435 protein-coding genes, 8 tRNA genes, 1 other RNA gene, 2 pseudogenes and 2 riboswitches (2 of these 448 only partly in view) are annotated in these 450,416 nt (G+C 71.5%); of the genes and pseudogenes, 217 read left to right on the forward strand and 229 right to left on the reverse strand.

The features are described from left to right. From HDA43_RS14530 to HDA43_RS14540, 3 genes are all read left to right on the forward strand, one after another. Positions 1–2,050, forward strand: the 3' portion of a protein-coding gene (locus tag HDA43_RS14530) for a glycosyltransferase family protein (protein WP_179820922.1). 8 nt of this gene lie to the left of the window's left edge; 2,050 of the gene's 2,058 nt are visible here — the last part of the coding sequence; its start codon lies beyond the left edge, outside the window; its stop codon occupies positions 2,048–2,050. 370 nt (positions 2,051–2,420) lie between these two features. Beyond that, the gene (locus HDA43_RS14535) at positions 2,421–3,548 is read left to right on the forward strand and encodes an epoxide hydrolase family protein (RefSeq protein WP_179820925.1); all 1,128 of its coding nucleotides are present in this window, start codon (positions 2,421–2,423) and stop codon (positions 3,546–3,548) included. A gap of 442 nt (positions 3,549–3,990) precedes the next feature. After that, positions 3,991–5,727, forward strand: a complete 1,737-nt coding sequence (locus HDA43_RS14540; protein ID WP_179820928.1) for a DEAD/DEAH box helicase — start codon at positions 3,991–3,993, stop codon at positions 5,725–5,727. A gap of 51 nt (positions 5,728–5,778) precedes the next feature. Here the strand turns inward: HDA43_RS14540 and HDA43_RS14545 are convergent, their stop codons facing one another. The 5 genes from HDA43_RS14545 to HDA43_RS14565 form a co-directional block, all read right to left on the reverse strand. Beyond that, positions 5,779–7,272 carry a DUF6297 family protein gene (locus HDA43_RS14545; RefSeq protein ID WP_179820930.1) on the reverse strand — a complete coding sequence of 498 codons (1,494 nt, stop codon included), beginning with the start codon at positions 7,270–7,272 and terminating at the stop codon, positions 5,779–5,781. After that, a complete protein-coding gene (gene ccmA, locus HDA43_RS14550) occupies positions 7,269–8,000 on the reverse strand; it encodes a heme ABC exporter ATP-binding protein CcmA (protein WP_179820932.1) in 732 nt (243 codons plus the stop codon). Before ccmA ends, HDA43_RS14545 begins: the two co-directional genes overlap by 4 nt. A gap of 160 nt (positions 8,001–8,160) precedes the next feature. Further along, positions 8,161–8,616, reverse strand: a complete 456-nt coding sequence (locus tag HDA43_RS14555; RefSeq protein WP_246423986.1) for a hypothetical protein — start codon at positions 8,614–8,616, stop codon at positions 8,161–8,163. Then, on the reverse strand, positions 8,613–9,035 hold the full coding sequence (locus tag HDA43_RS34350) for a hypothetical protein (RefSeq protein WP_218911724.1): 423 nt from the start codon (positions 9,033–9,035) through the stop codon (positions 8,613–8,615). Before HDA43_RS34350 ends, HDA43_RS14555 begins: the two co-directional genes overlap by 4 nt. Positions 9,036–9,269: 234 nt before the next feature. Continuing rightward, complete coding sequence (locus HDA43_RS14565; protein ID WP_179820935.1) at positions 9,270–10,109, reverse strand: SDR family NAD(P)-dependent oxidoreductase; 840 nt, start codon at positions 10,107–10,109, stop codon at positions 9,270–9,272. Between the two features lie 182 nt (positions 10,110–10,291). Between HDA43_RS14565 and HDA43_RS14570 the strand changes: the two genes are divergently transcribed. The 4 genes from HDA43_RS14570 to HDA43_RS14585 all read left to right on the forward strand — a co-directional run bounded on the left by HDA43_RS14570 (position 10,292) and on the right by HDA43_RS14585 (position 14,300). Further along, positions 10,292–12,799, forward strand: coding sequence for a nitrate- and nitrite sensing domain-containing protein (locus HDA43_RS14570; RefSeq protein ID WP_179820938.1), 2,508 nt, complete (start codon positions 10,292–10,294; stop codon positions 12,797–12,799). Beyond that, entirely contained in the window at positions 12,799–13,206 is a 408-nt protein-coding gene (locus HDA43_RS14575; protein ID WP_179820940.1) for a roadblock/LC7 domain-containing protein, read from the forward strand. The genes HDA43_RS14570 and HDA43_RS14575 overlap by 1 nt, the downstream gene beginning before the upstream one ends. Positions 13,207–13,396: 190 nt before the next feature. Next, positions 13,397–13,744, forward strand: a complete 348-nt coding sequence (locus HDA43_RS14580) for a DUF742 domain-containing protein (RefSeq protein WP_179820942.1) — start codon at positions 13,397–13,399, stop codon at positions 13,742–13,744. Continuing rightward, the gene (locus tag HDA43_RS14585; RefSeq protein WP_179820945.1) at positions 13,725–14,300 is read left to right on the forward strand and encodes a GTP-binding protein; all 576 of its coding nucleotides are present in this window, start codon (positions 13,725–13,727) and stop codon (positions 14,298–14,300) included. The genes HDA43_RS14580 and HDA43_RS14585 overlap by 20 nt, the downstream gene beginning before the upstream one ends. 92 nt (positions 14,301–14,392) lie before the next feature. On the opposite strand, the gene HDA43_RS14590 is transcribed toward HDA43_RS14585, so the two are convergent. From HDA43_RS14590 to xylA, 6 genes are all read right to left on the reverse strand, one after another. Then, positions 14,393–14,764: a DUF742 domain-containing protein gene (locus HDA43_RS14590; protein WP_179820947.1), complete on the reverse strand. Its 372-nt coding sequence runs from the start codon at positions 14,762–14,764 to the stop codon at positions 14,393–14,395. Continuing rightward, complete coding sequence (locus HDA43_RS14595; protein WP_179820950.1) at positions 14,761–15,147, reverse strand: roadblock/LC7 domain-containing protein; 387 nt, start codon at positions 15,145–15,147, stop codon at positions 14,761–14,763. Before HDA43_RS14595 ends, HDA43_RS14590 begins: the two co-directional genes overlap by 4 nt. Before the next feature lie 106 nt (positions 15,148–15,253). Continuing rightward, positions 15,254–17,548, reverse strand: coding sequence for a sensor histidine kinase (locus HDA43_RS14600; RefSeq protein WP_179820952.1), 2,295 nt, complete (start codon positions 17,546–17,548; stop codon positions 15,254–15,256). Between the two features lie 101 nt (positions 17,549–17,649). After that, positions 17,650–18,351 carry a DUF998 domain-containing protein gene (locus HDA43_RS14605; protein WP_179820954.1) on the reverse strand — a complete coding sequence of 234 codons (702 nt, stop codon included), beginning with the start codon at positions 18,349–18,351 and terminating at the stop codon, positions 17,650–17,652. A gap of 169 nt (positions 18,352–18,520) precedes the next feature. Beyond that, entirely contained in the window at positions 18,521–19,936 is a 1,416-nt protein-coding gene (xylB, locus tag HDA43_RS14610) for a xylulokinase (RefSeq protein WP_179820957.1), read from the reverse strand. Continuing rightward, entirely contained in the window at positions 19,933–21,096 is a 1,164-nt protein-coding gene (gene xylA / locus HDA43_RS14615) for a xylose isomerase (protein WP_179820959.1), read from the reverse strand. The genes xylB and xylA overlap by 4 nt, the downstream gene beginning before the upstream one ends. Before the next feature lie 307 nt (positions 21,097–21,403). Here xylA and HDA43_RS14620 point away from each other — a divergent pair, with 307 nt between their 5' ends. After that, a complete protein-coding gene (locus tag HDA43_RS14620; protein ID WP_179820960.1) occupies positions 21,404–22,570 on the forward strand; it encodes an ROK family transcriptional regulator in 1,167 nt (388 codons plus the stop codon). A gap of 101 nt (positions 22,571–22,671) precedes the next feature. On the opposite strand, the gene HDA43_RS34355 is transcribed toward HDA43_RS14620, so the two are convergent. Further along, entirely contained in the window at positions 22,672–23,553 is an 882-nt protein-coding gene (locus HDA43_RS34355) for a helix-turn-helix domain-containing protein (protein WP_218911725.1), read from the reverse strand. Between the two features lies 1 nt (position 23,554). Next, entirely contained in the window at positions 23,555–24,211 is a 657-nt protein-coding gene (locus tag HDA43_RS14630) for an HAD family hydrolase (protein WP_312873253.1), read from the reverse strand. Between the two features lie 224 nt (positions 24,212–24,435). On the opposite strand from HDA43_RS14630, the gene HDA43_RS14635 reads away from it, so the two are divergent. Next, positions 24,436–24,945 carry a VOC family protein gene (locus HDA43_RS14635; RefSeq protein ID WP_179820962.1) on the forward strand — a complete coding sequence of 170 codons (510 nt, stop codon included), beginning with the start codon at positions 24,436–24,438 and terminating at the stop codon, positions 24,943–24,945. Positions 24,946–24,960: 15 nt separating this feature from the next. On the opposite strand, the gene HDA43_RS14640 is transcribed toward HDA43_RS14635, so the two are convergent. Next, positions 24,961–25,872, reverse strand: coding sequence for a DMT family transporter (locus HDA43_RS14640; RefSeq protein WP_246423988.1), 912 nt, complete (start codon positions 25,870–25,872; stop codon positions 24,961–24,963). 236 nt (positions 25,873–26,108) lie between these two features. On the opposite strand from HDA43_RS14640, the gene HDA43_RS14645 reads away from it, so the two are divergent. The 5 genes from HDA43_RS14645 (at position 26,109) to HDA43_RS14665 (ending at position 29,623) form a co-directional block, all read left to right on the forward strand. Continuing rightward, complete coding sequence (locus HDA43_RS14645; RefSeq protein WP_179820965.1) at positions 26,109–26,849, forward strand: hypothetical protein; 741 nt, start codon at positions 26,109–26,111, stop codon at positions 26,847–26,849. Beyond that, positions 26,846–27,268, forward strand: coding sequence for a phage holin family protein (locus HDA43_RS14650; protein WP_179820967.1), 423 nt, complete (start codon positions 26,846–26,848; stop codon positions 27,266–27,268). Before HDA43_RS14645 ends, HDA43_RS14650 begins: the two co-directional genes overlap by 4 nt. Next, a complete protein-coding gene (locus HDA43_RS14655) occupies positions 27,244–27,918 on the forward strand; it encodes a DUF3618 domain-containing protein (protein WP_179820970.1) in 675 nt (224 codons plus the stop codon). The genes HDA43_RS14650 and HDA43_RS14655 overlap by 25 nt, the downstream gene beginning before the upstream one ends. Positions 27,919–28,084: 166 nt before the next feature. Next, positions 28,085–29,125 carry a YihY/virulence factor BrkB family protein gene (locus HDA43_RS14660; protein ID WP_179820973.1) on the forward strand — a complete coding sequence of 347 codons (1,041 nt, stop codon included), beginning with the start codon at positions 28,085–28,087 and terminating at the stop codon, positions 29,123–29,125. A 168-nt stretch (positions 29,126–29,293) separates the two neighbouring features. Then, complete coding sequence (locus HDA43_RS14665) at positions 29,294–29,623, forward strand: DUF3140 domain-containing protein (protein WP_179820975.1); 330 nt, start codon at positions 29,294–29,296, stop codon at positions 29,621–29,623. Positions 29,624–29,770: 147 nt separating this feature from the next. On the opposite strand, the gene HDA43_RS14670 is transcribed toward HDA43_RS14665, so the two are convergent. After that, the gene (locus tag HDA43_RS14670) at positions 29,771–30,043 is read right to left on the reverse strand and encodes a GlsB/YeaQ/YmgE family stress response membrane protein (protein ID WP_179820978.1); all 273 of its coding nucleotides are present in this window, start codon (positions 30,041–30,043) and stop codon (positions 29,771–29,773) included. Between the two features lie 376 nt (positions 30,044–30,419). Between HDA43_RS14670 and HDA43_RS36405 the strand changes: the two genes are divergently transcribed. Further along, positions 30,420–32,822 (forward strand): GH1 family beta-glucosidase, encoded by a 2,403-nt coding sequence (locus HDA43_RS36405; protein WP_179820980.1) that lies wholly within the window; start codon positions 30,420–30,422, stop codon positions 32,820–32,822. A gap of 241 nt (positions 32,823–33,063) precedes the next feature. Continuing rightward, on the forward strand, positions 33,064–33,570 hold the full coding sequence (locus HDA43_RS14680) for an SRPBCC family protein (protein ID WP_179820982.1): 507 nt from the start codon (positions 33,064–33,066) through the stop codon (positions 33,568–33,570). 195 nt (positions 33,571–33,765) lie between these two features. Here HDA43_RS14680 and HDA43_RS14685 read toward each other — a convergent pair whose 3' ends face one another. Next, complete coding sequence (locus tag HDA43_RS14685) at positions 33,766–34,233, reverse strand: MarR family winged helix-turn-helix transcriptional regulator (protein ID WP_179820985.1); 468 nt, start codon at positions 34,231–34,233, stop codon at positions 33,766–33,768. Positions 34,234–34,331: 98 nt separating this feature from the next. Here HDA43_RS14685 and HDA43_RS14690 point away from each other — a divergent pair, with 98 nt between their 5' ends. Next, the gene (locus HDA43_RS14690; protein ID WP_218911726.1) at positions 34,332–35,306 is read left to right on the forward strand and encodes a nitroreductase/quinone reductase family protein; all 975 of its coding nucleotides are present in this window, start codon (positions 34,332–34,334) and stop codon (positions 35,304–35,306) included. Positions 35,307–35,471: 165 nt separating this feature from the next. Here the strand turns inward: HDA43_RS14690 and HDA43_RS14695 are convergent, their stop codons facing one another. The 6 genes from HDA43_RS14695 to HDA43_RS35045 all read right to left on the reverse strand — a co-directional run bounded on the left by HDA43_RS14695 (position 35,472) and on the right by HDA43_RS35045 (position 41,665). After that, the gene (locus HDA43_RS14695; protein WP_179820987.1) at positions 35,472–37,814 is read right to left on the reverse strand and encodes a terpene synthase family protein; all 2,343 of its coding nucleotides are present in this window, start codon (positions 37,812–37,814) and stop codon (positions 35,472–35,474) included. A gap of 168 nt (positions 37,815–37,982) precedes the next feature. Then, the gene (locus HDA43_RS14700) at positions 37,983–39,317 is read right to left on the reverse strand and encodes a hypothetical protein (RefSeq protein ID WP_179820990.1); all 1,335 of its coding nucleotides are present in this window, start codon (positions 39,315–39,317) and stop codon (positions 37,983–37,985) included. Further along, positions 39,314–40,054, reverse strand: coding sequence for an ABC transporter ATP-binding protein (locus HDA43_RS14705; RefSeq protein ID WP_179820992.1), 741 nt, complete (start codon positions 40,052–40,054; stop codon positions 39,314–39,316). Before HDA43_RS14705 ends, HDA43_RS14700 begins: the two co-directional genes overlap by 4 nt. Next, on the reverse strand, positions 40,047–40,571 hold the full coding sequence (locus tag HDA43_RS14710; RefSeq protein ID WP_179820995.1) for a PadR family transcriptional regulator: 525 nt from the start codon (positions 40,569–40,571) through the stop codon (positions 40,047–40,049). The genes HDA43_RS14705 and HDA43_RS14710 overlap by 8 nt, the downstream gene beginning before the upstream one ends. An 89-nt stretch (positions 40,572–40,660) precedes the next feature. After that, the gene (locus HDA43_RS14715) at positions 40,661–41,188 is read right to left on the reverse strand and encodes a DUF1697 domain-containing protein (RefSeq protein ID WP_179820997.1); all 528 of its coding nucleotides are present in this window, start codon (positions 41,186–41,188) and stop codon (positions 40,661–40,663) included. 36 nt (positions 41,189–41,224) lie between these two features. Continuing rightward, positions 41,225–41,665, reverse strand: coding sequence for an MFS transporter (locus tag HDA43_RS35045; RefSeq protein WP_246423989.1), 441 nt, complete (start codon positions 41,663–41,665; stop codon positions 41,225–41,227). 251 nt (positions 41,666–41,916) lie between these two features. Between HDA43_RS35045 and secY the strand changes: the two genes are divergently transcribed. Then, entirely contained in the window at positions 41,917–43,380 is a 1,464-nt protein-coding gene (gene secY / locus HDA43_RS14725; RefSeq protein WP_179820999.1) for a preprotein translocase subunit SecY, read from the forward strand. Here secY and HDA43_RS14730 read toward each other — a convergent pair. Beyond that, entirely contained in the window at positions 43,355–44,020 is a 666-nt protein-coding gene (locus HDA43_RS14730; protein ID WP_312873256.1) for a response regulator, read from the reverse strand. The two genes, secY and HDA43_RS14730, sit on opposite strands and share 26 nt — an antisense overlap. After that, positions 44,017–44,697, reverse strand: coding sequence for a sensor histidine kinase (locus HDA43_RS14735; protein WP_179821002.1), 681 nt, complete (start codon positions 44,695–44,697; stop codon positions 44,017–44,019). The genes HDA43_RS14730 and HDA43_RS14735 overlap by 4 nt, the downstream gene beginning before the upstream one ends. A 910-nt stretch (positions 44,698–45,607) precedes the next feature. Between HDA43_RS14735 and HDA43_RS14740 the strand changes: the two genes are divergently transcribed. Then, positions 45,608–46,822: a winged helix-turn-helix domain-containing protein gene (locus HDA43_RS14740; protein WP_179821004.1), complete on the forward strand. Its 1,215-nt coding sequence runs from the start codon at positions 45,608–45,610 to the stop codon at positions 46,820–46,822. Positions 46,823–46,886: 64 nt separating this feature from the next. Here HDA43_RS14740 and HDA43_RS14745 read toward each other — a convergent pair whose 3' ends face one another. Next, positions 46,887–47,780, reverse strand: a complete 894-nt coding sequence (locus tag HDA43_RS14745) for a hypothetical protein (protein WP_179821007.1) — start codon at positions 47,778–47,780, stop codon at positions 46,887–46,889. Between the two features lie 248 nt (positions 47,781–48,028). Next, positions 48,029–49,195, reverse strand: coding sequence for an acyltransferase family protein (locus HDA43_RS14750; RefSeq protein WP_179821009.1), 1,167 nt, complete (start codon positions 49,193–49,195; stop codon positions 48,029–48,031). Between the two features lie 151 nt (positions 49,196–49,346). On the opposite strand from HDA43_RS14750, the gene HDA43_RS14755 reads away from it, so the two are divergent. Further along, entirely contained in the window at positions 49,347–50,294 is a 948-nt protein-coding gene (locus HDA43_RS14755; RefSeq protein WP_179821011.1) for a hypothetical protein, read from the forward strand. Positions 50,295–50,407: 113 nt separating this feature from the next. Here HDA43_RS14755 and HDA43_RS14760 read toward each other — a convergent pair whose 3' ends face one another. Beyond that, positions 50,408–50,986: a hypothetical protein gene (locus HDA43_RS14760; protein ID WP_179821014.1), complete on the reverse strand. Its 579-nt coding sequence runs from the start codon at positions 50,984–50,986 to the stop codon at positions 50,408–50,410. Between the two features lie 44 nt (positions 50,987–51,030). After that, positions 51,031–51,480: a hypothetical protein gene (locus tag HDA43_RS14765; RefSeq protein WP_179821017.1), complete on the reverse strand. Its 450-nt coding sequence runs from the start codon at positions 51,478–51,480 to the stop codon at positions 51,031–51,033. 226 nt (positions 51,481–51,706) lie between these two features. On the opposite strand from HDA43_RS14765, the gene HDA43_RS14770 reads away from it, so the two are divergent. Next, on the forward strand, positions 51,707–53,113 hold the full coding sequence (locus HDA43_RS14770) for a hypothetical protein (protein WP_179821019.1): 1,407 nt from the start codon (positions 51,707–51,709) through the stop codon (positions 53,111–53,113). Between the two features lie 638 nt (positions 53,114–53,751). Then, positions 53,752–54,891, forward strand: coding sequence for an SGNH/GDSL hydrolase family protein (locus HDA43_RS14775; RefSeq protein WP_218911727.1), 1,140 nt, complete (start codon positions 53,752–53,754; stop codon positions 54,889–54,891). A 119-nt stretch (positions 54,892–55,010) separates the two neighbouring features. Here the strand turns inward: HDA43_RS14775 and dnaE are convergent, their stop codons facing one another. The 3 genes from dnaE to HDA43_RS14790 all read right to left on the reverse strand — a co-directional run bounded on the left by dnaE (position 55,011) and on the right by HDA43_RS14790 (position 59,272). After that, complete coding sequence (dnaE, locus tag HDA43_RS14780; RefSeq protein ID WP_179821021.1) at positions 55,011–58,559, reverse strand: DNA polymerase III subunit alpha; 3,549 nt, start codon at positions 58,557–58,559, stop codon at positions 55,011–55,013. A gap of 172 nt (positions 58,560–58,731) precedes the next feature. Then, positions 58,732–58,911, reverse strand: coding sequence for a hypothetical protein (locus HDA43_RS14785; protein ID WP_179821024.1), 180 nt, complete (start codon positions 58,909–58,911; stop codon positions 58,732–58,734). A 25-nt stretch (positions 58,912–58,936) separates the two neighbouring features. Next, positions 58,937–59,272: a hypothetical protein gene (locus HDA43_RS14790; RefSeq protein WP_179821027.1), complete on the reverse strand. Its 336-nt coding sequence runs from the start codon at positions 59,270–59,272 to the stop codon at positions 58,937–58,939. A 323-nt stretch (positions 59,273–59,595) separates the two neighbouring features. Between HDA43_RS14790 and HDA43_RS14795 the strand changes: the two genes are divergently transcribed. From HDA43_RS14795 to HDA43_RS14805, 3 genes are read left to right on the forward strand one after another with little or no spacing between them, the layout of a single operon-like run. Then, entirely contained in the window at positions 59,596–61,089 is a 1,494-nt protein-coding gene (locus tag HDA43_RS14795) for a helix-turn-helix domain-containing protein (RefSeq protein ID WP_246423990.1), read from the forward strand. Positions 61,090–61,098: 9 nt separating this feature from the next. Continuing rightward, positions 61,099–61,683, forward strand: coding sequence for a GNAT family N-acetyltransferase (locus HDA43_RS14800; RefSeq protein WP_179821030.1), 585 nt, complete (start codon positions 61,099–61,101; stop codon positions 61,681–61,683). 3 nt (positions 61,684–61,686) lie between these two features. Further along, positions 61,687–61,974 carry a hypothetical protein gene (locus tag HDA43_RS14805; RefSeq protein ID WP_179821034.1) on the forward strand — a complete coding sequence of 96 codons (288 nt, stop codon included), beginning with the start codon at positions 61,687–61,689 and terminating at the stop codon, positions 61,972–61,974. A 30-nt stretch (positions 61,975–62,004) separates the two neighbouring features. Here the strand turns inward: HDA43_RS14805 and HDA43_RS14810 are convergent, their stop codons facing one another. From HDA43_RS14810 to HDA43_RS14825, 4 genes are all read right to left on the reverse strand, one after another. Further along, positions 62,005–63,201, reverse strand: a complete 1,197-nt coding sequence (locus tag HDA43_RS14810) for an acyltransferase family protein (RefSeq protein WP_179821036.1) — start codon at positions 63,199–63,201, stop codon at positions 62,005–62,007. A 291-nt stretch (positions 63,202–63,492) separates the two neighbouring features. Next, positions 63,493–64,080, reverse strand: a complete 588-nt coding sequence (locus HDA43_RS14815) for a hypothetical protein (protein ID WP_179821039.1) — start codon at positions 64,078–64,080, stop codon at positions 63,493–63,495. A gap of 20 nt (positions 64,081–64,100) precedes the next feature. After that, positions 64,101–64,652, reverse strand: a complete 552-nt coding sequence (locus HDA43_RS14820) for an RNA polymerase sigma factor (RefSeq protein WP_312873257.1) — start codon at positions 64,650–64,652, stop codon at positions 64,101–64,103. A 202-nt stretch (positions 64,653–64,854) separates the two neighbouring features. Beyond that, entirely contained in the window at positions 64,855–65,376 is a 522-nt protein-coding gene (locus HDA43_RS14825) for a TIGR03086 family metal-binding protein (RefSeq protein WP_179821043.1), read from the reverse strand. Positions 65,377–65,395: 19 nt separating this feature from the next. On the opposite strand from HDA43_RS14825, the gene HDA43_RS14830 reads away from it, so the two are divergent. Then, the gene (locus HDA43_RS14830) at positions 65,396–66,226 is read left to right on the forward strand and encodes a helix-turn-helix domain-containing protein (protein WP_179821046.1); all 831 of its coding nucleotides are present in this window, start codon (positions 65,396–65,398) and stop codon (positions 66,224–66,226) included. Here HDA43_RS14830 and HDA43_RS14835 read toward each other — a convergent pair. The 3 genes from HDA43_RS14835 to HDA43_RS14845 form a co-directional block, all read right to left on the reverse strand. Continuing rightward, positions 66,196–66,750: a dihydrofolate reductase family protein gene (locus HDA43_RS14835; protein ID WP_179821048.1), complete on the reverse strand. Its 555-nt coding sequence runs from the start codon at positions 66,748–66,750 to the stop codon at positions 66,196–66,198. The two genes, HDA43_RS14830 and HDA43_RS14835, sit on opposite strands and share 31 nt — an antisense overlap. A 137-nt stretch (positions 66,751–66,887) precedes the next feature. After that, complete coding sequence (locus HDA43_RS14840) at positions 66,888–67,589, reverse strand: helix-turn-helix domain-containing protein (RefSeq protein WP_179821050.1); 702 nt, start codon at positions 67,587–67,589, stop codon at positions 66,888–66,890. 188 nt (positions 67,590–67,777) lie between these two features. After that, positions 67,778–69,115, reverse strand: a complete 1,338-nt coding sequence (locus HDA43_RS14845; RefSeq protein ID WP_312873258.1) for an extracellular catalytic domain type 1 short-chain-length polyhydroxyalkanoate depolymerase — start codon at positions 69,113–69,115, stop codon at positions 67,778–67,780. Between the two features lie 615 nt (positions 69,116–69,730). Here HDA43_RS14845 and HDA43_RS14850 point away from each other — a divergent pair. Together HDA43_RS14850 and HDA43_RS14855 are read left to right on the forward strand one after the other, a co-directional pair. Next, the gene (locus HDA43_RS14850) at positions 69,731–71,209 is read left to right on the forward strand and encodes an endo-1,4-beta-xylanase (RefSeq protein WP_179821053.1); all 1,479 of its coding nucleotides are present in this window, start codon (positions 69,731–69,733) and stop codon (positions 71,207–71,209) included. A 172-nt stretch (positions 71,210–71,381) separates the two neighbouring features. Further along, positions 71,382–73,418, forward strand: coding sequence for a cellulose binding domain-containing protein (locus tag HDA43_RS14855; RefSeq protein ID WP_179821055.1), 2,037 nt, complete (start codon positions 71,382–71,384; stop codon positions 73,416–73,418). Between the two features lie 57 nt (positions 73,419–73,475). Here the strand turns inward: HDA43_RS14855 and HDA43_RS14860 are convergent, their stop codons facing one another. Both HDA43_RS14860 and HDA43_RS14865 read right to left on the reverse strand, forming a co-directional pair. Then, positions 73,476–74,867, reverse strand: coding sequence for an MDR family MFS transporter (locus HDA43_RS14860; RefSeq protein ID WP_312873259.1), 1,392 nt, complete (start codon positions 74,865–74,867; stop codon positions 73,476–73,478). 452 nt (positions 74,868–75,319) lie between these two features. Beyond that, positions 75,320–75,745: a hypothetical protein gene (locus HDA43_RS14865; protein WP_179821060.1), complete on the reverse strand. Its 426-nt coding sequence runs from the start codon at positions 75,743–75,745 to the stop codon at positions 75,320–75,322. Between the two features lie 242 nt (positions 75,746–75,987). Here HDA43_RS14865 and HDA43_RS14870 point away from each other — a divergent pair, with 242 nt between their 5' ends. The 4 genes and pseudogenes from HDA43_RS14870 (at position 75,988) to HDA43_RS36695 (ending at position 78,137) form a co-directional block, all read left to right on the forward strand. Beyond that, on the forward strand, positions 75,988–76,359 hold the full coding sequence (locus HDA43_RS14870; RefSeq protein ID WP_179821062.1) for a YciI family protein: 372 nt from the start codon (positions 75,988–75,990) through the stop codon (positions 76,357–76,359). Positions 76,360–76,494: 135 nt separating this feature from the next. Then, positions 76,495–77,385, forward strand: a complete 891-nt coding sequence (locus HDA43_RS14875) for a hypothetical protein (protein WP_179821064.1) — start codon at positions 76,495–76,497, stop codon at positions 77,383–77,385. Between the two features lie 73 nt (positions 77,386–77,458). Beyond that, positions 77,459–77,833, forward strand: a pseudogene (locus tag HDA43_RS36690) (recombinase family protein); the annotation flags it as partial. A gap of 1 nt (position 77,834) precedes the next feature. After that, positions 77,835–78,137: a helix-turn-helix domain-containing protein gene (locus HDA43_RS36695; RefSeq protein WP_218911728.1), complete on the forward strand. Its 303-nt coding sequence runs from the start codon at positions 77,835–77,837 to the stop codon at positions 78,135–78,137. On the opposite strand, the gene HDA43_RS35940 is transcribed toward HDA43_RS36695, so the two are convergent. Next, positions 78,080–78,211, reverse strand: a complete 132-nt coding sequence (locus HDA43_RS35940) for a hypothetical protein (protein WP_281395095.1) — start codon at positions 78,209–78,211, stop codon at positions 78,080–78,082. The genes HDA43_RS36695 and HDA43_RS35940 overlap by 58 nt on opposite strands. A 34-nt stretch (positions 78,212–78,245) precedes the next feature. After that, positions 78,246–78,884 (reverse strand): TetR/AcrR family transcriptional regulator, encoded by a 639-nt coding sequence (locus tag HDA43_RS14885; protein WP_179821067.1) that lies wholly within the window; start codon positions 78,882–78,884, stop codon positions 78,246–78,248. Positions 78,885–78,945: 61 nt separating this feature from the next. Here HDA43_RS14885 and HDA43_RS14890 point away from each other — a divergent pair, with 61 nt between their 5' ends. The 3 genes from HDA43_RS14890 (at position 78,946) to HDA43_RS14900 (ending at position 80,590) form a co-directional block, all read left to right on the forward strand. After that, on the forward strand, positions 78,946–79,611 hold the full coding sequence (locus tag HDA43_RS14890) for a class I SAM-dependent methyltransferase (RefSeq protein WP_179821069.1): 666 nt from the start codon (positions 78,946–78,948) through the stop codon (positions 79,609–79,611). A gap of 317 nt (positions 79,612–79,928) precedes the next feature. Further along, positions 79,929–80,063: an SAM-dependent methyltransferase gene (locus HDA43_RS36700; protein WP_376770476.1), complete on the forward strand. Its 135-nt coding sequence runs from the start codon at positions 79,929–79,931 to the stop codon at positions 80,061–80,063. A gap of 155 nt (positions 80,064–80,218) precedes the next feature. Then, positions 80,219–80,590 (forward strand): DoxX family protein, encoded by a 372-nt coding sequence (locus tag HDA43_RS14900; protein ID WP_179821071.1) that lies wholly within the window; start codon positions 80,219–80,221, stop codon positions 80,588–80,590. A gap of 83 nt (positions 80,591–80,673) precedes the next feature. Here HDA43_RS14900 and HDA43_RS14905 read toward each other — a convergent pair whose 3' ends face one another. Both HDA43_RS14905 and HDA43_RS14910 read right to left on the reverse strand, forming a co-directional pair. Continuing rightward, on the reverse strand, positions 80,674–80,949 hold the full coding sequence (locus HDA43_RS14905; protein ID WP_179821073.1) for a hypothetical protein: 276 nt from the start codon (positions 80,947–80,949) through the stop codon (positions 80,674–80,676). 105 nt (positions 80,950–81,054) lie between these two features. Next, a complete protein-coding gene (locus HDA43_RS14910) occupies positions 81,055–82,542 on the reverse strand; it encodes a serine/threonine protein kinase (protein ID WP_179821075.1) in 1,488 nt (495 codons plus the stop codon). Positions 82,543–82,757: 215 nt separating this feature from the next. On the opposite strand from HDA43_RS14910, the gene HDA43_RS14915 reads away from it, so the two are divergent. Next, complete coding sequence (locus HDA43_RS14915; protein WP_179821078.1) at positions 82,758–83,642, forward strand: hypothetical protein; 885 nt, start codon at positions 82,758–82,760, stop codon at positions 83,640–83,642. Between the two features lie 305 nt (positions 83,643–83,947). Here the strand turns inward: HDA43_RS14915 and HDA43_RS14920 are convergent, their stop codons facing one another. Next, positions 83,948–84,895: an NAD(P)-dependent alcohol dehydrogenase gene (locus HDA43_RS14920; RefSeq protein ID WP_246423991.1), complete on the reverse strand. Its 948-nt coding sequence runs from the start codon at positions 84,893–84,895 to the stop codon at positions 83,948–83,950. Positions 84,896–85,013: 118 nt separating this feature from the next. On the opposite strand from HDA43_RS14920, the gene HDA43_RS14925 reads away from it, so the two are divergent. Further along, positions 85,014–85,691: a TetR/AcrR family transcriptional regulator gene (locus tag HDA43_RS14925; RefSeq protein WP_179821084.1), complete on the forward strand. Its 678-nt coding sequence runs from the start codon at positions 85,014–85,016 to the stop codon at positions 85,689–85,691. 125 nt (positions 85,692–85,816) lie between these two features. Here HDA43_RS14925 and HDA43_RS14930 read toward each other — a convergent pair whose 3' ends face one another. Next, positions 85,817–86,341, reverse strand: coding sequence for an Lrp/AsnC family transcriptional regulator (locus HDA43_RS14930; RefSeq protein WP_179821087.1), 525 nt, complete (start codon positions 86,339–86,341; stop codon positions 85,817–85,819). A 99-nt stretch (positions 86,342–86,440) separates the two neighbouring features. Here HDA43_RS14930 and HDA43_RS14935 point away from each other — a divergent pair, with 99 nt between their 5' ends. Both HDA43_RS14935 and HDA43_RS14940 read left to right on the forward strand, forming a co-directional pair. Continuing rightward, positions 86,441–87,664, forward strand: coding sequence for a trans-sulfuration enzyme family protein (locus tag HDA43_RS14935; protein ID WP_179821089.1), 1,224 nt, complete (start codon positions 86,441–86,443; stop codon positions 87,662–87,664). 343 nt (positions 87,665–88,007) lie between these two features. Next, entirely contained in the window at positions 88,008–88,370 is a 363-nt protein-coding gene (locus HDA43_RS14940) for a nuclear transport factor 2 family protein (protein WP_179821091.1), read from the forward strand. Between the two features lie 145 nt (positions 88,371–88,515). Here the strand turns inward: HDA43_RS14940 and HDA43_RS14945 are convergent, their stop codons facing one another. The 9 genes from HDA43_RS14945 to HDA43_RS14985 all read right to left on the reverse strand — a co-directional run bounded on the left by HDA43_RS14945 (position 88,516) and on the right by HDA43_RS14985 (position 96,314). Beyond that, positions 88,516–89,100 carry a DUF6461 domain-containing protein gene (locus HDA43_RS14945; RefSeq protein ID WP_179821093.1) on the reverse strand — a complete coding sequence of 195 codons (585 nt, stop codon included), beginning with the start codon at positions 89,098–89,100 and terminating at the stop codon, positions 88,516–88,518. A gap of 318 nt (positions 89,101–89,418) precedes the next feature. Further along, positions 89,419–89,700: a metal-sensitive transcriptional regulator gene (locus HDA43_RS14950; protein ID WP_179821096.1), complete on the reverse strand. Its 282-nt coding sequence runs from the start codon at positions 89,698–89,700 to the stop codon at positions 89,419–89,421. A 68-nt stretch (positions 89,701–89,768) separates the two neighbouring features. Continuing rightward, positions 89,769–91,130: an MFS transporter gene (locus tag HDA43_RS14955; RefSeq protein WP_179821099.1), complete on the reverse strand. Its 1,362-nt coding sequence runs from the start codon at positions 91,128–91,130 to the stop codon at positions 89,769–89,771. A gap of 140 nt (positions 91,131–91,270) precedes the next feature. Continuing rightward, positions 91,271–91,864 carry a MarC family protein gene (locus HDA43_RS14960; protein ID WP_179821102.1) on the reverse strand — a complete coding sequence of 198 codons (594 nt, stop codon included), beginning with the start codon at positions 91,862–91,864 and terminating at the stop codon, positions 91,271–91,273. Between the two features lie 191 nt (positions 91,865–92,055). After that, the gene (locus tag HDA43_RS14965; protein ID WP_179821104.1) at positions 92,056–94,278 is read right to left on the reverse strand and encodes a heavy metal translocating P-type ATPase; all 2,223 of its coding nucleotides are present in this window, start codon (positions 94,276–94,278) and stop codon (positions 92,056–92,058) included. A 27-nt stretch (positions 94,279–94,305) separates the two neighbouring features. Beyond that, positions 94,306–95,301 carry a DUF8832 domain-containing protein gene (locus HDA43_RS14970; protein ID WP_179821107.1) on the reverse strand — a complete coding sequence of 332 codons (996 nt, stop codon included), beginning with the start codon at positions 95,299–95,301 and terminating at the stop codon, positions 94,306–94,308. Further along, positions 95,298–95,507, reverse strand: a complete 210-nt coding sequence (locus tag HDA43_RS14975) for a heavy-metal-associated domain-containing protein (RefSeq protein WP_179821109.1) — start codon at positions 95,505–95,507, stop codon at positions 95,298–95,300. Before HDA43_RS14975 ends, HDA43_RS14970 begins: the two co-directional genes overlap by 4 nt. Positions 95,508–95,533: 26 nt before the next feature. After that, a complete protein-coding gene (locus HDA43_RS14980) occupies positions 95,534–95,803 on the reverse strand; it encodes a metal-sensitive transcriptional regulator (RefSeq protein ID WP_179821112.1) in 270 nt (89 codons plus the stop codon). Continuing rightward, the gene (locus HDA43_RS14985; protein WP_179821115.1) at positions 95,796–96,314 is read right to left on the reverse strand and encodes a carboxymuconolactone decarboxylase family protein; all 519 of its coding nucleotides are present in this window, start codon (positions 96,312–96,314) and stop codon (positions 95,796–95,798) included. Before HDA43_RS14985 ends, HDA43_RS14980 begins: the two co-directional genes overlap by 8 nt. A gap of 102 nt (positions 96,315–96,416) precedes the next feature. Here HDA43_RS14985 and HDA43_RS14990 point away from each other — a divergent pair, with 102 nt between their 5' ends. Next, positions 96,417–96,977 (forward strand): tyrosine-type recombinase/integrase, encoded by a 561-nt coding sequence (locus tag HDA43_RS14990; protein ID WP_179821118.1) that lies wholly within the window; start codon positions 96,417–96,419, stop codon positions 96,975–96,977. A gap of 124 nt (positions 96,978–97,101) precedes the next feature. Further along, positions 97,102–97,887 carry a hypothetical protein gene (locus tag HDA43_RS14995; RefSeq protein WP_179821121.1) on the forward strand — a complete coding sequence of 262 codons (786 nt, stop codon included), beginning with the start codon at positions 97,102–97,104 and terminating at the stop codon, positions 97,885–97,887. A gap of 478 nt (positions 97,888–98,365) precedes the next feature. Here the strand turns inward: HDA43_RS14995 and HDA43_RS15000 are convergent, their stop codons facing one another. The 5 genes from HDA43_RS15000 to HDA43_RS15020 form a co-directional block, all read right to left on the reverse strand. After that, on the reverse strand, positions 98,366–99,580 hold the full coding sequence (locus tag HDA43_RS15000) for an SGNH/GDSL hydrolase family protein (protein ID WP_312873262.1): 1,215 nt from the start codon (positions 99,578–99,580) through the stop codon (positions 98,366–98,368). 109 nt (positions 99,581–99,689) lie between these two features. Then, positions 99,690–100,208, reverse strand: coding sequence for a hypothetical protein (locus HDA43_RS15005; protein ID WP_179821124.1), 519 nt, complete (start codon positions 100,206–100,208; stop codon positions 99,690–99,692). Continuing rightward, positions 100,205–101,026, reverse strand: coding sequence for an alpha/beta hydrolase (locus HDA43_RS15010; protein WP_179821126.1), 822 nt, complete (start codon positions 101,024–101,026; stop codon positions 100,205–100,207). Before HDA43_RS15010 ends, HDA43_RS15005 begins: the two co-directional genes overlap by 4 nt. Beyond that, positions 101,023–101,502, reverse strand: coding sequence for an SDR family NAD(P)-dependent oxidoreductase (locus tag HDA43_RS15015; RefSeq protein ID WP_179821129.1), 480 nt, complete (start codon positions 101,500–101,502; stop codon positions 101,023–101,025). Before HDA43_RS15015 ends, HDA43_RS15010 begins: the two co-directional genes overlap by 4 nt. 36 nt (positions 101,503–101,538) lie before the next feature. Further along, on the reverse strand, positions 101,539–102,972 hold the full coding sequence (locus HDA43_RS15020; protein WP_179821131.1) for an MFS transporter: 1,434 nt from the start codon (positions 102,970–102,972) through the stop codon (positions 101,539–101,541). A gap of 125 nt (positions 102,973–103,097) precedes the next feature. Between HDA43_RS15020 and HDA43_RS15025 the strand changes: the two genes are divergently transcribed. Beyond that, positions 103,098–103,718 carry a TetR/AcrR family transcriptional regulator gene (locus HDA43_RS15025; RefSeq protein WP_179821134.1) on the forward strand — a complete coding sequence of 207 codons (621 nt, stop codon included), beginning with the start codon at positions 103,098–103,100 and terminating at the stop codon, positions 103,716–103,718. 783 nt (positions 103,719–104,501) lie between these two features. Here HDA43_RS15025 and HDA43_RS15030 read toward each other — a convergent pair. From HDA43_RS15030 to HDA43_RS15045, 4 genes are all read right to left on the reverse strand, one after another. Next, positions 104,502–104,783: an HAD family hydrolase gene (locus tag HDA43_RS15030; protein WP_246423992.1), complete on the reverse strand. Its 282-nt coding sequence runs from the start codon at positions 104,781–104,783 to the stop codon at positions 104,502–104,504. Positions 104,784–104,875: 92 nt separating this feature from the next. Continuing rightward, positions 104,876–105,979 carry an alpha/beta hydrolase family protein gene (locus HDA43_RS15035; RefSeq protein ID WP_179821136.1) on the reverse strand — a complete coding sequence of 368 codons (1,104 nt, stop codon included), beginning with the start codon at positions 105,977–105,979 and terminating at the stop codon, positions 104,876–104,878. Positions 105,980–106,847: 868 nt separating this feature from the next. Continuing rightward, positions 106,848–106,923, reverse strand: a tRNA-Arg gene (locus HDA43_RS15040). A gap of 153 nt (positions 106,924–107,076) precedes the next feature. Continuing rightward, a complete protein-coding gene (locus HDA43_RS15045; protein ID WP_179821139.1) occupies positions 107,077–107,652 on the reverse strand; it encodes a hypothetical protein in 576 nt (191 codons plus the stop codon). A gap of 132 nt (positions 107,653–107,784) precedes the next feature. On the opposite strand from HDA43_RS15045, the gene HDA43_RS15050 reads away from it, so the two are divergent. Together HDA43_RS15050 and HDA43_RS15055 are read left to right on the forward strand one after the other, a co-directional pair. Then, a complete protein-coding gene (locus HDA43_RS15050) occupies positions 107,785–108,945 on the forward strand; it encodes a sensor histidine kinase (protein WP_179821141.1) in 1,161 nt (386 codons plus the stop codon). Between the two features lie 139 nt (positions 108,946–109,084). Beyond that, positions 109,085–109,720: a response regulator gene (locus tag HDA43_RS15055; RefSeq protein ID WP_179821143.1), complete on the forward strand. Its 636-nt coding sequence runs from the start codon at positions 109,085–109,087 to the stop codon at positions 109,718–109,720. Between the two features lie 89 nt (positions 109,721–109,809). Here HDA43_RS15055 and HDA43_RS15060 read toward each other — a convergent pair whose 3' ends face one another. From HDA43_RS15060 to HDA43_RS15070, 3 genes are read right to left on the reverse strand one after another with little or no spacing between them, the layout of a single operon-like run. Further along, positions 109,810–110,274, reverse strand: coding sequence for a MaoC family dehydratase (locus HDA43_RS15060; protein ID WP_179821146.1), 465 nt, complete (start codon positions 110,272–110,274; stop codon positions 109,810–109,812). Positions 110,275–110,284: 10 nt separating this feature from the next. After that, positions 110,285–111,721 carry a hypothetical protein gene (locus tag HDA43_RS15065; protein WP_179821149.1) on the reverse strand — a complete coding sequence of 479 codons (1,437 nt, stop codon included), beginning with the start codon at positions 111,719–111,721 and terminating at the stop codon, positions 110,285–110,287. Further along, positions 111,721–112,230 carry a SigE family RNA polymerase sigma factor gene (locus HDA43_RS15070; RefSeq protein ID WP_179821151.1) on the reverse strand — a complete coding sequence of 170 codons (510 nt, stop codon included), beginning with the start codon at positions 112,228–112,230 and terminating at the stop codon, positions 111,721–111,723. Before HDA43_RS15070 ends, HDA43_RS15065 begins: the two co-directional genes overlap by 1 nt. Positions 112,231–113,192: 962 nt before the next feature. On the opposite strand from HDA43_RS15070, the gene HDA43_RS15075 reads away from it, so the two are divergent. Both HDA43_RS15075 and HDA43_RS15085 read left to right on the forward strand, forming a co-directional pair. Continuing rightward, positions 113,193–113,927: a hypothetical protein gene (locus HDA43_RS15075; RefSeq protein WP_179821153.1), complete on the forward strand. Its 735-nt coding sequence runs from the start codon at positions 113,193–113,195 to the stop codon at positions 113,925–113,927. A gap of 1,450 nt (positions 113,928–115,377) precedes the next feature. Continuing rightward, positions 115,378–115,794 carry a hypothetical protein gene (locus tag HDA43_RS15085; RefSeq protein ID WP_179817693.1) on the forward strand — a complete coding sequence of 139 codons (417 nt, stop codon included), beginning with the start codon at positions 115,378–115,380 and terminating at the stop codon, positions 115,792–115,794. Between the two features lie 332 nt (positions 115,795–116,126). On the opposite strand, the gene HDA43_RS36705 is transcribed toward HDA43_RS15085, so the two are convergent. Together HDA43_RS36705 and HDA43_RS15090 are read right to left on the reverse strand one after the other, a co-directional pair. Beyond that, positions 116,127–116,216, reverse strand: a complete 90-nt coding sequence (locus HDA43_RS36705) for a phosphotransferase (RefSeq protein WP_376770503.1) — start codon at positions 116,214–116,216, stop codon at positions 116,127–116,129. Between the two features lie 184 nt (positions 116,217–116,400). After that, positions 116,401–116,850 carry a carboxymuconolactone decarboxylase family protein gene (locus HDA43_RS15090; protein WP_179821156.1) on the reverse strand — a complete coding sequence of 150 codons (450 nt, stop codon included), beginning with the start codon at positions 116,848–116,850 and terminating at the stop codon, positions 116,401–116,403. Positions 116,851–116,933: 83 nt separating this feature from the next. Here HDA43_RS15090 and HDA43_RS15095 point away from each other — a divergent pair, with 83 nt between their 5' ends. Further along, positions 116,934–117,812 (forward strand): sigma-70 family RNA polymerase sigma factor, encoded by an 879-nt coding sequence (locus HDA43_RS15095; RefSeq protein ID WP_179821158.1) that lies wholly within the window; start codon positions 116,934–116,936, stop codon positions 117,810–117,812. A gap of 351 nt (positions 117,813–118,163) precedes the next feature. Here the strand turns inward: HDA43_RS15095 and HDA43_RS15100 are convergent, their stop codons facing one another. Then, positions 118,164–118,604 (reverse strand): PQQ-binding-like beta-propeller repeat protein, encoded by a 441-nt coding sequence (locus HDA43_RS15100; RefSeq protein ID WP_179821161.1) that lies wholly within the window; start codon positions 118,602–118,604, stop codon positions 118,164–118,166. 983 nt (positions 118,605–119,587) lie between these two features. On the opposite strand from HDA43_RS15100, the gene HDA43_RS36710 reads away from it, so the two are divergent. Then, positions 119,588–119,914, forward strand: coding sequence for a tyrosine-type recombinase/integrase (locus HDA43_RS36710; RefSeq protein WP_179821163.1), 327 nt, complete (start codon positions 119,588–119,590; stop codon positions 119,912–119,914). 24 nt (positions 119,915–119,938) lie between these two features. Here the strand turns inward: HDA43_RS36710 and HDA43_RS15110 are convergent. Beyond that, positions 119,939–120,028, reverse strand: a tRNA-Ser gene (locus tag HDA43_RS15110). Between the two features lie 481 nt (positions 120,029–120,509). After that, complete coding sequence (locus HDA43_RS15115) at positions 120,510–121,070, reverse strand: YceI family protein (RefSeq protein ID WP_179821165.1); 561 nt, start codon at positions 121,068–121,070, stop codon at positions 120,510–120,512. A gap of 101 nt (positions 121,071–121,171) precedes the next feature. On the opposite strand from HDA43_RS15115, the gene HDA43_RS15120 reads away from it, so the two are divergent. Next, positions 121,172–121,648 (forward strand): MarR family winged helix-turn-helix transcriptional regulator, encoded by a 477-nt coding sequence (locus HDA43_RS15120; RefSeq protein WP_312873264.1) that lies wholly within the window; start codon positions 121,172–121,174, stop codon positions 121,646–121,648. A 131-nt stretch (positions 121,649–121,779) separates the two neighbouring features. Here HDA43_RS15120 and HDA43_RS15125 read toward each other — a convergent pair whose 3' ends face one another. After that, a complete protein-coding gene (locus tag HDA43_RS15125; protein ID WP_179821167.1) occupies positions 121,780–122,379 on the reverse strand; it encodes a SigE family RNA polymerase sigma factor in 600 nt (199 codons plus the stop codon). Between the two features lie 205 nt (positions 122,380–122,584). On the opposite strand from HDA43_RS15125, the gene HDA43_RS15130 reads away from it, so the two are divergent. Together HDA43_RS15130 and HDA43_RS15135 are read left to right on the forward strand one after the other, a co-directional pair. Continuing rightward, complete coding sequence (locus HDA43_RS15130; RefSeq protein ID WP_246423993.1) at positions 122,585–123,547, forward strand: hypothetical protein; 963 nt, start codon at positions 122,585–122,587, stop codon at positions 123,545–123,547. 175 nt (positions 123,548–123,722) lie between these two features. After that, the gene (locus HDA43_RS15135; protein ID WP_179821169.1) at positions 123,723–124,577 is read left to right on the forward strand and encodes a MauE/DoxX family redox-associated membrane protein; all 855 of its coding nucleotides are present in this window, start codon (positions 123,723–123,725) and stop codon (positions 124,575–124,577) included. A gap of 115 nt (positions 124,578–124,692) precedes the next feature. Here HDA43_RS15135 and HDA43_RS15140 read toward each other — a convergent pair whose 3' ends face one another. Further along, on the reverse strand, positions 124,693–125,874 hold the full coding sequence (locus HDA43_RS15140) for a DUF8462 domain-containing protein (RefSeq protein WP_179821173.1): 1,182 nt from the start codon (positions 125,872–125,874) through the stop codon (positions 124,693–124,695). 429 nt (positions 125,875–126,303) lie between these two features. Here HDA43_RS15140 and HDA43_RS15145 point away from each other — a divergent pair, with 429 nt between their 5' ends. Beyond that, positions 126,304–127,137 (forward strand): M15 family metallopeptidase, encoded by an 834-nt coding sequence (locus tag HDA43_RS15145; protein WP_179821175.1) that lies wholly within the window; start codon positions 126,304–126,306, stop codon positions 127,135–127,137. A gap of 183 nt (positions 127,138–127,320) precedes the next feature. Here the strand turns inward: HDA43_RS15145 and HDA43_RS15150 are convergent, their stop codons facing one another. Continuing rightward, positions 127,321–127,641, reverse strand: coding sequence for a DMT family transporter (locus HDA43_RS15150; protein WP_179821177.1), 321 nt, complete (start codon positions 127,639–127,641; stop codon positions 127,321–127,323). Between the two features lie 134 nt (positions 127,642–127,775). After that, a complete protein-coding gene (locus tag HDA43_RS15155; RefSeq protein WP_179821179.1) occupies positions 127,776–128,117 on the reverse strand; it encodes a DMT family transporter in 342 nt (113 codons plus the stop codon). A gap of 91 nt (positions 128,118–128,208) precedes the next feature. Between HDA43_RS15155 and HDA43_RS15160 the strand changes: the two genes are divergently transcribed. Together HDA43_RS15160 and HDA43_RS15165 are read left to right on the forward strand one after the other, a co-directional pair. Beyond that, positions 128,209–128,631: a MarR family winged helix-turn-helix transcriptional regulator gene (locus HDA43_RS15160; RefSeq protein WP_246423994.1), complete on the forward strand. Its 423-nt coding sequence runs from the start codon at positions 128,209–128,211 to the stop codon at positions 128,629–128,631. A gap of 137 nt (positions 128,632–128,768) precedes the next feature. Next, positions 128,769–129,632, forward strand: a complete 864-nt coding sequence (locus tag HDA43_RS15165; RefSeq protein ID WP_179821182.1) for an NUDIX hydrolase — start codon at positions 128,769–128,771, stop codon at positions 129,630–129,632. An 82-nt stretch (positions 129,633–129,714) separates the two neighbouring features. Here HDA43_RS15165 and HDA43_RS15170 read toward each other — a convergent pair whose 3' ends face one another. Continuing rightward, positions 129,715–130,635, reverse strand: a complete 921-nt coding sequence (locus HDA43_RS15170; RefSeq protein ID WP_179821184.1) for a PrsW family glutamic-type intramembrane protease — start codon at positions 130,633–130,635, stop codon at positions 129,715–129,717. Between the two features lie 52 nt (positions 130,636–130,687). Then, positions 130,688–131,269: a cadmium resistance transporter gene (locus tag HDA43_RS15175; RefSeq protein ID WP_179821187.1), complete on the reverse strand. Its 582-nt coding sequence runs from the start codon at positions 131,267–131,269 to the stop codon at positions 130,688–130,690. A gap of 467 nt (positions 131,270–131,736) precedes the next feature. Between HDA43_RS15175 and HDA43_RS15180 the strand changes: the two genes are divergently transcribed. The 4 genes from HDA43_RS15180 (at position 131,737) to HDA43_RS15195 (ending at position 134,356) form a co-directional block, all read left to right on the forward strand. Next, positions 131,737–132,663 (forward strand): hypothetical protein, encoded by a 927-nt coding sequence (locus HDA43_RS15180; RefSeq protein WP_179821189.1) that lies wholly within the window; start codon positions 131,737–131,739, stop codon positions 132,661–132,663. A 105-nt stretch (positions 132,664–132,768) separates the two neighbouring features. Then, positions 132,769–133,191: a hypothetical protein gene (locus tag HDA43_RS15185; RefSeq protein WP_179821191.1), complete on the forward strand. Its 423-nt coding sequence runs from the start codon at positions 132,769–132,771 to the stop codon at positions 133,189–133,191. Between the two features lie 2 nt (positions 133,192–133,193). After that, a complete protein-coding gene (locus tag HDA43_RS15190; protein ID WP_179821193.1) occupies positions 133,194–133,580 on the forward strand; it encodes a hypothetical protein in 387 nt (128 codons plus the stop codon). A 293-nt stretch (positions 133,581–133,873) separates the two neighbouring features. Then, a complete protein-coding gene (locus tag HDA43_RS15195) occupies positions 133,874–134,356 on the forward strand; it encodes a hypothetical protein (protein WP_312873269.1) in 483 nt (160 codons plus the stop codon). Between the two features lie 84 nt (positions 134,357–134,440). On the opposite strand, the gene HDA43_RS15200 is transcribed toward HDA43_RS15195, so the two are convergent. Next, entirely contained in the window at positions 134,441–135,388 is a 948-nt protein-coding gene (locus HDA43_RS15200; RefSeq protein WP_179821196.1) for a hypothetical protein, read from the reverse strand. Between the two features lie 412 nt (positions 135,389–135,800). On the opposite strand from HDA43_RS15200, the gene HDA43_RS15205 reads away from it, so the two are divergent. From HDA43_RS15205 to HDA43_RS15215, 3 genes are all read left to right on the forward strand, one after another. Next, positions 135,801–136,061: a hypothetical protein gene (locus HDA43_RS15205; protein ID WP_179821198.1), complete on the forward strand. Its 261-nt coding sequence runs from the start codon at positions 135,801–135,803 to the stop codon at positions 136,059–136,061. A gap of 201 nt (positions 136,062–136,262) precedes the next feature. Beyond that, the gene (locus HDA43_RS15210; RefSeq protein WP_179821200.1) at positions 136,263–136,562 is read left to right on the forward strand and encodes a hypothetical protein; all 300 of its coding nucleotides are present in this window, start codon (positions 136,263–136,265) and stop codon (positions 136,560–136,562) included. Positions 136,563–136,755: 193 nt separating this feature from the next. Beyond that, complete coding sequence (locus HDA43_RS15215) at positions 136,756–136,998, forward strand: hypothetical protein (RefSeq protein WP_179821202.1); 243 nt, start codon at positions 136,756–136,758, stop codon at positions 136,996–136,998. A 146-nt stretch (positions 136,999–137,144) separates the two neighbouring features. Here HDA43_RS15215 and ptsP read toward each other — a convergent pair whose 3' ends face one another. The 12 genes from ptsP to HDA43_RS15270 all read right to left on the reverse strand — a co-directional run bounded on the left by ptsP (position 137,145) and on the right by HDA43_RS15270 (position 146,806). Continuing rightward, entirely contained in the window at positions 137,145–138,971 is a 1,827-nt protein-coding gene (gene ptsP, locus HDA43_RS15220) for a phosphoenolpyruvate--protein phosphotransferase (protein WP_218911729.1), read from the reverse strand. Next, positions 138,964–139,248 (reverse strand): HPr family phosphocarrier protein, encoded by a 285-nt coding sequence (locus tag HDA43_RS15225; protein ID WP_179821204.1) that lies wholly within the window; start codon positions 139,246–139,248, stop codon positions 138,964–138,966. Before HDA43_RS15225 ends, ptsP begins: the two co-directional genes overlap by 8 nt. A gap of 103 nt (positions 139,249–139,351) precedes the next feature. Continuing rightward, positions 139,352–140,389: a zinc-dependent dehydrogenase gene (locus HDA43_RS15230; RefSeq protein ID WP_179821206.1), complete on the reverse strand. Its 1,038-nt coding sequence runs from the start codon at positions 140,387–140,389 to the stop codon at positions 139,352–139,354. Further along, entirely contained in the window at positions 140,386–140,838 is a 453-nt protein-coding gene (locus HDA43_RS15235; RefSeq protein ID WP_179821208.1) for a PTS mannitol transporter subunit IIA, read from the reverse strand. Before HDA43_RS15235 ends, HDA43_RS15230 begins: the two co-directional genes overlap by 4 nt. Beyond that, the gene (locus tag HDA43_RS34380; protein ID WP_189250402.1) at positions 140,831–141,139 is read right to left on the reverse strand and encodes a PTS sugar transporter subunit IIBC family protein; all 309 of its coding nucleotides are present in this window, start codon (positions 141,137–141,139) and stop codon (positions 140,831–140,833) included. Before HDA43_RS34380 ends, HDA43_RS15235 begins: the two co-directional genes overlap by 8 nt. A gap of 3 nt (positions 141,140–141,142) precedes the next feature. Beyond that, positions 141,143–142,327, reverse strand: a complete 1,185-nt coding sequence (gene mtlA / locus HDA43_RS15240) for a mannitol-specific PTS transporter subunit IIC (protein ID WP_218911730.1) — start codon at positions 142,325–142,327, stop codon at positions 141,143–141,145. A 113-nt stretch (positions 142,328–142,440) separates the two neighbouring features. Continuing rightward, positions 142,441–143,382 carry a 1-phosphofructokinase gene (pfkB, locus tag HDA43_RS15245; RefSeq protein ID WP_179821211.1) on the reverse strand — a complete coding sequence of 314 codons (942 nt, stop codon included), beginning with the start codon at positions 143,380–143,382 and terminating at the stop codon, positions 142,441–142,443. After that, positions 143,379–144,140: a DeoR/GlpR family DNA-binding transcription regulator gene (locus HDA43_RS15250; protein WP_179821213.1), complete on the reverse strand. Its 762-nt coding sequence runs from the start codon at positions 144,138–144,140 to the stop codon at positions 143,379–143,381. The genes pfkB and HDA43_RS15250 overlap by 4 nt, the downstream gene beginning before the upstream one ends. A gap of 430 nt (positions 144,141–144,570) precedes the next feature. After that, positions 144,571–144,759 carry a hypothetical protein gene (locus HDA43_RS15255; RefSeq protein ID WP_179821215.1) on the reverse strand — a complete coding sequence of 63 codons (189 nt, stop codon included), beginning with the start codon at positions 144,757–144,759 and terminating at the stop codon, positions 144,571–144,573. A 226-nt stretch (positions 144,760–144,985) separates the two neighbouring features. After that, positions 144,986–145,462 carry a hypothetical protein gene (locus HDA43_RS15260; protein ID WP_179821217.1) on the reverse strand — a complete coding sequence of 159 codons (477 nt, stop codon included), beginning with the start codon at positions 145,460–145,462 and terminating at the stop codon, positions 144,986–144,988. Positions 145,463–145,547: 85 nt separating this feature from the next. Next, complete coding sequence (locus HDA43_RS15265) at positions 145,548–146,207, reverse strand: class I SAM-dependent methyltransferase (RefSeq protein ID WP_179821219.1); 660 nt, start codon at positions 146,205–146,207, stop codon at positions 145,548–145,550. 209 nt (positions 146,208–146,416) lie between these two features. Beyond that, positions 146,417–146,806, reverse strand: coding sequence for a hypothetical protein (locus tag HDA43_RS15270; RefSeq protein WP_246423995.1), 390 nt, complete (start codon positions 146,804–146,806; stop codon positions 146,417–146,419). A gap of 287 nt (positions 146,807–147,093) precedes the next feature. On the opposite strand from HDA43_RS15270, the gene HDA43_RS15275 reads away from it, so the two are divergent. From HDA43_RS15275 to HDA43_RS15285, 3 genes are all read left to right on the forward strand, one after another. After that, positions 147,094–147,522, forward strand: coding sequence for an Rrf2 family transcriptional regulator (locus HDA43_RS15275; protein ID WP_179821221.1), 429 nt, complete (start codon positions 147,094–147,096; stop codon positions 147,520–147,522). A 90-nt stretch (positions 147,523–147,612) separates the two neighbouring features. Beyond that, positions 147,613–148,350, forward strand: coding sequence for an NIPSNAP family protein (locus HDA43_RS15280; protein ID WP_179821223.1), 738 nt, complete (start codon positions 147,613–147,615; stop codon positions 148,348–148,350). 244 nt (positions 148,351–148,594) lie between these two features. After that, a complete protein-coding gene (locus tag HDA43_RS15285) occupies positions 148,595–150,181 on the forward strand; it encodes a serine hydrolase domain-containing protein (RefSeq protein ID WP_179821225.1) in 1,587 nt (528 codons plus the stop codon). Between the two features lie 84 nt (positions 150,182–150,265). Here HDA43_RS15285 and HDA43_RS15290 read toward each other — a convergent pair whose 3' ends face one another. After that, on the reverse strand, positions 150,266–150,709 hold the full coding sequence (locus HDA43_RS15290; RefSeq protein WP_179821227.1) for a hypothetical protein: 444 nt from the start codon (positions 150,707–150,709) through the stop codon (positions 150,266–150,268). Between the two features lie 292 nt (positions 150,710–151,001). Between HDA43_RS15290 and HDA43_RS15295 the strand changes: the two genes are divergently transcribed. The 7 genes from HDA43_RS15295 (at position 151,002) to HDA43_RS15325 (ending at position 155,488) form a co-directional block, all read left to right on the forward strand. Beyond that, positions 151,002–151,271, forward strand: a complete 270-nt coding sequence (locus HDA43_RS15295; protein WP_179821229.1) for a hypothetical protein — start codon at positions 151,002–151,004, stop codon at positions 151,269–151,271. Beyond that, complete coding sequence (locus HDA43_RS15300) at positions 151,268–151,459, forward strand: hypothetical protein (RefSeq protein ID WP_179821231.1); 192 nt, start codon at positions 151,268–151,270, stop codon at positions 151,457–151,459. Before HDA43_RS15295 ends, HDA43_RS15300 begins: the two co-directional genes overlap by 4 nt. After that, entirely contained in the window at positions 151,456–151,713 is a 258-nt protein-coding gene (locus HDA43_RS15305; RefSeq protein ID WP_179821234.1) for a hypothetical protein, read from the forward strand. Before HDA43_RS15300 ends, HDA43_RS15305 begins: the two co-directional genes overlap by 4 nt. A 264-nt stretch (positions 151,714–151,977) precedes the next feature. Continuing rightward, a complete protein-coding gene (locus tag HDA43_RS15310; RefSeq protein ID WP_179821236.1) occupies positions 151,978–152,301 on the forward strand; it encodes a hypothetical protein in 324 nt (107 codons plus the stop codon). Between the two features lie 584 nt (positions 152,302–152,885). Next, complete coding sequence (locus tag HDA43_RS15315; protein WP_179821239.1) at positions 152,886–154,112, forward strand: FAD-dependent monooxygenase; 1,227 nt, start codon at positions 152,886–152,888, stop codon at positions 154,110–154,112. A 299-nt stretch (positions 154,113–154,411) separates the two neighbouring features. Continuing rightward, on the forward strand, positions 154,412–154,549 hold the full coding sequence (locus HDA43_RS15320) for a hypothetical protein (RefSeq protein WP_218911731.1): 138 nt from the start codon (positions 154,412–154,414) through the stop codon (positions 154,547–154,549). A 477-nt stretch (positions 154,550–155,026) separates the two neighbouring features. Continuing rightward, entirely contained in the window at positions 155,027–155,488 is a 462-nt protein-coding gene (locus HDA43_RS15325) for a hypothetical protein (protein WP_179821240.1), read from the forward strand. A gap of 508 nt (positions 155,489–155,996) precedes the next feature. Here the strand turns inward: HDA43_RS15325 and HDA43_RS15330 are convergent. The 5 genes from HDA43_RS15330 to HDA43_RS15350 all read right to left on the reverse strand — a co-directional run bounded on the left by HDA43_RS15330 (position 155,997) and on the right by HDA43_RS15350 (position 162,527). Next, complete coding sequence (locus HDA43_RS15330) at positions 155,997–156,251, reverse strand: hypothetical protein (protein WP_179821242.1); 255 nt, start codon at positions 156,249–156,251, stop codon at positions 155,997–155,999. Between the two features lie 453 nt (positions 156,252–156,704). After that, entirely contained in the window at positions 156,705–157,544 is an 840-nt protein-coding gene (locus HDA43_RS15335) for a hypothetical protein (protein ID WP_179821244.1), read from the reverse strand. Between the two features lie 283 nt (positions 157,545–157,827). Next, positions 157,828–159,210, reverse strand: coding sequence for a hypothetical protein (locus HDA43_RS15340; RefSeq protein WP_179821247.1), 1,383 nt, complete (start codon positions 159,208–159,210; stop codon positions 157,828–157,830). Between the two features lie 84 nt (positions 159,211–159,294). Then, on the reverse strand, positions 159,295–161,400 hold the full coding sequence (locus HDA43_RS15345; protein WP_179821248.1) for an ATP-binding protein: 2,106 nt from the start codon (positions 161,398–161,400) through the stop codon (positions 159,295–159,297). Between the two features lie 194 nt (positions 161,401–161,594). After that, entirely contained in the window at positions 161,595–162,527 is a 933-nt protein-coding gene (locus HDA43_RS15350) for a DNA adenine methylase (protein WP_179821251.1), read from the reverse strand. Between the two features lie 663 nt (positions 162,528–163,190). Here HDA43_RS15350 and relB point away from each other — a divergent pair. The 12 genes from relB to HDA43_RS15410 all read left to right on the forward strand — a co-directional run bounded on the left by relB (position 163,191) and on the right by HDA43_RS15410 (position 172,423). Next, complete coding sequence (gene relB / locus HDA43_RS15355; protein ID WP_179821254.1) at positions 163,191–164,027, forward strand: type II toxin-antitoxin system RelB family anti-toxin; 837 nt, start codon at positions 163,191–163,193, stop codon at positions 164,025–164,027. A gap of 114 nt (positions 164,028–164,141) precedes the next feature. Further along, on the forward strand, positions 164,142–164,534 hold the full coding sequence (locus tag HDA43_RS15360) for an ATP-binding protein (protein WP_179821256.1): 393 nt from the start codon (positions 164,142–164,144) through the stop codon (positions 164,532–164,534). Next, complete coding sequence (locus HDA43_RS15365) at positions 164,531–164,803, forward strand: hypothetical protein (RefSeq protein WP_179821258.1); 273 nt, start codon at positions 164,531–164,533, stop codon at positions 164,801–164,803. Before HDA43_RS15360 ends, HDA43_RS15365 begins: the two co-directional genes overlap by 4 nt. A 146-nt stretch (positions 164,804–164,949) precedes the next feature. Then, entirely contained in the window at positions 164,950–165,789 is an 840-nt protein-coding gene (locus tag HDA43_RS15370; protein ID WP_179821260.1) for a sigma factor-like helix-turn-helix DNA-binding protein, read from the forward strand. Positions 165,790–165,793: 4 nt separating this feature from the next. Next, positions 165,794–166,615 carry a protein phosphatase 2C domain-containing protein gene (locus tag HDA43_RS15375; protein WP_179821263.1) on the forward strand — a complete coding sequence of 274 codons (822 nt, stop codon included), beginning with the start codon at positions 165,794–165,796 and terminating at the stop codon, positions 166,613–166,615. A 125-nt stretch (positions 166,616–166,740) separates the two neighbouring features. Further along, positions 166,741–167,166 carry a plasmid replication, integration and excision activator gene (locus tag HDA43_RS15380; RefSeq protein WP_179821265.1) on the forward strand — a complete coding sequence of 142 codons (426 nt, stop codon included), beginning with the start codon at positions 166,741–166,743 and terminating at the stop codon, positions 167,164–167,166. Further along, positions 167,166–167,438, forward strand: a complete 273-nt coding sequence (locus HDA43_RS15385; protein ID WP_179821269.1) for an autophagy-related protein 101 — start codon at positions 167,166–167,168, stop codon at positions 167,436–167,438. The genes HDA43_RS15380 and HDA43_RS15385 overlap by 1 nt, the downstream gene beginning before the upstream one ends. Positions 167,439–167,579: 141 nt before the next feature. Further along, positions 167,580–168,992: an FtsK/SpoIIIE domain-containing protein gene (locus HDA43_RS35945; protein ID WP_179821272.1), complete on the forward strand. Its 1,413-nt coding sequence runs from the start codon at positions 167,580–167,582 to the stop codon at positions 168,990–168,992. Beyond that, the gene (locus tag HDA43_RS15395; protein WP_179821274.1) at positions 168,989–169,192 is read left to right on the forward strand and encodes a hypothetical protein; all 204 of its coding nucleotides are present in this window, start codon (positions 168,989–168,991) and stop codon (positions 169,190–169,192) included. Before HDA43_RS35945 ends, HDA43_RS15395 begins: the two co-directional genes overlap by 4 nt. Then, a complete protein-coding gene (locus HDA43_RS15400) occupies positions 169,189–170,862 on the forward strand; it encodes a replication initiator (protein ID WP_179821276.1) in 1,674 nt (557 codons plus the stop codon). The genes HDA43_RS15395 and HDA43_RS15400 overlap by 4 nt, the downstream gene beginning before the upstream one ends. After that, complete coding sequence (locus HDA43_RS15405; protein ID WP_179821279.1) at positions 170,859–171,056, forward strand: helix-turn-helix transcriptional regulator; 198 nt, start codon at positions 170,859–170,861, stop codon at positions 171,054–171,056. The genes HDA43_RS15400 and HDA43_RS15405 overlap by 4 nt, the downstream gene beginning before the upstream one ends. After that, positions 171,053–172,423 carry a tyrosine-type recombinase/integrase gene (locus HDA43_RS15410; RefSeq protein WP_179821281.1) on the forward strand — a complete coding sequence of 457 codons (1,371 nt, stop codon included), beginning with the start codon at positions 171,053–171,055 and terminating at the stop codon, positions 172,421–172,423. Before HDA43_RS15405 ends, HDA43_RS15410 begins: the two co-directional genes overlap by 4 nt. Positions 172,424–172,635: 212 nt before the next feature. Here the strand turns inward: HDA43_RS15410 and HDA43_RS15415 are convergent. Further along, positions 172,636–172,724: transfer RNA gene (locus HDA43_RS15415), tRNA-Ser, on the reverse strand. A 131-nt stretch (positions 172,725–172,855) separates the two neighbouring features. After that, a complete protein-coding gene (locus HDA43_RS35065; RefSeq protein ID WP_312873278.1) occupies positions 172,856–176,044 on the reverse strand; it encodes a nucleotide-binding protein in 3,189 nt (1,062 codons plus the stop codon). A gap of 115 nt (positions 176,045–176,159) precedes the next feature. Between HDA43_RS35065 and HDA43_RS15425 the strand changes: the two genes are divergently transcribed. Both HDA43_RS15425 and HDA43_RS15430 read left to right on the forward strand, forming a co-directional pair. Continuing rightward, entirely contained in the window at positions 176,160–177,116 is a 957-nt protein-coding gene (locus HDA43_RS15425; RefSeq protein ID WP_179821283.1) for an NAD(P)H-quinone oxidoreductase, read from the forward strand. Positions 177,117–177,121: 5 nt separating this feature from the next. Further along, the gene (locus HDA43_RS15430; protein WP_179821285.1) at positions 177,122–177,631 is read left to right on the forward strand and encodes a bacterial proteasome activator family protein; all 510 of its coding nucleotides are present in this window, start codon (positions 177,122–177,124) and stop codon (positions 177,629–177,631) included. 187 nt (positions 177,632–177,818) lie between these two features. Here HDA43_RS15430 and HDA43_RS15435 read toward each other — a convergent pair whose 3' ends face one another. Further along, positions 177,819–178,613, reverse strand: a complete 795-nt coding sequence (locus tag HDA43_RS15435; RefSeq protein WP_179821287.1) for an HAD family hydrolase — start codon at positions 178,611–178,613, stop codon at positions 177,819–177,821. A gap of 236 nt (positions 178,614–178,849) precedes the next feature. On the opposite strand from HDA43_RS15435, the gene HDA43_RS15440 reads away from it, so the two are divergent. Then, positions 178,850–179,053, forward strand: coding sequence for a cold-shock protein (locus tag HDA43_RS15440; protein WP_179821289.1), 204 nt, complete (start codon positions 178,850–178,852; stop codon positions 179,051–179,053). A gap of 779 nt (positions 179,054–179,832) precedes the next feature. On the opposite strand, the gene serS is transcribed toward HDA43_RS15440, so the two are convergent. The 3 genes from serS to HDA43_RS15455 form a co-directional block, all read right to left on the reverse strand. After that, positions 179,833–181,095, reverse strand: a complete 1,263-nt coding sequence (gene serS / locus HDA43_RS15445; RefSeq protein WP_179821291.1) for a serine--tRNA ligase — start codon at positions 181,093–181,095, stop codon at positions 179,833–179,835. 152 nt (positions 181,096–181,247) lie between these two features. Beyond that, positions 181,248–182,168, reverse strand: a complete 921-nt coding sequence (gene pheA / locus HDA43_RS15450; RefSeq protein ID WP_179821293.1) for a prephenate dehydratase — start codon at positions 182,166–182,168, stop codon at positions 181,248–181,250. Positions 182,169–182,228: 60 nt separating this feature from the next. Further along, positions 182,229–183,602 (reverse strand): glycosyltransferase 87 family protein, encoded by a 1,374-nt coding sequence (locus HDA43_RS15455; RefSeq protein ID WP_218912212.1) that lies wholly within the window; start codon positions 183,600–183,602, stop codon positions 182,229–182,231. 158 nt (positions 183,603–183,760) lie between these two features. Here HDA43_RS15455 and HDA43_RS15460 point away from each other — a divergent pair, with 158 nt between their 5' ends. Beyond that, positions 183,761–186,160, forward strand: a complete 2,400-nt coding sequence (locus HDA43_RS15460) for a hypothetical protein (protein ID WP_179821298.1) — start codon at positions 183,761–183,763, stop codon at positions 186,158–186,160. Here the strand turns inward: HDA43_RS15460 and HDA43_RS15465 are convergent. From HDA43_RS15465 to HDA43_RS15475, 3 genes are all read right to left on the reverse strand, one after another. Further along, positions 186,042–187,607 carry an MptA/MptB family glycosyltransferase gene (locus tag HDA43_RS15465; protein WP_312873282.1) on the reverse strand — a complete coding sequence of 522 codons (1,566 nt, stop codon included), beginning with the start codon at positions 187,605–187,607 and terminating at the stop codon, positions 186,042–186,044. The two genes, HDA43_RS15460 and HDA43_RS15465, sit on opposite strands and share 119 nt — an antisense overlap. Positions 187,608–187,731: 124 nt before the next feature. Next, the gene (locus HDA43_RS15470; RefSeq protein WP_179821302.1) at positions 187,732–188,412 is read right to left on the reverse strand and encodes a glycosyltransferase; all 681 of its coding nucleotides are present in this window, start codon (positions 188,410–188,412) and stop codon (positions 187,732–187,734) included. Positions 188,413–188,423: 11 nt separating this feature from the next. Continuing rightward, positions 188,424–188,777 (reverse strand): STAS domain-containing protein, encoded by a 354-nt coding sequence (locus HDA43_RS15475; RefSeq protein ID WP_179821304.1) that lies wholly within the window; start codon positions 188,775–188,777, stop codon positions 188,424–188,426. A 220-nt stretch (positions 188,778–188,997) separates the two neighbouring features. On the opposite strand from HDA43_RS15475, the gene HDA43_RS15480 reads away from it, so the two are divergent. Further along, positions 188,998–189,510 (forward strand): hypothetical protein, encoded by a 513-nt coding sequence (locus HDA43_RS15480; protein ID WP_179821306.1) that lies wholly within the window; start codon positions 188,998–189,000, stop codon positions 189,508–189,510. Between the two features lie 47 nt (positions 189,511–189,557). Here the strand turns inward: HDA43_RS15480 and HDA43_RS15485 are convergent, their stop codons facing one another. Further along, complete coding sequence (locus tag HDA43_RS15485) at positions 189,558–190,685, reverse strand: sensor histidine kinase (protein ID WP_179821308.1); 1,128 nt, start codon at positions 190,683–190,685, stop codon at positions 189,558–189,560. A gap of 4 nt (positions 190,686–190,689) precedes the next feature. Further along, entirely contained in the window at positions 190,690–191,385 is a 696-nt protein-coding gene (locus tag HDA43_RS15490) for a response regulator transcription factor (protein ID WP_179821310.1), read from the reverse strand. A 126-nt stretch (positions 191,386–191,511) separates the two neighbouring features. Here HDA43_RS15490 and HDA43_RS15495 point away from each other — a divergent pair, with 126 nt between their 5' ends. The 3 genes from HDA43_RS15495 (at position 191,512) to HDA43_RS15505 (ending at position 192,746) form a co-directional block, all read left to right on the forward strand. Further along, a complete protein-coding gene (locus HDA43_RS15495; protein ID WP_179817694.1) occupies positions 191,512–191,679 on the forward strand; it encodes a hypothetical protein in 168 nt (55 codons plus the stop codon). After that, positions 191,676–191,939, forward strand: coding sequence for a DUF6412 domain-containing protein (locus HDA43_RS15500; RefSeq protein WP_179821312.1), 264 nt, complete (start codon positions 191,676–191,678; stop codon positions 191,937–191,939). The genes HDA43_RS15495 and HDA43_RS15500 overlap by 4 nt, the downstream gene beginning before the upstream one ends. Before the next feature lie 111 nt (positions 191,940–192,050). Beyond that, the gene (locus HDA43_RS15505) at positions 192,051–192,746 is read left to right on the forward strand and encodes a YidC/Oxa1 family membrane protein insertase (protein ID WP_179821314.1); all 696 of its coding nucleotides are present in this window, start codon (positions 192,051–192,053) and stop codon (positions 192,744–192,746) included. A gap of 105 nt (positions 192,747–192,851) precedes the next feature. Here HDA43_RS15505 and HDA43_RS15510 read toward each other — a convergent pair whose 3' ends face one another. Both HDA43_RS15510 and HDA43_RS15515 read right to left on the reverse strand, forming a co-directional pair. After that, positions 192,852–193,280, reverse strand: a complete 429-nt coding sequence (locus HDA43_RS15510; RefSeq protein ID WP_179823274.1) for an ATP-binding protein — start codon at positions 193,278–193,280, stop codon at positions 192,852–192,854. 176 nt (positions 193,281–193,456) lie between these two features. After that, positions 193,457–195,376: a sensor histidine kinase gene (locus tag HDA43_RS15515; RefSeq protein WP_179821316.1), complete on the reverse strand. Its 1,920-nt coding sequence runs from the start codon at positions 195,374–195,376 to the stop codon at positions 193,457–193,459. Between the two features lie 85 nt (positions 195,377–195,461). On the opposite strand from HDA43_RS15515, the gene HDA43_RS15520 reads away from it, so the two are divergent. Then, positions 195,462–196,043 (forward strand): methylated-DNA--[protein]-cysteine S-methyltransferase, encoded by a 582-nt coding sequence (locus tag HDA43_RS15520; RefSeq protein WP_179821319.1) that lies wholly within the window; start codon positions 195,462–195,464, stop codon positions 196,041–196,043. Between the two features lie 37 nt (positions 196,044–196,080). On the opposite strand, the gene HDA43_RS15525 is transcribed toward HDA43_RS15520, so the two are convergent. Then, complete coding sequence (locus HDA43_RS15525; protein ID WP_179821321.1) at positions 196,081–197,451, reverse strand: purine-cytosine permease family protein; 1,371 nt, start codon at positions 197,449–197,451, stop codon at positions 196,081–196,083. Next, positions 197,440–197,552: riboswitch (TPP riboswitch) on the reverse strand. Its footprint overlaps the gene before it by 12 nt. 264 nt (positions 197,553–197,816) lie before the next feature. Here HDA43_RS15525 and HDA43_RS15530 point away from each other — a divergent pair. After that, positions 197,817–199,031 carry an MFS transporter gene (locus HDA43_RS15530; RefSeq protein ID WP_179821324.1) on the forward strand — a complete coding sequence of 405 codons (1,215 nt, stop codon included), beginning with the start codon at positions 197,817–197,819 and terminating at the stop codon, positions 199,029–199,031. 45 nt (positions 199,032–199,076) lie between these two features. Continuing rightward, positions 199,077–199,463 (forward strand): VOC family protein, encoded by a 387-nt coding sequence (locus HDA43_RS15535; protein ID WP_179821326.1) that lies wholly within the window; start codon positions 199,077–199,079, stop codon positions 199,461–199,463. Between the two features lie 70 nt (positions 199,464–199,533). On the opposite strand, the gene HDA43_RS15540 is transcribed toward HDA43_RS15535, so the two are convergent. The 3 genes from HDA43_RS15540 to HDA43_RS15550 all read right to left on the reverse strand — a co-directional run bounded on the left by HDA43_RS15540 (position 199,534) and on the right by HDA43_RS15550 (position 202,169). Next, positions 199,534–199,866: a rhodanese-like domain-containing protein gene (locus tag HDA43_RS15540; protein ID WP_179821329.1), complete on the reverse strand. Its 333-nt coding sequence runs from the start codon at positions 199,864–199,866 to the stop codon at positions 199,534–199,536. Between the two features lie 171 nt (positions 199,867–200,037). Beyond that, a complete protein-coding gene (locus tag HDA43_RS15545; RefSeq protein ID WP_218911734.1) occupies positions 200,038–200,673 on the reverse strand; it encodes a GOLPH3/VPS74 family protein in 636 nt (211 codons plus the stop codon). Between the two features lie 158 nt (positions 200,674–200,831). Continuing rightward, positions 200,832–202,169, reverse strand: a complete 1,338-nt coding sequence (locus HDA43_RS15550) for an LCP family protein (protein WP_312873285.1) — start codon at positions 202,167–202,169, stop codon at positions 200,832–200,834. Between the two features lie 291 nt (positions 202,170–202,460). Here HDA43_RS15550 and HDA43_RS15555 point away from each other — a divergent pair, with 291 nt between their 5' ends. Both HDA43_RS15555 and HDA43_RS15560 read left to right on the forward strand, forming a co-directional pair. After that, positions 202,461–203,978: a hemolysin family protein gene (locus HDA43_RS15555; RefSeq protein WP_179821331.1), complete on the forward strand. Its 1,518-nt coding sequence runs from the start codon at positions 202,461–202,463 to the stop codon at positions 203,976–203,978. Then, the gene (locus HDA43_RS15560; RefSeq protein ID WP_179821333.1) at positions 203,975–205,009 is read left to right on the forward strand and encodes a hemolysin family protein; all 1,035 of its coding nucleotides are present in this window, start codon (positions 203,975–203,977) and stop codon (positions 205,007–205,009) included. The genes HDA43_RS15555 and HDA43_RS15560 overlap by 4 nt, the downstream gene beginning before the upstream one ends. Positions 205,010–205,479: 470 nt before the next feature. Here the strand turns inward: HDA43_RS15560 and HDA43_RS15565 are convergent. Further along, a tRNA-Leu gene (locus HDA43_RS15565) sits at positions 205,480–205,562 on the reverse strand. A gap of 160 nt (positions 205,563–205,722) precedes the next feature. Here HDA43_RS15565 and HDA43_RS15570 point away from each other — a divergent pair. From HDA43_RS15570 to pknB, 7 genes are all read left to right on the forward strand, one after another. Beyond that, entirely contained in the window at positions 205,723–206,463 is a 741-nt protein-coding gene (locus tag HDA43_RS15570) for an FHA domain-containing protein (protein ID WP_179821335.1), read from the forward strand. A gap of 17 nt (positions 206,464–206,480) precedes the next feature. Next, the gene (locus tag HDA43_RS15575; protein WP_179821337.1) at positions 206,481–206,948 is read left to right on the forward strand and encodes an FHA domain-containing protein FhaB/FipA; all 468 of its coding nucleotides are present in this window, start codon (positions 206,481–206,483) and stop codon (positions 206,946–206,948) included. After that, positions 206,945–208,237 (forward strand): PP2C family protein-serine/threonine phosphatase, encoded by a 1,293-nt coding sequence (locus tag HDA43_RS15580; RefSeq protein WP_179821340.1) that lies wholly within the window; start codon positions 206,945–206,947, stop codon positions 208,235–208,237. The genes HDA43_RS15575 and HDA43_RS15580 overlap by 4 nt, the downstream gene beginning before the upstream one ends. A gap of 4 nt (positions 208,238–208,241) precedes the next feature. Continuing rightward, positions 208,242–209,618, forward strand: coding sequence for an FtsW/RodA/SpoVE family cell cycle protein (locus HDA43_RS15585; RefSeq protein ID WP_179821342.1), 1,377 nt, complete (start codon positions 208,242–208,244; stop codon positions 209,616–209,618). Then, the gene (locus tag HDA43_RS15590) at positions 209,615–211,075 is read left to right on the forward strand and encodes a peptidoglycan D,D-transpeptidase FtsI family protein (RefSeq protein ID WP_179821345.1); all 1,461 of its coding nucleotides are present in this window, start codon (positions 209,615–209,617) and stop codon (positions 211,073–211,075) included. Before HDA43_RS15585 ends, HDA43_RS15590 begins: the two co-directional genes overlap by 4 nt. After that, the gene (locus HDA43_RS15595; RefSeq protein ID WP_179821347.1) at positions 211,072–212,589 is read left to right on the forward strand and encodes a protein kinase domain-containing protein; all 1,518 of its coding nucleotides are present in this window, start codon (positions 211,072–211,074) and stop codon (positions 212,587–212,589) included. The genes HDA43_RS15590 and HDA43_RS15595 overlap by 4 nt, the downstream gene beginning before the upstream one ends. Positions 212,590–212,671: 82 nt before the next feature. Continuing rightward, the gene (gene pknB / locus HDA43_RS15600) at positions 212,672–214,576 is read left to right on the forward strand and encodes a Stk1 family PASTA domain-containing Ser/Thr kinase (protein ID WP_179821349.1); all 1,905 of its coding nucleotides are present in this window, start codon (positions 212,672–212,674) and stop codon (positions 214,574–214,576) included. A gap of 140 nt (positions 214,577–214,716) precedes the next feature. Here pknB and HDA43_RS15605 read toward each other — a convergent pair whose 3' ends face one another. Genes HDA43_RS15605 through HDA43_RS15615 form a run of 3 tightly spaced genes read right to left on the reverse strand, consistent with a single transcriptional unit; the run spans position 214,717 to position 216,315 of the window. Next, positions 214,717–215,355, reverse strand: a complete 639-nt coding sequence (locus tag HDA43_RS15605) for an anthranilate synthase component II (RefSeq protein WP_246423996.1) — start codon at positions 215,353–215,355, stop codon at positions 214,717–214,719. Further along, the gene (locus HDA43_RS15610; RefSeq protein ID WP_179821351.1) at positions 215,352–215,510 is read right to left on the reverse strand and encodes a hypothetical protein; all 159 of its coding nucleotides are present in this window, start codon (positions 215,508–215,510) and stop codon (positions 215,352–215,354) included. Before HDA43_RS15610 ends, HDA43_RS15605 begins: the two co-directional genes overlap by 4 nt. Positions 215,511–215,520: 10 nt before the next feature. Beyond that, complete coding sequence (locus HDA43_RS15615; RefSeq protein ID WP_179821354.1) at positions 215,521–216,315, reverse strand: class E sortase; 795 nt, start codon at positions 216,313–216,315, stop codon at positions 215,521–215,523. Positions 216,316–216,521: 206 nt separating this feature from the next. Here HDA43_RS15615 and HDA43_RS15620 point away from each other — a divergent pair, with 206 nt between their 5' ends. Next, positions 216,522–216,767, forward strand: coding sequence for a cell division protein CrgA (locus HDA43_RS15620; RefSeq protein WP_179821357.1), 246 nt, complete (start codon positions 216,522–216,524; stop codon positions 216,765–216,767). Between the two features lie 51 nt (positions 216,768–216,818). On the opposite strand, the gene HDA43_RS15625 is transcribed toward HDA43_RS15620, so the two are convergent. Together HDA43_RS15625 and HDA43_RS15630 are read right to left on the reverse strand one after the other, a co-directional pair. Beyond that, on the reverse strand, positions 216,819–217,697 hold the full coding sequence (locus HDA43_RS15625) for a rhomboid family intramembrane serine protease (RefSeq protein WP_179821359.1): 879 nt from the start codon (positions 217,695–217,697) through the stop codon (positions 216,819–216,821). A 290-nt stretch (positions 217,698–217,987) separates the two neighbouring features. Then, positions 217,988–218,524, reverse strand: a complete 537-nt coding sequence (locus HDA43_RS15630; protein WP_179821361.1) for a peptidylprolyl isomerase — start codon at positions 218,522–218,524, stop codon at positions 217,988–217,990. Between the two features lie 178 nt (positions 218,525–218,702). Between HDA43_RS15630 and HDA43_RS15635 the strand changes: the two genes are divergently transcribed. After that, positions 218,703–219,275 (forward strand): hypothetical protein, encoded by a 573-nt coding sequence (locus HDA43_RS15635; RefSeq protein ID WP_179821364.1) that lies wholly within the window; start codon positions 218,703–218,705, stop codon positions 219,273–219,275. A 179-nt stretch (positions 219,276–219,454) separates the two neighbouring features. On the opposite strand, the gene HDA43_RS15640 is transcribed toward HDA43_RS15635, so the two are convergent. From HDA43_RS15640 to HDA43_RS15650, 3 genes are all read right to left on the reverse strand, one after another. Continuing rightward, positions 219,455–220,435: a GNAT family N-acetyltransferase gene (locus HDA43_RS15640; protein WP_179821366.1), complete on the reverse strand. Its 981-nt coding sequence runs from the start codon at positions 220,433–220,435 to the stop codon at positions 219,455–219,457. A gap of 150 nt (positions 220,436–220,585) precedes the next feature. Beyond that, positions 220,586–221,836 (reverse strand): hypothetical protein, encoded by a 1,251-nt coding sequence (locus tag HDA43_RS15645; RefSeq protein WP_179821369.1) that lies wholly within the window; start codon positions 221,834–221,836, stop codon positions 220,586–220,588. After that, a complete protein-coding gene (locus tag HDA43_RS15650; protein WP_179821371.1) occupies positions 221,833–222,345 on the reverse strand; it encodes a SigE family RNA polymerase sigma factor in 513 nt (170 codons plus the stop codon). Before HDA43_RS15650 ends, HDA43_RS15645 begins: the two co-directional genes overlap by 4 nt. A 244-nt stretch (positions 222,346–222,589) precedes the next feature. Between HDA43_RS15650 and HDA43_RS36410 the strand changes: the two genes are divergently transcribed. The 5 genes from HDA43_RS36410 to HDA43_RS15675 all read left to right on the forward strand — a co-directional run bounded on the left by HDA43_RS36410 (position 222,590) and on the right by HDA43_RS15675 (position 226,568). After that, complete coding sequence (locus tag HDA43_RS36410) at positions 222,590–223,495, forward strand: GNAT family N-acetyltransferase (RefSeq protein WP_179821374.1); 906 nt, start codon at positions 222,590–222,592, stop codon at positions 223,493–223,495. A gap of 135 nt (positions 223,496–223,630) precedes the next feature. Next, a complete protein-coding gene (locus HDA43_RS15660; RefSeq protein WP_179821377.1) occupies positions 223,631–224,203 on the forward strand; it encodes a GNAT family N-acetyltransferase in 573 nt (190 codons plus the stop codon). Between the two features lie 405 nt (positions 224,204–224,608). After that, positions 224,609–225,718 carry a sensor histidine kinase gene (locus HDA43_RS15665; RefSeq protein ID WP_312873290.1) on the forward strand — a complete coding sequence of 370 codons (1,110 nt, stop codon included), beginning with the start codon at positions 224,609–224,611 and terminating at the stop codon, positions 225,716–225,718. After that, on the forward strand, positions 225,715–225,909 hold the full coding sequence (locus tag HDA43_RS15670; RefSeq protein WP_179821382.1) for a hypothetical protein: 195 nt from the start codon (positions 225,715–225,717) through the stop codon (positions 225,907–225,909). The genes HDA43_RS15665 and HDA43_RS15670 overlap by 4 nt, the downstream gene beginning before the upstream one ends. Further along, positions 225,900–226,568, forward strand: a complete 669-nt coding sequence (locus tag HDA43_RS15675) for a response regulator (RefSeq protein ID WP_179821385.1) — start codon at positions 225,900–225,902, stop codon at positions 226,566–226,568. The genes HDA43_RS15670 and HDA43_RS15675 overlap by 10 nt, the downstream gene beginning before the upstream one ends. Before the next feature lie 26 nt (positions 226,569–226,594). Here the strand turns inward: HDA43_RS15675 and HDA43_RS15680 are convergent, their stop codons facing one another. Continuing rightward, entirely contained in the window at positions 226,595–226,972 is a 378-nt protein-coding gene (locus tag HDA43_RS15680; RefSeq protein ID WP_246423998.1) for a VOC family protein, read from the reverse strand. A 222-nt stretch (positions 226,973–227,194) separates the two neighbouring features. Continuing rightward, positions 227,195–228,136, reverse strand: coding sequence for an LLM class flavin-dependent oxidoreductase (locus tag HDA43_RS15685; protein WP_179821388.1), 942 nt, complete (start codon positions 228,134–228,136; stop codon positions 227,195–227,197). A gap of 75 nt (positions 228,137–228,211) precedes the next feature. Here HDA43_RS15685 and HDA43_RS15690 point away from each other — a divergent pair, with 75 nt between their 5' ends. Then, positions 228,212–229,018: a helix-turn-helix domain-containing protein gene (locus HDA43_RS15690; protein WP_179821390.1), complete on the forward strand. Its 807-nt coding sequence runs from the start codon at positions 228,212–228,214 to the stop codon at positions 229,016–229,018. Here HDA43_RS15690 and HDA43_RS15695 read toward each other — a convergent pair. The 3 genes and pseudogenes from HDA43_RS15695 to HDA43_RS15705 all read right to left on the reverse strand — a co-directional run bounded on the left by HDA43_RS15695 (position 228,990) and on the right by HDA43_RS15705 (position 232,146). Next, entirely contained in the window at positions 228,990–229,409 is a 420-nt protein-coding gene (locus HDA43_RS15695; protein ID WP_179821392.1) for a hypothetical protein, read from the reverse strand. The two genes, HDA43_RS15690 and HDA43_RS15695, sit on opposite strands and share 29 nt — an antisense overlap. A 941-nt stretch (positions 229,410–230,350) precedes the next feature. Further along, a pseudogene (locus tag HDA43_RS36715) lies at positions 230,351–231,574 on the reverse strand (RNA polymerase sigma factor); the annotation flags it as partial. 233 nt (positions 231,575–231,807) lie between these two features. Then, positions 231,808–232,146 (reverse strand): YciI family protein, encoded by a 339-nt coding sequence (locus HDA43_RS15705; RefSeq protein ID WP_246423999.1) that lies wholly within the window; start codon positions 232,144–232,146, stop codon positions 231,808–231,810. A gap of 324 nt (positions 232,147–232,470) precedes the next feature. On the opposite strand from HDA43_RS15705, the gene HDA43_RS15710 reads away from it, so the two are divergent. Both HDA43_RS15710 and HDA43_RS15715 read left to right on the forward strand, forming a co-directional pair. Next, on the forward strand, positions 232,471–233,205 hold the full coding sequence (locus tag HDA43_RS15710; RefSeq protein ID WP_179821395.1) for a DUF998 domain-containing protein: 735 nt from the start codon (positions 232,471–232,473) through the stop codon (positions 233,203–233,205). 136 nt (positions 233,206–233,341) lie between these two features. Next, positions 233,342–233,998 (forward strand): class I SAM-dependent DNA methyltransferase, encoded by a 657-nt coding sequence (locus HDA43_RS15715; protein ID WP_179821397.1) that lies wholly within the window; start codon positions 233,342–233,344, stop codon positions 233,996–233,998. A gap of 130 nt (positions 233,999–234,128) precedes the next feature. On the opposite strand, the gene HDA43_RS15720 is transcribed toward HDA43_RS15715, so the two are convergent. Both HDA43_RS15720 and HDA43_RS15725 read right to left on the reverse strand, forming a co-directional pair. Beyond that, positions 234,129–235,679: a serine/threonine-protein kinase gene (locus HDA43_RS15720; protein WP_312873294.1), complete on the reverse strand. Its 1,551-nt coding sequence runs from the start codon at positions 235,677–235,679 to the stop codon at positions 234,129–234,131. A 109-nt stretch (positions 235,680–235,788) separates the two neighbouring features. Next, on the reverse strand, positions 235,789–236,646 hold the full coding sequence (locus tag HDA43_RS15725) for a DUF72 domain-containing protein (protein WP_179821400.1): 858 nt from the start codon (positions 236,644–236,646) through the stop codon (positions 235,789–235,791). Between the two features lie 243 nt (positions 236,647–236,889). Between HDA43_RS15725 and HDA43_RS15730 the strand changes: the two genes are divergently transcribed. Then, a complete protein-coding gene (locus HDA43_RS15730; protein ID WP_179821402.1) occupies positions 236,890–237,486 on the forward strand; it encodes a dihydrofolate reductase family protein in 597 nt (198 codons plus the stop codon). Positions 237,487–237,747: 261 nt separating this feature from the next. Here the strand turns inward: HDA43_RS15730 and HDA43_RS15735 are convergent, their stop codons facing one another. Beyond that, positions 237,748–238,050: a hypothetical protein gene (locus HDA43_RS15735; RefSeq protein ID WP_179821405.1), complete on the reverse strand. Its 303-nt coding sequence runs from the start codon at positions 238,048–238,050 to the stop codon at positions 237,748–237,750. Between the two features lie 1,171 nt (positions 238,051–239,221). On the opposite strand from HDA43_RS15735, the gene HDA43_RS15740 reads away from it, so the two are divergent. The 10 genes from HDA43_RS15740 (at position 239,222) to HDA43_RS15785 (ending at position 251,230) form a co-directional block, all read left to right on the forward strand. Then, on the forward strand, positions 239,222–242,344 hold the full coding sequence (locus tag HDA43_RS15740; RefSeq protein ID WP_179821407.1) for an AfsR/SARP family transcriptional regulator: 3,123 nt from the start codon (positions 239,222–239,224) through the stop codon (positions 242,342–242,344). 1,117 nt (positions 242,345–243,461) lie between these two features. Next, the gene (locus HDA43_RS15745; RefSeq protein WP_179821410.1) at positions 243,462–244,427 is read left to right on the forward strand and encodes a sulfite exporter TauE/SafE family protein; all 966 of its coding nucleotides are present in this window, start codon (positions 243,462–243,464) and stop codon (positions 244,425–244,427) included. A 359-nt stretch (positions 244,428–244,786) separates the two neighbouring features. Beyond that, positions 244,787–245,437 (forward strand): DNA alkylation repair protein, encoded by a 651-nt coding sequence (locus tag HDA43_RS15750; RefSeq protein ID WP_218912223.1) that lies wholly within the window; start codon positions 244,787–244,789, stop codon positions 245,435–245,437. Positions 245,438–245,829: 392 nt separating this feature from the next. Then, entirely contained in the window at positions 245,830–246,501 is a 672-nt protein-coding gene (locus HDA43_RS15755) for a thermostable hemolysin (protein ID WP_179821414.1), read from the forward strand. A 124-nt stretch (positions 246,502–246,625) separates the two neighbouring features. After that, positions 246,626–248,212 (forward strand): AMP-binding protein, encoded by a 1,587-nt coding sequence (locus HDA43_RS15760; protein WP_179821416.1) that lies wholly within the window; start codon positions 246,626–246,628, stop codon positions 248,210–248,212. 3 nt (positions 248,213–248,215) lie between these two features. Then, positions 248,216–249,172, forward strand: a complete 957-nt coding sequence (locus HDA43_RS15765) for a TauD/TfdA family dioxygenase (RefSeq protein WP_179821419.1) — start codon at positions 248,216–248,218, stop codon at positions 249,170–249,172. Further along, a complete protein-coding gene (locus tag HDA43_RS15770) occupies positions 249,172–249,894 on the forward strand; it encodes a class I SAM-dependent methyltransferase (protein WP_179821422.1) in 723 nt (240 codons plus the stop codon). Before HDA43_RS15765 ends, HDA43_RS15770 begins: the two co-directional genes overlap by 1 nt. Positions 249,895–250,314: 420 nt before the next feature. Further along, a complete protein-coding gene (locus tag HDA43_RS15775; RefSeq protein ID WP_179821424.1) occupies positions 250,315–250,641 on the forward strand; it encodes a DMT family transporter in 327 nt (108 codons plus the stop codon). A gap of 15 nt (positions 250,642–250,656) precedes the next feature. Then, complete coding sequence (locus HDA43_RS15780; protein WP_179821426.1) at positions 250,657–250,833, forward strand: hypothetical protein; 177 nt, start codon at positions 250,657–250,659, stop codon at positions 250,831–250,833. Between the two features lie 184 nt (positions 250,834–251,017). Next, positions 251,018–251,230, forward strand: coding sequence for a hypothetical protein (locus HDA43_RS15785; RefSeq protein WP_179821428.1), 213 nt, complete (start codon positions 251,018–251,020; stop codon positions 251,228–251,230). 82 nt (positions 251,231–251,312) lie between these two features. On the opposite strand, the gene HDA43_RS15790 is transcribed toward HDA43_RS15785, so the two are convergent. Continuing rightward, complete coding sequence (locus tag HDA43_RS15790) at positions 251,313–252,368, reverse strand: sigma-70 family RNA polymerase sigma factor (protein ID WP_218911738.1); 1,056 nt, start codon at positions 252,366–252,368, stop codon at positions 251,313–251,315. A 75-nt stretch (positions 252,369–252,443) separates the two neighbouring features. On the opposite strand from HDA43_RS15790, the gene HDA43_RS15795 reads away from it, so the two are divergent. The 4 genes from HDA43_RS15795 to HDA43_RS15810 all read left to right on the forward strand — a co-directional run bounded on the left by HDA43_RS15795 (position 252,444) and on the right by HDA43_RS15810 (position 254,686). After that, entirely contained in the window at positions 252,444–252,803 is a 360-nt protein-coding gene (locus HDA43_RS15795) for a VOC family protein (protein WP_179821430.1), read from the forward strand. Between the two features lie 2 nt (positions 252,804–252,805). Further along, a complete protein-coding gene (locus HDA43_RS15800) occupies positions 252,806–253,471 on the forward strand; it encodes a maleylpyruvate isomerase family mycothiol-dependent enzyme (protein WP_179821432.1) in 666 nt (221 codons plus the stop codon). A gap of 344 nt (positions 253,472–253,815) precedes the next feature. Continuing rightward, entirely contained in the window at positions 253,816–254,382 is a 567-nt protein-coding gene (locus tag HDA43_RS15805) for a histidine phosphatase family protein (RefSeq protein WP_179821434.1), read from the forward strand. A 49-nt stretch (positions 254,383–254,431) separates the two neighbouring features. After that, entirely contained in the window at positions 254,432–254,686 is a 255-nt protein-coding gene (locus HDA43_RS15810) for a hypothetical protein (protein WP_179821436.1), read from the forward strand. 826 nt (positions 254,687–255,512) lie between these two features. Here HDA43_RS15810 and HDA43_RS15815 read toward each other — a convergent pair. The 5 genes from HDA43_RS15815 to HDA43_RS15835 all read right to left on the reverse strand — a co-directional run bounded on the left by HDA43_RS15815 (position 255,513) and on the right by HDA43_RS15835 (position 259,127). Further along, a complete protein-coding gene (locus HDA43_RS15815) occupies positions 255,513–256,556 on the reverse strand; it encodes an NADP-dependent oxidoreductase (protein ID WP_179821438.1) in 1,044 nt (347 codons plus the stop codon). A 1-nt stretch (position 256,557) separates the two neighbouring features. Then, the gene (locus HDA43_RS15820; protein WP_179821440.1) at positions 256,558–256,743 is read right to left on the reverse strand and encodes a hypothetical protein; all 186 of its coding nucleotides are present in this window, start codon (positions 256,741–256,743) and stop codon (positions 256,558–256,560) included. Positions 256,744–257,103: 360 nt separating this feature from the next. Continuing rightward, a complete protein-coding gene (locus tag HDA43_RS15825) occupies positions 257,104–257,703 on the reverse strand; it encodes a DUF6461 domain-containing protein (RefSeq protein ID WP_179821443.1) in 600 nt (199 codons plus the stop codon). 518 nt (positions 257,704–258,221) lie between these two features. Continuing rightward, positions 258,222–258,791: a GNAT family N-acetyltransferase gene (locus tag HDA43_RS15830; protein ID WP_179821445.1), complete on the reverse strand. Its 570-nt coding sequence runs from the start codon at positions 258,789–258,791 to the stop codon at positions 258,222–258,224. A gap of 66 nt (positions 258,792–258,857) precedes the next feature. Continuing rightward, positions 258,858–259,127, reverse strand: coding sequence for a hypothetical protein (locus HDA43_RS15835; RefSeq protein ID WP_246424000.1), 270 nt, complete (start codon positions 259,125–259,127; stop codon positions 258,858–258,860). An 89-nt stretch (positions 259,128–259,216) separates the two neighbouring features. Here HDA43_RS15835 and HDA43_RS15840 point away from each other — a divergent pair, with 89 nt between their 5' ends. Together HDA43_RS15840 and HDA43_RS15845 are read left to right on the forward strand one after the other, a co-directional pair. Next, complete coding sequence (locus tag HDA43_RS15840) at positions 259,217–259,537, forward strand: type II toxin-antitoxin system Phd/YefM family antitoxin (protein ID WP_179821448.1); 321 nt, start codon at positions 259,217–259,219, stop codon at positions 259,535–259,537. Beyond that, a complete protein-coding gene (locus tag HDA43_RS15845) occupies positions 259,534–259,956 on the forward strand; it encodes a type II toxin-antitoxin system VapC family toxin (RefSeq protein WP_179821450.1) in 423 nt (140 codons plus the stop codon). Before HDA43_RS15840 ends, HDA43_RS15845 begins: the two co-directional genes overlap by 4 nt. A 534-nt stretch (positions 259,957–260,490) precedes the next feature. On the opposite strand, the gene HDA43_RS15850 is transcribed toward HDA43_RS15845, so the two are convergent. The 5 genes from HDA43_RS15850 to HDA43_RS15865 form a co-directional block, all read right to left on the reverse strand. Then, positions 260,491–260,566: transfer RNA gene (locus tag HDA43_RS15850), tRNA-Ala, on the reverse strand. 147 nt (positions 260,567–260,713) lie between these two features. Further along, positions 260,714–261,427: an HAD family hydrolase gene (locus HDA43_RS15855; RefSeq protein ID WP_246424001.1), complete on the reverse strand. Its 714-nt coding sequence runs from the start codon at positions 261,425–261,427 to the stop codon at positions 260,714–260,716. 56 nt (positions 261,428–261,483) lie between these two features. Further along, positions 261,484–261,603 carry a DLW-39 family protein gene (locus HDA43_RS34385; RefSeq protein WP_229811953.1) on the reverse strand — a complete coding sequence of 40 codons (120 nt, stop codon included), beginning with the start codon at positions 261,601–261,603 and terminating at the stop codon, positions 261,484–261,486. Between the two features lie 173 nt (positions 261,604–261,776). After that, positions 261,777–262,166: a VOC family protein gene (locus tag HDA43_RS15860; RefSeq protein ID WP_179821456.1), complete on the reverse strand. Its 390-nt coding sequence runs from the start codon at positions 262,164–262,166 to the stop codon at positions 261,777–261,779. Positions 262,167–262,257: 91 nt separating this feature from the next. Further along, positions 262,258–262,542: a GNAT family N-acetyltransferase gene (locus tag HDA43_RS15865; protein ID WP_179821458.1), complete on the reverse strand. Its 285-nt coding sequence runs from the start codon at positions 262,540–262,542 to the stop codon at positions 262,258–262,260. Positions 262,543–262,967: 425 nt separating this feature from the next. Here HDA43_RS15865 and HDA43_RS15870 point away from each other — a divergent pair, with 425 nt between their 5' ends. The 4 genes from HDA43_RS15870 (at position 262,968) to HDA43_RS15885 (ending at position 265,876) form a co-directional block, all read left to right on the forward strand. Then, on the forward strand, positions 262,968–263,363 hold the full coding sequence (locus HDA43_RS15870) for an STAS domain-containing protein (protein ID WP_179821460.1): 396 nt from the start codon (positions 262,968–262,970) through the stop codon (positions 263,361–263,363). 176 nt (positions 263,364–263,539) lie between these two features. Continuing rightward, positions 263,540–263,938, forward strand: coding sequence for an ATP-binding protein (locus tag HDA43_RS35950; protein ID WP_179821462.1), 399 nt, complete (start codon positions 263,540–263,542; stop codon positions 263,936–263,938). Between the two features lie 202 nt (positions 263,939–264,140). After that, on the forward strand, positions 264,141–264,554 hold the full coding sequence (locus HDA43_RS15880) for a GNAT family N-acetyltransferase (RefSeq protein WP_312873297.1): 414 nt from the start codon (positions 264,141–264,143) through the stop codon (positions 264,552–264,554). 251 nt (positions 264,555–264,805) lie between these two features. Then, a complete protein-coding gene (locus tag HDA43_RS15885) occupies positions 264,806–265,876 on the forward strand; it encodes a polysaccharide deacetylase family protein (protein ID WP_179821467.1) in 1,071 nt (356 codons plus the stop codon). A 79-nt stretch (positions 265,877–265,955) separates the two neighbouring features. Here HDA43_RS15885 and HDA43_RS15890 read toward each other — a convergent pair whose 3' ends face one another. Then, on the reverse strand, positions 265,956–267,305 hold the full coding sequence (locus tag HDA43_RS15890) for an MFS transporter (RefSeq protein WP_312873298.1): 1,350 nt from the start codon (positions 267,303–267,305) through the stop codon (positions 265,956–265,958). Positions 267,306–267,545: 240 nt separating this feature from the next. On the opposite strand from HDA43_RS15890, the gene HDA43_RS15895 reads away from it, so the two are divergent. The 4 genes from HDA43_RS15895 (at position 267,546) to HDA43_RS15910 (ending at position 272,655) form a co-directional block, all read left to right on the forward strand. Then, a complete protein-coding gene (locus HDA43_RS15895; RefSeq protein ID WP_179821471.1) occupies positions 267,546–267,758 on the forward strand; it encodes a heavy-metal-associated domain-containing protein in 213 nt (70 codons plus the stop codon). Beyond that, entirely contained in the window at positions 267,755–268,810 is a 1,056-nt protein-coding gene (locus tag HDA43_RS15900; protein ID WP_246424002.1) for a DUF8832 domain-containing protein, read from the forward strand. The genes HDA43_RS15895 and HDA43_RS15900 overlap by 4 nt, the downstream gene beginning before the upstream one ends. A gap of 28 nt (positions 268,811–268,838) precedes the next feature. Next, positions 268,839–271,094, forward strand: a complete 2,256-nt coding sequence (locus tag HDA43_RS15905; protein ID WP_179821473.1) for a heavy metal translocating P-type ATPase — start codon at positions 268,839–268,841, stop codon at positions 271,092–271,094. A 229-nt stretch (positions 271,095–271,323) separates the two neighbouring features. Next, entirely contained in the window at positions 271,324–272,655 is a 1,332-nt protein-coding gene (locus tag HDA43_RS15910) for an aminotransferase class V-fold PLP-dependent enzyme (RefSeq protein ID WP_179821475.1), read from the forward strand. Here HDA43_RS15910 and HDA43_RS15915 read toward each other — a convergent pair. From HDA43_RS15915 to HDA43_RS15930, 4 genes are all read right to left on the reverse strand, one after another. Next, positions 272,585–274,207 (reverse strand): MFS transporter, encoded by a 1,623-nt coding sequence (locus HDA43_RS15915; RefSeq protein ID WP_312873299.1) that lies wholly within the window; start codon positions 274,205–274,207, stop codon positions 272,585–272,587. The two genes, HDA43_RS15910 and HDA43_RS15915, sit on opposite strands and share 71 nt — an antisense overlap. Continuing rightward, a complete protein-coding gene (locus HDA43_RS15920; protein ID WP_179821478.1) occupies positions 274,204–275,415 on the reverse strand; it encodes a PLP-dependent cysteine synthase family protein in 1,212 nt (403 codons plus the stop codon). The genes HDA43_RS15915 and HDA43_RS15920 overlap by 4 nt, the downstream gene beginning before the upstream one ends. Positions 275,416–275,524: 109 nt before the next feature. Continuing rightward, positions 275,525–276,148, reverse strand: coding sequence for a hypothetical protein (locus HDA43_RS15925; protein ID WP_179821480.1), 624 nt, complete (start codon positions 276,146–276,148; stop codon positions 275,525–275,527). 204 nt (positions 276,149–276,352) lie between these two features. Next, positions 276,353–276,769, reverse strand: a complete 417-nt coding sequence (locus tag HDA43_RS15930; RefSeq protein ID WP_179821482.1) for a CBS domain-containing protein — start codon at positions 276,767–276,769, stop codon at positions 276,353–276,355. A 99-nt stretch (positions 276,770–276,868) separates the two neighbouring features. Here HDA43_RS15930 and HDA43_RS15935 point away from each other — a divergent pair, with 99 nt between their 5' ends. Beyond that, positions 276,869–277,411 carry a cysteine hydrolase family protein gene (locus tag HDA43_RS15935; RefSeq protein WP_179821484.1) on the forward strand — a complete coding sequence of 181 codons (543 nt, stop codon included), beginning with the start codon at positions 276,869–276,871 and terminating at the stop codon, positions 277,409–277,411. Positions 277,412–277,586: 175 nt separating this feature from the next. Here HDA43_RS15935 and HDA43_RS15940 read toward each other — a convergent pair whose 3' ends face one another. The 5 genes from HDA43_RS15940 to HDA43_RS15960 all read right to left on the reverse strand — a co-directional run bounded on the left by HDA43_RS15940 (position 277,587) and on the right by HDA43_RS15960 (position 283,189). Further along, positions 277,587–278,261, reverse strand: a complete 675-nt coding sequence (locus tag HDA43_RS15940; RefSeq protein WP_179821486.1) for a DUF6766 family protein — start codon at positions 278,259–278,261, stop codon at positions 277,587–277,589. Positions 278,262–278,356: 95 nt separating this feature from the next. Beyond that, positions 278,357–278,698, reverse strand: a complete 342-nt coding sequence (locus HDA43_RS15945) for a hypothetical protein (protein ID WP_218911739.1) — start codon at positions 278,696–278,698, stop codon at positions 278,357–278,359. Positions 278,699–278,867: 169 nt separating this feature from the next. Next, positions 278,868–279,821, reverse strand: coding sequence for an LLM class F420-dependent oxidoreductase (locus HDA43_RS15950; protein ID WP_179821490.1), 954 nt, complete (start codon positions 279,819–279,821; stop codon positions 278,868–278,870). Positions 279,822–280,007: 186 nt separating this feature from the next. Further along, complete coding sequence (locus tag HDA43_RS15955) at positions 280,008–282,458, reverse strand: ABC transporter permease (protein ID WP_179821492.1); 2,451 nt, start codon at positions 282,456–282,458, stop codon at positions 280,008–280,010. Next, on the reverse strand, positions 282,458–283,189 hold the full coding sequence (locus HDA43_RS15960; protein ID WP_179821495.1) for an ABC transporter ATP-binding protein: 732 nt from the start codon (positions 283,187–283,189) through the stop codon (positions 282,458–282,460). Before HDA43_RS15960 ends, HDA43_RS15955 begins: the two co-directional genes overlap by 1 nt. 98 nt (positions 283,190–283,287) lie before the next feature. On the opposite strand from HDA43_RS15960, the gene HDA43_RS15965 reads away from it, so the two are divergent. Continuing rightward, positions 283,288–283,896 carry a response regulator transcription factor gene (locus tag HDA43_RS15965; RefSeq protein ID WP_179821497.1) on the forward strand — a complete coding sequence of 203 codons (609 nt, stop codon included), beginning with the start codon at positions 283,288–283,290 and terminating at the stop codon, positions 283,894–283,896. Positions 283,897–284,032: 136 nt separating this feature from the next. Here the strand turns inward: HDA43_RS15965 and HDA43_RS15970 are convergent, their stop codons facing one another. Continuing rightward, positions 284,033–286,216, reverse strand: coding sequence for a sensor histidine kinase (locus HDA43_RS15970; RefSeq protein ID WP_179821500.1), 2,184 nt, complete (start codon positions 286,214–286,216; stop codon positions 284,033–284,035). Positions 286,217–286,582: 366 nt separating this feature from the next. Between HDA43_RS15970 and kdpF the strand changes: the two genes are divergently transcribed. Genes kdpF through HDA43_RS16005 form a run of 6 tightly spaced genes read left to right on the forward strand, consistent with a single transcriptional unit; the run spans position 286,583 to position 294,542 of the window. Next, positions 286,583–286,672 carry a K(+)-transporting ATPase subunit F gene (gene kdpF, locus HDA43_RS35075; RefSeq protein ID WP_179821505.1) on the forward strand — a complete coding sequence of 30 codons (90 nt, stop codon included), beginning with the start codon at positions 286,583–286,585 and terminating at the stop codon, positions 286,670–286,672. A gap of 1 nt (position 286,673) precedes the next feature. Continuing rightward, the gene (kdpA, locus tag HDA43_RS15985; protein ID WP_179821508.1) at positions 286,674–288,323 is read left to right on the forward strand and encodes a potassium-transporting ATPase subunit KdpA; all 1,650 of its coding nucleotides are present in this window, start codon (positions 286,674–286,676) and stop codon (positions 288,321–288,323) included. After that, positions 288,320–290,440, forward strand: a complete 2,121-nt coding sequence (kdpB, locus tag HDA43_RS15990; RefSeq protein ID WP_179821510.1) for a potassium-transporting ATPase subunit KdpB — start codon at positions 288,320–288,322, stop codon at positions 290,438–290,440. Before kdpA ends, kdpB begins: the two co-directional genes overlap by 4 nt. Continuing rightward, positions 290,441–291,310 (forward strand): potassium-transporting ATPase subunit C, encoded by an 870-nt coding sequence (locus tag HDA43_RS15995; protein ID WP_179821513.1) that lies wholly within the window; start codon positions 290,441–290,443, stop codon positions 291,308–291,310. An 8-nt stretch (positions 291,311–291,318) separates the two neighbouring features. Then, positions 291,319–293,877: a DUF4118 domain-containing protein gene (locus HDA43_RS16000; protein ID WP_179823294.1), complete on the forward strand. Its 2,559-nt coding sequence runs from the start codon at positions 291,319–291,321 to the stop codon at positions 293,875–293,877. Next, positions 293,874–294,542: a response regulator gene (locus tag HDA43_RS16005; RefSeq protein WP_179821515.1), complete on the forward strand. Its 669-nt coding sequence runs from the start codon at positions 293,874–293,876 to the stop codon at positions 294,540–294,542. Before HDA43_RS16000 ends, HDA43_RS16005 begins: the two co-directional genes overlap by 4 nt. A gap of 68 nt (positions 294,543–294,610) precedes the next feature. Here HDA43_RS16005 and cobF read toward each other — a convergent pair whose 3' ends face one another. Then, positions 294,611–295,339, reverse strand: coding sequence for a precorrin-6A synthase (deacetylating) (gene cobF, locus HDA43_RS16010; RefSeq protein WP_179821518.1), 729 nt, complete (start codon positions 295,337–295,339; stop codon positions 294,611–294,613). Positions 295,340–295,468: 129 nt separating this feature from the next. On the opposite strand from cobF, the gene cbiE reads away from it, so the two are divergent. Genes cbiE through HDA43_RS16025 form a run of 3 tightly spaced genes read left to right on the forward strand, consistent with a single transcriptional unit; the run spans position 295,469 to position 298,088 of the window. Beyond that, on the forward strand, positions 295,469–296,635 hold the full coding sequence (gene cbiE / locus HDA43_RS16015; protein ID WP_179823297.1) for a precorrin-6y C5,15-methyltransferase (decarboxylating) subunit CbiE: 1,167 nt from the start codon (positions 295,469–295,471) through the stop codon (positions 296,633–296,635). Continuing rightward, the gene (gene cobM / locus HDA43_RS16020) at positions 296,632–297,375 is read left to right on the forward strand and encodes a precorrin-4 C(11)-methyltransferase (RefSeq protein ID WP_179821520.1); all 744 of its coding nucleotides are present in this window, start codon (positions 296,632–296,634) and stop codon (positions 297,373–297,375) included. Before cbiE ends, cobM begins: the two co-directional genes overlap by 4 nt. Next, positions 297,360–298,088 (forward strand): cobalt-precorrin-6A reductase, encoded by a 729-nt coding sequence (locus HDA43_RS16025; RefSeq protein ID WP_179821522.1) that lies wholly within the window; start codon positions 297,360–297,362, stop codon positions 298,086–298,088. Before cobM ends, HDA43_RS16025 begins: the two co-directional genes overlap by 16 nt. Before the next feature lie 61 nt (positions 298,089–298,149). On the opposite strand, the gene HDA43_RS16030 is transcribed toward HDA43_RS16025, so the two are convergent. From HDA43_RS16030 to HDA43_RS16040, 3 genes are read right to left on the reverse strand one after another with little or no spacing between them, the layout of a single operon-like run. Next, complete coding sequence (locus HDA43_RS16030) at positions 298,150–299,652, reverse strand: precorrin-2 C(20)-methyltransferase (RefSeq protein WP_179821524.1); 1,503 nt, start codon at positions 299,650–299,652, stop codon at positions 298,150–298,152. Positions 299,653–299,657: 5 nt separating this feature from the next. Then, positions 299,658–300,278, reverse strand: a complete 621-nt coding sequence (locus tag HDA43_RS16035; protein ID WP_179821526.1) for a precorrin-8X methylmutase — start codon at positions 300,276–300,278, stop codon at positions 299,658–299,660. Next, positions 300,275–301,351: a ferredoxin-like domain-containing protein gene (locus tag HDA43_RS16040; RefSeq protein WP_179821528.1), complete on the reverse strand. Its 1,077-nt coding sequence runs from the start codon at positions 301,349–301,351 to the stop codon at positions 300,275–300,277. Before HDA43_RS16040 ends, HDA43_RS16035 begins: the two co-directional genes overlap by 4 nt. 42 nt (positions 301,352–301,393) lie before the next feature. Continuing rightward, a riboswitch (cobalamin riboswitch) is annotated at positions 301,394–301,511 on the forward strand. A 53-nt stretch (positions 301,512–301,564) separates the two neighbouring features. On the opposite strand from HDA43_RS16040, the gene cobN reads away from it, so the two are divergent. Further along, positions 301,565–305,209 (forward strand): cobaltochelatase subunit CobN, encoded by a 3,645-nt coding sequence (gene cobN, locus HDA43_RS16045; protein ID WP_179821530.1) that lies wholly within the window; start codon positions 301,565–301,567, stop codon positions 305,207–305,209. Here the strand turns inward: cobN and HDA43_RS16050 are convergent. The 8 genes from HDA43_RS16050 to HDA43_RS16085 form a co-directional block, all read right to left on the reverse strand. Beyond that, positions 305,164–306,594: a cobyrinic acid a,c-diamide synthase CobB gene (locus HDA43_RS16050; RefSeq protein WP_179823299.1), complete on the reverse strand. Its 1,431-nt coding sequence runs from the start codon at positions 306,592–306,594 to the stop codon at positions 305,164–305,166. The two genes, cobN and HDA43_RS16050, sit on opposite strands and share 46 nt — an antisense overlap. 8 nt (positions 306,595–306,602) lie before the next feature. Next, positions 306,603–307,199 (reverse strand): cob(I)yrinic acid a,c-diamide adenosyltransferase, encoded by a 597-nt coding sequence (cobO, locus tag HDA43_RS16055; RefSeq protein ID WP_179821532.1) that lies wholly within the window; start codon positions 307,197–307,199, stop codon positions 306,603–306,605. Between the two features lies 1 nt (position 307,200). After that, a complete protein-coding gene (locus HDA43_RS16060; RefSeq protein ID WP_179821534.1) occupies positions 307,201–309,282 on the reverse strand; it encodes a magnesium chelatase subunit D family protein in 2,082 nt (693 codons plus the stop codon). Beyond that, positions 309,279–309,827 carry a histidine phosphatase family protein gene (locus tag HDA43_RS16065; RefSeq protein WP_179821536.1) on the reverse strand — a complete coding sequence of 183 codons (549 nt, stop codon included), beginning with the start codon at positions 309,825–309,827 and terminating at the stop codon, positions 309,279–309,281. The genes HDA43_RS16060 and HDA43_RS16065 overlap by 4 nt, the downstream gene beginning before the upstream one ends. Positions 309,828–309,832: 5 nt before the next feature. Next, a complete protein-coding gene (locus tag HDA43_RS16070; RefSeq protein ID WP_179821539.1) occupies positions 309,833–310,621 on the reverse strand; it encodes a CbtA family protein in 789 nt (262 codons plus the stop codon). Between the two features lie 8 nt (positions 310,622–310,629). Next, positions 310,630–310,821, reverse strand: coding sequence for a CbtB domain-containing protein (locus tag HDA43_RS16075; protein WP_179821541.1), 192 nt, complete (start codon positions 310,819–310,821; stop codon positions 310,630–310,632). A gap of 241 nt (positions 310,822–311,062) precedes the next feature. Then, positions 311,063–311,644: an AAA family ATPase gene (locus tag HDA43_RS16080; protein ID WP_179821543.1), complete on the reverse strand. Its 582-nt coding sequence runs from the start codon at positions 311,642–311,644 to the stop codon at positions 311,063–311,065. Positions 311,645–311,745: 101 nt separating this feature from the next. Next, positions 311,746–312,690, reverse strand: coding sequence for a ribose-phosphate diphosphokinase (locus HDA43_RS16085; protein WP_179821545.1), 945 nt, complete (start codon positions 312,688–312,690; stop codon positions 311,746–311,748). Between the two features lie 278 nt (positions 312,691–312,968). On the opposite strand from HDA43_RS16085, the gene HDA43_RS16090 reads away from it, so the two are divergent. Further along, positions 312,969–314,603 carry an alpha-amylase family protein gene (locus tag HDA43_RS16090; protein ID WP_179821548.1) on the forward strand — a complete coding sequence of 545 codons (1,635 nt, stop codon included), beginning with the start codon at positions 312,969–312,971 and terminating at the stop codon, positions 314,601–314,603. A gap of 126 nt (positions 314,604–314,729) precedes the next feature. Here HDA43_RS16090 and HDA43_RS16095 read toward each other — a convergent pair whose 3' ends face one another. Continuing rightward, complete coding sequence (locus HDA43_RS16095; RefSeq protein WP_179821550.1) at positions 314,730–315,755, reverse strand: lytic transglycosylase domain-containing protein; 1,026 nt, start codon at positions 315,753–315,755, stop codon at positions 314,730–314,732. Positions 315,756–316,121: 366 nt separating this feature from the next. Between HDA43_RS16095 and HDA43_RS16100 the strand changes: the two genes are divergently transcribed. Together HDA43_RS16100 and HDA43_RS16105 are read left to right on the forward strand one after the other, a co-directional pair. Continuing rightward, entirely contained in the window at positions 316,122–316,928 is an 807-nt protein-coding gene (locus tag HDA43_RS16100) for a (2Fe-2S)-binding protein (RefSeq protein WP_179821552.1), read from the forward strand. A 160-nt stretch (positions 316,929–317,088) separates the two neighbouring features. Then, the gene (locus HDA43_RS16105; RefSeq protein WP_179821555.1) at positions 317,089–317,703 is read left to right on the forward strand and encodes a hypothetical protein; all 615 of its coding nucleotides are present in this window, start codon (positions 317,089–317,091) and stop codon (positions 317,701–317,703) included. A gap of 131 nt (positions 317,704–317,834) precedes the next feature. On the opposite strand, the gene HDA43_RS16110 is transcribed toward HDA43_RS16105, so the two are convergent. Further along, complete coding sequence (locus HDA43_RS16110; RefSeq protein WP_179821565.1) at positions 317,835–320,966, reverse strand: bifunctional cytochrome P450/NADPH--P450 reductase; 3,132 nt, start codon at positions 320,964–320,966, stop codon at positions 317,835–317,837. A gap of 71 nt (positions 320,967–321,037) precedes the next feature. On the opposite strand from HDA43_RS16110, the gene HDA43_RS16115 reads away from it, so the two are divergent. Beyond that, positions 321,038–321,613 carry a TetR/AcrR family transcriptional regulator gene (locus HDA43_RS16115; protein ID WP_179821568.1) on the forward strand — a complete coding sequence of 192 codons (576 nt, stop codon included), beginning with the start codon at positions 321,038–321,040 and terminating at the stop codon, positions 321,611–321,613. Positions 321,614–321,809: 196 nt separating this feature from the next. On the opposite strand, the gene HDA43_RS16120 is transcribed toward HDA43_RS16115, so the two are convergent. Next, positions 321,810–322,484 (reverse strand): macro domain-containing protein, encoded by a 675-nt coding sequence (locus tag HDA43_RS16120; protein ID WP_179821579.1) that lies wholly within the window; start codon positions 322,482–322,484, stop codon positions 321,810–321,812. A 216-nt stretch (positions 322,485–322,700) separates the two neighbouring features. Here HDA43_RS16120 and HDA43_RS16125 point away from each other — a divergent pair, with 216 nt between their 5' ends. Continuing rightward, the gene (locus tag HDA43_RS16125) at positions 322,701–324,317 is read left to right on the forward strand and encodes an ADP-ribosyltransferase domain-containing protein (protein ID WP_179821581.1); all 1,617 of its coding nucleotides are present in this window, start codon (positions 322,701–322,703) and stop codon (positions 324,315–324,317) included. Positions 324,318–324,519: 202 nt separating this feature from the next. On the opposite strand, the gene HDA43_RS16130 is transcribed toward HDA43_RS16125, so the two are convergent. Continuing rightward, complete coding sequence (locus tag HDA43_RS16130; protein WP_179821584.1) at positions 324,520–324,684, reverse strand: hypothetical protein; 165 nt, start codon at positions 324,682–324,684, stop codon at positions 324,520–324,522. A 185-nt stretch (positions 324,685–324,869) separates the two neighbouring features. Then, on the reverse strand, positions 324,870–327,230 hold the full coding sequence (locus tag HDA43_RS16135) for a glycoside hydrolase family 65 protein (RefSeq protein WP_179821586.1): 2,361 nt from the start codon (positions 327,228–327,230) through the stop codon (positions 324,870–324,872). Positions 327,231–327,482: 252 nt separating this feature from the next. Between HDA43_RS16135 and HDA43_RS16140 the strand changes: the two genes are divergently transcribed. The 9 genes from HDA43_RS16140 to HDA43_RS16180 are packed head-to-tail and all read left to right on the forward strand — an operon-like array spanning position 327,483 to position 334,929. Beyond that, positions 327,483–327,914 carry a hypothetical protein gene (locus HDA43_RS16140; RefSeq protein ID WP_179821589.1) on the forward strand — a complete coding sequence of 144 codons (432 nt, stop codon included), beginning with the start codon at positions 327,483–327,485 and terminating at the stop codon, positions 327,912–327,914. Further along, positions 327,911–328,897, forward strand: a complete 987-nt coding sequence (locus tag HDA43_RS16145; RefSeq protein WP_179821591.1) for a hypothetical protein — start codon at positions 327,911–327,913, stop codon at positions 328,895–328,897. Before HDA43_RS16140 ends, HDA43_RS16145 begins: the two co-directional genes overlap by 4 nt. Further along, entirely contained in the window at positions 328,884–330,152 is a 1,269-nt protein-coding gene (locus HDA43_RS16150; RefSeq protein WP_218911740.1) for a V-type ATPase 116kDa subunit family protein, read from the forward strand. The genes HDA43_RS16145 and HDA43_RS16150 overlap by 14 nt, the downstream gene beginning before the upstream one ends. Beyond that, positions 330,152–330,493, forward strand: coding sequence for an ATP synthase subunit C (locus HDA43_RS16155; protein WP_179821593.1), 342 nt, complete (start codon positions 330,152–330,154; stop codon positions 330,491–330,493). The genes HDA43_RS16150 and HDA43_RS16155 overlap by 1 nt, the downstream gene beginning before the upstream one ends. 15 nt (positions 330,494–330,508) lie before the next feature. Next, a complete protein-coding gene (locus tag HDA43_RS16160; protein ID WP_218911741.1) occupies positions 330,509–330,712 on the forward strand; it encodes a hypothetical protein in 204 nt (67 codons plus the stop codon). Further along, positions 330,709–331,221, forward strand: a complete 513-nt coding sequence (locus HDA43_RS16165) for a hypothetical protein (protein ID WP_179821597.1) — start codon at positions 330,709–330,711, stop codon at positions 331,219–331,221. Before HDA43_RS16160 ends, HDA43_RS16165 begins: the two co-directional genes overlap by 4 nt. Further along, positions 331,209–332,948, forward strand: coding sequence for a V-type ATP synthase subunit A (locus HDA43_RS16170; protein WP_218911742.1), 1,740 nt, complete (start codon positions 331,209–331,211; stop codon positions 332,946–332,948). The genes HDA43_RS16165 and HDA43_RS16170 overlap by 13 nt, the downstream gene beginning before the upstream one ends. Then, positions 332,945–334,318, forward strand: a complete 1,374-nt coding sequence (locus HDA43_RS16175) for a V-type ATP synthase subunit B (RefSeq protein WP_179821599.1) — start codon at positions 332,945–332,947, stop codon at positions 334,316–334,318. Before HDA43_RS16170 ends, HDA43_RS16175 begins: the two co-directional genes overlap by 4 nt. Then, positions 334,315–334,929 (forward strand): V-type ATP synthase subunit D, encoded by a 615-nt coding sequence (locus tag HDA43_RS16180; protein WP_179821601.1) that lies wholly within the window; start codon positions 334,315–334,317, stop codon positions 334,927–334,929. Before HDA43_RS16175 ends, HDA43_RS16180 begins: the two co-directional genes overlap by 4 nt. A 5-nt stretch (positions 334,930–334,934) precedes the next feature. On the opposite strand, the gene HDA43_RS16185 is transcribed toward HDA43_RS16180, so the two are convergent. Continuing rightward, positions 334,935–335,165 (reverse strand): LuxR C-terminal-related transcriptional regulator, encoded by a 231-nt coding sequence (locus tag HDA43_RS16185; RefSeq protein ID WP_312873305.1) that lies wholly within the window; start codon positions 335,163–335,165, stop codon positions 334,935–334,937. A gap of 143 nt (positions 335,166–335,308) precedes the next feature. Here HDA43_RS16185 and HDA43_RS16190 point away from each other — a divergent pair, with 143 nt between their 5' ends. Further along, the gene (locus HDA43_RS16190) at positions 335,309–336,628 is read left to right on the forward strand and encodes an acyltransferase family protein (RefSeq protein ID WP_179821603.1); all 1,320 of its coding nucleotides are present in this window, start codon (positions 335,309–335,311) and stop codon (positions 336,626–336,628) included. A gap of 116 nt (positions 336,629–336,744) precedes the next feature. On the opposite strand, the gene HDA43_RS16195 is transcribed toward HDA43_RS16190, so the two are convergent. After that, complete coding sequence (locus HDA43_RS16195; RefSeq protein ID WP_179821606.1) at positions 336,745–337,017, reverse strand: GlsB/YeaQ/YmgE family stress response membrane protein; 273 nt, start codon at positions 337,015–337,017, stop codon at positions 336,745–336,747. Between the two features lie 253 nt (positions 337,018–337,270). On the opposite strand from HDA43_RS16195, the gene HDA43_RS16200 reads away from it, so the two are divergent. Beyond that, positions 337,271–337,645: a VOC family protein gene (locus HDA43_RS16200; protein WP_179821608.1), complete on the forward strand. Its 375-nt coding sequence runs from the start codon at positions 337,271–337,273 to the stop codon at positions 337,643–337,645. 231 nt (positions 337,646–337,876) lie between these two features. Here HDA43_RS16200 and HDA43_RS16205 read toward each other — a convergent pair. The 10 genes from HDA43_RS16205 to dnaA all read right to left on the reverse strand — a co-directional run bounded on the left by HDA43_RS16205 (position 337,877) and on the right by dnaA (position 350,962). Then, positions 337,877–337,950, reverse strand: a tRNA-Ile gene (locus tag HDA43_RS16205). Positions 337,951–338,105: 155 nt separating this feature from the next. After that, positions 338,106–338,675, reverse strand: a complete 570-nt coding sequence (locus HDA43_RS34390) for a DUF3566 domain-containing protein (RefSeq protein ID WP_312873306.1) — start codon at positions 338,673–338,675, stop codon at positions 338,106–338,108. 144 nt (positions 338,676–338,819) lie between these two features. Next, positions 338,820–341,342, reverse strand: coding sequence for a DNA gyrase subunit A (gene gyrA, locus HDA43_RS16215; RefSeq protein ID WP_179821613.1), 2,523 nt, complete (start codon positions 341,340–341,342; stop codon positions 338,820–338,822). Positions 341,343–341,405: 63 nt separating this feature from the next. Then, a complete protein-coding gene (gene gyrB, locus HDA43_RS16220) occupies positions 341,406–343,364 on the reverse strand; it encodes a DNA topoisomerase (ATP-hydrolyzing) subunit B (RefSeq protein ID WP_179821615.1) in 1,959 nt (652 codons plus the stop codon). A gap of 309 nt (positions 343,365–343,673) precedes the next feature. Next, positions 343,674–344,309: a DciA family protein gene (locus HDA43_RS36415; RefSeq protein ID WP_312873307.1), complete on the reverse strand. Its 636-nt coding sequence runs from the start codon at positions 344,307–344,309 to the stop codon at positions 343,674–343,676. After that, entirely contained in the window at positions 344,299–345,510 is a 1,212-nt protein-coding gene (gene recF, locus HDA43_RS16230; RefSeq protein ID WP_179821617.1) for a DNA replication/repair protein RecF, read from the reverse strand. The genes HDA43_RS36415 and recF overlap by 11 nt, the downstream gene beginning before the upstream one ends. 132 nt (positions 345,511–345,642) lie before the next feature. Next, entirely contained in the window at positions 345,643–346,584 is a 942-nt protein-coding gene (gene gnd, locus HDA43_RS16235) for a phosphogluconate dehydrogenase (NAD(+)-dependent, decarboxylating) (RefSeq protein WP_179821619.1), read from the reverse strand. Between the two features lie 35 nt (positions 346,585–346,619). Continuing rightward, complete coding sequence (locus tag HDA43_RS16240) at positions 346,620–347,357, reverse strand: 3-keto-5-aminohexanoate cleavage protein (protein ID WP_312873309.1); 738 nt, start codon at positions 347,355–347,357, stop codon at positions 346,620–346,622. Between the two features lie 167 nt (positions 347,358–347,524). Next, positions 347,525–348,664: a DNA polymerase III subunit beta gene (gene dnaN / locus HDA43_RS16245; RefSeq protein WP_179821621.1), complete on the reverse strand. Its 1,140-nt coding sequence runs from the start codon at positions 348,662–348,664 to the stop codon at positions 347,525–347,527. 570 nt (positions 348,665–349,234) lie between these two features. Further along, positions 349,235–350,962, reverse strand: a complete 1,728-nt coding sequence (dnaA, locus tag HDA43_RS16250) for a chromosomal replication initiator protein DnaA (RefSeq protein WP_446697292.1) — start codon at positions 350,960–350,962, stop codon at positions 349,235–349,237. A 644-nt stretch (positions 350,963–351,606) separates the two neighbouring features. Between dnaA and rpmH the strand changes: the two genes are divergently transcribed. The 8 genes from rpmH (at position 351,607) to HDA43_RS16290 (ending at position 357,261) form a co-directional block, all read left to right on the forward strand. Beyond that, positions 351,607–351,744: a 50S ribosomal protein L34 gene (rpmH, locus tag HDA43_RS16255; protein WP_010849920.1), complete on the forward strand. Its 138-nt coding sequence runs from the start codon at positions 351,607–351,609 to the stop codon at positions 351,742–351,744. Positions 351,745–351,856: 112 nt separating this feature from the next. Continuing rightward, the gene (rnpA, locus tag HDA43_RS16260; protein ID WP_179821623.1) at positions 351,857–352,231 is read left to right on the forward strand and encodes a ribonuclease P protein component; all 375 of its coding nucleotides are present in this window, start codon (positions 351,857–351,859) and stop codon (positions 352,229–352,231) included. After that, positions 352,231–352,509: a membrane protein insertion efficiency factor YidD gene (gene yidD / locus HDA43_RS16265; RefSeq protein WP_179821626.1), complete on the forward strand. Its 279-nt coding sequence runs from the start codon at positions 352,231–352,233 to the stop codon at positions 352,507–352,509. Before rnpA ends, yidD begins: the two co-directional genes overlap by 1 nt. 4 nt (positions 352,510–352,513) lie before the next feature. After that, positions 352,514–353,461 carry a membrane protein insertase YidC gene (gene yidC / locus HDA43_RS16270; protein WP_179821629.1) on the forward strand — a complete coding sequence of 316 codons (948 nt, stop codon included), beginning with the start codon at positions 352,514–352,516 and terminating at the stop codon, positions 353,459–353,461. A 34-nt stretch (positions 353,462–353,495) separates the two neighbouring features. Then, positions 353,496–353,993: a R3H domain-containing nucleic acid-binding protein gene (locus tag HDA43_RS16275; protein ID WP_179821632.1), complete on the forward strand. Its 498-nt coding sequence runs from the start codon at positions 353,496–353,498 to the stop codon at positions 353,991–353,993. 327 nt (positions 353,994–354,320) lie between these two features. Then, a complete protein-coding gene (rsmG, locus tag HDA43_RS16280; RefSeq protein ID WP_179821635.1) occupies positions 354,321–355,031 on the forward strand; it encodes a 16S rRNA (guanine(527)-N(7))-methyltransferase RsmG in 711 nt (236 codons plus the stop codon). Between the two features lie 324 nt (positions 355,032–355,355). Continuing rightward, positions 355,356–356,189 (forward strand): ParA family protein, encoded by an 834-nt coding sequence (locus HDA43_RS16285; protein WP_218911743.1) that lies wholly within the window; start codon positions 355,356–355,358, stop codon positions 356,187–356,189. Between the two features lie 70 nt (positions 356,190–356,259). Further along, positions 356,260–357,261, forward strand: coding sequence for a ParB/RepB/Spo0J family partition protein (locus tag HDA43_RS16290; protein WP_179821636.1), 1,002 nt, complete (start codon positions 356,260–356,262; stop codon positions 357,259–357,261). Between the two features lie 381 nt (positions 357,262–357,642). Here HDA43_RS16290 and HDA43_RS16295 read toward each other — a convergent pair whose 3' ends face one another. The 3 genes from HDA43_RS16295 to HDA43_RS16305 all read right to left on the reverse strand — a co-directional run bounded on the left by HDA43_RS16295 (position 357,643) and on the right by HDA43_RS16305 (position 361,528). Beyond that, positions 357,643–358,701, reverse strand: coding sequence for a threonine aldolase family protein (locus HDA43_RS16295; RefSeq protein ID WP_179821639.1), 1,059 nt, complete (start codon positions 358,699–358,701; stop codon positions 357,643–357,645). A gap of 116 nt (positions 358,702–358,817) precedes the next feature. Beyond that, the gene (locus HDA43_RS16300) at positions 358,818–359,774 is read right to left on the reverse strand and encodes a D-alanine--D-alanine ligase family protein (protein ID WP_179821641.1); all 957 of its coding nucleotides are present in this window, start codon (positions 359,772–359,774) and stop codon (positions 358,818–358,820) included. A gap of 521 nt (positions 359,775–360,295) precedes the next feature. Continuing rightward, the gene (locus HDA43_RS16305) at positions 360,296–361,528 is read right to left on the reverse strand and encodes an aminotransferase-like domain-containing protein (protein ID WP_218912247.1); all 1,233 of its coding nucleotides are present in this window, start codon (positions 361,526–361,528) and stop codon (positions 360,296–360,298) included. Between the two features lie 296 nt (positions 361,529–361,824). On the opposite strand from HDA43_RS16305, the gene HDA43_RS16310 reads away from it, so the two are divergent. After that, on the forward strand, positions 361,825–362,445 hold the full coding sequence (locus HDA43_RS16310) for a GNAT family N-acetyltransferase (protein WP_179821645.1): 621 nt from the start codon (positions 361,825–361,827) through the stop codon (positions 362,443–362,445). Between the two features lie 353 nt (positions 362,446–362,798). On the opposite strand, the gene trxA is transcribed toward HDA43_RS16310, so the two are convergent. The 8 genes from trxA to HDA43_RS16350 form a co-directional block, all read right to left on the reverse strand. After that, positions 362,799–363,122: a thioredoxin gene (trxA, locus tag HDA43_RS16315; protein WP_179821647.1), complete on the reverse strand. Its 324-nt coding sequence runs from the start codon at positions 363,120–363,122 to the stop codon at positions 362,799–362,801. A gap of 47 nt (positions 363,123–363,169) precedes the next feature. Then, complete coding sequence (trxB, locus tag HDA43_RS16320) at positions 363,170–364,102, reverse strand: thioredoxin-disulfide reductase (RefSeq protein WP_179821649.1); 933 nt, start codon at positions 364,100–364,102, stop codon at positions 363,170–363,172. Positions 364,103–364,275: 173 nt separating this feature from the next. After that, positions 364,276–365,298, reverse strand: coding sequence for an anti-sigma factor family protein (locus HDA43_RS16325; RefSeq protein ID WP_179821651.1), 1,023 nt, complete (start codon positions 365,296–365,298; stop codon positions 364,276–364,278). Then, positions 365,288–365,893 carry an RNA polymerase sigma factor SigM gene (gene sigM / locus HDA43_RS16330; RefSeq protein ID WP_179821653.1) on the reverse strand — a complete coding sequence of 202 codons (606 nt, stop codon included), beginning with the start codon at positions 365,891–365,893 and terminating at the stop codon, positions 365,288–365,290. The genes HDA43_RS16325 and sigM overlap by 11 nt, the downstream gene beginning before the upstream one ends. Positions 365,894–366,049: 156 nt before the next feature. Further along, complete coding sequence (locus tag HDA43_RS16335; RefSeq protein ID WP_179821655.1) at positions 366,050–367,588, reverse strand: protein kinase family protein; 1,539 nt, start codon at positions 367,586–367,588, stop codon at positions 366,050–366,052. Positions 367,589–367,786: 198 nt separating this feature from the next. Continuing rightward, positions 367,787–369,391: a murein biosynthesis integral membrane protein MurJ gene (gene murJ / locus HDA43_RS16340; RefSeq protein ID WP_179821657.1), complete on the reverse strand. Its 1,605-nt coding sequence runs from the start codon at positions 369,389–369,391 to the stop codon at positions 367,787–367,789. A gap of 26 nt (positions 369,392–369,417) precedes the next feature. Continuing rightward, complete coding sequence (locus HDA43_RS16345; RefSeq protein WP_179821660.1) at positions 369,418–371,715, reverse strand: hypothetical protein; 2,298 nt, start codon at positions 371,713–371,715, stop codon at positions 369,418–369,420. A 46-nt stretch (positions 371,716–371,761) separates the two neighbouring features. Continuing rightward, a complete protein-coding gene (locus HDA43_RS16350) occupies positions 371,762–372,283 on the reverse strand; it encodes an aminoacyl-tRNA deacylase (RefSeq protein WP_179821662.1) in 522 nt (173 codons plus the stop codon). Positions 372,284–372,411: 128 nt separating this feature from the next. Between HDA43_RS16350 and HDA43_RS16355 the strand changes: the two genes are divergently transcribed. Further along, positions 372,412–373,857: a CCA tRNA nucleotidyltransferase gene (locus HDA43_RS16355; protein WP_179821664.1), complete on the forward strand. Its 1,446-nt coding sequence runs from the start codon at positions 372,412–372,414 to the stop codon at positions 373,855–373,857. A 105-nt stretch (positions 373,858–373,962) separates the two neighbouring features. Here the strand turns inward: HDA43_RS16355 and HDA43_RS16360 are convergent, their stop codons facing one another. Next, the gene (locus HDA43_RS16360) at positions 373,963–375,261 is read right to left on the reverse strand and encodes an MFS transporter (RefSeq protein WP_179821666.1); all 1,299 of its coding nucleotides are present in this window, start codon (positions 375,259–375,261) and stop codon (positions 373,963–373,965) included. Between the two features lie 169 nt (positions 375,262–375,430). On the opposite strand from HDA43_RS16360, the gene idi reads away from it, so the two are divergent. Further along, positions 375,431–376,012: an isopentenyl-diphosphate Delta-isomerase gene (idi, locus tag HDA43_RS16365; protein WP_312873310.1), complete on the forward strand. Its 582-nt coding sequence runs from the start codon at positions 375,431–375,433 to the stop codon at positions 376,010–376,012. A 117-nt stretch (positions 376,013–376,129) separates the two neighbouring features. Here the strand turns inward: idi and HDA43_RS16370 are convergent, their stop codons facing one another. Together HDA43_RS16370 and HDA43_RS16375 are read right to left on the reverse strand one after the other, a co-directional pair. Further along, positions 376,130–377,209, reverse strand: a complete 1,080-nt coding sequence (locus HDA43_RS16370; protein ID WP_179821670.1) for an inositol-3-phosphate synthase — start codon at positions 377,207–377,209, stop codon at positions 376,130–376,132. 28 nt (positions 377,210–377,237) lie between these two features. Beyond that, entirely contained in the window at positions 377,238–377,924 is a 687-nt protein-coding gene (locus HDA43_RS16375) for a PadR family transcriptional regulator (protein ID WP_179821673.1), read from the reverse strand. Positions 377,925–378,469: 545 nt separating this feature from the next. Here HDA43_RS16375 and HDA43_RS16380 point away from each other — a divergent pair. The 3 genes from HDA43_RS16380 (at position 378,470) to HDA43_RS16390 (ending at position 383,854) form a co-directional block, all read left to right on the forward strand. Next, on the forward strand, positions 378,470–381,277 hold the full coding sequence (locus HDA43_RS16380) for a transglycosylase domain-containing protein (protein WP_179821675.1): 2,808 nt from the start codon (positions 378,470–378,472) through the stop codon (positions 381,275–381,277). Then, positions 381,277–382,620 carry a glycosyltransferase family 87 protein gene (locus tag HDA43_RS16385; RefSeq protein WP_179821677.1) on the forward strand — a complete coding sequence of 448 codons (1,344 nt, stop codon included), beginning with the start codon at positions 381,277–381,279 and terminating at the stop codon, positions 382,618–382,620. The genes HDA43_RS16380 and HDA43_RS16385 overlap by 1 nt, the downstream gene beginning before the upstream one ends. Positions 382,621–382,732: 112 nt before the next feature. Further along, complete coding sequence (locus tag HDA43_RS16390) at positions 382,733–383,854, forward strand: mannosyltransferase family protein (protein ID WP_312873312.1); 1,122 nt, start codon at positions 382,733–382,735, stop codon at positions 383,852–383,854. 159 nt (positions 383,855–384,013) lie between these two features. Here HDA43_RS16390 and HDA43_RS16395 read toward each other — a convergent pair whose 3' ends face one another. Then, on the reverse strand, positions 384,014–384,772 hold the full coding sequence (locus HDA43_RS16395) for a deoxyribonuclease IV (RefSeq protein ID WP_179821681.1): 759 nt from the start codon (positions 384,770–384,772) through the stop codon (positions 384,014–384,016). A gap of 118 nt (positions 384,773–384,890) precedes the next feature. On the opposite strand from HDA43_RS16395, the gene HDA43_RS16400 reads away from it, so the two are divergent. Further along, the gene (locus tag HDA43_RS16400) at positions 384,891–385,073 is read left to right on the forward strand and encodes a hypothetical protein (protein WP_179821683.1); all 183 of its coding nucleotides are present in this window, start codon (positions 384,891–384,893) and stop codon (positions 385,071–385,073) included. 30 nt (positions 385,074–385,103) lie between these two features. On the opposite strand, the gene HDA43_RS16405 is transcribed toward HDA43_RS16400, so the two are convergent. Then, on the reverse strand, positions 385,104–385,415 hold the full coding sequence (locus HDA43_RS16405; RefSeq protein WP_246424003.1) for a hypothetical protein: 312 nt from the start codon (positions 385,413–385,415) through the stop codon (positions 385,104–385,106). Between the two features lie 247 nt (positions 385,416–385,662). Here HDA43_RS16405 and rpsF point away from each other — a divergent pair, with 247 nt between their 5' ends. The 7 genes from rpsF to HDA43_RS16440 all read left to right on the forward strand — a co-directional run bounded on the left by rpsF (position 385,663) and on the right by HDA43_RS16440 (position 390,274). Beyond that, entirely contained in the window at positions 385,663–385,953 is a 291-nt protein-coding gene (gene rpsF, locus HDA43_RS16410) for a 30S ribosomal protein S6 (RefSeq protein WP_179821685.1), read from the forward strand. A 75-nt stretch (positions 385,954–386,028) separates the two neighbouring features. After that, a complete protein-coding gene (locus HDA43_RS16415; protein WP_179821687.1) occupies positions 386,029–386,580 on the forward strand; it encodes a single-stranded DNA-binding protein in 552 nt (183 codons plus the stop codon). A gap of 153 nt (positions 386,581–386,733) precedes the next feature. After that, the gene (gene rpsR, locus HDA43_RS16420) at positions 386,734–386,970 is read left to right on the forward strand and encodes a 30S ribosomal protein S18 (protein WP_012895699.1); all 237 of its coding nucleotides are present in this window, start codon (positions 386,734–386,736) and stop codon (positions 386,968–386,970) included. A 14-nt stretch (positions 386,971–386,984) separates the two neighbouring features. Further along, on the forward strand, positions 386,985–387,431 hold the full coding sequence (gene rplI / locus HDA43_RS16425; protein ID WP_179821690.1) for a 50S ribosomal protein L9: 447 nt from the start codon (positions 386,985–386,987) through the stop codon (positions 387,429–387,431). 170 nt (positions 387,432–387,601) lie between these two features. Then, positions 387,602–388,477, forward strand: a complete 876-nt coding sequence (locus HDA43_RS16430; protein WP_179821692.1) for an ABC transporter substrate-binding protein — start codon at positions 387,602–387,604, stop codon at positions 388,475–388,477. Then, positions 388,474–389,457, forward strand: a complete 984-nt coding sequence (locus HDA43_RS16435) for an amino acid ABC transporter permease (protein WP_312873314.1) — start codon at positions 388,474–388,476, stop codon at positions 389,455–389,457. The genes HDA43_RS16430 and HDA43_RS16435 overlap by 4 nt, the downstream gene beginning before the upstream one ends. A gap of 73 nt (positions 389,458–389,530) precedes the next feature. Next, complete coding sequence (locus tag HDA43_RS16440; RefSeq protein WP_218911746.1) at positions 389,531–390,274, forward strand: ATP-binding cassette domain-containing protein; 744 nt, start codon at positions 389,531–389,533, stop codon at positions 390,272–390,274. Between the two features lie 62 nt (positions 390,275–390,336). Here the strand turns inward: HDA43_RS16440 and HDA43_RS16445 are convergent, their stop codons facing one another. Further along, positions 390,337–391,647: an MATE family efflux transporter gene (locus HDA43_RS16445; RefSeq protein WP_179821694.1), complete on the reverse strand. Its 1,311-nt coding sequence runs from the start codon at positions 391,645–391,647 to the stop codon at positions 390,337–390,339. 326 nt (positions 391,648–391,973) lie between these two features. On the opposite strand from HDA43_RS16445, the gene dnaB reads away from it, so the two are divergent. Beyond that, the gene (gene dnaB / locus HDA43_RS16450; RefSeq protein WP_179821696.1) at positions 391,974–394,832 is read left to right on the forward strand and encodes a replicative DNA helicase; all 2,859 of its coding nucleotides are present in this window, start codon (positions 391,974–391,976) and stop codon (positions 394,830–394,832) included. Between the two features lie 44 nt (positions 394,833–394,876). Here the strand turns inward: dnaB and HDA43_RS16455 are convergent, their stop codons facing one another. The 7 genes from HDA43_RS16455 to HDA43_RS16485 form a co-directional block, all read right to left on the reverse strand. After that, positions 394,877–395,761 (reverse strand): pentapeptide repeat-containing protein, encoded by an 885-nt coding sequence (locus HDA43_RS16455; protein ID WP_246424400.1) that lies wholly within the window; start codon positions 395,759–395,761, stop codon positions 394,877–394,879. A gap of 248 nt (positions 395,762–396,009) precedes the next feature. Continuing rightward, the gene (locus HDA43_RS16460) at positions 396,010–397,608 is read right to left on the reverse strand and encodes an ABC-F family ATP-binding cassette domain-containing protein (RefSeq protein WP_179821701.1); all 1,599 of its coding nucleotides are present in this window, start codon (positions 397,606–397,608) and stop codon (positions 396,010–396,012) included. Positions 397,609–397,843: 235 nt separating this feature from the next. Next, entirely contained in the window at positions 397,844–398,341 is a 498-nt protein-coding gene (locus HDA43_RS16465; RefSeq protein WP_179821703.1) for an anthrone oxygenase family protein, read from the reverse strand. Positions 398,342–398,628: 287 nt separating this feature from the next. Beyond that, positions 398,629–399,450, reverse strand: coding sequence for an NAD(P)H-binding protein (locus HDA43_RS16470; protein WP_179821705.1), 822 nt, complete (start codon positions 399,448–399,450; stop codon positions 398,629–398,631). Between the two features lie 252 nt (positions 399,451–399,702). Further along, positions 399,703–400,545, reverse strand: coding sequence for a hypothetical protein (locus tag HDA43_RS16475; protein WP_179821707.1), 843 nt, complete (start codon positions 400,543–400,545; stop codon positions 399,703–399,705). Between the two features lie 72 nt (positions 400,546–400,617). Continuing rightward, entirely contained in the window at positions 400,618–401,652 is a 1,035-nt protein-coding gene (locus HDA43_RS16480; RefSeq protein ID WP_179821709.1) for a CU044_5270 family protein, read from the reverse strand. Further along, positions 401,645–402,211, reverse strand: a complete 567-nt coding sequence (locus HDA43_RS16485; protein WP_179821712.1) for an RNA polymerase sigma factor — start codon at positions 402,209–402,211, stop codon at positions 401,645–401,647. The genes HDA43_RS16480 and HDA43_RS16485 overlap by 8 nt, the downstream gene beginning before the upstream one ends. Before the next feature lie 338 nt (positions 402,212–402,549). On the opposite strand from HDA43_RS16485, the gene HDA43_RS16490 reads away from it, so the two are divergent. After that, positions 402,550–403,536 carry an AraC family transcriptional regulator gene (locus HDA43_RS16490; protein ID WP_179821714.1) on the forward strand — a complete coding sequence of 329 codons (987 nt, stop codon included), beginning with the start codon at positions 402,550–402,552 and terminating at the stop codon, positions 403,534–403,536. Here HDA43_RS16490 and HDA43_RS16495 read toward each other — a convergent pair. Both HDA43_RS16495 and HDA43_RS16500 read right to left on the reverse strand, forming a co-directional pair. Continuing rightward, positions 403,517–404,275 carry a phosphodiesterase gene (locus HDA43_RS16495; RefSeq protein ID WP_179821716.1) on the reverse strand — a complete coding sequence of 253 codons (759 nt, stop codon included), beginning with the start codon at positions 404,273–404,275 and terminating at the stop codon, positions 403,517–403,519. The two genes, HDA43_RS16490 and HDA43_RS16495, sit on opposite strands and share 20 nt — an antisense overlap. A 50-nt stretch (positions 404,276–404,325) precedes the next feature. Continuing rightward, positions 404,326–404,781: an Lrp/AsnC family transcriptional regulator gene (locus HDA43_RS16500; protein ID WP_312873316.1), complete on the reverse strand. Its 456-nt coding sequence runs from the start codon at positions 404,779–404,781 to the stop codon at positions 404,326–404,328. A gap of 101 nt (positions 404,782–404,882) precedes the next feature. Here HDA43_RS16500 and HDA43_RS16505 point away from each other — a divergent pair, with 101 nt between their 5' ends. Beyond that, positions 404,883–405,824, forward strand: a complete 942-nt coding sequence (locus tag HDA43_RS16505) for an SMP-30/gluconolactonase/LRE family protein (protein ID WP_179821718.1) — start codon at positions 404,883–404,885, stop codon at positions 405,822–405,824. A gap of 94 nt (positions 405,825–405,918) precedes the next feature. On the opposite strand, the gene HDA43_RS16510 is transcribed toward HDA43_RS16505, so the two are convergent. Next, positions 405,919–406,653, reverse strand: a complete 735-nt coding sequence (locus HDA43_RS16510; RefSeq protein ID WP_179821720.1) for an ABC transporter permease — start codon at positions 406,651–406,653, stop codon at positions 405,919–405,921. Next, complete coding sequence (locus HDA43_RS16515; RefSeq protein WP_179821723.1) at positions 406,650–407,549, reverse strand: ABC transporter ATP-binding protein; 900 nt, start codon at positions 407,547–407,549, stop codon at positions 406,650–406,652. The genes HDA43_RS16510 and HDA43_RS16515 overlap by 4 nt, the downstream gene beginning before the upstream one ends. Before the next feature lie 131 nt (positions 407,550–407,680). Between HDA43_RS16515 and HDA43_RS16520 the strand changes: the two genes are divergently transcribed. From HDA43_RS16520 to dnaN (HDA43_RS16530), 3 genes are all read left to right on the forward strand, one after another. After that, complete coding sequence (locus HDA43_RS16520; protein WP_179821725.1) at positions 407,681–409,207, forward strand: sensor histidine kinase; 1,527 nt, start codon at positions 407,681–407,683, stop codon at positions 409,205–409,207. Beyond that, positions 409,204–409,866, forward strand: coding sequence for a response regulator transcription factor (locus tag HDA43_RS16525; protein WP_179821727.1), 663 nt, complete (start codon positions 409,204–409,206; stop codon positions 409,864–409,866). Before HDA43_RS16520 ends, HDA43_RS16525 begins: the two co-directional genes overlap by 4 nt. A gap of 239 nt (positions 409,867–410,105) precedes the next feature. Then, positions 410,106–411,203: a DNA polymerase III subunit beta gene (gene dnaN, locus HDA43_RS16530; RefSeq protein ID WP_179821729.1), complete on the forward strand. Its 1,098-nt coding sequence runs from the start codon at positions 410,106–410,108 to the stop codon at positions 411,201–411,203. Positions 411,204–411,327: 124 nt separating this feature from the next. On the opposite strand, the gene HDA43_RS16535 is transcribed toward dnaN (HDA43_RS16530), so the two are convergent. The 6 genes from HDA43_RS16535 to upp all read right to left on the reverse strand — a co-directional run bounded on the left by HDA43_RS16535 (position 411,328) and on the right by upp (position 415,443). Beyond that, positions 411,328–412,017 (reverse strand): FadR/GntR family transcriptional regulator, encoded by a 690-nt coding sequence (locus HDA43_RS16535; protein ID WP_179821731.1) that lies wholly within the window; start codon positions 412,015–412,017, stop codon positions 411,328–411,330. Between the two features lie 107 nt (positions 412,018–412,124). Continuing rightward, positions 412,125–413,483, reverse strand: coding sequence for a helix-turn-helix domain-containing protein (locus HDA43_RS16540; RefSeq protein WP_179821733.1), 1,359 nt, complete (start codon positions 413,481–413,483; stop codon positions 412,125–412,127). 131 nt (positions 413,484–413,614) lie between these two features. Further along, complete coding sequence (locus tag HDA43_RS16545; RefSeq protein WP_179821735.1) at positions 413,615–414,142, reverse strand: PH domain-containing protein; 528 nt, start codon at positions 414,140–414,142, stop codon at positions 413,615–413,617. Continuing rightward, complete coding sequence (locus HDA43_RS16550) at positions 414,139–414,297, reverse strand: hypothetical protein (protein ID WP_179821737.1); 159 nt, start codon at positions 414,295–414,297, stop codon at positions 414,139–414,141. Before HDA43_RS16550 ends, HDA43_RS16545 begins: the two co-directional genes overlap by 4 nt. Before the next feature lie 139 nt (positions 414,298–414,436). Then, positions 414,437–414,667, reverse strand: a complete 231-nt coding sequence (locus tag HDA43_RS16555; protein ID WP_179821739.1) for a hypothetical protein — start codon at positions 414,665–414,667, stop codon at positions 414,437–414,439. 137 nt (positions 414,668–414,804) lie between these two features. After that, a complete protein-coding gene (upp, locus tag HDA43_RS16560) occupies positions 414,805–415,443 on the reverse strand; it encodes a uracil phosphoribosyltransferase (RefSeq protein ID WP_179821741.1) in 639 nt (212 codons plus the stop codon). Positions 415,444–415,613: 170 nt separating this feature from the next. Here upp and HDA43_RS16565 point away from each other — a divergent pair, with 170 nt between their 5' ends. The 4 genes from HDA43_RS16565 to HDA43_RS16580 all read left to right on the forward strand — a co-directional run bounded on the left by HDA43_RS16565 (position 415,614) and on the right by HDA43_RS16580 (position 417,257). Then, entirely contained in the window at positions 415,614–416,123 is a 510-nt protein-coding gene (locus tag HDA43_RS16565) for a tRNA adenosine deaminase-associated protein (RefSeq protein ID WP_179821743.1), read from the forward strand. Between the two features lie 16 nt (positions 416,124–416,139). Next, the gene (locus tag HDA43_RS16570; RefSeq protein ID WP_179821746.1) at positions 416,140–416,631 is read left to right on the forward strand and encodes a tRNA adenosine deaminase-associated protein; all 492 of its coding nucleotides are present in this window, start codon (positions 416,140–416,142) and stop codon (positions 416,629–416,631) included. Further along, a complete protein-coding gene (tadA, locus tag HDA43_RS16575) occupies positions 416,628–417,143 on the forward strand; it encodes a tRNA adenosine(34) deaminase TadA (RefSeq protein ID WP_218911749.1) in 516 nt (171 codons plus the stop codon). Before HDA43_RS16570 ends, tadA begins: the two co-directional genes overlap by 4 nt. Before the next feature lie 24 nt (positions 417,144–417,167). Beyond that, a tRNA-Ser gene (locus HDA43_RS16580) sits at positions 417,168–417,257 on the forward strand. A 79-nt stretch (positions 417,258–417,336) separates the two neighbouring features. On the opposite strand, the gene HDA43_RS16585 is transcribed toward HDA43_RS16580, so the two are convergent. The 3 genes from HDA43_RS16585 to HDA43_RS16595 form a co-directional block, all read right to left on the reverse strand. Next, the gene (locus HDA43_RS16585; protein ID WP_179821747.1) at positions 417,337–417,636 is read right to left on the reverse strand and encodes a type II toxin-antitoxin system VapB family antitoxin; all 300 of its coding nucleotides are present in this window, start codon (positions 417,634–417,636) and stop codon (positions 417,337–417,339) included. An 80-nt stretch (positions 417,637–417,716) separates the two neighbouring features. Further along, positions 417,717–418,574 carry a KPN_02809 family neutral zinc metallopeptidase gene (gene ypfJ / locus HDA43_RS16590; protein WP_179821749.1) on the reverse strand — a complete coding sequence of 286 codons (858 nt, stop codon included), beginning with the start codon at positions 418,572–418,574 and terminating at the stop codon, positions 417,717–417,719. A gap of 330 nt (positions 418,575–418,904) precedes the next feature. Continuing rightward, positions 418,905–418,990 (reverse strand) — tRNA-Ser (locus HDA43_RS16595). A gap of 82 nt (positions 418,991–419,072) precedes the next feature. On the opposite strand from HDA43_RS16595, the gene ffs reads away from it, so the two are divergent. From ffs to HDA43_RS16630, 7 genes are all read left to right on the forward strand, one after another. Then, positions 419,073–419,168, forward strand: an RNA gene (gene ffs, locus HDA43_RS16600) — signal recognition particle sRNA small type. Positions 419,169–419,200: 32 nt separating this feature from the next. Next, the gene (locus HDA43_RS16605) at positions 419,201–421,441 is read left to right on the forward strand and encodes a DNA polymerase III subunit gamma and tau (protein WP_179821751.1); all 2,241 of its coding nucleotides are present in this window, start codon (positions 419,201–419,203) and stop codon (positions 421,439–421,441) included. Between the two features lie 445 nt (positions 421,442–421,886). Then, positions 421,887–422,240, forward strand: a complete 354-nt coding sequence (locus HDA43_RS16610; protein ID WP_179823331.1) for a YbaB/EbfC family nucleoid-associated protein — start codon at positions 421,887–421,889, stop codon at positions 422,238–422,240. Positions 422,241–422,243: 3 nt separating this feature from the next. Then, the gene (gene recR, locus HDA43_RS16615; RefSeq protein ID WP_179821753.1) at positions 422,244–422,843 is read left to right on the forward strand and encodes a recombination mediator RecR; all 600 of its coding nucleotides are present in this window, start codon (positions 422,244–422,246) and stop codon (positions 422,841–422,843) included. Further along, positions 422,836–423,366 carry a DUF5063 domain-containing protein gene (locus HDA43_RS16620; RefSeq protein ID WP_179821755.1) on the forward strand — a complete coding sequence of 177 codons (531 nt, stop codon included), beginning with the start codon at positions 422,836–422,838 and terminating at the stop codon, positions 423,364–423,366. The genes recR and HDA43_RS16620 overlap by 8 nt, the downstream gene beginning before the upstream one ends. 91 nt (positions 423,367–423,457) lie before the next feature. Next, the gene (locus tag HDA43_RS16625) at positions 423,458–424,732 is read left to right on the forward strand and encodes an aspartate kinase (protein ID WP_179821756.1); all 1,275 of its coding nucleotides are present in this window, start codon (positions 423,458–423,460) and stop codon (positions 424,730–424,732) included. Next, positions 424,729–425,796, forward strand: coding sequence for an aspartate-semialdehyde dehydrogenase (locus tag HDA43_RS16630; protein ID WP_179821758.1), 1,068 nt, complete (start codon positions 424,729–424,731; stop codon positions 425,794–425,796). Before HDA43_RS16625 ends, HDA43_RS16630 begins: the two co-directional genes overlap by 4 nt. A gap of 278 nt (positions 425,797–426,074) precedes the next feature. Here the strand turns inward: HDA43_RS16630 and HDA43_RS16635 are convergent, their stop codons facing one another. Next, the gene (locus HDA43_RS16635) at positions 426,075–426,713 is read right to left on the reverse strand and encodes a hypothetical protein (RefSeq protein ID WP_218911751.1); all 639 of its coding nucleotides are present in this window, start codon (positions 426,711–426,713) and stop codon (positions 426,075–426,077) included. Between the two features lie 891 nt (positions 426,714–427,604). Here HDA43_RS16635 and HDA43_RS16640 point away from each other — a divergent pair. Beyond that, positions 427,605–428,279: a TetR/AcrR family transcriptional regulator gene (locus HDA43_RS16640; RefSeq protein WP_312873317.1), complete on the forward strand. Its 675-nt coding sequence runs from the start codon at positions 427,605–427,607 to the stop codon at positions 428,277–428,279. A 181-nt stretch (positions 428,280–428,460) separates the two neighbouring features. Beyond that, complete coding sequence (locus HDA43_RS16645) at positions 428,461–429,237, forward strand: bestrophin-like domain (RefSeq protein WP_179821762.1); 777 nt, start codon at positions 428,461–428,463, stop codon at positions 429,235–429,237. Between the two features lie 80 nt (positions 429,238–429,317). On the opposite strand, the gene HDA43_RS35955 is transcribed toward HDA43_RS16645, so the two are convergent. Continuing rightward, the gene (locus tag HDA43_RS35955; RefSeq protein WP_281395110.1) at positions 429,318–429,443 is read right to left on the reverse strand and encodes a hypothetical protein; all 126 of its coding nucleotides are present in this window, start codon (positions 429,441–429,443) and stop codon (positions 429,318–429,320) included. A 966-nt stretch (positions 429,444–430,409) separates the two neighbouring features. Here HDA43_RS35955 and HDA43_RS16650 point away from each other — a divergent pair. Next, a complete protein-coding gene (locus tag HDA43_RS16650; RefSeq protein ID WP_179823335.1) occupies positions 430,410–431,378 on the forward strand; it encodes an LLM class F420-dependent oxidoreductase in 969 nt (322 codons plus the stop codon). Between the two features lie 226 nt (positions 431,379–431,604). After that, positions 431,605–431,979: a YkvA family protein gene (locus tag HDA43_RS16655; protein ID WP_179821764.1), complete on the forward strand. Its 375-nt coding sequence runs from the start codon at positions 431,605–431,607 to the stop codon at positions 431,977–431,979. A gap of 150 nt (positions 431,980–432,129) precedes the next feature. On the opposite strand, the gene HDA43_RS16660 is transcribed toward HDA43_RS16655, so the two are convergent. Then, on the reverse strand, positions 432,130–433,326 hold the full coding sequence (locus HDA43_RS16660) for an amidohydrolase family protein (protein ID WP_179821766.1): 1,197 nt from the start codon (positions 433,324–433,326) through the stop codon (positions 432,130–432,132). A 613-nt stretch (positions 433,327–433,939) separates the two neighbouring features. Between HDA43_RS16660 and HDA43_RS16665 the strand changes: the two genes are divergently transcribed. Both HDA43_RS16665 and HDA43_RS16670 read left to right on the forward strand, forming a co-directional pair. Further along, the gene (locus HDA43_RS16665) at positions 433,940–434,632 is read left to right on the forward strand and encodes a hypothetical protein (protein ID WP_179821768.1); all 693 of its coding nucleotides are present in this window, start codon (positions 433,940–433,942) and stop codon (positions 434,630–434,632) included. Between the two features lie 42 nt (positions 434,633–434,674). Continuing rightward, a complete protein-coding gene (locus tag HDA43_RS16670) occupies positions 434,675–435,379 on the forward strand; it encodes a hypothetical protein (protein ID WP_179821770.1) in 705 nt (234 codons plus the stop codon). Positions 435,380–435,469: 90 nt separating this feature from the next. Here HDA43_RS16670 and HDA43_RS16675 read toward each other — a convergent pair whose 3' ends face one another. Continuing rightward, the gene (locus tag HDA43_RS16675) at positions 435,470–436,279 is read right to left on the reverse strand and encodes an SURF1 family cytochrome oxidase biogenesis protein (protein ID WP_179821772.1); all 810 of its coding nucleotides are present in this window, start codon (positions 436,277–436,279) and stop codon (positions 435,470–435,472) included. Between the two features lie 176 nt (positions 436,280–436,455). Here HDA43_RS16675 and HDA43_RS16680 point away from each other — a divergent pair, with 176 nt between their 5' ends. Further along, positions 436,456–437,064 carry a TetR/AcrR family transcriptional regulator gene (locus HDA43_RS16680; protein ID WP_179821774.1) on the forward strand — a complete coding sequence of 203 codons (609 nt, stop codon included), beginning with the start codon at positions 436,456–436,458 and terminating at the stop codon, positions 437,062–437,064. Positions 437,065–437,102: 38 nt separating this feature from the next. Here HDA43_RS16680 and HDA43_RS16685 read toward each other — a convergent pair whose 3' ends face one another. Next, positions 437,103–437,432: a hypothetical protein gene (locus HDA43_RS16685; protein WP_179821776.1), complete on the reverse strand. Its 330-nt coding sequence runs from the start codon at positions 437,430–437,432 to the stop codon at positions 437,103–437,105. 184 nt (positions 437,433–437,616) lie between these two features. Here HDA43_RS16685 and HDA43_RS16690 point away from each other — a divergent pair, with 184 nt between their 5' ends. Beyond that, entirely contained in the window at positions 437,617–439,059 is a 1,443-nt protein-coding gene (locus tag HDA43_RS16690; protein WP_179821778.1) for a DUF7059 domain-containing protein, read from the forward strand. Positions 439,060–439,505: 446 nt separating this feature from the next. Here the strand turns inward: HDA43_RS16690 and HDA43_RS16695 are convergent, their stop codons facing one another. Beyond that, complete coding sequence (locus HDA43_RS16695) at positions 439,506–442,760, reverse strand: AfsR/SARP family transcriptional regulator (RefSeq protein WP_246424006.1); 3,255 nt, start codon at positions 442,758–442,760, stop codon at positions 439,506–439,508. A gap of 307 nt (positions 442,761–443,067) precedes the next feature. On the opposite strand from HDA43_RS16695, the gene HDA43_RS16705 reads away from it, so the two are divergent. After that, positions 443,068–443,583: a hypothetical protein gene (locus HDA43_RS16705; RefSeq protein ID WP_179821780.1), complete on the forward strand. Its 516-nt coding sequence runs from the start codon at positions 443,068–443,070 to the stop codon at positions 443,581–443,583. A gap of 118 nt (positions 443,584–443,701) precedes the next feature. Here HDA43_RS16705 and HDA43_RS16710 read toward each other — a convergent pair whose 3' ends face one another. Both HDA43_RS16710 and HDA43_RS16715 read right to left on the reverse strand, forming a co-directional pair. Beyond that, positions 443,702–444,346, reverse strand: coding sequence for a GNAT family N-acetyltransferase (locus HDA43_RS16710; RefSeq protein WP_179821783.1), 645 nt, complete (start codon positions 444,344–444,346; stop codon positions 443,702–443,704). Positions 444,347–444,680: 334 nt separating this feature from the next. Next, entirely contained in the window at positions 444,681–445,925 is a 1,245-nt protein-coding gene (locus HDA43_RS16715; protein WP_179821786.1) for a pyridoxal phosphate-dependent aminotransferase, read from the reverse strand. Positions 445,926–446,020: 95 nt separating this feature from the next. Between HDA43_RS16715 and HDA43_RS16720 the strand changes: the two genes are divergently transcribed. From HDA43_RS16720 to HDA43_RS16730, 3 genes are all read left to right on the forward strand, one after another. Continuing rightward, positions 446,021–447,007 carry a LysR family transcriptional regulator gene (locus tag HDA43_RS16720; protein ID WP_179821788.1) on the forward strand — a complete coding sequence of 329 codons (987 nt, stop codon included), beginning with the start codon at positions 446,021–446,023 and terminating at the stop codon, positions 447,005–447,007. A 79-nt stretch (positions 447,008–447,086) separates the two neighbouring features. Beyond that, on the forward strand, positions 447,087–447,755 hold the full coding sequence (gene rnhB, locus HDA43_RS16725) for a ribonuclease HII (RefSeq protein WP_179821791.1): 669 nt from the start codon (positions 447,087–447,089) through the stop codon (positions 447,753–447,755). Between the two features lie 129 nt (positions 447,756–447,884). Next, positions 447,885–448,994 (forward strand): LLM class flavin-dependent oxidoreductase, encoded by a 1,110-nt coding sequence (locus tag HDA43_RS16730; RefSeq protein ID WP_179821793.1) that lies wholly within the window; start codon positions 447,885–447,887, stop codon positions 448,992–448,994. Between the two features lie 85 nt (positions 448,995–449,079). Here HDA43_RS16730 and HDA43_RS16735 read toward each other — a convergent pair whose 3' ends face one another. Together HDA43_RS16735 and HDA43_RS16740 are read right to left on the reverse strand one after the other, a co-directional pair. Continuing rightward, entirely contained in the window at positions 449,080–449,466 is a 387-nt protein-coding gene (locus HDA43_RS16735) for an SCO5389 family protein (protein ID WP_179821795.1), read from the reverse strand. A 71-nt stretch (positions 449,467–449,537) separates the two neighbouring features. Then, on the reverse strand, positions 449,538–450,416 hold the 3' portion of the coding sequence (locus tag HDA43_RS16740; RefSeq protein ID WP_179821797.1) for an ATP-binding protein. Its footprint extends 87 nt past the window's final position; the window shows 879 of its 966 coding nt (coding positions 88–966); its start codon lies beyond the right edge, outside the window — the gene reads right to left on this strand; its stop codon occupies positions 449,538–449,540.

Raw genomic sequence — 450,416 nt, forward strand, 5'->3', positions numbered from 1 at the left:
GCAGACCCCCGAAGAGCCGAAGTACCAGCGTCTCGGACCGGTCAACTGGCTGCCCGAGGAGCGCAAGGTCATCGAGCGCTACGAGGAGCGCGTCCAGGACCTGGAGCGGCGGCTGGCCATCGCCGAGGCCCGCGCCGAGTACGCCCAGTGGAAGCTGGAGTCGACCAAGGTCCAGCGTCCCTACCGGGTGGCCGAGGCGCTGACCGGGGCCCGCGGGGCCGGGGTGGTGAACCTGCCGGGCAAGTTGCGCGGCGCGATGCGGCCCGGCCGCGCGCCCAAGGCGCCCCGGCCGGTGTCGGAGGTGATCGATGAGGTCTCCAACCGGGGGCCCGTCGTGGACGTGCCGCAGGTGAAGTGGCCGTCCGGCCCGGTGAACCGGCCCGACCTGAAGGTCGCGGTCATCCTCGACGACTTCTCCCGCATGGCGTTCAAGTACGAGTGGGACCAGATCGAGTTCGGGCTGCGCGACTGGCCGGAGATCTTCGCCGAGCGGCGGCCGGACATCCTGTTCGCCGAGTCGGCCTGGCACGGCAACCAGGGCCGATGGCGCTACCAGATGACCGGGACGAACGCCCCCAAGCCGGAGCTGCGCGCGCTGATCGAGTGGTGCCGCGCCGAGGGGATCCCGACGGTCTTCTGGAACAAGGAGGACCCGCCGAACTTCGACTTCTTCATCGACACGGCCAAGCTGTTCGACTACGTCTTCACCTGCGACGGCGACATGGTGCCGCGCTACCGCGAGGTGCTCGGGCACGACCGGGTGGACGTCCTGCAGTTCGCGGCCCAGCCCCGGGTGCACAACCCGATCCAGGAGAAGCAGGGCCGCATCCACGACGTGGTCTTCGCGGGCATGTACTTCCGCGACAAGCACCCCGAGCGCCGCGAGCAGATGGAGACGGTCCTCGACCCGATCCGCGAGCTGGGCCTGCACATCTTCGCCCGCAACGGCACGGTGGACGAGAAGTACGCCTGGCCGGAGAAGTACGTCCCGCACATCGTGGGCGAGCTGCCCTACGACCGGATGCTGGCCGCGTACAAGATGTACAAGGTCTTCCTCAACGTGAACTCGGTGCTGCACTCGCCGACCATGTGCGCCCGGCGGGTCTTCGAGCTGTCGGCCTGCTCCACCCCGGTGGTCTCCGGCTGGTCCCGGGCCATCGAGGAGACCTTCGGCGATCTCGTCCCCATCGCCCACGACGAGCTGGAGTCCTACAACAACGTCCTGCACCTGATCAACAGCCCCGAGCTGCGCGCCCGCCGGGGGCACCTGGCCATGCGCGAGGTCTTCGACAAGCACCTGTTCACCCACCGGGTGGACCAGATCCTGGGCTTCCTCGGCCGGCCGGTGCGGCCCCGGACGCGGTCCGTCTCGGTGGTGCTGCCGACCAACCGGGCCTCGCAGCTCGAACACGCCATCTCCTCGGTGGCCCGGCAGATCCACAACCCGGTCCAGCTCGTCATGGTGCTGCACGGCCTGGACATCGACCCGGTCGTGGTCGCCGACAAGGCCCGCGTGGCGGGGGTCTCCGACGTCGTGGTGCTGGCCGCCGACGCGTCGATGTCGCTGGGCGCCTGCATGAACATGGGCATCGCCGCGGCCGAGGGCGAGCTGATCGCCAAGATGGACGACGACAACCTGTACGGCGAGCACTACCTGTCGGACCTCGTCCGCGCCTTCGACTACTCCGACGCCGAACTGGTCGGCAAGGGCGCGCACTACGCCTACTTCGAGTCCACCAACACCACGATGCTGCGCATGCCGGGCCTGGAGCACCGCTACGCCTGGCTGGTGCAGGGCGGCACCTTCCTCGGCAAGGCCGAGATGTTCCGCCACTACGGCTTCGAGGACGTCACCCGGGGCGAGGACACCCGCCTGGTCAAGCGGCTGAAGGAGGACCGGGTCAAGATCTACTCCACCGACCGGTTCAACTTCGTCTACTGGCGCAGCGGTGACCCGACGATGCACACCTGGCAGCCCGACGACCACAAGCTCACCCGCGGCGCCCAGTTCTCCTTCGTCGGCCGCCCCGACGACCACGTGATGATCTGACCCGGAACCGCCCGGACACCGCGGCCGCGGCCCGAGCCCCTGCGTCGAATCCCGCCCATGGCACTCCCGCGTGGGCGGGACCCGACGCAGGGGTTTTCCTTTCGGGGAACCGGCCGGGGCGCTGCCAACGCCCGGCCTCGGAGCCTCGGACGAGGCCGCGCTCCGCCGTACGGGAGGCCCTGGGGACGCACTGAGAGCGCCGGGGCGCCGGGGGCGCCGGGAGGCGCGTCGCCGCGCCCGCGGTTCCATGTCCACCGGGTCGGCTCGCTCCGGCATTTTTGTGGAATAGAGCATTCCGTTCTGATATAGTTGGAACAGAACGACCCGCTCCGCAGGGTGGGTCGGTGAACCGCGAGAGAGGCACGCCGGCATGACGAGCACCGAGATCCGCCGCTTCCACATCGACGTTCCGCAGGCCGACCTCGACGACCTCCGCGACCGGCTCCGCCGCACCCGCTGGAGCGGCGAGATCCCCGGCGCCGGCTGGAGCCGCGGCGTGCCGGTGGACTACCTGAAGGGGCTCGCCGACCACTGGGCGAACGGCTACGACTGGCGCGCCGCCGAGGCGAAACTGAACGAGCTCCCGCAGTTCACCACCGAGGTGGACGGCCAGACGATCCACTTCGCCCACGTCCGGTCGGACGACGCCGACGCACTCCCGCTGCTGCTCCTGCACGACTGGCCGGGCTCGTTCACCCAGTTCACCGAGGTCGTCGAGCCCCTGTCCAAGGAGTTCCACCTCGTCATCGCCTCGACCCCGGGCGTCGGCTTCGGCGGGCCGCTCACCGCCCCCGGCTGGAACACCGGGAAGATCGCGAGCGCGTTCGTCGAGGTGATGGACCGCCTCGGTTACGACCGCTACGGCGTGCAGGGCGGCGGCGGGGGCGCCTGGATCGCCGCCGAGATGGGCCGCCAGGTCCCCGGGCGCGTCGTCGGGATCCACCTGAACGGGCTGGTCACCTTCCCCTCCGACGACCCCGCCGACTTCGCCGGCCTGACCGGGGACGAGCAGGAGCGCCTGGCCCGGCTGCAGAACTTCCGCGACGACATGATGGGCTTCAACGTCATCCAGTCCACCCGCCCGCAGACCCTCGCGTACGGCCTGCACGACTCCCCCGTCGGGCAGCTCGCCTGGATCACCGAGAAGTTCAAGGAGTGGACGGACGCGGCGGCCGAGCTGCCCGAGGACGCCGTCGGCCGCGACAACCTGCTGACGAACGTCAGCGTCTACTGGTTCACCGGCACCGCCGGCTCCTCGGCGAACCTCTACTACGAGATGGCCCACGACCCGGCCGCCTGGGCTCCCAAGGAGCGCGGCACCGTCCCCACCGCCATCGCGCTCGCCCGCACCACCGACATCACGGTCCGCCGGTTCGCCGAGCGCGACCACAACGTCACCCGGTGGACCGAGTTCGAGCGCGGCGGCAACTTCCTGTCCCTGGAGCAGCCGGAGCTGCTGGCCGGCGACGTCCGGGAGTTCTTCTCCGCTCTGCGCTGACCGCACGGCGAACGCCCCGGTGCCCGGCCCTTCCCGGCCGGACGCCGGGGCGTCGGCGTTTCGGGCCTCATCGGGACACCCGCCCCGGACGAACGCACGGGGAGGTCAACTAGGCTGGGACCACCGATCCGGAGTTCGCCGCGGATGTCGTCTGTTCGACGTTCGTCCGGCGCGCGGCCGGGCATGTCATGGGACACGCACCCTGGCCCGCCCGTCACCACCGGATCGGCGGCGCCGGTCCCTTGAGGTGGGACCGGCCGACGGGTCCACCGGCGTTCGCGCCCGGCCGCTCACGACGGCCGCCGTCCGGGGAGGCGCGCCGTGACGGACCGGTGAAACCGGCGGTCCGGGGGCGCCCCGAAGACGGAGCATGCGGTCACGGGGTGGAACTTGTCGTCACCGTGAGCCCTGCGCGTCCGTCCAGGAGTGAGGAAACCCGAGCATGACCACCCCGAATACCACCCCCGCGCCCGACGCGGCCATGTCCGACGGCATCGCGTCCGGTTTCGCCGAGCTGGATCTGAGGCCCGAGATCCTGCGCGCGCTCTCCGGCCTGGGCTACGAGGAGCCCACGCCGATCCAGCGGGAGGCGATCCCGCCGCTGCTGGAGGGCCGCGACCTGCTCGGCCAGGCCGCGACGGGCACGGGCAAGACGGCGGCCTTCGCGCTCCCGGTGCTCCAGCGCCTCGGCACCGCGGCCGAGAGGGAGGACCCGACGGCGCTGGTGCTGGTGCCCACCCGGGAGCTGGCCGTACAGGTGTCGGAGGCGTTCCACCACTACGGCCGCGAGCTGGGCGCGCAGGTCCTGCCGATCTACGGCGGGCAGCCGATCGGGCGGCAGCTCCGCGCGCTGGACCGCGGGGTCGACGTCGTGATCGCCACGCCCGGACGCGCGCTCGACCACATCGGCCGCGGCACGCTCCGGCTGTCGAACCTGCGCATGGTCGTGCTGGACGAGGCCGACGAGATGCTCGACATGGGCTTCGCCGAGGACATCGAGGCGATCCTCCAGGAGACCCCCGAGAACCGCCAGACGGTGCTCTTCTCCGCCACGATGCCGCCGCGCATCAACGGCATCGCCCGTCGTCATCTGCAGGACCCGGTCCGGATCGAGATCGGGCGGGAGGCGCCCGCGCCGGGCGAGTCGCCGCTGGTGCGGCAGACCGCCTACGTGGTGCCCCGGGCGCACAAGCCCGCGGCGCTCGGCCGCCTGCTGGACGTGGAGTCGCCCACCGCCGCGATCGTCTTCTGCCGCACCCGCGACGAGGTGGACCAGCTCACCGAGACCCTGAACGGCCGCGGCTACCGCGCAGAGGCCCTGCACGGCGGGATGGGCCAGGAGCAGCGCGACCGCGTCATGGGACGGCTGCGCAGCGGCACGGCCGACCTGCTGGTGGCGACCGACGTGGCCGCGCGCGGCCTCGACATCGAGCAGCTCACCCACGTGGTGAACTACGACGTGCCCTCCGCGCCCGAGGCGTACGTGCACCGGATCGGGCGGGTCGGCCGGGCCGGCCGCGAGGGCGTGGCCATCACCCTGGCCGAGCCGCGCGAGCACCGGATGCTCAAGACCATCGAGCGGGTGACCAAGCGCCGGATCCCGGTCGAGAAGGTGCCGACCGTGGCGGACCTGCGCGCCCGGCAGCTGGAGATGACGCGCGCCGCGCTGCACGAGAGCCTGCTGGAGGACGACTTCGACCGCTTCCGCGTCGTGGTCGAGACCCTCACCGACGAGTTCGACATCATGGAGGTGGCGCTCGCCGCGGTGAAGCTGGCCCACGAGGCCAGCGGGGCCGCCGCCGACGAGGAGGAGATCCCCGAGGTCACCCTGCGGCCCGCCGAGGGCCGGGGCCGCCGCGACGGCATGGGCCGGGACGGCGGGCGGGACGGTGGCCGGGACGGCGGTCGCGAGCCGCGGCGCGGGCCGCGGACCGCCGCGGGCGGGATGACCCGTCTGTTCGTCGGCGCCGGGCGCAGCGCCGGCGTCCGGCCCCAGGACCTGGTCGGCGCGATCGCCGGCGAGACGGGCCTCAGCGGCCGGGACATCGGGGCGATCGAGATCTTCGACCGCTTCTCCCTGGTGGAGGTCCCGGACCCGGCGGCCGAGCAGGTGATCGCGGGTCTGCGGGGAAGCACCATCAAGGGCCGCCGGGCGACGGTCCGCCGCGAGCGCTACTAGGCTCCGGTGCGCTCCCCGGCCTTCGGTCCGGGGAGCGCGGCCGCCCGCTCCTCAGCCGCCGCGGCGCGCGCAGAGCAGGTAGGCGGCCAGGGCCGCCGCGCCGGTCAGCGCCTGCGCCACCAGGAACGCGCCCGGCCCGGCGGAGCCGCCGGTCAGCGCCAGCGCCAGGGGCAGGCACCCGGCCACGGCCAGGTCGGCGCCGGTCAGGCCCCACATCACCGGTCCCGTGGGGACCGCGCCGCCGCCGGTGTCGATCACCGGCATCGAGTGGTCGACCGGCCGCCTGCGGGCCATCCGCAGCGCGGCCGCGGCCAGGGCGGGCGCCGCCGCCACGCCCAGGAGCAACCACGGGCCCGCCGGGAGCGCGCCCGCCAGCGTCAGCCCGCCCAGGGCCACGGCCAGCCAGGCCGCGCCCAGCAGCGCCGGGAGCAGCGCCCTGGCCGCCAGGACCGAGCGGAACCCCGCGCCGAGGAGCCGGGCGAGGGCGGGGTCGTCGCCGTCGCGGCGCGCACCGGAGACGCCGGACGCCGCGGCGGCCAGCCCGCCGGCGAGCACCGCCGCCGCGGTCAGCGGGGTGAGCCCGCCGGACGCCCGCGCGACCAGGGCCGGCAGTACGGCGACGCCGAACAGTACGGCGAGCCGTCCCGGCCGCCGGGCGAGCCTGCGCCAGTCGTGCCACGCCGTCGCCAGCGGGGCGGGCAGTGACGGCCACGGCCGGGACCGCAGGCGGCGCCCGCGCCAGTGGGCCTCCTCGGCGATCTCGGCCAGCACGCTGGGGTCCAGACCGGTCGCCGCCCGCGTCACGTGTCCGGTCCGGGTGGAGGCCCCGAGCATGGCCCTCGCGGGCATCGCCGCCGTCGCCGCGCGGGCCCGCCGTACGAGCAGCGCGGCCACGGCGGCGGATACCGCGGCGAGGGCCGCGCCGTACGCCGGGGGAGCGGAGGAGGCGGCGAGCAGCCACCGCCCCGCGCCGCCGAGCAGCGCGACCGCCGCGGCGGCGACCACCGTCACGGCGACGGCGGCCTGCAGCCATGAGTCCCACGTCTGCGACGCCTGGGCCGTGACGGCCGCGGCCATGCCCGCCGCGCTCGCCGTGAGACCGAGCGCCACCGCCACGGCCAGCCGTACCACCGTCTGGTCGGGCGCCCCGAGCACGGCGAGCGCGACCACCCCCAGCGTGATCCCGACCGGCACGCAGACCAGCGCGAGGATCCGCGTCGTCCGCCCCAGCAGGGCCCGCCGGTCCAGCGGGGACAGCAGCAGCCAGGAGGCGTCCGGGGCGGGCAGGGCGACGGGACCGGCGGCGCGGGCCAGGGCGAGGAGCCCGGCGTAGGCCAGCAGGACCAGGGCGATCCCGGCCGCCGCCCGCGACGGGTCGCGCGGGTCGCCGAACGCGGCCAGCGCGGAGGAGAGGGGCTCGGCGAGGACGGCGATGATCATCACCAGCCCGAACCCGGCAACGTAGCGGTCCGACCAGCTCATCCGTCCGCGCCGGGGACGGGCGAGCGCGCGCACGGCCCGGACCGCGGCGGCGCCCTCGCTCATCGGGCACTCCTCGTCGCGCGGCCGCCCGCCGTACCGGCGTTACGGCGGGCGGCCCGGCGTCCGGGTTTCCCGCGGCCGGCCGAGCCGGTCGCCGGGCCGTCCGCCGGGGCGTCGGTCAGCTCGACGCGGCGGGCTCCGGCGGCCTCGGCGAGCCCGGGGTCGTGGGTGGCCGCGACCACCGTCCGCCCCTCGGCCGCGTAGCCGGCCAGGAGGGCCGCCAGGCGCTCGCGGAAGTCGGCGTCGAGCCCGCGCTCCGGCTCGTCGAGCAGCAGCAGCCGGCTCGGCCGGAGCAGCGCCGCGGCGAGGGAGAGCCGCTGACGCTGGCCGGTGGACAGGTTCTGCGGCACCGCGTCGGCGCGGTCACGCAGGCCGAAGGTCTCCAGCGCCTCCCCGGCGTCCATCCGCGGGGCGGGATGGACCGCGCGCACCAACTCCAGGTGCTCCCGCACGGTCAGGCCGGGGTACCACGCCGGTTCGTCGGCGACCAGCACCACATCGCGCCAGAACGCCGGGGTGTCGCGGGGCGGGCCACCGAGGACGGTGATCTCCCCCTCGTCGGGGGACTGCAGGCCGGCCAGGCAGCGCAGCAGGGTCGATTTGCCCACGCCGTTCGGCCCCGTCACGGCGACGATCTCCCCCGCCGCGGCCGTCAGCCCGATGCCGCGCAGGACCGGATTCCCGCCGAGGCCCACCCGCAGGCCGCGGAGCATGATGATCGTTTCAGTCACCGTTCGACCCTAGCCAGGGACGGGGTACGGCGCGCTCCGGCCGATGGGCGCCTCGGTCTGCGCGGTGGACGCACGCCAGGGTGGGACGGGCGGCACGGCCTCGGCTCGTACGGGCGCCGACCCCGGCCTCGGCCCCGCGGCCCGGACGGAGGGCTCGGACTCAGTCCCCGCGGCCCGGACGGCGGACGAGGGTGGCCAGCAGGAGGACGACGGCGGTCTGGGCGAGCGCGCCCGAGGCGAAGGGCGGCGCGGGCCCCACCGTCTTGCTCACGGCGTACCACCAGCGGGTGAGCGGCGGAATGCTCTCCCAGGTCGCGGCGTACCGCTGGTCGAGGAAACCCGCGTCGTAGTCGGCCGTGACGTGGAGGTAGACGCCGAGCGCCGCCACCACCAGCACGACCACCGAGAGCACCTGGACCACGGCGACCGCCCACCGGGAGTCGCGGAGGGCGGCGATCACCGCTCCCGCAGCCAGGAGGACCAGCGCTCCCCAGGGAGGGAGCTGGTTCCACGCCTGCCAGTGCCGCTCGGCGGCGAGTTCGGCGCCGGTGCCGAGGACGCTCACCGCGACCAGGGCGAGGAGGCCGGGGCGCAGCCAGGCGGAGCGGTCGTTCAAGGCTGGAGCACTGAGATGATCTTGTCGATCGTGTCCTGGCCGGGGTTGTACTTGGCCAGTTCCTCGCGGAGCTTCGTGAGGCTGCGGTCGTCGGCGGGGTACGGCCGGTACTCCACGACCTCCTTCGCCCACCGTTCGGCGTTGGGCACCCCGGCGTCCCGGAGCGCGGTGGCGATCTGGCTCTCACTGGCGGTGTTCGCCGACACCTTGGCGAGCTGCGAGGTCGGGGCACCGCCGGGCGCCCCGCCGGGGGCGGAGGGGCCGCCGGGCGGGGAGGTGGCCGCGGGGGAGTTCGTGCCGCTGCCGGTCGTGGCGGGGGCGGAGGCGGTGGGACCGCCCGGCTGCCCCCCGCCGCACCCCACGAGGGTGACCAGGGCGGCGAGCGCCACCGTGACCCAGGTCGTTCTTCCGATCCTCATGCGAAGCCCCCCGCGCCTCATGTGAAGTCCCCGTGCGATGCCGGTGCCGTGTCAATCGTGAGATTGCCGGTGCCGGATCCGGAGAATCTTCGCGAAGCGCCAAGAGCGTCTGAGGAAGTGGTCATCCGCCCAGGCCGACCGGGTGCCGGGGTGCGTGCCGGGCCGGCCGGCCGGAACCGCCTCGCGCCACCCGAAACCGTCCGGGACCGCGCCGGGCCCCGGTGTCCCCGGCGGCTAGTCCAGGCCCACGGCGGCGGCGCTGGCGTCCCAGAGGGCGCGGGCCAGCTCCGGGTCGCTCATCCCCCGGGGGACGGCGGCGGGGGCGCGGTCGGCGAAGTAGCGGCCCGGGTGGTCGGCGCCGTCCGGGTGGGTGGCGAGGTGGACCATCGTGCTCGCGCCCTCCTCCGCCGTCTGCCCCATGCCCGGGATGTGCTTCACCATCCACATCAGGAACGTCCCCGGGGCGAACCCCGTCCTGATCACGCCGGGGTGGAAGCAGGTGGCGCTCACCCCGGTCCCCGCCAGCCGCCGGGCCAGCTCCACGGTGAACAGCGCGTTGGCCTGCTTGGAGTCGCCGTACTGCAGCCAGCCGCTCCACTTCCGCCGCTCGCGGTCGAGGTCGGCGGGGTCCAGGCGGCCCGACTTGCCCGCCCGGGACGAGGTGGTGATCACCCGGCCGGCCACCCGGTCCAGCAGCAGGTTCGTCAGCAGGAAGGGCGACAGGTGGTTGACCTGCATCATCGTCTCGTGACCGTCGCGGGTGAGCCTCCGCTGCGTGGTCATCACGCCCGCGTTGTTGATCAGAACGTCGATGCGCGGGTAGCGTGAGCGCAGCTCCGCCGCGAGCGCCCGCACGTCGTCGAACGACGCGTAGTCGCACGTCAGCGTGTCCGGCGCGGCGCCGGAGCCGGCATCCGGGCCGGAGGCGGCGGTCGCCTCGGCCACCCGGCCGGCCACCTCGGCCAGCCGTCCGGCGTCGCGGCCGACCAGGACGAGCCGGTGGCCGCGGCGGGCCAGTTCCACCGCGGCGGCCGCGCCGATTCCGGCACTGGCCCCGGTAATCACACTAATCATCAGATCCTCCACTGCGCCGAAACCTTAATCGGTGCTAGTCTCCTGTGCGATCTTCCGGAGGCGCATTCCATCCCCAAGCCGGTCACGAGCCTCCACATACTCACAGGTTGGGACGAGTGGGCATGGGCTCTGGAAACCGATCCATTCGGTTCAGGATCGTCTTACTGCTGCTCCTGCCCCTGGTGTCGCTCAGCGCGCTGTGGGGGTTCGCCCTCAACCTGACCGTCGGCGACGGCACCGCCCTCCTGAGGTCCTACGACCTCTACCAGGGCGTCGGCGTGAGCTCCACCGAGCTGGGGCTCCAGATCCAGGCCGAGCGGACCCAGTCCTCGGTGGCGATCAGCTCCCGGGCCGTCACCGGCGTGACGGGCGAGCAGCGTGGCCGCACCGACCGGGCCGTGACGAGTTTCCGGGACGCGGTCCACGCCGCCGACCCCGGCGGCCCCGAGATGAGCGCCGCGCTCGACGGCGTGCTCCGGCAGCTCGACCGGCTCCACGGCATCCGCGCCGGCATCGACGGCGGGCGGCGGGACCGGCTGGACGCCCTGACGCAGTACAACCAGATCCTGGACTCGATCTTCCTGCTGTACGACCAGCTCGTCGCCGTCCCGGAAGTCGGCATCTTCCGGCAGGCCGTCGCCCTGCAGTCGATGGGCAACGCCCGGGAGATGATCGCCCGGGAGAACGCCCTGATCAGCGGCGCGCTGATCGACGAACGGCTGTCCCGCCAGGAGCGGGAGGTCTTCGGTGAGTACGCCGCCACCCGCCGGTTCCTGCACTCGCGCGGCCTGGCGGCCCTGGACGGCGAGCTGGCCGGGCCGTACCGCGACGTCTTCGGATCCGCGGCCTTCAAGAAGTTCACCGAGCTGGAGACGGCCGTCATCACGGCCCCCGACGACCTGCTCCCCGCCGAGCTGGGCGCCTGGAAGACGACCGTCGACGGCCTGTCGACCTCGCTCGACCGGCTCGGCGCCTCCGCCTCCACCGTGCTGTCCGACCGCTCCGAGTCGGTGGCCACGGGCATTCTGACCCGGATCGCGATCGCCGGCGGCGTCGGCCTGCTCGCGGTGGTCGCCTCCATCGTCATCTCGGTCCGCTTCGGCCGCCGGCTGTCCGGCGAGCTGGCCGGGCTGCGGTCGGCCGCGCTCGACCTGGCGGACGTGCGGCTCCCGCGTCTCGTGGAGCGGCTGCGGCTCGGTGAGAAGGTGGACGTGCGCGCCGAGGCCCCGGCGATGGAGATCGCCGGCGGCTCGGCCGAGGTCCGCGACGTGGCCCACGCGTTCGACTCGGTACGGCGCACCGCCGTCGAGGCCGCCGTCGGCCAGGCCGACCTGCGCCGCGGCGTCAGCCAGGTCTTCGTGAACCTCGCCCGCCGCAAGCAGGGGCTGCTGCACCGCCAGCTCACCCTGCTGGACGGCATGCAGCGCCGGACGAACGACCCCGACGCCCTTGAGGGCCTGTTCCGGCTGGACCACCTGACCACCCGCATGAGGCGGCACGCCGAGAGCCTGATCATCCTGTCCGGCGCCGCGCCGGGCCGGGCCTGGCGCAACCCGGTGCCGGTGCTCGACGTCGTCCGGGCCGCCCTGGCCGAGGTCGAGGACTACCGGCGGGTCAAGGTGGCGCCGATGCCCGCCGCCGCGGTCGACGGGGCCGCGGTGGCCGACCTCACGCACCTGCTCGCCGAGCTGATCGAGAACGCCACGGTGTACTCGCCGCCGCAGACCTCGGTGACCGTGCGCGGCGACGTGGTGGCCAACGGGTTCACCGTCGAGGTGGAGGACCGCGGCCTGGGGCTCAGCGCCACGGAGTACGCGATGATCAACGAGCGGCTGGCCACCCCGCCGGAGTTCGACCTGGCCGACAGCGACCGGCTCGGCCTGTTCGTGGTGGGCCAGCTCGCCGCCAGGCACGGCGTCCAGGTCACTCTGCGCAGCTCGCCGTTCGGCGGCACCACGGCCATCGTGCTCATCCCCCGGGCGGTGCTCGCCGAGACCGGCCCGCCGCTCGCCCCCGCCGTCCCGCGACGGCCCGAGGCGCCCGCGGGCGACGCCCCCCGAGCCGTCGCGCCGTCCCCGCTCACCGCGGCGGGCGGCACCCGCCAGAACGGCGGCCGTCCGAACGGCTCGCGGTCGAACGGAGGCCGTCAGAACGGCGGCCTGCCCCGGCGGACGAGGACGACGCCCAAGCCCGGCGGCGCCCCCGGTGACGTTCCGGCCGGGCGACCGCCCCTCGCCGCGCCGACGCTCACCGTGGTGCCCGGGCCGTCGTCACCGGAGACGGCTCCCGGGAAGGACCGCGACACGGCCCCCGACGAGGCTTCCGGGAAGAACCGTGAGGCGGTCCGGCAGGCCGGCGAGGAGCACGCGGGGCGGGCCACCGGCGTGGCGGCCCCCGACAAGGCCGCCACCGCGGGGAACGCCGTGGAGAGCACCGCGGAGACCACCGGCCCCCGGGATCTGCCCCGCCGGGTCCGGCAGGCCAGCCTCGTGCCGCAGCTCCGGCAGGAGGCGACGGCTCCGGCCGGGCAGGCGCCCGCCGCGCCGGAGCCCGAACCGGACCCGCCCGCCGAAGGCCGCTCGCCCGACGAGGTGCGGGCCCTGTTCTCCGCCTTCCAGGCGGGCACACGACGGGCACGCGAGGAGAACGAAGACTTGGCACACCACACGACAGCCGACAAGAGGGACTGATGACCGGGAAGTTCACCAACACCGGCGAGTTGAACTGGCTCCTCGACGATCTGACGAGCCGGGTGGCCGCGGTGCGCCAAGCTGTGATCCTGTCCACCGACGGCCTGGCGGTGGGCTCCTCCAAGGGCCTCAGCCGGGAGGACGCCGAGCACCTGTCGGCGGTCGCCGCCGGGTTCCAGAGCCTGGCGCGCGGGGCCGGCCGCCACTTCGGCGGGGGCGAGGTGCGCCAGACCATCGTGGAGATGGAGTCGGCGTTCCTGTTCGTCACCGCCGCCGGGCAGGGCACGTGCCTCGCCGTGCTGAGCAACTCCGACGCCGACGTCGGCCACATCGCCTACGAGATGGCGATGCTGGTCAAGCGGGTCGGCCCGCACATCTCCACGCTCCCGCGCCAAGGCCTCTCATGAGCGAGCGGGACACCGGGCGCGGCGTGCCGGGCGGTCGTCCCGCGACCCGCCTCCCGCGCGGCCGCCGCGCGGCACGCGCGCCGTACGGCCGGCCGGTGACCCGCGGTCCGTACGGCCGCCACGCGGTCGGTACGGCGTACGGCCTGTCCGCCGCCCACGCGCCGTACGGGGGCGGAGGGGAGCGGCCGTCATGACGCGGTGGATGGACGAGGAGGCCGGGCCCGTGGTCCGGCCGTACGCGCTGATCGGCGGCCGGACCCGGTCGTCCGGTGACGCGCTGGACCTGGTCTCGATGATCACCGCCACGGGGACGGTCCCGCCCGGCGGGTTCGTCCCCGGCCCCGAGCAGGAACGGATCCTCTCCCTGGTCGCCACGGCGACCTCGGTCGCCGACATCGCCTCCGACCTGGACCTGCCCCTCGGCGTGGTCCGTGTCCTCCTCGGCGACCTGCACGACCACAAGCTGATCTCGATAGGGCGCGCCTCGGCGAGCGAGCGCATTCTCAAGGAAGTGATCAATGGACTTCGAGCCCTCTGACGAACCAGTCGCGCTCAAGATCCTCATCGCGGGCGGCTTCGGGGTGGGCAAGACGACGCTGGTCGGCTCGATCAGCGAGATCCGGCCGCTCCGGACCGAGGAGGTGCTCTCCGACCGCGGCATCGGCATCGACGACGTCGAGGGCGTGGAGGGCAAGCACACCACCACGGTCGCGATGGACTTCGGCCGCATCACGATCCGGGAGGGCCTGGTCGTGTACCTGTTCGGCACCCCCGGGCAGGAGCGGTTCTGGTTCATGTGGGACGAGCTGTCCTACGGCGCGCTGGGCGCGGTGGTGCTCGCCGACACCCGGCGGCTGACCGACTGCTTCCCCTCGATCGACTACTTCGAGCAGCGGGGCACGCCGTTCATCGTGGCGGTCAACTGCTTCGACGGCGCCGAGCGGTACGAGGCCGACGAGGTGCGTTCCGCACTGGACCTCGACGAGGACGTGCCGGTGCTGCTGTGCGACGTACGGCGCCGCGCCTCGGCCAAGACGGTCCTGGTGACGCTCGTCGAGCACTCCCTGAAGGTGCTGACGGCCGGCCAGCACTGACCGGCCCGCCGGCACGGACGAACTCGTGGCCCGCACTCCCGTCGCGGGCCACCGCGTTCCTCCCGCCGTCCCCCACCACGGCGGAAACGGGCTCAGAGCGCCCGGAGGCCGTTGATCACTTCCTGCAGGAGGCTCTCCACGGGCGGCGTGGCGGCCGGGACCGGTGACCGCACCAGGATGAGCCCCTGGTCCAGCAGGTCGCCCAGCAGCACCTTGACGACTCCCATCGGCAGCCCGGCCTCCGAGGCGACCTCCGCGATGGGCCTGGTCCGGCGGACCAGGTCCAGCAGCCGCCGGTGCTCCGATCCCAGGTGGACGGCGGTGGCGGCCGCCGCGCCGGTCGCCACCACCATCGACAGCACGTCGAACGATGACGAGGAGGCGCGCGTGCGCCCGCCGGTCAGCGCGTAGGGGCGGACGACCGGACCGGCCTCCTCGTCCACCCACTCGACGTCGTCGCTCATTGCCCCGCCCGGGGGGTGGTGGCCATGTGCTGGCCGACCCGGGTCACCAGGCGGGCCATCTCGTAGGCGATCAGGCCCACGTCGGCGGCGCCGGTGGTCATGACCGCCAGGCAACTGCCCTGGCCGGCCGAGGTGACGAAGAGGAACGCCGAGTCCATCTCCACCATCGTCTGCCGGACGGCTCCTCCGCCGAACTGCAGGCTGGTCCCCTTGGCCAGACTCTGGAACCCGGAGGCCACCGCCGACAGGTGGTCGGCGTCCTCCTTGCTCAGCCCGCGTGACGAGGCCATCATCAGCCCGTCGTTGGACAGGATCAGCGCGTGCGAGACGTCCGCCACGCTCGTGACGAAGTCATCCAGAAGCCAATACAGCTCACCCGGCACGTGGTAAAACCCCTTCCCCTGTGATGATCGCGCTCGTTCGCGTGTCTACGCCGGCCGCGGGCCGGTCTCCCGTTCGGTGCTCCTCATCACCGTCCTCGGCCCGGCCTCAGTGCTCCTCACCGCCGTCCTCGGCCCGGCCGCGCCGCCAGCCGGCCTGGAGCGAGCTGAGCACCGCCCGCGCCTCCTCGGGCGACCGTTCCTCGGCCTGCCCGGCCGCGTCCGGATCATGCGACGGCCGCGGCGGGCTCGCCTGGCGGATCCGGCGGGGCAGGCCGTTCGGTCGCGACGCGGCCCCGGTCTGCCCGGTGGGCTCTCCGGTCCCGGCGAGCCGTACGATCCCGGCCGTCCCGGCGAACCCGGCGCCTCCGGCCGGCTCCGCGCTCCCGGCCGTGGCTCCGGCGGGCTCCGGCACTGTGGCCCCGGCGGCCCCGGCGGCCCCGGCGGGCCGTACGATCCCGGTGGGCTCGCCGCCGGTCCCGGACGGTCCGGGGATCTCCCGCGGCGCCTGCCCGTCCGTCTCCGGCGCTCCCAGCAGCGACTCGGGGACCAGCACGACGACCCCGGTCCCGCCGTACGGCGAGGGCCGCACCGTCACCTTCGCCCCGTACCGCGCGGCCAGCATGCCGACCACCGCGAAGCCCAGCCGGTCGGTCTCGGCCGGATCGAACTCCGGCGGGCTGGCCAGCCGCTCGTTGACGGCGGCGCGCTTCTCCGGGGTCATGCCGAGGCCGCGGTCCTCGACCTCGACCGTGAAGCCGTGACCGGCGAACTCGCCCCGGACCGACACCTCGCCCCCCGGCGGTGAGAAGGCCGTGGCGTTCTCGATGATCTCGGCGAACAGGTGCATCATGTCCGCCACCGCGTCACCGGCCAGGGTGGCGCCGGGCATGGGGTAGATCCGTACCCGGGCGTAGTCCTCGACCTGGGCGGCGGCGCCGCGCAGCATGTCCTCGATCAGGACGGGCGAGCGCCACTTGCGGCCCGCGGCCCCGCCGGAGAGGATCACCAGGCCCTCGGCGTGGCGGCGCATGCGGGTGGTCAGGTGGTCGAGCCGGAACAGGTTCTCCAGCGCCTCGGGGTCCTCGGCCTGTTTCTGCATGCCGTCGAGAAGCTTGAGCTGGCGCTGCAGCAGCGACTGGCTGCGCCGGGCGAGGCTGCGGAAGGACTGCGCGACGGCCTCGCGCAGCCTGGCCTGCTCCACGGCGGCGTCCACGGCGCGGTGCTGGACGCTGTCGAAGGCGGCGGCGACGTCGTGGACCTCGGTGGTGCTGCCCAGCGGCTCCAGCGGGGGCGCCTCGGCGGCCACGTCCACCGGCTCGCCCCGGCGCAGCTTCTCCATGACGCGCGGCAGCCGCACCTCCGCGAGGTCGGCGGCGGCGCGCCGGACCCCGGCGAGTTCGCGGGTGAGGTTGCGGCCGATCCGGAAGGAGACCAGCAGCGAGGCGATGACCGCGACGAGGCCGAGCACGCCGGCGGTCCCGGCCTTGGCGAAGGTCGTGAGGGCCGCCGGCGCCGTCCGGTCGACGAGCCCGAGCGCGGCCGCCGACGTCCCCCTCCGGTAGGTGATCTCCAGCCGGCCGGTGGTGGCCCGCCAGTCGGTTTCGGCGACCACGCCGCCGGACAGCAGGCGGTCCTCCATCTCGGTGAGGTCCCGCACCTGCCGTGACGACGGGACCAGGCCGGTGAACAGGGCGCGCATCTCGGTGTCGAGCTGCGACATGCCCTCCTCCATGAGGAAGGCCCGCTTGGTGGCGAACTGGCCGAACAACCGCAGCTCGGCCGGTGTCAGGCGGCGGCCCGTGGCCAGCGCGTCCGCGGCGAGCGCTCGCTCGTGAGAGAAGAAGGCCATCGAGTAGCCGACCGTGTTGACGCCGCGCATCTGCCGGGACAGGGCCTCGTCGTCGGTGATGGCCGCGATGTCGATGAACCGGTAGAACGCGTCGGACACCGGGCCGAACTCCCTGACGAGCCCGGCGGGCTCGATCCGTCCGCCGTCCACCTTGGCCCGCACCGCGTCGAGCGCGTCGACCGCGGCGGTCAGGTCGGCGAACCGAGCCTTGGACGTCGGGCCCAGGCCCGCCAGGTCCAGCCCGCGCCGCGCCCCGTCACGCAGCCGGGACCGTTCCCGGTCGGTGATGGCGCGCTGAGCGTCGAGGGACCTGCGGGCGTCCGCGGAGCGGACGGCGAGATACTCGGCCGACAGGACGGTCTCGCGCTCCACGGCGTGGCTCACCTCGTTGGCGGGCGCGATGACGGTGTCGTAGAGGTCGTCGGCCTCCAGCAGGCTCATCGAGTCGCCGACGGTGACCGTCGCCGCGAATCCCCAGAGGGCCACCAGTGAGGTCAGAGGGATCGCCAGCAGAGCAGAGATCTTGAACCGGATGGACCTGCTCGATGCCATGTCACCTCAACGGTTCGGTCTCGGAGCGCGAGAGCGAGAACCTCCGGACGATCTTCAGATCGCCGACGAGGATAGCATCGGACAGGAGAAATATTCTTGTCCTATTTGTGACCTGTCAGGAAATAGTCATGTTCCGGGACAAGTCCCCCAAGAAGCACCTGGCCCGCGCGCGACGTGCGGGCGGCGTCCGGAGCCCAGGCCAGCCACGCCAGCCGTACGGCGAGCACCCCGAGCAACGCGACCTCGGTGACCAGCAGCGCCCGCTCGGCCAGGCCGATCAGCACCCGGTCGCCCGGGAGCGCCACGTAGGTGAGGGCCAGCAGCCCGAACCCGCCGGCCAGGGTCAGCCACTCCACCGGCCTGGCCACCACCCGCCACCGCTCGTCCCGGCCCAGCCCCGGAGCCATCAGCGCGCCCGCCGCGGGCAGCGCCAGGAAGGCCGCGATGGAGACGTAGCGGTGCACCTGGGCCCCGAGATCCATCGCCAGGCCCGGGGCGACCGTCGGCACGACCGCGATCACGACCAGCGCCGTGCTCCAGGCCAGCATCAGCCGCTCGGCCGCCGCGCCGATCGGGGCCCGGACCGCCCGCAGCCCCGCCACCAGCGCGAGGGACGCGACACCCAGGCACGCCATGGCGAACTCGGTGGCCCCGCCGCGGTCGAGCACGGCGTACTCGCTGATCGTCAGGTTGAGCGGATCCAGCTGCGGATCCGGGTCGATCTGACCGGCGATCGCGGCCACGATCGCCGCCGCCGTACCGGCGCAGGCGATCAGGGGGTAGAGCCTCTTCGACACGAGCATGGACCCAGACTGTCCCGCGGACCCGGTTCCACACATCCGGCGGCGTCCCTGATCCGACCCTGAGCGATCCCCGAGATCCCGCCCCGCGGAGCGGGGTCCCGGGGACCGGCGGCCCGGGGCCGCGCCGCGGCCCCGGGCCGGCCCGCGGGTTCCCGCCCCGGGCCGCCGCTCAGGCCGTGTCGCGGCCTCCGGTGTACCGGGCGCGGGCCTCGGCGTAGCGGGCCCTGATCTCCGGCACCGCGTCGGCCTCGAAGCTCCGGGAGCCGGCCCGGTCCCAGACCGGGGGCTCGTCCCCGCCCGCGACCAGCCAGGCGGCCTGCCGCGCCGCGCCGTCGGCGACGTACTCTCCCGGCTCCGGGACGACCACCGGCCGCCCGAAGACCGCCGGGGCGATCCGCCGCACCGCCTCCGACCGCGCCCCGCCGCCGATGAGCAGTACCCTGGCCGGCTCCAGCCCGAGGGCGTCGAAGGCGTCGGCCAGGTGGCAGAGCATGCCCTCCACCGCGGCCCTGGCCAGGTGGGCGGGGGTGGAGGTGGCCAGGGTCAGGCCGTGCAGCGTCCCGGTGGCCTCGGGCAGGTTCGGCGTCCGCTCCCCCTCCAGGTACGGCACGCAGACCAGGCCGCCCGCCCCGGGCGGAGCCTGCAGCGCGAGCCGGTCGAGGTCGGCGGGACCGACCCCGAGCAGCCGGGCGGCGGCGTCGAGGACCCGGGCCGCGTTGAGCGTGCACACCAGCGGCAGGAACCGCCCGGTCGCGTCGGCGAACCCGGCCACCGCGCCGGTCGGGTCGGCGCTCGGGCGCTCGGCCACCGCGAACGCCGTGCCGGACGTCCCGATCGACACCACCACGTCGCCGGGTCCCGCGCCCACCCCGAGGGCGGCGGCCATGTTGTCGCCGGTCCCGGGGGCCAGCCGTACCGGTCCGGACGCCCCGGGCGGGCCCGGGGCCCGCAGTTCGCCGGCCTCCTCGCGGGGGCCGAGCACGCGCGGCAGGCCGGGCACGGCGCCGAACGCCACCTTGAGCAGGTCGGTGCGGTAGGAGCCGGTGGCGGGCGAGAAGTAGCCGGTGCCGGAGGCGTCGCCCCGGTCGGTGACGGGCTCGCCGTCCCCGCCGCCCAGCCGCCAGGTCAGCCAGTCGTGCGGCAGGCACACCCGCGCCGTACGGCGGGCCGCCTCCGGCTCGTGGACCGCCAGCCAGCGGAGCTTGGCCACCGTGAACGACGCGACCGGCACGCTGCCGACCGCCTCGGCCCACCGCTCCGGCCCGCCCAGCTCCTCGACCAGGTCGCGGGCGGCGTCGGCCGAGCGGGTGTCGTTCCACAGCAGCGCGTCCCGCACGACCCGCCCGGACTCGTCCAGGCAGACCATGCCGTGCTGCTGGGCGGCGACGCTCACCGCGGCGACGTCGTCGAACCCGCCGGCCTGGGCGATCGCCTCCTGGAGCGCGGCCCACCAGGCGGCCGGGGCGACCTCGGTGCCGTCGGGGTGGGCCGCGCGGCCCTGGCGGACCAGGGCCCCGGTCTCGGCGTCCCTGATGACCACCTTGCAGCTCTGGGTCGAGGAGTCGACCCCGGCCACGAGTGTCATGCCCGGTCGCCCCCGCGGACCCCGAGGAGGTGGTCCATGGCGAGCTGGTTGAGGCGGGAGAAGTGGAAGCCGCGCGCCGCCGCCGCCTCGACGTCGAACTCGTCGTCCGCCAGGTCTGCCAGGGTCTCGCCGGGGGTCAGCGTGGGCTCGGACAGCTCGGCGACCCTGCTCGCGGCGAGCGCCTCGGCGACCTCGGGGTCGGCGCGGAACGCCCGGGACTTCTCCTTCAGGATCAGGTACATCCGCATGTTGGAGGCGGCCGACACCCACACGTCCTCGGGGTCGTCGGTGCGGACCGGCTTGTAGTCGAAGTGCCGGGGGCCGTCGTAGCCGCCGTTCTCCAGCAGGTCCACCAGGAAGAACGCGTTCTTCACGTCGCCGTGGCCGAAGACCAGGTCCTGGTCGAAACGGGGACCGTGCTGGCCGTTGAGGTCGATGTGGAACAGCTTGCCGTGCCACAGGGCTTGCGCGATGCCGTGGGCGAAGTTGAGCCCGGCCATCTCCTCGTGCCCCACCTCGGGGTTGAGGCCGACCCGCTCGGGGTGCTCCAGCTCGTTGATGAACGCCAGCGCGTGGCCGATCGTCGGCAGCAGGATGTCGCCGCGCGGCTCGTTCGGCTTGGGCTCGATGGCGAACCTGAGGTCGTAACCCTTCTCGATCACGTAGGAGGTCAGCAGGTCGACGCCCTCCTTGTAGCGGCTGAGCGCGGCCCTGATGTCCTTGGCGGCCCCGGACTCGGCGCCCTCGCGCCCGCCCCAGAAGACGTAGGTCGTGGCGCCCAGCTCGGCTGCCAGGTCGAGGTTGCGCATCACCTTGCGCAGGGCGTGACGGCGGACGTCGCGGTCGTTGCTGGTGAACGCGCCGTCCTTGAAAACGGGGTGGGTGAACAGGTTCGTGGTGGCCATCGGGACCTTCATCCCGGTCTCCGACAGCGCCTTCCTGAAGGCCGCGATCGCCCGCTCGCGGTCGGACTCGACGGCCAGCAGGTCGTCGTCGTGGAAGGTGACGCCGTACGCGCCGAGCTCCGCCAGGCGGTGGACGGTCTCGACCGGGTCCAGCGGGGGGCGGCTGGCGTCCCCGAACTGGTCACGGGCCTGCCAGCCCACGGTCCACAGCCCGAAGGTGAAGCGGTCCTCCGGCCTGGGGGTGTAGTCGCTCATCGCGCCCTCCTATTTAATCCACATTATGGACTTAATATGGTCCGGCAGGGTGGGATCGTCAAGAGGTGGGGGGTTCCATGGGTTCCATCAGACCTGGCGAGGGGACTGCCGGGTTCACCCGGTGGGAGAATCGCTTCATTGATATGGTTCCTGTGTTCAGAACGGGCAGGGCTTGTCCGTCGCCCACCTCGGCCGAGGAAAGCGAGAAGCCGCTCTCTTCAGGGAGCGGAGGAGTCACGACGACGGGTTCCGGGACGCCGGCTTCCGAGACGACGGGTTCCGGGGCGGCGCTGACCGGACGGGTTCCATGACGACGCAGGCCGTACGCCACGACGCGATGCGCGCCCGCAACCTCGCCGTGGTGCTGGGCGAGGTGCGCCGGAGCGGCCCGGTCACCCGCGCGGCGCTCGCCGAGATCACCGGGCTGACCAAGACCACGGTCTCCAAGATGGTCGGCGACCTGCTGGAGGCCGGGATGGTCGCCGAGTCGGCGGCGCCCCGCGACGGCGAGCGGGGCCGGCCGGGCACGGCCGTCTCCCTCAGCGGCGACCGGGTGGCGGCGCTCGGCCTGGAGATCACCGCCGGCCACCTGTCGGCCTGCGTGGCGGACCTCACCCTCGCGGTGCGGCTCCGTTGTGCACAGGCTGTGGACAACCGGTCCCGCCCCCCTGTGGAAACCATGGCCCATCTGCAGGAACTTGCCCACAGGGCTGTGGACGAAGCGCGTACGGCCGGCCTGTCCGTCGTCGGCTCCACGCTCGCCGTCCCCGGCCCCGTGGACGGCGGGCTGCTGCACACCGCGCCCAACCTCGGGTGGCGCGGCGTCCGGGCCGGCGACCTGCTGGACTTCCCGGTGACCGTGGAGAACGAGGCCAACCTCGCCGCGCTGGGCGAGCTGTGGTTCGGCGGCGGGCCGGACGACTTCCTGCACGTGTCGGGGGAGACCGGCATCGGCGCCGGCCTGGTGGTCGGCGGCGAGCTGTTCCGCGGCGCGCACGGCCTGGCCGGCGAGCTGGGCCACGTGGTCGTCTTCCCCGACGGCCCGGACTGCCGCTGCGGCGGCCGGGGCTGCCTGGAGCGGTACGCCGGCCAGGAGGCACTGCTCCGCGCCTCCGGCGCCGCCGGGGTGCCCGAGCTGACCGAACGGCTGCGGGCCGGCGAGGCGGACGCGCTGCGCGCCTGCGAGCGCGCCGGGTGGGCGCTGGGCGTCGCCCTCACCTCGGCGGTCAACCTGATGGACCCCGGGACGGTCGTGCTGGGCGGGATCTTCGCGCCGCTGTTCGAGTGGATCGCCGGCCCGGTCCGCGAGGCGATGTCCACCCGGCTGGCCGGGATGCGCCGCTCCGTGCCCGAGCTCGCGGTCTCCCGGCTCGGCGGCGACGCCGCGACCCTCGGCGGGGCCGGGCGGGTCATCCACCGCGTCATCGCCGACCCCGCCCCCCACCTCCCCACCGCCCGCCCGCTCACCCTCTGACCCTCAATCGCTGGGCTTGCGGGCGACGAGTAGCACCGCGACGACTGGCTTCTCCGGACAGGCTGCCCGAGTTGGGGGCGCGGGTGGTGCATCGGCCCGCTTCACATGCTGGCAGCGGGCCACGACGCGGAGAGATCGGCGCTGGTGATTCCGTTGTTGAAAAGGCCGATTGCCAGGATCGGTGGGGCGTATGGTGGCGGTGCCTGCGGTGATGCTCTGCTGTGGAGGTGTCCATCGTGTTGGTGATGCGTCCGGCGCGAGCGGCTGACCACGATGCGGTGGCCGCCATGATCCTCGCCCGCTGCGAGTGGATGGAGGCGAACGGCCTGCCGAGTTGGCGGCCGAGCGTTGATGACCTCGCGGGGCAGTGTGGCAATCCCTTCGGTGACGTGTGGGTCATGGAGATGAACGGTTCCCGCATCGTGGGCCGCACGACGATCCAGCGGGAAGGGCCACCATGGGGGTGGACGGACACCGAGCGGACAGAAGCCGCCCTGTATCTCAACACCACGGTGACCGATCCCGCTTATCGTCACCTGGTTGGAATCACTCGATCCGTTAAGGGCGCGGATAAGCTCTGCCATCAGGGCGGGCAGCGTGGAAGACAGACGGATGTACTGGGCGTCCAATCGCCACTGAACCGCTTCGGTCACGGCTGCTCGTAATTGGTGCGCGGGGCGCACCGGGCCGTCTTCCGGGAGGTCGTAGGCGGCTATGACCTGCCGGAGGAGAGGAATCGTGTCGTGGACTCGACCATCCAGGTGCGTGGCCTCGCCGAGCAATCGAGACGGGTCGATGCCTAACGCTGCCGCGATGGCGTCGAGCACACCATCACTGGGGGCGCGGGTGCCCTGCTCCACTTTCCGGAGCATGCTCAAGGAGACATTGGCCGTCTGAGCAAGGCCGGCCTGTGTCATGCGGCGCGCACTGCGGATTGAGGCTATGCGCTGCCCTATTCCGTCGTTAGGGGTTGCGGTGGGCATCTCAGCTCCATTCGGAACTGCGAGGAAGGAGCGAGGGAAGATCCAGGATGCTCTCAATGAGCCAATCAACTGAATTTAAAACGGACGCATCATTCGCCCACAAGTTCCCCCAGGGGCCTCGCCGGATCATGCATGTCAGTAAGCCCGCCGCCTTCGCGGGGATGATGTCGTTGGCCGGATGGTCACCGACATAGACCGTCTCCTCAAGGGCTGCTCCGCTCAACTCAACAACGCGACGGAAGAACGCGGGGTCCGGCTTCGCCACCCCCCATTCCTCCGAAGTCGCGACCTCGTCGGCCGGGAGGGAGAGATCTCGTACGAGGTTCCCCGCCTTGGTCGTCTGGTTTCCGGCGATGCATACACGGATCCCCATATCGCGCAATCCTTGAAGCCCTTGCCGGACATCGGGATACAGGTCGGTCTCGTCGAGGAACTCGCCGTGCCCGGACGCTTCCCGGGCGCGGCGCTCTTCGCCTAGGTCTATGCCGGGCCGGAGCAGGCGTACCGCCTCTGCGTTGTCCAAACCCATCGCCGTCACCGCTCCGACGAGGGCCGAGAGGGTGTGCCGGGGAACACCCAACCAGTCGGCCCAGGAAGCCCAGTAACGATCGTCGCGGACGAGCGTCTCGCCGATGTCGAACACCACAGTCCTGATCACACGTGGCAGGGTAGGTCAAGCTGTGCCCGTTCGGATGCCGATTGGAAGAGGGTCCGTTCGCGGGCCTCGCGCACGGAAAGCGTCTCGATCGACTGATGGAAGTGTGCCCGGCCGTGGACACGTTTTCCGCTGAGCCGGGCGGAAGGGTCTCATCCGCACTCCGTATCCGGCGCCCTTGCTCCGGCGGGTAGTCTGGTTGAAGGTTCAAGTTCTAGGAGAGAGCCATGCCCGTCCAGCGGCTCAACCACGCGGTCCTGTACGTGCGCGACGTCGAGCGCAGCGTCGCCTTCTACCGGGAGGCCCTCGGCTTCGAGGTCGTCATGGGCATGCGGGGCGCGGCGTTCCTGCAGGCCGCCGGCTCCGCCAACGACCACGACCTCGGCCTGTTCGAGGTCGGCGCCCAGGCCGCCCCCTCGCCCGCCGGCCGTTCCGCCGTCGGGCTGTACCACCTGGCCTGGGAGGTCGACACCCTGGAGGAGCTGGAGCGGATCGCCGCCAGGCTGACGGAGATGGGCGCCCTGGTCGGCGCCTCCGACCACTCCACCACCAAGGCCCTGTACGCCAAGGACCCCGACGGGCTGGAGTTCGAGGTGTCCTGGCTCGTCCCGGCCGCCCTGCTCACCGAGGAGACGCTGCGCGGGCGCAGCAGCATCCGGCCCCTCGACCTCGCCGCGGAGAAGGAGCGGTACGGCGCGCACACCCGGGGCGGCATCGGGGTCTCGACGCCGGCCTGACCGCGGGTCCCGGATTCACCGTCCCGGAGCCCGCCTCCGCGAGACGGCCACCCCCGCCAGGCACAGCAGCCCGCCGAGGAGGGACAGCCACCCGGGGACCTCCTTCAGCACCGCCCAGGCCATCAGGACCACCAGCGCCGGGACGAGGTATGTCGTGGCGCCCATCCTGCCCGCGGTGGTGCGGGCGAGGGCGTAAGCCCAGGTGGTGAACGCCACCGCCGTCGGGAAGACGCCGAGGTACACGACATCCAGGGTCGCCGCCAGCGGGGCTCGGGCCGCCTGCGACACGAGTTGCCCGGCGAACGGCAGACAGGCCGCCGTCCCGATGAAGCAGCCGAACGTGGTGACCTGGAGCGCCGAGGCGTGGCGCAGCGCGGGCTTCTGGGCCAGCACGCCCACCGCGTACGTCACCGCCGCCACCAGGCAGAGCAGGACGCCCGTCACCGACGCGCGCCCCTGGCCCGACATGGAGATCCCGACCACGATCGCACCGCCGAACGACACCGCCATGCCCGCCAGCAGGCGGGGCGGGAACCCCTCCCCGAGCAGCCGGCCGCCCAGCAGCGCGATGAGCAGCGGGCCGATGTTCACGACCATCGCCGCGGTGCCCGCGTCGACCTCCTGCTCGCCCCAGTTCAGCGCGACCGTGTAGGCGCCGAACCACAGAACTCCCGAGACGAGGATGCCCGGCCAGGCGGCCCTCGGCGGCGATCCCTCGCGCCGCACCAGCAGGATGACCCCCAACACCGCCGAACCCGCCAGCAACCGGCCGAGAGCGAGCGCCCCGGGGGAGAAGTACGGCACCGCGCCACGGATGCCGACGAACGCCGAGGCCCACAGCAGCACGGTGACGCCGGCCGCCGCCATCGTGCGCCGATCCGGCTGAGATTGCACCGCTTCTGCCTGGTTCGGCATGGTCCGTTTCATACGCGGCACCTTATGGGCCCCGTTCTTTGGTCAGCGCCGAACCGTCCCCCTGCATGAGAGCCGGAGATACGGGCAGCTCGGTCCCTTTTGTGGTTTTTTGTGACCAATACTCCCCTACACCGACCGTTCGCGCCGAGGGGCAGGTCGAGAGCCCTTTCTTGCCGTTTACGAATGTGTTGAATCGCTGGGGGTAGCGGCGGTCCCAAGCGAAGACGCGCACGACTTTGGAGGCATCGGTGAACGAATTCCCAGCCGGGACGGGGGAGCGCTCCACGCTGAGCGACCAGCCCCACACGACGACCGAACACGCCAAGGCAGCCGTCGGAGAGGTGGCCGAGACCGCCAAGGACCAGACCCGCGCGGTCGCCCACGAGGCCCGCTACCAGGCGCAGAACGTCATGGGACAGCTGCGCGACCGCGTGGGCGAGCAGAGCAGGCACCAGAGCCGCCGCGCCGCCCAGGGCATCCGCCAGTGGGCCGACGACCTCAGCTCGATGACCGACGCCGCCAAGCCCGACTCCCCGGTGACCAACGTGGTGCACCAGGTCGCCGGGACGGGCCGCCGCGCGGCCGACTACCTGGAGCAGGAGGGCCTGGCCGGGGTGGTCCGGGACGTCCAGAGCTTCGCCCGCCGCCGCCCTGGAGCGTTCCTGATGGGCGCGGTGGCCGCGGGCTTCCTCGTCGGCCGGATGGCCAAGGCGACGGCCGCCTCCCAGAACGACGCCTCCGGCACGGCGTACCAGGGCTTCCAGGACGGCTACTGCCCGCAGCAGTACGCCCAGCCGGCGCAGCCGTACACCCAGCCGACCGGCACGCAGTACCCGTCGGCCCAGCCGTACACCACGGACGGCACCTACACCACCGCCGACGCCTACGGCTCCGCCGAGCCGTACCCGTCGTCGGCCCAGACGCGCCCGACGACGCAGTACCCGTCCGAGGCCCCTCCGTCGACCGGCTGGGACGGTGAGCCACGGTGAGCTCGCCCGCCTACGAACCGGGCTCGTCCGTCTACGAACCGGCCGAGCCCTCGCTGGGACAGCTCGTCGGCGAGGTCGGCGAGGACCTTTCCAAGCTCTTCCGCCAGGAGGTGGAGCTGGCCAAGGCCGAGATCCGCCAGGAGGCGACCAAGGCCGGCAAGGCCGCCGGGATGCTCAGCGGCGCCGGAGTCGCCGGCCTCGTGGTCGCCCTCTTCGTGTCGCTGGCGGTCATGTTCGGCCTGGGCGCCGTCATGCCCCTGGGCTGGGCCGCCCTGATCGTCGCGGTCGTGTGGGCCGTGATCGGCGGAGTGCTGTACACCAACGGGCGCAAGCGGATGAGCGAGGTCTCCCCCAAGCCCGAACAGACCGTCGAGACGCTCAAGGAGGATGCGCGATGGGCGCGGAACCTGACGAAATAAGAAGAGAGATCGCCGCCACCAGGGCGGAACTGGCCGCCGACGTCGATCGGCTGGCCGACCGGACGAGCCCGTCGCGGATCATTCAACGGAGGACCGATCGCATGCGTGAGAAGCTCTACTCGGTGCGCGAGCGGGTGATGGGCACCCCGTCCCACGCCGTCCACCAGGCTCGCTACCAGGCCGGACACGCCGCCCACGGTGTCCGCGAGACCGCCGCCGGCGCGGCCGGCACCGTCCGCGAGACCGCCGCCGGCGCGGCCGACAGCGTCAGGCACGGCGCGCAGCAGGCCACCGAGCTGGTCCGCGAGGCGCCGGAGCAGGCGATGCGCGGCACCCAGGGCAACCCGCTGGCCGCCGGGCTGATCGCCTTCGGCGCCGGTCTGCTCGCCGCGGCCCTCATCCCGGCGACCGAGGCCGAGCAGCGGGCCGCCCAGCAGGTCAAGGAGCAGGCCGGCGACATGATGGAGCCGGTCAAGGAGGCGGTGCGCGAGTCGGCCCAGCAGCTGGGCCAGGAGGCCAAGCAGGTCGCCCAGGAGGCCGTCGGCCAGGTCAGGGACACCGCCGGCGAGGCGGCCAAGGCCACCGGCGACCACGCCCGCGACCAGGCCCACCAGGTGACCGAGACGGCCCGCTCCTCCCACGGGGTCTGACGGGTCCCGTCCGCGACAGGAGCCCGGCAACAGCACGCCTGACCAGGACGTCCGGACGGACGCCTGACCAGGACGCCTGATGAGAGAACGCCGTCGCCGCCGCCCTCGCCCGGCAGGGGAGGGCGGCGGCGGGCATCCGTAAGCTGTGTGAAGAGAACGGTGCGCGATGATCCAGCACGACACTCCACGCCACGACGACCGGGGCGCGACCCGCGACCCCGGCACCGCCGGCGGACCGGCTCCCGAAAGCCCGTCGGAGCTTCCCAAGCGGTCGTGGTGGGGCGTGCTCAAACGCACCGTCAAGGAGTTCCAGCAGGACAACCTCACCGACTGGGCCGCCGCGCTCACCTACTACGCGGTGCTGTCGATCTTCCCGGCGCTGCTGGCCGTGGTGTCCGTGCTGGGGTTGTTCGGCCAGAACACCACCAAGGCGCTCACCGACAACCTGAGCGCCATCGCGCCCGGCGCCGCCCGGCAGACCATCGACGCCGTGCTCCAGGCCCTGCAGAGCAACCAGGGCGCCGCCGGGGTCGCCACGGTCCTGGGCATCGCCGTCGCCCTCTGGTCCGCCTCCGGGTACGTGGGGGCGTTCATCCGGGCCTCCAACGTCATGTACGAGATGCCCGAGGGCCGGCCCATCTGGAAGACCCTCCCGCTGCGCCTGGGCATCACCGCGGTCCTGGTGATCCTGATGGCGGTCGGCTCGGTCTCCGTCGTGTTCACCGGATCGCTCGCCCAGCAGGCCGGGAGGTTCCTGGGCATCGGCGAGACCGCCCTGACCGTCTGGAGCATCGTCAAGTGGCCGGCCCTGGTGATCGTCGTGGCGCTGGTGCTGGCCCTGCTGTACTGGGCGGCCCCCAACGTCTCGCACCCCGGCTTCCGCTGGATCACCCCCGGCAGCCTGCTGGCCGTCGTGCTGTGGATCGTCGCGTCCGCGGCCTTCGCGTTCTACGTGGCCAACTTCGGCTCCTACAGCAAGACCTACGCCGCCCTGGCCGGGGTCATCATCTTCCTGATCTGGCTGTGGATCACGAACATCGCCGTCCTGTTCGGCGTGGAGTTCGACGCCGAGCTCGCCCGCGAGCGCGCCATCGAGGCGGGCGTGCCGGCCGACGCCGAGCCGTACGTCGAGCCCCGCGACACCCGCAAGTTCAACGAGGACGAGCGCGCGGAGGTCCGCAGGTTCGAGCGGGAGGAGCGCGGCTGACCCACCGCGCGCCCCGGACGGCGGGAAGGCATAGTGGCCCGTGCCCGTCCGTTGACCGTCCGGTCCGCCGGAAGGGGTACAGGGGGCGTATGGGCGAGGAACACAGCAGCGACGAGAGCGGCGGGAGCGCCGTGCATCGGCCGTCGGCGCTGCGGAAGAAGGGCTGACATGGCCGAGGACCGGGAGCGGATCTCCGCCGAGTTCGGTGAGGCGGTCAACATGACCGCCGCCGAGCTGGAACGCTGGCTGCGGACCCCCGAGTCCGAGGCCGCCGGCGACAGGTCCGGGGGCGGCGAGTCGACGGGACACGAGTCCGGCCGCCGCATCACCGAGATCCTCCGCAAGAAGAAGGGCGACCTGTCCGACGACGACTACGCCCACATGCGGAAGGTGACGGGGTACGTCCACCGCCACCTCGCGCAGCGCCCGTCGGGGGACGTCACGGACACCCGGTGGCGGCACTCCCTGATGAACTGGGGACACGACCCGACCAAATAGCGCCCGCGCTCCCCCCGCCGGCCGGGGACACGGCCGCTTGCGCGGCGTGTCCCCGGAACGTGCCGTGCCCCCGGAACGTGCCGCGTCCTCGGGACCTACCGCGTCCTCAGAACGTGCCGCCTCCCCGGGACCGCTCCGCGCGGGGCGTCAGCGGAGGCTGCGCCTGCCGTACATGCTGGCGATCAGGAAGACGCCCACCGCCGCCACGACGACCTGCAGGATCAGTTCGATCCAGTCGATGCCGCTCGTCGCGCTGACCCCGATGGCCCTGGCGATCCCGGAGCCGATGAAGGCGGCGACGATGCCGATCACGACCGTCAGCCAGATGGGGATGTTCTGCTTGCCCGGCAGGATGAGCCGGCCGAGAGCACCGATGATGGCGCCGATGATGATGGCACTGATGATGCCGGTGATTGTCATGTTCCACGCTCCCCCTGATCGCACGGCCTTTCGCCGTACGCCCCCCTGGAACTCGTATGCCCGGCGCGGAAAGAACGACACATAAGACAGATCATTCATTTAACTAATCATTATTGATTAATCACTTTTTCTACTTCGCGTAGAACCGCAGGCGGCACGGAACGGCGGAAAACTGCGGAACGTACCGGAAAACGGTGGGCGCGGCGGGCCGGGGACGCGGCATGGCGGGCCGGCCGGGAACGGCGGGCGCGGCGGGCTCCGGTGGCCACGACGGTCCCGGCTCGACGCCGGGTGCCCGGCACCCCGATGATTCAGATGTCCGCGACGACGGGGACGGCGGCGTCGCCGTACCCCAGAAGACAAGGGGCCGGAAACGATGACGGCGATGTTCACCGCCGCCGCCGGGGGAACGCTGTCCTTCCCCGGCGGCTTCGTCTGGGGGGCCGCGACCGCCGCCTATCAGATCGAGGGGGCGGCGGGGGAGGACGGCCGCGGCACGTCGATCTGGGACGTCTTCACCCACACCCCCGGGCGCGTCGCGGGCGGCCACACCGGCGACGTGGCCTGCGACCACTACCACCGCTACCGCGACGACGTCCGCCTGATGCGGGAGCTGGGCCTGGGCGCCTACCGCTTCTCGGTGGCGTGGCCGCGGATCCAGCCGACCGGTTCCGGCCCCGTCAACGCCGCCGGGCTCGACTTCTACGACCGCCTCGTGGACGAGCTGCTCGCCGCCGACGTCTCCCCCTACGTGACGCTGTACCACTGGGACCTGCCCCAGCCGCTGGAGGACCGCGGCGGCTGGACGGAGCGCGACACGGCCCACCGGTTCGCCGACTACGCGCGGATCGTGCACGACCGGCTCGGCGACCGCGTCGGCACCTGGATCACGGTCAACGAGCCCTGGGTGGTGTCCGTCCTCGGGTACGGCATCGGCGCGCACGCCCCCGGCCGCGCGTCCTGGCGGGACGCCTTCCAGGCATCCCACCACCTCCTGCTCGCCCACGGGCTGGGTGCCCGGGCGCTGCGCGACGCGGGCGCCCGGGAGATCGCCCTGACGCTGAACCTCGCCCCCGTGACGACCCCCGGACGGCTGGACGACCCCGAGGCGGCGCTCTCCGCCGAGGACGCCGCGGCGGTGGACCTCGTCGACTGCCTGATCAACCGGCAGTTCCTCGACCCGGTGCTGCGCGGGGAGTATCCCGCCGCCGTCCTGGACGTCGTGGAGCGGGCCGCCGGCCTCGGGCACATCCGCGACGGCGACCTGGAGACCGTCAACCAGCCGCTCGACCTGCTCGGGGTCAACTACTACAACCCCTGCGTGGTGAGCGCCGAGCCCGGCGAGCCGGCCAACCCGGCCTACCCCGGCACCGAGGGCATCCGGTTCGGCGACGCCTACGCCCCCAAGACCGCCATGGGCTGGCCGATCGTCCCCACCGGCCTGACCCGCCTGCTCGTGCGGCTCTCCCGCGACTACCCGCAGGTCGGCCTGCTCGTCACCGAGAACGGCGCCGCCTTCGAGGACACGGTGTCCGGCGAGCACGTCCACGACGCCGACCGGATCGCCTTCCTGGAGGGCCACCTGCGGGCCGCGCACACCGCCGTCGACGCCGGGGCCGACCTGCGCGGATACCTCGTCTGGTCGCTGCTGGACAACTTCGAGTGGGCCGAGGGGTACGGCAAGCGCTTCGGGATCGTGCACGTCGACTTCGACACCCAGCGGCGGCTGCCCAAGGACAGCGCGCTGTGGTACCGCGACGTCATCCGGAACAACGGGCTGCGCGCCGGACGGGCCCGGCGCCCCACCCTGGAGGAGGTGGCCGCCCGGGCCGGCGTGTCCAGGTCGACCGTCTCCCGGGTGATCAACGGTGAGGCGGCGGTCAGCCCGGAGTTCCGGGCGGTCGTCATGGACGCGGTCACCGAACTCGGCTACGTGCCCAACTCGGCGGCCCGGAGCCTGGTGACCCGGCGCACGGAGTCGATCGCGCTGATCGTCCCGGACGGCGCCCGCGCAGGGGACCCGCTGTTCGCCACGGCCGTGGACGCGGCGGGCCGGGAGCTGGAGCGGGCCGGCAAACGGGTCACGCTCATGTTCGCCGGCTCCCCCGCGGACCGGAACCGGGTGGAGCGCCACCTGGCCGCCGGGCACGTGGACGGGGCCCTGCTGCTGCCGGCCCGGGGCTCCGACCCGCTGCCCGGCGCGCTGGCCGGGACGGGCGTCCCCGTCGTGTCGCTGGGCAGGCCGCCGGCCGCGGTGGCGCTGCCGTACGCCGGGACCGACGACGCGGGCGGGGCCGCGGCGGCGGTCGGACACCTGCTCGGCCGGGGGCGGCGGCGGATCGCGACGATCCGCGGGCCGGTGGACCTCGCCGCCGCGCGGGACCGGTTCGACGGCTACCGGAACGCCCTGCGGGACGCCGCGTGCCGGTCGGCCGACGCGGTCGGAGACCTCGGCCGCGCCTCGGGGGCCGCCGCCATGCGCGAGCTGCTCGCCGCGGACCCGTCGCTGGACGCGGTCTTCGTGGCCGGCGACCTGATGGCGGTCGGCGCCCTGCACGCGCTGCGGGAGGCCGGACTGCGGGTGCCCGAGGACGTCGCGGTCGTTGGGTTCGGCGACGAGGAGGACGCCGCCTACGCCGTCCCCCCGCTGACCACGGTGCGCGTCCCGTGGTCGGACCAGGTCCTGGCGGCGGTGCGCCTGCTCCTGCGCCAGATCGGCGGCGGCCCCTCGTCCTCGGTGATCCTCCCCACCGAGCTGGTCGTCCGGTCCTCCTCGTGACGCCCGCCGGTACGGCGGGCCGCCCGGCGCGCCGTACCGAGCCTCGCCGTACCGGGCTCCGCCGTTCCGCGGCGGTACGGCGGGCTGCGGCGGTACGGCGAGGCCATCCTTTCCACCCTTGACCGGGACAGGGGTGTGCACCGGCGGGCCGATCGTCCATCGTTGGGGATGACGATTACGGAATCGTCTGCGAGACCGGAACAGGCACCGGGCGAGGTGCCGCGAGCACGCGGAGGCGGGCATGGAAGACCACGACGTCACGGGATCCAGGGTGGAGATCGAGACCACCGTCGGTCTGCCCCCGGAGCGGCTGTGGGACCTCATCACGGACGTGCCGCGGATCGCCGACTGGAGCCCTGAGTGCGAGCACCTGGCCTGGCTGGACGCCGATGACGCCGCGCCGCGGGTCGGGGCGCGGTTCGAGGGGCGCAACCGCCGCCAGGACCGGGTGTGGACGGTGACGTCCGTGGTCACCGAGGCCGACCGCCCCCGCTCGTTCGCCTGGGCGGTGCTCGACCGCGCGGGCGACCCGGAGCGTCCCTCCTCCCGGTGGCGCTACGACCTGGAGCCGGCCGAGGAGCCGGGCCGGACCGTCGTGCGGCACAGCTTCGAGCACGGGCCGGGCGACAGCGGCCTGCGCGAGATGATCCGGAGCAACCCGGAGATCGCCTCGGTCATCCTCGACGTACGGCTGGGCGAGCTGCGCAAGCACATGACCGAGACCCTCGACGCGATGACCCGCGACTGAGCACCGTCCGTACCCTCTCCTGCCGCGCGGGGCGCGGTCACGGCGCCGTCGGCCGCCGGGCCGCACCGCTGCACCCTCCCCCGGCACCGGGGCTCGATGCACGGGACTCGGCGCACGGGACTCGATGCACGGGACTCGGCGCACGGGACTCGATGCGCGGGACTCGGCGCACGGGGTGACGCGTCCCGGGCGCGGTCAGGTCTCGTCGCCCTCTTCCTCGGCGACCACGCGCTCGTAGGTCCGCAGCGTCTCGATGAACATCAGCCGCTCCTCGGGGGTCAGCGGCTCCAGGGCGGCGCGCCAGGCGCGCGCCCCCTTCGCCAGCCACCCGTCGACCGCCTCCCGGTTGGCCTCGGCGATGCACACGATCGTGCGGCGGCGGTCGGCGTCGTCCTCGCGCCTCTCCACCACGCCTCTCCGGCTCAGGTCGCCCACCATCAGGCTCACCGTCGCGGGCGCCACCTCCAGGCGCGCGGCCAGCTCGTTGACCCCGAGAGGGCCGTCGAACAGCAGGTACGACAGCAGCGACAGGTGCCGCGGGGCGAGGTTGAGCGACTGGAGCCGCGGCGGAACCTTGATCCGCTTGGTGCGCCCGACCATGCGTGGCATCAGGAGCAGCAGCGTCCGGATCCCGTCCTCGACGCTCAGGCCACCGGTTGACATACCTTGATCTCCAAAATAGCTTTGCTACTAAAGCAAAAGTTCCTCGTTGTCCGGAGGCTACCGAAACACGCCTCCGCGCGGATCGGAGGGATCGGCACGTGGCCGACGATTTCAACCAGCGGGTGATCGACGAGTTCCGCGCGAACGGCGGCAGGGTCGGCGGCATGTTCGAGGGCGCGCCGCTGGTGCTGCTGACGACCGTCGGAGCCAGGACCGGCAGGCCCAGGACCACCCCCGTCATGTACGCGCGGGACGGGGAGCGCATCCTGGTCTTCGGATCCAACGCCGGGTCCGACAGCCACCCTGCCTGGTACGGGAACCTCCTGAGGCGCCCGCGCGTCACCGTCGAGATCGGGGACGGAGAGAAGGTCGAGAGCCGCACCGCGACGGCGACCGTGCTGCGCGACGCGGAGCGGGACGAGGCCTACGCCCGCCAGGCCCGGCTCGTCCCCGCCTTCGCCGGCTACCAGGCCGCGACCTCCCGCGTCATCCCGGTGGTCGCCCTGTACTGGGCGGACGACCCGCGGGCCCGGGCGATCGGCGACGAACTGGTGCGGATCCACGCGGGGATCCGCGAACGGCTCGCGGCCACCCGCGCGAAGGTGGACGAGGCCCTCACCGGCTCCGGGGACGCCAGTGGGGCGACGGGCCCGGACCGGGGAACGACCGCCGGGCCGGAAACGGGGGTCGGCCCGGCCGCCGGGCCGGGCGTCGGGTCCGGCACCGGCGCCGGCGCTGACATCGGCGCCGAGCTGCGCGAACACTGCCTGACGCTCTGCTCCGCGCTCCACGAGCACCACACCCGCGAGGACACCGCCGGTTTCCCGCTCCTGGAGCGCCGGTTCCCCGGCCTCCGCCCCGCGCTGGAGAGGCTGCGGGGCGAGCACGTCGCCCTGGCGGACCTCATCCGCCAGGTGGAGGAGCTGTTCTCCGGCCCCCGCACGGCGGACCCGGAGCGGATCGGCAAGGAACTCGACCGGCTGACCGCCGAGATCGAGGCGCACTTCGCCTACGAGGAGGAGCACCTCGTCGGGGCGCTCAACGCGCTGGACACCGGACAGCCACCTCGCTGAGACCGTGAACGCCCCGCCGGAGTCGTGATCGCGACCCGCCCGCGCTGAGACGGCGAACCGTCCCGCGTCAAGCCGTGACCACCCACCAGGACCGTGGACCGCCCCGCGCCCCGGCGGCCGTACGGCCGCCGGGGCGCGGGGCGGCCGTACGGAATCTCGGGCCGGTCAGCGGGCGGCGATCGCCGCGAGCCGCGCCGCGGAGGTGCCGAGCCCGGTGGGCGCGAACGGGAAGCCGGCCACGGCGGTGAACCGGTGACGGAGCAGCTCCGCCTCGGTGTACCGGGCGCACCGGCGGTGCCACTCCAGGATGCCGGACATCCACTCCTTGAGGTCGTCGGCGTGGCGGGTGAGGACCCGGCGGACCGGCTCGTCGAGGCCGAAGTCGTCGAACAGGGCGGGAAGCTCCTCGGCGACGATGTGCTCGAACTGCCGCATCCGCGCCTCCATCAGGTCGGCCACGACGTCCCGGGCGGTGAGCCGGTCCACCCCGAGGAAGTGCTCCACCACCACGACGATGTTGTGGAACTCGCCCTCGAACTCGACCTCCTTCTGGTAGGAGAACAGGTCGTTGGTGAAGCAGGCGTAGTCCTGCGCCGCGGTGTCCAGCTCGCGGATGGTCCGCGTCCGGTAGAGCTCCTCGGGCACCACGTCGGAGTGCGCGAGCCGGGCCAGGCCCATCGTCATGTCCGACCCGAACGTCCTGCGGCGCATCTCGATGTAGTCCACCGGGTCGGGGACGCGGTTCTGGGCCTGGTTGACCAGCTCCCACAGCCAGCTTGAGGTCATTTCCTCGACCGCCAGTCGGAACCGCCGCCGGTGGTCGGCCGTCATCGGCCCCGCCGTACGCCGCCACAGGTCCGCGAGGCCCGCCTCGATCGGGTTCGCCGGCTCGGGGACGGGCTCGTCGTCCAGCGGCATGAACAGGCGCAGCCGCTCGTCGCAGAGCTTGGCCGCCGCGAGGTCGCGGGTCGCGCCGAACACCAGGGGGAAGTAGTCGTCGCCGTACGTCCCCCAGGCCAGCCAGTCGGACGACAGGTCGAGCTGCCCGGGGGTCGCGTCGGCGTGGATCATGGCGGCGCAGTGCGGGAAGTCGAAGCCGCGGAAACGCCGCTCGTCCCACACCCCGCCGCCCTCCACCCCGGGCACGGAGCCGAACATGCCCATCTCCCTGGCCCAGCCGACCGCGTGACGCCGGGCGGCGTCCAGGTGGGGGTTGGTGCGGACCGGGTACGGCATGCGCAGGGCGGGCAGCGGCAGGTGCCCCACCGGGCGGAACGGCGCGAAGAGGTGCTGCCGCGCCCGGGTCCGCAGCCCGAGCCTCCCCGCGGAGGGCACGAGCCTGGCGGCGGAGGTGCCGAGACCGGTCGGGCCGCCCGGCGCGGTGACCGGGCCGGAGACGGCGGCCGGGCTGGAGAAGGCGAAGCCGGAGACGGCGCCCGGGTCGGAGACGGCGGGGCCGGACACGGTGGCGGCGGCCGGGTCGGCGGCGTCGGTGGCGTCGGTGGCGGTGACGTCGTTCATGTACCGGCTGGACCGCGCGTGCCACTCGTGCCCGCCGGACTGCCAGTCCTGCAGCCCCTTGACGTAGGCCGCCACCGCGACCAGCTCGGACGGGGACGCGGAGTGCTCGGCCAGCAGGGCCGGGACCTCGATCAGCGCCGTGTTCTCGAACTGCTGCAGCCGCGAGGTCAGCAGGTCGTTGACCAGCTCGGCCGCCTCCTGCGTGGGGCAGTCGAAGAACCGCTCGAAGACCAGCACCGCGTTGGAGTTCTCACCCTCCTCCCGGACCTCGCGCTGGTAGGAGAACAGGTCGTTGCGCAGGTGCACGGCGTCGGAGAAGGTGTCCGACAGCACCCGCATCGGCCTCGTCTCGGCGAAGACGTCGGGGATCTCCGCGCCGGCGGCGTACTCGACGAGGTTCGCCGACCACGGGGCACCGCCGACCCGCCTCCTCATCTGGACGTACTCGATCGGGTTGGCGATCCGGCCGCGGTCGATGTTGTCCAGCTCCCACATCGACTCGACCATCAGGTTGTGCGTGCTGGTGACGAAGCGCCGCCGCCACCCCTCGGACATCGCCGGAATCGTGCGCTCCCACAGGTCCGCGAGGCCCTCCTCGGCCGGGTTCCCCGGCTCCGGCGGCGTCTCGCCGTCGGCGGTCATGAACCGCTCCAGGCGGTCGAGGTACGCCTTGGCCCCGGCGAGGTCGCGGGAGTACTTGAAGTGCTCCAGGAAGTGGTCGTCGAAGAAGAACACCCAGACGTACCAGTCGGTGACCAGGTCGAGGGTGGGGCCGTCGCAGTCGGGGTGGGTGTAGGCGCACATCAACGCGTAGTCCATGCGGGCCAGCGCGTCATCGTCCCAGACGACGCCGCCACCGGGCCGAGGCGCGTCGAGCATGCCCATCCGCCGGGCCCAGTCCGTGCTGTGCTCCCGGGCACGTTCCAGGTGGGGGTTCAGCCTCGCCGGGTACGGCATGTAGAAGTCGGGCAGCGTGAAAGCCTGCATGGGGGCGCCTACTCTCGTGCTCCTGGACCTTCGCCCGGCGGGCCACGCTCGCCCCGCCCGGACATGACCTGTCACTGATGGTAACGAGACTGGCACTTTACGCGCCCGGTCCGCAAGGAGATACGGCGAACCCGGGTCCTCCGACGGGGAGGACCCGGGTTCGCCGGGTCACCCGGCGCGCAGTTCCCCCGGCCGGACCCAGCGGCGCAGGATCGGCCGCGCCGCCCTCGCCACCAGCACGGCGGCCAGCACGCCGATCCCGGCCATCGCCGCCGCCCCGGCGACGGAGACGGCCAGCGCACCGGGCCGCCGGGCGTATAGCTCGGCCAGGAGCAGGACCACGACGCCCGTCCCGGCGACCGCGCTGACCACGCACACCGGCAGCGCCGCGACGAGCGCCTGCCGGGTGAGGACCCGCCCCAGCGCGGGGACGGGGACACCGGAGGCGGCCAGGACGGCGAACGACCTCCGGTGGTCCAGCAGTGCCTCGGCCTGGTGCGCCACGAGGGCGCCGGCCGAGGTGACCATGGCCGTCAGCAACGCGAGGTACAGCAGCGCGTAGGACGCCGCCTGGAAGGCGGTCAGGTCGCTCTGGAACACGGTGAGCGCCTGATGGGCGCCCACGGCCGAGCCGAAGAACACCGTCAGCCCGACCACCGACAGCGCGCGGGCCCACGCCCGGGGATCGGCCTCGACCATCCGCGCGGCCAGCAGCGTCTCGGGCGCCGCCGCCCCGCGCCCGGCCCGGCGGGCGGCCATTCTGATCAGCCACGCGGTGGCCAGCACCAGGCCGAAGAGCAGCAGCACCGCCCCGGCGGCGATGGCCACGGCCGCGCCGTACTTGCCCCCGAGGAGGAACCTGCCCTTCCCGGCGAGCGCGGCCGCCAGCAGTCCGACGCCCAGCGCGACGAGGGCGAGATCGCGCACCCTCGGCCCCCGCGGCCGGGCCCGCCGTACCACGCCGAGCGGGGAGGCCACCACGTGCCGGCCCGCCCGCAGGCCGGACAGCGCGCCGCCGAGCACGACCGCGGCGAGCACGACCGGCGTCCAGAGCAGCGGGCGCACCGGCACGACGTCGCCCAGCGACCACCTCGCCACCAGGGCGGCGAGCAGGTAGACCGCCGCGCCGAGCGTCCCGCCCGCCAGCGCCGACCATCCGCTCTCGGCCGCCCCGGTGAGCCGTACCTCGCGCGGTGTGGCCCCGGCCAGCCGGAGCGCGGCCAACCGCCGTTCCCTGGTGGCGGTGGCCAGGCGGCTCACCTGGTAGATGAACGCCGCGGCGGGTACGGCCAGCAGCGCCAGGGTGAGCGCCACCATGAGGCGCGGCTCCTTCTCGGTGAGGATGCCGAGAGCGCCGCGCCGCGCGTCGAGCCGGAACGCCGTGAGGTGCGCCGCCGCGCACAGCAGGACGGTCGCGAGCGCCGCCCCCGCGGCCATCAGGCGCCCACGCGCCCGCTCGCGGCGGGACCGCCCCCGGGCGAGCATCCGGACCACGGTGATCATCGGCTCACCCCGCCGGCCGCCGACGCCCCGGCCGCCGCCTCTCCGGGCGTCCCGTCCGCCGTTCCTCCCGTCGCCGCGGTCGCGCCCGCGACGACCCGGCCGTCCCGCAGCGCGATCTCCCGGTCGGCGTAGGCGGCCACCCGGTTGTCATGGGTGACGACCACCAGCGTGGCGCGACTCTCCCGGGCCGCGCCGACGAGCTCGCCCATCACCCGTTCCCCGGCCAGCGAGTCGAGTGCGCCGGTGGGCTCGTCGGCGAAGATCACCCGCGGTTCGGCGGCCAGCGCGCGGGCCACCGCGACCCGCTGGAGCTGGCCCCCGGACAGCTCCGCTGGCCGCTGCCCGGCGCAGTCCGCCACGTCCAGCCGCTCCAGCCAGGAGCGGGCGGCCTCCAGGGACTCCCGCCGCCCTCGCCCGCCGAACAGCAGCGGCAGCACGACGTTCTCCTCCGCGGTCAGCTCGGGCACCAGCTCGCCGAACTGGAAGACGACGCCGAAGTTCTCCCGGCGCAGCCTCGTCCGGGCGTCCTCGTCGAGGGTGTCGAGACGCCGCCCGGCGAACAGGACCTCGCCGGCCTCGGGGCGGATGATCCCGGCCAGGCAGTGCAGCAGGGTGGACTTGCCGGAGCCGCTCGGGCCGGTGACGGCGACGACCTCCCCCTCCCCGATCTCCACGGACGCGCCGTCCAGCGCCGTGGTCCGGCCGAAGGACTTGCGCAGCGTTCGCGCCTCAAGCATCGGTCTCTCCCTTCAGCACGGTGTGCCGTTCCAGCGCCGTCTCGATCCATCGCAGGTCGGCGTCGAGGTGCTGGAGCGCGTAGTCGGCGGCCAGCACCTGCGCGGGCGACCCCGACGCCTTGCGCGCGGTGAGCTCCCGCATCCGCGTCAGATGGGCGGCGCGTTGCCTGAGCAGGTACTCCTCGGCCGTCCCGCCCGCCAGGGTCGCCACCACCACCCGCGCGAACAGCGGGCTCGCGACGTACGGCGCGGGTGCCTCGATCTCCGCCAGCCACCGGTCCAGCTCGGCCCGTCCGGCCTCGGTGATCGCGTGCACCGTGCGCTCCGGGCCACCCTCCTGGGCCGTCCCGGCCACCTCGGTGAGCCCGCCACGTTCCAGCCGTTGCAGGGTCGCGTAGACCTGCCCGTAGGCGAGCGGCTTGGCGCCCGGCAGGCGCTGGTCGTGCTCTTTCTTGAGTTCGTAGCCGTGCTTGGGCCGCTCGCTGAGCAGCCCGAGCAGGACATGTCCGGTTGACATGATCGCGACTATACATGCGCTGTATACATGGAGCGAATAGTTTCAGCCGGCGCGACCCGGCCGCGATTCATCCGGCCGCCGGACCGGCGTCATTCCTCCGCGAGGGCCAGCAGCTTCGTGACGGTGTTCCAGTTGCGCATCGTGGCCTGCGTGTTCGACCGCTTCTCCAGCAGGGGCGGCAGCTTCGGACGCCGCAGGCCGTCCGGGAAGTGCACGTAGAGCTCGCGCCTGCCCACCGCCATCTCCTCCGGCGCGTACTCCTCCGGATCGAGGGCCGCGAGCACCTTCCGATCGGGGGCCTCCGCCAGGAAGAACACTCCGAACTTGGCCGGGTCCCGCACCTCAAGCGGGTTCTCCTCGACCACGGCGCGCAGTTCCGCGGCCGTCCGCACCATGACGGCCACCGACAGCCCCAATTCCGCGGTGATCCGCCGCTCGATCGCCGCTGCGACCCGCTCGGGCCGCTTCTCCGCCGGGGTGAACAGGGCGTTCCCGCTCCGAAGGTGGGTCCGCACACCGGTGTGGCCGAGCCCTTCCAGCAGCGCGCGGAGATCGGACATCGCGACCGTGGTCGCGGGGTTGACGTTGATGCCGCGCAACAGCGCCACGTACCGCATCGAACCGCCTTCCTCTCGAAGAGCTCTCGGGCGACGCTACCGCCCGTACCTGCCGACCGATGTCAGGTTCCCCGGAACCCGTTCGTCATCGGATCTCCCGACCAGGAACAGGCGCTTGCGGCCGACGAGGTCGGCGATCCTGCCGAACAGCAGCGTGAACCCGGCGGCGGACAGGGCGAAGGCGGTGGCCACCCACTGGAGGTCCGCCAGGGAGAAGCCGAGCCCCGCGCCGACGGCGGGCAGCGCGACGTTCAGGATCGAGAAGTCCACGGCGATCATGAACTGGGCGCCGAGCAGCAGGGTCAGCACCAGCTTCTGCCGCCCGGTCATGCGGGCTCCCCGGCCGGGTTCGCCCTGGACGGGTGCCGGTGGGGTGGGGCCGTTCCGGGTGGACGCGGGCCGGACGGGCCCGCCCTCGGCGGGGGCGGGTCGGGCGGGCGCGTCCTGGATGGGCGCGACCCGGTCGAGCATGGACATCAGGGATCCTTCCTGAAGAGGCGGCCATTAATGAAACTGGAGTCCCATTAGAATGAGAGAACGGTAACAGAGGTCGCCCCGTAATGGAACAGAAGTCCCGTTATGACCGCTGACCGCTCGGCCGCCACCGCTCAGCCGTCGCGGTCGCGGTCGCGCGTGACCGCGCACGTCACGGGCTACGCGAATCCGCGTACGGCGACGCCTCCGGTGAGCGGATGACCCGCACCGCACGACGCGGACACACTCGGCGCATGCCCACCGTTCTCATCCGCGCCTTCCGCGCGCCCGACCTCCGCGGGAAGCTGCTCTTCACCCTGGGACTGATCGCCCTGTTCCGGTTCGGGCAGATCCTGCCCTCGCCCGGCGTGGACGTGACCGCGGTACGGCGATGCCTGAGCGACACCGGCGGCGGACTGGTCGACATGCTGCAGCTGTTCAGCGGCGGGGCGATGCTGAAGCTGTCGGTCTTCGCACTCGGCGTCATGCCGTACATCACCGCGGGCATCATGATGCAGTTGCTCGCCGTACTGATCCCGCGCCTCACGGAGCTCAGGAAGGAGGGGCAGGGCGGGCAGGCGAAGATCACCCAGTACACGAGATACGTGGCGGTGGCGCTGTCCGTGCCCTACGCCGCGACGATCGTGGCGACGGCCCGCTCCGGTCAGATCTTCCCCACCTGCCGGCAGCGGCTGCTGCACGACCAGGGCATGATGACGGTCGTCGTCATCACGACCGTCATGGTCGCGGGCACCTGCGTGATCATGTGGCTGGGCGAGCTGATCACCGAGCGGGGGATCGGGAACGGCATGTCCATCCTGATCTTCACCCAGACGGTCGCCGTCTTCCCCTCCTACGTGTCGAACATCTTCCGGCTCAGCCCGTTCGCGCTGGCGACGATGCTGGTGGCGGGGGTCTTCCTGGTGGCGGCGGTGGTGTTCGTCGAGCAGGCGCAGCGGCGGATCCCCGTGCAGTACGCCAGGCGCATGGTCGGGCGCAGGATGTACGGCGGGACCTCGACATACCTACCGGTCAAGGTCAACCAGGCCGGGATCGTCCCCGTCATCTTCACCTCCTCGCTGCTCTTCCTGCCGCAGCTGGCCGTACAGCTGACGGGCGGCACCGGGCCGGTCGCGGAGTGGGTCTCGCGCTACCTCACCTCCGGCGACCACCCGGTCCACATGACGGCGTACCTGCTGCTGGTCGTGGCGTTCACCTACTTCTACGTGTCGATCACCTTCGACCCGGACGAGGTGGCCGACACCATGAAGCGGTTCGGCGGGTTCGTGCCCGGCATCCGGCCCGGCCGGCCCACCGCCCACTACCTGCGGTTCGTGCTCTCCAGGCTGACCGCGCCGGGAGCGGTCTACCTCGGTGTGCTGTCGCTCATCCCGATCGTCGCCTTCGTGGTGCTGCGCGACCCGGCGACGCAGCAGAACTTCCCGTTCGGCGGGACGACCGTGCTCATCATGGTCGGCGTGGGCCTGGAGACCGTGAAGCAGATCCAGGCGCAGGTCGAACAGCGCGACTACCGGGGTTTCCTGCGGGACCGCGGAACCGCGGGGGCCTGGGACGGCGGGCGGCCCCGGCGGGCCAGGGACGGCGAGCGAGTCCGGCGGACCGAGGACGGCGGGCAGACCCGGCGGACCGGGAACGGCGGGCGGGCCGGGCTCCTTCGGGACCCCGGAGGTCTCAGGGGATCGCCAGACCGGATCTGACCGCGAACACGACGAGCTGGGCCCGGTCGCGGGCCCGGAGCTTGACCATGGCACGGCTGACATGGGTGCGCACCGTGTCGGGGCTGATGACCAGCTCCCGGGCGATCTCGTCGTTCGACCGGCCGGTGGCGACCCAGGCGACCATCTCGCGTTCCCGAGGGGTGAGGGAGTCGAGACCCTCGACCGGACCGGCGTCGTGGCGGCCGAACAGGCCGATGACCTTCCGCGTGACGGACGGCGAGAGCAGCGCCTCCCCCGACGCGACGACCCTGATCGCGTGGGCCAGCTCCTCCGGGGCGCCGTCCTTGAGGACGAACCCACTGGCCCCGGCCTGAAGCGCGGCGAAGACGTACCGGTCGGTCTCGAAGGTCGTGACGACGACCACCCGGGTGCCGTCGAGCGCGGGATCGGCCGCGACGGCCCGCAACGTGTCGATGCCGTCCATTCCCGGCATGCGGATGTCGAGCAGGAGGACGTCGGGCCGGGTGTCGGCCAGCAGCCGGAGGGCCGCGGCGCCGTCGGCCGCCTCACCGGCGAACTCCAGATCCGGCTCGCGTTCGATGAGGGCCCGCAGCCCCATGCGCACGACGGCCTGGTCATCGGCGACCGCGACGCGGATCGGACCGGCCGGCGCGCTCACACGTCCCCCCGGAAGCCCGCGCCGTCCACGGGGAGGCACACGCCGTCCCTGGGGAAGCGCGCGACCACCCCGAAGCCGCCGTCCGGGCGAGGCCCCGCGGCGAACACGCCGCCCGCCTCCGTCACCCGGGCCCGCATCCCGGCGAGCCCCCGTCCTCCGGCCGCCCGGACCCGGCCGAAACCGGCGGGCTCGGCCGCTCCGGGGGAGCCGCCTCCCCGGTCGACGACCTCCAGGACGAACTCGCGCGGCCCGTCGGCGAGGCGGACCAGGGCTCCACCCGGACCGGCGTGACGCGCGACGTTGGTCAGCGCCTCGCGCACCACCCGGTAGACAGGCTCTTCGAGCCCCGCGGGGACGTACGGCTCGGCCGGCTCGACGTCCACGGGCAGGCCCGCCGCCCGCACTCCGCCGACCAGCCGGAGCAGGTCGTGGTCCGCGGGCTCGGGGTCCATGACGTCGAGCGCGGAACGGAGCCGGCCGAGTGCCTGCGCGCTGGTCGAACGGATCGCCTCCAGTGACTCGCGGACCCGCTCGGGATGCTCGTCGAGCATGAGCAGCGCGACCCCGGCCTGCATGGCGATGGTCGCGAAGCCGTGCCCGGCGGCGTCGTGCACCTCGTCGGCGAGGCGCGCGCGTTCCGCGGCGACCAACTCCCGCACCCCCGCCGCCGCTGTCATCGCCCCGGAATCCGGTTCGCCCCGGACGGCCCCGGCATCCGGTTCGCCCGGTACGACCTCGGCACCCGATTCACTTCGAACGGCTCCGGTGCCCGGTTCGCCCCGGACGGCTCCGCCCGCCTCCCGGTCCACCGCCGCGGCGCGCCATCGGGGGCGATCCGGCTCCGCGGACCCGGGCCGCCGCTCCGGCTTCACCAGCGGCGCCGGTCGTTCCGGGGCCGCGGCGAGCGCCCAGCCCACCGCGCCCGGACCTCCCGAAACGCCCGAGACCGTACCCGAGGCCCCCAAAGCACCGGAAGCCGTGTCCGGGGTTCTCGAAGCACCAGAGGCCGTACCCGAGATCCCCGAAGCACCCGAAGCGGTATCCGGGGTCCCCGAGACGTCCGAGGCGCCCGCGCCGGACGCCGGGCCCGCCGCGATGTCCGTACTGAACTGCCGCCCGCCCCCGTCGCGCGCCTGGGCGAGACCGCCGGACGGCCACGGGATGGCCAGCCAGCCCACCCACGCCAACATCAGGACGACCGGCAGATCGCGCACCCGGCCCAGCCGGAGCAGCGCCTTCGCGGCCGCGGCGAGGGAGTCGCGCGGACGGCCCTCCGGATGCGTGTGCTCGGTCACCGTCCCCCCAGAACATGCGCGTACGCGCCGATCCTAGCCAGCCCCGGGGCGATCGTGTCCGGGATCGGCACACCCATCCCCGATGACCGCTCTTCCGTGATTCTTCCCGCGGGCCGTTCCCAGCCGTCCCCGGCGCCTCCCCGCGTACCGGGTTCCGCCTCCCGCCCCCGCTCCCGTCTCCACGCCCCGGCGCCTTCCGACGGCCTCGAAAGTTCGCACAAACCATCGAATACCGCGCGGACTTATGTGTAGATTGCCGGACGGAAATCCCCCGCGAGAAGGGCCGCCGCGCATGCCGTCAACTCTCACGCTCACCGTCGACCAGGCGAGGCGACTCGCCGTGGGCGCGCAGTGCCTCGCGAGCCCCGGGCCCGTGAGCATGGAGCAGGTCCTGCGGCGGCTGCGGTGCCTCCAGCTCGACCCCATCGACGTGGTCGCCCGGAGCCACCTGCTGGTGCTGTGGAGCCGCCTGGGCTCCTACGACCGGGCCGAGCTGGACACGCGGCTGTGGAAGGAACGCAGCCTGTTCGAGTTCTGGGCGCACGCCGCCTCGATCGTGCTGACCGAGGACTACCCGATCCACCAGGTCATGATGCGGGGCTTCCCGGCGGGTGACTCCCCCCACGCCCGGGTGGTCCGCGACTGGATGACCGCCAACGAGCGCCTGCGCCTGCACGTCCTGGAGCGGCTGGACGAGGCGGGCCCGCTGCCGACCGGCGGATTCGACGACATCGCCGAGGTGCCGTGGCAGTCGAGCGGCTGGACCGCGGGCCGCAACGTGGAACGCATGCTCGACTTCCTGTGGAGGCAGGGCACGGTGATGGTCGCCGGGCGCGACGGCCGCCGCCGGCTCTGGGGCCTGGCCGACCGCTGCCTGCCCGACTGGACGGACCGCGAGCCGCTCTCCTCCTCCGAGGCGGTGGCGCGGGCGGCCGAGCACGCGCTGCGGGCGCTGGGCGTGGCGCGCCCGGCGGACATCGAGCAGCACTTCATCCGGAACCGCTACCCCGACCTGCCCGTCACCCTGGCCGCCCTGGAACGCGCGGGCCGCGTCCACCGCGTCCGCCTCGGCTCCGGCGACGCCGAGACCTGGTACGTCCACGACGACACCCTCCCGCTCCTGGAGACCCCGGACGACGGGTTCTCCCGGACGGTCCTGTTGTCGCCCTTCGACAACCTCATCTGCGACCGCGCCAGGACCGAGCGCCTGTGGGACTTCGTCTTCCGCACCGAGATGTACGTCCCCCGGGCCAAGCGCCGCTACGGCTACTACGTCCTGCCCGTCCTGCACGGGGAACGCCTGATCGGCCGGATCGCGCCGCGCTTCGACCGGCGCGCCGCCGTACTGACGGTGGAGGGCGTCTACGCCGAGCCCGACGCCCCCGCCTCTGCCGCCGAGCCGGTCGCCGAGGCCGTCGCCGCCCTCGCCGCGTTCCTCGGCGCCCGGACCATCACGTACGGCGGGCCGGTCCCGGACGCCTGGCGCGCGGCCCTGCACGCCCGCTGAACCCCGGCGTCCCCGTCCCCGGCGCGCGGACGCCGGAGACGGGGACGGGAACCGGAACGGGCCGTCAGCGCCGGACCGTGTTGACGATCTCCTTGGGATCGGAGAAGTCGAAGAGGTCCTCGACCTTCAGATCCTTCTCGTCGACGACCTTGTCGGCGGGCGGGGCGACGACGGTGATCGGCATGCCCCAGTCGGTGTAGCGGGTGTCGGTCCTGAAGGTCATCGAGAGCTTCTTGTCCAGCCGTGCGGTCTCGGTGCTCAGCATGCGCTGGACCAGGCCGTCACCGTTCGTCCAGATTCGCCAGGAGATCGTCTTCTTCGCGGCCTGGCGGGCGCTCTCGCGGCCGAAGGCGCCGGCGTAGGTCTTGGGCGACGCCTTGGACAGCTCGGCGTGGCTCGTGGTGCCCTGGTAGAGGAAACCACCGGGTGCGGACGTCCGCTTCGCGCCCTTCAGCATGGTCTTCAGGACCGCCGGCTCGAAGACGTTGATGGTCTGGCTGCTGACGGCCTTGAGGTCGGCGGGGGCCGCCGTGCGGACGAACTCCTTGTCCTGGGGGACCATCTTCCGGTAGAGGTCGCTGGAGACGTACATCTTCCCGCCCACGACGGTCACGGAGGACGGGGCGAAGAAGTCGAAGGACACCACGCCGCCGTCGCCGTCGCCGTCCTTGAGGAGCTTTTCGAGCTCGGGTTCGGCGACCATCTGCCAGGTGGCGTCGAAGGCGACCGGTCCGGAACGGCTGAGCTGCAGCCTGGCGTTGTTCCGGATCCGCACCGCGGATTCCTTGTTGACGAGCAGCCGCGTGACCTCGGCGAGCTGGACGCCGTGCTCGTCGCGGAACTGCCGCTTGACCGCCTGCACCGGATCCGGAGAACCCGCCTGCGCGGCGGCGGGCACAGCGGTGACCGGCACGGACGCGATCAGCGCCGCGACGGTGAGGACAATCCATCGCCTCATGAGGCTTTGTCCCTTTCTGGAGGGGTGGGAGAGCACCAAAGAGGCCATCATTCCAAAAGCGGATGAATGTTGCACAGGATATACGTGATGAAATAGTGCAGATTTGCCGTAATTCCCGGCGAAGAACCACAGCCAGCGGAAAAGAGCCGTGTTCCTCCCGGACGTGCCGCCCGGACCCGGCTCTCCCCTCACCCGGAGGGCTCACGTGTTCGTCGGGCCGCCCCCGCGGGCGCGGGGCCGGCTCCCCCTCATCTGGAGGGCTCACCCGCCGCGGGCTCCCGCACCGCCGCCGGCCGTTCCCCCGTCGCACGCCGGGCAAGCCGCCTGCCGAGGCGCTGGGCGGGGGCCTCGACCAGCCGGTGGGTCAGGTAGGCGAGCGGCACCAGGACGAGGAAGAACAGCGGAAGGTTCGGGACCACCCGCAGCAGGAGCGGGTGCAACAGGTAGAGGGAGAAGCTGATCACACCGAGATGGGTCAGCCAGCGCGGGAACGACCTGCGCCGCAGCGCGAACCCGGCCGCGAAGAAGGCCGCGGCCAGCAGGAGCGCCGGGGCCCAGCCGGGGTCGTCCTTGGCGAGGAGCCCGCAGGCCAGGACCACCAGCACGGTGGCGGCGGCGGTGCGCCACCGGATCGCCCCCCGCTCCGCGCGGTACACGGCCGTGCCGGCGAACATCATGGCCAGGACGATGAGACCCTGCCACGCGCCGATCCGGCTGCCGAGGACCACCAGGGCCAGGCCGAGGACCCCGCCCGACACCGCGGCGGCCACCCGCTTCCGGCCCCGCCCGCACGCCGACACCGCGATCACCGCGACGGCCGCCACCCCGAGCAGCGCGGCCACCAGGTCTGCGCCCCCCTTGATGGCCGGGCGCGGCAGCAGGAGCCCCAACGGCACCGCCACCAGCGCCAGGACGACCGCGATCACGGCCGACCGGTGCGCCTGCCGTACGGCGAACAGCCCGGCCGTCAGCAGGTAGAACGCCATCTCGTAGGAGAGCGTCCACATCACGCCGATGACGGCGGGCACGCCGAGCAGCTCCTGCAGCATCGTCGCGTTCCCGAGGACGACCAGAGGCAGCGGACGCGCGCCGAGCCCCGGGTGGAGGTCGAACGCCCCGGCGGCGGCGAGGAGCAGCGCCAGGACGACCGCGACGGCCAGCAGGGGAAGAAGGCGGAAGGCGCGGCCGACCCAGAAGGCCCGCAGGTCGCCGCGCCGTTCCAGGGAGGCGGGGATGATGTAGCCGCTGACCATGAAGAACACGAAGACGCCCCATGTGCCGACGTCGATCCTGCGGTCCACCTCGGCCCAGATGTCCGGCAGGAACGTCCAGCCCGAGTGGTGCAACACGACGGCGAGCGCGGCGGGTCCGCGCAGGGCGTCCAGCCAGGCCAGCCGGGAGGAATTCGGGGGCATTCGCCCGACTTTAGGCGATGAAAACCGGTGCCGGGCTCCGGGGATTCACCGGCTGACACGTTCGACCGCCTCGGCCGCGGCCGCCTACGCTGATGCGCGGACCGGTCCGGGCGCGGAGAGGACCCGGAGAGGACCCGGAGAGGACGTGCGGATGGGCGGCAAGGCGGATGCCGGCTGGACGGCGCCGCTCGGCCAGATCGCCGGGGTCTGGCTGGTCGGCTCCCTGCTGGGCCCGTTACTGCTGGAGGCCGGCGCGATGGTCCTCTTCGGCGGCCATCCCCTCCTGCTCGCTCTCCCCGCCGCCCTCATGGTCGGCACGCTGTACCTCGTCGCCCGGCTCACCCCCCGGGGATCCGCGTTGACGTCGCGCCGGGCGGGGGGCCGGCTCTCCTGGTCGGCGCTCGTGCTCCTCGTGGGGGCGGCGGGCTGGGCCGGCGGCGCCTGGGCCACCTCCGACCTGGACCTGCCCTTCGGCCGGCAACCGCTGATGACCCTGGCCTGCGGCCTGCCGTTCGCACTGGCCGCGGGGCTGCTCTCCCGGCGCGCGGTCTCCCTCGGCGCCGTCGTGGTGACCGTGGCGCTGGCGGCCACCGGAACGCACCTCGCCGACCGGCAGCGCGCCGACGGGGAGGAGAAGGCCATCGCCGCCCGCCTCGATCCGGTGCGGGACCTGCTCTACGTCGTGGACGTCCCCGGCTACCGGGTCGCCCGCGACTCCTCGGGAGTGAGCGCGTTCTTCGAACCGGTGGACCAGAAGGTGGTCAGGGTCTGGCAGGACCACACCATCTCACTCACCGCCGAACGCGGCGAGCCCGCGACGGCGACGTGCCCGAAGACGTTCCTCAGCGCTCCTCTCGGACGTGACGAACGCCCCCGGTGCGTCCTGGAACGCCCCGGCCTCTGGTACCTCACCGGCCGGATCCCGGAACCGAAGTGGGGATGTCCGTGCGGGCTGCGGGGATACGTCCGGCAGGACGGCGGCGTCCTGGTCAGCGTCCTCTCCTCCGACACCGTGTCCCGGGACGTCCTTCGCGCCGCCGTGCTCGGCGCCCGGCGCCCCACCGACGACGAGGCCCGGAGGCTGGTCCGCCCCTCCTGAGAACCGGCGCGGAGGGACGGGGATCCCAGGGGCCCCGAGGGCGCCGGAGCCGGTGCCGGGTCCTACCGGGCCGGTGAATCGACCAACCGATCAGTCCCGGGAAACCGGTTCTCTCAGGGATGCCGAGCCGGACGCACCTGGTCCGCCACGGATTCCCACATCGGGGAGAGACACCGCAGGCGGGCCGAGCGGTAGAGCACGATGATCAGGGAGATGACGGCCGCGAACCAGACGATGCCCACGGCGGTTTCCAGGCCGACGTAGCCGTACTGCGCCAGTGCGGCGAGCGCTCCCAGCCCGGCCACGGCCCAGCGCAGCACGTCGAGAAGATCCGCCGTGGCTGTCTCCCCGGCGGGACGGATCCGCCTGATGACGGCCTCGACGGCCAGCCAGACGGTGAGCAGCGCGCCGGCCGTCCCGGCGACGCTGATCACCTGTGCGAAGTAGGAGACAGTCCGGTCGTAACCCAATACTCCGCTGGACACGGTCAGGATCGCGAACGAGACGTAGACCATGGCGACGGCGGAGACCCAGGCCGCGGCGAACGGGCCGTCGCCGGATCGCCGCAGCCGGAACAGCCCGGAGGCGCACAGTCCCCATCCGACGGGGTCGAGCAGTAGGTCGAAGCCGTTCAGCCTGAGGGCGCCGAAGGCGAAGACGAAACCGGTGGCGATCTTCGTGACGGGCCGCATGCGCCGTACCTCTCCCTACCTGTCGTCGTGCCTGGACGAGCCGGTCATCGGAACTTGTCCGGGTCCATCGCGTCGTTGCAGACCATGCCGGCGAAGCCCCGCTGCCAGGCGACGGGACTGCTCTGCTGCCGGTCGCCGATGAGGACCGTTCCCTCGAACTCCCCGGACTCCTCCTGCTCCTCCGGCCCCGACAGCTGCCACGAGCCCCACGTCACCTCCGCCGACCCCGAACCCGTCCAGGTCCGGTAGGTGAAGCGAACCGGTCGGGGCTCGTACGGCACCGCCGCGCAGTCGGTGATGAGGACGCGCCTCTCCAGGACCTCTATGCGCCCGCCCTCCACGGTCAGTTCGGTGCGCTCCCCCTTCGCCTCGTCGGCGGGCAGCAGGCGGAGGCCGGGCATCTCCGCCGAGACGCCGGTGATGGTGAAGGGGGCCGAGGCTTCGTTCTCGATTTCGATGTGCAACCTGCCGGACAGCACGCCGTTCTCGTCCACCTCGGCGTGGACGAAGAAAGTATCTATATCCCACCTAATCTGCGGTGTAATTACCCCTGAACTCCACAGGAGAACTGTGATGAACACGAGCAATGCGAAAACGGACAGCAGACCCGGCAATCGGGAGCGCCACGTGCGCCACATGGCGATATCGAATTGCTCCCATGCATTCTCCGCAGTCACGATATAGCACCATATATGGTTGCCCTTTGTGACAGTACCCTCGATGGCCATTTCGGTAATCGCCGTGGCGGCCCTGCTGACGGCGGCCGTGCCGGTCACCCGGGAAAGGCTCGACAGGTTCGTCACGCTGACCGGCCTTTCCGTCACATCGGCCAACGCCCGGCAGGTCATCGATCACTTCACCGTTCTGCGCCGGTGGCGGCTGATCACCCTTGTCGTCGCCGTTCCACCGGCCCTGCTCACCGATGACCCGTTCTATCTGGTCGCGGGCTGGTGCGCCGTTTCCGTTTTCCACGGTGTACGGTCACCGGCCCCGATATCGCGCGCCCCCGGTGATGCCGATGTCCACCGGAGAGTGTGGCTGCTCGGTTCGGCCGCCGCCGCGGTGGCCGGCGTCCACCTGCTGACGAGCCGGGACGTCACACCGGCGCTTCTGGTTCATGCCGCCATCGTGGTCATCGTGACGGCGGCCGTATCGCTCGTCGCCTGGAGGACAAGTGCCGGGCCGGCGTCCGGGGAGCCGGACGACGCGGCCCGGGCCGAGCAGGCCATCGGCCACTGGTCGACCCGGGGCCTCTACCTCGCGGGAACCGCGGTCATGTTGTCGAGTGTGATCCTCACCCCCGGGCGGCCACCGTTGCCGGAACTGCCGGAATACTCGTCAGCCAAGCCGCTTCCGAAGTGGACGGCCACGTTCACGACGGTGCGCGGCTACAAGGAGCCCACCTGTTCGTGGTCCGGCCATCTGGACGCTCCCTGCCGGTCGTGGCGGGTGAACGGGACACCGTTCCCGCAGGCGGCGCCGTACGTCATCAGGCCGGGCGGGGTCCCCCGGCTCGCGCCGTTCGTGCGCAGCCCCGACAAGAAGGCCGTCGTCTACCTGGGCAGGGACGATCGCCGCATGGCGTACCAGGACGCCCGGGGCGTCCACCGCCTCACCGGCGGCCTGGCCGACACCGCGGTGCCCACGCCCGCGTTCCTCGGCCAGAACAGGTACGTCGTCCTGAACGGGGACGGCGCGCAGGTCATCGACACCAGGACCTGGGCCCCGGTGCCGGTCCCCGGCGCCCGGCGGGTCCACGATCTCAACGGGAGCGGGACCGTGTTCACCACGGCGTCCCAGGTGCTCGTGGCCGACCTGCGAGGGAGGACCCGGATGAGCCTTCCCCTCAGGAAGAAGGTCAAGGACTCCCCCGAGGACGCGTACCACCTTCGCCCGGACGGACGCCGCCTCGTGGTCATCCGGGGCCGCGAGGGACGCGTCGAGACCTTCGACGTGGCGACAGGGCGGCTCCTGCGCGGCGTCGTTCCCCGATTCCGCGGGGACGACTTCATCGACATCGGCCTCGGCTGGTCGGAGCAGGGATCCTTCCTGGTGCGCGGCGCCGTGAGCGAGCGCGTCTACCACCTCGACCTGTCGACGGGGAGGCTCTGGAGGCGCGACGGCTGACCCCGGGGGCGACCGCGGCGTCCTTCCGCCCGCGCGAGCCCACGGCCACCGTACGGCGGCCCTTCGCCTCCTGCTGACCAAGGGAGACCGGTTTTCCGGTGGAACCGTACGGTCACGGATGACCTCGCCCGTTCGCGGACTCGTGGTGGCCGCGAGGAGCCTCGTGGCCGGGAGGCTTCTGCGCCTGGGCGGTCGGCCGAACGGCCGAGGGTGGGCCGGGAGGTTCCCTCGATCGGCTGATCCGTGCGGACGGCACCGCTCATACGTTGTGACCGTCATAACCCCGGGCCCTGAGCGTCGACCTGAGTGTCACAAGGAACGAGCAGGTCGCCGGGGTCATTTGCTCCCCACCGACTAAGAGGTCCATCGTGATTTCCAACTGGCCGCGAAGATGGGTTCGAGGGCCGGCGCTCCCGGTGGCGGTGCTGGCCGCCGCCGCCCTTTGGGCCGCGTCCACCGCGCAGGCGTCCACGGCTGAGAAGACGGCTGAGAAGAGTGTGGCCCGGGTCTCCGCCGCCGGCACGCCCACGACTCGATCGCCCGGACCCGCCGCGGCCCCGGCCGGCGGCGAACGGACCGGCGGGAGCCCGGACGCCGCGCGCTCCGAGGGCCGGTGGACGGCGGCCTGGGGAACGGCCGTGCAGCGGCCGACCCCGGGCGACGACGACAACGGCCCCAACTGGTCCATGCGGGGTTTCGCCGACCAGTCGGTGCGGCAGGTGATCCGGATGACGGCGGGCGGATCGAGGCTCCGCGTCCGGCTGTCCAACGTGTACGGCACCAGGCCACTGGCCGTCGCCGGCGCGGCGGTCGGGCGGTCCGCCGGCACCGCCCTCGTCTGGCCGGACTCGGTGCGGCGGCTGACCTTCGGCGGCTCGTCCGGCACGGTGATCCCACCCGGACGGGAGGCCGTCAGCGACGCGGTGACGCTGCCCACCTCCGCGCTGGAGAAGCTGGCCGTCACCCTGCGCTTCGCGCGGCCCACCGGTCCGGCGACCTTTCATCGCTTCACCACCGCCACGTCCTACCGGGCGAAGGGAGACCACCTGACCGACCCCGCCACCGACGCGTACAGCGAGTCGACGAACGCCTGGTACCACCTCGCCGGAATCGAGGTGCAGGGCGGAGCCGCACCGCACGAGACCGTGGTGGCCTTCGGCGACTCGCTCGTCGACGGCGTCGGCGCGACCGCGGGCACCGACGGCCGATTCACCGACAAGCTCGCCGAGCGGCTGGTCGCGGCACGTCGTCCGGTCGGCGTGGTCAACGCGGGCGTCGCAGGCAGCCGGCTGCTCAACGACTCCTCCTGCTTCGGCGACAGGGCCGCCGCCAGATTCCGGCGCGACGTGCTCGACCGGCCCGGGGTCGGCGCGGTGATCGTCCATCTCGGGGCCAACGACCTCGGCTATCCCCGGCTCGGCGGCGACTGCGTCCGCCCCAACCCACGCGTGACCGTCCGGCAGCTCATCGCGGGTCACCGGGCGTTGATCCAGGCCGCCCACGCCCGGAACATCAAGGTCATCGGCGTCACGATCCTGCCGCTCAAGGGCGCTCTCTTCCCGTTCTGGACACCGGAGATCGAGAAGTCCCGGCTGGCGGTCAACCACTGGATCCGGACCGGCGGAGCGTACGACGCCGTCCTGGACGCCGACCGGGCTCTGGCCGACCCGGCGGACCCCTCCCGTCCCCGTCCCGGCTACGTCTTCCAGGACGGGCTGCACCCGGACGACGCGGGCTATCACGCCATCGCCTCGGCCATCGACCTCGACGCTCTGTGAAACCCCGGCCCCGGCCCCGGCGGAACGCGAGGCCGGGGCCGGGGCTGTGCGCCGTCACGGCTCGCCGCGCCGCCAGGCGTCGGCCTCCAGCGCGGCCGAGACGACCTCGACGGGTCGGCTCACAGGGCGATCGCGTCCGATCCGATCAGCGCCTTGACGTCCCCGGCGAAGGACGGGGCGGCGTCGACCTGGTAGTCCGGCAGCGCCATGACCACCGTCCGGCCGGTGTGACGGCGCAGACGCACCTGGACCGGCACCTTGCCCTGGTGCATCTTGAGGATGTTGCGCAGTTCCTCCACCAGTTCGGCGGTGACCCGCTCCTCCCGCAGGAAGATCGTGACGGGCGGGCCGGAGTCGCTGGTGACGCTGGAGACGTCGATGAGGGTGAGATCCTGGGCGAAGATCGAGATCGCGCCGTCACGGTTGTTGATCTGACCCCCCACCGACACCACGGAGTCCTCCCGCAGCATCGGCCCGTACAGCTCGTAGTTCTTGGGGAAGAACAGGCACTCGACGGCGGAGTCCATGTCCTCGACCACGACGATCGCCCAGAGGTTCCCGGCCTTGTTGACGCGCTTGTCGACCTTCGTGATGAGACCGCAGACCCGGACGTCACCGCGTTCACGGCCGCTGTCGAGCAGGTCGGCGATCGTGGTGTCGCGGTTGCGCACCAGGAGGCGTTCGGTGCCGGCGAGGGGGTGGTCGGAGACGTACAGGCCGAGCATCTCCCGCTCGAAGTCCAGGCGCGTCTTCTTGTCCCACTCGGTGTCGGGGACGGTGACGGTGAAGGCGTTCTCCTCTGTGTCGTCGGTACCGCCGAACAGGGAGTCCTGGCCGTGGGCCTCGTTCTTCTTGATGTCGATGACGGAGTCGACGGCCTGTTCGTGGGTCAGCAGCAGCCCCTTGCGGGGGTGGTCGAGGGAGTCGAACGCTCCGGCCTTGATCAGGGATTCGATGACGCGCTTGTTGCAGACCTGCAACGGCACCTTGCTGAGGAAGTCGTTGAAGTCGGTGTAGTCGTCTTTTTCCTGGCGGGCCCTGATGATGCCTTCGACGACGTTCTCACCGACGTTGCGGACCGCGCCGAGACCGAAGCGGACCTTGTCGTCGCCGACCGCGGCGAACGTCAGGTCGGAGTCGTTGACGTCGGGCGGCAGGACCTGGATGCCCATCTTGCGGCATTCGGCGAGGTAGATGGCGGCCTTGTCCTTGTCGTCGCCGACGCTGGTGAGCAGGGCCGCCATGTAGTCGGCGGGGTAGTTGGCCTTGAGGTAGGCCGTCCAGTACGCGACGAGGCCGTAGCCGGCGGTGTGGGACTTGTTGAAGGCGTAACCGGAGAACGGCAGCATGACGTCCCACAGCGCCTGGATCGCCCCGTCGCTGTAGCCGTTTCCGCGCATGCCCGCCTGGAAGTTGACGAACTCCTTGGCGAGGATCTCGGGCTTCTTCTTGCCCATGGCGCGGCGCAGCAGGTCGGCGCCGCCGAGGGTGTAACCGGCCAGCTCCCGGGCGACCGCCATGATCTGCTCCTGGTAGACGAGCAGGTGGAAGGTGGAGCCGAGGATCGGCTCCAGGGCGTCCTTCAGCTCCGGGTGGATCGGGGTGATCTCCTGGCGGCCGTTCTTGCGGTGGGCGTAGTTGGTGTGGGCGTTGGCGGCCATCGGGCCGGGCCGGTACAGCGCGAGGACGGCGGCGATGTCCTCGAACCGGGTGGGCTCCATCAGCCGCAGCAGCTGCCGCATGGGGCCGCCGTCGAGCTGGAACACGCCCAGGGTGTCGCCGCGGGCCAGCAGCTTGTAGGTGGTCTCGTCGTCGAGGGGGATCTCCTCGGTACGGATCGTCACGCCGCGGTTCTGTTCGATGATCTTGATGGCGTGGTCGATGATGCCGAGGTTGCGCAGGCCCAGGAAGTCCATCTTGATCAGGCCCATGGACTCACAGGACGGATAGTCGAAGCCGGTGATGACCACGCCGTCCTTGTCCCGCATGTGCATGGGGATCAGGTTCAGCAGCGGCGCGGACGACAGGATGACCGCGGCGGCGTGCACGCCGGTGCCGCGGATCAGGCCCTCGATGCCGCGGCCGGTGTCGATGACCTTGCGCACGTCGACGTCCGACTCGTACAGGGAGCGGATCTCGCCGCCCTCGACGTAGCGGGGGTGCTCGGGGTCGAACATCTTCGCCAGGGGAACGCCCTTGCCCATGACGTCCGGCGGCATCGCCTTGGTGATCTTGTCGCCCATCGCGAAGGGGTAGCCGAGGATGCGGGAGGCGTCCTTGACGGCGGCCTTGGCCTTGATCGTGCCGAAGGTGTTGACCTGCGCGGTGTACTCGTTGCCGTACTTCTGGGTGACGTAGGAGACCATGCGGTCGCGCTGGCGGTCGTCGAAGTCGAGGTCGATGTCGGGCGGGCTGATGCGCTCGGGGTTGAGGAACCGCTCGAACAGCAGACCGTGCTCCAGCGGGTCCAGCTCGGTGATGCGGGTCGCGTAGGCGACGATCGAACCGGTCGCCGATCCTCGGCCGGGACCGACGGGGATGCCGTTGTCACGGGCGTACTTGCAGATGTCGGCGACGACGAGGAAGTAGGAGGAGAACCCCATGGGGCCGATGACCTTCATCTCGGTCTCGTACCGCTCCCACACCTCGGCGGGGACCGGGTCGCCGTAGCGCATCACCAGGCCCTGCTCGACCTCCTTGCGCAGCCACGACTCCTGCGTCTCCCCCTCGGGGACGTCGGGATACTGCGGCATCCGGTCGACGTAGGCGAACACCTCGTCGTAGTCGCCGATCATCTCGGCGACCAGCAGCGTGTTGTCACACGCCTCGGGCAGCTCCCTGAACAGGCCCCGCATCTCGGCGGGGCTCTTGACGTAGTAGCCCGACCCGTTGAACCGGAACCGGTTCGGGTCGTCCTTGTTGCGGCCCACGCCGACGCACAGCAGGCTGTCGTGGGCGTCGGCCTGGTCCTCGGTGACGTAGTGGGAGTCGTTGGTGGCCAGCAGCGGGATGTTCAGCTGCCTGGCCAGGCGCAGCAGGTCCTCGCGGACGTCACGCTCGATGTCCAGGCCGTGGTCCATCAGCTCCAGGAAGTAGTTCTCCCTGCCGAAGATCTCCTGGTAGCCGGCCGCCGCCGCGACGGCCTCGTCGTACTGGCCGAGCCGCAGCCGGGTCTGCACCTCTCCCGAGGGGCAGCCGGTGGTGGCGATGATCCCCTCGGCGTGCTCGGCGACCAGCTCCCGGTCCATGCGGGGCTTGCCGTAGTAGCCCTCGAAGGAGGCCCGGGACGACAGGCGGAACAGGTTGCGCAGGCCCGCGGCGTCCTTGGCCCACATGGTCATGTGGGTGAACCGGCCGCCGCCGGAGACGTCCTTGCCGCCTTCGCCGTCCGCGACGCCGGTCTCGGCGCGCTTGCCCCAGAACACCGGCTTCTTGAAGGAGCGGGACGCGGGCGCGACGTAGGCCTCGATCCCGATGATCGGCTTGATGCCCGCCTTCTTGGCCTCGCCCTGGAACTCGTAGGCGCCGAACATGTTGCCGTGGTCGCTCATGGCGATGGCGGGCATCTCCAGTCGCGCCACCTCCTCGAACATACGGCCGATCTTCGCCGCACCGTCGAGCATCGAGTACTCGGTGTGGACATGCAGATGCACGAACGATTCGGTCACCTGTTCCCCTTTTCTTCAGGCCGGCCGCCGTTTACCGGCCCTGGAGCCTACGCCTCCCGACGCCTCATCTCCACCTTCCCACCCGCCTGCCTCACCGATGGGCATAAGCCGCGCCTCCCCCGCCGGTACGGCACGAGCGAGCCTCACTCAACAGCATCTGACCTGCGGTTGTTCACCGGGACACGGCGGGTGGCGCCGACGGGCGTACCCGGCCGGGCGAATGCCCGGCGGGGTGGACGCGTTCGGTGATCCGGCGGGCGGGGCCGGTCAGGTCGGAGGCGGGGGCGTTCTCGACGGGGGCGCCCGGTTCGGGGCTCCAGTAGACGGCCTCGCCGTTGTAACCGGTCCGCACGATCAGTGCTCCGCCGATCAGCGGGTCAGACGGGCGAGGCTCCGGCGGGTTCGGCAAGCGCCTCCAGGTACTCCCGCTGACGCCGCAGACTCGGGTTCCGGTCGAACAACTCCACCAGGAGGCCGGCGGCGCCCTCGGGGTCGGACGAGGGATGCCGGACCATGCCGCCGTCGCCGAACCAGCGGAACACGTGCGGAACGCTCCGAACGATCAGACCCGGCGCGAGGCTCAGTGTGCAGTGGCCGCCGGCTGTCGTCATGACGTCGGAACCCACCGTGGAGATGCCTTTCTCCGCCAGGGCGCGGCGCAACAGGGCCATGTGATGGGCGGCTGTGCTCGGCGGGGCCGTCTCGTAGGTCATGGTCACCTCCTCGGAGCGGCCGTGCGTATCAGTAGGAACATGCGGAAGCAGTCCGGAAACACAAGGCCATAAACGGTCACACAGGATGGAGGGCGCATTTCTCGGGAACCGATCGCTGAAGCCATTGAACGCCTCCACGCCACCTCTGGTCACCGGGTGCGGCGACATACTTTCTATGCACCACGAAAGCCATCTGACCTGCGGTTACTCGGCCAACATATTTGTTCCATGCCACCGGAAAGACCACTGCCCGATTTGTACAGTTGCCCGATGTTGGCTTTCACCGGCAACCTGCGGACAGAGCCTCATTCCAGGGAGCCGTGATGAGCGGGTGGAGCAAGAGGGACATCAACAAACTGCGCGATGACATGATCCGGCAAGGCCGTGGCCTGGAGGAGATCGCCGAAGAGATCCGCCTTCGCTGCGGCGGGTCACGGCTGGCGGCGTTCCGCCTGGCGCACGGCTGGAGCCAACCCGATGTCATCGTGCGCTATCGGCAGGATGCGTCCGCCCTGCCCATCGACCAGCCGACGCTGTCGAGGCTGGAGATGTTCCCCGAGCGCGGCTCCCGGGCACCGCAGGCGACACAGATCATCGCCCTGGCCGGCATCTACGGCACCACGCCGTTGAGATTGCTGGACCCTTTCGCCCTGGATCGGCTGGAGCCGTCGGAGCGGAACATCCTGATGCGCTGCAACGCCGGGTTCGGCTCATTCCCCGCCGGTCCGGTCGGGAAGGCACCGCCTCCAGTCGTAGCACCGACCCGGTCATTGATCCAGCCGGAATCCGACAGCTTGCAAAGAAAGGTAGAAATGGCCGCACACAGAGCCCTCCGTTTCGCCGTCACCGCGGAGGGAAGCAACATCGGACCGGAGACCCTCGACCAGCTCCGTGAAGAGGCCACGCGCCTCACCCGGGCCTACCAGCAGCAGCCTCTCACCACCCTCATGGGCGACCTGGTCGACCTTCAGGACGTGGCGTTCCGCCTGCTGGAAGGCCGCCAGCGGCCCGCCGAAGCGCGGGAGATGTACCTCATGGCCGGCGTCCTCAGCGGCATGCTCGCCAAAGCCTCACACGACCTCGGCGACCCGAACTCGGCGATGAAGCAGGCCCGCGCGTCGTTCATCTGCGCCGACAACGCCGGCCACGACGGGCTGCGCACCTGGACGCGCGGCCTTCAGTCGATGATCGCCTACTGGGCCGGATGGCCGCACGAGGCCGCCCGCTACGCCCAGCTCGGCGGCGAGTTCGCCGGCCGGACCCGTGGCACCGGCTCGGTGTGGCTGCCGGCGCAGGAGGCTCGGGTGTGGGCCGTACTCGGCAACGGCGAGCAGGCGCTCGCCGCGATCGAGCGCGCCAACGACGCGCGCGAACAGGTCGAGCCGGACGAGTTGGACGAGCTCGGCGGCATCATGACGTTCCCCCGGCCGCGGCAGCTCTACTACGACGCCGACACCCGGGTATGGCTGCCGGGGCAGGAGGAGCACGCCGACCGCGTCGCCGAAGAGGCGATCATCGCCTACGAGGAGGCTCCGGACCATGAGCGTTCCTTCAGCGACGAGGCGGGGGCCCGCGCCGACCAGGCGCTCGCCAGGGTCACCATGGGCGACCTGGAGGGAGCGGCCGAAGCGCTGGACCCGGTGCTGGAGCTGCCCGCCGACCAGCGCATCGGCGGCATCGTGGCGAGTGCGATGCGGGTGCACACCGCGCTTCGCGACCCCGGCCACCGGGGCGCGGCCACCGCGCGGGAACTCCAGCAGCGGATCGAGGTATACGGGCAGGTATCAGCCGGTATCGCGCTGCCCCGAGGCCGTTAATCTCACCCCATGTACCCCGTCACGATCACCTCTGCTCGCGTCGGCCTGCGTGAGTTCACGCCGGATGACGTGGACGCCCTCACCGCCATCTACGGTGACCCGGAGGTCACCGAGCACATGAGCTTCGAGCCGCGCAGCCGCGAGCAGGTGGAGGCGACGATCACCGCCGTGACGGGAGCCGCTCAGGCCGTACCGCGCACCGAGTACTCTCTCGCGGCGGTACGGCCGGACGGCGATCTCATCGCGTTCGCCCGGCTGGCCGTCGACACCCAGCATCCGGGGCAGAGCAGCGGCCAGATCGGGTTCGCCCTGCGGGCCGACCAGTGGGGGCAGGGCCTCGGCGGTGACGTCGTACGGCTGCTGCTGCGCCTGGGCTTCGACGAACTCGGCCTGTACCGCGTCTGGGGAGCGCGCAGTCCGCTCAACGAGGCGTCGGCCCGGGTGATGGGCCGGCTCGGGATGGTGGAGGAGGGCCGCATCCGCGGGCACCTGAAGGTCCGCGGCCGGTGGCGGGACTCGGTCGTGCATTCCATCCTGGCGCCCGAGTGGCGCCGGCCGGGAGCGGACGACTCCCGGCCGTCCTCAGGCGCGTAGAGCGTGCCGGACGCCCCATCGTTGTACATCGACCGGTGCGGCGGTGACTTCCCGGCGTCCTTCGCCGCCTCGGTGCGATGGCACCTGCTTCCCGCCGCGGTCCTCGTCGCGGCGGCCGTCCGGTACCCGGAGACGCGGAGTTCCGGAACCGGGGTCGTCGGCCTGGCGTGGCGCGTGGTCCGCGGGCGGGAAGCCGTGCTCTCCAGACGGGCAAGGGATCTCACCGTCGCGGTCGTGGTCACGGCCGCCGTCGTCTGGCTGGTCTCCTCGTCCTTCGCGCCGACCCGGTAGGGGTACGGCCGGCGTTCCCGGCTCAGGGCGTCAGCCGCCGGCCGAGATGAGACGCCTGCCCAGCCGTTGCGCCGGGGCCTCCACGAAACGCCAGGTCAGCGCACTGAGGCCGAGCAGAGCCGCCACCACGCCCGCCAGTGCCGACAGCCGCGCCCCCAGCGGTACGGCCGACGGCTCGGGCCAGAACCACTGGACGCTCTCCAGCAGCAGCGGGTGGAGCAGGTAGACCGAGTAACTGACCAGCCCCAGCCAGGACAGGACCCGGGGCATCCCGCGGTGCCGCAGCGCCATCGCGGCGACGAAGGTGAGCCAGGCGGCTGCCTCGGCCGTCTGGGTGCCGAGGTCGCCGCGCGCCAGCCAGATCCCGGCCAGTGGCACCGGCGCCACCCAGCCCGCCCGCCCCCAGGGGATCTGGCCCTGCTCGGCCCGGTACAGCGCCGTTCCGGCGAACATGGTGGCCAGGATCAGCAGCCCCTGCCAGGGGCCGGGGTAGCTCTGGTTGACCGCCAGGAGTCCGAGCACGGTCACCCCGATGACGATCGCGCCCGCCCGCCGTACCGCGCCCGAGCCCGCGAGCACCGCCGCCAGGCCCGCCGTCACCAGGGCCGCCACCACCAGCGTCGCCGTCAGCATCCGGCCCGAACCGCCGGCCGAGAGCAGCGCGACCGGCAGCACGCCCGCGCCCGCCACGGCCGCCGCGGTGAAGGCGAGCGCGTACGCGATGCTCCGCCGGTGCAGGCCGAGGCTGAACATCGCGGTCAGCAGCAGGTAGAACGCCATCTCGTACGACAGCGTCCACAGCACGTTCACCAGGTTCGGCATGGCCAGCAGGTTCTGCAGCATCATCAGATGGCCCGCTGTCAGGGAGACCGGTCGTGAGCCCCACCAGATGTGCAGGCCGTCCCAGCCGGCCGCGCTCAGCAGCAGCACGCCCACCGCGCACACCGCGAGCGGCGGGTACAGCCGGAAGAAGCGGGAGACCCAGAAGGCGCGCACGTCGCCCCGCCGTTCCAGCGATGCGGGCACGATGTAGCCGCTGACCAGGAAGAACACGGTCACGCCGTACCATCCGGGCTCGAAGACCGCCTTGACGGGTGTCCGCGCCTCGGGCAGCAGGGGCTGGAGCGCGTGCTCGAAGACCACGAACAGGGCGGCGAGGCCGCGGAGGGCGTCGAGCCAGGCCATACGCCGCCCGGTCTGCCGAGCCGCCACCGGAGCAGTGAGCATCCGACGATGCTAATGATCAATGTCCGGAAAATGCTCTGATGTTTAGAAATAACGAGAGATAAGCACCGACGGTCACCGGCCGCCGAAGGCGTCGCCGTAACGGCGTCCACGCATCCGGCGGCCACGACGGCCCTACGGTGTCCACGCGTCCGGCGGCCACGACGGCCTTCGACGGGTGGAACACGGGTCCCGCGCGACCAGGACGATCACGCGGGACCTCGGCGGATCGTTCTCAGGCGGCATCGCCTTCGAGCGACCATCGCCTTCACGGCCGGACCGGCTCCGCGAGGATCAGTCACCCGCCGGGGGCTGGCCGGAGCCGCCGGTGTCCTTCCAGAGCGGGTTGTCGACGACCACGCACGGCTGAACCGGGCCCTCGACCACGAACGAACCGAACTGCCACTCCGTCTTCGGCTTCGAACCGGCGGACGCGTTCCTGGCCTCGCTGAACATCATCACCAGGGTCCGCCCCTTCCCGGCGTACCGGGGGTCGATCCTCAACCCGTCGGGATCCAGCCGAGCGGCCCTGCCTGACGCGGAGGCGTCCCAGTCCTCCGGGGAACCGTCGCCTCCGACGGCCTTTCCTCTCCCCTCGCCGCACCACTTGCCGGGCGGGAGGTAGGTGATGTCGGCGTTCACCCCCAGCTTCCCCAGGTCCTGTTCCAGCTTGTCGGCGTCCCTGAACTCGTTGAGCCTGACGTCGATCGTGCCGTCGGTGTTCCTGGTCACCGCGTACGCGGGCTGCTCCGCCCCGGTCAGCAGCGGTACCACGATCGCCGCCGCCGCGGCCAGCCCGGCCACCGCCGCCCCCGCGAACAGGCGGCGGCCGGTACGGCGGCGCCGTTCGGCACGCGCCGTGATCTCGTCCTTCAGTTCCATCAGTATTCGCTCCTCGAAGCTCATCCCGGTGTTCCTTCCATGACGAAGGGCAGTCCTTGCAGCGTGCGGCGGGCGCGGTGCAGCCTCATCTTGGCGGCCCCCTGCCGGATGCCGAGGGCCGTCGCCGCCTCGGTGACCGTGAGCTGGTCGATGACGACCAGCTCCAGTACGGCGCGCTCCCCCTCGGGCAGGCCGGCCATGGCCGCGAGGACCCGCCTGGCGGGCCGCTCCGCGTCGATGCGCTCCTCAAGTCTGGCCAGGTCGTCGCCGTCCAACGGCCGCCGCCCGCTCATCCGGTCGGTGAGCCGCGACTGCCTGAACAACCGGCGCCGCTCGCTGGAGAGCGTGTTGCGTGCCACGCCGTACAGCCACGCGACCTCGCTTCCCGACTCGGCCCGGTAGGTGTGGGCGGAGTCGAGGACCGCCATGAACACCTCGGCCACCAGGTCGGCGACCGTGTGCGGATCATCGACGCGCCGAGCGAGAAAGCGGGTGACCGCGTCGACGTGCCGCCGGTAGAAGGCTTCGAACGCCGCGTGATCCCTGGCGATCTCCGCCCGTTTACGACGCACCGGCACTGCTCCCTTCATCGCCTGACACCCTTACTTGGTCAGAAGCGAGCAAAGGGTCACAAGAGACGGCGGCTCTCCTCGTTCTCGCTGCTCCGAGGCGATGCGGGTGCGATCGCGGTCCTCGCCGGAAACCTCCTCGAAGGCGCCCTGCTGCTCCTCCTCGGCGGATGATGCCGGGCGCGGGAGCAGGGCGCCCGGGTGGTCAGGGCGTCCAGGCCGGGTCCCGGCCGATGACGCCGAGCAGGCGGTCGAACGGCGGGGCGTCGTCCGGCACCGCCACCGGCGGCCCGAAGGCGCCGCGCTGCCTGCCCGTCTCCGCCATCTGGTCGGTGAAGCTCAGCGCCCGCGAGACCGCCTCGGGGTCCGGCTCGTACTCCTGACCGACGGCCCTGGCCAGGTCCCAGCCGTGCACGACCATGTCGACGAGGTACATGTGGGCCAGCACGCCCATCGGCAGGCCCATGGCGGGGCTGGCGCCCTCCCACGCCTCCGGCCGCGACCAGGCGGCCAGCGTGCGCTCCGCCCGCTCGGGGAAGTCGCCCGCGTACGATCCCTGCTCGGTCATCGGCCCCCCGTCGGCCAGCGACTCGAACATCTCCGCCACCCATTCGAGATGGCTGAGCAGCTCGCTGACGTCGAACTTCTCGCACGGCGTCGGAAGCCCGAGCTGCTCAGGCCGTACCTCGCGCACCAGTTCCGCGGTCCGTTCGGTGGCGCGCCTCATCAAGGGCATCATGTCGTCCATGGCAGTAAGCGTGCCTCGTCCGCCCGAGGCCCGGCTTGTAGAAACGCGACAGCGCGGCTGGGTGGACCCGTACGCGGGGCTCGACGCCTTCGACTACGTCAGGCAGGCGCCGTCACCGGAGCTCGCGGCGTACGTCGAGCACTTCTGGGTCGTCACGTGGACCGGCCTCGCCGAGCCGTACGAGCAGCGCATCGTCTCCCATCCCACCGTGAACATGACGATCACCGATGACTTCCACCAGATCGCGGGGGTGATCAGAGGCGGGTTCTCCTACACGATGCGGGGCAGCGGCCGCGTGCTCGGCACGCGTTTCCGCCCGGGTGGCTTCCGGCCGTTCCTCGGCGGCCCGGTGTCCCGGCTGACCGGCCGCTTCACGGAGATCGGCGAGATGTACGGCGCGGCGGGCGCGACGCTGGTCGGGCGTGTCCTGACCGAGCCCGGCGCCCGGGCCGCCGTCGCGCTCGTCGAGGGTTTCCTGCTGGACCTGGAGCCCCGGCGGGACCCGGTGGCCGAGGAGGTCGCGGCGCTGGTGGCGACGGCGGAGGGCGACGTGTCCGTGACCCGGGTCGACGAGCTGGCCGCCCGGGCGGGGCGGTCGGTGCGCTCGCTGCAGCGGCTGTTCCGCGACTACGTCGGCGTCGGCCCCAAATGGGTGATCCGCCGCTTCCGGCTGCACGAGGCCGCGGAGCAGGTGTACCGGGGCCTCGACCTCGCGACGCTGGCCGCCGAGCTCGGCTACACCGACCAGGCCCATCTGACCCGCGACTTCACCGCCGCGGTCGGCATGTCGCCCGCGGCCTACGCCCGGCTCGGCGGCTCCAGGACGTAGGTCAGGTTGAGCACGCCGGACCGGAACGTCTCGGACTCGACCAGCTTCAGCCTGTGGGTCGGGGTGTCCTCGAACAGCCGCTGACCGTGGCCGACGGCGATCGGGTGGACGAGCAGCTTCAGCTCGTCGAGCAGCCCCTCGGCCAGCAGCCACCGCACGGTCGTCGCGGAGCCGGACATCTGGATGGTGCCCTCGGTCCGCTCCTTGATCTCGCGCAGCCCGGCCGCGACGTCACCGGAGACGACGGTGGTGTTGTTCCAGTCCGCCTCCCGCAGGGTGTTCGACACGACGTACTTGCGGGCGTCGTTGATGAACTTGGCGAAGTCCTGGTCCTGGTCCGCCGTCGGCCAGTAGGCCGCCCACTCCTCGTACAGCCTGCGGCCCATCAGGAACGCCGTCGCGTCCCGCATGCCCGCCTCGACCGCCGCGCCCATCTGGTCGTCGAAGTACGGGAAGTGCCACCGGTCCGGCGACTCGGTCACGCCGTCCAGCGAGATGAAGAAGTTGGAAACGATCTTGGCCATTGCGCTGTTCCTTTGTCGTCGAGGTCTGAGAAGTGCCCTGCGGCGGGGCGGCAGGCCCTTTCTCCTCGCCGGCGTCGGCGGCGGAATCCTCCGCCACGGACGATGGCTGTGGCCACGAGGTTAGGCGGGCACGACGCTCAGGTCTTGTACAGAAGCGACAGCGGCTCCGACGGACCCCGGGCGCTCAGCTGCGTGGCGGTCCGCCCGATGTAGCGGGCCAGCGACCGCGCCAGGTGCGGCTGGTCGAAGTATCCGAGCAGGTGGATGACGTCGTGGACCGGCACGCCCTCCTGGAGCTGGATCGCCGCCCGCCGGGCGCGGTCGATCTGCCGGACGGCGCCGCGGGTGAGCCCGGTCACCGCCGCGAAGCGCCGCTGCACGGTGCGCTCGGACACGTCCGGCGGGTCACCGCGAAGCACCGCGGCGATGAGCGGGTCATCGACCAGGACGCCCTCGCGTGCCATCCGCCGTACGAACGCCTCGGCGTTGTCGTAGTCGGGAACGCGCCAGGTGGAACCCTTCAGCCAGAAGGATGTGCGTGTCGCGTCCGGGATCTCCACGGCGCCGTCGACGAGCCGGCCGGTCGGAAGATGCGGCATCGAGGTGCCAAGCGAGAAGTTGATCCCGAAGAAGGTGGCGTCCTCGGGCACGTGGGCCGGGCTCGCCCGCGACTCCGGCCCCTGAACGGCCACGCTGACCCGGCCGCGGTGCTCCCAGAAGACCAGGTCCCAGTGCGCGGTCGCGACGGACGTCATCCGTTCCACGCCGTGACTGGTGCTCCGCCACACCCGCTCGATGTACGGCGAGTCGGACGATCGGTCCTCGATCTCCAGCCCCATCCGAGCCGTTCCCTTCACCCTGTCGGCGCCGCCGGTGCCGATGATCAGGAGTGTGGCACGGGACCCGCCGGAACACCGCGCCGCCCGGCGAGCCGGGAGGCCGATGAGCCAGGAGGTCCGGTGAGCCGGGAGGGCCGAGCCGGCTCACCGCGAGGGACGGGCCGGCTCGGGTGGAGCCGGTCGACGTGTCAGGAGAGGGTGCAGGCGGCTCCGTTGAGGGTGAACGCGGTGGGTTTGCCGGTGTCGCCGGTGTGGGTGGCCTGGAAGCCGATCTCGGTGGAGGCTCCGGGTGCCAGGGAGGCGTTGTAGGTGACGTTCCTGGCCGTGATCCGGCCGCCGGCGGGGGTGTAGGTGGCGTTCCACCCGCCGGTGACGGTCTGGCCGCCGGGGAGGGTGAAGGCCAGGGACCAGCCGTTGATCGGCGATGATCCGGTGTTGGTGATGACGAGGTTGTCGGTCAGCCCGGTGTTCCAGGCGTTGACGGTGACGCCGACCCGGCAGGCGCCCGGTTCACCGGAGGGCGTCGGGGTGGCGCTGGGCGAGGGGGTGACCGACGGAGAGGGCGACGGGGTCGCTGACGGAGAGGGTGAGGACGTGGTGCCGTCGAGGCCGAGGAAGGAGATGGCGTAGGAGATCTGGCCGCTGAGCGGCAGGGAGTGGCCGACGCCGCTGACGCTGATGCCCTCGACGGTGGCCTGGGTCGTGGTGGTGCCGTAGCGGGTGCGGGTCCAGGACGACTGCGGGTGGTCGGTGAAGGCGGGGGTCTGGCTCAGGCCGTGGAGGTTGGTCCACTGCTTGATCTCTTCGCCGAAGTTGGGGTAGGCCAGCGTGGTGTCGGTGGTGCCGTGCCACAGCTGCATCCGGGGGTAGCGGCCGGCGTAACCGGGATACATCGCCCGTGCCTGGTCGCCCCACTGCTGGGCGGTCTTGATGAGGGTGCCGCCGGAGCACTGGCTGTTCCACAGCGAGCCGTTGGTGGTGGCGAAGCATCCGGCCGGGACCCCGGAGAAGGCCGCTCCGGCGGCGAAGACGTCGGGGTACTCGGCGGCCAGGACGTTGGTCATCATCGCGCCGGAGGAGATGCCGCTGACCACGATCCGGGCGGGGTCGACGTTGTAGCGCTGGCGGGCGTAGGAGATCATCGACATGATGCCGGTGGAGTCGCTGCCGCCGTCGCGGCGCAGCGCGGCGGGGGTGGACACGTCGAAGCACTTCTCGCTGCGGGTGGCCTCGGGCAGCACGATGATGTAGCCGTAGCGGTCGGCGGCGGTGACGTAGTCGTGCCCGTTTCCGTTGAAGATCGCCGAGGCCGTGCCGGTGCAGTAGTGCACCAGCACCAGCAGCGCCGGCCGGGCCGCGACCCGGTCGGGCACGTAGAGGTACATGTTCAGGTTGGTCGGGTTGTTGCCGAAGCCGGTCACCCGGGTCAGCGACGCCGCCGCCACCGGCCGGGTCGCCGCCAGCATGCCCGCGATCACCAGGGGCAGGGCGATGACCGCCAGCACGGCTTTGAGTGTTCGTTTCACGCCATGTCCTCGTCAGTTCTGGGAGTGGGCCATCCGGTCGGGCTCCCGGTGGTCGCCGCCGGTCCGGCCCGCCGGGTACGGGGGACCTCCCGTCGGGCGGATGGAGACGGTTCTCCACCGGGTGGGTGGAGACGGTGGTGGTGGGCGGAGCAAATACGAGGCGGGAAGGCGCGTCAAGGGCCCGGAGCCCGTCGCGCGGGCGTGCGCGGCGGCCGGGCGGGGCTCATCTCGTGTTATCGGGGAAGCCGCGCCCGGCCGATGCGGGCGCGTCTCTGAAAATTTCACTCGCGAAGCCTCATACGGCGCGATGTCGCACCGTACCGTCCGGCAGGAGAACGCCGGGAAATCCCAGGAAATGGGCCGGACGTCGGAACACGTGTGAATCGGGCACGCAAAACGCATTCCGAAAGTTTCAATCAGCTATTGACAGGTTTCAGAGACATTTCCACACTGGGTCCCCAGGACGGCCCCGCGGGTGGTGGTGCGCGGAGAGGACCACCGTCCTCGACGCCCGGTGGTGCGTGGTCCCTTGTGGGGCGATGGGGCGGGCGTCGGTCCCGCGGGGCCCTCCCCGTTCCCCCCTTTTCCCGTGACCCAGTTATGGAGGCTCAAGGCATGGGTTCAAACGCCATACCCCCGCCCGGAACCCGGCGACCCCTCGGCGGCCTCCGCCGGGCCCTGCTCGCCGGCGCCCTCGGCGCGCTCGGCACGATCACGGCGCTGGCGATGCAGATTCCCGCCGACGCCGCGGAGAGCACGCTCGGCGCGGCGGCCGCGCAGAGCGGGCGCTACTTCGGCACCGCCATCGCCGGGGGCAAGCTCGGCGACTCGGCGTACACCACGATCGCGAGCCGCGAGTTCAACATGGTGACCGCCGAGAACGAGATGAAGATCGACGCCACCGAGCCCCAGCGGGGCCAGTTCAACTTCGCGGCCGGGGACCGCATCTACAACTGGGCCGTCCAGAACGGCAAGCGGGTCCGCGGGCACACCCTGGCCTGGCACTCACAGCAACCCGGCTGGATGCAGTCCCTGTCCGGTTCCAGCCTGCGTCAGGCGATGATCGATCACATCAACGGCGTGATGGCCCACTACAAGGGCAAGATCTACGCCTGGGACGTGGTCAACGAGGCGTACGCCGACGGCTCCGGCAACCGCCGCGACTCCAACCTCCAGCGGACCGGCAACGACTGGATCGAGGTCGCCTTCCGCACCGCGCGGAACGCCGACCCGTCCGCCAAGCTCTGCTACAACGACTACAACATCGAGAACTGGACCTGGGCCAAGACCCAGGGCGTCTACAACATGGTCCGCGACTTCAAGCAGCGCGGCGTGCCGATCGACTGCGTCGGCTTCCAGAGCCACTTCAACAGCGGCAGCCCCTACAACAGCAACTTCCGCACCACCCTGCAGAACTTCGCCGCCCTCGGCGTCGACGTGGCCATCACCGAGCTGGACATCCAGGGCGCCTCGGCCACGACCTACGCCAACGTGACCAACGACTGCCTGGCCGTGTCGCGCTGCGTCGGCATCACCGTGTGGGGTGTGCGCGACACCGACTCCTGGCGCTCGGGCGACACCCCGCTGCTGTTCGACGGCAACGGCAACAAGAAGGCCGCCTACAACTCGGTGCTCAACGCCCTCAACGCCGCCTCCCCCGGCCCCGACCCGAGCCAGACGCCCACCACGACGCCCACCTCCCCACCGCCGGGCGGCGGGCAGATCAGGGGCGTCGCCTCCGGCCGCTGCCTGGACGTGCCCAACAGCAGCACCACCGACGGCACCCAGGTCCAGCTCTGGGACTGCCACAGCGCCACCAACCAGCAGTGGACCTCCACCTCCGCCGGAGAGCTCCGCGTCTACGGCAACAAGTGCCTCGACGCCGGCGGCACCGGCAACGGCGCCGTGATCCAGATCTACTCCTGCTGGGGCGGCGACAACCAGAAGTGGCGCCTGAACGCCGACGGCACCATCGTCGGCGTCCAGTCCGGGCTCTGCCTGGACGCCGTCGGATCGGGCACCGCCAACGGCACCAGGCTCCAGCTCTACTCCTGCTGGGGCGGCGACAACCAGAAGTGGACCCGGACCGGCTGACCCCACCTGCCGGCCGGCCCTCGGGCCCCCGCGGCACGACCCGCCGCGGGGGCCCTCCGGCGTGAAAGTTTCACCGTCGGTTGACGGGCGTGGAGCGGCCACCCACGATCATGTTGCCTCCGGGTCAGGGGAGGCGTCGAATGAAGGCCGCTATCGATCTGAGGTGTCATCGATGCCAAGACCTCTGTTGCGGGCCGCGTCCGCCGTACTGCTGGCGCTGGCCGTCCTGCAGGCGCCCACGGCGTACGCCGACGAGACCGCCCCGGTCGCGGTGACCGTCAACGCCCGCGCCGCGCTCGCCTCCGTGCCCGAGACCGCCGTCGGAGCCAACCATGCGATCTGGGACTCCCGGTTGGGCACCGACGAGACCGCCGACCTGCTCAAAGACGCCGGGGTGAAGCTGCTGCGCTACCCCGGCGGCTCCTACTCCGACATCTACCACTGGGCCGACCACACCGCTCCCGGCGGCTACGTCGCCCCCGACACCGACTTCGACACCTTCATGCGCGGGGTACGGCGCACCGGGGCGCAGCCGATGGTGACCGCCAACTACGGCACCGGCACGGCGGAGGAGGCCGCGGCCTGGGTACGGCGCGCCAACGTCACCAAGGGCTACGGCGTCAGGTACTGGGAGATCGGCAACGAGAACTACGGCAACGGCCACTACGGCGCCGCCTGGGAGGCCGATGATCACGCCGACAAGAGCCCGGCCGAGTACGCGCGCAACGTCGTGGCCTACTCCGACGCGATGAAGGCCGTCGACCCGACCATCAAGGTCGGCGCGGTGCTGACCACACCCGCCAACTGGCCCGACGCCCTGGTCGCCGACGGCGACGCCGGGAGCTGGAACGAGGTCGTCCTGTCCACCGCCGGACCGAAGATCGACTTTGTGATCCTGCACTGGTACCCCGGCGCCTTCGACAGGGCCGCGCAGGTCCCGGACATGATCCAGCTCGTCCGGAAGCAGATCGCGGAGCACGCGGGAGCCGGGTCCGAGCGGATCGGCATCGCGATGACCGAGTTCAACACCGGGTCGAGCGACCGCGGCGCGACGACCCAGCCCGGCGCCCTGGCCGCCGCCGACGCCTACGCGACGCTGCTGGCGAACGGGGTGTTCACCGTCGACTGGTGGAACGTCCACAACGGGATCGGCAAGGTCACCGAGGTCGAGGGGCACACCGACTACGGCGACTTCGGCCTGCTGTCGAGCGGGACGTGCACCGACGGCGGCGTCTGCGAGCCGGCGGCGAACACGCCCTTCGCGCCGTACCACGCGCTCCAGATGGTGAGCAGGTTCGCCCGCCCCGGTGACCGGTTCATCCGGGCCGCGACCGACCAGGCGAAGGTCACCGCGCACGCCGTGCGCCGCCCCGACGGCGCGCTGGCCGTCATGCTGATCAACACCTCGTCCGACACGTCGTACCCCGTCGCGATCGACTACTCCGGCTTCAGCCCGGCGTCCGGGGCCCCCACCGCGCTGACCCACACCAACGGCGCCACGAGCATCACCACCTCGGCCACGGGCGACGCGACCAGCCGGACACTGCCGCCCCTCTCGCTGACCACGGTCATCGTGCGTCCCGCCTCCGCCCAGGCGGGCCTGCCGGGCGCACCCGGGCAGCCGGCGGCCTCGGCCGTGACGGACCGGGCCGCCACGATCTCCTGGCCCGCCGCCTCCGCCGGCACCCGCCCGATCGCCAAGTACGAGGTCCACCTCCAGAACGGAGCCGTCAGCGAGCAGATCGGCGAGACCGCCGGCACCTCGCTCATCGTGAGCAACCTGAAGCCGGGCACGCGCCACACGGTCAACGTGATCGCCCGCGACAGCGGCGGCGGCGTCTCCTCCCCCTCCGCGCCGCTGACGTTCACCACCGGCACGCCCGCCTCCAGCTCGTGCTCGGTACGCCTGACCAAGCAGTCCGACTGGGGCAGCGGCTACGTCGGCTCCATCGACATCACCAACAACGGCGCACCGGTCAGCGGCTGGACCCTGACCTTCGGCTGGCCCAGGGCGTGGCAGAGCCTGGGCAGCGGCTGGAGCGCCGTCTGGGCGCAGAACGGCCAGGACATCAAGGTCGTCAACGAGCCCGGCAACGGTTCGCTGGCCACCGGCGCGACGGCCACGGTCGGCTACGTCGGCAACTACAGCGGCCCGAACGTGCTGCCCGAGGTCTTCACCCTCAACGGAACCGTCTGCACGACCCGGTGAGCGGAACCACCCGCACGACCCCCGCCGCCGGTGCCCGCACCGGCGGCGGAGCCGGTCTCAGTGCCCGTGTCCTCCGAACTCGCCGGCGTTGTCCGCCCGGGCGGGCAGGATCAGGGCGGTGACGACCACGACCACGGACAGCACGGCGCCGATGACGAAGGCCAGCCGCATGCCGCCGAGGACGGCGAGGGCGTCGGTGACGCCCGTGGCCCTCAGGGCGTCGGTCCGCGTGCTCATCACGGTGATCACGAGCGCGGTGCCGAAGGCCGCGGCGACCTGCTGCAACGTGCTCAGGATCGAGCTGGCGTGGGGGTAGAGGTGCGGGGGGACCCCTCCGAGCCCGAGGGTGAACACCGGGGTGAAGGTCGCGGCCAGGCTCACCATCAGCAGCGCGTGCAGGCCGAGGAGCTGCCAGAACGGCATGGTCATCGTGACCTGGGTGAAGCCGGTGAGCGCGAGCGCGATCCCGATCGCGCCGGGGACGACCAGCACCCGGCCGCCGAACCGGTCGAACAGGCGGCCGACGACCGGGCCGAGCAGCCCCATCGCCAGGCCGCCCGGCATCACGAGGAGCCCGGTCTGCAGGGGGGTGAGCCCGCGGACGCTCTGCAGGTACAGCGGCAGCAGGATCATCGAGCCGAGCATCGCCATGAAGGCCACCGACATCAGGATCAGCGAGACCGTGAAGGTGCGGTGGCGCAGGGTGCGCAGGTCCATCAGCGGCGCGCCGCGCTTCTGCAGCAGCAGCTGGCGGACGACGAAGACGGCGATGGCCGCCAGACCGGCCGCCACGATCGCGGCGGCGACACCGGCGTCACCGCCCTCGAACCGGCTGAGCCCGTAGACCAGGCCGCCGAAGCCGAGGGCGGCGGTCACCACGCTCAGCCAGTCGACGGTGCTGAACTCGGGCTCCCCGACGTTCTTGAGCTGCGCGAGGCCGCGCCATGTGATCACGGCGGCGATGGGGAGCACCACGGCGAACAGCAGCCGCCAGGACCCGAGCTGGAGGATCACCCCCGAGACGGTCGGGCCCATCGCGGGCGCGACCGAGATGGCCAGGCTGACGTTGCCCATCACCCGGCCCCGGTCCGACTCCGGCACCACCTGCATCAACGTGGTCATCAGCAGCGGCATCATCACCGCCGTCCCGGACGCCTGGACGATGCGGGCGCCCAGCAGCACCTCGAACGTCGGCGCGACGGCGGCCAGCGCCGTACCGAGCAGGAACAGGCCCATCGCGACGGTGTACGCCTGACGGGTGGAGACCCGCTGCAGGAACCAACCGGTGACCGGGATGACGGCGGCCATGGTCAGCATGAAGGCGGTCGAGAGCCACTGGGCCGTCTGCGCGGTGATGCGCAGCGCGCTCATCAGCTGGGGGATCGCGTTGACCATGATCGTCTCATTGAGGATGACCACGAACGTGGCGAGCACCAGCAGCCGGATCACGGGTGGGGTGCGTCCCGGAACGGCCCGGGGACGATCCGGAGCGGCCTTCACGGACTCGGCGGGAGAGTCGAGCTGGGGGACGGACACAGCACCTCGATCGGGTTCGTCGGACATGATGTCGTCACGGCCGGCGTCGCGGCCATGGGTCTCGCAAGAAGTCGCGGTCATGTAAAGAGTGACCGACGCCACCGACAAAACCCATCGACCGCCTCCAGCATTCCGGTGGGTGATACGAGATGTCACCCGGTTTTCACCGGTACGCGAGGATCACGGGACCGCCGGGGAGCCCCGCGCCACGGCCTCCGGACGCCCCACGCTCCCCGGATCCACCGGTGACCGCGAGCCCGGAACGCCGGCGAACCGGCCGGGGAACGGTGACCGCCCTGCCCGGCGGGCCTCACCGATCCCCGGCCGCCCGGAGCGGCCGTACGGGCTCGCGGTGCGGGCCGGTCTCAGATCCGGGTCATGGTGGTCTCGTACCCGCCCCCACCGGGGTAGACCCACCCGCCGGTGGCCGTGTTGCCGTCGGCGCTGAAGGTGCCCCGGTAGTAGGCGGGGCTGCCCTTCGCGCCGCACCAGATGGTCAGCTCGTCGCCGATCAGTTCGTAGACGTAGTCGAGGGTGTCGCCGGACGTGCCGTAGAACCGCGACACCACCTCCGTACCGGCCGGCTCGCCGAACGGCCGCAGGTTACCGATCACCTCCAGGCCGGTGGCCGAGTCGCCGGACTGGCTGAGGTCGACGTGCTGGAGCAGGAAGAACCCGCCGGGCATCCACTCGTACCGCACGGTCCCCTCCGCGCCGCCGGTGATCTTCCAGGTGCCGACCAGGCGGTCCAGAGCCTTCAGACCGGCGCTCGGCTGGTAGTTCTCAGACATCTCGTCTCCCTCTCGGGTCGTGGTGTGTGTTCGCCGGTACCTCGGAGGCGGATGACGGGTCTCGACACGCATCTGATGTGATGTACGTCACAGTCGGGTCGTGTCGAGATCCCGGACCCGGCCACGAGGTATCCGATATGACCTGGCCGAGGAGGAAGCCGTGACCACCGTCTCCGTCCTCATCGGCCGCCGTTCCACCGGACCTTGCGTACATTCACCGTGAAAGACCGAGGAGGACCCCCGTGAAATATCTGCTGCTCGGCTACACCCCGGCCGCCGACTGGGACGCCGCCACCCCTGACGCGCTGTCCGAGGAGGCGATGACCGCCTTCGCCACGTACCAGAGGTTCGAGCGGGAGCTGATCGAGACCGGCGAGTTCGTCACCAGCGTGGGCCTCGGCCACCCGGTGGTCAGCACCACGGTCCGCAGGACCCCGGACGGCGTGGCGGCGACCGACGGACCCTTCGCCGAGCTCAAGGAGGTCCTGGCCAGCTTCGCCGTGATCGACGTGAGCGGCCGGGAACGAGCCGTGGAGATCGCCTCACGGATCGTCGAGGTGCTGGGCGAACCGATCGAGATCCGGCCGATCATGGGCGAGGAGTTCACAGCGTGACCGGCCACCGTACCGGGTGACGCGCCGGGGAGACGAGGAAGCGGGGGCGTACGCCGCGGCGTCGCTCCCGCGGGCTCCGGGGGCACGGACCCGCGACGAAAGCGGGCTGCAAGTGGGCTTCGCACAATGGCCGACATGGAAGCCTCCTCCACCGGCCGCCGTGGCGTGCCACCCCTCCGGCTCGCCGCCGGCGCGGCCTTCATGCTCCTGATCGTCACCGGATGCGGCGCCGGCGTCCCCGGGAACGATCGGCCCGCCCCGGAACGCGTGACCGTCACGGTCACCGCCGGGGCTCCCGAGATCACCCGGACCACCGAGTCCGCGGAGAGCGGTGAGCCGGCCGGGACGGGCGATCCGGCCCCGGACCGGACGGCGGTGCGGCCGGGCGGGGTCCTCACCGACGGCGGCACCGTCGCATCCGAGCTCACCCGTGCCGGGCAGCGGGACGGATTCGCCCTGGATCTGGGTGACGCCAGGGAGTTCTACGTCACCGACATGACCGGTGACGACATCCGGCTCCAGGTGTACTCCGAGGTCGACGGCCGGCCGGTCGGCCCGTCCGACGTCGCTCTCAGCTGGGGAACGTCCGTCGTCAAGCTGACCAAGGCGGGCGGGCACCGGCTGGAGGTCTTCGGGAACACGAACGTCGTCGGGCCGTACGGTTTCCGGATCGCGACGGTGAAGGTCCGCACGTTCCCGGCGGCGATCGGCCTGCGGATCGGCGAGGGCGGCCCGGACGGCGCGGGACGGCTGGACGTCCCCGGACGCGTCGACCGCTTCGAGTTCGACGCGGACGGCGCGTCGGCCATCAAGATCCTCGGCGGGGCCGGGGCGTGCGAGGCCATCGAGCTGGAGCTCGTGGACGCCGCGCAGAGGAGCGTCGCGAGCCCGCGGCAGCCCATCCCCCTCTGCGGGTACGAGTCCGACATCCCGCTCTCCAACGGGGACGGCCGGTACGCGCTCGTGGTCAGGTCGGGTACGGCGAAGACCGGGCCCTACTCGTTCCAGATCGTCCGGGCGGGCTGAACGCCGGCCGGGCGCCGGACCGGCGTCGACCGGTGCGGCCGGCATCGGCCATGACGCCGGACGCCCCCCGCGGATCAGTACCACCGACCAGAACCCCGACCACCAGATCGACGCGCTGCTGCGCGCGGGCGTCGACCGCAGTGCCATCCATCTGGACAAGGCCGGTGGCGCCAAGGCCTCCCCGCCCAGCCTCGATCTGGTCCTCAAGCTGCTACGCGAGAGCGACACGCTGAAGGTCACCCGGCTGGACCGGCTGTCGCGCTCGGTCCTGCACCTGGTCACCCTCGGGGCGGACCTGCGCGAACGCGGGGTGGGGCTGCATGTGACCGAGCAGGGCATCGACACCGACACGATGGAGGGCCGCGCGATGTTCGGCATGCTGTCGGTCCTGGCCGAGCTGCAGCGCGAGCTGATCGTGGCCAACACGCTGGACGGCCTGGCCTCAGCCCGTGCGCCTGGCCTCAGCCCGCGCCCGCGGCCGGGTCGGCGGACGCCGGCCCAAGCTCACCGCCGACCAGGCCGCCCTCGCCCAGCAGCTGTACGACACGCGGGACAAGACCGTTCAGCAGATCGCGGACTTGTTCGGGGTGCCGCGCTCGACGGTGTACGGGCATCTGAAGGGCGACACTGTGCCCCGCCGGCCAAAGAAGACCTTGGACAGGGCGCAGCCGGGACAGGGTCGGAGTTCTGTTTGTCATGGTCGGCCTACCGGCCCCGGGGCTTGGGTGGCCGGGGTGATCTGGTCGGCGTAGGGCCCGGTACGGGTGTCGGTCAGGTTGTCCGCCCCGGCCCGCAGAAGGCCGGCCAGCTGGTCAGCTACCAGCATCGCGGGCTGGAGGACCATCGTGACGTCCGTCCGCCTAGCCGGGGTCGGCGCAGAGTTGGGAGGTCAAGGCGGTGCGGGCCCACTCTTCCCACGTGTCCGGTGACCAGTCGCGGTCGCGGACGAAGATCAGGTAGAGCTGCGGGCTGAGCAGGCCGAACAGTAGGTCCGCCGCCATCTCGACGGAGAGGCCGGGACGGGTGTCGGGCTTGCGGACCAGGGCTTCGGCCGCTGCGTACTGCACGGTGTAACGCGGGTCGGGGCCTTCCGGCCACTGTGCGGCGATCTCAGGGTCGGTGGCCGCGGCAGCCGCGATCAGCGGCATGATCGGGGCGACCCGGCCCAGGATCTCGCGGGTGCCGTGGATGTGCGCGCGCAATTGCCCGGCCGCGGTGGGCTCGGCGCATGCGGCGCGAAACCACTCACGATCCATGGTGGCGACCGGCTCGGTATCCCCGGCTATGGATGCGTCGACGACGTCCTTGAACAGCGTGCGCTTGTTGCGGAAGACGAAATAGACCGTCTGGACGGCCACGCCCGCCCGGTCCGCGACCTCCTGCAGGCTCGTCGCCCCGTAACCCTGCGCGACGAACAGCTCGCGAGCCACCTCGACGACCTTTTCACGGGTGCGGCGTGAGCGCTCGGCTCGCTTGTCCGGCCGCTTGACCTTGTCCATATTGCGAGTATATCTCTAGAGTACGTCACTAGAGTTCAACTCTAGATTCTTGGAGGAGACGATGGACAAGCCCAACACCACCCAGAAGCCGGAACCGGACCTGGCCTCAACGCGGCGAGACCCGGAGGAGGAGTCCGTCCACCGCGCGCTGGAGGGCTACTACCGCACCGGCAAGCCACCGTGGGACACCGGCGTGACGCCGCCCGAGCTGGTCGCCCTGGTAGAGGGACACGGCGTGCTGCCGCCCGGCCGCGCCCTCGAACTCGGCTGCGGCACGGGGACCAACGCCATCTACCTCGCACGGCACGGCTGGGAGGTGACGGCCGTCGACCTGATCGACCGCGCCGTCGACCAGGCCAGGGAGAAGACTGCGGAGGCGGGAGTGGCGGTACGGCTGCTGCACGGAGACGCCACCCGCCTCGACGAGCTGGACGTGCCGGGCCCCTTCGACCTGTTCTTCGACCTGAGCTGCTACTGCGGGATCCCGCTGCACCGCCGCGACGCCTACGCCGCCGGGCTCACCCACCGCGCCGCTCCCGGAGCACGGTTGCTGATGTTCGGGTACGGCCCCGAGCCGCTCGGCGGTCCGACCCAGCTCACGTCGTGGGCGGCGGGCGTCACAGCCGACGAACTCCGCGCCAGGTTCCCCGGCTGGGAACTACTCGACGTCACACCGGGCACCAACTCGGTGCCGACCTTCTGGTTCACGCTGCGCCGCGACGCCTAGCGATCTCCGGTCGCGGTTTCTGTGGGTCTGTGGCAAGCCTCACGCCGCCCGAGCAAGTCGAGCTTGGGCGGCTTAACGGCCGAAGACGGCTGGCACGACGTTCGAGCCGTGATCCGGCTGGACGGTGAGACCTTTACCGCCTCGGCGGTGCCCGGCCTGAAGGTCATCCTCCTCTTCGATCGGATCGACCCGGCCAAGGTACGCACCGATCCCCGCCCCCCACGAGGGAACCCGAGCGCGGCCCCTGTAGGGATCTTCGCCCACCGGGGCCATACCGTCCCAACCGTCTTGGTGTCTCCCGCTGCCGGCTCCTCGCCGTGGACGGCCTGAACTTGCACGTCGCCGATCCGGACGCGCTGTCAGGCACCTCCGTCCTCGATATCAAGCCGTATCTGATCGAGTTCGCCCCCGCCACCCGGTCACCCAACCGGCCTGGGCCACCGAGCTCATGAGCTCCTACTACTGAGGTTCCGGCTGGCGGGCCCCCGCCGGCCGTCCAGTGATCAACCTGGTCGCAGGACCATGACCTCTCGTAGACGACACCCATCGCCTATGTCTGCGACCAGGCCGAACACCTCTGCATCGTCCCGTGGAGAGAGCTACTGATATGAACGTGTTCCTGTGGATACTGCAGGCCGTCCTGGCCACCGCTTTCGGCTTGGCCGGGGTGATGAAGTCCGTCCGGCCCAAGGAGAAGCTGCGCCCCGTGATGCCTTGGGTGGAGGACTTCACCGCCACCCAGGTTCGTCTGATCGGCGTGGTCGAACTTCTCGGTGCCGTCGGCCTGATCCTGCCCGCCGTCACCGGCATCGTCCCAACCCTCACTCCGCTGGCCGCTACCGGCCTGGCCATCACCATGCTCGGTGCGGCCGCCACCCACGCCCGCCGCAAGGAGTCGTCGGGCATCGCTGTCAACGTGGCCTTGCTCGCGCTGTCCGTTGTCATCGCCTGGGGCCGCTTCGGCCCTTACGCTTTCTGACCTCTGGCGAGTTCTGGAGAGGCCCCTCGCAGGCCACCGACATCAGAACGGCCGGTCATGATAAGACGAGCCCGCCGGGCTCCTTAACGTGACTGGCCGTTCCGTTGCTGCTCAAGCCCCGAGACCCCCTCGGACAACGCGGCCGGCAGGCCGATCGCCTTGACCCGCTCCAGCTTGACGATTTCGGCCGGCAGCGTCTCCAGCCGCAGCGGCCCCGGGTCCTCCTTCAGCTCCTGCAAAAACGCGCGCCAGCCGCCGCTGGCGCCAGTGGCGCCACTGGCGACCTGAGTCTGCCCGTACCCGTCCGAGGCGTCCTGTCCGGCGGCCTCAAGGAGAGAGTCCGTGGCCGCATTACGCAACGACAGTCACACAGAGTTACTTGCGGCCGGTGACGCGGACCCGAGTGGGGGCCGACGTGGTCGCATGCCCGTGCCCTCCCCGCCCGGGACCGGCTCAGGGCCTGCTCAGGGCCTGCTCAGGCTTCCGCGGTACTCCAGCGCGCCCGCGCCCTCCTGACCGACGAAGTCCAGTGTCGCCGGGTCCTTCAGGGTGAGGGTCATGTCTCCCCCCACGCACTGGTCCCGCTGCACCCGGGTCAGGTCGAGCACGTTCCCGGCCCTGACCCGGGTCAGCACGACCTGCTGATCGCACGCACCGGTCCGCCACGTCCCCGTCGGCCGGTCACCCGACAGGGTCAGCGTGATGTCGACGGCCTTCCGCCGGGCGTCCTGCGAGACGACCCGGCCCGTCCACGTGCCGGCGAACGCCTCCGGGACTCCCCCGCCCGGCTGGACCGAGGACTGCGCCGACGGCGCCGCGGAACGTGACCGCCCGTCCGCGGCCGAGCGGGACGGTTCCGGTCGCCCGTCCGTGACCGAACGCGATCCGGTTTCCCCGCCCGTGCCGGTGGCGCCCTTCGACCCCGTCGGGTCGCCACCGGGGGAGCCGCCGAGCACTCCTGTGGCGTACAGCACCGCCGCCGTCACGAGCGCCGCGGTGATCCCGGTGACCGCGATCAGCACGGCGGGTCTCCGCCTTCGCCGGGGCGCCGGTTCGTCGTGCCGCGGCACCGTCTCCGGGTCCGCCCGGCCGTTCCAGCCGGCGGGCAGGTAGGCGGTGGGCACCGGGCCGACCTCGGGGACCGTGACGGTCGGGACGCCGGGCTCGACCAGGCGGATCATGAGCGCCCGGGCCGAGGGGCGTGCCCCGGGGTCCTTGGCCAGGCAGACGGCCAGCGTCTCCCGCAGGGGTGACGGAACGCCCGTGAGGTCGGGCTCGGCGCTGAGAATCCGGCGGAAGACCGCGGCGACGGTGTCGCTGCCGAACGGCGCGCGGCCGGTGGCGGCGTAGACCATGGTCGAGGCCCAGGAGAACACGTCGGCCGCGGGCGAGCCGTACACGCCGTTGAGCTGTTCGGGAGCCATGTACGGCGGCGTGCCGGACATCGACGAGGGCATCGTGCTCGCGTCGAGCAACTGGGCGATACCGAAGTCGACCACCCGTGGGCCGTCCGGGCCGAGCAGCACGTTGGCCGGCTTGAAATCCCGATGGACGACCCCCGCGCTGTGGATGGCGGCGAGCGCGGTGGCCGTGGCGACCGCCAGGCGGTCGAGGTCGCCCCCGCGCAGGGGTCCTCCGTCACGCACCCGCTCGTGGAGCGAGGGGCCCGCGACGAACTCGCTGACGACGTAGGGGTCCGGCCGGTCGGTCTCGGCCACCAGCACCCGGGCCGTGCAGAAGGGGGCCACCCGCAGCGCCGACCGCAGTTCCCTGGCCAACCGGCGGCGCGCGGCGGGATCCGAGCCGCTGCGCAGCACCTTGATCGCCACTCGCTCGCCGGACCGGCTTCGCCCTTCGTAGACGATGCCCTGGCCGCCCTCGCCGAGCCGCCCGGCCACCTCGAACCTCCCCAGGACGCGCGGGTCTCCCGGCTCCAGCGGACCAGCGGGCATCGGTTCCTCCACGCGCGGGGTCGTCCCCTCACACTAGCGACGCGGGACCCGCCCCACCACGGTCCCGCCGAGGCGGCCGCCGGGGGACCGGGCGGAGGGCACGGCCGGACGTCGAAGGCGGGCGAGTTTTGGATGGAACGTGCGGGTTAATATCGCATTCACCCTTCTCTTTCCGCTTAGTGACCCCAAAGCCTTAACAAAAGGACAAACCCCCAATGAGACGATGGGTTGTGCTGGCGGCCGCCGTACTGGCCGGGGCCGCACCGGTCACCGCGAGTCCCGCCGTCGCGCAGGCGGACGCCCCCGATCCGGCGGGTGCGATCAAACGGCAGCTCCGCAGCGAGCACGGCGTCCGGATCTCCGAGGTCGACCGCTTCTACTTCGGTGCCAAGTCGACGACCTCCGGGAGCGGGACCCGGATCACCGGCAGGCTCCAGTTCGCCCCGTCGGGTCCGGTCGCCGCGGACCTCATCTGGCGGGACCTTCCCGCGCCGAAGGCCAAGGAGCTTCCGCCCGGGAAGCAGATCTCCCACCGTATGATCCGCGTCGGCAGGAACACCTACGACGACGCCGCCGACCATCCCGGCGGGCCGGTCCCGGAGGGCAAGAAGTGGATCCGGTTCCCGGACGCCCACCTGGGACGCACGAACCGGGACATGGCCCGGGACGTCAGCCTGCAGCCGATAGACCTGTACGACACGTCCCTGATGAAGACCCTGCTGAAGTGCTCGAAGAGCGAGCGCGTCTCCGGCGGCTTCCTCTACCGGGGCACCCTGAGCCGCAAGGAGCTGGGCAGGCTCTCCAAGGGCGCCTTCATCGACTGGGCCTCGGGGCGGCCCGTCGGCGCGAAGAGCAAGGGGAAGGTCTCCTGGCGGCTCTGGACCGACCGGACCGGCCTGCCCAAGCGCCTCGTCACCGCCGACACCGTGGGAGAGGGGAAGGACCCGCTGGTCAAGCGGAGCGACACGCGCTACACCGGCTGGGGCTTCCGCCTCGTCATCACCGCCCCGCCCGCCGACGAGGTCATCGACGAGGCCGACCTGCTGGAGTACGTCCGCGAGCGGAACGAGCCCATCCCGGAGGACTCCGGCAACACCTGAGACACCCCGTACGGCGCCGCGGGCGCACCGGAGCCCCGTCGCGTCCGGCGACCACTACATGTGATGGGCGGACCAGGCGGCATCGTGTTGCCGGTCCGGCTCGCGTCCCGTTTTTCGCGGTCGCACCGGGGCGGCCGCCATGCCCGCTGCCGCCGATCACGACCGGGAGAGCCCCGGCCATGATCGGCTCAGGGCGCCCGTGCTGCTCGGTTGCGCCGATGTACGCCGGCGGGTCCCCGATACGGCACCGCCCAGGGGCTTTCCGCCGATCACACGCATTCCTCGATCACTCCGTCAGGACTTCCTCAGTCGACCCTGACCACGTACTTGCCCCGCACCCCGCCCGCCTCCAGCGCCCGGTGTGCCGCCGCTGTCTCCTCCAGCGGGAAGCACCTGTCCACCGCGGGGCGCAGTCCCCCCTCCGCCACCTGATGGGCGAGGTCGTCGAAGAGTGCCCGCGTGGGGTTGCCGCTGAAGAAGCGCACCCGGCCGCGTCCGTGTACGGCGCTGGCAGCGATGTAGCCGAGTGAGGCGGCGGGCCGCGTCGGGTCGAAGGCGATGGTGACCATGCGTCCGCCGGGCGCCAGCAGGCGCCGGAAGGCCCGCAGGTCGGTGCCCGCGGTGTCGAGGACCACGTCGAACAGGCCCAGTTCCCCCGGCGGGACGGTCCGGTGGTCGATGGCGTGGTGGGCTCCGAGCGTGCGGACGAAGTCGAGGTTGGCGGCGCGGGCCAGGGCCGTGACCTCGGCGCCATATGCCTGTCCGAGCTGGACGGCGGCGTTGCCGACGCCGCCCGCGGCACCACGTACGAGCAGTCGTTCGCCGGGGCGCAGCCCGGCCTTGTCGCGCAGCGCCGTGATGGCCGTGGTCGCCACCGGCAGCGCGGCGGCTGCCACCAGATCCAGTCCGTCCGGGACCCGGCCGAGCCGCTCGGCCCGGACCGTCACGTACTCGGCGGCGCTGCCGAACCCGGTACGGCCCACGACGCCCCACACACGGTCGCCGGCCGCGACGTCCGTCACGCCGGTGCCGAGCGCGGCGACCTCGCCGGTGAAGTCCAATCCGACGCGTTGCGGGAACCTCCGTCCGGTGAAGAGACGGAGGCTGCCGGAACGGGCCGCCAGTTCGCCGCCGTTGACGCTGAACGCGCGCACCCGCACGAGCACCTCGCCGGGCGCCGGCTCGGGGCGCGGCACCCGGCCCACGTACAACACCTCGGGGCCGCCGAAGCGGTCGAAAAGTACTGCTCTCATCGTGCGGTCGTCCATCGTTCTCACCTTCACCACCAGTGGCCGCGCGGGGGATCCGGCCCCGAGCGTAGGCTCTTAACCGGACGGCACCGTCCGTTTGGACCGGAGATGAGAGACAGTGGTGGAGGAATCCTCTCGGATCGCGGGCCCGGAGCTGCGGGCCGACGCCCGGCGCAACCGGGGGCGCATCCTCGTCGCCGCCCGTGAGGTCTTCGCCGAGCACGGGATCGACGCGCCCATGGCGACCGTGGCCCGACGGGCCGGGGTCGGCGTGGCGACGCTGTACCGGCGTTTTCCGACCCGGGACGCCCTGGTGCGGGCCGCGTTCGCGCAGCAGGTGGAAACATGCGGCCGAGCACTCACCGAGGCGCTGGCCGACCCCGACCCCTGGCGGGGCTTCCAGCGCCTGGTCGAGACGGTCTGCGAGCTCCAGCGGGAGGAACAGGGGTTCCCGGCCGCGTTCGTCGCGGCCTTCCCGGACAGCGCGGCGGAACACGCGCAGGCCCGGGAACGGGCCGAGCGGGACCTCATGACCCTGGTCCGCAGAGCCCAGGCGGCGGGCGCGCTGCGGGCCGATTTCCACCCTTCCGACCTCGCCGTGGCCCTGTTGGCCCACTGCGGTCTGGTCACCGCGCTGCCGCATGACGGTGCCGCGTCCCGGCGCCTGGTGGCGTACCTGCTCCAGTCGTTCCGCGCCGAGGCGGCCCACGGGGCCCTGCCTCCACCGAGCGCTCTGTCACTGGGCGGTCTCCCGCTCGCGGCCGACGGCTCCCAGAGGCAGCGGCCCTCCAGGGCCTGACGCGAAGTGGCGCCTACCGCGTGGCACGCCCTTTGGAGCTCCTCCGCACGCCCGGTGCCCGACCGGCTTGGACGAAGTCGCCCTGGAGGACGAACGCGGCCGCGGAGGACGAACGCGGCCGCTCGCTACCGGGCGGGTCTGGTCGCCTTCCTGGCTTCGAGGGCCGGAGAGGGCGGCAGGACGCCGACGCCGGTGCGGGCCTCGAAGACGAGCTGGGTCTGTGTCTGCCGTACGCCGGGATGCACGGTGATCCGTTCGAGGATCAGGTCACGGAGGTCCTGTGGAGTGGCGACGGCGGCATGCACGAGGAAGTCGTCGTCACCGCTGACATGGAAGACCGCCAGGACTCCGGGTGTCTCGACCAGCCGATCGAACAGGGTGCGGACCGGGTCGCGATTGTGGCCACCCAGCCGGACCCGGATGATCGCGTGCAGCGGGCGGCCCAGCGCGGCGGTGTCGATGTGCGCGTGGATGGCGGTGATCACACCGGAAGCGCGCAGCGCGCGCACCCGATAGGCGCACGTCGACTCGGCGACACCGACCTGAGCCGCGAGTGCGGCGTTGGTCAGGCGGCCGTCCCGGGACAGGGCCGCCAGGATCTTCAGGTCGGTGCCGTCGAGCTGTGGATCCTGCGGTACGCGTCGCGACATCGACCCTCCTGTTTACGGATTCCGCACCGACTATCCGGAAACAGGCCATCTTCCGCAACATATCTTGAGGATGGCTGGTGATTCCCCGACAGTCGGGCCATGACATCCCGTTCTCTTCATCCCGACACCGTCGCCGTACACGCTGGGCGTGAGGATCTGGCGGATCTCGGGGTGCATGTGCCTCCGATCGATCTCTCCTCGACCAACCCGTTGCCGGACATCGAGACCGGAGGACATGCCTACGAGACGTTGGCCTCCGGTGGTCATCCGGAGGGAACGGCGGTCTACGCACGGCTGTGGAACCCGACGGTGGCGCGATTCGAGGCGGGATTGGCGAGATTGGAGCACGCGGAGGCGGCGGTCGCCTTCTCTTCCGGCATGGCGGCGCTGACGGCGGCGGTGCTGGCGGCGAAGCGGGAGACCGGGCGACGCCATGTCGTGGCCGTCCGCCCCCTGTACGGCGGCACCGATCACCTGCTGGCATCCGGCCTGCTGGACGTCGAGACGACGTTCTGCGAGGGCACGAGCACGGCGGTGGCCGCGGCGATCCGCCGCGACACCGCGCTGGTCGTGCTGGAGACTCCCGCCAACCCCACGCTCGACCTGGTCGACATACGTTCCGTCGTGACGGCGGCGGACGGGGTGCCGGTGCTGGTGGACAACACGTTCGCGACGCCCATGCTGCAGAACCCGCTCGAGTTCGGTGCCGCGATGGCGCTGCACAGCGCGACCAAGTACCTGGGCGGGCATGGCGACGTGATGGCGGGTGTGATCGCCTGCGACCAGGGGCGCGCCGCGGCACTGCGCCGGGTACGCGCGATCACCGGTGCACTGCTCCATCCGCTGGGCGCCTACCTGCTGCATCGCGGGCTGGCGACGTTGCCGGTGCGGGTACGCACCCAGCAGGCGAACGCGCGCGCCGTCGCCGCCTGGCTCGCCGACCACCCGGACGTGGCCCGCCTCCACTATCCCGCCGACGACCATCCGCTGATCGGGCGGCAGATGAACGGCACCGGCGCGATGCTGTCGATCGAGTTGCGCGGCGGCTACGAGCAGGCCGCCCACCTCACCTCAGCCGTCCGGGTGTTCACGCACGCGGTGTCACTGGGCGGCGTCGACTCCCTGATCCAGCACCCGAGCGCGCTCACCCACCGTCCGGTGGCCTCCGACGCCCGCCCCACCCCGGCTCTGGTCCGCCTGTCCATCGGCCTGGAGAACCCCGTGGACCTCATCGACGACCTGGACCGCGCCCTGTCCGTGAACCGCCGTACTCACGTGCACCGTTCGGCGATCAGGCCCCGGATCCCGGATCTCCAGGCCTGACTTCCCCTGCTCGGCCCGAAGGCCGAAGAGACGTGACCGACGCGGGGCGGGAGCGGCCGAAGCCGTCGCTCCCCCCGGCGAGGCGGCGGATCTTCCCGGCGACCTCGTCGGATCCCGTTCGGCGCGGGGCTCCGGAGGCGGGGTCGCACAGGATGACCGGCGATCACCCGTCCGGATGCGACCGACCGCCTTCCGACCGCGACACGGCGCGCAGGTTCGGAGAACTCCGACGAGTCGTACGGCTCGTACGGCGACGGGATCCCCACCCTGGCGATAGTTGTACGCCGTCCTTCGCCCCGTATCGTCCCCACCAGTGTCCCCGGCCGTGCGGGAAAGGGACGGCATGACCGACGACGTGGTACGACGTGTTTTCCAGGTGGTCGACTCGTTCGACCCCGAGGAGTTCGCCCGGCTGCTGGCCGAGGACGCCACGCTGGTGTTCGGCAACGCCGAACCGCTGGCGGGACGCGAGGCCATCGTCGCCGGGCTGCGGGCGTTCTACTCCACCATCGGCGGCCTGCGGCATCGGATCGTCAGGAACTGGCAGGTGGACGCCGACGTCATCGCCGAGACCGAGGTGACCTACCGGCGACTCGACGGCAAGGACGCCGGCGCCGTAGCCGTGTCGATCTGGCGCACCCGCGACGACGGCCTGATCACCGACTACCGCATATTCGTCGACCTCGCCCCCGTCTACGCGGCCTGAAGCTCCGGTGAAGCTTTTTCATCCCGGTGGCCTGGTACAGCGGGTCCGCGCGGAACGACGCCCCCGGTGAATCTTGCGGGAGCTCGCAGCGGCGCGATCCACCGGCTGCGACCGCCTCGATGGGGTCACAGACGATGGATCCTGTTCACCTCGGTTCGGGGATGACCCCGCACAGGTAGGTGGACCCCTCCAGCAGCTCCGGTGTCAGCGTGATGCCGGTGAGATGCTCGGCCAGGAGGAACGCCGGCCCGTCGCCGGGGTGGAGGTGTCTGCGGTCGGCGCCGATCCGCTGCATGATCTCCACGATCTCCTCCGGCACCTCTTCCGAGTAACCTTCATCGGCGATGAAGCAGAACCGGATCTCTCCGTCTTCGCTCCAGTAGAAGTACTCGACGCCTTCGACGTCGCGGAAATGGGAGACGAGGCGGGTTCCCGCCGACAACGAAGTGATGATCTCTTCATCGGCGCCGAGCCCGCCGTTGGGCTCAACGGCGAACACCCAGTCGCCCATGGTCGCGACACCGAGGAACGCGGTGTCGTAGCCGTTCCCGCGGGGAGTCTCGATCAGCTCCCCAAGCGTCATGGGCGTGAAATCCTCTGGCCGGCCACCGAGCCGGACCACCAGTTGCTCGGGTGTCAGGCCGTGGACGTAGGTGAAGCAGTAGGCCTCCGCCAGCTCGGGGAAGCGCTCGTGGGAGAACCAGGCACAGTCACCAGGGGTCGCGATCATTCCGTCATGCTCACAGCCCCGACCGACACGACCGGATCGTACGTCAGAGAACAGGTCACACGACGACGACGAAGCCGCTGCACCGCGCCACGGAGCCGAATCTCAAGATCTCTGAATGTGGTACCCGGCGGGGGTGGTGACCTCTGGCGTGGATCTCGACGGACCGTGGGGTCCTTCCGTCGTGATCCACGCCGTTCCGGCTCTCGTGTCCCTGCTCTGCGCCACAGGGTCGGCGGTGTACGAGCCGAAGGGGCGGATCAGGCCCGGTGCACCCTTGACGGCGTAGGCGGCGACACTCTCTCGATTCACTTTGGAGAATCAGGAACGAACGAGTCTTGCGATGGCGTCCGAGGCTTCTTTGATCTTCTCCTGGGCCTCGGGGCCGCCGTTTCTGGTGGCCTCGGCCACACAGTGGGCCAGGTGCTCCTCCAGGAGGGAGAGGGAGAACGACTGGAGCGCGCTGGTGACCGCGGACACCTGGGTCAGGATGTCGATGCAGTACTTGTCGTCGTCGACCATGCGCTGCAGTCCACGGGTCTGACCCTCGATCCGGCGCAGACGCCGGAGGTGGTCCTGTCTGGTGTCTCCGTATCCGGCCATGCCCTCTCCCTCTCCCTATCCCTATCCCACCACCGTACCTCCTGGGGGTATCTGAGAGTGGGTTCTTCTCACCCGAGGGCCGCCGGCTGCTGCCCCTCCTGCGCGACGGCCTTGGGCCGCCTCATGAACGCCACCGTGGCGACCACGCCGATCGCCGCGACCACCGCCGCGCCGACGAAGGCCGCGTTGGTGGAGCCCTGGCCGGTGGCGATGGCCGTCATCACGGCCAGGCCGAGCGCGGAGCCCACGTTGTAGGTGGTGTTCACGATGCCGGAGGCCAGGCCCGCCTCTTCGGGCCGCACGCCGGACATGGCCGACATCATCGCGGGGATGTAGGCCAGCGACATGCCCACCGCCGCGATCAGGCTCGCGGGCAGCACATCGGTGACGAACGATCCGTTCGCACCGACCAGGCTCAGACCGGCGATCCCCACGGCGAGGACGCCCAGACCCAGCACGATGAGCGGCTTCGCACCGAAGCGGCCGAGCAGCCTGGCGGTGATGCCGACCATGAAGATCATGACCGCGACGGTCATGGGCAGCAGCGCCGCACCGCTCGCGAAGGAGCCGTAACCGAGGGTCTTCTGCAGGTAGAGGTTGAGGAAGTACCACATCGGGATCCACGCGGCGCCCAGGAGCGCCATGGCCAGGTTGGCAGCGGCCAGGCCGGGGGTCTTCCAGATGGCGAGCGGCATGAGGGGCTCACGGACCGAACGCTGGATGAGCAGGAAGGCGACCAGGAGAACGGCGGCGCCGACTCCGGCGAGCCAGTCGGTGGTGACGATCGCGTAGACGGCGAGGGCGACGCCCGCGGTCACAGCGATCGCGCCGAGCCAGTCGACCGACCCGCGCTTGCCCTCGGCCTTGGGCAGCAGCGCGGGAATGGCGGCCAGCGTGGCCAGGCCGATCGGGATGTAGACGATGAACACCCAGGGCCAGCTCAGGTACTCGGTGATCACGCCGCCGAGGAAGACGCCCGCCGTACCACCCGCGGGTGCGGCGGCGCCGTACAGGGACATGGCCTTGCCCAGCTCACGCGGGCTGTGCCCGAACAGCATCATCAACAGCGTCATCGCGGCGGGAGCGATGAGGGCTCCGCCGACGCCCTGGACGGCGCGCCCCAGGATCTCCACCCATACGGTGCCCGCCGCCGCGGCGATGACCGAGCCGGCGGTCAGGACGACCCAGCCGGCGGTGAAGATCTTGCGGGCGCCGAGCAGGTCGGAGAGCTTGCCGCCCAGGAGGAGCAAGCCGCCGAAGGCGACGACGTAGGCGTTGAACACCCACTGCAGGCTGCTGTCGGTGAAGCCCAGCTCGCGCTGCATGTCCGGCAGGGCCACTCCGATGATGGACGTATCCATGATCACCATGAACTGCGCGGCGGCGAGCACGATGAGCGCCCACCACCGACGCGGATTAACGGCAGACACGACGTTCTCCTTTCATTGGATACCCAAGGGGGGTATCTGAGGCGCAAGGAACGTAACATACCCCTGAGGGGTATGACAAGGCGGTGGACCGGGGCATGCCGGAGGCCCCGTGGCCTCCGGCGCCGGGCTGCCGTATCGCCTCAGATCCAGTGCAGGATCGCCCCGGCGACGAGCTCCACGGCTATGGCCGCGGCCAGAAGCCCCATGATCCGGGTGACCAGGTTGAGCCCGTTGTCCTTGAGCAGCCGCCCGATGAAGGGCGAGAAGTGCAGAGTCAGCCAGGTCAGCAGCAGTGCCGCCGCCAGGGCGAGGGCCACCGCCACCACGGCGGGGGCGCTTCCGGCCTTCTCCACGTAGAGCATGGTCGCCGCGATGGCGCCGGGTCCGGCCAGCGGAGGCGTGCCGAGCGGGACGAACGCCACGCCACCGCTCTCGGCCGTGGCGCGGTCGCGTGCGCAGTCCGCCTTGAGCAGATCGAGCGCGATCAGGGCGAGCAGGGCACCGCCGGCCACCTGGAGCGCCTGGAGAGAGATTCCGAGCGCGTCGAGCAGGCCCTTGCCCGCGACGGCGAAGACGGTCACGATTCCGGCGGCCACGAGCACCGAGACCCGAGCCGTTCTGCGCTGTCCGGACGGGCTCTGGTGCCGGGTGAGGGTGAGGAACACCGGGATGGCGGCAAGCGGGTCGAAGATGACGAGCAGGGTGACGAAGGCCTGCGTGAACAGGGCCGACATGACAGGCCTCCACGGGCGGGTCTGATGTGCCCCGCCCTCGGAGTCGTCAGAGGGACGGGATGGACTCGGTGGCCGTGGAGAAGCAGGGGATCGTCCGGCGCAGCCACACCGCGACCATGTCCGTCCCTCCTTCCGAGCAGTCCGGTGGCCGGTGGCCCGGGAATCCCGGGCCACCGGCCACCGGCGTCCTGTTACTTGAAGCCGCGCAGGCGCAGGCTGTTGGTGACCACGAAGACGCTGGAGAAGGCCATCGCCGCTCCCGCGATCATCGGGTTGAGCAGGCCCAGCGCCGCGAGCGGCAGGGCGGCCACGTTGTAGGCGAAGGCCCAGAACAGGTTGCCCTTGATGGTGCCCAGCGTCCGGCGGGAGAGCCGGATCGCGTCCGCGGCCACTCGAAGGTCGCCGCGGACCAGGGTGAGGTCCGAGGCCTCGATCGCCGCGTCCGTTCCGGTCCCCATCGCCAGGCCGAGGTCGGCCTGGGCGAGCGCGGCGGCATCGTTGACGCCGTCACCCACCATCGCCACCCTCTTACCCTCGGCCTGGAGCTTCTTGACGACGTCCACCTTGTCCTTGGGCAGGACCTCGGCGATCACCTCGTCGATGCCGACCTCGGCCGCGACGGTCCTGGCGACCGCCTCGTTGTCGCCGGTGAGCAGCACCGGGGTGAGGCCGAGCGCCCGCAGTCGCCGGATGGCCTCCTTGCTGGTCGGCTTCACCACGTCGGCCACCACGAGGACGGCCCGGGCCTTGCCGTCCCAGCCGACGGCGACAGCCGTACGGCCGGCCGCCTGAGCCTCCTGGAAGGCCCGCTCCAGCTCGACGGGCAGGTGCTGCGACCACTCGGCCAGCAGCCTGGGCCGGCCGACCAGGACGGCGTGGCCGTCCACGATGCCCTGGACGCCGAGGCCCTCGACGTTGGCGAAGTCCTCCACCGTGGCGGTGGACTGCGCGGCGCGGGCGATCGCCTGGGCGATCGGGTGCTCGGAGGCGTGCTCCAGGGCTCCGGCGAGCTTGAGGACCTCGTCGCGGTCCTCGCCCTCGGCCAGGAGCACGTCGGTGAGGGTCATCTTGCCCTCGGTCACGGTGCCGGTCTTGTCGAGGACGATCGTGTCGATCTTGCGGGTGGACTCCAGCACCTCCGGGCCCTTGATCAGGATGCCCATCTGAGCACCCCGGCCGGTGCCGACCAGCAGGGCCGTCGGCGTCGCCAGGCCGAGCGCGCAGGGGCAGGCGATGATCAGTACGGCCACCGCGGCCGTGAAGGCCGCCGCCGCGCCGGACCCGGTACCGAGCCAGAAGCCGAGGGTGCCGAGCGCCAGAGCGATCACGATCGGGACGAAGATGCCCGAGATGCGGTCGGCCAGCCGCTGGACCTGGGCCTTGCCGGTCTGGGCCTCCTCCACCAGCTTGGCCATCTGGGCCAGCTGGGTGTCGGAGCCGACGCGAGTGGCCTTGACGATCAGCCTCCCGCCCGCGTTGACGGTGGCGCCGGTGACGGGGTCGCCCTGCCGTACCTCCACCGGGACCGACTCGCCGGTCAGCATGGAGGCGTCGATGGCGGAGGTGCCCTCCTCGATCACGCCGTCGGTGGCGATCTTCTCGCCCGGGCGGACCAGGAAGAGGTCGCCGACGTTGAGCTGGTCGGTGGGAATCCGCCGGCCGTCGACGAGCTCGACCTCCTTGGCGCCCAGTTCGAGCAGTGCGCGCAACGCCGCTCCCGCGCGGCGCTTGGATCGCGCCTCGAAGTAGCGTCCGGCCAAGATGAACGCGGTCACACCGGCGGCGGCCTCAAGATAGATGTTGCCGGAGCCGTCGCTGCGGGCGATCGTGAACTCGAACGGGTGCGTCATACCCGGTACGCCTGCCGTACCGAAGAACAAAGCCCACAGCGACCAGCCGAGCGCGGCCAGCGTGCCCAGGGACACCAGGGTGTCCATGGTCGCCGCGCCATGCCGCAGGTTGGTCCAGGCCGCCCTGTGGAAGGGCCAGCCCGCATAGACCACCACCGGAGCGGCCAGTGTCAGCGACAACCACTGCCAGTTGGTGAACTGCAGCGGGGGGATCATCGCCATCGCGATCACCGGAACGCTCAGCACCAGGCTCGTGATCAGGCGGTTGCGCAGCGGACGGAGCTCGTCCTCCGGCTCCTGGGCCTCCTGGCCCGACTCCGTCTTCGGCGGGGCGGGGAGAGCCGCGGTGTAGCCGGCCGACTCCACTGTGGCGATCAACTGCTGCGGGTCGATGCCCTCGGGAAAGGTCACCTTCGCCTTCTCGGTGGCGTAGTTGACCGTCGCGGTGACGCCGTCCAGCCTGTTCAGCTTGCGCTCGATCCGGTTGGCGCAGGACGCGCAGGTCATGCCACCAATGGATAGCTCGATGGCGCCTTGGCGCCGGTCATCGGTAAGCGGAGACATCACCGCTCCTTTCCGTGCGTCCTGTTGTCAGTGCTTGTGGCCGGCGCCGTGCTCGGTGGAGCCGGCCGTGGGCTTCGCGTTCGGATCCACCGTGGAGTCCTGCTCGGCGCCGAGGGTGAAGTCGGCGGTCCGGACCTTGCCCTCATGCTGGAAATCGAGGAAGAGCCGGTAGTCGCCGCGACTGGGCACCTCGGCGTAGAAGACGATCTCCGGGCCGGGCCGGGTCTTGCCGTCGCCGGGCTCACCGTCGGGGTGTACGTGGAGATAGGCAAGGTCGCCGCCGCGCAGGGCCACCAGGTGCCCGTAGGCGCCAAGGTAGGGCTGCAGGTCGGTGACCGGCTTGCCGTCCTTGCTGACCTTGAGGGTGAGCTTGCTCTGCCGGCCGGGGAGCAGCTCACCGTCGAGGGTGACGGTGTAGCCGTCGACCTCGGACGTACGGCTGGCCGCGGGCAGCGCCTTGGGCGTGTAGTCGCCTGAGACGAGCAGGTCTCCGCCGAGCGTCAGGGCCTGACCACCGGTCGGCGCGAAGTCGGCGAAGGCCCGGTAGGCCCCCGCCTCGGGCAGCGTCAGCTTGACCGACCAGACGCCGTCGCCGGCCTCGACCGGGTGGAGATGCTGAAAGGTGCCCAGGTCACGCGAGACGACGATGAAGTGGAGCTTCTTGTCGTGCTGGACCTGGTAGTCGGTGACCGCCTTGCCGTCAGGGCCGGTCACGGTGAACCGGAAGTCTGTCGGCTCGTCCGGCTTGATCGCCGTGGTGAGCGGGGTGAAGCTGTAGCCGTTCTCGGACACTTGAAGCCCCCCGGGGGTACTGCTCTCGGCTTGTTGCGCGGGAGCGGCGTGCTCTCCGTGGCCTGCGGTGGTTTGTGGAGCCGGAGCCGCCACGGCGTGGCCGCCGCTGCCATGGCTCGGCTTCGCCGGCTCCCCGCCCAGCGGTCCGACGACGTTGCCGAGCCCGAGCGCCCCACCGAAGATCAGGGCGAGGCCCGCCATGTAGGCGCCGATCTTCGCTGCGGCGTTCATGGGTTCACCACTTCGTATCCGGCCTCTTCGACCGCGGCGCTGACCCGCGCCGCGTCGACCGGGCTTTCACTCGTCACGGTCAGCAGCCCGGTGGCCAGGTCGACGTCGACCTCGGTCACGCCGGCGACCTCGCCGACCTCCTCCTTGACGGAGCTGACGCAGTGTCCGCAGGTCATGCCCTTGACGGTGTAGGTGGCGGTGGCCATGACAATCACCTCTCGTCTTGTGACTCTTATGAACGGACCAGGCGCGCGATCGCGTCGGCCGCTTCCTTGATCTTGATGTCCGCCTCGGCGCCGCCCTTCCGCGTCGCCTCCGCGACGCAGTGGGCCATGTGCTCCTCCAGGAGGACCAGGGAAAAGGACTGCAGGGCGCTGGTGGCCGCCGAGACCTGGGTCAGGACGTCGATGCAGTACTTGTCGTCGTCGACCATCCGCTGCAGGCCTCGCACCTGCCCCTCCACCCGGCGCAGTCGCCGCAGGTGAGCCGCTTTGTCATTCATCGGGCTCAAGTCCGATCAGCAGGTTGAAGGCGCCGGTCAACAGGTTCAGCGACACCAGGCCGACGATCTCCGCGATCACCCGTTCGCTCCAGCCATGGGCTCGCAGCTCGGCCACGTCCTCGTCGGAGAGGGACGAAGGCTCGGCCAGCACCCGCACGGCCACGGCGATCAAGGCGGCCTCGCGCGCGTCGGTCGAGGTGCCCTGGCGGGCCAGCTCGATGTCCACTTCGCTGAGCCCCGCCGCTCGCGCCGCCTCGGTGTGCGCCGACAAGCACATCGCGCAGCCGATCCACTCCTGCACCGCGAGCGAGATCTTCTCGCTCAGCGGGCGGGGGATCTTCACCCGCTTGATCGCGCGGGAGAAGTCCAGGTAGCCCTGGAGCAGTGCGGGCGAGTGAGCCATCGTGGCCACCATGTCGCCCACCCCGCCGCGCCTGGCGACGATGTCACTCAGGATCTCGCGGGACTTGTCGGGGGCTTCCGACGGGTCAAGTGCTTGAAGGCGTCTCATCGTGTCCTCCTCGTCTGCCGCCAACCATATACCCCCCGTGGGTATTCCGGAACCCCCAAGGGGTATAAGTAACTCGAACATGGATGTTCGAGTCACTGGAGGATGCGTGAAGAACCGAGGCTGGGCATGGGCAGGCGTGCGGACGGCGAGGGCTCGGCCTTCCCGCGCAAGGGCGGCCGGGCCGGCTACGTCCGGGGCACCACGCCCGAGGGCGACCTGTGCGTCACCGCACCCAAGCACCGCCGGCATGTCCAGGAGGACGCGCGCAAGGCCGCCGGAGAGAAGTGGCGGGACTCCGACCTCGTCCTCACCACGCGGAACGGCACACCGATCGAACCGTGCGACTTCAATCGGGCCTTCGCGGCGCACTGCCGCCGGGCGGGCGTGCCGACGACCCGCGCCCACGACACCCGGCACACCCGCGCCTCACTCCTGGCCGCCCTCGACGTCCACCCCCGCGTCGCGATGCGCGTCCTCCGCCACCCACAGGTCTCGATGGCCATGGACGTCTACACGCGGATCCCGACTCCGGAAACTCGCAGGGCACTTGACCGGCTGAATCAGAGCCTCGACGGCTCGAACCAGACATGGCTTGCCCCCTTCACCTCAAGGCCCTTCGGGATCACCCGAAGGGCCTTATTCGCATGCAAGAGCCTTTGTTGATGGCCACGAAGACATGCCGGAATGGCTACTGCGCCAATTCCGATGGCCGTTATTCGTGATTTAAAAGAGGGAGTTCCCAGCGAGCTGTCCGATTCACCTTCACACCGAACGCGACGGAGGGCGAGTGACGCACCCCAAGAGCTGCGAGCGCGCCAAGCGGCACCAGTGCCGATGTTCCGACTGTGGTGGGGCACAGCATGGCTGGCCTTACGGCCTCGACCTGGCTCGTGACCCATCTCCCACGGGCCGTCAGGAGGCGAGGGAACGCAGCGACATCGCGTGGGCGGCCTCCTCGCCCCCCAAGGGGAAACGGGGGCCGTCCAAACAGAGACAGGCGGCCGCCACCGACAGCGCCACGGTCGATCTCATCGAATGGCTGTCCGAAAACCCGCAGACGGTCGAGCGCATCCAGGAAATCGGCGATCTCCTCACCGGCCGCGTCGTCGGAGAGCTGGACAAGAGATTCGGCGGCGACAGGCCGCGGGAAACCAGAAGAAGACTCACCGAGCATTTCTGGTGCGACCTCCTCGTCGCCCTGGCCGAGGGCATCGAGGAATTCTCCAAGGCCATGGACCGAATACCCGAATACGTGACGGCGGCCATCATCGACTCGCGGAAGGCCGAGAATCGCAGCCCTCTCCTCGAAGCTCTGGTGACGCTTGCCGTACGGACGGCGTGGGAGCCCATCAAGGACATGATCCGCGCCGGCGGGGTCGAGGAGCTGCAACGGACCTGCCGGATCCTGGCGGTCCTGATCTGCCCGGCCCCCGAGGACCATGCGGCGGTGCAGAACGGCGCGCTCCTCCCGCTGGCGCAGGAAGGCATGCTGGAGATCAGCCGGGAACGGCTGGAGCAGGTCTTCCCCGCCGAATGGGTTCGCCGCCTCCGGGATGACCTCGGCGGCGCCTGAACGAACCGCCGGCCTCGAACGCCCGACCGGGCATCCCCTACCCATACGGAAGCCTTGAGCCCTGGCGAGCAAGGATCGCGAACGGCTGTCCGCGTAGGGCGGTGTTGCTGCATCCCACTGCTGTACGGCTACGACGAAGGCCCTCCGGGATGATCCCGGAGGGCCTTTGACCTGCTGCGCGGCCGAGATGACTCGAACCCCTGACCTTCTGATCCGTAGGGAAGGGCGGACGCTGCGCCAGAGGCGTCCCGGCCTGGCCAGACGGTGGATGAGGGCTGGTGGGATGCGATCGCGTAAGACGGTGTCGCTGTACGGCGCGGCTGCATGAAGCCGACCGCAGGAATGTCGACCATGTGCGCGAGCATCTGGTCGGGCATCGGCAGAAGGCGGCGCCCCAGGTGCTCGCGGGCCTCGTGGCCGCTCGAGACTGTCACATCGCGAGCACCGGGAACGGCTTCCCATGCGGATGGTCTCCCGGTCAGAGCCGGTCGGCGATGACGTGGGCCATGGCGGTGTAACCGGCGTCGTTGGGGTGCAGGTGGTCACCGCTGTCGTAGGCGGGGTTGAGCACGTCGGGGTCGCCGGGGGCGGCCATGGCCTGGTCGAGGTCGGCGACGGCGTCGAACTCGCCTGAGGTGCGGATCCATTGGTTGACGGTGTCGCTGAGGGCGGCGGCGTGGTCGCCCCAGTGGTCGGAGTCCTTGAACGGCGGCAAGGTGGCTCCGATGACCTTGACGCCCTTGGCGTGGGCTTGGCGGATGAGCCGGCGGTAGCCGGTGATCAGCTCGTCCGCGGAGACGACGGGCGCGGGCTTGTACGTCGGGGTGTCGGACTCGCTGAATCCGATGTCGTTGACGCCCAGCAGCACGACGACCGTGCCGACGCCGGGCTGGTCGAGCACGTCCCGCTTGAAGCGGGCCGCGGAGCGGTCGCCGTACCAGGCGGAGTCGTTGAGCACGAGGTTGCCGCCGATGCCGGCGTTCAGGACGGGGCGGGCGCGGCCGGTGGCGGCGAGGCGCTCGGCGAGTTCGTCGGGGTAGCGGTCGTTGGCGTCGCCGGTGGAGCCGAACCCGTCCGTGATGGAGTCGCCGAAGGCGACTACCCCGTCGCGGGTCCTGGGCCCGCCCGCGACGTCGACACCGGACAGGTAGTACCACGAGTGCGTCGTCTGGTCGTAGGCGTTCGAGGCGGTGTCGGCGCTGTGGTCGCCCTGGGCGCGGTAGCTGGTGGCGTGCGCCTGGGAGTGGAAGGTCGCCGGTCCGGTGGTCCCGGCGAAGTAGAGGGTGACCGCCACGGACTGGAAGGGGCTCACGTCGAGTTTGATCGGGTCGCTGGACAGGCTGCCGCGTGCGGGGATGCTGGCCGAGGTGGCGTGGCTGAAGGTCAGCTTCCGTACGGACTGAGGCCGGATCGCGGCGCCTTGGCCGGCGTAGGCGACAGTGGCGCCCGTCAGACGCACAGGGGTGGGGCCGTAATCGTTCGACAGGCGGATGCGCAGGGATGAGCCGCCGGCGGTGAGCCTCACGATCTGGCGCACGCTCTGGCCGGTGAAGCCTTCCTCTGACCAGTTCGGCCCGAATCCGGTGCTGGCCCGCTGCGGTGCGGCGATCCAGGCCGCCTGCCAGCCCGTCTGCCGGTCTGTGCCGGCTTGGGCGGGGGCGGCCACGGCGAGTGCGAGGGCCAAGGCCGACACCGCCGCACCGCTCTTTGCCGCGAAGTTCTTCAGGTGACTCCTTAATGAAACTTGCGTTCCGTTAATAAGAGCGATAGGGGATGTAGCGCTTAATGGCAATTCCGTTCCGTTAATCCTGTGAGTGGAGGGCGGGGACGATCCGCCAGTCACGCTGGAAGACGAGGTTGTGCAGGTCGGCGGCGGCGATGGCGCGCAGCACGGGGACGAGCTCGGCCGCCTGTTCCGCGTCGACGACGTTGAGCGGCCACTCCCCGAGGGTGGCGCCGCGCAGATGCGGATGGTGGAAGGCGGCGCCGTAGTGGGCGGTCAAAGTGATCGGGGCGATGCCCGCCTCGCGCTGCCGCGGCCACGACAACCGCCAGGCGGCGAAGCTGCCGCCTTGGAGGTCCCGGCGCGTACCGGTGGCCTGCAGCGTGCCCGTACCAAGCAGGAGGTACTGGTCGAACTCGGCGAGAACCTGGCGGGCGGGCGCGTCGAGCAGGCGGACGGCCTGCTCGAACGCGGCCTCCTTGCCGCGCCGGGTGATCTCGCCGGCGTGGGCACCGTCGCGCAGGTCGCTGAAGTGGCGGACGAGGGCTTCCAAGGGAGCGGGCGGGACACCGTGCCCGCCGGTGCTCATGGTGCTCATGACAGGTCCTTCCGGCTGATGGCTCGCGCTATGTGGTCGAGAACGGGACTGTCCTGGCGGAGCACGTCTCCGTGCACGGCCCCCGGCGGGTGCAGCAGGCGCACCGGAACCCCGTCGCGGCGGAGCCGGCGCGCGTAGGAGTCGACGTCGTCGCGTACCGGGTCGTGGGCGCCTACGGCGAGGACGGCGGGTGCCATGCCCGCCAAGGACGGCGCCTCCCAGGGCGTCGAATACACCCGGGTGCCGTCCTCGTCGTAGGTGGCGGGCTCGCCGTTGCCGCGCCAGGCGAGCCAGGCTTGCCGCAGCAGGGCGGCCTGCGGGAACGCCTGGGGACTCCGGCGGTAGGACGGGCTGCTGCACGTGGGGTCGAACGGTGGGTAGGCCAGGACCTGCGCCGCCAGCGGCAGGCCGCGCTCTCGCGCGACCAGGGCGGCGCAGGCGGCGAGCGTACCGCCGGCGCTGTCGCCGCCCACCGCGAGCGGTGCCCCCGCCGCCTGTCCGGCGGTCCAGGAAAGCGCCGTGAGAACGTCATGCACAGCTCGGGGGTGGCGGTGCCGTGGCGCGAGCCGATAGTCGACGCTGATCACCGTCCAGCCGGAGCGTTCGGCCAGGGACGCCGTGGCGTGGTGCCACTCGGCGGCCGAACCGTGCTGCCAACTGCCGCCGTGCGCCCAGACCAGGAAGCCTGCCGGGGGACCGTTGGCCGGTGCCGGCCGGTAGATCTGGACCGGAACGGGATCCGGCCCGGGAAGGATGAGGCGGGACCACTGCGGGGCGCCGCTCCCGCCACGGGCCGGCGTCGATCTGTCCAGGCTCATAGCTGACGCAGAGCTTCTCCGTCGATGGCCCACTCGGCGCCGGCGACCTGTGCGGCCCAGGGTGACAGGAGGCAGGCGATGCTGCCTCCCCCTGGGTTCTTCTCCAGGACCGGCAGCACCGCGCGGGTGAGCCGGACGGCCGAGTGGAGATTGAGCTCGAAGGTGGCGTGCCACTGATCGTCGTCGATGTCCGCGAAGGTGGGGCGGGAGGTGAGGGCGGCCGCGTTGTTGACCAGGCCGTCCAGCCTGCCGTGACGAGCCAGGATCTGTGAGACGGCGTAGGCCGCCGTGGCGGGGTCGGTGAGGTCGGCGCGGATGAACTGTGTGGTGGGCGGCAGCGTGGGGACGGCCGAGCTACCGCGGGCGAGCGCCACGACGCGGGCTCCCTCCGCGGCGAGCAGGTGAGTGGTCGCCGGACCGATCCCGCTGGTCGCGCCCGTCACGAGAATCACCTTGCCGGAGAGCCGAAGATCCATGTTGTGTTCCTTGAGGTGGGGGGAGGAGGCCGGCGGTCAGTTCTGCGTGCGGCCGTGCCGGGCGCGCAGGAAGACGGCGGCGATGAGGACGCCGAGGAGGACGAGGGCGGCGTTGGCGGCTATGGCGACGGTGACGCCGTGCAGGATCGCACTGGCGGACGTGGCGCCCATGGTGGCCGCGGTGACGATCGCGGACATGACGGGAGTCCCCATGGTGATGCCGATCTGCTGGGACATGGACGCCAGTCCGGTGGCCAGGCCCTGCTCGTGGTCCGGCAGGCCGGTGGTGGCGGTGATCATGAAGCCGACGATGACCAGCATGTTGCCGACCCCGCCCAGGAAGATCGCCGGCAGCATCAGCGCCATCGAGGCCGAGGTGCTGCCCAGGAAGAGCAGGACGCCGGTGAAGGCCGCCTGCAACAGCCCGCCCCCGACCAGGACGGCCAGAGTGGAGGTCCGGGAGATCAACTTCGGCGCGAGCATGCCCCCGGCCACGGTTCCGAGCCCCAGGACGCCGAACGAGAGCCCGGCGGTGAGGGCCGAGAAGCCGAGCGTCTTCTGCATGTACAGCGTGAGCAGGTACACCAGGGAGGTCTCGGTGACGAAGGCGAGCAGTCCCAGCACGTTGCCCCAGGCCACGGTGCGCTTCTTCAGGACGTGCAGCGGAACCAGGGGCTGGGCGGCCCTGCGCTCGACGAAGTGGAAGGCGGCCAGCAGAGCCGCGCCGGCCAGCAGGCCCACCAGGGCGACGGGATGGGTCCAGCCGTGCTCGCCGGCCTGGGTCAGGCCATAGACGATGCCGAGCAGACCGAGAGTGACGGTCAGGGCGCCGGGCAGGTCGACCTTGGGCCGAACGGCGGGCCGGGACTCGGTGATGACGCTGGGGGCGACGAGGAGCACGATGAGCGCGACGGGGACGTTGATGAAGAAGGCCCAGCGCCATGAGAGCAGGTCGGTCAGGACACCGCCGAGGATGGCGCCGGCGGTGAACCCGGCGGACATGAGCGCGCCATTGAGGCCAAGGGCCTTCTGCCGCAGGTGGCCGTCGGGGAAGGAAGTGGTGAGCAGGGCGAGCCCGGCCGGAGTGGCGGCGGCGGTGGCGAGTCCCTGGGCGATGCGGGCGATGATGAGGATCTCGGGGTTCGGGGCGAGCCCGCCGACGAGTGAGGCCAGGCCGAGGAGAGCCAGGCTGCCGAGGAAGATGCGCTTGCGGCCGATCAGATCGCCGATGCGGCCGAAGAAGAGGGTGAACCCGGCCGCGCCCAAAGCGAAGGAGGTGGCGATCCACTGCAGGTCGGACAGGGAGAAGCCGAGGGTGTCGCCGATCTTGGGCAGGGCCACGTTCAGGATCGAGAAGTCGACGGCCAGCATGAACTGGGCGACCAGCAGCACCACGAGGACGGCTTTCATGCGGCCGGTCAGCCGTTGCGGGATCGGGGGACCGGACACAGGCTCTGTGGTCATGGTCATGACAGGGAACTCCTTCGAACGCTTAAACGGCTCTCTGGTTCCGTTAAGATGCGAGGAACGATAACACCATTGCCGCCCTAAGGGAACAAGAGTCCCAATAAGGGTGCCTCTTGAGAGGAGTCCGTATGGCCGCCGCATCGCAGCAGAGCGCCGCACCGCCGCCGGGCGCCGTCCGACCCGGTGGGCGCACCGCCCGCGTCCGCGAAGCCGTTCTTCAGGCCGCAGGAGACGTCCTGGCCGAGAAGGGATTCGACGCCCTCGACCTGGCCGAGATCGCCCGTGTCGCCGGGGTCGGGAAGACCACCGTCTACCGTCGCTGGGGCACGCCCGGCGCCCTCGCCGCCGACCTGCTCGACGACATGGCCCAGGGATCGTTGCCCCGCTCCCATACCGGCAGCGTCGAGGAGGATCTGCGGGACAATGCCCGGTTGGTCGTCAAGACCCTCACCGACCCCCGGCAGGGACGTCTGTTCAAGGCACTGATCGCCGCCTCGCTCTGCAACGACGAGGCGGCCCAGGCGCTGCACCGCTTCTACGCCAAACGCATCGACGAATGGGCCGGCTGCGTCGGTGACGCCGTCGAGCGAGGAGAGCTACCCGCCGGGACCGATCCGCGACGGGTGATCGCAGCCGTCTCCGCGCCCCTGTACTACGCGCTGCTCAACACGGGGGAACCGCTCGACGATGACGCCGCCGAGCGCGCCGCGGCAGGAGCGCTGGCGGCGGCGCGCGCCGGCGTCGCGTGACGGGAGCCAGGTGATTCGGGGCCGCCTCGCGGATGGGCCTGCCCAGGGGCGACCAAACGGGGCTGCGGGCTCCACCCGATGGCCGTCCCCCGGATGACCAGGGAGTGTTCCCCCGCATGAAGCCGGAGGCCGACCTCAGCGCGCGGGACCTCCACCGCGATCCATGCTTGCCTCACCGTTCGAAACACGGAGTCTGAGAAAGACAGGCATGACGGCGAAGAGGGAGCGGATCGGCCGACGGCGGTGCCCGCGATCACGGCTCCGGCGATACTGGCGACTGCCGGGTGCCGGGCGGCCCCTGCGCCGATGTCAGGCGGTAAGCAGTCCCCCGTGGTGAGCGCCCTGGAGAAGAACGCCCACGTGCTGCGGTCGACGGAGCCCGGGGCAGCACCACCGGCCCGGGGGCGCTGGGAACGATGATCCGCGACGCCAAGGTCGAAGTCGGAACCCGCAGCAGCCACGGCAGGGCGACCGAGACTTTTGCCGAGGCGCTCAGGAGGCGCTGATGAGAACCACCCTGTCAGCAAGAGGCCTGGAAGATCGATAAAGCAAGAAGGCCCGTTCCCAGATTTTCCCTGGTAACGGGCCTTCTTCGCGTTGCGCGGCCGAGAGGATTCGAACCCCTGACCTTCTGATCCGTAGGGAAGGGCGGGCCCCTCGTTGATGGCTTGCCGCCCTGCTCCGATGGTAGATGCGGGCTGGTGACGTATGATCGCGTAAGGGCCTGTTGCTGTATGGCGCTGCTGTACAGCAGTCGCTGCTAGGTCTAGTGAAGGCACTCGATCACGTCTCGTCGTGCAGGATCTCCATCGCCTGAAGCACGTCGGTAACAACGTAGTCCGCATCGTGCTCCTGGTCGGGCCATGTCCCCCGGTTGATCCAGATCGTGTGGAGGCCGGCCCCGCGCCCGCCGGCGATGTCGGCGAGCGGGTTGTCACCGATCATCCAGCCTCCAGCCTCAAGATTCACGCCACACCGCTTCGCGGCGATCTCGAACAGTCCACGGTCTGGCTCGCGCATGCCTTCGATACCAGAGAGCGCGTAGGTATCGACGGCGTCAGCCAACCCCGTCTGCTGGATCTTTCCATGGATTGGGTCCGCCCTGCCGCGGGGACCGTCAGCGAGAGCTGATTAGGCGGTGCAGCCGCGCTTCCGCCCTAACGGGCGATCACCTGCACCTCGGGAAACCGCGAGGAACGCCTGTCGAGCAGGTCGCCTTTGCGCCGTAGATGCAGATCGAAGAAGGCCATGGTGTAGGCGCGGGTGACGGCCACGGAACGCGCCGCCGACAGTGTCCCGTTTACCGCTCGCAACTGCTCCTTTGACAGGCCGATCACCGGGGCCGCCTGCTCGTACACCAACGGCAGGTCGGTATAGGAATTGTGCTTGGCACCATTGGTCTTCACGTGCAGCCGCCAGCCCTTCAGCCGGGACCAGAAGGTCTTCTGCCCGCGGATGGGCTTGTCGAAGATCTCGGCCTCCATGAGCATGTACGGCTTGGCCAATCCTTTGACGGCCACCTTGCCGAGGGCGGGTCCGTCCAGATTCAGAACCGCCTTGACCCGCCGATCCTCCAGCATCGTCGCGGCAGCCGTCGCTCCTCCCGCGGAATGGCCGAACATGCCGACCCTGCTCAGGTCGAACGCGCCACGCAGCCCCTCCGGCAGCTTCCGGCCTTCAGCATCGGGGTTCTGCCCCTTGTTCAGCTCCTTGAGCCGGTCCAGCACGAAGCGCGTGTCAGCCACCCGCACCTTGATCTCTTCGGCCTTCTCGTCCAGCCGGCTCACCGGGACCGGCTTCAGGACACGGCCGGTGACCGTGCCGTTGGGGAACTCCACCTCGCCGGCATCGCCCGGATGATCGATCGTGACCACCATGTAGCCCCAGCTGGCCAGTTCTTCGACCGTGGAGGTGTTCATGGAACGGTCGGCGCCGTTGCCGGGCGAGAACAGTACGACGGGCAGCCCTCGGCCTGCCACACGGGCCCCTTCGCGGCCATGGGTCAAAGGCAGGCTGAGAGCCGCAGGCGAGAGACTGCTGTTGCGATAGAAGGCCTCGGCGGCGCGAGGCGGCAGCCAAGGCGCAGCGGGATGGCCGTCCGGACGACGCGTGGGGTACCACAGGCTGATCATCAGCTCACGCCGGTCATGTGCCTTGATCCACGGGTCGGCCCTGGAGCCGTCACGCAGGTGCAGCGCGACAGTGCCGATCTCGCGTGGACCTGTCGGCTGGGGCAGGGCCACAGTGACGGGCTTTGACATGGCCTGTACGGCGGGCCCGGTGAGCATAAGACCGACCACCACGGCAGAGGCCACGCCCCGTCTGAGCAATGCGCAATTCATAACGGCCACGCTAGGGAGGCTCGCTGTCCAGAAATTCCCCACCGGAGATGATTTTGGCACTCATACGAATGAAGGAAGCACCTGTCCACCCGTAGGGGAGGTCAAGACCAACTTGAGGTTGACGCTGAGGGCGCTCCCCTCTAGAGCCTGTACGAGGTTCGGATCTTCAGGCCGGTCAGAGGTTTCGGATCCGCAAGACGGCTCCACGTAGGTGCAGGCCTGCCAGGACCGATAGCGGTGAGCAACACGACACACGCGGCCTGAAGCACCGCGCGGAGGGTGAGGCAAGACCCGTACCGTGCCCGCCTGAGCTGGTGGCCATCCTGCGCACGCACCTCAAGGAGAACGGCGCCGACCCCGGCGGACGCGTATTCCACGGCGCGCATGGCGGTGTGCTGGCCAAGAGCACCGTCCTTCGGATCTGGCGAACGCGCGGAAGAAGGCCCTGACGCCCGAGGAGTACGTTTCGCCGTTGGCCAGACGCCCGTACGACCTCCGGCACGCCTGCCTCTCCACATGGCTCAACGCCGGCGTCTCGCCGAAGCAGGTGGCCGAATGGGCGGGCAACAGCGTGGAAGTTCTTCACAGGACCTACGAGAAGTGCCTCGTTGGTCATGACGAGATCGCCATGCGCCGAATCGCTGAGGTCCTGCGGTCTTCCAGCGGGAAGGCATCGGGAAGGATCAGCCGGATACGGTTGATCAGAGCCGGACACAGCCGGACACCGAGACATGATCGAACATAAGTAGAAGCCCTGGTCATCACTAGGATGACCAGGGCTTCTGTCTGGCGCGGCCGAGAGGACTCGAACCCCTAACCTTCTGATCCGTAGTCAGATGCTCTATCCATTGAGCTACGGCCGCTCGCTGCGTAAGTAACTATAGCGGGTTCCGAGGAGTACCTCGAACCAGTTGTCCGCTCTCCCCCGAAGCGTCTTCGAAGCACCTCCCGAGCGTCCCCAGCCCACCCCGTGAGCCGCCCTCACCGGTCCCTTCCGCCTCCCGGCCGGTCCCCGTTCACCCCCGCGGCTTCACTGGGACGCCCGACTCCCGCCGGTCCTCCTTCACCTTCTTCGGGAAGAGGGTGTAGCTCACCGGCCAGATCAGGGCGATCAGCGGGATCTTGGACAGGTCGAGCATGAAGCCGGTCAGGGCGGCGGTCCGCGCGGGGTTTCCGACGATCCAGGCGAGGCCGAGCAGCAAGCCGCAGGCGATGCCGTACGCGAGGACGATTTTGAACCACATGATCCACTCGTAGCGGGCCCGGGCCATCCCTCCCGCGGGCGGCTTCCACGGTTCGGGGCCTCCGGCGAAGCGGTGGGCGAACCTGGCGTCGGCCCACTTCACGGTCCGGTGGCCGAAGACGATCGAGTAGGCGAGGTAGGCGGCGGCCAGGCCGTGGCGCCAGTCGGCGGTGGCGCCGCCGCGCATGTCGATGACGGAGGCGGCCAGCAGGACCACGTCGAGCAGCGGGACCGCGACCAGCAGGGCCGTGCTGAGCCGCCGCATGCGCCACAGGTAACGCGTGACGAGCCCCAGCCCGAGGAGGACCCAGAACCCGATCTCGCATCCGATGATGACGGCCAGAATCATGCTTCCAGCATCGCCGCTCCCCGCCCGCGGGACATCGTCGCTGGTGACGAACCACCGTACATCCTTGTATGTACGGCCAAGCCGCCCCGTACGCGTATGTCCGGTGCGCTGCCGGGATGGTGAGATGGGGGCATGAAACGGGAGGACGTGCTGTGGGCCGTGGCATCGTTCCTCGGCGGTGTCGCCCTGCTCGCCGTCGGCATCTACCAGCATCTCTGGGCGCCCGCCCCGCTGTTCGCCGTCCCGCTGGCGATCACGTGCCTGGGGGTCGCGGTACGGCGGAGCAGGCCTCTGCTCGCACTCGGCCTCGGGGTGGTGGCCTTCGCCGGTGACTTCGCCATGGGGTTCTCCATGGGCACCGTCATCGTGGTCACCGACAACTTCTACGCGGCCGTCAGGTACGGCCCCCGCGTCCTGGGCAGGTGGATGCTCGGCATCACCTCGATCTTCGCCGTCGTCGCGGGAGTGACGGCCGGGATCCTCATGCGCGAGGTGGGGATGGCCGCGGTGATCCTGGTCCAGTGCGCCCTCGTCGGGACCACCCCCGTCATCACCGGAATGATCATCAGGCAGCTGGAGGACCAGGCGGCGGCCGAGCGGGCCAGGGCCGAGCAGGTGGCGCGGCTCGCCGAGCTGGACCGGGCGGCGGCCGTGCAGGCCGAGCGGGCGAGGATGGCCAGGGAGCTGCACGACATGATCGCCAACCACTTCAGCGCGATCGCCATCCAGTCCACCGCCGTGCTCTCCCGCGCCGACCTGGACGGGGACACCGTGCGGGCGGTGCTGGGGTCCATCCGGGAGAACAGCCTCCAGGGCATGGCCGAGATGCGCACCATGATCGGCCTGCTCCGGCGGGACGACGAGGAGGCCGAGGCCGTCCGGCGCCGGGTGGCCGAGGCCGGTGAGCTGGCCGAACGGGCCCGGGAGGCGGGCCTGGAGGTACGGTTCCAGGTGGACGGCGAGGCCCGCGAGCTGCCCGTGCCGGTGGACCTCGCCGGGTACCGGATCATCCAGGAGTCGCTCACCAACGTGCTGAAGCACGGTGGGAAGGCCGCCGACGTGGTGGTCGGCTACCGGCCGGGCGCGGTCACGCTGACCGTGGACAACCCTCTCGGCGATGCCGGCCGCCGGCATTCCGGCGCGGACACGGGCACGGACGTGGTCATGAGCGCGGGCGCGGGGATCATCGGCATGCGGGAACGGGTCGCCCTCGTCGGCGGCGAGCTCGATGCCGGGCCGTACGGCGACGGCTGGCGGGTCCGCGCCCTGCTGCCCACCGAAGGGCTCGCATGAGCGCGCCGCCCGGTGACCGGGTCCGTCCACCCGCCAGAAGCACCCGAACCCGGACCCGGACCCGGACCCGGACCCGAACCCGCGCTGGAAGCACCCGCACCCGTACGATCGCCGTCGCCCGCGGCACCGAGGAGTTCGCATGACCATCCGGGTCCTGGTCGCCGACGACCACGCGGCGGTCCGCGCGGGGATCGTCCTGATCCTCGACGGTCACGGCGACATCGAGGTGGTCGGGCAGGCCGCGGACGGCGAGCGGGCCGTCGCGATGGCACGCGAGCTGCGGCCGGACGTGGTGCTGATGGACGTCCGGATGCCGAAGCTGGACGGCGTCTCGGCGACGCGCGAGCTGAGCGGGGTCGCCGACGTGCTGATCCTGACCACGTTCGACATCGACGAGTACGTCTTCGGGGCGCTGCGCGCCGGGGCCGCCGGCTTCCTGCTGAAGAACACCGACGCCGACGCGCTGGTGGACGCGGTGCGGGTGGTGGCCCGGGGTGACGGGCTCATCTCGCCCGCGGTCACCCGGCGGCTGATCTCGGCCTTCGCCACGGCCGTGCCGGAGCGCGAGCCGTACGACCTGGGGAGCCTGACCCCGCGCGAGCGCCAGGTGCTGACGTGCATCGGGCGGGGCCTGTCGAACGCCGAGATCTCCGCCGAGCTGGACATGGCGGAGGCGACCACGAAGACCCACGTCAGCCGCCTGCTGGGCAAGCTGGGGCTGCGCAGCCGTGTCCAGGCGGCGATCCTGGCCCGGGGGCTCCCGCCGGAGGCGTGAGAGACCCCGGGCCGGAACTCGACGGGACCGCCGCGACCTCGCGGGCGTCGAGGCCCGCCCGGGCCGGCGACTCCCGAAGACGCCGGGGCTCAGTCGCTCTCGGCGGGGACGTAGAGGGAGAGGGTCTCCGCGACGCAGGCGGGTCTCTTCCCGCCCTCGACCTCGACGGTCACGCGGACCTTCGCCAGGTAGCCCGCCGGGGTCCCCTTGACGTCGAGGAGCTCGGCTCCGGCCCGGATCCGCGCCCCGACCGGGACCGGTGCCGGGAAGCGGACCTTGTCGAGCCCGTAGTTGATCCCCATCGCCAGGCCGTCCACCCGCACCAGCTCCGCCATGAACGACGGCAGCAGCGACAGGCTGAGGTAGCCGTGGGCGATGGTGGTCCCGAACGGGCCGTCCTTGGCCCGTTCGGGGTCCACGTGAATCCACTGGTGGTCATCGGTCGCGTCGGCGAACCCGTCGACCCGTTCCTGGGTGACCGGCCGCCACTCGGTGTGTCCCAGGTGCTCGCCGCGGGCGGCCTTGAGCTCCATGACACTACTGAAGATCCTCATGGGCAGAACGTTATTCCGTCGGGGGCACGGCGAGAAGGTTCACGACCGTGAGCTCCTTGCCGCCGCCCTTCTCGGTCGTCGAGCAGACCCTGGTCTTCCCGGTCGGGGCCGGATCCCTCGGCGACGCGGGGACGGAGGACACGTCCTCCACCTTGCACTCCTCCACCTGACGCCGGTCCTCGTCCCAGTAGATGATCGAGGTGGGCGAGGAGGAGGTCCCGGTGCCGATGCCCCCGCCGCCGGACGGGTTCCGCTTGCCGACGCCCGCCGTACGGCCGGTGACCGGGTCGTACACCACGGCCAGCGGCGCGTGGGCGTCCTCGATCTCCTCCCCCGCCGCGTCGCGGCCCGTGACTCCGGAGAGGCTGAAGAACGCGAACCTGCCGGCGAGGGGCGTGTGCTCCATCATGTTGGACAGACCCGGCAGGGTCCTGCGGTCCGAGCCGTCCGTCCGCTGCACGATGCTCTCGTCACCGCTCGCGCCGAAGCACCAGGCCGGACCGCAGCGCAGCCCGCGCGCGCCGTCCGGGGCGTTCACCACGGTCGTCTGTCCTGTCTCCAGGTTGAACAGCTTGGTCTGGTTCCTGTCCCAGTCTTCGCCCTCCCGCCCGTTGGCGACGTCGAACGCCCACGGCCAGGACAACAGGTGCAGGCCGTCCGTACCGGTGATGTACTCCGGGGACCCGCCGGTCAGCGGCATGCGGTAGACCCCTCCTGCCCGCACCGACCAGAACACGAAGTCCGCGGTGACGCCGATCCGCTCCACGTGGGCCTGGGCGCCCGTGACCTCGCCGACCTGACGCGCCGTGCCGCCGGTCCGGGGGACGACCCAGAAGTCGGCCCACTCGTCGCGGTTGTTGGGGGTCTCCCCCCACCACGCGATGGAGTCGGCCCCCACCTCGACGCCCTGCACGAAGTAGCCCTTCACGCCCGGCGGGCCGGGCATCTCCGCGAGCACGGTGCTCTTGCGCGCCGCGGTGTCGTAGACCTCCAGCCGGCCCGCCTTCTCGAACGACGACTCGGCGGTGAGCAGCAGCTCCGTGGCGCTCAGTCCGGTGATCGGCCGGTACTTCCAGCCGTCCGCGGCCTTGGCCGGGATGGTGGACACCGCCTTGGGCCAGACCTCCGCGACGGGGTCCACGGACACCTCCGGCGTCTTCCCTGCCGCCTCGGAGGGATCCGCGACGGGGGAGGACGGATCGGCCGCCGCCCCGGTGATCGAGACGCCTTCCCCGCCCCCGCTGGGGAAGACGTCCCTGGCCACCGCCGTACCGCCGCCGATCACCACCAGCACGGCCGCCGCGGCGAGCACCGACCGTGCCCGCCTGTGGCTCCGGCGCCTGCGCCGCTCGGTGATCGCCGTGGGCAGGTCCCCGACCGGCTCGGGCGCGTCGTCCGCCGCTCCGCGCAGCGCGCGGACCAGATCCTCTTCGTTCCTGTCCCTCATCACACTCGCCCCGTTTCGAGAGCGGTGACCCGCACCCTGAGTTTGTCCAGCGCACGGGCCGCCTGGCTGCGCACCGTGCCGCGCGAGACGCCGAGGATCTCGGCGATCTCCTTGTCGGAGAGGTCCTCGTAGTACCGCAGGACCAGTACGGCCCGCTGCCTGGGCGGCAGTCCCTTCAGCTCGTTCCACAGGCCGGTGTCGTCCCCCGCCCGGTCGTCGTAGGCCCGCTCGGGGACCGCCGCGACCAGCCGTTCCCTGCGCAGCCGCCGCCAGACGCTGATGTGCAGGCGGGCCATGGTCGTACGGACGTACCCTTCCGGGTCGTCGCGTTTCCTGATCCTCGGCCAGGCGTCGCCCAGACGCATCAGCGCCTCCTGCGTCAGGTCCGCCGCGTCCTCGGCGTTGCCGGTGAGCACGTAGCCGTACCGGTACAGCGCGTCGGCCCGCGCGGCGACGAAATCGGTGAACTCCACGTCCCAGGGACGGTTCGGGGGCCGTATCTGTTGCATCCGCCGTCTCCCCGTCGACATCCACCGCTTCCGCGCCCGGGCCGCACCTCCGCGTCGACATCCACCGCCTCCGCGTCCGGGCCGATCTCCGCGTCGGCATCCGCCGTCTCCGCGTTCCGGGCCCCGCCTCCGCACCGGCGTCCGCGGCCCTCCGCGTGCCGTCGGGAGGATCTGGACCGGGCATGGTTTCGTATCCGGTACGAGTTGTTCCGCGGGCATGGCGGGGTCGCGGGAGCGGAAGAGGAAATCCCGAAAAACGGCGATCAATGACCGAACGTCCCCAAGAGCGATGTCAGCGGGAAAAGGTTGTTTGATTCCCCATTCTGCGGTGGCCGACGGGGAGGCCGGGCGGCTTTTCCTGCCGATGTGACACGCGTTTAACGTTCATCATCTGAATCAACACCCTGTCGTGCCTGCCGTCGGGTATCTCCTGACCAGTGCCGCTCTCGCGGCCCGGAACGGAACTGATTTCCGATACGCCACGAACGACATGGGATGAAATGATATCGAGTAACAGCAGATACGGCGCCGAGAACGGATACGGCGGTCATGCCCGGTCCTGGGCCGTCGCGGCGACGGTGACCGTTCTCCAACTGGCGACCCCACTCCACACGCCGGCACAGGCCGCGACCGGAGTCACGACGGGGGATGCCGGGACCGCCGCGGTTCACCGGACGGTCCGCGGCACGGGAACCGTCATCACCGAGAACGCCGAAGACACCGAGTCCGCCGGGGCGACCGGCTTCACCGGAGCAGACGGAGCGGCCGGGTCGACCCGCTTCACCGGAGCAGACGGAGCAGCCGGGGCCATGGGGACCGGTACGGCCTCGGGCGACGGCTCCTGGACGGCCTGGGGCGCGGGAACCGGCTCGGACGGGGACGCGGAAGCCGCGTTGGCCCAGGTCATGAGAACCCTCACGGCCGGAGGCGGGGAGAGCGCGTCCCGGGACATGGAAACCGTCATGACCCGGGACGCGGGAAGCACGGCCGGGGACACGACGGTCGTCACGACCGAGGGCGCCCAGGACCTCGCCCTGGACTTCCTCACCGAGCTCGCCGGGGACCGGGCGGAGGCCGCCGAGGATTCGGCGGAGGTTTCGGAGGCCGCGGCCCACGGCTCGGGCCAGGCCGCCGCACGGCCGTCCCCCGGCGGGGAGGCCTTCGCCAGGGAGATCTGCCGGGGCAGGAAGGGATACGTCTTCAGGAACGGCAGGTGCCGGCGTGCGGCGATGAGATCGGGAGGATCGCAGGGGCAGCCCGTCCCGCCCAGACCTCCAGGCTCGCCCAGACCCCCGGGGCAATCGGGCCTCCAGGGCCCACCCGGACCCCAGGGCCCGCCCGGTGTCCCCGGCCCGCCGGGCCGGACCGGGCCCCAGGGACTGAGCGCGAGCGTCGCCATGGCGTTCCAGGGCAGCATCGCCTTCGTGGGCGCTCCCCGGAGCGACGGGGCGTTGCTGATCCGGGACCCGCGGACGACCCCTCGCTGGTTCGACCTCTCGTCCGTGCCCGGCTATCCGGGCGGCGTGGTCGGCCTCGCCATGGCGAGTCTGGGGAACGACATCCACCTGACGGTGCGAAACGCGAACGGCAACCTGGCCTACACCTCGTGTGTCGTGCAGCCCACCCCGGGGACCCCGGGAAATCCCCGTTGGCCGGAGAACTGCATCCCGTTCATCGACCTGACCCCGCCGGACTGAGCGGCACCGCCGCCCGGCACCGCCTCCTCGCTCGTACGGCCCGGCACCGCCTCCTCGCTCGTACGGCCCGGCCTCGGGCCCACGGGCGTCCGCGCTCGGCCCCGGGCCTGTGGCCGTCCGCGCTCGGTGCCGGGCCCGCGGGCGTCCGCGCTCGGTGCCGGGCCGTACGGCCGTGAGGCCCCCGAGACCCGTGCCGCGTATCCGGTGAAGGCAGGGTCGTGCCGGGCCGGGGACCCACCCGGTGGAGACATCCACCGAGCGGATCTCAGCACCGCCGTACCGCTATGAACACTGGAATATACGATTCTTACCCCGCAATCGGGGTGATGCCCGAAAACAGTGACCAGCGGGTTATAAACCGGAATTACAGCGATGTCATCGGATCAGCGCGACTGCCGGACATCAACCGACAGAAACTCTTTCCCTTTTCCAGGAAAATCAGGAAAAGAGCAGCGGAGCGGTGGACCGATGCAGATTACCGACAGACCGCCTGAAGCTTTGTTTACCCTCGCCGAACCGTTCCAATATGGCCTACTCCTATTTTCTGGGTATCTGCCGAACAGTGCCGCCCGTTGTGGCACTGAGAGATACACCCCTCCAGAATTGGAACGTCATGGAAAATAGAGGATTTTCTCAGAAGAAAAGGCGTATGCCGGTTTCCTCCCCTCGCGGACGTCTCACGAGTCTGGCTCTCGCCACGACGGCGGGCGTCCTCACGGTGGCGTCGAACCAGGCACCCGCGAACGCCTACGGAGGCCCTCCGATATACGACAACGCCGAGAAGGGCATCGTCCCGCACGTCCGGCACGTCTCCGGGGGGCCACGCGTCTGCGCCTGCCCCAGGGGCTGCCGGGGATGCCGGAGAGGATTCGGGTGCGGGGGTCACCGCGGATGCCGTGGACCGCGCGGCTTCCGGGGCCCGGTAGGTCCGGAGGGACCACGGGGCCTGGACGGCAGACCCGGAGAATCGATCGTCGGCCCCCCCGGTCCCCCCGGTCCCCCCGGACCACCTGGACCGCCCGGACCCGCCGGGCCTGCTGGGCTTGAAGGACCCGCTGGACCTGCCGGGCCTGCCGGACCGGCGGGACTCACCGGACCTGCGGGTCCTGCCGGGCCCGCGGGACCGATTGGACTCACCGGACCCGCCGGGCCTCGGGGACCAGCCGGACCCGTCGGGCCCGCTGGCGTACCGGCCGCTCTCGGCCCAGGGCAGGGACCACGGGGAGCCGCCGGTCCTCCCGGGCCTCAAGGACCCGCCGGGCCTCGGGGCCCGGCCGGACCCACGGGACCTGCGGGACCACGGGGGCCGGTCGGGCCCGATGCTCTCACGGGAGTACCGGACGCGAGCTGCACGCCGAACCTCACCAGCTCCACATCCGTCGCCTACTGCCCGATGACGGGCGTCTCGGAAGGCGCCATGTGGCTTGCCGAGCGTCCGCGGTCGTTCCCGATGTCCATCAGCCCGGTCTGCGGATACGGCGCCATCGGGTTCATCGAGTACCCCAGCGCCACCTGCCTGCACACCGGCGGCGGTTCCTTCGGCGTGATCGGCTCCTCCGGCCAGGCCGGCGCGACGGGTTCCTTCGGCACGGTCGTCTACCCCGGCATGACCGGCACGGCAGCCTGCTCCGGCACGACCGACACAATCGGCACGATCGATACAGCCGGCACGGTCGGTACGACAACCTACTCCGGCACGACCGGCACGACCGGTACGGCCGCCTACTCCGGCACGACCGGCGCGGCCGTCACCAAGGGGCGTTCGGGCACCTGGCGTCCTCCGGCCGTCACGTGCCCGAAAGTCGCCGTCCCGATGATGAGTGCCGCGACGGTCTGCCACGTGACCGTCGCCATCGCGCCCTGCTAGCGAGGTCCGTTCCGTGGGGGCCGGGAGCGCCTCGCGGGCTTCCGGCCCGCCGGGTCCGGCCGGACCCGGCGGGCCGGCGGTGAAAGCGGAGGGATCCGGTGCGTTCGGCCCTCCGCGACATCGCCGGCCATCCGCGGCCGGTCAGCCGGCGACCGGGTCCCCCAGGACCTGAAGGAGGACGCGGCTCTGGAAGCCCCGGCCTCGGAGCCGGACGAGCGGACCATGGTCACCAGCGCCTTCCACAGGGCCCAGCCGCGTGCCCGCCGCCAGGCGTCGTGGGGCAGGCCGGCCGCCTCCCGGAAGACCTTCCGCTCGTCACCGGCGAAGCGGGTTCAGGCCACGACGAGGTCGCAGGCGGGGTCACCGACGCCGGAGGTGCCGAAGTCGATGACGGCGGGGCCGGTTCCCCGCCGTGCCGACAGATGGGCGCGGACGGCCCCGGTCTCCCGGAAACGACCTGGATCCGGCCGTCACCGTCGGCATGAGATCGGTTCAGCTCCTTTGACGGTTGCGAAGGGCCGGACCATGCGCGGTGGGCACACCTCTTTCTGGCGGGCGGGTCTGCGCGGCTTCCTGACGGGCGCCATCGGGGGCTTCCCGGTCGGCTCACCAGGTCTTGCCGGCCTGTTCCCGGATCGTGCGGTTGATCCGGTTGAAGAAATTGGTCAGCGCGATCTCCAGGTTGATCGCGGACAGCTGCTCCTCGTCGAAGTGCGCGGCGGCGGCGTCCCAGATCTCGTCGGTCACGCCCGGCGCGCCGTCCTGGATCCGGGTGGCGGCCTCGGCCAGTGCGAGCGCCGCCCGCTCCGCCTCGGTGAAGAAGGGCGTCTCGCGCCAGGTGACCACATTGTGCAGCCGCTCGTCGGTCTCTCCGTGCTTCTTGGCCGACGCGATCCCGGCGAAGACGCACGGGCTGCAGCCGTTGATCTGGCTGATCCGCAGGTGGACCAGATCAAGCACGAGCGGGTCGACGCCACCTGCGTGAATCGCCTTGTGGAGGTGCTGGATCGCCGTCATCACGTCGGCGTTCGCCCGGCTCTTCATGCGTGCTTCCATTGGCCTTGCTCCTTCATCGGTTACCTGTGCCCGTCCGGGCCCGTCATCCCCTATGACGGAGTGGATCCGAGGGAGGTAACAACATGTCCGGCACCAACCCGGCGGACCCGGTGGACGAGGCGTTCGAGGCCCAGCGCGACCGGTTGCGCGCGGTCGCCTACCGCATGCTCGGATCGCACGCCGACGCCGAGGACGTGGTCCAGGAGGCCTGGCTGCGGCTCCGCCGGCAGGACACGGCGGCCATCCACAACCTCGCCGGCTGGCTGACCACGGTGGTCGGCCGGATCAGCCTCGACGTCCTGCGATCGCGCCAGGCCCGCCCTGAGGCGTCCTACGACGACCGGTTGCCCGAACTCGTCGTGACGGCCGACGACAGCCCCGCGCCGGAGGACGACGTGGCGCTGGCCGACTCGGTCGGGCTCGCGCTCCTGGTCGTCCTGGAGTCGCTCCGGCCGAGTGAGCGGCTGGCGTTCGTGCTGCACGACCTGTTCGCGGTGCCGTTCGACGAGATCGGCCGGATCCTCGGAAAGTCCGCCGACGCCACCAAGATGCTCGCCAGCCGCGCCCGCAGGAAGGTGCGGGGAACCGGGCGGCCGGCGGCGGCCGGGCGGGAGCAGCGCGAGGTGGTCCAGGCATTCCTGGCTGCGGCTCACCGCGGCGACTTCGAGGGGTTGCTGCGCGTGCTCGACCCCGAGGTGAGGCTGACCGTCGACACCCCCGGCGGTGTGGTCGTCGTCCTCGGCGCCACCGAGGTCGCCTCCGGCGCGCGGCTGCGTCAGCGGTCGGCCACGCGCGGACGGACGGTGCTCGTCAACGGCCTTCCCGGGATCGTGTCCTGGCTTGAGGACGGTACCCCCCTGTCGGTCATGGCGTTCACCGTCGTCGACGGCCGGATCGCCGACATCATGGTCGTGGCCGATCCGGCCAGGCTCGCGTCGATGAATCTGCCGGACCCGGAGTGAGTCACCGCCGAGACGGTCACCGCGGGCGGGCCGGTGGGGGGGACCGCAGGAGGCCGTGGCGCTGAGAGCTCCCTCACATGCGCGGAGCCGTCCTGTGGATTCGGAGCGACGGCCCCGTACGAAGCGCCGTAGCGACCACAGGAACCGGGAGGTCGGCCAGGAAGAAGGCGAGGAACGCGGGAACGTCCGCCTGACCCGTAACGCGCAAAGGCCCCTCTCGTCGATGCGACGAGAGGGGCCTTTGACCCGCGGAGGCTCGGGGATTTGAACCCCGGATGGGCTGTGGACCCGAACCGCGTCAGCAGTTCGGATCCTGCCCGTCCCGATCGGTTCCACCTGGGCCAGCGGTGCTTAGCGGTCCTTCTGGAATCGCCTGACACGGCGTGAAGCCGCAACAAGAAGTGCGGCCAGAACCGCTCCCGCGAAGATCTCCAGGGGGCCGGGTAATAGCCAGGTCGTCTTCGGCACTTCGATGGTGTACCCACCTGCGGGCTGAACTTCCTGTAGAGCGTCGACCGGTTCTCCTTCCTGGCCAGGGTTCTTCCACTCGCCATGAAAGCGTCGACCATCGGTGGTCGTGATCTCGATGCGCTGTTCCTTTTCCCGGACGGTGGCGCTCCAGATCTTGTGCCCCTGGATCTGCCCGGCGATGAACGGGAGGTCGGCCTGCTCGTGGTCATCGCGGTTGAAGAGAGCCAACCCGGCAATGAGCACGATGGCCACGGTCAGCACCAAGAACAGCGGTTTGCGTAGCCGCCGCTTCTTCGGCCTTGATGCGGACGTCTCGGTCATCTGATTCCCCTCGAAGGTCTGAAAGGCTTACGGCTGAGAAGAAAAGGGGAGTGGCGCGCCCGCGCACGCCTTCCCCTGTCCTCCCGTCTGCCTCGACCCACCGCGAAGCGGCAGCGGGCCGGCGACGGAGGGACAGGCCCGTTTTCGCGTGTGCGTGAACCGGTCGCCGTTCCTCGATCGTTGGATGCCAACGGTCACAGACGGGCTTGAGCCGCAGAGCCGGACTGCTGGGGCTTTCCTGGGTCGTGGCGGGCGGGACGATCGGGCTCCCACCTCAGCCGGCTACGGACATGGCTCACGTACGGACGATCATCCCGGAGCCGAGGCCCCCGCCGGGGGCGCGCTTTTATCTAAAGCACTTCAATGAGAAGGTTCAGTCCATGGGATGGCGAAGATCTCTTTGGGTTCGGCTCGGGTTCGTATGTGCGTTCCTCAATTGCGGCTGGCTGGGAGCCGGTCTGGTCTTTATGTACTCCGGATTTCGTGGCCCGATGCCTCAGGCTTGGGTGAATGGCGCCCTGGTGCTCATATCGCTGGCGGGAATACTCCCCATGATGGGCGCGGTCGTGCACTCCTGGCGGAGGCGGAGCGGGCGGCGCGATGAGAAGGACGTTGAACCGGCCGTGTAGCTGTCGGACCGGTCGGAAAACGGCGGTGTGGTGCTCTGATCGGCGGATTCGGTGGGTACGCCGAGTGGGGCGCACGGTGGTGTGGCCCGAACTGCCGGCGGCCGGGACCGGTCCCCAGGCCACATGCCCGGCCGCCGAGCGGGCGGAGCACCGCCCGGTGGTCGGTCGCCCTGGCTCTCGGCATACGCCAGGGCGAAGCGCTCGGCCTCCGCTGGTCCTTCGTCGATCCCGAAACGGGCGTGATCAAAGCCTGGTACCAGGCGCAGCGATCCCCTTGGTGGCACGGCTGCGACGATCCCCAGGAGTGTGGCAAGGAGTGGCACCGCTGGCCGTGCAGGCTACGGTGCAAAGCCCATGAGCACGACCCCGGCTGCCCACCGGACTGCAAGGTGTGGAAAGTGCTCCTCAAGCAGGCCGGAATCAGGGGAAGCCCGCCTTCACGACGCCCGCCACACCGCCGGAACCCTGCTCGTCGAGCGGGGCGTCCACATCCGCGTCGTGCAGGAGATTCTCGGTCACGCCCGGGTGACCATGACTGAGCGGTACACCCACATCGCCGGTTCCCAGGTGAAGGACGCGAGCGAGCGCATGGGGACTGCGCTCTGGGTGAGTCCTGGGAGCGACTGCCACCAAAACTGCAACCACGGCGCCTGTGAAGATCGAAAGAGCCCCCCTCGCTGAGATAGCGAGAGGGGCTCTGACCTGCGGAGGCTCGGGGATTTGAACCCCGGATGGGCTGTAGACCCAAACCGCATTAGCAGTGCGGCGCCATAGACCTGACTAGGCGAAGCCTCCTGGTTGCCGTGTGGCTCAGAACAGCGTACCGGCCATCAGGCAGTGCGGCAAAGCGGTTGGCGGGCGAGCCTCCGGAAAGGCTCGGGCCCGCGAAAGATCCGCGGAATGTCCGTGAAAGGGGAGTCGCCGGAATTCCGGCGGGAGGCGTGTCGACGAGGGTCGTCCACAGCTGTGGAAAACTTGATCCACAGCTGTGGACAGAAGAGCGAATTCCCAGCTCAGCGCGGTCACGGGCTTGGGGATTCGCTCGACGGGACGCGGGCTCCGGATGGCGCTCGACGGGACGCGGGCTCCGGATGGCGCTCGACGGGACGCGGGCTCCGGGAGGGTGGGCGCGGTGCGCTCCTCCTCGAAGGGCGCCGACAGACGCGGGTTCCCGGAGGGTGGGCGCGGCACGTCCCTCCTCGGAGGAAACCGACGGACACGGGTTCCCCTCCCGGGAGAAGCCTGCGGGCGGGATCGGGCGTCCCGCCCGGGCGGGTCAGGCCGGGTTGGCCTCGCCCTCGATCTCGATCTTGACCTTCCGGCCGATCAGGACGCCGCCGGTCTCCAGGGCCTGGTTCCAGGTGAGACCGAACTCCTCACGGTCGATCTCGGTCGAGATGGAGAAGCCCCACACGTCCTGACCCCACGGGTTGGTGCCGGCGCCGCCGTACTCGACGGTGAGCTCGACCTCCTTGGTGACGTCGCGGATCGTGAGGTCGCCGACGAGGGTGAACTCGTCGCCGGAGTGGCCGGCCACCCGGGTGCTGCGGAAGGTGACCTCGGGGTACTTCTCGGCCTCCAGGAAGTCGCCGCTGCGCAGGTGGCCGTCGCGGTCGGCGTTGCCGGTGTTGATGCTCGCGGCCTGGATCGTGAGCTCGGCCGACGACTCCAGGGGGTTCTCGGCGACCGTGACCTTGCCGGCGAAGTCGGTGAAGTTGCCCCGGGTCTTGCTGACCATCATGTGCTTCACGACGAAGCCGACGCGGGTGTGCGCGGCGTCGAGGGCGAAGGTGCCGGCCGCGGGGAGCTGCAGCCCTTCCCAGGTCCGAGTGCTCATGATCTACTCCCGAATGACTCTTGCTGCGCGGATGTTTGCGTCAGCATATTTGTACCGGAGGAATATTCATTGCGTCAACTACCGTCGGATACAGTGAGGGAGTGATCCCCTTTGACGACTCCCGCCTCACCGCGATGGGCCTCCTCGCCGAGGTCCACGGCGGACTGGCGGCGAAGACCCGGTCGACCTTCGCGGCGGCGGGGCTGTCGGACATCGATTTCGAGACGCTCCTCCGGCTGGCCCGCTCGCCCGGCGGACGCCTGCGCATGAGCGACCTCGCGGCCCAGACGAGCCTCTCCACCAGCGGCATGACCAGGGTCGTCGACCGGCTGGAACGTGACGGCCTGGTCGCCCGGCAGGCGTGCCCGGAGGACCGCCGGGCCTCCTACGCCGCGATCACCGACGCGGGCGCCGAACGACTCGCCACCGTCGTCCCGCGACATCTGGACGACATCGAGACCTGGTTCACCGGCCTCCTGCCCCCCGCCCGGCTCGACGCCTTCCTGGACACGCTCAGGGTCATCCGCGACGCCGTACGGCCCTGCGCCACCGCGGGCGTGGAGGACCACACCGGATAGCCGCCCCGCCGCACGGACCCCCGCCACATGGGCCTCACCGCACGGACCCCCGCCGCACGGACCCCGGCCGCACGGACCCCGGCCGCACACGCTCCGACCGTACGGCGAAGCCAACGGCGGCGCCCGCGACGTCAGGACCGCGGCCCGAACCGGCGCTGCTCGGGGATCGTGAGGTCACCGCGGAGCTTGGCCATCGCCCGCGAGACCGTGCTCTTGACCGTGCCGATGCTGACCCCCAGGGTCTCGGCGATCTCCGGTTCGGTCATGTCCTCGTAGTAGCGCAGCATGATCGCCGCACGCATCCGGGTCGGCAGCCGGTCGAGGGCCTGCTCCACCCGTTCGGGCAGCGGCGCGCGGACGCCCGCGAGGGCCGGCTCGGGGACGTCCTCCGACGGGTACTCCTCCAGCTTGCGCCGCCGCCACCAGGAGATGTTGATGTTGACCATCGCCCGCCGCACGTAGCCGTCCAGGGCGGCGCGGTCCTGGATGCGGTCCCAGGCCAGGTAGGTCTGGGCGAGGGCCGCCTGGAGCAGGTCCTCGGCGTCGCTGTGGTGGCCGGTCAGCTGACGGGCGGCGCGCAGCAGCGCGGGGCCGCGAGCAACGACGTACTCGCGGAACTCCTCGTGGTTCCCGCCGGTCACCGCGATCACCAGCCTGCGGTCAGGGTGCGTGTAGTCGCCAGAATCGCAGCCCTGGCCCCCGATCCGGCTGAACCGGAACCCATATTTCATACGGTCAACGGCAAAAATCGAGCCCGGCGGGAACTTCGGCGTACCCGTGCGCCGTACTCGGTTTCACCCCGTTACGGGAGGTAACGCATTGCATCGAGGATGGGAATTTTGCTACCTGGTCGGAGTCCTGTCGGTTCCGACGGCCGAAGACGGCGTCCGGTCACCGGCGGTCGTGTGAGGCTAGTTCCGGAGACATCACCGGAGCATGGGAGTGCCGATGCCGTACCGCAGCGTTGACCGCCGCCGGATCCTGGCGGCGGCGGCGCTTGGCCGCAGCCTCGACGAACCGGGTCCCGCCCCCGACGAGGGCGACGCCTTCCAGGCGGTCACCGGCGAACTCCTGGACGTCAGCCCGCACCTGATCCTCATCGAGACCCCCGAGGGACGCCACGAGCGGCTCGTCATCGCGCCGTGGGCGACCGCCTGGCGCGGCGAGAACGTCGCCCCGGCGGATCTGCCGCGGGGCGCCAACGTGATCATCAGGGCGTTGCGGTCCGGCCGGGTCGTGGACCGGATCTGGGCGGACATCACCCGGATCACCGGGGTGATCCGGTCCATCGGAGCCGAGAGCCGGGACCAGACCGTGGAGCTGTACTGCGGGCCGCACCGCGGACACCGCACGATCGTCGTGCCCTACGGCGCCTCCGGCCGGCTCCGCGTCCGGCACCCGAAGTTCGAGCCGGGCTATCTCTTCGACGCCATCGGCGTGCGGGAGGACGGCGTGGCCAAGGCCCGGCTGCCGGCGACCTCGCAGCCGCCCTACCGGTGGACGGCGGTGCCCAAGCCGCCGCCCGGCTACGGCGGCACGCAGTCGCGGATCTCCGGCACCGCCACCTGGTCGGACGCCTTCGACTACGCCGAGCGGGGCGCGGCCTATCCCATGCTGGAGCGTTCCGACGCCGACTGCCAGGACACCGGGGTGTCATGCACCGGGCTGCCCTACCTGGCGCTGGGCTCGACGCTCACCGTGCGCAACGTGTGCGCCGGCCGTACCTCGGCCCTGCCGCTGGCGGCGTGCGGCTGCATGGCCGGGAGATTCTGCGACCGGTGCCTGGAGTGCGGCACCTCGCCGCGCGGCCGGATCGTGGAGCTGTCGGCCACCTCCTTCGTGGAGCTCGGCGGCGACCTGACCAAGGGGTGCTTCAACGCGCGGATCGGACCGGGGTGACGCGCCGATGACATGGACACCGCCCCGGACCGGAGCGACTCCGGGCTTCGGAGGGACAGCGGGATGACGCGGACACCGACCCGGACCGGAGTGACGCCGGGCTTCGGAAGGGCAGCGGGCCTCGGAGGGACAGCGGGATGACGCGGACACCGACCCGGACCGGAGTGACGCCGTGATGACGTGGACGCTGACGATGATCGCCGTGGCGCAGCTGCCGGTGCTGTGCGTTCTGCTGGCGGCGGGCGCGCTCGCCAAGGTGTGGACGGCCAGGGGCGACGCCGAGCCGGGCGCGCTGGGCAGGCTCGGGCCGGCGGTGCTGGTGCCCGACCGCCTGCGGGCACCCGCCATGCTCGTCTGCGCGGCCGGGGAGACGGCCCTGCTGACCGGCCTGCTGGCGAGCGGGCACCCGGCGTTCCGCTGGGCGGCGGCCGGGTTCTTCGCGATGTCCACCTACGTCCTGTGGGAGCTGCGGCGGCAGCGCCCCGACGTGGGATGCGGCTGTTTCGGCGAGGTCAGCGCCGCGCCGGTGGGGCTGCGCTCGCTGGGCCGGACGACGGTGCTGACGGCCATGGCCACCGGCACCGTCTGGGCCCCGCCGGTCTCCGGGTGGTCACTGCTGACCGCCATGACGTGGCCGGACGCGCTGGCCGCGGCCGGAGGGCTGGTGGTACTGGCCGCGCTGTCTCCCGAGATCGAGGAGGCGGCGGCCCGGATCCGGCACCGTGCCCCCTGCGAGCAGCGGCCGATGCCCCCGGAGCAGGCGCTCCACCGGCTGCGGGCCAGCACGGTCTGGCGGGCCCACGAGCGGCTGCTGGCCTCCGGCGAACCGGTCGACAGCTGGCGGGAGCTGTGCTGGCGGTTCTTCGTCTATCCGGGGCGCAGCCGTACGGACGAGCCGGTGGACGTGGTCTTCGCGGTCTATCTGAGCGGACGACACCCGGCGGTGCGGGTGGCGCTGGTGGACGCCACCGGGCAGCCGGTCGACGCCGGAACTCTGACGGAATCTATCCCCGTATCGGCGCGCGGCTAGAGAACCCTAGATTTTTCTAGGGCACGGTCGATGGAGGTCTATACGGCTCTCTAGCTTCCCCACTAGAGAGCCGTATAGGGGTCTAGGACCCGCCTTCAGTATATCGAACACATGTTCAGACGGGCTGGGAACGCAGGAACTTTCCGAAGTGCGGCACGGTGAACGCGATCAGGCCGCGCTCGGCGCTGTAGATCAGGCCCTTCTTGATGAGGCTGTCGCGGGCGGGCGAGAGGCTGGACGGCTTGCGGCCCAGGCCCTCCGCGACCTCGGCCGTGGCGACCGGCTCGTCGCCGATGACGGCCATCGCGTGCATGTAGTCGCGCTCGGCGGGGGTGGCGCGTTCGTACCGGCTGCCGAAGAAGCCGACCGCGAGCTCCGCCTCCGCCTCCGGCGCGGAGACCCTGATGTCGTCGGCGGTGATCGGACTGCGCAGCGCCACGTCCCAGGCGACCTTGCCGTACGCCTGGACGAAGTAGGGGTAGCCGTCGGCCGCCTCGTAGAGGGCGTCGAGCGCCTCCTGGGTGAACTCCACCCCCTCCTCCTCGGCCGGGGCGATGAGCGCCTGGTCGGCCGCCTGACGGTCGAGCCGGTCGATCCGGGCGTAGCGGAAGAGCCGCTCGGAGTAACTCTTGCTGGCCGACAGCACGCTGGGCAGGTGCGGCAGGCCGGCGCCGACCACGATCAGCGGGCCGCCGCTCTGGGAGAGCTCGTGGCAGGCCACGCAGAGCGCCGAGACGTCCGGTGACTGGACGTCCTGCATCTCGTCGATGAACAGGGCGATGCCGACGCCCAGGTCGGTGGCGACCCCGGCGGCGTCGACGAACAGCTCGGTGAGGTCGATCTCCAGGTCACCGGAGTCGGCCCGGCCGCGGGCGGCGGGCACGTCGATCCCGGGCGACCAGTGCGAGGTGCCCTTGGCCGCGGTCGGGTCGCGCATCGCGAACGCCTTGAGCACGCCGAGGAACTCCTCGATGCGGTCGGGGGCGCGGTGCCGGGGCGCCAGCTCCCGGATCGCCAGGTGCAGGGCGGCGGCCACCGGGCGCCTGATCGACTGGTCGGGCCGGGCCTCGATCTTCCCGGTGCCCCACAGCCGCTGCATGGCCATCGACTTGAAGGTGTTGAGGAGGACGGTCTTGCCGACGCCGCGCAGGCCGGTGATGACCATGCTGCGCTCCGGGCGGCCGCGGGCCACCCGCTCCAGGACGATCTCGAACTGCTGCAGCTCACGGTCGCGCCCGGCGAGCTCTGGGGGGCGCTGCCCCGCACCGGGGGCGTAGGGATTGCGCACGGGGTCCACGCTCTCGGACTTTATGACGGGATATAGCGGCCGACGTAGATTTCCGTAGAAAGCGTTACGGCGTGTCGCGCGGCGGTGGACGGCGGGCCGCCGGATCGGGGTGCGGATCACCGGCGGCGTCGCGAGCATGGCCATGACGCACCCCTCCCACCTGGGCGAACGCCACCCGAGCGAGCGTCCGAACCCGTGTTCGATCCAGTGCCTCCGACTGTAGCGTCCCTTCGAACACAGGAACGAGGTTTTCCACGGAAAGGCTCGGCCAAGAAGTCCGGCGGCCCGCCCGTGCACCCGGAACCGGACTCCGCCACAAGCACGGCGAACTCGCCCGAAGTCCCGTGACCGGACCCCGCCACGGCGGTCGCCCGCCTCTTGTAGCAGGCTGGCTACATCGGAAACTCGCCGTCTCAACCTCTGTACGGGGGCGATCAGATGCCAACCACCCGGCCCGCCGTCCGCGCCCGGGCGACGGGCGCCATCCGAGTCCGGGCGGCCGTCGCCGTGGCCGCCGGCTGCCTTCTGGCGGCCTCGTGCGGCGTGTCCGACGCGCCGCCGCCGTCGGGTTCCCCGACGTCCGGGTCGCCGTCCACCACACCCGAGCGGGTCGCCGCGACCCCGACCCCGGCTTCGAGCGCGACCCCGGGCGAGAGCGCCCCGGCGAGCGAGAGCCCCTCGGCGAGCCCGAGCCCGACCGGCCCGCCGGAGTTCTCGGCGAAGGTCTCGAAGGTGACCCGCGACCAGCTCCCCTACTCCTGGCGGCCCGGCTGCCCGGTCCCGGTCAGTGACCTGCGGATGGTCACGATGACCCACTGGGGCTTCGACGACAAGCCGCACACCGGCAGGCTCGTGGTGAACAAGAGCGTCACGGACGACGTCGTCACGGTCTTCAAGCGCCTGTACGGCTGGCGGTGGCCGATCTACAAGATGGTGCCCGTCGACGCCTACAAGGGCGACGACTTCGCCTCGATCGACGCCGGCAACACCTCGGCCTTCAACTGCCGCGCGGCGACCGGGTCGAGCAGCTGGTCCCGGCACGCCTACGGCAAGGCCATCGACCTCAACCCGCGCGAGAACCCCTACGTGTACGCGAACGGCTCCGTGGCGCACAAGAACGCCCGCCAGTTCGCCAAGCGCCCGCTGGACAAGCCCGGGGTGATCAATCCGGGGGACAAGGTGGTCAAGGCGTTCCAGCAGCTCGGCTGGGAGTGGGGCGGCTACTGGAGCGGCCCCAAGGACCTCCAGCACTTCAGCAAGGGCGGCGGCTGAGACGGCGCTCCGGCATCGGGACCGTCACCGCGAGGGATCCCGGCGCCCGCGTTCCGGGGTTCTCGCCACCGTTTCCAGGTCCCCGCCGCCGGTCCGAGGTCCCTGCCGCCATCCTGGGGACCCCGCCGCGGGACACGGTGACGTCCCACGCCCCGGACGCGGGACGCGGGACGCGGTCGCCTCTCACGCCCCGGCCGCGATCCTGAGCAGGATGACGCCGCCGATGATGGCGGCGAACGAGACGAGCTTGGCCGGCGTGATCTTCTCCTTGTAGATGAGGGCGCCGAGGATGACGGTGCCGATCGAGCCGATGCCGGTCCAGATCGTGTATCCCACGCTCACGTCGAGGGTCCGGAGCGCGAGGCTGAGGGTGAAGATGCCGCCGGCCGCGGACAGCAGGGTGAAGACCGAGGGCCACAGGCGGGTGAAACCCCGCGTGGCGTTGGTGCCGAGCGCGAAACCGATCTCGAAGACGATTGCGACGGACAGATGGATCCAGGCCACGGTGATGCTCCTTGCACGGGCTTGAGGGCCGTTGAGGGGTGAGGGAAGTGCCGGAGGAGGCTTGATGGGATTCGGGGGTGGAATTCGAAGACGGAAGACCCAGGGAATGGAATCCGGAAGGCGGAAAGGGCCGCTCAGGCGGCGGGCCGGGCCGGAGACAGGCGGTCGGCCAGCTTCAGGCCGAGCACCCCGCCGATGATGAGGACGAACGCCAGCGCCTTCCAGATGCTGACCGGCTCGTCGAAGATCAGGGTGCCGAAGACGACGGTGCCGACCGAGCCGATGCCGGTCCAGACGGTGTAGCCCACGCCCACGTCCAGGGTCTTGAGGGCCAGGCTGAGGAAGAAGATCCCGCCCGCCGCCGCGGCGGCGGTCAGCAGTGACGGTCCCAGTTGGGTGAAGCCCTCGGTGGCGTTGGTCGCCAGTGCGAAGACCACCTCGAAGACGGCCGCGACGAGCAGGTAGATCCAGGCCATGCCGTACTCACTCCTTCATTCATTTGTTTGTGCATGCATATTCTGTGCATACATGTAGGGTGAGCGTCAACACCGAGGAGGGAGCCGCCCCATGATGATCGACGACGACATGTGGATCGGAGTGGTGCGGCTGCACGCGCGGGTGGAGCACGAGCTGTCCGTCGCGCTCCAGCGCCACGGGCTCGGCCTGTCCGAGTACCGGGCGCTGTGCCACCTGTCCACCGCGCACGACGGCGAGCTGCGCATGCAGGAGCTGGCGGACCTGCTCGGGTTGAACCAGAGCTCGGTCACCCGGCTCGTCGGGCGGCTGGAGGCCGTCGGATTCACCCGGCGCAGCCTGTGCGCCAAGGACAGGCGCGGGGTCTACACGGTGATCACCGAGGAGGGCCGGTCGCGCAAGGAGGCGGCGAGCGGCACGTACGTGGAGACGCTGACCGCCGCCCTCGACCGGGCCTCCGCCGACGGGCTCGGCCTCACGGTCGCCGCCCTGCGCGACACCGTACAACCCGCGTGACGCCGCGCGTGGCCGTACGGCCCGCGTGACACCGCCGGGCCCGCACGGCCCGCACGGTCTGACATGTCCCGGGTGACCCCGCGCCGGTCCCGGACCGGCGCGGTGAGCACCCCCTCGCCTGGGGCATCATGGGAGCCATGGCTGCTGGTGACGGCGACGGGTGGGCCCGATGCGACCTCGGCCACCGTCACTGGGGCCTGCACCACGCGGCCGGCCTGCTCGCCGTCCATCACGACGATGACGGGACGCCCCGGATCCTGATGCAGAAGCGCGCCGCGTGGAGCCACCAGGGCGGCACCTGGGCGCTGCCCGGCGGCGCCCTCGACAGCCACGAGGATCCCGTCCGGGGCGCGCTCCGCGAGGCTCGCGAGGAGGCCGGGCTGAACGGCGACGACCTCCGCGTCCAGGGCATATACCTCGACGACCACGGCGCCTGGTCCTTCGCGACCGTCATCGCCGAGGCCGCCGGACTGCTGGAGGCGTTCCCCGCCAACCGCGAGAGCGTCGCGCTGCGCTGGTTCACCCCCGAGACGATCCCCTCCGGAAACCTGCATCCCGGCTTCGCCGCGACCTGGCCCGTGATCAGCCTGGCGCTCGCCCCGCTCACGGTCGTCCTCGACGTCGCCAACATCGTCGGCGCCCGCGCCGAGCACGGCTGGTGGAGGGACCGCGCCGGGGCCGCCGCCAGGCTGGTCTCGGAGGTCGCCGCGCTCGGCACGTGCGGTGTGCGGGACGTGCCCGCGCCCCTGCCGGCCCTGGAACGATGGTTCCCCCGCTTCACCATGGTCGTCGAGGGGGCCGCCCGCGGCGTCGCGCCCGTTCCCGGGGTCTCGGTCGTCGCCGCCCCGGGGAGCGGCGACGACGCCGTCGTGCGGGCCGTACGGGAGGTTCCCGGCTGGCAGCGCGTCCTGGTCGTCACCGCCGATCGGGGGCTGCGCGAGCGCGTCACCGCGGAGGGCGCCCTGGTCGCGGGCCCCCGGTGGCTGCTGTCCCAGCTCTGAACAGGCTCTGAGCCGGCACGGCGCGGCCGGACACGCCGATGCCCCGACCGGCGTACGGCGCGGCCGGACGCCGGTGGCGTGGTCAGGCGGGCCGGCCCGGTGGCGCCCCGGCCGGAGGCTGCAGGCCGGGCGGCGCCGTGATCCGTACGGCGAACTCCCCGGCCGGAGGCCGCAGACCCGGAGGCGTCGCGATCCGTACGGCGAGCGCCGCGGCACCGCCCGGCACCCGCGGGGACAGATCGCCGGTGGCCTGGTGGAACAGCCAGTAGCTCACCGCCGCCACGACCGGGAAGAGCAGCCGGACGGGCGCCGGGACGTCGAGGACGAGCAGGCCGTCGTTGATCGAGTGCAGCGTCGCGGCGACCGTGAACGCGCAGGCGATGGTGACCGTGAAGACGACCCGCCCCGCGAGGTGCCAGACCTCGAAGGCGATCGCGCACACCATCCCGGTCCAGACGAGGTGCCCGAAGGGGGTGGTGAGCCCGCGGGTGAACAGCACCACGCCCGCCCCGACGGCGCTGTCCTTGTCGACGTTCTTCCAGGCGTAGGACATGGACTCCATGACGGCGAAGCCGGTCGCGCACGACAGGCCCAGCGCCACCCCGGCCGCCTTGGTGAGGTGGCGGCCGGTGAGTGCGAGCGCGAGGATCGGGACGAGCTTGGCCGGCTCCTCGATCCAGCCGACCCGCAGGATGTCCAGGCTCGCGCCGTCGGGGATCAGAAGGGAGTCGAAGTATCCGCCGAGCAGCAGGGCGACGCCTCCCCCGAACAGGAACATTCCCACCAGCGTGACTCCCGGGACGCTGGTGCCGATTCCGGTCCGGTCGTGGACGGCGACGAGAAGGGCCATCGGTCCCGCGGCGGCGCCGTAGAAAAAGGCGGCGGGCCTGACCGCGTGGTTGCCGACCGCTTCCATCATGATGATGAGCGCGGCCGACAGGGCCGTCATGGCGAGCCATGCCTTGAACCAACGGTGCCGGTAGAACCGCAAATGCTGTCGCATGTGAAGTAATTCCCCGAGGGGAATGTCCTAAATTCGGATGGTTAGTCCATTTTTAGGGAATCATGGACTGCGCCACGATGACCGCGCCGATCACCATGAAGACCACCGGCACGAGCCACCTGCCCGACCGCTCCACCAGGGCGATGACCCTCCGGTGCGACCCGAGCCACGACGCCGCCGCGCACCAGACCGCCACCAGGGCCGCGAACACGGCGGCGGTGACGGCGACGGCGCCCGGTCCGATCGTCCGGAACAGCGGGGTGTAGACCGAGATGTTGTCGGCGCCGTTGGCGATGGTCACCCCGGCGACCGCGAACGGGCCGGAGGCGACCGGTTCGGGGCCGCCGTCGTCACCGCCCTTCCTGAGCAGCCCGGCGAGTCCCCAGACCCCCATGCCGAACGGCACCAGCCCGAGCAGCCCCGCCCACCGGTCGGGCACCGCGGCGAGGCCGAGCGCCGCCACCGCGGAGACCGCGACCAGCGCGGCGATGCCGGCGTACTGGCCCGCGACGATGTGCCGGGGGCGGAGCGCGCCACCCGCCCGGGACGTCAGGAACAGCACCGTCAGGATGACGATGTCGTCGATGTTGGTCCCCGCGAAGACGGCCGCGGCCGTACCGATCGTCTCACCCACCGGCGCATTATCCGGCCCCCGCGCTCCGCGCACCGACCTGTTCGCCGGTTTCCGCCAGGTTTCCGGGACGGATGACCGGAACGGGAGGGCGTTCCCCGGGCAGGCGCCGGCTCAGGGATCTCCGCGGTGACCGAGGGCATCGGCGGTGGCGTTCCCCGGGCAGGCGCCGGCTCAGGGATCTCCGCGGTGACCGAGGGCATCGGCGGTGGCGTTCCCCGGGCAGGCGCCGGCTCAGGGATCTCCGCGGTGACCGAGGGCATCGGCGGTGGCGTTCCCCGGGCAGGTGCCGGCTCCGGATGGAGCCGGCACCTGATGGAGCCGGCGGGACGGGACGGGACGGGACGGGATCGGGGCCGGCGGACCCGGCACGGTGACGGGAAGGAACCGGTGAGCGCCCATGGTCAGCCGCGGGCGCCGGGCGTTACGATCGCGTCCGTCCGCTTTCCCCGCCCCTCCGGAGACCTCACGTGGGCTACCCGCCGCGGTACGGCCGGCCCTCGGACGAGACGGCCCGGGGACTGGCGGTGATCGCGCTCCTGGCGGTCGGCCTGGTCATCGGCGCCGTCGTCACCATGGTGACGGTGCTCGACCCGCCCGCCCCGATGCGGAGCGCCTCGGCCACCGCCGGGGCCGCGCACTCCGAGGAGGAGGTCCGCCGGAGCGTCCAGCCCGTTCTCGACGCCTACTCCAGCGGCTCCTACGGCGACTTCTGGGACCTGTGGAGCACCGACGCCAAGGGGCTGATCGGACGCGAGGACTACATCCGGCTGTTCCGGCTGTGCCCGCAGCCCACGGACGGCGCCACGTCCACCGGCGCCCCGCCCGCCGATCCCTCCGCCGATCCCGCGTCCACCGGCCTGCCGTCCGGCGGCGCCGCGTTCACCATCGACTCCGTCACGGTCCACGGCGACGACGCCACGGTCCAGGCGATCCGGTCCGGCACCGCGACGGGCTTCGGGTTCCGCTTCGAGGAGGGCTCGTGGCGGTACGCGCCGTCACCGGAGGAGCGGGAGGAGTACCGGACGAAGACGGCCGACCAGATCGCGCTGGAACGGCGGGGCGCGGGGCTGTGCGGCGCCACCGTACCGGACCCGGCGGATCCGGCGAACCCCTCCCCGGGCCCCGTACCCGGCTCCTCCCCGGACCCGGCGGACCCTTCTTCCGCACCTTCCTCGAACGGCCCCTCCCCGGGTCCGGCGGATCCGTCCGAGGGGCGGACCGGCCCGACCTCGGACCCGGCCGCGTCCACCCCGGCGTCCGGCGCCACCCCGGACGTCTTCACGCCGGCGCCCGACCCTTCTTCGCCACCGTCGGGCTCCGTTCGGGACCCGGAGCGGGATCCGGCCGCGCCGTCATCCGATCCCGCCTCCGCGCCGCCCGCGCAGGAGTCCTGACGCCCTGCCGGGGCGTCCGGCTCCGCCCTTTTTGTTCCGGTGGCCGGCCAACGGGCTGGAAGGAGGGTGCTGCCATCAGGAGATTTCACAGCTAATGTCAGATGTATGGCCCATCCCCTACCGGACTGGCGAAACGGCAAAAGCCCCGATACGCCAAAACCCGACGACCAGGATGTAACCATGCAGGAGTCGCAGCCCGTTCCCCTGTGGCTGGCACATCTTCACCACAGAAAGGTGCAACAAAGAGTAATTCCCCCAGACCCCGACACCTCTATCACGATAGAGCTGGATAAAGCAGCCTATGAGGCGCTTTCTCATAAAGCACGAGCGACCGGCAGCAGGATCTCGGACGTGGTCAACGCCGCCCTGCAGCGCGAGATCGGCAACAAGCCGCAGGTGATCACGCTGATGCAGCGCTGGAACCTCCACCGCGATGACCTCGACCGGGCCGCCGACGCCCTCGATGTCGAGCAGCTGACCGAGACCGAGTGGGGACAGATCGGTATCCGGCGAGTACGGAGGAGCTGATCATGCTGCCTGGACGCGTCCTCGACGTCAGCGCCCTGATCGACATCGCGGTGGCGAAGACCGAGTACTCGCGGAGCATCGCCGCCATGTGCCTGTTCCGCGGCGGCGGGATATGCATCCCCGCCACCAGCCTCGCGGCCGTGCTGTCGATCTCCCCGATATCCACCCAGGTCGAGTTGTTCGAGCTGGTCACGACGCCCGGCGTGGTGGTCGACGACTTCACCTACGGGAAGGTGGGCGACATCGCGGAGATCCTCGACGGTTCGCGGGACATCACCGCCGGACACGCCGTCTGGTGCGCCCGGAACACCAAGTGGCCCATCCTGACCGACCGCGGCGGGGAGCTCTCCCAGTACGACCAGCACATCGCGATCGACCCCCTGCCCTGAGGCGGGTACGGCACGGCACCGGCGTCACCGGCACCCCTCCGCCGTGCCGCCGCCGAGGCTCCGGCGTTCCCAACGCGTCACACGTCCCGCGCTCCCGGTACGGCCTCACCGAGGCGCTCAGGAAACCCCGGAACAAACGCCGACTCCACCGGACCCCGCCCGCGCGGCTCCGGCCACGGACCCGCGGCCCTGACGTGCCTCCGGACGACCGATCGGCGGGCGTCATCCGGACCCGCCGGCATGATGTCCGGACGACGCCGTCCACCGGGAAGACGGCGAGGAGGAGGCGCCGCGTGACCGGATCCGACGCGATGATGGCCAGGATCGGTCAGGGGATCGAGCTGGGCCACCGCGGTGAGCGCGAAGCGGCCCGCCTGCTGTTCTCCGGCCTGTGGGATGAGATCGGCGCGAGCGGCGATCCCATGCACCGATGCGCCCTCGCCCACTCGATGGCCGACGTCCAGGACGACGTGCGCGAGGAACTGCTCTGGGATCTGCGCGCCCTGGAGGCCGCGGAGCTGATCACCGACGAACGGGCGCGCCAGGCCGGTGTCATCGGATCCGCGAGTGGCCTCTACCCTTCCCTGCATCTCAACCTGGCCGACGCCTACCACCGGCTCGGCGACCTCGGCCGTGCCCGCGACCACCTCGCTCGCGGCCGCGCCGCCGTGGGCGCACTCGGTGACGACGGCTACGGCCAGATGATCAGGCGGGGCCTCGACCGCCTCGCCGACCGCCTGGCGGCATCCGCCCCGGTTGAGCCGCCGCGGCGGTGACGCCGGACGGCGGAGCCGTACGCTCTGGGACCGCCGGCGCGCCGCGGCTCGCGCATCGCGGACGGGGACCGGCGCCGGAGCGGGTCACCCGTCGAGGACGCCACGGCGACGCGACCGCAGTCCGATGCCCGCGGCGAGGGTCAGCAGGAAACCGGCCACCACGAACGTCCGCGCGTCGGGGCCGGCCTCACCGCCGCCTCCGGTCGCGGCCGCTCCGAACGGGGTCTCGTTCACCCCTCCGACCTGCTCCACCGCTTCCTCGGCCACGACCGCCGGTTCCGGGGCCCCCGGGCCGGAGTCCGCCGACTGGTCGACCGTGGTGACCGTGACGGTGGGGGTCGGTTCGGGCGTCGGGTCCGGTGTCGGATCCAGGGTCGGGGAGACCGGGGCGGAGTCGGTCGGATCCGGAGTCGAAGTCGGGTCGGCCGGCTGCCCGTTCTCTGAGGCGACGGGGAGGGAGTAGGTCTTCAGGGCGCCGGTGTTCAGCACGTCGCACTTGATGAACGGGCTGTTGGACGCGGTCCCGAAGTTGACGGCTCCCGGCTTCACCGTCGCGGTGCCCGCGTTCCTCGGAGTGGTCCTCAGGGAGACCCATCCCTCCGGCAGTTGGAGGGCCTGGCCCGCCCTGAGCGTGGCGAGGTCATTCGTCCCGGTGGCGGAGGTGAAGTTCTCGATCCCGCTGATGGAGGCGTACGCGTACAGCTTGGTCCCGGCGGGCAGCCCCACGTCGGGCACCCTCAGCACGCCGGCTTCGTCGGCGTAGGTTCCGCGCCACCGGATGATCGTCTGCACGTTCACCTTGGCGCCGGACGGCATCTCCATCTCGACCCTGATCCTGACGTCCTGCTTCTCACGGCTGGCGGCCACTTCACACCGGTATTCGACGACGTCGGTGGCGAGAACCGTGGCCTGCCGTACTTCGGAGACCGTCTGCCGCGCCTCGGAGGCCGCGGCGTGCGCCGGTGGACAGAGCAGGACCAGGCCGCCGGCCACGGCGACGGCGACGGCCGAAAGAGCGGGACGGATGCGCAAGACATCTCCTGTCGTGACAGAGGGGCACAGGAGAGACGAGGCATGAGGACGTCCGGTTGACAGCTCCGAGCCCTTTTCATCCCACTGATATCTGCAGAGAAGTCTGAAAGATCCTTCGGGTGATCGTCCACCGGAACGCCGGAAGTAACTCCCGCGGCGGACCCGCTGTCCCCTGCGGGGGGAACGACCCGATAAGGCGGCGCTGGACACCATGTGACCCGTCCGCGACGGCCCTTTCCGGCGCTCGCGGGCGGCACAGGGGGCTGAATCGGTGGCGGGAACGGGGATGGCGCACCGCCGATCGCGCGTGCCGGGTTCCCACGTCCCGCGACGATGGCGCGGAACGTGGGGGGGCCGGGCGCCCTCCGTCGTGCGCCGAACGACGACAGACCACCGAGCAAGAGGACATGAGATGCCCATGAAGGCTCTGCCCACCGCGATGGTGGCGGCCGCACTGACCGCCCTGACCGTGCTTCCCGCGGTCCCCGCAGCGGCGGCCGCCACCGCGGAGGTGACGATCCGCGTCGAGCGCTCGTACACCGAGACCGTGCAGGAATGGCGTGGCATCCCCTTCACCTGCCCGACCGACCAGGTGCTGACCGGCCGCTCGCACACCGGTGACGAGAACGGCTCCACCTCCTACCGGTACTCCCTGGTCACGCTCGAAGGCTGAGCGCTTCCGTCCGCCCGCCCCGGAACCACCTCCCGCGGACTGATCCGCCGAGCCGGGGCGGCCGTACGGCCCGCCGCACGCCGCCGGACCCCGCCGCGTGGACGCGGCGGGGTCCGGACCGCGTCCTGTTCCCGCCGGTGAGGTGACGGCCACGGCGCCTGCCCGTATCGTCCGGTGTGAACGGCGGAGGAGCTGATCTCGATGGGCCTTGGCGCGGCACAGTGGATCCTGTTGGGAGCCGGATGCCTCAACGTCGCACTGGGGGTCCACTCGCTGGTGACCGGCCGGCTCCCCCGCCTGCTCTTCCGCCGGCACGCCGGCCTCGACCCTCGCTGTTACGGGCGGGGGCAACTGCTGATGTCGGTCTTCCCGTTCGCCCTCGGGCCGAGCATGGGGCTGGTGGAAATGTCGTACGAGCTGTCGGTCGCGGTGATCCTCGTGGGGCTCGGGGTTTTCCTGGTGGGGACATGGCTGACGTGGCCGGGGGACCGGATCCCGTAGCCCCTGGCCCCCGGAAGGAACCGCGGCGCTCGATGCTCATCGGGAGACCCGTCCACCGGCGGCACCGGACGGCCTGATCGGTCCTGCGCCGGGCGAGAACCACCGCCATCGGCCGAAGCCGGGAGCCACGGGAGTCGGGAGCCGGCCAGGACCCGACCTGGCTGCCCGCTCCAGCGGTGGACGCGGCAAATGGGTGGATCGCTGGCGCTTTCCGGAGGCGCCGCCCTACGAGGGGGCCCACACCGACACGGTGCCGCACCTGACCGTCGGGCACGACGCCCCCGGGCACGTCCTCGACCGGGCCGCCCGGACCGTCTCCGCGCACCTGCCGATCCCGGCCGCGGTCGAGAACGTCCTGCTCATCAGCGGCTCGCAGGAGCCCGGCTCCTGGCGCACCGTCGCCACGTTCCCGCTGGGGCCACGGCCGACCGGGTGACCGGGTGACCGGGTACGAAGGCTCCGCGCGTGGGCGGGCCGTGCGGAGCCTCCCGAGCGGTCACGCCGGTCCACCCGCGGTGACCGCCCGCCGTCACGACGGTTCGTCCACCGTCACCATGGTCAGCCCGCGGTGACCGTTCACCGTCACGACGGTCCGTTCGCGGCGACCGCCTGCCGGGCCCGCGCGGGGTCATCGGCCTCCAGGGCGGTCCGGGCGTCGTTCCGGCAGCGCTCCAGGGAGCGGAGGGCCAGCGCGTCCCGGACCGGCGCGACGCTCGGCGCCGACATGGACAGGCTGGTGACGCCCAGCCCGACCAGCACGGGCGCCAGGAGGGGGTCGGCTGCGGCCTCCCCGCACACCCCGATTGGCTTGCCCGCCGCCCGCCCGGCCCGTGCGCACTCGGAGACCAGCCGCAGGAGCCCCGGCTGCCAGGGGTCGAGCAGGTCGGCGAGCTCTCCGTGCTGGCGGTCCGCGGCGAAGGCGTACTGGCTGAGGTCGTTGGTGCCGAGGCTGAGGAAGTCGAGCCGCTCCAGCAGGCGGTCCGCCCGGAGCGCGGCGGCCGGAACCTCGATCATCGCACCGACGCGGGTGAGCCCCCGCGCCCGCGCCCGCGCGGCGAAGTCGTCCGCCTCGGCCACCGTGGAGACCATCGGCGCCATCACCCACGGCTCCGCGCCGCTCATCCGGGCCGCCTCGGCGATCGCGTCGAGCTGGGTGTCGAGTACGGCGGGCCGCCCGCGCGCGACACGCAGCCCCCGCACGCCCAGCGCGGGGTTGGGTTCCCGGCCCGCCCCGAGGAACGGCAGCGGCTTGTCCGACCCCGCGTCGAGCGTGCGGACGACGACCTTCCCGCCCGGGAAGGCCCGGAAGACCTCCTCGTACGCCGCGACCTGCTCGTCGAAGCCCGGAGCCTCCCTGCGGTCGAGGAAGAGGAACTCGGTGCGGAAGAGCCCCACCCCCTCGGCCTCCACCTCCGGTCTCAGGTCGGCGGCGGAGCCGATGTTGAGCAGGAGCTCGACCGGGTGGCCGTCGGCGGTCCGGCCGGGGCCGCCGCTCGCGGCCCGCCGACGACGGTCGGCGGTGGCGCGCCGCCGGATCTCGGCGGCCTCCTCCTCCCCGATGCCGGTACGGACCTCCCCGGTGGTGCCGTCGACCGACACCCAGGTCCCCTCGCCGATGCGCGTGGCGCCCGGGCAGGAGACCACGGCGGGCAGGCCGAGCGCGCGGGCGAGGATCGCGGTGTGGCTGGTCGGCCCGCCCCGCTCGGTGACCAGGGCGAGCACGGTGCCGGTGTCGAGTCCCGCCGTGTCGGCGGGGGCGAGGTCGTCGGCGACGAGGACGAACGGGTGGCCGGGATCGGGGACGCCCGGCACGGGCAGGCCCAGCACCTCGGCGACGGCCCGGTTGCGGATGTCGTCGAGGTCGGCGGCGCGCTCGGCGATCAGGCCGCCGACCGCCAGCAGCGCCTCCCGGTAACCGGCGCAGGCGGCGTCGACGGCGTGGGCGGCGTCCATCCCCGCCGCGGCGTTCCCCTCCACCGACTCCAGCAGGCCCGGGTCCGCGGCGATGAACGATTGCGCCTCCAGGATCGCGCTCGCGGCCGGGTCGGACGCGGCCGCGGCCCGGGCCTCCAGCTCCGAGGCGACGGCCGCCAGCGCGCGCAGCGCCTCGCGGCGCTCCCGGCCGGGGTCGCGGCCCCGGACCGGGGCGGGGAGCGGGGGCGGGCCCGCCATCCGGAAGACCCTGCCCGCGGCCCGCCCGGGACCGACGCCCAGCCCGCGCAACGTCCCGGTCACCGGCCCGCCCGATGCCGCCGTATCGGTCCCGGCCGCCGTTCCGGGGTCCACCCTGGGGTCCGTTCCGGGGTCGGTCCCGGTTCCGGTCCCGGGCGCCGTACCGGTCCCGGCCGTGTTTCCGGGGAGCGGCGCCGTCTCAGACAGGGGCACGGGCGCGGCCGTCGGCTCAGGCATCCGGCGCCTCCTCGGCGTCGAGGTCGCGGGAGAGGAGCCCGGCCAGGGAGTCGAGCGCGGCGTCCGCGCCCGGCCCCTCGGCCTCCAGCACGACCTCGGCGCCGTGTTCCGCCCCGAGGGCCATCACGGCGAGCATGCTGTCGGCGGGGACGGACCTGCCCGCGCCGAGCCGGATCCGCACCGGCACCCCCTGCGCCGCCGCGGCCTGGACGAAGAGTTTGGCGGGCCGGGCGTGCAGACCCGTGCGCGAGGCGATGACGACTGTCCTTTCCGGCATTGTCCGGACTTCCTCTCTGGCGGGGGGCGGGGATGGTGGTGCGGGCCCGAGCCGGGGCCGAGGCCGGGGCTGGGATCGGAGCCAGGGCCGGGGCCGGGACCGGTCAGGGCTCGACGGTGACCTTGATGGCCTCGCCGCGGCTGACGATGCCGATCCCGTCGAGGACCTCAGGGAGCGGCAGCCGATGGGTGATCAGGTCGGCGACGGGGACCCGCCCGTCGGCGATCAGCCGCAGGGCCTGGGCGTTGTGCGCCGGGCTGGACCCGTTGGCGCCGACGATGGTCAGCTCCCGGTAGTGCACCAGGTTGGAGTCGCACCGGATGATCGGATCGTCCTTGGGCAGGCCGCCGAAGAAGCTGATCCGTCCCTGGCGGGCCGCCATCCGCAGCGCCTGCTCCTGAGCCGCGCCGGAGGCCGCGGCGGTGATGACGACGTCGGCGCCCCGGCCCTCGGTCAGCTTGAGCACCTGGTCCACCACGTCCCCGGAGCCCTCCCCGCTGTGCACGGCGGCGTCCGGCCGTACCAGCGACGCCGCCGCCTCCAGCCGTCCGGCGTTGACGTCGACGAGGAACACCCGGGCGGCTCCGCGCGAGCGGGCCAGCCGTACGTGGAGACAGCCGATGGGGCCCGACCCCATGACCACCACGTCGTCGCCCTCGCCGACCCGGGCCAGCTCCTGGCCGTTGAGCACGCAGGCGAGCGGCTCGGCCACCGACGCCTCGGCGAAGCCGACCCCGTCGGGGATGCGGTTGACGCCGTCCACGGCCAGGACCTTCTCGGGCACCACCATGTACTCCGCGAAGCCGCCGTCGTAGTGGTAGCCCATCGACTCCTGGTTCGGGCAGACCGTCATCCGTCCCCGAAGGCACTCGCCGCACCGGCCGCAGGGGATGGCGGCGATCACCTGCACCCGGTCGCCCGGCGCCCAGCCGCCCGCCCCGTCGACCACCTCCCCGGCGATCTCGTGGCCCATGACCCTCGGCGGCCTGATGTGGTGGTGCCCGTACCTGAGGATCTTGGCGTCGGTGCCGCAGGTCGAGCAGTTGCGCACGCGGATCCTGAGCTCCCCGGGCCCGGCGACGGGTTCGTCGGCGTCCTCGACCCGGATGTCACCGGGGGCGTGGAAACGGGCGACCTTCATTCTTCCTCCTCGATCGGTTCCAGCAGGCGCAGCACCTCGGCGACCTCCTCCGCCTCGCGGAGCGCACGGGCACGCTCGGGGTCCATCAGGATCCGGGCCAGCGCGGAGAGCAGCCGCAGGTGGCCGTCACCTCGGGCGGCGATGCCGACGCACACCGTCACCCGCTCGCCGTCCCAGTCGACGCCGTCCGGGAAGCGCAGCACGCAGAGGGCGTCGTGCCTGACGACCTCCTTGGCCTTCAGGGTGCCGTGCGGGATGGCGACCCCCTCGCCCATGTAGGTCGAGACCGCGCGCTCGCGCTCCAGCATGGCGTCGAGATAGGGGGACTCGACCGCGCCGACCTCCATCAGCGCCCGGCCGCACTGCAGGATCGCGTCGTCCCGGTCGGCCGCCGAGGCGGTGAGCCGTACGGCGCGCGGGTCGAGGGGAAGGGGCGCGGTCTCAGCCACCGACGGTCCCGCCCTTCTTGATGGTGTCGACGAGCCGCGTCACGGCGGGGTCGCCGATGAACACCTGGAAGGGGACCAGCACGGTGCCCGGAGCCGCGGCCCTGGCGCGGTCGGCCAGTCCCGCGTGGCAGAGCACCACATCGGCGTCGCCGGGAATGGAGTTGACCGGGGTGTGCACCACCTCCACCCCCGCCCCCTTGAGCTGGCGGCGGACCTGGGTGGCGAGCATGACGCTGCTGCCCATGCCCGCGTCGCAGGCCACAACGATCTTGCGGATGTCCTTGCCGTCGATGCCGGCCATGGGTCATGCCTCCTTGCTGGCGGGTGAGGTGGCGGGAACGGTGCCGGGAACGGTCTCCTCCGGGGCCTCCGGGCCCTTCGCATCCGCGTCCGAGTCCGGGGCCGTACGGGTGGCCGCGGTCGTGTCCGCGTCCGTGTCCTTCTCGCCCCGGCCGAAGCCCAGCAGCACCGCCGCGACCGCGAAGGACACGGCCGTGGCGACGACGATCCCGGCGGCGGAGGCGAACCAGCCGCCCTTGGGGGTCACCGCGAAGTAGGCGAAGACGCTGCCGGGGGACGGCGGAGCCACCAGGCCGGCGCCGGTGATGATGAAGGTGAAGACCCCCGCGGCGCCGCCGGCGATGACGGCGAGGATCAGGCGCGGCTTCATGAGGACGTACGGGAAGTAGATCTCGTGGATGCCGCCGAAGAAGTGGATGATCATCGCGGCGGGGGTGCTGGGGCGCAGCGCCCGGGGGCCGAAGAACAGGAAGGCGAGCAGCAGGCCGAGGCCGGGGCCGGGGTTGCTCTCCAGCATGAACAGGATGGACTTGCCGTGCTCGGCGGCCTCGGCCACGCCCAGCGGGCTGAGCACGCCGTGGTTGATGGCGTTGTTGAGGAACAGCACCTTGGCGGGCTCGATCAGGACCGAGGCCAGCGGGAGCAGGTTGTTGCCCACCAGCCAGCCGACCGCCTCGCCCGCCGCCCTGGTCACCGTCTGGATGACCGGGCCGATGCCCAGGACGCCCAGTATCGCCATGGCGCCGCCGACGATGCCCGCGGTGAAGTTGTCCACCAGCATCTCGAAGCCGGCCTTCGTCCGGTCCTGGGTGAAGCCGTCCACCAGTTTGATCAGGTAGGCGGCGAGCGGACCGATGATCATCGCGCCGAGGAACATCGGCACCTCGGCGCCGACGACCACGCCCATGGTGGCGACCGCGCCCACCACGGCGCCGCGCTGGCCGTGGACCATCCGCCCGCCGGTGTAGCCGATCAGGACCGGGATCAGGACCTTGACCATCGGTTCGACGAGGGCGGCCAGGGTCTCGTTGGGCAGCCAGCCGGTGGGGATGAACAGCGCGGTGATCAGACCCCAGGCGATGAAGGCTCCGATGTTGGGCATGATCATTCCGGCGAGGTGCCCGCCGAAGCGCTGGATGGTGGCTCTCACCCCGGTCCCCTGGACGGTGGGTGTGTAGTCGGTGCTCATCCGGTGTGCTCCTTCCGGGGTGACCGGCGGCGCGTCGGGCCTGCCGGTCAGGGGGGTGGTGGTGCGCCGCTGTCAGCCCCCGGACCACAGCGGCAGGGTGGGATCGGTCTTCGTCAGCCCCCGGACCGCAGCGGCAGGGCGGGATCGGCCGTGAAAGTGCGGACGTGGTCGCGGCGGATGTCGGCCGGACCGGGCATCCGGCTGCCGGGCAGCCCCACGGCGGCCGTCGCCCAGGCCAGCGCCTCGACCAGTGCGGCCTCGCCCCGCGCTCCGGCGGCGAGGAACCCGGCCAGCATGGCGTCGCCGGCCCCGACGGTGCTGCGGGGTTCGGCGACCGGGCCCTCGCCGTACCAGACCTGGTCGCCTTCGAGGAGGACCGCGCCGTCGGGCCCGAGGCTGGCCAGGACCGTGCCCGCTCCCCGGGAGCGCAGCGTCGCGGCGGCTTCGATCGCGTCACCGAGCGTCGTGATCGCCCGGCCGGTCGCCTCGGCGAGCTCCTCCCGGTTGGGCTTGACCAGCGCGGGCCCCGCTTCCAGGGCCTCCCTCAGGGCGGGCCCGCTGGTGTCGACCGCGACGAGGATGCCCGCGCGGGCGAAACGGCGGCACAGGCGGGCGTAGACGTCGGCCGGCACCTCGGGCGGCAGGCTGCCGGAGGCGACCACCCAGTCCGCGGAGCCCGCCGCGCCGAGCACCGCCTCGGCGAGGGCGTCCAGCTCGGCCGGGGACAGGGCCGTGCCCGGCTCGTTGATCTTCGTGACCGTGCCGTCGGGTTCGGCCAGCGCGACGTTGGAGCGGGTCGGCCCGGTGACCGGAACGGTCACCATGTCGATGCCCTCATCCGACAGCAGGGAGATGAGCCGCCTGCCCTCCTCGCCGCCGTAGGGGACGACCGCGCGGGAGCGGACGGCGTTGGCCAGCAGCGCGCGGGAGACGTTCACCCCCTTGCCGCCCGGATCGAGATGGGTGGCCGCGGAGCGGATGACGGCGCCGCGGTCGAGCGACCCGATGTCGATCGTCCGGTCCAGGCTGGGGTTGAGGGTCAGCGTCACGATCATGCACGCACCACCTCGGGACCGGCCGCCGCGATCTCGGCCGCCGTCGCGGCGTCCAGGCCGGTGTCGCTGATCACGAGGTCGATCTCGGACAGCGTGGCGAAACGGGCCAGGTAGGTGTTGGTGAACTTGGTGTGGTCGGCGAGCAGCACGCTCCGCTGCGCCGCGCCGATCATCGCCCGCTTGATCGCGGCCTCGGCCGGGTCGGGGGTGGTGAGGCCCTTGGACACCGAGCAGCCGTTGGCCGCCATGAACGCCACGTCCACGTGCAGGTCGGCGAGCGGGCGCAGGGCCCAGTCGTCGACGGTGGCCAGTGTCCGCCCGCGCACCCGGCCGCCCAGCATGATCACGTTCAGGCCGGGCCGTACGGCCAGCGCGGTCGCCAGGGGCGGGGAGTTGACGATGACCGTGAGCTCCCGGTCGGGAGGCAGGATCTGGACCAGCCGCGCGGTGGTCGTCCCCGCGTCGAGGATGACCGCGCCGTCCTCCGGGAGTTCGGCGAGGGCGGCCTTGGCGATGCGCTCCTTCTCGGCGGTCATCACCTCGTCCCTGGTGGCCAGGGCGGGCTCGAAGCCCAGCCGCTCCACGGGGATGGCGCCGCCGTGCACCCGCCGCAGCACGCCCGCCCGCTCCAGCGCGGTCAGGTCACGGCGGATGGTCTCGGTGGTGACGGCGAACTCCTCCGCCAGCGCCATCACGTCCGCCCGCCCGGCCTCCCGGGCGCGCCGCAGGATCTCCTGCTGCCGCTCCTCGGCGTACATGGTGTTGATTCACCGCCGTTTCGATTTGGTTTCATCTTTATTTACACCCGTATGTGTTGGAAAACAAGGGTGCAGCTCTTCGGCGTCCCTCCTGCCGGCGGGCACGCCGAGGCGATGGCGTCCGCCGTCAACGGGGCTTTCCGTGGCTGCCGGCCGAGAGCAGGGGCAAGGGTCAGGACTCGAAGACCAAGGTCAAGATAAAGATCGCGACCGATGGCCAGGGCCGGGAGCGGAACCGGGACCGGGACCGAGGTCAGGGACCGGGACCGGAGCCAAAGGTCGAGGCCGGAAGGCAGGGGTCGCCCATGACGGCGCACGGCCAGGTGCCCCGAAACGGCCGACGGCACCCGGCCGGGGCTTACGGCCCGGCCGGGTGCCGCTTCTCGTGCTCAGCCGCCAGACTTCCCGGTGGTACACGCGGGAGCACCGCCTACCGCCTCATGGCCCTGTAGCGCCTGAGCAGGGCTGTGATCTCGTCGTGGTCGCGTGCGCCGTTCAGCTCGTCGAGCAGATCGTCGGGGCACAACTCGTAGAGGTCGCCCCACCAGCGGCGCGTCTTGTTGTCCCAGATCCGGTAGCCGCCGGGAACACCTCTGGCGACATAGCGCCTCCTGCCCATGGTTCGCCACCCTGCAGTGCGCCGATCCGGAGGGCAAGCCCGGCGATCAACCGCGCTCCCCGGCGAACGGGGGTGAAAGCTCCCCCCTCCAAGCCGCAGTGCGGTCGGAGTCCGCGACGCCGGGCCGTACGGCGACGCACCGCATCACCTTGGCCCTTACGGGTTCCCATGGGATCGATCCGGCCGCGCCGCCATGTCGGAGGGACACCGCGTGAACGCTTACGGCCTACTCGGTATCGAGATGGAGGAGCTGGGAGATGCGCTGGCGGGGCAGCATCAGCACATGGCTCACATCGTGAATGCTCCATCCCTTGTCCAGGAGGAGACGGGCGGCGCTGCGGGTCGCGCCGACCTCGGCCGGCTCGGCTTCAGCGCGCGCCGAGCGGGCATCCATGACGGCCGCCAGCGCTGCCTTGGCTTCCGGGTCGGCGGGAACGACCTGGAAGCAGGTCATGCCGGGCTCGTCCTGAAGCAGGTCGAGGACGCGTCGGGCGATGTTCTTCCTGGCCTCTCTCCAGGTCGCGCCCTCGGCTCGGACGACGTCTCCGCCGGGAAGGTCGCGGGCGACAGCGATCCACTGATCTCCGCTGTGGGTGAGGGTGGCGGCGACATAGCGGCTGACGGTCTCGACCTCGCCCTCGGCCTCGTCGGAGGTGTCCAGGAAGTTGGGTTCATCGAAGATCTTCTCGGCGTATGTCCGCATGGTCGGAACGTAGAGTCGACACGGCTTCCCGTCCAGTGGATCGGCCGCGTGACGATCTCCGGCGCCCGACCGACTGTCGATCGCGTCAAGCCCTGAACGCCCTGACCGCCAGGGCGTAGGGAATGGGGTCCTCGCGCGGCTCGGTCACCCGGTCGATGTTCAGCCCCGCGTCGATGAACGCGTTGATCAGGTCGGGCAGTGGTACATGGCTCATGCCCACCCTGTCCCGAAGCCCGCCCTCGCGCCACCACGGCGAACGCCTGTGCCGGCCCGTGATCCGGTACGTGGGGTGGATGACCATCGCCCCGTCCGGACGCGGCTCGATGTGAGGACCGTTGAAACACGGATGCACGCCGTAGAACAGCAGCATCCCACCCGGCCGCAGCACGCGGGCGGCCTCCCGCACCAGGCCGGCGAAGTCGCCGACATCGGTGGAGACCCACAGCGCGGTGACCGTGGCGAAGGTGCCCGCGGCGAACGGAAGCCTCGTGGCGTCACCCTGCAGGAGTGGAGCTCCGTCCCTGCCACGGGCCAGGCGTAGCTGGTCGGCCGAGCGGTCCAGGCCGACGACGGTGCGGCCGGTGGACCGGATGGCTTCGAGGTACAGGCCGGTACCGCAGCCGATGTCCAGGCACAGGCCGGCCCCGGGGCCGAGGAGATCGACGATCCAGGCGGCGTTACCACCGGCACCGGGCCCGATGTAGCCGTCGTACCATTCGGCCTGGCCGTCATATCGCGCGGTCATGATTCATTCATACACAGGGATCACGCAACGGGCCCGGTGAACGGCACGCGACCCGTCCCCCGGTCCGCCTCCGCCCTCCTCGCAGCCGCCGCTCCTCAGCCATGTCAGAGATCAGCGAAGCCGGCCGCGGACGGAGACCGCAGGCGCCCTTGAATCGGCGGGCGCGTCCGGGCCGTTCGACCTCCACGAAACCCGGCGTGGTTCAGTCGTCAGGTCAGCGCCAAGCACACCGCGAACGGGACGGGGATGAGCACAGCCGCACCAAGCCATGCCGCCGGCCTTCGCCCGCGTCGGAGCGGAAGGACCACGTCGGCCACGGCCACCAAGGCCACTGTGAACACACCGGTCACCGCCAGGAGAAGCATGACGGGGTAGGAGTGATCGAGGATCGTGTAGTTGCAGTTGGTGAGCCCCGGCTTGGCGAGGTCTTCCGGCGTCCTGCAGTCCATCGGCATGTACTCGGTCAGCAGCCACCACGCCAGATGGAGCGGCACGATCGCGGGCACGCCGAGCCCGAGGTTCACCAGGACGGGCCCTCGGAGGCCGCCCTTCGCCCCTCCCCTGCGCAGGACACGTCCGTCACTCCTGTATTCGGGCATCGTCCCGCTCTTTCTCATGCTTCTGCCGTTCTCCGAGGAGGATCGGAACCACCTCGCACTGCACGCGATGACCAGCCACGCTACTCGGCGAACCGGGGCGGGGAACGAATCCCGGCTCACCGATCGCCCCGGCCTCGGCGGAGAGGCGGCCACCCGGCGGTGATCGCCGGGCTACATGAGGGCCGCGATGTCACCACCCGCGTCCCCGCATCCCTTCGACAGCGGCCCGTCGACGTGGCTTGACCGCCGCACGGCTGTAACAGAAAATGTTACGACAAGGAGGGGTGATGGCGGCGAACAGTCGGTTGACCATCGCGACGCATGCGCTGACGTGGCTGGCGCTGGCGCAGCGCCGCGGCCAGGAGGTGCTGACCTCTGACCAGGTCGCGGCCAGCGTCAACACCAACCCCGTGATCATCCGGCGCAGCCTCGGCGACCTGCGGCGAGCCGGTCTGGTGGAGGTCCGCCACGGTGCCGGCGCAGGCTGGAGTCTGGCCCGTGCGCCCGAGGAGATCACCCTGCTCCAGGTGTACGACGCGGTCGGGGGGGAGCAGCCATTCGGCCTGCACCGTACCGAGCCCAACCTGGAGTGTCCGGTCGGCCGAGGCATCCGGCCCGCCCTCAACCAGACCTACGGCCGGGTTGAACAGGCCATCCGGCGGGAGCTGGCGGACACCTCCATCGCCGACGTGCTTCGCGAAACGTTGACGAACTAGTCGCCGGTACGGCGGTCGAATCCCGCCGGATCACAGCACGGCCGTTGTTGTAACAAAGCTTGTTACATCATTGAACGAGGAGTGGATCCGATGGAAGCCGTACGGTGTCCGATCGTCGAACTACGGCAGTACACGCTGCACCCGGGACAGCGCGACGTGCTGATCGACCTGTTCGACCGGGAGTTCGTCGAAACCCAGGAAGCGACGGGCATGACCGTCCTGGGGCAGTTCCGCGACCTGGACGACCCCGACCGGTTCGTATGGCTCCGTGGCTTCGAAGACATGCCGCGTCGCGCGAAGGCGCTGGAGAGCTTTTACGGCGGGCCGATCTGGCGGGCGCACCGCGACGAGGCGAACGCAACGATGATCGACTCTGATGACGTGCTGCTGCTGCGACCGGCCTCGGCGCGGGGCGGCTTCCCGGCACCGGTGGACGCCCGGCCGGCCCCCGGCGAGCCGTCGGTGTTCCCGCCGTCGCTCGTCCTCGCCACGATCTGGCACGGCATCGGCCCGTTCGACACCGCGTTCATCGAGTTCTTCGAGCGGCGGGTCAGGCCCGCGCTCGCCGAGGCCGGCGGCGAGCCACTGGCGTATCTGCGGTCGGAGCACGCCCCGAACACCTTCCCGGCGTTGCCGGTGCGGACCGGCGAGGAGGTCTTCGTATGGTTCGCACGGTTCGCCGACGAAGGTCGGCTCGACGAGCATCTGGATCGCCTGCAGCGCTCGGAACGCTGGTCCGAGGAGGTGCTGCCCGCCCTTTCGGAGCGGTGGGTGAGGACGTCGCAACGACTGCGACTCGCGCCCACCCGGCGGTCGCTGTTGCGGTGAGCCCCAAGGCGGGCGGCCCGGCCTGTCGGCCGAAGGCCGCCGGTAGGCCGGACCGGTGCGGCCACTTTGCGAGCCCGCCCTGGGTCCCGCCATCGACGACATGTGCGGGTGCGGTGCCGAGACGAAGAGATCCATGTCCCCTGACGAAAGTCAGGGGGCGGGCTAGACGATCGTGTCCTGTGCGCTGCCTGCACGGACTTCTACCTTTGGGTTCCCGGTGAACAGGAAGCTCGGAAGGAACCCGATGAGGATGCGGAAGGCCGCGGCGATGGCCGGACTGGCTGGTGTGCTGCTGGCCTTGGGAACTACGACGGCGCATGCCTCCGCAGCGTCCCCGCGGCCCGGAGACCTGAGCGCAAGCACGATCGACGACTACATGCGCGATTATGTCGAGCGGACCGGGCTGCCTGGTGCCATCGTTGCCGTCACCAAGGGCGACCGGGTCGTGCATACGGCAGGTTATGGTCACACAGCCGACCACGAGACGATCACCAAAGCCACTCCGATGCCGCTCGCCTCGGTCTCCAAGTCGTTCACGGCCCTGGCGGTCCTTCGCCTCAGCGATGAACGCAAGATCAACCTGGATGCTCCTGTACGGACATATCTCTCCGAGTTCGCCATGGCCGACCCGCGCGCCGCGAAGATCACGGTGCGGCAGTTGCTCCAGCAGACCTCGGGGATGAGCGACATGAGTTTCCCGGAGCTGACGCTCCCCGCACCGGACACGCTCAAGGACGCTGTCGCGATGTTGCGAACCGCTCCGCTCGCCACCGAACCCGGCACCGCGATGGCCTACCACAACCCCAACTACGCCGTCGCGGCGCGACTCGCCGAGGTGGTGGCCGGAGTGCCGTTCGCCGACTACATGAACGCCGCCGTGTTCCGTCCGCTCGGCATGACGTCCACCACGACCGTGAACACCACCGGGGAACTCCCCGGCCAAGGCGCGGGTTACATACGAGCCTATGGCCGCGTCATCGAGCGCTCCCATCCGAAGTGGTTCCTCAACGGCGCCTTCGGCGTGGTCAGCACCGCCGACGATCTGGCCAAGTGGATGATCGCGCAGAACGGCGCTAACTCTGCCCTGCCCGGGAAAATCCTGAAGACCGCCCAGACCGCCTCCGGCGTGGCCGGCAGCACGTACGGCATGGGCTGGTACACCGGGAAGACCCCCGGTGGAGCACCCCAGCTCCAGCACACCGGCTGGCTGCTCACCCACAACTCCGCACAGACACTCCTGCCCGCGAGCCAGTACGGCATCGCCGTGGTCACCAACACAGGGATGATCTCCGGCGACGACGCGCTTCTCATCACCAACGGTCTGATCGACATCATTGAGGGCCGCCCCGACGCCGGAGCGGCGCCCTTCACCATGACAGCGGACCCCTGGCTGGCCGGCCTGAGTGTGCTCAACCTCGGACTCGGCGCCCTGGGCGTCCGCCGTGCCCGCCGCTGGGTCCGCCGCCGCGAGGGCCTGGCCGTCTGGCGCCCGCTCGTGAGGCTGATTCCGTACGCGACACCGATCGTGCTCTTCTTCGGCCTCGCGGACCTTATCGGCTTCGCCATGCACAGGGCGGGCACACTGGAGCAGATCACATACGTGTGGCTCGCGCCGTACGTCTGGGCCGCCACCGCCGCACTCGCCGCCGCCGCCGTCATCGTCTCCCGCTTCGTGCACCTCGTCCGCGTCCGTAGCCTTCGTGTACGCAGCAATGGGTCATTCGACCTCTTTTCCGGCAGACGCGGACGGGGCGGCTCACCGGACCGTGGGAAGCGATCACCTCTCGTACGGAAAGTGATCAAGGGAGAGCCTTCTTCGCCGCAGGCCTGACCCACTCGCGAACACCGCCCAAGACAAAGGCCCGGACTCCGGATCATGGAGCCGGGCCTGTCGCCGTGCAGAGATGATGCCTTCTCAGGAGAGGACAGGAGCCCCCGCAGACGGCCAGAACTGCAACTTGAACAGGGCGAAGCCGACGATGTCCGCTGTGAAGTCCTCATGACCGAGGAGCTTCCTGTGGACCCTGAACTGCCACTGGCGGCCCGGGTGGCCCAGCTCGAACTCTTCGTAGTAGTCCGATTCCCCGGAGTGGCAACTGATCGCGTGCATCCTTCCCGAGGGAAGGTGAATGGCCCCCGACCAGCTCTCATCCCAGCCCATGGCAGGTGGCTCGTCGTCCCAGAGTTCGTACTTGATGAGAACATGGTCACAGTAGGTGGCCTCAAGCGCGATGGACCGGGGAACGACGTCGCCCCTCTCGGGCCCGAAAAGATCCCATTCCGCTTCGACGTCCACGACCCCCACCAGATACCGCTCTATCTTGCGCGAGTCGAGAAGTGTCTTGATGATCCCCGCCATGGCACTCCCTGAGGGCACGTGCTGGTGCATGCGAGCCGATCATGGCGTGCGAGGCCGACAGTTCGAGTCGACCCAGGGGGCGTTTGATCCCTTTCTGTGGTGTGCGGGAAGGCTTGTCCGACCGACAGGCTGCTGGGTTCACCGGGTACCGCCGGATATTCATGCCGTCGTAGCCGCCGACCCGGCTTCAGGACACCGCGCCCGGCCGAGAAGATCCTGTCGCATCCCACGATGCGGTGCTCTGTCGCTCTTCTTCGGCGGCAGAGCCGTCCACGCCAACTGGGATGATCTCGTGGCCACGGCTCAGGACCGCACCCTGGAAGGGTGGAAATACCACCTGATCTGCTCTTCGAGCAGTTGCACAGGCGCTGTCTCAGCGCGAAGTGGGTTCCAGACCCGGGGCGGCACCTTCGGCGAGATCTCTCATCAGGACAGTCCTGATCAGGGTCGTATGGCCGGCCGTCTGCCGACGGTGGACGACGCGACGATTCCAGCGCCGGACGGCATACTGCGCATCATCGAGATCAAAACAGTTGTGGAGTATGAAGCCTCCACCAGATGATCATGAGCATGGCCGATCCGCCTGACCCTTTGCCCGAGTTCTTCGACTGCGGCTGCTCGGACATCCACCATCGCCAGCGAGCCGGTGAGGTCGAGTGCCCCCGGCATAGTGACTTCGACGTTTACTGCGACGCGGTCGAGCAGCACACTCCGATCCATGTAATCACCGGTTATGAGGGGATCCCGTGACAGAGGAAGAGAAAGAGGTACCCGTAGGCCAGGCCCTGAACGGCCTCGATGTCTATCCGCTTCCCGAGGGATGGACCGCCCTGGGGGCGATAGTCCTTGTGAAGTGCCTCGATGAGGAAGGTCATTCCTCTTGGGCGTTCAGGACCACGGATGGTCTGAGCGATGAGGAACTCCTCGGTGCCCTGACCGTCCGAACCGATCTCCTCCGCCGCAAGCTCTACGACGACTACATCGGTGATGACGATGACGACTGAGACAAGGCCGATCACCTAACGACGGCATCAGCTTGGCATGCGCATCGATCATGTCTCGTAGGAGCACCGATCTGGGCGTTGGGCCGGACTTGAGCGGCCGTGGTCGACCCCCTCCCGTCCCTGGTCCGCTCGGCTTGTCCCGGGCCGATGGCAGACGTGATGACCAGGTTCCACCTCGGCCGTCGGCAGGCCGACGCGATAGGCGCACCCTTCGGTCATCCCGGAGCCGGAGCGCGCCGGCCGGAGGCTGGAAGGAGTTCGTCAATGGCGCTGCGTCGCTGGCTGGTCCGTGGGTTTTGGTGGCTGGACGCCGTACTGGGAGGCGACGCCGAACCTGGGCGAAGTCAGATCTTCGCCGCGCGGCACCCGGTCAAGACGGGAGTGCGGGTAGGGGCGGCGATGGGAGCTCTGTTCGCGGTGCTGGGAGTTCTGTCCCCGGGGGCATGGAGCTGGGGTGAGGTGGGGATTCCGTGCGCTGTCATCGTCTTCTTCGGTGTGTTCATGACGGGCGTCGGGTTCTGGGAGCGGCGGAGGCAACGGCATTACGGCTTCTACGAGGAGGCTCGGCGTACCGAGCTCGGCGGCTGAGATCGATGCTGTGCGGCGGCGGGGCGCCGGGGTCGGCGTGTTGGTCGGGTACGGCGGGGCGCCGGGGTCGGCGTGTTGGTCGGGTACGGCGGGGCGCCGGGGTCGGCGCGTTGGTCGGGTACGGCGGGCCCGTGGTGCGCCACGGCTCGGGTCGCCGCCGACCGGGACCGGCCCCCAGGCCGCACGCCCGGTCGGCGGGCGGCGGAGGGCCGGGTACGGCGGCGCGGCGCGCCGCCGCCTCACCCCGGCCGGTGAGACCTCGCCGCGACGCCTCCCCTGACGGAACCGTGATCAGCGTGAACTGGTCACGGCGCCCTCAACGGAGTACGGCTCTCACCTTCCACCGGGGCGGGAGCCGTACCCCGTTCAGGTGAAGCGTTTCGGCCCGGCACCGATCTCCATGCGGGAGGTCCGGATCTTCCCGGAACGCATCGGGCCGGACGAGCCGCTCATGCCGGAGCTACGCGGCCACCGGGGCGCGCGCCCCGGTGTGGCTCGGCACCTGGCTTGATGACCTGGGAAGACATCACCATCTGCTACTCTATGCTGCTAGTTGATTACAATAAGTAACGACGGGGGTTATTGTGAAGATCGCCTGCGTCGGCGGCGGACCCGCCAGCCTGTACTTCTCGATCCTGATGAAACGGGTGGACCCGTCCCACGTCATCACCGTCCACGAGCGGAACCCAGCCGGTTCGACATACGGCTGGGGCGTGACCTACTGGGGCGAACTACTCAACGACCTCCACGGTGCCGACCCCGAATCCGCATGCACCATCGAGAAGAACTCAGTCCACTGGGACAGATGGGAGGTACACGTCCACGACCGCACCACGGTGGCGACGGAAGACTGGGGCGAAGGCTTCGGCATCGGCCGGCACCAACTGCTCGACATCCTCACCGAACGCGCCCGCTCCCTCGGCGTGCACATCGAGTTCGAACACGAGATCACCGACAGGGGCGAACTCGCCGACGCCGACCTCGTCGTCGCCGGCGACGGAGTCAACAGCCTGCTGCGCGAACGCCACACCGACCACTTCGGCTCCGAGGTCACGGTCGGACGCAACGTCTACGTCTGGCTCGGCACCACCAAGGTCTTCCGCTCCTTCACCTTCACCTTCGTGGAGACCGCGCACGGCTGGATCTGGTGCTACGGCTACGGATTCAGCAAGGACCACAGCACCTGCGTCATCGAATGCTCCCCCACCACCTGGAAAGGACTCGGACTCCACCAGGCGAACAGAGCCGACGGCCTGGCCCTCCTGGAGAAACTCTTCGCCGACGCCCTGGACGGACACCCGCTGATCACCCAGGCGCACACCGAAGACGGCACACACTGGCTGAACTTCCGCACCCTGACCAACCGGACGTGGTACCACGACAACCTCGTCCTGCTCGGAGACGCCGCGCACACCACCCACTACTCCATCGGCGCCGGCACCGCCCTCGCACTGGGAGACGCCGCCTTCCTGGTCAACGCACTACACGGAGAGACGGAACTCCAGACCGCCCTCGCCCGCTACGACCGGGAACGCCAAGCCGTGATCCGCCTCTCCTTGAGAGCGGCCCGCTATAGCGCCCGATGGTACGAAAGCCTCCCACGCTACGTCGGTCTTCCCCCGGAGCAACTGATCGCGCTGCTCGGCCAGCGGCACTCCCCGCTCCTCCCGCATGTCCCACCGCGGCTGTACTACCGGCTCGGTCAGGCGGCCGAGCAGTTCAGGTCGCTACGCAACCGCGGACGCCGGCCGGACCCCGGACCACACGGACCAAACACACCGGGACAATCGGACGAGATGATCACGCGCTGACCCGCCCCGAGACGAAAGCGACCACCCGCGCCGCCGCACCACGTACGCCGAGGCAGAGCCACCGCCGTTTACATCGAGACAGAGCCACCGCGGCGCGCCGACCTGCCCGAGGGGCAGAGCCACCCGGACGGTCAGGCCGGCGACCACCTCGACCCTGACACCGGGGAACTGCTGCCCACCTGGGATGAAGCGCTCGACCGGCTCGACACCGACGACGACGCCGAACCGCTGCACGTGATCCACTTCGGCGACCAGGTCGGCGTCCAAGGCATGCTCGCCGGAACCCCGGACACCGACCAGTGCATCCGCCACCTGTCCCCGACGTGGCCGAGCGGGCGGGTCACGGGATGGACGTGCTGCTCAAGGTCTACGCCAAGTGCCTCGACGGAGGAGAAGAGATCGCCAACCGGCGGATAGAGGGCGCGCTGGCGGCATGAGTCCACGGGCTACGGTGAGAGGGTCTCGGTCATCCGGGACCCTCTCCCTTTTTGCTGCGCCGGACTGGGCGAACGCGGCCGGTTCCATCCAACGGATATCCCATGACCGGCGACGTGCGACGGCTCAGAGCGCATCCCACTGCGCACTCCGGAAACGACCAACGGCGCCCGACCCGAGGGAATCCCCTGGTCAGACGCCGTTTCGCGTGGTGGGCGGAGAGCGTGGGATTCGAACCCACGAGGACCGTCGCCGGCCCTAGCGGTTTTCAAGAGGGCTGCGTTCCAGGCGACGACAGAGCTTCTGACCAGGGTGAAAGCATCTTCCCCGACCCGAACGACAGAAGATCATCCCGCATATATCCCGCAGACCCCTCAAGCCTCGCTCACCGTGATTCAGCCGCGGATCCTACTTCCTGTCTGCGAAGGTTCTCCCCGTCTCTTGACTTGCCCCCTGAACCGTCCGAGAGCATATCGATCATGCTGTTTTTTCGCTTCCTCGCCATCGGGCTTCTCAGCGGGGCCGCTGTGGTTCCCTTCCTATGGGATCAGCGAGGTGACGAGTTCGAGCATCTGCGCCTGGCCGCACTCATGGGCCTGGACTTCGGCCAGTTCCTCACGGTACCGATCACGCTGGTAGTCGGAGCCTGGAAGAGCGGTTCCTGGAGCGAGCGGCCCCGGCCGGCGCCTCCGGGCTTCGTCCTGGGAGGGATCACCGTCGCGTTCGGCGCTCTGGTCCTGGCGCAAGCGATGGCCTCGTCACGATGGCTCAACGGTCGGCCGTCCGGAGTCGGCGATCCAGACGGCGAGTACATCATGGCCGCGCTCGCCGAGCTTTCGGGAGTGGTGACCCTACTCGTCGGCATATTGATCTTGATCGGTCGAGGAGTCGCCATCGCGTGTTCCCGGAAGGTGGACGTGCTGCCACACGTAAGCCGTTGATCATGCCAGGAGGATCGAATTTCTGACATCCTGCATGCAAAGACGCATGCCGATCATGCTCGACCTGCGAAGACGCAGCTCACGGCACTGATCGCGTTCCCCGTGACTCCTCGCCGTTCCCCTTCGTTTCCCGCTCCATCTGGCACGCGATGGGCACGGCGGTACTCTCGTTGAGGCGGTCTCCGGCATTGCGCCGCGCCTCCCCGCATGGGTACGGCTTGCCGTAGGCGATCGGGTACGACGCCGGGGATGCTGGATAGCACCGGAGACCGTCAGTGCCCTGTGTCCCAGGAACATAGGGTGACCCAGAAACCTGCGGATTAAAAGAAGTCGATTTGATCGAGGTCCGGGGCCTCGACCTGGCGGCCGGGTGCCCGTGGTTGTTCGCTGAGACCCGCCGTTGTTCACCCTCTTGGCTGTACTGGTGGCTGTACGTCCGAGGCTCCCTCAGGCCTCATAGAACGCGCCTGTATTGCAACCCGAGCTGCACCCGGGTTCCCTGCCAGGGTCAAGACTCCACGGTCCAAACTTCGGCAACGGCTGCTGCGGGAATCTTGGCGACGATCGATCCCGTCCACTCGGGGCCGTAGCGAACGTGCCACAGACGTTCGATCTCGTCTTTCTCCTCGGCCGTGGCATTGACCATGACGTCGAAGATCAGATACCCACCGGCCTCCGTGTAACCGTTGGCGCCTAGCTCAATGGTCTCACCCGAGTGGAACCTGACCGCCCACCGACTTGGAACACCGGTTGCAAACTCCATGGGTGGAGGTTATCCAGCATGATCACCCGCGCGCGACCTAAATTGAGCGCGCCTGCGTAACCTGGAGAAACGCTCCATGATCCATCCCGCGAACGATGACGCGCGGCTACTTCTGGCTGCGTTCGACTGCGCGGCCTGGAATAGCACAAGAGACCCCATAGGGCCTCTGAGCTGCCAGTTTGGCTGATGGCGGGTGCAGGACTTGAACCTGTGTCGGCTGTGCCGACGGTTTTACAGGACATACCCGTTCTCAACAGTGCATGGTCGTTGACCTGCGGCAGCGCTTCTCTCTGCGTCGACCACGGCCTTGATCATTGCACGCATATTGCACGCCCTCCCTACCCGCCATGATGGCCCAGTGCCCCGGGCAGAACTTGAGCGCCTATCCACGTCATCTGGCGCAGCGACATCAGGGACGGTGTTGGCGGTGCCCGGGGCGCCTCGACAGTGGGCTCAGCCGGCTTCGGCCACGAGGTTCTTGGATGGGGCCTGGATACGGACGGGCGTTCCCCATCCTCTGTACAGGACGTTCATCCTCACGGTGTCCGCTCTTTGCTCGGGGCCGTATGGCTCGTGAACGATCTCTGCCTGGAAGCGCCGGGGCAGGTTGTCCGGTCCCAGCCAGAGCTTCCACTTGATGCGACCTCCTGCCCAGTCCCCGTCTTTTGTTCCGTAGTAGATCCCGGCCTGGCGCGAGCCGAGAAGGCCGACCTCTGCCAAGCCGTCGTAGCGGGTGGTGGAGACGCCGTCGTATCGGCCCTTCGCCGATGTTTTTTCGGCATTTCTGGAGATCAACCGCAGGAATTTCGGATTCAGGGCGTCTACTAGGTTTTGGGACCAGAGGAAGCCATCCGCGTCCTGCCAGTGGAGCCACTTCTTGCCCTTAGGGACGTCAGCCCAGGTGCCCTGGGTGTAGGTGTCACGACCGATGTTGATCATTCGGAAGTGCACCGGTTCGTCACCCATGGTGGAAACCTCCGCGACGTCGCTGGCGCGCACACCTGCATTGGCCGCGAAACGATGCTTCCCGTAGACAACCGTCAGAGTGGCGTCCGAGCCGAAGCCTTGGCGGGTCTTCCGAGAGAAGAGCACACTGCTCTTTTCTGCAAACTTTCCCTTCAGCGCGGATATCGCCCGATCTAGCGGGTCACCGGTCTGTGCGTGCGCCGCGCCTGTCAACGGCGACATGAACAGAAGGGTCAGGACGCCTAGCAATGTGCATAAGCTTCTCATGAGATCATCTTCGGCGCCGCCGATCTCAGCCTTGTTACCGGAGGGTTGCAGCCACGACACCTGACGAGCCTTCTGATCTGTAGGTGCCCAAACAACCTCCAGGATCGTTCAGGGCCGTTCGCCGCGCTGCTCGCCGGGACTCCGGTCGTTCAGATCCGTCCGGCTCGGTTCGTGATCGTCCGTTCGGGTGGCTCCCAAGGTGGCTCCCACCAAGCCACACTTATAGAGCTGATGAGATGCAACTTCGATCACCGCGCAACTGGCCGGGTCGACTACCAAGGGCGACCGCCTTGAAGTACCCATCCGGCCGAGACGGGGATCACCGTCGCAGCACAAGATAGATCTATCTACTATTACGTCGCCCATGATTATGAGGCTTGAATCGACTCAGGCTAATACTGTTCTCAGGCATTCCAAGGCTTCTCTGCGCCAACAGCGTCAAAACGCTATGCCCTGTCCCCAACGGCAGAGAAGAAGCTGAATGGGCGAGCGCAACTGGAATAACAGCGTTCGGGTATAGGCGCGTCTGAAGTTGATCGAGAATCTCTAGGGTGGCTCTTAGCGTGGGATATGAGTCAAAGGACTCCGAGACCAAGGGGAAAAACTCCCCATTCGCTTTGGGGCGAGGCTTCTCGTAAGGCGGCCCACCTGGAACTCGTGGCACCGATAATACCAAAACTTCACCCGTAGTGGTCTTGTAAATAAACCGCCGCCCGTAGAACTCATCCTTCCCGTAATGGTGATCCGCTTCTTTGTTGACGATGTAAGTGTTAATATACGGCGTATCCAGCATCATGACATGGCCATCGGGAATATGCTCCTGAATCACATTAGCGTGATCCACGAACTGGCCGTTCTTTTCAATTCCCACGAGAAGGGGAACGGAAATCCCTTTGGCTTCTAGGTCGATACACAGGTTATTCCAGTACGCCAGGAAGCGAGATTTCATTGGAGCACTGGGTCCATAAACAGCCAACGGGCCATCAGTGATGAACAGCCCTTGAGATAGCATCTGCGGTTGAACGCGATAGAACCCATCTATGTAGGAAATCAACAAAAGTCTCTCGGCCATATTCATGGCAACATTAAGAGGACGGATGTTTTCGCCATCCTCACTAAAGTCCTCATAGGTGCGCAGAATATCGGTGGGATACAAAGTCGTTGAGCACAACGGCTCAGTGCAGACCCCACCAGTAACTGTCACGATCTGCTGAGGAGTGCCAGCCGAACCACAGTTAGGACACTTACTCAGAACGAGTTGGCCGGCAGGATTTCCAGGAGCTCCATGGATTGTCATGAGAGCGTCTGTTAGCGTAAACGCAGACCCGAAGTCGGTGATACTGGACTCACCAAAGGAGCGGTTAAGCTCCGCACGCCACGTTTCTTTCCCCTTCAGCCCTTTCAGATGAACGTTCGACCCAGGCAGAACACTGTTAACTGTCTGAGTTATCTGCGATTTCTCTAGCTCCCTGGCATTTACCAAGCCACTACGGTTGGCGTTGAGGAACTGAGCGATATTTACGTATACCCCAGCGATCTGCATGTAGCCGACCCGCACGGATGGATACCCTGCGCGTGCTTCGACTTCCTGGTTAGAGCCGTCGAAAGCGATCGTGAAGGTGGGATCCGGACGTTGATCACGCGACAGAGAAGTAATAGATGTGAGGCGATCGGTGATGTGTTTAGGCTCGCTGACCTCCAATGAAGGAGTTTCCCAACGCTCCATAGCCTGCGCGATTGCAGGGCTAAGCGCAGTCGGAACATGGCCGATTCGCGAAGCGCGTTCCTGGCTATATGGCATCGGTCTGCCTCATCGCTCAACGGGAACAGGCACCGGAGGCAGTTCGGCCGCCTCACGAGCCTTGTTAATCATTGCATGATCGAATTTAGCAATCTGGATCGGGATAATATACTTCCCGGAGAAGGTTTTCATCCGAGCATAGCCTCGGTCTTCGACCTTCCGTAGACCTTCAGCAAATACTCCAAAGTCGTAATAGTGCGACAGTTCCCGAGTTTCGTTGTCTGAATTCAGGTGAGCGACGATCCAGTTTGAAGTGTTGGAAAGGATCCGCTTGTCGACGCTGGTAACTTCCTGTGTGGCATAGACCAGCCCCATGTCGTATTTCGCTGCTTCCTTAGCCAGGCGCACCCATGGATCTTCTTGAACAGTCGACTTTCCTACTTTGTTCCGATCAAAGAGATTATGAGCTTCCTCAACGATGATCTGAATTGGAATATTCTTTTCATTGTTCCGGAATCTCTTATTAGCTTTATCGATCAGTCGGAAGACCAGCCTCTCGGAAAGCATCTTCGTAACGACATCAGAGCCTATCGAAAGGTCAATAATGACCATTCGTCCTTCAGTGAGATCGATCCAGACTCGATCGGCCAAGTCACCCTTACTGAAAGGATCGTGGTAATCCTCCATCGTCTTGATCCGGTTCAACACGGCGCCGCCGACAGTCGCCTCAAAAACCGTCAAGATAGAAATGAATGGATCACAATCCTGCCAGCTTGCTAGATCCAATCCCCTAGGGTTGTTTCCGCTAGAAACCTCGGCGATACGCTCGGCCAACCAGGCCACGATAGACCTAGCAGCAGCCGGGGAGTCGACGGCACAGAGTCCCCTATCTTCCCGTACAATGCGAATAAGTCCGGGACGATCTGCGTCCAGCGCCTGTCGCACTTTTTTATTCATCTTAAAGATTATGGAAAACCCGGTTTTTGGCTGAGGGAAATTTGCTTTAGCGAGCGTCGCATAGAATGCGAGCTGGCCACGCTGGGCATGGTCAACTGCCTCCCAATACTCTCTATCCCCTGCGGTCCCAGTAGGATAGTCTTCCCTGTTCGGCTGCAGAATCTTCGCCGACTTAAATGCGGTGGCATAAGAGGTGTTCTGGTCAGCAAGTGCACTAGTCAAGAGCTCCCACACTAGCGGCAGCTCTTCTGTCTCGTAGAAATTTACTGCCAGAGGGAACTCTTGCGAGTCTCCCGCGGTCGGGTTCATCTTATAGATGCGAACGAGATCAGTCCCCGTCCCGAGCAGACGCAAGCCAGTCTTGTCCTGATCGTTTACATTTGCATATTCGCCCTGCGGATCGAAAATTAGCTGGCCAATCTTCTGTCCGGTTCGGGCTGCGTGTTCGAACACGGCTGTACACAGTGTCTTGTTGGTGTTGGACTTGCCAACTCGTGTCATACCAAGCACAGCTGTCTTACGAGCTATGAAGTCAGTGACCCGTACGTTCACCGGGACCTGGTCCAACTTTGCATCTGCAGCGCGTCGCTTGGTAGAAGCAAAGCGGACAACACCAAGCTTGATCAAGTCAGGCGTCTTCTCCTTCTTGACCTCTTCCTCAGTACGTTCTGGATAGGAAGCTATGAAGGAGAGCGCCTCCGCAGAGGGAACGTAGACGAAGTATCGTGCACCCGAATAGACATTATCGATATCAGCGCCCCACTGGATAAAGGGCTGCCGAGCGACCGTCTCGCCGTAGAATGTTCCTAGAACTTCACACTCAAAAGCAGACATCTCAATCTGGCTAGAGGTCAGATTGTCGATGACAGCTTCAGGACGCTCTTGACGCAAATCAGCCGTGCGCATCGCTGCTAGCCGTGTGGCAACCAGTTCTGCTTCATTGGGCAGAGGCGCCGTACCCCGAACACGCAGCAAAATCACTTCGTCTTCGTCCAAGGGCGCGTTTGTCTCCTTGGTTGGGACTGTTGCGGCAGCCAAGAGGAAACCGTTGCGGGGGATTCCTCCCGCCCCTCGCTTAATGAAGTCGTCTGTAATGACCACAGCACGGTCATAGTCCAGGTGATAGATGCCACCTAGGCGCTGCGCTCCATCAAGCAAAGCGACCAGAGGATTGCCCCCTGCTGCGGCCGCACCCGCCAGACCTGACAGTCCGCTCATCTGCTACCCCTCGTCGTCGCTCGCCTGTGTGATCGTGCTTGCTCTCGCACCCGTCAACCTGAACGGATGACGTTCTGCAGTAGCAGAGACGCTCCTCGACAGCGTCGCCGGCGCTGTCGTCATCGACGCCAAAGCGACACTAGCGAACTACAGAGCGAAATGGGCCTGAATCACATGATCAGGTGGACTGACTGTCAGGATCCCAAGACTCGGTAGCGGTCCGACTTAGGGATAAACGTGAGATTCGTGACGAGTAGCTCGTCCTTCACCGTCCGCTTCTCCGAACCGGCGGCGGTGTATCGGTACGAAACGTGCAGCGTCGTATGGTTATCAGCTCCGTCGTACAGCTTGCGTACGGTAGGAGTGTCGTCGTATGACAATAACCAGCGGTACGGCAGATCGCTACGCAGCGTCGCGGCTAGCTTCGCATGCTCTGTACTCTCGAAGGACCACTCGTAGAGCCAAGGCGCCTTCTCTACATAGGGCGGATCCAGATAGACGACGACTTCCGAATCGTCTAAGGCCCCAAACTTCTTGGGGATGCGCGCTAGCGCGCTGCGCCAGTCGCACTGCCACACATCCAACAGGCGTCCTGTCGCCGCCAAGTCTGCTACCCCATTGATACGCCGCGTCAACCCTTCTATCCCAAACCGGCAATCGATCTTGTATGCGGAGGCCTGGGTCCTCCCACCGATCGGCCCAGCTCTGCCGTGGAGGATCCCAGAGAAGGTGGTGCGGTTGAGGAAGAGGCACTTCAGGGCACGGTCGCGCCGTGTTCGTGGTGCTGCTGCACGCCATCTGTCCCACTCTTCGACGGTGATACTCAGTTCCCGCATTGCGTCAATGAGCCATCTCGCGTCGAAGGCAGCTGTCTTCCAGAAGGACGCGACTAATGGATCTACGTCTGCTAGGACCCCATGCTCGACTGCCCCCGAACCCAGAAGCCGCAACGTCGCCGTTGCACCGCCACAAAAGGGCTCAACAAGAAGCCTGGGGGGAGGGATGTTGGCGGCTATGAGCTCTTCGATAACTGGTACGAGTTGACGCTTCGCCCCTGGGTAACGTAGCGGACTGATCACAGAGTGACGGAACAACTGATCATCGGCGAGCGGCAGCGGCTTGTCCATTACAGCCTGCGGTGGCCATGGAGAGCGGCGCATCGGCGTCTTCCGCTCACCAACCATGGGGATCCCTTCCTCGGCCCGCCCTTGAAGTTTCGGCGCTATGCCTCGGCTGCCGCGCCCTGCGTGAACGCAACTCCTTCTGGTGCAGTCGATACTGTAACGGAGGTTTGTCATCGCACAACGGCAGTGAAGCAGCACTGCTGGTACGGAAGCCGTTCATGATCCTAGTTGATCCCGACGTCGTCAAGATCATATATGTGTCATCGGCTGCTTTTGAAGCTCTCTGGAGCACTGCTTCCTGTCTTGTCATCGGACGGTTCGCCGAGATGCGTTGAGCTGGTGTCGAGGAACGAGACACCAGCTCGTCGATCGCCCCCGACTATGATCAAGGGCCAACCATCGTCAGGCGATCGTGAGGCCTGTATCAGAGCGGCGGTGCGGCCCCCTGCAGTGAGTTCCTTTGGCGCGGCGAGGCTGGCGGGCGGTGGGCGGCCCGAGTGCGGTCCCGGCCGTGACCGGCCCCCAGGCCGCATGCGCGGCCGGGGTCCGCGACGCTGGGCCGTGCGGCGGCGCGCCGCGCCGCCGCCTTGATACCCATAAGAACAATTCGGCAGTGATCCAGGACGAGTCAGCGTCCGGCGTGCGGGTGGCTGGTAGAACGCTGGTGTGGAGGATCGTCGGGATCGCCTGCGGGCGCTGGGTGAGCTGTTGCGCCGGTTGCGTAAGGATGCCGGGCTGACGGGCAAGGAGCTGGCGGCGCGGGCTGGGGTGGCTCAGCCGACGATCTCTCGGATCGAGACGGGCCGGCTGCTACCGGTTCCGGAGACGGTGGAGCGGCTTGTCACCGCGCTGGGCCTGGACGAGGCGGGCCGTACGGAGCTGGACGCGTTGCTGGCTCGGCTGCGGGATGAGGTCTCCCGGCTCAGAGGTGGGCTTGCCGGCAGGGAGGCGGCCAATGCTGCTCGGCTTCGCTCGTCTCGCCGGGTGGTGGTGTTTTCTTCGGCAATGGTTCCGGCGCTGTTGCAGACGGCGGAGTATGCCCGGTTGGCGTTGGTGGTCGGCCGGGAGGTGGATGAGGAGGATGCCGCCAAGGCCGCGGCGGTGCGGGTGGAGGCTCAGGCGGTTCTGTTCGACTCCGGCCGGGAGTTCTCCTTCGTGCTGACCGAGGGCGCCGTCCGTACCTGGCCGGGGTCGCCGGCGTTGATGGCGGCTCAGCTCGATCGGCTGGTGCAGGTGGCCACGCTTCCGCACGTCCGTCTTGGGGTGGTGCCGTGGTCGGTGCAGGCTCCGGCGTTCCCGTTGCACGGGTTCACCGTCTATGACGGGGCGGTAAGCGTGGTGGAGAGCCTCGCGGGTGACCTGACGCTGACCGAGCCCGGAGAGCTGGCGATCCATGAGGAGACCTTCGAGGCGTTCGCGGCGGCTGCCGTCTATGGCGAGGAGTTGCGGGACCTATTGGGGCGAATCGGTGCTGACTATCGCGCCTTGGCAAACCACCTCTAGCAACTGACGCATTTATGCGTCCTATGCCTTGAGCTACTTCTAGTATCGCTCATACGCTGGCTGCATGGATGTATAGCCCCCTAGACATCGGAGTCCGCTATGTCGCCCTGGCGCATGTCCCGCACCTTCCCCGGTTCTCCTATCGCGATCGCCGAAGCACGACGGTTCGTCACCACCCTTCTCGGCTCCCGGCCCGGAATCGAGGACGCCGAACTGATCGTCAGCGAGTTAGCCACCAACGCCGTCCGCCATTCGGCAAGCGGCCGGTTCGGCGGCTGCTTCACCGTCGCTGTCCAGGCCGACCGAGACCGGATCTGGCTCGGCGTCCTCGACCAGGGCGGTCTACGCGCCCCCCACCCTCTTCCGCCGCAAGAGGACGACGAAGGCGGACGCGGCCTGGCCCTCGTCGCCGCCATGGCAGCGAGCTGGGGCGTGACCGGAGACGAACAAGGCCGCATCGTCTGGGCCGCGCTGAACCTGGCTCCACAGCAGACGGCCGCGCGATGAGCGAGTGCCTCGCTCCGCACGTCGGGCCGTTGCAGGCCGGCCATGTCCTGCTGACCTGGATCGCCGCTCGGCGTGGTGAGCGCTGCCGGGTGATCGCCTGGACCTGTCACTGCCGTTCGGTCGTCTACGAACTGTGCTCCGCGGGCGGGCAGTCCTACCTGCGCCGCACCGTGCAGGGCCCCCGTCCCGACGTCACCGAAACCGCCCGCACCACTGCGGGCAAGGCGCAAGAGCTGTGGGCGGCCCTGCTGACGGGACGCATACGGTGACCCGTGGGGTACCGAAGCGGCGCTCAGCGATCCGGGCGGTGAATCCTAAAACCGGCAAACCCCTCAAACCAGCACCGTCAAGGGGGATAGACGACATTTCGTCTAGGGGTCTAGACTCGGTGGAGCACCACCGAAAGGGACCCGCCGTGCCATCCAGTGACCTTGAGCGCATCGCCGCCATCGCCGACCCGTATCAACTGATCCGGGCCGCAACCGAACGGCTGAGCGCCGCACAGCAAGAGGTCACCGAACTGGCACGCCTGCGCCGCCGCATCATCCAAGAACTGCACGCCCAAGGCATCTCGTATGCGCAGATCGCCGAGCAGGCCGGACTGTCGCGCGGACGCATCCACCAGATCAAGCACACCGGCCCCGCTCCTGAGGGCGCCTTCCTCGGCACTGGGACGCTCACGCTGGCCACTCCCCTCAAGCGGGAGGCCGGCAACGCTCGTCCCGTGGTCGCCATGGAAGACGTCACGGCCGCCAAGCGGCTGGAGGATCTAGCGCGCGGCTTCGGCCTGGCGGTGAGCCTCGAACACGTCCCCCTCGGCGGGGACATCGATCTCAACCGGCCGAACCTCATCGTGATCTGCGGGCCGAAGCTGTCGCCGATCATGGCCGAGCTGTATGAGTCCGATCCGGTCTTCGAGTGGATCAAGGACGGCGCCTGGACCCTGAAAGACCGCCGTACGGGCCAGTCCTACCGCTCCGGGGAGGACTCCGACCCGCCACGGCCGGTGGACTACGCCTACCTCGGCCGGCTGGCCCGGCCGGACGGCGACGGCAGCGTCCTGGTCTTCACCGGCATCCACCCGCAAGGCACTCTCGGCGTGGTGGACCTGCTCACCTCCGAGATCGCCACCCTGTGGGGACAGGTCGGCGACCACAGGTTCTCCACCGTGGTCGCGGTGGAATACGACCCGGCTACCGGGGAACCGGTCAGAGCGGAACTGGCCAGTCCGCTCTACCGGCACGAGGACACCTGACCTGATGCGCGTCACCTTCGCCACCGAAGCGGCCCCCGGCCGACCCAACGAAGACTTCGTCGCCGCCACCCCGGACGCCGTCGTCCTGCTCGACGGTGCCGGCACCCCGGCGGGATCGGAATCGGGCTGCGTTCACGGTGTCGCCTGGTACGCCTGTTCCCTCGGCTCGAACCTCATCGCCGGCCTCGCCCAGGATGGCAAGCCACTGACCGAGATCCTCGCCGAAGGCATCAAGGCCGTGGCGTCCCTGCACGACTTCGTCTGTGATCTCACCCATCCCGGCTCGCCCTCGGCCACCGTGGTCGTGCTCCGCCGTACGGCCGACGCACTGGACTACCTCGTCCTGGCTGACTCCGTCCTCGTCCTCGACACCCTCGACACGGCGGAACCGCTGGTCGTCTGCGACGACCGGGAAGCCCTCGTCGGCGCGGCCCACCGGGCGAGCATGGACGCCCTGCCCTCCGGCAGTCCCGAACACACTGCGGCTCATCGCAAGTATGTGGAGACCCTGCGCGACCACCGCAACCGCGACGGCGGGTTCTGGGTCGCCGCCATCGATCCCCTTGCCGCCGAACAGGCTCTCACCGGGACCGTGCCGATCAGCGGCGTCCGATCCGCCGCGCTGCTCAGCGACGGAGCCTCCCGTCTCGTCGACCGCTTCCACCTGGCCACCTGGCGTCAAGCCCTCGACGTCCTCACCGGCTCCGGTCCCGCCGAGCTGATCCGCCGCGTCCGTGAGGCCGAGCGCAGCGATCCGGACGGCTCCCGCTGGCCGCGCGGCAAGACCTACGACGACGCCACCGCGGCGTTCTGGACGTTCTCCTAGGAAATTTGTCGACCCCCCTAGACAGTTCATCGACTCCGGCTTAACTTGCTTGCATAGCCCCCTAGACATTCCGTCTTCGCGGAGCCACCGCCCTGTCTAGGGGGATAGACGAAAGGATTGTCATCATGGCCATCCAGGGCCCCATCCCCGTCAGCTTCGAGCAGGTCTTCCCGCACGGCTGCTACATCGTCGGCGAGGTCGAGCAGGTCAAGGACTTCACCGCCTCCACCGGCGGCCGGACCGTCTACGCCAAGGACAAGACCACCGGTGAGCCGGTGTGGCAGGTCGCCGTCATGGACGCCGACCCCACCGTCAAGGCCGGCCAGAAGACCGTCACCGTCAAGATCCTCTCCGACGTGCAGCCGGTCCCCCCGGCCTCGCTGCCGGGCCTGCCGTTCGTCCCGGTCGAGTTCGACGGCATGACCGTCACCCCCTACGTCGCCCAGAACACCGGACGCCTCGCCTGGTCCATCCGCGCCCGCACCATGCGCGCACCCCGCGCCACCGCTCCGGCCAAGCACACCGCCACCGCCGGGAAGGACGCCGCCTGATGAAGCACCGCAAGACACACCGCATCGCCGCCATCACCCTGAACGCCGGCTCCGGCGCACAGGTCACCCACCACCTCTACCCCTCGCGCACACCGGTTCTGGCGCTCGACTTCGGCACCCTGTCGGTCCTGGTCACCACCTCGGCCGGTGACCAGGTGACGGCTTCCGACGTCGAGTTCGCCCGCCAGCTCGCCCGCGAGGCCGACCAGTTCGCCCGCGCGGTCGAGCGCTCCTTCCACGCCTCGACCGGCAAGCGAGGAATGGCGGCGTAACCGCACACCGGGACGGCAATCCCACCGGCTCTCGACGAGATCCCCGACTGACACGCAAGCGGGGCCGCCAGAAGCGGCAACTTCCGGCGGCCCCTCGGTTCTCCCTCTCACGCGAATTCAAGGAAGAAGGTCTCCAGCCTAATGTTCCGGAAACTGCCCGGCGACGAGGCACAACGCCTGGTCTCCACCACCCCCGACACCGCTGTCGTCTTCCGCCCCGCCGTGCTTCGGACTCCGGCGATCGTCACGCTCGTCATCTTCGCCTGGCGGCTGCTGGCCGGCCTGGTCCGCCTGCTCTGGCGGCACCCGGTCGCCTCGGCCGTCGTCGCCGCCCCGTGCGCGCTGGCCTGCTGGTACGGCTGGCGGGCGGGCCTGGCCTCGATCGCCGCAGTCGTAACCCTGCCGGCGCTGTGGTTCACCCTGCACCGGCCCTCATTCCTGCACCTGATCGGCTGGCGGCTGCTGGCCTTCTGGCGCTTCATCTGGATCTACCGGCGGCACTGGCAACCAGTAATGATCATCTCCGGATTAGGGCGGCACCTACGCGGCCGGGACTACCTGCCCCGCCTCCTCAGCGTCCGCTGCACCTCCTGGGCCGACGTGGTCACCGTCAAAATGCTCCACGGGCAGGCGGTCAAGGACTGGGCCGACCGGCTCGACCAGCTCGCCCACGGCTTCGGCGCCCGCTCCTGCCGCGTCTCCATCGCCCGCGCCGGCCGCCTGCACCTCGTCTTCCCCCGGCGTGACCCGCTCGCCGTCCCCATGCCCGCCGTCCCGATCCCGGACGAGGTGTCGGTGGGGCCGGTGCGGATCGGCACCCGCGAGGACGGCTCCCCCTGGCTGCTGACCGTCCACGGCACCCACGTTCTCGTCGCCGGGGCCACCGGGGCCGGCAAGGGCTCGGTGATCTGGTCGGCCATCCGCGGCCTCCTCCCCGCCGTCCGCGCCGGGCTCGTCGAAATCTGGGCCCTCGACCCCAAGCGAATGGAACTGTCCTTCGGCCGCGCCCTGTTCGGGAAGCGTTACGCCGCGACCCCGGCCGACTGCGCCGACCTTCTCGAAGCGGCCGTGACGGTGATGCAGGACCGCGCCGACCGCTTCGCCGGCCACCAGCGCAACCACACCCCCACACCGGAGGACCCGTTCGTCCTGGTGGTCGTCGATGAGGTCGCGTTCCTGACCGCCTACCAATCCGACAAGGGCCTGAAGCTCCGCATCTCCGCCGCCCTGGCGACTCTGACGACGCAGGGGCGGGCGGTCGGCGTCGGGGTCCTGGCCGCACTCCAGGACCCGCGCAAGGAGGTCATGAACATCCGCAACCTCTTCCCCGACAAGATCGCCCTCCGCCTGGACGAGTCCGAGCAGGTGGACATGGTCCTCGGCGACGGCGCCCGCGACCGGGGAGCACTGGCCGACCACATCTCACCGATCCCCCAGCAGGGCGCGGGCGTCGCCTACGTCCGCCTGGAAGCCTCGCCCGACCCGATCCGGGTCCGCGCGGCCTACGTCTCCGACGCCGACATCCGCGCCATGGCCGAGGCGGTGGCCGCGTGAAGGTCTGCTTCTACGGCACCGACGAAGAGATCACCCGCATCTGCGAACGGCCCGTCCTGGCCATGGTCGGCCCGCGCCGCTCTCAGCCCGTGCTGGCCTTCACGCTGGCCGGCATCTCCATCAGCACCGACCCCTACGGGACCATCTACCGGCTGGCCGCTGACCTGACCGAGGTGCACCGCGAGGAGGTGAACGAATGAACACCGTCAACGACCACACCCTGACCCGGGCCGCAAGGCAGAAGATGCCCGTCGCCCTGGACGTGGCCGTGGAGGTCGCCAAGGCCAACGGCGTGTGCATCCGGCCGATCCTCCTGCGCCGACTGGACACCCACACCGGTACCACTGAGGACGTCAACGTCCCGTGCGGCACCACCCGGGAGACCGTCTGCCCGCCGTGCGCCCGGCGCAACAAGCAACTCCGCAAGGCCCAATGCCGCGAAGGCTGGCACCTCGACCATGAGCCCGTCACCGCCCCTGATCCGGCGACCGAGGACCAGCGGTGGCTGATCGAGTTCCGCGCCGACGTCCAGGCCAAGCGCGACGCCGCCGAACGCACCGGCATGTCCGAGGAGGTCGCCGACTGGGACGCCGCGATCCAGGCCATCGATGAGGAGATCCGTACGGCGGGGATGCGCGGCAGCCTGTCCGGCCGGGCGGCTTCTCGGCGGTCCCGCTCGACCCGGCGCCGCCAGGACGCCCCGGATCTGCCTCGGCGGGCCATGCGCCCCACCACCTTGGGGCGGACCTTCACCGGCGCCGAGGGGAAGGTGTTCCGGCCGTCGCTGTTCCTCACCCTGACCCTGCCGTCCTACGGCCGCATCCAGGCCGGACGAGGCGTGCCCGTCGACCCCGCGAGCTACGACTACCGGCGGGCCGCCCGGGACGCGCTGCACTTCTCCAAGCTCGTCGACCGCTTCGTGCAGAACCTCCGCCGGGTGGCCGGCTACGACGTGCAGTACTTCGCCACCGTCGAACCCCAAAAGCGCCTCGCACCACATCTGCACATGGCGATCCGCGGCACCCTCCCCCGGGCTGAGGTCAAGGCCATCGCCGCCGCGACGTATCACCAGGTGTGGTGGCCGGAAGCCGACACGGTGCGCTTCGACGGGGAGCACCTGCCCGTCTGGGCTCCGCGCGCCGACCTGCCCGAGGGGCAGAGCCACCCGGACGGCCAGGCCGGCGACTACCTCGACCCCGACACCGGGGAAGTCCTGCCCACCTGGCACGAGGCCCTCGACCGGCTCGATCAGGACGAGACGGCCGAACCGCTGCATGTGATCCGCTTCGGCGACCAGGTCGACGTCCAAGGCGTACTCGCCGGAACTCCCGACGCCGACCAGTGCATCCGCTACCTGTCCAAGTACCTCACCAAGAGCCTCGGCGAAAGTCTCGACGCCGATGATGCGGCCCGCCGAGACCACGCCGCCCGCCTAGTCGAGGCGCTGCGCTACGAACCCTGCTCACCGGCCTGCCCGAACTGGCTGCGCTACGGCGTGCAACCCAAAGGCGCCAAACCCGGCATGACGCCGGGCCGCTGCCGGGGCAAGGCGCACAAGCCCGAACACCTCGGCTACGCCGGACGCCGGGTCCTCGTCTCGCGCAAGTGGTCGAACAAGACCCTGGCCGAACACAAGCGCGACCGCCGCACCTGGGCCCTGGAAGCCCTCGGCCTGACCGACGAGGCCACCGACCCGCACCGCTACGTCTGGAAACCCGTCCCGGCCGGCGACGCCGACGCCCCCTCCCTGGCCCTGCGGCTGCTGCGCATGGTCGCCGAACGCCAACGCTGGCGAACAACCCTGCTCGCCCTGGACGCCAGAGCAGACGGACAAGAGATTCCAGCGGTCGGGATGCGGGAGGCGGCATGAGCAGCAAGCAGCGTGACGAGCTGATGACCGTCCCGGAGATCCTCGACGAGCTGGGCGGCGTCTCCCGGCGTACCTTCTACCGCTGGCGCGAGATCGGCCACGCACCGCAGGGGATCAAGCTCCCCAACGGCGAGATCCGCGTCTGGCGCAGCGAGTTCACCGCCTGGCTCGAATCCCTGCGGGAGGCGGCATGAGCACCTCCTATGACGTGAAGTTCTGGGAAGTCCGGCGGAACCAGTCCAGTAAGACCGCGTCCTATGAGGTCCGTTGGAAGGTCGGGGGTCGGCAGAAGTCCAAGACCCTGCGGACGAAGGCCCTGGCCGAGAGTTTCCTCTCCGATCTCCGGCAGGCGGCCAAGCGGGGTGAAGCCTTCGACATGGAGACCGGGTTGCCCGCTTCCATGGCCAAGGTGAAGAACGCCGTTACCTGGTTCGCCTTCGTCTTGGCGTATGTGGACATGAAGTGGCCGCACGCGGCGGCCAAGACGCGCGACAGCCTCACGGATGCCCTGGCGACCGTCACCCCGGCTCTCGTCAACGAGAGCGCGCCGGGGAAGCCTGAGCCGCTGGTTCTCCGGGAGGCCCTACGGCAGTACGCCCTTCCTCCGGCCTCCCGGCAGGCGAGGCGTCCCGAGGTGATCCGGTCGGCTCTGGCGTGGCTTGAGCGTCACTCCCTCTCGGTGGCCGACCTGTCCAAGGTGCGCAACGTACGGCTCGGCCTCGACGCGCTGACGCTCAACCTCGACGGCGGGGCCGCCGCCGCGACGACGATCGCCCGTAAGCGGTCGGTCTTCTACAACGCCCTTCAGTACGCCGTGGACCTGGAGGAGCTGCCCGCCAATCCGATCGACAAGGTGAAGGCGTGGAAGCCCCCGAAGGTCCGCGAGGTGGTGGACCGGCGAGTGGTGGTCAATCCGGTCCAGGCGCGCGAGTTGCTCACGGCGGTGACCTATGTCGGACGGCTCGACCGGGGCCGGCATCTACGGGGGTTCTTCGCCTGCCTGTACTTCGCGGGCCTTCGCCCGGCCGAGGCGCTCGGTCTCCGGGTCCAGGACTGCCACCTTCCGGCGACCGGTTGGGGCCGGCTGGTCCTCGCCAAGTCCAAGCCGCAGGCCAACAAGAAGTGGACCGACTCCGGTGCGGCTCATGACGACCGCGGCCTGAAGCACCGGGCCGAGGAGGAGGGGCGTCCCGTACCGATCCCACCGGAACTGGTGGCCATCCTTCGGGAGCACGTCGACGAGTTCGGCGCTCACGAGGACGGCCGGCTGTTCCGGACCTCACGCGGCGGGGTGATCTCCATCGGCACCTACTGCGAGGCGTGGAAGGCCGCCCGTCACCTGGCGCTGATGCCGGAGCAGGTCGCCTCGTCCCTGGCGGCACGGCCGTACGACCTGCGGCACGCGGCCGTCTCGCTCTGGCTGAACGCGGGTGTGGCCGCTCCTGAGGTAGCCGAACGAGCCGGGCACGGGGTGGACGTGCTGCTCAAGGTCTACGCCAAGTGCATCGACGGGGGCTCGGAGGTCGCCAACCGGCGGATAGACGACGCGCTTGCGGCATGATCACGCCTACGATCAAGGGGTCCCGTTCTTCGCGGGACCTCTTCGTTTTTACCGGGGCCACCTGGGGAAACGCCTCAAGATCCATCCCGCATATATCCCGCGACCACCGGCCGAGAGCCGCTCACGGCGGCGTCCCGCTGCGCACCCCCGAAACGACCAACGGCGCCCGACCGAAGGGAATCCCCTGGTCAGACGCCGTTTCGCGAGGTGAGCGGAGAGCGTGGGATTCGAACCCACGAGGACCGTCGCCGGCCCTAGCGGTTTTCAAGACCGCCGCCATCGTCCACTAGGCGAGCTCTCCCGGCCGACACGTCCCGAAGAACGTGTCAGATTGCACCTTAGCCCCTCACCGTCACCGGCGCGTCCCTGACTCGGTGGCGCTCCGCGCCCGCCCCGGGGCCGGAGCCGACGGGCGGGAGGCCGCCGTCCGGGTCAGGGCTGCGGTGCGGCGAAGCCGTCGCCGACGGAGGCGGCCAGCCGCAGGTAGGCGTCGCGGGTGGCGGGCTGCAGCCGCTCCAGGTCGATCTCGGCTCCTTCCTCCAGGTGAGGGTCGTAGGGGACGCGGATCACGGCGCGGCAGCGGGCCGCGAAGTGGGCCTCCAGCCGGTCGAGATCGACGGTCGACTTCGACCTGGGGCGCACGCTGCACAGCACCACGGTGGCCGAGCTGACCAGGTCCTCGTAGTGGTGGGCCTCCAGCCAGTCGAGGGTCGCCGAGGCGGCGCGGGCGCCGTCCACGGACGGGGAGCTGACCAGGACGAGCTGGTCGGCCAGGCCCAGGACTCCTGACATGGCCGAGTGGAGCAGGCCGGTGCCGCAGTCGGTGATGCAGATCGAGTAGAAGTTCTCCAGGACCTGCGCCACCGCCTGGTAGTCGGACGCGCTGAACGCCTCCGACACCGACGGGTCGCGGTCGGAGGCGAGGACCTCCAGCCGCGACGGCGCCTGTGAGGTGAAGGCTCTTATATCGACGTAGCGCTTGATCTGCTGGCGCTCGTTGAGCAGGTCGCGGACGGTCGCGGAGGTCTCCAGCTCCAGCTTGTCCGAGAGGGTCCCGCGGTCGGGGTTGGCGTCGACCGCGATGACCCGGTCGCCGCGGATCTGGGCGAGGGTCGCGCCGAGGCCGACCGTGGTCGTGGTCTTCCCGACCCCGCCCTTCAGGCTGAGTACGGCGACGCGGTGGTGGCCGGTGGCGACCGGGGTGCGGGCCCGGGTCACCAGCTCGCCGCGGCGGCGGACCTCGGGCGACTCCCCGGGCTTGATCAGGCCCGCGGTGGCCCGGTAGATCAGCTTGCGCCAGCCGCTGGACGGCCCGTTGCGGCGGCCCCGCAGCAGCGAGTCCGGGTCCAGGCTGTCGGCCGACGGCCTGGCCGTGCCGGAGGACTGGCGGGAGGGGGCGCTGAACGCGGGCGGCGGCGCCGAGTGGCGGCGGCGCGGCTGGTACGGCTCCCGCAGTTCCTCGTCCTCGTCGTCGTCGGGGAAGAAGGAGTTGCCCCGGTCGATCGTCCCCCGGCCGGAGGCGGGATCTCTGTCCTTGCGGGAGGCGGCGAGCCTGTCCCCGCGATCGGCGGGCCGGCCCCGTTCGGGAGCGGGGGGCCTCTCGCGGTCCGGGGCGTCCGCCGGAGTCGCCGAGGCGGCCGGGGCGAAGGGCCGCTCGTGGTGTTCCGGCGAGAAGGGCGCCTCCCCGCGGGGGGCGACGTCACGGTCCCGGCGGAAGGCCGTGTCGCGTCCGGATCCCGGCTCGCGCTCGACGGCCATGTCACGACCGGAGCCCGGCCCGAAGGCCGCGTCACGGTCGGAAGCCCGATCATGCTCGGAGTCGTCCCCGGTGCGGCCGGGAACCTCGTCGGGCCGGGGGGCGGTGCCCCGATCGTCCCGATCGTCACGGTCGTTCTGGTCGTCCCGGGACTGCGTGAGGGTCGCGTCGTCGCGGGCGGCCGAGGGCGCGTCCCAGCCCCGGGTGAAGGGCTCGGGACCGGAAGGGCCGGAAAGGCCGAAGGCGGCCGAACCGAACGAGCCGGGGGCCTGCCGTTCCGGCGTGCCGGGCTGCGGCCGGTCGGCGCCGAAGGCGACGGGGGCTCCGAACGGGCCGGCAGCGCCGGGCTTGGACGCCTCCGAGCCGGGTTTCTCCGAGCCGGGCCCTTCCGAACCCGGCTTCTCCGAGCCGGACATCTCCGAACCCGGCTTCTCGGAACCGGGGCTCCCCGCACCCGACGTCCCGAACCCGGGCGTCTCAGGTGCCCGCCGTACGGCGTCGGTGGCGGCCGGTTCCGCGGCGGTGTCCGGTTCGGCGGCTTCGGAAGGGGATCGGTCCAGGTCGGCGCCGCGGGACTCGAAGTTCCCGAAGGAGAACCCTTCGAGCTTCGGAGCCGAGGGCATGAGAGGTTCGAGCGGGGACTCGGCGGGGCCGGCCGTGGTCCCGGCGGGCTTGAGCGGCTCCGGCGCGGGTCCCGAGGGCCTGAAGGGCTCAAGCGGGGGCTCGGCGGGGTCGAGGGAGCGGCCGGACTCGGCGGGCTTGAAGGGTTCGAGCGGGGCCCCGGCGGGCTTGAACGGTTCCAGGGGCGGCTCGGCGGACTTGGAGGCCCCGGAAGCGCCGAAGGACCTAGCGGTCCTGGCGGAACCGGAGGACCCGAGGAGCCCGGAACCGGCGTCGGCGGGACCGTCGGACGGCTCGCCGGTGGGGCTACCGGACGGCCCGGCGGTGCTGGACGGCCCGGTCGCGGTCGGCTCGCCGGACGGCGAGCGCTCAGGCCGTTCCTCCGTCTGCCGGGACTGCTCGGGAAGCGGACGGGACGGCTCCTCCGGCCCGGTCCGGGGCGTGCGAAGGCCCGGGTCGGTGAACGACGACCGCTCGGGGCCGGGATCGGTGGACGACCCCCGGCCGGGACCCGGGTCGGTGAAGGACGGCCGCGCAGAGCCCGGGTCGGTGAAGGACGGCCGTTCGAGAGCGGGGTCGGTGAACGACGGCCGCTCCAGCCCGGGGTCCGTGAACGACGACCGCTCGGGGCCCGGGTCGGTGGGCGACGGCCGCGTGAAGCCCGGGTCGGTGAACGATCCCCGGCCGAGGCCCGGGTCGGTGAAGGACGCCCGGTCGCCGTCCACGGGGAAACGGACGTCGGGCCGGGTGAAGTCACCCGTCGCGGAACCTTCGGCGTCGTCGTGCTCCTGGCGGGGCAGCGGCCTCAGCGGGGCCAGGAAGCCGTCGTCGTTCCGGGGGAAGGACGACGGGGAGGACGGCTGGGAGGGCGAGTGGGAAGACGAGGGAGAGGACGGTGAGGAGGGACCCCCGAACGGGGGCACCGCGAACGCGCCCGCCGTCGAGCCCGCGTTCATCCAGTCCGCCGCGTCGGCGTCCTCGGCCGGGTGGCCGCCCGTGCCCGGGGAGGTGTCCGAGGGGGCGTAGGCCGAGTCGACGGCGGCACGGAGGAGCTGCGCCGAGGTGGTCTCGGGCTCGGGCTCGGCGGCGACCAGGCCCCAGGGGTCCCTCGGGTACGGCGAGACCGCGGTGGCGTCGTCCACCGCGTTCTTTGCCGGTACCGGGGGTACCTCCTCCTGCTCCTTGATAGCGTCGAGCCAGGCGAGCTGTTCCTCGAGAGATTCCTCACGATCGTGCCTTGCCACCGTGTTCCCCCTCGGGATGGGCGTAAAAGGGCAGCAAACACATAGCAGGTTAACGCCCTGTGTTCACATCATCGCGGGCAACGGTCAAGTTGGCCCACCGGATAGCTTGGCTCACATGCACGCCATCGTGATCGATAAACCCGGTGGACCCGAAGCGCTGTCGTGGCAACAGGTGCCCGATCCCCGCCCCGGCCCAGGTGAGGTCCTCATCGACGTGGCGGCCTCGGCCGTCAACCGCGCCGACGTGATGCAGAGGCAGGGACGGTACGACCCGCCGCCGGGCGCCTCGCCGTACCCGGGGCTGGAGTGTTCCGGGGTGGTCGCCGAGGCGGGTCCGGACGTCGAGGGCTTCCGGCCGGGTGACCGGGTCTGCGCCCTGCTGTCCGGCGGCGGCTACGCCGAGAAGGTCGCCGTGCCCTGGCAGCAGGTCATGCGGGTGCCCGACGGCGTGGACCTGGTGGAGGCGGCGGCGCTGCCGGAGGTCGCCTGCACGGTGTGGTCCAACGTCTTCATGACCGCGCGGCTGAGGAGGGGCGAGACGCTTCTCGTCCACGGCGGCGCCAGCGGCATCGGCACGCTGGCCGTACAGCTCGCGAAGGCGTTCGGCTCGCGCGTGGCCGTCACCGCCGGGACGGACGAGAAGATCGCCCGCTGCCTGGAGCTCGGCGCCGACGAGGGCGTCAACTACCGCGAGGAGGACTTCTCCGAGCGGATCCAGGCGGATGTGATCCTCGACATCATCGGCGGGAAGTATCTGCCCGCGAACGTCAGGGCGCTCAGGACCGGGGGACGGCTGGTCGTGATCGGCATGCAGGGCGGCTCGAAGGGCGAGCTGAACCTGGGTGCGCTCCTCGCCAAGCGGGCCTCGGTGCACGGCACCACGCTACGCGCGCGGCCGGTGGATGAGAAGGGGGCGATCGTGCGTGGCGTCGTGGAGAACGTCTGGCCGCTGGTCGACGCGGGCGTGATCCGGCCGGTGATCCACGCCCGCGTGCCGATGAGCGAGGCGGCCGAGGCCCATCGGCTCATCGAGACCGGGGAACACGTCGGGAAAATTCTGCTAGTAGGTTGAAGACTATGAACGCTGAGGAGAGCACTCCGCACATCGTGGTCGTGGGGCCCCAGGGTGCCCAGGTCGAGCAGGACGGCGAGGGCCGCTCGGTCGCCGATCTGGTGGAGCAGCCCGCCAAGGTCATGCGCATCGGCAGCATGATCCGGCAGCTTCTCGAGGAGGTCCGGGCCGCTCCTCTGGACGAGGCGAGCCGCAAGCGGCTCAAGGAGATCCACCAGAGCTCGATCAAGGAGCTGGAGGACGGCCTGGCCCCCGAGCTGGTCGAGGAGCTGGAGCGGCTGTCGCTTCCCTTCGCCGACGGTGAGGGCGCCCCGCCGAGCGACGCGGAGCTGCGCGTCGCGCACGCGCAGCTCGTCGGCTGGCTGGAGGGCCTGTTCCACGGGATTCAGACCACGCTCTTCGCCCAGCAGATGGCCGCCCGCGCCCAGCTGGAGAACATGCGCAGGGCGCTGCCCGGCGGCGTCTCCCTTCAGCAGGACAGCGGCCACCAGGGCAGCTCGGGTCCGTACCTGTAGGGCCTGCGGAGCCACCGGCCAGGGCCCTGGTCCCCGCGCGGAGTGCGCGGGGACCAGGGCCATCGGCGTGCGAGGCCACCGGCGTCCACGGAGCCGTCGGTGATCCCGCGGGAGGCCCGGGGTCACCGGTGTCCATGCAGCCGTCGGTGATCCTGTGGGACGTCCGGGGTCACCGGCGCCCGCGGGGCTACCGGTAGAGGCCCTCCAGCACCTCGGCCACCCCGTCGTCGTCGTTGGCCGCGGTCACGTGATCGACCGCGGCCAGCACCTCGGCGTGGGCGTTGGCGACGGCGTAGGAGGTGCCGGCCCAGTGCAGCATCGGCAGGTCGTTGGGCATGTCGCCGAAGGCGATCGAGTCGGTCCGCACGACGTCCTGGGTCTCGGCGAGGGCGGCCAGCGCGGTGGCCTTGGTCACACCTCGGGCGCTCATCTCGATCAGCGCCCGTCCGCTGGAGTGGGTGGGCGTCACGAGGTCGCCGACCAGCTCGCAGACGGCGTCGTTGAGGACGTCGGGGTCCATCCGGGGGTGCAGGGCCAGGAGCTTGGCGCAGGGCCGTTCGGTGAGGGCCGCCGCCTCGACGAGCAGCCCGGCGGTACGGCTGTCGGCGCGGTCGAGGCGGAAGGACGACTCGTGGGCGTACCCGCCTTCGTACTCGACGGAGAAGGTCAGCTCGGAGAACTCCGCGCGGAGCCTCCCGACGACCTCCTCCAGGATGTCGGGGGTGATGAGGCGCGACTGGACGACACGCTCGGTGTGCAGGTCGTAGACCAGGGCGCCGTTGGCGCAGATGGCCAGACCCCGGTGGCGTACGGCTCCGGCCACCGGGCGCATCCAGCGAGGTGGTCTGCCGGTCACGAAGACGAGTGTGGCGCCGGCCTCCTCCACGCGTGCGAAGGCGGCGACGGTGCGGTCCGAGACGGTGCCGTCCGAGCGCAGTGCGGTACCGTCGAGGTCGGTGGCGACAAGGCGGGGGCTTCCCATAACACGTCCAGTCTGCACCGTGATGCCCGGTGCCACGCCACGCGGGACTCGCCTGGGATGAACTTCCTCATGGCGGGAACACCTGTCCGCGGGATAGTGTTAGATGTGATGGCGTTGTATTAGCTGAATCCCGTTGTGAAAACCAGTTTGACTGAACCACCCCGGGGCGTGCTGTACGACACATGGGGTTCACGAGGTGTGAATCCCGAAGTTTCAAATCCTGAGGGAGAGCTTTAATGGCTCAGGGAACCGTCAAGTGGTTCAACGCTGAAAAGGGCTTCGGCTTCATCGCGCCGGACGGTGGCGCACCGGACGTCTTCGTCCACTTCTCCGAGATCCAGGGCTCCGGCTACCGGAGCCTCGAGGACGGTCAGCGCGTCGAGTTCGAGATCACGCAGGGCCAGAAGGGCCCGCAGGCCTCGCAGGTTCGCGCCGTCTGACGCATAGACCTCTGCAGAGGGGAAGGCGGGGTTCGCTTCACGCGAACCCCGCCTTCGCCGTTTCCGGACAGCCCTGCGACTTTCGGACATACCCGGACGCTCTTTCTGGGCACCCCTTATGCCCCCTCCTGGTCGCTCCTTTCGCCCCCTGCGCGCCCCCTACGCCTCCCTGGGCGCGCCTCTTACGCCCCCTCTGGTCGCCGCTTTCGCCGCCGACCGCCCCTTCGCCACCGCCGATCGCGTCCCTCCGCCCTTTCCGGGCGTCCTCGCCGCCGCGCCCCCGAACGACTTCGCGGGGCGGCTTCCGCCACGGCCGGCGAATCACCGGGCGCACGGCCCCGTGCCCTCTCCTCACCCCTGAGAGCGCCGCTGAGTGCCTCACTCGGCCTGGACCATCGAGAAAGCCAGTGGCCGGCCCCCAAGCCTCCTGTGGGCCCATGGAGGCCGTCTCTGCCGAGGAGGCGCGATGGTCACTGCGGGAGCCGTGGATCGACACCGGTGTGGGTCGCCTCTCGTGTGGCGGACATCACCGCTCGGCGGTGGATGCCGAATCACATTCCGGTGATCGGGGGAAGCCCTCGCGACCGCCCCCGGCCTTTGCCGTAGATATCCGGACTTTTGGCCATCTACCAGGAGGTCGAGGCCGTACGCTCGCCGTCCACTTCCCTTGACCGGGGGCATGACGACGAGGGCCCCGCCGGGATCGGCGGGGCCCTCGGGCCGGGAGGGTACGGAAGGGTGGGGAAAGACCGAAAAGAAGGCCGGAAGACCTATATGTGTTACTTGGCGGGTTCGAGGACGTCGAGGCCGACGTAGGGGCGCAGGGCCTCCGGGACCACGACGGAGCCGTCGGCCCGCTGGTGGTTCTCCAGGATGGCGACGATCCACCGGGTGGTGGCCAGGGTGCCGTTGAGAGTCGCCACGTGCTGCGGCTTGCCGCCCGCGTCGCGGTAGCGGACGCCCAGGCGACGGGCCTGGAAGTCGGTGCAGTTGGACGTCGAGGTCAGCTCGCGGTAGCGGCCCTGGCTGGGCACCCACGCCTCGCAGTCGAACTTCCGCGCCGCGCTCGTGCCGAGGTCGCCCGCCGCGGTGTCGATGATCCGGTAGGGCAGCTCGACCTTGGCGAGCATCTCCCGCTCCCAGTCGAGCAGCCGCCGGTGCTCGGCCTGCGCGTCCTCGGGACGGCAGTAGGAGAACATCTCGATCTTGTCGAACTGGTGGACCCGGATGATGCCCCGGGTGTCCTTGCCGTACGAGCCCGCCTCGCGGCGGAAGCAGGACGACCAGCCGGCGTAGCGGTACGGCAGCGCCGCGCCGTCGAGGATCTCGTCGGCGTGGTAGGCAGCCATCGGGACCTCGCTGGTGCCGACCAGGAACAGGTCCTCCTCCGGCAGGTGGTAGACCTCGCTGGCGTGCGCGCCGAGGAAGCCGGTGCCCTTCATCGACTCCGGCTTGACCAGCACCGGCGGGATCATCGGGATGAACCCGGCCTCGATCGCGTGCTGCATGGCCATGTTGAGCAGGCCGAGCTGGAGCCGGGCGCCGGCGCCCTTCAGGAAGAAGAACCGCGCGCCGGAGACCTTCGCGCCACGCTCCATGTCGATCGCGCCGAGCAGCTCGCCGAGCTCCAGGTGGTCGCGCGGCTCGAAGTCGAAGGACGGCTTCTCGCCGACCTCCTCCAGCACGACGTAGTCGTCCTCGCCGCCCTCCGGGGCGCCCTCCTCGACGAGGTTGGGCACGGTGTGGAGCAGCTCCTCGAGCTCCCCGGCCAGCTTCTCGGCCTCGGCCTCGGCGGACTTGACCTGTGCCGAGAGGTCCTTGGCCCGGTCGAGCAGGGCGGTCTTCTCCTCGCCGGAGGCGCGGGAGACCGACTTGCCGATGCTCTTCTGCTCGGCGCGCAGCGCCTCGAAGCGGCTCAGCGCGCCGCGCCGCCGCTCGTCGAGGTCGAGCAGCTTTTCGACGACGGAGTCGTCCTCACCGCGGGCACGCTGCGACGCCCGTAGCCGGTCGGGATCCTCACGAAGGGTACGCAGGTCAATCACAGGACAAGGCTACCGATGCGGGGCACGCACCCGCTCACCTATTACCCGGGTTTCTCCGGCCCGGCCGGTCCCACCGGAACGGAGGGGCGGACCGGCCGGAAGAGCCAGGCCGGCCGAAAGGGTCAGGGCCGGCCGGGAGGGCGCTGGAAGGGTCAGGGCCGGCCGGAGCGGATCCTGGACAGCCAGCCCGCGGCCTCGGCGAAGTCGTCGTCGGCCGTGCCCCGCTTGATCCGCGGCGCCACGCCGTCGGCGCGCGGGTAGCTCCCGAGGAAGCGGACGTCGGCGCAGATGCGACGCAGGCCGGAGACCGCCTCGCCGACCCGGGCCTCGGCCACGTGGCCTTCGAGGTCGAAGTGGAAGAAGTAACGGCCGATGCCGTCGCCGGTGGGCCGCGACTCGATGCGGGTGAGGTTGACGCCGCGCACCGAGAACTCGGTGAGCATCTCCAGCAGCGCGCCCGGGTGGTCGTCGGTGAGGAAGGCGACCAGTGAGGTGCAGTCGGAGCCGGTGGGCTCGGGCAGCCGGCCCGGCCGGGAGAGGCGGATGAACCGGGTCACGGTGTCGGACCGGTCGCCGACCCCGGACGCCAGCTCCACCAGGCCGTAGCGCTCGCCGGCGATGCGCGCGGCGATGGCCGCGTCGTACGGCGAGCCCGGGTCGGCCACCTCCTGGGCGGCGGCCGCGGTCGACGGGGCCGGGACCACCACGGCGTCCGGCATCTCGCGGGCGACGAAGCCACGGCACTGGGTGATGGCGGCCGGATGGGTGTAGACCCGCTTGACGTCGGAGAGCGGCATCTCCGTCCGCGTCAGCAGGGAGAACTGCACCGGCAGCAGCAGCTCGGCGGTGATGAGCAGCGGCTCGCCCCAGGCGAGCTCGTCGAGGGTCGAGCTGATGCCGCCCTCCAGGGAGTTCTCCAGCGGCACGACGGCGCCGTCGGCCTCACCCCGCCTGGCGGCGTCCAGCGCCGCGCTGACGTTGGCGCTCGGCAGGCCCTCGGCGTGCGGCGCCAGGATGCGCAGGGCCTCCTCGGTGAAGGTGGCCTCAGGGCCCAGGTAGGCGAGTTTCGGCATGTTGTCAGGCTATCCGGTGCCGGTCCGGAAACGGTGGTGAATCACACGTGCCGGGAGGCGTCAGGTGAGCGGCCGGAACGTCTCGCGGCGTCTCGGCAGCCACGAGGCGAGCAACCAGACCAGGGCCAGCGCGCCCAGCCCGAACCCGTTCTGGACGATCTTTCCCAGCACCGGGCTGAGCACCGGGATCTCGGCGGCCTTGATCGCCACTCCCCACCAGGGGACGGGCACCACGTAGTACAGCCAGACGCCCGCGGCGACCCGGACCCGCACCGGGTCGCGCCCGTCTCCGGCCAGCGCGCCGAGGACCACGACCACCCAGGCCAGGTGGTGGATCCAGGCCACCGGCGACAGCAGCACCGCCATCAGGCCGGTCAGCGCGACCCCGGTCATCGTGTGCCCGTCGAGGAACGCCCGGCGGGCGTGACGGAAGCCGTACCAGCCGACCGCGGCGACCAGGACCAGCCAGAGCAGGGAGGTGGGCGCGTCGGGCAGGTAGAGCCGGATCAGCATGCCGCGCATCGACTGGTTGGTGGTCGCCGCGTTGGCGCCGAGCCGTTCGGGGTCGAGCAGCGCGTGGAACCAGAAGTCGGCGGCGTCGGACGGGATCACCAGGAACGGCAGCAGGGTCAGCAGCGCGGCGGTGAAGGCCGCCATGAAGAAGGCCCGGCGCTGCTCCGGCCGCCCGCCCGGGCCGAACCCGGTGATGAGCAGGTAGATCAGGAAGACGCCGGGGGTGAGCTTGACCGCGGTGGCCAGGCCGATCAGCAGGCCGCGCGGCCAGACCGGGCGGCGGGCCGCGCAGTCGGCCAGGCAGAGCGCGACCAGCAGGATGTCCACCTGGCCGAAGCGGACCTGGTCCCTGATCGGCATCAGGTAGGTGCACGCGACCATCAGGACGGCGAACACCGCCGGGAGCCACAGGCCGCCCCACCGGCCCTCCGCCGGCGCGGCCGTACGGCCCGGCGCGGCCCCGCCCTGCGCACCACGGCCGGACGCGGCGCCGTCCGGCCCGCCGGACCCCGGCGCGGCGAGACCCGCTGCCGCGCGGCCCGTCGCGAGACGGCCCAGCGCGGCGCGGAAGGCGTACGCGACGGTGACGGCGAGCGTGGCGAAGATCCCGGCCGTCCACACCCACTGCGCGACCGGCCAGGACATCATGGCCAGCGGTACGGCCAGCATCGCCGCGACCGGCGGGTAGGTGAACGGCAGGAGCTGCGGCGCGGGCGTCACGAAGTCGTAGACCGGCCGGCCTTCGAGGAGTGCCTGGCCGCCGGTACGGTACACATCCAGGTCGACCAGTCGCTGGTCGTCGACGTTGCCCAGCCAGTAGAGGACCAGCGGGGCCGCCGCCGCAGCGACGAGCAGCAGCGCGAGCGGCCACACCCACGGTGGCCGCCTGACGGTGGTCGTCGCGGTCGCCTCGCCAGTCATCACGAGCAGGCAGGTTACCGTGGGGCGGGTAAACCGGCGGCCCGGGTCCCGCCCGCGGATCTCCGCCGTGACGGGGACGCCCGGCCGTCCGGCCGGTCGCGACGGGCGGAATGATCCACGAAGCAGGACCTGACGGTTCACGGACACGGGGGAGTCTCATGGGTGCGGTGCACGGCGGTCACAGGCCCGTCCCCGCCGCGGGCCCGTTCCCGGCCCCGCCGGGCGCCGCGGGGCCGTTCCACGCCGCGCGGGCCCCGGAACGGCCGGCACGCGCCGCGCGGACGGCCGCCGGGGGCGTCCCCGCCGCACAGGCCGCCGCACGGACCGCCGCGCGGGTGCTGTGGGCCGCGCTGGTCGCCGTGTTCACGCTGGTTCTCCTCGTCCCCGGCACGGCCGCCCACGCCGCCGTGCCGGCCGCCGCCTCCGTTCCGGCCGCCGCCTCCCCGGCCGCACCGGCGAACCCGGGGCAGGTCGTGGTGATCGGGGTTCCCGGCCTCCAATGGGATGACCTCGACCGGGCGCGGACGCCGAACCTGTGGGGGCTCGTGGAGCGGGGCGGGTCCGCGTCGATGTCCACCCGGGCGGTGCCCCCGCCGGGACGGAGTCTCATCTGCCCGGTCGCGGGCTGGCTGACCGTCTCGGCGGGGCAGCGGGCGGGAGCGCCCGGGGACGGCTGCGCGCCGCCCGCCGTGCCGCGACCCGGACCGGGCGGCGGGGCGAGCGTGCCGGACTGGTCCCGGCTCACCGCCCACAACGCCGCCGAGGTCTCCTACCGCCCGGTGCTCGGGCAGCTCGGGCAGCTCGTGGTGGACGCCGGGGGGAAGGTGGCGGCGGCCGGGCCGGGAGCCGCGCTCGCCGCTGCCGACAAGTCCGGAAATATTGGTAAATACGCCCCCAGCATCGGCGGACTCGGCGACCTGACACCGTACCGGCTGGTGGTGGCGGAGGTTCCCGACCTCGCCGAGGCGTGGCTGCGGGGGCGTCCGGGAGACGGCGGCCCGCTCGCCGCGTTGACCGACCGGGCCCGCCGGGAGGCGGTGGCCGCCGCCGACCGCGGGGTGGGCGCGGTCCTCGGCCGGGTCCCGCCGGGCGCCACCGTCCTGCTCGGCGGCCTGTCCGACACCTCGCCGACCGCCCACCTGCACGTGGCCGTCGCCCGGGGGGCGTCCCCCGACGGCGCGCCGTACCCGCGCGGCCTGCTCACCGCGCCCTCCACCCGGCAGGACGGCCTGGTCACCAACACCGACCTGACCGCCACCGTGATCGCCCTGCTCGGCCTGGAGGCGCCGAACACGGTCGTGGGGCACGCCTGGCGGAGCGCCGGGCCGGGCGGCGGGAGCGCGGCCGCCACGGTGGACCGGCTGGCCGACGACGACCTCGCCAGCGAGGTGCTGCGCGAGGTGCGGGGGCCGTTCTTCACCGGCCTGGTGACCGTGCAGATCCTGTTCTACGTGCTGGCCGCCGTGGCGTTCCGGCGCGGCTGGGGCGGCTCGCGGGCGCTGACGGCCGTCCGGGGCGTCGCGACGGTCAGCGGCGCGATCCCCGTCGGCATCTTCCTGGCCCAGCTCGTGCCGTGGTGGAGCCTGCCCGCGCCGATGGCCGCGCTGGTCCTGACCATCGTGGCCGTCGCCTGCGTGGTCGCGGCGCTCGCCCTGGCCGGGCCGTGGCGGGCGCACGTCCTCGGCCCGCTGACCGTGGTCGCCGCGATCACCTCGCTGGCCCTGCTGGCCGACGTGATGACCGGCTCCCGGCTCCAGGTGAACGCGGTCGGCGGCTACGAGCCCGTCACCGGTGGGCGCTTCTACGGCTTCGGCAACATCGCCTTCGCGGTCTACTCGGCCGGCACCATCCTGGCGCTCGCCGGGGTCGCCCAGTGGCTGCTGCCCCGCGGACGCCGCGCGCTCGCCCTGACCGTCTGCGTCCTGTACGGCGGGCTCGCGGTGTTCGCCGACGGCTGGCCGGGGTGGGGCGCCGACTTCGGCGGCGTCCCGGCGTTCCTGGCCGGGGTGGCCGTCCTCGTGGTCCTGCTGTCGGGTCGCCGGCTGTCGGTGGCCAAGGCCGTCCTGATCGGCACGGCGGGCGTCCTGGCCATCACGGTGATCGCGGTGGCCGACTGGCTGCGGCCCGCCGAACAGCGCACCCACCTCGGCGCGTTCGTCCAGCAGGTGCTGGACGGCGAGGCGTGGGCCGTGGTCACCCGGAAGTTCGGCGCGATGCTCGGGATCACCGTCGGCAACTGGCCGCTGACCCTGCTCTCGCTGGTCGCGCTGGCCTTCCTGTTCCTGGTGCTGGACCGCCCCTCCCGGTGGGGCGCCTCCGCGCTGGGCCGGGCCTACGCGCTGGCGCCCGCGCTGCGCGCCGGGCTGATCGGCGCGCTGGTCTGCGCGCTGGCCGGGTTCCTGCTGAACGACTCAGGCATCGCCATCCCGGCGATGGCGCTCACGGTCGCGGTGCCGCTGACGCTGACCGCCTGCGTGCGCGCGCTCCGGCTCTCGCCGCCCACCACGCCAGGGCGAGCGTCAGAGCCAGCAGGGACCACGGCACCACCCGCTCCCTGAGCAGGGTCTTCAGCCACAGCAGGTCGGCCGGGCGCATCGCCTCCCTGGCCGGGAGGTAGCCCAGCGACAGGACGGCCGTCCTGGCCAGCACGAAGGTCTCCAGCGCGGGCCAGGACGCCCCGGCCGCCATCGCCAGCAGCGCGAAGGCCAGCCCGTCGTACCACGGCAGCGCGTACGGCGCGGCGAACAGCCAGGCGGCCACCAGCGCCGCGGAGACCGCCGGGGCGGTGGCCCGGGGCGTGGCCCGCAGGACCAGCCACGCCAGGCAGGCCAGCAGCAGCATCGAGCCGAGCTGGATCCAGGAGGAGTACGCGCCGGGCCCGAAGGCCGCCTGCAGGCCGGTCTTGGCGAGCTGCCACGGGGTGGCGAGGGAGACCTTCTTGCTGGCCGCGCCGACCTGGTCGAGCACGTGCGGCCCGGCCAGGCCGTAGGTCAGCAGCACGGTGGCCGTGGCGGCGCCCGCGACGACGGCGAGCCGGCGCGGCGAGCGGCGCAGCTCCCACGCCGGGCCGAGCGCGACCAGCCCGGCGTTGAGCTTCACCCCGATGCCCAGCCCGAGCAGCACGCCGCTCCCGGCCCGCCGCCACCCGCCGCCCGGTCCGCCCGGTACGGCCGGACCCCCTGGTCCGGCCACGCCGGCCGGGACGGCGCCGGCCCGTGCCGCGTTCCCGGCCGCGTGGGCCACGAGCGCGGCGACCATGCAGGCCACGGCGAGGGTGTCGACGTGCATCCCAGCGGCCAGGTGGTAGAGCATCAGCGGGTTGGCCGCCCACAGCAGCGCCACCCGGCGGGACAGCCCGGCGTCGGCCCGGGTGAAGCGGTGCAGCAGCAGCGCGGTCCCGATGAACGCGGCCGCGTTGAACGCCGCCATCGCGAAGACCGTCAGCCTGACCGAGTCGCCGCCGATCAGGCTCGCCAGCGCGTGCACGGCCGTCGCCACCGGGCCGTACACGCTCGTCACGCCGGCCCACTCCTCCACCGCGCCGGTGACCGGGTCGGCGGGCAGCTCGGCGGGGGTGACGGCGTAGGGGTCGAGGCCGAGGGCGGCCAGGCGACCGTAGGCGGCGTAGTTCAGGTGGTCGGCCGAGCCGGACGGGGGCAGGAAGGCCAGCAGCCCGGCCACCGCGCAGCCGGCCACCAGCAGCAGGCGGGGGGCGGGCCCGCTCCGGGCTCGCAGCGCGCCGGCCAGTCCGAGGCCGCCCAGCACGATCGCGGCCGCGGCCATGGCGATCACGAGGTGGCCGTCGGGGCGCACGCCCAGGGAGTAGGGGGGCTGCCAGGCCGGGCCGGGCAGCGCGGGGACCATCGCGGACGGCCCGAGCAGCCCGATCAGGACCGTCAGGACCGCCGACAGCCCCACGGCCGCGTAGGCGGCCGCGTCGATTCCCCGGAACGCGCCACGCGCGGGGGCTCGCCTGCCGTCGACAACCGCCGGATCCCGAGTCACCCGCAAATTCCAGCACACCCGGCGCGGTGCCCCGGGCGGTGGCCGGTCCGGAGCGCCGGACGGGCATGCGCGGGCCCCCGGTGACGGTCCGCCGAGACGGCGGCCGACGGCCGGTGACGGGCGGCTAGCGGCGGACCAGCAGGGCGCGGGCGACGTCGCGGAACTGCCGGGCCCGGTGGACCTGGGCCCTCCAGTCGGTGCCGGTGGCCCGGTGGGCCATCTCCACCTCGACCTCCCGCACGCGGAACCCCTTGCGCAGCAGGTCGATCGTCAGCGCGGTCTCCACGCCGAAGCCGTGCGCCAGGGGGCGGGCGGCCTCGAAGGCCGCCCTGGTCAGGCAGCGCTGGCCGTTGAGCGGCTGGGCCGGGGTCCAGCCGGTCGCCCGCTCGATGCCCTCGCGTGCGAGCCGTACCACGAACCCGTGGCCGCCCAGCTTCACCCTGGTGGCGAACACGGCGATGGTCATGTCGGCCTCGCCCGCCGCGACGGGCTCGATCAGCGGCGCGGCGGTGCGCGCCGTCTCGCCCAGGTCGGCGTCGAGGAACAGGAGGTTCCTGGGGCTCTCGTCGTCGAACAGGCGCACCGCCTCGGCGCCGCTCTCCATGGCGGCGGCCTTGCCGCGGTTGCGGCTGTGCCGTACGACGCGCGCCCCGGCGGCCTTGGCCACCCTGCCGGTCTGGTCGGTCGAGCCGTCGTCCACCACGACGACGAGATCGACGCCCGGGAGCGCCGTGGCGGCGGCCACGGTGGCGCCGATCCTGTCCGCCTCGTCCTTGGCAGGGATGATCACTGCTGTGCCGGTCATCGTCGCGCCGGTCACCCCTGCGGCTCGGCCGACAGCGACTCGTCCGGCACCGCCTCGTGCACGGTGAACACCGAGTCCAGCCCGGTGACCTGGAGGATCTTGCGTACGGCGGGCCGCGGCGCGGCCAGCTCCATGGTCCCCCCGCGCTCGCGCAGCCGCTTGAGCGCGGCGAGCAGCACGTTCATCCCCGTGGAGTCGCAGAACTCCACCTTGGAGAGGTCGAGGACCACGTAGGTGGTCGGACTCTCCTGGAGCAGCCGAGCGAACTCGGACTGCAGGCCTGGCGCGGTGTACAGGTCGATTTCACCGGTGATAGTCATGACGGTGTGCCCGGCATGAGATCGAGTTGAGACTTTTAGCTCCACAGCGGCACACTAGCGGCGCGAAGGCCCCGGGTCACGTTCTCTCGCCCAGGACGAGTCGCCGGCCTTTTGTCCCCCGTTTCGACCTCACGGAAACCCTGAGTGCGCGAGACTTGACACTGCGCAATACCGGCTCGGCCGGGAAGGGAGTGACCCGGAACTCTCCCGCCCGTCCACTGCGCCACGGCAGCGACGACCGCTGAGCAGAAACGGGCTCGACCAGATGAACACCGACCTTCCTGAGGACCCCCAGCGACAGCGGCTCCGGGACCACCTGGAGTCCATGATCACCCGAACCGAGAAGGCCACCTCGTGGCACGACGCGGCCGGGTCCCTCCGCGACATGATGAGCCACGAGGGATACGTCCCGATCAGGACCCGCCTGACGGGCGACGACCTCGACTTCCTGGAGGGCGCGCGCGAGGAGCTGCTCGGCTTCGCCACCCTCGGGGTCCGGCTCCTCGACCTCCACCGGCCGCGCGACGCGGGCGGCATCACCAGCGACGCGGCCCACCCGATCCTGCGGTGCCGCGGCTGCATGTGGCGCTGGCCGTGTCCCACCTTCCGGGCCATGGTGGAGTCCTTCGACACCCCGCGGGCGCCGTCCTCCTACCGGCACGTCGAACCCGACGATCCCGACGATCCCGGCGGTTCCGGCGGTTCCGGCGGTTCCGGCGACGGAGGGAAGACCCGGGTGATCCTCGTCTCCCCACGGAGCGGCCCCCACGAACGGTAGGCCGCCGACCGCGGACGGACCCCGGGCCCGGGACGGCGGGCGGACGCTCAGGCCGGCAGCGGCAGGCGGATCTCGAAGCGGCAGCCGGCCCCGGCGTTGACCACGCCGATGGTCCCCTCGTGCGCCTCGACGATGCCCTGCGCGATCGCCAGACCGAGCCCGGCCCCGGTGCCGTCCGCACCCGGGGTCCGGGCCGCCTCGCCGCGGAAGGCCACGTCGAACACGCGGGGCAGGTCCTCCTCCGGGATGCCGCCGCAGCAGTCGGCGACCGACAGGCAGGCGACCTCTCCCTCCACCGCCGCGCGCACCAGCACGGTGCCGTCGGCGGGGGTGTGCCTGATCGCGTTGACCACGAGGTTGCGCAGCGCCCTTGACAGCTCCCCCGCGTCGGCCACGACCGGGACGACCTCGCCCGCCTCGCCGGCCAGCCGTACGCTCTTGGCCCTGGCCAGCGGCTCGGCGCCGGCCAGGGCGTCGGCGACCAGGTCGCCGAGGCCTACCGGGGAGCGCGAAAGCCGCAGCGCGCCCGCGTGGATCCGCGACAGCTCGAACAGGTCGCCGACCATGCCCGACAGCCGGTCCACCTCCAGGCGGATCCGCCGGTGGTAGCGCGCCACGGTCTCCGGGTCGCCGGCCACGCCGTCCTCCAGCGCCTCGGCCATGGCCCGCATGCCCGCCAGCGGGGTGCGCAGGTCGTGGCTGACCCAGGCGACGAGCTCGCGGCGCGCGCTCTCCAGCGCGCGTTCGCGCTCGTGGCCGAGGCGGATGCGCTCGTAGGCCTGCTCCAGGGTCCTGGCGATGGTGTCGAGTTCGGCGGGCAGGCTGCGGGGCGGCGCGAACTCCCCCGACGGCGGTACGGCGCGCACGGCCGCGACAAGCCTGCGGCTGGCCGCCACGACCCGGCGGGCCAGCACCGCCGCGACCCCCAGCCCGACGAGCCCGCCGACCGCGACCACGCTGAGCACGATGTCCCGGGGCGTGCCCTCGATGATCATCTCAAGGGTGATGGCGACCACCCCGCCGACCGTCGCCACGACGGTCACCACGGCGACCACCGCGAGCATCACGCCGATCGACCGTTCGCGCAGCAGCCGCATCGCGCCCAGCCCGGCCAGCGCCACCAGCAGGCCGAGGCCCGCCGTGACCGCGACGATGACCAGGATCTCGGGGATCACGGGATCATGGCTCCGGGGTGGGCTCGAAGCGGTAGCCGACGCCCCAGACGGTGACGATGCGGCGGGGCGCGGCCGGGTCCGGCTCGATCTTCTCGCGGAGACGGCGGACGTGCACGGTCACCGTGGAGGAGTCGCCGAAGGACCAGCCCCAGACCTGGTCGAGCAGGGCCGCGCGGCTGAACGCCTGGCGGGGGTTGCGCATGAGGTGGGCCAGCAGGTCGAACTCGCGGGCGGTCAGCGTCACCTCCGCGGCGCCGAGCCGTACCTCGTGGGCGTCGACGTCGACGACCAGGTCGCCGTCCCGGAGCACGCCGGTCCCGGCCGCCGCCGCGGCGCCGCGTCCCCGCCGCAGCACGGACCGCACTCGCAGGGCCAGCTCCCGGGGGCTGAACGGCTTGGTGACGTAGTCGTCGGCGCCGATCTCCAGACCGGCCACCCGGTCGATCTCCTCGCCCAGCGCGGTCAGCATGATCACGGGGATCGGGCGGCGTTCCCGGAGCTTCCGGCAGACGGCGAGGCCGTCCATCTTCGGCAGCATCAGGTCGAGCACCATCAGGTCCGGCGGGTCGGACAGCGCCCGGCGGAGCGCCTCGGCGCCGTCGGAGACGCACTCCACCCGGTGGCCGTCGCGTTCGAGATAGCGGACCACGACCTCGGCCACCGTGGGGTCGTCGTCGACCACCAGAATCCGCGCGCCCATGACGTCCACGGTAGGCCCGTGCGGACCGTCCGCCGCGTCCGCGTCACCGGTCCGTAAGGATCGGGGAGAGCGGATCGTTATCCCCGTCGCCCCCGCGGGGGCCGCATCCCGCGTACCGTGGATCACATGACTCGTACGGTGATGGCGGTCCTGGGCGTCCTGCTGGCGCTTTACGTCGTGTTCGGGCTCCTGCTGCCGGCGCTGTTCGGGCTGCTGAAGTTCGTGCTCGTGCTGGCGGTGGTGGCGTTCGCGGTGGTGGCCGTGGTCACGGTCGTGAGCCGGCTCTCGAAGTGAGCGTCCTGCTCACCCTCCAGACGCTGTTCGTCTGGGTGTTCGACGGCGGCGGGGCGGTCACGGCCGTCGCCGTCATCGGCTTGGGCGTGCTCCTGCTCGCCTGGGCGCTGCGCGCGGTGCCCTCCGTCTCCGATCCGCGACGCCCCCCGTCGCGGGAGCGTGATCGGGCCAGGCGGACGATGTTCATACGGCAGCGCGATCCTGACGCGGCCGGGCGGTCACGACCGAGAGCACCGTCACCGGGCCCGGCGCCCGCGTAAGGTACGTCCGCCGGAAGTATCCGCCGCGACCCCCGCCGGGAGAAGCCCGCCGGGAAGCGTCCGGTCGCGGGCGCCCTCTGTGCCGGTCTCACTCCGCTCAGAAGGGTCCCCATGTTCGACTCCGCCGTCGCGTTCACCGCCGGCCTCATCGGCGCGCTCGCACAACCGTTGCACTCCACCGCGCTGGCCATCGTCCTGTTCACCCTGGGCGTCCGGCTCCTGCTGCTCCCGCTCAGCGTCATGCAGGCCAGGGGCGCGCGAGCCCAGGCGCTGCTGGCGCCGAGGGTCCGGGGGCTGAGGGAGCGGCACGGCCGCGACCCCGAACGGCTGCGCCGGGAGGTGAGCGCGCTCTACGCCGACCAGAAGGTCTCCCCGATGACCGGCTGCCTGCCCGGCCTGGCGCAGATCCCCTTCCTCACGGTGACGTATCGGGCGTTCACGTCCTCGGTGATCGCTGGGCACGCGAACGCGCTTCTGGTCCACGGGCTGTTCGGCGTGCCGCTCGGGCAGCAGTTCGCGGGCGCCGTGGCCGGGTTCGGCCTGCTCAGCGGGCCGACCCTGGTCTTCGCCGGTCTCTTCCTGCTGTTGTTCGCCGTGGCCTGGGTGACGTCGCGACGGATGCGTCTGACGATGGGCGAACACGTTCAGCCGGAGGCGCTCCGCAGGGTGATGCCGCTGCTGCCGTTCGGGACGCTGCTGGTGGCGGCCGTACTCCCGCTGGCGGCCGGGATCTATCTGCTGGTCAGCACGGCCTGGACCGCCGCGGAGCGAGCCGTGCTGTACCGTCCGGCGCCCGCCGCGGCCTGATGTCGCCTCCTGCCATCACCCGGTCGCGTCAGCGCGCGGCCGGGTGGTGGCCGGGCCTTACGGGCCTCCCCGCCGATGGGCCGGGAGCGGCCGGCCGGAACGGTCCTATCCGCACTCCCGCAGCGCGGGCTCGGGCAGGGACACCTGGCCGTCTCCCTGGTCGGCGACGGCGGTGAGCAGGGCCCAGACCGTGGTGATCTCTCCTTCGTGCCTGACGCCCCAGTTCTCGGCGACGTACTCGACGATGCCGAGGCCTCGGCCGCCGAGGGAGGAGAGGGTGGGCCGTCCGGCGCGGGGCTCGGTGGCGGCGCCTCCGTCACTCACCGCAACCTCGACGCACCCCCCGGCCCACCGCCAGGCGACCATGACCTGGCCGGACGGCAGCGGGTGCGCGTGCCGGAGCGCGTTGCTCAGCAGTTCGCTCACCACGAGGACCGCGTCGTCGATGGCGGTCTCGTAGACACCCCATTCTTGCAGGTCGGAGCAGAGACGTTGGCGTGCGACAGCGACGCTGGACGGTGCATACGGCAACAGAACGACGCTCGACGCACTCACCTCCCCGTTTCCCCGTTCCCCCTCAGGAACACACCTGGTACGACCGAAATGCCCCGTTAGATGGTCTTAGAAACCGCGCCTCGATTACGGCTTGTGCACATTCGACGATAGTTCAGCGCATCCGTTACCGGGTCATGACCGCACCGGTGTGTCGGTCAGGTATGGGCGCTCGGCGTGTCGGCAATGGGCAGGGAGAGCCGCATCCGGGTGCCCCCTCCCGCGTTCTCGTGCGCCGTCACCTCGCCGCCCTGGGCGCGGGCCAGGCTGCGCACGATGTACAGGCCGAGGCCGACTCCGCCGAACCTGCGGCGGTCACCGGCGTCCACCTGGACGAACCGCTCGAACACCCGCTCACGGCTGGCGGGCGCGATGCCAACGCCCTCGTCGTCCACGACCACCACCACCCGGTCACCTTCCCGCCAAGCCGCGACCCTGATGAGACCACCGTCCGGTGAGTATTTGAACGCGTTCTCCAGGAGCTGCCCCAGCACGATATCGGTCGCCAGCGCGTCACCGGAGACCGGGGGCAGGTCAGAGGCCACATCGACCTCGACGCGGTGCAGATCCGACAGCACCGGGAGGCCCAGCGTGGCGGCGCGGATCAGCGCGCCCATGTCGAGCGCCTCGATCCGGAGCGTGAGCTCGCCGGCGCCGGCCCGGGAGCCCAGCAGCAGGTGGTCCATGAGCTGGCCGAGGGAACGCGCCCGCTCGGCGATGGTGTGCACGGCCGCGCGGCGCTCGGCGTCGGTCATGCTGTCCCAGCGGGCGTCGAGGGTGCCCGCGAACCCCCGCACCACCGTGATCGGGGTGCGCAGCTCGTGGCTGGTGGTGGCCAGGAAGAGGTCCTTGGCCTCCTCCAGCTCCTTGGCGCGGGTGATGTCGCGGAAGTCGACCACGGTCTCCCCGGTCTCCACGATCTCCGCGCAGAGCACCTCCAGCCAGGCTCCCGAGGCGAGCTGCAGGGTGAGCTTGTCGCCCGGCTCCGGCAGCGGGAACGGCGGCGGCCCGCCGATCACGTCGGCCGCGGTGCGGCCGGTCAGCCCGGCCGCCGCCGGGTTCCACTGGGTGACCCGGCCCTTCTCGTCGAGGACGGCGATGCCGTCGGCGCTGGCGTCGAACACGGCCCGCTCGTGGGCCCGCTGCCACACCGCCTCCTGGTAGGCCATGGCGTTGCCGGCGGCGATCCCGGCGTGCCCGGCCAGCAGCTCCAGCAGCTCCAGCTCCAGGTGGCTCGCCTTGCGCTTGGCGAACAACGCGTACAGCGCGCCGTACGGCCGGCCGCCCACCGCCGCCAGGCCGAGCGCGATGGTGTGCAGGCCGGGCAGCCGCGACCAGATCAGCTCGTCCAGCGCGGCCTGCTCGCCGGTCTCCAGCATCACGGTCCGGCCGGTGCGCAGGAGCTTGCCGACCAGGCTGGAACGCAGGTCGGCGGTGGAGCCGCGCATGGAGTCCGGCAGCCGGTGGGTGGCCACCAGCCGGAGCCGGTCGCCCTCGATGAGCACGAAGCCGCCCGCGTCGGCGCCGGTCAGCTCGGTGAGGCTGGCCGCGATCCGGTCGAGCACCGCGGGCAGCTCCCGCTCGGCGTTGATGTCGGCGACCACGTCGGTGAGCCTGCGGACGAGCTGCGCCCGCCGGGCGGCCTCGTCGTGGGCGCTCTCGTCGTCGCGCGCCAGGTGGTAGACGCTGACGTAGCCGAGCAGGGCGCCGGCCGAGGACCGCAGCGCGCTGGTGTCGACCCGCACGTCGAGGAGGGTGCCGTCGCGGCGGAACCGCCTGGTCCGCAGCGACACCTGGCCGCCGGTGCGGACCCGCTCCAGGACCGCGTTGTGCTCGGCGGTCAGCTCCTCGGGGACCATCGGGGCGCGGCGGCCGAGCAGCTCGGCCGCCGTCCAGCCGAACAGCCGCTCGGCGGCGGCGTTCCAGCTGAGGACCGTCTGGTCGCGGTCGAGGGCGACGATCGCATTGGGCGCGCTGGCGACGACCGCGCGGCCGATGCCGTCGTCGCACCCCCTGCTGTCACCCACATACCAATAGTGCCGTGTCAACCGGCCTGATCTTGGCACTTTCGTCCGCATGTGCTGACACCCGTTGGGAGGATCCGTCCGATACGCTGCCGTCACCGCGCGCCTGAACACGCCCGGACAGCGAAAGGGTGGGGCCATGTCATCCGGTGACATCGACGCACTGCTGCGGGTGACCTCGCCCACGTACGTGGGGAAAACCTCCCCGGATGTCGCGTTCGGCACGCTCGACGGGCCGGTGGGCCGGCTCGTCCTCGCCGTGACGGGCCGGGGCGTGGTGGCGTGCAGCTACGAGGACGAGAACACCGTCTTCGAGCGCGTCAGCAACGAGGTCAGCTCGTTCATCGGGGGCGACCCCCGGCGGCTCGACCCGGTCCGCCGGGAGCTGGACGCCTACTTCTCCGGACGGCTGCGCACCTTCACCGTCCAGATCGACCTGCAGCTCGCCACGCCGTTCGCCCGGACGGTCCTGCAGAAGATGCTCACGGTCCCGTACGGCACGGTGACCACCTACCGGGAGATCGCCGAGCGGATCGGCAGGCCGCGGGCGCTGCGCGCGGTCGGCAACGCGCTGGGCGGCAACCCGGTCTGTGTGATCGTGCCCTGCCACCGGGTCGTCGAGAGCGAGACCGTCCTCGGCGGCTACGCCGGCGGCCCGGTCGCCAAGGAACGGCTGCTGCGCGTCGAGCGGGGCGCGGGCCGCCCGCCCCTCGGCTCGTAGGCGGCCCGCGGGCGCGGGGCGAGGGCCCCGCACCCGCTCACCGCGTACGGCCGGTCAGGACGTGCGGCCGGCGGGCGAACCTGCCGACGGCCAGGGTTATCAGGCCCGCGACGAGGAAGGACCCGACGGCCGCGCTCATCCACGGCTGCTTGGCGAAGCCGACGGCGTCCCTGACCCAGGCCCAGCGGTCGTCCCACCACTGCACCCCCGCGGGGGCGGCGAGCAGCCACCAGGTGGCGAAGCCGAGCACCCACGGGACCACCATGAGCAGGCGGGAGGGGGCGGTCTCGGAGGTGTCCCAGGTCCGGCCGCGGCCGAGCAGGAAGTAGTCGACCGCCAGCACGCCGAACATCGGGACGAACACCGCACCGATGATGCCGAGGAACGCCTGGTAGGAGTGGACGTCGATGACGAGGGCGACCGCGGTGGTCAGCACGCCGATGGCCACGGAGAAGACCCTCCGGTCCACCCTGGGCATCAGGTTCTGCAGCGACATCGCCGTGGAGTAGACGTTCGCGAACGACTGGTCGGTCTCGCGCAGCACCAGGATGCCGAAGAACAGCGCCCCGAGCGGCGCCGCCACGAACGGGGCGAACACCGTGGTCTGGTTCTCGGCCACCGCGGCGTGGCCGGCCAGCGCCACCGCGTAGACGCCGACGGCCAGGCACGCCACCTGGGCGATCGTGTAGCCGCCGACCACGCCGGCGAAGGCCGCGCGGCTGGACCGCGAGTGCCGGGCGTAGTCCGCCGCGACCGGCACCCATGACACCGACAGGGCGATCACGAAGTCCACGGCCGGGGCGAAGTTGTGCCAGGACCCGCCGGTCTGGGCGGGGGTGTCGCGGAGGAAGACCACCGCGAACCAGACGACCGACACCACCACGCCGACGGTGACGAACCGCCGCAGCAGCCGGATGGCGCCCAGCGGGTAGAGGGTCAGCGCCGTCGTCAGCGCCCCGGCGGCGACCGCCCAGACCGCGTACGGCACGGACGGCCCGAAGATCGCCTGGGCGCCCATCGCGACGACCCACAGCTCGAACGCGCCCCAGCCGATCATCTGGACGATGTTGAGGACGGTGGGGACGGAGGAGAGCCTCGCCCCGAACAGGCCGCGCAGCAGCACCATCGCGGGCCGGCCCGTCTGCACGCCCGGCACCGCGGCGAGGCCGACCATCGCGGTGCCGATCAGGCTGCCGACGAGCGAGGCGAGCAGCGCCGCCGGCAGGGTGAGGGCGTCGCCGTCGAGCAGCGGGTCGATCAGGAAGAGGGCGAAGGAGAAGCCGAGCAGGCTGACGCCCAGGTTCGCCCAGAACGCGCCCTGGTCGAGCGCGCCGAGCGTCTTGGGCGGGGCCTGGTCGAGGGTGAGGGGGGCCTCTGCATGCTTGGAACCGATGACATCGGATGTCACGAAACGCTCCCTACGCCGGCATTACCCGGACAGGTTCAGGCGGTCGGCAGCGGCTGTGCTGCCCTCTCAGCCCGGCGCCCCGAGCTCCCGCGTTGGTTTATGCAATTGGCGCCCTCATATTGCCGCATGACAGGACACATGGCCACAGCGGGTCGGATCACGGCCCTCTCGCCGCCCTCGGCTGCCGCGGCCCCATCCATCAATCGTTCATATAGATCGATCAGGATGAAAAGTAGGCATTGGACTCATTGATCGGTGTTCGCCCACTCTTGACCACATGGCGGCGGTCCTGGAGCGCGCCCCGGCCAGGCGCCGCAGGGCCCCGTCCCCTCGGCCCGTGACATCCGATGACCAGAAAGAAGATGATGGCCACACACGTTGACCACCCCCGCTCGGCCACCAGGTCGTGGCTGGGCGTCTCGGCGATCACCGCCAGCCTGTTCGTCTTCCTCACCACGGAACTGATGCCCGTCGGCCTGCTCACCCCGATGAGCTCGAACCTGGGCATATCGGTGGGCGCCGCCGGGCTGATGGTCACCCTGTACGGTGTCTCAGCCGGGCTGGGCGTGCCGTTCATCGTGGCCTGGACCAGGCGCGTCAACCGGCGCGTGCTGCTGTCGGCGCTGCTGGTGATCCTGACCCTGGGCAACCTCATCACCGCCGTCTCGCCGAACTACTCGCTGGTCCTGACGACGCGGCTCGTCATGGGATTCGCCAGCGGCGTGTTCTGGGCCATCGGCGTGAGCATGGCGATGCGCCTCGTCGCCGAACGCCACGCCGGCCGGGCGGCCGCGGTCGTGATGTCGGGCATCTCGGTCGCCGCGGTCGTGGGCATACCGCTGGGCACCCTCCTGGAGAGCCTCACCGGCTGGCGGACCACGTTCCTCATCTGGGCCGGACTCAGCGCGCTGGTCCTCCTCGCGGTCGTCGCCGCGATCCCGTCGCTGCCGTCGCAGAACGCGGTCCCGGTCCGGGAGGTCTTCACGCTCCCGCTCAGAAACGCGCCACTGCGGCTGGTGCTGTTCACCGTCGTGCTGTTCGTGCTCGGCCACTTCGGGGCCTACACCTTCGTGCGCCCCTACCTGGAGGAAAGCACCTCGGCCACGCCCTTCTTCATCACCGCGGTACTGATGCTCTACGGCGCCGGAGGCGCGGCCGGGAACCTCGTCGCCGGGCACACGGTGGGCAGGAACCTCAGGGGCAGCTTCGCCGTGGGCTGCGCCGGGCTCACGGTCTCCCTGCTGCTGCTGCTCACCGTCGGGCACGGGCAGGCCGGAGCGGTCGTCTCGCTGGCCCTGTGGGGGATCTCCTTCGGCGTCGTGCAGCTGTGCCAGGTCAACATGACCCAGGCCGCCGCGCCCGATACCTTCGAAGCCGCGATGTCACTCAACACCATGGCGTACAACACCTCCATCGCGCTCGGGGCGCTGTTCGGCGGACTGCTCGCCGACCACCTGGGCGTCACCGGCGTCGTCTGGTTCGGCGTGGCGCTGACCGCCGCCTCGCTGCTCCTCACCCTCGCCACCCGCGGCAGGACCTCACCCGCCGTCCCCGGCGAGGCGCCGGCCGCACACGGATGAGCCCGCCCCCGACTCAGACGGAACATTCAGCAGAGGAGATCATCGATGCGTGTGAAAGCCTTCGACCACTTGGTGCTCAACGTGCGGGACGCCGAACGGGCACTGGAGTTCTACTCGGGGACCCTCGGCCTCGCGGAGGAGCGGGTCGCGGAGTGGCGGGCGGGTGAGGCGCCCTTCCCGTCGGTACGGGTCGACGAGTCCACCATCATCGATCTGGTCGAACGTCCGCGCGGCGAGTCCAACGTGGACCACATCTGCCTCGTCGTGGATCCGGTGGACTGGCGGCAGGTGATCGACTCCGGCGTCCTCACCGTGCTGGAGGGGCCGGTCAGCCGGTTCGGCGCGCGTGGCGACGCGCAGTCGGTGTACGTGCGGGACCCCGACGGCAACACCGTCGAGCTGCGCTGGTATCCCCAGGACGTCGAACGGTGAACCGCGGCGGGGCCGGCCCGGCCGCGTGATCCCGTGATCGACGCGATCGGGCCGGCCCCGGACCGGCGGATCAGGCCACGAACGGGTCCCGGCCGCTCTCGCTCACCATCGGCAGGCCCGCGCTCCCCCACGCCTGCATGCCGCCGCCGACGTTGATCGCTTCCCGTCCGACGTGGTTGAGCCAGGCGGCGGCGTGCGCCGACCGGCCGCCGGAGCGGCAGATCACGTAGACGGGCGCGTCCGGCGGCACCTCACCGGCCCGGACCTGGAGCTCTCCGAGCGGGATGTGGACGGCCGTGGGCGCGTGTCCCGCCCGCCACTCGTCGTTCTCGCGCACGTCGAGCAGGAACGCTCCGTCGGGGACGGCCTGTGCTTCGACCTCAGGAACAGTCATGACACCCATTGTCCCAAGTCCGTCCCCCTGGTGGGGCGGGAAGCCGCCCAACCGGCCCACGGTCGTGCGGCCCGGCCGGGCCCCCGGGCGTACGGAACGGATGACCGTACGGGACGCCCGGTACGGCGGGCGCCGCCGTACCGGGCGGGTGGCACGGCGGCGCAGGCCGTGCGCGATCGGCTACGTCGCGGCGGCCGCCGCCGCCGCGCCGCCCGCCGCGGCGGCGTTGATGGAGGCGATGGTCTTCGAGACCGCGTCGCCCGCCCAGTGGCCCTCCGCGATCTCCTTGAAGGCCCGCCGGTCCACGTCGGGGAAGGCCTTTCGGTCGATCTTGGCCGCGTGCAGGACGGCGATCAGCGCGGCCGTCCGCTCGTCGGTCGCGGCTCCGGCCAGCGCTTCCCGGACGCGCTCGCGCACCGCCCGCTCCACGCTCGGGTCGAGCTCCGGGTGGCGGGTGCGGGGGAAGATCCCCAGGACCTTCGACCGCTCCTCGCCCAGCACGCCGCGCTCGGCCAGCCTGGTGAGCAGGCGTCCGCGGAGCTTGGCCGAACGGAGCTTGTAGACCCATCGGTCGGGCTTGTGCGGCCTGTCCTCGGCGGCGATCCGGGCCAGCGCCGCGTCCAGCTCCTCGTCTCCCAGGGGGGTGGGATCGAGGACGGCGATCTTCTTGTCGGTCAGGCCGACCCGGCCGTCGATCACCAGCTCGGCCAGCAGGGCACCGCTGAGAGCGACGCCCAGATCGGTCGAGCCGACCAACTGCTTGCCTTCCCGCTCGCTGAGCGCGAGGAGGAGGACTTCCTCGGCGATGGTCGTCATGATCGAGACCCTACGCCCAGGACCGCGCGGCTGTGGAGTGCTCCCGGGGCCTGTTCCGCGGTCACCCGGCCCGGCCCCGCCCCGCCCCGCGCGAGTCCGCCGGAGGCCGGAGCCGGGAGCGGGAGCGGGGTCCCCCGGCGTCGCGCCGGGAGACCGCGTCACTTGCCGAGGGCGTCCTTGGGGACGGGCTTGTCCTCGGCCAGCGCCCGGAACATGCGCAGCGCCCGCTGGGTGTCCCACTTGGCGACGTCCTGCCCGTTGACCTTGGGGAAGGAGGCGACCGGAACGATCGTGGTGACCGGATTGTCGCCCATGGCCAGCCCGAGGGAGAGCAGGTCGAAGGCACCGGTCTCCTCGCCGACCACCACCGCGTCGGTGGCGCTCAGCGCGAGCGGGACGGAGCGGAAGGGGTTGAGCAGGACACCGGGGGCGGACGCCTTCTTCACCACCGCGGAGAAGAACTGCCGCTGGCGCTGGGTCCGCTCGAAGTCGGGGATGCCGCCGGTGGCGCGGGTGCGGACGTAGCCGAGGGCGGTGCCGCCGTCCATCGTCTGCACGCCCTTCTTCAGGTCGATCCCGGCCTTGGGGTCCTTGATGTCCTGCTTGACATTGATATCGACCCCGCCGATGGCGTCCACGATGCCCACGAAACCGCCGAAGCCGATCTCCATGTAGTGGTCGATCCGCAGGCCGGTGACCTTCTCGACGGTCTTGGCCAGCAGCTTGGGGCCGCCGTCGGAGTAGGCGTAGGCGGCGTTCAGCTTGTCGCTGCCGTGCCCGTCGATCGGCACGTAGGAGTCGCGGGGCAGGCTGACCAGGGTCGGCCGGCCGTCGCCGTCGGGGACGTGCAGCAGCATCATCGTGTCTGTGCGGCGGCCGACCGCGCGGCCGGTGGCGAACTTCCTGCGCTGGGCCTTGGTCAGGCCCTCACGGCTGTCGGAGCCGACCAGCAGCCAGTTGGTGCCGGCGGTGGCGTCCGGGCGGCCGTCGTACTCGCCGAGCGCGTCGACCTCCTTCAGCCGCGAGTTGATCACGAAGAAGCCGACGACGCCGAGCACCAGCAGCACGACGACCAGGCCCGCGAGGATCCGCACCGCCAGCCTGCCGGGTCGTTTCGGTCTCCAGGTGGCGCCTGGCATCCGGGGGCCGCCTTTCCTGTCGGGGGGATCGGCGTCCGCGGGCCGGGCGGAGGACGACTGCGAGCCGCGGAGCGGCCTGACCGGTTCCGATCCCTGCCTGGCCTGGCCGTAGACCCGCGAGGTCGCCCGGGGGGCCGTCTCGTCCCCCGGCTCGGCCCCGGCGGCGCGATCGGGGCCCTGATGGCGGGCCGTACGGTCGGCGCCCTGGTCACGGGCCGTACGGCCGGCGCCCTGGGCGGGGGACGTGCGGCTCCGCCCCGGGGTCGGATGGGCGGGCTGCCCCGCCGCGCGCCACGGCTCGGCGGGCGGCGGCCGCATCGCACGTGTGCGGTCGTCGTCGTCCTGCGCGTCACCCACGTCGTATCCCCGCCACTTCTCCGGTTCGCGATGAAAAGCCATTATCGACGCTACGTCGCGGCCCCGGCCCGCGAAGCCTCTCCCCAAGTTTTGGTCATACAGAAGTACCCAGACGGTACATAAACCCCAGTGATGCAGTCGTCAGCCGATCTGGAAACACCAACCCCTCACGGATCGTTACGGTAGAGGACGACCTCTGCTCGAAAGGATGATCGTGTCCACTCCGGACCCATGGAGTACCGGCCCGTGCACAGGCACGGGAACCGCTGACCCGACCGGGAGAACCGCCCTGTGAACACGGCTCTCGGTCTGCTGGCCGTACTCCTTCTCACCGTCGCCACCGGCTTCTTCGTCGCCCAGGAGTTCGCGTTCGTGGCCGCCGACCGCGCCGTGCTGCGCGAGCAGGCCGAGGCCGGTGACGCCGCCGCCCGGCGCGCGCTGGAGGTGACGGGCCGGCTCTCCTTCATGCTCTCGGGTGCGCAGCTCGGCATCACCGTCACCGCGCTGCTGGTCGGCTTCATCGCCGAACCCGCCATCGCCGAGGTGATCCGTCCCGGTCTCTTGGCCGTCGGACTGCCCGCGGCCGTCGTGCCGGGCTTCGCCGTGGCGCTGGCCATCGTGATCGCCACCGTGGTCCAGATGGTCCTCGGCGAGCTGGCCCCGAAGAACTTCGGCATCGCCCGCCCGGAACCGGTCGCCAAGTTCCTGGCCCGCTGGACGCTCGGCTACCTCAAGGTCGCCGGGCCCGTCATCCGGCTGTTCGACTCCGCCGCCGCCGGCCTGCTGCGCAGGGTGGGCGTGGAACCGGTCGAGGAGGTCGAGCACGGCGCGAGCCCCGAGGAGCTGTCCCGCATCATCTCCGAGTCGGCCACGGCCGGCGATCTGCCGCCCCGGCTGTCGGAGCAGCTCGAACGCGCCCTGGAGTTCGGCGACCGCACGGCCGAGGACGTCATGGTGCCGCGCCCCCGGGTGGTGCTGCTCCGCGCCGGGCGCCCGATCTCCGACCTGGTCGACGTGATCCGCGAGCACGGCCACTCCCGCTATCCGGTGCTGTCCACCGAGAACGGCGAGGAGGTGGTCGGCGTCACCGGCGTCCGCGAGCTGTTGCGCTCCGGCGAGTCCGAGGGCCCGCTGTCGCGGATCACCCGCCCGGCCCTGCTGGTGCCCGACTCGCTGCCGCTGCCGGCCGTGCTGGAGCGCATGCGCGCCGCCCGCGACGACCTCGCCTGCGTCATCGACGAGTACGGCGGGCTCGCCGGCGTGGTCACCGTCGAGGACCTGGCCGAGGAGCTCGTCGGCGAGCTGATGGACGAGAACGACCCCGAGCCGGCCGGCGTCGTCGCCAACGGCGACGGCACCTGGAACCTCCCCGGCACGCTCCGCCTCGACGAGGTCGAGCGCGTCACCAAGCTGGCGCTCCCGGAGAGCGACGACTACGACACCATCGCGGGCCTGGTGCTCGCCGAACTCGGCCGGATGGCCGAGCTCGGCGACGAGGTGACCGTCCCGCTGACCATGGAGACCGATCTGCTCGACGACGACGGCCCGGAGGAGGCCAGCGCGGTGCTCACCGTGCTGTCGGTGCAGCGCCGGGTCCCGGAGTGGGTACGGCTGTCGCTCCCCGCGGCCGGGGACGGCGCGCGGGACGACGGCACGCCGGACGACCGCGCGAAGGACGGCGCCCGGAAGGACGGCGCGCGGGACGACGGCGCCCGGGAGAACGGCGCGCGGCGCGGCGAGCCCGCCCTGAGCGCCGGCCACCGGACCGGAGAGGGCGCCGGGACCGGCGCGGCGGGGAGAAAGCGATGAGCCCCGTGAGCGCGCTGCTGCTCGGCGTGGTGCTGCTGATCGGCAACGCCTTCTTCGTCGCCGCGGAGTTCGCGGTCATCTCGGCCCGCAGGCACCGCCTGGAGGAGCTGGCGGGCCGGGGCGGCCGGTTCACCCGGATCGTCGCCCGCGCCGCCGTACGCGGCGGCAAGGAGCTGTCGCTGATGCTGGCCGGCGCGCAGCTCGGCATCACGCTGTGCTCGCTGGGCCTGGGCATGGTCACCGAGCCGGCCATCGAGCACCTGCTGGAGCCGGTCTTCGGGCTGGTGGGCGTGCCCGAGTCGCTGCGGGTCCCCGTCTCGCTGGTGCTCGCGCTGGCCCTGGTCACGTTCCTGCACATGGTCGTCGGCGAGATGGCTCCCAAGTCGTGGGCGCTGACCCACCCGGAGACCGCGGCGATGAGCGTGGCCCTGCCGTTCCGCGGTTTCACCCGGGTGATGCGGCCGGTGCTGGCCGCCCTGAACGGCCTGACCAACGCCGTGCTGGGGATGTTCGGCGTGCATCCCAGGGACGAGCTCGCCACGACCAGGACGCCGGTGCAGCTGGCCATGCTGGTCGGCGAGTCGGGGCGGATGGGCCTGCTCGACCGCACCGAGCACGACCTGCTCACCCGGGCGCTGCGCGCCCACCAGCAGCCGGTCGAGCGGCTGATGCTGCCCATCGAGCGGGCCGCCTCGGTGGCCGGTGACGCCCCGGAGGCCGAGGTGCGCCGCGCCGCCGCCGACAGCGGGCACCTGCGCCTGCTGGTCAACGCGGGGCGCCGCTCGGAGGTGGTGGGTGTGCTGCACGTCAGGGACCTGCTGATCCGGCCCGGGGAGAGCCCGGCGGAGCTCGCCCGCCCGGTGCCGAGGCTGGCGAAGACCACGACGATCTCCGAGGCGGTCGCCGTCCTGCAGGACGCCCACGCCCACGTGGGCCTCGTCACGGACGAGGGCGGCGAGGTGGCCGGCATGGTGAGCCTCACCGACCTGGTGGGCGAGATCCTCGACGTCCGGATCCTGGCCGCCCGCTGAGAGGTCATCGGAGAACGAAGCCGGCGGCGGGGTGGACCACGTCCTCCCGTCGCCGGCGGTTCCCGCACCGGGCCGTCCGGCTCTTTCCGCCGCCGGCGGTTCCTGCACCGGTCCACCCGGCTCCTCCCACCGGCCCCGGTCGCGCCGGTCCGGCCGCCTGACCCGGCGGCCTTCCGTCGCCCGGACCGGCGATCCCCTTTCCGCGCAGGTCAGCGATATCCCGATCGCACCGGACAGCCGGATCGTCATGATCATTAAGCTGAGGGCGAACAGGATGAATCTCCAGCAAGCCCGCCGAAAGTGCCCTGCAAGCGACTCGGGGTAGACAGTCGGCCATGATCGGTCACCGTACGGCCCCCCGCCCGGACTCCGGGGGAAGGCCGCCGCGACATGCGAAAGAGCCCCGGCTCTCACGAACCGGGGCCCTTCATCGACAGTTCGGATCCGCCGATTTCATCGACGGTTCCGCGTGGGCGAGGAGGGATTTGAACCCTCACGTCCTTTCGGACACACGGACCTGAACCGTGCGCGTCTGCCGTTCCGCCACCCGCCCTTGTTGGGTGCGGTCGAAACATTAGCACGAATCAGCCGCTACCCACGAACCCGGATACGATCCTCCTAGACGCGGAGCGGAGGAGCTTGGGTGCGAGAGAGCGAGGAACGAGCCCCCCAGCGGCCGTGACCCACATAGGACGGAAGAAGGGAGGTACCCGGTGGGAGTCCTTCAGCGCTTCGAGCGCAGGCTCGAAGGCTTGGTCGAGGGGGCCTTTGCGCGGGCGTTCAAATCTGACCTTCAGCCGGTCGAGGTCGCCAGCGCGGTCCAGCGGGAGATGGACGAGCGGGCCGCGATCGTCGCGCAGGGGCGCACGCTCGTGCCGAACGACTTCGTGGTCGAGCTGTCCATGACCGACAGCGAGCGCCTTGAGGTCTACGCCGACAGCATCGGCCACGAACTCGCCAACCTCGCCAGGGAGTACGCCAAGGAGCAGGGCTACTCGTTCGTGGGACCCGTCCGGGTGCGCTTCGAGACCGCCGAGGACCTGGCGGTCGGGTTGTTCCGGATCCGCTCCGGCGTGATCCGCGGCGCGACGGTCGAGCAGGACGAGATCCGCCACCCCCCGAGCGACGTGCCCGCGGCCCGGCCGCGCGCCTTCGGCGGGCAGCCCCGGCTGCTGGTCTCCACCCAGGACGACCCGCAGGGGCAGCGCTCCTACGACCTCACCACGCCGGTGACCCTGCTCGGCAGGGGCACCGACTGCGATCTGCGGCTGGTCGACCCGGGTGTGTCCCGGCACCACGCCGAGCTGCGAGTGGAGGGCCCCGAGGTCGTGCTCGTCGATCTCGGCTCCACGAACGGCACCTTCGTCAACGGCCAGCCGGTCCGCCGGGTCGAGCTCCAGAACGGCACTCGCGTGACGCTCGGACGCACGACACTGGTTTTCCGGCGCGATTAGAGGTAAACAGACGCTCCATGTCCGAGCTCACGCTGCTGCTGATCCGGCTCGCCTTCCTCGCGGTGCTGTGGTTCTTCGTGATCGCCGCGGTCGGCGTGATCCGGACGGACCTCTTCGGCTCCCAGACGGCAGGCGCCGCCTCAGCCCGCAAGACGCCCAAACCGGTCAAGCCCGCGGCCAAACCCAAGAAGGGGGAGCCGCGGCAGATGGTCGTGACCGGCGGGCCCCTGCAGGGCACCACCATCCCCCTCAGCGAGGCGACGATCACCATCGGCCGGGCGACCGAGTCCACGCTGGTGGTCAACGACGACTACGCCTCCAGCCGGCACGCCCGGCTCTTCCCCCAGGACGGTCAGTGGATCGTGGAAGATCTCGGCTCGACCAACGGCACATATCTCGACCGCTCCAAAGTCACCCGTCCGACTCCGGTGCCGCTCGGTGTTCCGATCCGCATCGGTAAGACCGTCATCGAATTGCGCAAATGACCATCGCACTCCGTTACGCCGCCCGCTCCGACGTCGGGCTCCTCCGCGAAGGCAACGAGGACTCGGCGTACGCCAGCGGCCGCCTGCTCGCCGTCGCCGACGGCATGGGCGGCCACGCCCACGGTGAGGTGGCCAGCTCGGTCGCCATCGCCGCGATGTCCTCCCTCGACGAGGGCGCGGCCGGAAGCGACCTGCTCAGCGCCATCGAGGCGGCGGTCCGCGACGCCAACCGCAGGCTGCACGAGATGGTCGGGCGCGACCCGAGCCTGAAGGGCATGGGCACCACGCTCACCGCCATGCTGTGGTCCGGGACGCGGGTGGCACTGGTCCACGTCGGTGACTCCCGCGCCTACCTCCTGCGGGCCGGGGAGCTCTACCAGATCACGCACGACCACACACTGGTGCAGTCCCTCGTGGACGACGGGCGGATCACCCTGGAGGAGGCCGCCACGCACCCGCAGCGGTCGATCCTGCTGCGGGCGCTCGACGGCAGCGGGGAGGTCGATCCCGACCTGTCCCTGCGCGAGGCGCAGGTCGGCGACCGCTACCTGCTGTGCTCCGACGGGCTGTCGGGGGTGGTGAGCGCCGAGACGCTGCACCACACGCTCTCGACGGTGGACGATCCGGAGGCGGTGGTCCGCGCGCTCATCGACCTGGCCAACCGCGGCGGCGGCCCGGACAACATCACCTGCGTGGTCGCCGACGTCCTGGAGGTGGACGAGGGATCCGTCCCGGCCGCCGAGGCGGCCGTGGTCGGCGCCGCGGGCTCGACCCGGTCCCAGCCGCAGCCGCCGGACACCCCGGCGGGCCGCGCCGCCGCGATCACCATGCCGCAGCCGGTCGTCACCGACGACGAGGACGGGCCCGCGACCCCCCGGGCCGCGGGACGCCCGGCGAAACGCCGGCGGCGCCTGTGGCCCCTTCTGGCCTCCGCCGGGGGCGTCGTCTTGGTCGGCAGCGGCCTAGGGTGGTACTTCGGAAACCAGTGGCTCGACGACCAGTACTTCGTGGGGGCGAAAGGGGATGAGATCGTGGTTTTCCAGGGCGTGAAGACCAATATCGGTCCCATCGAGCTCTTCGACGTCGCCCGGAGCACCGCCGAGTCGATAACGGTCCTCGGAGCCTTCCAGCAGGGTCAGGTCCGCGACGGCATCCCCGTCCCCGACGTCGACGCCGGCCTGCGGAAGATCCAGGAACTGAAGTCGTCCGCCCAGAAACCGGAGGGAAAGGCCAGGCAGACCGCCCAGCCCAGCGAGAGCGCAACCCCGGAACCCACGAGGTCGCAGTAGACACATGAGCACCCCTGCCGCAGAGCCCGTCCCCATGCCCGCCAAGCGACGGGTGGCCCAGCTCGCGATGCTGGCCTTCGCCGTCGCGATCGTGATGTTCGCGTACGCGAACGTCGGCCTGGCCATCGACCAGAAGATCCCGGCGGGGATGCTGGGCTACGGCCTCGGCCTGGGCGGCCTCATGCTGGTGGCCTACCTGGTGCTGGCGAAGTTCGCCCCCTGGGCCGACCCGCTGATCCTGCCGCTGGTGACGCTGATCAACGGCCTCGGGCTGGTGATGATCTACCGGCTGGAGGAGGCCGAGGCGTTCGGCGCCTCGGCCTCCACCCAGCTGATGTGGACGGCCGTCGGGGTCGTGATGTTCACCGTCACGCTGATCGTGCTACGCGACCACCGCGCGCTGCAACGGCTCACCTACACCTCCGGCGCGCTCGGCCTCGCCCTGCTGGTCGCGCCGCTGCTGCCGTTCGTCGGCAAGGAGATCAACGGCGCGCGGATCTGGATCAACCTCGGCGCCTTCTCCCTCCAGCCCGCCGAGTTCGCCAAGCTCGCGCTGATCGTGTTCTTCGCCGGCTACCTCGTCGCCAAGCGCGACGTGCTGGCCCTGGCCGGGCGGCGGCTGCTCTTCATCGACCTGCCCCGCGCCCGCGACCTCGGCCCGATCCTCATCGTCTGGGGCCTCAGCCTCGGCGTGCTGATCCTGCAGAAGGACCTTGGCTCCTCGCTGCTGATCTTCGGCACGTTCATCGCGATGCTCTACGTCGCCACCCAGCGCACCTCGTGGGTGCTGATCGGCATCCTGCTGTTCATCGGCGGCGCCATCCTCGCCGGGATGATCTTCGAGCACGTGCACAACCGGTTCGAGGTCTTCCTCAATCCCGAGGACCCGGAGCTCTTCCAGCAGGTCGGCGGCAGCGAGCAGCTCATGCAGGGCCTGTTCAGCCTGGCCACCGGGAAGATCCTCGGCACCGGGCTCGGCCAGGGCCACCCCGAGATGATCCCGCTGGCCATCTCCGACTTCATCTTCCCGGCCACCGGCGAGGAGCTCGGCCTGACCGGGCTGATGGCCCTGCTGATGCTCTACGCCCTGCTGGTCGAGCGCGGTCTGCGCACCTCGCTGGCGGCCCGCGACCCGTTCTCCAAGCTGCTGGCGGGCGGCCTGTCGTTCATCCTCGCCTGGCAGGTCTTCATCATCGTCGGCGGCGTCACCAACCTGATCCCCCTCACCGGCCTGGTCACGCCCTTCATGTCGCAGGGCGGTTCGGCGCTGCTGGCCAACTGGATCCTCATCGCGCTGCTCGTCCGCGCGTCGGACGCGGCCAGGCAGCCGCCGCCCCAGGCCATCCAGGACGAAGGAATGACGCAGGTGTTCCAGCGATGAACGGTCCCCTCAAGCGCGTCGCCATCGCCTGTCTGCTCATGTTCGGCCTACTCATGTTCAACGTGAACTACCTGCAGGCCGTCAAGGCGGACAAGCTGAGCTCCGACTCGCGCAACAAGCGCAACTTCCTCGCCCGCTACGAGGTCGAGCGCGGCCGGATCACCGCCGGCGACAAGGTGCTCGCCGAGTCCGTCGACACCGGCGTCAACAAGGACTTCCGGTTCGAGCGCCGCTACCCCGGCGGCAAGGTCTACGCGCCCATCACCGGCTTCTTCGCGCCCGAGAGCGAGCGCGACATGGAGCGCGCCGAGAACGGCCTGCTCAGCGGCTCCAGCGCCGATCTGATGCTCCGGCGCGGCATCGACCTGTTCAGCGGCAAGAAGACCAAGGGCGCCAACGTCGACCTGACGATCGACCCCGAGGCCCAGCAGGCCGCCTACGAGGCGCTGAGCGCCAGCGGCAAGAAGGGCGCGCTGGTCGCGATCGAGCCGAAGACCGGGGCGATCCGCGCCATGGTCTCGGTGCCGTCCTACGACCCCAACCCGCTGGCCGTGCCCAACAAGGACAAGGTCAACAAGGCGTACAACAAGCTGGACAAGGACGAGGACAAGCCGCTGCTGAACCGGGCGATCGAGCGCACCTACCCGCCGGGCTCGACCTTCAAGGTGGTGACCCTGGCCGCCCTGCTGGAGAAGGACGACTCCCTGGGGCCGGAGAGCCAGGTGGACGCCCCGCAGGTGCTCGACCTGCCCAACACCACCCACGACCTGCCCAACTACGCCGGCGAGTCGTGCGGCACCGGCCGGGCGACGCTGTCGTTCGCCCTGGAGCTGTCGTGCAACACCCCGTTCGCCAAGATGGGCATGGACCTCGGCTACGACACGCTCAAGGACCAGGCCGAGAAGTTCGGCATCGGCGGCGAGCCGCTGAGCATCCCGCTCCCGGTCGCCGGCAGCGGGATCGGCCGCAAGGAGGACGACGCCGCGCTCGCCATGACCTCCATCGGCCAGCGCAATAACCAGATGACCCCGCTGCAGATGGCCATGGTCGCCGCGGGCATCGCCAACAACGGCGTCGTCATGAAGCCGTACCTCGTCAACAAGATCGCTGACGCCGAGGGCGGCGAGATCGACTCCGCCGACCCCACCGAGCTCTCCGAGGCGGTGAGCGAGGACACCGCGCGCAAGCTGCGGGAGATGATGGTCAACGTCGTCGAGAAGGGCACCGCGGGCGCCGCGAAGATCCCCGGCGTGTCCGTCGGCGGCAAGACCGGCACCGCCGAGAACGCCCCGGGCAAGCCGCCGCACGCCTGGTTCATCTCCTTCGCTCCCGCCGAGGACCCGAAGATCGCGGTCGCGCTCATCGTGGAGTCCGGGAGCGCCGGTGGCGAGGCCACCGGCGGTCACACCGCCGCCCCCATCGCCAAGAGTGTGATGGAAGCGGTGCTGAGACGATGACCGCGTTGCTCGGGGGCCGATACCGCCCGCTGGGGCGGATCGCGACGGGCGGCATGGGCGAGGTCTGGCGGGCCCGCGACGAGCTGCTGGGCCGCGAGGTGGCGGTGAAGCTGTTGCGCCGCCACGTGGCGGCGGACCCCGACTTCCGCGAGCGGTTCCGCATGGAGGCCAGGATCGCGGCCGGCCTGTCCGACCCCGGCATCGCCCAGGTCTTCGACTACGGCGAGGCCGACGACGTCGCCTACCTCGTGATGGAGCTGGTCCCCGGCGATTCGCTGGCGACCATCCTGAAGCGCTCCGGCCGGCTGAGCGCCGAGGACACCCTGGACATGGTCGAGCAGACCGCCCGGGCCCTGGCGGCCGCGCACCGGTCCGGGATCATCCACCGTGACATCAAGCCGGGCAACCTGTTGGTCACCGAGACCGGAACGGTGAAGATCACCGACTTCGGCATCGCCCGGGCGCTGGAGGCCGCGCCCATGACGCAGACGGGCACCGTCCTGGGCACCGCCCAGTACGTCAGCCCCGAGCAGGCGTCGGGGGAGCGGCTGACCTTCGCCACCGACGTCTACTCGCTCGGCGTGGTCGCCTACGAGTGCCTCGCGGGCCGGCCGCCGTTCGTCTCCGAGACGCAGGTGGCGATCGCGCTCATGCACATCGGCCAGGAGCCGCCGCCGCTGCCCGAGAGCGTGCCGCAGGCGGTGCGGGACCTGGTGATGCGGTGCCTGGCCAAGGACCCCGGCAGCCGCCCGGCCGGGGCCGAGGATCTGGCCGGCCGGGCCCGTGCGCTGCGCGAGTCGCTCACCGCCGCCGGCGCGACCGGGCTGGCCCTGCTGACCGACCCGCACGGGTGGCGGGCGGAGCCCGCGAGCGAGTGGCCGCGCGACGTCGTGCCCGCCCCGGCGGACGGGGACGCCGGGGCGCAGACCCCGGTCGACGCGGCCGGGGCGGACGACGCGGATACGGCCGGCGCGGGCATCGCGGGCGCGGGTGTCGCGGGCTCGGGGATCGCGGACCCGGGCGTCGCGGGCGCGGACCCGTACGGCCTCGGCGCGGAGACCGCGGGCGGTGCGCGGCGTCCCCGGCGGGGGCTGCGCCGTACGACGGTGATCGCCGCCACGGCGGTGGGGTGCGCGGCGGCCGTCGGGCTGGGCGCGCTGACCGCCCAGGACCTGGCGAACCAGAACGTCGACCGGGGTTCCGGCGGGTCGGTCGTCCCGGTCAGCCCGACCGTCACCGCCTCCCCGTCGCCCACGCCGACGCGCCCCCGACCGGTCCGGAGCCGGCCGTCGGCCGTGCCGACGAAACAGCACCGGCCTCCGTCCACGCCGTCGGCTACCGTAAGCACATCGGCCACGCCCAGCGCCCAGCCGAGCACGTCGCCGACACCCAGCCCCACCCCGACCGCCCCGCCTCCGCCCCCGACCCCCACCGCCCCTCCGGCGACGCCGAGCACCACGACCAGCGCCATCCCCGACCCCGGCGAAACAGACGCGCCGAACGAGGAGACGTAATGCGGCACGGGGTCGATGATGGACACCGGTGGAACAAGGGATCACCGGCACCCAAGATGAACGGTAAGGGACAGTGCAGGAAATGACTCAGCCCCGACGCCTCGGCGATCGCTACGAGCTCGACGGCGTCGTCGGACGCGGCGGCATGGCCGAGGTGTACCGCGCTCGAGACATCCGGCTGGACCGGGTCGTCGCCATCAAGACGCTCCGCGCGGACCTCGCCAGGGACCACATCTTCCAGGCGAGGTTCCGCCGGGAGGCGCAGTCCGCCGCGTCACTGAACCACCCGTCCATCGTCGCGGTCTACGACACCGGTGAGGACGTCACGGACGGCGCGCCGGTGCCGTACATCGTGATGGAGTACGTCGACGGCCGCACGCTGCGCGACCTGCTGCGCGCCGACCGGCGGCTGATGCCCGAGCGGGCGGCCGAGCTGGTCGACGGGATCCTGCGGGCGCTGGACTACAGCCACCGCGGCGGCATCGTCCACCGGGACATCAAGCCGGCGAACATCATGATCACCCGCAACGGCGACGTCAAGGTCATGGACTTCGGCATCGCCCGCGCGATGGCCGACTCGGCCGCGACCATGACGCAGACCGCGCAGGTCATCGGCACCGCCCAGTACCTGTCGCCGGAGCAGGCCCGGGGCGAGCGCGTGGACGCCCGCAGCGACCTGTACTCCACCGGCTGCGTGCTGTACGAGCTGCTGACCGGGCAGCCGCCGTTCACCGGCGACTCTCCCGTGGCGATCGCCTACCAGCACGTCCGCGAGGACCCGATTCCGCCGTCGCAGATCGACCCCGAGATCCCCAAGTGGGCCGACGCCATCGTGCTCAAGGCGATGGCCAAGGACCCGGCGCACCGCTACCAGAACGCCGGGGAGATGCGGGCCGACATCCAGCGGGCGCTGTCCGGGATGCCGATGGACGCCCAGACGATGGCGATCACCAACAACTACGGCTCCGCCACGCGGACCATGCAGCAGACCCCGGCCGGCGCCTCCGGCCCGGCCACCCAGCGCACCACCGCCGTCCCGGCGTACGAGTACGGCACCGAGGCGGCCGGCGGGGGTGGCGGAGGCGGCGGAGGCCGGCGCCGCCAGCAGGGCAACGGCAACGCCGCGGTCAGGACCGCCGCGTGGATCCTGGTCCCGCTGCTGATCATCGGCGCCTTCATCGGCGTGGGCTACATGTTCCTGAGCTCCCCCGGCGACACCGCCAAGGGCGGCAAGGTGAAGATCCCCTCGCTGGTCTCGCAGACCGAGGAGGCGGCGAGCAAGACGCTCACCGGCATGGGGCTCAAGGTCAAGGTCGTCGAGAAGTACGACGAGGAGATGGAGAAGGGCGCGGTCATCGACACCGACCCGCCGGCCGAGACCGAGGTGGACAAGGGCAGCGAGGTCGTCCTCACCGTCTCCAAGGGCCTGGAGAAGGTCGCGGTGCCCGACGTGGTCAACATGACCACCGAGGAGGCCACCTCCGCGCTGGAGGCCAAGAACTTCAAGGTCAGCGTGGTGCCCCAGGTCTCCAGCGGCAAGGAGGGCGTCGTCTTCAAGACCGACCCCGAGGCGGGCAAGCGGGCCGCCAAGGGCAGCACCGTCCGGCTCTACGTGCCCAAGGCGGCCGTGGAGGTGCCGAGCGTGGCCAACCTCACGGTCCAGGACGCCAAGCGGCTGCTGCAGCAGGCCGGGCTGAAGGTCAAGGTCGTCCCGCAGTCGAGCGAGCTGCCCAAGGACACCGTCCTCAGCCAGGGCCCCGAAGCGGGGGCGAAGGTCCAGCCGGGCACCACGATCACGCTGGTCGTGTCCAGCGGCGAGGCGCCGCAGCCGACCCAGCAGCCGACGACCCCGAGCGACGAGCCGACCGTCGGCGACGACCCCCAGCCGGACGACACCAACACCGACGACGGGTGGGGTGACGGCGGCGGCCAGGATGACGGCGGAGGCGACGTCTTCGACAACCCGCCGCCCGGCGACGGGAACTGAGCGACCGGTCAGCACCGCGATGAGGGGCCTCGCCGTACGGCGGGGCCCTTCGTCGTTCACGGGCCGCGCGAGCCGTTCCGGGCCGGAGAGAGCGGTGAGCCCTTCCGTCACTCGGGGGCGATGGCGGAAGGGCTCACTGGTTAGTCGTTCAGGCGGACGCGGGTGTTACAGACCTCGCCGAGCCAGTTTCCGAGCAGCCGGTGACCGTGCTCGGAGACCACCGACTCCGGGTGGAACTGCACGCCCTCGACGGGCGCGGTACGGTGCCGCAGGCCCATCACCGTGCCGTCGGCGGTGGTCGCGGTCACCCGGAGGTCGGCCGGCACGGTCTCCGGGACGACGGCCAGCGAGTGGTAGCGGGTCATGGTGACCGGGGACGGCAGCCCGGCGAAGACCCCGCTGCCGTCATGGATGATCGCGCTGGTCCGGCCGTGCATCAGCTCGGGGGCCCGCGCGACGGTCGCGCCGTGGGCCACGGCGATGGCCTGATGGCCGAGGCAGACGCCGAGCAGCGGCAGGCCGCGGTCCCGGCAGCGGATCACGAGCGGGACGCTCACCCCGGCGTCCTCGGGGGTGCCGGGGCCGGGGCTGATCAGGACCCCGTCGAACCCGTCGGCGTCCTCGGCCGCGACCAGGTCGCGCGGGCGGACGTCACAGAAGGCGCCCAGCTCGCGGAGGTACTGGACGATCGTGTGGACGAAGCTGTCGTGGTTGTCCACGACGAGGACGCGCGGCGCCGTCCCCGGCCGGCGCGGGATCATCGGGTGGCGCGGGGTCATGGGACCATCGTGACGTGGTCGAAGGGAATCCGGGTCTCGATCCAGGGGAACACGAGGAACCAGAGTACGGCCACCGCCAGCCCGGCCAGTGTCAGCGCCGTGACCGTCTTCCACACGGGGCCGCCGGGAAGCAGCCGCCAGATCCACTCGTACACGCGACCCTCCTCATCCGCTCGTGTCGTGTTCGCCCGCCGGGCCGTGCGTGGAGTGCCCGTCCACGGCGCGGTCTCCCTTCACGCCCGTTCCCGCGGCCGGGCCGTCCGGTGGACGGCCGGCCCGTGGTGGTTCCGGCTTCCGATCGGCCCGCGGCGGCTCCGGCTTCCGGTCCGCCCTCCAGGGGCGGTGGTCCCGGCGTCCCTCCAGCTCGCCGGTGACGATCAGTCGCTGGGCGGCGGAGTACTCCGGGTGGCAGGTGGAAAGCGTGATCAGAGCCCTGGTCGGCCTGCGATCGGGATGGGCGGGGTTCGGGGCGATGACGTCGAGGTCGGTGGGATCGACCACGCGCTTGTCGGTGACCCGGTAGGTGTAGCGGGCGTCGCGGGCGTCGACCACGATGTAGTCGCCCCGGCGGAGCTCGTCGAGACGGTTGAACGGGGCGGCATAGGTGGTTCGGTGCCCCGAAATAACGAAATTTCCAATTTTTCCGGGCAGGGCGGAGCCGGGGTAGTGGCCGGGCCCCATCCGGAGCTGCTCCCAGCCGACGCCCTCCACCACGGCGTACCGGTAGAGATCGCCGAGCCGGGGGATCCGCAGCATTGCCAGCGCCCCGCCCACCTGGACCTCGCCGAGCCGGCCGGTCCGCACGATGTTCTTCCTGGCCTCGACGAGCTGCCTGCGCAGCAGCGTCTGCTGCTCACCCGTGTAGGAGCCGGTCCCCCAGACGAGGTAGGCGCAGAAGAGCAGCAGGACCGCGCCCAGCGTGACGCCCGTCTCCCCCAGGGCTCTCAGCGCGGCTCTCATTCGCTCAGGCTAGGCGGAAGAGGCGGCCCGGGACCGGAGCGAAGCGCGCCGTTGGCGCAAGGTTTGCCCCGTGCTGATCGCCCGTGGGATCGCCATGTCCCATGTGTGCGGTCTATTCTTACTCGGGTCTTCACCCACCAGCGACTACGCTGGCTACACGGCCTGCGCACGATCCGGACCGCGCAGGGTTGACGCAGGAGAACCCAGTGCCCAAGTCCAAGTCTCGCAAGAAGGCGGTCTACACCCCGCCCCAGACGGCCCAGACGGTCAAGGTGAGCCCGCGCTGGCTCGCGCCGGTCATGGTGGCCTCCTGGATCATCGGCATCCTGTGGATCGCCGTCTACTATGTGGCCCCCACCGCGCCCCTCATCGGCGCCCTCGGCAACTGGAACCTGTTCATCGGGTTCGTTTTCATCATCTTCGGTGTGGTGCTGTCCACCCGCTGGCGTTAGTTCTTTCCACAGGGTTATCCACACCCTGGGGAAGCCCCAGGGTGTGGATGATCAAACAGGAAGGCCGTACCGCGCCGCGTAGGCGATCGGCGGCAGCAGCACGACCGCCGCCACCAGCAGCAGGAGCACCGCCACACAGCAGGCCAGCTGGAACGCGTTGCGGTTCGCGCGCGGGGCGTGGACGAGGATCGCCGCCACCGCGACGCCCGCGACCAGACCGCCCAGGTGGCCCTGCCAGCTGATGCCGCTGAGGGTGAACGTGAGCAGCACGTTGATGCCGATCAGCCACAGCACGCCGGTGACGTCGTAGCGGAGCTTCCGGCCCACCACGAACAGCGCGCCGAACAGGCCGTAGATCGCACCCGAGGCGCCCACCGCGTTGATGCCGAACAGGTATATCGCCACCGATCCGCCGAGCGCGGAGAGCAGGTAGAGAGCCAGGAAGCGCAGCGAGCCGAGGCTGCGTTCGAGCTGCGGGCCGATGACGTACAGCGCCAGCATGTTGAACAGGATGTGGGTGATCGAGAAGCCCCGTCCCGGCTGCGCGTGCAGGAACGCGCCGGTGACCAGGCGCCACCACTCGCCCTCGTGGATGGCGGGGGAGAAGGTGGAGAAGGTGGCGATCACCCCCGGGTCGAGGAACTGGGCGCCGTAGGCCAGGACGTTCACTACCAGGAGCGTCCAGACCACGTACGGGGTGCCGACCGGCCTGCCGCCGAAGACCGCCTGGGTCCGCCGTACCGTCTTGCCGCCCTCGGCCACGCACTCGGGGCACTGGAAGCCCACCGAGGCGTCCCGCATGCAGTCGGGGCAGATCGGACGCTCACAGCGCTGGCAGCGCACGTAGGTCTCACGGCCGGGATGGCGGTAACAGGTGGGGACGGCCGCGGTGTCAGCGGTGTCAGGCTCGCCGGGAGGCTGGGTGGTCATGGCGTCTCGCTGCCCCTTCGACCGTGCTGTTGTCCACAGGCTGCCAGCCTATTAAGGATCCGGGGTGTCCGCGCACGCCACAGTGGCCGGGAGCGGCCGTACGACGGGTGCGGACGTCCGCACGGCGGCGCGTGCGGGCCCGCGGTGGCCGTACGGCGGGCGCCGCCGCCCGCGCGGCGGCGGGTGCGACGGTCCCGCGGTGGCCGTACGGCGGGCATGGGTGTCCGCGCCGTGAGGCGGCCGGCGGCCCCGTGCGCGGGGTCGCCGGCCGCCCGACGGTCACGGGCGGATCAGCCCTGGACGCGGTCGATGGTGACCGACTCCAGGACGACCGGCTCCTTGGGCCGGTCACGGGCGTCGGTGTCGGTCTTGGCGATGGCGTCGACGACGTTCTGGCCCTCGATGACCTCTCCGAAGATGGTGTGGCGGCCGTTGAGGTGCGGCGTGGGCACCACGGTGATGAAGAACTGCGAGCCGTTGGTGCCGCGGCCGCCCTGGATGCCGGCGTTGGCCATGGCCAGCAGGTAGGGGCGGTTGAAGAACAGCTCGGGGTGGATCTCGTCGTCGAACTTGTAGCCCGGCCCGCCGATGCCCTGGCCCAGCGGGTCGCCGCCCTGGATCATGAAGCCGTCGATGACGCGGTGGAAGACCGTGCCGTCGTAGAGCTTGTCGGTGGTCTTCTGGCCTGTCTCCGGATGCACCCACTCACGGGTGCCCTCGGCCAGCTCGACGAAGTTGCGCACCGTCTTGGGCGCGTGGTCCGGGAAGAGCTGAACCTTCACGGTGCCGCGGTTGGTGTTCAGAGTAGCGATCAACTTCTCAGCCACGAGGGACTGCCCCCTTCGGGTCTCTTTGTTCACACCCTGTGCGAGGTGCTGTTTTGTGGTCTTGTGATGGCTGCGGCCGGAGCCGGTCCATCTAGCATCCTCCCACGGCCGGTAATGATTGAGCCGCCTTCGATCGGGAAGGGGACGCAACGGGGCCCCGACGACTGGGGAGGTTGATGTGCCTCTTGTACTGCTGAGGAAGCAGAAGATCGAGAAGATCATTCCGACGGACGCACGGTTGATGACGCAGATGAAACTGCAGCAGATGAAGTCTCAGGTCGCGAGTGCCGCCGATCGCATGGCACCGGTGGCCGTCCAGGCCCGGGACATGGCGCAGGACAAGCTCTACGTGGCCCGCGAGTGGGCCGCGCCGAGACTGGACGCGGCCGCTCACTCCGTGGAGGAGCAGCTCGCCCCCAGGGTCAGCGCGATGCTGTCCCAGGCCGCGGCCAAGGTCGACCCCGCACCCAAGGGGAAGTCCCGAAGCTGGCCGATGTTCCTGCTTCTCGCGGGTCTCGCGGTCGGAGCCGCCGGCTTCGCGATGTACCGCAGGAACTCCGAGCAGTGGACCGACATGCTGAAGGAGAACGCCTCCGACGCCTCCCGCTGGGTGAGTGAGAAGACTCACACCGGGACGCAGAAGGCCGGCGGGATGACCGGCGAGACCGCCTCCAAGACCGGCCCCGAGGCGGACGGGCACGCTGACAAGGGCGAAGCCCAGGCGGATCAGGCTTCGAACAAGCTGTCCTGAGAAACGCGAGTGCGGCCCACCCCTCGCGGGGTGGGCCGCACTCGCGTTTCCGGACGCCGGCCGGGCGCTGCCGATCGCGCATCACCGGATTCCCGGCCGGTGCGTCCGTGACCGCGCCTCACCGGGCCGCGCCGTCGTATCGGGCCGTGCCGCCGCGAACCGCCGGCGGCGGACCGCGGTCAGTCGCCGGACGCCTCACCGGCGAGCCGGAGCACGTAGGTGGTCGTGCGGTTCTCCACCTCGAACCCGGCGCGGGTGTAGACGCCCAGGGCACCGGTCGGATTGTCGGCGTCCACGCCCAGGGCGGCCCGCCGGTAGCCCCGCGCGCGGAACTCCCCGAGGGCGTGGGCCAGCAGCGCCCCGGCCACCCCCTTGCCCCGCCACTCCCGCACCGTGCCGATGATCTGGATCCACGCCTCGCGGATCCCGGTGGCCTGGGTGTCCGCCTCGTAGTAGTGGGTGATCAGCACCGCCACGCCCCTGCCCGACCCGTCCTGTACGAGGTAGGAGTCCTCGGGACGGAAGGCGTGCACGCCGACGATGGTCCGTTCCCAGCTCTCCGGGGTGTGCGGGACGCTGCCCCAGTGGTCGGTGAAGGCGGCGTTGCGCACCCCGCGGGCGGCGTCGGCGAGGTCCGCGCGGTAGGGGACGATCCGCAGGCCGGCCGGCAGGGCCGCCGGGCGGATCTCCGCGTCCAGGTCGCGGCCCATGGTGAAGAACCACCGGGAGGGGGTCATCCCCGCCGCCCGCATCAGCGCGGTCGCGCCCTCGTTGCCGTCGAAGACGCTGGTGTGGAGTTCGAGGGGACGGCCGGGATGGCGCCGCTCGTGCAGCACCGGCGTGTTGCGGATCGCCCAGTCGAGCACGTGACGGCCGAGGCCCCGGCGGCGGTATTCCGGGTGGACCGCGGCCCACAGGTGCATCCGGTGGGCCGGATCCGCGGCGGAGCCGCAGGCGGTGAGGCCGCAGGCCGCCATCCGGTCGCCGTCCCAGGCGGCCAGGGTGCCCTCGGCCAGGTCGAGCAGGGGGTTGTCGAGGTCGTCGGCGAGATCCTCGGCCCCGTAGTTCTCCCCGACCTGGTCCACCTTCTCGACCTCGGCGAGCAGCTGTGCCCACCGCTCGACGTCGTCCTTGGTCAACGGGCGCCACTGGAGAGTCATGGGCCGCAAGCCTAGGGGGGCGCCGCGCCGCGCCGCGAGACGTTTTCCGCCGTGCCCGCCGTACGGCCCGCGCCGGGGTGCGCGGGCCGGTCCGGTGACGGGAGCGGGCCCGTACGGCGGGAGCGGGCCGTACGGCGGGCACGGGCCGGTTCAGCGGCGGGAGAAGACCGGTGCCCAGGCTCCGGGCCGGAGGCTGTTCTCCCGGTAGCCGGTGAGCGGCACGACCGCGCCTCCCCGGACGTCGACGAGGAGCAGCCGGTTGCGGAACTCACTTTTCACGCAGCCGTCGGCCCCCTTGAGCTCGCACGCCCAGGCGATCACGTGTCCGTCGTCGGCCCAGGCGACGAGTTGCTCGATCCAGTGGCCGTCGACCGGCCTGAGCGGCTTGACCTCGCCGGACTTCATGTCCTTCACCGCGGTGACCGCGGTGCGGTCCGGGCTGTTGGACGCGAGCCACCGGCCGCCGGGTGACAGCCCCGCCGCCTGTTCCCGCTTCACCGGCTCATCCGGGGGCACGGGCCGCGGGACGCCGTCCATGCCGTAGAACTTCTTGGATCTACCGGGGCTGGTCCACTCCCAGATCAGGGTGCCGTCCGCGTTCCAGAAGAAGTCCTGCCTGCTGGCCCCCCCACCATCGCTTTCCACCGCGGCCGGGTGGAAGTCCTGCCGTCCGGCGGCGGGGTCGATGAGGGTGAAGCCGGTCCGGGCCGCCGGAATCACGGTCCAGGCGTCCTTCCCCATGACCTCGACCTGGTCGGAGTCGTCGTCGTAGTTGGTGACCAGCAGCCTCGTGCCGTCCGGTGACCACGACACCGCCCCCGCGGGGTGTTCGAGGTCGAACCACCGCACGTCACCGCCCCGTACGGTCACCACCCCGACCCGGCGCGCCGGGATCGACTCCAGCACCGCGGCGGACTCCCCGCCCGGCGCGGGGTCGAGCCACGCCCAGGGAGTCTTCCGATAGGTTCCCGCGCCGCCGTCGTAGAGGTACCAGGTGAGCCGGCGCACCTCCCGGTTGCCCGTGGCCTTCTCCTGCATCGAGGTGTAGTAGGCGTAGACCGCCGTGTCCCCCGCGGCCACCAGGGTCTCGGGCGGCGCGGAGTCCGCGTCCCCCAGGGTCTCCCGGGTCCCCGCCGGGCCAGGCGCGGTGGACGGGTCGGAGCCGGTGGCGACGGCCACGGCGGGCGCGGTGCCGTCCGATCCGGAAAAGCCCCCGGCGACCAGGCCCGGCACCGCGAACGCGCCCGCGACGACGGCCGCGGTCGCCCCCGCGACCACCGCGAACGCCCTCACCCTGGAACGCCGCCGCCTCCCCAGCGCCCGCGACGCCAGGTCCGCGGGGACCCGCGCCTCCTCCGACCAGCCGTGGAGGGTCCGCCTGACGAGCTCGTCGATGGTCATCTCTTCGCCTCCCCAAAGATCATGTACGGCTCCCTCAACTCGGGCGCGAGCTGCCGCAGCCTGGCCAGGGATCGGTGGGCGGTGCTGCGGACCGTGCCCACCGAGCAGCCGAGGATTCCGGCGACCTCGGCCTCCGGCAGGTCCTCGTAGTACCTCAGGACCAGGACGGCCCGCTGCTTCGCCGTCAGCTTCGCCAGCGCGCGCCGCATGACGAGCCGCAGCTCCACCCCGTCCGTGCCGTCCGCCGCGGCCCGGTCGGGCGGCTCGGGGACGGCCGCCTCCCGGTGCCGCCGCCACCACGAGACCTGCTGGCGGTACATGACCTGGCGGACGTACGCCTCGGGCGCGCCCACCGTCCGCCACCTGGTGACCGTCCTGGTCAGCGCGGTCTGCAGCAGATCCTCGGCCGCGTGCTGGTCTCCCCCGGTCAGCAGGAACGCCAGCCGCATCAACGCCGGGGACCGCGCCGAGACGAACTCGCGGAAACGTCGCTCCTCTGCGGCGTCCACGATCACCTCCACTGTGTGGTTACGTCCTACAGACGCGCCCGGGGCGCCCCGCTATGCTCCGCGCCGGCCGCCCGTGAAACCCGCGTTGCCCGAACCGCCGTCGCACCCCGTCGCGACGGCGGAGAATGCCGGATGTGATGATCGACCCGGCGTGCCGCGCGAACCACCCGGGACCGTCGGGGAAGCGTGCGGACCCGAACTGCCCGGGACCGTCGCGGAGGTGCGAGGAGAGGGAGCCGTACAGGTGAACGACATCGTCATGCGGCCCTGTCGCGGTCCCGGCGCGCTGCGCAGGATGCAGGAGCTCGCGTGGACCACCTGGACGTCCGGCAGCCGCTGGCACGTCGGCGGCCTCGCCTGGAGCCGCTGCCGGCACGTCGGGCGGGACGGCGAGTGGCCGACCATGCTGTGGGAGCGCGACGGCCGCCCGCTGGCCTGGGGGTGGGCCGAACCGCCGGGCGAGCTGCGACTGCTGGTGCATCCCCGCCACCCAGGGCTGGCGGATGAGGTGCTCGGCTGGTTCGAGACGGTCGCCACCGGCGACACGCTGAGTGTGGAGATCATGGACGGTGAGGGTCCGGTCTCCACGGCCCTGACCCGGCGCGGCTACCGGCCCGCCGACGGCCTTCCCTTCTTCTTGCGCATGACCCATGACCTGCGGGAGCTTCCCCCGGTGGAGCCGCCCGCCGGGTTCGCCGTCCGGCACGTGCGGGACGACGGCGACGTGCCCGCCCGGGTCGCGGCGCACCGGGCGGCGTTCCGCTCCTCCCTGGTCACCGAGGAGAGCTACCGCGGCGTCATGGGCGCCTGGCCGTACCGGCGTGAGCTGGACTGCGTGGCCGAGGCCCCGGACGGCCGGCTGGCGGCGTACGGCCTGGCCTGGCTGGACGCCGGAAACCACGTCGGGGAGTTCGAGCCCGTCGGCACGCACCCGGACTTCCGCCGGATGGGGCTGGCGCGCGCGGTCTGCCTGGAGGCGATGCACCGGCTGCGGACGGCCGGGGCGCGGACCGCGGTCGCGCACGTCCGGGGCGACGCGGCCCATCCCGGACCGGCGCGGCTGTACGCCTCGCTGGGTTTCACGGTCACCGGGCGTACGGTCACCTACTCCCGGGACCGCTCACACCGTCCAGGCGGGTCGAGGACGTAGGTCCGCCCGGTCTTCCTCGCTGAGCGGGCAAAACGGTTGGCGGGCCCGTACGGAACTGGCAAGACGGCTGCCCTCCCCTCGCGGAGCGGGCAAAACGGTTGGCGGGCCCGCCTGCCTCCGGACGATGATCGGACCGTGAAGATCTTTCTGGAGACCGAGCGGCTGACGCTCCGTGAGCTGACCGACGCCGACGCGGACCACCTGTTCGAGCTTGACGGCGACCCGGAGGTCATGCGCTTCCTCAACGGGGGCAGGCCCACCCCGCGCGAGGAGATCCTCGGCCGGGTGCTCCCCCGGATGCTGCGCCGCCACGACCTCTTCGGGCACCCCGGGTACTGGGCGGCCCAGATCCGGTCCACCGGGGAGTTCATCGGCTGGTTCGAGTTCCGGCCCCTGGTGGAGGAGGACACCCCGGAGACGGTCGAGCTCGGCTACCGGCTGCGCCGTACGGCATGGGGGAAGGGCTACGCCACCGAGGGGGCGCGGGCGCTGGTGCGCGAGGGCTTCACCCGTCTCGGGGTCGAGCGTGTCGTCGCGCGGACGATGGCGGTCAACACCGGCTCGCGGAACGTGATGGAGAAGGCGGGCCTGCGCCATGTCCGCACCTTCTTCGCCGACTGGCCGGAGACCATCCCGGGCAGCGAGCACGGCGAGGTGGAGTACGCACTGACCGGGGACGAGTGGCACGAGGCGGCCGGGAGGTCCTGACCTCGGCCCGGTCCGAGGACGTCCCGGCCGCCCCGGGTCCTTCTCCGGACCGTTCCGGGGACCGGCGCTCCCCCGTGGGAGGGATCGCCGGAATCGCTCTCCTCGGCGATCCCCCCGCGAGCGGCGGGCGGCCAGGATCTACGCAGGAGAACACCACCGAGGAGCCTTCCCGATGAGATCCCGCACCCCTGTTCCCACCACCCACGCCCTCCCGTGAGGGACGCCCCGCACGCGGACGACGCCCCGCGCATGAAGGAGTCCCAGCACATGAAGGGGTCCCCTCGACGCCTCCGGCCGACCGGTGTGCCCGAGATCCGGTGGGAGACGGCAGGATTGGGTTCTGTGCCGTTTCTGTCCCGCCTCGGTCCTGTCCGTGACCGCCTGAGGTCGCTGCCGCCTCTGTGGGTGGACGCGACGCTCGCCGTAGCGGTGCTGGTCGTGCAGCTGTGGCCGCTCCTCTCCCCGGACGAACCGCGGGACGAGCCATGGAGCTGGTGGGGGTACGCGGTCGTGGTGGCCGCCACCGTGCCGCTGATGTGGCGGCGCCGCGCGCCCATCGCCACCCTGCTGGCCAGCCTCATGGCGACCGCCCTCTACGACCTCTCGGACGACGTGGCCGCCCAGCCCATCTGGTACGGCGGGCTCATCGCGACCTACACGGTCGCCGTCCACTCCCCCCGGTGGCCGCGCGTCGCCGTACTCATCGCCACGATCGCCGGGGGCCTGCTGCTGGCCGGCTCCTCGGAGACCGCGCTGCGCGGCGTCGTGCTGTTCGTCGCCGCCTACGCGATCGGCCGCGCCTCCGCCGCCTCCCGCGCGTACGCCGCCGTCCTGGAGGAGCGGGCCGTACGACTGGAGCACGAGCGCGCGGTCGAGGCCGAACGGGCCGCCGAACGCGAACGGGCCCGGATCGCCCGTGACATGCACGACATCCTCGCCCACGCGGTCAGCCTCATGGTCGTGCAGGCCGAGGCCGGCCCGGTCGTGGTCAGAAGCGACCCTGCCCGCGCCGAGGCGGCCTTCGACGCGATCGCCGCCGCCGGACGCGACGCCATGGTGCAGCTCCGCCGGACGCTGAACGTGCTCAAGGAGGAGGCGGGGCCGCGCACCCCGCAGCCGACCGTCGCCGCCCTGACCGAGCTGGCCGAGCAGGTCTCCGGCGCCGGGATCGAGGTGGTCTGCTCCGCCTCGGGGGAGCCGGGTCCCCTGCTCCCCGACGTCGAGGTCGCCGCCTACCGGATCACCCAGGAGGCCCTCACCAACGTCGTCAAGCACGCGGGCGCCACCCGCGCCGACGTCCGGCTCCGCTGGGAGGACGACGTGCTCGTGATCGACGTCACCGACGACGGCCGAGGCTCGGCGTCGTCGCTCCCCTCCGGCGGGAACGGCCTGGCCGGAGTCCGCAAACGCGCCGAGTCCTGCGGCGGTTCGGCCGTCGCGGGCCCCCGTACGGACGGCCCCGGCTTCCGGGTGACCGCGCGGCTGCCGCTGGCGGCCCGGCCGGTGACGGCATGACCGGCGCGAACCCGGCGGGCCATGACATGGCCGGCGCGAACCCGGCGGGCCATGACATGGCCGGCGCGAACCCGGCGGGCCATGACATGGCCGGCGCGAACCCGGCGGACCGCGGCGTGACCGGCGTGAACCGGACCGGTGGCGGCGTGACGGAGAAGAACGGGGAGAACGGAGTGACGGCATGGCGGTGAGGGTCGTGGTCGCCGACGACCAGGAGCTGGTGCGCGCGGGGTTCGGGATGATCCTCGGCGCCCAGCCGGACATCGAGGTCGTCGCCGAGGTAGGTGACGGCGCCGCGGCCGTCGCGGCCGTCCGCGAGCACCGGCCGGACGTGGTCCTCCTCGACATCCGGATGCCCGTGATGGACGGCATCGAGGCGGCCGGGATCGTGTGCGCGGAAAGCGACTGCAAGGTGCTGATGCTCACCACGTTCGACCTGGACGACTACGTCTACGACGCGCTGCGGGCGGGTGCGAGCGGGTTCCTGCTCAAGGACGTCCGCCGCGACGACCTCGTGCACGCGGTCCGGGTCGTCGCGGCCGGGGACTCGCTGCTCGCCCCGGCCGTCACCAGGAAGCTGATCACCGAGTTCGTCTCCCGGACGGCCCCGCGTCCCGCCGCGCCGTCCGCCGAGCGGCTCGCCGTGCTGACCGCCAGGGAGCGGGAGACGCTCCGGCTGATCGCACGCGGACTGTCCAACGCCGAGATCGCCGAGACCATGGTGGTCAGCGAGCACACGGTCAAGACGCACGTCAGCAACGTGCTGACCAAGCTGGGCCTGCGTGACCGCGTGCAGGCGGTGATCGCCGCCTACGAGACCGGGCTCGCCGTTCCCGGCGGCCCGGCGTGAGGAGGGGCCGTGGCGACCGGTCCCCGCTACCGCTTCCAGAGGCAGAACGGATGACCGGCGGGGTCGAGGTAGACCCGCACGTCGTCCTGCGGCTGGTAGGTCGCGAGGGTCGCCCCCGCGGCGACCGCGTGCACCCCGGCGATGTCCAGGTCGTCCACCTCGATGTCCAGATGCATCATCATCTGCTGGTCATCGGGCCCCGCGGGCCATATCGGCCGGACGTGGTCCTTCTCGGTCTGGAAGGACAGCCCGGCGCCGCCGCCGGGCGCGGCGAGTGAGACCCAGTCGGGCGAGTCCCGCCGGACCTCCCACCCGAGCAGCATCCGGTAGAAGGACGCCAGCTCCCGGGCGTCGGGCGCGCCCAGCACCGTGGCCGTCAGCGTCATCCGCAGCGTCTCCGTCATCCGGTCTCCCTGTGTCCCGCTCCCTGTGTCCCGGCTCCCGCGGCATCCGTGGCGGGGCCCGGCCGGGCGGCCCGCGCGGGCCGCCCGGCCGATCCGGTGCCCCGTTGCCATACCCGGGGCCGCCGCCTCCTCACCTGGAGTCACACGGCTCCGCGTCCTGCCCGGCCGTTCCGGCCCGGCTCCATCCCGTCCGGCCGCCCCCGGCCGGGCCGGCGCGACCGGTCATCGTCCCGCCGGGACCGGGCGGACGATCTCGGCGACCCGTTCCAGCTGTTCGAGCTGCGCGTCCATGTCCGGCGCGGCGAGACGGCAGACCAGGTGCTCCGCGCCCGCCTCCAGGTAGCGGCCCAGCGTGGCGGCCACGTGATCGGCCGGGCCCGCGACCATCGCCTGGATCGTCCGCGCCACCTCGTACGGCACGCCGTAGACGGACCGGCAGTAGGCGTCGAGCTCCCGTTCGCCCCGCGCCACGTCGCCGGTGACCAGGACCGTGACGAACAGCGCCGGGGTGACCGCGCCGGCGGGCCGTCCCGCCTCCGTGGCGGCGCGCCGTACCGTGGCCAGGCCGGCGCGGTAGCCGTCGGGGTCGGGCGGGTAGGGCAGCCAGCCGTCGTAGCGCCGCCCGGCGTGCACCAGGGCCGAAGGGCTCGCCCCGCCCAGCCAGATCGGCGGGCCGCCGGGCCGGTGGGACGGGGTGGATTCGGGCAGGTCGTCGAAGCGCAGTACCGCGCCGTGGAACGCCCGCTCGCCCGACCACAGCGCCCGCCACAGGGCGACCGTGTCGTGCAGCCGACCGAAGCGGCGTTCCCAGGGCACCTCCGACGCGGCGTACTCGATCTCCGACCGGCCGGGGAAGCCCGCGCCCACGGTGACGACCAGCCGGCCCGCCGAAAGATGGTCGACGGTGGCGAGCTCCTGCGCGGCCAGGACCGGCCTGCGGAAGGCGGGCAGCAGCGCCGCGGTGCCGAGCGTGACGCGCTCGGTCGCCGCTGCGAGCGCGGCGAGCGTGGTCAGCGGTTCGGCACGGGCGCCGATCAGGGTGTCGTTGGCCCAGACCGAGTCGTATCCGAGCCGCTCGGCGCGGAGTCCGAAGTCGAGGAGCCGCCGGGCGTCTTTCCACTGACTGTGCTGGGTGGGGAGCAGGACCCCGAGTCGCGTGTTCACAGCGGGGATCGTGCTCCCCGAGGGGAATGCCGGCAATTCCCCGGAGGGAATGGACGGCCTCGGCACACTGGATGCGTGGACTTCCCTCAGACGCTGCGCGCGGCCCGGCGGGGCCGGCACCTCAGCCAGCTCGACCTCGCCCTGCGCGCCGGCACGACACAGCGCCACCTCAGCTTCATGGAGAGCGGCCGTTCCCGGCCGGGCCGGACCATGGTGGTACGGCTCGGCGAGTCGATGGAGCTGCCGCTCAGGGAGCGCAACGAGCTCCTGACCGCGGCCGGATACGCCCCCGTCTACCCGCGGACCCCGCTCGACGACCCCGCCCTCACGCACGTGCGCGCCGCGCTGGGGCACATCCTGACCGGCCACCTCCCCTATCCCGCGGTCGTGGTGGACGCCGATCACGAGCTGGTGCTGGCCAACGACGCGTTCGGCCTGCTCACCGAGGGCGTCGCCGAGCACCTGCTGCGCCCGCCGGTCAACGTGCTGCGCCTCTCCCTGCATCCGCAGGGGCTGGCGCCGCGCATCGTGAACCTGGCGCAGTGGGCGCGGCACATCCTCGACCGCGTTCCCCCGGGTGACCTGCGCGAGGAACTGTCCGGCTACGTGCCGCACGCCGAGCCGGGGCACGACCACGTGGGCTTCGCCGTACCGGTGCGGCTGCGCTCGGCGCACGGTGAGCTGCGGCTGACGACCACGATCACGACGTTCGCGACCGCGCTCGACGTGACCGTGGCGGAGCTGAAGCTGGAGGCGTTCCTGCCCGCCGACGCGGCCACCGCGGCGGTGCTGGCCGGCGGCTCCCGGGCGGCGGACCATGGGGACGGCCCCGGGACGGCGCGCCGGCCGGCCGTCACCCGGGGAACTGGTAGTCGGCGGTGATGCGGCCCTCACCGTCGAGGACGAGGATCTCCAGACCGCCGCCCAGCGCCTCGCCGCCACCCGCGGGCACCATCTCCCAGGTCAGCTTGACGACGTCGTCCAGGCGGACGGGCTCACCTCCCTGCCGGAAGACGAACTCGCCCGGGGCGACGAACTCCTCGTGGGCGCGGCTCACCCGGACGTCGATCTCGTCGTACCCGCGGGCCCGGAGCGTCGAATGGTCGAAGCCCAGCTTCGCGGCGGCCTCCCGGATCTCCTCGGACGGGTGCAGGACGTGGACGCCGTCCTCGGCCCACAGCTCCTCGATCGTCTTGCGGCGCAGCCCTCCGTCCGGCTCGTTCCAGAGGGCGACGTAGCGTTCGGTCAGTTCCCGGACGCGGATGTCGGTCACCGTTCCTCCTCGGCTGGTGTGTCGGTGTTCCCGTGTTCCGGTCCCACCCTGCGGCCGGGGCCGCCGACCGGCAATTCCCCGCGGGGAATGAGCGGCCGATACGGCGTGGCGGAGCCCGCCGGGAGCACGGGCGGCGAGCTGTTCGGACGGGCGGCGCCCGAGACGGTACGGCGTCGCCGCTACCTGGCGCGGAGCCGGCCGAGGGTGTGGCCGGTGGCCTGCTTGAACAGGTACTCGGCGCGCTCGTAGGAGAGTCTGCGGCGGCCGGTCTCGGGGCACAGGTCACCGGGCGCCGGGGGGCGGCCCGGCCCCGGTCTGCGCTCGGACAGGAACAGCGGGCCGCGGCGACGGCCCGCGACGAGCCCGGGGAGCAGTTCGGCGACGCCGTCCCCCCAGCGGATCCAGCCGGACCCGCCGGCCGTCCGGGCACGCCTTCCGGCCAGGTCGAGGTTCTCGACGTTGAGCGCGAGCACCGGGCCGACGCCCGCCGCGCTCTCGTGCAGCAACAGCCACAGGACGCGCTCGCGCAGCGCGATGTCCGGTCGCTCCCCCAGCGCCTCGACGCGCGACCGGTCGATCGGGCGGGTCCGCCCCCGGGGCTCGTACCGGCGGCCGAGCCCGGCGGCCAGGTCACCGTCCGGCCCGCCGGTCGGCCGGCCCTGTGCCGCCGCCCAGGCGGAGAAGGAGCGGACCGCGCCGCGGTGCCGGTTCCACGTCGCCGGCGCGGCGCTCCCCCAGGCCGCGGCGAAGACCCGGGCCACCCGCCCGGCGCCGACGTCCGCCAGCGGGACGTCGTCGCCGATCTCGCGGCGCAGGCGGCCCATGGTCTGGCCGTAGGAGCGGACGGTCGCGGCGTCCAGGTCCTCGCGGGCGAGGAAGTCGTCCGCCGCCTCGCCCAGGGTGACGGTCCCGCCCGGGGCCGCCCGCACGGCCGCCGCCGCGTCGGCGCAGGCCGCGGCGCGTTCCAGGAGGACCGTGCGTTCGGGCACGTTGCGGGTGAGCGCGGCGGCGCGTTCGAACTCGCGCCGGGCCTCCTCGTGGCGGCCGAGCCTGGCCAGCAGGTCGCCGCGCACGCTGGGCAGGCGGTGGTAGCCGCCGAGCGCCGGCTCGCCGGCCAGCGCGTCGACGGCGGCCAGGCCCACCTCGGGGTCGTACGCCATGGCCAGCGCGACCGCGCGGTTGAGCCGTACGACGGGTGTGGGCAGCACCCGGATCAGCACCTCGTACAGTTCGGCGATCCGCTTCCAGTCGGTCTCCTCCGCCGTGGCCGCCTGCGCGTGGCAGGCGGCGATGGCGGCCTGGAGCACGTACGGTCCCAGGGGGCCGCCGCACTTCCTGGCGCGCAGCAGGGCCTCGAAGCCGCGGTGGATGAGGAGCCGGTCCCAGCGCCCGCGGTTCTGCTCGTGCAGCGCGAGGGGCCGGCCCGACGGGTCGTTCCGGGCGGCCAGCCGGGACGCCTGGAGCTCCGTCAACGCGACCAGGCCGTGCACCTCGGCCTCGCCCGGAGCGAGCCCGGCCAGCAGGCGGCCCAGGCGCAGCGCCTCGTGGCAGAGGTCCCGGCGCGTCCAGTCCTCGCCCGCGGTCGCCGCGTACCCCTCGTTGAAGACGAGGTAGACGACCTCCAGTACGGACGACAGGCGCGCCGCCCGGTCCGGGCCCTCCGGGACCTCGAAGGGGACCCGGAGGTCGGCGAGGGTGCGCTTGGCGCGGACGACGCGCTGCGCGACGGTCGCCTCGGAGACGAGGAACGCGCGGGCGATCTCCTCGGTGCGCAGGCCGCCGATCAGCTTCAGCGTCAGGGCCACCCGGGACTCGGTGGACAGCGCCGGGTGGCAGGAGACGAACATCAGGCGCAGGACGTCGTCGCCCACCTCGCCGTCGAGGACGCCGAGGGCCTCGTCGACGCCGGCCTCGCCGGTGTCCGGCCGGGTGGCGAGGTCGTGGGCGAGCAGTTCGTTCCCGCGTTCGTGCCGCTCACCGCGCCGCAGGTGGTCGACGGCGCGGCGCTTGGAGACGGCCATGAGCCAGGCGCCCGGGTTGTCCGGCACTCCCGCCTGGGGCCACTGTTCGAGGGCGGCGAGGAGCGCGTCCTGGGCGAGCTCCTCGGCCAGCCCCACGTCGCCCACCATCCGGACGAGCCCGGCGATGATCCTCGCCGACTCCATCCTCCAGACCGCGCCGACCACGCCGCGGGCGTCCCCGGCCCGGCTTCCGTCCCCGGTCCCGCCTCCGCTCCAGGTCTCGCCTTCGGCCCCGTTCTCACTCCCGTTTCCGGACGTCACCGGCCCGTCTCCGCTCCCGTCTCCGCTCCCGGACGTCACGCGTCCGTCCCCGTTCCCGTTCCGGACGCCAGGTGCCCGATCATCGGCGGCGCCCGGCCCGGCGCGCAAGCGCGGGCTCAGCCCTGCGGGCCGAAGACCTGCTGGATGTGGCCCTCACCGTCACCGATGATCTTCCAGAAGCGACGGGACATCTCGACGGCCTCCTCCTTGGAGCGCGTCTCGATGAGCGCGAAGCTCACGATCGCCTCCTTGGCCTCGGTGAACGGCCCGTCGGTGACGGTGATCTTCCCGCCGGACGCCGAGACGTGGATGCCGGCCGGGTCCAGGCCCCCGGTGGCGAGCAGCACTCCCGCGCGGGTCATCTCCTCGACGAACGCCGCCATCTCGGCCATGACCTCCGGGGTCGGAGGAGCCGCGTCGATGCCCTTGGTGGTCATCAGGAACCGCATCGTCATATCTCCCTCGTTCGCCGGGCTGTCATTCCCGGCTTTTGTACCGGACTCCGCCGGGGTGACCGATTCTCTCCGGTCTCCGGCTACGCGTCGAACGAGGTGGGCGGATATCGACATCCGGTGCCCGACCTGGGAGACCGCGCGATGTGACAGGGAACGCCATGTGACAGGGAACGCATGACGTCGCAGGTCAGTACGGGCCGGACGCGTGGCGGCGCGGCGGTGTCGAATCCGCCCCGCCCCGTTCGACGTGTCAGCGAGGCCGGACGGAAGCCGGCCGCTCGAACACCCCGGTGGAGAACCCGCCGCAGGAGAGGACAAGCAACCATGACCGCCGTCCGGCCCGCCCCCGCCATCCCCGCCCGCCGTACCACCCACGCCGGCACCGCCGAACGGTCCGAGGCCGCCGCCCGGCCCGGTGCCGCCGCCCCGGCCACGCGTCTCCTGCTCACCTGCCTGGTGGCGGCCACGCCCGTCTTCGGGTTCGTGTCACTGGCCCAGGTCTTCACCCGTCAGGGCTTCGACCTGCTCCGCCACCCGCTGAGCATGCTCAGCACCGGCGAGCTCGGCTGGATCCAGATCACGAACTTCCTGGTCTCCGGCGCGCTGACGATCGCCGGGGCGACCGGGCTCCGCCGCGTCATGCGCGGCACGCCCGGCGGGACCTGGGCGCCCCGGCTGCTCCTGGTCAACGGCGTCATGCTGGCCGTCGCCGGGGTGTTCGTCATGGATCCGGGCGACGGCTTCCCGGCCGGCACCCCGCTGGGCCAGCCGACGGCCATGAGCTGGCACGCCATGGCGCACATGGCCGCCGGGTCCGTCGCGTTCACCGCGCTCATCGCCGCCTGCTTCGTGCTGGGCCGCCACTTCTCCCGCGCCGGCCGTACCGGTTTCGCCGTGGCCTCGCGGGTCAGCGGCGCCGCCCTCCTCCTCGGCAACGGCTGGGCGATGTCGGGCGGGCGCGCCGGTTCCCTCACCCTGTGCGTCGGCGTGCTGGTCGCGATGGCGTGGGCCGGCGTGGCCGCGGCGGACCGGCTGGCCGCGCTCCGGCGGGCCGCCTGACGCGGAACCGCGGGACCGCCGGCCGTACCGGGGCCGGGATCCGGGACGTCCCGGATCCCGGCCCCGGTACGGCCGGCCCGTATCCGGCCCGAGTACGACCGGCCCGCGCGGACGGGGCGGGCTACGATGGCCGGCCATGATCGAACCGGACTTCCTGAGCACCACCCGCACCGCCTACGACGCGGTCGCCGACACCTACGCCGAGCTCATCAGCCCGAAGTTCGCGAGCACACCGCTGGTCCGCGCGATGATCACCCCGTTCGCCGAGCTGGTCCGGGCCACCGGTGGGCGGGTCGCCGACCTCGGCTGCGGCCCGGGCCACGTGACGGCCCACCTGAGCGCCCTCGGGCTGGACGTCTTCGGCGTCGACCTGTCCGCGGAGATGGTCGCCCTGGCCCGCCGTACCCATCCGGAGTTGCGGTTCGAGGAGGGCTCGATGTTCGCCCTCGACCTACCGGACGAAGCGCTCGGCGGTGTCCTCGCCAACTACTCGATCATCCACACCCCGCCGGAGCGGGTTCCCGAAATGCTCGCCGAGTTCTCCCGGGTGCTGGCCCCGGGCGGCCACCTGCTGGTCGCCTTCCAGGCCCACGAGGACCCCTCGGCGGCACCGGAGGCGTTCGACCACGCCGTGGCGCTCGCCTACCGCTGGTCGCCCGACCACGTCTCCCGTCTGCTCCGCGAGGCCGGGGTCGCCGAGGTGGCCCGCATGGTGATCTCGCCGGACGAGGACGAGAAGCGGGGGTTCCCGCAGGCGTTCGTGCTGGCCCGCAAACCGGCCGCGCTCGGCTAGGTGCTGCCTCGTGGACGATCTCGCCTGCCGCGGTCGTCCACGGAACGGAACCCGGGGACGACGTCTCCACGGGCCGGGCCCCACGCGGTGGGGCCCGGCCCGTGCCGTGCTCCCCGGTCGATGCCCCCGGTCAGTCCCGCGGCATCATCCGCAGCACCCTGCCCTTCACGCTCGCCGTCAGGTAGGCGGCGCCGTAGCCGTCGGATACGTAGACGAGGAGGACCGGTTGGCCCCCCGCGAAGACCCAGCCGCCCTCCGCTATCACGTAGTGGCCGGTCGGACGGGTGATGCCGAGCTTCCGGTCCGCCGTGCGCAGCAGCGCCGGAAGCGCGTCCCAGTTGAACGACTCCGGCTTCACCCGCTTCTGGAGCGGCGTCACGGTGCTTCCCTTGGTCCGGTTCACCTGGCCGTCCCGGTAGGTGTAGATGTCGTAGAGCTTCTTATCGCCGGGGACGAGGGCCTGGGCCACCACGTACTCGTCGTACACGACGAATCCCACGAAGTCGGTGCCGCCCGTCGCCTTCCTCAGCACCTTGATCACCTCCCTGACCCGGCGCGGGTCCAGCAGCGTTCCGGAGCCGGTGTTCTCCTCCGGCTCGGAACCGGTGCTCTCCTCCGGCTCGGGGGCCGCGCTCCTTCCGGCCCGCTTCGTGCCGGCGATGACCGGGGTGCGCGCGGAGCCGCCGGTGGGCTGTGACGCCCCCGGGTCCGCCCCGCCTCCGAACCCGCCCGGAACGTTGAGGAGGACCACGGCGGTGAGGACCACGCTGAGCGTGACGGCCCCGGTGACCGTCACGGCACGGAACCGGCGTGGGCCGCCGCGCGACACCGGAAGCCCGGGGTGCGTGTTCGAGGCCGGGTCGGCCGCCCAGCCCAGCATCCGGTCGAGCTCCGCGGCGGGCGGGCGGGCGGCGGGGTCCTGCGCCAGCAGGGCCGCCAGCACGGGCGCCAGCGGGCCGGCCCGGCGCGGAGGCGGGACGTGGCCGTTCAGCACGGCCGCGAGCGTGGCCATGGTGGTCTCGCGGCGCATGGGGTGGTACCCCTCCACCGCCACGTACAGCAGCATGCCCAGCGACCACAGGTCCGAGGCGGGGTCGCCTTCCCGGCCGCGCAGCCGTTCCGGCGCGATGTACTCGGGTGAGCCGACCAGCTGACCGCTGGCCGTGAGGCTGGGCGCGTCGTGCAGCGCCGCGATGCCGAAGTCGGTGAGCACCGGGCTGCCGTCGTCGCGCAGCAGGACGTTCGCCGGTTTCACGTCGCGGTGGCAGATTCCCGCCGCGTGAGCGGTCCACAGAGCGGCCAGGACGCCTCTCCCCAGGCGCGCCGCCTCCGCCGGCGTCAGCGGCCCCTCCGCCAGACGGTCCTGCAGCGAACGGCCGCGCACCAGCTCCATGACGATCCACGGGTGCGCCGTCTCGCCCGCGTCCACGATGTGGTGGATGGTCACCACGTTGGGGTGGTTGAGCCGGGCCAGCGCCCGCGCCTCGCGCAGCACCCGCTCGCGCAGCATCCGCGCCCTGTCCGGATCGTCCTCCGTCGCGCCCGACGGACGGACCTCCTTCAGGGCGACCTCCCGGTGGAGGGCGAGGTCGTGGGCGCGCCACACCGTGCCCATGCCACCGCTTCCCAGCCGCTCCAGCAGCTCGAAACGGTTGTCGATCAAAACCCGCCCGGACGTCACGGCAGACAGCCTAGAGCCCGCACAAGCGGGCGGAAGGGGCAAATGACCACTGTCGCCGCGCCGAAGCCGCCGAACGGGACGGACACGGGCGGCGCGGGAGGCGCGGCGGTCAGAAGAGGGTCAGCGGTTCCGCCGGCATGGGTTCGGGGAGCGGTTCGACCTCGGGCAGGTGGGCCCGTACCTCGTCGTGGAAACGGCGGGCGAGCATCAGCGCGTCGGCGTTGTCGGGCGTGTGGATGAACACGGTCGGCGAGCGGCCTTCGCGCAGCCATTCGACGACCGTGCCGACCCATGGCCGCCAGCCCTCGGCCGTGCGCTCGGCCGAGTCCCGGCCGAGGTAACGAATGATCGGGCGGTCGGTGAGGGCGGCCGACCGGCGCGGCAGGCGCGGCTTCCTCGTCCACGCCTCCCGCTCGGCGTCGCTGGTCGGAGGGCTCCGGAAGAGGGCGGTCGTGTCGAACGGGACCCACTCGGCGCCCACGCCGCCGAGGACCCCTTCGAGCAGCCGCCCGGCGCGCTCGTCCTCGAAGAACGCGCGGTGCCGGACCTCGACGGCGTACCTGTGCGAGCGGGGAAGCCCGCGGAGGAAACCCGCCAGGACGCCGAGGTCGGCCGGGGCGAACGACCCGGGAAGCTGGACCCAGAGGGTCTCGGCCCGCGGCCCGAGCGGCTCGATCGCCTCCAGGAACGCCGCCAGCTCCTCGTCGGCGCCGGGACCGGTGAGGCGGCGCTCATGCGTGATCGACTTGGGCAGCTTGGCCACGAAGCGGAAGTCCGGGGAGGTCTGCCGCGCCCACGACTCCACCGTGCTCCGCGCCGGGGTCGCGTAGAACGTCGTGTTGCCCTCCACCGCGTCGCACCAGGTCGCGTATGCCCGCAGGCGCTCGCCGGGCGGGAGCGGGTGGGGCAGGAAGCGCCCCTGCCATGGCGTATGGGTCCACATCGCGCATCCCACATGAAGCCGCATGCCCCGACGCTATCCGAACCCGTCTCCCGCACCCGAAACCACCGACAAGCATTTCGTCCTTGACAAAAAAAGTTTTCGGAGCATAGTCTTTGATCACACGGAACGCCGCGGCCGGGGAGACCGGTCGGCGGGGTTCCGCCGGACCCGCCGGGCGGGCGGCCTCGCGACCGGAACGACCGCGGAGCCGCCCGCCCGGCGGACGAGCCGGCCACCTCGACGACACAACCCGAAGGAGCACCTCCCATGCGCATCCTGGTCAGCGAGTTCATCAGCCTCGACGGCGTCGTGCAGGCACCGGGCGGGGTCGACGAGGACACCGACGGCGGCTTCGCCCACGGCGGCTGGTCGCACCAGTTCTTCGACCCGGAGGTCGTGGGCGGCTCCTTCGACGACGCGCTGAGCAACGCCGAGGCGCTGCTGTTCGGACGCCGCACCTGGCAGACGATGGCCGCGGCGTGGCCCGGACAGGCCGGCGACCCGTTCGCCGACCGGATGAACTCCATCCGGAAGTACGTCGTCTCCGACACGCTGGGCGAGAACGACCTGACGTGGAACAACACCGCGCTCATCCCCGGCGGCGAGGCGGTCGCCCACATCCGGAAGCTGCGCGAGACCGAGGGCGGCGACGTGGTCGTCATGGGCAGCCCCACGCTCGTGCGCGCCCTCCTGCGCGAGGGTCTGGTCGACGAGCTCCGGCTCGTGGTCATGCCGGTTCTTCTCGGCGGCGGCAAGAAGATCTTCCCGGACGACGGCGCGCTGCGCGCGTTCGAGCTGGTCTCCACGACCACCGGCGGCGCCGGCGCGAACGTGTGCGTCTACCGGGCGGCCACCGGGAAGTAGACCGCACCGGGCGGCGCCTGCCGCGCTCGCGGTGCCGCCCGCGGGAGGTCCGGGCCGGGGGACGACCGCACCCGGCCCGGCCCGCGGCCACGTGGGCTCGGAGCCCCGGCCGCGTGGGCTCAGGGCCCCGGCCGCATGGGCCCGGGCCCCGGCTCCATGCCCTGTCGCCGCCCCGGAGGCTCACCCCGCGACGCCGGTCCGGTGGTCATCCGGCCCCCACCGTGTCCCGTGGCGGCACCGGAGCGGAGACCCGGCCTTCTCTCAGTCCTCGCCGCGGTAGCCGCGCAGCTCGCGGCGGGCCCGGTGACGGCTCCGGCGGCGCTCCTCGCGCCGGAGGTGGTACCACTCCCGGTTGCCGCCCCTGGTGAGGTTGCCGAACACGTAGTGGGCCGGGCCGCCCCAGTGGCAACCGGCCGCGCGGCGACTCAGGGACGCGCTGCCGGCCGTGATCTCGTCCGGCAGCGTGCAGTGCCCGAACCGGTGGTCGTGTACGGGGAGGCAGGTCACCATCGGTGCGTCGGCCATCCGCACCCACCAGGGCCGGGTCTTGTCGGTCTTGCTCATACGGTCACCTTTCGGCTCCGTGACACCCCGGGGTGGGGCCGTCACAAGACCGGATGCACCGTGATCACCTCCGATGTCGCGCGTGACGCGCCGGAACCGCGTGCTTCCCCGCGACGCGCCGAGCGCGGGGACGGCCGAGCCGGTAGGGGCGACGGCGAGACCGACGCGACGTACGCCCCGGAGCCAGGCTACCGCCGGCGGCCATGGCGGCCGATGGCGATGACTGCCGGTGGTGACGGCTGGCGGTGGTGACGGCTGGTGGCGATCCGCCGCCCGGGCCGGCGCGAACCCGTGTATATTCTCGGGACCGAAATGGCGATCCACCGTCTGACCTGGTGCGGCCTCGGACATATCCTCGGACCGAAATCACGGCCCCGCCGCGCTTCTCCTCACTTTTGTGATCTTCATGTATCACCAATCCCGACAATCATCCATATTTTATCAAATATAGAACATACAAGATATTTACTGGCATATCCGCAAAGGTTAGGAAAACGCGAGTCACGGGTGATGCCGTTCTGGTGTACTGGGGCCTGAGGTACTAGAGAGAACGTCTCTCCGAGGTCTCAAGCTCGCCACCGAAGCCGTACGGCGGACCCACGACACCGGCCGCTCCCGGCGGTGCGGTCCCGCTCCACGTGGAGCGCCGCCGGCATCCGGGATCGCGACCGGCGGCACACAGGGCGCGGAGAGAGCGGGAGAAGCCGTCGAGCACGAGATTCCGACGGCCGTCCGGCAAGGCTGACGCGGCGGACTCCCGGGACGAGGACGGGTCCCCAGGAGCGCCGCGGCTGATTCGACACGCCCCGAGGAGATGCCAATGCTTAAGATCATTTGCTCGATGTGCGGCAGAGGGCACTACGGCCCGTGCATGCCCGGCACCCAGGCGGCCCCGGAGGCTCCGGCGACCTGATCACCGCGAGACCGGCGGGTTCCGGCGGGCTCGCTCCGGCGCCGGCGGGATTTCGACAGACCCTTTCCGGTGCCGGCGGTTTTCGGCGAGCCCGTTTCCTGACCATACGGCCGCCTGTTTTCGTCTCTTCCGGTCCCGATGGCCACAGGACCACTTTTCTTCCTCCTGGATTTCCGGAGCTCCTAGTGAAATAATTCGATTTTGAAGAAAAAACCCAACCCGGAAGGGCTCGGGGTGGAGTTCCGTATTCTCGGTCCTGTGGAGCTGTCGGCCGACGGCCTGCACCTCGGGCTTGGCTCGGCCAAGGAACGCCAGGTGCTGGCGATGCTGCTGCTGACAGCGGGACGCCCGCTGCCGGCCGAATCCCTGATCGACCGGCTCTGGGGTGCGAACCCGCCGCCCAAACCCCGCGACAGCCTCTACGCCTACATCGCGCGGCTCCGCGGCCGTCTGGCCGCGCTCAGGGACGGGACGGCCCGGCTGTTCTCGGGCTCGGGAGCCTACACCCTGGAGGTCGATCCCGACCGCGTCGACCTGCACCGGTTCCGGCGGCTGTGCGACCAGGCACAGGCCATCGCCGAGAGCGGCGACCCGGAGCACGCCCTGCGGCTGCTCCGCGAAGCCGACGCGCTCTGGCGTGGCGAGGCACTGGCCGGAATGGACGGCGACTGGGCGAGGGAGATCCGCACCGCCCTGGAGAGCGAGCGCCGGACGGCGACGCAGAGACGCGTCGCCGTACAACTCGATCTGGGACAGCACGCGGACCTCGTCGCGGAACTGTACGGGCTCGTCGCGCAGCACCCCCTCGACGAGGAGTTCATCAGGTACCTGATGGTGGCTCTCTATCGTTGCGGCCGCCAGGCGGACGCCCTGGAGACGTACCACCAGGCTCGCCGCCGCCTGAACACCGAACTGGCGATGGAGCCCGGACCGGCCCTGCGGGACACGCACCAGCGCGTCCTGCGCGGTGATCCGGAGATCGCGGGGCCACCGGGCCGTCAGAGGATCGTCGATCAGGCGGCCCCGAACGACCTGCCCCGGGGGATCTCGAACTTCACCGGGCGGACCGCGGAGATGGAGCGGTTGCTCGGCGCCCTCGACGAGGAGTCGCTCGGCGACGCGGCCCCGGTCGAGGTGATCGACGGCATGCCCGGGGTGGGAAAGACCGTCCTGACCGTTCGCCTCGCGCACCGGCTGGCGCCACGCTATCCGGACGGGCAGCTCTTCCTGCGGCTGCGCGCTCACGACCCGAGCCAGGACCCGCTCGACCCCCGGGAGGGCCTCGCGGTCCTCCTCCGGCGCCTGGGCGTGTCACGCAACCGGATACCGGCCTCCCTCGACGACAGAGCGGCGCTGTGGCGGAGCGAGCTGGCCGACCGCAGAGCGATCATCGTGCTGGACGACGCGGCGGACCAGGACCAGATCCGCCCCTTTCTGCCGGGCGCGCCGGGCTGCCTGGTGCTGGTCAGCAGCCGCCGCAGGCTGACCGGGCTCGAAGGGGTCGACTCGCTGTCCCTGGACGTCCTTCCGACGCCGGACGCCATGGCCCTGTTCCGCAGGGTCGTCGGAGACGACCGGCCCATGGCGCCGGATGACGTCGAAACGGTCGTACGGCTCTGCGGTCACCTGCCCCTGGCCATCCAGCTGGTGGCGAGCCAGCTCCGCCACCGGCCGGCCCGCGGCGTCGCCGACCTCGTCACCCGGCTCTCGGGAGCCAGGCTCCGGCTTTCCGACATCAGGGCGGGAGACCGGGACATCGCCGCGGCCTTCGAGCTGTCCTACCGCGGGCTGACCGACGAGATGCGCCGGGCGTTCCGCCGGCTCGGCCTGCACCCCGGGATCGATCTCACCGTGCACTCGGCCTCCGCCCTCATCGGCTGTGACCTGTCCGTGGGCGAGCGCCTGCTCGAAGACCTCCTCGACCACCACCTGGTCGAGGAGGCGGTGGCCGGCAGGGTCCGGCTGCACGGCCTGCTGTGGAAGTTCGCCGCCGAACGGGCCCTCTCCGAGGAGTCCGAGGACGAGGCCCGCCGGGCCGTACACCGGCTCCTCGACCACTACCTCCACCTCGCGGACAGGGCGGACCGCGCCCTGAACCCGCACCGCCGCCGGGGCCGGATCGAGATCGTCCACGTACCCGAGAGCCCGCCGCCGCTGCGGACCGCCGCCGAGGCGCAGGAGTGGCTGAAGGCCGAACGCGTCAACCTCGTCGCGAGCGCGCAGTACGCGGCCGACCACCGATGGCGCCCCCATGCCCGGCGGCTCCCGCAGGCGCTCGCGGCCTTCCTCGAACGTTTCGGGCACTGGGACGACGCCGTGGCGACCCACGAGAAGGCCCTGGCCGCCTGCCGCGACATGGGCGATCGGGCGGGCGAGGCCGAAGCGCTGCTGGAGCTCAGCCTGCTGCGCGGTCACACCGGCCACTTCGAGCTCGCCCTCGGCTACTGCCAGGAGGCCCTGGCGATCCACCGCTCCATCGGCGACCGCCTCGGCGAGGCGGAGACGCTCGACCAGCAGGGGCGCGTGTGCTGGTACTCGGGACGCTTCAAGGCGGCGCTCACCCACACGACGGAGGCCCTGACCATATTCAGGAGCGTCGGCGACCTGCGCGGCGAGTGCCAGGCGCTCGTGCACAAGGGGATCCTGCTGTGGCAGGCGGGCAGGTACCGGGAGGCCGTCACCGACTTCGAAGAGGTCATGGACCTCAACCGCGACCTCGGGGACCGGCGCCTCCAGGCGCAGGTGGAGAACAACATCGGCGAGATCGCGCTGCGCCTCGGGGACGGCCGGCGGGCCCTGCGGATGTTCCACGACGTCCTGACCACGATCCGGGACATCGGATGGGCGCAGAGCGAGGGCGTCGTCCTCAACAACATCGGGAACGCCTACGAGCACGTCGGCGAGCACGGTGAGGCGCTCCGCTTCTACCGGGAGGCGCTGAAGATCTACCAGGCCACCGGGGACCGCCGGAACACGGCCAACGTGCTGAACAACATCGGCTACACCTACGTACGCGACCAGCGGTACGCCGAGGGGCTCATCCACCACCAGAAGGCTCTCGGCATCGCGCAGGCGATCACCGATCCCTTCGAGGAGTCGCGCGCCCTGCGAGGCGTCGGCGCGGCCCATCGGGGCACCGGCCACTACGGCGCGGCGCTCGAAGCCCTCCGTACGGCGTTGCGGCTCGCCGGCGACCTCGACGACCCCTACGAGCGGGCCTGCTGCCTCGAAGGGCTCGGCGACGCGACACTCCACGTCCAGGGCCATGATTCGGCCGAACCGCTGTGGAACGAGGCCCTGGCGATCTTCGAACGGCTGAACGTGCCCGAGCAGACGGCCCTGCGGGCGCGGCTGCACGGGCTCGATGTGACCGCTTCCTGACCGGTGTGTTCTCAGACCCGCCGGGCTCAGGCATGCGCGCTCGGGAATGGCCCGCTTCGCCCGGGTCATCCATACCTAATTTACATAATTGGATTTTTCTGGATATGCCGCACGATGCTTCCCGGCATGGTTAACATGTGACCAACGTGACAACAGTTAACCGAGGGGAGGCAGTGATGTTCACTCCATTCCAGATGATCTACATCATCGTCATCTGAATCGATCGGGTCATCGGCGCCCGAGTGGCCGTCCGCCACGAAAACGCCGATCTCGACGCGGTGCCCGGGTACGACGCGTGAGCCGGGCGACTCCGCGAACGAACGCGTGGCCTCGTGCGATCGTCGCACACGGCCCCGGAACGCGATCCATCACGCAGGAGCGATCAGCCGCCGCCGCGGAACGATCGATGACGGCGCACGCCGAAAGTCGCCATGGCCGACCGGCGTTCCGGTATGACATCACCGGCCGGCGGCGGCCGATGCTCCCGACCTTTTTGTCAACAGCCGCTCGATTTCCCCGACCGAGCTCGAAACATATATCGATTTCATCCGGACGGCGGTGGAGAACTCCCGGCGGAGTTCCCCGGCACCGATTCCGGACCGCCCGTTCCCATGACCCGAAAGCCGTCCCGCATCGGGTCCGGCGGCAGGCCCGAAAGCCGTTTTCCACGCCTGACCTGGACTGCAAGGTAACGGCAAGATTGTCATCAAGGTACGGCGCGCACCCTGACCGCGGGTGAGGAACCTCACCCGCGGAACACAGGACCGAGCCCGGGGCACAACCGGCCACAGTGGCCGGAGGCAGCGCCCGGTACGAAGCACGCGGCCGGCATCTCCCGCGAGATGCGAAGCCCGACGATCCTCGCGGCTGCCGGTGGCGTGTCGTCAGGACGGCCGATTCGGCTGGACTGCCGGCCTCTCGAGACCTGGATCCGCCGGTCATCTCCATGAGAGGTCGCCATGGGCCTGACGGAGCCGGTCGCAGGAAGAACATTCGTGAGGATCCGCGGCGCGCGGCGGAGGTGCGCCGGCCGTACGGGAGGTCCCCTCCGCGGAGGGGATCCGGGACCGGGGGACGGTGCCGCGGCGGCCACCGGCGTGACCCCCCGGGACCGATCATGACGTGGTCGGACACCGTCTTCCTCACGACCATGGGCGTCGCCTCGGGCGCGCTCAACACGGTCGTCGCCGGAGGGTCGCTGGTCAGCTTCCCCGTGCTGATCTGGCTGGGATATCCGCCGTTGCTGGCCAACATCATCAACGGCCTGGGCCTGCTGCCCGGAGGGATCTCCGGGGCGTACGGCTATCGCACCTGGCTGCCCAAGCAGCCGGCGCTCCTGGTGAAGATCATCGTGGTGGCGGTGGCCGGCGGCCTCGTGGGCAGCGTGCTCCTGCTCAGCCTCCCGGCCAGATACTTCGCGTCGGCCACGCCGGTGCTCATCCTCGCCGCCACGGCCCTGGCCGCGGCGCAACCGCTGATGAGCCGCCGTACCCGGCGGGAGTCCGGCGTCCCGGCCCGGGAGACCGTGTCCCAGCCCGCGTCCCGGCCCGCCTTGGTGCTCGTGCCGGCCGCCTCGGGGCCGTCTCCCGCCGGTGTGGGACCCGATCCGGCGGGAGACGGTCCGGCCGTCGAGGTCGTCGCGACCGCGGACACCGCGGTCGCCGACCCCGCGACCGCCGATCCGGACCGCCACGCCGCCACCGGCGAGTCGCACTCCAGCCGCCTTCGCCGCCTCGGGCCGTGGGCCATGATGCTGGCCGTCAGCGTCTACGGGGGCTACTGGGTGGTGGCTCTCGGCGTGCTGTTGTTCTCGGTGTTCAACGTGGCGTTCCCGCGCATGTCGCTCCAGCAGATCAACGCCCTCAAGATCCTCACCGCGACGACGATCAACGCCACGGGCACGGTGGTCTTCATCATGACCGGGCATCTGCTGCCGGTCTGGCAACCCGTTCTGCTGCTCGGCGCCGGCGCCCTTCTCGGCGGCTGGGTCGGTGCGGTGCTCGGCCGGCGAATGCGGGCCTCGTACCTGCGGACGCTCGTGATGGTCATAGGCCTGTTCTCGGCCATCTGGCTGCTCACCTGATGCCGCCGGTGGCGCGGAGCGGCGCGGCTCCCGTCACCGGCCACACCCCGCGCCGTGAGGGGCCCCCGGCAGTCCGCGACGCGGCCGGGGGCCGGCTCCGGTCCGCACGGACACGACCGATCACGGCCGGGCCGCGGACGCACAGACCGGCCGGACGGCCCCGCCGTGTGTGACAGGCGTCCGGATGCGGCCGGGGAAGGCCCCTCCCGACCTTATTCAGCCTTGTCTTATATAAGCCTTGGGTGAGACCGTTGACCCGGGGCACGCGCTCGATCCGGCGTAGGGCGGATCCCGCACGTGACGGACAGGAGAACGAGGTGGCCGAGACGACGCCGACCGGGACCACGGTGGCCGAGGTGATGGCCGAGCTGGCCGGGCTTGAGGACCCGAGGGCCCGCGAGGTGAACGAGAGGCACGGCGACGATCACGGTGTGAACCTCGGCAGGCTGCGCGCGCTCGCCAAGCGGCTGAAGACACAGCAGGAGCTCGCGCGCCGGCTCTGGGAGACGGGTGACACCGCGGCGAGGCTGCTGGCCCTCCTGATCTGCCGCCCGAAGGCGTTCGGGCGTGACGAGCTGGACGCCATGCTGCGTGAGGCGCGCACCCCCAAGGTGCACGACTGGCTCGTGAACTACGTGGTGAAGAAGAACCCGCACTCCGAGGAGCTGCGCCTGGCCTGGTCCACCGACCCGGATCCGGCGGTCGCGGCCGCCGGCTGGGCGCTGACCGCCGAACGCGTGTCGAGGAAGCCCGAGGGCCTCGACCTCGCGGGACTGCTCGACGTCATCGAGGCGGAGATGAAGGGCGCCCCGGATCGCCTGCAGTGGGCGATGAACACCTGCCTGGCCCAGATCGGGATCGAGCACGCCGGGCACCGCGCCCGTGCGATCGGCATCGGTGAGCGCCTGGGGGTGCTCAGGGACTACCCGACCTCCCCGGGCTGCACGTCTCCGTTCGCACCCGTCTGGATCACCGAGATGGTGCGCCGGCAGGGCGGCGAGGCGTCGTGAGCGGGCCCGCCGGCGGCGGCCCGGCCCACATGGCCTGACCGGCGGTCGTGGCCTGACCGGCACCGGTCGGCGAGGGGAAGGGCGCGGCCTCGCCGTGCGCCCTTCCGGCACCTGACAGCCCCGTACCGAGGACCCTCCGTACGGGGCTTCTTCTCGCCGCCGATCGTCTCCCGCGGACGTCCCTTCCCGCCCCTCACCTGCCCGTACAGAGATCGCCGCCACCCGCGGCACCGTCCGGTGCGGAGCCGTACGGCATGTCAAGCGCCGGTCTTTGGCAGAAAACTGCAGCCCCGGGCAGTTTGCTGCACCCGAAACTCCTGTTCCGGCGACCCGGGGTCACGCAGAGTTGGGCATACGCAAGCAGATAGGCACTTCGAGATGAGGATGAGGAAATGGCAACACCTGGCACCGCGTCCGACTCCTTGTCCGTATCCCTGCCGTCGCTGGAGGAGGTCCGGCCCGGCCCCGTGACCCCTCCGCTTCTCCGGACGGGGTTCGCCAGTCCCGGCACGCCGAACTACCGATTCTGCGTCGACAGCGTGAAGCGCAAGTACCTCGACCGGTACGGCGCCGTCGTCACCCCCGGCCCCGACCTGTTCGTCACCGCGTGGGACGGCGCCCGCGACTCGCCCACCTCCGGCCGCATCCTGGGCGTCGCGGGGCTCACCACCGCCGCCGGGCGCAGGCTGCTGTCGGAGAACTACCTCGACGTCCCGGTCGAGCGGGCCTGCGCCGACCTGGTTCCGGGGACCCACGTCGACCGCCGCCGGGTCGTGGAGATGGGCCCGATCGCGTCGTTCCACCCCGGCGCCGGCCTGTTCCTCATGCGCGCCCTTCCGGGGATCGCCCTCCACCTGGGATACGACTTCCTGCTGTCCACGCTGACCGAGAAGCTCCACGACGTGGCCAGGGTCGCGGGCTGGGAGTTCCACACCCTCACCAACGCCCGCCGCGCCGACCTCGCCGGGACCGGCGGCACGGACTGGGGCACCTACTACTCCGCGAAACCCCGCACGGGGATCCTCCGCTGCGGGCGGGACGTCGCCCCGCGGGCCGCCGGCTGACGGCGCTCCCTCCGGCAGGGATTTCAACCGGGCTTTCAACGGCACCGGGCTTTCCGACCGGGCTTTCAACGGCACCCGGCTTTTCAACGGCACCGAGATCTGAACGCATAGAAGGAGTCCGCTGATGCGTTGGCTTGACCATGCCCTCGACCGCCTCGGCTCACTGGAGAAGGTGGCCGTGGAGGAGATGAAGTCGTCCGCGCCGCCCCGCCCGTACACCTACGGGACCGTGCTCGGCGCGGCGATCCGCACCGGCGACGCGGTCGTCGCCGCGGCCGAGGGAAGGGACACCGGGACCAGCACGATCGGCCTGCTCACCGGCAACGGTGTGGAGGGGATCGTCGGCGACCTGGCCTGCCTGCTGACCGGCGTGCGGTCGGTGCCCATCCCGATCGCCTTCGGCCGGGACCAGGCCCGCCATCTGTTGTCGCACTCGATCGTCTGCCTGGTGGACGAGCAGGGACGCAAGCGCCTGGCGGAGTGGGGCGGCGAGGACAGGATCCTCCCCGAGGGGTGCGAGGTCATCACGATCGCGGTCGGGGAGGAGTACTCCCCGGAGGAGATCACCGCCAGGGTCCGGGCCGCGGCGACGCTGGACGAGTCCGCCATCTGCAAGATCGTCCACACGTCCGGCACGACCTCCACCCCGAAGGGCGTGATGCTCCGCCGTGGCGCGGTGGACGACCTGATCGACTCCGTCACCAGCCGGGTCGGCGTCGAGGCGTGGCAGCGCTACGTCTCCGTCGTGCCGACGAGCCTGCTGGTGGAGCAGGTCTTCGCCGTCTACCTGACCTTCCTCGCCGGCGGCACGGTCGTGTTCCTGCCCGAGGAGGCCAAGCCGCTGGGCACCGCCGGCGGTGACGTCGAGCAGGTCCGCGGGCTGCTCGCCGAAGCCCGGCCCACGGTGTCGCTGGTACCGCCGTCCCTCGTGGAGTCCATCGCGGCCCACGCCAGGACCATCCCGGACGCGACCACCCGCGAGCTGTCGCTGGCGGTGTACGGCCGGGAGGACCCGATGCTGCTGTTCAGCGGCGGTGCCCCGGTGTCCGACGAGGTCCTGCGCGTCATGTGGGACCGCGGCCTGCCGGTGTACGTCGCGTACGGCCTCAGCGAGAACGGCTCCGTCGCCACGCTCAACGGCCCCGGCCTCGTCCGTCTCGGCACGGTCGGCAAGCCCCTGCGGCACTGCGAGGTCAGGCGGTCCGACGCCGGCGAACTCCTCATCCGCAGCTCGTCCCTGCTCACCGGCTACCTCGGATCGGACGACCCGACCGCGCTCCCGCTGGACGCCGAGGGCTGGCTGCACACCGGCGACATCGCCGACATCGACGACGACGGCTACGTCACCATCACCGGCAGGCTCAAGAACATCATCATCACCTCCAACGGGCGCAACGTCAGCCCGGAATGGGTCGAGGCGCAGTACAAGAGCCGACCCGGCATCGAGGCCGCCGCCGTGTTCGGCGACAACATGGAGCGGCTGATCGCGGTCTTCGTCGTCAGCCGCGGCACCGACCCCGCCGCCGCGCTCGCCGACGTGCGCCACGTCAACGCCGAGGTCCTCTCGGAGATCGAACAGGTCGGCAGCGCCGCGTTCGTCGAGGCCGACGAGACGTTCTACGCCGAGTTCTTCACCGTCACCGGACGCCCTCGCCGTAAAGAGATCAAGGAAGCACTCACCACCGGCCGATTCGGCCTGACGGAGGTCTGAGAAATGCTGGGCAACTTCACCACCACCGACCACACCGACGGCAAGGGCCTGGTCGTCACCACCGCCGACCGCGCCGGACTCGACACCGTCGACCGCGTCGAGCTGATGACCGCGCTCGCCGAGCACGGCTACGTCCTCCTGCGCGGTTTCGACACCGACCCGGCCACCTTCTCCACGCTCATCCAGAGCGTCTCCTCGCGGATCACCCTGGACCCGGCGCGCAAGTTCGCCGGCGGCAACGTCGCGCAGAAGATCGAGGCGGGCCTGGTGCCGCAGGGCCTGCACGTGGAGAACGGCGCCACGCCGTGGGTGCCGGACCTGGTGTGGTTCTACTGCGAGACCCCGGCCAAGGTCGGCTCGCAGACCACCATCTGCGACGGGCTGCACGTGTGGGACCGGCTGCCGGCGCGTACCCAGGAGCTGTTCCTGTCCACCCGGATCACCTTCGCCAGGCCGATGCCCGAGGACAAGTGGAAGAACCTCGTCGTCCGCCTGCTCGACGGTGCCAAGACCGCCGACGAGGTCGTCTTCGACGACCTGCTCGCGGTGACCGACGACGGCGTCGACGTCAAGTACCGGCTGCGCCCCGACGGCTCCGTCCACTACAAGTACTTCACCTACGCCGCGCACACCACGCTGTTCGGCGGCGACATCGCGTTCACCAACAGCATCCTCACCCCGTCGGTCAACTACGAGCCCCCGGTGATCGAGTTCGAGGACGGCCGTCCGCTGGACGCCATGCTGATGCGCCAGATCATCGAGGCGACCGAGCTGGAGACCGAAGAGATCGACTGGCACGCGGGCGATGTCGCGCTGGTCGACAACAGCAGGCTCATGCACGGCAGGCGCAAGATCCGCGATCCTCTCCGCTCCCTCTACAACGCCCAGAGCTACGCCAGGGACGACGTCGTCGCCGCCGTCCGCGAGCGAGTGACCTCCGCCACCCGCAGGGCCGCCTGATGCGGACCCAGTACGACGAGATCGGCCGGTCCTACGAGCGGCTCAAGCGGGAGATGCCCCTGGCCAGGGGCCCCGAGCGGGCCACGGTCGAGTCGCTGACCGGCGCGGTGGCGGGCAGGTCCGTGCTGGACCTGGCCTGCGGAACCGGCTGGTACAGCAGGATCATCGCCCGCGCCGGCGCGGCCTCGGTGCTCGGGGTGGACATCTCCGAGGAGATGGTCGCCGTCGCCGAGCACACCGAGGCCCGCGAACCGCTCGGTATCGCCTACAAGGTCCACGACGCCCGGACGCTCGGGGTCGTCGGCAGGTTCGACCTGGTCAACGCGGTGTGGCTGCTGTGCTACGCCCGTGACCGGTCCGACCTCGCCGCCATGGCCCGCACCATCCACGACAACCTCGCCCCCGGAGGCGTGTACACCGGCCTGGAGATGAACCCGAACTTCGACTGGGACGGGCCCCTGGCCACCAAGTACGGCCTGACCCACCGGCCCGACGCGGACTTCCCCGGCGGAAAGGAGCTGACGGTCACCGCGCACGTGAACCCGCCCATCTCGTTCCAGGCCTGCTTCTGGGAGGAGGAGCCGGTGGTCACCGCCCTGCGCGACGCGGGGTTCCGCTCGGTGGAGATCGTTCCCCCCGTGCTTCCCGCCGACCCCGGCGACACGTTCTGGGACGACTTCCGTACCAACCCCGCCATCGTCGGCATCCGTGCGGTCAAGTAACGAAAGGAGTCCGTACGGCCAGAGAACGAAAAGCCGCGTGCTCAGGCCGCGGAAGGCGAGGCGGGCCCGTGCCGCCGTCCGGACGGCGGCACGGGCCCGCGAGCGCGTGACCGGCCAGCGGGGATCATGGGCCGTCACACCGACGACGCCTCCCAAGATCCATGGCGTGTATGTTTGGGCGAGTTCTCAGAGGGCGAATCCTGAACATCAGGACGAAAACCGCCCCCGAGGTCCGAGGTTCGTTGCGTTGATTTCTGGCGTTGATTCCGCGGCGGGATGCCGTGCGGCCACATCCTCCCCGGTACGGCCGACCGTGGACGGCCGGTGGACGACGCGGCCGCCGGACCTGACGCCGCCACGCGACGACCCGCACCGCCAGGTGCGCGCTCGGCCGGCCGCGCCGGTCCGGGAGGGATTCTGATGCCCTACGTGCTGCTCGGGCTGGCGATCGTCGCGGAGGTCACCGCCACGCTGGCGCTACGCGCCTCGTCGGGATTCTCCCGGCTCGGCCCCTCGGTGATCGTGGTGGTCGGATATCTCATCTCGTTCGCCCTGATGGCCAAGGTCCTCACCTCCCTGAACGTCGGGCCGGTGTACGCGATCTGGTCCGCGCTCGGCACCGTGGGCGCGTTCGCGGGCGGGGTGCTCCTGTTCGGGGAGCAGGTGCGCCCGATCACCATCATCGGTGCCGCGATCGTCGTCGCCGGGGTGGTCGTCATGAACCTCGGCGGCGGGGTGAGCCACTGACGAGCCGCGTCAGGCGTGCACGAATTCAACCCGACCGTCCGCGCCCTCGGTGAGACGTGGTACCAGCGCGACCGGCCGTTCGTGAGCGACGCCTCGAAGTTCACCGCCGCATTCGGCCCGTTCGCCGCGGCACCGCACACCGACGCCATCGCCGCCACCCTCGACTGGTACCGCGCCAACCCGACCCCGTAACCGGTCGGCGACCGTTCGCGTTCACCGATGGAAGAGCACCAAGGCGGACTCATGATCAAAGCCCAGATCGACCGGTGTGTGAGGGCGCCTGTTTAGAAGCACTCCGCGCCGCCGCCATCCGCCTCACAGGATGCACACTTGGATCATGCGCCGGCGGACGTTCCTCTTTTTCATCCCAGCGGTCATGAGCGCGCCGGCGGGGGCGCTCATGCCCCTGTCGTTGCCGGCGGGGTTCACTCTTTCGGTGCTCACGATGCTCACCGCTGTGGGCCTGGCCTTCCTGGCGCTGCGCCAGGCGAACGCGGAACATGACCGACGTGAGCGGGAGCAGGGAAACGCCCCCGGAGTCGCTCGTGGCGCCTGGGCGGCGGCGGGCCGGTGGTCGGCGAGGCACTGAGACACCGCGGGCGCGCCTACGGCGGAGAGACGGCGGTGTGCGGCCGACGCGGAACCCGGCCAACGCCCTGCGGCTCCCGGGGTCAGGGTAGCGAAGCGGGCAGCGCGAAGGCCGGGAAGTGGTCGGGACCAAGGAACGAGACGATCTGGCAGATGCGCGCGTCGCGGAACGCGAACACGGTGATCGACCAGGCGGCGTGCGATCCGGTAGCGTCGCCGCCGATGTAGAACGCCACGGCGGGCTGGCCGTTGGCGCTGGTCCGAAGAGACCGCCAGCTTGGGCATCTGGTCATGGGAACCTGCACGGCGAAGTCCGTGACGGCCGCCAGTCCCTGGTACCAGGTCGCCAGAGGCGGCATGGACCAGGTGACGTCCTCGGTCAGCAGCGGCACCAGGGCGCCGATGTCGCCATGTTCCAGCGCCGCCGCGAACGCGGCCACGAGCCGCTGGACCTTGGTGTCACCGATTTTCCGCAGCGCCTGCTGCTGACTCATGGAGGGGATCTTCTCTGTCACGAGCCTGCGGGCCCGCGCCAGGGCGGAGTTCACCGACGTGGCCGAGGTGCCCATCATGGAGGCGATCTCGGCGGCGGAGAACCCGAGAACGTCGAACAGCAGCAGCGCGGCCCGCTGGTTGCCCGGCAGGTGCTGCAGGGCGGCGACGAAGGCGAGTTCGACGGACTCGCGCTGCTCGTAACGCGCCTCAGGGACGGCCCGGCCGTCGGCGAGGCCCTGGTCGGGGTAGGGGCCCAGCCAGGCGACCTCGGTCAGCGGGGCGGCGTCGAGCACGGCGCGTTCGCTGGATGGACCGAGGTCGACGGGCAACGCCCGCTTGCCGCGGGAGTCGGCCAGGTCCAGGCAGGTACGGGTGGCCACGGTGTAGAGCCACGAACGCAACGAGCCACGTCCCTCGAACCGCGCGAGCCCCCGCCACGCGCGCAGCAGGGCATCCTGCAGGGCATCGTCGGCGTCGTGGCTCGATCCCAGCATGCGGTAGCAATGACCGTGCAACTCCTGGCGTAGCGGCCCTACCAGGCGGGCGAAAGCGGCGTCATCCCCCGCGCGAGCCCGGGCCAGGTCAGCGTCCTGAACACGCCGCATCGCCGGATCCGCCTGGAGCCCGGACGAATTTTCCCCCATGAGCGACGATTGTGCCCTACCGCGGCAGTCCTACCAGGCGAGGGCACATACCGGCCCATGTGAAGGAGGACTGCCATGACTTCGACCGGATCCCATCCCACGCCCGGATGGTTCGACATCTCCACTCCCGACGCTTCGCAGGCACGACGCTTCTACCAGGAGCTGTTCGGCTGGACGGTGAACGTCATCGACGAGACCTACACACTCATCGATGGTGACGGCGGCCGTCCGGCAGGCGGTATCGGCCAGGCCGGTCCCGGCAGCCCGTACACCGGGATCGTGGTCTACTTCACGGTCGACGACGTCGAGGCCGCGCTGGCGAGCGCGGAAAGCCTGGGTGGCAGCCGCGTCATGGAACCGGCACCGACGCCCCTGGGACGGATCGCGGTGTTCGCCGACCCCGACGGCAACCATGTCGGTCTGGTGAGCCACTGACCATGACCGACTCCGCACCCGAGCCGACGGCACACCACAAGACCGATATCTGGTCCCTGGTCCACACCGAGCGGGCGGCCCTGGCGGCCGACCTCGCGGACCTGACCGGCGAGCAATGGACCACACCGTCCCTGTGCACCGGGCTGACGGTGCGCGAGGTGCTGGCGCACATCGCCTCAGGGGCGAGCCTCACACCGGTACGGTGGATGACCGGCGTCATCCGCTGCCGCTTCGACTTCGACGCACAGGTGGCCATGCGACTGGCCGAGCAGCTGGGAGCGACCCCGGCCGAGACGCTCGCCGGGTTCCGCCGCATCGTGACCAGCACGACCAAGCCGCCCCTGCCCGTCATGGCGATGCTGGGCGAGACGGTCGTGCACGGAGAGGACATTCGACGGCCATTGGGCATCCGGCGCGACTATCCGATCGGGACGCTCACCCGGGTGGCCGACCACTACCGGCGCTCCGACCTGGTCGTCCTCGCCAAGGGCCGAATCCGCGGCCTGCGTCTCGTCGCCACCGACGGTCCCTTCACGACCGGCTCCGGCGCACCCGTGACCGGCCCCACACTGGCGCTGATCATGGCGATGACCGGACGCTCCGGCTACTGGGACGAGCTCGAAGGCGACGGTGTGGCGACCCTACGCGCCCGCGGCGAGGTCACATGACTCCTCGCTTCGGGCCTCGGCCCCTCCGACTCCGAACGGTTCGGACCGTACGTCCACGCATGAGCGCGTGACGGCCGAGCGTACGGCTCAGCGGCTGGAGTGGGCGGAACGCGAGGCTCGAAGACAGGACGCGGAGCTCGACGAGCCATAGTGGGGCCCAAATTCGCGCGCCGCGTGCGGGAACGGCCCCGAGCCGCTCGCGCGGCGCTTTCCGGCGCGAGGCCGTCACACTATCTCCTGCGACCACCGCATGATCTTCGTTTGTCAGCACAACAGTCGATGATCGCGGTGGTCGTATATGTTTCTCATCTGACCACCACAATGTCTTGTGGAGGAGGATGTCCATGCGTTGGCTGGACGTGCGCCGGCACAGCCTCACCAAGAAGGGCGCGATGCGTGGTCGAGGGTCCCATCTGTCGGCTGACGGGATCGCCCTGGCCCGTTTCATCGGTTCCGGAGTCGGCCCCTACGAGCGCGTCGTCACCGGTTCGTCCCCTCGGGCGGTCGAGACCGCCGTGGCGATGGGTTTCGCCGTCGACGACACCGTGGAGATGCCGTCGGGCTACGTATCCGAAGAGATCCCTCGGCATGCTCAGTGGGACTGGGCGGAGCCGTACCGGCAGATCGCGGACATCATCCGGAAGGGCCGCACCGCGGCGGCCGTGGCCGAGACCCACCGGGCGATCTGGGCGGAAACGGTGAACGGTGTCGCTGAGGGCGGATCGGCGCTGTTGGTCGGACACGGAGGGGCGATCGAACTGGCGTTGGTGGCGTGTTTGCCGGATGCTCCGCACGACACGTGGGGAACGCCGTTCGCACACTGCGACGGCGTACGCCTCGGCTTCACCGACGGTCACTTTGTCAGCGTCGAGTTCCACCGGGTGCGGCAGAGGCCTCCCCTGCCGAACTGAAGATCACTGAGTACGGCTGAAGCAGTAGACGCTGAATGGCTGATCGGGCATGCTTGCCATCCTGGTTCGGGAAACTGATAAAGGACTTGCGATGGCAGAAGGCCTCATCGTACTCGTGAGCTGGATGCTTTCTGCCGCGCTGTTGTTCGTCATCGTCTACTGGGCGGTGCGATTGGCGATTCGGCACGAGCGTCGAAGAGAACCGACGTTACATGAGCGCGTGACGGCCGAGCGTGCGGCTCAGCGGTTGGAGTGGGCGGAACGCGAGGCTCGAAGACAGGACGCGGAGCTCGACGAGCCATAGCGGCGCCCGAACTCGCGCGCCGCGTGCGGGAACGGCCCCAGGCCGCTCGCGCGACGCTTTCCCTGACCCCGATGACCTCGCCCGTGAGGCGCTCGGAAAGCGCTCGGAAAGCACTCGGGCACTCAACGGGCACGAGAGCCGGACGAGGCCGGACGAAGATCGAAGCCCAGGTGAGGCGACCGCGCCCGACCTGGGCTTCCTCCTGTCGAGAGGGGGGCGGAGCCTAGGAGGTTCGAACTCCTGACATCCTGCTTGCAAACGGGAGCCAGCCACGAGGTGGGAGGCTCCGCGCCCTGGTCACGTGGTAGATACGAGCCGGTGACGTATGATCGCGTGAGGCGACGTTGCTGTATCCCGCTGCTGTACACATCCCCCGGCCGATGGCCCGCTCCGCCATCCGATGGCAAGGGACCCGTACCGCAGGGCCGCCAGGCCCGAGGAACGGAAACCCCGCGGCAGCCAAAAGAGCACCGCATCAGGAGAGCGGTAACTGTGTGGTCGGCTTATTCCGGCTGACCTGCACGAATGCTTAGCACAGGCAATATCGCTTGCAAGACCATCTCGTACCTGTCCCGTAGTTGGTCGCCGGGCCAGTCCTTATGAGTGTGTCTCATATAGACACCACGCTACTGACCGGCCTCCACCTCACTACGCGGCATTGGATCGCGTAGCGACGTCGTAGACGCCCTTGAGCCACCAAGGCGCGGACAGCTGTACGACCCGCTACCGAGGTTGATATTCTCGATAGCGGACCACGCCTCGACTATCTCCTACCCACCGAAGCGGAGCACTTCATAGCCCTTTAAGAGGCCTCCCAAGCGACGTCTCAATCTGCTACCCGAACAAGTAGCTTGCCCAAATTTGCGCCGCTGAACAGCTGATGGAGAGCATGCGGGGCAGCTTCAATGCCGCCGCCGACGATCGTCTCGTCGTAGTGGAGCTTACCTTCGCCGAGCAGCCCAGCGAGGTATGTGATCGCCTCTTCGAAGCGGTGGGCCCAGTCAAGTACAAGGAAGCCCTTGATCGTCGCCCGCTGCATGATCAGCTGGACTATGTTGGTGAGACTTCCAGTGTGTTCGCCGCCCTTGTTATAGCTGTTGTACTCGGAAATCATTCCGCATAGGGAAACCCGGGCACCGATGTTGAGCCGCATCAAAATGTGATCCATGACCGGCCCGCCAACGTTCTCGAAATCGACATCGATCCCATCCGGTGTGGCGGCGTCGAGCTGTGCACGCCAGTCGGCGGCGTGGTGGTCGATGCAGGCGTCATAGCCGAGAACCTTGACGGCGTGTTGGCACTTGCTGGGACTGCCAGCAATGCCAATCACCCGTCCCGCCCCTTTCTGCCTTGCGATCTGACCGGCAATCGAGCCGACCGCACCGCAGGCGGCAGAGATGACGATCGTCTCTCCCTCTTTCAACTCGGCCAAGTCGATCCCGAGATAGGCCGAGATGCCGGTGTGGCCGAGGACGCCGAGAAAGGCCGACTCGGGTGCCGGCAGCGGGGTCGGCAGGACAGTAAGCGGCGCCTCCAGCTGCGAGTCGTCGGCAAGGACCAGTTCCTGCCAACCGGTGAAGCCGCTGACAGTGGCCCCGACCGGCATGTCTTCGCGCCTGGATGCAACTACTTCGCCGACGCCGAAGCCACGCATCACTGCGCCGATCGGGACCGGAGGTTCGTAGCTACGCATATCGCTCATCCAGACGCGGGAGGTTGGGTCGAGCGAGAGAAGCTTGGTGCGGACCAAGGCCTGACCGTCGGCCAGCTCCGGTACCTGCTCTTCAACCAGTTCGAGGTCACCGTCGGTGAGTTGCCCAACGGGTCGGCGTCGTAGGCGGTAGGCCCGGTTGATGCGGTTGCCAGTCATACTAGACACCTACATTCTCGGCCGTCGGTGCGGCGTTGATGCCAGCCTTCGACGCGGTAATTTCGGATATGTTCGCAGCGCCGTCGGTACCGAAAGCTTCCAGTTCGCTGGGTGCGAGGCAGATGATCGCCTGAGCGGCCTCCAGGTCCGGCACGTCCTCCAGCGGGCCATTCCGCAGCGCGGTCACCCTTCGACGTCCAACACCTGCCGCACCAACGGCGTCCCCAGGAAACCTTGCTGCGCAGAGAGCAGAAAGTCGCTCGGCTTCATGGCGTCAGACTACGACGCCACCCGACATCTTCAAGGCGTTTTTCGGTCACATCTCGTGGAGTGACATCGTCATGGTGTTGGCGATCACAGCCTGGGGGTCAAAGCGCGTGGGCCGTGCTGGTCGCGATCGGCCGAAGAACCGCAGCGCGGCCGGCGACCGCCCCGGCGTGCAGGCTGCCGTAGGCGGGCGGCCTTGAAGACGTAGAGAAAGTTCTCATCCGCAGCCCGCGAGCCTTGATGATCTTGACTGGTTAGGGCTGTTCCTGCTGGATCTGGCTCACCATGGACTGGGCATCCTCCAAGACCGGGGTTCGGGGACGACGCCGCACAGATAAGTGGACTCCTCCAGCAGCTGCGGCGTCAGCGTGATTCCGGTGAGGCGCTCGGCCAGGAGGAACGCCGGCCCATCGTGGAGGTTGGAGAAGGAGGAATGGACGGAATCGATCCGTCCCATGGTCTCTACGAGTTCGTCTGGCACCTCCTCCATGTAGCCCTCCTGGGCGACGAAGCAGAACCGGAGCTCGCCGTCCTCGATCCAGTAGAAGTAGTCGAGGGCCTTAATTGTCATGAGGTAGTGGGAGACGAGGCGGGTGCCCGCTGACAGCGGCATGATCACCCCCTCGGCGATGCCGTTCCAGTCGGGCTCGATGACGAATGCCCAGTCGCCGATGGTCGTCACGCCGATGAACGCTCCGGGTCCGGAGGAACCGGAGAAGGCGGCATCGCCCAATTCGTCGTACGTCATGGGGGTGAAGTCCTCCGGGCGGCCGCCGCGCCGGATCACCACTTGCTCGGGCGTCAGGCCGCGGACGTAGGTGAAGCACCAATTGTCCGCCGCTTCGGTGAGCCAGGCATAGTCGTCAGGAGTCGCGATCATGACGCGATGCTCGCAGGGCCGACCGACACAACGGGCGCCGGCAGTTCACCGACGAGGGGATTGCTGACTGTTTCCAATGTCCAGCCTGGTACTCCGGCCCGGCGAGCGAGGACCGGCGATCTATCTGTTCATGAGCCGTCGGCAGGGCTAACGATCGATCATGAACATCTACAGCGAGGTCTCGTCGGAGGAGACCCGCAAGGCGCTCAAGAAGCTCGGCGATCGGCTGGATGCGTAGCCGTTGCTGTATTTCCGTGCTGCACGAATACGAAAAGGCCACTTCTCGATCATGGGAGGTGGCCTTTGACGTGGAGTGGAGCCTAGGAGATTCGAACTCCTGACATCCTGCTTGCAAATCGGCTCGATCTTCGAGCACAACCGCCTCGACCTGCGCTGAGGACAGTCCGCGAGTGACCGTGATTGACCGCTGCTCACCGCCCTTAATGGCCCGCTAATGGCCCGACGATCAGTCGGCGGCCTGGTGTTTCTCACGTGACGCGCGCACCTCGCCCGCCTGATCATCCCGGAGCCTGAGGCCCCCGCCGGAGGCTCTCCCAATCGGCTCTCAGTAGTTCGTACTCCACTACCCCCTGCTCGGATCCTGGGATCTCCGGCCTGTCGACGTGAAACGAGCGCACGTACCGCAGCCCGGCCTTCTCCATCACCCGCCGCGACGTGATGTTGACCGCTAAAGCCTCCGCATAGACGCGACGGGCCCCCAGCTCGCTGAAGGCCTTCTGGATCAGTGCCACAGATCCTTCGGTGGCATAGCCCTTCCCCCAAGCGATTTTGCGCAGCCGGTAGCCCAGCTCAGGCTCGTCCTCGGGCTCACCGTGCTTGGCCCGCAGATGAAACCACCCGAGGAACTCCTCAGTCGACTTCTCGATCGCGGCGAAAAACCCCTGGTCGCCGGTGTAGCTCAAGATGCGAGGCAGAACCTCACTGACGATCTTCTCTCGTGACGTCGGCTCGCCACCGCTCAGGTAGCGCATGACCTCGGGATCGCTGTCCAGCTCCACTAAATTGTCGGCATCGTCCTCGGTGATGCGGCGCAGGATCAACCGCTCGGTCTCCACGCAAGTCTGCACCGCGTCACCCTATCCGCGTGTGCCCGGACCGCTCACCGCCGGTATCCAGTTAAGGATCTTTGGCCTTCACGTCCGGGCGGCCCGAGCACGGCCGCGCGAGAACGGCCCCAAGCCGCACGCGTAGGTACGACCGAGCAGCGAATCATGCCCGACCAGCTTGGCCAGGTGGGGCGTCACCAGCATCTCGGAGTCGAACCGGAAGACGCTCATGGCGATGTGCTCGTCACTGAACCTCACCTCGATGCCGGGCACCCTGCGAACCTGCTCGATCTCGGACAAGGCGATCCGGATACGGGCGGAGACGACCAGCGACACATGAACCGGTCCAGGCTTCATGGAGGCCGCGATCTGTCCCAGGTCCAGAGCGGCTCTCCAGATTGTGCTACCACATAGCACCGTGTAGCACTCCGTTGTACGGTTGATGGATGAGCACTCCTCAGCCCGACCACACCCACCAGATCTCCCAGCGTGACCTGCGCAACCGGTCCGCGGAGATCATGGACGGCCTGGAGCGCGGAGAGCGGTACGCCGTCACCCGCAACGGCCATCACATCGGTGACCTCGTGCCCATCCGCCGTCGGCGCCGGGCCGTCTCAAGAGCGGAGTTCGCAGCCATGTCCCGGGGCATGCCACGCCTCGACGATCGGAAGTACCGCGAGGACATGGATCGTCACGTCAACGACGGTCTGTACGATCCGTACGATCGCGCCTACGGCAGAGGCGAGTTCACCGGGGACGGGGAATGAGCCACGCCCAAGGACTGCTCGACACCAACATCCTCATCCTGCGTGCCGGGATCGATCCGGACGAACTGCCGGACGAGATGCTGATCAGCGCCATCACCACCGCGGAGTTGTCGGTAGGTGTGCTCATGGCGTCCGGACCGCAGGAACTCGCTCAACGGATGAAGGTCCTTCAGGCGGCCGAGGCCGAGTTCGATCCCCTTCCCTTCGACGACACCGCCGCCCGCGAGTACGGCCAACTGTGGATGGCCGTCATCGCCTCAGGCCGCAAGCCTCGTCCTCGGACAGCGGACCTGATGATCGCCTGCGTGGCCATCGCCAACCGTCTCCCGCTCTACACCTGTAACCCCAAGGACTTCAAAGGCCTGGATCACCTGCTCACGGTGGTTCCGGTCACCCGACCACGATGGACCGGCGCATAAGAGCGTCTGCTTCCGAGCGCTCCACGCCGCCACCGTCATCCGCCTCACATGATGCACACTCGGATCATGCGTCGGCGGACGTTCCTCTTCTCCATCCCAGCGGCCATGAGCGCGATGGCGGCGGCGCTCATGCCCCTGTCATTGCCAGCGGGACTCACTCTGTTGCTGCTCACCATGCTCACCGCAGTGGGCCTGGCTTTCCTGGCGCTGCGCCATGCGAACGCGGAACGCGACCGACGTGAACGGGAGCAGGGAAACGCCCCCGAAGGCGCTCGTAGCGCCTGGGAGGCGGGCCGGTGGTTGGCGAGGCACTGAGACGCAGCGGGCGCGCCTACGGCGATGCCCCGCACGGCGCCCGTGTCGTGATCGGTTCTCAGGCCACATGTGGCGCGGAGCAGCAGCGCGCCACCACTTGATGAACTCGCCCGCGGAACGCACGGAGAGTGATCGGGCACGCGACAGGCGAGGCCGAATGAAGATCGAAGCCCAGGTGAGGCGACCGTGTCTGACCTGGGCTTCTTCGTGTCATGAGGGTGGTGGAGCCTAGGAGATTCGAACTCCTGACATCCTGCTTGCAAAGCAGGCGCTCTGCCAACTGAGCTAAGGCCCCCGGTGAGCCGTCGGGGTCGCCGGGGTTTATCCGGGACACGGCTCGCTTCCAGTCGTACACCGTAGCAACAGGACCCGCTTCGGCGCCACTCGGCGATGGTCCCGCGGCGGGGCCGTACGGCAGAGCCCCGCCGTACCTTCCGAACGGTCAGAGAGCGGCGGAGGCGGCGGTGGGCTGGAGCGGCCTGCCGCCGAGGAGCAGGGCGGGGAGGTCGGCGACGGAGCCGACGAGGTGGGTGGCGCCGCCCTTGAGGAGGCGTTCCCTGCTGTGGACCCCGGTCAGGACGCCGGCGATCACCGAGGCGCCCGCGCGGCGGCCGCAGATCATGTCGCTCTCGGAGTCACCGGCCACCGCCACCTGCCGGACGTCCTCGATGCCGAGGCGCAGGACCGCGGCGAGGACCATGTCGGGCATGGGACGGCCTCGCCCGGTGTCCTCCGGGCTCAGGGCGAGGTCCACCTTGCCGGACCAGCTCAGCGCCTCCAGGACGCCTCCCAGCATCGCCCGGCTGAAGCCGGTGGTGAGACACACCTTGACGCCGGCGTCGCGGAGATCGTCCAGCGCCTCCATGACACCGGGCGCCGGAACCAGGCCCGCGCGGCCGATGGCGCCCTGGTAGGAGCGCTCGAAGGTGAGGTTGGCCGCCTGCGCCTGGGCCTCGTTGTCGGGGAAGATGCCGCGGAAGACCTCGATGGTCGGGCATCCCCGGGACCGGTGCACGTGCACCATGGCGCGCGCGTACGCACCGGTCCCGGGAACGATGCCCTGAGTGGCGATCGCGTCGGCGAACGCCCGCTCAACCATGGCGATATCACCGATCGTGGTGCCTGCCAGATCCAGACAGGCGAGCCTGATGGGCATTGCTTCCCCATCGCGAGCAGGGATCATGAAAGCACCCAAATCGGTAGCCGCGTTGATCAGTTCTCGCCGCCGGTGGCCTCGGTCCACAGGTCGAGCTCGGCGCGATCAGCCTGCACCTTGCGCCAGACCAGCAGTCCCCCAACGGCGACAAGCACCAGAACGAGCAGCTTCTTCACGGTGTGACCCCACTTCTCGACGGTCTCACCTGCCGGGGTGAGACAACGCCCGGTTCAAACGGTTCCCTGCAGCCTAGCAAGGGATCGGACCCTGATCTGGTTCACACGGTAAGCCCACGTGGCAAACCCACATCAACCAGGTGATTCCTGATAACCATGCCGTACGGCCGCGCTCAGCGCTCGCGAACCGCGACGAGTTCGACCTCGAAGCCGTCCTCGTTCTCAAGATAACCTGCGTAATGGCCGGTTCCGCCCGCGTAGGGGTGGCGATCAGGGAACATCAGTGTCCACCCGTGCCCGGCCGACGCGCTGACCAGCTCATCCACCCGCGCCTGTCCGGTTACGCCGAAGGCCAAATGGTTCAGACCCGGTCGGCATCGATCGTGCGTGGACGAGGTGAGGGCGGGCGACCGCTCGACGACGACGTAGGTGCCGTCCAGGATCCAGCTCCGGCCCGCCTCCCACTCCTGGAAGGGCTGATATCCCAGCTCCCCGAGCAGCCACCCCCACGACCGCACCGCGCGGTCGAGGTCGGGCACCCAGAGTTCGACATGATGCAGCATGCGTCCATGCTGGCGGACCGGGTGGGCGCCGCGTGCCCGGGCCCGGGTGCGGGTGCGGCCCCTCCCCGGACGCGGGCCCGGGGAGAGCCGGTCAGGTGTCCTTCACCAGATCGGCGTACTCGGGGTGCTTCCGGATCCAGGCGCTGACGAACGAGCAGAGCGGGACGACCTTCGCGCCCTCGGACCGGGCGTCGTCCAGCGCCACCCGGACGAGCGCGCCGCCCACGCCCCTGCCCTCGAAACGGGGGTCGACCTCGGTGTGGGTGTAGGCGATGGCGCCGTCGTGCCGGCTGAGGTCCAGCCGCCCCACCCGTTCGCCGCCGACCTCCGCCGTATAGGAACCTCCACCGGGCAGAAGCCTGACGTCGACCTGCATGGGTTCTCCCTTCTCCGGCCGCCGGACGGCGGCGCTGGGCCGGCCGGTTCTCCGCGGCGTTCGTTCCCGAAGCGGCATTCATTCCCGATGGGAACAAGGTATGCGTCCCGGAGGGTCCGGGGTGATCCGCCGGGGACACCAGTCAGTCGATCGGTAAAGGGGTACCAATCGTGAATTCTGGGGATTTAATAGGCTAGAGCGATCAGGGGCGGCCCGGCCACGCGGCGGGGGGCCGCGACGTGGTCAGCGGCCTCGCGAGAGGAATCGAGATTGCGGGTGAACGATGTCGGCGTCCAGCGGATCATCTCGGTTCCGGTACGCCGGGCCCCGGGGTCCGGCAGGCGCCCGCCGGTTCGCGTTCGCGCCGTCCGGGTGACGGCTCCGCTCCCGCCCCCTTCCCCTTCGGCCGCCTGCGGAGGTCGCCCGTGAGCACTGCCGTCCATGTCAGCACCGTGCCCGACGACGCCGTGGCGGCGTCCGGCGGCCCGGCGGAGGGGGTGTCCCTCCTGGCCGTGTCGGGCGAGCTCGACTACACCAACGCCGAGCGGTTCCGCCACGACCTCTTGGGGTCCATCGGCTCCGACCGGCAGCACCTCGTCATCGACCTCGCCGGGCTGTCGTTCTGCGACTCCACCGGCATCCGGGTCTTCCTGGCCATCCGCAAGCTCGTCCAGGACCGCGGGGGCAATCTCGCCATCGCCGACCCGCACCCCCGGATACGACGGATCTTCCACCTGACCGGGCTCACCGACGCCTTCGCCGTGCATCCCACGGTCGAGGATGCCGTCGGGTTCCTGCGGCGGAACGAGGATCCGGCGTGACCGGGCCGGTTCCCGGCGGACGGCGACCCGAGGGATATTCCGTCCGCCCGAGCCGTCGTAAGTCGGCCTGGAGCGGGCAGATGCCCGGCATCGACAAGTCATCGGCAACATCCGGTTCCGGAGCGGGTCGGCTCGCCCCGGTGGTTGCCGGGCAGCGCGAAGCTCAGGGGGGTGTCGTGACCGGCGACCGCGGTCAGCACTGGCCGATCGATGACGACCTCACCGCCCTGCGCGAGCGTCTGCTCCGGCACGCGAGCCTGGCGGGCATGCACGGCGACCGGCTGGACGACCTGCTCCTCGCCGCCAACGAGGCGGTCATCAACGTCCTGGAGCACGGCGGAGGAGAGGGCACGCTGAGCATCTGGCACAACGCCACCTGCGTCACCGTGGAGATCACCGACAGTTCGGGGGACCTGGCGGCCAAGCACGTCCCGCCCGAGCGCCCCACGGACACGGTGCGCGGGTTCGGGCTGTGGCTGATGAGCCAGCTCTGCGACGAGCTCACCATCGACCAGGCGGACGAGGGCTCCCGGGTCCGCCTCCGGATGCGCCTGGACTCCGAGCCCGCCCGCTGAGCACCCGCTGAGCGCCTAGAGCATCTACCGTGCCCCACCTGTCCACCGCGTGCCCGCACCGGACGGACCGGTGGCCGCCCGATGATCCGGCCGCCCATGATCCGGCCGTCCGAAAATCCGGTCGACGACCGGAACCCCGGTGGATATCTTCTGCGGATCCGGCTGATCGGCCGACGCCGGCGCCCCACCGCGAGGAGTGACCGTGATCCGCTACACCGACGACGTCGACACGATCGAGGCCGACCGGCTCACCGGCTTCTTCGTCGGGTGGCCGACGCCGGCCTCGCCCGAGCAGCACCTGGCCGTCCTGCGGGGAAGCCACCGCGCGGTCATCGCGATCGACGAGGAGACCGGCCGCGTCGTCGGTTTCGTCAACATGATCAGCGACGGTGTCCTGACGGCCTACATCCCGTGGCTGGAGGTCCTGCCGGAGTACCAGGGGCAGGGGATCGGCACCGAGCTGATGCGCAGGGTCCTGGCCGGCGCCGAGGGCTTCTACTCGGTCGATCTCCTCTGCGAGGAGGGACTCCAGCCCTACTACGCACGGCTGGGCATGCGGGCCGTACCCGGGATGTCGCTCATCGACCGCTCCGCCCTCAAGGGCGCCGCGGACTGATCCTGTCATGTCTTCCCGGGACCGGGCCCGCACCGCCGTACCATTCGTCCCTTTCAAGACTTCTGTCCAAAAGTACGGCTATCGCCCCCTTGGTTTCGTAGGTCATCCTCGTCCCGGCGCCCTCAATCCTTGACCATCGTCACTGCCTGCGATTTCTGTCCCGCGGGTATGAATCCTTTGCTCCACGTGGAGATCCATCCGCAGGTCAGCGGGGGATAACAGGCACTTGATCAGTGCGCTGGGGGGATTCAATGAACCGTCTCAAGGTGGTCAGGACCGGTATGGTCGCCGCGGCGGTGGGCTCGTTGCTGGCCGGATGCGCGTCCGGGCAGAACGACTCACACAACACGAACGCCGGAGCCGCGAAGCCGGCCGCGGCCAAATCGGCCGCCGCCGCCCAGCAGGCGACTCTCCAGGCCAGGCTGGCGAAGGCCGCGGGGGCCCACGCCAACGAGCTCGGCCAGATACCGGTCCTGATGTACCACCGCGTGGTGGACAAACCCGCGACCCAGGACGACCGCACTCCCCAGCAGTTCCGCACCGAACTGGAGCGGCTCGCCCGGGAGGGCTACGTCCCGGTCACCGCGGCCGAGTACGTCACCGGGCACATCGACATCCCGGCCGGCAAGCACCCGGTCGTGCTCACCTTCGACGACTCCTCCCCCTCCCAGGTCACCCTGGACGGCACGGGGAACCCCATGCCGAACACCGCCGTCGGCATCCTGGAGGAGGTCGCCAAGAAGAACCCCGGGTTCCGTTCCGTGGCGACGTTCTACGTGACCCGCGACCTGTTCGGGAAGGAGAACCTCCCGGAGGAGGCCGCCCAGATCCTGCTCTGGCTGCACGACAGGGGCTATGACATCGGCAACCACACGCGGGACCACAAGAACCTGCACGGCAAGTCCAAGGAGCAGGTGACGGCGGAGATCGGCGCCGGTCAGGAGCTGGTCAGCAAGTTGATCAACTTCAAGCCGGTCACGCTGGCCCTGCCGTACGGGAACCAGCCGAGCACCAAGGAGTGGGGCCTGAAGGGCGGGTCGGGGAACACCGGCTACGACTTCGGCGGGATGTTCCTCGCCGGGTACACCCCGGCGGAGTCTCCGTTCAGCAAGAAGTTCGACCCGCTCGGCATCCCGCGGATCCGGTCGATGGACAAGAAAGGCGACTGCGCGAAGTTCTGCTCCACCGCCTGGCTCGACTGGCTGAAGGCGCACGCCGACGAGCGGTACACCTCCGACGGCGACCCGAAGACGGTCGCCTACCCGAAGTTCAAGACGCCCTTCCTGGCCAAGCGCTTCACCGACCGCGCCCTCGGCTACTGACGGACCGTACGGCGGGCGGCCTCCCCACCCGGCAGGCCGCCCGCGGGCGGGCCGGACGGCGGGCGGTGGCCGGGCCCCGTCACCCGGCGGGCTCCAGGTCGTCCGCGGCGGGCCCGGGGCCTCCGGCGGGCGTGCCGGGCCGCCCGGCCCTCACCGGCGAGCCGGGCTCCGCGTCCCCCGCCGGCTCCCGGTCCTCCGCGGCGGTGTCCGGGGCCCGCAGGCCCCGGACACCGGGGGAGAGCAGCGCGGCGAGGGACACCACGAGGATGAGCCCGGCGCATCCCACCAGGGCGGGCCGGGGCCCGGTGGCGATCGCCACCGGGCCGGCCAGCAGCAGGCCGAGCGGGCCGAACATCAGCGAGCCCAGGGCGTCGTAGGAGCTGACCCGCGACAGGGAGGCGGGCGGGATCTCCCGCTGCATCGTGGTGTTCCACAGCACGCCGAAGAGGTCGAAGCAGATGCCCATCACCACGGCTCCGGCGACGACCGCCCACAGCGGGGCTCCGACGCCGAGCAGGAGGTAGGGGAGCCCCGTCGGCACCGTGAGGACGGTGCCGAGCAGGATGGGACGGCGGGGGCGCAGCCGCAACGCCAGGAAGACGCCGAGGATCATGCCGACCGCCTCGCCCGTCAGCACCGCGGACCAGGCCGCGGCTCCGCCGAGGCTCTCCTTGGCCACCAGCGGGCCGAGCACCCCGTGCGCGGCCTGCGCCGCCATGACCAGCACCGAGAACTGCGCCACCACGACCCACAGCCACTGCCGGGAGATGAACTCGCGCCAGCCGCCGCGCAGGTCGGCGAGGACGGAGTGCCGTTCCCCGGCGGCGCGTTCGGCGGGGGTGAGGCGCAGCGCGGCGACGAGCAGGGCCGCCACGGCGAACATGACGCCGCTGACGGCCAGCGCCCAGCCGCCGCCGATCAGGACCACCGTGGCGCCGCTCAGCACGAGCCCGGCGACGCGGGAGCTGTTGGCGCCCAGCCCCAGCAGGGCGTTGGCGGTCTGCAGCCGGTCGGCGGGGACGACCTCGGGGACGATGCCGGCCAGGGCGGGGAAGAGGACGGCCATCGCCATCCCGCTGAGCGCCGCGGCCGCCGCCAGGACCGGAACCGGGGTCCACCCCGTGAGCATCATCGCGGCGAGGGAGAAGAACGCCACCGCGTTGAGCCCGTCACCGGCCATCATCACCCGGTGCCGGGGGAACCGGTCGGCGATCACCCCGCCCACGAGCATGAAGACCACCATGGGCAGCGACTCGGCGGTCAGCACCGTCGAGAGCGTCCTGGGTGTGGCCCCGGGAAGCCCGAGGACGCCGAAGGCCAGGGCCACCGGGGCGAACGAGCTGCCGAGCACCGAGATGGTCCGGGCCGCGAACAGCAGGGTGAAGCGCCTGTCCCGGAGCAACGCGAGGTCGCGCCTGAAGCTGTGCACCGGGGGTCTCCTTCTCACGGCCGCGTGACACACCGGGCCGCACGCCGGCTCGCGAATGTACGGGAGCACCATCCTCCCGCTCCCCGGCGGCGATGTCGCGCCTATTTTCCGCGGCCGCCGTGGCCGGGCCCGGGGCCGCCCGCATCAGATGCCGGAGTTGAGGAATAGAACGGGGGAGGGGTATGTTGTCGATGTACGGATACCCCCCAGGGGTAAAAATAACGAGGAAAGAGGCCGGATATGACCACCGCCACCTACACCGTCAACGGCATGACCTGCGGCCACTGCGTCAGCTCGGTCACCGAGGAGGTCGGCCAGGTTCCCGGCGTCACCGGCGTCGACGTCGACCTCGCCACCGGCGCGATGACCGTCACCAGCGACGCCCCGGTCGACACGGCCGCGATCACCGCCGCCGTCCAGGAGGCCGGTTACGAAGTGGGGGCCACGTCATGAACACCCCGGCCCGGATCGGGGCCTATGCCCTCGGGCTCGCCGTGGTCTTCGGCGGCGCGCTGGGCGCGGGCAAGGCCGTGGGCCCGGCGGCCACGCCGTCCACGACCGGCACCGCCCACCCGGCGCACGCCGCGCCCACCGGGCAGCCGGACGCCGGACACGGCGGCCACGGCGACGCCGGGACGGACGCCCCGGCGTCCGCCCCGGCGGGGCTGCAGATCTCCCAGGACGGCTACACCCTCGCCCCCGAGACCACCGCGTTCACCCCCGGCGAGGAGACCGACCTCCGGTTCACCGTGACCGGCCCGGACGGCCGCCCGGTCACCGCCTACCAGACGCAGCACGAGAAGAAACTGCACTTCATCGTGGTCTCTCGGGACCTCGGCGTGTTCCGGCACCTGCACCCCGAGGAGGCCGGGAACGGCGTCTGGTCGGTACGGCTGACGCTGCCGGAGGCGGGCGCGTACCGCGCGTTCGCCGACTTCGCCCCCGAGGGCGGCCGGCCGCTGACGCTCGGCGCCGACCTGCGCGCGGGCGGCGACTACAAGCCGGCCGGGCCGCTGGAGCCGCGCCGTACGGCGGAGGTGGACGGGTACACCGTCACCCTCGACGGCGACCTGGCGCCCGGACGCTCCAGCAAGGTCACGCTGAAGGTGAGCAAGGACGGCCGGCCGGTCACCGACCTGCAGCCGTACCTCGGCGCCTACGGCCACCTCGTGGCGTTGCGCGACGGCGACCTCGCCTACCTGCACGTCCACCCCGACGGGGAGCCCGGCGACGGCAGGACGCCGTCCGGCCCGGACGTCACCTTCTACGCCGAGGTGCCCAGCCGGGGCACCTACCGGCTGTTCCTAGACTTCCAACACGGGGGCAAGGTGCGCACGGCGGACTTCACCGTCCGCGCCGGGGACGCCCCGGCGCCGGAGAGGTCGCCGTCCGAGGAGCCGGCCGCGGCTCCGGCCGGCCCGTCCGGCACGCCCGAGCCGCCGGAGAACGGCACACCCGAGCCGCCGGAAAACGGCCCGGACCACTCCGAAGACCACTCACACTGACCAGGACATGACGCGGAAAGGAGAGGTGATGTCCTCCATCACGGATGACCGGCCGCCGGCCACCGGTGCGGTCGAGCTCTCGATCGGCGGCATGACCTGCGCGTCGTGCGCCAACCGGATCGAGCGCAAGCTGAACAAGCTCGATGGCGTCACGGCGACCGTCAACTACGCCACCGAGAAGGCCAAGGTCGTCTTCCCCGCCGACCTCGACCCCCGCGATCTGGTCGCGGAGGTGGAGAAGGCCGGATACAGCGCCGAGCTGCCCCCGCCGCCCCGCGCCGAGGGCGCCGGGGAGGACGGACCCCGTGAGGAGACCGACGAACTGGCCCCGCTGCGGGCCAGGCTGATCACCTCCGTCGTCCTGGCCGTCCCGGTGATCGCGATGGCGATGATCCCGGCGTTGCAGTTCACGAACTGGCAGTGGCTGTCGCTGACCCTGGCCGCCCCGGTCGTGGTCTACAGCGGCTGGCCGTTCCACCGCGCCGCCTGGACCAACCTGCGCCACGGCGCCGCCACCATGGACACCCTGGTGTCGCTCGGCACGATCGCCGCGCTCGGCTGGTCGCTGTGGGCGCTGTTCTTCGGTACGGCCGGCACGCCCGGCATGACCCACCCGTTCGCGCTCACCATCGAGCGCACCGACGGCACGGGCAACATCTACCTTGAGGCCGCGGCCGGGGTGACGGCGTTCATCCTCGCCGGCCGTTACTTCGAGGCCCGTTCCAAGCGCCGCGCCGGCGCCGCGCTGCGCGCCCTGCTGGAACTCGGCGCGAAAGACGTCTCCGTGCTGCGCGACGGCGCCGAGGTCCGCGTCCCCGCCGACCGCCTGGCGGTGGGCGACCGGTTCGTGGTGCGGCCCGGCGAGAAGATCGCCACCGACGGCGTGGTCGAGGAGGGCTCCTCGGCGGTGGACGCCTCCATGCTGACCGGCGAGTCGGTCCCGGTCGAGGTACGGCCCGGCGACGCGGTGACCGGCGCGACCGTCAACGCCGGAGGCCGCCTGGTCGTCCGCGCCACGCGGGTCGGCTCCGACACCCGCCTCGCCCAGATGGCCAAGCTGGTGGAAGAGGCCCAGACCGGCAAGGCGCAGGTCCAGCGCCTGGCCGACCGGATCTCCGGGGTCTTCGTGCCGATCGTGATCGCCCTGGCCCTCGGGACGCTCGGCTTCTGGCTCGGCACGGGCGACGGCGCGGGCGCCGCGTTCACCGCGGCGGTGGCCGTACTGATCATCGCCTGCCCCTGCGCCCTGGGCCTGGCCACCCCGACCGCGCTGCTGGTCGGCACCGGCCGGGGCGCCCAGCTCGGCATCCTGATCAAGGGGCCGGAGGTCCTGGAGTCCACCCGCGGCATCGACACCGTCGTACTCGACAAGACCGGCACGGTCACCGAGGGCAGGATGACCCTGGTGGACGTCGTCACCGCCGAGGGCGAGGACGACGCCGAGGTCCTGCGCCTGGCCGGGGCGCTGGAGCACGCCTCCGAGCACCCCATCGCCCAGGCCGTGGCCCGGGGGGCCGCCGAGCGGGTGGGCGAGCTGCCCACTCCCGAGGACTTCGCCAACGTCGAAGGGCTCGGCGTCCAGGGTGTCGTCGACGGGCACGCCGTCCTCGTCGGCCGCCCCCGGCTGCTGGCCGAGTGGTCGCAGCACCTGCCCGCCGACCTGGAGCGGGCCCTGGAGGAGGCGCAGGCCGCGGGCCGTACGGCGGTCGCGGTCGGCTGGGACGGCAGGGCACGGGCGGTCCTCGTGGTCGCCGACGTGGTCAAGCCGACCTCCGCCGAGGCGATCCGGAGGCTGCGCGCCCTCGGCCTGACCCCGGTGCTGCTCACCGGTGACAACGAGGCCGTCGCCAGGACGGTCGCGGCCGAGGTGGGCATCGACGAGGTCATCGCCGAGGTGCTGCCCGCCGACAAGGTGGACGTGGTCAAGCGGCTCCAGAGCGAGGGGCGGTCGGTGGCGATGGTCGGCGACGGGGTCAACGACGCCGCCGCGCTCGCCCAGGCCGACCTGGGGCTGGCGATGGGCACCGGCACCGACGCGGCCATCGAGGCGTCCGACCTCACGCTGGTCCGCGGCGACCTGCGGGTGGCCGCCGACGCGATCCGCCTGGCCCGCCGGACGCTCGCCACGATCAAGGGCAACCTGTTCTGGGCCTTCGCCTACAACGTGGCGGCCCTGCCGCTGGCGGCCATGGGGCTGCTCAACCCGATGATCGCCGGAGCCGCCATGGCGTTCTCGTCGGTGTTCGTGGTCACCAACAGCCTGCGGCTGCGCGGTTTCAAGTAAACCGTCCTCCGCCGCCAAGGCCGTCCTCCGCCGTCACCGCCGATGCCCGCGCCACGCCGGGCACCGGCGGTGACGGCGTGACGGCGCCGGTCCACCGCACACTGGAAGCGTCGACCAGGGTGCCGCCGCGGCCCCGCCCGGAGTGATCCGCCCGGCCCGCCGGTTCCGCTTCAGGACGGCCGGCCGGCGCGCGCCGCGGTCGCCCGCTGATGCGGTACGGGGGATTTCGATGACTGTGTCCAGACGCGAGATGATCACCGGGTTGGGCGCGCTGACCGCCTCCCTCGCCGCGGCGGCCCCGCGGGGTCCGGAGCCGCCCGCCGCCCGGGGACCGGCCGCCTCGCTCCCCGGCGTCCCCGCCGGCCGCGCCCCGGACCGGACGGCCGGGGACGAGCGCTTCTGGGAGGACATCGCGCGGCGGTACCGCGTCAGCCCGGACTTCGTGAACCTGGAGAACGGCTACTACGGGATCATGCCCGAGCCGGTACGCCTGGCCTACCACCGCAACGTGGACCTGCTCAACGAGCAGAACTCCCACCTGCTGCGCACGGACTACAAGGAGCGGGCCGACCGGATCAGGCGGCGCGTCGCCGCCCTCCTCGGCGTCTCCGCCGAGGAGATCGCCCTCACCCGCGGCGGCACCGAGGCCCTGCAGAACCTGATCGGCGGCTACAACCGGCTGCGGCCGGGCGACGCGGTGATGTACGCCGACCTCGACTACCACAGCGCCCGGTACGCGATGAACTGGCTGCGCGACCGGCGCGGCGTCACGGTCGAACGGCTGGCGATCCCCGAGCCGGCGACCCGGTCGGCCGTGCTGGACGCCTACGCCACGGCGCTGCGGGACCACCCGCGGGTACGGCTTCTCCTGCTCAGCCACATGAACAACCGCACCGGGCTGGTGACGCCGGTCAGGGAGATCGTCGAGATGGCGCGCGCCCGCGGCGCCGACGTGATCGTCGACGCGGCGCACTCGTGGGGCCAGCTCGACTTCACCCTCGGCGACCTCGGGTCGGACTTCACCGTGTTCTCCCTGCACAAATGGATGGGGGCGCCGCTGGGCACGGGCTTCCTGCACATCCGGAAGGAACGCCTGGCCGACATCGACCTCGCGTTCGCCGACGAGACCTATCCGGCCGGCGACATCCGTTCGCGCGTCCACTCCGGCACCCTGGACGCCGCCGCCGTGCTCTCGGTGGACGCGGCCCTGGACTTCCACGACGCCCTGGGCGCCGCGGTCAAGCAGGCGCGGCTGCGCTTCCTGCGCGACCGCTGGGTCCACCGGGTGCGCGACATCCCGGGCATGGAGATCCTGACCCCGGAGGACCCGGCGATGTACGGCGCGATCACCGCCTTCCGGTTCGCCGGCCGTACCTCGGAGGCCGAGAACGTCGCGATCACCGACGACCTGTACAGCCGGTACCGGATCTTCACCGTGCGCCGGGGCGGGCCCGTCCGGGGTGACTGCGTCCGGGTGACGCCGGCGCTCTTCACCTCGCGTGACGACGTCGACCTCCTGGCCACCGCCCTGCACGACCTCGCCCGGCGGCGGCGTCCCTGAGACGGGCTCCGGACGCCCGCGCCGGCGGGCCGGGCGGATGCCGCCCCGGGGCCGCCGGGGCGGCATCCGGCGTGGCATCCGGTGGGGTCGTGCCGGGAGACGGCGGCCCCGGGGAAGCCACGCCCGGAGAGGGCGGATCCGGGGAGGTCCCTTCCGGAGAGGCCGCTTCCAGAGAGGCCGCTTCCGGGGAGGCCGCTTCCGGGGAGGCCGCTTCCGGGGAGGCCGCGGGGCGCTCCGCCAGCCGCCCGGACCGGTCCAGGGCGCGCACGGCCGCCGCGCATCCGGCGCCGACCGCCGCCAGGCCGAGCCACGGCAGGCTGGGCAGGCCCACCGACCTGCCCAGGTCCAGCGCCCACCCCGACAGCAGGTTGCCCGCGGCGACGCCGAGACCCGCCAGGGTGCTGTAGAGCCCGTAGCGGGTGCCCACCGAGTGCTCGGGACCGAGGGCGACGACGGTCGTCATCTCGAAGGGGTAAATGATCATCGTGGCCAGGCTGAGCAGCACCGCCGCGCCCAGCACGGGCAGGAGCAGGAGGACCTGGGCGGCGGCGGGCGGCGGAGCGGTGGCGGTGGCCGTCAGCGGCGCGGCCACCGCGAGCGGGACGAAGGCCAGGCCCATCAGGACGAGCCCCCGGACGATGGCCCGGGACGGCCCCCAGCGCCGGCCCGCCCACGCCGTCACCCGGGCCTGCCCGATGACGGTCATGATGCCGGAGACCACGAAGACGAGCGTGACCCCGAACTCGCCGGCCGTCACCCGCCGGACCTCCAGCGGCAGGCCGAGGTAGATCTGGAAGTTCAGCGCGTAGGAGCCGGCCATGGCCAGCGAGAACCGCAGCAGGGACCGGTCGGCGGCCACCTCCCGCCAGCCAGCCCGCCCGCCGGCCGCCGTTCCGGGGGCACCGGCCGCCCCCGGAACGCCTGGACCGGCTGGACCGGCTGGACCGGCTCCCGTGCCCGGCGGCAGCGCCCGCACCTGGGCGACCGTGAGGGCGGCGAACATCACCCCGGCGGTGAGGCAGACCAGGGTGAACGTCACCCCGTTGAGCAGCAGCCCGACCAGCGGCCCGATCAGGATGCCGAGCTGGCCGAAGGCGTTGAAGGCGGCGAACGCCTCGACCTTGCGCTCACCGGCCTCCCTGGCGAGATAGGCCCGCACCGCCGGGTTGAACAGCGCCCCGGCGAACCCGGTGAGCGCCGAGGCCGCCACCAGCGCGGGGACCGAGCCGGCCACCCCCAGCATCAGGAACGCCACGGCCCGCACCCCGCACCCCGCCACGATCACCGGCTTGCAGCCGAGCCGGTCGGCGAGCGTCCCGCCGACCAGGAACAACCCCTGCTGGCTCAGGTTGCGGACGCCGAGGATGAGCCCGACCAGCGCGGCGGGCAGCGCCAGCGTCCCGGACAGGTGACCCGCGAGGTACGGCATGAGCATGTAGAAGCCGGTGTTGATGGTGAGCTGGTTGACCAGCAGCAGCCGCACCGGCCGGTCGAAGGACCGGATGAGCGCCGGGGTGCCCGCCATCAACCTCCCCTCGGCGGCGCCGGTCACCGATCCTCCCGGACGGCGCCCGCCGTACCGGGGTCGTCCGTGACGGCGTCCGCCGTGCCGGGCGGGTCCGTGCCCGCCGTACCGGGCAGGGTTCCGGGCGGCACTTCCGCGAGGGGATCGACCACGGTCGTGCACCGCGTCCAGCGGACCGGCTCGCGCTCCGCGGGGTGAGCGATCTCCTCCGGGTCGGCGGCCGGTGGCGCACCGAGGAGGTCGTGGGCCGCGCAGTAGTCGTCGCTGAACACGGTGTCGAAGTAGCGGTGCGGCCCGTCGGGGAAGACCGCCGCCGTCCGCGTGTGTCCGGGCATCGTGCGGGCCAGCCACGACGCCACCAGGGCCACCGCCCCGACGCTCCAGCCGCCGGTGGCGTAGCGCAGGGCCGCCAGGCGGCGGCACGCCCACACCGCCTCGGCCGGCGCCACCCAGTGCACCTCGTCGAACAGCTCGTAGGCCACGTTGCGCGGGTGGATGCTGCTGCCCAGGCCGCGCATCAGCCGGGGGCGGGCCGGCTGGCCGAAGATCGTCGATCCCGTCGAGTCGACGCCGACGAGCCGCAGGTCGGGGTAGAAGCGGCGGAGCATCCGAGTGACACCCGCGCTGTGGCCGCCGGTCCCGACGCTGCACACCAGGACGTCGATCCGGCCGAGCTGACCGGCGAGCTCGGTGGCCAGACCCGCGTAGGCGGTGACGTTGTCGGGGTTGCCGTACTGGTCCGGGCAGTAGGCGTCCGGGTGCCCCGCCAGCAGTTCGCGCACCCGGTCCTGTCGCGCCCGCTGCCAGCCGCCCACCGGGTGCGGCTCGGTGACGACGACGACCCGGGCTCCGTAGGCCGCGAGCAGGTGCCGCATCAGCGGCTCCATCCCCGGGTCGGTCACCAGCGTCACCGGGTGTCCGTGGACGATGCCGGCCAACGCCAGCCCCAGGCCGAAGGTCCCGCTGGTGGACTCCACGATGGGCGCCCCCGGTCGCAGCAGGCCCGACCGGCGCGCCCGGTCCACGATGTGCAGGGCGGGCCGGTCCTTGATGCCCCCGGGGTTGCCGCCCTCCAGCTTCGCCCAGAAGCCGCGGCCCCGGCCGGTGACGATCTCCGGGATCCACAGGACCGGGGTGTTCCCGACGACGTGCTCCGGAGCGTGGCAGGTGTTCCCGGTGACCAGTCGGCCGGTCGGGAGCAGTGAGATGTCTGGTGAGTTGAGTGTGTAGGTCATGGTCCGTTTCCCTTGAACGTGATCCGGTGATCCGGTGATCCGCCTCAGGGCACGCCGGAGGTACGGCCCGCGCCGACGGCACGGGCGACGGGGCGCGCCGACGGACCGGCTACACCCGGGAAACAGACTTGAGCAGGAGTAGGGCCGCCCCGGGAAGCGGGCGGACCGGACGGGAGGAGCGCCGCGCCGCAGGAACGGCCGGGGCTTCGGCGGCCACCTCGGCGACCGCGGTGTCGTAGGCGGCGCGGCCGACGGGGAGCAGGACACGGAGGGTGGTGATCGACGGTCCGGCCGCCGCCCCGCACAGCGTGTGGTCCTCGCCCGCGGGCAGCAGGGGCCGCAGGGGGCACGGGGTGCCGCCGCAGTACGCCGTCGCGCCGGACACGGCGCGAGAGCGGGTGATCGCGTGGAAGCCGGACGCGGTCCGGGAGGCGTTGGCGGTCCGGGGGCCGGATGCGGTCCGGGAGCCGGTGGTCCCGGAGCCGGTGGCGGGTGCGGGGAGGGATTCGGCGGTGGGCCGGGACCCGGCGGTCGCGCTCCGGGCCTCTCCCGGGCACATCTCTCCGGAAAGGACGGCCCGGACCCCATGACGATGATGGCCCGAGTGGGCGTGGGCCGAGTGGGCGTGGGAGCACAGCACGAGGTGCAGCAGCACGGTGGCACCGAGCACGGTCAGATACAGGGCGCGGAGGATTCCTCCGCGCCGCATGCACCGCCGTATCGATACGACCATGTCCAACAGCGTACGCTCCGCTATGTAATGAATCGCTACGCAGAGTGACATTTGTGGAGAATGTTCGACCGTTCGGGAATCGTGCGTCCCGCCGTACGGTGGGCGCGGCGATCCCGCAAGGGCATGAAAAAACCCGGGCGGCGGCCCGGGCGGTGAAAGGGCCCGGCGCCCCGGAGACGCAGGATCCGGGGCGCCGGCAGCGGGTCAGTCGGAGGTGACCGCGTCCATCAGGTCACCCACCGGCGCGTCGGGCAGTGCCCGCGCCACGTCGGCCAGGGCGACCATCCCGACCAGCTTGTGTCCGTCGATCACCGGAAGGCGGCGGACCTTGTGCTTGGCCATCGTGCCGAGGATCTCCCTGGCATCGTCGTCGGCGCCGATGGTGACCGCCTCGCCCTGGACGAACTCACCGGCCTGGCAGGACTTCGGGTCCTTGCCCCGGGCCAGCACCTTCACCACGATGTCGCGGTCGGTCAGCATGCCCTTGAGCCGGTCGTCCGTGCCGCAGATCGGCAGGGAGCCCACGTCGAGGCGAGCCATCTTGCCCGCGGCATCGAGCACGGTCTCGTCGACCCTCACGCACTCGGCGCTCGGCGTCATGATCTCGCGTGCGGTCTTCATCTCGCTCCTTTCTGTGCTCCGGAGCCTCTGCGGCTACCCGGGAGCCCACCGGTGAAACCGGGGCCGAATGAACGGGACGGAAAGGGAGAGAAGCGATGCATGGGAAAGATTGCGCTGGTCGTGGTGGACATGCTGAACCCCTACGACCATCAGGATGCGGAACCGCTCGCCGAGAACGTCGCCGGGATCGTCGAACCCCTGGCCGATCTGATGCGCCGGGCGCACGAACACGACGACGTCGAGCTGGTGTACGTCAACGACAACTACGGGGACTTCTCCGTGACCCGGGATGACCTCGCGGGGCGGGCGCTCTCGGGTCGGCGGCCCGACCTGGTCGAGCCGGTGCTGCCCCCGAAGGAGGCGCCTTTCCTGCAGAAGGTGCGCCACAGCGCGTTCTACGGCACCTCCCTGGAGTATCTGCTGCACCGGGAGGAGGTCGAGACCCTGGTGCTGGCCGGCCAGGTCACCGAGCAGTGCGTCCTCTACAGCGCGCTCGACGCCTATGTGCGGCACTTCTCGATCAGGATTCCGCGTGACTGCGTGGCCGGCATCCACGCCGACCTGGCGGACGCCGCGCTGCGGATGATGGAGCGCAACATGGGGGCGAAGATCGTGGCGGGGGAAAGGTGCCTGGAGGTCTGACGACCTCTCCGGCGCCGGTTCGGTGCGTGAAAGGTTCGACGGGTGAAGCCCGGTGTGTGAAAGCCCGGTGCATGGGGGTTTCGTCGTGAAGGCCCGGCGCATGAGGGTCCGGTGTGTGAAGGCCCGGTGTGTGAAGGCCCGGTGTCGTCCGAGGAGGTGTCCTCCTCGGGCGGCTTCACCCCTCGACGCCGGTCGTGTCGTGGGCGGCCCCGACGGGCTTGGACTGCGTCGACCCGCGCTGGCGCAGGTAGACGGAGAGCACGACCATCGACAGCACGGCGAGGAACTCCGACTGCCAGTTCTGCAGCGTGCGGTTCCAGAAGTCGGCCGAGACGACGTACTCGCCCCAGCTCACCGGGTCCTCCAGCTGCGCGAGCTGCTGGGTGTTGTAGCTGGCCTGGCCCGACACCGACTGACCGAGCCATGACAGCACGAAGACGGCGCCCATCACCAGGCCGAGGGAGTTGCCGTACAGCGACCGCCGCCACCCGGCCGCGGCGGCCCAGGCGGGGCTGTCGGACTCGGCGTACCGGCCCGTCTTCTGCTCGGCGTCGCTCTCGCCGCCCTCCTCGCCCGGCTTCTTCGACTCGGTGGAGCCGCGCTGCACCAGCCAGACCGTCGCGAGGATGAACAGCAGGAACTGGAGATACTCCGACTGCCAGTTCTCCGCGACGTCGGCGGTGAAGTCGGAGGAGGTCACGTAGGACACCCACGACAGCGGCGCGCCGCCCTCGGCGAGCCGCTGCTGGTTGGCGTCGGCGTTCCCGGCGAACGACTGCCCCACCAGGGACAGCAGGAACGCGGCGAGGAAGAACAGGCTCAGGGCGTTGTTCTTGATGAAGTTCTTCACGGAGCCCTCCCTAACGCTGCAGAAGGCCGATGGCGAGGAAATAGGCCAAGCCGACACCGATCAGGACCAAAGTGACGGTGAACATGACGCGCATGTCAGGTCGTCACCTCGCATCGGTAGGGGAGCTCGCCTTGGGCCGTGCAGCCCGCGCCGCGCACCAGCCAGCCCTGGGGGAACCTGTGCAGGAAGACGGTGTCCCGCGACAGCCGTACCTGCGCCTCGTCGCCCCAGACCGCGGTGTCCACCGGCTGTCCGCCGGGCAGTTCGAGGTCGAGGATGGCGTTGGCGCACCTCTGGCCGCCGGTGCTCAGCCCCTCGGCCGCCGAGGGGGCCAGCAGCGAGCACGCCTGCTCTCCCTGGCGGTCGTGCACCGCGCCGTAGAAACGGGTGGCCGCCTGTTCGGCGGTTTCCCGTTCGGCTGAGGAACAACCGGTCAAAATCGCAACTAATGACATCAATGCCAATTAAATTGCTCGACTGTTCATCGGCTCCCCTTACCCCGCCGCCCCCAAAAGTCACGTCGGGACGACTACGCCGTGTACGCGCGCCGGAACGTAAGGATGCGATGCGCGTGCCCCCGGCGGGCCGGCCGGGGGCACGCCGGCCTCAGCGCACCCGGGGCAGCACCTCGCGGGCGTAGAAGTCGAAGAAGGCGTCCTGCTCGGGGCCGATCTGGCTGATGTAGACCTCGTCGAAGCCCGCGTCCACGTACTCCTTGATCGACTGGATGTGCTTCTTGGGGTCGGGACCGCAGGGCGTGGAGGCGGTGGCCTGCTCCTCGGTGACCATCTCCGCGAGCTGCTCGAAGTGCCGCGGCAGCGGCAGGAGCTGGGACGCCTCCCCCTGGATGCCCTGGGTCGGCCAGAGCCGGTGCACGGTCTTGCGGGCCTCGGCCTCGTCGGTGGCGTAGCAGACCTTCAGGCCGCTCTGGGTGGGCTTGCCCTCGCCTCCGGCCTTGTGGAACTGCTCCACCAGCTCGGCCGCGGGGCCGGTGCAGATGTACCCGTCGCCGATCCGCCCGGCCAGCTCCACCGACTTCTTGCCGAAGCCGGAGACGTAGACGGGCGGCGGGCTGTCGGGCAGCGTGTACAGGCGGGCGTTGTCGACGTCGTAGTGGAGACCGCGGTGGGTGACCAGCTTGCCCGACCACAGCTCCCGCATGAGCTCGACCGCCTCCTCCAGCATCTCCAGCCGCTCGGAGGCCGGGGGCCAGCGGGACTCGATGATGTGCTCGTTCAGCGCCTCGCCGGTGCCGACGCCGAGCCGGAACCGGCCGTCGGTGAGCACGGCGCTGGTGGCGGCGGCCTGGGCGATGATCGCCGGGTGGATGCGGACCAGCGGGCAGGTGACGGCCGTGGTGATCGGCAGCGAGGTCGCCTCGGCGATGGCGCCGATGACCGACCACACGAACGGGCTCTGCCCCTGCGCGTCCAGCCAGGGATGGTAGTGGTCGGAGATCCACAGCCCCTCGAAACCGGCCCGCTCGGCCAGCTTCGCCTGCCGTACCAGTTCCTTGGGGTCGTGTTCCTCGCAGGAGAGGAAGTATCCGAACCTGGTCATCGCCGCCTCCTCGGTGCCTCGTTCCAGATCAGTGGCCATACCCAGGTTGACGAGGCCAAACGGATCAGCCGGGAAAACGCGGGGCGGGGCCGCGGCCGCCCGGCCCCGCCCCGGCCCACCGCCGGAGACCGGAGGCCGGAGCCCGTCCGGACCCCGGGTCCCGGGCTCCCGTCCCTGCTTCCGTGCCTACTCCCGCGCGCCGACCGCCTCCGCCGGGTGCCGGGCCAGGACGACGCGGGCCGGCAGCGCGGTGGCCGCGAGGGCGAGCAGGGCGGCGGCGCCGACCACCGCGAGATAGCCGAGCGGCGGGACGTACGGCGCCGCCGACCCCGTCATGCCCGTGCTGAACGCCGTGAGCGTCACCAGCGCGATGCCCGTCCCCAGCGCCACCGCGACCGCGAGCGCGACCAGGGTCTCCAGCCCGAGCATCCGGCGCGCCTGTCGCCGTGTCGTACCGACCAGGCGCAGCAGCGCCAGCTCGCGTGACCTCGCCGAGGTGGACATGGCCAGGGTGTTGACCACGGCGATCGCGGTGAACGCGATGATCAGGCCCATCGCGACGTAGTTCACCTCGGCGTTCGCCGGGCCGGCCCAGGCGGCTCCGGCCGTCTCCGCCACGCCGGTGCCGGGAACGGCCCGCGCGAGGTCCGCCCGGGTCAGGGAGGGCGCCGAGACCAGCGCGGTGCCGAGCGGGTCGTCCACGTGCCGGGCCACCAGCGCGTGGGAGAGCGTGAGGTCGCCGAACCCCAGCCCGCGGCGGTAGACCGCGGTGACGCGCAGGTCGGCCGGGGTTCCGTCGCCGAGCGTCAGGCGGAGCCTCCCGCCCACCCGGACGCCGAGCCGTTCGGCCGCCGTACGGCTGACCGCGACCGCGTCCTCGCCGAGGCCGTCCAGCCTTCCGGCGACCACGCCCAGGTCGAGGGTCCTGCCGAGGCCCTCGCCGGTGACACCCTGCGCGCCGTACTTTTCCAGGCCCACCCGCACCGAGGTGTGCAGCACCTCGGTGACCGCCTCGACGCCCGGGAGGCCGCGCAGGGCCGCCGCCGCCCCGGAGGGCAGGTGCGGGCCGAGGACGTGCCCGGCCACGGTGCCGGCCGCCGCCTCCCGTCGGGCGGCGTCCTCCACGGTGGTCTGCGTGAACAGGATCGTGCAGGTCATCGCCACCATCAGGCTGAGCGGCGCGATGATCGAGGCCAGGCGCGGCGCGCCGGCCCGCAGGTTGGCCGCGGCCAGGTGGCCGCTCGCCCGGAAGGCCCGCAGCGGCGCCCCGAGCAGGGTGGCCGCCACCCGCGCGACCAGCGGGCCGAGCAGCGCCACGGCGACCGTCCACACCAGCGCGGTGAGCATGGTGACCGGGCTCGCCGCCGCCTCGGTCGACAGGGACGACAGCACCAGCGTCAGCGCGAGGCCGCCCCCGGCGCACAGCAGCCCGGCGACCAGCCTGCCCGTCGGCAGCAGCGCGGCCGGCAGCGCCACCTCGCCCAGCGCCTCCACCGGGCGGATCCGTACGGCGCGGCGGGCCGAGAGCCGGGACGCCGCCCACGCGGCCGCCACGGTCGCCGCGAGCGCCGCGAACACCGGGAACGGGCTGACGACCAGCCGCAGGTTCGGCGGCATCGCGCCCAGTGCGACGAACCGGGAGCGCAGCCAGAACCCCAGGCCGATGCCGACCGCCGCGCCGATCAACCCGGCCACCGCGCCGACCAGCAGCGCCTCGCCACCCAGCATCTTCCGCACCTGGCGGGGAGTGGCCGCGACGGCCCGCAGCAGGGCGATCTCCCGCTGGCGCTGCTGGACGGACAGCGCGGACGTGCCGACGACGACGAGGATCGCCACCAGCAGCGAGGTGCCGCCGAGCGCGCCGCCGAGGCTGATCAGCCGCACCCTCGCCTGCTCGGCGTCCGGGAACTCCACGGCGCCGCGCTCGTCCCCGGTGGCGGCGAGTGCCGGGACACCGCCGGGGGCCGCGGCGGCCTCACGCAGCGCCGCGGACACGTCCACCGCCGGGAAGACGCCGACGGCGCTGACCATGCCCGGCCGGCCGGTCAGGCGGCGGGCCTCGGCGGGAGAGAGGAACAGCGTCTCCCGGCCGGGCAGGTCCTGAGCGGTGACGCCGGTCACCAGGTAGGTCCGGTCACCGGCCGGCGTCCGCACCGGCACACGCGCGCCGGGCCGCAGTCCCGCCCCGGCCTCCACGGCCACCTCTCCGTCCGTCCGCGGCGCGCGGCCCGCGCTCAGGGTGAACGGGGTCAGTGCCGCCGACTCCCAGCCGTGCCCCTCGAAGGGACGGCCGGCGACGTAGAGGGGGAACGTCACCTCGGTGACCACCCGCGAGACGCCGGGGAGGCGGCGCAGCCGTTCGGCGAGGGACACCGGAACCCATGCCCGCTCGGCCAGCGGCTTGGCCTTGGTCTTGGTCTTCTCCGCCGACTTGCGGATCGTCTCGCGGGCGAACCGGTCACCGGTGACGACCACCGGGGTGCCCGCGTAGCGCTCCGGGGCGACGCTCCCGCGCAGCCCCGTCTCCAGCAGCATGCCGCAGGCGCAGACCAGCGCGGCGGCGCAGAGCAGGGCGACGAACGCGCCCGCGAAGGCGGCCCCGCGGTGCCGGATCGTCCTCATCGCCAGAGAGATCATCACACCCACGCTCCCAGCCGGGTCATCCGCTCGGCCACCTTCTCGGAGGTGGGAGCCGCCATGGAGTCCACGATCCGGCCGTCCGCCAGGAAGAGCACCGCGTCGGCGTAGGAGGCGGCCACCGGGTCGTGGGTGACCATCACCACCGTCTGCCCCGTGCCGTCCACGATCTCCCGCAGCAGCGTCAGCACGTCACGGGCGGTCATCGTGTCCAGCGCCCCGGTCGGCTCGTCGCCGAACACCACCTCGGGCCGGGTGACCAGCGCACGGGCGATGGCGACCCGCTGCTGCTGGCCGCCGGACAACTGGGCGGGCCGGTGGCCGGTCCGTCCCCGCAGACCCACCCGGGAGACGACCTCGTCCAGCCACGCCCGGTCCGCCCGCGTCCCGGCCAGCCGCAGCGGCAGCGTGATGTTCTCCTCCACGGTGAGCGCCGGGATCAGGTTGAACGCCTGGAACACGAAGCCGACCCGCCGCCTGCGCAGCTCGGTCAGGGCCGTCTCGTCCATCCCGGACAGCTCGGTGCCGCCGAGCCGTACCGAACCCGAGGACGGCACGTCCAGTCCCGCCGCGCAGTGCAGGAACGTGCTCTTGCCCGACCCCGAAGGTCCCATCACCGCGGTGAAGCTCCCGCGCGGGATCCCCACCGACACCTCGCGCAGGGCCGCGACCGCGCCCTGCCCCTTCCCGTACACCTTGCTCACCGCGTCCAGCCGCACCACGTCCGTCATGTCCTCAACCCTGGCGGCGGGGTGCGGCGCGGACCACGGAGGTGCTCACCGATCGGTCATGACCTCATCATGATCCGGACACTGGTAGACATATCCCTGTGATCCGTGTGCTTCTCGCCGAGGACCAGCACGTCATCAGGGGCGCCCTGGCCGCACTGCTCGGCCTCGAACCGGACCTGGAGATCGTGGCCGCCGTCGACTCGGGCGACGCGGCCCTCTCCGCGGCCCTGGTCCACCGCCCGGACGTCGCGGTGCTCGACATCGACATGCCCGGCGCGCGCGACGGCCTGGCCGCCGCCGCCGAACTGCGTGAGAGGCTGCCGGGCTGCCGCACCCTCATGCTGACCGCGCACGGCAAGCCGGGCCACCTGCGCCGCGCGCTCGGCGCCCAGGTGGACGGGTTCCTGCTGAAGACCGCGCCGCCGGAGGACCTGGTCGCCGGGATCCGCGCGGTCGCGGCGGGGCAGAGGGTGCTCGACCCTTCGCTCGCGGTCACCGCCTGGAACCTGGCCGACAACCCGCTGACCCCCCGGGAGGCCGACGTGCTGCGACTGGCGGCGAGCGGCGCCGACGCGGCCGAGATCGCGGCCCGGCTCTTCCTCGGTGCCGGAACGGTGCGCAACTACCTGACCGCCATCGTGGCCAAGCTCAACGCCCGCAACCGCACCGACGCCGTCCGCATCGCCTCCGAGGCCGGCTGGATCTGACCCGTCCACCGCCCGCCGTCCACCGCCTGCCGCCCGCCGTCCACCGGACCTGGAACTGGAACCGGAACCGGCCCTCGCCCCTCGGACCTTCCGGCCTTCGGCCTCTGGCCCCCGGTCCCCGGTCCCCGGTCCCCGGTCAGTACGGTGCCCGCCCGGCGCGGTCGTCCCTGGCCGGGACGGCGGACGGCGCGATGGCCACCGTGTCCCGGGGGACCGGTGCCCAGGCCGTCAGCTCGAAACGGTCACCGTCCCGGGCCGTGCCGAGCCGTCCGCCGAGGACCGCCAGGCGGGTGGTGAGGTTGCCGAGCCCGGCCGAGCCCGGCCGGACCCCGGCCCCGACCGCACCGTCACCGCGCACGTCACCCGCAGCCGCTCCATCGCCGCGCGCGCCACCCGTGCCCGCGCCGTCGTTGCGCACGCCGAGCCGTACGCCGCCCTCCTCCGCCGTCGTCGTGATCGCGCAGTGCCGGGCCGCGCTGTGCCGCAGCACGTTGGTCACCGCCTCCCGCAGCACCGTGCCCAGCGCGGCGTCCACCTCGCCGGGAAGCGCGCCGTGTGCGAGGGAGAGCTCGGCACGGACCCCCGCGGCGGCCAGCACCGACCGCGCCGTCTCCGCCTCGTCCGCCAGCGACACCGCGGCGCGCCCGCCGGAGACGACCCGCAGGTCCGCCTCGGCCTTCCCGGTCATCGTCAGGACCTCCGTCAGCTCCGCGCGGGCCCGCTCCGGGTCCAGCCGCCTGGCCAGCTCGCACCTGAGCAGGATCGCGGCCAGGCTGGAGCCGAGGAGGTCGTGCAGGTCGCGGGCGGCGCGCAGGCGCTCCTCGACCACGGCGGAGCGGGCCAGCCCCTGCCTGGCCTCCCGCAGCTCCCTGACCAGCTGGGCGAGCCTGACCAGCCCGTACATCACCAGCCCGGTCACCAGCGTGCTCACCGTGAAGTTGACCGTCACCGGGACCGGCAGGCCGAGCAGCACCGCGGCGACCGCCGTGCCCGCCATCACGCACCCGGCCAGCGGCCAGGCCACCGCCGCCGGGAACGCGAGCAGGACCGGGCCGGCGAGGAACCCGGGCACGCCCAGCCACGCCCTGCCGAACACCGGGATCGGCGCGAAGGCCAGCAGCGCCATCACCGCGAGCGCGGCCATGTGCCGCCCGGTGACCGAACGGACCTGCATGACGACGATCACCGCGAGGCAGGCGGCGGCCGGCGCGGCCAGGTGCGCGGGGACGGTCAGCAGCGCCTTGGCCGAGAACCCGAGCAGCACGGCGACCAGCAGCGCGACGGACAGCCGGTAGGCGCGCGGGTCCTCGGCGGGCGCTGACGGCCCCTGGTCCGCGGCCGGCGCGGGCAGCACGGTCTCGACGGTCAGCCATCCCTCGGCCGTCAGGTCCGTCGACAGGCCGCCGCCCGACAGCGCGGCCTGCCGGGCCGACTCGGCGAGGCCCTCGTCGTCGGCCGTGCGGGCGCCGTCGTGGACGACGCGCAGTCGTATCGTCCCGTGTGCCGCGACGGTCTCGATCAGGCATTTCCTGACAGTGTTCTGCCGTACCGCCCCGACCACGACCTCGCGCAGCACGGTCGCGAGCAGCGCGCCGGCCGGGCCGAGCGGCTCGGTGTGCCCGGCGCGCACCTCCACCTCGGCGCCCGCCGCCGCCAGCATCGCCCGGGCCGTCGTCACCTCGGGCGTCAGGGACGTGGCGCGGTAGCCGGCGGCGGCGGCTCTGGCGTCGGCCAGCGAGCGGCGGGCGGCGCCGACGACCTCGCCGAGCACCTCGCCGGCGTTCTCCGGCCGGTCGAGGGCGAGCCGGACGCCCCCGGCGATCCCGGCGAGCCCCCGGCCGATGCCGTCGTTCAGTTCGGCGGCGATGCGCAGCCGCTCCTCGGCCGCCGCCGCCATCGTCAGGGCCAGACGGGCGGCGTGCACCTCCTCCACCCGCTCGGCGAGCCGGGTGAGGCCGTAGATCACCAGCGAGACGAGCACCATGCTGATCACCGAGTCCGCCGGGCCGATGACGGCGGCGCTGACCGCCACCGGCACGGCCAGCGCCCAGGCGCGGGTCAGCAGCAGGGACCCGCCGACGAAACCCAGGATCCCGACGGATGTGCCGAAGCCGAGCACGGCCGTGTAGCAGACCAGCGCCTGTACGGCCGGCAGCCACGGCCGCCTGAACCGCCGCAGGCCGGGCGACACGTGGACGAGCTGGAGCCCGAGGGCCACGGCGGCGAGCGGTGACCCCGCGAGGACGTAGACGGCCGCGAAACCGGCGAACGCCACGCCGGCGATCACCCGCGCCAGGCGGGGCACCGGAACCCGCGACATCCCGAACTCCCCCCGACCCTCCGAACCGGAGCAAGCCTACGGCGAGGCCGCCACCCGGCCACCACCCCCGTCACCTCCGCCGCCCCCACCGCCCGCGCCGTCTCCGTCGCCCGTGCCGCCTCCGCCGCCCGTACCGGGGCGAATGTACAGATCGCGTCAATATCGCGGCAGGCGACGTATGGAACCCGTCAAGAGACCTAAAAGCCCCCAAACACCGCGATTTCCTTGTTCTATGGCCGCCGTCCGGGCGGCCGGAAGCAACCGAACGAATCCCTCGGGAGTGAAGATGGCCGACATCGTCTTCGTCGCCCTGACGATCGCGTTGTTCGTGATCCTCGGGCTCGTCGTCAGGGCGGTGGAGCGCCTGTGAGCGCGATCAACGCCACCGGTCTGGCGGTCGCCGTCGTGCTGGTGATCTTCATGGTCGCCGCCCTGCTCTTCCCGGAGCGTTTCTGACATGGCGGCCCTGTTCATCGCGTCCCTCGTCCTGGCGCTGGCCCTGGTGCACAAGCCTTTCGGCGACCACATGTACCGGGTGTACACCGGCGACCGGCACACCCCGCCCGAGCGCCTGGTCTACCGGCTGCTCGGCGTCCGCCCCGGCACCGAGCAGCGCTGGAGCGCCTACGCGCGCAGCCTGCTGGCCTTCTCGGCCGTCTCGCTCCTGGTCCTGTACGGCCTGCAGCGCTTGCAGGACAGGCTCTGGCTCTCCCTCGGCCTCCCCCCGGTGACCGACCACATCGCGTGGAACACCGCGGTCAGCTTCGTCACCAACACCAACTGGCAGGCGTACTCAGGCGAGTCCACCATGGGCCACCTGGTCCAGATGGCGGGCCTGGCCGTGCAGAACTTCGTCTCCGCCGCGGTCGGCATGGCCGTGGCGATCGCCCTGGTCCGCGGGTTCGCCCGCCGGAACAGCGACACCATCGGCAACTTCTGGGTGGACCTGGTGCGTGGCACCGTCCGTATCCTGCTGCCGATCGCGTTCGTCGGCGCGCTGGTCCTGGTGGCCGGCGGCCTGGTGCAGAACCTCGCCGCCCCGCACGAGCTGACCACCCTGACCGGCGGCACGCAGAGCATCATCGGCGGCCCGGTGGCCAGCCAGGAGGTCATCAAGGAGCTGGGCACCAACGGCGGCGGCTTCTACAACGCCAACTCCGCCCACCCCTTCGAGAACGGCACGGGCTGGACGAACTGGTTCGAGATCTTCCTGATCCTGGTCATCCCGTTCTCGCTCCCCCGCACCTTCGGCAAGATGGTCGGCCAGGTCCGCCAGGGCTACGCGATCCTCGCCGTCATGGCGACGATCGCCCTGGTCAGCGTCACGCTGACCAACGTCTTCGAGCTGGGCGGCGGCGCGACCGTCCCGCAGGCCGTCGGCGCGGCGATGGAGGGCAAGGAGGTCCGGTTCGGCGTCGCCAACTCGGCCACCTTCGCCGCCTCAACCACCCTGACCAGCACCGGCGCCGTGAACTCCTTCCACGACTCCTACACCCCGTTCGGCGGCATGATGACGATGTTCAACATGATGCTGGGCGAGGTCGCGCCGGGCGGCGTGGGCTCGGGCCTGTACGGCATGCTCGTGCTGGCCGTGATCACGGTCTTCGTGGCCGGGCTGATGGTGGGCCGCACGCCCGAGTACCTCGGCAAGAAGATCGGCTCCCGCGAGATCAAGCTGGCCTCGATGTACTTCCTGGTCACGCCGATCCTCGTCCTGGTCGGCACCGCGCTGGCCATGGGCAACGAGGCGGGCCTGGCGGGCCTGCTGAACGGCGGCCCGCACGGCCTCTCCGAGGTCCTCTACGCCTTCACCAGCGCGTCGAACAACAACGGCTCGGCCTTCGCCGGTCTCACCGTCAACACCCCCTGGTACGACGTGGCGCTCGGCCTGTGCATGCTGCTCGGCCGGTTCCTGCCCATCATCTTCGTGCTCGGACTGGCCGGGTCGCTGGCCCGGCAGACCCCGGTCCCCGAGTCGGCGGGCACCCTGCCCACACACCGGCCGCAGTTCGTCGGCATGGTCGTCGGCGTGACGATCATCCTCGTCGCCCTGACCTTCCTCCCCGCCCTGGCGCTCGGGCCGATCGCAGAAGGACTTTTCTCATGACCACCCAGGTCCCCGCACCGGGCCGCGGTGCGGCCCCCGAACGGAGCGGCAGGGTCGGCGGCGGGCTGCTCGATCCCCGGCAGCTTCTCGTCTCGCTGCCCGGAGCGCTGGTCAAGCTGAACCCCGCCACCCTCTGGCGCAACCCCGTCATGCTGATCGTGGAGATCGGCGCGGCGCTCACCACCGTCCTGGCGGTCCTGGACCCGTCGTTCTTCGCCTGGGCCATCGCGGTGTGGCTCTGGCTGACCGTGATCTTCGCCAACCTGGCCGAGGCGGTCGCCGAGGGCCGGGGCAAGGCCCAGGCGGCGACGCTGCGCGCGGCCAAGCGCGACACGACCGCCCGCCGGCTCAGGAGCCGCGACTCCGCCGAGTGGGACGTCGTCGGCGCCCCGGAGCTGAAGCAGGGCGACTTCGTCGTCGTCGAGGCCGGGGAGATCATCCCCGGTGACGGTGACGTCGTCGAGGGCATCGCCTCGGTGGACGAGTCGGCCATCACCGGCGAGTCCGCGCCCGTCATCCGGGAGTCCGGCGGTGACCGCTCCGCGGTGACCGGCGGCACCAAGGTGCTCTCCGACAAGATCATCGTGCGGATCACCCAGAAGCCCGGCGAGAGCTTCATCGACCGGATGATCGCCCTGGTCGAGGGCGCCGACCGGCAGAAGACGCCGAACGAGATCGCGCTCAACATCCTGCTGGCCGCGCTGACGATCATCTTCCTGGTCGCCACCGTCACCATGCAGCCGTTCGCGATCTACTCCAAGAACGTCAACCCGGGCGTGCCCGACTCTCTCGCGCTGACCGGTGACGGCGTCACCGGCGTCGTGCTCGTCTCACTGTTGGTCTGCCTCATCCCGACGACGATCGGCGCGCTGCTGTCGGCCATCGGCATCGCCGGCATGGACCGGCTGGTCCAGCGCAACGTACTGGCCATGTCGGGCCGCGCGGTCGAGGCCGCGGGCGACGTCGGCACGCTGCTGCTGGACAAGACCGGAACGATCACGCTGGGAAACCGCCAGGCGGCGGAGTTCGTCCCGGTGACGGGCGTGACCGAGGAGGCGCTGGCCGAGGCGGCGCAGCTGTCCAGCCTCGCCGACGAGACCCCCGAGGGCCGTTCGATCGTGGTCTACGCCAAGGACGCGTACGGCCTGCGCGAGCGCGGGCCGGGTGAGCTGGTCAACGCCAAGTGGGTGCCGTTCACCGCGCAGACCCGCATGTCGGGCGTGGACCTCGACGGCCGGGAGATCCGCAAGGGCGCTGCGACCGCCGTGATGAAGTGGGTCCGCGACAATGGCGGCCACCCGACGGACGAGGTCGGCCACATCGTGGACGGCATCTCCGGTTCGGGCGGCACCCCGCTGGTGGTGGCCGACAGGGACCACGTGCTCGGCGTCGTCCACCTCAAGGACGTCGTCAAGCAGGGCATGCGGGAGCGGTTCGACGAGATGCGCCGGATGGGCATCCGCACCGTCATGATCACCGGCGACAACCCGCTGACCGCCAGGGCGATCGCCGACGAGGCCGGGGTCGACGACTTCCTGGCCGAGGCGACCCCCGAGGACAAGCTCGCCCTGATCAAGAAGGAGCAGGAGGGCGGCCGGCTGGTCGCCATGACCGGTGACGGCACCAACGACGCCCCCGCGCTCGCCCAGGCGGACGTCGGCGTGGCCATGAACACCGGCACGTCGGCCGCAAAGGAGGCCGGCAACATGGTCGACCTCGACTCCAACCCGACCAAGCTCATCGAGATCGTCGAGATCGGCAAGCAGCTCCTCATCACCCGGGGCGCGCTGACCACCTTCTCGATCGCCAACGACATCGCCAAGTACTTCGCGATCATCCCCGCGATGTTCGCCGCGGTGTACCCGGGCCTGGACGCGCTCAACGTCATGCGCCTGGCGAGTCCGCAGTCGGCGATCCTGTCCGCGGTCGTCTTCAACGCGATCGTGATCGTGGCGCTGATCCCGCTGGCCCTGCGGGGCGTGCGGTACCGGCCGTCCAGCGCGTCGAAGCTGCTCTCCCGCAACCTCTACGTCTACGGCCTGGGCGGCATCGTCGCCCCGTTCATCGGAATCAAGATCATTGATCTCCTCATCCAGTTCCTTCCGGGGATGTCTTAAATGGAACGCATGCCAGGCTGGATCCGCCAGCACCTCGCCGCCGTCCGGGCGATCGCCGTCCTGACCGTCCTTCTGGGCCTCGCCTACCCGCTCGCGGTGACCGGCGTCGCCCAGGTCCTGTTCAACGACAGGGCCAACGGGTCACCGGTCGAACGGAACGGCCGGGCCGTCGGCAGCGCCGCCATCGGCCAGAGCTTCACCGACGCCGAGGACGTCCCGGTCAGGAAGTACTTCCAGAGCCGCCCGTCGGCCGGCGGCTACGACCCGCTGGCCTCCGGGGCGAGCAACCTCGGGCCCGAGGACGTCGTGGACACCCTGCCGGTGCCCGGCGCCAAGGACGCCGAAGGTCATCCCGACGAGGGGCGGCGGTCGCTGCTCACCCAGGTCTGCGCCCGGTCGAAGGCGGTCGGCGAGCTGGAGGGCGTCAGCGGCGCCCGGCCGTACTGCACGGCCGACGGCGTCGGCGCGGTGCTCAAGGTCTTCCCGGCCGTCGGCACGCCCACCCGGGCGGTCAGCGTCAACCAGGCCTGCCCCGCCACGCCGTTCGCCGCCGTCTACCGCGGCGTCAGGGTGGAGTGCGGCAGGCCGGGCGAGGACTACGCGGCCGGCCGTACCGTCCCGGTGCGGGGCGGCGCGGGGACGCCCGCCGTACCCGCGGACGCGGTCACCGCGAGCGGCTCGGGCCTCGACCCGCACATCTCGGTGGCCTACGCCGAGCTGCAGGCGCCCCGGGTCGCCAGGGAACGCGGCATCCCCGTGGATAGGGTGAAGGCGCTCATCGACGAGTACACCACGGGACGCGCGCTGGGCTTCATGGGCGAACCGGCGGTGAACGTGCTCCGGCTCAACCTGGCCCTCGACGAGGAGTAGTGATCGACGTGCCACGCGGGCGGTTGCGGATCTACCTGGGCGCCGCTCCCGGCGTCGGGAAGACGTACGCGATGCTCGCCGAGGGCCGGCGCAGGCGGGAACGCGGGCAGGACGTGGTCGTGGGCCTGGTGGAGACCCACGACCGTCCCCGCACCGCCGAGCTGCTCGACGACCTGGAGGTGATCCCCCGCAAAGTCCTGTTCCACCGGGGGACCCGCTTCACCGAGCTCGACACCGACGCGGTCATCGCCCGCCGTCCGAGGATCGCGCTGGTCGACGAGCTGGCCCACACCAACGTGCCGGGGTCGCGGAACGCCAAGCGCTGGCAGGACATCGAGGAGATCCTCGACGCCGGCATCGACGTGGTCTCCACCGTGAACGTCCAGCACCTGGAGTCGGTCAACGACGTCGTCCAGGTGATCACCGGCGTCCCGCAGCGCGAGACCGTCCCGGACGAGGTGGTACGGCGGGCCGACCAGGTGGAGCTGGTCGACATGGCGCCTGAGGCGCTGCGCCGCCGGATGGCGCACGGCAACGTCTACGCCCCGGAGAAGGTGGACGCCGCCCTGGCGAACTACTTCCGGGTCGGCAACCTCACCGCGCTGCGCGAGCTGGCGCTGCTGTGGGTGGCGGGCAGGGTGGACGAGCAGCTCGACCGCTACCGCGCCGAGCACGGCATCCAGGGCACCTGGGAGACGCGCGAGCGGGTCGTCGTCGCGCTGACCGGCGGCCCGGAGGGCGAGACGCTCATCCGGCGGGCCGCCCGGGTCGCCGCGCGCACCAAGGGCGCCGACCTGCTGGCCGTCCACGTGGTCCGCGGCGACGGCCTGACCGGCGCGGACCCGGCCGGCCTGGCCCGCCAGCGCACGCTGGTGGAGGACCTCGGCGGCACCTACCACCAGGTCGTCGGCGACGACGTGCCCCGGGCGCTGCTCGACTTCGCCCGCGGCGTCAACGCCACCCAGCTGGTGCTCGGCGCCTCCCGCCGCGGCCGGTTCGCGCAGATCCTCTCCCGCGGGGTGGGCGTGGAGACCACCGCGCGGTCCGGCTCCATCGACGTCCACATGATCCCCCACGCCGAGGTGAAGAAGGGCCGTCGCGGCAGGGCGCGGTCGGACGGCGCGCTGACCCGGACGCGCCGGTTGATCGGCTGGGCGATCACGATCGCCGGCATGCCGGCGCTCACCGCGGTGCTCGTCCCGTTCCGGGACCGGCTGGCGCTGCCCAGCGAGATCCTGCTGTTCCTGACGGCGGTCGTGGGCGTCGCGCTCGTCGGCGGCATGTGGCCGGCCATCACGGCGGCGGTGCTGGGCTCGCTGCTGCTGAACTACTTCTTCACCCCGCCGATCCACACCCTGACGATCCACGCCCTGGAGAACCTCTTCGCCCTGATCGTCTTCGTCCTGGTCGCGGCGGCGGTGAGCGCCATCGTCGACCTCGCGGCCCGCCGTACCAGGGAGGCCGCGCGGGCCGGGGCGGAGGCCGAGATCCTCGCGACGATGGCCGGGCACGTCCTGCGCGGCGAGGCCGCCGTGCCGTCGCTGCTGGCGCGCATCCGGGAGACCTTCGGCCTGGAGTCGGTGACGCTGCTCGAACGGCGGCCCGAGGCGCGGCAGGTGCCCGACGACCAGGGTGACCCGGAGGCGTGGCGGATCGTCGCCACCACGGGCGGCCCGCCCTGCACGTGCCCGGCCGTCGCCGACACCGACGTGGTCATCGACGACGACCTCTCCCTCGTCGCCTCCGGCAGGCTGCTCCAGGCGGCCGACCGCCGCGTGCTGGAGGCGTTCGCCGCCGAGACGGCCGTGGCGCTGCGCCAGGAGCGGCTCCGCGAGGAGGCCGAGCGGGCCAGGCCGCTGGCCGAGGCCGACCGGATGCGCACCGCGCTGCTCGCCGCGGTCAGCCACGACCTGCGCAGCCCCCTCGCCTCGGCCAGGGCCGCGGTCGAGAGCCTGCGCAACACCGAGATCGACTGGTCGCCCGAGGACCGGGAGGAACTGCTGGCCACCGCCGACGAGTCCCTGATCAGGCTGGACCGGCTCGTCGCGAACCTCCTCGACATGAGCCGCCTGCAGGCCGGGGTCCTCGGCCTGACGCTGCAGCCCGTCGGACTGGAGGAGATCGTGCCCCGGGCGGTCGACGACCTCGGCCCGCTCCGCGACGACGTCGAGGGCGACATCCCGGTGGAGCTCCCCGAGATCGTCGCCGACCCGGCCCTGCTGGAACGGGTGCTGGTCAACCTGATGGCCAACGCCGTCCGCTACAACCCGCCCGGCGAGAAGACGCTGATCACCGCCAGCCTGCACGGCGACCACGTCGAGATCCGCGTCGTCGACCGCGGCCCCGGCATCCCGCCGGAGGCGTACGAGCGGGTCTTCATGCCGTTCCAGCGTCTCGGCGACCGCGACAACCACACCGGCGTCGGGCTGGGGCTCGCGCTCTCCCGCGGCCTGACCGAGGCCATGGGAGGTACCCTCACGCCTGAGGAGACACCAGGGGGAGGCCTGACCATGATCCTGAGAATGCCCGTCTCCTCGCGGGCGCAGGCCGTGCGGGCGCCGTCATGACCCGGATCCTCGTCGTCGACGACGAGCCCCAGCTTCTGCGGGCCCTGCGGATCAACCTCGTCGCCCGCCACTACGAGGTCGCGGTCGCCGCCGACGGCGGCTCGGCGTTGCGGCAGGCCGCCGACTGGCACCCCGACCTGGTCATCCTCGATCTCGGCCTGCCCGACATCGACGGCGTGGACGTCATCTGCGGCCTGCGCGGCTGGACCAGCATCCCGATCATCGTGCTGTCCGGCCGCGCCGGCAGCCAGGACAAGATCGACGCGCTGGACGCCGGGGCCGACGACTACGTCACCAAGCCCTTCGGCATCGACGAGCTCCTCGCCCGCGTCCGGGCGGTCTCGCGCCGCTCCGCCGTACGGGAGGCCGAGCCGGCCAGCGTCCGGATCGGCGACCACGTGGTCGACCTGAGCGGCAAGACCGTCTCCGGCGGGACGCGGCTGACGCCCACCGAGTGGCACCTGCTGGAGATCCTGGTGCGCAACCCCGGCAAGCTGGTCAGCCAGCGGCAGCTGCTGGCCGAGGTCTGGGGCGAGAACTACGTCAGGGAGACGCACTACCTGCGCCAGTACCTGGCCCAGCTCCGCCGCAAGCTGGAGAGGGACCCGGCGCGTCCCGTCCACCTGATCACCGAACCGGGCATGGGCTACCGCTTCCACCCCTGACCGCCGCCCGCGCCGCGCCGGGGACACCCGGGCGGGGGGCGGCGGCGTGGGGGTTCGGGCCGCGTCTGTCAGGCGCGGCGGCGCAGCAGGTACGTGTCCATGATCCAGCCCTTCCGGGCCCGCGCCTCGGCCCGCAGCTCGCGGATCCGGTCGCCGACCTCTCCCACCGGTCCCTCCACCAGGATCTCGTCGTCGGTTCCGAGGTAGGCGCCCCAGTAGATGTGGAAGTCGTCCAGGCCCGAGAAGGCGCAGCGGGCGTCGAGCATGACGACCATGTCGTCCGCGGTCGGCCCCTCCTCGGCGAGGCGGCGGCCGGTGGTGATGTGCACGGGCCTGGCGACGCTGGTGAGGGTGGTGCGGTGGCGTGCGGTCAGGGCGGAGACGGCGCTGATGCCGGGGACGACCTCGAAGGGGAAGGGCAGCCGATCCAGGATGGCCAGGGTGCTGTCGTAGACGCCGGGGTCGCCCCAGACGAGGAAGGCGCCGGTCTCGCCGTCGGCCAGGGAGTCGTCGATCATCCGCTCGTAGAGCGCGGCCCGCCGGGCGCGCCAGTCCTCGACGGCCTCGGCGTAGGCGTCCGCGGTCCGGTCCCTCTCGGGGTCGCGGCCCTCGACGATCCGGTACGGCGGGCGGCCGTGCTCCTCGATGAGGTCCCTGCGCAGCCGCACCAGGTCGTCCTTCTCCTCGCCCTTGCCGATGACGAAGAACACGTCGGTGGCGGCGATGGCCTTGGCGGCCTGGATGGTGAGATGGTCGGGGTCGCCCGCGCCGATTCCGATGATCAGTAGCCGCTTCACGGCCCACAGTCTGCCACGCGGCGACTTGTACGATATTTCCTGCTATCAGCCTCAAGGAGTCATGTGAACCTGGTCGGCCGCGGCCCGGACGGCACCGGGGACCCGGACCACGCGCGCGCCGGGCGACGTGTGATCACCGTCGTGGGCGTCGGCGCCGACGGCTGGGACGGGCTGGTCCCCGCCTCGCGCCGCGCGGTGGAGGCGGCCGATGTCGTGGTCGGCAGCGCCCGCCAGCTGGCCCTGGTGCCCGAGACGGGCGCGGAGCGCGTCCCGCTGCCGTCGCCGCTGCTGCCGAACCTCCCCGGCCTGCTGGACTCGCTGCCGGACCGGGCGGTGTGCGTGCTGGCCAGCGGTGACCCGATGTTCCACGGGATCGGCTCCACGCTGGTCCGGCTGGTCGGGGCCGAGCGGGTCCGGGTGCTCCCGCACGTGTCGTCGGTGTCGCTGGCCTGCGCCCGGCTGGGCTGGCCGGTGGAGAGCGTCGAGGTCGTCAGCCTCGTCGGCCGCCCGCCCGCCGCCCTTCGCGCCGCCCTCCAGCCCGGCCGCCGCGTCCTGGTGCTGGGCGGCACCGCCGGCGTCGTCGGCGACACGCTGGACGAGGCCGGGTACGGCCCGAGCCGGGTCGTCGTCCTGTCCGACCTGGGCGCGCCGACGGAGGCGGTGGGCGTCGAGAGCGGCCTGCAGGTGATCGCGGTCGACTGCGTGGCCGCGCCCGGCTCGCGGCCGTTCGCCCGGGTGCCGGGCCTGCCGGACGACGCCTTCGAACACGACGGCCAGCTGACCAAGCGCGAGGTCCGCGCGGTGAGCCTGTCGCGGCTCGCGCCCTTCCCCGGCGAGCTGCTGTGGGACGTGGGCGCCGGCGCGGGCAGCATCGCGATCGAGTGGATGCGCGCGCACCCGTCCTGCCGGGCGGTCGCCGTGGAGAGCCGTCCCGAGCGGGCCGCCCGCGTCCGGCGCAACGCCGACGCCCTCGGCGTGCCCGCCCTGCGGGTGGTCGAGGGCGGGGCGCCCGCCGCGCTGGACGGGCTGCCCCGCCCCGACGCGGTCTTCGTCGGCGGCGGCGTCACCGTGCCCGGCCTCGTCGAGGCGTGCTGGGCGGCGCTCGCGCCGGGCGGCCGGCTGGTGGCCAACGCCGTCACGCTGGAGTCCGAGGCGGTCGTGGCGGGCTGGTACGGCAGGCTCGGCGGCGACCTCGTGCGCCTGGCCGTACAGCGCGCCTCGCCCGTCGGGGGCTTCACCGGCTGGCGCGCGGCGATGCCCGTCACCGTCTGGTCCGTCAGGAAGGACACTCCATGACCGTGTACTTCATCGGCGCCGGCCCCGGCGCGGCCGACCTGATCACCGTACGGGGGCTGCGCATCCTCCAGAAGGCCCCGGTCTGCGTGTACGCGGGCTCCCTGGTGCCGCGCGAGCTGCTCGACGCCTGCCCGCCCGGAGCCCGGCTCGTCGACAGCGCCGACCTCACCCTCGACCAGATCGTCGAGGAGCTCGCCTGCGGCCGGGACGTGGCCCGGCTGCACTCGGGCGACACGTCGATCTTCAGCGCGATGGCCGAGCAGATGCGCAGGCTCGACGAGCTCGGCGTGCCGTACGAGGTGGTGCCCGGCGTGCCCGCCTTCGCCGCGGCGGCCGCCTCCCTGAGGCGGGAGCTGACCGTGCCGGGGGTCGCCCAGACGGTCATCCTCACCAGGACCTCGGCCAGGGCCACCCCGATGCCGCCGGGCGAGGACCTGGCGACGCTGGGCACCAGCCGCGCCACGATGGTGCTGCACCTGGCCGTCCAGCGCGTCGAAGCCGTCGTGGCGGAACTGCTGCCGAACTACGGCGGGGACTGCCCGGTCGCCGTGGTCGCCTACGCCGGCCGCGAGGACGAGGTCATCCTGCGCGGCACGCTGTCCGGCATCGCGGAGCAGGTGAGGGAGGCGGGGATCAGGCGCACCGCGGTGATCGTCGTGGGCCGGGCGCTCACGGCGAGCCAGTTCCCGGGCAGCCACCTCTACAGCGCCGAGCGGGACCGCGCGTGCGGCGCGTCCTGATCCTCGGCGGCACCGCGGAGGCCCGCGCCCTGGCCGGCGAGCTGACGGAGCGCGGCGTGCGCGTCGTCTCGTCGCTGGCCGGCCGGGTCACCGCCCCTCGCCTGCCCGTCGGGGAGGTCCGCGAGGGCGGCTTCGGCGGCCCCGACGGGCTGGCGGCCTGGCTGCGCGCCGAGCGCATCGACGCGGTGGTGGACGCCACCCACCCCTTCGCGGCCAGGATGACCGCGTCGGCGGTGGAGGCCGCCGCCCGCACGGGCGTTCCCCTGCTGATCCTGCGGCGGCCCGGCTGGCACGAGGAGCCGGGGGACGCCTGGCTGCGGGTGCCCACGCTGCGGGAGGCCGCCGGGTCGATCGGCGCGGGCGACCGGGTGTTCCTCACCACCGGCCGCCGCAGCCTGCCGGTTTTCGCTCATTCATCCGACGCCTGGTTCCTGGCCAGATCCGTGGACCCGCCGGAGCCGCCGGTCCCGGCCAACGTCCACGTGATCCTCAGCCGCGGACCGTACACGGTGGAGGGCGAGCTGGCCCTCATCCGCGACCACCGGCTCGGCGTCCTCGTCACCAAGGACAGCGGCGGCTCCATGACCACCGCGAAGCTCGTCGCCGCGCGGCGGGCCGGACTCCGGGTGATCATGGTGGACCGGCCGCCGCCACCGCCGGGCCGGCTCTGCGTCGGCACCGTGGCCGAGGCCGCGGACTGGGCCCAGGGGTAGCGGGGCGCGACCGCGGGCCGGGCCTGCGGGCGGCGGCGCGGCGTGTGGCCGCGGGCCGGGCTCAGGGGTAGCGGCGCGGCGTGTAGACCACGCCCGCGCCGGTGACACGGGTGGTGGAGGAGCCGACGATGAGGAGGCAGCGCATGTCCACCGCGGCCGGATCCAGCTCGCCGAGCGAGGTGACGGTGACGCTCTCGTCGGGACCGCCGACGGCGCGGCCGATCACCACCGGAGTGCCCGGGTCACGGTGCTCCAGCAGCAGGTCACGGGCGGCGGGCAGCTGCCACGTACGGCTGCGCGAGGCCGGGTTGTAGATCGCCAGCACCAGGTCGGCCCGCGCGGCGGCGGACAGGCGCTCGGCGACCACCTCCCACGGCTTGAGGATGTCGGACAGCGAGATCACGCAGTGGTCGTGCCCGAGCGGCGCGCCCGCCCTGGCCGCGACCACCTGGGCGGCCGTCAGTCCCGGCACCACCCGCACCGGCACGTCCGGGAAGTCGGCCGCGGCTTCCAGGACCGCGCTGGCCATGGCGAACACCCCCGGGTCACCCGAGGAGACCACCGCGACGCGCCGCCCCTCACCGGCCAACTCCAGGGCGTGCCTGGCCCGCTCCGCCTCCACCCGGTTGTCGGTGCGGTGCCGCCGCTGGCGCGGGTTCGGTTCGACCCGGTCCACGTAGGGCCCGTACCCGACCAGGTCGGTGGCGGTCGCCAGGGCCTCCTGGGCCTCCGGCGTGAGCCAGGGCCGCCCGGCCGGACCGAGCCCGACCACGACGACCTCCCCGGCCGCGGCGGCGGGAGCCGGTTCCGGCACGGGTTCCGGCGCGGGTTCCGGCACGAAGGCGCGCTCCGCCGGGCTGCTCAGCAGCGCCAGGGAGAAGTACGGCACGCCCTCGGGGTCCACGTCCTTCAATGGCGCGACCCGCTCGCCGCCCATCGTGGCCCGCTCGACGTACCAGGCGTCGTCGAGTCGTCCGGCCTCGGCGAAGGCGTCGCGAACCTTGGTGAAGGAGCGTCCCAGCTTCATGACGGCCGCCGAGTCCGTGCCGCGCAGCCGTTCGGCCAGCGCCTCGCCCGGCAGCGTGCCGGGCAGCACGGTCAGCACCTCGTCGCGTTCCACGAGCGGACGGCCGAGCACCGCCGACGCGGCGCTGACCGAGGTGACGCCCGGCACCACCTCGGTCGGGTAGCGGTGCGCCAGCCGCTTGTGCATGTGCATGTAGGAGCCGTAGAAGAGCGGGTCGCCCTCGCTCAGCACCACCACGGTCCGTCCCGCGTCGAGGTGCGCGGCGAGCCGGGCCGCGCACCCGGCGTAGAAGTCGTCGAGCGCCCCCTGGTAGCCGCCCGGGTGGTCGGTGGTCTCCGTGGTCACCGGGTACTGCAACAGCTCCTCGACCTGCCCCTCCCTCATGTACGGCAGGGCGATGGACCGGGCGATGCTGCGCCCGTGCCGCGCGGCGTGGTAGGCGACCACGTCCGCCTCGCCGATCAGCCGGGCGGTCTTGACGGTGACCAGTTCGGGGTCGCCGGGCCCGAGGCCGACGCCGTAGAGGCGTCCCGACATGTGTCTCACTCCACTTCGCTCGCGATGGCGTTGATCGCCGCCGCCGTCATCGCACTGCCGCCGCGGCGGCCGTGCACCACCAGGTATTCGAGATCGCTGTCCGCCAGGGCCTGCTTGGATTCGGCCGCGCCGACGAAACCGACCGGGATCCCCAGGACCACCGCCGGACGCCCGGCGCCTTCGGCGACCAGCTCCAGCAGGCGGAACAGCGCCGTGGGCGCGTTGCCGATCGCGACCACGGAGCCCTCCAGCCGGTCCCGCCACAGCTCCAGGGCGGCGGCGCTGCGCGTGGTGCCCAGGCGTTCGGCCAGCTCCGGCACACGCGGGTCGCCGAGCGTGCAGAGGACCTCGTTGTCCGCCGGGAGACGGCGGCGCGTCACGCCGGAGGCGACCATCATGGCGTCGCAGAGCACGGGCGCGCCCGCGCGCAGCGCCCGCTCGGCCCGGACGACCGCCCCGGGCGACCAGGCCAGGTCCCGCACCAGGTCGGTCATGCCGCAGGCGTGGATCATCCGTACCGCCACCCGGGCGACCTCGGGCGGCAGGCCGCCCAGGTCGCTCTCCGCGCGGATCGTGGCGAACGACAGCCGGTAGATCTCGGCGCCGTCGCGTATGTAGTCGGTCACTGATGCCTTTCCTCGTATCCGTTCGCGGTGGCCACCATCCGCACGACCCGGCCGGCCGGCAGCCCGCACTGCCGCTCGCAGCCCGCCCAGTGCACGGGCAGTCCGGTGTGGCGCCGGGGCACCCAGCGCGCGGCGTCGGCCCGCACGTCGGCCAGGGCCCTGGCGCATCCGGGCCGCCCCGCGCAGGCGGTCACGCCCGCCCAGGGGGAGTCCGGGTCGGTGACGAGCCCGGCCGCCTCCAGCGCGTCTCCGGCACCGGGGCGGTCCGCCACGAGGACGGTACGGCGCGGCGACAGCCGTACCTCGGAGCCGGGGGAGCCGGGGGACCCGGTGGCCCGCCCGGCGAGGCCGGCGAGCGCCAGGGCCTGGCCGGGGGTGAGGCGGCCCAGCGGCACCAGCGCCTCCACCAGCCCGGCGGGCCGTTCCGGAGGACGGGGCGGCCGGTACGCGCCCGGTGTTCCGCCCAGCTCGGCGGCGATCCTCGCCGGGCCGTCCGCCAGCTCGGAGACGCGCCACTCGTCGGTCCGCAGCCGCAGGAAGGCGGCCGCCGCCGCCAGCAGGCCGTCGACCGTGCCCGGCACACCGTCCACCTCGTGCCCGGCCAGGAGCAGCCGGCCGCCGACGGAGGCCACGTCGGCGGCCAGCCCGGTGTCGCCCAGCGCGAACAGGAACCGGCCGGGCAGCCCGGCCAGTTCGGGCCGGGCGCACAGCGACCGGTCCAGCTCGGCCACGAGCGCCCCGTCCACCGACGGCGCGGCGACGATGTTGCGCACCCGCTCGTGCGTGACCGACGGCCGCAGCCCGGCCTCCGCGATCCGCGCGGCGAAGGCGGCGGGATCCCGCAGGCCGCGGACCTGCACGTTGGCGCGCGAGGTCAGCTCGATCACCCCGGAACCGAGGTCGCGGGCGCAGCCCGCCAGCTCCCGCAGCTGCGGCGCGGTGAGGATGCCGCCCGGCGTGCGCACCCGGGCCAGCGGGCCGTCGGCGGCCTGGTGCACCTGGATCGTCCCCGGGCAGGCGTCCGGGCGCGTCCGCGCGGTGCGGCCGTCCGGGGGAAAGTCGCGGATGGTCATGACTGATCTCCCTGTCGTAGGGTTGCCGAAGGCGAAGGTCAGGAGGAAGCCGGTGTGAGTCCGGCGCGGTCCCGCCACTGTCACCGGGGAGCGAACCCCACCGCAGGCCACTGTCACAGGGAAGGCCGGGGTGAGCGTCGATCCGGGAGCCAGGAGACTCCGGCCGTCGCGACACCCGCGACCGGGGCGAGGACCCCGAGGGAGGACACCCGCGTGCCCACAGTCCTTTTGCTGTCGACGTCCGACACCGACCTGCTGAGCGCGAGGGCCAGCGGCGCCGGCTACCGGCTCGGCAACCCGGCCAGGCTCCTGGCCGACGACATCCCCGGCCTCGTGGAGGGCGCCGACCTGGTCGTGGTGCGCCTGCTGGGCGGGCGCCGCGCCTGGGAGGAGGGCCTCGACGCGCTGCTGGCCGGACCCCGGCCGATCGTCGTCCTGGGCGGCGAGCAGGCCCCCGACGCCGAACTGATGGAGCTGTCCACCGTCAGCGGCGGCGTCTGCGCGCAGGCGCATTCCTACCTGGCCCACGGAGGCCCCGCCAACCTGGCGGAACTCCACGCCTTCCTGACCGACACCGTGCTGCTGACCGGCCGCGGCTTCGAACCGCCCCTGCCGACCCCGGCCTGGGGCCTGCTGGAACGCGAGGCGACGGGCACGACCGGCCCGGTGATCGGGGTGCTCTACTACCGGGCCCACCACATGGCGGGCAACACCGCCTTCGTCGAATCCCTGTGCCGGGCCGTCGAGGCCGCGGGCGGCCGGGCGCTCCCGGTCTTCTGCTCCTCCCTCCGTACGGCGGAGCCGGACCTGCTCGAAACGCTGCGCCAGGCCGACGCGCTGGTCGTCACCGTGCTGGCGGCGGGCGGCTCCAACCCGGCGGCGGCCGGCGCGGGCGGCGACGACGGGGCCTGGGACGTCGGCGCGCTCGCCCGGCTCGACGTCCCGATCCTGCAGGGTCTCTGCCTGACGAGCAGCAGGAAGGCGTGGGAGGAGAACGACGACGGCCTCTCTCCTCTGGACGCGGCCTCGCAGGTGGCGATCCCGGAGTTCGACGGACGCGTCATCACCGTGCCGTTCTCCTTCAAGGAGATCGACCCCGACGGGCTGACCGTCTACGTCGCCGACCCCGAGCGGGCCGCCCGGGTGGCCGGCATCGCCGTACGGCACGGCCTGCTGCGCCGCACCCCGCCCGCCGAACGCCGCCTGGTGGTGATGCTGTCGGCCTACCCGACCAAGCACTCGCGCGTCGGCAACGCCGTCGGTCTCGACACCCCCGCCAGCACCGTGCGCCTGCTCGCCCGGCTCTCCGAGGCGGGCTACGACCTGGGCGAGGGGTTCCCGGGGGTGGCCGAGCAGGACGGCGACGCGCTGATCCACGCCCTGATCGCCGCCGGGGGCCAGGACCCCGACTGGCTGAGCGAGGAGCAGCTCGCGGGCAACCCGATCCGCATCGCCGCCGCCGACTACGCGGAGTGGTACGCCACCCTTCCCGGGGATCTGCGCGAGGAGATGGAGCGCCACTGGGGGCCGCCCCCCGGCGAGCTGTTCGTGCACGAGGGCGACATCGTGCTGGCCGCGCTGCGCTCCGGGAACGTGGTCGTGATGGTGCAGCCGCCCCGCGGCTTCGGCGAGAACCCGATCGCGATCTACCACGACCCCGGCCTGCCGCCGAGCCACCACTACCTGGCCGCCTACCGCTGGCTGTCGTCGTCCTTCGGCGCGCACGCCATGGTGCACGTGGGCAAGCACGGCAACCTGGAATGGCTGCCGGGCAAGTCCGCGGGCATGTCCGCCTCCTGCGGCACCGACGCCGCGATCGGCGACCTGCCCCTCATCTACCCGTTCCTGGTCAACGACCCGGGCGAGGGCACCCAGGCCAAGCGGCGGGCGCACGCCGTCCTGGTCGACCACCTGGTGCCGCCCATGGCCAGGGCCGAGACCTACGGTGACATCGCCCGGCTGGAGCAGCTCCTCGACGAGCACGCCTCCATCGCCGCGATGGACCCGGCCAAGCTCCCCGCCGTCCGCGCGCAGATCTGGACGCTGATCCAGGCGGCCAGGCTCGACCACGACCTGGGCCTGACCGACCGGCCGCACGACGCCGAGTTCGACGACTTCCTGCTGCACGTCGACGGCTGGCTCTGCGAGGTCAAGGACGCGCAGATCCGCGACGGCCTCCACGTGCTCGGCCAGGCCCCGGAGGGCCGGGCGCGGGTGGACCTGGTGCTGGCGATGCTGCGCGCCAGGCAGATGTGGGCGGGCGCGCGGACGCTGCCCGGCCTGCGTGAGGCGCTCGGGCTCACCGAGGACGGCGGCGCCGCGCTGGGCGAGGTGGACCGCGTCGAGGCGGTGGCCAGGACGCTCGTCGAGACGATGGAGGAGCGCGGCTGGGACCCGGCCGCCACCGCCGAGGTGGCGGGCGCCGTACTCGCGTCCGCAGGCGCCGGGTCCGCAGACGTCGGGACCGTGGGCGTCGCGTCCGCCGGCGTCGGGTCCGGGGACCGCGTCCCGCTCGTCACCCGCGTCCTGGACTTCGCGGCCACCGAGGTCGTGCCCCGGCTGAGCCGTACGACCGACGAGATCGACCACGTGCTGCACGCCCTGGACGGCGGTTACGTGCCCGCCGGGCCGAGCGGCTCGCCGCTGCGCGGCCTGGTCAACGTGCTGCCGACCGGGCGCAACTTCTACTCCGTCGACCCGCGCGCGGTGCCCAGCAGGCTCGCCTGGGAGACCGGGCAGGCCATGGCCGACTCGCTGCTGGAGCGCTACCGCGCCGACCACGGCGAGTGGCCGCGCTCGGTGGGCCTCTCGGTGTGGGGCACCAGCGCCATGCGCACGGCGGGCGACGACGTGGCCGAGGTCCTGGCCCTGCTCGGCGTACGGCCCCGGTGGGATGAGGCGTCCAGGCGTGTCACCGGCCTGGAGCCGGTTCCGCCGGAGGAGCTCGGCCGTCCCAGGATCGACGTGACGGTGCGCATCAGCGGCTTCTTCCGCGACGCCTTCCCGCACGTGGTCGCCCTGCTCGACGACGCCGTGCGGCTCGTCGCGGGGCTGGAGGAGGCCGACGAGGACAACTACGTGCGCGCCCACGTGCGCGCCGAGGGCCACGGTGACGAGCGCCGGGCCACGCTGCGCATCTTCGGCTCGGCGCCCGGCGCCTACGGCGCCGGGCTGCTGCCGCTGATCGACAGCCGCAACTGGCGCGACGACGCCGACCTGGCCGAGGTCTACGCCGTGTGGGGCGGTTACGCCTACGGCCGCGACCTGGACGGCGTGCCCGCACGCCCCGACATGGAGAGCGCCTACCGCCGCATCGCGGTCGCCGCCAAGAACGTCGACACCCGCGAGCACGACATCGCCGACTCCGACGACTACTTCCAGTACCACGGCGGCATGATCGCCACCGTTCGGGCGCTGACCGGCAGGTCTCCCGCCGCCTACGTGGGCGACAGCACGAGGCCCGACGCCGTCCGCACCCGGACCCTCTCGGAGGAGACGTCGCGGATCTTCCGCGCCCGCGTGGTCAACCCCCGGTGGCTGGCCGCGATGCGGCGCCACGGCTACAAGGGCGCCTTCGAGCTGGCCGCGACCGTGGACTACCTGTTCGGCTACGACGCCACCACCGGGGTCATGGCCGACTGGATGTACGACAGGCTCGCCGAGACCTACGTGCTCGACCCGGAGAACCAGGCGTTCATGGCGCGGTCCAACCCCTGGGCGCTGCACGGCATCGCCGAGCGCCTGCTGGAGGCCGCCGAGCGCGGCATGTGGGAGCACCCGGACCCGGACGTCATGCGTGGTCTCCAAGAGGTCTACCTCAGGACCGAGGGCGACCTGGAGGACGACACCAGCCGCTGAGCCGCCTCCGGCACACCCGCCCAGTGCAGGTGCAGGTAGGAGGCGGTCAGGAGGGCGTCGCCGTAGCCGCCGGCGCCGCCCTCCCAGCGGAACAGCGGCTCGCCGGGCGGGTCCACGGCGGTCCGGTGGAACTCGTGACCGCGGTAGCGCTCACCCGGACGGGTCAGCAGGGACGGTCCCGCGACGGCCTCCCGGTAACCGAGGGTCAGCCTGGGCGTCATCCGCGCCCTGGCCCGGATGCGCCCGCACATGCGCCGGCCGTCGAGCTCCTCGCACAGGTAGAGCAGCCCGGCGCATTCGGCGGCGATCGGCCCGCCGAAGGCCGCGACCTCGCGGCGCAGTGCCTCGTTGGCCGCGAGCCCGGCCGCGTGGACCTCGGGGAAGCCGCCGCCGATGACGAGGGCTCCGGTGCCCTCGGGCAGGTGCTCGTCGCGCAGCGGGTCGAACACGGCCACCTCCGCCCCGGCGGCGCGCAGCAGCTCCATGTGCTCGGCGTAGCCGAAGGTGAAGGCGGCTCCCCCGGCGACGGCGACGACCGGCCGGGATCGCGGGGCCCGCCCGGCATCCGAGCCCGCAGCCCGCCCGGCCACCGGGCCCGTGGTCCCTGAGCCCTTAGTCCCTGAGCCCTTAGTCCCTGAGCCCGCGGTCCCTGAGCCCGTGGTCCCCAGGGCGCCGGCCGGTTCCGGCGGCGTCCAGGCGGGGCCGGGCAGCGGGGGCGCGGTCGCGGCCAGCCGTACCAGCGCGTCGAGGTCGCAGGAACCGGCGACGAGCCCGCCCAGCCGGGCGACCGCGGAGGCCGCCTCCGCGGCCCGCTCGGCCGCGGGAACGAGCCCGAGGTGGCGGGACGGCGTCTCGACGGCGTCGTCGCGCCGGAGCGCGCCCAGCACGGGCGCCACGCCGGCCAGCGCCGCCCGGCACATCTCCTCGTGCCGGTCGGAGCCGACCCGGTTGAGGATCACACCGCCCACGCGTACCCGCGGGTCGAAGGTGGTGAAGCCGTGCACGAGCGCCGCGACGGACCGGCTCTGTCTGGCCGCGTCCACGACCAGCACCACCGGCGCGTCCAGGAGCCGGGCGACGTGCGCCGTCGAGGCGAAGTCCGTGCCGCCCCGGCCGTCGAACAGCCCCATGACCCCTTCGACGACGGCCAGGTCGGCGCCGCGGGAACCGTGCAGGAACAACGGCGCGATCCGCTCCTCGCCCACCAGCCACGGATCGAGGTTGCGCCCCGGACGCCCGCTGGCCAGGGTGTGATAGCCGGGATCGATGTAGTCGGGCCCCACCTTGTGGGGCGAGACCCGCAGCCCCCGGCTCCGCAGGGCGGCCATCAGTCCGGTGGCCACGGTCGTCTTGCCGCTGCCCGAGGCGGGCGCGGCGACGACCAGCCGGGGCACTACCACTCGATGCCCTTCTGCCCCTTCTGCCCGGCGTCCATGGGATGGCGGACCTTGCCCATCTCGGTCACCAGGTCGGCGGCCTCGACCAGCCGTTCCGGGGCGTCCCTGCCGGTGATCACGACGTGTTGCGCGCCCGGCCTGCCGGCGAGCGTCTCCACCACGTCGTCGAGGTCCAGCCAGCCCCACCTGAGCGGGTAGGTGAACTCGTCCAGCACGTAGAAGCGGTAGGTCTCGGCCGCCAGGTCGCGCTTGATCTGCGCCCAGCCCTCGCGGGCGTCGTCGGAGTGGTCGGCGCCCGGCCGCCGGATCCACGACCAGCCCTCGCCCATCTTGTGCCAGGCCACCGTGCCGCCCTCGCCGCTGTCGCCCAGGACCCGCAGCGCGCGTTCCTCGCCCACCCGCCATTTGGCGGACTTCACGAACTGGAACACCCCGACCGGCCAGCCCTGGTTCCAGGCGCGCAGCGCCATCCCGAAGGCCGCGGTGGACTTGCCCTTGCCCGGCCCGGTGTGGACCATCAGCAGCGGCCGGTTGCGCCGCTGCCTCGTGGTCAGGCCGTCGTCCGGCACGATGTCCGGCTTGCCCTGGGGCATCTCACACCGCCTTCCGGTGGTCGCGGACCACCGATCCGAGATCGTCCAGCGGTACGGCGGGCGCACCCAGCAGACCCGCCAGCCGCCGCGCCATGCCGAGCCTGACGGAGCCGCCCTCGCAGTCGACGACCACGCTCGCCACGCCCCGCAGCGACCCGGCGGCGCGCTCCACGTCCCCTCCCGCCGTCGCCCGCCCGTCGGTGACCAGGACCAGCAGCGGGCGCCGCGCGGGATTGCGCATACCCTCCAGACGCAGCACCTCCGCGGCCTTCACCAGCCCCGCGGCCAGCGGGGTGCGGCCCCCGGTCGGAAGCGTCCGCAGCCGGGCCGCGCCCGCCTCCACGGACGACGTCGGCGGCAGGTCGAGCCGGGCCGAGTCACCCCGGAAGGTGACCAGGCCGACCTTGTCCCGGCGCTGGTAGGCGTCCAGCAGCAGGCTCAGCACGGCGGTCTTCACCGCGGTCATGCGTTTCCTTGCGGCCATCGAGCCGCTGGCGTCGACCACGAACAGGACGAGGTTGCCCTCCTTGCCCTCGCGGACCTTCTCCCGCAGGTCGCCCGCCCGCAGCAGCAGCCCGGCCGACCGCCGTCCCCGCCGCGCCTGGTGCGGGGCCGCGGCCAGCAGGGTCGCGGGCACGTGCAGGTCGCGGGCCCTGCCCTCCGGCAGGCGGGAGCCGGTGCTCCGGCCCCGTCCGGTGCGTGCCCGCGAGCGGCGTCCGGCGGCTCCTTCGCCCACGCCGGGGACGGCCAGCAGGCGCACCCGGTAGGGCGCGGCGGCGCCCGCCGTCTCCTGGGAGGGGTGTCCGGGGCCCGGGACGGCCGGTTCCGGCCCCTGAGCGGCCCGTCCCCGGCCCGGCGCGGCCGATTCCGGACCCGGTGCGACCGGTTCCGGACCTCGGTCAGCAGGTTCCGGCCCCCGGCCGGCGGGCTCCCCCGGACCTTCCGAGCCGCCCGGACCGGTTTCGGGAAGCCTTCCCCCCGGCCCCTCCGGGCCGCCGCGCGGACCCGGCTCCGGAGGCGTTCCCCCCGGCGGTTCCGGGGGCGGCTCGTCGCCGCCGTCCCCGGAGGTCCGTTCCAGCACGTCCTCCAGCGTGTTCTCGTCCAGTCCCGGCGCGTCGAACGGGTCACGCCGCCGCCGGTGCGGCAGGGCCAGCCGTGCCGCGGCCCGGACGTCCTCCACCTCCACGCTCGCCCGGCCGTGCCAGGCCGCGTGCGCCATCGCGGCGTGGGCGGTGACCAGATCGGCGCGCAGGCCGTCCACCTCGAACTCCGCGCAGACGGCCGCGATCTGCCGCAGCCGGGCGTCGGGCAGGCGGACCGAGGCGAGCAGCTCCCGGGCCGCGGCGATGCGTCCCGCCAGCTCCGCCTCCCGCCCGGCCCACCGCTCGGCGAATCCGGCGGGCGAGGACTCGAAGGCCAGCCTCCGGCGGACCACCTCGGCCCGCTCGTCCGGGTCACGCGACGCCTTCACCTCGACGGTCAACCCGAACCGGTCGAGCAGCTGCGGGCGCAGCTCGCCCTCCTCCGGGTTCATCGTGCCGACCAGCAGGAAACGGGCCGCGTGCCGTACCGACACCGACTCACGCTCGACGTAGCAGGTCCCCAGGGCCGCCGCGTCGAGCAGCAGGTCGACCAGGTGGTCGTGCAGCAGGTTGACCTCGTCGACGTAGAGCACCCCGCGGTGCGCGGCCGCCAGCAGGCCGGGCTCGAACGCCTTCACCCCTTCGGTGAGCGCCCGTTCGACGTCCAGGGAGCCGACCAGCCGGTCCTCCGAGGCGCCGACCGGCAGCTCCACGAGCGACGCCGCCCGCCGTACCCGCTCCGTGTCCGGAGCGTCCGGAGCGTGCGGGCCGTCGGGGCAGCCGGGGTCTGGGGCGGCCGGGTCGCAGGCGAAGCGGCAGCCGCGGACGACGTCGACGACCGGCAGCTGGGCCGCCAGCGCCCGCACGATCGTCGACTTGGCGGTGCCCTTCTCGCCGCGCACCAGCACCCCGCCCACCCGCGGGGAGACGGCGTTGAGGATCAGCGCCAGCTTGAGATCGTCGAGGCCGACCACCGCGCTGAAGGGATAGGTGGCGATCAAGTGATGACCTTCCGGTTGACGTGGGCGACGCGCCAGCCGCCGCGTACGGGGACGAGTTCGGTGGTCGAGAGCGGCGCCACGTCGAACCGCGCGGTCTCCAGCGGGCCGAGGCCGAGCGCGTGGCCCAGCGCCGCCCTGATGACCCCGACGTCGCAGATGACGACGGCCTCGGCCGCGGCGGCGTCGAGCCACCCGGACACCCGGGCGGCGAGGCGGGCCAGGCTCTCCCCGCCGTGCGGAGCCGCCCGCGGGTCGCCGAGCCATGCGGCGAGGCCGTCCGGCTCCGTCTCGGCGACCTTCGCGTACGGCAGGCCGCGCCAGCGGCCGGCGTCCGCCTCGGCGAGCTCCGGCGCGTCGGCCGCCTCGCTCCCGAGGGCGGCGGCGGTCTGCCGTGCGGCCGTGACCGGCGCGACCCAGGTCACGGCCGCCGCCAGGGCGGGGCCCAGTCTCTCCGCCTTCCGCAGGCTCGCCGCGTCGGCGGGCTCATCCGTCGGAAAGCACGCCGAACGCGTGCCGGGCGTGCCGGCCTGCCGGACGAACAGCATCCCGTTCAGCCGCTCGACGGGGCCGGCGAGAGCGCGGACCGCCCCGCCACCCGGTCGCCGACCCAGCCGAACAGCACGCCGAAGGCCGTCCAGAAGACGAGCTGCGTGCCCAGCGAGGCCAGCCGGAAGTTCCACAGCAGCGAGGCGGGGAACCCCTCGGGAACCTCGTCGACCGTCGGCAGCAGCAGCCACGCCGCGACGACGGGCACCAGGAACGCGACGCCGGCGGCCACCCGGCGCTGCCACGGCCCGGCGGTGACCCTTCTGGCGGTGGCCACCGCCACCGCGACGGCCGCCAGCCCGACGATGACCATCACCACGTACAGGGCCGTCCGGCTGTTGATCGTCTCGGGATCGCCCACCGCAGGCGGGTTGGCCGGATATTTCAGGAATGGGACAAGAATGACCGCGACGAACGCCGTCGCCGCCGAGGCGAGCGCCAGCGCGCCGTCACCGCGGGGCCCGAACCGGCCGCGGAGACCGGCGAACACGAGGGCGAACACCCCGCCCACGGCCAGGCCGTACAGCCCGATCGCGAGGAAGAGTCCGGCCTTCTGCACGGGCCGGCCGACGACGGCCTCCTCGCCGTGGTGGTGACCCGCCGCCCCGGCATGGTCGTGGCCCGCCTCCCCGGCGGACGCGGGCGCGGGTTCGGGTTCGGCCGCCACCGCGGCCTCCTCCAGGGCGATGGCGGCGTCCACGCGCGGCTCTCCGAAGACGAAGGCGAACGTGCCCGCGACGAATCCGGCCAGGAGCCCTATGAGCAGGCCCCTGACCACCAGGGTGCGAATCATTTCCGCCCCTAGTGACAGGGCACGCCGAGCAGGTGCCGCCCGTCGTGCATGAGTTCGTGGAGGAACGTGCCGGTCTGCGAGACCGCGCCGTTGTCCATCAGAACCAGGTAGACGACCAGCAGCAGCACCGGTACGGCCAGCAACAGCCAGGGGCGCAGGTGCGGCAGGGGTACAGCGGAAGGAGCGGAGATGTCGCTCATCAGTGCCTCCTCAGGGATGACGCGTCCCGATCAGTGAGGTCACGATCGCCCGAGCGACCTGGCTCCCGGGATCTTGGTCCCGGATACAGTGGCGCGTCCGCACCGGCATCTCACCGGATTTCCCTCGGACAACCGTGAAATCTACCGGAACGTATATCTTTCCCCCGATCGCGTCAACATCAGCGCTCGCCCCGGAGATCGCTTCGCAGATCGCCGTGAAGATCGCCCCAGAGCTCGACGGTCAGCCGAAGTCGATCGACCGGAGCCGGCTCGCGACGCTCCGGTCGATCACCGTCGCCCCCGAGGCCGGAACCGGCCTCCCGGCCCGCACCCGGCCGACCAGCGCCTCCCAGCGGCGGCGGTGCCGGTCGAACGTGACCTCGTCCACCACCCGGCCGCGGGCGTGCTGACCGGCCAGCGCCGTCTCCGGTGCCACGTCGAGCATCAGCAGGTGCAGCCGCGCCCCGGCTCGGCGCGCCAGCAGGGCGAAGCCGTACAGCACGAGCGGACTGCATCCCCGGTTGTGGGCGATCACCGGGTATCCGCGGGCGACCGAGCGACCGATCCGCCAGACGTGGGTGGCGAACACGACGGCGCGACGCACCCGTGCGGGGGCCGACGGCAGCCGCCCCGCCCACCGGTTGCGCGACTGGTGGGAGTCGATCACCACCGTGCCCCCGACGACGACGGGATCGCTCGCCGCCGCGTCGAGGCCGTACAACCGCGACAGCAGGGTGGTCTTCCCCGCACCCGGCAGCCCCGTCAGGATCACCAGGGAGCGGGCGGGATAACGCAACGTCTGGTTTTTCAGGGGAACCGACATGATCTGTTCCAACGAATCCGCGGGAGAGAAGTTCCGCACCCGGCCGGGTGGCCGGCCCCGCGCCGCTCCGCCGTACGGGAGGCCGAGCCGGGCGGCGCCGGTCAGGGCGCGTCGAACAGGGCGCTGACCGACTCGCCGTCGTGGATGCGGCGCATGGCCTCGGCGAACGCGGGGGCGACCGACAGGACGTGGAGCCCGGACCCGGGCCCGGCCTCGGGAAGCGGCACGGTGTCGGTGCAGACGATCTCCTCGACCTCGGGCCGGCCGCCGATGCGCTCGACGGCCCCGGCGGCGAAGAGACCGTGCGTGCAGGCCACGCGGACCGAGCCGGCCCCGAGCTCGCGGAGCCGGTCGAGCAGCTCCAGCACGGTCGTCCCCCGGGCGATCTCGTCGTCCACGACGATGACGTCCCGGCCCGCGACGTCGCCGATCACCGAGCCGATGACGACGCGGTCGTCGCTGAGCCGCTGCTTGGCGCCCATCGCGACGCCGACGCCCAGGAGGCGGGCGAAGGCCGCGGCCTGCTTGGCGTAGCCGAGGTCGGGGGAGACGACGACCGTGCCGGACAGGTCGTAGCGGCGGAAGTACGCCGCCAGCTCGCGCAGGGCGTGCAGGTGGTCCACCGGGACGCTGAAGAAGCCGTGCACCTGGGGCGAGTGCAGCGCCATCGTGAGCACCCGGTCCGCCCCCGCGGTCACCAGGAGGTCGGCGACCAGGCGTCCCCCGATGGAGATGCGCGGGGCGTCCTTCTTGTCCGACCGGGCGTAGGCGTAGTGCGGCATCACCACGGTCGTCCGGGCCGCCGAGGCGCCCCTGGCGGCGTCCAGCATGAGGAGCAGCTCGACGAGGTTCTCCTGGACCGGCGGGACGAGGGGCTGGATGATGAAGACGTCCCGCTCCCGGCAGTTCGCCGGCAGCTGCACCTCCAGGCAGTCGTTGGCGAAGCGGGTGACCCGGGCCGGGTGCGGCCGCGTCCCGAGGTGCGAGCAGATGTCGGCGGCCAGCCGGGGGTGGGCGCCGCCGCTGAACACGGTGATGTCTCGCACGGGCCGCTCCTCGTCGTGAAGGTGGTGCCTCACCGGTGAGGGCGCCTCCTGCCGAAAGGGCCGCCGCCCTCGTCCGGGGAGCCCGCGCCTCGACCGTCGCGGCCGGTACCGAAGCCGTCGCAGGGAGCGACGCGGCGGGCGGCGCGGCCGCACCGGGCCGGTGGGACCCGCCCGGACCGCACCGGATCGGGCGGCCCGCTGACCAGGTGATATCCCGCGCGACCAGAAAAGAAACTTTGTCTAACGTTTAATTCATCGCGTGCGGAAAACAGTTCTTGATGCAGGAACGCTGGTATCGCAACGCAGCCATCTACTCACTGGACGTCTGCACGTTCCAGGACTCCAACGACGACGGGTTCGGTGACCTCCCCGGGCTCATCAGCCGCCTGGACTACCTGTCCCGGCTCGGCGTCACCGCCCTGTGGCTCAGTCCCATCCATCCATCCCCCCGCCGCGACGGCGGCTACGACGTGGTGGACCACTATGGCGTCGACCCGCGCTTCGGCAGCATGGGGGACTTCGCCGAACTGCTCAACCAGGCCGACGAACGAGGGCTGCGAATCATGATCGACCTCGTCGTCAACCACACCAGCGACGAGCACCCCTGGTTCCAGGCCGCCCGGTCCAGCCCCGACTCCCCGTTCCGCGACTGGTACGTCTGGTCCGAGGAGGAGCCCGCCGACCGGTGGCGCGGCGCCGTCTTCCCCGACGTGGAGCCCGAGTCGTGGTCCTACGACGAGAAGGCCGGCGCCTGGTTCCGGCACCGCTTCTACCGCTTCGAGCCCGACCTCAACACCAGCAACCCCCAGGTGCGGGCGGAGATCCGCAAGATCGCGGCGTTCTGGCTGCGGCTGGGGGTGTCCGGGTTCCGCGTCGACGCCGCGCCGTTCCTCATCGAGGACAAGACGCCCGGCCGCCACTACCGCCGCGACTACGAGTTCCTGCGCGACCTGCGCGACACCCTGTCGTGGCAGAAAGGCGACGCGGTCATGCTGGCCGAGGCCAACGTGGCCGACGACGAGCTGCTGGAGTACTTCGGGGAGGCCGACGGCAGCGCCAGCCGTATCCTCATGCTCTTCGCCTTCCGCCTCAACCAGGCCGTCATGCTGGCCCTGGCCCGCCGGGACGCGCAGCCGATCCGCGACGTCCTGCGGGAGCTGCCGGAGCTGCCGCAGCACGCCCAGTGGGCCACCTTCCTGCGCAACCACGACGAGGTGGACCTGGGCCGGCTGACCGAGGAGGAACGGCAGGACGTCTTCGCCGCGTTCGGCCCCGACCCCGGCATGCAGCTCTACGATCGCGGCATCCGGCGGCGGCTGGCCCCCATGCTCGACGGCGACCAGCGCCGGCTGCGGATGGCCTACAGCCTGCAGTTCACCATGCCGGGCACACCGGTGGTCCGCTACGGCGACGAGATCGGCATGGGCGAGGACCTGTCCCTGCCCGAGCGCACCGCCATCCGCACCCCGATGCAGTGGTCCGGCGCGCCCGGCGCGGGCTTCACCTCCGGCGATGCGACCGACACGCCGCTGATCACCGAGGGCCCCTACGCGGTGGACAGGGTCAACGTCACCGACCAGCGGCGGGACCCCGACAGCCTGCTCATGTGGTTCGAACGCATCCTGCACACGCTGCGCGAGTGCAAGGAGATCGGGACCGGCCACCACGAGGTCCTCGACGCGGGACCGCCGCACGTGCTGGTGCACCGCGCGACCTCCCCCTCCGGGGCCATGCTGTTCCTGCACAACCTGGGCTCCGAGCCCTGCCGCGTCGCGGTGGACCCGCAGCCGGAGCAGGACGACCCGCCGCTGAACATCACCGCCGACGCCGACTACGGCTCCGAGGTCGATCTCGGCGCGCTCGACCTGAACGGCTACGGCTTCCGCTGGATCCGGCTGCGCCGCGACCCGTGAGGCCCTCGGGACCGGCCGCCGTCCCCGGACCGTCCCGGCCGCGCGGGCCGGCCCCGTGGGGCGCCGACCGGCCGGGAGGCACGAGCCGTACGGCGGGCCTGCCGTACGGCGGGCGGGTGCGCCGGGTCAGGGGCCGCTGATGCGGCGCTCGCCCTTCGTGGTGATGACGAACACCTGCCAGTTGTAGTACGCGTAGTAGTTGCGCGGGTCCCGCTTGATCTGGCGGGCGTGCAGCAGGATGGCGTCGACGTACGCCCGGGAGTGGTTGTAGGCGTACAGCGCCCGCCGGTAGTCGCGGGGCGCGCCCGAGGCGTGCAGGTAGTTGGCGGCGGCCATGACGGCGTCCCCGGGGTCGTGGACGTCGCCGCCCATGCCGTACGCCTTCCACGTTCCCGGCATGAACTGCATCGGGCCCTGCGCCCCCACGTAGCTCGGCGACCGCACCCGGCCGAACTTCGTCTCGGCGAACATCACCGACGCCAGGACCTCCCACTCGACGCCGAACCGGCGCTCGGCCTTCTTGAAGTGGCGGAGGAGGGCGGACGCGGCCGGCGGCTCCTCGATGCGGAACTTCGAGGCGTCCTTGACCGGGTGGGCCAGCTCCAGCAGCCCGCGGATGGCGGTCGTGTTGTCGCGGGCCTCGGCGGCGAGCCTGGCCGGCAGTCGGGCGAAGGCGCGGGAGGCCACGCCGGGGTTGCGGGCGGTGAAGCGGTAGATCCGCTGCTGGTACAGCGCCTGCAGCACGACCGCCCGCGGCGGGCCGCCCTTCGCGGTCCCGCCGTCGCCGGTCCAGTCGTCGATGGCGTCGTGGAGCCGCCGCGTGGTGGTCTCCAGCGCCTTGGCGAGCTTCGCCGGGTCCCGGGGGATCCGCTCGTCGGGAGCGGGCGGGGCCGCCTCGTCCGGTGACGCGGACGGCGCCGCCGCCCGTCCTCCGGCTTCCCCGCTCTCCCCGGTTTTCCCGGTTTTCCCAGGTTTCCCGGTGGACGGCGAGGGCGGCGGGGTCCGCTCCGCGGCGGACGCCGGGGCGGACGGGGCCGCCGCGGCCGTGCCCGCGGGGTCCGTGCCACAGGCGGCGAGCGCGGCGACGGCGAGCAGCGCGGCCCAGGACGCGAGGCGCCCCCGGCGCCGGCTGATCTCCGTACCGCTGTCCATGACGGACAAACTACCGCCACCGGGCCGATGGATCACGGAAACCCGGCGGACCGGTCTCCGTGCGGATCACGGGACGCCGAGGGCGGCGACACCGTCCCCGGTGAGGAGCCCGCGGCGGCACATCCGGGAGACGACCCCGGGATTGGGCGTGATCCGGCCTTCTCTCCTGACTACGGTTAGGCTAACCTAAAGGAGATTTTGGTTAGGTTAGCCTAACCCACACAGAGGGAACATCGCATCCGCCCTCGTCACAACGGAGCCCGCCCTGCCTGTCGCCGAATCCGCCAAGATCCCGCCGACTGGGCCGGATATGACCATTTTTCAGCTCTTCAGCATGAATTTCGGATATCCCACGGGGGAGGAACGATGCCGCTGACCGCTCCGCCGGAGCCCCGGACGTCGCACGAGGAAGGGGCGATGCCGGCCACGCTGCCGGAGCCCCGGACGCCGGTCGAGGGAGGCACGGTCCCGCTGCCCGTCCTGTCGGAGCACCTCCGCGGCCTGGCCGATGGGCAGGGAGGCGTCCTGGGGGTGCCGCCCGGTCTGATGGCCGACGACTCGCCGGGGTGGATCCCCGTCTCCGAGCTGGCACGGGAGCCGTACGGGCCGCTGCTCGCCCTGGTGGACGAGACGGCGGAGCGGTGGAGCGCGCCGCGGCACGTGGCCGCGGCCCTGCTGTGGAAGACGTACACCTACTGGAACACGCTGCCGATGGTGCTGGGCTGGGCGCTGGAACGGCGGGTGCCGCTGATGCGCCTCGCCGACACGCTGGTCAGGCCGTCGGACGCCGGGGTGACGATCGCGGCGACCGCGGTGACCGTCGCGGTGCTCCCCGGTGACCCGCTGGCCGGCGCCCCCGGGACGACCGTCGTCCCCGACCTGGCCTCTGCCATCCGGGACGCGCTCCTCGACGGCCAGCACCCCCTGATCCGCGCGCTCTGCGCGCAGACCAGGCTCGGCGAGCGCACCCTGTGGGGCTCGACGGCCGAGGCCGTCGCCCACCCGCTGCTGTCCCTCGTCCCCCGTGACGACGTGACCCGGCTGCTCACCGAGATAGGCCCGCCCGTGAACGGCCTGCTGGTCCCGGACGGCGACGGCTACCGCCGCCGCACCTGCTGCCTGTGGGTCACCCTCCCGGACGCCGACCCCTGCTCCACCTGCTGCGTCCGGTAGCCCCGGGCACATGCGGAACACGCGGCCCAGCTCTCGGGAGCCCGTCCGGCCTGACGGATCCCTCTCAAGAGGGAGGTGGGGGTTCGCTCGTCCCGGCGATGTCCGTACGGCCGCGGGAAACCAGGATTGGGGAGGTCATCGCAGCTAAGGAGTCAACGAGATGAACCCCCGCATCGCCTTCGTCGCCGCCCCCGTGCTCACCTTCACCTACGGCGTGATCCGCATCCTGGACGGCCTGGACGGCAGCCGCGGTCCCGGGCTCGCCTGGACGACCGGGCATCTGGCCTTCATCGGCGCCCTGGCGTTCTTCGCCGTGGCCTTTCATGAGATGCGGAGACTGGCCGGCGGCGGACGATCGGCCACCGGGCTGGCCTCCGCCGGATATGTCGGCATCGCCACGCTGATCGCTCAGTTCACCATCGACATCGTCCTGGGGTTCCGGTCAGCCGACCACGCCGCGATGGGCGTGCTGTTCGATCAGGTCCAGGCGGTTCCCGGGGTGCAGCAGGTGATCTACGACTTCGGGCCGCTGCTGTTCTTCGTCGCCCAGATCGGCCTGGTCCTACAGCTTGCGATCCAGCGCCGCGTCAAGGCGTGGACGCCCGTCCTGGTGGTCGCCGACGTCCTGGTGCCGTTCGCGGAGAAGGACCTCATGCCGCTGGGTGCCGCTTTCCTGCTGATCTCCTTCCTGGCACTGGCCCGTGTGTCCCGCGCGTCGCGCCTGGCTGACGGCCGGCACCGCGTGGTCGAGCCCGCCGTGCCGGCTTCTGTGTGACGAGCGGAGAAAGCCGGGTCGTGTTTCTTTTGATCGGCTGCGTGCCATCCCGGCACGCCGGCCGGACCTGGCGCTCGCCGCGCCGTCCCTCGGATACCCGCCGCGTCCGGCAGCCCGGTCCGGCGGGCGGGTCAGGCGAAGACGTCCTGCTGGTAGCGGCCCTCGGCCTCCAGTTCTCGCAGCCACTCCTCGCCGTCGCCGCCGGTCCGCTCGTGGTGGATCTCCGCCAGGACCCGCCGTACGGCGGGCGCCATCCGCAGGCCGTCGCCGCAGACGTAGACGTGCGCGCCCCGCTCCAGCAGTTCCCACACCCGGTCGGCGCGGGCCGCGATCGCGTCCTGGACGAACCGGAAGGGGTGGCCGGGCACGGCGGAGAACGCCAGGTGCAGCTCGGCGGTTCCGGCGTCCTCCCACGCCCGCAGGTCGGAGCGGTACAGCCAGTCGTGCTCGGGGTGGCGGCAGCCGTAGAACACCTCGGCCGGGCCGGTCGCGCCGGTCAGCGCCCGCTCCTCCAGGAACCCCCGCAGCGGCGCGAACCCGGTGCCCGGTCCCACCAGGATCACCGGCGTGGCCGGGTCCTCGGGCAGCCGGAACGGCGGGGCGGGGACCCGCACGTAGCCGTAGAACACCTCGCCGGGTTCCAGCCCCGCCAGGTAGGCCGAGCACATCCCCCGGTAGGAGCCGCCGCCCGACCAGGACGGGCCCTCGACCAGTCCGACGGTGATCCGCACCCGGCGCGGGCCGGCCAGCGGTGAGGACGAGATCGAGTAGTAGCGCGGCCGGATCGGGCCGGCCAGCTCCAGGAACACCGGCAGGGGCAGCGTGATCGCCGGGAAGCGCTCCAGCAGCGTGAGCACCGAGACCCGCTTGGCCAGGACCTCGTCGGCGTAGCCGTCCGCGAGGGCGGCGAGCCGCTCCCCGGTCCAGGGGCAGTCGGTGTGCGCGGCCAGCGCCGAAAGGTCCGAGCGGGTGGCGACCTCCTGCAGTTCGGCGAACTCCGACAGCAGCAGCCCGGCCGTCACCGGGGTGTCCACCGGCAGGTGGGTCGTGCCGCGCGAGCTGAGCCGTACCACCTGGTCGCGCGGGACGCGCAGGCAGCGCAGCGCCCACTCGACCAGTTCGGGGTCGTTCTTGCCGAAGACGGCCAGGTGGTCGCCCGCGGTGTAGGTCACGCCCTCGGGCAGCTCGGCCACGATGGAGCGCACCCCGGGCCGCGGCGCCTCCTGCGAGAAGTCCCACAGTCCGGCCGGGTCGCCGGTCAGCTCCTCGTTGGACAGCACGGTCAGCGGGACCGCGTCCGGGGACACGACGGCGGGCCGCACGTCGGCCTCGGTGAGGACCTCCATCCCGTAGCGGGGCGCGTTCTCCGCGGCGGCGGCGCCGTACTCGGCCGCCAGCGCCGCCCACAGCCCGGCGGTCCACGCCGAAACGTCGCCGTCGAAGTCGCCGTCGGCGTCGGCCTCGCCCCGCTCGACCAGGGGTACGGCCCCGGCCCCGACGAGCTTGTCGAAGGCGCGGCGCGGGAAGCGCTGGTAGGTCGGCCACTGGGTGTTGCCGCAGCCGAGCAGCGCGAGCCGTACGCCGTCCATGCGCGGCAGGTCGTCGAGCGCGTCGAAGCGCTGGGCGTTGTCGGGCGCCTTGCCGTTGTAGGTGGAGGTGACGACGACGAGCACGCCCTCGGCCGGTGGGACGAGGTCGTCGAGCGTGGTCAGCGTGGTCGCGAACCCGGATCGCGCGGCCCGGTCGGCCAGCCGCTCGGCGATGTCGGCCGAGCTGCCGAGGTTGGAACCGTAGGCGACGGTGAGGGCGGTGCCGGAGCCGACGGCGAGCGCCGTCTCGGCGACCTCGGCGGCGTCGTGCCCAGCCTCCGCCGCGGCCCCCGCCGTCCCCCTCTCGTACGGCCTGCGCTCCCGCACGCCGATCGTGAAGTCGTCGGGCTTGAGGGTGAGCGTCTGCTTGATGCGCATCCGGTAGACGTCGGGGTCGGAGACCGCGAGCCTCTGCAGCACCATCGCCAGGGCGAGCCGGGCCTCGGTCAGCGCGAACTGGCGCCCGATGCAGGCCCGTTCGCCGTTGCCGAACGGCTTGTAGGCGGCCGGGTGGTGGGCGGATCTGTTCTCCGGCAGCCAGCGGTCGATGTCGAACTCCTCCGGCCGGTCCCACGCCTTGGGGTGCCGGTGCAGTGACGGCAGCAGGACGACGCAGGTCTGGCCCTCGCGTACCGGGTAGCCGCCGATCGCGGTGTCGTCGAACGCCTTGACGGTGAACGCCGGAATCGGGGACCAGATCCGCAGCGTCTCCTCCAGGATCCGCGGGATCACGTCCAGCTTCATGATCGTCTCGTACGTCGGCGTCGTGTCGCCGGGCAGCAGCCGGTCCACCTCGGCGTAGGCGAGGGCGAGCACGTGCGGGTTGCGCAGCAGGTTGTACAGCGCGAACGACAGCAGGCCGCTCGTGGTCTCGTGCCCCGCGATCAGGAAGGTGAGGACCTGGTTGCGGATGTTCTCGTCCGACAGCCGCTCACCGGTGCGCGGGTCGGCGGCCTCCAGCATCAGGCCGAGCAGGTCGCCCGTGCCCCCGCCGTCCCCTTCTCGGCGCCGCCTGATCACGTCGTCCACCAGGTCCTGCATCACGCGGATGTCGGCCCGGTAGTCCTCCTCGCGCTTCTTCTTCAGCCTGGTGACGACGGGCAGCTGCCGGTTGCGGAGCATCGCCTCGGTCAGCGCGTTGCCCATGGACCGCAGGAAGGGGTGCAGCTCGTCGGAGGAGAAGGAGTCGAACCGGTAGCCGAAACCGGTCAGCGAGATCGTGTCGAGGGTGAGCCGGGTCATGTCCTCGGGCACGTTGACCCGGTCGGACCGCGCCCACTTGCCCACCAGCGCCTCGGCGACCTCCAGCATCTGCGGGAAGTAGACCTTCATCGACCGCTGGCTGAACGCCGGCATCAGGATGCGGTGCGCCTGCCCCCAGACGGGCTCGTCGTGGCGGGCGGTGAACAGCCCGTCGCCGCTGAAGTCGCGCACGATCGACAGCGGCGGGTCGATGCCCTTGTAGAAGCGCGTCTCGTCGCAGACCTCGGCGACCAGGTCGGGGTCGTAGACGAACAGGACCTGGCGGCCCAGCAGGTCGAGCTGGAAGATCCCCTCCTCGTGCTCCGCGGCGACCTCGTCGAAGAACGCGGCGGGTGAGTGCGCGGGGATCTGCAGGGTGTTCCCGAACACGGGCAGCCCCCGGGGGGTGGGAATCGACCGGATCACGGCCATGAGAATTCCTCCTTCGGCGGCGGCTCCCGGCACCGCCAGCCATACACCGTATGGAAGCTATCATACGGTGTATGGCAGTAAGTGCGCGCAGGGGACGACCCCTGACCCCGGGGGAGATCCACACGACGGCCCTGCGGCTGATCGACGCGACGGGCGTGGAGAAGCTGTCCATGCGCAAGCTGGCGGCCGAGCTCGACGTCAACCCGATGTCCCTCTACCACCACGTCCAGGACAAGACCGACCTGCTGCACGGCGTATGCGCCCTCGCCGCCGCCGAGGTCCGGCTGCCCCCCGACGACGGCGCCCCCTGGCAGGACCAGCTCCGCGCCCTGGCGCACGCCTACCGCTCGATTGCGCGCTCCCACCCCTCGCTGTGGTTCCACATGACCACGCACCCCGACGTCGTGGACCAGTCGGGCGCGCTGTGGGTGGTCTACAACCGCATCCTGGCCGCCGCCGGGGTGCCCGCGGACCGGCTCGCCCACACCCGCAAGGCGCTCTTCGTGTTCGTCTCCGGCCTCCTCACCGCCGAGAGCGGCGGCATCCTCTCGAAGCTCGACGGCGTGGACGACGCCGACGCGACGTTCACGGTGGCCGTGGACCTCATCATCGCCGGACTGGAGAGCGACGGGTCCCGGGAGCGCTGACCCGCGGCCCGCCTCCGGCGGCCCCCCGCGGCACCCTCTCCGGAGCCCGCCGTTACCGGATCCGCGGACCCGACGGCGTCCGTCCCGCCACGGCGCCCCTCCGGAGTCCGCCGTTACCGGATCCGCGGACCCGACGGTGTCCACCCCGCCGCGGAGGCCGTGACCGGGGCCCGGGTGGCCGGGCGCATCCGCTCCGTCAGCCGCGGAGGCCCCGCGGCTCGGGCGGCGTGATCCGCACCCGCTCCTCCTCCGGACGGCTGTCGAGGTCGTCGAGCTGCTCGACGATCGTCTTCCGCAGGTCGTCGTAGTCCTGGAAGCGGTACTCCTTGAACAGGGTGTAACCCGCCCACATGAGGTTGGCGCAGACCCGCGCCGGCACCCGGCCCGTCGCCGCGCCCATGCCGACCAGCGCCACCGACCCGATGCTGCCCGGCTCCCGGTCGTTCTGCATGTGGACGGCCTGGAACGCGGCGGCGCACGCCAACGCCACGTTCAGCGTCTCGCTCACGTCCTGCACCGACTCCTCCATCGTCGGCGTCGAGATCAGGAACCTCGGCTCGACCGCCCCGGACGGCACACACACCGCGCTTCCCACCGGCAGCGACCCCCCGAACCCGTCACGGATGGCCCGCTGGACGCGCAGCTGGATCCCCGCCCCGAGATGCCGCTTGATGGCCGCGTCGACCCCGCCGTCCATCCGCCCGCGGGAGTTGGTCGGGCTGACCCAGGCATCGACCTTCCGGCTGAGGATCGACCCCTTGTGGATCTCGACCTCGGGCTCGTCGACGAACGCCGCCCGCCACGACTCCACCACCTTCGCGCTGATGTCCGCCAGCACTACCCTGAGCGGCTGCACACGCTCGACGGTCATGACTCACTCCGGTCGTGAGAGGGGTGTTTCCGACACCCAGCAAAGTACCGAGCCGGACCGACAATCCAGAACCTGCTCGACGGTCCCGGAGAACAGGCCCGCCCCCCCGTGGAGCGGCTTTCCCGATATCGCGCCCACGCCCCTCACACGGCACAATTCCCCCACTTTGATCAACCGCACCGTCACCGGTGCGGCGCGCCGATCCGGGAGCCCACGATGAGTGACACCACCGCCCCCACCCCGCCGGACCCGAACGACCCGCTGGCCCTCGCCGAGCTCTTCAAGGGCGGCGGCGAGCCGTGGCTGCCGCTGCTGAAGCCCGTCGTCGAGGCGCAGCCGGACGCGGCCACGTTCATCGGCCCGGGCCGCGGCCCGCAGGTCGTGCCGGTACGGGAGCTGACCTTCCAGGCGCTCAAGCCCAACCCGCCGCACAGGTGGAAGGTCGTCGTCTTCGGCCAGAACCCGTACCCGCGGGCCGAGAGCGCCACCGGCATCGCCATGTTCGACAACACCTTCCACGACTGGAACGACAGCCAGTTCGGCAAGGTCGTCTCCATCCGCTGCATCATCAAGGCGGCGGCGATGTGGAAGCACGGCATCCCCAAGAAGACGCCGATCGCCGACATCCGCGCGCTCCTGAAGGAGCACGACACCGTGCAGCCGCCGGAGTGGTTCCAGGCGATGCTCACGCAGGGCGTGCTGCTGCTGAACGCGGCGCTCACCGCCAGCGCCGACGGGGCGATGGCCACCGGCCGGCACACCGCGTTCTGGCGGCCGGTCGTCGAGGCGCTCGTCGAAGAGATCCTGAAGGCCAAGCAGAACGCCGACGAGCCGGACCGGGGTGTGGTGTTCGCCTGGTGGGGAGCCCACGCCCGCAACCTGAAGGAGGTCGTGCTCCGGCTCCAGAAGAAGTATCCCGAGGTGGAGGTCTGGCACATCGACCACCCCAACCCCGCGGCCCAGGGCGACATCTTCTGCGACGGGGACCACTTCGCCGCGGTGAACACGGCGCTCAGGGCGCTCGGGACCGACGAGATCGACTGGCTGCCCAGCAGGGGCTGGAACGAGGGCGCGGCGCTGACCGGTGGGGCGGACGCGGACACGGCCGACCGCATGGGGGCGTTCATCGCCTCCACGATGGAGCTGCACAAGCTCTACCTCGAACGGCTCGCGAGCGTCAAGGACGAGGGACTGGTCCTTCCCGCGATCACCGGCGTGTCCGACACCCCGCTCATGGACTTCCGCGAGGCCGTCGCCCCGGTGGCCGCGCTGCTGCCGGGTCTCGACCCGCATGTGGAGCAGTCGTACCGGTTCGGGGAGAAGCAGGCGGGCGACGCGGCCGGCGTCCTGTCCGCCGACGAGGTCGCGGCCCTCTACCTCTACACCTGCGAGTCGGCGTTCTACCGGCGGATCAACGCCACCCTGCGCGACCCGGACCGCACCCGGATCGTTCCGTACCTCCCGTATCTCCGGCTTCTGTCCTCGGCCGTGTCGCGGCTGCCGGCCCGCCGGGAGCCGCTATGGCGCGGGGTCTCGCTGGACCTGCGGGCGCAGTACCCACTGGGCCGGACCGTGACGTGGTGGGGCGTGTCCTCGTGTACGCCCAGGCTCGGCGTGGCCCAGGCGTTCCTCGGCCGCCGCGGCAAGCGGACGCTCTTCGAGGTGCTTCCCGCGCGGGCCGTGGGCATCAGCGGCTTCTCCGCGTTCACCGGCGAGGAGGAGGTCATCCTCGCTCCCGGCACGCAGCTCACGGTGACCGACGTGCGGGCCGAACGCGGCGGCCTGTGCACCGTACGGCTCACCGAAGTGGACGGGCAGCGCCTGGTGGCGTGAGCACCCGGGGCGCGACCGGGGCCTTCCGTCCCCCAGGCCGCGCCCCGAGGTCACCCGTCGGAGCGACGAACCCCAGTCGTCCAGCCGGCGGCGGGCCACTTCCCGTGGTTCGACGGCGCCGGCCGGTTCGTGGACACGGTCGCGGCGTTCCTGGGATGAGGACCCCGGGGAGGTGACCGGCCGGGCGACCGCCTTGGGCCGTCTACGATTCGCGGGTGACCCGGCGGGCTTCGACGACGCCCATCACGACCGCGGCGACCAGGGCGATCAGGCCGAGGATGAGCAGCCACTTCAGGGCCTTGAGCAGCAGGCCGAGCAGGATGAACACCACCGCGACGACTCCTACGGCGATCAGCAACGCGCGCATGGGGCTTTCCTCTCCCGTCTATGGGTCACAGTCGCCTGAGGGCGCACCGGTCATCGGCCCGCATACCCATACGACCATGCAGGTAACAGGAAGAACCACGGGACTCCTCCAGGCCGGCGCTCAGCGCGCAGCCCGCCGACGGCCGTGCTCATCCGATGAGCCCTCACCCGCGACGCGCGGAGCGCTCAGTCCAGCGGGAAGGAACGGCGCTCGTCCGGGCCGAGGCACGTCTCCCGGCCGCGGACCGTCACCCGGAAGAGGCGATGGCCGCCGCCGTCGCGGGTGACCGTGAGCCTGTGGTGGTCCGCCTCGACGAACAGGGACGTCCCGTGGACCCGGATCGGCAGCGCGATGCTCTCCAGCCGGCCGAGGGGCAGCGGGTCGAGGCCGATGCCGTGCTCGTGGACCTCCAGGCCGAGGTAGCGGCGCTGGAGCAGGTCGAGCGTGCCGGCCATGGCGCCCAGGTGGATGCCCTCGGCGGTGGTACCGCCCTGCACGTCCTCGACGTCGGCGAGCAGGGCCTCGGTGAAGAAGTGCCAGGCGTCGGCGGGCTGGGACCCGGCCAGCACCCAGGCGTGCACCACCGCGCTGAGCGTGGAACCGTGGCAGGTGCGCCGCAGGTAGTACCCGACGGTGCGGTCGGTCAGCTCACGGGAGGCGGGGTAGCCGAGGCGGTCGAGGATCATCCGTACCTGGGCGGAGCCGAGGAGGTAGAACAGCATGAGGACGTCGGCCTGCTTGGACGCGCGGTAGCGGTCGGGGTCGTCCCCCTCCGCCTCCAGGGCGCGGTCCAGCCTGCGCACGCCCGCGTAGCGTTTCCAGTCCAGCTCGGCCAGGCGGTCGTAGCCGGTGAACTGGCTGATCACCCCGTCGTGGAAGTCGACGCGCATACGGCGGGTGATGTCCCGCCACCGGCCGAGCTCCCCCGCGGTGACGGCGAACCTCTCGTGCCCGTGGACCAGGTCCAGGATCTCGCGGGTCCGAAGCAGCAGCCACACGGTCATGACGTTGGTGTAGGCGTTGTTGTCCAGGCCGGGGGCGGACGCGCCGGGATAGGCGTCGTGATACTCGTCCGGCCCCATGACGCCGCGGATCTCGTAGCGTCCCGAGCGGGGGTCGAGGACGGCGAGCGAGGCGAAGAACCGGGCGATCTCCACCAGCAGCTCCGCGCCGAACCCGCTCAGGAAGGCGGCGTCGCCGGTGGCCCGGTGGTGGTGCCAGACGTTGTGGGCGATGGCCAGCCCGATGTGGCGCTGCAGGTGGGAGTGGTCGGGCAGCCAGCGCCCGGAGTCCGGGTTGAGGTGCATGGTCGGGGTCTCCTCCCGTCCGTCGCTGCCGCTCTGCCAGGGGAACATCGCGCCGGCGTACCCGGCCCGGCGCGCCGCCCGCCTCGCGGCCGGCAGCCGCCTCCAGCGGTAGAGCAGCAGCCCCCGGGAGACCTCAGGGAGGCGCAGGTCGAGCCAGGGCAGCACGAACAGCTCGTCCCAGAACACATGGCCTCGGTACGCCTCCCCGTGCAGGCCGCGGGCGGGCACCCCGACGTCGAGGCCGGCGGTGTGCGGGGAGAGCGTCTGCAGCAGGTGGAAGACGTGAAGGTGGACGATCTGGCCGACCTGGGACTCGCCGACGTCCATGAGCGCGCGTTCCCACAGCCGGTCCCAGGCGTCCCGGTGCTCGCGCAGCAGCTCCTCGAAGCCGGGTGCCCGCCGTACCAGATCGACCGCGTCGAGCGCGGGTGACGTGGTGAGGGCGATCGTCTTGGTCAGGACCGCGGTCCGCCCGCGGCGCAGGCTCAGCGTCGGCTCCTCGGCGATCCAGGCGTCCTCGGCGGCCCGAACGCCCCCGGTGATCCAGGCGTCCTCGCGCTCCCCCTCACGCGCGGTCTCGTGATCGGTCTCGTGATCGGCGGTGACGCGCATGGCCAGCGAGATCGGCGTGCCCGAGGCGCGGGTCCGGGCGCGCAGCCAGGCGCAGCCGTCCCGCGTGCCGGTGGCGTGCCCGACGAGGTGGTCGCCGCGCAGGTCGCGGTAGCGCCGTACGCCGCGGTTGGTGACCCGCCCCTCCAGCGCGGCGCGCACACGGAGCGGCCCGGACCAGTTCTCGGCGGTGAACGCGCACTCCAGGGCCGCAAGGTGCGGCGCGGCCATGGACACCAGGCGGCGCTGGCGTACGGAGGTCACGCACCCCCTGTCGTCCCGGAAGCGCAGGCGGCGGTGGAGCACACCGTGGCGCATGTCGAGTCCCTGCTCATATCCGAGCAGGTCTGCCGTTTCGGGGTGGAACCACGGAGCGCCGGGGGCGGCGAAGGTGAGCGGGAGCCAGTCGGGCAGGTTCACCAGGTCCTCGTTGACGACCTCCCGCCCGGCGACCCGGGAGGTCAGCCGGTCGTAACAACCCGCGGCGTACGTTCCGGGGGTGCGCATGACCAGGCCGTCCGGCGTCGCCCCGCGGGTGGCGAAGTACCCGTTGCCCAGGGTGCAGAGGGTCTCGCGCACCCCTTCGGACCGGGGGTCGAATCCCGTGTACGCCAGGGTCCACGGGTCCATCGCGCCTCCGCCCCCGCTTCGCTCGGCACTCCCTTCCGGACGTTACGTGCCCGCCCGGCACGGCGGCAGGGCCGAAAGTCCTCTCCCGCGCCTTTCGCGGCCCCTGCGCGGAAACCCGGCTCTAAACCCCCGGACGCGTCGCCGACAGCACCGAATCCGCAGGTCACAGCCTTGAGAAGCCCCGTACGAGGGCATCACCTTCACTGACGGCCATGCGGACGGCGAGGCGGAGGCGACGGGAGGTGGCGGGAAGTGACGGTGACCCGGCTGGGTGATTTCCTGCAGCGGTTCCGGCCCGGCGCGGTGCCCGGCGCGCCGGCGGCGGTCCCGGCCGACTACGCCGCGGGGGACGAGGCCGAGCTCGACGTCGTCTTCGCGGCCCTCGCCGACGTGCGGGACGCGTGCGCGGCCGAGCGGTCACGGGGCGAGAGCCGGGCCGCGGAGATACGGGAGCGGGCCCGTGCCGAGGCCGCCGCCGTCGTGTCGGCGGCGCGGCAGGCGGCCGAGGCCGAGAGGGCGCGGGCCGCCGCCGCGGAACGGCGGGCGGCCGACGAGAGCGAGACCGCCGTCCGGGAGGCGGAGCGGACCGCGGACGAGATGCGCGCGCGGGCCGAGGTCCGCGTGCCGGCCGAGGTGGCGCGGATCGTCGACGAGGTCAGGGCGCTGGCCGGGGGACCGTCATGACCGCCGCCTGGGTCGCCGGTTCAACGCGGGCCAGGGCCCTGGCCCGCAGGGCGGCGGGCCGGGCCGTCGCCCTGCGGGTGGCCGGGTGCGGGTCGGTGGAGGAGGCGCTGGCCGTATTGGCCGGCACCTCCTACGGTCACGACGTGCGGCGCGGCCAGAGTCTGGGCGAGGCCCAGTGGGCGGTCCTCGCCACACTGCTGTGGCACCTGCGCGTGCTCGCCGGCTGGCTGCCCCGGGAGGGCGGGCAGCTGGTCCGTGTCCTGGCCCGGTGGTTCGAGATCGCCAACGTGGACGAGCTGATGTGCCGCCTGGCGGGACGGGCGGCCGATCCGGAGTTCACCCTCGGTTCCGCGGGCACGGCCTGGCCGCGGCTGCGGCGGTGCGGCTCGTTCGCCGAGCTGCGGACGGTGCTGAGGGGATCGCCGTGGGGCGATCCGGGTGGTCCCGGCCGCCGTGAGATCCAGCTCAGCATGCGCCTGGCGTGGGCCGGACGGCTCGCCGGCACCGTGCCGCCCGCCGCACGAGCCTGGGTCCTGGGCGCGACGGCGTTGCTGGTCGCCAGGGAACGGTACGCCGAGGGGCGCGAGCTGCCCCCGAGGCCGCGTGACCGCTGCCGCGCGCTGCTGGGAGCGGACGCCGTCGCGGCGGCGTCCGTGGCGGAGATGGCCGAACGCCTGCCCTTCGCCGCCCGCTGGGCGCTGCGCGGGATTGACGGTCCCGAGGCGCTGTGGACCGGCGAGCGGCGCTGGTGGGCGCGCCTGGAGGACGACGGCCGGAGCCTGGTGGCCGGGCCGGGCTTCTCGGCGGCTCCGGTGACGGGGGTGGCGGCGGTGCTGGCCGCCGACGCCCGGCGGATCCGCGGCGCACTCGAATTCGCGGCGCGGGGCGGTGACGGCGACGCCCTCGAACTCACCGCCCCGGAAGGTGACGGCGGCATGATCGGACACGCCGGACGGGGCGGTGACGGCGATGCCCTCACCTGACCGCGTGGGCTGGCGGGAGGCCCTGCGCCCGGTGCGCATGGAGCGGGTGGCGATCGTGGTCCCCGTGGAGTCCCTGGACGAGGTGCTCGCCCGGGTGGCGGACGCCGGGGCGGTGGAGCTCTCCACGCCTCCGGATGCCTCGCCGCGAGTCGTGGCCGGGGCGGCCGTGGTCCGTGAGGGGGTCGCGGCTCTCGCCGGGTGGACGCCCGCCGGCGTGGTCGGCGACCTGTCGGCGCGGGTGGCGCCCGCCGGGGGCGCGGTCGTGCCGATCGCCCGCCCGAGAGGCGTCGAGGCGCCGTCCGTGCTGCGCACGGAGGGGCTGAGCGGATCCCTGTCCCCGCTGGTGTCCACCTACGGGACGGTGCCGTACTCCGACATCGACCCCACTCCGCTCGCGGCCGGCGCGTACGTCCTGATGTTCGGCATGATGTTCGGCGACGCCGGGCACGGGCTGCTGCTCCTGTGCGCCGCGGCGGGATTGTCCCTGGGCCGTCCGCGGCGGCTCGCCCGGTTCCGCCGGGCGTGGCCGTTCGCGGCCGGGGCGGGGCTGGCGAGCGTGCTCTTCGGCCTGCTCTACGGCGAGTTCTTCGGGCCGACGGGCGTCGTGCCGGTGCTCTGGCTCGCGCCGCTGTCCCATCCCCTCCAGCTGCTGCTCGCCGCGGTGAGCGTGGGCGCGCTGCTGCTCGGCGTCGCCTATCTCCTCGGCATCGTGAACCGGTGGCGCGAGGGCGGCGCGCCGGCCGCGCTCTACTCCTCCGCCGGGATCGCGGGAGCGACGGTGTTCCTCGGGTTCGGGCTGGCGTTCGCCGGGTGGTACCTGCGGCTGGACGGGCTCGCGGTGGCCGGGGGGCTGCTCGCCGCCGCCGGGCTCGCGCTGGCGTTCACCGGTTTCCTGGCCGAGGCGGGCGGCGGCCTCGACGGTACGGCGCAGGCCGCCGTGCACCTGTTCGACGTCGTCGTCCGCCTGGGCGCGAACGTGGCGTCGTTCGCCCGGCTCGCCGCCTTCGGGCTCACCCACGCGGCCATCAGCTCGATCGTCTGGTCGGCCGCCGCCGCGCTGTGGCCCGCGCACCGCGCCGGCGCCGCGGCGGTCTTCGTCGCGGGCACCCTGCTCGCGCTCGCGATCGAGGGCCTGGTGGTCGCCATCCAGGCGCTGCGCCTGGAGTACTACGAGCTGTTCTCCCGGCTGTTCCAGGCCGAGGGACGCCCGTTCCGCCCGTGGCGTCCCGCGCGGACGTCCAGGGAGGCGATGTGATGTCCGTCCGGCTCCGGCGCGGCCTGCACGCGGTGAACGCCGTCATCGTGCTGGCCGCTCTCATGCTCGTCGTGTGGGCGCTGACCGGTGGCGGCGCGCAGGGCGCCGCGGCCGGGGCCCCGGCGGCGGCGAGCGGGACGGCGCTGCTCGGCGCGGCCATCGCGGTCGCGGGCTCGGCGATCGGCGCCGGCATCGCCGTGGCGTACACGGGCGCCGCGGCCCTGGCCGCGATGAGCGAGCGGCCCGAGCTGTTCGGCCGGGCCATCGTCATCGTCGGCCTCGCCGAGGGCATCGCGATCTACGGGCTGGTCATCGGCATCATCCTCATCGGGCGGGCGTGAGCGGCCGTGGCGAGCGTGGCGATCATCGGAGAGGCCGTCCGCGTGACCGGATACGGCCTGGCCGGAGCGCTCGTCCTGCCCGCAGAGGACCCCGGCGAGGTGCGCGCGGCCTGGCGGGGCCTGGGCCCGGACGTGGCCGTGGCGATCCTCACGCCGCGGGCGGCCGCAGCCCTCGCCGACGCGGACGGCGGACCGCTGAGGGTGGTGATGCCAGAGTGACCGCGATCCGGGAGGCGCTGGAGCCCGTCGCCGCGGCCCTGGTACGGCGGGCGCGGCTCGACGCCGACGCGATGATCGCCGCCGCCGGGCGCGACGCCGAGCGGACGCTGGCCGAGGCCCGGCGCGCCGTGCGGCACGCTGTCGAGGAGGCCGGGGAGCGCGGGGCGGCGGAGGGCCGGGCGCAGGCGCGCGTCGCGCGGATCCGGGCCGGGCGGCGTGCCCGCGCCGTGGAGCTGGCCGCCCGGCGGGAGGTCCTCGCGGAGATGCGCGAACGCGCGGTGGCTGCGGTCACGGCACTGCGGGACGACCCCTGCTACCCCCGCCTCGTCGAGCGCCTGACCGAGCTGGCCAGGGCGTCGGGTGGCGCGGACCTGACGGTGCGCGAGCATCCCGAGGGCGGCATCGTGGCCGAGGGGCGGGGCCGCCGCGTGGACTGCTCGCTGCCCGCGCTCGCGGGCCGGGCGGTGGACGCGCTCGGGGCCGAGGCGGCACGGCTGTGGGCGCCGTGAACACCTCGGGCGCCCCGGGCGCCCCGGACACCGTCAGCGCCTCGGGCGCGGCGGGCACGGTGAGCAGGGTCAACGGGCCCCTCGTCGAGGTCGACGGCCTGGCCGGGGCCGCGATGTTCGAACTGGTCGAACTGGGCCCCCACCGGCTGTCCGGCGAGGTCGTCTCCCTGCGCGGCGCGCACGCCACCGTCCAGGCCTACGAGTACACCGGTGGGCTGGCCCCCGGCCACCGCGCCGAACGCCGGGGGGCGCCCCTGTCCGCCCTGCTCGGGCCGCACCTGCTGGGCGGGGTGTTCGACGGGCTGCTGCGCCCCCTCGACGGCGCGGGCCTGTGGCTGGACCCGGCCGCGCCCCGACCCTCGCCGACCGATCGCGCCTGGGAGTTCGCCCCGCTGGCCGAGCAGGGCGCCGTGATCGGAAGGGGCACGGCCCTGGGCGCCGTCCGCAGTGGGGCGTCACCTCCCTACCTGGTGCTGTCGCCGGGCGGCGAGGTCTCCGCGATCCGGCGAGCCGGCCCGTGCCGGGCCGCGGACCCGGTCGCGGTCGTCGGCGGCGCCGAGGTGACCGTGGAACGGCGCCGCCCGGTGCGGCGGCCGCTGCCGTACGCCGCCCGCCTGGACGAGATGACGCCGCTCACGACCGGTCAGCGGGTCATCGACCTGCTGCTGCCGGTCTCCCTCGGCGGCACGGTCGCGGTCCCCGGTGGGTTCGGCACCGGCAAGACCGTGCTCCTCCAGCAGATCGCGAAATGGTGCGACGCGGACGTGGTGGTCTACGTCGGCTGCGGGGAGCGCGGCAACGAGATGGCCGACGTCGTGGCCGAGCTGGCCGGGATGCCCGACCCGCGGACCGGGGGACGGCTCGCGGACCGGACGGTGGTGATCGCCAACACCTCGAACATGCCGATGATGGCCCGCGAGTCCAGCGTCTACACCGGCGTCACCGTCGCCGAGCACTTCCGGGACATGGGCTACGACGCGGTGGTCATCGCGGACTCGACGTCCCGCTGGGCCGAGGCCCGGCGCGAGCTGGGCTCCCGCTCCGGAGCGCTCCCCGCCGAGGAGGGCTACCCGGCCGACCTCGCCTCCGCGCTGGCGGCCTTCTACGAGAGGGCGGGCCGCGTCACCACGCTCGGCGGCCGTACGGGCTCGGTGACCATCGTCGGCGCCGTCTCCCCGCCCGGGGGCGACCTGACCGAACCGGTCACCACGCTCACCCAGCGTTTCGTCCGGTCGCAGTGGACGCTCGACCGCGACCTCGCCTACGCGCGCCACTACCCCGCCGTCTCCTGGAGCGGCTCCTTCGCTCGCGACGCCGACGCCCTGGCGGGCGTGACCCCGGAGGGCGCGGCGCGGCGGGCGCGGGTGACGGCGCTGCTGGCCGAGGCCGACCGCCTGACCGCGCTGGCCGAACTGGTCGGCGCCGGGACGCTGCCCCCTCACGAACGCGTCGCGCTGCTCGGCGGGCGGCTGGTCCGCGAGGGGCTCCTCCAGCAGAGCGCCCTCAGCCCCACCGACGCCCACTGCGGCCCCGCGCGCACCGCGGCGCTCGCCGACGCGCTGCTCGCGGTCGTCGAGCGCGCCCAGGCCCTGGCCAGGCAGGGGGTGCCGGTGGCCTCGATCGAGGACCGCGACTTCTCCCCCCTGCTCCGCGCCAAGGACGCGCCCGAGGAGGAGATCCCGGCGCGTCGCGACGCCGTACTGCGTGAGCTGGAGGCGGCGCGGTGACGGTGTGGGCCCCGGTGGAGTACACCGGTGTGGCGGAGCTGCGCGGCCCGCTGGTCCTGGTGCGGGGCGTGCGCGGCGTCGGGTGGGACGAGTACGCCACGATCGAGCTGGAGTCGGGGGAGCGCAGGCACGGCCTGGTCCTGGAGACCGACCGCGACCTCGCGGTCGTCCAGGTCTTCGAGGGGACCGCGGGGTTGCGCGCCGAGGGCACACGGGTGACCTTCGCCGGTGGTCCGCTGCGCGTCCCGGTCGGCGCCGGCTGGCTGGGCAGGGTGTGCGACGGGCGCGGCCGGCCGCTGGACGGCGGCCCGCCCGTCCTCGGCGCCGCCGACGCCGCCGTGAACGGGTTCCCGCTCAACCCGACGCGGCGCGAGCCCCCCTCCGAGCCGGTGCTCACCGGGATCTCGGCGGTGGACGCGCTCACCACGCTGGTGCGCGGCCAGAAGCTCGCCGTGTTCTCCTCCGGCGGCCTGCCCCACCTGGAGCTGGCCGCGCAGATCGCCGCGCAGGCCGACACCGGTGGCACGGCGTTCGCCGTGGTCTTCGCCGCCATCGGGTTGACCCACGCCGACGCGGCGAGCGTGCGCGACACGCTGGAGGAACGGCTGGCGGCGGGGGAGTCGGCCCTGCTGCTCAACCTCGCCGACGACCCGGTGATCGAGCGCGTGCTCACCCCGCGGCTCGCCCTCACCGTCGCCGAGTACCTCGCCTTTGAACTGGAACGGCACGTCCTGGTCGTCCTGGCCGACATGACGAGCTACTGCGAGGCGTTGCGCGAGGTGTCCTCCGCCCGCGGTGAGATCCCCGCCCGGCGGGCCTACCCCGGCTACCTGTACAGCGACCTGGCCTCCCTGTACGAGCGGTGCGGGCGGGTGACGGGCCTGGCGGGATCGGTGACCGTGCTGCCGGTGCTCACCATGCCGGCGGGGGACATCACCCACCCGGTGCCCGACCTGACCGGGTACATCACCGAGGGGCAGATCCTGCTGAGCCGGGACGTGCCCGTGTACCCGCACGTCGACCCGCTGTCCTCGCTGTCGCGGATGATGCGGGCGGGGGCCGGGCCTGGGCGGACCAGGCCGGAGCACCTGGACCTCGCCGCCCAGATCCTCGCCGCGCTGGCCCGCGCCCGGCAGGCGGCGGAACTCGCCGAACTGGTCGGCGAGAGCGCGCTCGGCGCCGTCGACCGCCGCTACCTCGCCATGGCCGAGGCGTTCACCAACGTACTGCTGGCCCAGCGGCGGGACGAGGCGCGCTCCCTCGACGAGACTTTCGAGCGGGCCTGGCGGGTGGTGTCCGTGCTGCCCCGGCGGGAGCTGTCCATGCTGTCGCCCGCGGCGCTCGACGCGGGCTACCGGGAGCGGACGTGACCCCGAAGGTCCCACCGGGGCGGGCCGGGCGCCTGTGGCTGCGGCGACGCCTGGCCACCCTGCGGCGAGGGCTGACCGTCCTCGACCGCAAGCGCCGCATCCTGCGGCTGGAACGGGACCGTCTCGCGGACGTCGCGGCACGCACCGGCGCGGACTGGGAGGCGGCGTGCCGGGAGGCCGACGCCTGGCTGCTGCGCGCCTCGCTGCTGGCCGGGCACCGGGCGATCCGGCTCGCCGCCGGCGGTCCGCTCGCCGAGGCGCGGGTGGAGTGGGTCGACTCCATGGGAACCAGCCGCCCCGGCCGCGCCGTCCTCCGGCCGCCCGAACCGGAAGCACCGCCCCCGCTCCCGGGCACGGCGGCGCTCGTCCCGGCCAGGGACGCCTGCCTGGCCGCCCTGCGCGCCGCGGTCGAGCACGCGGCGGCCGCGGAGGCCGCGCGGATCCTCACCGAGGAGGAGGCGATGACCGGCCGCCGGATCCGCGCGCTGCGCGACCTCCTCCTCCCGCGCCTGGAGGCGGAGCTGGCCGCCGTGGAGCTGGCCCTCGACGAGCTGGAGCGCTCCGACGACGCCCGGGTCCGCCGCGCGCTGCCGCCACGGGACCGCGCGTGAGGCGGTCACGGGGTACGGGCACCGGCTTCGCGTTTCACAGGACACGCGTCTAGAGCAGCCTGTCGGTAGGCGGCGGCCTCCGTGCGGTTGCAGACGCCGATCTTGGCGAAGGCGTTGTTGATGTGCGTCTTGACGGTCGTCTTCGCGATGAAGAGGGCCGAGCCAGAGACGGCTCGACCCTCCAGAGCGTCTGTCCATGCCTGGGGCGGTAGGAGCGGGACGGGGTGGAGCGGCACCTCAGAAGGGTGGAGAGCGGGGTGGAGACGAGCCGCCGCACAACGCCGGGCGGCCCGGGACGGCGAGCGCCCGCGTCGGTCCGTTGGGCCCGCCTTCAGGTCGCGCTCATGAATCTCCCAGGATGACCACCTAGCCTGACCGGATGTTCGTCGGAGTTGTGGAGACGAGTCGGAGCGATACCGGGAAGGAGGTTCCGTCCGCGAGGACGCGGTCGTCGTCCGCGGGGCGGCAGGGATGGCTGGACGCGTTGCGCGGCATGGCCGCGCTGGTCGTGGTGTTCGAGCACTCCCTGGACGCGCTCTTCCCGGAGGTGCGCGCGAGCGCCGGCCCGTGGTTCGACTTCGGCCAGTACGGCGTGCTCGTGTTCTTCCTCGTCAGCGGCTACGTGGTGCCGGTCTCACTCGAACGGCGCGGCAGCGTCGGCGGGTTCTGGATCAACCGGGTCTTCCGCCTGTACCCCCTGTGGCTCGTCGCGGCGGCGGCCGGGACGGTGTTCGGCGTCGAGGGCGTGTACACCCCGCTGCCGGACCAGTTGGCGGACGACCCGGGCACCGCGACCCTGGCGCACCTGACGATGCTTCAGGACCTGCTTCAGGTGACCGGCGTCCTCAACGTGTTCTGGACCCTTTCCTATGAAATGGTCTTCTACCTCCTCGTGACCGCCATGTTCACCGCCGGTGTGCACCGGTTCAGCGCCACCGGCATGCTCGCCTTCGCCGTGGCGGCCCTCACCGTGGGAGGGCTGCTCCCGGCGGGCGCGCTGTCGCGCGGCCTGGGCACCACGCCGGTCGTGGTGCTGACCGCGGCCGTGCTGCTCGCGGCGGCCGCGTCGCTGGCCTGCGGCGGACGCCTCCGCCTGTACGGCACCGCGGCGGCGGCCGTGCTCGCTCTGGTGCTGCTCGGCGCCAACAGCCGGATCGGGGCGTGGCAGAGTCTCGCCATCCTCGCGACGATGTTCGCCGGCACCGTCTTCTACTGGCTCGACCAGGGGCAGGTCCGGTGGAGGAGGACCGGATGGCTGCTCGGCTTCGTGCCGGTCGCGTCCATCGGAGCCGCGTGGGCGTTCGGCCCCGGCTGGGGCATGCCCGACGACCAGGCGCGGGCCTTCACCTGGGGCTGGACCACCGCCGTCGCCGCCGCCTGGGCGACCTTCCTGATCGCCCGTATGCTGCGGCACCGGACGATGCCCCGCCTCCTCGTCCGGCTCGGCCTGATCAGCTACTCCGTCTACCTGCTGCACCCCCTCGCGGTGCAGGTCCTCCGGCGGCTGACGATGGATCCCGGCCGCTTTCTCCTCGCCGAGCGGCTCGCCATGGCCGTCCTGCTGCTGGCGGTGGTGCTCGGCTGTGCGGAGCTGACCTACCGGGCCGTCGAGCGCCCGGCCCAGGCCCTGGGCCGTCGCCTGTCCCGGAGGCCGCGGGCCACGCCCGTTCCGGAGGCCGCCCCCCGGAAGGCGGCCTGAGACCGCCGCCCGGGACCGGTGGCCGCGCCCGGGAGGGATCCGCGTCCCGGTCGTACGCGGGCGCCCCCGGTCCGGGTTACTCGGACCGGGGGCGCCGGAGCGGAAGGACCGGTCGGCTAGTCGATGCGGCGCCTGCCGTACAGGTTGACGGTCAGGATGACTCCGACCGCGGCGAGGACCACCTGGATGACCAGTTCGATCCAGTCGATGCCGCGGGTGTCGGCGACTCCCAGGGCTCCGGCGATCGCCGTGCCGATGAGAGCGGCGATGATACCGATCACCATGGTCAGCCAGATCGGGATGCTCTGACGTCCCGGTACAACGAGCCGACCGAGCGCGCCGATGATGAGCCCGATGATTACGGCGGAAATGATGCCTGTCACGGCCATTACTTCACGCTCCTGTGGTTGACTTTCTCATTTTGTGCCCTTGTGCAGCTGTTCGACACATAACGAATCGACAGCACGCCACCGGGACGCCCGGTCAGGTTCCCGCCGCCGGCCGGGACCCGTCATCGGGCCGCGCATCCGATCAAGAAGTGGTCGACCCGAGGAGGTGGGGACTTCCGCATGGCCACCGGCGGCGACACGCACCTGACCGTTGACGGTCCACCTGTCGTACCGGAAGTACATGATGTGAGCCATGACTCAGTCTTCCCCGCATCGACACCACGCCATCGACTACGTGGAGCTCACGGTCACCGACCTTGAGCAGGCCAAGCGTTTCTACACCGAGGCGTTCGGCTGGCGGTTCAACGACTACGGGCCGGGTTACGCCGGCATCCGGAGCGCGCAGGACGAGACCGCGTCCGAAGTGGGCGGTCTTCGCGTGGACGAGGAGGTGCGGCCGGGCGGTCCGTTCGTGCTGCTCTACTCCGCCGACCTGGACCGGTCCGTGGAGGCGGTGACCAACGCGGGTGGCCGGGTGGTGAGCGGGCCGTACGGGTTCCCCGGTGGCCGCCGCTTCCACTTCACCGATCCGAGCGGAAACGAACTGGGCGTCTGGGCCGAGGCGTAGGTCCACTCACCCCGGGCTCCACTCACCCCGAAGGCGTCCGCGCTTCGGGGTGAGCCCTCCGGCCCGGCCGTACCCCGGATCCGGGCGGCCGCACGAGGCCCGATCCGCCGGGTGCCGGGAAGAGCCGGGAAACCGCGATCCGAGAGGCCGACCACCCGTCCGGAAACCCGTTGCGACAGTGGATACGGCAGAACGCCCCGCACGGACGTCCGTACGAGGCGTTTGTGAAAGTGGGGCTACCAGGACTTGAACCTGGGACCTCTTCCTTATCAGGGAAGCGCTCTAACCGACTGAGCTATAGCCCCTTGTTGCGAAGAAACGGTATCGCATCCGCCCTGCGGAGGCGAATCCGTTCGCTCGAACAGGGAAAAGCTTACCCTCTCCCGGCACCTGTTCGCGCCATGCCCCCGGCCCGCCGGCCCGGAGAGGACCGGGCGGCCGGGAACACGGCGCGGAACGGTTACTCGGCCTCGCTGAAGGTGACCTCGACGCCGCCGACCAGGTCGGAGGCGATGTTGTAGATCACGGAGCCGAGGGTGGCCAGGGCGGTGATCAGCACGACGTTCACCGCGCCGATCAGGGCGGTGTAACCCAGGATCCGGACCGGCTCGAACCAGGAGGCCGCGTCGATGCCGCCGGTGGACTTGCCGTCGGCCGTGGTCACCTGGTTCACCATCTGGATGATGTTGTCGAACACCCCCAGGCTGGACAGCGCCATGTAGAGCACCGCGACCGCGACGAACAGCACCACGAAGCAGACCAGCGACACCACGAAGCTGAACTTCATCGCCGACCACGGCTCGATCCGGCGCAGCACCAGGTGGGCCTTGCGCGGCGCCTTCGCGGGGGCCTCGGCCACCTTCTTGTCGGTCGCCGGGGTCCCCGGCGCCCCGGAGGGCGACAGGTTCCCGGGAGTCCAGGAGGAGTTGCCGGCGTCCGGGGACGCCGGGCGGATACGCACCGTGGACTCGCTTTGCTTGCCGTCCTCGATCGCCGTCACGTTCTGCCTGCCCTTGAGATCGTCGGTCACCGATTCACCGGTCCCCGGCGTGGGCGCTTTACCGTCGGCCGGCGACTCGACCGCTCCGGCGGTCTCGTCTATCTTCTCCGTTACCTGATCGCGTGTCGACGAGGAAGCCGAACGTGGACCCTTTTTGCCCTGGGCACCCACGTGTTACTCCCCTTCGCCGTTCTCCGGGACCGCGAGGGCCTCGGCGTTGTCACGGGCCCCGGCGGCCTCGGCGTTGCGCGCGAGCGCCACGACGCTGTCACCTTCCGCGAGATTCATCAGACGTACCCCCATGGTCTGGCGACCGGACTGCTTGATCTCCCCTGCGCTGGTCCGGATAACCCCACCATTGGACGTGATCGCGAATACCTCGTCCTCCGGCCTGACCATGGCAGCACCCACAAGCTTGCCACGGGAACTGACGATCTTAGCCGTCAGGACACCCTTGCCGCCCCTTCCCTGGACCGGGTACTGGTCGGCCGGGGTGCGCTTGGCGTAACCGCCCTCGGTGGCGACCAGCACGTCGTCGCCGTCGGCGATGCGGTTCATCGCCAGCAGCTCGTCGCCCTCCAGGAACCGCATGCCGATCACGCCGCTGGTCGCCCGGCCCATCGGGCGCAGCGCATCGTCGGTGGCGGTGAAGCGGACCGACTGGGCGCCGCGGGAGATGAGCAGGAGGTCGTCGTCCTCGGACACCAGCCGGGCGGCGATCACCTCGTCGTCCTCCCGGAGGTTGATGGCGATGAGACCGCCCGAGCGCGGCGAGTCGTACTCCGACAGGCGCGTCTTCTTCACCAGGCCGTGCCGGGTGGCCAGCACGAGGTACGGAGCGACGTCGTAGTCACGCAGGTCCAGGACCTCCATGATGACCTCGTCGGGCTGCATGGCCAGGAGGTTCGCCAGGTGCTGGCCGCGCGCGTCGCGGGCGGCGTCCGGCAGCTCGTACGCCTTGATCCGGTAGACGCGGCCCCTGTTGGTGAAGAACAGCAGCCAGTGGTGCGTCGTGGTGACGAAGAAGTGGTCGACGATGTCGTCCTGGCGCAGCTGGGCGCCGCGCACCCCCTTGCCGCCGCGCCGCTGCGCCCGGTACAGGTCGATGTTGGTGCGCTTGGCGTAGCCGCCGCGGGTGATCGTGACGACCATGTCCTCCTCGGCGAGGAGGTCCTCGATCGACATGTCGCCCTCGTAGGCGATGATCTCCGACTTGCGGTCGTCGCCGTACCTGTTCACGATCTCGGTGAGCTCGTCGAGGACGATCGTCCGCTGCCGCTGCGGCGAGGCCAGGATGTCCTGGTAGTCGGTGATCTGCGCCATCAGCGCGTCGTGCTCGTCGGTGATCTGCTGCCGCTCCAGGGCGGCGAGCTTGCGCAGCTGCATGTCGAGGATGGCCTGCGCCTGGACCTCGTCGATCTCCAGCAGCGTCATCAGGCCGCCCTGGGCGGCCGACGCCGACGGCGAGCGCCGGATCAGCGCGATGACCTCGTCCAGCCGCTCCAGCGCCTTGAGCAGCGCGCGCAGGATGTGGGCGCGCTCCTCGGCCTTGCGCAGGAGGTAGCGGGTACGGCGGACCACGACCTCGATCTGGTGCGTCACGTAGTGGCGCACGAACTGGTCCAGCCGCAGGGTGCGGGGCACTCCGTCGACCAGGGCCAGCATGTTGGCGCCGAAGGTGGTCTGCAGCTGGGTGTGCTTGTAGAGGTTGTTCAGCACGACCTTGGCGACCGCGTCGCGCTTGAGCACGATCACCAGGCGCTGGCCGACCCGGGAGGAGCTCTCGTCGCGGACGTCGGCGATGCCGTTGATCCGGCCGTCCTTCACCAGCTCGGCGATGGACAACGCCAGGTTGTCCGGGTTGACCATGTAGGGCAGCTCGGTGACGACCAGGCACTGGCGGCCCTTGGCGTCCTCCTCGACCTCCACGATCGCCCGCATGGTGATCGACCCGCGACCGGTGCGGTAGGCGTCGTCGATGCCGCGGCGGCCCACGATGAGCGCGCCGGTGGGGAAGTCGGGGCCCTTGATCCGGCCGATCAGCGCCTCGAGCAGCTCCTCGTCGCCCGCCTCGGGGTTCTCCAGGCACCACCTGATGCCGTCGACGACCTCGCGCAGGTTGTGCGGCGGGATGTTCGTGGCCATGCCGACCGCGATGCCGGCCGAACCGTTGACCAGGAGGTTCGGGAACCGCGACGGGAGGACCAGCGGCTCCTGCGAACGCCCGTCGTAGTTGGGCTGGAAGTCGACGGTCTCCTTGTCGATGTCACGGATCATCTCCATGGCGATCGGCGCGAGCTTGCACTCGGTGTACCGCATGGCGGCCGGCATGTCGTTGCCGGGCGATCCGAAGTTGCCCTGGCCGTCGACCAGGGTGTAGCGCAGTGCCCAGGGCTGTGCCAGCCGTACGACGGTGCCGTAGATCGACGAGTCGCCGTGCGGGTGGTAGGAGCCCATGACGTCGCCGACGACGCGGGAGCACTTGAAGTAGCCCCGGTCGGGGCGGTAGCCGCCGTCGTACATGGCGTACAGCACGCGGCGGTGCACCGGCTTGAGCCCGTCACGGACGTCGGGCAGCGCACGGGACACGATGACCGACATCGCGTAGTCCATGTAGCTGCGCTGCATCTCCGACTGGATGTCGACCGGCTCGATGCGCTCTGCTGGCTCTGCGGGCGGAGTGTTCACGTCCGTCACGGGTGATGGGTCCTTTTCGAAGAGAGGTCTGTACGGCTGCCGCTACGCGTCGGGGGACCGCCGCTACACGTCGAGGAAGCGGACGTCCCGTGCGTTCCGGATGATGAAGGAGCGGCGTGCCTCGACGTCCTCGCCCATCAGGACGCTGAACAGCTCGTCGGCCTGTGCGGCGTCGTCGAGGGTGACCAGGCGCAGGACGCGGCTCTCGGGGTTCATCGTGGTGTCCCACAGCTGGCCGGCGTTCATCTCGCCCAGACCCTTGAACCGCTGGATGCCGTCGTGCAGGCGCGGGTCGCGCCTGCCCCGGCCGATGCCCTCCTCGATGATCGCGTCGCGCTCGGGGTCGGAGTAGGCGTAGGAGGCGTCCTCGCCCCGGCGGTCCCACTTGATCTTGTAGAGCGGCGGCTGGGACAGGTAGACGTGCCCGGCCTCGATCAGCGGCCGCATGAAGCGGAACAGCAGCGTCAGCAGCAGAGTGTTGATGTGCTGGCCGTCGACGTCGGCGTCGGCCATCAGGATCAGCTTGTGGTAACGCAGCTTGGAGATGTCGAACTCGTCGTGGACGCCGGTGCCCATGGCGGTGATCAGCGCCTGGACCTCGGTGTTCTTCAGGACCTTGTCGATCCGCGCCTTCTCCACGTTCAGGATCTTGCCTCGGATGGGCAGGATCGCCTGGAAGCGGGAGTCGCGGCCGCCCTTGGCCGAGCCGCCGGCCGAGTCGCCCTCGACGATGAACAGCTCGCACTTCTCCGGGTCGCTCCACTGGCAGTCGGCCAGCTTGCCGGGCAGCCCGGAACCGGCCTCCAGCAGCGACTTGCGCCGGGTCAGGTCGCGGGCCTGGCGGGCCGCGAGACGGGCGCGGGAGGCCTGCAGGGACTTGCTGATGATGTCCTTGGCCTCGCCGGGGTTGCGCTCGAACCAGTCGCGCAGGTGGTCGTTGCAGGCCTTCTGGACGAACGACTTGGCCTCGGTGTTGCCCAGCTTGGTCTTGGTCTGGCCCTCGAACTGCGGGTCGGCCAGCTTCACCGAGATGATCGCGGTGAGGCCCTCGCGGATGTCCTCACCGGTGAGGTTGTCGTCCTTGCCCTCCTTGAGGAACTTCTGCTCGCGCGCGTAGCGGTTGACGATCGACGTCAGCGCCGCGCGGAAGCCCTCCTCGTGGGTGCCGCCCTCGGCCGTGTTGATGGTGTTGGCGAAGGTGTAGACCGACTCGGTGTAGGAGTTGTTCCACTGCATCGCGATCTCGACCGAGATCCCGTCACCGTTCTCCTCGAAGTCGATCACCGAGACGTGCGCCGCCTCCTTCTTCGAGTTGAGGTGCTTGACGAAGTCGGACAGGCCGCCCTCGTAGTGGTAGACCACCTCCACCGGCCCGCCCTCGCCGTCCTCACCGGCGGAGTGGCCGGGGCGCTCGTCGCGCAGGGAGATCGTCAGGCCCTTGTTGAGGAAGGCCATCTCCTGGAAGCGGCGCGAGAGCGTCTCGAAGTTCCACGTCGTGGTCTCGAAGATGGTCGGGTCGGCCCAGAACGTGATCGAGGTGCCGGTCTCGCTGGTCGGCTCGCCCTTCTCCAGGGGCGCCGTCGGCCGGGAGTCCGCGTAGGACTGCCGCCAGTAGTGGCCGTCGGTGAGGATCTCCACCTCGAGCCTGGTGGACAGCGCGTTCACCACGGAGACGCCGACGCCGTGCAGACCGCCGGAGACCGCGTAGGACTTGCCGTCGAACTTGCCTCCCGCGTGCAGCACGGTCAGGACGACCTCGACCGCGGGACGCTTCTCGACGGGGTGCATGCCGACGGGGATGCCTCGGCCGTTGTCCACGACCCGCACACCGTTGTCGGCGAGCAGGGTGACCTCGATCCTGTCGGCGTGCCCGGCCAGGGCCTCGTCCACGGAGTTGTCCACGACCTCGTAGACGAGGTGGTGCAGACCGCGTTCCCCGGTCGAGCCGATGTACATGCCTGGGCGCTTACGGACCGCCTCAAGCCCTTCGAGAACGGTGATTGAGCTAGCGTCGTAGGACAAGTGCGGAATCCTCCTGCCGCGGACACGCAGCGGGGACCCGATTAAGCCCCGCCCTGCCCGTCACCGTCGTGAATGCCCCGATGCGCCCACCCGGGGGAGTCGGCCTCGCAGGCCGGGGTGTCACGCAAACGGACGTGTCCGGAATTCGGTTCCATTCTAGCGGCTCGGGACGCGTGATGCGGCATTGACGGGCTCCAGAAGCCTCTCTAGCGCGTCCACCCTCCATTTGGGCATCCCCCCTCGGGGGTGGGGGGTCATCGCGCGAGAGGGGCCGCTGATCCGTTTTCGGCGCCAGCCGGACCAGCGTGATCAACCGTACGTGTCACCTGGGCCTCGGCTGCCGGTCACCCGGAGGCCGCCGGGGCGCGGACCGTGCTGCGGCCCGCGCACCCGCACCCGCTGCACCGTGCCGTCCCCGAGCTCCTCGTTCAGCCGCCTGACCAGGGTTCTCGCCAGCAGGCGCACCTGGGTGGCCCAGGCCGTGGAGTCGGCGGACACCACGACCTCCCCGTCGGCGAAGGTCTCCGGCCGGGTGTGGGAGGCCAGCTCCGGGCCCACGATCTCGGGCCAGCGGCCGAACACCCCGCCCACCGCGGCGGGACGCTCCCAGCCCCGGTCGGCCAGCAGGTCGGCGATGGCCCGGCCGAGGAGCTGGGGGTCGCCGCCCTCCCTGCGGACGCCGGACGCCGCGCGCCTGGGCTCGCGCCGCGGCAGCCTGCCGCGGCGGGCCGCGTCGGCCTTGGCCTGGGCCAGCTTCTCCCTGGCCAGCGCGGCGCCCCGGGCAGCGGTCCCCGCGGTGCCCGCGGCCGCCTCGGCCGCCGCCGCGGCGCCGGTCCCCGTACCGGAACCCGTCCCGGGTACGGCGCTCCCGCCGCCCGCCCCGGAGTCCCCGGAATCCCCGGAGCCACGCGCGGGCCGGTCCCGCGCGGCGTCGTCAGCGGACACGCCCGACACTCCCCTCGGCCACGTCGAACCGGGCCCCGGCCAGCTCCGGCGGCACGTCGGCGGGCACGGCGGCGGTGATGAGCACCTGCTCGGCGGGGGCGACGATCTCCGCCAGGCGGCGGCGCCGGCGGCTGTCCAGCTCGGCGAAGACGTCGTCGAGGATGAGGACCGGGTCGCCGCCGTCGGCCCGCAGCAGGTCGTAGGCGGCCAGCCGGAGGGCCAGCGCGAACGACCACGACTCCCCGTGGCTGGCGTAGCCGCGCGCGGGAAGGTCTCCCAGGCCCAGGAACAGGTCGTCGCGGTGCGGGCCGACCAGGGTGACGCCGCGCTCCAGCTCGGCGCTCCTGACCTCGGCCAGCGCCTCGCGCAGCCGCTTCTCCAGGACCGAGCGGTCGGCCGGGCCGGCCTCCGCGCCGCTCCCGTCGCTCCCGTCGCCCTCGGTGTCCTCGGGCAGCGTGCCGCGGTAGACCAGGCCGGCGGGGGCGGAGTCGGGGGCCAGGGCGGCGTAGGAGGCGGCGACCAGCGGCCGCAGCGCCTCGACCAGCTCCAGGCGGGCCGCGAGCAGCTCAGCACCGTATCTGGCGAGGTGGGCGTCCCACACCTCCAGCGTGCTCAGCGGGTCGCCCGCCCCGGCGGCGGCGAAGCCCGCGTCGTTCTCGGCCCGGCGTCCGCTCCGGCCGCCGCGCCGCGCCTGCGCCGCCGTGCGCAGCAGCGCCCCGCGCTGCTTGAGCACCCGGTCGTAGTCGGCACGGACCCCGGCGAAGCGGGGCGTCCTGGCCACCAGCAGGTCGTCGAGGTAGCGACGCCGCTCCGACGGGTCGCCCTTGACCATCGCGAGGTCCTCCGGCGCGAACAGGACCGTGCGCAGCAGCCCCACGGCGTCGCGGGCGCGGGAGATCGGCGAGCGGTTCAGCCGGGCGCGGTTGGCCTTCCCCGGGTTGATCTCCAGCTCGACCAGGGCGCGGCGGTCGTCCCGCACGACGACGCAGCGGACGACCGCCCGGGCCGCCCCGTGCCGCACCAGCGGCGCGTCGGTGGCCACCCGGTGGCTCGACTGCGTCGCGACGTAGCCCAGCGCCTCGACCAGGTTGGTCTTCCCCTGCCCGTTGGGCCCGACGAAGGCCGTGACGCCCGGCTCCAGGCCGAGGTCTGCGGTGTCGTAGGACCGGAAGTCGGTCAGCGAGAGATGGGCGACGTACACCCCTCGAAGACTAGCCGCACCCCGGGAGTCGCGGTCGGCCCCGTCCGTCACGGGCGACCGTCGCGAGGGTGCCCGTACGACCGCGCGCCCCGCGCCTCCCGCGGCGGGGTGCGCGGCCGTACGGGCGCCGCGTCACCTGTCGGCCTCCGCCGGCGGGACGACGTCGGCGCCCGGGGCGTCGGCGCCCTTGGCGACCTGGCCCTCCTTGGCGGTGACCGCGTGGCCGCCGAACTGGTTGCGCAGGGCCGCGACGACCTTCATGGCCGGCGAGTCGTCCTGGCGGGAGGCGAACCTGGCGTACAGGGCGGCGGTGATGACCGGCAGCGGCACCGCGTGGTCCACGGCGGCCTGGACGGTCCACCGGCCCTCGCCGGAGTCCTGGGCGTAGCCCTTCAGCTCCGCCAGCCCGGGGTCCTCGTCGAGGGCGCGGACCAGCAGGTCGAGCAGCCAGGAGCGGATGACCGTGCCGTTGCGCCAGCTCTTGAAGGAACCGGCCACGTCGGTCACGACGTCGGAGGCCTCCAGCAGCTCCCAGCCCTCGGCGAAGGCCTGCATCATGCCGTACTCGATGCCGTTGTGGACCATCTTCGCGAAGTGGCCGGCGCCGATGCCGCCCGCGTGGACGAAGCCGCCCTCCTCGGGCTTGAGGGTCTCGAAGATCGGCATCAGCCTCCGGACGTCCTCGTCGGAGCCGCCGGTCATCAGCGCGTAGCCGTTCTGCAGGCCCCAGACGCCGCCGCTCACGCCGCAGTCGACGAAGCCGACGCCCCGGGCGCCGAGCTCCTCGCCGTGCTTGCGGTCGTCGAGGTAGTGCGAGTTGCCGCCGTCGATGACGATGTCACCGGGCGACAGCAGCTCGCCGAGCTGCTCGACCGTCGCCTGGGTCGGCGCGCCGGCCGGCACCATGACCCACACCGCGCGCGGCGCCTGGAGCCGGTCCACCAGCTCCTTCAGGTTCGCGACGTCGCTGATCGACGGGTCGCGGTCGTAGCCGACCACGTCGTGGCCGCCGCGGCGCAGGCGCTCGGCCATGTTGCCGCCCATCTTGCCCAGCCCGATCATGCCGATTTGCATACGAGCACCCCCTCTATTCGGGTTTCTTCATCCATCTACGTCAGACGCGCCATCGCAAGCCGTACCAGATCGGCGTTTCCAGCAACGGGGTCGCCCACAGGGCTGTGGAGGACGTCCTCCAGGCCGACGCGCATAGCCAGACCCATCTGCCCCGCTTCATCCACAAGTATCCAGGTCGGCTCCCCCTCACCGTGAAGGAGACGCCGCCCGGGGACGCCCAGCTCGTCCAGGCGGGCGAGGACGGCGTGCGCGCGGGACACGGCGGTGGCGGCCGGGCCGCCGATGATCTCCACCAGCACCCGCATGCACTCCAGGCCGCCGGCGGCGAGCGCCTCGGCGTCGGCGGTGGACCAGACCCCCGCCTCGACGCCCACGCCGAGCTCGCGCAGGTCGTGCCAGAGCTCGGCGAAGCCGGGCTCCGAGAGGTTGACCGAGGCGAAGTCGGGCCGGTCCTCCGGCGGCAGCTCCGCCCAGCCCCGTACGGCCCGCCGCCGCTCCCCGGCGTCCCCGCCGGATATCCACAGGCCCGTGCTGACGCCGACGGGCATGCCGGGGCACGCCCGCCGTACCTCGCGGACCGCCGCGCCGATGTGCGCGGCGCTGAGAGACTCCCTGCCGGTCTCGTCACGCGGATGCATGTGGACCGCCGACGCACCCGCCTCACGGGCCTCACGGGCCTCCTGAGCGAGCTGCAGGGGGGTCAGGGGCAGAGCGGGGTGCTCGCCGGACTCCCTCGAACCATTGAGGCACGCCTTCAGCATGATCTCGGTCACCGGTGAACCGTACCCGGGCACGCCGCGCGCTCACCCGGCGGGCGGCCCGGGCCTGCTCGGCGGGCGGCGCGCCCCGCCCGCCGGCGCCGCCCTCGCGACACCCGGGCGCCCGCCGCGGTACGGCACGGCGCGCCCCGCCGGGACCGGGCCACCGGAGCCGGGCCGCGTCAGCTCGACAGGCGGATCGGCATGATCAGGTAGCGGTAGTCGGGGGTCCCGCCGTCGTCCACGGGCTTGCCGCCGGTGAGGATCGCCGGCTTGGTGGAGGTGGTCATCTGCAGGCGGGCGACGTCGGAGTCGATCGCGCCGAGCCCCTCCAGCAGGAACTGGTGGTTGAAGGCGATGTTGATGTCGTCGCCGTCGAAGTCGACCGGCAGCACCTCGACCGCCTGGGCCTCGTCGCCGGTGCCCGCCTCCAGGACGACCTCACCGCCGCGGAAGGCCAGCCGGACCGGGGTGTTGCGCTCGGCGACCAGGGCCACGCGCTTGACGGCCTCGACGAAGGCGCTGGTGGACAGGTCGGCGCGGGCGGAGAACTCCGTGGGCAGCAGCGAGCGGTACTTGGGGAACTCCGGGTCGAGCAGCCGGGTGGTGGAGCGGCGGCCGGCGCTGGAGAAGCCGATCATGCCCTCACCGGTGCCGCCCGCCGAGCTCAGCGCGATCTCGACCTCGGCGCCGGTGCTGCCCAGGGCCTTGGCGGCGTCGGCGAGGGTGCGGCCGGGGATCATGGCGATCGCCGAGAAGTCGGGCTGCCCCGGCTGCCACTTCAGCTCGCGCACGGCCAGCCGGTAGCGGTCGGTGGCGGCGAGGGTCACGGTGTCGCCCTCGATCTCCACGCGCACGCCGGTCAGCATCGGCAGGGTGTCGTCCTTGCCCGCGGCCACGGCGACCTGGCCCACGGCCGAGGCGAACACGTCGCTGCCCACCCGGCCGGCGGCCGGCGGCATGACCGGCAGGGAGGGGTAGTCCTCCACGGGCATGGTGAGGAGTGTGAACCGGGCGCTTCCACAGGTGACGACCGCCTTGGCGCCGTCCACCACGAAGTCCACAGGCTGTGCGGGCAGCGCCCGGGTGATCTCGGCGAGGAGCCGGCCCGAGACCAGCACCACGCCCGCCTCGCCGCTCTGGGGTTCGAGGGTCACCTCCGCGGAGACCTCGTAGTCGAAGCCGGAGAGCTTGAGCTGGCCGCCCTCGGTGACCTCGAGGCGCATGCCGGCCAGCACCGGCACGGAGGGACGCGCCGGAAGGCTGCGCGCCGTCCATGCGACCGCCTCAGCGAGGACGTCTCGCTCGATCCGGAACATCACGGGGATCTGCCTCCTGTGTGGCGAGCGCCCGTCGCTCGCCGCCTTGGGTTCGGGTGTTCACTGTCCCGCACCTGTGTGCTCCGGGACCCCTCTATGGGTCTTGAAGTTCTTAGAGAGATACATGGAGTCATCACAGTAGGGGCGGTGGAAACTGTGGAAGACCATCGTTTCCGCAGGTCAACTATAGTTTTTTCATCCACCGGGGGTGTGGGTGAAGGGTGTGGAGAACCCGGCGGCCTGGGGACAACCGAGCTGTACCCACAGGCCGTCCCCAGATCAAGGGGTGTTCATCCACCGGTTATCCACGAGGTTTCCCCAGGTTATCCACTGGGTAAGAGACCGTTTTGTCCTTGGGGAAAACTCTCCCCACAGGGCGTCCACAGGTTGTCCACGAGTTCTCCCCAGCTTTTCCCCAGGTTCTCCCCAGGTTCGTCCCCAGGCGCCGAAACCGATTCGAGTTCGACCGCAGGTGATGATCATGACTGAATGCCCCGATAATTCACGTTCGGGCGACTCATACCTTCAGTCCACAAGGTTTTCCACAGCCTGTGCATCACGCGGTGGCGCGTCTCATCCGCCGCGCGACTGCTGCTTGATCCTCGTGGTCAGCTCGTTGACCTGGTTGTAGATCGAACGACGCTCCGCCATGAGGGAACGGATCTTCCGGTCGGCGTGCATGACCGTGGTGTGGTCCCGGCCGCCGAACTGCTGCCCGATCTTCGGCAGCGACATGTCGGTGAGCTCCCGGCACAGATACATGGCGATCTGCCGGGCGGTGACCAGGACCCGCGACCGCGAGCCGCCGCACAGGTCGTCGACCGACAGGCCGAAGTAGGCGGCGGTGGACGCCATGATCGTGGCGACCGTTATCTCCGAGCCGGCGTCCTCGGTGATCAGGTCCTTGAGCACGACCTCGGTGAGCTGCAGGTCGACCGACTGCCGGTTGAGGCTGGCGAACGCCGTCACCCGGATCAGCGCCCCCTCCAGCTCGCGGATGTTGGTGGAGATCCGGCTGGCGATGTACTCCAGCACCTCCGGCGGCGCGGCCAGCCCCTCCTGGATCGCCTTTTTGCGCAGGATCGCGATGCGGGTCTCCAGCTCCGGCGGCTGGACGTCGGTGATCAGACCCCATTCGAACCGGTTGCGCAGCCGGTCCTCCAGCGTGACGAGCTGCTTGGGCGCCCGGTCGCTGGAGATGACGATCTGCTTGTTGGCGTTGTGGAGGGTGTTGAACGTGTGGAAGAACTCCTCCTGCGTCTGCTCCTTGCCCTCCAGGAACTGGATGTCGTCCACGAGCAGGATGTCCACCGCCCGGTAGCGGGCGCGGAAGCCGTCGGCCTTGTGGTCGCGGATGGAGTTGATGAAGTCGTTGGTGAACTCCTCGGAGCTCACGTATCTCACCCGCGCGCCGTCGTAGAGGCTCTGGGCGTAGTGGCCGATCGCGTGCAGCAGGTGGGTCTTGCCCAGGCCGGAGTCACCGTAGATGAACAGCGGGTTGTACGCCTTGGCCGGCGCCTCGGCCACCGCGACCGCGGCGGCGTGGGCGAACCGGTTGCTGGAGCCGATGACGAACGTCTCGAAGGTGTACTTCGGGTTCAGCCGGGCCGGCTCGCCCTGTGGACGGCCGCCACGGCCGTCCCACCTGTTCTGCGTCTGGGCCGGCGGCGGGCCGGGCACGGGCGACGGCCGGTCGAAGGCGTCGCCCTCCGGGCGGGGCGGCGCCGGCCGCGGGTCGTACCCGCCGGGGCCCGCCGGACCTCCCGCGCCCGCCGGGCGGTAGCCGTCGGGGCTCCCCTGGCCGTAACCGCCGGAGCCCGCGGGACCACCGCGACCGCCGTGACCACCGGGGCCGCGCTCACCCGGGCGCTCCGCCTCCGCGTTGTCCGCGGGGAGGTACGGCTGCGCCGGCTCGTCCATCCGCCCGTACGGATAGGGGAACCGTCCACCCTGTGGTTGACGCTGTGGATAACCGGTGGACGACATACCTCCGGAGCCCGGATCGCGATAGCCGTCCTGGGCGGAGATACCGTCTCCGAGCTGCGAAGACATGGGCTGTGTATAACCCTGTGGCTGCCCGGAGCCCTGTGCGTAACCCGGCGCCGGAGCCTGTGGATAAGTGTCGTGCCGGGGCGAGACCGCGGTCTCGGGGCCGGCCGCCCCGGGATCGACCATGACCGCGACCTTCATCGGACGGCCGAACTCCGCCGACAGCGCGTGGCTGATCAGGGGACGGAGCTTGTTCTCCAGGACGTCACGGGCGAAGTCGGTGGGGGCGGCGAGCACCACGGTGTCGTTCATCAGGCCGAACGGCCGGGTCATGCTGAGCCAGACACGCTGCTGGGATGGGACGCTCTCGTTGAGGGAGTTCTCCAGCGCGCGTGCCCACATCGCGCCGAGATCCACGTCATCCACGGCCCGGCTCACCTCCTCCGACGCGGCCCCCGACCGAGCTTCACCGCGATTCCCGTTATCCACAACCGGCGGCCGCCGGGCCCGCCGGGTTCTCCCGCCGTCCACCCGCCGGGCGCCGCGGCGGCCCATCGGGCCACCGTCCGGAATCCACAGGCAATCCACACGGTGTACACAGCCCCGCGCCCGCTGCCCCGCACATCGTCGCAGCGGAGAGTAGGTCTGGAAGGGCTGACAGTAGTCTTGTCCACATCTCTGTTCAAGACGTTGTCCACAGCCTAGTGGCAGTACGGGGGAGGCTGGGTGCATGCCCTGTGGATGGCGGGGCGGCGGTGGACAAAGGGGCTGTGGATTCGTGGACGACCCGTCGGCGGCCCGCCCGCCGGTTTGACCTGGGACACGCGGGCACCGTAACGTACGACGGTCGGCTTACCACGCGGCGGCTATTTCGCATGCCCCGCCTCCGGTAAGCCAGCCACTCTGTCAAGCGTCCCCATGTGCTGGGGGCCGCGCCTTGAGCCTGGAGCCCACTCGTGAGCAAGCGTACTTTCCAGCCGAACAACCGTCGTCGCGCCAAGACCCACGGCTTCCGGCTCCGTATGCGCACCCGCGCCGGCCGCGCCATCCTGGCCGCCCGCCGTCGCAAGGGCCGCGCCGAGCTCTCCGCCTGACGTATCCACCGGCCCGGTTCGCCGGGCCAGGGCAGCAGCGTCTCGTCGCCCGTCGGCCGTGATAGCCGACGGGCGATAGGCGTACCTGCCCGGATCCCGCGAAGACCCACTCGTGCTGCCATCCGAATCCCGCATGCGCCGGGGCGAGGAGTTCGCCAGCGCGGTCAGAAAGGGAGGCCGAGCAGGCCGTCCCACCCTGGTCGCGCACTTGAGCATGCGCCCGGAGAGCGGTGAACCGCCGCTGGTGGGGTTCGTGGTGAGCCGGGCCGTGGGAGGCGCGGTCGTCCGCAACCGCGTCAAGCGCAGGTTGAGACACCTCGTGCGGGAACGCCTGGATCGCCTCCCGCGAGGTAGCCTGCTGGTTGTACGCGCCAATCCACCGGCCGCGTCCGCGCGAAGCGAGCGCCTTGCCGCCGAACTCGATGTCGCGCTGGATCGTTTACTCAGGCGGCGAGAGCCTCCCAAGGCTCGCATGGATGGGCGATGATGACGGCGCAGCAGACCGACGGCGGCACTCCCGCCGCCAGGACCCTGATGGCTCCTATCCGGTTCTACCGGGCCTATGTGAGCCCCCTGCTGGGTCCCCGTTGCCGTTTCCACCCCTCGTGCAGCGCCTACGGCCTGGAGGCCCTGGCCGTTCACGGCGCGTTGCGCGGCACATGGCTGACGATCCGGAGAATCGGGCGTTGCCACCCATTCCATCCCGGAGGTTTTGACCCGGTGCCCCCACGCCCGGTCCGGTCCGACGAAACGCAAGGGAGCTAGCTCCGTGGAGCTGTCCTGGCTGAATTGGCTGTACACGGCCGTCGCCCATGTCATCACCTGGATCCACCAGGGTTATAGCAGCTTCCTCTCTCCCGACAGTGGGCTGACCTGGGCGCTGACCATCATCACGCTGACCGTGTTGATGAGGCTGCTCATCTTCCCGCTGTTCCTCAAGCAGATGCGCTCGTCGAGGAAGATGCAGGAGCTGGCCCCGAAGGTCCAGGAGCTGCGCAAGCGCTACAAGAACGACAAGCAGCGCATGAACCAGGAGGTCATGGCGCTGTACCAGGGGGCCGGGGCCAACCCGCTCGGCGGCTGCCTGCCGATCGTGGCCCAGTTCCCGATCTTCATCTCGATGTTCACCGTGCTGCGGGCGATGGCCGACGGTCACACCAAGTTCGGCATGACGAAGGAACTGGTCGACAGCGCCCGTGCGGCGCACATCTTCGGCGCCCCGCTGCCGGCCACCTTCTGGAGCAGCGCCGAGCAGATCCAGGCCCTCGGCGGCGCCCACCCGATCCAGACGAAGGTCGTGCTCGCGCTCTTCGTGGCGGTCAGCTCGCTGACCACCTTCCTCACCGTCCGGCAGAGCGTCACCCGCTCGATGGCGCAGATGCCGGACAACCCGATGGCGCAGCAGCAGAAGATCCTGATGTACATCTCGCCGCTGTTCGCCATCTTCTCGCTGAACTTCCCCCTCGGCCTGATCCTCTACTGGGTCACCACCAACCTGTGGACGCTGGGCCAGCAGCACTGGTTCTACAGCCGCCACCCCTCTCCCACGGTCGACGCCAAGGGAAACGTGGTGACCCCCGAGCCCAAGCCGGGCCTGCTGGGCAAGGTCAAGAAGACCGAGCCCCCCGCTCCTCCCGTCGAGCCGGCACCCAAGGTGATCCGCCAGCAGCCGACCCGTCAGCCCCGCAGCAAGCGGACCGGTAGCAAGAAGTCATGACGACTCATCCCCGACAGCACGAAGGAGTGGCGGAGTGACCGAGGCCGAGAAGGAGACCGCGAAGACGGCTCCGGACCTCGCCGCGCTGGAGCAGGAAGGCGAGGTCGCGGCGGACTACATCGAGGGTCTGCTCGACATCGCCGACATCGACGGTGACATCGACATGGACGTCGAGGGCGATCGCGCCGTCGTGTCGGTGGTGGACGTCAAGGGCGGCGACCTCGTCGGCGCCAACGGCGAGGTGCTGGAGGCGATCCAGGAGCTGACCCGGCTCGCGGTCCACCGCCAGACCGGCCAGCGGTCCCGGCTGATGCTCGACATCGGCGGCTACCGCGACCGCCGCCGGACGGAGCTGCGTGACCTCGGCACCAAGGTCGCCGCGGACGTCAGGCGCAGCGGCGAGCCCAAGGCGCTGCAGCCGATGACCCCGTTCGAGCGGAAGATCGTCCACGACGCGGTCGCGGCGGCGGGCCTGCGGAGCGAGTCCGAGGGCGAGGAGCCCCGGCGCTTCGTGGTGGTCCTGCCCGCCTGACACCCGCGGCGGACACGAGCACCGGCCGCCGCCCCTGGTCCGTCCAGGGGCGGCGGCCTTTTTCGTCGGCGAGCCCTCTTCCCCGAGGCACGGCTTCCGTCTGCGGACCGCCCTCTCAGGAGGCGGCTCCCGGCGGCGGATCGTCCCCTTCGGGCAGACTTCCGGTGATGGGCCGCCTTCCTCCGGGTGCGGCTCCCGGTGGCGAATCGCCCCCGTCCCGACACGGCGACCTTTCACCGGCCCGCTTCGGTGTCTGCGGACGAGGGTGGCCCATTAGCCTTAGAACGCCCTGACCAAGACAGTTTCCGAGAAAAGAGTGAGCGTCGAGTGAGCGAGCAGATCCCCGAGCCGCCCGAGGTCGCGCGCGAGGTGTTCAGCGGCGACGCCTGGTCGAGAGCGGAGGAGTTCGCCCGGATCCTGGCCGGTCCGGGGGTGGTGCGCGGGCTGCTCGGCCCCCGCGAGGTGCCCCGGATCTGGGATCGCCATCTGCTCAACTGCGCGGTGGTCGCCGAGGCCGTCCCCGCCGATGTGCGCCTGGTGGACATCGGCTCGGGCGCCGGCCTTCCCGGCCTGGTCCTGGCGATCGTACGGCCCGATATCCAGGTCACGCTCCTGGAGCCGCTCCTGCGCCGGACGACGTTCCTCCAGGAGAGCGTGGACGCGCTGGGGCTCGGCAACGTCGAGGTGCTGCGCGGCCGGGCGGAGGAGGTCGCGGGCCGGCGGGAGTTCGACGTTGCCTGCGCGCGGGCGGTGGCGCCGCTCGACCGGCTGCTGAAGTGGGCGCTCCCCCTGCTGCGCGAGGGCGGCGAGCTCCTGGCGCTCAAGGGAGAGCGGGCGGCCGGGGAACTGGCGGACGCAGAAGCCCAGTTGCGGGCCAGCGGGGTACAAACCGCCGAACTTGTGTCCGTCGGGCACGGTAAGGTCGAGCCGCCGGCAACTCTCATTCGGGTGGTCGCCGGTCGGCCCCCCGGGAAAGCGCGCCAGGCGGCCCGCGGCAAGGACCGCGCCTCGCGGGCGAAGCGGACCCGACACCAGTAGGACAGCCGGACAGCAGTAGGAAGCCGGACAGCACCACCGGAAAGACCGAGCAAAGCGAGTACGAAGCCAGTGAATGACCGTGGAAATGCGATCTCGGGCGCGACACGCGGTCTCGGCTGGCCCGAGAATCCCGTCGCCCTGCCAGCGGGACACCCCGGTGGTCTGGGCTGGCCGGTCCCGGCTCCCGAAGCCGCGGCCCGGCCGGTCGAAAGGGCGGCGACCGTGACCCAGGTGACCCAGCCACCCCTTAGCCCCGGCGACTCGCCGCTGGTACGAGAGGCACTCAGTTCAGTGGTTTCACGTGAAACATCGGCCCAGACGACCATGACCACTCCAGGAAACTCCAGCGTGCCCCGGGACGCCGTATGGCCGCGCCCGCCGAAGACCCGCATCTTCACGGTCGCCAACCAGAAGGGCGGGGTGGGCAAGACCACCACGTCGGTGAACCTCGCGGCGGCGCTGTCCATGCACGGCCAGCGAGTCCTGGTGGTCGACCTCGACCCGCAGGGCAACGCCTCCACGGCGCTGTCCATCGACCACCGCGGCGACGTGCCGGACATGTACAAGGTCCTGGTCGAGGACGTGCCGCTGGAGGAGGTCGTCAAGGAGGTCCCGGACATGCCGGGGCTCTACTGCGCCCCCGCGACGATCGACCTGGCCGGCGCCGAGATCGAGCTCGTCTCCATGGTCGCCCGGGAGGCGCGTCTCCAGCGGGCGCTGAACGCCTACGGGGCCGACGAGTTCGACTACATCCTCATCGACTGCCCGCCCTCGCTCGGCCTGCTGACCGTCAACGCCCTGATGGCCGCGAACGAACTGCTGATCCCGATCCAGTGCGAGTACTACGCGCTGGAGGGCCTGGGCCAGCTGCTGCGCAACGTGGACCTGGTTCGTGCCCACCTCAACCCCACGCTCGACCTGTCCACCATCCTGCTGACGATGTACGACGGGCGGACCCGCCTGGCCTCCCAGGTGGCGGAGGAAGTACGGTCGCACTTCAGCGGCACCGTGCTGAACACGGTCATCCCGCGAAGCGTCCGCGTGTCCGAGGCGCCCAGCTACGGCCAGTCCGTCATGACCTACGACCCGGGCTCCAGCGGCGCGATGGCCTACATGGACGCCGCACGCGAAATCGCCTACCGCGGCGCTGTCGTGTGAGCGCCCGGGGGCCTGTGGCTGTCATCATTACGAGGATCATTGGGGACGCCGACGTGAGCCGGGAGAGGCAGTGAGCAAGCCGCCGAGGGGACTGGGCAAGGGACTGGGAGCGCTCATCCCGACCGGCCCGGCCGTGACGGAGGTACGGACGCCGGTCCAGGAGCCGGTCGTGACCACCGGGACCGCCGCGGCGGTCATCATGGAGCCGGAACCGCCGGAGCCGCGGCGGCCCGAGCTGCAGCCGGTCGCGGGCGCCTACTTCCTTGAGATCCCGATCGGGAAGATCAGGCCGAACCCGCGCCAGCCCCGCGAGATCTTCGACGACTTCGCACTGGACGAGCTGGCCATCTCGATCCGCGAGGTCGGGCTGCTCCAGCCGATCGTGGTCCGGGCGGTGGACAACGACTCCTACGAGCTCATCATGGGGGAGCGCCGCTGGCGTGCCTCCGAGCGCGCCGGGCTCTCGGAGGTCCCCGCGATCGTCCGCGACACCCAGGAGGACAAACTTCTCCTGGACGCCCTCATCGAGAACCTCCAGCGGGAGCAGCTCAACCCGCTGGAGGAGGCCGCCGCCTACCGGCAGCTCATCGATGACTTCGACGCGACCCACGAGCAGCTCGCCACCCGCATCGGCCGCTCGCGTGCCCACGTGACGAACACGCTGCGCCTGCTCAAGCTGCCGCCCAACGTCCAGCGGAAGGTCGCGGCGGGCACGATCACCGCCGGGCACGCCCGCGCCCTGCTGACGCTGGACGACCCGGCCGCCCAGGAGCACCTCGCCAGCCGGATCGTGGCGGAGCTGCTGTCGGTCCGGGAGGTCGAGGAGATCGTGGCCGTCGGCGACGCCAAGGCCGCACCGGCGCCCGCTCCCCGGGCCCCCCGGGCGAAGCCGGCCGAGGAGCCGGGTCTCCGCCAGCTCGCCGACCGGCTCTCCGACCGGTTCGAGACCCGGGTGAAGGTCGACTTCGGCCGCCGCAAGGGACGCATCGTGGTGGAGTTCGCCACCATCGACGATCTGGAGCGCATCATCGCGACGATGGCCCCGGGCTCAATGGGGGACGGCGAGAGCTGACGGCTCGTCTGCGACGGAGGCCCGGTGTTTCACGTGAAACACCGGGCCTCCGTCATTGTCAGGAGGCTCCCGACGGGTGAGGAGGATCGCCTCCGAGCCCACCGGGAAGCGGCGATGTTTCACGTGAAACAGCAGCCGCCCGCAGGCCCTCCGCTCCACTGCCGGACTCCCTGACGAGGTCCCGGGGTCGCGCTCCAGAGCCGGTCCTCAGACATGTTTCACGTGAAACAACGGCCGCGCCAGACGCTCCGCTTGGTCGCCAGGTCCATCGGAGGGGAACCCGGCCACCCATCCCGGAGCCGTTTCTCGGCATCGTTTCACGTGAAACATCGCCGTCCGGACGGGCGGCCGTACCGGCCTGCCCGGCCGCACCGGAGAGGGTCAGGCGTCGGTGGCCGCCTGTACGGCGAGCCGGATGTCGGCGAGGAAGGCATCGATGTGCTCCGCCGTGGTGTCGAACGAGGTGACCCACCGGACCACGCGCTCCTCGGCGTCCCAGACATGGAAGAGATACCGCTGCTGGAGCTCGGCGATCGCCTTCTCCGGAAGCACCGGGAAGACGGAGTTGGACTGGACGGGGTAACGGAGCGAGACCCCGGGAAGCCCGGTGACGCCCTCCGCCAGCCGGCGCGCCATCGCGTTGGCCTGGGCTGCGTTCTCACGCCAGAGCTCCCCGGCGAGAAGCGCGGCCAACTGGACGGAGACGAAGCGCATCTTGGAGGCGAGCTGCATCGCCTGCTTGCGGAGGAACAGCGCGGAGGCGTCCAGTTCGGGGTTGAGGATGACGATCGCCTCGGCGCCCATGGCGCCGTTCTTGGTGCCGCCGAAACTGAGCACGTCCACCCCGGCGTCCGTGGTGAGGGCGCGCAGTGAGCAGCCCAGCCCGGCCGCGGCGTTGGCCAGCCGCGCCCCGTCCATGTGCAGGAAGAGGCCGTGGGCGTGAACGAACTCCGCGAGCTCGGCGACCTCGTCGGCGGTGTAGCAGGTGCCGCATTCGGTCGCCTGGGAGATGGAGACGACGCGGGGCTGCGAGTGCTGGACGTTGCCCAGCGCCGAGAGCTGCCCCCGGACGTCCTCCGCCGAGATCTTGCCGTCCTCCGTGGCGAGGGGGACCAGCTTCGTGCCGAGCAGGCGTTCGGGGGCGCCGCCCTCGCTGGTGTTGATGTGCGCGCTGACGGGGCAGAGCACCGCGTCGTAGGGCCGCAGGAGGAGACTCAGCCCGACGACGTTGGCCCCGGTGCCGTTGAACATCGGATAGACGGTCGCCCGGTCGCCGAACTCGGCGCGGAAGGCGTCCTCCGTCTCCCGGGTCCAGCGGTCCCCGCCGTACGCGGGGGCGTCCCCGGTGTTCGCCTCGGTGACGGCGGCCATGACCGCCGGGTGGACGCCCGCGTGGTTGTCGCTGGCGAAGCTCTTCGGAAAAGGGGTGGAAGTCAGCACGGGACCACACTAGGACCTGTTTTGTGGATCTTCGCTGTGGCGAGGATCAGTCGGGCGGCCCCTGCGGATCCCGGGCCCGCGCCGGGGTCCGTGCCGCTGCACGGACCCCGGCGGGGTCAGACCGTGCCGCGGGCGGCGGCCTGCTCCAGCAGCACCCGGCAGACCGTGCCGAGGTCGTCGCCGGCGGCCTCGACGGCCATCGGCAGGAGGGACGTCTCGGTCATGCCCGGGGCGACGTTGACCTCCAGGAAGTGCGGCAGACCGTCCGAGTCGACGATGAGGTCCGTACGGGAGACGTCCCGCAGCCCCAGGGCGGTGTGCGCGGTCACCGCCATCTCGGCGCAGGCCGCGGCGACCTCGGGGGACAGCCGGGCGGGCGCGAAGAACTCGGTGTGGCCCGCGGTGTAGCGGGCCGCGTAGTCGTACACCCCTCCGTCCGGGACGATCTCCACGGGCGGCAGGGCCACCGGGCCCTCCCCGAGGTCGAGCACGGAGACGGCCACCTCGACGCCTTCGACGAACCGCTCGATCAGCGCGGTGTCGCCGTAGGCGAAGCAGCCGACCATGGCGGAGGGCAGCTCCTCCGCGGTACGGACGACCGACGCGCCGAGCGCCGAACCGCCCTGGGACGGCTTGACGAACAGCGGCAGGCCCAGCCGCTCGACGATCCGGGACAGCACCTTGGACGCGCCGAGGTCGTGGAAGGTCTCCTTCGGCAGGGTCACCGAATCGGGCGTGCGGAGGCCGACGGAACGCACGACCGCCTTGGCGGTGGGCTTGTCGTAGGCCACACGGCAGGCGTCGGGCCCGGCGCCCACGTACGGGACGGAGAGGAGCTCCAGCACCGAACGGATGGCGCCGTCCTCGCCGGACCCGCCGTGCAGCGTCACGAAGGCCGCGTCGGGCGGGTCGGCGAGGACGGTGGGCACCAGGGAGGCGTCGGTGTCGCGGATCTCCACCGGGATCCCCGCCGCCCGCAGTACCTCGCCCACCCGGCGGCCGGAGCGCAGGGACACCTCGCGCTCGTAGGACAACCCGCCCGCCAGCACGAGGACATGGCCCAGATCACTCACCCGAAACACCTCTCTTTTCCCACCCGTACCGCGTCCCGGTCCGCTCCCGTCGCGGCCGGGCCGTTCGCCGCGCGACGGCGGCGGAAGTCACCGTACGGCACCGCGCCCGGTCCGCGCTCGTCCGGCCTGTCGCCGGACGCCCGCGTGGAAGGCCGGAGCCCGACGCCCGTACCGGACGCCCGTACCGGATGGCCGAGCCGGGCGACCATGCCGGAGGCCGCGGGTCCGCCGGACGGCGAGCCCGGGCTTCCATCTCAGGGTAGGCGGGAAGGACCCGCGGACCGGGCAGCGGCCCGTGGGACGGCGAGGCGCTCCCGGCGCGCCGTCCCACGGGCGGCGTGGTGAGAGACGAGGCGGCGAGGCGCTCCGGCGCGCCGCGGTGACACGCGGGCGGCGTGGTGACAGACGGGACGGTGGGGGCTCCGCCTTTGACTTCGGCGGCGACCACCGCTCATCGGAGAGACCCCCGCGCCCCACGCCGTGATCATCGCGGCATGGGGCCCGGATGAGTGAAGGACGGCCTAGGCGATGTCGGGGCCGGGGGTGTCCACCCCGGTGTGACCCGGTGCGGCGCCCGGGCCGAACGTGTCGCGCAGCTGCAGCTCCTGCTCGATCACCCCGGCCAGGCGGCGGACGCCCTCGCGGATGCGGTCCGGCTCGGGGTAGCAGAACGACAGGCGCATGTTCCGGGTGCCGCCGCCGTCGGTGTAGAAGCCGGTGCCCGGGACGAAGGCGACCCGCTCGGCGACCGCGCGCGGCAGCAGGGCCTTGGAATCGAGGCCCTCGGGAAGCGTGGCCCAGACGAAGAACCCGCCCCGGGGACGGGTCCACGTCATGCCGGCCGGCATCAGGGCGTCCAGCGAGGTGAGCATGGCGTCGCGGCGCTCGCGGTACAGCTCCCGGAAGGTCTTGATCTGCTCGCGCCACGGCTGCACGGAGAGGTACTCGCCGACCGCGAGCTGGGTGAAGGTGGAGTGCGAGAGCACCGCCGACTCCATCGCCAGCACCAGTTTGTCGCGGATGGCGTGCGGGGCGAGCGCCCAGCCGACCCGGAAGCCCGGGGCCAGGGTCTTGGAGAACGAGCCGAGGTACACCACGCCGTCGGCGTTGTCGGCGCGCAGCGCCCGCATGGGCTCGCCGTCGAAGCCGAGCAGGCCGTACGGGTTGTCCTCGACGACCAGGATGCCGGCGCGCTGGCAGATGTCCAGGACCTGCTGCCGACGCGCCGCGTTGAGGGTCACCCCGGCCGGGTTCTGGAAGGTGGGGATCGTGTAGAGGAACTTGATCGGCGCGCCCGCCGTCCGCAGCGCGTAGATGGTCTGGGCCAGCGACTCGGGGACGATGCCCTCGTCGTCCATGGCGATGTGGACGACCTTGGCCTGGTAGGCGGAGAAGGTGCCGAGCGCGCCGACGTAGGACGGCCCCTCGGCCAGCACGACGTCGCCCGGGTCGATGAAGATGCGGGTGATCAGGTCGAGGGCCTGCTGGGAGCCGACGGTCACCACGACGTCGTCGGCGCCCGCATCGATGCCCTCCAGGCGCATGACGTCGCAGATCTGCTCGCGCAGGTGCGGGTCGCCCTGGCCGGAGCCGTACTGCAGCGCGACCGGGCCGCGGCGGGAGACGAGATCGGCGACGAGCTCCCCCACCACGTCGAGGGGCAGCGCGGTGACGTACGGCATGCCGCCGGCCAGCGAGACCACCTCGGGCCGCGACGCGACGGCGAAGAGCGCCCGGATCTCGGAGGCGACCATCCCGGTTGCCCGTGCGGCGTACCGGTCGACATAGGCGTCGATCCGCGAACCCTGGGGCGCGACGGTCCGACCGTGATCAGAATCGTGGGGCACGGTCCACCTCCTAGCTCATGTGGAGCACACGAGTGCTCATGCCAGAGAAACCAGCGTACGTCAGTGAATGATGTCGTCTGCGTGGGGGGATGCGACAGTCTGAAACACGGACCCCCACTGGGCTACGATGCCAGCTGGGGACACCGTTTTCGCGGGGTTTTCGTCATGGCTCGCACTCGTCTCGCCAGGATTGGGGCCAACAGGTGTCGCGTCGGCTGGCCAACGTCACTCTCGACAATCTCGACGACCTGCCGCACCGGTGCCGCCGGTGCGTGTTCTGGGAGCTGGATCCCATGAGCGGCAACCGCGCCGTCGAGGCCGGGGACCCGGCGCTGGAGAAGGAGGCGTGGATCTCCTCCACCCTCCTGGAGTGGGGGAGCTGCGGGAAGATCGTCTATGTGGACGGCGTGCCCGCCGGGTTCGTGCTCTACGCGCCCCCGCACTACGTGCCCCGTTCGATCGCCTTCCCGACCTCGCCGGTCAGCGCCGACGCCGTGCTGCTGATGACCGCGCACATCATCCCGGAGTTCTCCGGGGGCGGCCTGGGCCGGATGCTGGTCCAGGGCGTCGCCAAGGACCTGACGCGGCGCGGGGTGCGGGCGATCGAGGCGTTCGGCGACCTGAAGTGGGAGCAGCCGGGGGCGTGCGTGATGCCCGCCGACTACCTGCTCTCGGTGGGTTTCAAGACCGTCCGGCCGCACCTGCGCTTCCCCAGGCTCCGTCTGGAGCTGAAGAACGCCGTGTCGTGGCGTGAGGACGTCGAGGTGGCTCTGGAGCGTCTGCTGGGCTCCATGAACCCGGAACGGGCACTACGGCCGGTCTGAGGCGATCTCAGCCGCTTTCCGCCCCGCGCCGCCGCCGTACGCGGCGAGACGACCGGCACGGCCGTACGGCATCGCGGACATGACCGGTGCCCGGTCGTACGGCACGGCGAACACGACCGGCGCGGCCGTACGGCACGGCGGGGATGACCGGCGCGGCGGACGCGGATCGGCGCGGCCGTACGTCGGCGCGCATGCGAAAGCCCCCTGCCGTGGGGTGGAAGGGGGCTTTCGCGGGTGGGTGTGCCGCTCGGAAGCGGTGGTACGGCCCGTGCGCCGTGGGGTGCGCCGTGCCGCAGGGGGCCTTTCCCGGCCCGTCCGTCCGGCCCCGCCGGAGCGGGGCCGCGCGGGCGGTCCTAGATGATGCCCTCGAGCTCGCGGAGCAGCATGGCCTTCGGCTTGGCGCCGATGATCTGCTTCACGACCTCTCCACCCTTGTAGACGTTCAGGGTCGGAATCTGGAGTACACCGTACTTGCCGGCGGTCGCAGGGTTCTCGTCGACGTTCAGCTTGACGATGGTCAGCTTGTCGGCCTGCTCACCGGCGATCTCCTCCAGGATCGGGGCGACCTGGCGGCACGGGCCGCACCACTCGGCCCAGAAGTCGACGAGAACGGGCTTGTCGTTCTTCAGGACGTCGGCGTCGAAGCTGGCGTCGGTCACGCTCTTGATGGCGCCCAAGGTCTTGCTCCCTTTTCGTGATCTCTGTGTCGGGGTCGTCGGTCGGGTCAGCTCTCGCGGTCGGCCAGCCAGCGCTCGGCGTCGAGCGCGGCGGCGCAACCGGTGCCGGCGGCGGTGATCGCCTGCCGGTAGGTGTGGTCGACGACGTCACCCGCGGCGAACACCCCGTCGGCGCTGGTGCGGGTCGAGGGGGCGTCGACCTTGATGTAGCCCTCCTCGTCGAGCTCGATCTGGCCCTTGAGGAGCTCGGTGCGCGGGTCGTGCCCGATCGCGATGAACAGGCCGGTGGCGGCCAGTTCGCTCTCCTCGCCCGTCTTGACGTTGCGCAGCCGGACCCCGGAGACCTTGGCGTCGCCGAGGACGTCGACCACCTCGCTGTCCCAGACGAAGCGGATCTTTTCGTTGGCGAACGCCCGGTCCTGCATGATCTTGCTGGCGCGCAGCTCGGCGCGGCGGTGCACGACCGTCACCGACCTGGCGAACCGGGTCAGGAAGGTCGCCTCCTCCATGGCGGTGTCGCCGCCGCCGACGACCACGATGTCCTGGTCGCGGAAGAAGAAGCCGTCACAGGTGGCGCACCAGGAGACGCCGTGGCCGGACAGGCGCTTCTCGTTGGGCACGCCCAGCTCGCGGTAGCCGGAGCCGGTGGCCAGGATCACGGTCTTGGCGTGGTAGGTGTCGGTGGCGGTCTTGACGACCTTGGGGTCGGCCTGCAGATCGACCTCCACGACGTCGTCGGCGACCAGCTCGGCGCCGAACCGCTCCGCCTGCTTGCGGAGGTTGTCCATCAGGTCGGGCCCCATGATGCCGTCGGGGAAGCCGGGGAAGTTCTCCACCTCGGTGGTGTTCATCAGCGCGCCACCGGCCGTGACCGAGCCCTCGAAGACGAGGGGCCTCAGATCGGCGCGCGCCGAGTACACGGCCGAGGTGTAACCGGCGGGACCCGAGCCGATGATGATCACATTCCGGACGTCCATCACTGCGGTGCCTTCCCGTCGTCGTTGCCAGTGGCGTCAACAGATACTAAGCGCCGGTGATTCCCTCGCCCGAACCGGCGCGTCCACCTGCGGCGGGGCGCGGCGGGAAGACGGAGGGCCCGGCACGGATGACTCCGTGCCGGGCCCCGATGTCCTCGCGGATCGTCCCCGAGGGCCTACTTCCAGCGGGCGAAGGCGGGCTTGCGAACGTTCTCGCACTGCGGGCCCACGACGTGCACGCGCACGGTGTTCTTCGCCTGGTTCTGCCAGAAGACCATGATGTTGGCCTCCTGACCGTTGTAGAAGCCCTGGTCCACCGCGAACGGGAACTTCCCGGTCTTCTTGGAGACCTGCTGCACGCACTGGTCGATCTTGGACGCGTCGGTCGCCTGGGCGGCGTCCACGATCTGGGCCGGGCCGATGTACTCCAGCAGCGAGCCGCTGAGCTCCTGCTCGGTGTAGTTCCAGTTGCTGTCGGTCAGCTGGTAGGCGGGCTCGCTGGCCGACGGGGGCAGGACGGTCGAGCCGCCCCGGTCCGTCCCGGTCGCGGTGAGCATGCCGGTCGACATCACGGTCGTGCCGATCACCGCCGCCGCGGCCACGCCCGCCACGGCGGGAAGGGCCCACCGGCGCCGCGCGGCTCCGGAGCCGCGACGCCGCCTGACCGGCGCCGGGACCACGGTGCCGTCGTCGCCGACGACTCCGAGGCGGGCGGCCGGAACGGCGGGCTCGCCGTCGAACTCACGGTCGCGGTCGTCACCGGCGACCTCCGGCCGCGTGGCGGGGGCGTCGCCGTCCCCTGCCGTTCTGGGCCGCGTGACAGGGATCACGGTGCCGTCGTCGCCGACGATCCCGAGGTGCGCCACCGGCTCCGGCACGGGGGAGGACGTCGTCTCCCACGGCGCGTCGCGCATTATGTCGTCCCAGGCCGGTGCCTCCACCAGGCCTACTCCACCTCCACGGAAGCTCTCGGCCTCAGCGGCCAGCGCACGGTCGATCCTGAGAGCGACTCCCATCGGCATGGCCGGGGTGGGCGTCGCGGCAAGCACCTCACGGACCGCTGCGAGGTCGGCGAGGCTTTCGCCACAGGGATCGCAGATCGCGAGATGCTCGCGTACCTGCAGAGCCGTGGCGGCGTCGAGAAGACCCTCAGCCAGTTCGGCAAGGGTCTCCAGGTCGTAGTGCGTGTCACCCGTCACGAAGTTCTGCTCCCTTCGCGGATGAGACGCGAGTGAGGTCTGATCGGTTCCGTAGGTGGGAAAGAATCGGGGCCAGTTTCGCCCGGCCGCGGGCGCACCTGCTCTTCACGGTGCCGCTCGGCACCCCGAGGACCTGGGCCGCGTCCTCGACGGAGTAGCCCATCATGTCCACGAGCACCAGCGCGGCGCGCTGGTCGGCGGGCAGCAGCCGGAGCGCGGACGAGACCTCCATGGAGACCTCGCGCTCGGCCGTCTGGTCCTGCACGGGGGTGTCGCGCTCGGCGGCCTCGACGAGCTCGTCGTCGGCGACCGGGCGGACTGACTTCCTGCGCATGCGGTCCAGGCACGCGTTCACCACGATGCGGTGCAGCCACGTGGTGACGGCCGCCTCGCCGCGGAAGCTGTCCGCCTTGCGGTAGGCGGAGACGAACGCGTCCTGTACGGCGTCGGCCGCCTCGTCGGGGTCGCCCAGCGTGCGCAGGGCGACCGCCCACATGCGGTCTCGGTGCCGCTTGACTATTTCACTGAAAGCGTGCGGGTCCCCGGCGATGTGCCGGGTCAGCAGATCGGCGTCGGACACGGCTGGCCGCGCCATCTGCTCCGCCGCTGGCGGGGTCTCTGGTGGGGAGTTCACAAGGAAAGTCCTGCTTATGCCGGTCCGGGGAGAATCACCACTACGGGATAGATGGTGCCACGAAATCTCCCATGATCGGCAAGAAGTGGGGTAAAAGCGTCTGAATCCGTACAGCTCTCACTTGGTGGCGAGGATCTTCACGTCCACGATCGTGCCGCGGTACTTCCCCTGGAAGGTCGGCATCCTGGTGAACCAGACGCACACGTAGCGGCCCTTGTGCGGGGAGTCGGCGCTGAAGGTCTTCTTGCCCCCGAGGTCGGAGAACTTGTGGACGGCCTCCAGGGATCCCAGGTCGGCGGACGGACCGACCCGCAGCTCGGCCGTGCCGCCGGAGCCGGCCCCGAAGTCGATCGTGACCTGCTTGACCGGCACGCTCTCGCCGAGGTCGAGCAGCAGCCCGACGCCCTTCTTCAGGTTGCCGAAGTCCGCCGTGGAGTAGGACGCGCTGTGCCAGTCGGTGGAGGGCTTGCCGTCGATCGCGAACAGCGCCAGCTCGTCGCGCTCGTCGCCGTTGTCGTCGCCCTGCGGGTCGAAGCCGTCGGCGTTCTGGACCTTGGCCTCACGGGTGGCCGTGGCCGTCGTGGGCGTGGGCTTGGCGGTCGTGACGGCCACGGGCGGCTCGGAGGCGCCGATGCTGCGGCCGAGCGTCCAGGCGACCAGGCCGACGGCCACCATCACCAGCAGCACGACGAGGGTCATGGCGACCTTGTTGACCGTCCCGCCGCCCGCCGGGCGCGGCTGCTGGTAGGACTGCCGGTACGGCGGCGGGGTGGGGGGCACGCCGGCCGGGGCCGTCGCGGGCGCCGCCGCGGCGCCGGTGGGCGCCTCGGCGCGCGAGGCCGTCACCGGCGGCAGGGCCGTCGCGGGCAGCGGCATGGGCATGGGCGTGGGCCTCGGCACCGAGCTGAGCGCCTCGGCGAACTCCGCCGGCGTGGTCAGCGGGGTGAGCCCCTTGCGGCTCTCCGGCAGCAGCGCCCGACAGGTGATGGTGTCGAGGTAACCGGGGACCCCGGCGGTGACCTGCCGCGGCGTGCAGTAGTGGCCGTCGTCCATGGGGGCGGTCGGCAGCCCGCCCTCCTTCTCCTCGCCCGGCCAGTGGCCGGTCAGCCCGGCGTACAGCAGGCGGCCGAGGCCCTCGGCGTCGGTGCGGGCCGGGTCGTCGCCGGTGACGTCCGCCAGGGCGGCGTCGATGCCCACGCCCAGCAGCTTGACCGTGTTGCCGGAGGTCCACACCAGGTGATCGGGGGTCAGGCACAGGTGCGCGATGTCCGCCTCGTGCGCGTGGGCCAGCGCCTCGGCGGCCTCGGCGATCAGCGCGGCGGCCCGCTCGGGCTCCAGCGACCCTGAGGCGACCATGTCGCCGAAGGTCTCGCCGCTCACCCACTCGCTGACGACGTAGGAGCGTCCGTCGTCCTCGGTGGCGTCGAACACCTGGGTCAGGCGCGGGTCGGTCAGCCGGCTCGCCGCGCGGGCGGCGGTGACGACCTCGTTGAGGCGCGGGAAGTCGGGGTCGAAGGTGTGGACCGCGACGGGGCGGGCGAGCACCTCGTCGATCGCCTTCCACAGGGTGGCTCCGTCGGACTCGTGGACCCGGTCCTCAAGCCGGAAACGGTCGGCCAGTTTCGCGCCCGGCTCGACGGCGGCGGAGGAGCTCATGGGGTCTCCGCGACTGGGGACACGACGCCGCCATCCTCGACGGCCGACACGTCAGGACACATCACACTATGCCGGGTGGATCCGCCCACGCCCTCCTGCTTCCATTAGCCGCATGTCGTCACACGCGTCGCACCATGGTAGTCCCGCGCCGGTTCCGCCCGTGTTCCGCTTGTCAGACGCTTGGGACAAGTCTTGGGGTTACCGGCCTACCCGTCCTGCCACCATTCCAACGATCGAGCCGACCTCCGGGATGCGCATCCGTTGCGCGAAGGCCAGATAGAGCACCATACCGAGACCGCCGCCCGCGGCGAGCATGATGGCCGCGTTGAAAGGGGTCAGGTCGGCGAGTTCCCTGGTGATCCACAGCACACCGAGCGCGAGCGCCGCGGCCGGCAGGGCCGCGATGTACATCCGGGACAAACCGGCGGCCACCACACGCCCGTTCAGCCCGCCCGCGCGGCGGGCGGCCAGCCGCCAGGCCACCGCCGTGCCCGCGACGTAGGAGACGGTGAGCGCGAACGCCAGGCCCATGACGACGTACCGGGGGGGCAGGACGGCGGCGGCGAGGAAGCTGAGCGCGATGCTCACCGCCGTGTTGCCCGCCCCGATGAGGACCGGTGTCCGCGTGTCGCCGAAGGCGTAGAACACGCGCAGCAGGAGCTGGAAGAGCGAGAACGGCACCAGCGCCAGCCCGAAGACCTGCAGCACGCTGCCGATGTAGAGGGCGTTGGCGGGGTCGTTGTTGCCCCAGGAGTAGATCAGCACGGTCACGGCCGGGCCCAGCACCATCAGCAGTACCCCGGCGGGCACGAGCAGCGACGCCACCAGCCGCACGCCCGAGGCGAACTCGTCGCGGACCGAGGTCAGGTCGCCCTCGGCGACCGAGCGGCTCATCCGGGGCAGCATCGCGGTGATCACCGAGACCGCGATGATCCCGTACGGGAGCTGGAAGAGCTGGAACGCCTGGGAGTAGGCGGTGTTGCCGGCGCCCGGCGCCTTGTCGCCGGCGGCGGAGGCGATGTTGGTGGTGACCAGGAATCCGAGCTGGGTGATGGTCACGTACAGGAAGGTCCAGGAGCCGGCCTTGGCCATCTCGCCCAGCCCGGCCTGGCGCAGGTCGAACCGGGGCACGAGGCGGAAGCCCGCCCGGTGCAGCGAGATCATCAGCACCAGGCACTGGGCCACGATCCCGAGGGTCGTGCCGAGCCCCAGGACCGTCAGGTCGGAACCGCTCACCGCGGTGACGTCCGCGCCCGCCGGGCCCGCCTTCACGTAGTACAGGGCCAGGACGGCGATCATCACGATGTTGTTCAGCACCGGCGCCCACATCGGGGCGGCGAACCGGTCGCGGGTGTTGAGGATCGCCCCGGCGAGCGCCCCGACGCCGACGAAGGCGACCTGCGGCAGGAGGTAGCGGGCCAGCGTGACCGTGACCTCGATCCGCTCCTGGCCCCAGTCGTGGGTGTAGAGGCCGATCAGCGGCCGGGCGAGCAGTACCGCGATGACGGTCAGCGCCACCAGCCCGAGCACGCCCGCGGTCATCAGCCGCTGCTCGTAGGCCCGCCCCCCGTCGGGGTCGGTCTTCTGCCGCCGCACGATCGACGGCACCACGACGCTGCTCAGCACCCCGCCGAGGAGGTAGTCGAACAGGATGAACGGGATCATGTTGGCGACGGTGTAGGCGTCGCCCATCTGCGCGCTGCCCAGCGCGGCCACCAGCACCGCCGAGCGGACGAACCCGGTGACGCGGGAGACCATCGTCCCCGCCGCCATGATCGCGCTCGCGCGCAGGACCCTGCTCATGGGCTTCCTTCCACTGGGGGACCCGCTCAGGACTCGGTGCCCGCGGGGGCGCTCGCCGGTCGCGGCGGGGCCGTCGGGGACGCCTGGGACGCCGCGACGCGGCGGGCCCCGCGGCGCCGCAGCACGCGCATGACCACGGCCGCCAGCATCACCGCCAGGGCCGCGCCCACGATCACCAGCGCGATGCCGGTGTAGCCGGTGGTCCGCACGGTCAGCTTCACCGGCTTGCCGTACTTGCGCTTGTCCTTGGTGACGAGCTGGACCGTCACGGTCGTCTGGCCACCGATGGCGGTCGCCCGCATCGGGACCCGGATCGTGCGGTTCTGCCCGCCCGCGATGACGATGGGGGAGTCCTTGCTCTCGTACGGGTCGATCTCCAGCAGCTTCGGCTTGTCGGACGTCACCTGCAGCTGCACCGCGATCTCGCTGCCCGGCCCCGTCAGGTCGTTGCGGACGCTGATCGGCACGTTGCCGTCGGAGCCGGCCAGGGTGCGGAACTGCGGCTGGTCGCTGCCGCTGATGGAGACCTTGCCGATCCGCGCGTCGACGGCGGCCGCGACCTGCCTGACGTACGGCGTGGCGTCCTCGGTCCGGCCGCGCCAGGCGGAGGACGCCAGCCGCAGCAGCGCCGGCTCGAAGATGTCGAGGTCCTGCGCGGTGGTGACGCCGGTCGTCAGGTCGGCGCGGGAGTTCACGCGCTTGACGCTCGCCATGTACGGCTTGCCGAGCTCGGCCCGCCGGTCCTGCTCGGTGTAGGTGAGGCCGGACCGCGGCGTGACCGGCGACTTGGGCCGCTTGAGCGTGTCGAGCGTGACCGGGGAGAGCCAGGGCAGCGTGGCGGCCGCCTTGACGAGCCCGGTGACGTAGCCGGGGTCCGGGTGCCAGCGACGCGGCGGGACCGCGACGACGGTCTTCGCGGCGGTCCTGGGGGCGCCGGCCGAGCCGGCGGCGGGAACGGCCTGCTCGGCGCCGATCATCGCGGTCTCGGCGACGAACCGCTGATGGCTCAGCGCCGCGGCCCCGGGGGCCGAGGTGTCGGCGCCGAGGACCTCGCTCAGCGCCGTGTCGGCGACCAGCGCGGTGACCGGGCCGTCCACGCTCTCCAGGCGGGCGAAGGCGTCCGGGGTCGTGACCGGCGTGACCGGCGTGGCGGTGGTCGTGGTGGTGGCCGGGGACGTGGGCGGCACGGTGGCGGACCGGTCGGCCGCGGACGGCAGATTGCGCTCGTCGAGCAGTACCGTGTCGACGCCCGCACCGGCCAGCGCGTCCAGCCCGTCGTAGTCGATCATGCCGTTGACCGGCCAGTTGACGTAGTCGATGACGTCGCGGCCGAGGGCCTCACGGCCGATGCGGGCCGCCGCCCCGATGCCGTTGCGCGCCGCGTCGTCCACGCCGTTGTGGGTCAGGGCGGTCACGTCGGGGTCGGCGTAGGGGGTGGCGATCACGGGCGGCCTGGCGAGGGCGGCGCGCAGGTCGCGCAGCCACCGGCCGGCCTCGGGGCTGGCCGGGCGCTTCACGGTCGCGTCCTTGGTCTTGACCGTGTGCGTCTTCGCCATGGCCTGGGCGTCGTCGAGCAGGGCGGGGTCGACCATCCAGGTGAGGCCCTTGGCCGAGGTGTTGTCCTGGGCGATCTTCAGTAGGTCGCCCAGCCGCTGCCCGGACGCCATGGACTTGGCCAGGGTGTCGTCGATGAAGGTGGCGTCGTCGGCCCGGCGCGGCTGGTCGATGACCGGCAGGACCATGGCGATCTTCGTGCGGGGGACCGTGACGTCCTTGGGGAGGTAGGTCAGCAGGGTGCGCTGGGCGACGACCTGCTGGCCGAAGCCGTCCAGCACCTCCAGCAGGATCGGGTAGACCCCGAACCGGTTGATGCCGAGCTGCTGCGGGGTGACCGTGAACTCCCAGGGCGCCTTGGCCGAGGGGGCGATCGTCGGCTCCAGGAACTGGTCGTGGTAGGAGTAGGGCTGCGCGCCCTCACCCCCGAGGTAGGTCGCGAGGTCGGCGCGGCGGGCGAACGGCTGCGCCGAGTGGCGCAACCGGATCCGCAGGCCGTTGCGGACCTCACCGGTGTTGGCGAAGAAGCCGGAGATCCTGATCTCGGTCGTCGGATCGCGCGGCACGTCGGGGGTGATCGACTCCACCGCGAGCTGCGGCTCCTGGCGCCCCTGCCGGGCGGCCGCCGGGCGGGCGCCGGCCGCGGCCGTCCCGGCCTCGCGGGCCTCCGCCGCGGTCGTCTGGGCGTTCGCCGTACCAGCAGGGACCACGACGGCGGAGGAGAGCATCGTGGTGGTCATCACGGCGAGCAGGGCGGCCTTGCGGATCACGTGCCGGCCTGGGTCGGAGTACGGCGCACGCCCGTAATGCTATGGCCTATCCGGCGAGCGGGAAGGTCGCGGGCTCTCTCCGTGACCGGGATTGGACCAGGCCGATGGTCTTCCCTGGGACAAGGGCGAGCAGGTGATCCGCCCTGATCCGCAGGGCCGTACGGCGCTCTCCGGTGGGGGTGTGGACGACCTGCGTGGTCCTCGACAGCCGCTCGTCCACCAGGACGGGAAGGCTCTCCGGGAGCAGCAGCGGGCACACCAGCCCGGCGGCGTAGTCGGTGACGGAGTTCACAGCGAACGTCGTCGCCGGGCGGACCCGGCGGGCCCCCACGATGCCGCCGACGACGCCGGAGGCCGGTGGGGTGCCCACGGTGGAGACGACCGCCACCGGCTCGCGGCCGATACGGGTCGTGACCTCGAACACGGTGACCTCCACGCAGGTCGCCGGGCTCACCGACAGCAGGTCCGGCAGCTCCCGGACGGACGTCATCGCCCGGGGAAGGCGTACGATCTCATGATGGACCTGGTGTGCGAGGAGCCAGCGGTGGATCGCGAGGGCGTCCTTCATGTGTGTGCTCCTTGCCTCGACTGTCTCGACGCACGGCCCCCGACGGTCTCTTACCGACCGTAACCTGGTGATCGCTTCAGGTGTATCCCCGCAGGGAACATGTTTAGTAACCGAAGGACCTACCCGGCTTGTCCCTTTCAAATCTGACCGAGAGCCAGCGGAGCGGCGTGACCGAGCTGTTCCGGAAGATCGCCCCCGTGGCCGACGAACTCGGCGAGCTCTTCGCGGCCGACGGACACCAGATCGCCCTCGTGGGCGGTTCCGTCCGCGACGTCTTCCTGGGCAGGATCGGCAACGACCTCGACCTCACCACCGACGCGCGCCCGGAGACCGTCCTGGCGCTGGTGCGCGACTGGGCCGACTCCGTCTGGACGGTCGGCATCGAGTTCGGCACGGTGGGCGTGCGCAAGGACGGCTGGCTGCTGGAGATCACGACCTACCGCAGCGAGTCCTACGACCCCGCCTCCCGCAAGCCCGAGGTTTCCTACGGCGACACGCTGGAGGGCGACCTCGCCCGTCGTGACTTCGCGATCAACGCGATGGCGCTGCGGCTGCCCTCCCGCGAGTTCGTCGACCCGCACGGCGGCCTGGACGACCTGCACGCCCGGATGCTGCGCACCCCGGGCCCGCCCGAGCGGTCCTTCGACGACGACCCGCTGCGGATGCTGCGGGCCGCCCGGTTCGCCAGCCAGCTCGGTTTCACCGTGGACGACGCGGCGCTCGCCGCGATGCGCGAGATGGCCGGGCGCATCGACATCGTCTCCGCCGAGCGGATCCGCGAGGAGCTCAACAAGCTGATCTGCGGCGACGACCCCCGCCGCGGGCTGTCGATCCTGGTCGACACGGGGCTCGCCGCGCACGTCCTGCCCGAGCTGCCCCGGCTCCGCCTGGAGATCGACGAGCACCACCGGCACAAGGACGTCTACGAGCACACGCTGATCGTGCTGGAGCAGGCGATCGACCTGGAGGAGGACGGCCCCGACCGGGTCCTGCGCTGGGCCGCGCTGCTGCACGACGTGGGCAAGCCCAAGACCCGCCGCCACGAGCAGGGCGGCCGGGTCTCCTTCCACCATCACGAGGTGGTGGGCTCCCAGCTCGCCAGGCGGCGGCTGACCGAGCTGAGGTTCCCCAAGGACGTGGTGGCCGACGTGTCCCGCCTGGTGGAGCTGCACCTTCGCTTCCACGGCTACGGCACCGGCGAGTGGACCGACTCGGCCGTGCGCCGCTACGTCCGCGACGCCGGGCACCTGCTCGACCGCCTGCACAAGCTGACCCGCGCCGACTGCACCACCCGCAACCGCCGCAAGGCCCAGGCCCTGTCGCGGACCTACGACCAGCTTGAGGAGCGCATCGCCCGGCTGGCCGAGGAGGAGGAGCTCGGCAAGATCCGCCCGGAGCTCGACGGCAACGAGATCCAGTCCGTCCTCGGCATCCCGCCGGGCCCGGCCGTCGGCCGCGCCTACAAGTTCCTCCTGGAGATGCGGCTGGAGTCGGGAGTCGTCGGCAAGGAGGCCGCCACGGAGGCCCTCCTCGCGTGGGCCGGGGAGAACGGGCTGACGGCCGCCGGGGAGTGACCGGCCCGCCCGCCCCGCGACCGGCGCGGCGGGCACGGGCCAGGCGCCCGGGCCGTACGGCGGGCCGTCCCGGGACGGGTCACGACGGTGACGGCTCCGGACGGGTCACGACGGTGACGACGGCAGCGGCTCGCGCGACCGGTCCGGCGCCACGGCCCGGTAGGCCAGCGCGCCCGCCAGGTATCCGACGCAGATGACCGAGAGCACGACCAGCGATTTCCCGTTGGGCGGCAGCATCACCGCGGCCAGGGCGGCGGCGAGCACGTACGTGCCGTTGAAGAGCATGTCGTAGATCGAGAACGCCCGCCCGAGGTAGAGGTCCTCGACGTCGCGCTGGACGCTCGTGTCCGCGCAGATCTTGACGCTCTGCCCGGCGATGCCCAGCACGAAGCCGGCGGCCGCGAAGGCCCACTGGTGGAACGACGCGCAGAGCGCGAACGTCAGCACCCCGGCGGTGGCGAGCATGACCGGCACCCAGGTCTCGATGCCGAAGCGCGCGGTCGCCCACGGCGTGACCAGGATCGCCAGGAAGTAGCCCACCCCGGAGGCGGCCAGCACCAGGGTGACCGCGTTCAGCGCGCTCTCGGCGCTCTCGGCGAAGTAGTAGCGCGACAGCAGCACCAGCATCGCCGTGCACATGCCGTACATGAACCGGTGGGTCGCCATCGCACCCAGGGCGGCGCTCGCGGCGCGGCGGTGGGCGATGTGCCGGGCGCCGTCGGCCAGCCCGCGGAGGACGTTGCGCACCGCCTCGCGGGCCTGCGGCCGGCCGGGGTCGTCGGCCGGGCCGAGCAGCCCGCGCTCCATGGTCCTGGCGACCAGGCCGCTGGCGCAGAAGATGATCGCGGAGAAGGCCAGCAGCACCGCCGTGCCCCGGTCGTCGCCCCCGACGGCCAGTCGCAGCACGTAGCCCAGGCCCACGCCGAGGAAGGTCACCACCGTCCCGGAGGTGGGGGTGACCGCGTTGGCCACCATCAGCCGGTCGGCCGGGACGACGTGCGGCAGCGCGGCCCCGAGCGCGGCCAGGAAGAACCGGTTGACGCCGAGGACGGCGAGCGCGGCGGCGTAGAAGACCGGGTCGGGGGCGTCCGAGACGACGATGGCCGCGGTCGCCAGCAGCAGCGCGCCGCGCACCAGCGGCGAGATCACCAGGATCCGCTGCCGGGACCACCGGTCGATGAACACGCCCACGAAGGGGCCCAGTATCGAGTACGGCAGGAACAGCACGGCCAGGCCGGCGGCGACTGCGGCGGCGCTCGTGTTCGTCTCGGGGCTGAAGAAGGCGAATCCGGTCACCGCGAACTGGAAGACCCCGTCGGAGAACTGTGAGACCAGGCGGGTCGCGTACAGCCGCCGGAAATCCCGGCCTTCCAGGACGACGCGGAGATCGGAGAGGAACGACACTCGATCAGCGTACGCGGGGCCACCGGTCCGGGCATCGGGGAAATCCCTGAGAAGCCGTTCGGTCGTGGTCGAACCTTCGTGAACCGGTGCTCACCGCACTACACGGACCTTTCATGAACTAACGCTCATGGGACCCGGTGTACCGGCATGGTCACGTACCCTCGGTCGGGTGACACGTGATGAACACGTCGTGCTCGTCGACACCGAGGGCAATGCGATCGGCACCGCCTCCAAGGCGACGGTGCACGGCTCCGACACCCCGCTGCATCTGGCCTTCTCCAGCTACGTGTTCGACGACCAGGGCCGGGTACTGCTCACCCGCCGGGCGTCACACAAGATCACATGGCCGGACGTCTGGACCAACAGCTGCTGCGGTCACCCGCTGCCCGGGGAGCCGGTCCCGGCCGCGGTGATCCGCCGGCTCTCCTATGAGCTCGGGCTGGAGGTGGAGCGGGTGGACCTGATCCTGCCGCGCTTCTCCTACCGCGCGGTCATGGACAACGGGATCGTCGAGCGCGAGCTCTGCCCGGTCTACCGCGCCGTCGTCGCCCGCGACGCCGCGCCCAACCCCGAGGAGGTGGGCGAGGTCCGCTGGATGCCGTGGAAGGAGTTCGCCGCCGGGGTGCTCGACGGCAGCCTGGAGATCTCCCCGTGGTGCCGGGAGCAGATCCCCCACCTCGACCGGCTCGGCGCCGACCCGATGTCCTGGCCGGTCGCCGACCCGGCGGAGCTGCCGCCCGCCGCCCGCTGAGCGACCGCGGGAAGCCCCCGCCCAGGCGGGCGGAGGACCACGTTGGCCGCGATCGTCCCGCGGAACGGCGGAAGCCCCCCACCCAGGCGAGCGGAGGGCTTCGTCACCGGCGGGGCGTCAGCGCTCGACCTCGCCGCGGATGAACTTCTCGACGTACTCGCGAGCCTCGTCGTCGGAGTACTGCTCCGGCGGGGACTTCATGAAGTAGGACGAGGCCGACAGGATCGGGCCGGCGATGCCGCGGTCCATGGCGATCTTGGCGGCCCGGACGGCGTCGATGATGATGCCGGCGGAGTTCGGGGAGTCCCAGACCTCCAGCTTGTACTCCAGGTTCAGCGGGGTGTCGCCGAAGGAGCGGCCCTCCAGACGGACGTAGGCCCACTTGCGGTCGTCCAGCCACGGCACGTGGTCCGACGGGCCGATGTGCACGTCGGCCTTGCCCATCTCGTGCGGGATCTGCGAGGTGACGGACTGCGTCTTGGAGATCTTCTTGGACTGGAGGCGCTTGCGCTCCAGCATGTTCATGAAGTCCATGTTGCCGCCGAAGTTCAGCTGGTAGGTGCGGAGCAGCTCCACACCGCGGTCTTCGAACAGCTTGGCCATGACGCGGTGCGTGATGGTGGCGCCGACCTGCGACTTGATGTCGTCGCCGACGATCGGCACGCCCGCCTCGGTGAACTTCTGCGCCCACTCGGGGTCGGAGGCGATGAACACCGGCAGCGCGTTGACGAACGCCACCTTGGCGTCGATGGCGCACTGGGCGTAGAAGCGGTCGGCCTCCTCCGAGCCCACCGGCAGGTAGGAGACGAGGACGTCGACCTGGTTCTCCTTGAGGACCCGCACGACGTCGACCGGGTCCTCGTCGGACTCCTCGATCATGTCGCGGTAGAACTCGCCCAGACCGTCGAAGGTGTGGCCGCGCTGCACGGTGACGCCGAGCGGCGGCACATCGCAGATCTTGATGGTGTTGTTCTCCGACGCCACGATCGCCTCGGACAGGTCGCGCCCGACCTTCTTGGCGTCGACGTCGAACGCCGCGACGAACTCGACGTCACCGACGTGGTAGTCGCCGAACTTGACGTGCATCAGGCCCGGCACCCGGGTGCCGGGATCGGCATCCCTGTAGTAGTGCACGCCCTGTACGAGCGACGAGGCACAGTTGCCAACACCGACAATGGCTACGCGCACCGAACCCATGGCACTCGCTCCCCTTGGTCGTTAGTGGTCAGTTGTCACCCGGAACGGAACGCCGTCCCGGGTTATCAGATCCGGGCACGGGCGCCCGGGGTGTTTCCTCTTGTGGAACGTCCTCGGCCGAACGCCGGGCCTCCGCCGCCGACGACTCGCGCCGCTCGGTGGCGATCAGCTCGTTCAGCCAGCGCACCTCGCGCTCCACCGACTCCAGCCCGTGGCGCTGCAGTTCGAGGGTGTAGCTGTCGAGCCGTTCCCTCGTCCGGGCCAGGGCCGTGCGGACGCCGTCGAGCCGCTCTTCGAGCCGGCTGCGACGGCCCTCGAGGATGCGCAGACGCACCTCGGCCTCCGTGTGCCTGAAGAAGGCGAAATGGATGCCGAAGCTCTCATCTTCCCAGGCGGACGGGCCGGCCTGGGTCAGCAGGTCCTGGAGCCGCTCCTTGCCCTCGGCGGTCAGCCGGTAGACGATCTTCGATCGCCGCCCGGTGAGCGTTATCGGACTCTCCGCCGGGGCAGGGGCACCATCCGCCCCGTCGTCCTCGACGATGAGGCCGTCCGCCAGCAGCTGACGGAGGCAGGGATACAGCGAGCCGTAGGAGAACGCCCGGAACATCCCGAGCAGGGAATTCAGACGTTTGCGCAGCTCGTAGCCATGGAGTGGAGTCTCGTGCAACGACCCGAGCACGGCGAGCTCCAGCACGCCGCTACGCCCGCTGGCCACAGGAGAACACCACCTCTCGCGTCGATGTATCGCTCCGATACATCAGGAGGATACGTCGGGCCGTCATATCTCCGCAATCAATGACTTTCTCAAGATGTTGGGAGGAAACCGTAAAAAGCCGTAGTCTGACGGCTATGTGGTCACGGCCGATCGTGGTGGGGAACGGCTCCCGCATGGCCCGGACCGCCTGTCGATGCGGGAAATCCCGGCCCGGTGCGGCCGAGGTCTGCCAAGGTTGTTCTGGGAGCCACCGGAAGACCTCGTTCGTCCTCGGTAACGGAGATCCGCCCCAATGGGCCGGCCAGTTGTGGGCCAAGGCGACGAGATCATCCATCCGCGGGAGGTAACCTCACCGCGCCTGTACGCCGCCGTAGACCTTGACGACCGAACGAGGACGCGTGAGTTACAGCAGCAGCAATGACCCGGAGCCGGACGGATACCGGCAGCGCCCGGACGCTCCGGCTCGCCAGGGGCGGCGCCGCCGCTCTAGCGCGGGGGCCGCTTCCCAACCGGTTCCCCCGGCGCAACCCTCTCAAACCGGTGACATGACCGCGGGCCGCGGGCCGTCCCAGGCGCAGCCGGGGCGGCCCCCGTACGGCACGGGCCGGAACGACACGGTACGGCTGCCGCAGGGCGCGGGGCCCGACCCCCGCGCGCCGTACGGCTCCGCCGCCGGCCGCCGCCCGGAGGCGGCCTTCGAGGACACCCAGGCGATGCTCGCCGCGGCGCGGGGCGCCGCCCCCGCGGGCGGCCCCGGGGACGGAGGCCGCGCCGCGGCGCAGGAGACCCGGGTGCGGGACGCCGGCCCGGGGGGCCGTTCCCTGGACGACAACGAGACCCAGGTGGGCGGCCGGTTCGCGGCCGAGGGTGTGGCGGGCGCCAGGGCGCGCAGGCGGGCGCGTGGGCGCGGGGTGTCCGGGCCGGGCGGCCCCAAGGGCCCCGGTGACGACGGGTTCGGCGATGACGGGCACGGCGACGACGGGTCCGGCGGCGGGAGGCGCAGGGGCTGGAAGCGGTTCCTGCCGAGCTGGAAGATCCTGGTGGCCGGCTTCGTGGTCGTCGTCGCCGGTGTCTTCGGCATGATCGCGGTCGGCTACGCCAACACGCCCGTCCCGTCGGACCGGGACGCCAAGGACAGCGTGGACGACCGGGGCAGCGTCTTCTACTACGCCGACGGCAAGACCGCCTTCGCCCGCATGGGCGTCAAGCGCACCCCGGTGACGATCAAGCAGATCCCCGTGCACGTCCAGGACGCGGTGATCGCCCTGGAGAACAGGACCTTCCGCACCGACAGCGGCATCGACATCAAGGGCATGGCCCGCTCGCTGGTGAGCACGGCGTCCGGCACCCAGCTCCAGGGCGCCTCGACCATCACCCAGCAGATGGCCCGCAACTACTACGGCGGCCTCAGCCAGGATGTGTCGATCAAGCGGAAGATCAAGGAGATCTTCGTCGCCGTCAAGATCAGCAAAGAGCTGCCCAAGGACGAGATCCTCACCCGCTACCTGAACACGATCTACTTCGGCCGCGGCGCCAACGGCATCGAGGCCGCGGCCAAGGCGTTCTTCGGCAAGCACGTCTGGCAGCTCACCCCGCCGCAGGGCGCCTACCTCGCCGGCCGGATCCAGAACCCGAGCCGCTTCGACGTGCTGGAGCAGGAGGGCAACTACGCCGCCACCAAGGAGCGCTACACCATCGCGCTGCGGAACATGGCGGAGATGGACCCCGCGAAGTACGGCAAATACGCCAATGTCCCCTTCGAGAAGCTCAAGTTCGCGAAGGTCAAGACCACCGAGCTCTACAAGGGCGTCCGCGGCTTCATGCTCGACGTCGTGCTCAAGGAGCTCGACCGGCGCGGCATCACCAAGCAGATACTGGAGACCAAGGGCCTGAAGGTCTACACGACCTTCGACAAGCAGAAGATGGAGGACGCCCAGAAGGTGGTCAAGGCCCGCACCGCCGGCCTCGACCCCACCATCCACGCCAGCATCGCCTCGGTGGACCCGAGGAACGGCCGGGTGGTCGCCTTCTACAGCGGCGACGACTTCCTCCACGGTTTCAACAACCGGGCGTTCTCCGCGCCCAAGCAGGCGGCGTCGGCGTTCAAGCCGTACGTCCTCGCGGCGTGGCTGGAGAAGGGTTACTCCCTCGACAGTTACGTTGACGGCGTGTCGAAGATCAAGATGCCGGGCACCACGGAGATCGGCAACTCCCACGCCGCGCCGTACGGGCCGATCAACATGGTCAAAGCCATGGCCGACTCGGTGAACACCGTCTTCGCGCAGATGGGCGAGAAGGTCGGCCTGGACAGCGTCGCCCAGATCGCCAAGGACGCCGGGGTCGGCGAGGAGGCCAAGAAGATCCCCGCCTACCGCGGCCTGAACGCGGTCGACTACGCGGTCGAGGAGCAGAAGTACCAGACCACGATCGGTGTCGCCTCGGTCACCCCGGTCGAGCAGGCCGCTGCCTACTCGATCTTCGCCAACGCCGGCAAGCACGCCGACTGGCACACCGTCATCAAGGTGACCGGCCCCGACGGGGGTGTGGTGCTGCCCGAGCTGGCCGCCGCCCGGGAGGTCATCACCCCCGAGACCGCGGCCGACGTGACCGTCGCGCTGCAGGCCGTCGTCAAGAGCGGCACCGGCACCGCGGCCAACCTCGGTACCCGGCCGGTGGCCGGCAAGACCGGCACGAACAACGCCTACAAGGACGCCTGGTTCGTCGGCTTCACCCCGCGGCTGGTCACCGCGGTCGGCATGTCCAAGGACGTGCCGTACAACAAGCCGGTCGGTGCCGCCGGCCGGCGCCCGCTCAAGGTCGACAAGTACGGCCAGCCGAGCAGCAAGGCCAAGTCGGTGTCCTGGGCTGAGGAGCCGATGCCGCCCTTCATCGGCGGTGGCGGCACCCCGACCCAGATCTGGCATGACTACATGGCCCTGGCCACCGCCAAGGACCCGGTCGAGCAGTTCCCGCCGCGGGCCGGCGTCGGACAGCCGAACAACCTGGTCGAGCCTAAGCCGACCCCGTCGGCGACGGAGGAGTCCGAGCAGCCTGAGGACCCGTTCGACCGGAGCTGGCCGGACGACGGCGGCACGGACAACCCGTCCGTCGACGACGGAGGCTGCCAGCCCGGCGACCTGTCCTGTGACACGCCGGAGGACACCACCGACGACGCGCCCTTCCCCGACGACGGCGGGGGCGGTGACATCGGCAACGGCAACGGCGGTGGAAACGGCAACGGTCCCGGAAACGGCAACGGTCCCGGGAACGGCAACGGAGGCGGCGACGTCGGCACCACGAGTCCCGGCGCGGCGATCATGCCGAGCCCCGAGCCGTCCCACCGGCGTCCCTGATGAAGGGGAACCGGCCCGGGTGGCCCGCCCCGTCCCGCGAGCGCGGAGGGATCCCGTACCTCCCCCTGGCCCTGCTCGCGGGGCTGGGGGCGGTGCTCGCCTACCTGTGGAAGTGGCCGTGCCGCTTCGGCGGGGCGTGGAACGACGGCACCCTCCAGTTCACCAACTTCTGCTACACGGACATCTATCCGCTGTGGTGGAACGAGAAGCTCAACGAGGGCAAGGTTCCCTACTTCGACCACCCCGTCGAGTACCCCGTCGGCATCGGCGGGATCATGGAGTTCTTCCGCCGGATCGTCACGCCGATGAGCGACCCCCCGACGGCGTTCTACGACCTCACCGCGGTCCTGATGGCCGTCTGCCTGGTCGGGGGCGTGCTGCTGACGGCGGCGCTCGCCGGGCCGGCCCGCCGCTGGGACGCCGCGTGGTACGCGCTCGCCCCGGCGCTGATCCTCACCGCCTACATCAACTGGGACCTGGCCGCGGGGGTCCTCGCGCTCGGCGGGCTGCTGGCCTGGTCCAGGGGGCGGCACGTGTTCGCCGGAGTGCTGCTCGGGCTGGCCGTCGCCACCAAGTTCTACCCGCTGATGTTCCTCGGGCCGCTGTTCCTGCTGACCTGGCGCACCGGCCGGTGGAAGGAGTTCGGCCAGACCGTCGCCGGCGCGGCCGGGAGCTGGCTCGTCGTCAACGTGCCGATCATGCTCCTGGCCTTCGACGGCTGGAAGCGGTTCTACGTCTTCAGCCAGGAGCGCCCCGCCGACTGGGGGTCGGTCTGGTACTTCTTCTCCCAGAAGCAGTGGCCGCTGCTGGGCGACCCCGACCGGGTCGACAGCCTGGGCGTCGTCTCGCTGGCCCTGCTCTGCCTGGGCATCGCGCTGCTCGCGCTGGCCGCGCCGACCAGGCCCCGGCTGATGCAGCTCTGCTTCCTGGCGCTGGCCGCGTTCATGCTGACCAACAAGGTGTGGTCGCCGCAGTACGTGCTCTGGCTGATCCCCTTCGCGGTGCTGGCCCGACCGAACTGGAAGCCGCTCGCGCTGTGGATGGCCGCCGAGTGCTGGTACTTCTTCGCGATCTGGCTCTATCTCGTCGCCCTCCAGCCGGGCAACGCCGACCTCGGCATCACCGGCGACACCTACTTCACCGCGGTGTGGGGCCGGGCGATCGCCATCATGGTCATGATGGCCTTCGTGGTCCGTGACATCCTGCGGCCGGAGAAGGACGTGATCCGCCGGGGCGGCGTCGACGACCCGTCCGGAGGCGTCTTCGACGAGGCCCCCGACCGGTTCCGCCTCGGCGGCTCCCCCGGCTTCGTGCTCCCCGACCATGACCCCGCGCGCGCCTGAACCCGGGCCGGGGCGGGAGTCCCCCGGCGGCGCCGGCGGGCCTGACGACACCGGTGCCGCCGACGGGTCCGGTGCGGACGGGCCGGTCGGGGCCGCCGTCGCGCGACGGACCGTGACGCCGTCGGCGCCGCCGGCGCCGCACGACACGCGCAAGGAGGCGCTGCTGCTCTGGCTGAGCTCCCGGCTGGGAGTCGTCGTCCTCTCCCTCGCCGCGGGGGCCGGGGCCGTGTCGCAGATGGCGACCGTGCCGTTCCTGGACCGCTGGCGCCACTGGGACGCACAACTGCTCATCACCATCGCCGAGCACGGGTACGGCGGCGACCCCGCGGCCAAGCCGGACGCGGGACTGCCCGCGTTCTTCCCGGGGATGCCGCTGGCGCTGCGGCTGGTGCGGCCCCTGGTCGGCGACTGGACGCTCGCGGGGCTGCTGATCTCCCTGGCCGCGGGAGCCGTCGCCGTGGTGGCGCTGGCCCGGCTGGCGGAGTTCGAGGGGCCGCGGGGGACCGGATGGCGCGCCGTACTGGCGCTGCTGCTGTGGCCGATGTCGGTCTTCCTGTTCGTCGGCTACAGCGAGGCGCTGTTCCTGGCCTTCGCGCTCCCGGCCTGGCTGGCGGCGCGCCGGGGCCGCTGGCCGCTGGCCGCCGCCCTCGCCGCCGGCGCCTCCTGCGTACGGATCACCGGCCTGTTCCTGGCGCTCGCGCTGGTGGTGGAGTTCTTCACCCGCCGCCACCCGGTACGGCAGGCGGCCTGGCTCGCGGTGCCGTTCGTCCCGCTGGGACTGTACTCGGCCTATCACTACGCCCGCACCGGCGACTGGCTGGCCTGGAAGCACGCCCAGGAGGCCGGCTGGGGCCGCCAGCTGGTGTGGCCCTGGCAGTCGCTGGCCACGACGTGGAACTCCGCGATGGGCGACGGGCAGTTCGCGTGGGCGTTCCGGATGGAGATCGCCGGGGCGGTCGTCGGCGTCGGGCTCGTGCTGCTCCTGCTGTACCTGCGCCGGTGGAGCGAGTTCGTCTACGTGGGGCTCCAGGTGGGCGCCCTGGTCTGCTCCGCCTTCTACCTGTCGATCCCGCGGTCCGCGCTGCTGTGGTGGCCGCTCTTCCTGATCATCGCGCGGGTGAGCGTCACGGGACCGCCCTGGCGGCGGGGGATCATCGCCGTCTACGCGCTGGTGGCGGGACCGCTCATGGTGCTCAACACGCTGAGTTTCATGCAGGGCGCCTGGGTGGGGTGACCTTCTTTACCCAATTTCGGCGGTGAGTAATCCAGAGGAGTTATCCACAGGCTGTGGACGGAAGCCGCCCGGGCCGCTTCGGGGCCGGCCCGGGGCCCTTCGCGGAGCCGGGTCCGCGAAGGGTCAGAGCCGCCTCCAGGGCCTCCCGGAGGCGCTGCCCTAGAGCCTCTTCCTGAGGAGGGCGATGTCCTCGGCCTGGCCGGCGGCCGGGGTCTCCACGATGATCGGCGCGTCGGCGCTCCGGCACACGTCCAGGATGAGCTCGGTGTCGATCCGGCCCGCGCCGAGGTTGGCGTGGCGGTCGGCGCCCGACCCGGCGGCGTCCCGCGAGTCGTTGCAGTGGATCAGGTCGATCCGGCCGGTGATCGCCCTGATCCGGTCGACCACGTCTGCCAGGTCCTCGCCGGCGGCGTGGGCGTGGCAGGTGTCCAGGCAGAAGCCCACGTCGAAGCCGTCGAGGGCCTCCCACAGCCGGGCGATGCGGTCCAGCCGCCGCGCCATCGCGTTGTCGCCGCCCGCGGTGTTCTCGATGAGCACCGGGACCTCGTGCTCCTCCAGGCGCTCGAACACCTTGCGCCAGTTGTCGAAGCCCTTCTGCGGGTCTTCGCCGGCCGTCACGTGCCCGCCGTGGACGATCAGGCCCTTGGCCCCCAGTTCCGCGGCGGCCGCGAGGTGCGCGCTCAGCAGTTTGCGGCTGGGGATGCGGATGCGGTTGTTCACCGTGGCCACATTGATCACGTAGGGGGCGTGGACGTAGACGTCGATCCCCGAGTCCCTGATCTCGCGGGTCTTCTCCTCGACGACCGGGCCCTTCCAGCCCTGCGGGTCACCGAGGAAGAACTGCACGGCCTCGGCGTCGCACGCCCTGGCGTGGGCGAGCGGGTCGTCCGAGGCGACATGGGCTCCGATGCGCGGCATGTGTTCGAGCCTAACCGTTTCAAGACCCCGCGTACGGGCAGTCGGACGGCGCGCCCCCACGCGCTCCCGGCGTGCCCCCCACACCCGCCTCCCCGGCGGGCCGACGCGAGGAGTCGAGATGGCCTACCGCAGCAGGGGGATCGGCCTGATCGGGCTGATCTACATCCTCATCGGCCTCTACGTGGCCTGGGTCCACGACTACATCACCCCGGCGCTGCTGAAGGACGTCGCCAAGGCGCTGCTGGCGGTCCTCCTGTGGTTCCTCGTCCTGCTGGGCGTGGACCTGCGACTCGGCGGCTGACCCCTCCCGGAGGGCCCGCGGCCTTCGGGATCAGGGGTAGAAGCCGCCGTGGTAGACGCCGAAGGCCAGGCCGACGAACGAGGCGACGATGCCGACGATGTTCAGCGAGCGCTCCGCCGTGGTCGCCGAGACGTACTGGGAGTAGAACCCGCCGACGAACCCCAGCGCGCCCAGCCACGCCGCGAACGCGTGGGCCCCGGGGTTGAACCCGCAGGCGAAGGCCACCAGGCCGAAGATCAGCGTGACGACGCTCAGGATGTTCTCCAGCGGGTGCCGCCGTCCGTCGCTGTTCAGCCTCAGCCGGAACCTCTGGCTGCGCATGGGGCGAGACATCTGCGACATGACCCACCACTTTCCTCGTGTTTCCCCTGGTGGGAGGCTTGCGGTTCCTTTTGCTAGGGGGTGCCCGGCGAGGTGGCGGCCCAACCCTTGACATCCTGGTAGGCTTGCACGGCTGCGTCGCACGGGCGTGTTTCCGCCCGCCCTCCGTCTCCGCCGCCGAAATGGGCGTCAGAGCGAAGACGTCAGCGTCCTCCTGTCACGGCACGGTGTCGTGACCGCGAAAGTCCAGAGGAGGTTGGAAGCCAGCATGCGTCGTTACGAAGTGATGGTCATTCTCGACCCGTCGCTCGATGAGCGCACGGTGGCCCCTTCCCTCGACCAGTTCCTCTCGGTCGTCCGCAATGACGGCGGCACGGTGGAGAAGGTCGACGTGTGGGGTCGTCGGCGGCTGTCCTACGACATCGCCAAGAAGCCCGAGGGCATCTACGCCGTGATCGACCTGACCGCGACTCCCGCCACGGTCAAGGAGCTCGACCGGCAGATGAACCTCAACGAGGGCATCCTCCGCACGAAGGTCCTGCGCCCGGACGTGCACTAACCCCCGGCTTTTGTCGGGCGTCAGCCGTACTCTGAGCCGATAACAGCTAAGGCCGCAGGAAAGGCATCGCTAGCCATGGCAGCAGGCGACACTCAGATCACCATCGTCGGCAACCTCGTCGACGACCCGGAGCTGCGCTTCACCCCCACGGGGCAAGCCGTGGCCCGGTTCCGCATCGCGTCCACTCCGCGGTTCCTCGACAAGCAGACCAATGAGTGGAAGGACGGCGAAGGGCTGTTCCTGACCTGCAATGTCTGGCGGCAGGCGGCGGAGAACGTCGCCGAGAGCCTGCAGCGCGGCATGCGGGTCATCGTCCAGGGACGGCTGCGTCAGCGGTCCTACGAGACCAAGGAAGGCGAGAAGCGCACGGTCTACGAGGTCGAGGTCGACGAGGTCGGCCCCTCCCTCCGCAACGCGACCGCCAAGGTCAACAAGACCACCCGGCAGGGTGGTGGCGGTGGCGGCTTCGGCGGCGGTCCGGCCAACGACCCGTGGGCCTCCGCCACGCCGACCGCGCCTCAGGGAGGCGGCGGTTACGGCGGTGGCGGTGGCGGCGGCTTCGGTGGCGGCCAGCAGGGCGGTGGCGGCTTCGGCGGCAACGACTTCAGCGACGAACCGCCTTTCTAGGACCTGCTCCGCGGGTCCCCGCCTTGGCGGGGGTCCACCGGGCAGTTCCACGGCGCCGCCCTCCGGGGCGGCCGGGGACCGCGTCCCACAACCCAGTCCATATCCGCAGCGACCATTCCCGCCTCGCGGCGGGGCTCTGAAAGGAGCACCACGATGGCCAAGCCGGCACTGCGCAAGCCCAAGAAGAAGGTTTGCCTGTTCTGCCACGACAAGATCTCCTACGTCGACTACAAGGACACGGCGCTGCTTCGGAAGTTCATCTCCGACCGCGGCAAGATCCGTGCTCGCCGGGTGACGGGCAACTGCACCCAGCACCAGCGTGACGTGGCGACCGCTATCAAGAACGCTCGTGAGATGGCGCTCCTGCCGTACATGAGCACCGCGCGCTAAGGAGGTCCGGACAGATGAAGCTCATTCTCACCAGTGAGGTCTCCGGCCTCGGCGCCCCCGGCGACATCGTCGAGGTCAAGGGCGGCTACGGCCGTAACTTCCTGCTCCCCCGCGGCTACGCGATCCTGTGGACGCGCGGCGGCGAGAAGCAGATCGCCTCGATCAAGAAGGCTCGCGACGCCCGCGAGATCCGCGACCTGGGCACCGCCCAGGAGGTCGCCGCCCAGCTCAAGGCCCTGCGCGTGGTCCTGACCACGAAGGCCGGCGAGTCGGGCCGCCTGTTCGGCTCGATCACCACCGCCGACGTGGCCGCGGCCGTCAAGACCGCCGGTGGCCCCCAGCTCGACCGCCGCCGCATCGAGATCGCCCCGGCGATCAAGAGCCTCGGCTCGCACCGGGTCACCGTCAAGCTGCACCCGGAGGTCACCGCCGCCCTCGACGTCGAGGTCGTCGCGGCCTGACCGGTCACGCCTGACCAGGGCCTCTTCCCGTCTCCTCGGGAGGGGGCCGCGAAGGGGTCCCTCCCGTCTCCTCGGGAGGGACCCCTATCCGTATGCCGAGACGGGGGACATCGGTTAAGCGGAAAATTCGTACAATTTCGGGGCTGTTGCTTCGTTCATGGAGGTTTGTCGTGGTCCGTCCCTCGATTCTGCTCGCGCTCGGCGCCCTCGCGGTGGCCGTGACCGCCTGCGCCCCGGCATCGGACACGACCCAGGCGGCACCGTCCGGTACGGCGGGCACCCCGGCGGCGGACGCCTGCGCCAAGGACAACCTCGCCCTGAAGACCCCGGGCACCCTGACCATCGGTACCGACAAGCCCGCCTACGAGCCGTGGTTCAAGGACGACGACCCGGCCAACGGCAAGGGCTTCGAGAGCGCCGTGGCCCACGCCGTCGCCAAGCGGCTCGGCTTCGAGAGCGGCCAGGTGAAGTGGAAGACGGTGAAGTTCGACGCCGCCTTCGCGCCCGGCGCCAAGCAGTTCGACTTCGACGTCAACCAGGTCTCCGCGACCCCCGAACGGGCCAGGGTCGTCGACTTCAGCAAGGGCTACTACACCGTCAAGCAGGCCGTGGTCGCGATGGAGGGCTCCCCCGTCGCCTCCGCGACGGACCTCGCCGGCCTGCGGGACGCCAAGATCGGTGTTCAGGTCGGCACCACCTCGTTGCAGGCGGTCAAGGACGTCATCCGGCCCTCGAAGGATCCGAACGTCTACAACGAGCAGATCGACGCGGTGAACGCGCTGAAGAACAAGCAGGTCGACGCCGTGGTGGTGGACCTGCCCACCGCGTTCTACGTGACCGCCGCCCAGATCGAGAACTCCAAGATCGTCGGACAGTTCGGCTCCGCCTCCGGCACGCCCGAGGTCTTCGGCGCGGTCTTCGAGAAGGGCAGCCCGCTGGTGGGCTGCGTCAACAAGGCCATCGACGAGCTCACCGCCTCCGGTGAGCTGGCGAAGATCGAGAGCGAGTGGCTCGGGTCGGCCGCGGGCGCGCCGGAGCTGAAGTGACCGGAAGCGGCGACCGGAACCGCGCGACCCCGGCGGACGGCGGCGCGCGGACCCCGGGTGACGGCGTGGCGTCCCCGGCCGGTGGCGCCGCGGTCCCGGCCGGTGGCGGCGCTCACGCCCCGGCGGACGGCGCGGCGGCCGCGCCGGGCTGGGTGAAGAGCGCGCGGCAGGTGGAGCGTGAGCGCCTGCGCAGGCGGCGGACGGCCCGCTCGGGCTCGATCGCGACGGCCTCGACGGTGCTGGTGATCGTCCTGCTGCTGTGGGCCTTCACCGCCTCGCCCGGCTGGCCCAGGGTCCGGGAGACGTTCTTCGACCCCGGGCAGTTCGTCTCGGCGCTGCCGGACGTCCTGAGCGGGTTCCTGCTCAACATCAAGATCTTCCTGATCGCCGAGCCGCTGATCCTGGTGCTGGGGCTGCTGGTCGCGCTGGCCCGCAACCTCAGGGCGCCGGTCTTCTTCCCGCTGCGGGCCCTGGCGGTCGCCTACACCGACGTGTTCCGCGGCGTGCCCACGATCCTGATCATCTACCTCGTCGGGTTCGGGCTGCCCGCCCTCGGCCTGCAGGGCACCCCGACGGACCTGGCGACGCTGGGCGTCATCGCGCTGACCCTGTCCTACGGCGCCTACGTCGCCGAGGTGTTCCGGGCGGGCATCGACTCGGTGCACCCCAGCCAGGTGGCCGCCGCCCGCTCCCTGGGCCTGAGCCACGGCAAGGCGATGCGGTACGTGGTGGTGCCGCAGGCCGTACGGCGTGTGGTGCCGCCGCTGCTCAACGACTTCGTCTCGTTGCAGAAGGACACCGCGCTGGTGGCCACGATCGGCCCGCTGGAGGCGCTGCGCCAGGCGCAGATCCACGTCGCCAGCACGTTCAACTACACGCCCTACCTGGCCGCCGCGCTGCTGTTCATCGTGCTGACCATCCCCATGGCCCGCTTCACCGACTACCTCGCGGCCCGCTCGCAGCGGCGGCGGGGCCAGTGAGCGGACGGCGCGCGGCTCCCGGCCGCTCGATGGATCGTCCGCGGCCCGCCCGGCGGCCGGGGAAGGAGACCTCATGAGCCTGCTGACCATCGACGGCGTCTGGAAGAACTACCACGGCCACAGCGTGCTGCGCGGAATCGACCTGTCGGTCGAGGCGCACGAGGTGGTCTGCCTGATCGGCGCCTCCGGGTCGGGCAAGTCCACGCTGCTGCGCTGCGTGAACCTCCTGGAGACCGTGGACGACGGCACGATCCACCTGGACGGCCAGGAGATCACCGACGTCCGGGCCGACGCCGACGACGTGCGCAGGAGGATCGGCATCGTCTTCCAGGCGTTCAACCTCTTCCCGCACATGACCGTGCTGGACAACATCACCCTGGCCCCGCGCAAGGTGCACGGGACCGGCCGGGAGCGGGCCGAGGAGGAGGCCCGCGAGCTGCTGGGCAGGTTCGGGCTGGCGGACAAGGCCCTGGCCTACCCCGACCGGCTCTCCGGCGGCCAGCAGCAGCGCGTCGCCATCATCCGCGCCCTGGCCACCCGGCCCCGGCTGATGCTGCTGGACGAGGTGACCTCGGCGCTCGACCCGGAGCTGGTCACGGAGGTGCTCGGGATCATCCGGGAGCTCAAGGACACCGGGATGACCATGATCCTGACCACCCACGAGATGGGCTTCTGCCGGGAGATCGCCGACACCGTCTGCTTCCTCGACGGCGGTGTGCTCCTGGAGCGCGGCACCCCCGAGCAGGTCTTCACCGACCCCCGGCAGCCCCGCACCCGGGAGTTCCTGCGGAGCGTGCTCGACGCCCGGCGGCTCTGAACGCGGCTCTGAACGCGGCTCCGAACCCGGTACGGCTCGCCGGGCTCACCGGGCCCGGCGGCTCACGCGCCGGTCACCAGCCAGCGGGTGCCGTACGCCCGCGCCCCCAGGGTGACGAGGCGGGCCGCCATCCACACCCCCAGCGCCAGCCACAGCGCCACCAGGCCGCCGCCGGACGCCGCCACCAGCACGGCGGCCGGGAGGTAGGCGAGCGTCGTCAGCACCCCCGCCCAGGCGAGGTAGCGCTGGTCGCCGGCGCCGATCAGCACCCCGTCCAGCACGAACACCACCCCGGCGATCGGCTGCAGGGCCGCCACCACCCACAGCACGGCGAGCAGTTCCCGGGTCGCCTCCGGCGACGCGTCGAACAGCGCGGGTGTGAACGGCCGCAGCACGACCACGACGAGCAGGAGGACGACCCCGGAGCCGACCCCCCACACCACCATCCGCCAGGTGGCCGCGCGGGTCCCGGCCACGTCCCCGGCGCCCAGCGTGCGGCCGGTGATGGCCTGCCCGGCGATGGCGATCGCGTCCAGGGCGAACGCCAGCAGCGTCCAGATCCTGGAGGCGACCGTGTGGGCGTCGATCTGCGCCTCTCCCATCCGGGTGGCCAGCGCGGTGGCCACGGCCAGCACCGCCTGCAGGCACACCGTACGGACGACCAGGGCGACCCCGGCGGAGCCCGCCGACCTGATGCCCGCCAGGTCGGGGCGGAACGGCGCCCGGTGCCGCCCGAACAGCATGGCGAGGTACACCGCGGCGGCGAGCGACTGCGCCAGCACCGTGCCCCAGGCCGACCCGGCGATCCCCCAGCCCAGGACCAGGACGAAGAGGGCGTTGAGCACCGCGTTGAGCGCGAAGGACCCCACCGACACCAGCAGCGGGGTGACGGTGTCCTGCATGCCGCGCAGCACGCCGGTCCCGGCCAGCACCAGCAGCATGGACGGGACGCCCAGCAGGCTGATCCGCAGGTAGGTCAGGGCCAGACGGGCCAGCTCGCCCTCGGCGCCGAGCAGGTGGACGAGCCAGGGGGCCAGCGGCCACACCACCGCGATGATCAGCAGCCCGGTCCCGGCGGCGAGCCACAGGCCGTCCACCCCCTGCCGGAGCGCCCGCCGGGTGTCGCCCGCCCCGATCTGCCGGGCCACCGACGCCGTCGTGCCGTACGCCAGGAACACGCACAGGCCCACGACGGCGCTCAGCACCGTGCTCGCCACCCCCAGCGCGCCCAGCGCCGGTCCCGGCAGGCGGCCGACGATGACGGTGTCGGTCAGCAGGAACAGCGGCTCGGCGACGAGCGCGCCGAACGCCGGTACGGCCAGCCGGAGGATCTGCCGGTCGTGTTCGCGGCTCGCCGGGCGGGTAAGAGGCATCCAATCATTGTGCCTCTTACCCAGGAGTGGTTTCCCGGCGCGCCGGGCGCCGGGTGAGCAGCGTCACGGCGTGTCGCGCCGACTTTCTTTCCTCCACAGGCGGTGGATGAAGTCTTCCCTGGCAGGAGCGGTGTTGTGGATTCAGGGCAAGAGTTATCCACAGCACTGTCCCCAGGCTGCCCACATGTCTGGGGGAGAAGTGCACACCTTATCCACACCTCTGTCGACAGGTCGCGTTGCGACGTGGCGCGGGAAGCGGCGAGACTGTCAGATCGGCCGGGTAACAATAGAGGTGTAGTAACTTTGTTCGAAAGAGGGGGTGCTTGGTGAGCATCGCGGAACCGCCGGTCTTCGAGCCCGGATTCGAACGCACCCCTCCCAACAACATCGAGGCCGAGCAGTCCGTCCTGGGCGGCATGCTGCTGTCCAAGGACGCCATCGCCGACGTGGTCGAGGTCGTGCGGGCCGACGACTTCTACCGTCCCGCCCATCAGATCATCTACGACATCATCACCGAGCTCTATGGCCGGGGCGACCCCGCCGACGCGGTCACCGTATTCGGCGAGCTGCAGAAACGCGGTGAGGTGGCCCGCGTCGGCGGCGGCGCCTACCTCCACACCCTCACCGCCGTCGTGCCGACCGCCGCGAACGCCGGCTACTACGCGCGGATCGTCCGCGAGCAGGCCATCCTCCGGCGGCTGATCGAGGCCGGCACCCGCATCGTCTCCTACGGCTACGGCGGACAGGACGAGGAGGTCGACGAGATCGTCGACCGTGCCCAGGCCGAGATCTACAAGGTCACCGAGCGGCGCACCTCCGAGGACTACGTCCCGCTGGCCGAGATCATGCCGGGCGCCCTCGACGAGCTGGAGGCCATCGGCGGCCGGAACGGCCAGATGGTCGGCGTGCCCACCGGCTTCCAGGACCTCGACGCCCTCACCAACGGCCTGCACCCCGGCCAGATGATCGTGGTCGCGGCCCGACCGGCGATCGGCAAGGCGCTCGCCCTCGACACGCCGCTGCCCACTCCGGACGGCTGGACGACCATGGGTGAGGTCAGGCCGGGTGACCACCTGCTCGGCGCAGACGGCAAGCCGACCAGGGTCGTCGCGGCGACGGACGCGATGCACGGGAGGCCGTGTTACGAGGTGGAGTTCAGCGACGGCACGGTGATCGTGGCCGACGCGCAGCACCAGTGGCGGACGACCACGCGCGCGAGCCGTCGGCAGAAGTCCGAGGCCAAGAACAGCCATTACTGGCCCGCCGAGTCGATCCGACGGGTCAGGGACGCATACGAGGCGGCGGCGAAGGAACCGGAGAGGCTCATCACCCACCGGGAGGCGTGTTCTCTCGTCGGTGAGGAGTTCCGTCATGTTCTTCACACGGTTCAGAAGAGGATCGGCGCGGCGGGCAGATCCCCTGTCCTCGCCGCCGGACCGGTTCGTCAGTACACGTGCAACGCTCCCTCGTACCGTTGTGGAGAGCTGTTCGAAGGGCTGTACGCACGGGTGTCCCAGCCGATCAGCGCCTCCCTCGCCGCGGAGCACAGGAGCGTCGTGACCACCGAGGAGATCGCCCGCACGCTGCGCTGTGCCTCCAGCGATGGGCGGCCCAACCACGCGGTGACCGTCGCGGCCCCGTTCGACCTCCCTGAGCGGGATCTTCCGCTCTCGCCCTACGCGCTCGGGGTGTGGCTGGGCGACGGTCACAGCGACGCCGCCCGATTCACCACGGTCGATCAGGAGATCATCTCCAACCTGGAGGCCGAAGGGCTGCGCGTCACCCGTGCGGGCTCCGACGTGACCTACTCGATGAGGCTGCCCGATCCGGAGCCGGTGGCGGAGCGATCCTGTGTGGTCTGCGGTGCTTCGTTCGTTCCGCAGACGTCCCAGGTGCGCACCTGCGGTCGCTCGTGCGGCGGGAAAGCCCGCCTGAGCTCCGAGCCGGTTCCGGCGCCCACCTGTCCGGACTGCGGCGGTCCTTCCAGCGGCATGAGGCAGTGTCAGACGTGCCGGAACCACCACGGCACGGTTCAGGCCGTTCTGCGGAGCCTCGGTGTCCTCGGTGACAAGCACATTCCGGAGATCTACCTCCGGGCCTCGGAGGGGCAGCGACGTGCGCTGCTGGCGGGGTTGCTGGACACCGACGGCTATGTCAGCCGCAACGGGCAGATCCAGTTCTCCGTCACGAACCGGAGGCTGGCCGAGGGTGCGCACGAGCTGATACTCAGCCTCGGCTACCGGGCGACCATGCGGACGAGACCGGTCAGAGGGAGGACCACGGACTCCTCCACCTGTTACATGATCAACTTCACGGCCTCGGAAAAGGTCTTCCGCCTGTCCCGCAAGGCCGTACGGCAGGTGACCGCGGCACACCCGTCGACGTCGGTCAGATACATCGTCGACGTGCGGCCGGTGCCCTCGGTGCCGGTGAGGTGTGTGCAGGTCGACAACGCCGACCACATGTACCTCGCGGGCAGGTCGTGCGTTCCCACACACAACAGCACTCTCGGCTTGGACTTCGCCAGATCTGCCGCCATCAAGCACCACATGACGACCGTCGTCTTTTCTCTGGAAATGTCCAGAAACGAGATTACGATGCGTCTGCTGTCCGCCGAGGCCCGGGTGGCGCTGCACAACATGCGGTCCGGCACGATGACCGACGACGACTGGGCCAAGCTGGCCCGGCGGATGGGCGAGGTGGCCGAGGCGCCGCTGTTCATCGACGACTCGCCCAACATGTCGATGATGGAGATCCGGGCCAAGTGCCGCCGCCTCAAGCAGCGCAACGACCTGCGCTTCGTCATCATCGACTACCTCCAGCTGATGTCCTCGCCGAAGAAGACCGAGAGCCGCCAGAACGAGGTCTCGGAGATCTCCCGGGCGATCAAGCTCCTGGCCAAGGAGCTGGAGGTGCCGGTCATCGCCATCTCCCAGCTCAACCGAGGTCCGGAGCAGAGAACCGACAAGCGGCCGATGGTGAGCGACCTGCGCGAGTCGGGAAGCATCGAGCAGGACGCGGACATGGTCATCCTGCTGCACCGGGAGGACGCCTACGAGCGCGAGTCGCCCCGGGCGGGCGAGGCCGACCTGATCGTGGCCAAGCACCGTAACGGCCCCACCGCGACGGTCACCGTGGCGTTCCAGGGCCACTACAGCCGCTTCGTCGACATGGCCCCGCACTGACCCGACCACGACGTCGCTCCGGCCCCGCGGTGGCCGGCCGTGCGTCAGCGGGCCGCGGCGTCCGCGGCGGGTGACCAGTGCGCCGGGTGGGCGAGCACCGGCGGCAACTTCGTGGTGGCGTCGCCCCGGGCCGCGTCGAGCTGCGACTGGATGAGGAAGATGCTCCCGGTGAGGTCGGCGCCGCGCAGGTCGGCGCCCCGCAGGTCGGCCCCGATGAGGTCGGCCCCGCGCAGGTCGGCCCCGCGCAGGTCCGCGCCGATGAGGTAGGCGCCCCTGAGGCTGGCCCCGCGCAGGTCGGCGCCCCGCAGCCTGGCGCCGATGAGGTCCGCTCCGCGGAGATCCTTGCCGCGGCCCTTCCCCGAGCCCTTCCCCTGACCCCTGCCCTGGCCCTTGCCCCGGGCCTTTCCGGCTCCCCGGTCCTGCGCCGGGACCTCGGCGCGGGCGAGCTCGCTCGCGCGCAGCAGCAGGGCGTTGACGTCCCGCCGGTGCGCCTCCAGGTCCAGCTCCAGCAGTTCCTCCGGGGCGCTCCGGGTGAGGCGCTCGGTCTCATCGAGCGCGCGGCCGAGCTCGGCGTGGATCGGCCGGGCCGGGCGCAGGGCGAGCGCCTCGGTGAGGTACCACAGCAGCTCGTGGAGCTGCCGCATGACCGGGAACACCTCGAACATCCGGCCAGCGGTCTCCGGGAACCGCCGCCAGTCGCGCCCGCCGAAGGTGACCTGGGAGATCTTCTGGCCCGCCCCGAAGCAGTCGAAGACGGTGCAGCCCGCGAAGCCCCGCTTCCTGAGGTCGCGGTGGATGCCGCAGCGGAAGTCGTCCCGCAGGTTGGGGCAGGCCTTCCCGGCGGGTTTGTCGATGGCGAAGTCCGAGGAAGCGGCGAAGGCCGGGGCGACGCAGCACAGCGCGAAACACCGCTCGCAGTCGGCGCGCAGGTCCCGGCGGCCGGGACGGCCCCCGCCCGCGGGCGCCGAAGCATCGGGGCCATCCGGGGTGTCCGGGGTGCCGGGGCGGGGTTCGGTGTGGTCGCGTCGCTCGGACAATGTGCGTGATCTCCTGCCGGGCCGGGTGGGGCCTCACCACCGAGTGGGTCGATGAAGGTTACCTCCGGAAGCCGTACGCCTGTTCATCCGCATCCCGGCCCGCCGGTTCCGGAAACGGGGGCCGGGAGCGGGAGGCGGTGTCAGTCGAGCGACACCAGGTCGGCGTAGCCGGGCGACCAGAGGTCCTCGACGCCGTCGGGCAGCAGCAGGACCCGGTCGGGTTCGAGCGCCTCCACCGCGCCCTCGTCATGGGTGACGAGCACGATGGCCCCCCGGTAGCCGCGGATCGCGCCGAGGATCTCCTGCCGCGAGGCGGGGTCGAGGTTGTTGGTGGGCTCGTCGAGCAACAGCACGTTGGCGCTGGAACAGACCAGCGTGGCCAGGGCGAGCCGGGTCTTCTCGCCGCCGGACAGCACCCCCGCCGACTTGCCGGCGTCGTCACCGGAGAACAGGAACGAGCCGAGGATCCGCCGGGCCTCGCCGTCGGTGAGATGCGGCGCGGCGGCCGCCAGGTTCTCCCGGACCGAACGCGCGAGGTCCAGCGTGTCGTGCTCCTGGGCGTAGTAGCCCAGGCGGAGCCCGTGCCCGTGGACGACCGCGCCGGTGTCGGGCCGCTCACGGCCCGCCAGGATCCGCAGCAGGGTCGTCTTGCCCGCGCCGTTCAGGCCCAGGACGACCACCCGGCTGCCGCGGTCCACGGCCAGGTCGACGCCGGTGAAGACCTCCAGCGAGCCGTAGGACTTGGACAGGCCGGTCGCGGTGAGCGGCGTCCTGCCGCAGGGAGCCGGTTCGGGCAGCCGGATCCGGGCGACCTTGGCGGCGCGCCGTTCGGGTTCGAGTTCGGCGAGCATGCGGTGGGCGCGGCGGGCCATGTTCTTCGCCGCGCTCGCCGTGCCGACGCTGGCGCGCATCCTGTCCGCCTGGGCGAGGAGGGAGCCGGCCTTGCGCTCGGCGTTCACCCGCTCGCGCCTGCGCCGCCGCTCGTCGGTCTCGCGCTGGGCGAGGTACGCGCGCCAGCCGACGTTGTGGACGTCGATGACCGCGCGGTCGGCGTCCAGGTGGAGGACCCGGTTGACGGTCGCCTCCAGCAGGCCGGTGTCGTGGCTGATCATGACCAGCCCGCCCCGGTAGGAGACGAGGAAGTCGCGCAGCCACCCGATCGAGTCGGCGTCGAGGTGGTTGGTGGGCTCGTCGAGCAGCAGCGTGTCATGGCCGGCGAACAGGACGCGGGCCAGCTCGACCCGCCTGCGCTGCCCGCCGGACAGGGTGCCCAGCGGCTGGGCGAGCACCCGGCCGGGCAGTCCGAGGCCGGCCGCCGCCTGGGCGGCCTCGGCCTCGGCGGCGTACCCGCCGCGGGCGAGGAACTCCTCCTCGGCGCGGGCGTAGGCCCGCATCGCCCTCTCCCGGGCCGTCCGGTCGTCCGAGGCCATCGCGAGTTCGGCGGCGCGCAGCGAGCGGACGACCTCGTCGAGGCCGCGGGCGGACAGGACGCGGTCCTGCGCGGTGACACCGAGGTCCCCGGTCCGGGGGTCCTGGGGGAGGTGCCCGACGGAGCCCACGACGGTCACGGTGCCGGCGGCGGGCTGTTCCTCGCCGGCGAGGATCCTCGTCAGCGTGGTCTTGCCGGCGCCGTTCCGGCCGACCAGGCCGATCCTGTCACCGGGGGAGACGCGGAAGGAGGCGTCGGAGAGGAGGGTACGGGCGCCGACACGGATATGGACATCGCTTACGGTAAGCATGGAGATACACTCCGGATTCGCTCAAGGACACAGGAATGACGCGGAACCTGTGTCCGAGCTAGGAGATCCGGGGCAGAGCCATGCCCGGCATCTTAGGAGGGGGCCCGTCGCGGTGTCGAAGGGTTTTCCGCCACCGTGTGTCTTCTCCGACGCCGCTTCCTGACGCGGCACCTGTGGAACCTCCGCCATCCCGCCGGCAGGCCCCTTACCGCGTCACCCGGGCGGTCCGCGCGTCCTACGCCCCGCCGGCCGATGCCCCGTGGACCACCAGGGCCCAGGCGAGGCAGCCGAAGGCCGCCGTCGACGCCGCCGCGCGGATGACGTTCCAGCGCACCCACGCCGCCTCGAATTGCTCTCGCGCCGCCGCGAGGTCACCGGTCCCAGCCGCGGCGAGCCGGTCGTTGAGCGGCACGTTGACCGCGAAGGTCACGGCCAGGACGAGGCCGTACAGCACGAGGGCGGCCACGATCCAGGGCAGCGCCGGCCGGCCGTCCCCGCGCAGGTGGAGCGCCGCCGCCAGCAGGGTCAGCACCAGCGCGCCGCCGAAGGCGAGGGCGAACCAGCCGTTGAGGATGGCCACGTTGATCTGCCGCATCGCCTCCACGAAGGTACGGTCGCCGCCGCGGCCCAGACCGGGCATGACCGCGTAGGCGAAGGCGGCGAACAGGCCGGCCGTGAGGCCCATGGCGAGGGTGGACGCGACCAGGGCGGCGCTTCTGAACAACTCGAACATCGCTTTCTCCATCACATCTAGCGAGGGGACCGCCGGGTTACCCGGTAGGGGAATCGCTTCCTTGATATGGTTCCTGTGTTCGAAACGGGCAGGGCTTGTCCGTCGCCTACCTCAGCCGAGGGAAGCGAGAAGCCGCTCCCCTCGGGGAGCGGAGGAGTCACGAACAGGGGTCGGGTGTCCACACGGGGGGGCGGACCCTTCGGGAGTGGGCGCGGCCCCGCCCCGCACGGGCGGGCGCGGGCCGCTTTGTCGGCGCGGGTCTCCGGCGTCCGGACGGTCCGGCGCGGTCAGGCGTTCCAGACGCCGGTCGCGGCGGTCTCGTGGGCGTAGTCGGTGAAGTCACGGGGCTCCCTGCCCAGGACGCGCCGGACGCCGTCGGCGAGGTGGGCGTTGCGTCCGTCCAGGACCCTGGCGAACAGTCCGGCAAGCATGGCCGCCTCCCCGGCTGGCACGCCCTGTTCCACGAGTCCGGCAGTGTACTCCTGCGGAGAGACAGGCACGTACCGGACATCCCTGCCCGCCGCCTCGGCGATCTCCCGAGCCGCGTCGGTGAAGGTGAGCAGGCGGGGGCCGGTCAGTTCGTGGATCCGGCCCGCGTGGCCGTCCCGTGTCAGCGCCGCGACGGCGACGTCCGCGATGTCCTCGGCGTCGACGAACGGCTCCGCCACCGTCCCGGCCGGCAGGGTGATCACTCCGTCGAGCACCGGTCCCAGCAGGTGGTGCTCACTGAAGTTCTGGCAGAACCAGCTCGCCCGCAGGATCGTCCAGTCGGTGCCGCACGCCTCCACCTCCCGTTCGCAGGCGCGGGCCTCCTCCTCGCCCCGGCCCGACAGCAGCACCAGCCGCCGGACCCCGCTTCCCGCCGCCAGGCGGGCGAACGCGCCGATCGCCTCCACCGATCCGGGGGCGGCCAGGTCCGGCTGGTACGTCACGTACACCGCCTCCGCGCCCCGCAGCGCGGGGGCCCAGGTGGCCGGCTCCTCCCAGTCGAACGGGAGCGCGGTCGAGCGAGAGACGGCCCGCACCGGCAGGCCCTGGGCCGCGAGCCGCGCGGCCACCCTGCGGCCGGTCTTGCCCGTGCCGCCCACAATCACCGTTGTCTTCTGCATGTCTCCAGTCAAGTACCGCTCGATGAGACTTTCCATGGCGTAAAAGCTCATCCTCATATTCGAGCGTCTATCGTGGAGAGGGTGGGCGTACTCGTCACCCTGTGGACCATGCGCCCAACCCCGCCGACCATGCGCCACGAGCGGTGCCACCCATCACAGTGGGTGCCGCTCGCGCGCCACGAGCGGCACCCCTCCATCACAGCGGGTGCCGTTCACCCACCTCGAACGGCATCGCCCCCGTTCGCACCCGGATCAGAGCGCGAAGTCCACGGCGAACTCCCGGTACACCCGCTCCCTGGCCGCCTGGGCCTTGGGCGAGTACGCGGCGTAGAAGGACCTCCCGCACTCCAGGTCCTTCAGGGCATCCTTGATCTCCCCGTCCAGGTACGGCTTGGCCTCCTCCGGCTTCAGCACCGGCTTCATGGTCAGGACGCGGCCCTTGGGCACCTTCGGCAGCGGACCCTTGTGCTGCCTCTTGGCGACCTCCGTGGCCTGCTTCGTGTACCGCGACCGGCCGAGCTCGGCCAGGGCCGAGGGCTTGGTCCGGCCGACGCCCAGGCACGTGGCGAACCGCCCGCCGAGTCGCGCGAGCTCCTTGTCCTTGTCGAGCGCGGCCAGGGACCTGTCCGTCGCCGCGTCGAGCTTGGTGAGGTAGTCGTCGAACGAGGTGACGGTCTTGCCCAAGTGCTGCTCGACGGCCTTGGCGAAGCAGCCGTCGTCGGCGGCGCGCCACTTCTTCAGCTCGTTCGCCGACATCGCCATCAGGTTCTCGTTGTTCGGGTTCTCCCCCGACACGGGGTTGACCACCGGGTCGTGCGGATAGACGAGCCTGGACCAGACACCGTAGCCGTACTTGGCCCGGTACGCGCGCAGCGCCGCGTGGTCACCCGCGAGCCGCTCCCGCTCCCCGTCCTGCCACTCGCGCCTGATCACCGGTTCGGCCAGGTAGGTGAAGCCTCGCTCCTGCATGCAGGCGACGCGCGTCTCCTCCATGACGGCCTTCTTCTCGTACACGGCCTCCGCCCCCGGTGAGGTGAGACCGCCGAACGAACCGACGAGCAGGGTGGCCGCGACGGCCTTCGCTGCGACGAACATGGCAATGCTCCTTCATCTGTGTGGACATGCGAAACAGAACTCCCGGCCGAGAAGGCCGGATCGGGGAAGGTCTCAGCAGGGGATCTTCATGCGGGACGCCTTCGATGACACCTCGGGCAGCCCGGGGACGAGATCGACGGCGAGTACGGCGGTGCCGTTCACCTCGCCCTTCCTGGCCGTGAACTCGCTGGTGGGCAGCCTCACCTTTCGGTCCCTGGTGTTCACCGTGCGCTCGCCCAGGTAACGGTAGGTTCGCCGGTCGAAGATCATCTCGGACCGGGTGCCGTCGCCCTCGTCCATGGCGACGGCCAGGCCGGGGCGGCCCGCGACGTCAACGGCGTCGGGGACGAGCACGACGCCGTCCAGCCCGGCGGCCACCCGGTACAGCGCGGCGCCCAGGCTTGGGCGTACCACGGACTCGGCGACCAGCTCCCGGAGGGAGGACCAGATGCGCGACGGCTCCTCGCCCGTGTCAGCCACGATCTTCGCGCGCACCCGGACGGGGTCCGTCGGCCAGGCGCTCAGCCGGGCGTAGGCCGGCCGGCCGGGGCAGGCCGCCGGCTCGTACACGGTGTCCTCGGGGCCGCGGTCCCAGCGGTTCCGGGGTGCCGGTCCCGTGGCCGACAGGCCCCGCTCGCGGCTCAGCCAGGGCTTTCCCACATCGGCGGCCTCCCAGCGCTCCTCGCTGACCAGCACCTTGGTGTGCCGCGTCCCGCCCGACCCGTCCTCGGTGTACAGGCTGCGCTGGGTCAGTCTCCTGGTGTGGACGTACTGGCCGCGGGCCGGCACCGTGTCGGGCTGGCCGGACGCGGCCCGCGCGGCCAGGGTGAGCAGCGTCTTGGCGTCGGCCGGCGGCGCGGCGATCAGATACCCGGGGGTGTGCGGGCCGGAACCGCCCAGACCCACCTCGGTGACGAGGATGCCGGCGGTGAGCGTTACCGCCATCGCGCCGACCAGGGCGACGCGCCGGACCGGCAACGCGGTACGCCACCCGCGGCGCGGACGGTCGAAGCGGGACACCAGGGCGGTACGGGAACCCGCCAGGTCGCGCTCGGTCGCCTTGGGGACCTCGGCCCACAACCGGGCGAGCTCCTCCATCTCATCCATGGTCTGCCCCTTCCAGTGCCCGGCGGACCTTCTTGCGCGCTCGGTTGAGCCGGGATCGCACGGTCCCGACCGGGACGTTCAGCGCCTCGGCCACCTCCTCGTACGTCAGCTCCGCCCACGCCACCAACAGCAACACGTCCCTGTCCCCGGTGCGTAACCCGGCCAGTGCCGCCACCAACGGCCCGTTGACCGCCAGCGTGCCCACCTCGTCCTCCACCGGCCCGCCGGTGATCTCCACCGGATCCACGCCGCCGCGCACGTAGGCGCGATAGCGGGCCATCTCGCGCCGCCGCCGCTTGCCGATCACATTCGAGGCGATGCCGTACAGCCAGGGCCGGGCATCGGCCTGACCGAGCCGGTAGCGGTGCCGGTGTTCGAACGCCGTCAGGAACGTCTCCGACACCACGTCCTCGGCGGAGTCCTGACCGAGCCTGCGGGCCGCGTAACGGTGCAGGGCGGGCGCGTGCCGGTCGAACACCGTGGCGAATGCCTCCGGATTCCGCAGTGAGCGGTGGATCAGGTCGGCGTCGGCGGCCTCGGCTGTCGCCGGTTGGGCCATGGACTGGTCAGCTCCTTCACGCGGTGCCTAAGCCCGGAAAATGGGCGGATTCGCTGGTATTTACCGTTGCTCCGCCGAAGAGTTCACGCCGGGCCGATCTTTCTCCGCGGGCCGTTCGGGCTCATTCGGGCGAGGGCCCGTGGGCGAAGCGATCGATCCGGCGGCGCGTCGCGGGCTGATCCGGCGGCGGTTCCTCGCCGCGGGCCGGTCCGCCGCCCGGCGTCCGTCTCGTCCGGGCCCTGGATCCCACGACATCTCCATCCCCGGTTAAGCGTTCCGGATGAGACTCCAAAAGCCGAAAGAGCGATATTTCATATTTGAACGTCTAAGATGGGGCCATGGACGCACTCGCCGGTCTGCTGGACGGGCCGCGGGCCCACCGGGCCTTCCTGCTGCGCTCGCTCCTGGATCCCCCGTGGTCCCTGCGGATCCAGGACGAGGCGCCGCTCACCCTGGTCACCGTGACGCGGGGCCGGGCGTGGATGATCCCCGACGACGGCGAGGCCGTACGGCTGGACGCGGGGGACGTCGCGATAGCGCGCGGCCCCGACCCCTACACGGTCGCCGACGACCCGGCCACCCCCTGGCAGGTGGTGATCCACCCCGGCCAGCGCTGCACCACGCTGGGGGGCGAGCCGCTGGAGGAGGAGATGGGCCTCGGCGTGCGCACCTGGGGGAACAGCTCCGACGGATCGACGGTGCTGCTCACCGGCACCTACCAGATGCGCGGGGAGGTCAGCGGGCGGCTGCTCACGGCGCTGCCGCCGCTGCTGGTCCTCCCCGGGGAGGGCGGCGACCATTCCCTGACCGCGCTGCTCGACCAGGAGATCGTCAGGGACGACCCGGGCCAGGAGGCCGTCCTCGACCGGCTGCTCGACCTCCTGCTCATCACCGTGCTGCGGAAGTGGTTCTCCCGGCCCGAGGCGGAGGCCCCGACCTGGTACCGGGCGCACGCCGACCCGGTGGTGGGCCGCGCGCTGCGGATGATCCACAACGACCCGGCCCACCCCTGGACCGTGGCCGGGCTGGCCGCCGGGGCAGGCGTGTCCCGGGCGTCGCTGGCGCGCCGCTTCACCGAGCTGGTCGGCGAGCCGCCCATGGCGTTCCTCACCGGCTGGCGGCTGGCCCTGGCCGCCGACCTGCTGCGCGAGACCGACGCCACCGTCGGCGCGGTGGCCCGGCAGGTCGGCTACGGCGGCCCGTTCGCCCTCAGCGCCGCCTTCAAGCGCGCGTTCGGCGTCAGCCCGCAGCGGTACCGCGAGGCGGGGGTGCCCGGAACCGGAGCCGGAGCGGCCGGGGCCGCGGTCAGCCGGCCGGGCGCGTGACGACCGGGCGCGTGTGGGTGGTGAGACGGCCGTCCGCGAGGACGTGGATGGAGATCTGCGGCGGGAAGCCGTAGTCGATCGGCTCGGCGGCGGGAGACTCCTGCGGCAGCAGCAGGGTCGAGACGACGCCGGGGGCGACGAGCACGGGCAGTCCGGCGAAGGTGGTGCTCGCCGCGGTGTGGGCGTGGCCGGTGAGCACCGCCGTCACCCGCGGATGCCGCCGCAGGACCTCCGCCAGCCGCTCCGGCGCGCGCAGACGGATCTCGTCGACGTACGGGATGCCCAGCGACACGGGCGGATGGTGCATGCCCACCAGCGCGGGCGTACCGGGGTCCTCGGCGAGGACGGCGTCCAGCCAGGCGAGCGTCTCGTCCGAAAGGAAGCCCTCCGGCCGGCCCGGGACGCTGGAGTCGCACAGCGCCACGGTCAGGCCGTCGAGCCGCAGGACCTGGTCGACCGGGCCGTCGCCGTCGCCGTCCTGGCCGAGGAGGACCTTGCGGAACGCCGCCCGGGTGTCGTGGTTGCCCGGGCACATGACCGTGGGGTGGCGGGAGGCGAGCAGTTCGCGCGCGGTCTCGTACTCCTCGACCGTGCCGTGGTCGGCGACGTCCCCGGTCACGATCACGGCGTCCAGCGGGCCGGGCAGGCCGTCCAGGTGCCGCATGACGGCCCGGGTCCTCTCAACGCTGTCGGGGGAACCGCCGATGTGGGTGTCGCTCACGTGCGCCAGTGTCAGCATGCCGCCAAGCGTCGCACAGACGACCGCCGGTCCCGGGCGTCCCGGGAGGGTCAGGGCCGGTCGCCGCGGGGGTCGAGGGGGCGCTCGAAGAAGGTCTCCAGCACCACCACGGTCCGGGTGCCGGTGACTCCGCGCACATCGTGCAGGTGTTTCAGCACGGCTTGCAGGTCCTCGGTGCTGGAGGTGCGCACCTTCACGAGCAGCGAGGCGGACCCGGCGACGACGTGGGCCTCCTCGATCCAGGGGAGCGCGGCCAGTGCCTCCGCCGTCTCCGCGCCGCCCATCCACGCGTTGGCGTCGATCATCACGAACGCGGCCACGCCCTTGCCCACCGCCGCCGGGTCGACCTCCACCGAGGTCCGTCTGATCACCCCGCGTCGGCGGAGTTTGCGCACACGCTCGTGGGTGGCGCCGCTGGACAGTCCGACGGCCTCGCCGAGCGCCGCGTACGACTGGGTGGCGTCGGCCTGGAGCAGGGCGAGGAGTTCACGGTCGATATCGTCCACGATGACATCGTAGCGCCGAACCAAAATCCGTATTTCGCCACTTGACCGAATGATGTCTTGTGAGATTAGGTTCACGCAGGATTAGATTCGGAAGGTGCGGTATGGAAGTGATCGAGGCATGTTTTGAGGTCCTGGACGACCGGTTCCGGGCATGCCGGGGCGACGACCGCATCGAGCGGCTCGCCACGGGCTGCCGCTGGGCCGAGGGTCCGGTCTACTTCCCCGCGGGCCGGTTCCTGCTCTGGAGCGACATCCCCAATGACCGGATGCTCCGCTGGGACGAGACGACCGGTGCGGTCGGCACGTTCCGGCAGCCCGCCGGACACGCCAACGGCCATACCGTCGACCGCGAGGGCCGGCTGGTCTCCTGCGAGCAGGGGAACCGCCGGGTCACCAGAACCGAGCACGACGGCTCCATCACGGTCATCGCCGACCGGTGGCGGGGGCGGAGGCTGAACAGCCCCAACGACGTGGTGGTGCGGTCGGACGGCTCGATCTGGTTCACCGATCCGTCCTACGGCATCGACAGCGACTACGAGGGGCACCGGGCGGAGAGCGAGATCGGAGCCTGCCACGTCTATCGCGTGGACCCGGTCACCGGGGAGGTCGCGATCGTGGCCGACGACTTCGTCCGCCCCAACGGCCTGGCCTTCTCCCCCGACGAGTCGACGCTCTACGTCGTCGACACCCGAGCCGGTCACCTTCGGGCGTTCGAGGTGGGCGAGGACGGCGCGCTCACGGGCGGCGCGGTGCTCGCCACCTGCTCCTCCGGGATCTTCGACGGTCTTCGCGTGGACACCGACGGGCGGATCTGGGCCGCGGCCGGGGACGGTGTGCACTGCTTCGACCCGGACGGCACGCTGATCGGAAAGATCCGTTTCCCCGAGGCGGTGTCCAACCTGTGCTTCGGCGGCGCCAAGCGCAACCTGCTGTTCGTCACCGCCACCACCTCGCTCTACTCGATCATGCTAACCGTCAACGGCGCCACCCGGCCTGCGGCACCCGGCCGCCGCGACCCGGTCGACGCCGTCCGGGTGCCGTGACCGGTGCGGCGGTGTGATCCGGGCGGTGCCGTGACCCGGTGCGGCGGGCGTCGGTCGCCGTGATCGGGTCGGTGCCGCCGGGATCCGCCCCGGGTCACTCCCACCGGAACAACCGCGCCGCCAGCGCGCCGGTGGCCAGCACGGTCACCGCCATCACCGCCAGGTGCAGCGGCTGCGGCGCGTGGCCCGCCCAGGTGTCACGGATCGCCTGGCCGAACGGCGCCAGCGGCAGGAAGTCGCCGATCCGGCGAATCAGGTCCGGCATCAGCTCGCGGGGGATCCACATGCCCGCCACGAACAGCAGCGGGAACATCAGCAGCGAGCCGATCCCGGACGCGACCTTCGAGCTGGGCGCGACGGCGGCGACCAGCAGGCCGAGACCGAGCACCGAGGCGGTGCCGAGCGCGAACACGCCGGTGAACGCCAGGAGGTTCCGGGGTACGGCCACGCCGAGGAACAGGTGACCCAGCACGATCAGCAGGACGGTGGCGACGACCGCCACCGCGAGGTTGTTCACCACCTGGGCGACCAGCAGCCGGACCGGACTGACCGGGGTGGTGGACATCCGGCGCAGCACGCCGTTCTCCCGGTAGGCGACCAGCGTGGCCGGCAGCGCCGTCAGCGCCATCGTCACCACCGACAGGATCACCATCATGCCGGGGAGCTGGGTGTCGATGACCCGCTGCCCGCCCAGCGCCGGGTCCGGCTCGCCGAAACCGGGAATGCTGCCCAGCCCCAGCAGGAGGGCCAGCGGGAGCAGGACGGCGAAGATCGGCCCGGCCGGGTCGCGGAGGAAGAGCCTGGCCTCAGTGATGATCATCTTGTTCATGCGGAGATCTTCTTTCCGGTCAGGGCGAGGAAGGCGTCGTCGAGGGTGGCCTGCTCGATCCGCAGGTCGGCCGGTATGACACCGGCCGCGGTCAGGGCGGAGACGACCGGCGGGAGGAGGTCGCCGGTGCCCGAGACCTCGACCCGGCCGTTCTCGTGCCGAACCCCGGTCACCTCCGGCAGGGCGCGCAGGATCGCGTCGTCGAACGGGTGGGAGGGCCGGAACCGTACGCGCTGCGGGCTGCCGATCCGCGACACCAGCCCCTCCGGGCTGTCGAGGGCCACCACCCGGCCGGAGTCGATCAGCGCGAGCCGGTCGCAGAGCCGTTCGGCCTCCTCCATGAAGTGGGTGACCAGCACGATCGTCACCCCGTCGGCGCGGACCTGCTCGATGAGCTCCCAGGTGTCGCGGCGGGCCTGCGGGTCCAGGCCGGTGGTCAGCTCGTCGAGGATCGCCACGCGGGGCCGGCCGACCAGCGCCAGGGCGATGGAAAGCCGCTGCTGCTGGCCGCCGGAGAGCCTGCCGTAGTAGGCGTCCCGCCTGGCGGAGAGCCCGACCCGCTCCAGCAGCGCGCCGGTGTCGGCGGGCGCCGGGTAGAAGGAGGCGTACAGGTCGAGCGCCTCCCACACCTTGATCTTCGCCGGCAGCGCGGAGCTCTGCAGCTGCACGCCGAGGTTCCTCCTGACCTCGGCGGGGCCCAGGCCGCCGAGCACCCGGACGGTGCCGGAGTCGGGGACGCGCAGGCCCGCCACGCACTCGACGGTGGTGGTCTTGCCCGCGCCGTTGGGACCGAGGACGCCGAAGATCTCGCCCTCCTCGACGGTGAACGAAACGCCGTCCACCACGTTCCTGCCGCGGTATTCCTTGCGGAGATCGCTGACTTCGATGACCTTCATGACGACGACGTTAGGAATCCGGCGGATCACGCGGAATCCACCTGGGCACCCGGCCGGGTGTACCTAGCCACACCCCGGGAGTGCGGCCGGCTTCATTGGGCGGCCGGCGCCGGTCGTCCACACTGTTGGACATGAGACGACACGCGGTGATCTTCGGCCGGGCGGCGGGACTGGGCGCGCTGGCCCTGCTCGACATCCCGCTGCTGGTGCTGACCCTGCTCACCGCCGTGACGACCACGCTGGGCCTGATCTTCTTCTGCTTCATACCGGTGAACAGGCTCGTCCGGCGCCGCACCATGCTCGCCCGGCGGCTGGCCGGCAGGTGGCTGGGCGCCGAGACGGCGCCGCCCTACCTGCCGCCCCCGCCGCCGCCCAGGCCCCAGCCCGACGGCTGGTACCGCTACGAGCGCCAGCTCTACAAGACGCCGTGGTGGCCCGCGTGGAACGACCGCTGGAAGTGGATGTTCGCCGACCCGGCCACCTGGCGGGACCTGGCCTGGCTCTGGCTGAACCCGCTCGCCGGCGGGAGCCTGCTGCTCCTGCCCCTCGCCGCGGTCTGGTACGGCCTGACCCTGCCGTGGACCTGGGCCCCGCAGGCCGCGCCGCTGGGACTCGCCGTCGCCGCGGCCGGGGTGGCCGCGGTGCCGTGGCTGCTGCGCCTCTACGGCTGGTGGACCCACCTGTGCCTCGCGCCCACCGTCAGGTCGATCCTGGCCGGCCGCCTCCAGCGGCTCGACCAGGTTCGGCAGGAGGCGGTCGACTCCCAGGCGGCCGAGCTGCGACGGATCGAGCGTGACCTGCACGACGGCGCCCAGGCCCGGCTGGTGGCCATGGGCATGACGCTCGGCGCGGTCGAGGAGCTGGTGGACAGAGACCCCGCCGCGGCCAAGGCGCTGCTGGCCAAGGCACGCGACGCGTCGTCGGTGGCGCTGACCGAGCTGCGCGACCTGGTCAGGGGCATCCACCCGCCGGTGCTGGCCGAGCGCGGCCTGGGCGACGCGGTACGGGCGCTGGCACTGGACAGCCCGCTGAAGGTCTCGGTCACCGTCGATCTGAAGATCCGGCCGGAGTCCCCCGTCGAGTCGGCGGTCTACTTCTCGGTCAGTGAGCTGCTCACCAACGCGGCCCGGCACGGCGGCGCGGACCGCGTGTGGATCGACATCGGCATCCGGGGCGGGGCGCTGCGGGTGACCGTCACCGACGACGGCTCGGGCGGCGCGGACCCGTCACGGGGCAGCGGCCTGCGTGGCGTCGAGCGGCGGCTGGCGGCCTTCGACGGGGTGCTCGCGCTGAACAGCCCGCCCGGTGGGCCGACCACGGCCACGATCGACCTGCCGCTCGCGCGGGTGCCCGGCGCCGAGCGGGAGAAGCCGCCGCTGACGAAGCGACAGGGCGTCGTCGTCGCCCTCGGCTGGGGTCTGGGCTGGCTGCCGCTGTTCCCGCAGGGACTGGTCCCGATGTTCCTGAAGATCTTCGGCACCGGGGAGAAGAGCTGGTTCCTCGCCCTGCACCTGCCCTCGCCGTGGCAGTGGCCGCTGATCGTCCTCAACATCACCATGGGCCTCGCCCTGTACGGTATGGCCATGGCGATCCCCGTCGCACACTCGCGCCGGCACCTGATGTCCCGGGCCGGCGCACTCCTGGAGACGGACCGGTGAGCCCGCGCGTCGTCATCGCCGAGGACCTCCACCTGCTGAGGGAGGGCCTGGTCCACCTGCTCCAGGCCCACGGGTTCGAGGTCGTCGCGGCGGTCGAGACCGGGCCCGAGCTGCTGCGGGCGCTGGTCGGCGAGCGCCCCGACGTCGCCGTGGTGGACGTGCGACTGCCGCCCACGTTCACCGACGAGGGCCTCCAGGCCGCGTTGGCCGCCCGCAGGGAGGTCCCCGGCCTGCCGGTGCTCGTACTGTCCCAGCACGTCGAGCAGCTGTACGCGCGTGAGCTGCTCGCCGACGGCTCCGGCGGGATCGGCTACCTCCTCAAGGACCGGGTGTTCAACTCCGGGCAGTTCGTCGACGCGGTCCGCCGGGTCGCCGACGGGGGCACCGCGATGGACCCCGAGGTGATCGCCAAGCTGCTGGCCAGCAACGCCCGGCACGAGCCGCTGGGCGCGCTGACCCCGCGGGAGCGGGAGGTGCTGTCCCTGATGGCCGAGGGGCGTTCCAACGCCGCCATCTCCCAGCGCCTGTACCTCAGCGAGAGCGCCGTCGGCAAGCACACGGCGAGCATCTTCGGCAAGCTCGGCCTCGGCCCGTCGGACGACGACAACCGCAGGGTCCTCGCCGTCCTGGCCTACCTCGACGCGGCCCGGGAGAGCTGAGACCTTCACGAGGCCCCGGCCGCGACGTCGCGCGGAGGGCCGGGCCGAACCGCGCCATCGCCGGGGAAGCATGGGGCCGCGCGGTCACCCCGACACCCGGCCCCGTGCGGGAACGGCCCGGCTTTCGGGAAACGCCGGAGCATATGGGCTTTGCGGGGGTTCTGTCGGTCACACCGGCTACCTTCTGATGGGTACGGCCCGCGATTCCGCTGTGCCGTTCAGGACGAAGGGGTGATCAGGTGAAGTTCCGGGTTAACCGTGATGTCCTGGCAGACGCCGTGGCCTGGTCGGCCCGGGCGTTGCCGAGCCGCCCGGCCGTCCCGGTGCTCTCCGGCCTTCTCCTGGAGGCCGGAGACGACATCGTGCTCTCGGCCTTCGACTACGACGTCTCCGCCCGGGTCTCGGCCGAGGCCGACGTGGCCGAGCCCGGCCGGGCGCTCGTCCCCGGCAGGGTCCTCGCGGAGATCACCCGCAGCCTGCCCGCCCAGCCGGTGGAGATCGTCACCAGCGGGGCCGAGGCGGTGCTGACCTGCGGGAGCATCGAGTTCGGCCTGCCCACCATGCCGGTGGAGGACTTCCCCGCCCTGCCCGCGACGCCGGCGAGGCTCGGTGCGATCGGCGGCGGCGTCTTCGCGACCGCGGTCGGGCAGGTCGCCCCCGCCACCAGCCGCGACGAGGCGCTGCCCATGCTGACCGGCGTCCGGATCGACATCGCCGGCGAGACCGTGACCATGGCGGCCACCGACCGCTACCGCATCGCGGCCCGGGAGTTCGACTGGCGGCCGGAGCGGCCCGATGCCACCGCCGCCGCCGTGGTGCCCGCACGGGCGCTCGTCGAGGTGGCCAAGTCGCTGCGCGGGGGCGAGGTGTCGATCGGGCTGGGCGACGGCGTCGCCGGGTTCGAGAGCGTCGACCGCAGCACCACGGTCCGCCTGCTCGATGAGCAGTTCATCGACTACCGCTCCCGGCTGACCGAGGACTGGCCGATCCGGGCCGACGTGCGGGTGGCCCCGTTCATCGAGGCGATCAGGCGGGTCGGGCTGGTCGCCGAGCGCAACACCGCGATCCGGCTGTCGTTCGACCACGGCCAGGTGTTCATCCAGGCGGGTGGTGGCGAGATCGGCCGCGGCGCCGAGTCCATGGACGTCGAGCTGTCCGGCGACGCCATCCAGATCGCCTTCCAGGCGCATTTCCTGCTCGACGGCCTGAGCGGGGTCGAGACCGAGTTCGCCCGGATTCACATGCAGTCCTCCAGCCGTCCGGCGCTCATCACCGAGGTCCCCGGCGACGCCGACCCCGCCTTCCGCTACCTCACGATGTCCCTGCGCGCGGTGTGACGCCGCCCCGGTCGTCCCGGAAGACGCGGGAACGCCGGTCCTGAGACGCGAGAACGCCCCGCCTCCCCAGCGACCCCGGAGGGAAGGAGACGGGGCGTTCCCATGTGCCGGTCGGGCCCGCGGATCAGTTGGCCAGTTCCTGGGCCTCGGTCAGGGAGATCAGGATGTGCTCCATGCACGCGTGACCGGCGCGCTCCGCGGCGGCCACGTCCCCGTCCGCGATGGCGCGGGCGATGGCGTCGTGCGGGATGTAGGTGCTGTTGATGGAGGTGCCCGCGGCGGTGATGCTGGCCCGCAGGGCGGCCGAGAAGTCCTCGTAGAGGTCGCTCAGCACCCGGTTGTGGGTCGCCTCGACGACCGCGATGTGGAAGGCGAGGTCGGCCTCGACGAACGCCTCGGGCCCGCCGGACTCCCAGGCCCGCTCGCGCTCGGCCAGGGCGCTCCGGATGCGGGCGATGTCGGCGTCGGTGCGCCGGGTCGCCGCCAGGCGGGCGGCCTCGACCTCCAGGGCGCGCCGCACCTCCAGGATCTCCAGCTGTTCGGCGGTGCGCAGCCTCCGCTGCATGGCCCCCGAAAGCTCACTCGTCGCGCGGACGTAGGTGCCGTCACCCTGGCGGCACTCCAGCAGCCCGGCGTGGGTGAGCGCTCGTACGGCCTCGCGCACGGTGTTGCGTCCGACCCCGAGCTGTTCGGCGAGCACGGTCTCGGTAGGGATTTTCGCGTGCATCTGCCAGGAGTTCGATGTGATCTGCTCCTTGAGCTGATCGATCACCTGGTCGACGAGGGACGCGCGCTGCGCCGTACGCAGACTCACAGTCCGCCTCCTCCGGGGAAACCAATCATCCTATGAGTCAATGACTGGTAGACCCTAATTATTCCGGAGGCTTGAAAACAAATCCAGTTCCGGCGGAGCGCCGATCTCTACCGGGCCAGAGCGGAGTCGACCGTCACCCCCACCATCGCGCTGCGCACTCCGGCGGCTTCCAGAGCCTTACGATACGCGCCCGCCTGTTCCTCGCCCGCTCCGGCTCGTCCGTACAGGTCACCCAGCTCACGCCAGGCCCGTGCCGCCTCGCGGTCGGGCGCGGAGCCCGCCGGGCGCGGCCTGTCGAGCAGCTGCCCGGCCCGGTGCAGGATGACCGGCACATCGCGGTCGCCGTGGGCGAGCGCGATCTCGGCGAGCAGGAGCTGCGCGGTCGCCGCGACGGGGCAGGCCCGCCCGTCCAGCATGGCGAGGGCGGCCCCGGCCAGCCGGGCGGCGTTCTCGGGGTCGTCGTCGGCGAACCGCACCCGGGCGAGGGCGACGAGGCTCCGGGCGTGCTCGTGGACGGCCCCGGGGAACGCGGCGAAGACGCGGCCGGCGGCGGTCACCAGCTCACCCGCCTGCTCCAGCGGCTCCTCACCCGTGGACGCGGCCAGCCGCGCCCAGCTCGTCGCGACACCGGCGAGCCGGAACGCCATCCGGGCCGGTCGGCCGGTCGCGATGGCGTCGTCGGCCAGGTGCACGGCCAGGGCGGAGTCCTCGCCCTCGGCCGCGACGAGGCTCGCCCGCCACAGCGCGTGGATCTCGGCGGTGCGGTTGACCACGGCGGGCATGCCGTTGTCCGCCAGAACCCGGCGGATGTAGGCCCTGCCCGGCGAACGCGGCTGCCGGGGGTTCTCGGTCTCCATGAGGGAGGCGGCGAGATCGACGGCGACCTCGCCCTGCGTCAGAGCGAGTCTCTCGACCTGGACGAGCGCCTGGGCGGCCAGATCGCGGGCGCGCAGGATGTCTCCGGCGCGCTGGTAACAGCGGCTCAGCGCCACGGTGAGGGGCAGGTCGGCCAGACGCTCGGGGTGGGCGGCCGCCTCGCGGCGGAGCCACTCGAACGCCTCCACGGCCGGCCCGATCCTCCCCTGGGCCTCCAGCGCCCGGGCGCGGCCGAACCGCGCGTGCGCGCCCAGCAGGACGTTCTCCTCGCCTGCCACCTTGACGATCTCGCCGAACCGCTCCGCGGCCACGGACGGGTCGCCGTGGAGGAGCTCCAGCTCGGCATGGCGCAGCCCGAGTTCGGTGTCGATGCGCTGGCGCGGTTCGATGCCGTGCAGCAGGAACTCGGTGGTGCAGCCCAGGCGTTCGGCGAGGAGGCGCGCGACCACGGGAGTCGGCGTGCGCTTGCCGGACTCGATGAGAGAGACGTAACTGTCGGAGAGGTCAGGCCCGGCCAGCTGGGCCTGAGACATGCGCCTACTGAGCCGCAGTCCGCGGACGCGGTCACCGATGGTTCCCTGACTCGGCATCTGATCTCTCAGGGCGGGGGATGGTCAATGTTCCCGCCATGATTGCACGAAGCAGTCGAATAAGGTAACCCCGCGTGAAAAATATCGGGTGGACTCTCCTCTAAGACACCGCGGTAAAGGACGAAGAGGTACTAATCATCGTCGCTTCCCCCGGGGAAGATCATCTGGCATACCTCAAGGTAGAGCGTCTCGGGGTAGGGAATGTAGGGAATCCTCGACAGGGCCTGGTCCTGACCGGCCGACTCCAGGACGAACTCGCCGTACCCCATCATGCGGCCGAGCAGCGACCGCTGGAAGCTCATGTCGGTGACCTTGCCCAGCGGCATCATGTCGACCTTGCGGGTGATCAGGCCCGTGGTGAGCAGCATCCGCTTGGACGTGACGACGAAGTAGTCGACCGACCACTCCGCCACCTTCCAGACGAAGCGGATCAGCAGCAGGAGCCAGGCCCACCAGACGACGACGAGGGCGCCGCCGCCGCCCTGGTCGCCGAGCCACTTGCTCAGCAGCCCGGCGATGATCAGGCCGCCGAAGACCTCGGCGACCGGGCGGAGCAGTACGGCCGGGTGACGCCGCACCATGATGACCTGGTGTTCGTGGGGGAGCAGGTAGCGGTTGACCGACGAGGGAGCTGAGTCCCCGTGGGTCACAAGCCTCATGACAGATGGGAGACGAACTGGGCCAGAGAATCGGCCGCGTTGTACACAGTGTCCATGGCGCTCCTCACCGTGCTGGCGGCGTCACCTGGTCGGGTGAACAGGAAGAACGCCACAAAAGCAATACCGCCGTACGTAAGAACCTTCTTGACCTGCACTTCGGCCTCCTGCAACCGCTAACCCACTGCACCCGCCGTATACATTACCCACGCCATTCGCCGGGTAAAGCGCTTCGGTCCATTACGTCTGGCCCCGTTCCGTAGACCTGGCGAATCGGACAGAATGGCTTTTTCCCGGTCACCCGCGCTCGCTCGCGACGAGCGCGAGAACCTCGAGATGCTTGCGGGCGATCCGCTCCACCAGTCCGGGATGGACGTGGCCGGTCACCTCCAGCGCGCCGTAGTGCGCCGCCTCCACGCAGCGGGTCACCGTGGCGGCCGGATGGATCCCGGAGAACTCGGCCCGCAGCGCGGCACTGACGGCCTCGTACGGGTCGGGCTCCTTGTCCGGCGTGATTCGCTCGCTCATGGTTCTCCCTGGTATGCGCCCGCGGCCCTCGCGGACCGGGGCACGCAAGAGCCGCTTTCGCTACTCTGAGTACCCAGAGAGTAACATTACGGAGTCGAAAGTTGTAGAACGCCCCTTCTATCGGAAGGGAAGTTTTCTCAGACGACCCCGTAAAGACGGTCACCGGCGTCGCCGAGGCCGGGGACGATGTAGCCGTTCTCGTTCAGCCGCTCGTCCACCGCCGCGGTGACCAGGCGGATCGGCCGGCCGCTGCCCGCGAACACCTGGTCCATGTGGGCGATGCCCTCCGGGGCGGCCAGCAGGCACAGCGCGGTCACGTCGTACGCGCCGCGCTCGAAGAGGAACTCGACGGCCGCGGCCAGGGTGCCGCCGGTGGCGAGCATCGGGTCGACCACGTAGACCTGGCGGCCGGACAGGTCGTCGGGCAGGCGGGTGGCGTAGGTCTCGGCCTTGAGCGTCGACTCGTTGCGGATCATCCCGAGGAAACCCACCTCGGCCGTCGGCAACAGCCTCGTCATGCCGTCCAGCATGCCCAGGCCCGCCCGCAGGATCGGCACCACCAGCGGGTACGGCTGCGCCAGCCGTACACCGCTGGCCGGCGCGACCGGGGTCTCCACGGTCACGTCGGTCACACGGACGTGCCGGGTGGCCTCGTAGGCGAGCAGGGTCACGAGCTCGTCGGCGAGGCGACGGAATGTGGGCGAATCCGTCTCCGCGTTCCGCAGCACGGTCAGTTTGTGTGCCACCAGCGGGTGGTCGACGACCAGGGTCTCCATGGAGGCCAACGGTATCCCGTATGCCGAGGTGAGGGATAACGGTGGAGTCCGTACGTGATGTGCCCCACTTTCACTTTGAGTTTGATCACGATTTGGTAGGAGAGACGTACGCTCGCAGGTTGGTTCTGAAAGCATTGACGCCCGGAGAGAACGCATCGGTGGGGATGGCCATGTCAGATCAAGAGGCACTCGACTTCGCCATCGTCGTCTACCGCGAGGACGACGTATGGGAGGCGGAGGTGCTCCCCACGGCCCTCACCTCCGACCTGGACGGCCTGATCTACGCTCTGCGCCAGCAGCCGAGCATGAGCGGCACGATTGGTCTGGTCGCCGTTGGGGATGAGTTCTTCGTGGCGCTACGGGTGTTCGGCGAGCGGGTGGACGTCTTCCTGTCCGACATCGCCGCGTCCTGGGACTTCCCGCTCGCCGAGCAGGTGCTGGAGTACCTCGACGTGCCGGTGCCCGACGAGGAGGAGCTCGACGCGATCCTCCAGGACGAGGACACCGCCCTTCCCGCCGGCGACCTCTCGATCTTCGCGGACCTGGGCCTCGACGAGATGGAGCTCGGCATCCTCTCCGGCGACGTCGACCTGCTTCCCGAGGACGTGCTGTCCAGCATCGCCGCGCGGCTGGGATTCTCCGAGCCGTTCGAACGCGCCATCGACTCGATGTTCGGCTGACCTTGGGAGATCGGCCATGTCCTCCAGCCCATCAGCAAGCAGCGTGTTCTCGGCGGCCTTCGTCCGCACCCCCGACGGGTGGAAGGGCGCGGAGGTCGATCTCGGCTCCGCCGAGATGGCGGACGACCTCGGTGACGCCGTCACCGAGCACCTCGGACTCGACGGCGACGAACTGGTCCTGCTGTGCGTGGAGGTGGAGGACGAATGGTTCGGGATCGTCCGCTACGACGGTGACGAGGAGCCCCGCGCCTTCCTCTCCGACGCGCAGGCGGGACTCTCGGAGGGGATCGGGGAGATCTTCAGCGATCTGGCCGGGGTCGCGCCGACCAAGGAGACGCCCGAGATCGGCGTACGGCCCGCCGGCGACTTCGAGCTGCTGGACGACCTCGGCGTCACCTCCGAGGAGCTGATCGAGCTCAGCATGGAGGAGGGCGTCCTTCCCGCGGACACGCTCTCGGTCATCGCCGAGCGGCTCTCGTTCGCCGACGAGCTCGACCGGCTGCGATGACCGTGGCGGGGTCCGGCGGGCCCGCCGGACCCGGCGGTTCCGGGGTGGAGGCCGGCTACATCCCCGTGATGCGGCTCGCTCTCGACCAGGCGGCGCGGGCCGGCGCCCGCGGAGAGGTGCCGGTCGGCGCGGTCGTCGTGGACGCCGAGGGCGCCGTGCTGGCCCGGGCCGGCAACGACCGCGAGTCCCTGGCCGATCCCACCGCCCACGCCGAGGTCCTCGCCCTGAGGGGGGCCGCGCGGGCGCGCGGGGAGTGGCGGCTGGACGGCTGCACGCTGGTGGTGACCCTGGAGCCCTGCACGATGTGCGCCGGCGCCGCCGTACTGGCGCGGGTCGACCGCGTCGTGTACGGCGCCGCCGACGCCAAGGGCGGCGCCGTGGGCTCGCTCTGGGACGTCGTCAGGGACCGCCGCCTCAACCACCGGCCCGAGGTGGTGAGGGGCGTGCTGGCCGACGAGTGTGCCGGGATCCTCACCGATTTCTTCTCCGTCCGGCGGATGCGCGAGCAATAGCGGTTATCCGGTAAGCTGCTCCGCGGTGGAGTCGCCTAGTGGCCGAGGGCGCACGCCTCGAAAGCGTGTGATGGGGCAACTCATCCGTGGGTTCAAATCCCACCTCCACCGCCACAGCGAAAGGCTCCCGGCGTCATCAGCCGGGAGCCTTTCCGTTTTCCGCCCTCCCGCCCCTCCGGCGGGCCGCGCCGGCTCAGTCGCCCGGCAGCTCCAGCACCCTGGCATGCAGGATCGAGCGCTGGTGCAGCGCCGCCCGCAGCGCGCGGTGCAGGCCGTCCTCCAGGTACAGCTCACCGCGCCACTGCACCACGTGCGGGAACAGGTCGCCGTAGAAGGTGGAGTCCTTGGCGAGCAGGGAGTGCAGGTCCAGCACCGCCTTCGTGGTGATCAGGGTGTCGAGCCGGATCTGCCGTGGCGGTATCTGCGCCCACTCGCGGTGCGAGAGGCCGTGGTCCGGGTAGGGCCGTCCGTCGCCGATCATCTTGAAGATCACACTATGTAGTTTATGAGAGCATCGGGTGTCGTGTTCGCCGGATGCCCACCGGGCGGCTCATCCCGCAGGTCGCGGGCCTCTCAGACGCCGCCCGCGAAGGTGTCGCACTTGTTGGGGTCGCCGCTCTCGTAACCGGTGGTGAACCACTTGACACGCTGCGCCGACGTTCCGTGGGTGAACCCCTCGGGGTCGACCCGGCCCTGGGTGCGCTTCTGGATGCTGTCGTCACCCACGGCCGAGGCCGCGCTGATCGCCTCTTCGATGTCGGTCTGGCTGAACGGCTTGGCGAACAGGCCGGTCTTGTAGGCGTTCTTGGCCCAGGCGCCGGAGTAGCAGTCGGCCTGCAGCTCCAGCCGGACCGAACCGCTCTCCGGTCCCTGCCGGTCCCCCTCCGCCTTGGCGTTGGTGCCGAGGAGGTTCTGCACGTGGTGACCGTACTCGTGGCCGACGACGTAGGCCTGGGCGAACGGGCCGCCCTTGGCGCCGAACCGGCTCTGGAGCTCGTCGAAGAAGCTGAGATCGAGGTAGACCCGCTGGTCGGCGGGGCAGTAGAACGGGCCGACCGAGGCGTCGGCGGCGCCGCAGCCGGTGTTGACCCGGCCGGAGAACATGACCGTCTTGGCCGGCGTGTAGTTCTGCACGACCTCGGGCCAGTAGTCCTGGATGCTGTTGACCACGCCGACGATCCGGCACTGCTCGTTCTGGTCGGCGTCCTGGCCGGTCTTGCACTCGGAGGCCAGGTTGGAGCTGGGGTTCACCGGGGCGGGATCGTCGCCGCCGGTGATGTTCCCGGGGTTGACGCCGAATATCAGAGCCACGATGAGCGCGATGATCCCGGCCGCGCCGCCGCCGACGGCGAGGCCACCGCCGGGGAAGCCGCCCCTGCCGCCGCTCTCCACCTGTGAGGTGTCGAGCCGGGCGTCATCTTTGAAGTCCATCGCCGATGTCCCTTCGGTCCGCTTGGGACCTTCCACTGCCCCGGGGAGGCCGGGACATTCCGGCGGAACCGGATGACGGACGGGAGGTCACGGCGCCGTGGCGTCCCCGCCCCGGTCCTCCTCGTGCCCTCCGGCTCCTCCGCGGCCCGGCGCTCCGCGTGGGAGAGCCGGGCCGGGCACCGCTCGCCGAACGTCACGCGCCCGCCGTGCCCGTCGAGCGTCCTGCGGGCGTGGCCCGGCTGGAAGGGGCGCGCGGGCCGACGCGGTGTGAGGACGGGCGGATACGACGAAGGGGCCGGGGCGCGTGTGCGCTCCGGCCCCTTCGGGCGGCGGAGGATAGGAGATTCGAACTCCTGAGGGGTTGCCCCCAACACGCTTTCCAAGCGTGCGCCCTAGGCCAACTAGGCGAATCCTCCGTGGAGAAGCTTACCGAACTTTCTGAGTGCGATGACCGCATATTCGGTGCCCCGAACACTCCGGTCAGACGTTAGACTGTCCTCGGACCCCTCGCGCGGCGTCATCCTGTGAACCTCCCCAGGGCCGGAAGGCAGCAAGGATAAGCAGGCTCTGGCGGGTGTGCGAGGGGTTCTCTTCGTTTCAGGACCCCTCGCAGGCGGGATGGTCGCATGAGTCTTGCGCTTTACCGCAAGTACCGGCCCGGGACCTTCGCCGAGGTCAAGGGCCAGGAGCACGTCACAGAGCCGCTGCGGCAGGCGCTGCGGAGCGGCCGGATCAGCCATGCCTACCTGTTCAGCGGGCCCCGGGGCTGCGGCAAGACCTCCAGCGCCCGGATCCTGGCCCGTTCGCTGAACTGCGAGCAGGGACCGACGCCCGACCCCTGCGGAAAATGCGAGTCCTGCGTCGCGCTGGCCCCCACCGGCCCCGGCCACCTCGACGTCATCGAGATCGACGCCGCCTCGCACGGTGGCGTGGACGACGCCCGCGACCTGCGCGAGCGGGCCTTCTTCGCGCCCGTGTCGGCGCGCTACAAGATCTACATCATCGACGAGGCGCACATGGTGACCCGCGAGGGTTTCAACGCGCTGCTCAAGCTCGTCGAGGAGCCCCCGCCGCACCTGAAGTTCGTCTTCGCGACGACCGAGCCCGAGAAGGTCATCGGGACGATCAAGTCCCGGACCCACCACTACCCCTTCCGGCTGATCCCCCCCGCCGCGCTGCGCGCGCTCATGGAGGAGATCCTCACCGCGGAGAAGGTTCCGTTCGAGCCCGCCGCGCTGCCGCTGGTGATCCGGGCGGGCGCCGGCTCGGCCCGTGACTCGCTGTCCATCCTCGACCAGCTCTTCGCCGGGTCCGACGAGTCGGGCATCACCTACGCGCGCGCCGTCTCCCTGCTGGGCTACACCGACGGCGGCCTGCTCGACGACGTGGTCGCCGCCTTCGCCGCCCGTGACGGCGCCCGGGTCTTCCAGACGGTCGGCCGGGTGATCGAGGGGGGCCACGACCCCCGCAGGTTCGCGATGGACCTGCTGGAGCGCTTCCGCGACCTGGTGATCCTGGCCAACGTGCCCGAGGCGGCCGAGAGCGGGCTGCTCGACCGGCCCGCCGACGAGCTCGACCGGCTCCGCGAGCAGGCCGCGTCGATGGGCCCGGCCGAGCTGACCCGCGCCGCCGAGATCTTCAACGCCGGCCTGACCGAGATGCGCGGCGCGGCCTCGCCCCGGCTGATGCTGGAGCTGATGTGCGCCCGGACACTCCTGCCCGGGACCGGCCGGGACGAGGCGGCGCTGCTGGCCCGTCTGGAACGGCTGGAGCGCGGCGGTCTCGCGGCGGCTCCCGTCGTCCCCGCCGTCGCCGCCCCGCCGGTGCAGGCGGCTCCGGCCGCGGTGGTCCCCTCCCCGGCTGTCCAGGCCACGCCGCCCGCGCAGGCTCCGGTCGCGCAGGTTCCGGCCGCCCCCGCTCCCCCCGCGGGTACGGCCCCGGCCCCGGCCCCGGTGGAGCGGGCCCGCGCGGACGACGACTGGCCCGCCGTGACCAGGCCGGGCGCCCCCGCGGCCGCACCCCAGGCCCCCGCGGCCCCGGTGACCCCGGCGGCGTCGGCGGTGCCGGTCGCCCCGGTCGCCGACGCGGTGACCGGGACGGGGGCCGCGGCGGTGCAGCAGGCGTGGCCGCAGGTGCTCGCCGCCCTCAAACGGCGCAGCATCGTGGTCTGGGCGAACGTCAACACCAACGCCCAGGTCGTGGGGGTCGAAGGAAAGCTCGTCACGCTGGGGTTCGCCCAGGTCGGCGCGATGCGCAACTTCACCGGCGGCGGCAAGGACGTCGTCGTCGCGGCGGCCCTGCAGGACGTGCTGGGCGGCTCCTGGAAGGTCGAGGCCGTCGTGGCGGGCGGCGGCCCGTCCGGCGGCGCCCGTCCCCCGGCGGGTCCGCCTCCCCAGCCGGTCCAGCCGGTTCAGTCGGCCCCGCAGCCGGCCCAGCCGCGCCAGGACCCCGCGCAGGGGCACGCCCCGGGGTCCGCTTCGGGTCCCGCCTCGGGATCGGCTCCGGGGCCCGCCTCGGCGCAGGCTCCGGCGGTCCGGCAGGCCCCTCCCGCGCGTCAGTCCTTCCCGCCCACCGACGATTCGTGGCCGGACGCGCCGCTTCCCGACGACCCCGGCTCGCCGCCCTCCCCGGCCCCCGGCCTCGCCGCCGCCCGCTCGGCCGCGAGGGCGGCGGCGCAGACGGGTCCGAAGGCCGGCGGCGCCAGGCCCGCCTGGCCGGACAAGGTGCCGGGGCGCGTGCCCGCGCCGGACGGCGACGAGGTCGATCCGCTGAACGACGCGGACGCCGACGTCGACGCGCTGACCGGCATGGCGCTCATCCAGCGGGAGCTGGGCGGTCAGATCATCGAGGAGATCGACCACGCCTGACGCGCGGCGCCGGGCCGTACGGGGTCGCTTCTCCGCGCGGTGGGCTCCCGCGGCCGCTCTTCTGCGCCGGGCCGTACGGGGTCGCTTCTCCGCGCGGTGGGCTCCCGCGGCGGCCTTCCGCGGCGGGCGCGGCCGGTTCTCCGCTCGGCGCTCCGGGGCGGCTCGTCACGTCCGGATCCCCGGCGCCGGGAAGAAGCGCGCGGGGTTATTGAACAAATGCAATGTGTGACGAGCCCGGGTCCGGTTAAATTTCTGTCAACACGTTGCCGTACGCGGCCGCTCCGGTGCGTGTCACGTCGGGTCCCGGACGTCTTGGAGGGGGGCCGGGACCCGACAGGGGGTTTAGCGTCCCCCTCTGGGGAACACGTGCCCGGGCCAGTGCAACAGCCGGTCCGGACCCCGTAGGCTCGTGACGACTGACGTCACGGACGAGGAGCACACGACGGTGAACCCAGGGGATGTAAACCTTCAGCAACTGCTGGAGCAGGCGCAGCTCATGCAGCAGCAACTCGTCAGCGCCCAGCAGGAGCTGAACGACGCCCAGGTGCAGGGCTCGGCGGGCGGCGGGCTCGTCGTGGCCACGGTCAACGGCAGCGGCGAACTGCTCGAACTGAAGATCAAGGCGGAGGCCGTCGACACCGGTGACCGCCAGGAGACGGCCGACACGATCGCCGACCTGGTCATCGCCGCCATCCGGGACGCCGTGCGCTCGGCGGCCGACCTCCAGCAGGAGAAGCTCGGCCCGCTCGCGCAGGGCCTCGGCGGCGGGGGCGGCCTCGGCCAGCTTCCCGGATTCTGAGCCATGTACGAGGGGGTCCTCCAGAACCTGATCGACGAGCTCGGCATGTTGCCGGGCGTCGGTCCCAAGAGCGCGCAGCGGATCGCGTTCCACCTGCTGGCAGCGGAGCCCGCCGACGTCAAGCGGCTCGCCCACGCCCTGCTGGAGGTCAAGGACAAGGTCCGCTTCTGCCGCGTCTGCGGCAACGTCGCCGCCGAGGAGGAGTGCCGGATCTGCCGTGACACCCGGCGCGACACCCACGTCATCTGCGTCGTGGAGGAGTCCAAGGACGTGGTGGCCATCGAGAAGACCCGCGAGTTCCGGGGCCGCTACCACGTGCTCGGCGGGGCGATCAGCCCGATCGACGGAGTCGGCCCCGACGACCTGCGCATCCGGGAACTGATGACGCGCCTGGCCGACGGCCGGGTGACGGAGCTGATCATCGCCACCGACCCCAACCTGGAGGGGGAGGCGACGGCGACGTACCTCGCCCGTCTGGTGAAGCCGATGGGCCTGAAAGTCACACGACTCGCCAGCGGCCTGCCCGTGGGCGGTGACCTCGAGTACGCCGACGAGGTCACCCTGGGCCGCGCGTTCGAAGGAAGAAGGCTGCTGGATGTCTGACGCATGGGCCGCCCTGGCCGACCGGATCGCCGTCCACGCGCGCGACTACATCGACGGGCTCACCCGGCTGGCGGGCGGCGAGGGCGGTGACGCCATCCTGCCGCTGCTGCTGGTGGAGGTGGCGCAGGTCAGCTCCGCCGGGGCCCAGCTCGGCGCCTGCCAGGACGTGATCCTCTCCGGCAACTGGGAGCCGCACCTGAGCGAGGACCCGGACGTCGACGGCGTCCGCACCACCCTCGCCGAGCGCCTGGGCCCGGTCGACGACTACGCCGAGGTCTTCGACCCCTACAAGGACACCTCGGTGACGCCCTACCGGCTGTCGGACGACCTGACCGCGGTGGCCGCCGACCTCATCCACGGGCTCCGGCACTACCAGGCGGGCCGCCCGCTGGAGGCCCTGTGGTGGTGGCAGTACTCCTACTTCAACACGTGGGGCAACCACGCGGGCGCCGCCCTGCGGGCACTCCAGGCGCTCGTCGCGCACACGCGCCTCGACGTGGCGGAGGAGCGTACCACGGTCTGACCTGTCCACATGGTGGTCAGGCCCGAAGGAGCTCGACGGGGCGCAAGTAGACTGAGGGCTCCACAGCCCCAGATTGCTTCGGAGAGATCTCGTGGCGCTCGTTGTACAGAAGTACGGTGGTTCGTCCGTCGCCGACGCGTCCTGCATCAAGCGGGTCGCGCAGCGGATCGTCGCGACGAAAAAAGCCGGCAACGACGTCGTGGTGATCGTCTCGGCGATGGGTGACACCACCGACGAGCTGCTGGACCTCGCCCAGCAGGTCTCGCCGCTGCCCCCGGGTCGCGAGCTCGACATGCTCCTCACCTCCGGCGAGCGCATCTCGATGGCGCTGCTGGCGATGGCGATCGCCAACCTCGGCCACGAGGCCCGGTCGTTCACCGGCTCCCAGGCCGGTGTCATCACCGACTCCTCCCACGGCCGCGCACGCATCATCGACGTGACGCCCGGCCGGATCCAGGAGGCCCTCGGCAACGGCCAGATCGCGATCGTGGCGGGGTTCCAGGGTGTCTCCCAGGACACCAAGGACATCACCACGCTCGGCCGGGGTGGTTCCGACACGACCGCCGTCGCCCTCGCCGCCGCCCTGGAAGCCGACGTCTGCGAGATCTACACCGACGTGGACGGCATCTTCACCGCCGACCCGCGCATCGTCCCGACCGCCCGTAAGATCCCCAGGATCTCCTACGACGAGATGATGGAGATGGCGGCCTGCGGGGCGAAGATCCTGCACCTCCGCTGCGTGGAGTACGCGCGCCGGTTCAACCTGCCGATCCACGTCAGAAGCTCGTTCAGCACCAAGGAAGGCACGTGGGTCGTCTCCGACCCCGACAGCGAAGGAACAGAGATGGAGCAGCCGATAATCTCCGGCGTCGCGCACGACCGGAGCGAGGCCAAGATCACCGTTGTCGGGGTGCCCGACAAGGTCGGCGAGGCTGCCACGATCTTCAAAACGCTGGCGGACGCTGAGATCAACATCGACATGATCGTGCAGAACGTGTCGGCGGCGGCGACCGGCCGTACGGACATCTCCTTCACGCTGCCCACGACCGACAGCTCCACGGCGCTGTCCGCGCTGAAGAAGATCCAGGACCGCATCGGGTTCGAGTCGCTGCTCTTCGACGACCAGATCGGCAAGGTGTCGCTGATCGGCGCGGGCATGCGCTCGCACCCCGGCGTCACCGCGACGTTCTTCGCGGCCATCGCCAACGCGGGGGTGAACATCGAGATGATCTCCACCTCGGAGATCCGCATCTCGGTGATCGTCGGGCAGGACGAGGTCGACGCGGCGGTCACCGCCGCGCACCACGCTTTCAACCTCGACGCCGACCAGGTCGAGGCAGTGGTCTACGGAGGTACCGGACGATGAGCCGCAAGCCGACCCTCGCCCTGATCGGCGCGACCGGTGCCGTGGGCACCGTCATGCGCGACATCATCTCCCACCGGGAGGACGTCTACGGCGAGATCAAGCTCGTCGCGTCCGCCCGGTCGGCAGGGAAGGTCCTTCAGGTCCGCGGTGAGGACGTGGTCGTCCAGGAGCTGACCCCCGAGGTCTTCGACGGCGTCGATATCGCGATCTTCGATGTGCCGGACGAGGTCTCCGCGGTGTGGGTGCCGGTCGCGGCCGAGCGCGGCGCGACCGTCATCGACAAGTCCGGCACCTTCCGGATGAACCCCCAGGTGCCGCTGGTCGTGCCGGAGGTGAACCCCGAGGCCGCGCGGGAACGGCCGCTGGGCGTCATCTCCACCCCCAACTGCACCACGCTGTCGATGATGGCCGCGATGGGCGCGCTGCACGCCGAGTACGGCCTGCGCGAGCTGGTGGTCGCCTCCTACCAGGCGGTCTCCGGCGCGGGTGTGGCGGGCTCGGCACGCCTCTACGACGAGATCGAGGCCCTGGCCGGTGACCGGACGGTCGGGCAGACCGCCGGTGACGTGCGCAAGGCCCTGCAGAACGCGCTGGGCGAGGCCGAGTCGCCGTTCCCGGCTCCGGTGGCGTTCAACGTCGTGCCGTGGGCGGGTTCGCTCAAGGACGGCGGCTGGGCCTCCGAGGAGATCAAGCTCCGCAACGAGTCCCGGAAGATCCTCGGGATCGATGACCTGAAGGTCTCGGCGACCTGCGTGCGGGTCCCGGTGATCACGACCCACTCGCTGGCCGTGCACGCGACCTTCGAGCGCGAGATCACCGTCGCCGACGCCCACCGGATCCTGGAGGCCGCGCCCACCGTGGTCGTCATGGACGACCCGGCCAACGGCGTCTTCCCGACCCCGGCCGACGTCGTCGGCACCGACCCGACCTACGTCGGCCGGATCCGCCAGGCGCTCGACTTCCCCAACACCCTCGACCTGTTCGTCTGCGGGGACAACCTCCGCAAGGGCGCGGCCCTGAACGCCGCGGAGATCGCCGAGCTGGTCGCGGCCGAGTTCGCCTGACCCGTTCGCTCCGTCCGACCGGCCTGGCCTCTTCGGGTCCGGTCGGCCCGGCCGTCACCGTCACACACCGTACGGCGGGCCGCCCGCCGTACGGTGTGTGACGGTCCGCCGTTGGTCACGGTGTCAGGACCCGCGGTGCCGGGATGTCACGGCGGTCGCCGCCCGGTGGTGTCCGGGGACCGTGGTGGTCGCGGTGCCGGGGGCCGGGGGCCACGCTTTCGCGGCGTCCGGGCTTCTGGGTGTCCGGGCTTCTGGGTGTCCGGGCGTCGAAGAAGGTGTCATGACGTCCGGGGGTCGAAGAACAGGATGTCCCAGTGGTCCAGCTCGCGGGCGTAGAGGGCGTTCGGCGCCCGGTAGAGCGGGGCGCCGTCGTCGCGGATGCCGTCGAACGGGTAGTGCCGGATGATGTGGTCGTTGACGCATGAGTTCGGTTGGATATCCAGCTTGTAACCCTTGGCGTGGCTGTAGCGGCCGGGAGCGTGGCCGACCTCGGTGCCGCCGGTGATGACGATCGGGCAGCCGCTCGCGCGTTTCAGCGCGATCACAGAGGCGACGGTGGTCCTCCGTACGGTGTCCAGGGAGGTGCACTGCCCTATCGTGCGGTCCACGCATCCCCCCGTGGATTTCCAGGACAGGCCCGAGCGTTTCAGCCGGTGCGCGGCCTGGGCCTGGGTGAGCCGTATGGGCAGTACGCGCGCGGTCTTCGCGCTCGCCGTGCTGACGCTCGCCGCCTCCGTGCCCGCGGCCGGTTTCACCTCGGCCGCGGGTTTCGCCGCCGGGGCGCGCCCGGAATCCGCGACCGGTTTCGCCGCCGGAGCCCGTCCTGAACCCGCGACCGGTTTCGCCGCCGCGGGCTTGGCCACCGGGGCGGCCTCGGCGCCGGTGGCAGGTTTCGCCTCGGCCGCGGGTTTCGCCATCGGAGCGCGTCCTGAACCCGCGGCCGGTTTCGCCGCCGGAGCATTCTTGGCGCCCGTGGCCGGTTTCGCCCCGGCCGCGGTCTTTGCCGCCGGGGCGCCTTTCGTACCCGGGGCGGTCCTCCTCACGGGGGTGGTCTTCCGCACGGAGGCGGTCTCCGCGATCTCGGTGGTCTCCTTCACCGTGACGGCTTTCGCTCCCTCGGGGGTCTTCCGCGCCGTGACCGCCTTAGCACCCGTGGCGGTTTCCGCACGTCCGGTGCCCCTCGTCGTCCTCGCGGCCTTCGCGGCCCTCACCGACGCCGCCCTGGCGCCCGCGGTTCTGGCACCCCTCGCCCTCGGGGACCTCGGATCGGCCGCCCGCGTGTCCGCGGTCGCCCCCGTATCCGCGGTCGATCCTGTCTCCGCAGTCGATTCGTTGTCCGCCGTCCACGCCCCCGCCGCCGTCGCGAGTGGACCCGTCGTGAGTGAATCCATTGTGAGCGGGCCCGTCACGAGTGAACCCATCACGAGTGGACCCGCCGCCGTGAGCGGGTACACCGCCGTGAGAGGGCCCGTGTCCACCAGTGGGTTCATGGCCGTGAGGCCGGCCGGGCGTGTGACGGCCCCGGCGCCTCCCGGGGTCACCGTGGTGAGCGCCGTGGGCAGAACCAGAAATGCTCCGGACGCGAGCCAGGAGGCGCCACGTCTACGGGAAGGTGCTCCCATTCTTCATCCCTTGTCGCGGGAGCCCTTCCGCCAAGGGGTTCAATCCCACGATCGAACTGGTACGACTCCTCAAAAAGCCTCGAATTTGCTCTTTAATGGTGATCAACGTGCGGCTCAATGACCCGACCCGTTCACCCGCCGGGTCGTGGATCACCAACGGGGTCACAGGGTCGTACAGTGACGAACGTGGCTGAGCCGACCCAGAGAAGCCGAGGATCAGACAAGACTCGTGAAGTCATCGTCGAGACGGCCCTGCGGTTGTTCCGCGAGCGGGGATACGAGGCCACGACGATGCGGGTCATCGCCGCCGAGGCCGGTGTCTCGGTAGGGAACGCCTACTACTACTTCGCCTCCAAGGAGGCTCTCGTCCAGGCGTACTACGACCGGGCGCAGGCCGAGCACGAGACGGCGTGCGAGGTGGTGCTGTGCCGGGAGAGCGCCTTCGCCGCGCGGCTGAGCGGTGTGCTGCGGGAGTGGGTACGGGTCTCCGAGCCGTACCACGAGTTCGCGGTGAAGTTCTTCAAGCACGCGGCCGAGCCGAACAACCCCCTCAACCCCTTCAGCGCCGAGACCTCGCCCGCCCGGGACTCCTCGATCGCCGTCTATCGCAAGGTGGTGGAGGGCTCGGCCGAACGCATGGACGCCGAGTTGCGGGCCGAGCTGCCCGAGCTGCTGTGGCTGCTGTCGATGGGGGTAGTGCTGTTCTGGGTGCACGACACGTCGGAGGGGTGCCGGCGGACGTACCGGCTCATCGAACTGGTCGTCCCGCTGGTGGACCGGCTGGTCGGGCTCTCCCATCTGCCGGGTCTGCGCGGCGTCGCCCGGGACTTCATCGCGGGAGTCCACGAACTCCGGGCGTGACCTTCCGCGGAAGTCCACGGCCTTCGCGCGGGGCTTCGTCGCGGGGTCCATGATCTTCGCGCGTGACCTCCCCGCGGGGATTCGCGAACTCCGCGCGTGACGGCGGGCCCGAACCCGAGAATTTCAGTAATCGATTCATTACCCTCGGTGGTTATTCTCATGACTACTCCGAGGGGGTCCCATGGTCTGGGTAACCGTCCTGGTGGTCTCGACCACCGCCGTCACGCTCCTCACGCTCCTCACACTTCGCCGGAGGGGCAGGCCGGACGAGGAGCGGGGGGCGACGTCGGTCGACTTCTCCGCCAACCTCGCCCTCGCCGTCTACCTCCTCGTGCTGGCCTACGCGGCGGTGCTCTGCCGCGACGCGATCTCCACCTCGCAGGCCGACGTCCAGGCGGAGGCGGAGACCCTGACCGAGATGTACTGGTCGGTGGCTCCGATCCCCGAGGCGGCGCAGATCCGGACCCAGATCCGCGAGTACTCGGCGCAGAGCGCCAACCTCGACTGGCCACTGATGGCCGAGGGTGAGATGTCACCCGTCCCGGCGAGGATCCTCGAGGACATGCGCGCCGCGACCCTCCGGCTCCGGCCGGTCGGGAAGGAGGCCGAGGACCTCCGCCAGGACGCGCTCCTTCGGGCCTCCGAGGTCAGCCACGCGCGCGCCGTACGCGCCGACGACGCCGAGGGTGGTCTGGAGAACATCTTCGTGATCTCAATGATCATCTCTGGGGCGCTGGTCATCGCGCTGCCCTGGACACTCGGGATGAAGCCCACGCGCCAGTCCGTGATCAGCGACGCCGTACGGGTGGGCGTGGTGGTCATCGGCATCGGCTTCATCATGCTGATCAGTCATCCCTTCACCGGGGTCGGCGCGGTCGGGCCCGACGCCCTGCGGGCCGCCCAGCATCAGTACGACCGGATCGACGGACAGTTCCCGCTGCCCTCCCAGGAGGGCTGAGCGGGAGGCGGCCTCCGGGCCCGCCACCGGGGTCACGGCCCCGGTGGCGGGATGTTCCGCCGGTCGCCCCCGGTGCCCGCTCAGCGGCGGGCCCGGCTCTTCAGCGCGGCGGCGGCGCTCACCGAGATCACGCCGGTGAAGACCACCAGGATGACCAGCTTGCGGTCGGTGCCCCGGCGCCGGTCGGCGTAGCGGTCCAGCACCATCGGCCTGTGCGCGGCGAGGGGCGCTAAGGAGGGTACGGCCGGCCGGGGCGTGGTGGACGGCGACGGGGTGGGTTCGGGAGCCTCCGGTGGGACGGCCGCCTGACGGAAGCGCGCGGACGGCTCGGCCGGGCGGGGTTCGGGCCGCCGCGGCGGATGGGAGGGGGGTGAAGCGGGGGGCGGCGTCTCAGGGGGCTCTGGAGGCTCCGGAACGGCGGGCACCACCGGTGCCGTCGGGGCCGGGACGGGTGGCGCCGGGGGTGCGGGCTCCGGAGCCGGGGAGGGCGCCTCGGAGGGGCGTGCCGGCTCCGGAGTGGGCTGCTCCGGGACGACGGCCGGGGGGCAGGGCTGCGGACACACCCCGCACGTCCCCAGGCGCACGCCCAGGATCACCTCCACGAGAGCCGGCCCCGCATCGGCCCCCGCCGGACCGCCCGGACCGTCCACGGCGCCCTGATCGCCCGTGCCGCTCGGGTCGTCCGTGTCCTCCCCGCCATGCGGGCGGCTCGGGTCGTGCGAACGGCCCGAGCCGCCCAGGCCGTTCCCGACGCTCATGCCGTTCGCTTCGCGCGTGCCGTCCGTACCGTCCGGAGCGCCCCGCCCGGGAACGCCCAATCGCACGGCGGCGACCGCGCAGTGCGGCCGCACCCCGGCACCGGGCAGGCTGCCCGGCCGCGTGCCGGTGGTGGCCGCGTCACCGGCCCCGGCCGGCGCGAGAGCCGCCAGGCAGGCCACCGCGGCCACCGAGACCGCCGCCCGTGGCCCGCGTCCTTGTCTTACGTGCCGCTTCATCGTCACCAGAACGTTCTAACATCTCACTCAGTGTCACGGAGGGGTAAACGACCACCCCGGGGAGATCTTCTCGGGGCGCCGGCCGTACGGCCGTGGCGGGCGGATGGTTGACGGGATCCGGGGCCGGTGCGGCAAGCTGTTTCAGAACATCGTTCTAGTAATCGCGGAGGCGGCATGATGGCCACGGGTGCACGCTGGGGGATGACGCTCCCCTTCTCGGACCGCACACTCGCCGGGTCGCGGGAGCTGGTGGCCGAGCTGCCGAAGCTCGGCTACACCGACGTCTGGTCCGCCGAGGTGAACGGCGCCGACGGCTTCGTGCCGCTGGCGCTGACCGCCGAGTGGGCCCCCGGCGTACGGCTCGGCAGCGCGATCGTCCCCGTCTCCACGCGCGGGCCCGGCCTGCTGGCCATGTCGGCCGCCACGCTCGCCGACCTCGCCCCGGGGCGGTTCGTCCTGGGCATCGGGGCCTCCTCCCCCGTCATCGTCGAGGGCTGGAACGCCGGGGAGTTCGTGAAGCCGTTCGCCAGGACGAGAGACACGCTCCGCTTCCTGAAGGCGGCGCTGTCCGGCGAGAAGGTCACCGAGCGGTACGAGACGTTCGAGGTCCGGGGTTTCCGGCTGGAGCGCGCCCCCGAGACGCCGCCGAAGATCGTCCTCGCCGCGCTGCGGCCCCGCATGCTTCATCTGGCCGCCGCCGAGGCCGACGGCGCGATCACGAACTGGCTCTCGCCCCAGGACGTCCGGAAGGTCAGGGCGGAGATCGGCCCTGACGTCGAGCTGATCGCCCGGCTGTTCGTGTGCGTCAGCGAGGACGCCGCCCGGGTGCGCGAGCTCGCCCGCCGCATGCTCGCCGGATACCTGACAGTCCCGGCCTACGCGGCGTTCCACGAATGGCTGGGGCGTGGTGAGATGTTGCGCCCGATGCGCGAGGCGTGGGCGGCCGGCGACCGGAAGGCGGCGCTGCGCGCCATCCCGGACGAGCTCGTGGACGCGCTCGTGGTGCACGGCGACGCGGCGACGTGCCGGGCGAGGATCCGCGAGTACGTGGAGAACGGGCTCACCACCCCGGTGCTGGCGCCGATCCCGGTGGGCGAGGTCCCTCTGGAGCGGGCCGTACGAGATCTCGCGCCGGTCGAGGACTGACGGGGCGGCGTGGGGTCTCCGCCACGGAAGCGGAAACGGAAACGGAAGCGGGGCCGGGGCGCCGGAACCGGGGAGCCGGGACGCCGGAGCCTGGGAGTCGGAGAGCCGGGGATCCGCGCGGGACGGGGCCCGCGCGGGAACCGGCCGGAGCGATTACGCGTTATATCGTGTGGCGGCCGGGTAGGGGACCCCCGCCAGACGAGCGTGCTTCCGAGGAGGTTCCCCCATGGCGAAGGCAGCGCGTGCGGCACAGGCGTGGCGGGTCTACAGGCAGGCGTCCGGGCCCGGTTCCCCCGGCCTCGCCACCCGCCTGCGCGCCGTGCCGAAGATGGTCGGCGCGGTCATGCGCGGCCAGTACCCGGGCATGACCAAGGGCAAGCTGGCGATGCTGGGCCTCGGTGTCCTCTACATCGTCTCGCCCCTGGACCTCGTCCCGGACTTCCTGGCGCTCATCGGGGTCGCCGACAACTTCGGCGTCTTCCTGTGGCTGATGGGCTCCCTGCTCGGCGAGAGCGGTCGCTACGTCGACTGGGAGCGGCACGGCGGGGTCAGGGCGTTCCCGTCCGCGGCGGGCCCGTTCCCGCACGGGCGGCGCGGCTGAGCCACGCCGCGGCGGGAAGCCGTCCGGGCGACCGCGGCAGACGGGCCTGGGCGACCCCGGTGAGCGAGAAGATCCACGAAGCGGACCCCGGGTCCTGCTTCGTGGATCTCCGCTTGGGCGGCCCGGCGGGCGGGGCGATCCACGGAGCGGCTAGAGCTGCTCCATCCTGAGCCAGGCCCGCGAGGGCAGCGGGTGGCCGAACAGGCGGGCGGCGTTGCCGTAGGCCACCCGGGCGATGTCGGCGGGCGGCAGCCTGCCCAGGCTCGTCGCGACGGCCTGCTGGGTGTCGGGCCAGGTGGAGTCGGAGTGGGGGTAACCGCTCTCCAGCAGCACGTGCTCCAGGCCCACGGCGAGGCGCACGCCCGACAGGGCGTGGTCGTTGAGCGTGCCGAAGTAGAAGTTGCGGCGCAGCACCTCGCTGGGCTTCAGGCCGCCCTCCCACTGCGCCTCGCCCGCCACCGGGTGGTCCAGCGCGTAGTCGGCCCGTTCGGCGAGCATGGGCAGCCAGCCCACGCCGCCCTCCACGATCAGGATGCGCAGGGCCGGGAAGCGCAGCGGGACGCCCGACCAGAGCCAGTCGGCGCAGGCGAACATGGCGCTGGCCGGCATCAGCGTGGTGATCGCCTCGATGGGGGTGTCCGGGGACGGCACCGGGGTCCACGAGCCTGCCCCGGCGTGCAGGCAGACGACGGTGCCGGTCTCCTCGCACGCCTGGAAGAAGGGGTCCCAGTGGTCGCTGTGGATGGACGGCAGGCGCAGCCGGGTGGGGAACTCGGGGAAGAGCACCGCCTTGAAACCGCGGGCCGCGTTGTCGCGGACCTCCTTGGCGGCGATCTCGGGGTCGGCCAGCCAGGGAAGCTGCAGGGCGATGATCCGCTCGGGGTAGGTGCCCGCCCAGACTTCCACGTGCCAGTCGTTCCAGGCCCGCGTGACGGCCAGGCCCAGCTCCTGGTCGCGGGTCTTGGCGAAGAGCATCCCGGACTGCAGGGCCAGCATGCCGGGGAAGCACAGCGACGCCCAGACGCCGGCGCGGTCCATGTCGTCGATCCTGGCCTCGATGTCGTGGCAGCCCGGCCGCATGTGCTCGAAGCGCACCGGGTCGAGCGTCCACTGCTCCCGGGGCAGGCCGGCGCCCACGTCGAGACCCGCGCACGGGTAGGTCGCGCCGCCGTACCTCCAGACCTGGTGTCCCGCCTCGGTCTCCACGACCTTGGGGGCGAGGTCGGCGTATTTATCGGGGAGCCGGCCCTCGAACATGTCCGGCGGCTCGATCAGATGGTCGTCGACCGAAATGATCACATAGTCCCGCCGCCTGGGCTCGGGGTCGGGGAGCAGCGGCGTCGTCACGCGGTAAACCGTACGTCCCCGTCATAACACTGGACAAGCCAGAGGGTCACGGTTTGACGCGTGTAGTCCGGAAGCCCGCACCGGGGCCATGACCTCGCGACTTCGACGGGCGGCGCGCGAGGTCACCGGCCGGTGCGGTGGGGCTTGCGGCCGGTGCCGCCCCCGGGCCCGGGGCCGCCGTCGGGGGATGGCGACGGCCCCGGGAGGGCGGGCCCGCCGATGAGGGTGCCACTCGTAGCGGGCCCTTGGGAAACGCCCCTACCCGTAGATCGCCGGGATAACGGCATTTCCTGAAAAAGATCCATTCTGTGGTGAAAGGCGGAAAAGACCTGCGGAGTCAAGGAAAACGGCGGCCGCCCGGGGGCGGTCCGGCCGGAGCGGGGTGAGCCGCCGAATCGGACAGAGGGAACGGCGACCGGCCGACGGGACGAGTCGACAGGAACAGAACGAATGAAACGAACGAAATTGTTGAGATGAAATGGGACTTAACAAACAAAGCGGATGAAACGGAAAGAGTGTGGCAGAACAAGGCAGAAGGGGAAGGGGCGGGGCGCCGGCACGGGGCCGCCGGCCGTAACCTGTCCGGCGGGTCCGAGGGCACGAGGGGGGTGGCATGCCGACGGTGGTTCCGGCGCGGGGCGGCCTGGAGCACGGCGCGCGACTGGTGCTGCTGCTCGTCCTCTCGCTGTCCTTCATCGTCATCCTGGCCGACCAGGACCTGCCGCGCCGCGACGCCGAGGAGCTCATCGCGGACCTGCGGGCGGGGAGGGTCACCACGGTCGTCTACGACCGCGACTGGCCCGCCTACGGCACCCTGACGTGGTCACGCGGCCCGCTGTCCTGGACCCAGGCCGCCCACCGCCAGCCGGACGACGTCTGGGACCACCGGACCGGCGAACTGGTCCGCCCGGCCCTGGAGCGCCGCCAGGGCGCGTTCCTGGCCCGGGTGCGCGCCGCCGCGGACCCGTCGGTGGAGATCGTGCGGGGCGGGCCCTCGTGGTTCCGGGTGGGCTCGCCGGCCTACGCGCGGTGGTGGCCGCCGTTCGCGCCGGTCGCGGTGGCGGCCGAGGTGCTGGTGTGGATGATGATGCTCACCCGCCGCGACCACCGTTTCGCCGGCCGCCGGGCGTGGTTCTGGATCCTGCTGGCCGGGGGCTCGCCGCTTTACGCGCTGCTGGAGCCGTACCCGCTGTGGCGCCGGCCGTACGAGGCGCTGCCGGCGCCCGCCAGGCTCGGCGGCCCCGCGGCGTTCGCCCTCGCCGTGACCGCCATGCTCGCCCTGACGATGCTGGGCACCCCCGCCTGACCGTTCCTCTGCCGGACGGGCCGCTGAGGTAGGAAAGGAAGGGTGACCCCCTTCCCCGCCAGGATGCGGAGCGGCTGGCGGATCGCCGGCCTGGCCGTCCGGATCGTGCTGCTGGTCGTCCTCCTCGCGGGCGCGCTGGTCGCGGCGCTGAGTTCCGCGCCCACCGCGCGGACCCGGGCCGAGTTCCGCGCCGCCGTGACCGCGGGCCGGGTGTCGGCCGTCCTGTACCGGCAGCGTGACAGCCTGATCCAGGAGGTCAGGTGGTCCGAGGGGCCCCTCGTCTGGCATCAGGTCGAGGACACGCCGGTTCATCGCGACAGGCCGGGGTACACCGCCGCCGAGTTCTGGGCGGAGATCTCCGGGGTGCCCCTGAAGGCGGTGTCCTCCTTCGGCGACCGGAGCGACCCGTCGGGATTCCTCCCCGACTGGCTGTTCCGGGGCCTGCGGTACGGCGGCGTCCCCTGGGCCGCGTTCGCCTGGGGGATCGCCTTTCTGATCATGCTCGGCTCGACGCCCCGGCTGGGCAGCCGGTGGGCGTGGATCTGGCTGTTCACCGTGGGACAGGTCGGCGCGATCGGCTTCCTGCTGCTGGAGCCCCGGCCGCTGTGGTATCGGGCCGACCGGCAGCCCACGCCGGTGGTGAGGATGAGCGGCGGGCAGGGCTGCCTGATGTCGGTCGGCCTGGCGATCACCGCCGTGCTCGCCGCGATGGGCGTCGGCCTGCTGGCCAGGTTGCTGCTGGACTAGGTTCCGTTCGGCGGGTCTCCGCCGTGGTTCTGTTCGGCGGGTCTCCGACGTGGCGAGGACCGGCCGGGCGTCGGCGAGCGTGGGGGCCGGTCAGGCGTCGATCGGCTCGGTGGGCTCCTTCGTGTCCCGCTTCGGTCCGTCCTCCGCCCGGCCGGCCCGGACGTCGGCGGCCTCGCGGCGGATCAGCAGGATCCAGCCGCCGATCGCGACGGCGATGAACAGCCACCACTGCACGCCGTACGCGAGGTTGAGCCCGCCGCCCTCGCCGACGTCCGGCTCGGGCACCGGGACGGGCGCGGCGGCGGCCTGGGGCGACTGGGAGGTCAGCTCCACGAACCCGCCGTAGAGCCGGTACGGCAGACCCTGGCCGATCCGCCCGGTGTCGATCAGCATGACCTGGCCCGGGGGAAGGCCGGGCCGGTCCTTGATGCCGCTGGTGTCCTCGGTCTCGGCGGGGCGCAACCGGCCGGTGACGGTCACCCGGCCCGGGGCCGGGGCGGGGACGTCGGGTACGGCGTCGGCCGACGCGCCCGCCTTGACCCAGCCCCGGTTCACCAGCACACCCTGGCCGTCGCCGGTGACCAGCGGGGTGAGGACGTAGAAGCCGAGCACGCCCTCCTGGGGACGGCGGCGCACCAGGAGCTGGTGGGCCGTGTCGAACGTCCCGGCGGCCGTGACGGTGCGGTACTTGTCCTGGACGCGCACGGTGCCGCCGGGCGTGGTCAGCCGGTCCAGGGCCACCGGGGCGGCCGCCAGGTTGGCGGTCGCCTGGTGGCTGGTGGTGGACCGCTCGTCGTAACGCCCGAACTGCCATCGGCCCAGGAACACGAAGGCGGGTATGACCAGCAGCACCACCACGTGCAGGGCGATCCAGCGAGGGGTCAGAAGAAACCGGTACACGCATTCAGGGTAGGCACCGTGGGCACCGCCCCGTCCTTCCGGGTGGGGCGACGGCGTGGCATCGCGGCGTGGACGCCGGCTTGGTGCCGCCGGACGGAGGCGTTAGGATCGCCCGGGCCGGAGCCGTTTCCCGAACCGTTTGCGGAACAAGGTTCTGTTGCCTCACCATGGAATCCGTGAAGACTGCCAAGAGCGGACGTGACGGCCGGTCCCGCATCATCGAGGGCGCCCTGCGGCGGTTCAGCCAGGATGGCGTGTCGGCCACCACTCTGGCCAGCCTCCGCGACGAGAGCGGCGTCAGCGTCGGAAGCTTCTACCACCACTTCGCCAGCAAGGAACACGTCTTCGGCGTGCTCTACGCCGACACCCTGCGCATGTACCAGGAGGCGTTCCTCGACGAGCTGCGGCGCCACGAGACCGCGCGGGAGGGCATCGAGGCCATCGTCGCGATGCACATGGCCTGGTGCGGTGAGAACCGCGAGCGCGCCCACCTGCTGATCAGCGAGCGGCCGCCCCGGCGCGACGAGCCCGGCGGCACCGAGGTGTCGGAGTCGCGGCGGGCGTTCTTCCGTCAGGTGTCCGACTGGTGGCGCCCGCACATGAAGGAGGGTCTGCTCCAGCCGGTCCACCCGACCATGTGCTACGTGCTGTGGCTGGGCCCGGCCACCGAGATGTGCCGCCTGTGGTTCGCCGGCGCCCACCAGCCGACCCAGGACGAGATAACGGGCCTGTGCGAGGCCGCCTGGCAGAGCCTGCGCCAGCGGCCCTCCTCGGAGCCCGCGTAGAAGGGTCCTGGGGTCTCGCCCACCATGTGGCGCGGCCGTCAGAGTCCGCGCAGGGGGCCAGGGGCCTTCGCCGGCCGCCGTGCGCGGGCGGGGACCCGCCAGGTCGTCCCGTCCAGCGTGATGTCCAGCCGCGCGTCGTGCCGCCTGCGCCGCAGGCCGGGGACGGGCACCCGGTTCTCGGCGTCGAACCCGCCGCGCCGGGCGTGGCCGTACACCAGCTCGCCGGTGAAGACCCGCAGTTCGTCCCGGTTGCCGCACCGGGGGCAGGTCCAGGACACCAGGTCGGCGCGGCGGTCGTAGTCGTGGCAGGCGGGGAAGTACTCGTCGGGCCGGAAAAGGGCGTCGCAGGCGAGGCAGGGGATCGGCATCCAGGTCCTCCCGGGGCCGCTGTGGTGGCCGGTCGTTGTCACTCTCCGTGATCAACGGCTATCTCGTAGCGCTTGACCTGCGCTTTCAGGACGCTTGACACCCTCCGTGGTCGATGGTCACTCCTCGTGTCCGTCGGTGTCCTGGCCGTACGGGGCGGCCGGGCCGCGGTGCGAGGATGGGCCGGTGAACGATCTGTTTGACCGGCTCAGGGAGCTGCTGCTCGACGCCGGATACACCATCGACGGCGTCCGGGAGCGCCTCGGCGAGGTCGCCGCCACCGCGCTGTCCCGCGAGGAGACGGTGCCCGCGCTGCGCGCCACCCGCGACGGAGACCCGCTCGGCACGCTGATCCGGCTGTGGTGGCTCGGCGTCCCGGTGGACGCCCCGGAGGGCCTGCCGGTGGCCGAGCTGGCCGCCGCGGGCCTGGTGACCTCCGACGGCGGCCGGGTGGTCTCCACGGTCCACCTCCAGCCCTGGGAGACCGGTGGCTACGTCGTGTCCGACCGCAAGGTCCGCCCCGGCGACCCGGCGCTGCGCCCGGACCACGTCGTCGGCGCGGGCGGCGCGTCGGCGAACCTGGCCCAGCTCGTGACCCGCCGGCCGGTGGAGCGCGCCCTCGACCTCGGCACCGGGTGCGGTGTCCAGGTGCTGCACCTGGCCGGGCGGGCGCGGGAGATCGTCGCCACCGACGTCAACCCGCGCGCCCTGGAGCTGGCCCGGATCGGCTGGGCGCTGTCCGGGATCCGCGACGTGGACGCCCGCGAGGGATCGCTGTTCGAGCCGGTCGCCGGCGAGCGGTTCGACCTGGTCGTCTCCAACCCGCCGTTCGTGATCTCCCCGGCCGGCCGGTTCACCTACCGCGAGTCCGGCTTCGAGGCCGACGGTTTCTGCCGCGATCTGGTACGGCAGGCCCCCCGTTTCCTCGCGCCCGGCGGCACCTGCCAGCTCCTGGCCAACTGGCTGCACGTCCGGGGCGAGGACTGGCGCGACCGGGTGGGCGGCTGGCTGACCGGCACCGGATGCGACGGCTGGGTGGTCCAGCGTGACGTCCAGGACCCTGCCGAGTACGTGGAGCTGTGGCTGCGCGACGCCGCCGAGCAGGGCACCGCCCGCTACCGCGAGCTGTACGACGGCTGGCTCGGCTGGCTGGAGTCCATGGACGTCACCGGCATCGGGTTCGGCTGGATCACCCTGCACGACTCGGGCACCCTCGACCCGGTCGTGCGGGTGGAGGAGCTCGGTCAGCGGGTCGAGCTGCCGGTGGGCGGCTACGTGGACGAGGTGCTCGGCTCGATCGCGGCGGCGCACCGGCTGCCCGGCGCGGAGCTGCCGGGCGTACGGCTCGCGCTGGCGGAGGGCGTGCTGGAGGAGCGGGTCGGCCCGCCCGGCGCCGAGGACCCGTCCAGGATCACGCTCCGGCAGACCAGGGGGCTGCGCCGTACCGCGCGGGTGGGGACGGTGGAGGCGGCGCTCGCCGGGGTGTGCGACGGCGATTATCCACTGGGCCCGCTGCTGGCCGCGATCGCCGAGCTCACCGGCGAGGACGCCGATGACCTGCTGGCCAAGGCCCCGGAGGCGATCCGGCCGCTGGTCGCCGAGGGATTTTTCCACATATCCACAGGGTGACCGTCCACAGCCTGTGGATATCTCCCGGCGATCGGTTGTTGATCGGATGTTGACCCCCGTGGGAGAGGCTCTGACCACGGACGCGGCACCCGGGGGGAAGGGACCGCGTCCGGTCCGGCCGGTCGCCGGCATGAGGCGGCCGGCCGCCGGGAGACGCGCCGGACAACCGGGCCCCCTATGCGTCCCCGGCGGTCTCGCGACCGGCCGGACACCTGCCCTCGCTGTCCGACCGCCCGGTGCCAGGTCCCCGGGGCGGGAACCAAGACGGGAGCCCGATGAACAACCACGCCTGGATGACACGTCTCGACGACGGCCTGTACGACGGGCTGGAGCCGGTGGTGGACGGCCCGGCGACTCCGGCGGTCCCGGCGGTCTCAGCGGACGGTTCCGCGACCTCGGCGGGCGTCCCGGTGATCCCGGTGGTCCCGGCGGGCGGTCCCGCGGCCTCAGGGGGCGGCGGGGTCGCCGCCCGCGGCGGTCGCCCGGTCCAGCAGCGCCCGCAGGTCCGCGGCCTCGGGGGCGCCGAGCCGGGCGAAGACGTCGTGGGCGCGCCGGAGGCAGTCGTGGCTGCGGGCGGCGTCCCCGAGGCCGTCGAGGGCCCGCCCGAGCACCCACAGTGACAGCGCCTCGCCGTACGGGTGGCCGATCTCGCGGCTGACCGTCAGCGCCTGCTCGGCGTGCCGGGTCGCGTCGGCGAACCGCCCGGCGGCGATCAGGGTCTCGGCGAGCCGGGAGCACACCCGCTGCTCCCACACCCGCTGCCGGCTCGCCCGGAAGAAGGCCAGGCACTCGGCGTGGTGGTGGACGGCCTCGTTCAGCCGCCCGACGCGCGACAGCACCATCCCCAGGTGGTAGCGGGCCCGCGCGGTGCCGGGACCGGAACCGATCTCGGTGAAGAGGGCCAGGCCCTGCTCGGCGGCGGCGATCGCCTCCTCGGCCTGGCCGAGGAACAGGTGGTCGCGGGCGGAGTAGCTCAGTGTCAGGGCCTCGCCGCCGCGCGCGCCCGCCTCCCGGAACGCCGCCCGCGCCGCCTCGAACCAGGACAGCGCCTCGGCGTGGCGGCGGCGCCGGCCGGTCACCACGGCCAGCGCGTTCATCGTCTCGCCGGTGACGATCCCGTCGCCCGCGCCGGCCAGGTCCAGCGAGGTGCGGAACTCCTCCTCGGCCTCGGCGAGCCGGTTGGCGTTGAACAGCACCCGGCCGAGCACGTAGTGGCAGCGCATCCGGCAGGAGGCGTCCCCGAGCCGCCGGGCGGCGGCCAGCGTCTCCCTGGCCCGCTGCTCGAACTCGCGGACGTGGCTGCCCGACTCCAGCAGAGGTTCCATGGCCAGCAGCAGGTCCGCGCCGGGCAGCAGCCCTCCGGCCCCCCGCGCGCCGGACGCCTGGGCGATCGCCGCGAACAGCGACTCCGCCTCGGCCGACAGCCAGGCCACGGCCTCGTCGGCGGAGGTGAACGCGTGGCCGGGCGCGGTCACCGCGATCCGGTCGGCGACCGTGCTGCCGTCGTAGGCGAGGCGGTGCGCCGACCGCGCGGAGGCCAGGTAGAAGTCGAGCAGCCGGCGCAGCGCGGCCGCCCCGGCGCCGGCGGTCGCCGGCCCGGCTGTCCCGGGAGCGCCGGCCTCCGCTTCACCCCCGGCCACCGCGACGCCGCCCGCTCCGGCCCCCGCCTCGGCCCGTTCCGCGATCCGGCGGGCGAAGAGCCTGAGCAGGTCGTGGAAGCGGTAGCGGCCGGGCGCGGGGGCCTCCAGCAGGCTGGCGTCCACCAGGGACTCCAGGACCTCCTCGGCGTCGCCCTGCCCAGAACCGAGGAGGGCGGCCGCCGCCCCGACCGAGATGTCGGGTCCGCCGGGCAGGGAGAGCAGCCGGAAGGCACGGGCCTGCTCCGGGCCGAGCTGGCCGTACCCGAGGGCGAAGGTGGCCTCGACCGCCAGGTTGCCCACCCGCATCTCGTCGAGGCGGCGGCGCTCGTCGGCCAGCCGGGGCACCAGCGAGGCGACCGTCCAGGACGGGCGGGCCGCCAGGCGGGCCGCCACGATCCGCACCGCGAGCGGCAGGAACCCGCAGGCGGCGACGACGTCCATGGCCGCGGCGCGCTCGGCCGCCACCCGGTCGGCGCCCGCGACGGTGCCGAACAGGGTCAGTGCCTCGTCGGGCTCCATGACGTCGAGGTCGAACAGCCGGGCCGCCGCCAGGTCGGCCAGTTTGCCGCGGCTGGTCACGATCGCCGCGCAGCCGGGCGTGCCGGGCAGCAGGTGGGCGACCTGCTCGGCGTCCCGGGCGTTGTCCAGCAGTACCAGCATCCGGCGTTCGGCCAGCAGCGAGCGGAACAGCGCCGACCGCTCGGCCAGGCCGTCCGGGATGACGTCGGGCGGCAGGCCCAGCCCGCGCAGGAACGCCGCCAGCGCGGACTCGGGCGCGACCGGGTCCTCGCCGTAGCCGCGCAGGTCGGCGTAGAGCTGGCCGTCGGGGAACAGCTCCTGCAGGGCGTGCGCGACGTGTACGGCGAGCGTCGTCTTGCCGACGCCGCCGATGCCGGAGATGGCGGCCACGGGGACGCCGTCGGCGCCGTCCCCGGCGGACAGCAGGGCGCGCAGCCGGGAGATGATCCGGTGGCGGCCGGTGAAGTCGTTCACGGCCGCGGGGAGCTGCGCGGGCCGCGGCAGCTCCGGGGGGCTCGCCGGACCCGGCGGGTGCGACGGAGCGGACGGGTGCGGCGCGGCGGCCTCCGGCGCGTCCCGGCCCGGTCCCCCGGCGGGTGCGGAACCCGCCGCCCCGGCGGACGAGGCGGGCACAGCGGGTACGGAGGACACAGAGGGGACGGTGGGCGCCGCGGAGTTCGCCGGGTCCCCGGCGACCGGCGGGGCCGGGGCCGGAACCGGGGCCGGAGCCGGGACGGGAACGGCCGGCGGACGCGGGACGAGGCTCGGGTCGCCGCTGAGGACGCGCCGGTGCAGCGCGGTCAGCTCGGGTCCGGGTTCGATGCCGAGCTCGCCGATCAGCACGGTCCGGGTGTCGGCGAAGACGGCGAGCGCGTCCCCCTGTCGCCCGCACCGGTAGTAGGCCAGCATCAGCTGGGCGCGCAGCCGCTCGCGGAGCGGGTGCTCGGCGGTCAGCGCGATCAGCTCGGAGACGACGTCGGCGTGCCGGCCCACCTCCAGGTCGAGGTCCATCAGGGTCTCCAGCACGCTCATCCGGCGCTCGGCGAGCCGGTCGCGCTGGTGCTCGGCGTAGGGGCCGACGGCCCCGGCCAGTGGCTCGCCGGTGTACAGCGCCAGGCCCGTCCGCAGGTGCCCGGCGGCCGCGGCGAGGTCACCGGCGCCCCGGGCCGCCTCGGCCTGCCGTACCCCGTGCTCGAAACGGGCCAGGTCGAGGGCGTCGTCGGCCAGGCGCAGCGCGTAGCCACGGCCCACCGAGGTGAGCAGCTCCGGACGGGTGCGGGGCGACCTGCCCGGCTCCAGCACGGACCGCAGCCGGGAGACGTAGGTGCGCAGCGCCCCCAGCGCGCGGGGCGGGGCCTCCTCGCCCCAGACCCCGTCGATCATCTCGGTCGGGGTCACCGCCCGGTTCCCGCGCAGCAGCAGCATCGCGAGGATGGAACGTTGCAGGGGCGTGCCGAGATCCAGCTCCCCGCCGTCACGCCAGGCTTGGACGGGGCCGAGTACGGCGAAGCGCAACCCGCCCGCCCTGCCCTGATCAGCCATCCCGTGGATCTCCGCCCTAATGGGAACTTTTATTCGCAAATAATAGATCCTTTATCCGCGATCCACAGGAGAGCGGCGGTTACCCCTCGATCACCGTTGATCGGGCATTGATCAGCCGTTGAGCCCCGATGCCGATGATTCCCTATGTCGGGCATGGCGCCATACGGGGGCTGTCATGCCCGACATGTCAGTCAATTGCAGGTATGGAGAAAGATGCGGTAAGCGGCGTGCAGGCGGTCCGGCCTATCAATGAGCCATGGCTCCCCGAACGGAGACGGGAGCCGCCTCACCCCCTGGGAGAACCGCAATGCGCACCACCGCCCGCACCCTCCTCGGCCTCGCCGCCGCCACCGCCCTCCTCGCGGTCACCCCGGCGCTGGCCTCCCCCGCCTCGGCCGCCACGCTCGCCGCCGGCACCGCCGCGGCGTCCACGACGGCCACGACGACCGCGAGCCACGACTACGACGACAGCTGGGGCCCCTACTACTCGAAGTACTTCGGCCACTCCCGCGCCATGGCCGCCAGGGGCCAGGTGTGGACCGACCACTCCGACCGGGTCCACGTCGAGGGCAGGCTCTACGACAGGTACTCGCCGAGCTGGCTCTGCGGCTACGTCCAGGTCAAGTTCGAGAACTCCGACGGCGACGAGTCGGCCTACTGGGCCAAGAAGTGCGGCTCCAGCGGCTACCGCTCCTTCCACTTCGCCTCCGACGACGTCGACAGCGCCCAGGTCCGGGTCTGCTACTGGAACCAGAACGAGGGCCGGACGAAGATGTGCGGCAGGTGGAACTACGTCTACGAGGCCGACGGCGACGACGAGTGACGCCGGATCCCGCTCCCGGACGAACGTCAGGCCCGCCCGGTCCCCGGGCGGGCCTTCCGTTCCAAGAGATCGTCGAAGTGACGGATGACGGGGAGGGGCCTCCCTCCCCGCTGTTCGGCTAGGCGGCCTCGACCAGGCCGAGCCGGGCGTGCAGCCGTTCTCGTACGAGCGGCCACTCGGAGCTGAGGATCGAGTAGTACGCGGTATCTCGGACCGTGTCGTCGGCGCCTCGGGATTCCGCCCGCCGCACACCGTCGAGGTGTGCGCCGAGGGCCTCGATGGCGGCCCGGGAGCGTACGTTGCGCACGTCGGCCTTGAGGGTGACGCGGTGGACCTGCCACGTCTCGAAGGCGAGGGAGAGCATCAGGTACTTGCTCTCCCGGTTGACACCGGTGCCCTGGGCCGACGCCGCCAGCCAGGTGTAACCGATGTCCGCCACGGACGGGACCTCGCCCACCGCTCCACGGGCGCCCGGTGGCCAGGGCATGGGGCCCTGCCAGTACTCCAGGTTCATGAGACGGGTGGCACCGACCACGCGGTCGGTGTGCAGCCACCGGATGGCGAAGGGCATCGTGCGGCCCTCCGCCTGCTCAGCCAGGGCGGCCTCCACGTAGGAGGCCACCTCGCCCCGACCATGGGGCACGCGAGTGAAGCCGTAGGTGGAGCGGTCTTCACTCGCCGCGGCGACGAGGTCGTCGACGACCGCGAGGCTGAGCGGCTCCAGGCGCACGAGGCGCCCGGACAGGGTGACAAAAGCGGGCATGAGCACATGATGAGGGCTGCCGACGTGGGCTTTTGCCAAATGATGCGGGGCGTTTCGGTGGCCGCTGGGTGAATCGCCCTCTCTGCCCCGTTTTCGGCGGTAAAACCGCAGGTCAGAGGCGTGAACGCCGTCCCGGGGACGGCCGGCCCGCAGGTAAATTTTCCGTCAAGCGCCCGCATCTCGGACCACCGCTCCGCCGGAGCGGGCGCTCCACCCTTTCCGGGCGCCTTCGGAGCGGCCGGCCCGCCCCTTCCGGGCGCCTTCGGAGCGACCGGTCCGCGCTCCCCCGAGGCTTCTCCGAGCGGCCGCCCCACCTTTCCGGGCGCCGTCGCGGTCAGCGTCCGCCCGGCGTTCCGGCGCCCGCGCCGAGACGGCTCAGGACCCCGGCCAGCCGGTCCAGCGAGGCGGAGATCCAGGGCAGCTCCAGGGGGTCGGGGGCGGCCAGCGCGGCCAGCCGCCGTTCGGTCGTCTCGCCGTACAGGAGGCTGGTCGCCATCCGCACCCGCAGGGCCCGCGGGTCGTCACCGAAGGCGTGGCCGGGGAGCACCCCGACGCCGTGCGCGCCGAGCAGGTGCGCGGCCAGGTCGGCGGAGGTGCCGAAGGGCAGCCCGGTGAAGTCGGGGTACAGGTAGAAGCCGCCGCGTGGCGCGCCGGCCGGCACACCCGCCCCGGCGAGCAGCCCGTGCACGGCCCGCGCGACCGCGCCGTGCAGCCGCCGGCTCCGCTCGATCCGCTCGGTGAGCTCGGGGGGTTCGGTGTAGGCGTAGGCCGCCGCCCGCTGGACGGGCGCCGCGGGACTGGACCAGATCTCGCTCGCCACGGCGAGCAGCCGGTCGCGCAGCTCCTCGGAGGGAAGGCGGGCCACACCGATCCGCCAGCCGCCCAGGGCGAGGCTCTTGCTGAGTCCGGTGGTGACGATCGTGCGCTCGGGCGCGACGTCGGCCGGGCTGAGGAACCCCGCCTCGGGGTCGTGGACGAGATCGCGGTAGATCTCGTCGGAGATGATCAACAGGTCGAGCTCACGGGCCAGCTCGGCGATCCGCCGGACCGTCGCGGCGCCGGCCAGCGTGCCGGTGGGGTTGTCCGGCAGCGTGACCAGCAGCGCGCGCACCCGGCGTCCCCGGGACCGCGCGTCCAGGACCGCGTCGGCGAGGAGGGCGGGATCGGGCACCCCGCCCTCGCCGGGCGGCGACGGGACGGGCAGCGGGCGCGCCCCGGCCAGCTCCGCCTGGGCGGCGTAGCTGACCCAGCTCGGTACGGGCAGCACGACGTCGCCGCCGATCGCCGGCAGCAGGCCGTACAGCAGGGACTTGCTGCCGGGGCCGCAGACGACCGACTCCGGGTCGGTGGGCAGGCCCCTGCGGCGCCAGTACCCGGCCGCCGCCTCGCGCAGCTCCGGAACCCCGGCGACCGGGCCGTACCCGTTGTGCCCGGCGGCGTCGGCCAGCCGCTCCCGCAGCACCGGGTGGACCGGCAGGCCCGCCTCCCCGAAGGCCAGGTGCAGCACGTGCTCCCCGGCCCGCCGCCTGTGCTCGATCTCCTCGTTGGCCGCCAGAGTGGCGGAAAGGGCGATGCCCATGGGTGCCTCCGGTCATTGCGGAACGTTCCCCAGCATGGTGGGGTGGAGCCCTCGGAACAACCGTCGGTCACCGTGGGAAGGCATAAGGAAAACCGATGCTCGATCTGCGCCGCCTGACGGTGATCTGCGAGTTCGCCCGCCGGGGCAGCATCGCGGCGACCGCCGAGGCCCTCGGCTACAGCCCGTCCGCCGTCTCCCAGCAGCTCGCGGTCCTGGAGCGTGAGGCCGGGGCCGCCCTGCTCGACCGGACGGCCCGCAGCGCCGCGCTGACGGACGCCGGCCACCGCCTCGTCGAGCACGCCGAGCGCATCCTGGCCATGGTGGAGGCCGCCGAGTCCGACCTGTCCGCCCAGGCGGGGACACCCTCGGGCCACGTCGCCGTCACCGCCTTCCCCACCGCCGCGGTCGCCTTCGCGCCCGCCCTGGCCCGGACGCTGCGCCGGCACACCGGGCTGACCCTGCGGATGCGGCAGGCGCCCGCCGGGAGCGGGATCGGCCAGGTGCGGTCGGGCGAGGCGGACATCGCCCTGGTGGACGACTGGCACGGCGGGGCGCGCGAGGAACCGGCCCCGCTGCGGGTGTTCCCGCTGCTGCGCGACCCCCTGGTGCTCGCGGTGCCGCGCCGGCACCGGCTGGCCGCCCCGGAGGAGCCCGTCGACCTGCGGGAGCTGCGCGACGAGCCGTGGATGGCGACGCCCGAAGGGGAGCCGTCCCGCCTGGCCGTGGACCGCCTGCTGGCCGGCGTCGGCGGCGCCCGGCCGGTGCCGTGGGAGTTCGAGGGACTGGGCACCGTCCTCGGCCTGGTCGCCAAGGGCATCGGCATCGCGGCCGTACCGGCACTGACCCTGGCCGCCGGGGTGCGCGGCGTCGCCGTACGCGAGCTTCCCGGGCCCCCGATCGTCCGCGAGATCCACGCCGTGGCGCGGGCCGGGAGCGTCCACCGCCCCGCCGTCGCGGTCACGCTGCGCGCCCTGCACGTCGCCGCGCGCCTGCTGGCCGCCGACCTCGCCCAGGTCCCCGTTCCGGCCCTCACCCCGATCATCTCCCCGATCCCCGCCCCGGCCGAGCCCGCCGGGGGGTGACCGGAGCCGGGAACGCCCCGGGGCCGGCACCGCGGTGCCGGGGCGGCGGCGGGGCGGGTGAGCCGGTAACGTCGGGGCCGTGCCTCCCTCCTACGCGCTCGAACGCCTGCTGTCGGCCGGCGGCTCGAAGACGGTGGCCGGGATCGACGAGGTCGGGCGGGGCGCCTGGGCCGGGCCCGTCGCGGTCTGCGCCGTCGTCACCGACCTGTCGGAGCCGCCCGCGGGGCTGACCGACTCCAAGATGCTCACCCCCGCCCGCCGCGCCACGATGGCCGCCGAGATCACCGGCTGGGCGACCGGGATCGGGTACGGCGAGGCGTCGTGCGAGGAGATCGACGAGCTGGGCATGACCGAGGCCCTGCGCCGGGCCGCCCGCCGGGCGCTGGCCGCGCTGCCGGTCCGGCCGGACGCGGTCATCCTCGACGGCAAACACGACTACCTCGGCGCGCCGTGGCCGGTGCGGTGCGAGGTCAAGGCCGACCTGTCGTGCGTCTCGGTGGCCGCGGCGTCGGTGATCGCGAAGGTCCGCCGCGACGCCCACATGGCCTCGCTCGGTTTCGAGGAGTACGGCTTCGCCGACAACGCGGGCTACCCGTCGCCGGTCCACCAGCGGGCGCTGGCCGAGCGCGGGCCGACGGAGCACCATCGCCTGTCATGGTCCTATCTCGACGACCTGCCCCGCTGGCGCCACCTGAAGCGGCACCGCAATCCCCTGACCGGCGAGGGCCAGCTCGGACTCTTCGGCTGAAAGCTCATTTCCTCTCTTGAGGCCCGGGCTCGAATCGTTGGGCGATGCCGGAATCGAGCGGCCATGAAGTCCCGGGGTAATGGTGGTCTGGTCTTTCCCGGTCGGGTTCGCTGATCCACAGTGGGCGGCATGCGGATGGGCGTCTTTCTGATCGCGGCGGGTTTTCCCGGGCGGGACGCGGGAGAGGTGCTGCGGGACACGGTGGAGGCGATCGCCGTCGCCGAGGAGGCCGGTTTCGACGACGCGTGGATCGCCGAGCACCATTTCATGTCGTACGGCGTGTGCCCGTCGGCGGCCACCCTGGCCGGGGTGGCGCTGGGCCGTACGTCCCGGATCGGGGTGGGGACGGCGGTGAGCGTGCTGTCCACCCGGCATCCGGTGGACCTGGCCGAGCAGGCGGCGATCCTCGACCGCGTCTCGGGCGGGCGGTTCACGCTCGGGGTGGGGCGGGGCGGTCCGTGGGTGGACCTTGAGGTGTTCGGCACGGGGCTGGAGCGGTTCGAGCGGGGGTTCGGCGAGTCGCTGGACCTGCTGTGCGCGGCCCTGGACGCGGGGACGGTCTCGGCGGAGGGGGAGTTCTTCCGGTTCCGGCCGGTGCCGGTGGTCCCGCCCGCGCGGCTGCGGCCGGTGGTGGCGTGCACTTCCGCGCCGACCGTCGCGCTCGCCGCGGAGCGGGGGCTGCCGATGCTGCTGGGGATGCACATCGGTGACGCCGAACGGGCCGCGATGATCCGGTCCTACCGTACGGCGAGCGAGGGGGCGGGCGGGGAGCGGCGCGGGGGCCGGGACGGCGGCCTCAGGAACGGGGACGGCGACCCGGGCGGCGAGGGGCGGGGCGTCGGTCCGGGGGGCGGGGGCCGGGACGGCGGCGCGGGCGGGGACGTGGATCCCGGGCACGTGGGGGCGGCCGTCGGGTACGTGGCCGACACCACCGAGCGGGCCGTACGGGAGCTCAGGGAGGCCATGCCCCGGTGGCTGGCTCCCGGGCTCGCCGGTCACGTGCCCGTGGACGGCCGGCCGGGCCCGCGGCGCGACATCGGGGCGTACGTGGACTTCCTGTGCGACACGCACCCGGTCGGCTCGCCGGGGCGCTGCGCCGAGAGGATCGCGCGCACCGCCGGGGCCACCGGGCTGCGGCACCTGATCCTCATGGTCGAGGGTGCGGGCGACCACGCCCGCACCCTCGACAACATCCGGCGGCTCGGGGAGCAGGTGCTCCCCCTGGTCCGGGACCTCTGACCGGTGGCCCCGGAGGCTCCGCCGTACCGGGCGGCGGCCTCCGGGGCGCGGGCCGGAGGTCCCGGCGGTCCGGACGGTGAGGCGGCTAGCAGTCGACGAGTTCGGGTGACTGGTTGAGGATCTGGGACCTGGCGGTGACGAACTCGGAGAGGGCGCCGGTGGCCGCCGGGTCGAAGACCGCGACCCGGTGGCAGTTCTGGAAGGCGAGCCTCATGCCGAAGTGGCGCTCCAGGGCGCCGCGCATGGAGTCGCTGGCCAGGCAGCGCAGGAGCTGACCGCGGGCCTGCTCGTCCGGCGGTGGGACGGTGTTGTCGGCGAACTCGGCGCCGGTGCGTTCACGCCTCTCGACCAGCTCGGTGATCACCGCCCAGGCGTACGGCAGGGAGTCGCGGACGCAGGCGACGAACGCCTCGTCGTCGACCTCGCCGGCCCTGGCCTGGTCGAGAAGATCCTTCGAAACGGTCAGCGACATGCTGCGTTCTCCTCTCGCAGATCGCAAAGGGGACGTTTTCCGACCCTAGGTCGGCCTGTCGGCCGCTCCACCTAGCGCGGGAGCGACACTCGTGTGGGTCCGAAGATGAAGCCGGGGTCGATCTGGGCGGCCAGGTCCTCGCCGGTCGCCCGGTTCGCCCAGGCCCGGGCGTTGCGCAGGTGGAACTCCACCGCCTGCTGCCCGAACTTCCACCAGTCCTTCTCCTGGGCGTCCAGGCGCGCGAGAAGCGTGCCGAGCGCCTTCATGCCGGCCGGTTCCAGGTCGCCGAGCGTGAACGGCCGGCCCTGCTCCATGGCCCGGACCGCCGCCGAGTGCTCCAGGCACACCAGCAGGTCGTCGCCCACGTGCTCACGCAGGAACGCGACGTCGGACGGGCCGTGCACCTTGTTGCCGACCACCGCGACCGGCACGTCGAAGTCGGCGGCGTAGTCGCGGTACTGGCGGTAGACGCCCACCCCCTGCCGGGTGGGCTCGGCCACCAGGAACGTCATGTCGAAGCGGGTGAACAGCCCGGAGGCGAACGAGTCGGCCCCGGCGGTCATGTCGACCACGACGTACTCGCCGGCGCCGTCGACGAGGTGGTTGAGGTACAGCTCCACCGCGCCGACCTTGGAGTGGTAGCAGGCCACCCCCAGGTCGGTCTCCTCGAACGGGCCGGTGACCATCAGACGCGGCCCGTCGGGCGTGATGGCCGAGAAGCGGGTGTGCACGGGGTCGTCGAACTCCCCCAGGCGCAGCAGCCGCGACCCGCGGCCGGGCGGGGTGGTCTTGACCATCGCCGCGGCGGAGGAGATGAGCGGGTTGTCGCCGCGGAGGTGCTCCTTGATCTCGGTCAGGTGCGTGCCCATCGGGCGCGGCAGCGCGCTCTCGGGCATCCCGAGCGCCATGCCGAGGTGCTGGTTGATGTCGGCGTCGATCGCCACGACGGG

It is taken from the genome of Streptosporangium sandarakinum (genome assembly GCF_013409935.1).
In the GTDB taxonomy this organism is placed as follows: domain Bacteria; phylum Actinomycetota; class Actinomycetes; order Streptosporangiales; family Streptosporangiaceae; genus Streptosporangium; species Streptosporangium nondiastaticum.

Bases quoted from the DNA above. Each gene is read 5' to 3' on its own strand.
- HDA43_RS15100 (WP_179821161.1), bottom strand. From the start codon at position 118,604: ATGACCGAGACGTCCGCATCAAGGCCGAAGAAGCGGCGGCTACGCAAA.
- HDA43_RS16720 (WP_179821788.1), top strand. From the start codon at position 446,021: ATGCTCGATCTGCGCCGCCTGACGGTGATCTGCGAGTTCGCCCGCCGG.
- pfkB (WP_179821211.1), bottom strand. From the start codon at position 143,382: ATGATCGTGACGCTGACCCTCAACCCCAGCCTGGACCGGACGATCGAC.
- HDA43_RS15895 (WP_179821471.1), top strand. From the start codon at position 267,546: ATGACCACCGCCACCTACACCGTCAACGGCATGACCTGCGGCCACTGC.
- HDA43_RS16465 (WP_179821703.1), bottom strand. From the start codon at position 398,341: ATGTTCGAGTTGTTCAGAAGCGCCGCCCTGGTCGCGTCCACCCTCGCC.
- HDA43_RS16440 (WP_218911746.1), top strand. From the start codon at position 389,531: ATGAGCCTGCTGACCATCGACGGCGTCTGGAAGAACTACCACGGCCAC.
- HDA43_RS14985 (WP_179821115.1), bottom strand. From the start codon at position 96,314: ATGAGACGCCTTCAAGCACTTGACCCGTCGGAAGCCCCCGACAAGTCC.
- HDA43_RS15705 (WP_246423999.1), bottom strand. From the start codon at position 232,146: ATGACGATGCGGTTCCTGATGACCACCAAGGGCATCGACGCGGCTCCT.
- HDA43_RS15715 (WP_179821397.1), top strand. From the start codon at position 233,342: ATGATCGAACCGGACTTCCTGAGCACCACCCGCACCGCCTACGACGCG.
- HDA43_RS16285 (WP_218911743.1), top strand. From the start codon at position 355,356: ATGACCACTCCAGGAAACTCCAGCGTGCCCCGGGACGCCGTATGGCCG.
- dnaA (WP_446697292.1), bottom strand. From the start codon at position 350,962: ATGAACGACACCGTGGTGCTCGCCGCCCCCACCGACTTCGCCCGTGAC.
- HDA43_RS15435 (WP_179821287.1), bottom strand. From the start codon at position 178,613: ATGGGAAGCCCCCGCCTTGTCGCCACCGACCTCGACGGTACCGCACTG.
- HDA43_RS16620 (WP_179821755.1), top strand. From the start codon at position 422,836: ATGTCTGACGCATGGGCCGCCCTGGCCGACCGGATCGCCGTCCACGCG.
- HDA43_RS14590 (WP_179820947.1), bottom strand. From the start codon at position 14,764: ATGAGCGACGACGTCGAGTGGGTGGACGAGGAGGCCGGTCCGGTCGTC.
- HDA43_RS16715 (WP_179821786.1), bottom strand. From the start codon at position 445,925: ATGGGCATCGCCCTTTCCGCCACTCTGGCGGCCAACGAGGAGATCGAG.
- pheA (WP_179821293.1), bottom strand. From the start codon at position 182,168: ATGCCGAAACTCGCCTACCTGGGCCCTGAGGCCACCTTCACCGAGGAG.
- HDA43_RS15470 (WP_179821302.1), bottom strand. From the start codon at position 188,412: ATGACCGGCACAGCAGTGATCATCCCTGCCAAGGACGAGGCGGACAGG.
- HDA43_RS16150 (WP_218911740.1), top strand. From the start codon at position 328,884: ATGCCCTCACCTGACCGCGTGGGCTGGCGGGAGGCCCTGCGCCCGGTG.
- HDA43_RS15115 (WP_179821165.1), bottom strand. From the start codon at position 121,070: ATGAGCACTCGGACCTGGGAAGGGCTGCAGCTCCCCGCGGCCGGCACC.
- HDA43_RS15580 (WP_179821340.1), top strand. From the start codon at position 206,945: ATGACCATCGCACTCCGTTACGCCGCCCGCTCCGACGTCGGGCTCCTC.
- HDA43_RS15405 (WP_179821279.1), top strand. From the start codon at position 170,859: ATGAGCAGCAAGCAGCGTGACGAGCTGATGACCGTCCCGGAGATCCTC.
- HDA43_RS16100 (WP_179821552.1), top strand. From the start codon at position 316,122: ATGCCGCTGACCGCTCCGCCGGAGCCCCGGACGTCGCACGAGGAAGGG.
- HDA43_RS14635 (WP_179820962.1), top strand. From the start codon at position 24,436: ATGCCCGTCCAGCGGCTCAACCACGCGGTCCTGTACGTGCGCGACGTC.
- HDA43_RS15330 (WP_179821242.1), bottom strand. From the start codon at position 156,251: ATGGAGTTTGCAACCGGTGTTCCAAGTCGGTGGGCGGTCAGGTTCCAC.
- HDA43_RS14815 (WP_179821039.1), bottom strand. From the start codon at position 64,080: ATGGAACTGAAGGACGAGATCACGGCGCGTGCCGAACGGCGCCGCCGT.
- HDA43_RS16120 (WP_179821579.1), bottom strand. From the start codon at position 322,484: ATGACCGTCGAGCGTGTGCAGCCGCTCAGGGTAGTGCTGGCGGACATC.
- rplI (WP_179821690.1), top strand. From the start codon at position 386,985: ATGAAGCTCATTCTCACCAGTGAGGTCTCCGGCCTCGGCGCCCCCGGC.
- HDA43_RS15285 (WP_179821225.1), top strand. From the start codon at position 148,595: ATGAGGATGCGGAAGGCCGCGGCGATGGCCGGACTGGCTGGTGTGCTG.
- HDA43_RS15800 (WP_179821432.1), top strand. From the start codon at position 252,806: ATGACCGACTCCGCACCCGAGCCGACGGCACACCACAAGACCGATATC.
- HDA43_RS15680 (WP_246423998.1), bottom strand. From the start codon at position 226,972: ATGACGGAGACGCTGCGGATGACGCTGACGGCCACGGTGCTGGGCGCG.
- HDA43_RS15135 (WP_179821169.1), top strand. From the start codon at position 123,723: ATGACGTGGACGCTGACGATGATCGCCGTGGCGCAGCTGCCGGTGCTG.
- HDA43_RS16735 (WP_179821795.1), bottom strand. From the start codon at position 449,466: ATGTCGCTGACCGTTTCGAAGGATCTTCTCGACCAGGCCAGGGCCGGC.
- HDA43_RS14960 (WP_179821102.1), bottom strand. From the start codon at position 91,864: ATGTCGGCCCTGTTCACGCAGGCCTTCGTCACCCTGCTCGTCATCTTC.
- HDA43_RS16400 (WP_179821683.1), top strand. From the start codon at position 384,891: ATGGCCTACCGCAGCAGGGGGATCGGCCTGATCGGGCTGATCTACATC.
- HDA43_RS15430 (WP_179821285.1), top strand. From the start codon at position 177,122: ATGAACGCTGAGGAGAGCACTCCGCACATCGTGGTCGTGGGGCCCCAG.
- HDA43_RS15425 (WP_179821283.1), top strand. From the start codon at position 176,160: ATGCACGCCATCGTGATCGATAAACCCGGTGGACCCGAAGCGCTGTCG.
- HDA43_RS14535 (WP_179820925.1), top strand. From the start codon at position 2,421: ATGACGAGCACCGAGATCCGCCGCTTCCACATCGACGTTCCGCAGGCC.
- HDA43_RS16485 (WP_179821712.1), bottom strand. From the start codon at position 402,211: ATGGCCCAACCGGCGACAGCCGAGGCCGCCGACGCCGACCTGATCCAC.
- HDA43_RS14835 (WP_179821048.1), bottom strand. From the start codon at position 66,750: ATGGCCAAGATCGTTTCCAACTTCTTCATCTCGCTGGACGGCGTGACC.
- pknB (WP_179821349.1), top strand. From the start codon at position 212,672: ATGACTCAGCCCCGACGCCTCGGCGATCGCTACGAGCTCGACGGCGTC.
- ptsP (WP_218911729.1), bottom strand. From the start codon at position 138,971: ATGCCTGAGCCGACGGCCGCGCCCGTGCCCCTGTCTGAGACGGCGCCG.
- HDA43_RS16405 (WP_246424003.1), bottom strand. From the start codon at position 385,415: ATGTCGCAGATGTCTCGCCCCATGCGCAGCCAGAGGTTCCGGCTGAGG.
- xylB (WP_179820957.1), bottom strand. From the start codon at position 19,936: ATGACACTCGTGGCCGGGGTCGACTCCTCGACCCAGAGCTGCAAGGTG.
- HDA43_RS15310 (WP_179821236.1), top strand. From the start codon at position 151,978: ATGGCGCTGCGTCGCTGGCTGGTCCGTGGGTTTTGGTGGCTGGACGCC.
- kdpA (WP_179821508.1), top strand. From the start codon at position 286,674: ATGGCGGCCCTGTTCATCGCGTCCCTCGTCCTGGCGCTGGCCCTGGTG.
- HDA43_RS16395 (WP_179821681.1), bottom strand. From the start codon at position 384,772: ATGCCGCGCATCGGAGCCCATGTCGCCTCGGACGACCCGCTCGCCCAC.
- HDA43_RS15375 (WP_179821263.1), top strand. From the start codon at position 165,794: ATGCGCGTCACCTTCGCCACCGAAGCGGCCCCCGGCCGACCCAACGAA.
- HDA43_RS16040 (WP_179821528.1), bottom strand. From the start codon at position 301,351: ATGACCATCCGCGACTTTCCCCCGGACGGCCGCACCGCGCGGACGCGC.
- HDA43_RS15075 (WP_179821153.1), top strand. From the start codon at position 113,193: ATGACCCGGGACGCGGGAAGCACGGCCGGGGACACGACGGTCGTCACG.
- HDA43_RS16115 (WP_179821568.1), top strand. From the start codon at position 321,038: ATGGCAGTAAGTGCGCGCAGGGGACGACCCCTGACCCCGGGGGAGATC.
- HDA43_RS14850 (WP_179821053.1), top strand. From the start codon at position 69,731: ATGGGTTCAAACGCCATACCCCCGCCCGGAACCCGGCGACCCCTCGGC.
- HDA43_RS14840 (WP_179821050.1), bottom strand. From the start codon at position 67,589: ATGGGGCTGGAGATCGAGGACCGATCGTCCGACTCGCCGTACATCGAG.
- HDA43_RS16545 (WP_179821735.1), bottom strand. From the start codon at position 414,142: ATGAGGCTTGTGACCCACGGGGACTCAGCTCCCTCGTCGGTCAACCGC.
- HDA43_RS14875 (WP_179821064.1), top strand. From the start codon at position 76,495: ATGGAAGCCTCCTCCACCGGCCGCCGTGGCGTGCCACCCCTCCGGCTC.
- HDA43_RS15760 (WP_179821416.1), top strand. From the start codon at position 246,626: ATGCGTTGGCTTGACCATGCCCTCGACCGCCTCGGCTCACTGGAGAAG.
- HDA43_RS15625 (WP_179821359.1), bottom strand. From the start codon at position 217,697: ATGACCACCCAGCCTCCCGGCGAGCCTGACACCGCTGACACCGCGGCC.
- HDA43_RS14600 (WP_179820952.1), bottom strand. From the start codon at position 17,548: ATGGCATCGAGCAGGTCCATCCGGTTCAAGATCTCTGCTCTGCTGGCG.
- HDA43_RS34350 (WP_218911724.1), bottom strand. From the start codon at position 9,035: ATGAGGATCGGAAGAACGACCTGGGTCACGGTGGCGCTCGCCGCCCTG.
- HDA43_RS16110 (WP_179821565.1), bottom strand. From the start codon at position 320,966: ATGGCCGTGATCCGGTCGATTCCCACCCCCCGGGGGCTGCCCGTGTTC.
- HDA43_RS16200 (WP_179821608.1), top strand. From the start codon at position 337,271: ATGACTCAGTCTTCCCCGCATCGACACCACGCCATCGACTACGTGGAG.
- HDA43_RS15070 (WP_179821151.1), bottom strand. From the start codon at position 112,230: ATGCAACAGATACGGCCCCCGAACCGTCCCTGGGACGTGGAGTTCACC.
- HDA43_RS16495 (WP_179821716.1), bottom strand. From the start codon at position 404,275: ATGCTGACACTGGCGCACGTGAGCGACACCCACATCGGCGGTTCCCCC.
- HDA43_RS15035 (WP_179821136.1), bottom strand. From the start codon at position 105,979: ATGTCAAAGCCCGTCACTGTGGCCCTGCCCCAGCCGACAGGTCCACGC.
- HDA43_RS16415 (WP_179821687.1), top strand. From the start codon at position 386,029: ATGGCAGCAGGCGACACTCAGATCACCATCGTCGGCAACCTCGTCGAC.
- HDA43_RS15835 (WP_246424000.1), bottom strand. From the start codon at position 259,127: ATGAAGCCTGGACCGGTTCATGTGTCGCTGGTCGTCTCCGCCCGTATC.
- HDA43_RS35045 (WP_246423989.1), bottom strand. From the start codon at position 41,665: ATGTCCATGCTCGACCGGGTCGCGCCCATCCAGGACGCGCCCGCCCGA.
- HDA43_RS14970 (WP_179821107.1), bottom strand. From the start codon at position 95,301: ATGAACGCCGCAGCGAAGATCGGCGCCTACATGGCGGGCCTCGCCCTG.
- HDA43_RS15670 (WP_179821382.1), top strand. From the start codon at position 225,715: ATGACCGGCGCGAACCCGGCGGGCCATGACATGGCCGGCGCGAACCCG.
- HDA43_RS16135 (WP_179821586.1), bottom strand. From the start codon at position 327,230: ATGGACCCGTGGACCCTGGCGTACACGGGATTCGACCCCCGGTCCGAA.
- HDA43_RS35940 (WP_281395095.1), bottom strand. From the start codon at position 78,211: ATGCTGGTAGCTGACCAGCTGGCCGGCCTTCTGCGGGCCGGGGCGGAC.
- HDA43_RS15270 (WP_246423995.1), bottom strand. From the start codon at position 146,806: ATGCCCGAATACAGGAGTGACGGACGTGTCCTGCGCAGGGGAGGGGCG.
- HDA43_RS15840 (WP_179821448.1), top strand. From the start codon at position 259,217: ATGAGCACTCCTCAGCCCGACCACACCCACCAGATCTCCCAGCGTGAC.
- HDA43_RS15300 (WP_179821231.1), top strand. From the start codon at position 151,268: ATGATCATGAGCATGGCCGATCCGCCTGACCCTTTGCCCGAGTTCTTC.
- cobM (WP_179821520.1), top strand. From the start codon at position 296,632: ATGACCGTGTACTTCATCGGCGCCGGCCCCGGCGCGGCCGACCTGATC.
- HDA43_RS35945 (WP_179821272.1), top strand. From the start codon at position 167,580: ATGTTCCGGAAACTGCCCGGCGACGAGGCACAACGCCTGGTCTCCACC.
- HDA43_RS15160 (WP_246423994.1), top strand. From the start codon at position 128,209: ATGATGATCGACGACGACATGTGGATCGGAGTGGTGCGGCTGCACGCG.
- HDA43_RS15970 (WP_179821500.1), bottom strand. From the start codon at position 286,216: ATGTCGCGGGTTCCGGTGCCCCGCCTGGCGCGGGTGATCGCCGGCGTG.
- HDA43_RS16655 (WP_179821764.1), top strand. From the start codon at position 431,605: ATGGCGAAGGCAGCGCGTGCGGCACAGGCGTGGCGGGTCTACAGGCAG.
- HDA43_RS16665 (WP_179821768.1), top strand. From the start codon at position 433,940: ATGCCGACGGTGGTTCCGGCGCGGGGCGGCCTGGAGCACGGCGCGCGA.
- kdpB (WP_179821510.1), top strand. From the start codon at position 288,320: ATGACCACCCAGGTCCCCGCACCGGGCCGCGGTGCGGCCCCCGAACGG.
- HDA43_RS14695 (WP_179820987.1), bottom strand. From the start codon at position 37,814: ATGCAGGCTTTCACGCTGCCCGACTTCTACATGCCGTACCCGGCGAGG.
- HDA43_RS15770 (WP_179821422.1), top strand. From the start codon at position 249,172: ATGCGGACCCAGTACGACGAGATCGGCCGGTCCTACGAGCGGCTCAAG.
- HDA43_RS15170 (WP_179821184.1), bottom strand. From the start codon at position 130,635: ATGCGACAGCATTTGCGGTTCTACCGGCACCGTTGGTTCAAGGCATGG.
- HDA43_RS14790 (WP_179821027.1), bottom strand. From the start codon at position 59,272: ATGACCTACGAGACGGCCCCGCCGAGCACAGCCGCCCATCACATGGCC.
- HDA43_RS16630 (WP_179821758.1), top strand. From the start codon at position 424,729: ATGAGCCGCAAGCCGACCCTCGCCCTGATCGGCGCGACCGGTGCCGTG.
- HDA43_RS15590 (WP_179821345.1), top strand. From the start codon at position 209,615: ATGAACGGTCCCCTCAAGCGCGTCGCCATCGCCTGTCTGCTCATGTTC.
- HDA43_RS15815 (WP_179821438.1), bottom strand. From the start codon at position 256,556: ATGACTGGCAACCGCATCAACCGGGCCTACCGCCTACGACGCCGACCC.
- HDA43_RS15265 (WP_179821219.1), bottom strand. From the start codon at position 146,207: ATGACCGCGCGATATGACGGCCAGGCCGAATGGTACGACGGCTACATC.
- HDA43_RS14575 (WP_179820940.1), top strand. From the start codon at position 12,799: ATGACCGGGAAGTTCACCAACACCGGCGAGTTGAACTGGCTCCTCGAC.
- HDA43_RS16540 (WP_179821733.1), bottom strand. From the start codon at position 413,483: ATGCCGAGTCAGGGAACCATCGGTGACCGCGTCCGCGGACTGCGGCTC.
- HDA43_RS14740 (WP_179821004.1), top strand. From the start codon at position 45,608: ATGCCGTCAACTCTCACGCTCACCGTCGACCAGGCGAGGCGACTCGCC.
- HDA43_RS15045 (WP_179821139.1), bottom strand. From the start codon at position 107,652: ATGATTCTGGCCGTCATCATCGGATGCGAGATCGGGTTCTGGGTCCTC.
- HDA43_RS15025 (WP_179821134.1), top strand. From the start codon at position 103,098: ATGGCCGCCGCATCGCAGCAGAGCGCCGCACCGCCGCCGGGCGCCGTC.
- HDA43_RS15095 (WP_179821158.1), top strand. From the start codon at position 116,934: ATGTCCGGCACCAACCCGGCGGACCCGGTGGACGAGGCGTTCGAGGCC.
- HDA43_RS15845 (WP_179821450.1), top strand. From the start codon at position 259,534: ATGAGCCACGCCCAAGGACTGCTCGACACCAACATCCTCATCCTGCGT.
- HDA43_RS14705 (WP_179820992.1), bottom strand. From the start codon at position 40,054: ATGCTTGAGGCGCGAACGCTGCGCAAGTCCTTCGGCCGGACCACGGCG.
- HDA43_RS14945 (WP_179821093.1), bottom strand. From the start codon at position 89,100: ATGATCGCGACCCCTGGTGACTGTGCCTGGTTCTCCCACGAGCGCTTC.
- HDA43_RS16645 (WP_179821762.1), top strand. From the start codon at position 428,461: ATGGTCTGGGTAACCGTCCTGGTGGTCTCGACCACCGCCGTCACGCTC.
- HDA43_RS15795 (WP_179821430.1), top strand. From the start codon at position 252,444: ATGACTTCGACCGGATCCCATCCCACGCCCGGATGGTTCGACATCTCC.
- HDA43_RS14655 (WP_179820970.1), top strand. From the start codon at position 27,244: ATGGGCGCGGAACCTGACGAAATAAGAAGAGAGATCGCCGCCACCAGG.
- HDA43_RS15255 (WP_179821215.1), bottom strand. From the start codon at position 144,759: ATGGGCAGGAGGCGCTATGTCGCCAGAGGTGTTCCCGGCGGCTACCGG.
- HDA43_RS14920 (WP_246423991.1), bottom strand. From the start codon at position 84,895: ATGAGAGCAGTACTTTTCGACCGCTTCGGCGGCCCCGAGGTGTTGTAC.
- HDA43_RS15885 (WP_179821467.1), top strand. From the start codon at position 264,806: ATGAACCGTCTCAAGGTGGTCAGGACCGGTATGGTCGCCGCGGCGGTG.
- HDA43_RS15010 (WP_179821126.1), bottom strand. From the start codon at position 101,026: ATGAGCCTGGACAGATCGACGCCGGCCCGTGGCGGGAGCGGCGCCCCG.
- HDA43_RS15060 (WP_179821146.1), bottom strand. From the start codon at position 110,274: ATGAGGATCTTCAGTAGTGTCATGGAGCTCAAGGCCGCCCGCGGCGAG.
- HDA43_RS14680 (WP_179820982.1), top strand. From the start codon at position 33,064: ATGGAAGACCACGACGTCACGGGATCCAGGGTGGAGATCGAGACCACC.
- HDA43_RS15385 (WP_179821269.1), top strand. From the start codon at position 167,166: ATGAAGCACCGCAAGACACACCGCATCGCCGCCATCACCCTGAACGCC.
- HDA43_RS15125 (WP_179821167.1), bottom strand. From the start codon at position 122,379: ATGAAATATGGGTTCCGGTTCAGCCGGATCGGGGGCCAGGGCTGCGAT.
- HDA43_RS15090 (WP_179821156.1), bottom strand. From the start codon at position 116,850: ATGGAAGCACGCATGAAGAGCCGGGCGAACGCCGACGTGATGACGGCG.
- mtlA (WP_218911730.1), bottom strand. From the start codon at position 142,327: ATGAGCACCGACTACACACCCACCGTCCAGGGGACCGGGGTGAGAGCC.
- HDA43_RS15495 (WP_179817694.1), top strand. From the start codon at position 191,512: ATGACTCGTACGGTGATGGCGGTCCTGGGCGTCCTGCTGGCGCTTTAC.
- yidD (WP_179821626.1), top strand. From the start codon at position 352,231: ATGACGGCGCAGCAGACCGACGGCGGCACTCCCGCCGCCAGGACCCTG.
- HDA43_RS15750 (WP_218912223.1), top strand. From the start codon at position 244,787: ATGGCCGAGCTGGCCGGGCTTGAGGACCCGAGGGCCCGCGAGGTGAAC.
- HDA43_RS14620 (WP_179820960.1), top strand. From the start codon at position 21,404: ATGACGACGCAGGCCGTACGCCACGACGCGATGCGCGCCCGCAACCTC.
- HDA43_RS15535 (WP_179821326.1), top strand. From the start codon at position 199,077: ATGCGTGTGAAAGCCTTCGACCACTTGGTGCTCAACGTGCGGGACGCC.
- HDA43_RS15515 (WP_179821316.1), bottom strand. From the start codon at position 195,376: ATGCGGACGAAAGTGCCAAGATCAGGCCGGTTGACACGGCACTATTGG.
- HDA43_RS14770 (WP_179821019.1), top strand. From the start codon at position 51,707: ATGGCCATTTCGGTAATCGCCGTGGCGGCCCTGCTGACGGCGGCCGTG.
- HDA43_RS15210 (WP_179821200.1), top strand. From the start codon at position 136,263: ATGGGCCTTGGCGCGGCACAGTGGATCCTGTTGGGAGCCGGATGCCTC.
- HDA43_RS15935 (WP_179821484.1), top strand. From the start codon at position 276,869: ATGGGAAAGATTGCGCTGGTCGTGGTGGACATGCTGAACCCCTACGAC.
- HDA43_RS16305 (WP_218912247.1), bottom strand. From the start codon at position 361,528: ATGGTCGCCTCCGAGATCCGGGCGCTCTTCGCCGTCGCGTCGCGGCCC.
- HDA43_RS15410 (WP_179821281.1), top strand. From the start codon at position 171,053: ATGAGCACCTCCTATGACGTGAAGTTCTGGGAAGTCCGGCGGAACCAG.
- HDA43_RS15805 (WP_179821434.1), top strand. From the start codon at position 253,816: ATGCGTTGGCTGGACGTGCGCCGGCACAGCCTCACCAAGAAGGGCGCG.
- HDA43_RS15155 (WP_179821179.1), bottom strand. From the start codon at position 128,117: ATGGCCTGGATCTACCTGCTCGTCGCGGCCGTCTTCGAGGTGGTCTTC.
- HDA43_RS15005 (WP_179821124.1), bottom strand. From the start codon at position 100,208: ATGAGCACCATGAGCACCGGCGGGCACGGTGTCCCGCCCGCTCCCTTG.
- secY (WP_179820999.1), top strand. From the start codon at position 41,917: ATGCCCACCGTTCTCATCCGCGCCTTCCGCGCGCCCGACCTCCGCGGG.
- HDA43_RS16080 (WP_179821543.1), bottom strand. From the start codon at position 311,644: ATGTCGGTTCCCCTGAAAAACCAGACGTTGCGTTATCCCGCCCGCTCC.
- HDA43_RS16030 (WP_179821524.1), bottom strand. From the start codon at position 299,652: ATGTCGGGACGCCTCTACGGCGTCGGCCTCGGGCCCGGCGACCCCGAA.
- HDA43_RS15020 (WP_179821131.1), bottom strand. From the start codon at position 102,972: ATGACCATGACCACAGAGCCTGTGTCCGGTCCCCCGATCCCGCAACGG.
- HDA43_RS16125 (WP_179821581.1), top strand. From the start codon at position 322,701: ATGAGTGACACCACCGCCCCCACCCCGCCGGACCCGAACGACCCGCTG.
- HDA43_RS16570 (WP_179821746.1), top strand. From the start codon at position 416,140: ATGTCCTCCAGCCCATCAGCAAGCAGCGTGTTCTCGGCGGCCTTCGTC.
- HDA43_RS15765 (WP_179821419.1), top strand. From the start codon at position 248,216: ATGCTGGGCAACTTCACCACCACCGACCACACCGACGGCAAGGGCCTG.
- HDA43_RS14890 (WP_179821069.1), top strand. From the start codon at position 78,946: ATGGACAAGCCCAACACCACCCAGAAGCCGGAACCGGACCTGGCCTCA.
- HDA43_RS16445 (WP_179821694.1), bottom strand. From the start codon at position 391,647: ATGCCTCTTACCCGCCCGGCGAGCCGCGAACACGACCGGCAGATCCTC.
- HDA43_RS16705 (WP_179821780.1), top strand. From the start codon at position 443,068: ATGCGCACCACCGCCCGCACCCTCCTCGGCCTCGCCGCCGCCACCGCC.
- HDA43_RS14685 (WP_179820985.1), bottom strand. From the start codon at position 34,233: ATGTCAACCGGTGGCCTGAGCGTCGAGGACGGGATCCGGACGCTGCTG.
- HDA43_RS15755 (WP_179821414.1), top strand. From the start codon at position 245,830: ATGGCAACACCTGGCACCGCGTCCGACTCCTTGTCCGTATCCCTGCCG.
- HDA43_RS16005 (WP_179821515.1), top strand. From the start codon at position 293,874: ATGACCCGGATCCTCGTCGTCGACGACGAGCCCCAGCTTCTGCGGGCC.
- HDA43_RS15925 (WP_179821480.1), bottom strand. From the start codon at position 276,148: ATGGTCGTATCGATACGGCGGTGCATGCGGCGCGGAGGAATCCTCCGC.
- HDA43_RS15595 (WP_179821347.1), top strand. From the start codon at position 211,072: ATGACCGCGTTGCTCGGGGGCCGATACCGCCCGCTGGGGCGGATCGCG.
- HDA43_RS15785 (WP_179821428.1), top strand. From the start codon at position 251,018: ATGAGCGCGCCGGCGGGGGCGCTCATGCCCCTGTCGTTGCCGGCGGGG.
- HDA43_RS14665 (WP_179820975.1), top strand. From the start codon at position 29,294: ATGGCCGAGGACCGGGAGCGGATCTCCGCCGAGTTCGGTGAGGCGGTC.
- HDA43_RS16070 (WP_179821539.1), bottom strand. From the start codon at position 310,621: ATGATTCGCACCCTGGTGGTCAGGGGCCTGCTCATAGGGCTCCTGGCC.
- HDA43_RS14745 (WP_179821007.1), bottom strand. From the start codon at position 47,780: ATGAGGCGATGGATTGTCCTCACCGTCGCGGCGCTGATCGCGTCCGTG.
- HDA43_RS16490 (WP_179821714.1), top strand. From the start codon at position 402,550: ATGGACGCACTCGCCGGTCTGCTGGACGGGCCGCGGGCCCACCGGGCC.
- HDA43_RS16090 (WP_179821548.1), top strand. From the start codon at position 312,969: ATGCAGGAACGCTGGTATCGCAACGCAGCCATCTACTCACTGGACGTC.
- HDA43_RS14900 (WP_179821071.1), top strand. From the start codon at position 80,219: ATGAACGTGTTCCTGTGGATACTGCAGGCCGTCCTGGCCACCGCTTTC.
- HDA43_RS16190 (WP_179821603.1), top strand. From the start codon at position 335,309: ATGTTCGTCGGAGTTGTGGAGACGAGTCGGAGCGATACCGGGAAGGAG.
- HDA43_RS16195 (WP_179821606.1), bottom strand. From the start codon at position 337,017: ATGGCCGTGACAGGCATCATTTCCGCCGTAATCATCGGGCTCATCATC.
- HDA43_RS15275 (WP_179821221.1), top strand. From the start codon at position 147,094: ATGGCGGCGAACAGTCGGTTGACCATCGCGACGCATGCGCTGACGTGG.
- HDA43_RS14910 (WP_179821075.1), bottom strand. From the start codon at position 82,542: ATGCCCGCTGGTCCGCTGGAGCCGGGAGACCCGCGCGTCCTGGGGAGG.
- recR (WP_179821753.1), top strand. From the start codon at position 422,244: ATGTACGAGGGGGTCCTCCAGAACCTGATCGACGAGCTCGGCATGTTG.
- HDA43_RS14940 (WP_179821091.1), top strand. From the start codon at position 88,008: ATGACCGACGACGTGGTACGACGTGTTTTCCAGGTGGTCGACTCGTTC.
- HDA43_RS16685 (WP_179821776.1), bottom strand. From the start codon at position 437,432: ATGCCGATCCCCTGCCTCGCCTGCGACGCCCTTTTCCGGCCCGACGAG.
- HDA43_RS14980 (WP_179821112.1), bottom strand. From the start codon at position 95,803: ATGAATGACAAAGCGGCTCACCTGCGGCGACTGCGCCGGGTGGAGGGG.
- HDA43_RS15380 (WP_179821265.1), top strand. From the start codon at position 166,741: ATGGCCATCCAGGGCCCCATCCCCGTCAGCTTCGAGCAGGTCTTCCCG.
- HDA43_RS14700 (WP_179820990.1), bottom strand. From the start codon at position 39,317: ATGATCACCGTGGTCCGGATGCTCGCCCGGGGGCGGTCCCGCCGCGAG.
- HDA43_RS16130 (WP_179821584.1), bottom strand. From the start codon at position 324,684: ATGCGCGCGTTGCTGATCGCCGTAGGAGTCGTCGCGGTGGTGTTCATC.
- HDA43_RS14810 (WP_179821036.1), bottom strand. From the start codon at position 63,201: ATGCTCACTGCTCCGGTGGCGGCTCGGCAGACCGGGCGGCGTATGGCC.
- HDA43_RS14950 (WP_179821096.1), bottom strand. From the start codon at position 89,700: ATGGCCGGATACGGAGACACCAGACAGGACCACCTCCGGCGTCTGCGC.
- HDA43_RS36405 (WP_179820980.1), top strand. From the start codon at position 30,420: ATGACGGCGATGTTCACCGCCGCCGCCGGGGGAACGCTGTCCTTCCCC.
- sigM (WP_179821653.1), bottom strand. From the start codon at position 365,893: ATGGCGCGGCCAGCCGTGTCCGACGCCGATCTGCTGACCCGGCACATC.
- HDA43_RS15145 (WP_179821175.1), top strand. From the start codon at position 126,304: ATGCCAACCACCCGGCCCGCCGTCCGCGCCCGGGCGACGGGCGCCATC.
- HDA43_RS15920 (WP_179821478.1), bottom strand. From the start codon at position 275,415: ATGACCTACACACTCAACTCACCAGACATCTCACTGCTCCCGACCGGC.
- cobO (WP_179821532.1), bottom strand. From the start codon at position 307,199: ATGCCCCAGGGCAAGCCGGACATCGTGCCGGACGACGGCCTGACCACG.
- HDA43_RS15855 (WP_246424001.1), bottom strand. From the start codon at position 261,427: ATGCCCATCAGGCTCGCCTGTCTGGATCTGGCAGGCACCACGATCGGT.
- HDA43_RS14830 (WP_179821046.1), top strand. From the start codon at position 65,396: ATGGCAGTAAGCGTGCCTCGTCCGCCCGAGGCCCGGCTTGTAGAAACG.
- HDA43_RS15575 (WP_179821337.1), top strand. From the start codon at position 206,481: ATGTCCGAGCTCACGCTGCTGCTGATCCGGCTCGCCTTCCTCGCGGTG.
- HDA43_RS16650 (WP_179823335.1), top strand. From the start codon at position 430,410: ATGGCCACGGGTGCACGCTGGGGGATGACGCTCCCCTTCTCGGACCGC.
- HDA43_RS15775 (WP_179821424.1), top strand. From the start codon at position 250,315: ATGCCCTACGTGCTGCTCGGGCTGGCGATCGTCGCGGAGGTCACCGCC.
- HDA43_RS14660 (WP_179820973.1), top strand. From the start codon at position 28,085: ATGATCCAGCACGACACTCCACGCCACGACGACCGGGGCGCGACCCGC.
- HDA43_RS14990 (WP_179821118.1), top strand. From the start codon at position 96,417: ATGCGTGAAGAACCGAGGCTGGGCATGGGCAGGCGTGCGGACGGCGAG.
- HDA43_RS35955 (WP_281395110.1), bottom strand. From the start codon at position 429,443: ATGGTGCTGGACCGCTACGCCGACCGGCGCCGGGGCACCGACCGCAAG.
- HDA43_RS15050 (WP_179821141.1), top strand. From the start codon at position 107,785: ATGAAACGGGAGGACGTGCTGTGGGCCGTGGCATCGTTCCTCGGCGGT.
- HDA43_RS14930 (WP_179821087.1), bottom strand. From the start codon at position 86,341: ATGTCGCGACGCGTACCGCAGGATCCACAGCTCGACGGCACCGACCTG.
- HDA43_RS14540 (WP_179820928.1), top strand. From the start codon at position 3,991: ATGACCACCCCGAATACCACCCCCGCGCCCGACGCGGCCATGTCCGAC.
- HDA43_RS15910 (WP_179821475.1), top strand. From the start codon at position 271,324: ATGACTGTGTCCAGACGCGAGATGATCACCGGGTTGGGCGCGCTGACC.
- HDA43_RS15365 (WP_179821258.1), top strand. From the start codon at position 164,531: ATGAGCGAGTGCCTCGCTCCGCACGTCGGGCCGTTGCAGGCCGGCCAT.
- HDA43_RS15950 (WP_179821490.1), bottom strand. From the start codon at position 279,821: ATGACCAGGTTCGGATACTTCCTCTCCTGCGAGGAACACGACCCCAAG.
- HDA43_RS14670 (WP_179820978.1), bottom strand. From the start codon at position 30,043: ATGACAATCACCGGCATCATCAGTGCCATCATCATCGGCGCCATCATC.
- HDA43_RS15810 (WP_179821436.1), top strand. From the start codon at position 254,432: ATGCTTGCCATCCTGGTTCGGGAAACTGATAAAGGACTTGCGATGGCA.
- rpsF (WP_179821685.1), top strand. From the start codon at position 385,663: ATGCGTCGTTACGAAGTGATGGTCATTCTCGACCCGTCGCTCGATGAG.
- HDA43_RS16565 (WP_179821743.1), top strand. From the start codon at position 415,614: ATGTCAGATCAAGAGGCACTCGACTTCGCCATCGTCGTCTACCGCGAG.
- HDA43_RS15480 (WP_179821306.1), top strand. From the start codon at position 188,998: ATGAACACCGACCTTCCTGAGGACCCCCAGCGACAGCGGCTCCGGGAC.
- gnd (WP_179821619.1), bottom strand. From the start codon at position 346,584: ATGCAAATCGGCATGATCGGGCTGGGCAAGATGGGCGGCAACATGGCC.
- HDA43_RS15735 (WP_179821405.1), bottom strand. From the start codon at position 238,050: ATGAGCAAGACCGACAAGACCCGGCCCTGGTGGGTGCGGATGGCCGAC.
- HDA43_RS16635 (WP_218911751.1), bottom strand. From the start codon at position 426,713: ATGGCGAAACCCGCGGCCGAGGCGAAACCTGCCACCGGCGCCGAGGCC.
- HDA43_RS15900 (WP_246424002.1), top strand. From the start codon at position 267,755: ATGAACACCCCGGCCCGGATCGGGGCCTATGCCCTCGGGCTCGCCGTG.
- HDA43_RS14965 (WP_179821104.1), bottom strand. From the start codon at position 94,278: ATGTCTCCGCTTACCGATGACCGGCGCCAAGGCGCCATCGAGCTATCC.
- HDA43_RS14710 (WP_179820995.1), bottom strand. From the start codon at position 40,571: ATGTCAACCGGACATGTCCTGCTCGGGCTGCTCAGCGAGCGGCCCAAG.
- HDA43_RS16480 (WP_179821709.1), bottom strand. From the start codon at position 401,652: ATGGATGAGATGGAGGAGCTCGCCCGGTTGTGGGCCGAGGTCCCCAAG.
- HDA43_RS15725 (WP_179821400.1), bottom strand. From the start codon at position 236,646: ATGCGGCTTCATGTGGGATGCGCGATGTGGACCCATACGCCATGGCAG.
- HDA43_RS15505 (WP_179821314.1), top strand. From the start codon at position 192,051: ATGTTCGACTCCGCCGTCGCGTTCACCGCCGGCCTCATCGGCGCGCTC.
- HDA43_RS16730 (WP_179821793.1), top strand. From the start codon at position 447,885: ATGCGGATGGGCGTCTTTCTGATCGCGGCGGGTTTTCCCGGGCGGGAC.
- HDA43_RS14760 (WP_179821014.1), bottom strand. From the start codon at position 50,986: ATGCGGCCCGTCACGAAGATCGCCACCGGTTTCGTCTTCGCCTTCGGC.
- HDA43_RS34380 (WP_189250402.1), bottom strand. From the start codon at position 141,139: ATGGCCGGCATCGACGGCAAGGACATCCGCAAGATCGTTGTGGCCTGC.
- HDA43_RS15585 (WP_179821342.1), top strand. From the start codon at position 208,242: ATGAGCACCCCTGCCGCAGAGCCCGTCCCCATGCCCGCCAAGCGACGG.
- HDA43_RS15995 (WP_179821513.1), top strand. From the start codon at position 290,441: ATGGAACGCATGCCAGGCTGGATCCGCCAGCACCTCGCCGCCGTCCGG.
- HDA43_RS16065 (WP_179821536.1), bottom strand. From the start codon at position 309,827: ATGCTGTTCGTCCGGCAGGCCGGCACGCCCGGCACGCGTTCGGCGTGC.
- HDA43_RS16555 (WP_179821739.1), bottom strand. From the start codon at position 414,667: ATGAGCGAGCGAATCACGCCGGACAAGGAGCCCGACCCGTACGAGGCC.
- HDA43_RS15340 (WP_179821247.1), bottom strand. From the start codon at position 159,210: ATGGAGCGTTGGGAAACTCCTTCATTGGAGGTCAGCGAGCCTAAACAC.
- HDA43_RS14545 (WP_179820930.1), bottom strand. From the start codon at position 7,272: ATGAGCGAGGGCGCCGCCGCGGTCCGGGCCGTGCGCGCGCTCGCCCGT.
- HDA43_RS14755 (WP_179821011.1), top strand. From the start codon at position 49,347: ATGGGCGGCAAGGCGGATGCCGGCTGGACGGCGCCGCTCGGCCAGATC.
- HDA43_RS16350 (WP_179821662.1), bottom strand. From the start codon at position 372,283: ATGAAGGACGCCCTCGCGATCCACCGCTGGCTCCTCGCACACCAGGTC.
- HDA43_RS15290 (WP_179821227.1), bottom strand. From the start codon at position 150,709: ATGGCGGGGATCATCAAGACACTTCTCGACTCGCGCAAGATAGAGCGG.
- HDA43_RS16605 (WP_179821751.1), top strand. From the start codon at position 419,201: ATGAGTCTTGCGCTTTACCGCAAGTACCGGCCCGGGACCTTCGCCGAG.
- HDA43_RS15185 (WP_179821191.1), top strand. From the start codon at position 132,769: ATGGCCCATCCCCTACCGGACTGGCGAAACGGCAAAAGCCCCGATACG.
- HDA43_RS14585 (WP_179820945.1), top strand. From the start codon at position 13,725: ATGGACTTCGAGCCCTCTGACGAACCAGTCGCGCTCAAGATCCTCATC.
- HDA43_RS14855 (WP_179821055.1), top strand. From the start codon at position 71,382: ATGCCAAGACCTCTGTTGCGGGCCGCGTCCGCCGTACTGCTGGCGCTG.
- HDA43_RS15360 (WP_179821256.1), top strand. From the start codon at position 164,142: ATGTCCCGCACCTTCCCCGGTTCTCCTATCGCGATCGCCGAAGCACGA.
- HDA43_RS15640 (WP_179821366.1), bottom strand. From the start codon at position 220,435: ATGACTCTCCAGTGGCGCCCGTTGACCAAGGACGACGTCGAGCGGTGG.
- HDA43_RS15400 (WP_179821276.1), top strand. From the start codon at position 169,189: ATGAACACCGTCAACGACCACACCCTGACCCGGGCCGCAAGGCAGAAG.
- HDA43_RS14825 (WP_179821043.1), bottom strand. From the start codon at position 65,376: ATGAGGCGCGCCACCGAACGGACCGCGGAACTGGTGCGCGAGGTACGG.
- HDA43_RS15250 (WP_179821213.1), bottom strand. From the start codon at position 144,140: ATGTACGCCGAGGAGCGGCAGCAGGAGATCCTGCGGCGCGCCCGGGAG.
- HDA43_RS15905 (WP_179821473.1), top strand. From the start codon at position 268,839: ATGTCCTCCATCACGGATGACCGGCCGCCGGCCACCGGTGCGGTCGAG.
- HDA43_RS15065 (WP_179821149.1), bottom strand. From the start codon at position 111,721: ATGAGGGACAGGAACGAAGAGGATCTGGTCCGCGCGCTGCGCGGAGCG.
- HDA43_RS14580 (WP_179820942.1), top strand. From the start codon at position 13,397: ATGACGCGGTGGATGGACGAGGAGGCCGGGCCCGTGGTCCGGCCGTAC.
- HDA43_RS16470 (WP_179821705.1), bottom strand. From the start codon at position 399,450: ATGCAGAAGACAACGGTGATTGTGGGCGGCACGGGCAAGACCGGCCGC.
- rpsR (WP_012895699.1), top strand. From the start codon at position 386,734: ATGGCCAAGCCGGCACTGCGCAAGCCCAAGAAGAAGGTTTGCCTGTTC.
- tadA (WP_218911749.1), top strand. From the start codon at position 416,628: ATGACCGTGGCGGGGTCCGGCGGGCCCGCCGGACCCGGCGGTTCCGGG.
- HDA43_RS14915 (WP_179821078.1), top strand. From the start codon at position 82,758: ATGAGACGATGGGTTGTGCTGGCGGCCGCCGTACTGGCCGGGGCCGCA.
- HDA43_RS16385 (WP_179821677.1), top strand. From the start codon at position 381,277: ATGAAGGGGAACCGGCCCGGGTGGCCCGCCCCGTCCCGCGAGCGCGGA.
- HDA43_RS14750 (WP_179821009.1), bottom strand. From the start codon at position 49,195: ATGCCCCCGAATTCCTCCCGGCTGGCCTGGCTGGACGCCCTGCGCGGA.
- HDA43_RS15225 (WP_179821204.1), bottom strand. From the start codon at position 139,248: ATGCCGGAAAGGACAGTCGTCATCGCCTCGCGCACGGGTCTGCACGCC.
- HDA43_RS15605 (WP_246423996.1), bottom strand. From the start codon at position 215,355: ATGACCCCGCGCCACCCGATGATCCCGCGCCGGCCGGGGACGGCGCCG.
- HDA43_RS15865 (WP_179821458.1), bottom strand. From the start codon at position 262,542: ATGCAGGTCGACGTCAGGCTTCTGCCCGGTGGAGGTTCCTATACGGCG.
- HDA43_RS16145 (WP_179821591.1), top strand. From the start codon at position 327,911: ATGACCGCCGCCTGGGTCGCCGGTTCAACGCGGGCCAGGGCCCTGGCC.
- HDA43_RS14640 (WP_246423988.1), bottom strand. From the start codon at position 25,872: ATGAAACGGACCATGCCGAACCAGGCAGAAGCGGTGCAATCTCAGCCG.
- HDA43_RS15615 (WP_179821354.1), bottom strand. From the start codon at position 216,315: ATGAGAGCCGCGCTGAGAGCCCTGGGGGAGACGGGCGTCACGCTGGGC.
- HDA43_RS15675 (WP_179821385.1), top strand. From the start codon at position 225,900: ATGGCGGTGAGGGTCGTGGTCGCCGACGACCAGGAGCTGGTGCGCGCG.
- HDA43_RS15540 (WP_179821329.1), bottom strand. From the start codon at position 199,866: ATGGGTGTCATGACTGTTCCTGAGGTCGAAGCACAGGCCGTCCCCGAC.
- HDA43_RS15560 (WP_179821333.1), top strand. From the start codon at position 203,975: ATGAGCCCCGTGAGCGCGCTGCTGCTCGGCGTGGTGCTGCTGATCGGC.
- HDA43_RS15530 (WP_179821324.1), top strand. From the start codon at position 197,817: ATGGCCACACACGTTGACCACCCCCGCTCGGCCACCAGGTCGTGGCTG.
- HDA43_RS14735 (WP_179821002.1), bottom strand. From the start codon at position 44,697: ATGACAGCGGCGGCGGGGGTGCGGGAGTTGGTCGCCGCGGAACGCGCG.
- HDA43_RS16695 (WP_246424006.1), bottom strand. From the start codon at position 442,760: ATGGCTGATCAGGGCAGGGCGGGCGGGTTGCGCTTCGCCGTACTCGGC.
- HDA43_RS16095 (WP_179821550.1), bottom strand. From the start codon at position 315,755: ATGGACAGCGGTACGGAGATCAGCCGGCGCCGGGGGCGCCTCGCGTCC.
- HDA43_RS16520 (WP_179821725.1), top strand. From the start codon at position 407,681: ATGAGACGACACGCGGTGATCTTCGGCCGGGCGGCGGGACTGGGCGCG.
- HDA43_RS14800 (WP_179821030.1), top strand. From the start codon at position 61,099: ATGTACCCCGTCACGATCACCTCTGCTCGCGTCGGCCTGCGTGAGTTC.
- HDA43_RS15085 (WP_179817693.1), top strand. From the start codon at position 115,378: ATGTCCATCAGCCCGGTCTGCGGATACGGCGCCATCGGGTTCATCGAG.
- xylA (WP_179820959.1), bottom strand. From the start codon at position 21,096: ATGAGCGACTACACCCCCAGGCCGGAGGACCGCTTCACCTTCGGGCTG.
- HDA43_RS34355 (WP_218911725.1), bottom strand. From the start codon at position 23,553: ATGCCCACCGCAACCCCTAACGACGGAATAGGGCAGCGCATAGCCTCA.
- HDA43_RS16515 (WP_179821723.1), bottom strand. From the start codon at position 407,549: ATGAAGGTCATCGAAGTCAGCGATCTCCGCAAGGAATACCGCGGCAGG.
- HDA43_RS16380 (WP_179821675.1), top strand. From the start codon at position 378,470: ATGACCGCGGGCCGCGGGCCGTCCCAGGCGCAGCCGGGGCGGCCCCCG.
- HDA43_RS14795 (WP_246423990.1), top strand. From the start codon at position 59,596: ATGAGCGGGTGGAGCAAGAGGGACATCAACAAACTGCGCGATGACATG.
- HDA43_RS15205 (WP_179821198.1), top strand. From the start codon at position 135,801: ATGCCCATGAAGGCTCTGCCCACCGCGATGGTGGCGGCCGCACTGACC.
- HDA43_RS15460 (WP_179821298.1), top strand. From the start codon at position 183,761: ATGGGTGCGGTGCACGGCGGTCACAGGCCCGTCCCCGCCGCGGGCCCG.
- HDA43_RS15130 (WP_246423993.1), top strand. From the start codon at position 122,585: ATGGGAGTGCCGATGCCGTACCGCAGCGTTGACCGCCGCCGGATCCTG.
- HDA43_RS15190 (WP_179821193.1), top strand. From the start codon at position 133,194: ATGCTGCCTGGACGCGTCCTCGACGTCAGCGCCCTGATCGACATCGCG.
- HDA43_RS15230 (WP_179821206.1), bottom strand. From the start codon at position 140,389: ATGAAGGTCGCCCGTTTCCACGCCCCCGGTGACATCCGGGTCGAGGAC.
- HDA43_RS15710 (WP_179821395.1), top strand. From the start codon at position 232,471: ATGACCGCCGTCCGGCCCGCCCCCGCCATCCCCGCCCGCCGTACCACC.
- HDA43_RS15325 (WP_179821240.1), top strand. From the start codon at position 155,027: ATGCTGTTTTTTCGCTTCCTCGCCATCGGGCTTCTCAGCGGGGCCGCT.
- HDA43_RS15490 (WP_179821310.1), bottom strand. From the start codon at position 191,385: ATGGGCGCGCGGATTCTGGTGGTCGACGACGACCCCACGGTGGCCGAG.
- HDA43_RS15345 (WP_179821248.1), bottom strand. From the start codon at position 161,400: ATGAGCGGACTGTCAGGTCTGGCGGGTGCGGCCGCAGCAGGGGGCAAT.
- HDA43_RS15350 (WP_179821251.1), bottom strand. From the start codon at position 162,527: ATGGACAAGCCGCTGCCGCTCGCCGATGATCAGTTGTTCCGTCACTCT.
- HDA43_RS15520 (WP_179821319.1), top strand. From the start codon at position 195,462: ATGTCATCCGGTGACATCGACGCACTGCTGCGGGTGACCTCGCCCACG.
- HDA43_RS15055 (WP_179821143.1), top strand. From the start codon at position 109,085: ATGACCATCCGGGTCCTGGTCGCCGACGACCACGCGGCGGTCCGCGCG.
- HDA43_RS15260 (WP_179821217.1), bottom strand. From the start codon at position 145,462: ATGCGGACATACGCCGAGAAGATCTTCGATGAACCCAACTTCCTGGAC.
- HDA43_RS16155 (WP_179821593.1), top strand. From the start codon at position 330,152: ATGTCCGTCCGGCTCCGGCGCGGCCTGCACGCGGTGAACGCCGTCATC.
- HDA43_RS14715 (WP_179820997.1), bottom strand. From the start codon at position 41,188: ATGCGGTACGTGGCGCTGTTGCGCGGCATCAACGTCAACCCCGCGACC.
- HDA43_RS15790 (WP_218911738.1), bottom strand. From the start codon at position 252,368: ATGGGGGAAAATTCGTCCGGGCTCCAGGCGGATCCGGCGATGCGGCGT.
- HDA43_RS14935 (WP_179821089.1), top strand. From the start codon at position 86,441: ATGACATCCCGTTCTCTTCATCCCGACACCGTCGCCGTACACGCTGGG.
- HDA43_RS15745 (WP_179821410.1), top strand. From the start codon at position 243,462: ATGACGTGGTCGGACACCGTCTTCCTCACGACCATGGGCGTCGCCTCG.
- HDA43_RS15825 (WP_179821443.1), bottom strand. From the start codon at position 257,703: ATGATCGCGACTCCTGACGACTATGCCTGGCTCACCGAAGCGGCGGAC.
- HDA43_RS16710 (WP_179821783.1), bottom strand. From the start codon at position 444,346: ATGCCCGCTTTTGTCACCCTGTCCGGGCGCCTCGTGCGCCTGGAGCCG.
- HDA43_RS14865 (WP_179821060.1), bottom strand. From the start codon at position 75,745: ATGTCTGAGAACTACCAGCCGAGCGCCGGTCTGAAGGCTCTGGACCGC.
- HDA43_RS16075 (WP_179821541.1), bottom strand. From the start codon at position 310,821: ATGAGCGACATCTCCGCTCCTTCCGCTGTACCCCTGCCGCACCTGCGC.
- ypfJ (WP_179821749.1), bottom strand. From the start codon at position 418,574: ATGGACTTCAAAGATGACGCCCGGCTCGACACCTCACAGGTGGAGAGC.
- HDA43_RS16370 (WP_179821670.1), bottom strand. From the start codon at position 377,209: ATGGGTTCGGTGCGCGTAGCCATTGTCGGTGTTGGCAACTGTGCCTCG.
- HDA43_RS15730 (WP_179821402.1), top strand. From the start codon at position 236,890: ATGCGCATCCTGGTCAGCGAGTTCATCAGCCTCGACGGCGTCGTGCAG.
- HDA43_RS14565 (WP_179820935.1), bottom strand. From the start codon at position 10,109: ATGATTAGTGTGATTACCGGGGCCAGTGCCGGAATCGGCGCGGCCGCC.
- murJ (WP_179821657.1), bottom strand. From the start codon at position 369,391: ATGAGCAGGGTCCTGCGCGCGAGCGCGATCATGGCGGCGGGGACGATG.
- HDA43_RS16510 (WP_179821720.1), bottom strand. From the start codon at position 406,653: ATGAACAAGATGATCATCACTGAGGCCAGGCTCTTCCTCCGCGACCCG.
- HDA43_RS16460 (WP_179821701.1), bottom strand. From the start codon at position 397,608: ATGCTTACCGTAAGCGATGTCCATATCCGTGTCGGCGCCCGTACCCTC.
- HDA43_RS15960 (WP_179821495.1), bottom strand. From the start codon at position 283,189: ATGACGGACGTGGTGCGGCTGGACGCGGTGAGCAAGGTGTACGGGAAG.
- upp (WP_179821741.1), bottom strand. From the start codon at position 415,443: ATGGAGACCCTGGTCGTCGACCACCCGCTGGTGGCACACAAACTGACC.
- HDA43_RS15440 (WP_179821289.1), top strand. From the start codon at position 178,850: ATGGCTCAGGGAACCGTCAAGTGGTTCAACGCTGAAAAGGGCTTCGGC.
- HDA43_RS16335 (WP_179821655.1), bottom strand. From the start codon at position 367,588: ATGAGCTCCTCCGCCGCCGTCGAGCCGGGCGCGAAACTGGCCGACCGT.
- HDA43_RS14605 (WP_179820954.1), bottom strand. From the start codon at position 18,351: ATGCTCGTGTCGAAGAGGCTCTACCCCCTGATCGCCTGCGCCGGTACG.
- HDA43_RS15165 (WP_179821182.1), top strand. From the start codon at position 128,769: ATGGCTGCTGGTGACGGCGACGGGTGGGCCCGATGCGACCTCGGCCAC.
- HDA43_RS15645 (WP_179821369.1), bottom strand. From the start codon at position 221,836: ATGACCATCGACGAGCTCGTCAGGCGGACCCTCCACGGCTGGTCGGAG.
- HDA43_RS15955 (WP_179821492.1), bottom strand. From the start codon at position 282,458: ATGATCTCTCTGGCGATGAGGACGATCCGGCACCGCGGGGCCGCCTTC.
- HDA43_RS16105 (WP_179821555.1), top strand. From the start codon at position 317,089: ATGAACCCCCGCATCGCCTTCGTCGCCGCCCCCGTGCTCACCTTCACC.
- HDA43_RS15930 (WP_179821482.1), bottom strand. From the start codon at position 276,769: ATGAAGACCGCACGCGAGATCATGACGCCGAGCGCCGAGTGCGTGAGG.
- HDA43_RS16475 (WP_179821707.1), bottom strand. From the start codon at position 400,545: ATGTTCGTCGCAGCGAAGGCCGTCGCGGCCACCCTGCTCGTCGGTTCG.
- HDA43_RS15015 (WP_179821129.1), bottom strand. From the start codon at position 101,502: ATGGATCTTCGGCTCTCCGGCAAGGTGATTCTCGTGACGGGCGCGACC.
- HDA43_RS15545 (WP_218911734.1), bottom strand. From the start codon at position 200,673: ATGACGACCATCGCCGAGGAAGTCCTCCTCCTCGCGCTCAGCGAGCGG.
- HDA43_RS15280 (WP_179821223.1), top strand. From the start codon at position 147,613: ATGGAAGCCGTACGGTGTCCGATCGTCGAACTACGGCAGTACACGCTG.
- HDA43_RS36710 (WP_179821163.1), top strand. From the start codon at position 119,588: ATGAGCACGACCCCGGCTGCCCACCGGACTGCAAGGTGTGGAAAGTGC.
- HDA43_RS15860 (WP_179821456.1), bottom strand. From the start codon at position 262,166: ATGCTGCATCATGTCGAACTCTGGGTGCCCGACCTCGACCGCGCGGTG.
- HDA43_RS16505 (WP_179821718.1), top strand. From the start codon at position 404,883: ATGGAAGTGATCGAGGCATGTTTTGAGGTCCTGGACGACCGGTTCCGG.
- HDA43_RS15455 (WP_218912212.1), bottom strand. From the start codon at position 183,602: ATGACTGGCGAGGCGACCGCGACGACCACCGTCAGGCGGCCACCGTGG.
- HDA43_RS14885 (WP_179821067.1), bottom strand. From the start codon at position 78,884: ATGGACAAGGTCAAGCGGCCGGACAAGCGAGCCGAGCGCTCACGCCGC.
- HDA43_RS14975 (WP_179821109.1), bottom strand. From the start codon at position 95,507: ATGGCCACCGCCACCTACACCGTCAAGGGCATGACCTGCGGACACTGC.